This window comes from Tenacibaculum larymnensis, from assembly GCF_028829235.1.
GTDB classification, from domain to species: Bacteria; Bacteroidota; Bacteroidia; order Flavobacteriales; family Flavobacteriaceae; genus Polaribacter; species Polaribacter larymnensis.
Genome location: NZ_JAIWJY010000001.1, coordinates 57,672 through 519,044, shown reverse-complemented (window position 1 = coordinate 519,044; position 461,373 = coordinate 57,672). Strand labels below are relative to the sequence as shown.

Annotated in this window: 406 protein-coding genes, 7 tRNA genes and 2 pseudogenes (2 of these 415 running past the window's edge); 212 read left to right on the top strand and 203 right to left on the bottom strand. The window is 31.9% G+C overall.

Annotation, left to right across the window (positions count from 1 at the left end; genetic code table 11):
* From LCI24_RS02350 to LCI24_RS02340, 3 genes are all read right to left on the bottom strand, one after another.
* Nucleotides 1-462, bottom strand: partial view of a tryptophan 2,3-dioxygenase family protein gene (locus LCI24_RS02350; RefSeq protein WP_274638982.1) — the 5' portion only. 456 nt of this gene lie to the left of the window's left edge; the window shows 462 of its 918 coding nt (coding positions 1-462); it begins with the start codon at nt 460-462; the stop codon falls past the left edge of the window.
* A 187-nt stretch (nt 463-649) separates the two neighbouring features.
* Nucleotides 650-1,810: a 4-hydroxyphenylpyruvate dioxygenase gene (hppD, locus tag LCI24_RS02345; RefSeq protein WP_274638981.1), complete on the bottom strand. Its 1,161-nt coding sequence runs from the start codon at nt 1,808-1,810 to the stop codon at nt 650-652.
* Between the two features lie 84 nt (nt 1,811-1,894).
* The gene (locus LCI24_RS02340) at nt 1,895-3,052 is read right to left on the bottom strand and encodes a homogentisate 1,2-dioxygenase (protein ID WP_274638980.1); all 1,158 of its coding nucleotides are present in this window, start codon (nt 3,050-3,052) and stop codon (nt 1,895-1,897) included.
* A gap of 362 nt (nt 3,053-3,414) precedes the next feature.
* On the opposite strand from LCI24_RS02340, the gene LCI24_RS02335 reads away from it, so the two are divergent.
* From LCI24_RS02335 to LCI24_RS02315, 5 genes are all read left to right on the top strand, one after another.
* On the top strand, nt 3,415-5,823 hold the full coding sequence (locus LCI24_RS02335; protein WP_274638979.1) for a TonB-dependent receptor: 2,409 nt from the start codon (nt 3,415-3,417) through the stop codon (nt 5,821-5,823).
* Nucleotides 5,824-5,911: 88 nt separating this feature from the next.
* Nucleotides 5,912-6,241: a hypothetical protein gene (locus LCI24_RS02330; protein ID WP_274638978.1), complete on the top strand. Its 330-nt coding sequence runs from the start codon at nt 5,912-5,914 to the stop codon at nt 6,239-6,241.
* A 1-nt stretch (nt 6,242) separates the two neighbouring features.
* Nucleotides 6,243-6,545 carry a hypothetical protein gene (locus LCI24_RS02325; RefSeq protein ID WP_274638977.1) on the top strand — a complete coding sequence of 101 codons (303 nt, stop codon included), beginning with the start codon at nt 6,243-6,245 and terminating at the stop codon, nt 6,543-6,545.
* Nucleotides 6,545-8,620, top strand: coding sequence for a PepSY-associated TM helix domain-containing protein (locus LCI24_RS02320; RefSeq protein WP_274638976.1), 2,076 nt, complete (start codon nt 6,545-6,547; stop codon nt 8,618-8,620). The genes LCI24_RS02325 and LCI24_RS02320 overlap by 1 nt, the downstream gene beginning before the upstream one ends.
* A gap of 43 nt (nt 8,621-8,663) precedes the next feature.
* Complete coding sequence (locus LCI24_RS02315) at nt 8,664-9,626, top strand: helix-turn-helix domain-containing protein (RefSeq protein ID WP_274638975.1); 963 nt, start codon at nt 8,664-8,666, stop codon at nt 9,624-9,626.
* A gap of 19 nt (nt 9,627-9,645) precedes the next feature.
* On the opposite strand, the gene LCI24_RS02310 is transcribed toward LCI24_RS02315, so the two are convergent.
* The 15 genes from LCI24_RS02310 to LCI24_RS02240 form a co-directional block, all read right to left on the bottom strand.
* Nucleotides 9,646-10,557 (bottom strand): sterol desaturase family protein, encoded by a 912-nt coding sequence (locus tag LCI24_RS02310; RefSeq protein ID WP_274638974.1) that lies wholly within the window; start codon nt 10,555-10,557, stop codon nt 9,646-9,648.
* A 3-nt stretch (nt 10,558-10,560) separates the two neighbouring features.
* On the bottom strand, nt 10,561-11,589 hold the full coding sequence (locus LCI24_RS02305) for an alpha/beta hydrolase (protein WP_274638973.1): 1,029 nt from the start codon (nt 11,587-11,589) through the stop codon (nt 10,561-10,563).
* A gap of 2 nt (nt 11,590-11,591) precedes the next feature.
* Nucleotides 11,592-12,692, bottom strand: a complete 1,101-nt coding sequence (locus tag LCI24_RS02300; RefSeq protein WP_274638972.1) for a heparan-alpha-glucosaminide N-acetyltransferase domain-containing protein — start codon at nt 12,690-12,692, stop codon at nt 11,592-11,594.
* Nucleotides 12,693-12,718: 26 nt separating this feature from the next.
* A complete protein-coding gene (locus LCI24_RS02295) occupies nt 12,719-14,530 on the bottom strand; it encodes an IucA/IucC family protein (protein WP_274638971.1) in 1,812 nt (603 codons plus the stop codon).
* Nucleotides 14,520-15,110 (bottom strand): GNAT family N-acetyltransferase, encoded by a 591-nt coding sequence (locus LCI24_RS02290; RefSeq protein ID WP_274638970.1) that lies wholly within the window; start codon nt 15,108-15,110, stop codon nt 14,520-14,522. Before LCI24_RS02290 ends, LCI24_RS02295 begins: the two co-directional genes overlap by 11 nt.
* 2 nt (nt 15,111-15,112) lie before the next feature.
* Nucleotides 15,113-17,530, bottom strand: coding sequence for a GNAT family N-acetyltransferase (locus LCI24_RS02285; RefSeq protein ID WP_274638969.1), 2,418 nt, complete (start codon nt 17,528-17,530; stop codon nt 15,113-15,115).
* Between the two features lie 3 nt (nt 17,531-17,533).
* Complete coding sequence (locus tag LCI24_RS02280) at nt 17,534-18,709, bottom strand: MFS transporter (RefSeq protein WP_274638968.1); 1,176 nt, start codon at nt 18,707-18,709, stop codon at nt 17,534-17,536.
* A gap of 4 nt (nt 18,710-18,713) precedes the next feature.
* The gene (locus LCI24_RS02275) at nt 18,714-20,036 is read right to left on the bottom strand and encodes a lysine N(6)-hydroxylase/L-ornithine N(5)-oxygenase family protein (protein WP_274638967.1); all 1,323 of its coding nucleotides are present in this window, start codon (nt 20,034-20,036) and stop codon (nt 18,714-18,716) included.
* 5 nt (nt 20,037-20,041) lie between these two features.
* The gene (locus LCI24_RS02270; protein WP_274638966.1) at nt 20,042-21,550 is read right to left on the bottom strand and encodes a pyridoxal phosphate-dependent decarboxylase family protein; all 1,509 of its coding nucleotides are present in this window, start codon (nt 21,548-21,550) and stop codon (nt 20,042-20,044) included.
* Between the two features lie 169 nt (nt 21,551-21,719).
* On the bottom strand, nt 21,720-22,052 hold the full coding sequence (locus tag LCI24_RS02265; protein ID WP_120185967.1) for a 2Fe-2S iron-sulfur cluster-binding family protein: 333 nt from the start codon (nt 22,050-22,052) through the stop codon (nt 21,720-21,722).
* A 1-nt stretch (nt 22,053) separates the two neighbouring features.
* Nucleotides 22,054-22,950, bottom strand: coding sequence for a sterol desaturase family protein (locus tag LCI24_RS02260; protein ID WP_274638965.1), 897 nt, complete (start codon nt 22,948-22,950; stop codon nt 22,054-22,056).
* A gap of 8 nt (nt 22,951-22,958) precedes the next feature.
* Nucleotides 22,959-23,531: a GrpB family protein gene (locus LCI24_RS02255; protein ID WP_274638964.1), complete on the bottom strand. Its 573-nt coding sequence runs from the start codon at nt 23,529-23,531 to the stop codon at nt 22,959-22,961.
* A gap of 7 nt (nt 23,532-23,538) precedes the next feature.
* The gene (locus tag LCI24_RS02250) at nt 23,539-24,594 is read right to left on the bottom strand and encodes an NAD(P)/FAD-dependent oxidoreductase (RefSeq protein WP_274638963.1); all 1,056 of its coding nucleotides are present in this window, start codon (nt 24,592-24,594) and stop codon (nt 23,539-23,541) included.
* Nucleotides 24,595-24,784: 190 nt separating this feature from the next.
* Nucleotides 24,785-25,021: a NifU family protein gene (locus tag LCI24_RS02245; RefSeq protein WP_099214828.1), complete on the bottom strand. Its 237-nt coding sequence runs from the start codon at nt 25,019-25,021 to the stop codon at nt 24,785-24,787.
* A 6-nt stretch (nt 25,022-25,027) separates the two neighbouring features.
* Complete coding sequence (locus tag LCI24_RS02240) at nt 25,028-26,158, bottom strand: Mrp/NBP35 family ATP-binding protein (protein ID WP_274638962.1); 1,131 nt, start codon at nt 26,156-26,158, stop codon at nt 25,028-25,030.
* A gap of 303 nt (nt 26,159-26,461) precedes the next feature.
* Between LCI24_RS02240 and LCI24_RS02235 the strand changes: the two genes are divergently transcribed.
* Nucleotides 26,462-27,820: a Fic family protein gene (locus tag LCI24_RS02235; protein ID WP_274638961.1), complete on the top strand. Its 1,359-nt coding sequence runs from the start codon at nt 26,462-26,464 to the stop codon at nt 27,818-27,820.
* 25 nt (nt 27,821-27,845) lie between these two features.
* Here LCI24_RS02235 and LCI24_RS02230 read toward each other — a convergent pair whose 3' ends face one another.
* The 4 genes from LCI24_RS02230 to LCI24_RS02215 form a co-directional block, all read right to left on the bottom strand.
* Entirely contained in the window at nt 27,846-28,391 is a 546-nt protein-coding gene (locus LCI24_RS02230) for a DUF4269 domain-containing protein (RefSeq protein ID WP_274638960.1), read from the bottom strand.
* Nucleotides 28,388-28,711, bottom strand: coding sequence for an MGMT family protein (locus tag LCI24_RS02225; RefSeq protein ID WP_274638959.1), 324 nt, complete (start codon nt 28,709-28,711; stop codon nt 28,388-28,390). Before LCI24_RS02225 ends, LCI24_RS02230 begins: the two co-directional genes overlap by 4 nt.
* Nucleotides 28,712-28,793: 82 nt before the next feature.
* A complete protein-coding gene (gene trmB, locus LCI24_RS02220) occupies nt 28,794-29,465 on the bottom strand; it encodes a tRNA (guanosine(46)-N7)-methyltransferase TrmB (protein ID WP_099214832.1) in 672 nt (223 codons plus the stop codon).
* A gap of 12 nt (nt 29,466-29,477) precedes the next feature.
* Nucleotides 29,478-29,699: a DUF6341 family protein gene (locus LCI24_RS02215; RefSeq protein ID WP_274638958.1), complete on the bottom strand. Its 222-nt coding sequence runs from the start codon at nt 29,697-29,699 to the stop codon at nt 29,478-29,480.
* A 42-nt stretch (nt 29,700-29,741) separates the two neighbouring features.
* Here LCI24_RS02215 and LCI24_RS02210 point away from each other — a divergent pair, with 42 nt between their 5' ends.
* On the top strand, nt 29,742-30,647 hold the full coding sequence (locus LCI24_RS02210) for a DUF6427 family protein (RefSeq protein WP_274638957.1): 906 nt from the start codon (nt 29,742-29,744) through the stop codon (nt 30,645-30,647).
* Nucleotide 30,648: 1 nt separating this feature from the next.
* Here LCI24_RS02210 and upp read toward each other — a convergent pair whose 3' ends face one another.
* Nucleotides 30,649-31,302, bottom strand: coding sequence for a uracil phosphoribosyltransferase (upp, locus tag LCI24_RS02205; RefSeq protein WP_274638956.1), 654 nt, complete (start codon nt 31,300-31,302; stop codon nt 30,649-30,651).
* Nucleotides 31,303-31,345: 43 nt separating this feature from the next.
* Nucleotides 31,346-32,125 carry an alpha/beta fold hydrolase gene (locus tag LCI24_RS02200; RefSeq protein ID WP_274638955.1) on the bottom strand — a complete coding sequence of 260 codons (780 nt, stop codon included), beginning with the start codon at nt 32,123-32,125 and terminating at the stop codon, nt 31,346-31,348.
* 153 nt (nt 32,126-32,278) lie between these two features.
* Here LCI24_RS02200 and LCI24_RS02195 point away from each other — a divergent pair, with 153 nt between their 5' ends.
* Complete coding sequence (locus LCI24_RS02195) at nt 32,279-32,728, top strand: hypothetical protein (RefSeq protein ID WP_274638954.1); 450 nt, start codon at nt 32,279-32,281, stop codon at nt 32,726-32,728.
* Nucleotides 32,725-33,996, top strand: a complete 1,272-nt coding sequence (gene brnQ / locus LCI24_RS02190; RefSeq protein ID WP_274638953.1) for a branched-chain amino acid transport system II carrier protein — start codon at nt 32,725-32,727, stop codon at nt 33,994-33,996. The genes LCI24_RS02195 and brnQ overlap by 4 nt, the downstream gene beginning before the upstream one ends.
* Nucleotides 33,997-34,073: 77 nt before the next feature.
* Here brnQ and LCI24_RS02185 read toward each other — a convergent pair whose 3' ends face one another.
* The 3 genes from LCI24_RS02185 to LCI24_RS02170 all read right to left on the bottom strand — a co-directional run bounded on the left by LCI24_RS02185 (nt 34,074) and on the right by LCI24_RS02170 (nt 37,124).
* Nucleotides 34,074-34,574 carry a DUF3575 domain-containing protein gene (locus tag LCI24_RS02185; protein WP_274638952.1) on the bottom strand — a complete coding sequence of 167 codons (501 nt, stop codon included), beginning with the start codon at nt 34,572-34,574 and terminating at the stop codon, nt 34,074-34,076.
* Nucleotides 34,575-34,790: 216 nt separating this feature from the next.
* Entirely contained in the window at nt 34,791-36,896 is a 2,106-nt protein-coding gene (gene feoB / locus LCI24_RS02175; protein ID WP_274638950.1) for a ferrous iron transport protein B, read from the bottom strand.
* A gap of 3 nt (nt 36,897-36,899) precedes the next feature.
* The gene (locus LCI24_RS02170; protein ID WP_274638949.1) at nt 36,900-37,124 is read right to left on the bottom strand and encodes a FeoA family protein; all 225 of its coding nucleotides are present in this window, start codon (nt 37,122-37,124) and stop codon (nt 36,900-36,902) included.
* A 120-nt stretch (nt 37,125-37,244) separates the two neighbouring features.
* Here LCI24_RS02170 and LCI24_RS02165 point away from each other — a divergent pair, with 120 nt between their 5' ends.
* Genes LCI24_RS02165 through LCI24_RS02150 form a run of 4 tightly spaced genes read left to right on the top strand, consistent with a single transcriptional unit; the run spans nt 37,245 to nt 41,122 of the window.
* Complete coding sequence (locus tag LCI24_RS02165) at nt 37,245-38,396, top strand: DNA polymerase III subunit (RefSeq protein WP_274638948.1); 1,152 nt, start codon at nt 37,245-37,247, stop codon at nt 38,394-38,396.
* Between the two features lie 2 nt (nt 38,397-38,398).
* Nucleotides 38,399-38,869: a hypothetical protein gene (locus tag LCI24_RS02160; protein WP_274638947.1), complete on the top strand. Its 471-nt coding sequence runs from the start codon at nt 38,399-38,401 to the stop codon at nt 38,867-38,869.
* A gap of 50 nt (nt 38,870-38,919) precedes the next feature.
* Nucleotides 38,920-40,332, top strand: coding sequence for a sensor histidine kinase (locus LCI24_RS02155; protein WP_274638946.1), 1,413 nt, complete (start codon nt 38,920-38,922; stop codon nt 40,330-40,332).
* Between the two features lie 7 nt (nt 40,333-40,339).
* Nucleotides 40,340-41,122: an enoyl-CoA hydratase/isomerase family protein gene (locus tag LCI24_RS02150; protein WP_274638945.1), complete on the top strand. Its 783-nt coding sequence runs from the start codon at nt 40,340-40,342 to the stop codon at nt 41,120-41,122.
* A gap of 200 nt (nt 41,123-41,322) precedes the next feature.
* Here LCI24_RS02150 and LCI24_RS02145 read toward each other — a convergent pair whose 3' ends face one another.
* Nucleotides 41,323-41,976: an HD domain-containing protein gene (locus LCI24_RS02145; RefSeq protein WP_274638944.1), complete on the bottom strand. Its 654-nt coding sequence runs from the start codon at nt 41,974-41,976 to the stop codon at nt 41,323-41,325.
* A gap of 64 nt (nt 41,977-42,040) precedes the next feature.
* Nucleotides 42,041-43,048 (bottom strand): aspartate-semialdehyde dehydrogenase, encoded by a 1,008-nt coding sequence (locus LCI24_RS02140; RefSeq protein WP_274638943.1) that lies wholly within the window; start codon nt 43,046-43,048, stop codon nt 42,041-42,043.
* Nucleotides 43,049-43,273: 225 nt separating this feature from the next.
* Here LCI24_RS02140 and trhO point away from each other — a divergent pair, with 225 nt between their 5' ends.
* From trhO to dinB, 5 genes are all read left to right on the top strand, one after another.
* The gene (gene trhO, locus LCI24_RS02135; RefSeq protein ID WP_274638942.1) at nt 43,274-44,305 is read left to right on the top strand and encodes an oxygen-dependent tRNA uridine(34) hydroxylase TrhO; all 1,032 of its coding nucleotides are present in this window, start codon (nt 43,274-43,276) and stop codon (nt 44,303-44,305) included.
* Nucleotides 44,305-45,552, top strand: coding sequence for a peptidase U32 family protein (locus tag LCI24_RS02130; RefSeq protein ID WP_124587768.1), 1,248 nt, complete (start codon nt 44,305-44,307; stop codon nt 45,550-45,552). Before trhO ends, LCI24_RS02130 begins: the two co-directional genes overlap by 1 nt.
* A complete protein-coding gene (locus LCI24_RS02125) occupies nt 45,552-45,782 on the top strand; it encodes a ferredoxin (RefSeq protein ID WP_274638941.1) in 231 nt (76 codons plus the stop codon). Before LCI24_RS02130 ends, LCI24_RS02125 begins: the two co-directional genes overlap by 1 nt.
* Nucleotides 45,783-45,899: 117 nt before the next feature.
* Entirely contained in the window at nt 45,900-46,298 is a 399-nt protein-coding gene (locus LCI24_RS02120) for an ACT domain-containing protein (RefSeq protein WP_274638940.1), read from the top strand.
* A 9-nt stretch (nt 46,299-46,307) separates the two neighbouring features.
* Nucleotides 46,308-47,390: a DNA polymerase IV gene (gene dinB / locus LCI24_RS02115; RefSeq protein WP_274638939.1), complete on the top strand. Its 1,083-nt coding sequence runs from the start codon at nt 46,308-46,310 to the stop codon at nt 47,388-47,390.
* Here dinB and LCI24_RS02110 read toward each other — a convergent pair.
* The 4 genes from LCI24_RS02110 to rplU form a co-directional block, all read right to left on the bottom strand.
* Complete coding sequence (locus LCI24_RS02110) at nt 47,387-49,309, bottom strand: tetratricopeptide repeat protein (protein ID WP_274638938.1); 1,923 nt, start codon at nt 49,307-49,309, stop codon at nt 47,387-47,389. The two genes, dinB and LCI24_RS02110, sit on opposite strands and share 4 nt — an antisense overlap.
* Nucleotides 49,310-50,047 carry a LytR/AlgR family response regulator transcription factor gene (locus tag LCI24_RS02105; RefSeq protein WP_274638937.1) on the bottom strand — a complete coding sequence of 246 codons (738 nt, stop codon included), beginning with the start codon at nt 50,045-50,047 and terminating at the stop codon, nt 49,310-49,312. It abuts the gene before it with no gap.
* A gap of 369 nt (nt 50,048-50,416) precedes the next feature.
* Nucleotides 50,417-50,677 carry a 50S ribosomal protein L27 gene (gene rpmA, locus LCI24_RS02100; RefSeq protein ID WP_028891690.1) on the bottom strand — a complete coding sequence of 87 codons (261 nt, stop codon included), beginning with the start codon at nt 50,675-50,677 and terminating at the stop codon, nt 50,417-50,419.
* A 22-nt stretch (nt 50,678-50,699) separates the two neighbouring features.
* A complete protein-coding gene (gene rplU, locus LCI24_RS02095; RefSeq protein WP_274638936.1) occupies nt 50,700-51,185 on the bottom strand; it encodes a 50S ribosomal protein L21 in 486 nt (161 codons plus the stop codon).
* A gap of 208 nt (nt 51,186-51,393) precedes the next feature.
* On the opposite strand from rplU, the gene LCI24_RS02090 reads away from it, so the two are divergent.
* Nucleotides 51,394-52,710 carry a M16 family metallopeptidase gene (locus LCI24_RS02090; RefSeq protein ID WP_274638935.1) on the top strand — a complete coding sequence of 439 codons (1,317 nt, stop codon included), beginning with the start codon at nt 51,394-51,396 and terminating at the stop codon, nt 52,708-52,710.
* Between the two features lie 19 nt (nt 52,711-52,729).
* Nucleotides 52,730-54,778 (top strand): M16 family metallopeptidase, encoded by a 2,049-nt coding sequence (locus LCI24_RS02085; protein WP_274638934.1) that lies wholly within the window; start codon nt 52,730-52,732, stop codon nt 54,776-54,778.
* Between the two features lie 78 nt (nt 54,779-54,856).
* Here LCI24_RS02085 and LCI24_RS02080 read toward each other — a convergent pair whose 3' ends face one another.
* Nucleotides 54,857-55,729 (bottom strand): DMT family transporter, encoded by an 873-nt coding sequence (locus LCI24_RS02080; protein WP_274638933.1) that lies wholly within the window; start codon nt 55,727-55,729, stop codon nt 54,857-54,859.
* Between the two features lie 89 nt (nt 55,730-55,818).
* On the opposite strand from LCI24_RS02080, the gene LCI24_RS02075 reads away from it, so the two are divergent.
* Together LCI24_RS02075 and LCI24_RS02070 are read left to right on the top strand one after the other, a co-directional pair.
* A complete protein-coding gene (locus tag LCI24_RS02075) occupies nt 55,819-56,337 on the top strand; it encodes a cation transporter (RefSeq protein ID WP_274638932.1) in 519 nt (172 codons plus the stop codon).
* An 85-nt stretch (nt 56,338-56,422) separates the two neighbouring features.
* The gene (locus tag LCI24_RS02070) at nt 56,423-57,448 is read left to right on the top strand and encodes a COX15/CtaA family protein (RefSeq protein WP_274638931.1); all 1,026 of its coding nucleotides are present in this window, start codon (nt 56,423-56,425) and stop codon (nt 57,446-57,448) included.
* 1 nt (nt 57,449) lies between these two features.
* Here the strand turns inward: LCI24_RS02070 and gldD are convergent, their stop codons facing one another.
* From gldD to mutY, 4 genes are read right to left on the bottom strand one after another with little or no spacing between them, the layout of a single operon-like run.
* Nucleotides 57,450-58,004 carry a gliding motility lipoprotein GldD gene (gene gldD / locus LCI24_RS02065; protein ID WP_274638930.1) on the bottom strand — a complete coding sequence of 185 codons (555 nt, stop codon included), beginning with the start codon at nt 58,002-58,004 and terminating at the stop codon, nt 57,450-57,452.
* A complete protein-coding gene (gene gldE, locus LCI24_RS02060; RefSeq protein ID WP_274638929.1) occupies nt 57,997-59,325 on the bottom strand; it encodes a gliding motility-associated protein GldE in 1,329 nt (442 codons plus the stop codon). Before gldE ends, gldD begins: the two co-directional genes overlap by 8 nt.
* A 19-nt stretch (nt 59,326-59,344) precedes the next feature.
* Nucleotides 59,345-59,782: a single-stranded DNA-binding protein gene (locus tag LCI24_RS02055; RefSeq protein WP_274638928.1), complete on the bottom strand. Its 438-nt coding sequence runs from the start codon at nt 59,780-59,782 to the stop codon at nt 59,345-59,347.
* A gap of 37 nt (nt 59,783-59,819) precedes the next feature.
* Entirely contained in the window at nt 59,820-60,866 is a 1,047-nt protein-coding gene (gene mutY, locus LCI24_RS02050) for an A/G-specific adenine glycosylase (RefSeq protein WP_274638927.1), read from the bottom strand.
* A gap of 133 nt (nt 60,867-60,999) precedes the next feature.
* Here mutY and LCI24_RS02045 point away from each other — a divergent pair, with 133 nt between their 5' ends.
* Together LCI24_RS02045 and LCI24_RS02040 are read left to right on the top strand one after the other, a co-directional pair.
* A complete protein-coding gene (locus tag LCI24_RS02045) occupies nt 61,000-61,290 on the top strand; it encodes an HU family DNA-binding protein (protein ID WP_047787990.1) in 291 nt (96 codons plus the stop codon).
* A gap of 293 nt (nt 61,291-61,583) precedes the next feature.
* A complete protein-coding gene (locus LCI24_RS02040; RefSeq protein ID WP_099214862.1) occupies nt 61,584-63,128 on the top strand; it encodes an Rne/Rng family ribonuclease in 1,545 nt (514 codons plus the stop codon).
* A 57-nt stretch (nt 63,129-63,185) separates the two neighbouring features.
* On the opposite strand, the gene LCI24_RS02035 is transcribed toward LCI24_RS02040, so the two are convergent.
* Both LCI24_RS02035 and uvrC read right to left on the bottom strand, forming a co-directional pair.
* On the bottom strand, nt 63,186-65,375 hold the full coding sequence (locus tag LCI24_RS02035; protein ID WP_274638926.1) for a patatin-like phospholipase family protein: 2,190 nt from the start codon (nt 65,373-65,375) through the stop codon (nt 63,186-63,188).
* Nucleotides 65,372-67,168 carry an excinuclease ABC subunit UvrC gene (uvrC, locus tag LCI24_RS02030; protein WP_274638925.1) on the bottom strand — a complete coding sequence of 599 codons (1,797 nt, stop codon included), beginning with the start codon at nt 67,166-67,168 and terminating at the stop codon, nt 65,372-65,374. Before uvrC ends, LCI24_RS02035 begins: the two co-directional genes overlap by 4 nt.
* A gap of 69 nt (nt 67,169-67,237) precedes the next feature.
* On the opposite strand from uvrC, the gene LCI24_RS02025 reads away from it, so the two are divergent.
* The gene (locus tag LCI24_RS02025) at nt 67,238-69,010 is read left to right on the top strand and encodes a MutS-related protein (protein WP_274638924.1); all 1,773 of its coding nucleotides are present in this window, start codon (nt 67,238-67,240) and stop codon (nt 69,008-69,010) included.
* Nucleotides 69,011-69,715: 705 nt separating this feature from the next.
* Here LCI24_RS02025 and LCI24_RS02020 read toward each other — a convergent pair.
* Genes LCI24_RS02020 through LCI24_RS01985 form a run of 8 tightly spaced genes read right to left on the bottom strand, consistent with a single transcriptional unit; the run spans nt 69,716 to nt 94,221 of the window.
* Nucleotides 69,716-71,539, bottom strand: a complete 1,824-nt coding sequence (locus LCI24_RS02020; RefSeq protein WP_274638923.1) for a hypothetical protein — start codon at nt 71,537-71,539, stop codon at nt 69,716-69,718.
* Nucleotides 71,540-71,544: 5 nt separating this feature from the next.
* Nucleotides 71,545-72,222 (bottom strand): phage tail protein, encoded by a 678-nt coding sequence (locus tag LCI24_RS02015; protein WP_274638922.1) that lies wholly within the window; start codon nt 72,220-72,222, stop codon nt 71,545-71,547.
* Nucleotides 72,223-72,241: 19 nt separating this feature from the next.
* Nucleotides 72,242-72,895 (bottom strand): phage tail protein, encoded by a 654-nt coding sequence (locus LCI24_RS02010; RefSeq protein ID WP_274638921.1) that lies wholly within the window; start codon nt 72,893-72,895, stop codon nt 72,242-72,244.
* Nucleotides 72,896-72,908: 13 nt separating this feature from the next.
* A complete protein-coding gene (locus LCI24_RS02005) occupies nt 72,909-79,394 on the bottom strand; it encodes a BspA family leucine-rich repeat surface protein (RefSeq protein ID WP_274638920.1) in 6,486 nt (2,161 codons plus the stop codon).
* A gap of 15 nt (nt 79,395-79,409) precedes the next feature.
* The gene (locus tag LCI24_RS02000) at nt 79,410-87,212 is read right to left on the bottom strand and encodes a hypothetical protein (RefSeq protein WP_274638919.1); all 7,803 of its coding nucleotides are present in this window, start codon (nt 87,210-87,212) and stop codon (nt 79,410-79,412) included.
* Between the two features lie 54 nt (nt 87,213-87,266).
* The gene (locus LCI24_RS01995; protein ID WP_274638918.1) at nt 87,267-88,430 is read right to left on the bottom strand and encodes a hypothetical protein; all 1,164 of its coding nucleotides are present in this window, start codon (nt 88,428-88,430) and stop codon (nt 87,267-87,269) included.
* Nucleotides 88,431-88,448: 18 nt separating this feature from the next.
* Complete coding sequence (locus LCI24_RS01990; RefSeq protein ID WP_274638917.1) at nt 88,449-92,162, bottom strand: peptidoglycan-binding domain-containing protein; 3,714 nt, start codon at nt 92,160-92,162, stop codon at nt 88,449-88,451.
* 4 nt (nt 92,163-92,166) lie between these two features.
* On the bottom strand, nt 92,167-94,221 hold the full coding sequence (locus tag LCI24_RS01985) for a hypothetical protein (RefSeq protein WP_274638916.1): 2,055 nt from the start codon (nt 94,219-94,221) through the stop codon (nt 92,167-92,169).
* A 304-nt stretch (nt 94,222-94,525) separates the two neighbouring features.
* Here LCI24_RS01985 and moaA point away from each other — a divergent pair, with 304 nt between their 5' ends.
* From moaA to LCI24_RS01965, 4 genes are all read left to right on the top strand, one after another.
* Complete coding sequence (gene moaA / locus LCI24_RS01980) at nt 94,526-95,515, top strand: GTP 3',8-cyclase MoaA (RefSeq protein WP_274638915.1); 990 nt, start codon at nt 94,526-94,528, stop codon at nt 95,513-95,515.
* 225 nt (nt 95,516-95,740) lie between these two features.
* Complete coding sequence (locus LCI24_RS01975) at nt 95,741-96,934, top strand: molybdopterin molybdotransferase MoeA (RefSeq protein WP_274638914.1); 1,194 nt, start codon at nt 95,741-95,743, stop codon at nt 96,932-96,934.
* Nucleotides 96,935-96,965: 31 nt separating this feature from the next.
* Entirely contained in the window at nt 96,966-97,442 is a 477-nt protein-coding gene (gene moaC, locus LCI24_RS01970; RefSeq protein ID WP_274638913.1) for a cyclic pyranopterin monophosphate synthase MoaC, read from the top strand.
* Nucleotides 97,435-98,547: an NTP transferase domain-containing protein gene (locus LCI24_RS01965; RefSeq protein WP_274638912.1), complete on the top strand. Its 1,113-nt coding sequence runs from the start codon at nt 97,435-97,437 to the stop codon at nt 98,545-98,547. Before moaC ends, LCI24_RS01965 begins: the two co-directional genes overlap by 8 nt.
* A gap of 140 nt (nt 98,548-98,687) precedes the next feature.
* Here the strand turns inward: LCI24_RS01965 and LCI24_RS01960 are convergent, their stop codons facing one another.
* Both LCI24_RS01960 and LCI24_RS01955 read right to left on the bottom strand, forming a co-directional pair.
* Nucleotides 98,688-99,884, bottom strand: coding sequence for a splicing factor U2AF large subunit (locus tag LCI24_RS01960; protein ID WP_274638911.1), 1,197 nt, complete (start codon nt 99,882-99,884; stop codon nt 98,688-98,690).
* Between the two features lie 312 nt (nt 99,885-100,196).
* Nucleotides 100,197-100,280, bottom strand: a tRNA-Leu gene (locus LCI24_RS01955).
* 111 nt (nt 100,281-100,391) lie between these two features.
* Here LCI24_RS01955 and LCI24_RS01950 point away from each other — a divergent pair.
* The 3 genes from LCI24_RS01950 to pth all read left to right on the top strand — a co-directional run bounded on the left by LCI24_RS01950 (nt 100,392) and on the right by pth (nt 102,634).
* Nucleotides 100,392-101,333: a ribose-phosphate pyrophosphokinase gene (locus tag LCI24_RS01950; RefSeq protein WP_274638910.1), complete on the top strand. Its 942-nt coding sequence runs from the start codon at nt 100,392-100,394 to the stop codon at nt 101,331-101,333.
* A 21-nt stretch (nt 101,334-101,354) separates the two neighbouring features.
* Nucleotides 101,355-101,930, top strand: a complete 576-nt coding sequence (locus LCI24_RS01945; protein WP_274638909.1) for a 50S ribosomal protein L25/general stress protein Ctc — start codon at nt 101,355-101,357, stop codon at nt 101,928-101,930.
* A gap of 137 nt (nt 101,931-102,067) precedes the next feature.
* A complete protein-coding gene (pth, locus tag LCI24_RS01940) occupies nt 102,068-102,634 on the top strand; it encodes an aminoacyl-tRNA hydrolase (protein ID WP_274638908.1) in 567 nt (188 codons plus the stop codon).
* A 32-nt stretch (nt 102,635-102,666) separates the two neighbouring features.
* Here pth and LCI24_RS01935 read toward each other — a convergent pair whose 3' ends face one another.
* The 7 genes from LCI24_RS01935 to mutS all read right to left on the bottom strand — a co-directional run bounded on the left by LCI24_RS01935 (nt 102,667) and on the right by mutS (nt 108,729).
* Nucleotides 102,667-103,116, bottom strand: coding sequence for a 6-pyruvoyl trahydropterin synthase family protein (locus LCI24_RS01935; RefSeq protein WP_274638907.1), 450 nt, complete (start codon nt 103,114-103,116; stop codon nt 102,667-102,669).
* Nucleotides 103,117-103,299: 183 nt separating this feature from the next.
* Nucleotides 103,300-103,473: a hypothetical protein gene (locus tag LCI24_RS01930; RefSeq protein WP_274638906.1), complete on the bottom strand. Its 174-nt coding sequence runs from the start codon at nt 103,471-103,473 to the stop codon at nt 103,300-103,302.
* Between the two features lie 2 nt (nt 103,474-103,475).
* On the bottom strand, nt 103,476-104,243 hold the full coding sequence (locus tag LCI24_RS01925) for an enoyl-CoA hydratase/isomerase family protein (RefSeq protein ID WP_274639064.1): 768 nt from the start codon (nt 104,241-104,243) through the stop codon (nt 103,476-103,478).
* A 23-nt stretch (nt 104,244-104,266) separates the two neighbouring features.
* Nucleotides 104,267-105,601, bottom strand: a complete 1,335-nt coding sequence (locus tag LCI24_RS01920; RefSeq protein ID WP_274638905.1) for an MATE family efflux transporter — start codon at nt 105,599-105,601, stop codon at nt 104,267-104,269.
* A 2-nt stretch (nt 105,602-105,603) separates the two neighbouring features.
* On the bottom strand, nt 105,604-105,837 hold the full coding sequence (locus LCI24_RS01915; RefSeq protein ID WP_274638904.1) for a hypothetical protein: 234 nt from the start codon (nt 105,835-105,837) through the stop codon (nt 105,604-105,606).
* Nucleotides 105,838-105,954: 117 nt separating this feature from the next.
* Complete coding sequence (locus LCI24_RS01910; protein WP_274638903.1) at nt 105,955-106,113, bottom strand: hypothetical protein; 159 nt, start codon at nt 106,111-106,113, stop codon at nt 105,955-105,957.
* 6 nt (nt 106,114-106,119) lie between these two features.
* Nucleotides 106,120-108,729 carry a DNA mismatch repair protein MutS gene (mutS, locus tag LCI24_RS01905; protein WP_274638902.1) on the bottom strand — a complete coding sequence of 870 codons (2,610 nt, stop codon included), beginning with the start codon at nt 108,727-108,729 and terminating at the stop codon, nt 106,120-106,122.
* A gap of 104 nt (nt 108,730-108,833) precedes the next feature.
* On the opposite strand from mutS, the gene LCI24_RS01900 reads away from it, so the two are divergent.
* From LCI24_RS01900 to LCI24_RS01865, 8 genes are all read left to right on the top strand, one after another.
* Nucleotides 108,834-109,364, top strand: a complete 531-nt coding sequence (locus LCI24_RS01900) for an RNA methyltransferase (protein ID WP_274638901.1) — start codon at nt 108,834-108,836, stop codon at nt 109,362-109,364.
* Between the two features lie 126 nt (nt 109,365-109,490).
* Complete coding sequence (locus LCI24_RS01895) at nt 109,491-109,637, top strand: hypothetical protein (RefSeq protein ID WP_274638900.1); 147 nt, start codon at nt 109,491-109,493, stop codon at nt 109,635-109,637.
* A gap of 75 nt (nt 109,638-109,712) precedes the next feature.
* A complete protein-coding gene (locus LCI24_RS01890; protein WP_274638899.1) occupies nt 109,713-111,575 on the top strand; it encodes a tetratricopeptide repeat-containing sensor histidine kinase in 1,863 nt (620 codons plus the stop codon).
* Nucleotides 111,544-112,221 (top strand): response regulator, encoded by a 678-nt coding sequence (locus LCI24_RS01885; protein ID WP_099214882.1) that lies wholly within the window; start codon nt 111,544-111,546, stop codon nt 112,219-112,221. Before LCI24_RS01890 ends, LCI24_RS01885 begins: the two co-directional genes overlap by 32 nt.
* A 672-nt stretch (nt 112,222-112,893) precedes the next feature.
* Entirely contained in the window at nt 112,894-114,378 is a 1,485-nt protein-coding gene (gene glpK / locus LCI24_RS01880) for a glycerol kinase GlpK (RefSeq protein ID WP_274638898.1), read from the top strand.
* Nucleotides 114,379-114,390: 12 nt separating this feature from the next.
* Complete coding sequence (locus LCI24_RS01875) at nt 114,391-114,933, top strand: pyridoxamine 5'-phosphate oxidase family protein (protein WP_274638897.1); 543 nt, start codon at nt 114,391-114,393, stop codon at nt 114,931-114,933.
* 105 nt (nt 114,934-115,038) lie between these two features.
* The gene (locus LCI24_RS01870; protein WP_274638896.1) at nt 115,039-115,836 is read left to right on the top strand and encodes a heparin lyase I family protein; all 798 of its coding nucleotides are present in this window, start codon (nt 115,039-115,041) and stop codon (nt 115,834-115,836) included.
* 212 nt (nt 115,837-116,048) lie between these two features.
* On the top strand, nt 116,049-116,183 hold the full coding sequence (locus LCI24_RS01865; protein WP_274638895.1) for a hypothetical protein: 135 nt from the start codon (nt 116,049-116,051) through the stop codon (nt 116,181-116,183).
* 86 nt (nt 116,184-116,269) lie between these two features.
* Here LCI24_RS01865 and LCI24_RS01860 read toward each other — a convergent pair whose 3' ends face one another.
* A complete protein-coding gene (locus LCI24_RS01860) occupies nt 116,270-117,448 on the bottom strand; it encodes an acyl-CoA dehydrogenase family protein (protein WP_274638894.1) in 1,179 nt (392 codons plus the stop codon).
* Between the two features lie 111 nt (nt 117,449-117,559).
* Here LCI24_RS01860 and rnpA point away from each other — a divergent pair, with 111 nt between their 5' ends.
* The 4 genes from rnpA (at nt 117,560) to purD (ending at nt 122,737) form a co-directional block, all read left to right on the top strand.
* Nucleotides 117,560-117,979: a ribonuclease P protein component gene (gene rnpA / locus LCI24_RS01855; protein ID WP_237270775.1), complete on the top strand. Its 420-nt coding sequence runs from the start codon at nt 117,560-117,562 to the stop codon at nt 117,977-117,979.
* A complete protein-coding gene (locus LCI24_RS01850) occupies nt 117,969-119,594 on the top strand; it encodes a S41 family peptidase (protein ID WP_274638893.1) in 1,626 nt (541 codons plus the stop codon). Before rnpA ends, LCI24_RS01850 begins: the two co-directional genes overlap by 11 nt.
* 40 nt (nt 119,595-119,634) lie before the next feature.
* Entirely contained in the window at nt 119,635-121,314 is a 1,680-nt protein-coding gene (locus LCI24_RS01845) for a DUF6909 family protein (RefSeq protein ID WP_274638892.1), read from the top strand.
* Nucleotides 121,315-121,462: 148 nt separating this feature from the next.
* On the top strand, nt 121,463-122,737 hold the full coding sequence (gene purD / locus LCI24_RS01840) for a phosphoribosylamine--glycine ligase (protein WP_274638891.1): 1,275 nt from the start codon (nt 121,463-121,465) through the stop codon (nt 122,735-122,737).
* 35 nt (nt 122,738-122,772) lie between these two features.
* On the opposite strand, the gene LCI24_RS01835 is transcribed toward purD, so the two are convergent.
* Together LCI24_RS01835 and LCI24_RS01830 are read right to left on the bottom strand one after the other, a co-directional pair.
* The gene (locus tag LCI24_RS01835) at nt 122,773-123,819 is read right to left on the bottom strand and encodes a sensor histidine kinase (protein ID WP_274638890.1); all 1,047 of its coding nucleotides are present in this window, start codon (nt 123,817-123,819) and stop codon (nt 122,773-122,775) included.
* 146 nt (nt 123,820-123,965) lie between these two features.
* A complete protein-coding gene (locus LCI24_RS01830) occupies nt 123,966-124,664 on the bottom strand; it encodes a response regulator transcription factor (protein ID WP_099214891.1) in 699 nt (232 codons plus the stop codon).
* 173 nt (nt 124,665-124,837) lie between these two features.
* On the opposite strand from LCI24_RS01830, the gene LCI24_RS01825 reads away from it, so the two are divergent.
* Nucleotides 124,838-126,610, top strand: coding sequence for a DUF4153 domain-containing protein (locus LCI24_RS01825; RefSeq protein WP_274638889.1), 1,773 nt, complete (start codon nt 124,838-124,840; stop codon nt 126,608-126,610).
* Entirely contained in the window at nt 126,600-127,316 is a 717-nt protein-coding gene (locus tag LCI24_RS01820) for a 3'-5' exonuclease (RefSeq protein ID WP_274638888.1), read from the top strand. The genes LCI24_RS01825 and LCI24_RS01820 overlap by 11 nt, the downstream gene beginning before the upstream one ends.
* Before the next feature lie 7 nt (nt 127,317-127,323).
* Here LCI24_RS01820 and LCI24_RS01815 read toward each other — a convergent pair whose 3' ends face one another.
* The 4 genes from LCI24_RS01815 to LCI24_RS01800 all read right to left on the bottom strand — a co-directional run bounded on the left by LCI24_RS01815 (nt 127,324) and on the right by LCI24_RS01800 (nt 140,005).
* A complete protein-coding gene (locus LCI24_RS01815) occupies nt 127,324-129,186 on the bottom strand; it encodes an ABC-F family ATP-binding cassette domain-containing protein (protein WP_274638887.1) in 1,863 nt (620 codons plus the stop codon).
* A 75-nt stretch (nt 129,187-129,261) separates the two neighbouring features.
* Nucleotides 129,262-133,509 carry a GEVED domain-containing protein gene (locus LCI24_RS01810; protein ID WP_274638886.1) on the bottom strand — a complete coding sequence of 1,416 codons (4,248 nt, stop codon included), beginning with the start codon at nt 133,507-133,509 and terminating at the stop codon, nt 129,262-129,264.
* A 246-nt stretch (nt 133,510-133,755) separates the two neighbouring features.
* The gene (locus tag LCI24_RS01805; RefSeq protein WP_274638885.1) at nt 133,756-137,241 is read right to left on the bottom strand and encodes a M4 family metallopeptidase; all 3,486 of its coding nucleotides are present in this window, start codon (nt 137,239-137,241) and stop codon (nt 133,756-133,758) included.
* Between the two features lie 67 nt (nt 137,242-137,308).
* The gene (locus LCI24_RS01800; protein WP_274638884.1) at nt 137,309-140,005 is read right to left on the bottom strand and encodes a GEVED domain-containing protein; all 2,697 of its coding nucleotides are present in this window, start codon (nt 140,003-140,005) and stop codon (nt 137,309-137,311) included.
* A gap of 316 nt (nt 140,006-140,321) precedes the next feature.
* Between LCI24_RS01800 and LCI24_RS01795 the strand changes: the two genes are divergently transcribed.
* Genes LCI24_RS01795 through LCI24_RS01770 form a run of 6 tightly spaced genes read left to right on the top strand, consistent with a single transcriptional unit; the run spans nt 140,322 to nt 147,133 of the window.
* A complete protein-coding gene (locus LCI24_RS01795; protein WP_274638883.1) occupies nt 140,322-141,983 on the top strand; it encodes an ABC transporter ATP-binding protein in 1,662 nt (553 codons plus the stop codon).
* Nucleotides 141,984-142,040: 57 nt separating this feature from the next.
* Nucleotides 142,041-143,057 (top strand): sugar nucleotidyltransferase, encoded by a 1,017-nt coding sequence (locus LCI24_RS01790; RefSeq protein WP_274638882.1) that lies wholly within the window; start codon nt 142,041-142,043, stop codon nt 143,055-143,057.
* Nucleotides 143,035-144,033, top strand: coding sequence for a tetratricopeptide repeat protein (locus LCI24_RS01785; protein ID WP_274638881.1), 999 nt, complete (start codon nt 143,035-143,037; stop codon nt 144,031-144,033). Before LCI24_RS01790 ends, LCI24_RS01785 begins: the two co-directional genes overlap by 23 nt.
* A 20-nt stretch (nt 144,034-144,053) precedes the next feature.
* On the top strand, nt 144,054-144,821 hold the full coding sequence (gene lolB1 / locus LCI24_RS01780) for a lipoprotein insertase outer membrane protein LolB1 (RefSeq protein ID WP_274638880.1): 768 nt from the start codon (nt 144,054-144,056) through the stop codon (nt 144,819-144,821).
* 2 nt (nt 144,822-144,823) lie between these two features.
* Nucleotides 144,824-146,041 (top strand): murein hydrolase activator EnvC family protein, encoded by a 1,218-nt coding sequence (locus LCI24_RS01775; RefSeq protein ID WP_274638879.1) that lies wholly within the window; start codon nt 144,824-144,826, stop codon nt 146,039-146,041.
* Between the two features lie 57 nt (nt 146,042-146,098).
* The gene (locus tag LCI24_RS01770; RefSeq protein WP_274638878.1) at nt 146,099-147,133 is read left to right on the top strand and encodes an AI-2E family transporter; all 1,035 of its coding nucleotides are present in this window, start codon (nt 146,099-146,101) and stop codon (nt 147,131-147,133) included.
* A 6-nt stretch (nt 147,134-147,139) separates the two neighbouring features.
* Here LCI24_RS01770 and LCI24_RS01765 read toward each other — a convergent pair whose 3' ends face one another.
* Nucleotides 147,140-147,652: an acyl-CoA thioesterase gene (locus tag LCI24_RS01765; protein ID WP_125066300.1), complete on the bottom strand. Its 513-nt coding sequence runs from the start codon at nt 147,650-147,652 to the stop codon at nt 147,140-147,142.
* A 59-nt stretch (nt 147,653-147,711) separates the two neighbouring features.
* Nucleotides 147,712-148,605 carry an HU domain-containing protein gene (locus tag LCI24_RS01760; protein ID WP_274638877.1) on the bottom strand — a complete coding sequence of 298 codons (894 nt, stop codon included), beginning with the start codon at nt 148,603-148,605 and terminating at the stop codon, nt 147,712-147,714.
* Between the two features lie 94 nt (nt 148,606-148,699).
* On the opposite strand from LCI24_RS01760, the gene dprA reads away from it, so the two are divergent.
* The 3 genes from dprA (at nt 148,700) to LCI24_RS01745 (ending at nt 151,474) form a co-directional block, all read left to right on the top strand.
* Nucleotides 148,700-149,800 (top strand): DNA-processing protein DprA, encoded by a 1,101-nt coding sequence (gene dprA, locus LCI24_RS01755; protein ID WP_274638876.1) that lies wholly within the window; start codon nt 148,700-148,702, stop codon nt 149,798-149,800.
* A gap of 153 nt (nt 149,801-149,953) precedes the next feature.
* Nucleotides 149,954-150,265, top strand: coding sequence for a hypothetical protein (locus tag LCI24_RS01750; RefSeq protein WP_274638875.1), 312 nt, complete (start codon nt 149,954-149,956; stop codon nt 150,263-150,265).
* A 123-nt stretch (nt 150,266-150,388) separates the two neighbouring features.
* Complete coding sequence (locus LCI24_RS01745) at nt 150,389-151,474, top strand: hypothetical protein (RefSeq protein ID WP_099214909.1); 1,086 nt, start codon at nt 150,389-150,391, stop codon at nt 151,472-151,474.
* On the opposite strand, the gene LCI24_RS01740 is transcribed toward LCI24_RS01745, so the two are convergent.
* The 10 genes and pseudogenes from LCI24_RS01740 to LCI24_RS01695 form a co-directional block, all read right to left on the bottom strand.
* Complete coding sequence (locus LCI24_RS01740; protein ID WP_274638874.1) at nt 151,471-152,331, bottom strand: DMT family transporter; 861 nt, start codon at nt 152,329-152,331, stop codon at nt 151,471-151,473. The two genes, LCI24_RS01745 and LCI24_RS01740, sit on opposite strands and share 4 nt — an antisense overlap.
* 299 nt (nt 152,332-152,630) lie before the next feature.
* Nucleotides 152,631-152,926 (bottom strand): annotated as a pseudogene (locus LCI24_RS01735) (GIY-YIG nuclease family protein).
* A 421-nt stretch (nt 152,927-153,347) separates the two neighbouring features.
* The gene (mfd, locus tag LCI24_RS01730) at nt 153,348-156,704 is read right to left on the bottom strand and encodes a transcription-repair coupling factor (protein ID WP_274638873.1); all 3,357 of its coding nucleotides are present in this window, start codon (nt 156,702-156,704) and stop codon (nt 153,348-153,350) included.
* An 85-nt stretch (nt 156,705-156,789) separates the two neighbouring features.
* Nucleotides 156,790-158,061: a DUF6161 domain-containing protein gene (locus tag LCI24_RS01725; protein ID WP_274638872.1), complete on the bottom strand. Its 1,272-nt coding sequence runs from the start codon at nt 158,059-158,061 to the stop codon at nt 156,790-156,792.
* A 73-nt stretch (nt 158,062-158,134) separates the two neighbouring features.
* Entirely contained in the window at nt 158,135-158,473 is a 339-nt protein-coding gene (locus LCI24_RS01720) for a hypothetical protein (RefSeq protein WP_274638871.1), read from the bottom strand.
* Between the two features lie 17 nt (nt 158,474-158,490).
* Nucleotides 158,491-158,733, bottom strand: a complete 243-nt coding sequence (locus tag LCI24_RS01715; RefSeq protein WP_274638870.1) for a hypothetical protein — start codon at nt 158,731-158,733, stop codon at nt 158,491-158,493.
* A gap of 851 nt (nt 158,734-159,584) precedes the next feature.
* Entirely contained in the window at nt 159,585-159,764 is a 180-nt protein-coding gene (locus LCI24_RS16995; RefSeq protein WP_313812493.1) for a GIY-YIG nuclease family protein, read from the bottom strand.
* A gap of 461 nt (nt 159,765-160,225) precedes the next feature.
* The gene (locus tag LCI24_RS01705) at nt 160,226-161,455 is read right to left on the bottom strand and encodes an RNA methylase (protein ID WP_274638869.1); all 1,230 of its coding nucleotides are present in this window, start codon (nt 161,453-161,455) and stop codon (nt 160,226-160,228) included.
* 237 nt (nt 161,456-161,692) lie between these two features.
* The gene (locus LCI24_RS01700) at nt 161,693-165,262 is read right to left on the bottom strand and encodes a hypothetical protein (protein WP_274638868.1); all 3,570 of its coding nucleotides are present in this window, start codon (nt 165,260-165,262) and stop codon (nt 161,693-161,695) included.
* A gap of 367 nt (nt 165,263-165,629) precedes the next feature.
* Nucleotides 165,630-166,127, bottom strand: a complete 498-nt coding sequence (locus tag LCI24_RS01695; RefSeq protein WP_274638867.1) for a hypothetical protein — start codon at nt 166,125-166,127, stop codon at nt 165,630-165,632.
* Between the two features lie 402 nt (nt 166,128-166,529).
* Between LCI24_RS01695 and LCI24_RS01690 the strand changes: the two genes are divergently transcribed.
* Entirely contained in the window at nt 166,530-166,964 is a 435-nt protein-coding gene (locus LCI24_RS01690) for a tellurite resistance TerB family protein (protein WP_274638866.1), read from the top strand.
* Between the two features lie 56 nt (nt 166,965-167,020).
* Complete coding sequence (locus tag LCI24_RS01685; RefSeq protein ID WP_099214918.1) at nt 167,021-167,614, top strand: transporter family protein; 594 nt, start codon at nt 167,021-167,023, stop codon at nt 167,612-167,614.
* 51 nt (nt 167,615-167,665) lie between these two features.
* Here LCI24_RS01685 and gltX read toward each other — a convergent pair whose 3' ends face one another.
* The 6 genes from gltX to LCI24_RS01655 form a co-directional block, all read right to left on the bottom strand.
* Nucleotides 167,666-169,183 carry a glutamate--tRNA ligase gene (gene gltX / locus LCI24_RS01680; RefSeq protein ID WP_274638865.1) on the bottom strand — a complete coding sequence of 506 codons (1,518 nt, stop codon included), beginning with the start codon at nt 169,181-169,183 and terminating at the stop codon, nt 167,666-167,668.
* Between the two features lie 108 nt (nt 169,184-169,291).
* Nucleotides 169,292-169,444: a hypothetical protein gene (locus LCI24_RS01675; protein WP_274638864.1), complete on the bottom strand. Its 153-nt coding sequence runs from the start codon at nt 169,442-169,444 to the stop codon at nt 169,292-169,294.
* A gap of 241 nt (nt 169,445-169,685) precedes the next feature.
* A complete protein-coding gene (locus LCI24_RS01670; protein WP_274638863.1) occupies nt 169,686-169,871 on the bottom strand; it encodes a hypothetical protein in 186 nt (61 codons plus the stop codon).
* 113 nt (nt 169,872-169,984) lie between these two features.
* On the bottom strand, nt 169,985-170,137 hold the full coding sequence (locus LCI24_RS01665) for a hypothetical protein (protein ID WP_274638862.1): 153 nt from the start codon (nt 170,135-170,137) through the stop codon (nt 169,985-169,987).
* A gap of 97 nt (nt 170,138-170,234) precedes the next feature.
* Complete coding sequence (locus LCI24_RS01660; protein ID WP_274638861.1) at nt 170,235-171,080, bottom strand: hypothetical protein; 846 nt, start codon at nt 171,078-171,080, stop codon at nt 170,235-170,237.
* Nucleotides 171,081-171,207: 127 nt separating this feature from the next.
* Nucleotides 171,208-171,441, bottom strand: a complete 234-nt coding sequence (locus tag LCI24_RS01655) for a hypothetical protein (protein ID WP_274638860.1) — start codon at nt 171,439-171,441, stop codon at nt 171,208-171,210.
* A gap of 200 nt (nt 171,442-171,641) precedes the next feature.
* Between LCI24_RS01655 and LCI24_RS01650 the strand changes: the two genes are divergently transcribed.
* The 4 genes from LCI24_RS01650 to LCI24_RS01635 all read left to right on the top strand — a co-directional run bounded on the left by LCI24_RS01650 (nt 171,642) and on the right by LCI24_RS01635 (nt 178,324).
* Entirely contained in the window at nt 171,642-174,935 is a 3,294-nt protein-coding gene (locus LCI24_RS01650) for a DUF4175 family protein (protein WP_274638859.1), read from the top strand.
* Nucleotides 174,936-175,021: 86 nt separating this feature from the next.
* Entirely contained in the window at nt 175,022-175,438 is a 417-nt protein-coding gene (gene ybeY / locus LCI24_RS01645) for an rRNA maturation RNase YbeY (protein WP_274638858.1), read from the top strand.
* Nucleotides 175,439-175,469: 31 nt separating this feature from the next.
* Entirely contained in the window at nt 175,470-177,347 is a 1,878-nt protein-coding gene (mnmG, locus tag LCI24_RS01640; protein ID WP_274638857.1) for a tRNA uridine-5-carboxymethylaminomethyl(34) synthesis enzyme MnmG, read from the top strand.
* 83 nt (nt 177,348-177,430) lie between these two features.
* Nucleotides 177,431-178,324 carry a class I SAM-dependent methyltransferase gene (locus tag LCI24_RS01635; RefSeq protein ID WP_274638856.1) on the top strand — a complete coding sequence of 298 codons (894 nt, stop codon included), beginning with the start codon at nt 177,431-177,433 and terminating at the stop codon, nt 178,322-178,324.
* A 143-nt stretch (nt 178,325-178,467) separates the two neighbouring features.
* On the opposite strand, the gene LCI24_RS01630 is transcribed toward LCI24_RS01635, so the two are convergent.
* The gene (locus LCI24_RS01630) at nt 178,468-178,866 is read right to left on the bottom strand and encodes a DoxX family membrane protein (RefSeq protein ID WP_274638855.1); all 399 of its coding nucleotides are present in this window, start codon (nt 178,864-178,866) and stop codon (nt 178,468-178,470) included.
* A 133-nt stretch (nt 178,867-178,999) separates the two neighbouring features.
* On the opposite strand from LCI24_RS01630, the gene LCI24_RS01625 reads away from it, so the two are divergent.
* Together LCI24_RS01625 and LCI24_RS01620 are read left to right on the top strand one after the other, a co-directional pair.
* On the top strand, nt 179,000-179,926 hold the full coding sequence (locus LCI24_RS01625; protein WP_274638854.1) for an SPFH domain-containing protein: 927 nt from the start codon (nt 179,000-179,002) through the stop codon (nt 179,924-179,926).
* Nucleotides 179,927-179,928: 2 nt separating this feature from the next.
* A complete protein-coding gene (locus LCI24_RS01620; protein WP_274638853.1) occupies nt 179,929-180,246 on the top strand; it encodes a heavy metal-binding domain-containing protein in 318 nt (105 codons plus the stop codon).
* A 55-nt stretch (nt 180,247-180,301) separates the two neighbouring features.
* Here the strand turns inward: LCI24_RS01620 and LCI24_RS01615 are convergent, their stop codons facing one another.
* The 3 genes from LCI24_RS01615 to rnr form a co-directional block, all read right to left on the bottom strand.
* Nucleotides 180,302-180,499, bottom strand: a complete 198-nt coding sequence (locus LCI24_RS01615) for a Sec-independent protein translocase subunit TatA/TatB (protein WP_274638852.1) — start codon at nt 180,497-180,499, stop codon at nt 180,302-180,304.
* A 33-nt stretch (nt 180,500-180,532) separates the two neighbouring features.
* Nucleotides 180,533-181,210: a head GIN domain-containing protein gene (locus LCI24_RS01610; RefSeq protein ID WP_274638851.1), complete on the bottom strand. Its 678-nt coding sequence runs from the start codon at nt 181,208-181,210 to the stop codon at nt 180,533-180,535.
* A 91-nt stretch (nt 181,211-181,301) separates the two neighbouring features.
* Entirely contained in the window at nt 181,302-183,497 is a 2,196-nt protein-coding gene (gene rnr, locus LCI24_RS01605; RefSeq protein ID WP_274638850.1) for a ribonuclease R, read from the bottom strand.
* Between the two features lie 116 nt (nt 183,498-183,613).
* On the opposite strand from rnr, the gene LCI24_RS01600 reads away from it, so the two are divergent.
* The 4 genes from LCI24_RS01600 to LCI24_RS01585 all read left to right on the top strand — a co-directional run bounded on the left by LCI24_RS01600 (nt 183,614) and on the right by LCI24_RS01585 (nt 186,333).
* On the top strand, nt 183,614-184,525 hold the full coding sequence (locus tag LCI24_RS01600) for a diacylglycerol/lipid kinase family protein (RefSeq protein WP_274638849.1): 912 nt from the start codon (nt 183,614-183,616) through the stop codon (nt 184,523-184,525).
* A gap of 75 nt (nt 184,526-184,600) precedes the next feature.
* A complete protein-coding gene (locus LCI24_RS01595; RefSeq protein WP_274638848.1) occupies nt 184,601-184,765 on the top strand; it encodes a hypothetical protein in 165 nt (54 codons plus the stop codon).
* Between the two features lie 696 nt (nt 184,766-185,461).
* Complete coding sequence (rpiB, locus tag LCI24_RS01590; RefSeq protein ID WP_274638847.1) at nt 185,462-185,893, top strand: ribose 5-phosphate isomerase B; 432 nt, start codon at nt 185,462-185,464, stop codon at nt 185,891-185,893.
* Nucleotides 185,893-186,333, top strand: a complete 441-nt coding sequence (locus LCI24_RS01585; RefSeq protein ID WP_274638846.1) for a GNAT family N-acetyltransferase — start codon at nt 185,893-185,895, stop codon at nt 186,331-186,333. Before rpiB ends, LCI24_RS01585 begins: the two co-directional genes overlap by 1 nt.
* On the opposite strand, the gene LCI24_RS01580 is transcribed toward LCI24_RS01585, so the two are convergent.
* Nucleotides 186,334-188,556 (bottom strand): T9SS type B sorting domain-containing protein, encoded by a 2,223-nt coding sequence (locus tag LCI24_RS01580; RefSeq protein ID WP_274638845.1) that lies wholly within the window; start codon nt 188,554-188,556, stop codon nt 186,334-186,336. It abuts the gene before it with no gap.
* Nucleotides 188,557-188,587: 31 nt separating this feature from the next.
* Nucleotides 188,588-189,163, bottom strand: a complete 576-nt coding sequence (locus LCI24_RS01575) for a pseudouridine synthase (protein WP_274638844.1) — start codon at nt 189,161-189,163, stop codon at nt 188,588-188,590.
* Nucleotides 189,164-189,279: 116 nt separating this feature from the next.
* On the opposite strand from LCI24_RS01575, the gene recA reads away from it, so the two are divergent.
* Entirely contained in the window at nt 189,280-190,287 is a 1,008-nt protein-coding gene (recA, locus tag LCI24_RS01570; RefSeq protein WP_125066330.1) for a recombinase RecA, read from the top strand.
* 83 nt (nt 190,288-190,370) lie between these two features.
* Nucleotides 190,371-190,907, top strand: coding sequence for a GNAT family N-acetyltransferase (locus LCI24_RS01565; protein ID WP_274638843.1), 537 nt, complete (start codon nt 190,371-190,373; stop codon nt 190,905-190,907).
* Nucleotides 190,908-190,911: 4 nt separating this feature from the next.
* Here LCI24_RS01565 and LCI24_RS01560 read toward each other — a convergent pair whose 3' ends face one another.
* Complete coding sequence (locus LCI24_RS01560) at nt 190,912-191,277, bottom strand: hypothetical protein (RefSeq protein WP_274638842.1); 366 nt, start codon at nt 191,275-191,277, stop codon at nt 190,912-190,914.
* Entirely contained in the window at nt 191,277-191,708 is a 432-nt protein-coding gene (dut, locus tag LCI24_RS01555; protein WP_274638841.1) for a dUTP diphosphatase, read from the bottom strand. Before dut ends, LCI24_RS01560 begins: the two co-directional genes overlap by 1 nt.
* 95 nt (nt 191,709-191,803) lie before the next feature.
* On the opposite strand from dut, the gene LCI24_RS01550 reads away from it, so the two are divergent.
* The 3 genes from LCI24_RS01550 to LCI24_RS01540 all read left to right on the top strand — a co-directional run bounded on the left by LCI24_RS01550 (nt 191,804) and on the right by LCI24_RS01540 (nt 194,959).
* Nucleotides 191,804-192,799, top strand: coding sequence for an NAD(P)H-dependent glycerol-3-phosphate dehydrogenase (locus LCI24_RS01550; RefSeq protein ID WP_274638840.1), 996 nt, complete (start codon nt 191,804-191,806; stop codon nt 192,797-192,799).
* Nucleotides 192,800-193,027: 228 nt separating this feature from the next.
* Nucleotides 193,028-193,687: a hypothetical protein gene (locus LCI24_RS01545; protein WP_099214943.1), complete on the top strand. Its 660-nt coding sequence runs from the start codon at nt 193,028-193,030 to the stop codon at nt 193,685-193,687.
* Between the two features lie 3 nt (nt 193,688-193,690).
* Nucleotides 193,691-194,959 (top strand): MFS transporter, encoded by a 1,269-nt coding sequence (locus tag LCI24_RS01540; RefSeq protein WP_274638839.1) that lies wholly within the window; start codon nt 193,691-193,693, stop codon nt 194,957-194,959.
* 74 nt (nt 194,960-195,033) lie between these two features.
* On the opposite strand, the gene LCI24_RS01535 is transcribed toward LCI24_RS01540, so the two are convergent.
* From LCI24_RS01535 to LCI24_RS01505, 7 genes are all read right to left on the bottom strand, one after another.
* On the bottom strand, nt 195,034-195,525 hold the full coding sequence (locus LCI24_RS01535) for a hypothetical protein (protein ID WP_274638838.1): 492 nt from the start codon (nt 195,523-195,525) through the stop codon (nt 195,034-195,036).
* A gap of 93 nt (nt 195,526-195,618) precedes the next feature.
* Nucleotides 195,619-197,265, bottom strand: coding sequence for a glycerol-3-phosphate dehydrogenase/oxidase (locus LCI24_RS01530; RefSeq protein WP_274638837.1), 1,647 nt, complete (start codon nt 197,263-197,265; stop codon nt 195,619-195,621).
* Between the two features lie 111 nt (nt 197,266-197,376).
* Nucleotides 197,377-197,811 carry a YHS domain-containing (seleno)protein gene (locus LCI24_RS01525; protein WP_274638836.1) on the bottom strand — a complete coding sequence of 145 codons (435 nt, stop codon included), beginning with the start codon at nt 197,809-197,811 and terminating at the stop codon, nt 197,377-197,379.
* A gap of 1 nt (nt 197,812) precedes the next feature.
* A complete protein-coding gene (locus LCI24_RS01520; protein ID WP_274638835.1) occupies nt 197,813-198,268 on the bottom strand; it encodes a YHS domain-containing (seleno)protein in 456 nt (151 codons plus the stop codon).
* Between the two features lie 54 nt (nt 198,269-198,322).
* The gene (locus LCI24_RS01515) at nt 198,323-199,501 is read right to left on the bottom strand and encodes an alanine racemase (RefSeq protein WP_274638834.1); all 1,179 of its coding nucleotides are present in this window, start codon (nt 199,499-199,501) and stop codon (nt 198,323-198,325) included.
* Between the two features lie 4 nt (nt 199,502-199,505).
* Nucleotides 199,506-200,792, bottom strand: coding sequence for a D-arabinono-1,4-lactone oxidase (locus tag LCI24_RS01510; RefSeq protein WP_274638833.1), 1,287 nt, complete (start codon nt 200,790-200,792; stop codon nt 199,506-199,508).
* Between the two features lie 58 nt (nt 200,793-200,850).
* Nucleotides 200,851-201,825, bottom strand: coding sequence for a LuxE/PaaK family acyltransferase (locus tag LCI24_RS01505; protein ID WP_274638832.1), 975 nt, complete (start codon nt 201,823-201,825; stop codon nt 200,851-200,853).
* Between the two features lie 108 nt (nt 201,826-201,933).
* Between LCI24_RS01505 and LCI24_RS01500 the strand changes: the two genes are divergently transcribed.
* Genes LCI24_RS01500 through LCI24_RS01490 form a run of 3 tightly spaced genes read left to right on the top strand, consistent with a single transcriptional unit; the run spans nt 201,934 to nt 204,268 of the window.
* The gene (locus LCI24_RS01500) at nt 201,934-202,338 is read left to right on the top strand and encodes a hypothetical protein (protein ID WP_274638831.1); all 405 of its coding nucleotides are present in this window, start codon (nt 201,934-201,936) and stop codon (nt 202,336-202,338) included.
* Nucleotides 202,331-202,882, top strand: a complete 552-nt coding sequence (locus LCI24_RS01495; RefSeq protein ID WP_313812724.1) for an RNA polymerase sigma factor — start codon at nt 202,331-202,333, stop codon at nt 202,880-202,882. The genes LCI24_RS01500 and LCI24_RS01495 overlap by 8 nt, the downstream gene beginning before the upstream one ends.
* Before the next feature lie 3 nt (nt 202,883-202,885).
* Nucleotides 202,886-204,268, top strand: a complete 1,383-nt coding sequence (locus LCI24_RS01490; RefSeq protein WP_274638830.1) for an outer membrane beta-barrel protein — start codon at nt 202,886-202,888, stop codon at nt 204,266-204,268.
* On the opposite strand, the gene LCI24_RS01485 is transcribed toward LCI24_RS01490, so the two are convergent.
* Entirely contained in the window at nt 204,265-205,317 is a 1,053-nt protein-coding gene (locus LCI24_RS01485; RefSeq protein WP_274638829.1) for an isoaspartyl peptidase/L-asparaginase family protein, read from the bottom strand. The genes LCI24_RS01490 and LCI24_RS01485 overlap by 4 nt on opposite strands.
* A gap of 113 nt (nt 205,318-205,430) precedes the next feature.
* Between LCI24_RS01485 and amaB the strand changes: the two genes are divergently transcribed.
* Entirely contained in the window at nt 205,431-206,972 is a 1,542-nt protein-coding gene (amaB, locus tag LCI24_RS01480; RefSeq protein WP_274638828.1) for an L-piperidine-6-carboxylate dehydrogenase, read from the top strand.
* An 80-nt stretch (nt 206,973-207,052) separates the two neighbouring features.
* Here the strand turns inward: amaB and LCI24_RS01475 are convergent, their stop codons facing one another.
* Nucleotides 207,053-207,436, bottom strand: a complete 384-nt coding sequence (locus LCI24_RS01475; RefSeq protein ID WP_274638827.1) for an ankyrin repeat domain-containing protein — start codon at nt 207,434-207,436, stop codon at nt 207,053-207,055.
* Nucleotides 207,437-207,623: 187 nt separating this feature from the next.
* Between LCI24_RS01475 and LCI24_RS01470 the strand changes: the two genes are divergently transcribed.
* From LCI24_RS01470 to LCI24_RS01450, 5 genes are all read left to right on the top strand, one after another.
* Nucleotides 207,624-208,157, top strand: a complete 534-nt coding sequence (locus LCI24_RS01470; RefSeq protein ID WP_274638826.1) for a hypothetical protein — start codon at nt 207,624-207,626, stop codon at nt 208,155-208,157.
* Nucleotides 208,158-208,341: 184 nt separating this feature from the next.
* A complete protein-coding gene (locus LCI24_RS01465; RefSeq protein ID WP_274638825.1) occupies nt 208,342-210,663 on the top strand; it encodes a GH92 family glycosyl hydrolase in 2,322 nt (773 codons plus the stop codon).
* 69 nt (nt 210,664-210,732) lie between these two features.
* Entirely contained in the window at nt 210,733-211,494 is a 762-nt protein-coding gene (locus tag LCI24_RS01460) for a cyclase family protein (RefSeq protein WP_274638824.1), read from the top strand.
* A gap of 6 nt (nt 211,495-211,500) precedes the next feature.
* Nucleotides 211,501-212,232, top strand: coding sequence for a sulfite exporter TauE/SafE family protein (locus LCI24_RS01455; RefSeq protein ID WP_274638823.1), 732 nt, complete (start codon nt 211,501-211,503; stop codon nt 212,230-212,232).
* Nucleotides 212,233-212,269: 37 nt separating this feature from the next.
* Nucleotides 212,270-213,160: a YDG/SRA domain-containing protein gene (locus LCI24_RS01450; protein WP_274638822.1), complete on the top strand. Its 891-nt coding sequence runs from the start codon at nt 212,270-212,272 to the stop codon at nt 213,158-213,160.
* A gap of 20 nt (nt 213,161-213,180) precedes the next feature.
* Here the strand turns inward: LCI24_RS01450 and LCI24_RS01445 are convergent, their stop codons facing one another.
* The 4 genes from LCI24_RS01445 to LCI24_RS01430 form a co-directional block, all read right to left on the bottom strand.
* Nucleotides 213,181-214,320: an ATP-binding protein gene (locus tag LCI24_RS01445; protein WP_274638821.1), complete on the bottom strand. Its 1,140-nt coding sequence runs from the start codon at nt 214,318-214,320 to the stop codon at nt 213,181-213,183.
* 3 nt (nt 214,321-214,323) lie between these two features.
* Nucleotides 214,324-215,079, bottom strand: coding sequence for an SDR family NAD(P)-dependent oxidoreductase (locus LCI24_RS01440; RefSeq protein ID WP_274638820.1), 756 nt, complete (start codon nt 215,077-215,079; stop codon nt 214,324-214,326).
* A gap of 134 nt (nt 215,080-215,213) precedes the next feature.
* On the bottom strand, nt 215,214-216,131 hold the full coding sequence (locus LCI24_RS01435) for a hypothetical protein (RefSeq protein WP_274638819.1): 918 nt from the start codon (nt 216,129-216,131) through the stop codon (nt 215,214-215,216).
* Nucleotides 216,132-216,233: 102 nt separating this feature from the next.
* A complete protein-coding gene (locus tag LCI24_RS01430; protein WP_274638818.1) occupies nt 216,234-216,704 on the bottom strand; it encodes a hypothetical protein in 471 nt (156 codons plus the stop codon).
* A gap of 77 nt (nt 216,705-216,781) precedes the next feature.
* Here LCI24_RS01430 and LCI24_RS01425 point away from each other — a divergent pair, with 77 nt between their 5' ends.
* Both LCI24_RS01425 and LCI24_RS01420 read left to right on the top strand, forming a co-directional pair.
* On the top strand, nt 216,782-217,891 hold the full coding sequence (locus LCI24_RS01425) for an NAD(P)/FAD-dependent oxidoreductase (protein WP_274639062.1): 1,110 nt from the start codon (nt 216,782-216,784) through the stop codon (nt 217,889-217,891).
* Nucleotides 217,892-217,901: 10 nt separating this feature from the next.
* Nucleotides 217,902-218,363 (top strand): 3-oxoacyl-ACP synthase, encoded by a 462-nt coding sequence (locus tag LCI24_RS01420; protein ID WP_274638817.1) that lies wholly within the window; start codon nt 217,902-217,904, stop codon nt 218,361-218,363.
* A 189-nt stretch (nt 218,364-218,552) separates the two neighbouring features.
* Here LCI24_RS01420 and LCI24_RS01415 read toward each other — a convergent pair whose 3' ends face one another.
* A complete protein-coding gene (locus tag LCI24_RS01415) occupies nt 218,553-219,488 on the bottom strand; it encodes an ABC transporter ATP-binding protein (RefSeq protein ID WP_274639061.1) in 936 nt (311 codons plus the stop codon).
* Nucleotides 219,489-219,688: 200 nt separating this feature from the next.
* On the opposite strand from LCI24_RS01415, the gene LCI24_RS01410 reads away from it, so the two are divergent.
* The 3 genes from LCI24_RS01410 to LCI24_RS01400 are packed head-to-tail and all read left to right on the top strand — an operon-like array spanning nt 219,689 to nt 220,880.
* Complete coding sequence (locus LCI24_RS01410; protein WP_274638816.1) at nt 219,689-220,219, top strand: RNA polymerase sigma factor; 531 nt, start codon at nt 219,689-219,691, stop codon at nt 220,217-220,219.
* A gap of 9 nt (nt 220,220-220,228) precedes the next feature.
* Nucleotides 220,229-220,648: an Asp23/Gls24 family envelope stress response protein gene (locus LCI24_RS01405; protein WP_274638815.1), complete on the top strand. Its 420-nt coding sequence runs from the start codon at nt 220,229-220,231 to the stop codon at nt 220,646-220,648.
* 13 nt (nt 220,649-220,661) lie between these two features.
* Complete coding sequence (locus LCI24_RS01400) at nt 220,662-220,880, top strand: hypothetical protein (protein ID WP_274638814.1); 219 nt, start codon at nt 220,662-220,664, stop codon at nt 220,878-220,880.
* Between the two features lie 38 nt (nt 220,881-220,918).
* Here LCI24_RS01400 and rimK read toward each other — a convergent pair whose 3' ends face one another.
* The 4 genes from rimK to LCI24_RS01380 form a co-directional block, all read right to left on the bottom strand.
* The gene (gene rimK, locus LCI24_RS01395) at nt 220,919-221,791 is read right to left on the bottom strand and encodes a 30S ribosomal protein S6--L-glutamate ligase (protein ID WP_274638813.1); all 873 of its coding nucleotides are present in this window, start codon (nt 221,789-221,791) and stop codon (nt 220,919-220,921) included.
* 3 nt (nt 221,792-221,794) lie between these two features.
* On the bottom strand, nt 221,795-222,208 hold the full coding sequence (locus tag LCI24_RS01390) for an ATP-dependent zinc protease family protein (RefSeq protein WP_274638812.1): 414 nt from the start codon (nt 222,206-222,208) through the stop codon (nt 221,795-221,797).
* Nucleotides 222,209-222,338: 130 nt separating this feature from the next.
* A complete protein-coding gene (locus LCI24_RS01385) occupies nt 222,339-224,441 on the bottom strand; it encodes a M13 family metallopeptidase (protein ID WP_274638811.1) in 2,103 nt (700 codons plus the stop codon).
* A gap of 111 nt (nt 224,442-224,552) precedes the next feature.
* A complete protein-coding gene (locus LCI24_RS01380) occupies nt 224,553-226,712 on the bottom strand; it encodes a prolyl oligopeptidase family serine peptidase (RefSeq protein ID WP_274638810.1) in 2,160 nt (719 codons plus the stop codon).
* A 142-nt stretch (nt 226,713-226,854) separates the two neighbouring features.
* On the opposite strand from LCI24_RS01380, the gene trxA reads away from it, so the two are divergent.
* The 6 genes from trxA to LCI24_RS01350 all read left to right on the top strand — a co-directional run bounded on the left by trxA (nt 226,855) and on the right by LCI24_RS01350 (nt 237,232).
* Entirely contained in the window at nt 226,855-227,214 is a 360-nt protein-coding gene (gene trxA / locus LCI24_RS01375; protein WP_274638809.1) for a thioredoxin, read from the top strand.
* A 305-nt stretch (nt 227,215-227,519) separates the two neighbouring features.
* Complete coding sequence (locus LCI24_RS01370; RefSeq protein ID WP_274638808.1) at nt 227,520-228,491, top strand: ribonucleotide-diphosphate reductase subunit beta; 972 nt, start codon at nt 227,520-227,522, stop codon at nt 228,489-228,491.
* Nucleotides 228,492-228,663: 172 nt separating this feature from the next.
* Nucleotides 228,664-231,051 (top strand): ribonucleoside-diphosphate reductase subunit alpha, encoded by a 2,388-nt coding sequence (locus tag LCI24_RS01365; RefSeq protein ID WP_274638807.1) that lies wholly within the window; start codon nt 228,664-228,666, stop codon nt 231,049-231,051.
* A gap of 83 nt (nt 231,052-231,134) precedes the next feature.
* A complete protein-coding gene (locus LCI24_RS01360; RefSeq protein ID WP_274639060.1) occupies nt 231,135-232,472 on the top strand; it encodes a deoxyguanosinetriphosphate triphosphohydrolase in 1,338 nt (445 codons plus the stop codon).
* 114 nt (nt 232,473-232,586) lie between these two features.
* Nucleotides 232,587-236,531: a thrombospondin type 3 repeat-containing protein gene (locus LCI24_RS01355; protein WP_274638806.1), complete on the top strand. Its 3,945-nt coding sequence runs from the start codon at nt 232,587-232,589 to the stop codon at nt 236,529-236,531.
* The gene (locus LCI24_RS01350) at nt 236,531-237,232 is read left to right on the top strand and encodes a fibronectin type III domain-containing protein (RefSeq protein WP_274638805.1); all 702 of its coding nucleotides are present in this window, start codon (nt 236,531-236,533) and stop codon (nt 237,230-237,232) included. Before LCI24_RS01355 ends, LCI24_RS01350 begins: the two co-directional genes overlap by 1 nt.
* 59 nt (nt 237,233-237,291) lie before the next feature.
* Here LCI24_RS01350 and LCI24_RS01345 read toward each other — a convergent pair whose 3' ends face one another.
* Nucleotides 237,292-237,864: a DUF3109 family protein gene (locus LCI24_RS01345; RefSeq protein ID WP_274638804.1), complete on the bottom strand. Its 573-nt coding sequence runs from the start codon at nt 237,862-237,864 to the stop codon at nt 237,292-237,294.
* 109 nt (nt 237,865-237,973) lie between these two features.
* Here LCI24_RS01345 and LCI24_RS01340 point away from each other — a divergent pair, with 109 nt between their 5' ends.
* From LCI24_RS01340 to LCI24_RS01330, 3 genes are read left to right on the top strand one after another with little or no spacing between them, the layout of a single operon-like run.
* Nucleotides 237,974-238,555, top strand: a complete 582-nt coding sequence (locus LCI24_RS01340) for a MarC family protein (protein ID WP_274638803.1) — start codon at nt 237,974-237,976, stop codon at nt 238,553-238,555.
* A 1-nt stretch (nt 238,556) separates the two neighbouring features.
* Nucleotides 238,557-239,171 (top strand): FAD-dependent oxidoreductase, encoded by a 615-nt coding sequence (locus LCI24_RS01335; RefSeq protein ID WP_274638802.1) that lies wholly within the window; start codon nt 238,557-238,559, stop codon nt 239,169-239,171.
* Nucleotides 239,172-239,187: 16 nt separating this feature from the next.
* Complete coding sequence (locus LCI24_RS01330; RefSeq protein WP_274638801.1) at nt 239,188-240,318, top strand: endonuclease; 1,131 nt, start codon at nt 239,188-239,190, stop codon at nt 240,316-240,318.
* 222 nt (nt 240,319-240,540) lie between these two features.
* On the opposite strand, the gene LCI24_RS01325 is transcribed toward LCI24_RS01330, so the two are convergent.
* From LCI24_RS01325 to LCI24_RS01295, 7 genes are all read right to left on the bottom strand, one after another.
* On the bottom strand, nt 240,541-241,287 hold the full coding sequence (locus tag LCI24_RS01325; protein ID WP_274638800.1) for a succinate dehydrogenase/fumarate reductase iron-sulfur subunit: 747 nt from the start codon (nt 241,285-241,287) through the stop codon (nt 240,541-240,543).
* Between the two features lie 9 nt (nt 241,288-241,296).
* Complete coding sequence (locus tag LCI24_RS01320) at nt 241,297-243,312, bottom strand: fumarate reductase/succinate dehydrogenase flavoprotein subunit (RefSeq protein ID WP_274638799.1); 2,016 nt, start codon at nt 243,310-243,312, stop codon at nt 241,297-241,299.
* A gap of 12 nt (nt 243,313-243,324) precedes the next feature.
* Nucleotides 243,325-244,002, bottom strand: coding sequence for a succinate dehydrogenase cytochrome b subunit (locus LCI24_RS01315; RefSeq protein ID WP_274638798.1), 678 nt, complete (start codon nt 244,000-244,002; stop codon nt 243,325-243,327).
* A 182-nt stretch (nt 244,003-244,184) separates the two neighbouring features.
* The gene (locus LCI24_RS01310; protein WP_274638797.1) at nt 244,185-244,769 is read right to left on the bottom strand and encodes an alpha-ketoglutarate-dependent dioxygenase AlkB; all 585 of its coding nucleotides are present in this window, start codon (nt 244,767-244,769) and stop codon (nt 244,185-244,187) included.
* Between the two features lie 9 nt (nt 244,770-244,778).
* Complete coding sequence (locus LCI24_RS01305; RefSeq protein WP_274638796.1) at nt 244,779-245,465, bottom strand: alpha/beta fold hydrolase; 687 nt, start codon at nt 245,463-245,465, stop codon at nt 244,779-244,781.
* Complete coding sequence (locus LCI24_RS01300; RefSeq protein WP_274638795.1) at nt 245,466-246,086, bottom strand: DUF6973 domain-containing protein; 621 nt, start codon at nt 246,084-246,086, stop codon at nt 245,466-245,468.
* Between the two features lie 5 nt (nt 246,087-246,091).
* Nucleotides 246,092-246,892, bottom strand: a complete 801-nt coding sequence (locus tag LCI24_RS01295; RefSeq protein WP_124587949.1) for a S24 family peptidase — start codon at nt 246,890-246,892, stop codon at nt 246,092-246,094.
* A gap of 312 nt (nt 246,893-247,204) precedes the next feature.
* Between LCI24_RS01295 and LCI24_RS01290 the strand changes: the two genes are divergently transcribed.
* The 14 genes from LCI24_RS01290 to LCI24_RS01225 all read left to right on the top strand — a co-directional run bounded on the left by LCI24_RS01290 (nt 247,205) and on the right by LCI24_RS01225 (nt 263,738).
* Nucleotides 247,205-250,756, top strand: a complete 3,552-nt coding sequence (locus LCI24_RS01290) for a hypothetical protein (protein WP_274638794.1) — start codon at nt 247,205-247,207, stop codon at nt 250,754-250,756.
* Nucleotides 250,757-250,922: 166 nt separating this feature from the next.
* Complete coding sequence (locus LCI24_RS01285) at nt 250,923-253,634, top strand: hypothetical protein (RefSeq protein ID WP_274638793.1); 2,712 nt, start codon at nt 250,923-250,925, stop codon at nt 253,632-253,634.
* 12 nt (nt 253,635-253,646) lie between these two features.
* A complete protein-coding gene (locus tag LCI24_RS01280) occupies nt 253,647-254,042 on the top strand; it encodes a toxin-antitoxin system YwqK family antitoxin (protein WP_274638792.1) in 396 nt (131 codons plus the stop codon).
* Nucleotides 254,023-254,544, top strand: coding sequence for an endonuclease V (locus tag LCI24_RS01275; protein WP_274638791.1), 522 nt, complete (start codon nt 254,023-254,025; stop codon nt 254,542-254,544). Before LCI24_RS01280 ends, LCI24_RS01275 begins: the two co-directional genes overlap by 20 nt.
* 304 nt (nt 254,545-254,848) lie before the next feature.
* Nucleotides 254,849-255,280 (top strand): TIGR02594 family protein, encoded by a 432-nt coding sequence (locus tag LCI24_RS01270; RefSeq protein ID WP_274638790.1) that lies wholly within the window; start codon nt 254,849-254,851, stop codon nt 255,278-255,280.
* A complete protein-coding gene (locus LCI24_RS01265; RefSeq protein WP_125066381.1) occupies nt 255,273-255,701 on the top strand; it encodes a phage holin family protein in 429 nt (142 codons plus the stop codon). Before LCI24_RS01270 ends, LCI24_RS01265 begins: the two co-directional genes overlap by 8 nt.
* Nucleotides 255,702-255,770: 69 nt before the next feature.
* Complete coding sequence (locus LCI24_RS01260; protein ID WP_274638789.1) at nt 255,771-256,388, top strand: hypothetical protein; 618 nt, start codon at nt 255,771-255,773, stop codon at nt 256,386-256,388.
* A gap of 128 nt (nt 256,389-256,516) precedes the next feature.
* Nucleotides 256,517-257,173, top strand: coding sequence for a phage tail protein (locus tag LCI24_RS01255; RefSeq protein WP_274638788.1), 657 nt, complete (start codon nt 256,517-256,519; stop codon nt 257,171-257,173).
* Nucleotides 257,174-257,280: 107 nt separating this feature from the next.
* Nucleotides 257,281-258,642, top strand: coding sequence for a hypothetical protein (locus LCI24_RS01250; RefSeq protein ID WP_274638787.1), 1,362 nt, complete (start codon nt 257,281-257,283; stop codon nt 258,640-258,642).
* 147 nt (nt 258,643-258,789) lie between these two features.
* A complete protein-coding gene (locus LCI24_RS01245) occupies nt 258,790-260,511 on the top strand; it encodes a hypothetical protein (protein ID WP_274638786.1) in 1,722 nt (573 codons plus the stop codon).
* 226 nt (nt 260,512-260,737) lie between these two features.
* On the top strand, nt 260,738-261,337 hold the full coding sequence (locus LCI24_RS01240; RefSeq protein WP_274638785.1) for a hypothetical protein: 600 nt from the start codon (nt 260,738-260,740) through the stop codon (nt 261,335-261,337).
* Between the two features lie 143 nt (nt 261,338-261,480).
* Nucleotides 261,481-262,326, top strand: coding sequence for a helix-turn-helix domain-containing protein (locus LCI24_RS01235; protein WP_121146510.1), 846 nt, complete (start codon nt 261,481-261,483; stop codon nt 262,324-262,326).
* Nucleotides 262,327-262,714: 388 nt separating this feature from the next.
* Nucleotides 262,715-263,272: a carboxymuconolactone decarboxylase family protein gene (locus LCI24_RS01230; protein ID WP_099214988.1), complete on the top strand. Its 558-nt coding sequence runs from the start codon at nt 262,715-262,717 to the stop codon at nt 263,270-263,272.
* 103 nt (nt 263,273-263,375) lie between these two features.
* The gene (locus LCI24_RS01225; RefSeq protein ID WP_099214989.1) at nt 263,376-263,738 is read left to right on the top strand and encodes a cupredoxin domain-containing protein; all 363 of its coding nucleotides are present in this window, start codon (nt 263,376-263,378) and stop codon (nt 263,736-263,738) included.
* Between the two features lie 77 nt (nt 263,739-263,815).
* Here the strand turns inward: LCI24_RS01225 and LCI24_RS01220 are convergent, their stop codons facing one another.
* From LCI24_RS01220 to LCI24_RS01180, 9 genes are all read right to left on the bottom strand, one after another.
* Entirely contained in the window at nt 263,816-264,238 is a 423-nt protein-coding gene (locus LCI24_RS01220; RefSeq protein ID WP_274638784.1) for a hypothetical protein, read from the bottom strand.
* A gap of 16 nt (nt 264,239-264,254) precedes the next feature.
* A complete protein-coding gene (locus LCI24_RS01215; protein WP_274638783.1) occupies nt 264,255-264,473 on the bottom strand; it encodes a PLD nuclease N-terminal domain-containing protein in 219 nt (72 codons plus the stop codon).
* A 111-nt stretch (nt 264,474-264,584) separates the two neighbouring features.
* A complete protein-coding gene (locus LCI24_RS01210; RefSeq protein WP_274638782.1) occupies nt 264,585-265,877 on the bottom strand; it encodes an aminopeptidase P family protein in 1,293 nt (430 codons plus the stop codon).
* 73 nt (nt 265,878-265,950) lie between these two features.
* Nucleotides 265,951-266,535, bottom strand: coding sequence for a Crp/Fnr family transcriptional regulator (locus LCI24_RS01205; protein WP_274638781.1), 585 nt, complete (start codon nt 266,533-266,535; stop codon nt 265,951-265,953).
* Between the two features lie 82 nt (nt 266,536-266,617).
* Nucleotides 266,618-267,397 (bottom strand): DUF4382 domain-containing protein, encoded by a 780-nt coding sequence (locus LCI24_RS01200; RefSeq protein ID WP_274638780.1) that lies wholly within the window; start codon nt 267,395-267,397, stop codon nt 266,618-266,620.
* Between the two features lie 110 nt (nt 267,398-267,507).
* On the bottom strand, nt 267,508-268,830 hold the full coding sequence (locus LCI24_RS01195) for a DEAD/DEAH box helicase (RefSeq protein ID WP_274638779.1): 1,323 nt from the start codon (nt 268,828-268,830) through the stop codon (nt 267,508-267,510).
* Nucleotides 268,831-268,964: 134 nt separating this feature from the next.
* Complete coding sequence (locus LCI24_RS01190) at nt 268,965-269,219, bottom strand: hypothetical protein (RefSeq protein WP_274638778.1); 255 nt, start codon at nt 269,217-269,219, stop codon at nt 268,965-268,967.
* 76 nt (nt 269,220-269,295) lie between these two features.
* Nucleotides 269,296-270,261, bottom strand: a complete 966-nt coding sequence (locus LCI24_RS01185) for a succinylglutamate desuccinylase/aspartoacylase family protein (protein ID WP_274638777.1) — start codon at nt 270,259-270,261, stop codon at nt 269,296-269,298.
* Complete coding sequence (locus tag LCI24_RS01180) at nt 270,228-271,130, bottom strand: ATP-grasp domain-containing protein (protein ID WP_274638776.1); 903 nt, start codon at nt 271,128-271,130, stop codon at nt 270,228-270,230. Before LCI24_RS01180 ends, LCI24_RS01185 begins: the two co-directional genes overlap by 34 nt.
* Nucleotides 271,131-271,271: 141 nt before the next feature.
* Here LCI24_RS01180 and LCI24_RS01175 point away from each other — a divergent pair, with 141 nt between their 5' ends.
* The 32 genes from LCI24_RS01175 (at nt 271,272) to atpG (ending at nt 304,376) form a co-directional block, all read left to right on the top strand.
* Nucleotides 271,272-274,097, top strand: coding sequence for a VPS10 domain-containing protein (locus LCI24_RS01175; RefSeq protein WP_274638775.1), 2,826 nt, complete (start codon nt 271,272-271,274; stop codon nt 274,095-274,097).
* A 53-nt stretch (nt 274,098-274,150) separates the two neighbouring features.
* On the top strand, nt 274,151-274,363 hold the full coding sequence (locus LCI24_RS01170) for a zinc ribbon domain-containing protein (RefSeq protein ID WP_274638774.1): 213 nt from the start codon (nt 274,151-274,153) through the stop codon (nt 274,361-274,363).
* Nucleotides 274,364-274,496: 133 nt separating this feature from the next.
* Nucleotides 274,497-274,859, top strand: coding sequence for a dihydroneopterin aldolase (gene folB, locus LCI24_RS01165; RefSeq protein ID WP_274638773.1), 363 nt, complete (start codon nt 274,497-274,499; stop codon nt 274,857-274,859).
* Nucleotides 274,860-274,914: 55 nt separating this feature from the next.
* Nucleotides 274,915-274,985 (top strand) — tRNA-Cys (locus tag LCI24_RS01160).
* A 245-nt stretch (nt 274,986-275,230) separates the two neighbouring features.
* Nucleotides 275,231-276,709 (top strand): tetratricopeptide repeat protein, encoded by a 1,479-nt coding sequence (locus LCI24_RS01155; RefSeq protein WP_274638772.1) that lies wholly within the window; start codon nt 275,231-275,233, stop codon nt 276,707-276,709.
* A complete protein-coding gene (locus tag LCI24_RS17025) occupies nt 276,666-276,923 on the top strand; it encodes a helix-turn-helix domain-containing protein (protein WP_420802975.1) in 258 nt (85 codons plus the stop codon). The genes LCI24_RS01155 and LCI24_RS17025 overlap by 44 nt, the downstream gene beginning before the upstream one ends.
* 141 nt (nt 276,924-277,064) lie before the next feature.
* Entirely contained in the window at nt 277,065-277,910 is an 846-nt protein-coding gene (locus tag LCI24_RS01150; RefSeq protein WP_099215003.1) for an MBL fold metallo-hydrolase, read from the top strand.
* A gap of 10 nt (nt 277,911-277,920) precedes the next feature.
* On the top strand, nt 277,921-279,543 hold the full coding sequence (locus tag LCI24_RS01145; RefSeq protein ID WP_274638771.1) for a S8 family serine peptidase: 1,623 nt from the start codon (nt 277,921-277,923) through the stop codon (nt 279,541-279,543).
* A gap of 69 nt (nt 279,544-279,612) precedes the next feature.
* Nucleotides 279,613-280,017, top strand: coding sequence for a hypothetical protein (locus LCI24_RS01140; RefSeq protein ID WP_274638770.1), 405 nt, complete (start codon nt 279,613-279,615; stop codon nt 280,015-280,017).
* A gap of 1 nt (nt 280,018) precedes the next feature.
* Nucleotides 280,019-281,869, top strand: a complete 1,851-nt coding sequence (locus LCI24_RS01135) for a M1 family metallopeptidase (protein ID WP_274638769.1) — start codon at nt 280,019-280,021, stop codon at nt 281,867-281,869.
* Between the two features lie 212 nt (nt 281,870-282,081).
* Nucleotides 282,082-283,773, top strand: a complete 1,692-nt coding sequence (locus LCI24_RS01130) for a glutamine--tRNA ligase/YqeY domain fusion protein (protein ID WP_274638768.1) — start codon at nt 282,082-282,084, stop codon at nt 283,771-283,773.
* A gap of 229 nt (nt 283,774-284,002) precedes the next feature.
* Entirely contained in the window at nt 284,003-285,439 is a 1,437-nt protein-coding gene (locus LCI24_RS01125; RefSeq protein WP_274638767.1) for a PSP1 domain-containing protein, read from the top strand.
* The gene (locus LCI24_RS01120; protein WP_274638766.1) at nt 285,429-285,914 is read left to right on the top strand and encodes a gliding motility lipoprotein GldH; all 486 of its coding nucleotides are present in this window, start codon (nt 285,429-285,431) and stop codon (nt 285,912-285,914) included. Before LCI24_RS01125 ends, LCI24_RS01120 begins: the two co-directional genes overlap by 11 nt.
* On the top strand, nt 285,914-288,193 hold the full coding sequence (locus LCI24_RS01115; RefSeq protein ID WP_274638765.1) for a penicillin-binding protein 1A: 2,280 nt from the start codon (nt 285,914-285,916) through the stop codon (nt 288,191-288,193). The genes LCI24_RS01120 and LCI24_RS01115 overlap by 1 nt, the downstream gene beginning before the upstream one ends.
* 55 nt (nt 288,194-288,248) lie before the next feature.
* A complete protein-coding gene (locus LCI24_RS01110) occupies nt 288,249-288,950 on the top strand; it encodes a CoA transferase subunit A (protein WP_274638764.1) in 702 nt (233 codons plus the stop codon).
* A 2-nt stretch (nt 288,951-288,952) separates the two neighbouring features.
* A complete protein-coding gene (locus tag LCI24_RS01105) occupies nt 288,953-289,606 on the top strand; it encodes a 3-oxoacid CoA-transferase subunit B (RefSeq protein ID WP_125066419.1) in 654 nt (217 codons plus the stop codon).
* Nucleotides 289,607-289,672: 66 nt separating this feature from the next.
* Nucleotides 289,673-290,434, top strand: a complete 762-nt coding sequence (locus tag LCI24_RS01100; RefSeq protein WP_274638763.1) for an exodeoxyribonuclease III — start codon at nt 289,673-289,675, stop codon at nt 290,432-290,434.
* A gap of 7 nt (nt 290,435-290,441) precedes the next feature.
* Complete coding sequence (locus tag LCI24_RS01095; RefSeq protein WP_274638762.1) at nt 290,442-291,950, top strand: lytic transglycosylase domain-containing protein; 1,509 nt, start codon at nt 290,442-290,444, stop codon at nt 291,948-291,950.
* Between the two features lie 26 nt (nt 291,951-291,976).
* A complete protein-coding gene (locus LCI24_RS01090) occupies nt 291,977-292,969 on the top strand; it encodes a DUF4837 family protein (protein WP_274638761.1) in 993 nt (330 codons plus the stop codon).
* Nucleotides 292,970-293,066: 97 nt separating this feature from the next.
* Nucleotides 293,067-293,567, top strand: a complete 501-nt coding sequence (locus tag LCI24_RS01085) for a DUF1761 domain-containing protein (RefSeq protein ID WP_273694097.1) — start codon at nt 293,067-293,069, stop codon at nt 293,565-293,567.
* Between the two features lie 117 nt (nt 293,568-293,684).
* The gene (locus LCI24_RS01080) at nt 293,685-295,157 is read left to right on the top strand and encodes a DUF5687 family protein (RefSeq protein ID WP_274638760.1); all 1,473 of its coding nucleotides are present in this window, start codon (nt 293,685-293,687) and stop codon (nt 295,155-295,157) included.
* 21 nt (nt 295,158-295,178) lie between these two features.
* On the top strand, nt 295,179-295,874 hold the full coding sequence (locus LCI24_RS01075) for an ABC transporter ATP-binding protein (RefSeq protein ID WP_274638759.1): 696 nt from the start codon (nt 295,179-295,181) through the stop codon (nt 295,872-295,874).
* 94 nt (nt 295,875-295,968) lie between these two features.
* Nucleotides 295,969-298,200: a type IX secretion system periplasmic lipoprotein PorW/SprE gene (gene porW / locus LCI24_RS01070; RefSeq protein WP_274638758.1), complete on the top strand. Its 2,232-nt coding sequence runs from the start codon at nt 295,969-295,971 to the stop codon at nt 298,198-298,200.
* Nucleotides 298,201-298,221: 21 nt separating this feature from the next.
* Nucleotides 298,222-298,629 (top strand): bactofilin family protein, encoded by a 408-nt coding sequence (locus LCI24_RS01065; protein ID WP_099215020.1) that lies wholly within the window; start codon nt 298,222-298,224, stop codon nt 298,627-298,629.
* Nucleotides 298,598-298,828, top strand: a complete 231-nt coding sequence (locus LCI24_RS01060; protein ID WP_099215021.1) for an AtpZ/AtpI family protein — start codon at nt 298,598-298,600, stop codon at nt 298,826-298,828. Before LCI24_RS01065 ends, LCI24_RS01060 begins: the two co-directional genes overlap by 32 nt.
* Complete coding sequence (locus LCI24_RS01055; protein WP_274638757.1) at nt 298,821-299,201, top strand: DUF6168 family protein; 381 nt, start codon at nt 298,821-298,823, stop codon at nt 299,199-299,201. Before LCI24_RS01060 ends, LCI24_RS01055 begins: the two co-directional genes overlap by 8 nt.
* Nucleotides 299,202-299,325: 124 nt before the next feature.
* A complete protein-coding gene (atpB, locus tag LCI24_RS01050; protein ID WP_274638756.1) occupies nt 299,326-300,444 on the top strand; it encodes a F0F1 ATP synthase subunit A in 1,119 nt (372 codons plus the stop codon).
* A gap of 42 nt (nt 300,445-300,486) precedes the next feature.
* A complete protein-coding gene (locus tag LCI24_RS01045) occupies nt 300,487-300,675 on the top strand; it encodes a hypothetical protein (RefSeq protein ID WP_125066429.1) in 189 nt (62 codons plus the stop codon).
* A 108-nt stretch (nt 300,676-300,783) separates the two neighbouring features.
* Nucleotides 300,784-301,284, top strand: coding sequence for a F0F1 ATP synthase subunit B (locus LCI24_RS01040; protein WP_099215025.1), 501 nt, complete (start codon nt 300,784-300,786; stop codon nt 301,282-301,284).
* A gap of 7 nt (nt 301,285-301,291) precedes the next feature.
* Entirely contained in the window at nt 301,292-301,849 is a 558-nt protein-coding gene (atpH, locus tag LCI24_RS01035) for an ATP synthase F1 subunit delta (RefSeq protein ID WP_274638755.1), read from the top strand.
* 21 nt (nt 301,850-301,870) lie between these two features.
* Nucleotides 301,871-303,451 (top strand): F0F1 ATP synthase subunit alpha, encoded by a 1,581-nt coding sequence (atpA, locus tag LCI24_RS01030; protein ID WP_274638754.1) that lies wholly within the window; start codon nt 301,871-301,873, stop codon nt 303,449-303,451.
* A 64-nt stretch (nt 303,452-303,515) separates the two neighbouring features.
* Complete coding sequence (atpG, locus tag LCI24_RS01025) at nt 303,516-304,376, top strand: ATP synthase F1 subunit gamma (RefSeq protein WP_274638753.1); 861 nt, start codon at nt 303,516-303,518, stop codon at nt 304,374-304,376.
* A gap of 86 nt (nt 304,377-304,462) precedes the next feature.
* Here the strand turns inward: atpG and LCI24_RS01020 are convergent, their stop codons facing one another.
* Complete coding sequence (locus tag LCI24_RS01020) at nt 304,463-305,524, bottom strand: zinc metalloprotease (RefSeq protein WP_274638752.1); 1,062 nt, start codon at nt 305,522-305,524, stop codon at nt 304,463-304,465.
* 139 nt (nt 305,525-305,663) lie between these two features.
* Nucleotides 305,664-306,257: a hypothetical protein gene (locus LCI24_RS01015; protein ID WP_274638751.1), complete on the bottom strand. Its 594-nt coding sequence runs from the start codon at nt 306,255-306,257 to the stop codon at nt 305,664-305,666.
* A 479-nt stretch (nt 306,258-306,736) separates the two neighbouring features.
* Between LCI24_RS01015 and LCI24_RS01010 the strand changes: the two genes are divergently transcribed.
* Nucleotides 306,737-309,436 (top strand): Ig-like domain-containing protein, encoded by a 2,700-nt coding sequence (locus LCI24_RS01010; RefSeq protein WP_274638750.1) that lies wholly within the window; start codon nt 306,737-306,739, stop codon nt 309,434-309,436.
* A gap of 49 nt (nt 309,437-309,485) precedes the next feature.
* On the opposite strand, the gene dxs is transcribed toward LCI24_RS01010, so the two are convergent.
* Complete coding sequence (gene dxs / locus LCI24_RS01005; RefSeq protein ID WP_274638749.1) at nt 309,486-311,255, bottom strand: 1-deoxy-D-xylulose-5-phosphate synthase; 1,770 nt, start codon at nt 311,253-311,255, stop codon at nt 309,486-309,488.
* A 66-nt stretch (nt 311,256-311,321) separates the two neighbouring features.
* On the opposite strand from dxs, the gene rsmI reads away from it, so the two are divergent.
* The 3 genes from rsmI (at nt 311,322) to LCI24_RS00990 (ending at nt 313,820) form a co-directional block, all read left to right on the top strand.
* Nucleotides 311,322-311,993 (top strand): 16S rRNA (cytidine(1402)-2'-O)-methyltransferase, encoded by a 672-nt coding sequence (rsmI, locus tag LCI24_RS01000; RefSeq protein ID WP_274638748.1) that lies wholly within the window; start codon nt 311,322-311,324, stop codon nt 311,991-311,993.
* Nucleotides 311,994-312,071: 78 nt separating this feature from the next.
* Nucleotides 312,072-313,121, top strand: a complete 1,050-nt coding sequence (locus LCI24_RS00995; protein WP_274638747.1) for a ferredoxin--NADP reductase — start codon at nt 312,072-312,074, stop codon at nt 313,119-313,121.
* 21 nt (nt 313,122-313,142) lie between these two features.
* Nucleotides 313,143-313,820, top strand: a complete 678-nt coding sequence (locus tag LCI24_RS00990) for a LysE family translocator (protein WP_099215035.1) — start codon at nt 313,143-313,145, stop codon at nt 313,818-313,820.
* Here the strand turns inward: LCI24_RS00990 and mgtE are convergent.
* From mgtE to LCI24_RS00970, 4 genes are all read right to left on the bottom strand, one after another.
* Nucleotides 313,817-315,166, bottom strand: a complete 1,350-nt coding sequence (gene mgtE, locus LCI24_RS00985) for a magnesium transporter (protein ID WP_099215036.1) — start codon at nt 315,164-315,166, stop codon at nt 313,817-313,819. The genes LCI24_RS00990 and mgtE overlap by 4 nt on opposite strands.
* Before the next feature lie 88 nt (nt 315,167-315,254).
* The gene (rsmA, locus tag LCI24_RS00980; RefSeq protein ID WP_274638746.1) at nt 315,255-316,058 is read right to left on the bottom strand and encodes a 16S rRNA (adenine(1518)-N(6)/adenine(1519)-N(6))-dimethyltransferase RsmA; all 804 of its coding nucleotides are present in this window, start codon (nt 316,056-316,058) and stop codon (nt 315,255-315,257) included.
* Between the two features lie 62 nt (nt 316,059-316,120).
* Nucleotides 316,121-316,450: a DUF4286 family protein gene (locus LCI24_RS00975; protein ID WP_099215038.1), complete on the bottom strand. Its 330-nt coding sequence runs from the start codon at nt 316,448-316,450 to the stop codon at nt 316,121-316,123.
* A 45-nt stretch (nt 316,451-316,495) separates the two neighbouring features.
* Nucleotides 316,496-318,271: a tetratricopeptide repeat protein gene (locus tag LCI24_RS00970; RefSeq protein ID WP_274638745.1), complete on the bottom strand. Its 1,776-nt coding sequence runs from the start codon at nt 318,269-318,271 to the stop codon at nt 316,496-316,498.
* 176 nt (nt 318,272-318,447) lie between these two features.
* Between LCI24_RS00970 and LCI24_RS00965 the strand changes: the two genes are divergently transcribed.
* Nucleotides 318,448-318,591 carry a hypothetical protein gene (locus LCI24_RS00965; protein ID WP_176550555.1) on the top strand — a complete coding sequence of 48 codons (144 nt, stop codon included), beginning with the start codon at nt 318,448-318,450 and terminating at the stop codon, nt 318,589-318,591.
* A gap of 91 nt (nt 318,592-318,682) precedes the next feature.
* Here LCI24_RS00965 and serS read toward each other — a convergent pair whose 3' ends face one another.
* From serS to LCI24_RS00950, 3 genes are all read right to left on the bottom strand, one after another.
* Nucleotides 318,683-319,957: a serine--tRNA ligase gene (gene serS, locus LCI24_RS00960; protein WP_124588046.1), complete on the bottom strand. Its 1,275-nt coding sequence runs from the start codon at nt 319,955-319,957 to the stop codon at nt 318,683-318,685.
* 66 nt (nt 319,958-320,023) lie between these two features.
* Complete coding sequence (locus tag LCI24_RS00955; protein ID WP_274638744.1) at nt 320,024-320,248, bottom strand: helix-turn-helix domain-containing protein; 225 nt, start codon at nt 320,246-320,248, stop codon at nt 320,024-320,026.
* A 158-nt stretch (nt 320,249-320,406) separates the two neighbouring features.
* A complete protein-coding gene (locus LCI24_RS00950; RefSeq protein ID WP_274638743.1) occupies nt 320,407-321,345 on the bottom strand; it encodes a bifunctional riboflavin kinase/FAD synthetase in 939 nt (312 codons plus the stop codon).
* A gap of 193 nt (nt 321,346-321,538) precedes the next feature.
* Here LCI24_RS00950 and LCI24_RS00945 point away from each other — a divergent pair, with 193 nt between their 5' ends.
* Nucleotides 321,539-324,361, top strand: a complete 2,823-nt coding sequence (locus tag LCI24_RS00945; RefSeq protein WP_274638742.1) for a TonB-dependent receptor — start codon at nt 321,539-321,541, stop codon at nt 324,359-324,361.
* An 11-nt stretch (nt 324,362-324,372) separates the two neighbouring features.
* The gene (locus LCI24_RS00940) at nt 324,373-326,040 is read left to right on the top strand and encodes an SGNH/GDSL hydrolase family protein (RefSeq protein ID WP_274638741.1); all 1,668 of its coding nucleotides are present in this window, start codon (nt 324,373-324,375) and stop codon (nt 326,038-326,040) included.
* Between the two features lie 31 nt (nt 326,041-326,071).
* On the opposite strand, the gene LCI24_RS00935 is transcribed toward LCI24_RS00940, so the two are convergent.
* Both LCI24_RS00935 and LCI24_RS00930 read right to left on the bottom strand, forming a co-directional pair.
* Nucleotides 326,072-326,299 carry a hypothetical protein gene (locus LCI24_RS00935; RefSeq protein WP_274638740.1) on the bottom strand — a complete coding sequence of 76 codons (228 nt, stop codon included), beginning with the start codon at nt 326,297-326,299 and terminating at the stop codon, nt 326,072-326,074.
* Nucleotides 326,300-326,435: 136 nt separating this feature from the next.
* Nucleotides 326,436-327,983, bottom strand: coding sequence for a glycine--tRNA ligase (locus tag LCI24_RS00930; protein ID WP_274638739.1), 1,548 nt, complete (start codon nt 327,981-327,983; stop codon nt 326,436-326,438).
* Between the two features lie 91 nt (nt 327,984-328,074).
* Here LCI24_RS00930 and LCI24_RS00925 point away from each other — a divergent pair, with 91 nt between their 5' ends.
* Entirely contained in the window at nt 328,075-330,600 is a 2,526-nt protein-coding gene (locus LCI24_RS00925; protein ID WP_274638738.1) for a DUF3857 domain-containing protein, read from the top strand.
* A 29-nt stretch (nt 330,601-330,629) separates the two neighbouring features.
* Here LCI24_RS00925 and LCI24_RS00920 read toward each other — a convergent pair whose 3' ends face one another.
* The 3 genes from LCI24_RS00920 to LCI24_RS00910 are packed head-to-tail and all read right to left on the bottom strand — an operon-like array spanning nt 330,630 to nt 333,062.
* Complete coding sequence (locus LCI24_RS00920) at nt 330,630-331,508, bottom strand: hypothetical protein (RefSeq protein WP_099215046.1); 879 nt, start codon at nt 331,506-331,508, stop codon at nt 330,630-330,632.
* Nucleotides 331,509-331,554: 46 nt separating this feature from the next.
* Complete coding sequence (locus LCI24_RS00915; protein ID WP_274638737.1) at nt 331,555-332,454, bottom strand: hypothetical protein; 900 nt, start codon at nt 332,452-332,454, stop codon at nt 331,555-331,557.
* Between the two features lie 47 nt (nt 332,455-332,501).
* Nucleotides 332,502-333,062: a class I SAM-dependent methyltransferase gene (locus LCI24_RS00910; RefSeq protein ID WP_274638736.1), complete on the bottom strand. Its 561-nt coding sequence runs from the start codon at nt 333,060-333,062 to the stop codon at nt 332,502-332,504.
* 52 nt (nt 333,063-333,114) lie between these two features.
* Between LCI24_RS00910 and LCI24_RS00905 the strand changes: the two genes are divergently transcribed.
* Nucleotides 333,115-333,807: a ComF family protein gene (locus LCI24_RS00905; RefSeq protein ID WP_274638735.1), complete on the top strand. Its 693-nt coding sequence runs from the start codon at nt 333,115-333,117 to the stop codon at nt 333,805-333,807.
* Between the two features lie 54 nt (nt 333,808-333,861).
* Nucleotides 333,862-335,460, top strand: a complete 1,599-nt coding sequence (locus LCI24_RS00900) for an Ig-like domain-containing domain (protein ID WP_274638734.1) — start codon at nt 333,862-333,864, stop codon at nt 335,458-335,460.
* An 89-nt stretch (nt 335,461-335,549) separates the two neighbouring features.
* Here the strand turns inward: LCI24_RS00900 and LCI24_RS00895 are convergent, their stop codons facing one another.
* Together LCI24_RS00895 and LCI24_RS00890 are read right to left on the bottom strand one after the other, a co-directional pair.
* The gene (locus LCI24_RS00895; protein WP_099215051.1) at nt 335,550-335,768 is read right to left on the bottom strand and encodes a hypothetical protein; all 219 of its coding nucleotides are present in this window, start codon (nt 335,766-335,768) and stop codon (nt 335,550-335,552) included.
* Between the two features lie 15 nt (nt 335,769-335,783).
* Nucleotides 335,784-336,275 carry a DinB family protein gene (locus LCI24_RS00890; RefSeq protein ID WP_274638733.1) on the bottom strand — a complete coding sequence of 164 codons (492 nt, stop codon included), beginning with the start codon at nt 336,273-336,275 and terminating at the stop codon, nt 335,784-335,786.
* 219 nt (nt 336,276-336,494) lie between these two features.
* On the opposite strand from LCI24_RS00890, the gene LCI24_RS00885 reads away from it, so the two are divergent.
* Complete coding sequence (locus LCI24_RS00885) at nt 336,495-337,451, top strand: helix-turn-helix transcriptional regulator (RefSeq protein WP_274638732.1); 957 nt, start codon at nt 336,495-336,497, stop codon at nt 337,449-337,451.
* Here LCI24_RS00885 and polA read toward each other — a convergent pair.
* The gene (gene polA, locus LCI24_RS00880) at nt 337,448-340,270 is read right to left on the bottom strand and encodes a DNA polymerase I (protein ID WP_274638731.1); all 2,823 of its coding nucleotides are present in this window, start codon (nt 340,268-340,270) and stop codon (nt 337,448-337,450) included. The genes LCI24_RS00885 and polA overlap by 4 nt on opposite strands.
* A 172-nt stretch (nt 340,271-340,442) precedes the next feature.
* On the opposite strand from polA, the gene LCI24_RS00875 reads away from it, so the two are divergent.
* Together LCI24_RS00875 and LCI24_RS00870 are read left to right on the top strand one after the other, a co-directional pair.
* Entirely contained in the window at nt 340,443-341,669 is a 1,227-nt protein-coding gene (locus LCI24_RS00875) for a metallophosphoesterase (RefSeq protein WP_274638730.1), read from the top strand.
* Nucleotides 341,670-341,756: 87 nt separating this feature from the next.
* Nucleotides 341,757-342,050, top strand: coding sequence for a thioredoxin family protein (locus tag LCI24_RS00870; RefSeq protein WP_099215056.1), 294 nt, complete (start codon nt 341,757-341,759; stop codon nt 342,048-342,050).
* On the opposite strand, the gene LCI24_RS00865 is transcribed toward LCI24_RS00870, so the two are convergent.
* Together LCI24_RS00865 and LCI24_RS00860 are read right to left on the bottom strand one after the other, a co-directional pair.
* Nucleotides 342,047-342,676 carry a polysaccharide deacetylase family protein gene (locus LCI24_RS00865; protein WP_274638729.1) on the bottom strand — a complete coding sequence of 210 codons (630 nt, stop codon included), beginning with the start codon at nt 342,674-342,676 and terminating at the stop codon, nt 342,047-342,049. The two genes, LCI24_RS00870 and LCI24_RS00865, sit on opposite strands and share 4 nt — an antisense overlap.
* Nucleotides 342,677-342,680: 4 nt before the next feature.
* Entirely contained in the window at nt 342,681-345,791 is a 3,111-nt protein-coding gene (locus LCI24_RS00860) for a glycosyltransferase family 117 protein (RefSeq protein WP_274638728.1), read from the bottom strand.
* 215 nt (nt 345,792-346,006) lie between these two features.
* On the opposite strand from LCI24_RS00860, the gene LCI24_RS00855 reads away from it, so the two are divergent.
* The 3 genes from LCI24_RS00855 (at nt 346,007) to LCI24_RS00845 (ending at nt 346,812) form a co-directional block, all read left to right on the top strand.
* Nucleotides 346,007-346,077 (top strand) — tRNA-Gln (locus LCI24_RS00855).
* Nucleotides 346,078-346,172: 95 nt separating this feature from the next.
* A tRNA-Gln gene (locus LCI24_RS00850) sits at nt 346,173-346,243 on the top strand.
* 86 nt (nt 346,244-346,329) lie between these two features.
* On the top strand, nt 346,330-346,812 hold the full coding sequence (locus LCI24_RS00845; RefSeq protein ID WP_274638727.1) for a DUF4252 domain-containing protein: 483 nt from the start codon (nt 346,330-346,332) through the stop codon (nt 346,810-346,812).
* A 104-nt stretch (nt 346,813-346,916) separates the two neighbouring features.
* Here LCI24_RS00845 and LCI24_RS00840 read toward each other — a convergent pair whose 3' ends face one another.
* The gene (locus LCI24_RS00840; RefSeq protein WP_099215061.1) at nt 346,917-347,264 is read right to left on the bottom strand and encodes an arsenate reductase family protein; all 348 of its coding nucleotides are present in this window, start codon (nt 347,262-347,264) and stop codon (nt 346,917-346,919) included.
* A gap of 117 nt (nt 347,265-347,381) precedes the next feature.
* On the opposite strand from LCI24_RS00840, the gene LCI24_RS00835 reads away from it, so the two are divergent.
* From LCI24_RS00835 to LCI24_RS00820, 4 genes and pseudogenes are all read left to right on the top strand, one after another.
* On the top strand, nt 347,382-347,837 hold the full coding sequence (locus tag LCI24_RS00835; RefSeq protein WP_274638726.1) for a DinB family protein: 456 nt from the start codon (nt 347,382-347,384) through the stop codon (nt 347,835-347,837).
* Between the two features lie 53 nt (nt 347,838-347,890).
* Nucleotides 347,891-349,038, top strand: a pseudogene (locus LCI24_RS00830) (cystathionine gamma-synthase).
* Nucleotides 349,039-349,163: 125 nt separating this feature from the next.
* Entirely contained in the window at nt 349,164-349,757 is a 594-nt protein-coding gene (locus tag LCI24_RS16990) for a TetR/AcrR family transcriptional regulator (RefSeq protein ID WP_274638725.1), read from the top strand.
* Nucleotides 349,758-349,808: 51 nt separating this feature from the next.
* Nucleotides 349,809-350,294 (top strand): acyl-CoA thioesterase, encoded by a 486-nt coding sequence (locus tag LCI24_RS00820; RefSeq protein ID WP_274638724.1) that lies wholly within the window; start codon nt 349,809-349,811, stop codon nt 350,292-350,294.
* 50 nt (nt 350,295-350,344) lie between these two features.
* On the opposite strand, the gene LCI24_RS00815 is transcribed toward LCI24_RS00820, so the two are convergent.
* Nucleotides 350,345-350,953 (bottom strand): superoxide dismutase, encoded by a 609-nt coding sequence (locus tag LCI24_RS00815; protein WP_125066473.1) that lies wholly within the window; start codon nt 350,951-350,953, stop codon nt 350,345-350,347.
* Between the two features lie 124 nt (nt 350,954-351,077).
* A complete protein-coding gene (gene fbp, locus LCI24_RS00810; RefSeq protein WP_274638723.1) occupies nt 351,078-352,112 on the bottom strand; it encodes a class 1 fructose-bisphosphatase in 1,035 nt (344 codons plus the stop codon).
* Nucleotides 352,113-352,258: 146 nt separating this feature from the next.
* Between fbp and LCI24_RS00805 the strand changes: the two genes are divergently transcribed.
* From LCI24_RS00805 to LCI24_RS00795, 3 genes are read left to right on the top strand one after another with little or no spacing between them, the layout of a single operon-like run.
* Nucleotides 352,259-352,741: a GNAT family N-acetyltransferase gene (locus LCI24_RS00805; protein WP_274638722.1), complete on the top strand. Its 483-nt coding sequence runs from the start codon at nt 352,259-352,261 to the stop codon at nt 352,739-352,741.
* Complete coding sequence (locus tag LCI24_RS00800; protein ID WP_274638721.1) at nt 352,728-353,981, top strand: aspartate kinase; 1,254 nt, start codon at nt 352,728-352,730, stop codon at nt 353,979-353,981. Before LCI24_RS00805 ends, LCI24_RS00800 begins: the two co-directional genes overlap by 14 nt.
* Before the next feature lie 51 nt (nt 353,982-354,032).
* Nucleotides 354,033-355,841: a lysophospholipid acyltransferase family protein gene (locus LCI24_RS00795; protein ID WP_274638720.1), complete on the top strand. Its 1,809-nt coding sequence runs from the start codon at nt 354,033-354,035 to the stop codon at nt 355,839-355,841.
* An 80-nt stretch (nt 355,842-355,921) separates the two neighbouring features.
* On the opposite strand, the gene rseP is transcribed toward LCI24_RS00795, so the two are convergent.
* A complete protein-coding gene (gene rseP, locus LCI24_RS00790; RefSeq protein ID WP_274638719.1) occupies nt 355,922-357,268 on the bottom strand; it encodes an RIP metalloprotease RseP in 1,347 nt (448 codons plus the stop codon).
* Between the two features lie 159 nt (nt 357,269-357,427).
* Here rseP and LCI24_RS00785 point away from each other — a divergent pair, with 159 nt between their 5' ends.
* Nucleotides 357,428-358,105: an SCO family protein gene (locus LCI24_RS00785; protein WP_274638718.1), complete on the top strand. Its 678-nt coding sequence runs from the start codon at nt 357,428-357,430 to the stop codon at nt 358,103-358,105.
* A 127-nt stretch (nt 358,106-358,232) separates the two neighbouring features.
* Here LCI24_RS00785 and LCI24_RS00780 read toward each other — a convergent pair whose 3' ends face one another.
* The 3 genes from LCI24_RS00780 to LCI24_RS00770 form a co-directional block, all read right to left on the bottom strand.
* On the bottom strand, nt 358,233-361,751 hold the full coding sequence (locus tag LCI24_RS00780) for an amino acid adenylation domain-containing protein (RefSeq protein ID WP_274638717.1): 3,519 nt from the start codon (nt 361,749-361,751) through the stop codon (nt 358,233-358,235).
* 297 nt (nt 361,752-362,048) lie between these two features.
* Nucleotides 362,049-362,390 carry an SdpI family protein gene (locus tag LCI24_RS00775; protein WP_274638716.1) on the bottom strand — a complete coding sequence of 114 codons (342 nt, stop codon included), beginning with the start codon at nt 362,388-362,390 and terminating at the stop codon, nt 362,049-362,051.
* A gap of 3 nt (nt 362,391-362,393) precedes the next feature.
* Nucleotides 362,394-363,719, bottom strand: a complete 1,326-nt coding sequence (locus tag LCI24_RS00770; RefSeq protein WP_274638715.1) for a serine hydrolase domain-containing protein — start codon at nt 363,717-363,719, stop codon at nt 362,394-362,396.
* A 92-nt stretch (nt 363,720-363,811) separates the two neighbouring features.
* Here LCI24_RS00770 and LCI24_RS00765 point away from each other — a divergent pair, with 92 nt between their 5' ends.
* Nucleotides 363,812-365,023: an aminotransferase class V-fold PLP-dependent enzyme gene (locus LCI24_RS00765; RefSeq protein ID WP_274638714.1), complete on the top strand. Its 1,212-nt coding sequence runs from the start codon at nt 363,812-363,814 to the stop codon at nt 365,021-365,023.
* A 69-nt stretch (nt 365,024-365,092) separates the two neighbouring features.
* Here LCI24_RS00765 and LCI24_RS00760 read toward each other — a convergent pair whose 3' ends face one another.
* Nucleotides 365,093-365,794 carry a Bax inhibitor-1/YccA family protein gene (locus LCI24_RS00760; RefSeq protein ID WP_206197832.1) on the bottom strand — a complete coding sequence of 234 codons (702 nt, stop codon included), beginning with the start codon at nt 365,792-365,794 and terminating at the stop codon, nt 365,093-365,095.
* A gap of 410 nt (nt 365,795-366,204) precedes the next feature.
* On the opposite strand from LCI24_RS00760, the gene LCI24_RS00755 reads away from it, so the two are divergent.
* From LCI24_RS00755 to gwsS, 8 genes are all read left to right on the top strand, one after another.
* Nucleotides 366,205-367,236, top strand: coding sequence for a zinc metalloprotease (locus LCI24_RS00755; protein ID WP_274638713.1), 1,032 nt, complete (start codon nt 366,205-366,207; stop codon nt 367,234-367,236).
* A gap of 231 nt (nt 367,237-367,467) precedes the next feature.
* A complete protein-coding gene (locus LCI24_RS00750; RefSeq protein WP_274638712.1) occupies nt 367,468-368,526 on the top strand; it encodes a zinc metalloprotease in 1,059 nt (352 codons plus the stop codon).
* Between the two features lie 115 nt (nt 368,527-368,641).
* On the top strand, nt 368,642-370,135 hold the full coding sequence (locus LCI24_RS00745; RefSeq protein WP_274638711.1) for a YfcC family protein: 1,494 nt from the start codon (nt 368,642-368,644) through the stop codon (nt 370,133-370,135).
* A gap of 3 nt (nt 370,136-370,138) precedes the next feature.
* The gene (glpQ, locus tag LCI24_RS00740) at nt 370,139-371,113 is read left to right on the top strand and encodes a glycerophosphodiester phosphodiesterase (protein ID WP_274638710.1); all 975 of its coding nucleotides are present in this window, start codon (nt 370,139-370,141) and stop codon (nt 371,111-371,113) included.
* Between the two features lie 476 nt (nt 371,114-371,589).
* On the top strand, nt 371,590-371,769 hold the full coding sequence (locus LCI24_RS00735) for a hypothetical protein (RefSeq protein WP_274638709.1): 180 nt from the start codon (nt 371,590-371,592) through the stop codon (nt 371,767-371,769).
* A 62-nt stretch (nt 371,770-371,831) separates the two neighbouring features.
* On the top strand, nt 371,832-372,836 hold the full coding sequence (gene gwsG / locus LCI24_RS00730; protein WP_274638708.1) for a grasp-with-spasm system ATP-grasp peptide maturase: 1,005 nt from the start codon (nt 371,832-371,834) through the stop codon (nt 372,834-372,836).
* Nucleotides 372,781-373,002 carry a hypothetical protein gene (locus tag LCI24_RS00725; protein ID WP_274638707.1) on the top strand — a complete coding sequence of 74 codons (222 nt, stop codon included), beginning with the start codon at nt 372,781-372,783 and terminating at the stop codon, nt 373,000-373,002. The genes gwsG and LCI24_RS00725 overlap by 56 nt, the downstream gene beginning before the upstream one ends.
* Nucleotides 372,995-373,984 carry a grasp-with-spasm system SPASM domain peptide maturase gene (gene gwsS / locus LCI24_RS00720; RefSeq protein WP_274638706.1) on the top strand — a complete coding sequence of 330 codons (990 nt, stop codon included), beginning with the start codon at nt 372,995-372,997 and terminating at the stop codon, nt 373,982-373,984. Before LCI24_RS00725 ends, gwsS begins: the two co-directional genes overlap by 8 nt.
* On the opposite strand, the gene LCI24_RS00715 is transcribed toward gwsS, so the two are convergent.
* Together LCI24_RS00715 and LCI24_RS00710 are read right to left on the bottom strand one after the other, a co-directional pair.
* Entirely contained in the window at nt 373,981-375,753 is a 1,773-nt protein-coding gene (locus LCI24_RS00715; protein WP_274638705.1) for a chloride channel protein, read from the bottom strand. The two genes, gwsS and LCI24_RS00715, sit on opposite strands and share 4 nt — an antisense overlap.
* A 97-nt stretch (nt 375,754-375,850) precedes the next feature.
* Entirely contained in the window at nt 375,851-377,614 is a 1,764-nt protein-coding gene (locus tag LCI24_RS00710; protein WP_274638704.1) for an APC family permease, read from the bottom strand.
* Between the two features lie 257 nt (nt 377,615-377,871).
* On the opposite strand from LCI24_RS00710, the gene LCI24_RS00705 reads away from it, so the two are divergent.
* The gene (locus LCI24_RS00705; protein WP_274638703.1) at nt 377,872-378,318 is read left to right on the top strand and encodes an RDD family protein; all 447 of its coding nucleotides are present in this window, start codon (nt 377,872-377,874) and stop codon (nt 378,316-378,318) included.
* A 59-nt stretch (nt 378,319-378,377) separates the two neighbouring features.
* Here LCI24_RS00705 and aspS read toward each other — a convergent pair whose 3' ends face one another.
* On the bottom strand, nt 378,378-380,129 hold the full coding sequence (gene aspS, locus LCI24_RS00700) for an aspartate--tRNA ligase (protein ID WP_274638702.1): 1,752 nt from the start codon (nt 380,127-380,129) through the stop codon (nt 378,378-378,380).
* A 115-nt stretch (nt 380,130-380,244) separates the two neighbouring features.
* Between aspS and LCI24_RS00695 the strand changes: the two genes are divergently transcribed.
* Nucleotides 380,245-380,589, top strand: a complete 345-nt coding sequence (locus tag LCI24_RS00695) for a HopJ type III effector protein (protein WP_274638701.1) — start codon at nt 380,245-380,247, stop codon at nt 380,587-380,589.
* Between the two features lie 143 nt (nt 380,590-380,732).
* Entirely contained in the window at nt 380,733-380,954 is a 222-nt protein-coding gene (locus tag LCI24_RS00690) for a hypothetical protein (RefSeq protein ID WP_274638700.1), read from the top strand.
* 30 nt (nt 380,955-380,984) lie between these two features.
* Here LCI24_RS00690 and LCI24_RS00685 read toward each other — a convergent pair whose 3' ends face one another.
* Nucleotides 380,985-381,146 carry a hypothetical protein gene (locus LCI24_RS00685; RefSeq protein WP_274638699.1) on the bottom strand — a complete coding sequence of 54 codons (162 nt, stop codon included), beginning with the start codon at nt 381,144-381,146 and terminating at the stop codon, nt 380,985-380,987.
* Nucleotides 381,147-381,521: 375 nt separating this feature from the next.
* On the opposite strand from LCI24_RS00685, the gene LCI24_RS00680 reads away from it, so the two are divergent.
* Nucleotides 381,522-383,255, top strand: a complete 1,734-nt coding sequence (locus tag LCI24_RS00680) for a M28 family peptidase (protein WP_274638698.1) — start codon at nt 381,522-381,524, stop codon at nt 383,253-383,255.
* Here LCI24_RS00680 and LCI24_RS00675 read toward each other — a convergent pair.
* The 3 genes from LCI24_RS00675 to pheS all read right to left on the bottom strand — a co-directional run bounded on the left by LCI24_RS00675 (nt 383,242) and on the right by pheS (nt 386,277).
* Nucleotides 383,242-384,606: an alanine/glycine:cation symporter family protein gene (locus LCI24_RS00675; protein WP_274638697.1), complete on the bottom strand. Its 1,365-nt coding sequence runs from the start codon at nt 384,604-384,606 to the stop codon at nt 383,242-383,244. The two genes, LCI24_RS00680 and LCI24_RS00675, sit on opposite strands and share 14 nt — an antisense overlap.
* Nucleotides 384,607-384,695: 89 nt before the next feature.
* The gene (locus LCI24_RS00670; protein WP_274638696.1) at nt 384,696-385,091 is read right to left on the bottom strand and encodes a hypothetical protein; all 396 of its coding nucleotides are present in this window, start codon (nt 385,089-385,091) and stop codon (nt 384,696-384,698) included.
* Between the two features lie 166 nt (nt 385,092-385,257).
* Nucleotides 385,258-386,277 (bottom strand): phenylalanine--tRNA ligase subunit alpha, encoded by a 1,020-nt coding sequence (pheS, locus tag LCI24_RS00665; RefSeq protein WP_274638695.1) that lies wholly within the window; start codon nt 386,275-386,277, stop codon nt 385,258-385,260.
* A 191-nt stretch (nt 386,278-386,468) separates the two neighbouring features.
* On the opposite strand from pheS, the gene gdhA reads away from it, so the two are divergent.
* Nucleotides 386,469-387,812, top strand: a complete 1,344-nt coding sequence (gene gdhA / locus LCI24_RS00660; RefSeq protein WP_274638694.1) for an NADP-specific glutamate dehydrogenase — start codon at nt 386,469-386,471, stop codon at nt 387,810-387,812.
* 78 nt (nt 387,813-387,890) lie between these two features.
* Here gdhA and LCI24_RS00655 read toward each other — a convergent pair whose 3' ends face one another.
* Nucleotides 387,891-388,223 carry a hypothetical protein gene (locus LCI24_RS00655; RefSeq protein WP_274638693.1) on the bottom strand — a complete coding sequence of 111 codons (333 nt, stop codon included), beginning with the start codon at nt 388,221-388,223 and terminating at the stop codon, nt 387,891-387,893.
* A 337-nt stretch (nt 388,224-388,560) separates the two neighbouring features.
* Between LCI24_RS00655 and LCI24_RS00650 the strand changes: the two genes are divergently transcribed.
* On the top strand, nt 388,561-389,520 hold the full coding sequence (locus LCI24_RS00650; protein ID WP_274638692.1) for an endonuclease/exonuclease/phosphatase family protein: 960 nt from the start codon (nt 388,561-388,563) through the stop codon (nt 389,518-389,520).
* Between the two features lie 53 nt (nt 389,521-389,573).
* Here LCI24_RS00650 and glmS read toward each other — a convergent pair whose 3' ends face one another.
* Genes glmS through LCI24_RS00635 form a run of 3 tightly spaced genes read right to left on the bottom strand, consistent with a single transcriptional unit; the run spans nt 389,574 to nt 393,802 of the window.
* Complete coding sequence (glmS, locus tag LCI24_RS00645; protein ID WP_274638691.1) at nt 389,574-391,430, bottom strand: glutamine--fructose-6-phosphate transaminase (isomerizing); 1,857 nt, start codon at nt 391,428-391,430, stop codon at nt 389,574-389,576.
* Between the two features lie 9 nt (nt 391,431-391,439).
* Complete coding sequence (locus LCI24_RS00640) at nt 391,440-392,987, bottom strand: DUF4270 family protein (RefSeq protein WP_274638690.1); 1,548 nt, start codon at nt 392,985-392,987, stop codon at nt 391,440-391,442.
* Nucleotides 392,987-393,802 (bottom strand): glycogen/starch synthase, encoded by an 816-nt coding sequence (locus LCI24_RS00635; RefSeq protein ID WP_121146590.1) that lies wholly within the window; start codon nt 393,800-393,802, stop codon nt 392,987-392,989. Before LCI24_RS00635 ends, LCI24_RS00640 begins: the two co-directional genes overlap by 1 nt.
* A gap of 96 nt (nt 393,803-393,898) precedes the next feature.
* On the opposite strand from LCI24_RS00635, the gene panC reads away from it, so the two are divergent.
* From panC to radA, 4 genes are all read left to right on the top strand, one after another.
* On the top strand, nt 393,899-394,750 hold the full coding sequence (gene panC / locus LCI24_RS00630) for a pantoate--beta-alanine ligase (RefSeq protein WP_274638689.1): 852 nt from the start codon (nt 393,899-393,901) through the stop codon (nt 394,748-394,750).
* A gap of 96 nt (nt 394,751-394,846) precedes the next feature.
* Complete coding sequence (panD, locus tag LCI24_RS00625; protein ID WP_028891458.1) at nt 394,847-395,197, top strand: aspartate 1-decarboxylase; 351 nt, start codon at nt 394,847-394,849, stop codon at nt 395,195-395,197.
* Between the two features lies 1 nt (nt 395,198).
* Nucleotides 395,199-396,149, top strand: coding sequence for a lysylphosphatidylglycerol synthase transmembrane domain-containing protein (locus LCI24_RS00620; protein ID WP_274638688.1), 951 nt, complete (start codon nt 395,199-395,201; stop codon nt 396,147-396,149).
* Between the two features lie 35 nt (nt 396,150-396,184).
* The gene (radA, locus tag LCI24_RS00615) at nt 396,185-397,546 is read left to right on the top strand and encodes a DNA repair protein RadA (RefSeq protein WP_274638687.1); all 1,362 of its coding nucleotides are present in this window, start codon (nt 396,185-396,187) and stop codon (nt 397,544-397,546) included.
* Between the two features lies 1 nt (nt 397,547).
* On the opposite strand, the gene LCI24_RS00610 is transcribed toward radA, so the two are convergent.
* From LCI24_RS00610 to LCI24_RS00555, 12 genes are all read right to left on the bottom strand, one after another.
* On the bottom strand, nt 397,548-399,737 hold the full coding sequence (locus tag LCI24_RS00610) for a transglycosylase domain-containing protein (protein WP_274638686.1): 2,190 nt from the start codon (nt 399,735-399,737) through the stop codon (nt 397,548-397,550).
* Nucleotides 399,738-399,786: 49 nt separating this feature from the next.
* Nucleotides 399,787-401,448: an RNA-directed DNA polymerase gene (locus tag LCI24_RS00605; RefSeq protein WP_274638685.1), complete on the bottom strand. Its 1,662-nt coding sequence runs from the start codon at nt 401,446-401,448 to the stop codon at nt 399,787-399,789.
* Nucleotides 401,449-401,575: 127 nt separating this feature from the next.
* Nucleotides 401,576-402,544 carry an arsenosugar biosynthesis arsenite methyltransferase ArsM gene (gene arsM / locus LCI24_RS00600; protein ID WP_274638684.1) on the bottom strand — a complete coding sequence of 323 codons (969 nt, stop codon included), beginning with the start codon at nt 402,542-402,544 and terminating at the stop codon, nt 401,576-401,578.
* Nucleotides 402,545-402,616: 72 nt separating this feature from the next.
* On the bottom strand, nt 402,617-403,435 hold the full coding sequence (locus LCI24_RS00595) for a purine-nucleoside phosphorylase (RefSeq protein ID WP_274638683.1): 819 nt from the start codon (nt 403,433-403,435) through the stop codon (nt 402,617-402,619).
* A gap of 35 nt (nt 403,436-403,470) precedes the next feature.
* Nucleotides 403,471-404,073: a TIGR04282 family arsenosugar biosynthesis glycosyltransferase gene (locus LCI24_RS00590; RefSeq protein WP_274638682.1), complete on the bottom strand. Its 603-nt coding sequence runs from the start codon at nt 404,071-404,073 to the stop codon at nt 403,471-403,473.
* Complete coding sequence (locus LCI24_RS00585; protein WP_274638681.1) at nt 404,066-404,581, bottom strand: rhodanese-like domain-containing protein; 516 nt, start codon at nt 404,579-404,581, stop codon at nt 404,066-404,068. Before LCI24_RS00585 ends, LCI24_RS00590 begins: the two co-directional genes overlap by 8 nt.
* Before the next feature lie 146 nt (nt 404,582-404,727).
* Nucleotides 404,728-405,783 (bottom strand): arsenosugar biosynthesis radical SAM (seleno)protein ArsS, encoded by a 1,056-nt coding sequence (gene arsS / locus LCI24_RS00580; protein ID WP_274638680.1) that lies wholly within the window; start codon nt 405,781-405,783, stop codon nt 404,728-404,730.
* A gap of 119 nt (nt 405,784-405,902) precedes the next feature.
* Nucleotides 405,903-406,238 carry an arsenosugar biosynthesis-associated peroxidase-like protein gene (locus LCI24_RS00575; protein WP_099215110.1) on the bottom strand — a complete coding sequence of 112 codons (336 nt, stop codon included), beginning with the start codon at nt 406,236-406,238 and terminating at the stop codon, nt 405,903-405,905.
* A gap of 141 nt (nt 406,239-406,379) precedes the next feature.
* Nucleotides 406,380-407,087: a DUF547 domain-containing protein gene (locus tag LCI24_RS00570; protein WP_274638679.1), complete on the bottom strand. Its 708-nt coding sequence runs from the start codon at nt 407,085-407,087 to the stop codon at nt 406,380-406,382.
* A 108-nt stretch (nt 407,088-407,195) separates the two neighbouring features.
* Nucleotides 407,196-407,281: transfer RNA gene (locus LCI24_RS00565), tRNA-Leu, on the bottom strand.
* Between the two features lie 61 nt (nt 407,282-407,342).
* Nucleotides 407,343-407,431: transfer RNA gene (locus LCI24_RS00560), tRNA-Leu, on the bottom strand.
* Between the two features lie 23 nt (nt 407,432-407,454).
* Nucleotides 407,455-407,526, bottom strand: a tRNA-Gly gene (locus LCI24_RS00555).
* Nucleotides 407,527-407,663: 137 nt separating this feature from the next.
* Here LCI24_RS00555 and cyoE point away from each other — a divergent pair.
* The 10 genes from cyoE (at nt 407,664) to tsaB (ending at nt 414,988) form a co-directional block, all read left to right on the top strand.
* Entirely contained in the window at nt 407,664-408,602 is a 939-nt protein-coding gene (cyoE, locus tag LCI24_RS00550; RefSeq protein WP_274638678.1) for a heme o synthase, read from the top strand.
* Nucleotides 408,602-409,186: a cytochrome c oxidase subunit 3 gene (locus LCI24_RS00545; RefSeq protein WP_274638677.1), complete on the top strand. Its 585-nt coding sequence runs from the start codon at nt 408,602-408,604 to the stop codon at nt 409,184-409,186. Before cyoE ends, LCI24_RS00545 begins: the two co-directional genes overlap by 1 nt.
* 56 nt (nt 409,187-409,242) lie before the next feature.
* Nucleotides 409,243-410,226, top strand: coding sequence for a cytochrome c oxidase subunit 3 (locus LCI24_RS00540; RefSeq protein ID WP_274638676.1), 984 nt, complete (start codon nt 409,243-409,245; stop codon nt 410,224-410,226).
* Nucleotides 410,227-410,245: 19 nt separating this feature from the next.
* A complete protein-coding gene (locus tag LCI24_RS00535) occupies nt 410,246-410,584 on the top strand; it encodes a cytochrome C oxidase subunit IV family protein (RefSeq protein ID WP_125066519.1) in 339 nt (112 codons plus the stop codon).
* A gap of 66 nt (nt 410,585-410,650) precedes the next feature.
* Nucleotides 410,651-411,298, top strand: coding sequence for a hypothetical protein (locus LCI24_RS00530; RefSeq protein ID WP_274638675.1), 648 nt, complete (start codon nt 410,651-410,653; stop codon nt 411,296-411,298).
* An 11-nt stretch (nt 411,299-411,309) separates the two neighbouring features.
* Nucleotides 411,310-411,957 (top strand): SCO family protein, encoded by a 648-nt coding sequence (locus LCI24_RS00525; RefSeq protein ID WP_274638674.1) that lies wholly within the window; start codon nt 411,310-411,312, stop codon nt 411,955-411,957.
* A gap of 1 nt (nt 411,958) precedes the next feature.
* Nucleotides 411,959-412,483, top strand: coding sequence for a DUF420 domain-containing protein (locus LCI24_RS00520; RefSeq protein WP_274638673.1), 525 nt, complete (start codon nt 411,959-411,961; stop codon nt 412,481-412,483).
* Nucleotides 412,484-412,499: 16 nt separating this feature from the next.
* Nucleotides 412,500-412,688, top strand: a complete 189-nt coding sequence (locus tag LCI24_RS00515) for a hypothetical protein (protein WP_274638672.1) — start codon at nt 412,500-412,502, stop codon at nt 412,686-412,688.
* Nucleotides 412,689-412,883: 195 nt separating this feature from the next.
* Nucleotides 412,884-414,215, top strand: coding sequence for a TolC family protein (locus LCI24_RS00510; RefSeq protein ID WP_274638671.1), 1,332 nt, complete (start codon nt 412,884-412,886; stop codon nt 414,213-414,215).
* Nucleotides 414,216-414,313: 98 nt separating this feature from the next.
* Nucleotides 414,314-414,988, top strand: coding sequence for a tRNA (adenosine(37)-N6)-threonylcarbamoyltransferase complex dimerization subunit type 1 TsaB (tsaB, locus tag LCI24_RS00505; RefSeq protein ID WP_274638670.1), 675 nt, complete (start codon nt 414,314-414,316; stop codon nt 414,986-414,988).
* On the opposite strand, the gene LCI24_RS00500 is transcribed toward tsaB, so the two are convergent.
* The 3 genes from LCI24_RS00500 to LCI24_RS00490 all read right to left on the bottom strand — a co-directional run bounded on the left by LCI24_RS00500 (nt 414,985) and on the right by LCI24_RS00490 (nt 416,476).
* Nucleotides 414,985-415,791 (bottom strand): mechanosensitive ion channel family protein, encoded by an 807-nt coding sequence (locus LCI24_RS00500; RefSeq protein ID WP_274638669.1) that lies wholly within the window; start codon nt 415,789-415,791, stop codon nt 414,985-414,987. The genes tsaB and LCI24_RS00500 overlap by 4 nt on opposite strands.
* A gap of 54 nt (nt 415,792-415,845) precedes the next feature.
* Nucleotides 415,846-416,199 (bottom strand): DUF1304 domain-containing protein, encoded by a 354-nt coding sequence (locus tag LCI24_RS00495; RefSeq protein WP_274638668.1) that lies wholly within the window; start codon nt 416,197-416,199, stop codon nt 415,846-415,848.
* A 76-nt stretch (nt 416,200-416,275) separates the two neighbouring features.
* On the bottom strand, nt 416,276-416,476 hold the full coding sequence (locus LCI24_RS00490; RefSeq protein WP_274638667.1) for a dodecin family protein: 201 nt from the start codon (nt 416,474-416,476) through the stop codon (nt 416,276-416,278).
* A 174-nt stretch (nt 416,477-416,650) separates the two neighbouring features.
* Here LCI24_RS00490 and LCI24_RS00485 point away from each other — a divergent pair, with 174 nt between their 5' ends.
* Nucleotides 416,651-416,998 carry a toxin-antitoxin system YwqK family antitoxin gene (locus LCI24_RS00485; RefSeq protein WP_121146607.1) on the top strand — a complete coding sequence of 116 codons (348 nt, stop codon included), beginning with the start codon at nt 416,651-416,653 and terminating at the stop codon, nt 416,996-416,998.
* Nucleotides 416,999-417,053: 55 nt separating this feature from the next.
* Here LCI24_RS00485 and LCI24_RS00480 read toward each other — a convergent pair whose 3' ends face one another.
* Together LCI24_RS00480 and purN are read right to left on the bottom strand one after the other, a co-directional pair.
* A complete protein-coding gene (locus tag LCI24_RS00480) occupies nt 417,054-417,692 on the bottom strand; it encodes a ribonuclease H family protein (protein WP_274638666.1) in 639 nt (212 codons plus the stop codon).
* A complete protein-coding gene (purN, locus tag LCI24_RS00475; RefSeq protein WP_274638665.1) occupies nt 417,685-418,254 on the bottom strand; it encodes a phosphoribosylglycinamide formyltransferase in 570 nt (189 codons plus the stop codon). Before purN ends, LCI24_RS00480 begins: the two co-directional genes overlap by 8 nt.
* A gap of 180 nt (nt 418,255-418,434) precedes the next feature.
* Here purN and LCI24_RS00470 point away from each other — a divergent pair, with 180 nt between their 5' ends.
* The 5 genes from LCI24_RS00470 (at nt 418,435) to pyk (ending at nt 422,658) form a co-directional block, all read left to right on the top strand.
* Nucleotides 418,435-418,671: an acyl carrier protein gene (locus tag LCI24_RS00470; RefSeq protein WP_028891431.1), complete on the top strand. Its 237-nt coding sequence runs from the start codon at nt 418,435-418,437 to the stop codon at nt 418,669-418,671.
* 6 nt (nt 418,672-418,677) lie between these two features.
* Nucleotides 418,678-419,928, top strand: a complete 1,251-nt coding sequence (fabF, locus tag LCI24_RS00465; RefSeq protein ID WP_274638664.1) for a beta-ketoacyl-ACP synthase II — start codon at nt 418,678-418,680, stop codon at nt 419,926-419,928.
* A gap of 6 nt (nt 419,929-419,934) precedes the next feature.
* Nucleotides 419,935-420,672: a ribonuclease III gene (rnc, locus tag LCI24_RS00460; RefSeq protein WP_099215130.1), complete on the top strand. Its 738-nt coding sequence runs from the start codon at nt 419,935-419,937 to the stop codon at nt 420,670-420,672.
* 83 nt (nt 420,673-420,755) lie between these two features.
* Nucleotides 420,756-421,226 (top strand): IPExxxVDY family protein, encoded by a 471-nt coding sequence (locus LCI24_RS00455; protein ID WP_099215131.1) that lies wholly within the window; start codon nt 420,756-420,758, stop codon nt 421,224-421,226.
* A gap of 4 nt (nt 421,227-421,230) precedes the next feature.
* Nucleotides 421,231-422,658: a pyruvate kinase gene (gene pyk / locus LCI24_RS00450; protein WP_274638663.1), complete on the top strand. Its 1,428-nt coding sequence runs from the start codon at nt 421,231-421,233 to the stop codon at nt 422,656-422,658.
* A 54-nt stretch (nt 422,659-422,712) separates the two neighbouring features.
* Here the strand turns inward: pyk and LCI24_RS00445 are convergent, their stop codons facing one another.
* The gene (locus LCI24_RS00445; protein ID WP_274638662.1) at nt 422,713-425,013 is read right to left on the bottom strand and encodes a M20/M25/M40 family metallo-hydrolase; all 2,301 of its coding nucleotides are present in this window, start codon (nt 425,011-425,013) and stop codon (nt 422,713-422,715) included.
* Nucleotides 425,014-425,114: 101 nt separating this feature from the next.
* Between LCI24_RS00445 and LCI24_RS00440 the strand changes: the two genes are divergently transcribed.
* The gene (locus LCI24_RS00440; RefSeq protein ID WP_274638661.1) at nt 425,115-425,582 is read left to right on the top strand and encodes a CBS domain-containing protein; all 468 of its coding nucleotides are present in this window, start codon (nt 425,115-425,117) and stop codon (nt 425,580-425,582) included.
* On the opposite strand, the gene LCI24_RS00435 is transcribed toward LCI24_RS00440, so the two are convergent.
* Complete coding sequence (locus tag LCI24_RS00435) at nt 425,583-425,933, bottom strand: hypothetical protein (protein WP_274638660.1); 351 nt, start codon at nt 425,931-425,933, stop codon at nt 425,583-425,585.
* Nucleotides 425,923-426,465: a GNAT family N-acetyltransferase gene (locus tag LCI24_RS00430; protein ID WP_274638659.1), complete on the bottom strand. Its 543-nt coding sequence runs from the start codon at nt 426,463-426,465 to the stop codon at nt 425,923-425,925. Before LCI24_RS00430 ends, LCI24_RS00435 begins: the two co-directional genes overlap by 11 nt.
* A gap of 171 nt (nt 426,466-426,636) precedes the next feature.
* Here LCI24_RS00430 and LCI24_RS00425 point away from each other — a divergent pair, with 171 nt between their 5' ends.
* From LCI24_RS00425 to LCI24_RS00415, 3 genes are all read left to right on the top strand, one after another.
* Complete coding sequence (locus tag LCI24_RS00425) at nt 426,637-426,972, top strand: single-stranded DNA-binding protein (RefSeq protein WP_121146615.1); 336 nt, start codon at nt 426,637-426,639, stop codon at nt 426,970-426,972.
* A 158-nt stretch (nt 426,973-427,130) separates the two neighbouring features.
* Nucleotides 427,131-427,874, top strand: a complete 744-nt coding sequence (locus LCI24_RS00420; protein ID WP_274638658.1) for an energy transducer TonB — start codon at nt 427,131-427,133, stop codon at nt 427,872-427,874.
* Nucleotides 427,875-427,892: 18 nt separating this feature from the next.
* Nucleotides 427,893-430,739 carry a TonB-dependent receptor gene (locus tag LCI24_RS00415; protein ID WP_274638657.1) on the top strand — a complete coding sequence of 949 codons (2,847 nt, stop codon included), beginning with the start codon at nt 427,893-427,895 and terminating at the stop codon, nt 430,737-430,739.
* A gap of 54 nt (nt 430,740-430,793) precedes the next feature.
* Here the strand turns inward: LCI24_RS00415 and LCI24_RS00410 are convergent, their stop codons facing one another.
* Entirely contained in the window at nt 430,794-432,917 is a 2,124-nt protein-coding gene (locus tag LCI24_RS00410; protein ID WP_274638656.1) for a Tex family protein, read from the bottom strand.
* Nucleotides 432,918-433,009: 92 nt separating this feature from the next.
* On the opposite strand from LCI24_RS00410, the gene LCI24_RS00405 reads away from it, so the two are divergent.
* The gene (locus LCI24_RS00405; protein WP_274638655.1) at nt 433,010-433,630 is read left to right on the top strand and encodes a 2OG-Fe(II) oxygenase; all 621 of its coding nucleotides are present in this window, start codon (nt 433,010-433,012) and stop codon (nt 433,628-433,630) included.
* 47 nt (nt 433,631-433,677) lie between these two features.
* Here the strand turns inward: LCI24_RS00405 and metG are convergent, their stop codons facing one another.
* Nucleotides 433,678-435,804, bottom strand: coding sequence for a methionine--tRNA ligase (metG, locus tag LCI24_RS00400; protein ID WP_338001110.1), 2,127 nt, complete (start codon nt 435,802-435,804; stop codon nt 433,678-433,680).
* A 44-nt stretch (nt 435,805-435,848) separates the two neighbouring features.
* Between metG and LCI24_RS00395 the strand changes: the two genes are divergently transcribed.
* Entirely contained in the window at nt 435,849-436,835 is a 987-nt protein-coding gene (locus tag LCI24_RS00395; RefSeq protein WP_274638653.1) for a S66 peptidase family protein, read from the top strand.
* Here the strand turns inward: LCI24_RS00395 and LCI24_RS00390 are convergent.
* Nucleotides 436,832-437,041, bottom strand: coding sequence for a YgaP family membrane protein (locus tag LCI24_RS00390; RefSeq protein ID WP_274638652.1), 210 nt, complete (start codon nt 437,039-437,041; stop codon nt 436,832-436,834). The genes LCI24_RS00395 and LCI24_RS00390 overlap by 4 nt on opposite strands.
* Before the next feature lie 39 nt (nt 437,042-437,080).
* Between LCI24_RS00390 and LCI24_RS00385 the strand changes: the two genes are divergently transcribed.
* Nucleotides 437,081-437,440 carry a YraN family protein gene (locus LCI24_RS00385; RefSeq protein ID WP_274638651.1) on the top strand — a complete coding sequence of 120 codons (360 nt, stop codon included), beginning with the start codon at nt 437,081-437,083 and terminating at the stop codon, nt 437,438-437,440.
* 60 nt (nt 437,441-437,500) lie between these two features.
* On the opposite strand, the gene LCI24_RS00380 is transcribed toward LCI24_RS00385, so the two are convergent.
* Nucleotides 437,501-438,880 carry a TlpA disulfide reductase family protein gene (locus LCI24_RS00380; protein WP_274638650.1) on the bottom strand — a complete coding sequence of 460 codons (1,380 nt, stop codon included), beginning with the start codon at nt 438,878-438,880 and terminating at the stop codon, nt 437,501-437,503.
* A 126-nt stretch (nt 438,881-439,006) separates the two neighbouring features.
* On the opposite strand from LCI24_RS00380, the gene LCI24_RS00375 reads away from it, so the two are divergent.
* The gene (locus tag LCI24_RS00375) at nt 439,007-439,801 is read left to right on the top strand and encodes an SDR family oxidoreductase (protein WP_274638649.1); all 795 of its coding nucleotides are present in this window, start codon (nt 439,007-439,009) and stop codon (nt 439,799-439,801) included.
* Here the strand turns inward: LCI24_RS00375 and LCI24_RS00370 are convergent.
* Nucleotides 439,798-440,154, bottom strand: coding sequence for a hypothetical protein (locus LCI24_RS00370; RefSeq protein ID WP_274638648.1), 357 nt, complete (start codon nt 440,152-440,154; stop codon nt 439,798-439,800). The two genes, LCI24_RS00375 and LCI24_RS00370, sit on opposite strands and share 4 nt — an antisense overlap.
* A gap of 82 nt (nt 440,155-440,236) precedes the next feature.
* Here LCI24_RS00370 and LCI24_RS00365 point away from each other — a divergent pair, with 82 nt between their 5' ends.
* The gene (locus LCI24_RS00365; RefSeq protein WP_274638647.1) at nt 440,237-440,767 is read left to right on the top strand and encodes a CvpA family protein; all 531 of its coding nucleotides are present in this window, start codon (nt 440,237-440,239) and stop codon (nt 440,765-440,767) included.
* 30 nt (nt 440,768-440,797) lie between these two features.
* Here the strand turns inward: LCI24_RS00365 and LCI24_RS00360 are convergent, their stop codons facing one another.
* The 13 genes from LCI24_RS00360 to LCI24_RS00300 form a co-directional block, all read right to left on the bottom strand.
* Entirely contained in the window at nt 440,798-441,424 is a 627-nt protein-coding gene (locus tag LCI24_RS00360) for a carbonic anhydrase (protein ID WP_274638646.1), read from the bottom strand.
* A gap of 140 nt (nt 441,425-441,564) precedes the next feature.
* Complete coding sequence (locus tag LCI24_RS00355; RefSeq protein ID WP_274638645.1) at nt 441,565-442,194, bottom strand: carbonic anhydrase family protein; 630 nt, start codon at nt 442,192-442,194, stop codon at nt 441,565-441,567.
* An 89-nt stretch (nt 442,195-442,283) separates the two neighbouring features.
* Entirely contained in the window at nt 442,284-443,864 is a 1,581-nt protein-coding gene (locus tag LCI24_RS00350; protein ID WP_274638644.1) for a SulP family inorganic anion transporter, read from the bottom strand.
* Nucleotides 443,865-444,043: 179 nt separating this feature from the next.
* Nucleotides 444,044-444,343 (bottom strand): hypothetical protein, encoded by a 300-nt coding sequence (locus LCI24_RS00345; protein WP_274638643.1) that lies wholly within the window; start codon nt 444,341-444,343, stop codon nt 444,044-444,046.
* A gap of 56 nt (nt 444,344-444,399) precedes the next feature.
* Nucleotides 444,400-445,152 carry a tetratricopeptide repeat protein gene (locus LCI24_RS00340; RefSeq protein WP_274638642.1) on the bottom strand — a complete coding sequence of 251 codons (753 nt, stop codon included), beginning with the start codon at nt 445,150-445,152 and terminating at the stop codon, nt 444,400-444,402.
* A complete protein-coding gene (locus LCI24_RS00335) occupies nt 445,152-446,915 on the bottom strand; it encodes a BatD family protein (RefSeq protein ID WP_274638641.1) in 1,764 nt (587 codons plus the stop codon). The genes LCI24_RS00340 and LCI24_RS00335 overlap by 1 nt, the downstream gene beginning before the upstream one ends.
* Nucleotides 446,916-446,966: 51 nt before the next feature.
* Complete coding sequence (locus tag LCI24_RS00330; protein ID WP_274638640.1) at nt 446,967-447,791, bottom strand: tetratricopeptide repeat protein; 825 nt, start codon at nt 447,789-447,791, stop codon at nt 446,967-446,969.
* An 8-nt stretch (nt 447,792-447,799) separates the two neighbouring features.
* Entirely contained in the window at nt 447,800-448,837 is a 1,038-nt protein-coding gene (locus LCI24_RS00325; RefSeq protein ID WP_274638639.1) for a VWA domain-containing protein, read from the bottom strand.
* A gap of 28 nt (nt 448,838-448,865) precedes the next feature.
* The gene (locus LCI24_RS00320; RefSeq protein WP_274638638.1) at nt 448,866-449,228 is read right to left on the bottom strand and encodes a four helix bundle protein; all 363 of its coding nucleotides are present in this window, start codon (nt 449,226-449,228) and stop codon (nt 448,866-448,868) included.
* A gap of 35 nt (nt 449,229-449,263) precedes the next feature.
* Complete coding sequence (locus LCI24_RS00315) at nt 449,264-450,271, bottom strand: vWA domain-containing protein (RefSeq protein WP_274639059.1); 1,008 nt, start codon at nt 450,269-450,271, stop codon at nt 449,264-449,266.
* A complete protein-coding gene (locus LCI24_RS00310) occupies nt 450,258-451,175 on the bottom strand; it encodes a hypothetical protein (protein WP_274638637.1) in 918 nt (305 codons plus the stop codon). Before LCI24_RS00310 ends, LCI24_RS00315 begins: the two co-directional genes overlap by 14 nt.
* 9 nt (nt 451,176-451,184) lie before the next feature.
* The gene (locus LCI24_RS00305) at nt 451,185-452,051 is read right to left on the bottom strand and encodes a DUF58 domain-containing protein (RefSeq protein ID WP_274638636.1); all 867 of its coding nucleotides are present in this window, start codon (nt 452,049-452,051) and stop codon (nt 451,185-451,187) included.
* A 75-nt stretch (nt 452,052-452,126) separates the two neighbouring features.
* Nucleotides 452,127-453,116, bottom strand: a complete 990-nt coding sequence (locus LCI24_RS00300) for an AAA family ATPase (RefSeq protein ID WP_099215163.1) — start codon at nt 453,114-453,116, stop codon at nt 452,127-452,129.
* Nucleotides 453,117-453,343: 227 nt separating this feature from the next.
* Here LCI24_RS00300 and LCI24_RS00295 point away from each other — a divergent pair, with 227 nt between their 5' ends.
* The 3 genes from LCI24_RS00295 to LCI24_RS00285 all read left to right on the top strand — a co-directional run bounded on the left by LCI24_RS00295 (nt 453,344) and on the right by LCI24_RS00285 (nt 460,990).
* Nucleotides 453,344-456,325, top strand: a complete 2,982-nt coding sequence (locus LCI24_RS00295) for a SusC/RagA family TonB-linked outer membrane protein (RefSeq protein WP_274638635.1) — start codon at nt 453,344-453,346, stop codon at nt 456,323-456,325.
* A 19-nt stretch (nt 456,326-456,344) separates the two neighbouring features.
* Nucleotides 456,345-457,652, top strand: a complete 1,308-nt coding sequence (locus LCI24_RS00290) for a RagB/SusD family nutrient uptake outer membrane protein (RefSeq protein WP_274638634.1) — start codon at nt 456,345-456,347, stop codon at nt 457,650-457,652.
* A gap of 473 nt (nt 457,653-458,125) precedes the next feature.
* The gene (locus tag LCI24_RS00285) at nt 458,126-460,990 is read left to right on the top strand and encodes a TonB-dependent receptor (protein ID WP_274638633.1); all 2,865 of its coding nucleotides are present in this window, start codon (nt 458,126-458,128) and stop codon (nt 460,988-460,990) included.
* Nucleotides 460,991-461,035: 45 nt separating this feature from the next.
* On the opposite strand, the gene LCI24_RS00280 is transcribed toward LCI24_RS00285, so the two are convergent.
* A protein-coding gene (locus LCI24_RS00280) for a UDP-2,3-diacylglucosamine diphosphatase (RefSeq protein WP_274638632.1) crosses the window boundary here: on the bottom strand, nt 461,036-461,373 show its final stretch. 430 nt of this gene lie beyond the right edge of the window; only the last 338 of its 768 coding nucleotides appear in the window; its start codon lies beyond the right edge, outside the window; the stop codon is at nt 461,036-461,038.

Here is a 461,373-nt window from a genome sequence, read left to right as displayed (position 1 = left end):
CAAATTAATAAGGTCTGTAGAGGCAAATTCAATTTTACGGTATTGTGCACTTTGAAAACCACTTGCAGGCGTTAGTGTATTACGAAATTTTAAGTATTGTTCTACATCCATTCCGTCACCCATAACTGTAAAAGAACTACATAACATATCAAAATAACGACTGATACGCATTAAGTGTTTTGAGAACTTATCTGCTGTAATTTCTTCTGCTTTTGCTACTTGGTCAATTTCCCACAAAATCATTTTAAACAACAATTCATTTACTTGATGATACATGATAAAAACCATTTCATCAGGTAACGTAGTTCTAGGAATTTGAAGTCCTAAAAGTGCATCTGTTTGTATATAATCCCAATAGGTTATAGGCTCACTCCAAAGCAATCCTTCTAACATGGCTTCAACAGGAACACCTAATTTATCGTATTTTTCTTCTATTGCTTTTAATATTTCTTCTTTACTCATTTGTTTGTTCTTTTATAATTGTTCTACATTCTTACTCTTTAGGTTAAGTAAGTTTTATGAGAAAGGAGATTTTATATTTAAATACCTATTTTGATTCATCATATAAATAATAAAAACCAAGAAACAAGGCAATTTTTACTGTCTTGAATCTTGATTTTTAATTTGCTTTATCTTATAAAATAAATTTTTACAGAGTTCCTCTTAATTCTTGCTCTCTTTCAATCGACTCGAACAAAGCTTTAAAGTTCCCTGCTCCAAATCCGCGAGCCCCCATACGTTGAATAATTTCAAAGAATAATGTTGGGCGATCTTCTACTGGTTTTGTAAAGATTTGTAATAGATACCCTTCTTCATCAGCATCGATCATGATTCCTAATGATTTTAGCCTTTCAATATCTTCTCTTAACTCGTGACTAAACTCTTCTAATCTTCCTGGAACTGCTTGATAATATGCTTCTGGTGGAGTTGACAAAAACTCTACTCCTTGAGATTTTAATTGACTTACTGTTTTTATAATATCGTCAGTAGCTACAGCAATATGTTGCACACCTGCACCTTCATAAAAATCTAAATACTCTTCAATTTGAGAACGTTTTTTCCCTTCGGCTGGTTCGTTAATTGGAAATTTAATTCTTCCGTTTCCATTAGACATTACCTTACTCATTAATGCCGAGTATTCTGTATGAATTTGTTTATCATCAAATGATAAGAAGTTTTCAAATCCCATTACATCTTCATACCATTTCACCCAAACGTCCATTTGGTTCCAACCAACATTACCTACCATATGATCGATATATTTTAAACCTGCTGCTGGTGGGTTATAATCTGATTCCCATTTTTTGAAACCTGGTAAAAACGCTCCGTTGTAATTTTTACGTTCTACAAACATATGAACAGTTTCTCCATAAGTATAAATCCCTGCTCTTACAACTTCTCCGTGTTCGTCTGTTTCAACAGTTGGTTCCATGTATGATTTTGCTCCTCGTGAAGTTGTTTCTTCATATGCTTTTCTTGCATCTTCAACCCAAAGTGCTACTACTTTAACTCCATCTCCATGTTTTACTATATGATCATTAATTGGAGATTTACTGTTTAATGGAGTTGTTAAAACTAATTTGATTTTATCTTGTTTTAACACATAACTTACTTCTTCTTTAGATCCTGTTTCTAATCCTTTGTATGCATATGATTGGAAACCGAATGCAGTTTTATAAAAGTGTGCTGCTTGCTTTGCATTCCCTACATAAAACTCTACATAATCTGTTCCTAAAAGTGGTAAGAAGTCTTGTGCTCCTTCAAATATTTTTTCTAAACCGTAGTTTACTGATTTTATTTCTTTTGACATTTCTCTCTATTTTGAAAATTTGATAATTAGTTAATTTGAAAATTGAATTGACACATTTTCAAATTGTCACATTGATATACTGAACTACTCTAACCAAGATTTATAATAATCTTCATCAGCTATTTTCATAGCTTCTTCAGTTACTTTTAATGGTTTAAAAGTATCTACCATTACCGCCAATTCTTCGGTTACTGTTTCTCCAATACTTCTTTCTGCTGCTCCTGGGTGTGGTCCGTGAGGAATTCCCGCTGGATGTAAGGAAATATGTCCTGCATCTATATCATTTCTACTCATAAAGTCTCCGTCTACATAATACAATACTTCGTCAGAATCAATATTACTATGATTGTATGGGGCTGGTATTGCTTCTGGATGATAATCGTATAAACGAGGTACAAAACTACAGATTACGAATGCATCTGTCTCAAATGTTTGGTGTACTGGAGGCGGTTGATGTATACGCCCTGTTATTGGTTCAAAATCGTGAATTGAAAAAGCATACGGATAGTTATATCCATCATACCCAACAACATCAAAAGGGTGTGCTGCGTATACCATTTCAATAATTTCATTTTGTTTTTTCACATTAATAACGAAGTCTCCTTTTTCGTTATGTGTTTCTAGTTCTTCTGGTCTGCGAATGTCACGTTCACAAAATGGTGAGTGTTCTAATAATTGACCAAACCAGTTACGATATCTTTTTGGAGTGTATACTGGACGATAAGATTCAACGATAAATAACCTGTTATCTTCTGTATCAAAATCCAATTTATAAATTACTCCACGAGGAATTACTAAGTAATCACCGTATTTAAAATCTAAGTTACCTAACATAGTACGTAATTTCCCAGTCCCTTTATGGATGAAAATTACCTCATCTGCATCGGTATTTTTATAAAAGTATTCTTTGGTAGACTCTTTTGGAGCTGCTAAAATGATATTACAGTCAGAGTTAGTAAGTACTACTTTTCTACTTTGTAAATAATCATTTTCTGGCGCTACTTGAAACCCTCTAAAACGATACGATTGAATATTGTTTTCTTTTGCTACCTTAGGTGCTATCGAATATTGTTTACGGATTTCTTTGACCATTGTTGGTCTATATTCATGGTAACTATTAGTTGACATTCCGTCAAAACCAATCGTACCAAATAATTGTTCGTAATATAAACTTCCGTCTTCTTTACGAAACTGAATATGTCGCTTGTGTGGAATTTTTCCTAATTTATGATAAAAAGGCATCTTTTCTTAATTTGATAATTCAACAATGTGTTAATCTTACAATTAACTCTCTTTCTTTATTAGTCTATTTATTCTACTCATTATAGTAATGACTAACTCCTAAAATCAATCAATGATAGCTACTCCGGATTCCGTTTTATCATGAACTTTAAATGCGCTAAAAGATCTTTCCAATGCATTTTAATAGGTTTTTAGTTGCGTTTTACAAATATACCAAATTTAAAAAGATGTTGATATCTCATTAAATTTCAAAATTTTAGATTTTTTTATTTAAAATTAATCTAAATAAATTTTGATACTTAACCTCTCTGAGATACATTTGCGACATTAAATAATTTTTATTAAATCTAAATAAGGAATAAATGAAGGGCTTTTTAACAACAGTCATCCTGTTTCTAGGAATAGTAAATTCAGTAGCACAAGGGGAAAAGATTAGTGGTACTGTATTAGACAACAATAATGACCCTTTAATAGGTGTTAACATACTTATTGAAGGAACTCAAAAAGGGGTGCAAACCGACATTGATGGTAAATTTACAATCCCTATCTCCAAAAAAGGAGAAATAACATTGATAGTATCCTATGTTGGTTTTAAAACTAAAAATGTAAAAACTAATAGCAATACACAAAACTTACAAATTACTTTATATGAAGGTAATGAAATACTTAACGAGGTAACTGTTGACACTCATAGAAAAAACAAGTTTTCTAGAAAAAAGACTGCTTATGTAGCAAAACTACCTTTAAAAAACATTGAAAATGCACAAGTATATAGCACAGTAACTAATCAGCTATTGGTTTCACAGTCTGTTACAAGCTTTGAAGAAGCCTTAAAAAACACGACTGGAGTTGAAAAATTATGGTCTTCAACTGGTAGAAGTGGAGATGGTGCTGGTTACTATTCTATTCGCGGTTTTTCTGTTCAACCACAATTAGTTAATGGTGTTCCTGGAATTACAAATGGTTTTATTAACCCTGATAATGTAGAAAGAATTGAGGTTATAAAGGGGCCTTCTGCCACTTTATACGGAAGCACTGTTACATCATATGGAGGTTTAATTAATATAGTTACCAAAAAACCTTATAAGGGAACTGGCGGAAATATTACTGTTGGTGGTGGTTCTTTTGGGTTTAAAAAACTAACGGTTGACCTTAATACTAACCTTGAAGAAAATGAAAATATCTCATTGCGATTAAACGCTGGTTATCAAACACAAGATAGTTTTCAAGACGCTGGTTTTAGAAAAGCTTTATTCTTAGCTCCTGCTATATCTTATAAAGTAAATAATCGATTGACTTTGAATTTTAATTATGAATTGTCATCGACAGATCAAACAAATCAAACTTTTCTATTTTTAAACAGAGGAGCTCCTCTTACCGTTAAAAATTTAACAGAGCTAAATTACGACAGAGAGAAATCGTTAACAAACAACGACATTTCTATTAAAAACCCTAATCAAAATTATAGAGGTGAAGCTGCTTATAAAATTACCGATAACTGGTCTTCTCAAACAATTGTAGCTGGTAGTAACACAAAATCAAAAGGATATTACACCTACCTATATAATATTCAAGATGATTTATTTGGATTATATGCTCAAAAAACAGATGCTTCTACTAATACTCTTAGTTTACAACAAAACTTTACAGGAGACTTTAAACTAGGTTCTGTTAGAAATAGAGTAGTAGTTGGTGTTGATTATTTAGAGTCACAAATTATAGATAATGGTTCTGGTTATCGTGGAATTAATGTTGTAAACCCACAAGGACAACTAATTCCTGTACCTCCTGCTTTTGGCTTTGCTAATTTACCAACAACAAGAGCAAGTCTTGATACTGTTTTAGCTAATGTTGACAGGTCAAATTCTGATATAAATCAAAATGTTCTTAGTGGTTATCTTTCTGATGTAGTAAACATTTTACCTGAACTTTCTGTAATGGCTGGAGTTCGTTATGATCGATTCAATTATAAAGGTGATGCAAACGACTCAAGCGATGACGAAAAAGAATATACTAAATCAACCTTCTCACCTAAGTTCGGAATTGTTTACCAACCAATTTTAGATCAACTATCTGTTTTTGCTAATTATCAAAATGGATTTTCTTACGTGAATCCAGAAAGAGTTCCTGTAGATATTTCTAACCCTAATGGAGCTACTAAGATTCAATCATATGACCTAGAACAAGCTAATCAGTTAGAGTTTGGTGTAAAAACAAACTTACTTAATAATAAAATAGAAACCACTTTAAGTTATTATAACATAACTGTAAAAGATAAGGTTATGGGGACGGGGGCTAATAAACAACAAGATGCCACTGTTAAAAGTGAAGGTTTTGAACTAGAAGTAAACGCAAACCCAGTTAACGGATTAAACTTACGTGGAGGTATTAGTTATAATGACGCAAAAGTTACTGAGTCGAAATCAAGGCCTGATTTAGTAGATCAACGATTAGCTGAAGCAGGACCTGAAACTTCTTACAATTTTTGGGCTGATTATAAATTTCAAGACGGTTTTGTTAAAAACCTAGGGTTAGGTTTTGGATTTAACGGTGCTAGTAAATACAACACTATGGTAGGCTACCCATCGGTCGGAAATTTTTACTTACCAGCCTATACTATTTTTAACGCTTCTATTTATTATGAAGTCGATAAATTTAGAATTAGTTTAAAAGGAAACAACTTAACAGACAAAGAGTACTATACAGGATGGAGTACTATAACTCCTCAAGCTCCAAGAGCCTTCTTAGGTACTGTTAGTTATAAATTTTAAATATGAATAGCTATTTGAATTATTAAATGCAGCAAACACAAAACTCTGAACTTTTATGTTCAGGGTTTTGTCATTTGATTAAACCACTATGAAAACAGTTACTTTTCTTTTTATTTTCTTAGGATGTTATTCCTTATATAACTCTTCTGAAAAGGCACATTTAACTAAGAATACCCTCTTACAAAAATGGCTTCAAAATAATAAACGCAATGCCAACATAATTGGAGTAATTACCTTGCTCGTAGGCTTGCTCCTCTCAATAAACTTTTTGGGGCTTTCGGCTGGAATTATTACTTGGATTGTAGCTATCTCTCTGTTTTTAAGCCTTATCATTCTCATTACTCCTTTAAGAGTGATAAACTATGTTTTTTTAACTGTCTCATGTACGTTAACTTTTTTAATAGAACTCATTTTTTAATATGCCAGCTAATTCTAAATATTTAAACCAATCACCTTGGCAGCAGTTTGCAAAAATCTCTGCTGGTCTCATTGGTGGATACATTATAAGTGCTCTACTACATATGTGTTTAGTTTTATGGCTACCTAATCCAAAAGAAGTACTAATCACCTCTATTTATACCATTTTTATTGTTTGGGGCGCTTTGTTAGTTGTTCCTTACTTGTTTAAAAATGGATGGAAAGTTTGGATTTTATATCTCTTGATATCTATAATCCTATATGTAATCTATTACTTCGGAAATCAACAAAATCCATTCGTATAATGAGTAACAGAAATTACAATGTATTTTTCAACACGCACACAGTTAGCGGTATTGTTATAAGTGTAGCCTTATATGTAATCTTTTTTACAGGTGCTTTCGCTCTTTTCAAAGATGAAATTGAAGCTTGGGAAGATGGTAAGCATTCACAAAATATTGCCAGAGAAAACATCGATTATGATTCTTTATTAAAAAAACTCTCAGAAGATCATCATTTAACGAGTAGAGATATTCGTTTTTACTTAGGGCATAAAAGCGACAACATCTATGTCTTAACCTCAGCTGCTAAAGACACAGTAAATATTCCTGATGAAGCAAAATATCAAAACTATCAAGCTATAAATATTCATACTGGTGAAACAGCTGGTTATGTAGAAAAATATGGTTTAGGAGAGTTTTTATACCGTTTACATTTCTTTACACAAATTCCTACTATTGGAATTTATCTTGCCGGTTTTGTTTCCTTATTCTTTTTATTTGCCATAGTTACTGGAGTGATTGTGCATTGGAAAAAAATTATTTCAAACTTTTACCAGTTCAATCCCAAAATTGCTTTAAAAAGAGTCTGGACAGATGCTCACACAGCATTGGGAATTATTGGACTTCCTTTTCAGTTTATGTACGCTGTTACTGCTGCCTATTTCTGTTTAAGCTTGTTTGTTTTACTCCCTGCAAACTTTTTATATGGTGGTGATCGAGATAAACTAATGGAAGATTTACGCCCCGATCTTACATCCTATGAATGGATTGCTAAAACAAACAAAGAAATTCCTAGTGTCAATAAATTTGTAAAAGAAAACGCTAACCGTTGGTCTCATTTTAATTCTAACTATGTTTTAATTAAAAACTATGGTGGCACTAACATGAAATACTGCTTAATTGGTGAACTGGATTATAAAGAACGATTTTTAAGCTCCGGAATGATATTTTATGATTTTGAAACTGATAAAACTTCGATTGTAAGAAACCCTAATGAAAGTAAGTATACAGATGACATCCAGCTTTCTGTAAGTCGCTTACATTATGGTAATTTTGGGGGGGGTGCTGTAAAAGTCATTTACTTTATCCTAGCGCTTATTACTTGCTTCGTAATTATCACGGGGGTATTAATCTGGATTGAAGCTCGCAATAAAAAAAGCATGTCCTTAAAACAACGTCTTTACACTGCCAAGGTTGGGCATATTTATCTTGCTATTTGCTTGTCATTATTTCCTGTTATTGCCTTATTTTTCTTGGTCGTAAAATTATTACCAGAAACTTATCAAACTCAAAAAATGAGTATTTTATACACTTGGTTTTTTGTTGTTTGGTTATTAGCTACTCTTTATTTTAGGCTTAAGCGAAATAATTATCTCACAAACAAAACTACTTTATTGGCAGGTGCCATTCTTGGTTTTTTAGTTCCGGTTGCTAGTGGTATTGTTTCCAACAACTGGATTTGGAATACCTATAAAGCTAAGCAACTTGATATTCTTACAGTTGATTTATTATGGATAGGTATTTCAGTTACTGCACTATTCATCTACCTTAAAATTAAACCTGAAGTAAAAGCTAAAAGTGCTTTTACAAAACATCCTATAGATTACAAAAATCGTAAGCAGTTGTTAACTGAAGAAACTCAAAAAACAACTCAGGTTTTAAATACTGAAAAAAACAATCAATTATTAAACAATAAAAACCACATACCTATGAGAACAAAAATTATAATACTTTGGATATTTTTAGCAATTGGCTGGATAGTTCACCACATTTACGGACTGTTCAATATATATTACAATGAAACCTTAGTAATGGAGGGTGCAACAGGTGAAGCTCCTTTTGCACATCATATATACCGTATACTATTTGAAGGAATGTGCTTACTTTTTGGTTTATTAACCATTGAGATTTCTAAAAAATGGTTTAAGGTAACCTCCCTAGTTTGGGCAAGTATTGCTGGGTTATACAACGTATACCATTTATTTGAAGCTATTATGCATGAAGCGAGTAACATCTCTGAAATATTCATGCTTCTTTTAGTAGCTATAGCAAGTGTATTCTTAATTGTTAATATTTACAAATGGATTAAAGATATTTAGCATACAATAAGCTTAATCCAAATTTCCTTTGTCCCCCAATTTTATGGAAATTGCTATAGCCAAAGATGAAACATTACAGTTAAAAAAAATATTACAGTTACAAAATAAAAGTATAAACTGTGGTATAACGGCTTGTGCCTATGCTGTTAACCCTACTTATGGTAGCGGAATTATAACTAGTTACTATTTTGATGGTTTACTAATTACTATAATAAATGCGAAGTTTAAAAAAGATTTTCTTTTTACTTCAAATCATAATTTAAGCTCTTTAGAGCTTTCTGTTTTAATTGAAGGTGAAAAGATTATTCGTTTTTCTGATTCTAAAAACGATCTCATTCTTGAAAAAAATGAAAGCTGTCTCTTATACAGTAACAGTGAAGATAATAAAGCCTTTTTTTATAGAGATAAACCTATAAACGAAATTAAAATTAGCATGTATGATTCTTTCATACAAAAACATCAAATGCAAGCTCTTTTGTCCAATGATAAGGCACTCGGTTTAAAAAAAACAGAAATCTTTACTCAACAATTAACTTCTAATATGGAGAAAGTTGTTAATGAAGTACTTCTTAATTCACAAAAAGGATTGCTAAAGCGCCTTTTTTTAGAATCAAAAGCGTTAGAATTACTACACCTACAATTAGATCTTCGTTCTAAAAAAGCGAGTAATTCTAATGAGAATATTCTTAAGAAAATATATAAAGTAGAAGCTATACTTCAAACAAATCTACATGAACAAATATCCATACAGCAGCTTGCTCGCAAAGTATTATTGAATCAAAATGTTTTAAAAAATGAGTTTAAAAAATTGTTTGATGAAACTATTTTCAATTATGCTAAAAAATTAAGAATGGAGAAGGCTAAAAACCTATTGACTCATACTCAAAGACCTATTTATGAAGTAGCTGATATGGTAGGGTATAAAAACCCTACTCATTTTACAGCTGCTTTTAAAAAGTTTGAAAAAGTTACTCCTAAAGAGTTTAGAAAGAAATATTCTTGTTAGAGTCTAAATTTATACTCTTTTATTTCTCTAGTTTATTTAACCAAGCTTCATTTCTGTACTCTCTTGCCTTTTTTCCTCCATCAATGTGGTTCCAACCTGGAGGCATAAAAACATATTTTACTTTGTCTATTAATCTTGGTGCTTTTTTAACGTCTAACCATAATTCTTTCCATAGTAGAAACTGTACATCCCATAGGCTTTCACTATTCAGTTTGTCATGCATAATTCCATATTCAATCTTTTCATTATCTAATTCTTTTTGAAAAGTTTTAAATATGCGATCCCAAATACTAAAGGTTTCGCCATAATTTCTATCTAAATAAATATGATTTTTAGCATGATGCACCCTATGAACTGAAGGTGTAATTAATAGCTTATCCAACTGTTTCTGCTTTCCAATAACTTTTTCGTTTATATGTGTTAACGTAGCATATAATCTTGCTATGGGCTCAATTACAAAAATCATCAATGGATGAAATCCTACAATTGGAAGCCATATAAAATTAAACGGAGTAAAAAACACATCAAAGATTGATCCTCGAGCAACTACCGTTAAATTCATTTCTTCTGCTGTATGATGCACACCATGAATACACCATAAAACTCGAACTTTATGTCCTAATAAATGAATAAAAAACACTGTAAAATCGTACAATAAGTAAGCCGCAACCCAGACATACCATTGAAACCCTAAGGTAAAAAATCTATTTTCATACAACCAAAACATGCTAGCCACAATAAACACTTTTGACAATAAAAAATATGGAATGCTTTGCACTAAATATGATATAATACTAACCACTCCTTCTTTGTTTTTTTCTACATAACTCGTTACTATAAGAATTCCCCACTCAACTAGCATTAAAACAAGCACTATTATACTCATATGTTCTAATTGACCTACAAGTACTTTTATAGATGATAAATCCATTTTTTAATTATTCTTATAAAAATTATTCTTTAAAAAAGCACACACTTGTGCTACTGCTCCTTTTGAAGCTTCGGTTTTTCTAAGAGCATTTAGTACTATAAAATCGTGTATTGTTCCTCCATATCTTGTTGATATAACTGGTACTTTAGCTGCTCTTAACTTTTTAGCATATGCTTCACCTTCATCTCTTAGCACATCATATTCCGCCGTTATTAAAAGTGTTTTAGGTAAGTTTTGAAGTTCTTCTAAACTTGCTTTTAAAGGAGCTACAGTTGCTAATGATTGCGTGCTTTTATCAGGAGCGTATACTTCCCAAAACCACTTCATGGTGGCTCTAGTTAAATAATGCCCTTTAGAAAATCGTTCGTATGATTTGGTGTTTAAATTAGTATCGGTTACAGGATACAACAATACTTGCCCAAGAATTTTAGGTGTTCCTTTTTCTTTTGCCTTCATTGCTACAACAGTTGCCATGTTTCCTCCTACACTGTCACCACCAACTATAATTCTGTTTGAGTCTAATCCATAGTTTTTCCCATATTTTGACAGAAATAAAGCTGCTGCATACCCTTCTTCATTTGCTACAGGATACTTTATTTCTGGTGCCCTTGAATATTCTACAAAAACAACTCCTACATTTGCTTTTAAAGCAATATCTCGCATTAATCGTTTGTGTGTTTCAAAGCTATTAAACACCCATCCCCCCCCGTGAAAATACACTAATGTTGGAAGCAGTTTTTCGGCTTTTTTAGGCTTTATGATTACTGAATTAACTTTCCTGCCTCCTTCTTTAAAGGAAACTTTTGTAAAAGTTACGTTATCATAGGTTAAGGTTGAATCTTTTTGCATGTTTTCCATCGCTAATCTTCCCACATCCAAGGGCAAATCTTGTAATGGTGGGCCTTGATAAGAATGGATAACTTCTAAAAATTCTTGAACGGTAGGATCTAATCCATAGCTCCCTGCTAATCTTGCTTGTGCAGTAGATTTAAGCTGCAATAAAACAACAGCAATAATTAATAACTTCCTCATACCTATGCCATTTGTTGTGTTACCCTTGTTTTTTTACTTCTTTTTACAACCTTGTATTTGTTAAACAGGTACAATAGGCTGAAAGTTCCTATGTTTACAGCCAACATAATGGCTAAAACCATTGGCTCGTTATAAGCTGAAAATTCTGTAAACGCTAACAACCAATAAATTAACACCCATTGTATCATATAAAAAGAAGTAACATTTTTACTACAATAAAAGAATAATCTGCTTACATAATTGTTCTTAGGAAGATTTCGTTCTATTAAATAATACAACCAGAAAAGAACTAAGATACACCCCATTAATCCCATACTTCCTCCTGGACCTAAATGATAATAATCTCCAAAATGGTATTCATAATTATAATCACACAGTAACTTTCCTGTTACAAGAAAAACGATACCTATATACAACATTGGTCTGAATAAAGATGCATCAGCATTTTCAGGTGCTTCTTGGTATCTTAATCCTAAATACAGTCCCATCAGAATAAATGAAATCCATGGAAATAAAGGAAAATATACATCAAAGTTATTACCCCAAATAAGGTTTAAAACATAATCTACTCCAGGAATTCCAAGTTGAATACCACTTACAATCTTTGAAAGCCACATAACGACCAGTGCAATAACTATAAGTATGTTTTTATTCTTAATTAAGAACTTAAACGACAGGCCTATTAAAAATAATGATATACCTATTAATTGAAACATATCACCTTTTAAGAAGTAGTTTAACATGCTATACGGATTACTTACTTGAAGCCCGCTTGCCTTTACAAAACTTTCTGGGAAACCTCCAAAAAACAAAAGAGGTACTATAAATCTTAAGAAGTTTAAAACGTATCCTAAAGTAATTATGAATAATGCTTTTTTAAGGATTCCTTTTCTATTTGAATTTCTTGAGAATGCAAATGATATCCCCATTACAATAAGGAAAACCGGTGATCCTCTTTCTAATATCTGAGCTATATTTCCAGTTATCGAGTTTTCCCAAGTATCCATACTTGAAAAAATCATCATCACATGTACTGGAATCATAATAAGAACACTAAATCCTCTTACAAAGTCCACAGCTCTTACTCTATTTTGTTTTTCCATTTAATTCTTTTTAAATTCTATATTTTTTAAGCTATTATTTTTACTGCTGTCTCTTCTTTTTTAAATTTTGCTAGTGGATTCTCTAGAGTTCCTTCCAATTTTAAGCTTTCAATTGGATCGGCTAAACTCAACATTTGTTTTGTATTACTTAATTGTAATCTGTTTAAGCAGCAACGATCAAACTCATTAACAAACAAATCGTATCGCTCATATTTTTCTGAAAACTCTGAATGCTCTCCCTGATACTCATACACACATTCTGCCACCAATTCCCAGAAATTTTCTTCTGAAAAGTTTGTGTAACTGTCTAATTGTTGTGCCATAAAACGGAAAAAGCAATCAAAAACATCTGTGAAAATTGTTAGTATTTTCATTGTATCAGAAGTTTTAGTAAACAATCTTTTGGCATGCTCTGGCAAGTGCATTGCTTCATTAAAAACAATCACTTCTTCAGTAATGTCTTTCATTAATACATATACTGGTGTGTTTTCTTCTAATACTAGAATAAGGTTTTCTCCATGTGGCATAAACACAAACTCGTACTTATAAAAGCAATGTAATAGAGGTGTTAAATAAGCTTTTAAATAACGTTGAATCCATGTACCTGTATCATAAGGAGATGCTTCTATTAAAGCGGTTAAAAATGATTTTTCTTGATAGTCTACATGCAATAAAGCAGCCATCGTAAGTACTCGTTGGTTAGAGCTTATTTTTGTAAACGGACTCTCTCGCCACAAGGCTGATAGCATTTTGTTATGCGGATTCGTTTTACCTAATGCCTCATAATAGTGATTATAATATCCTACCGTTGCCACTTCTCCCAACATGGTAAATCCATTGTTTTGTAAATATGTGTCGTCTACCAACAAACCTGTTATCCATTGGGTAATATGCGGCGTACTTTGCATGTAATAAGGAGAAAGTCCACGCATAAAGCCCATGTTTAAAATTGACAACGCTGTTTTTGTATACAGTTTTTCTGGATGTGAAGCATTAAAGAGTGTTCTGATAGATTGTTGAGCTGAAAAGTCATCATCGCTTTCACCTAGCAAAATGATGTTTTTTTGAGCAATATCCGCCCCAAAAACAGCTATGATTTTATTTTTCCATTGCCATGGGTGTACTGGTATAAAAATGTAATCTTCTGAAGCAACATTATGTTTTTTCAAGACTTCTTTAAATGAACTCACTTTTTCTTCACCTAATTCATTTTCTAGAAGTTTTTCATACTCATAACCTTTAACAGCTGTGTAAGCCGCATACTTTTTATGAGCTGCAATCCAAATGAGTTTAAATGATTGATTACTTTCTGGCGAGTATCTATGATAATCGTCTATATTAAATCCGATTCTACCATTATTAGCTACGAAACATGGATGTCCTTCTGTCATCGCATGCTCTATTTCTTGAAAGTTTTTTTCGGCTAATTCACTTGCTGAAAATTTTTTGTTCGTGTATTTATATGCTGCACCAGAAAGCGTGCTCGTTATTTCTTCTAAATAAGTTGCTAAAAACTCGTTAGGGATACCTAAGGTATTTTGGAATTCCGTAATAAAGTGCAGTGCATCTAGGTAAACTTCTTCTGATGAATTATTCTTTTTGACAATGCTCTTTGCATCGACCCTCCAATGGTCGAGTAAATATTTCTTCGCCTTAAAATGATATGTAAACTCCTTATTATCAGAAATGATTTGATATACACATCCATGAACTTCTTCTGAAATAAATTCAGGAATTAAAATAAGCTCATGTGAAAACTCACTGATTGCTTTTTTTATTAATTGACGATTTACAAAACTCCATACTTCAGGTTGTAAATGTGCTATATTATTTGTCATGTTGTTCTAGTTTGGTTAAAGCTGATTGGTACATCTCTCTTGTACAAAAAGCTAAGACCGCTTTTTTATGAGGTAACTCAACTTCTTTTTGGTATTCAAAACCTGCTTTTTTATTTAGCATATGAATTTTTTCATTATTCACATCGGGTTCTACAACAATTCTTTCCACTTGTGGTAAGCTGAAAAAATAATCGATAATGGTTGAAAACACATGCCATGTAAACTGTGGTATTCTTCTTTCTACTGGTGCTACCAAAACATGCATTCCGTAATCGTTTTCTTGTGCATTGTAATAGTTTGTTATGACGTCTTCTGATGCTTTGTACAACTCCATTAAAAATACAGGAGTATCATTTAACATTCCTATATAACTATGATGATATGGATTGTTTTCAATTTCTTGATATTCTGCACCCACTTCTTCTAAAGACTTATTTAACATCCCCCAATATTTTGCATAGGGTTGTGTTACCCAACTATGCAACATTGGTGTATCTGTTTCCAGTTGAAATGGACGAATACTGATTACCCCCAATCCCTTAATTTCTTTACTAAATACTTTTTGATGTGTTTGAACCATAGTTATACTTCCTGAGTTTTAAATGCTGCTATCGGGTTTTTTAACTTTCCTGCAAATTGGAGTAGGGCAACAGGGTCATCTAAATCAATCATTTGTTTGTGATTATTTAATTGCAGTCTATTTAAACACGAAAGCTTAAAGTCTTCAGCAAACAAATCATACTGTTTGAACTTATTTGATAATTCTGGAAACTGTTCTTGATATTCCTGAATATTTTCTGCTACCAACTCCCAAAAACGGTGCTCGCTGTAATTAGCATGTTCCTCTAAAATTGGTGCTAAAAAGCGGAAGAAACCATCAAACATATCTGTAAAAATTGATAATAGTTTTACGTCTTCTGGAACTGGAGCATACATTCTCTTCAAGTCTTCAGAAAGTTCAACTTCAGGATTTAAAATACATGCTTCTTCAGTAATATCTTTTAATAAAACATATACCGGAATGTTATTTTCTAATACCATGATAATGTTTTCCCCATGTGGCATAAACACCAAATCGTACTCATAAAAACAGTGTAACATTGGACTTAAATACGCCTTTAAATAGCTACGCAACCAGTTGTCTATTGAAATACCAGAGTCCTTAATAATTTCTGGTAATAATGCTTTTCCGTGATTGTCTATATGTAATAATGCAGCCATCGTTAGTGGTTTTTGGTTCTGTTTAACTACTGAATATGGGCTTTCTCTCCATAACGACGCTAACATTTTATTATAATCATTGTGTGAACCAAACTCTTCAAAATATGGATTCACATAGCTTACCGAGCCTATTTCACTTAACATCCTAAATCCGTTTGCCTTTATATAAGCATCGTTATATAATAGGTTTTCTAACCAAACCGCCATTTTTGGAGCTGTTCCTAAATAATACAATGGTAACCCTCTCATAAAGCCCATATTTAGAATAGACAATGCCGATTTCGTATAAAATTTCTTCGGATTGGTTATATTAAATAAGGTTCTTATGGATTGCTGCGCTAAGTATTGATCTGGTCCGTATCCTAGGCAGATTAAATCTCCTTTGGCTACTTCTGAAGCAAAAATTGTAGCTAATTTGTTAAACCACTGCCATGGATGAACAGGAATAAATAAGTAATCCTTTGGACTAAAGCCTTTTTCTTCAATTATTTTATTGAATTGTGCTATGGTATCGGCGTCTAACTCTTTATGTACTAAGGTTTCATAAGGCAATGTCTCTATTGCTGAATACACTGCTTTCGCAGTATGCCCTGCCAACCATAATAACGAAAAAGAGTTTCCTGCTTCAGGTGCATACGAACGATAATCGCTACTATCAAAACCTATTCTACCATTATTTGCTACAAAACCTGGGTGCCCTTCAGTCATTGATTGTTCTATCGTTTGAAAATCGGCTGTTGCTAATTCTTCGGCTGTAGGATTTCCTTTTGTAATCTTAAACGCACTTCCGTATAGCGTACTTATGATTTCTTCTAAATACACTGGCATTTTTTCATCAGCAATTCCCAGCGCTTTTCTAAACTCTTTTATAAAAGTGATTGCATCAACCTCTTCTTCAACGTCTTTTACATACCTTCTTATAGAACTTTCATCAATCATCAAATGATTCAAAGCCATTGGTTTTGCTTTAAACTCATATTGAATTTCTGTATTATCTGCATGAACTTTATATAACTTATATCCGCTATTTAGTTCTTGAATTACTTCAGGTTGTATTAGTAGTTCATGTAAAAACTCACACAATGCTTTTTTTACTAATAATAGATTGGCTTTTTGCCAAATTTTGGGTTGTATATGTTGTGTTGATTGTTGTGGAGAAACCACATTATCTAAAGTATTCATGGCACTTCTTTTTGATGGTGAAAAGGATTGGATTTTTTGTTGGTAATTAGTTTTGGTTAAAAATGCTAATTGTGCTGTTTTGTTAGGTAGTTCTATTACATTTCCTAGTTGAAAACCTATGCGTTGGCACAGTGCAAACATTTTTTTGTTTCGAATATCTGGCTCCACTACTATTCTGTTAATAGTTGGGTTTGTAAAAACAAAATCCATGATTGCTCGAAACATAAACCATGTAAAGTTTGGTATTTTAGTGATTTTTGGCGGTGCTACAATAATGTGTACTCCACAATCGGATGCTTTAGCTTTATAAAAATCATTAATAATATCTAGTTGCGGATTGTAGCGTTCTACTATAAATGCGGGTTCGTTATGAAACATTCCTACAAAAACATCGTAATGTTTTGGTGCAACAAGTTGGGTATATTCTTCTTCAACTTCTTCTACCGTTGCGTTTTGCATTCCCCAAAAAACAGCATATTCTTGAGTTACCCATTGGTGTAAAAAAGCACTGTCTTTTTTTACTTGAAAAGGACGAATGGTGATTGTTCCGAAGTCTTTATAATCTTTTGAAAAAATTATGGTATCTGTAGTTATCATAATTTAGGCTTTAGCTAGTTGTTTGTGTACTTTCTTTACCGATTTAAAAACCATAAAGTACAAGGCAAGTGTTAATACAAAACCTCCTAAGGCAATGACAAATGGTATACGTAATCCGAAACCTTCAACTATAATCCCTACATTTAATGAAGCTAAGAGTACACCTAAGTTTTGGAAGAAATGGATTTTGCTATAATCTACGGAGTAGGACTCTGGTGTGCTTAATTCGAATAATAAAATGTCGAATTTCACGACTCCTTGAAAAATTGCCCAACCGTAAATAATTCTTCCTAAAACTACTGATGCTTCATTGGGTATTCCTTGTAATACAAGTCCAATTAACCCAATACACAAAGCATTGATAATTCCTTCATGTCCTTCTGATTTTCCTTTGTTGTTAATCCACAAGGCTACTAAAGCCACAAAACCTGGAATAGCATACATAGTACCAGAAACCAATTTGCTTTTATACATTGAAAAACTTTCCCAGTAAGTCGAAAAGAAAGGTCTGATTAAAAAATCACTGAAGTATAGTATCAATGTGATTAGACCTAGCTTTAAAATAAATCCTTTCGGAATAAGCTTTTTATCGGTACCAACTGGTTCTTCTGAAATAATTAAATCGGTAGCGTATTTTTTACTTTTTAATAAATAACCGCTCATAGCCATTTGAATAAAATCTCCTACTGCCATAATTAAAAAAATACTACTCGGATTTATATAGTCCACCGTTATTCCTCCTAATACAGCTCCTAAAATCCCTCCTAAATGCACCACTACAGAAAGTAACCCAATTGTACTTGGGTGTTCTTCTTTGGTAATAATCTTTAAAATGTAAGGGTACACTAACAAGTAACTTCCTTTAAATAACACCATGACAAGTGATATTATCCAAAAATTAATGTATGATGTAGTGTAATAGCAATACAATGCTAATACACCTGCAATTGCTTGGGTATACACTAAAATGTTTAATTCTGAAACTTTTTTAGAAACGTATGCCCAAAAAGGAAACGCAATCATTACCATAAAACAAATGGCTGCAAAGTAGTAACCTACATTTTTAGGGTTCGTGATTCCGAAGCGAAGCTCAAAAAACTGCGGATAAAATGGATGCAGCAGGTAATCACTTACTACTGCAACCAACGTCATTACTATTAAAAATGTTTTTAGCTTCATATTCTTAAGCAAAAACATTGAGTTCTATTTCTTCTTCTTGCGTTACTTCAAATTGTTGAAACGCTATCTTTTGCTCAATAGGATAATGCTCTACTCCTGTTATCTCTTTAATGATGTAAGAGTTTTTATAGGCAGCCATACCTAAATCAGGTGTTACAAAACCGTGGGTGTGCAGCTCAACATTCTGAACAAAGATTTCGTTATGATTTTTATCAATGCTATAATTGCGCTGTACATCGAATCGATCTTGATAATCCCATAAAATTCTGTTTGAAATTCCCTCTATAAAATCAGGTAATTGATATTCGTAACCTGTAGCAAGAACCAATCCGTCAGTTTCATGTACAAAATACTTGTCTTGTTCTACCTGATGGAGCTCAAGTTTAATACCCTCATCTGATACCTTGATGGTTTTCAATTCAGAATTGGTGCGTAATGAAACTTTTAATGGTTCTTTTGATAGGACTCTTTTTGCGTACAACGTATCGTGAATAGACCCAATTAAATCTTGATTGATTCCTTTGTATAAATGCTTTTGATTTTTAATGAGCATATCTCTTTTTGATGCTGGTAAGTTGAAAAAGTAGTCTACATACTCTGGTGAGGTCATTTCTAGCGTTAGTTTAGCATACTCTAACGGGAAGAAACGAGGTGAACGGGTTATCCAATTCAACTCATATCCTTTAGTATCTATTTCTTGTAATAAATCAGAAAATATTTCCGCAGCACTTTGTCCGCTTCCCAACACTGTTATCCTTTTCTTATTTTGTAATTGTTCTTTATTAGGCAGATATTGTGATGAGTGAACAGCTACATCTTTCAACTTTTTACAACAAGCAGGAATGTAAGGTTGTGTTCCTGTTCCTAAAACCAGTTTTTTTGCTTTATAGATTTTAATTTCCTGTGTTTTTGTACATACACTCGTAACTACATAAATTTCGTCTTTTTGATCGTAATCTACATTTGTAACTTCTGTATTAAAATATATGTTAGAAAGCTTGCTAATTACCCACTGACAATAGTGGTTGTACTCATTTCTAAGTAGCAAGAAGTTCTCTCGTATGTAAAAAGAATAAATTCTTCCTTGTTCTTTTATATAGTTAAGAAAACTAAAAGGACTTGTTGGGTCGGCAAGTGTTACCAAGTCTGCCATAAAAGGTACTTGTAAAGTAGTGTCTTCTAACAACATTCCTGGATGCCAATCAAATTTATCTTTTTTATCAAGAAAAACTCCATTTAAACCTTCAATAGGTTCTGATAAACATGCTAATCCTAGGTTAAAAGGACCTACTCCGATAGCTATAAAGTCTACTATATTATTCTTCATCTTTTTTAGTTTGTAGTTTTGTATTGTTCTCCTGTAGTTTTAATCATTTCTATGATATTAAGGAGATTGTTAATTGTATTTTTCGGATTTAGTAAGGTAAATTTCAGATAGATATTACCATTTAACTTTGTACTTGCAATTGATGCTTTCCCAGCTTTATATAAAGTGTTTTTGATATATAAATTAATCGAGTTATGAATAATATCTTCAGCTATACCTTCTGCTTTATATCTAAATACTAGCGTACTTAGTTCAGGTGCATGAGCAACTTCAAAACATTCTTGATCTCTGATGCTTTCATATACTTCCTTTGTTAAAGAGTGTACATCTTCTAAGTAATTAGCAATAGTTTTTGTTCCTAAAATTTTTAAGGTTAACCAAACTTTTAGGGCATCAAATCGGCGTGTTGTTTGGATTGATTTTTCTATAAGATTTGGTCGCTCTGGATCTTTATCTTCAATAGGGTTTAAGTAGTCTGCATAGTAAGATACATACTTAAAATGTTGCTTGTTATTAACTAAAAAAGCGCTACAACTTACAGGTTGAAATAAGGTTTTATGAAAATCTATAGTAATAGAATCAGCTAACTCAATACCTTCAAAATGCTTTTTATGGGTATTCGTAAGTGCAAAAGCACCACCATAGGCACCATCTGCATGTAACCACATGTTGTGTTCTTTGGCAATCTTCTCTATAGTTTGTATTGGATCAAAACTACCATAATCGGTAGTACCTAATGTTGTTACAACTGCTATTGGAATACTACCTTCTTGCTTTGTTTTTTCTATAGCCAACACAAGTTCATTTGCATCCATCTGCATTTTCTTATCTACTTTTACAGGTATAACCGCATCATAGCCCATACCTAGTAAAGCGGCACTTTTTTGGATACTGAAATGTGCCTTTTCTGAGCAAAAAATTCTGAACTTACTTATTTCATCACTCCAGCCATGTTGCTTGATATTAATTCCAAAATGTTTGAAAGCGTAATTATCTCTAGCCATTAATAACCCCATGAAATTAGATTGTGTTCCTCCGCTTGTAAAAACACCATCTGAATTACTTGAAAGCTTAAATACATTGGTTATCCATTGAATAACTTCTTGTTCTATAAAAGTTGCTGAAGTACTCTGATCCCATGTTTCAACTGCAGTATTAATTGTGGTTGTAATCATCTCTGCTATGATTGATGGTAAGGTAATTGGGCAATTTAAATGTGCTACGTAAGTGGGGTTATGAAATGCTATTGCATTTTTTATATACAAGTTATTCAACTCTTCTAAAACACTATCTATAGGTTGTGTTTCTTCTATATTTACCAGTTTCGCTTGTTCTTTATTTGCTAAAATTTCTTCAAGGCTGTCTCCTTGATAAAAAGTTCTTTTGGATAAAAATTGTTGAATATAAGTGGTTGTTTTCTGAATATACTCTTCATACAACTGTGCTGATTCATCACTAAACAAATAGCTATTTAATGACAATTCTTTTAGTGAAGGGCTAGATTTAAGAATCATTTATTTTTATTTAGTCTTAATAATTTAAAGCAAAAGTATATTCAGACCAAACAAACTAAATGACGTAAATGGAATTTAAAATGACGTAAATAGCATATCTTACAAAAAAGAAAGCGCAGTATTTAGTCTACACTAAATACTGCGCTTTAAAAACTTTATTTTTTTGTTCTTAGCTCTCAGGAGCTAATTCTACTTCTAAACCATCTAAATCGGGTGTCATTTGTATTTGACAACCCAATCGGCTATTATCTTCTACATAGAAAGCCTCTGCTAACATTGCTTCTTCATCATCTCCCATTTCTGGCAACTCATGATCCGATTTTACATAGCATTGACATGATGCGCACATTGCCATTCCACCACAAATGCCAATAGTTCCTTCAGGAGCTAATTCGTACGAACGAACTACTTCCATTAAGTTCATAGCCATATCTGTTGGTGCTTGTACCTCGTGCGTTACTCCGTCACGATCGGTAATTTTTATAGTAATATCTTGTTCCATTTTACAAGTTCATATTTTTTCTCAAAACTTTCGCTCTTTTATCTTCTCCGTCATGTGTCCAACCTGGTGAATTGAATACATAGTTGAGCTTATCACTCCATTTATCAGCTCTTTTTACATCCTTCCAAATAGCACTATACTCATGTGTTGCCACCTTTACAGGATTAAAAGTTTCAATGTTTACTGTCAATCCATATACTGGTTTATCAATTTCTTTTAATTCTTCAGAAAAAGTACCAAACATACGATCCCAAATAATTAAAATACCAGCATGATTACAGTCTAAATAACGAATATTAGATGCGTGATGCACTCTATGATGCGATGGTGTATTAAAGATTAACTCAATTGGTTTAGGAAATTTATCAACTAATTCTGTATGCACAAAAAACTGATATATTAAGCTAATTCCCATCATGGTAAACATGATTAAAGGGTCAAACCCTAATAACGGAATCCACATCCAAAAGAAAAATTTATGAATACGCTCACCCACTCCTTGACGTAGTGCTGTTCCTAAATTCATATGCACAGATGAATGATGTGGTACATGACCTGCCCAAAACAAGCGTACCTCATGGTTTAAGCGATGAAACCAATAATAAGCAAAATCATCAGCAAGTAACAATAAAATCCACGCCCACCATTGACGTTGTACAATACCTTTTAATGGGCTAATTTCATACAAGTAGAAAAACGCTACAAAAGCTAAAATCTTTGGAATAAATTCAACAATGGCAGAAAACACCATCATTAACATAGATACTCCCGTGTCTTTACTATTATATTTTTCTTTTGCTATTTGGTATTCTACCAACATAGAAATGAAAAATACAGGTAAGGCGAAGTACAATAATTTGTCTTCTGATAATTGCTGTATGTATTCAGTTAATGTCAATATTTTTATTAGTTCTTATATAAACTTAATGTCTCTTTTACAAAGTTTGTTTTTCCTAAAACATAGGCTCCTCTATCGTTTCTATATTTTGAAGCTAATTCAATTTTTAGTTTTTCATATTCTTTTGCTCTATCAGGGTTTTCAATTAGGTAATCTCTAAACTTTAACTGATCACACATTACATTATCCTTTGGACACATATGAATATGAAAAATTTGCTCTTTTTTTACTTCAAAATTATATCCCTTTGCGAAAGACATATACGCTGCTATATCTTCTCGTGCTGGAACTTCAAAGAAAGAATACCCTAACTTTTCAAATTGTTTTATTAATTCTTTATCAAATAAAAACTCTTTTGGAATCTCAATAAACAAGTCAACATAATTCTTTGCTTTTATATTGGGAATTGATGTACTTCCAAAATGTTCAATTCTATTAAAATATGAATTATCTATATGCAGAAGTATGCGTTGTTTTTCCTCTTCAAAAATATCCTTCCACTTGGTATTATGCTCAGATAATTCAATAGGGAAGAGGGCATTCCAATCTTCCCTTGTTAAATCGTATAATGTTCTTTTCACTAATTACTTAGTTAATCGCTTTTACTACTGCTTTTGGTGCTTCTTTTCGAGTACCATCAAATCCATCTACTCCACCAACCGTTGTGTATTTCATTACATATTTTTTATCTGGGTGAATACGTTTATATGCACTCTGACACATTAACGTTGCTTCGTGGAATCCGCATAAAATTAACTTTAATTTTCCAGGGTATGTATTCACATCACCAATCGCATAAATTCCTTCTACATTCGTTTGATAATCTAAAGCGTTGTTTACTTTTATGGCGTTTTTCTCTATTTCTAATCCCCAATTGGCTATTGGTCCTAATTTTGGAGATAGTCCAAATAACGGAATAAAATGCTCACAAGGTAATGTAAACGGTTCTTTATCTTTTTGCTCTACTAATACACCTTCTACCTTTTCTTCTCCTACAATACCTTTAACTTCTGCTGGTGTAATTAGCATTAGTTTTCCTTCATTCTTTAATTCTTGTACTTTATCAACAGAGTCTAAAGCTCCACGGAACTCATTTCTTCTGTGAATTAAAGTTACCGATTTTGCTACATCAGTTAAGAAGATAGACCAATCTAAAGCTGAATCTCCACCACCAGCAATTACCACGTCTTTACCACGATAAATTTCTGGTTCTTTAATCATGTATTCCACTCCCTTGTCTTCAAAATTAGCAATATTTGGAATAGGTGGCTTACGCGGTTCAAAACTTCCTAAACCACCTGCAATTGCTACTACAGGTGCTTGGTGTTTTGTTCCTTTATTGGTGGTTACGATAAACGTTCCGTCCTCTTGCTTTTCAATAGTATCAGCACGTTCACCCAAAGTAAAACCTGGTTCAAATTGTTTAATTTGTTCCATCAATTTATCGGTTAAGTCACCAGCTAAAATCTCTGGATATGCTGGGATATCGTAAATTGGTTTTTTGGGATAAATTTCTGAACACTGCCCTCCTGGTTGTGGTAAGGCATCAATTAAATGACAACGTAATTTTAATAATCCTGCTTCAAAAACCGTAAATAATCCTGTAGGTCCTGCTCCAATAATTAATATATCTGTTTGTATCATTTTATAACAAAATTCTCTTATTTATACTGAGATTCCTGCCTTTTGAAATAAGACAGGAATATGTATGCGTTAGTGATTGAGTGGCTTGTTTGAACTCTCCCAATTTTTTAATTGGGAAGTGAGTAACGAAAGCACGCCCGAACGCCCAAAATTAAAGCAATAGTCTAGCTTAAAACCTGACTTTTATCAGTTAAGCTACATTAATTACTTCTGTAATTTCTGGTGCGTACTTTTTTATAGTTGCTTCTACTCCGTTTTTCAAGGTCATTTGATTGACTGAACAACCGCTGCAAGCTCCTTCTAATTGTACTTTTACTGTACTGTCTTCTATAGATAATAGTTTAATATTACCTCCATCACTTACTAAAAAAGGTCGGATTTCTTCCAACGCTTTTTCTACGTTATTTCTTATGTCTGCTGTTGCCATAACTGCTTATTTTGAGCTACAACCACTCATGGTAGTAATTCGTACTACTTCTGTTGGTGGTAAGTTTGCATTTCTTTTTAATAGTTGCGAAACCATTTCTTTGGTTACCTCTGTAAAAGCTTCTGCTAGTGGTGTGTTTTCTTGTAAAGCTACTGGGTGTCCAACATCTCCTGCTTCACGTATGCTTTGTACTAATGGTATTTCTCCTAAGAAACTTGTTTCAATATCTTCGGCTAAATTTTTAGCACCTCCTTCTCCAAAAATATAATATTTATTGTTAGGAAGTTCTGCTGGTGTAAAATACGCCATATTTTCAACGATACCTAATACCGGTACGTTAATACTTTCTTGTTTAAACATTGCTACTCCTTTTTTAGCGTCTGCTAAGGCAATGTTTTGCGGTGTACTTACTACAACTGCCCCGTTAATTGGTACTGCTTGTACTATTGATAAGTGTACATCTCCTGTTCCTGGAGGTAAGTCGATTAATAAGAAATCTAACTCTCCCCAATCTGCATCAAATATTAGTTGATTTAATGCTTTTGAAGCCATTGGTCCACGCCAGATTACTGCCTGACTTGGGTCGGTAAAGAAACCTAGTGATAATAATTTTACTCCGTAACTTTCAATCGGCTTCATTTTTGAACGTCCATTAACGTTTACCGCTAATGGCTTTTCTCTTTCAACATCAAACATTAAATGCTGTGATGGACCATAAACATCGGCATCTAACACTCCTACTTTAAAGCCCATTTTTGCTAATGAAACAGCCATGTTTGAGGTAATAGTAGATTTTCCTACTCCACCTTTTCCCGAAGCTATAGCAACAATGTTTTGAATATTAGGAATTTCTTTTCCTCTAATTTGATTTGGATTTTCTTTTTGTTGAACTTCCACCTTCACATTCACTTTTACATCGATTTTTTGATCAACGTATTGGTGAATAGCCTTCATTATCTCTACTTCTATTTTCTTTTTGGCTTGTAATGATGGGTTTGCTATAGTAACATCAACAATAACTTCATCTCCAAATGTAACTACATTGGTTATATTTTCGTTTTCTACTAAACTTTTACCTTCTCCTGGTGCTGTTATCGTTTCTAACGCTTTGTATATATCTTGTTTTTTAAAACTCATGTTTTATGCTATATGCTTTAAACAGCAAGCGATAAGCTTGTTGCTTATTTTTATTTAATCTTAACTGCAAAGATACGTTTTAGCCCTCAGAAAATAAAGTCTTTAGATTGGTAATATTTATAGGTTGATAAGTTGGTTTTATAGACTTGGATTTCGAAGATTAGCACTAGTTTTTTATGAGTAATAAACATGAATTGTTTTTGTAATTATTTGTAAATTTTTGAAAAATTAGGGAATACTTAAATAAATTGTATATTTACAATTATTTGTAAATTTTTGAAAAATTAGGGAATATTAGTGATTATGATTGAAAAAGCACCTAGAATAGAGCTTAACACTGAGATAAAAAACATTATTTATAAGACCATTTCTTCCAGTTCAATTACATTATATTCTAGTTCAATTAAAAAAATTGAAAACGAATATTATTATTGGGATAAAGTAAAACACCTGAAAGATGATAAAATTCATATATTCAAAACAAATATAACTCCTAATCAACTTTTATGGTTTATAACAAAAACTAGAAGAGATTTTTTAAGCAAAACAGGTTACTTATTTGGTGACTTATTAGAAGATCAGGTTTATTCAATCGAGTATCAATACAATGTAAACGAATATCTCCAACGAAAACTCCACTATTTAGATTTTAATTTTGGTGCTGGTCTCCAAAAAGAGCAACTACTTTCTGAATTAGAAAAACAGCAATATCTTAATAATGCTTTAATGGAAGAAGCCGTATTTTCTTCAATGATAGAAGGAGCCACAACGACCCGTGTTAAGGCAAAAGAAATGTTGCGAAAAAACAAAAAGCCTAAAACTCATTCTGAACAAATGATATTGAATAATTACAACACTATTCAATACATAAGCAAACATAAAGAAGATAATATTACTATTAATAAACTATATGAATTACACCGATTAGTAACCGAAAATACTTTAGATGAAGATAGTGTTGGTGTTTTTAGAAATAGTAATGATGTAAATGTAGTAAATGAGCTTACTGGCGAAGTCGTACACACTCCTCCTGATTTTAACAAGTTAGAAGGCTTAATGAATTCTTTTGTAAGTTTTTTTAATAATAATCCTAAAGAAGATTTTATTCATCCTATAGTAAAGGCTTCTATTTTACATTTTTTAATAGGATATATTCATCCTTTTGTTGATGGTAATGGAAGAACTGCTCGTGCCATTTTTTACTGGTATTTACTAAAAAATGGCTATTGGCTTACAGAATATCTTTCAATATCAAGGGTTATTATGAAAACCAAAACTCAATATGAAAAGGCATACTTGTATACTGAAATTGATGATATGGATGCAACTTATTTCATTCATTATCAAGTAAAAGTTTTAATTCGTGCTTTTGAGGATTTAAAAGAATATGTAGCAAAAAAGAAAAAAGAAGAAACAAAATTATTAAAGTTTTTAAGGCTTGGAGATATAAACGAACGTCAAGCAGAAATTTTATATAAAATTGAAAAAAAACCTAATACCTTTTTTACTGTTAAAGAAATAGAAAACTCTTATGGTGTAACCAACCAAACTGCAAGAACAGATCTTGAAGAATTAGTATTTAAAGGTTTTTTAAAGAAAATAGCTATAAATAAAAAAAGCTATAATTACTGGAAAGGAGATAATTTTGAATCGATTTTATAACTATTATTTATATTATTTTGAGAAATCAAGAAGTATAACCTTTCTCAAACCCATAGGTTGATAATGCTTCATATGGATTTCCTTTTAAATTTAAAAGTTTTGCAAATGCTGGTTCAGTTTTGAGTCCTTGTTGCTTTAAGGCTATAATTTTAGACCTAAATATTTCTCCGGCTTTTAACAATACCTGATACTCAATTAGCATATGTAGGTATGAGTCTTGCTCTTCTGGTAGTTTATTTTGTACAAAAATTTCTACTGGAAAGGTTTTATACTCAAGTGTAATGATTGTTGTTTTTAAGTTTTTGTATGATGGAATTGTTTTTACTTCAAACTCAGGGAGTTTTCCATATTTCTCACTCACAACTTTTACAATATCTTCGTGATTTACACTTTGACAAATAATGTCTAAATCGCTTGATTCTACATTAATATCGATAGGTATTGTGCCTACTAAAATAGGATTGAAGTTTTTTAATAGTTCAAAAAGATTCAATTCTAATAATACTTTATAAGCTTCTTTTTGTCGGACAGTTCCTTCTTTTAAGTATGTTATATCTTTAAAGTTTATCACAACTCTTCGCTTGGATTCCAAAATACCTTTTCAAAGTCTTGAATTTGGCTATCAACAACTTCTATCCCTTCGCTTTCTAACAATTGTTGCATGAGATTTGTCCCATCAAAATGGTGTTTTCCTGTTAACAGTCCTTTTCTGTTTACTACTCGATGTGCTGGTACTTCTTTTTCTGAAGAGTTATTCATTGCCCAACCTACCATTCTTGCCGAACGAGCTGCACCTAAATAGGTTGCTATAGCTCCATAACTTGTTACTCTTCCATGTGGTATTAAACGAGCTACATCATACACTTTTTCGAAGAAATTTTTATCTGCCATTTGGTAAAGATAGCTTTCTTTTAGAATTAAATTGGAATATATAAAGAACACCTAAAACAAAAAATCCTGCAAAAAAGCAGGATTAATAGTTTAGTTTGAATTTTATATACGTAATCGGTTTTCCGATTTCTAAATATTGTTTCTCATAAAATGTTTGTGTCCCTGTTACTTCTTCAGGGCTGTACACATTTTTATAAACATCGTGATTAGCATGTAAAATTTCGTGACCTTCTCCATGCAATAAGCCTAAAGTGTAACCGTGCATGAATTCACTATCGGTTTTTAGGTTGACTGTTCCTTCTGAATTTAAAATACCATGGTATTTCTTTAAAAACTCAGAATTCGTCATACGGTGCTTAGTACGCTTATACTTAATTTGTGGATCTGGGAAGGTTATCCAAATTTCAGAAACTTCATTTTCAGCAAAAATATAATCTACTAACTCTATTTGAGTTCTAATAAAAGCCACATTTTCCATGTTATTTTCTAATGCTGTTTTAGCTCCTCGCCAAAATCGTGCACCTTTAATATCAATTCCAATAAAGTTTTTATCAGGATTTTTTTCTGCTAAAGCAATCGTATATTCACCTTTACCACAACCTAGCTCTAAAACTATTGGGTTGTCGTTTTTAAAAAAAGTATTCCACTTTCCTTTATAAGAAAAGTTATTGGTTACTTCTTCTCGTGTTGGTTGAATAACGTTAGCAAATGTTTCATTTTCTCTGAAACGTTTTAGTTTGTTTTTACTTCCCAAAGTGTATAGAAATTAGGCTCTATCTTCTGTTCCTTCTCTTTGAAAACGAGCAGCTTCTTTCATCCAATAAGCAAATAACACTAATAGGATTAATAAAAAGAACCAGTTTACGGCGTTTGAAGTCCACCAACCTGCATCTGATTTAGCTATTGTTAAGCGTAACCAATTGAATGGTGCAAATAAAAAGTCGGTAAATAAACTACCAATCCATCTAAAAATATTGCCTGCTATCATATCTTAAGTATCTTTACAGCTGCAAAAATATAAAAAGAAACAATGTTAGCCAATTTTTTCGGTAAATCTAAACCTATAAATTTTATTGTACTGTTTGTACTATTCTTAGGGTATTTTGTTTTAAGTATTTTTTCTAAAGAATTATCTTTCAACCTTGTTAAGGAACTTGGTTGGTTTTTAGTCGTTTTTTCGGTGTATAATTTTATTATTGCTAAGAACTTATTGACTTATGATAACTCTTTTGCTTTTTTATTTTTTGTGATATTAATTGGTTTTTTTCCTGATACCATACAGATAAATAAAACTTTTTACGCCAACTTAACTATACTTCTTTTTTTACGAAAAGTGTATAGCTTACAGTCTTCTAAAAATATTCTTCATAAGTTATTCGATGGTGGTTTGTGGCTTGGAATTTCATTTTTAATAGAGCCTTACGCTCCTTTATTACTGATATTACTTTACTTGTCTATATTTTTACACCAACGATTTACCTATCAAACATTATTAACACCTGTAATTGGTTTTTTTGCTCCGGTTTTTCTGTATTTCACTTACTATTTTTGGTATGATAACCTTGAAAAATTTTGGTTGCTTTTTGATTGGAATTTTTATCCTGATTTAAGCTTTTATTCTCATGAAAAGTATTTATTCCCTATTCTTTTTATAGTTTTCTTTTTAGTAGCTTCAATCATTTTAAAAAGTCCCAAGGCACTTGCTGTTAAAAATAAATTTAGAAAAAACTGGATATTGATTCTTACCCATCTTACCATTACTACAGCTATTTTACTTTTAGTTCAAGATGGCTCTGGAAGTGAGTTCTTGTATGTGTTTTTTCCTGTTTCTGTTATTCTTGCAAACGGAATAGAGTTTTTTCAAAAGAAATGGTATGCTGACGCTATTATTATCTTATTCTTAATAGCTTCTTTTACTATAAGTGCTATTGTATAAACTACAGTTTTGCTCCGTAAGCTAAATCTCCTGCATCTCCTAAACCAGGAACTATATAACCTTTATCGTTTAACTTCTCGTCAATATCAGCAATCCATAAAGTAGTACTTTCTGGTAAGTGTTTAGCAACATATTCTACACCTTCTACTGAACCAATAACCGAAGCTATAATTATTTCTTTTGGTGTTCCGTATTTTTTTATCCCTTCATAAACCTCAACCATAGAACGCCCTGTTGCTAACATTGGGTCTACCAATAATAATGTTTTCCCGTCAATAGAAGGTGATGCGAAGTACTCTACTACTATTTCGAATTCTTCATCGTTATTCGGGTGATGACGGTATGCTGAGATAAAAGCATTCTCTACATCATCAAAATAATTCAACATTCCATTGTGTAATGGTAACCCTGCTCTAAGGATAGAGCATAAAACTATATTATTTGCTGGTAATTCTCCCTTTTTTGTTCCTAATGGTGTTGTTATTTCTTTTGTTTCATAATTTAACTCTTTACTTAATTCGTAGGCTAAAACTTCTCCTATTCGTTCAATGTTTCTACGGAAACGCATCGAGTCTTTTTGAATTGAGACATCTCTAAGTTCAGCTAGGAATTTATTAAGAATAGAATTTTGTTTGGCTAAGTGATGAGTTTTCATGAAGTGTATTCTTTTTTGTGCTCTACAAAAGTAACGGATTTTATCAAGCTTTTATAAAGTTGGTTAGTGCTTTTAATAGTTCTTCTTTTGCTTCAACATGGCTCATGTGTCCATTTGGCAATGCAATTAATGAGGTATTGGTTCTCTTTGCTTCTTCTTCAACAGTAGCATAATTTAATATTGGATCATTTTTCCCTGCAATTATTAACCTCTTTTCTATTGTTTGTAAAACAGCTTCTTTGTTTTTACGCAAGCGCATTCCTTCTGTAGCTGCAATGTACCCTCTAACAAGTGTTTTTAAGGCTTCTTCTCTTATTTCCTCTATTTCTTCAGACAGCTGTGAGCGCATATTTTCTGCAAATAAGTTACTGATTGACATTTTTACTAACGTTTCATAGTTTTCTTTTGCCATCTCAATGGCTCTAAGTCGCATTTTTTTTCTTTCTTCACTATCTGCTTGAGATGTAGAGTTCATCAAACAAACTCCTTTTACATTTTTTGGATACTTTTCTGCAAAGGCTAAAGCAACATACCCTCCCATAGAATGTCCTACAAAAATGGCTCGACGGATTTTTAACTCTTTTAACACTGCTTTTACAGCACCTGCCATTTCTTCCATCGAATGTACATACCCAATACACCCTGTTTTTCCACTTCCTAATAAATCAACACAAACTATTCTGTATTTTTTAGATAATTCTTTACTTATACTACTCCACATCGTAGAGTTCTCTAAAAATCCATGGAGCAATACTATAACACTTCCTTTTCCTTCATCAGTAAAGTAAATATTTGTGTTTTTAAATTCTATACTGTTTTGCATTAGGCAAAAATATGTATCTTTCATTTGTAATCTCATCAAATAATTGCTAAAATGTTGATTTCTCCTTTTCAAAACCTTTCTAAAAAACAAGAGCGAAATCTTACGATTTTTCTTATAACTTCTACATTAATTCTTATACTTTATATGCTTTATTTGGATAGTTTTCTAAAAAATGAAGTATGTAAAAATGGTATTATAAGCTTTGAATTAGCAAAAGACATCGCAGTATCTGAGAAATATATTAATTCTTGGAACGAGACTTCTAAAATAGCTTGCGGCATTAGCTTAGGGCTTGATTATCTTTTTTTAATTTCATATTCTTTATTAATAGCTGTTTTTATTCATAAGTTTAATAAGAAACTTTGGAAAGACTCTTCTTTATACAGCTTTGGAGTAATCCTTATATTTTCTTTATTTTTTGCTGGTTTTTGTGATGCTATAGAAAACGTTGGGTTAATTAAATTACTAATGGGAAGCACGAAACAGCTATGGAGTTCTATTGCTTATTTTTTTGCTATACCTAAGTTTGTTTTTATTGCTATTGGAGTACTTTATATCCTTTTCAATTTTGTTTATTTGTTATTTATAAAACAAAACAAATGAAATTCTCAAAAGAAACTTTAATTACCGGCTTTGCTTTATTTTCTATGTTTTTTGGAGCTGGTAATTTAATTTTGCCTCCTTTTTTAGGAAAGAGTGCTGGTAATTTATGGTTTTTGGTAACTGTTGGTTTTTTTATTACCGCTGTTTTTATTCCTATGATAGGTATTTTGGCTCATGCTAAACTACAGGGTACTATGTACGATTTTGGTAAAAAAGTATCTCCAACTTTTAGTCTTATATATTGCTTTGTTGTATACACCATTTGTATTGCTTTGCCTGCACCTAGAACTGCATCGGTTACTCATGAAATGGCTATTGCTCCTTACTTTAATAATAGTAGTTCTTTAGTTACAAGTACAATTTATTTCGGACTTGTTTTTCTTTTCACCATGAACCGATCAAAAGTACTAAACCTACTCGGCAAATTTTTAACACCTTTTATTATATTCATTCTATTGGCTATAATTTTTGTTGGAATTTTTACAGCTCCAGACATAATAAATCCAACTACGCTTAAAGCTCCTTTTGTTGATGGTTTACTAGAAGGGTATCAAACTTTTGATGCCATTGCCTCTATAGTTGTTGGTGGTGTTTTAGTTGTTTCAATGAATTTTAATACGAATACAACTTTTGAAGAGAAAAAAGAACTAATTACCAAAGCTGGTTTTATTGCTGGGTTTGGTTTGTTAATTATTTATGCTGGTCTTATTTATAATGGTGTTTTATTTAGTTCTACTTTTTCTGAAAATGCTAACAGAACAGAAATTTTAAACTCTTTAAGTAACCAAACTTTAGGAAATATTGGAAGTATTTTTCTTAGTGTTTTAGTCGCTTTAGCATGTTTCACAACAGCCGTTGGGATTATTACTGGTACTGCCGATTATTTTAAAGGTATTAACAATAACTCTCAAAACGTTTTTACAATCACTGCTATTATTGGCTGCATATTAGGGATTGCTGTTGGTCAATTTGATGTAAAATATATTATCAACATTGCTTTGCCTGCTTTAATGTTTATTTACCCTATTACTATTATATTAATTGTACTGAATGTACTTCCAGAAAAATACACCTCAACTTTAGTTTTTAAAATTGTAGTAGGAGTGACTTTCTTATTTAGTATTCCAGATTTTCTAGGTTACGTTATTAACCCTAGTTATTTAACTGAAATTAAAAACAATATTCCTTTTGCTAATTATAATTTAGGATGGGTATTACCTGCTATATTGAGTTTTACATTTGCTAATTTGATTAAAAATAAAAAGTAACTCTTAATAAAAAAGACTTACTTATAAACTAAAAAAGCTCGCAATCGCGAGCTTTATATTTTTTTGAATGAGTGTCGTTAAAAGCGATACCCTAAGTTTATTCCTACTCTAGGTACAATTGAACGAGCCTCTGAAGTAAATAGGTTTCTACCTAAACCTCCATATATATCAAGTACAAAACCTCCTGAAGAAACATATTTTGATCCAAAAGCTAACCCTAAAGCCCCATCAGTATATTCTTTAAAGGTATTAGGCGAACCATCAAGCTCAATTTCTCTTTCTCCTGTATTTATACCCATAAAAACTTCACCAAAATAGTTCCAATTACTATTGTTCGTAAAATAATGACGGAAAAAAGGAGTAAACATTCGTTCTTCGTTGTATCTAAAATCTGCTGATTTTTTTTCAAAGTTAAATAACGCTGAAATACCAATTGAGGAACGATCGGTAGTATAATATTCATACGATACTTCTAAGGTTTTAAAAGCTAATGCATCTAGTAAATCTACTTTTACCTCTTGCTGTGCATAGGTAAAAGAGCTAACAAAAACCACAGCTGCTAATAATATTTTTTTCATTTGAATTTTTACTATTTATAATTTATGTATTGCCTACAAGTATAATACCACAAACATACATTTTTTATAAAAAACTGTATGGTAAAATATACTTTCTCTCTTACGAGCAGTTACAGTTTGTATCGCAACCGCTATTTTTTTTAGGTTTAAAAAAGAACTTTTTAACTAAAAAAATAACTGCTCCACAAACAACCACATATGTTAAAACTTCTTGCATTAACTTAAAATTTGATAGGCTATAAATGCTGATAAATATGCCAAAGCCCCCATACTTACTAATTGAACCATTGGCCACTTCCAACTTTTAGTTTCTCTTTTTACAATTGCTAACGTTGCCATACATTGCATTGCAAACGCATAAAACAACAATAAAGAAATTCCTGTAGCAAAATTGAACCTCTTCTCTCCTGTGTCAGGGTTTATCTCTGATGCCATTTTTTGTTTGATAGTAGTCGTATCTTCTCCGTCGTCTTCTACACTATAAATAGTTGCTAACGTACCAATAAACACCTCTCTCGCAGCAAAAGAACTAATTAGTCCAATACCTATTTTCCAGTCATAACCTAATGGTTTAACAACTGGCTCTATTGTTTTTCCTGCTATTCCTATATATGAGTTTGCAAGTTTAGCAGAAGCGACTTTTTTAGCTAGCTCTTCTTCAGACAATTGTTGATTTGCTACATTTTCAATTACATTTTTCTCTGCATTTTCAAACGATGATGGCCCGTGAGATGCTAAAAACCATAATACTATTGAAATCGCTAAAATGATTTTTCCTGCCCCAAAAACAAATGCTTTTGTTTTATCTAACACATCATAAAACACATTTTTAACCGATGGTATCTTGTAGTTAGGCATCTCAACTACAAAAAGCGAGTTATTTTTTATCTTCAATGTCTTATGTAACACATATGCTGCTATAATTGCAGCCGCAAATCCTAAAATATATAAAGCCAACAGGGTAAAACCTTGTAAACTAAAAAAACCAAACAGCTTAGTATCAGGAATAATTAAAGCTATTAAAATAGCATACACAGGTAATCTTGCAGAACAGGTTGTAAATGGTGTTACCAATATGGTAATTAATCGTTCTTTCCAACTACCAATAGTTCTAGTTGCCATAATTGCTGGAATAGCACATGCTGTTCCTGAGATTAAAGGAATAACACTTTTACCACTCATTCCAAAGCGACGCATAATTTTATCCATCAAAAATACCACGCGGCTCATATATCCTGTTTCTTCAAGAATGGATATAAAAAGAAATAAAATAGCTATTTGAGGAATAAAAATTACAACTCCACCAACTCCAGGAATAATTCCATCGGTTAATAAATCAGTAAACATTCCTGCTGGTAATTGTGCTTTTGTAAACTCTGCAATATTGGCAAACAACCCATCGATAAGATCCATAGGTGTAGACGCCCAATCAAAAATAGATTGAAATATTAGCAATAACAATCCGAAGAAAATAACATACCCAAATATTTTATGAGTAAATACTCTATCTAATCTACTGCGTATATCTGTCGCTTTAGAAGCATCTATCTTATACGTTTTATTTAAAACAGCGTTTATTTGCTGATATCTATATATCGTTTCTTTATGCTGATATTTTTTCTGCTTTGTAATTTCACCTTCAAACTCTTTTATTGCTTCTTTTTCTGAAGAAGAAAGTAATGGAGTGTGGTTTTTAGTTAACATCATCCACAACTCATACGAAGTAAACTCTTTACTCACCGTAGCCAATCGGTCAAAGTAAGTTGTATCAATTTTTTTAGATAGTTCGTTAAAATTTGAATGTACTTTTAACGATCCATAATTCGCTACTACCTCTTTTAAATCGTCAACACCTTCATTTGTTCTTGCCGACATTAATACTACTTTAGTGTGTAACTCTTTTTCTAAAGCAGGTATGTCAATAGAAATTCCTTTTCGCTTTAATTGATCCGCCATATTTAACGCTAAAATCGTCGGAACTTCTAAATCCTGAATCTGCGAAAACAGTAATAAGTTTCTTTTTAGGTTTTCAATATCTGCAACTACAACAATTACATCTGGCTTTTCTTCTTGGTGTGTAGTCATCAAAGCTTTTAAAACAATACTTTCGTCTAAAGAAGTTGGGTTGATACTGTATGTACCTGGTAAATCAGTAATCATTGCACTTTTACCATTTGGCAACTTACAAATTCCTTGTTTTTTATCAACCGTAACTCCAGGATAATTTCCTACTTTTTGATTTAACCCAGTTAGCTGATTAAATAAGGATGTTTTACCTGTATTTGGGTTTCCAATTAAAGCTACATTAATTCGATTACTCATCAGCTATAGTTTTATAATTGAAATTTGACTAGCTGTTTCTTTTCGAATCGCTAAATGACTTCCATTTACGCATATATACATAGGATCTTTTAGTGGAGCAATTTGAAGTAACTCTACTTCACTTCCTGGTAAACACCCCATTTCTAATAACTTCAGTGGAATCTTATCTAAGCACTCTTCAGATATAATTCCTTTTTCCCCTAAATGTAACGATGCGATAGTACTCAAAAGATATATTTTTAGCTTGCAAATATACTAAAATAGAATCGTTCTAAACAGTATATCAAAACAATATATCATTTATTTACAATAGGTTGTTCTCTTTGTTTGATGTCTTATATTTGTGGTATGACTTTCGACGATATTATTGGGCAAGAACACATCAAAAAACACTTACAGCAATCAGCTGAAAACAATAGAATTCCGCATGCACAACTCTTTGTTGGTAAAGAAGGTAGCGGTACTCTACCCATGGCTATTGCCTACGCTCAATTTCTATTGTGTAATTTTTCTGACAACCCAGAAGCTTGTAATATAAAATGTAGTAAACTACAACACCCTGATTTACATTTTGCTTTTCCAGTGACTACAAATGACTCGGTAAAAAAACACCCTGTTAGTAATTTGTTTTTAGAGGATTGGCGTTCTTTTATTGAAGAGCAACCTTATGGAAGTTTGTTTAATTGGCTACAACATATTGGTGTTGAAAATAAACAAGGTCAAATTGGTGTTGATGAAGCAGAAGATATTGTAAAAAAGCTACAATTAAAATCGTATGAAGGTGGCTTTAAAGTAATGATTATTTGGATGGCTGAAAAAATGAATGTTGCTGCCTCTAACAAATTATTAAAACTAATTGAAGAACCACCAAGCAAAACTATTTTCATTCTTATTACTGAAGATGAAGAACAAATTATAAATACCATAAAATCTAGGTGTCAGGCTTTACATTTCCCAGCTTTAAGTGAAAGTGACATAGCTAACAACCTAGTTCAGCAAGAAGGTGTATCAGAAAATGAAGCTGTAAAAATTGCTCATCAGTCTGAAGGTAACTACAATAAAGCTCTGCATGTTTTAAACAATAATTCAAACGACTTAGTTTTTGAGCAATGGTTTATTACGTGGATTCGAGCTGCCTTTAGAGCTAAAGGAAATGCTGCCGTTATTCAAGATTTAATAGGATGGTCAGAAGAAATTGCTAAATCTGGTAGAGAGACTCAAAAACAATTTTTACAATATTGTTTACAGTTTTTTAGACAAGCCTTACTTCTCAACTACGGAACTCCAGACCTAGTGTTTTTAGAAACAAAGTCTGCTAACTTTGACCTCTCTAAATTTGCTCCGTTTATTCATAGTGCCAATATTTTAATTATCGAAAAAGAAGTAAGCGATGCTCAATATCATATTGAAAGAAACGGAAATGCTAAAATTATTTTGTTAGATTTATCTGTTAAACTAACGCGTCTTCTACATACCAAAGAAGAAAAAATTCAATCTTAATCATGAAAACAAAACATATAATTACCGCGCTTATTTTCGGAATACTTTTTGTTGCTTGTAAACAAGAAAAAAAAGAACCTTTATTACAAAAGTATTTGGTTGGTAGCTGGGAAACTACATATTTAAAAATTGAATATTTAACTGCTAACGAAACCGATAGTACTTCTGTTTTTGAAGATGATTTTAGTAAACCTAATTCAGGAAAAGCCCAGTCTACCTATAACAACGATGGCACTTTTTCTGCTTGGTTTGTACAAGCTGACGGAAAAAAAGTTGGTGAAACAGATGGAAAGTGGGAAACAAGTGGCGATAGTCTGTTTGTTGATTACCCTTATTTAGGAAAACAAGTACAAGCTTGGTATAAAATTACACAAACAAACGACGGATTTAGTGCTATATCTACTTATGATTGGGATAATGATGGAGAAACAGATGACACTTTGCTTATGAAAACTAAAAAAATTGAGTTATAAAATTGCGTATTTTCAATAACATATCACTTCGAATTAGAATTTTTTTGTCAATGATACTTTTAGTGCTATTGGCATCAATTTTAATTGTAATCGTTACTATTTATCAATATGACGAGCAAACAAAAGATTATAATACTGCACGTTTTGAGCGTAAAGAATTCTCTACAAAACAAGATATTGAAATAGAGCTTAAGCGTAGAACCACATACCCTGTAACTACAGAAAACCTATCCAAAATTTTTCAAGATAGAATTTATGACATTGCTTATGTTCATAAACTTACTATCTCTATGTACGACATGGATGGGAAGTTACTAAAATCTTCTATTCCATATAATTTCGACAAAAAAGAAGGTCAAAACTTAGCCAATGAAACTGTTAGAGATTTAGCTAACAATTCAAATCATAAAATTTTTAAGAGTAGATCCGAAAAGGGTATCACTTACCAATCTTCATACACCTATATAAATGACCCTCGTTTTAAGAGGATTGGTATTTTAGAGCTACAAATAGCGCAAGATAACGAAGAGCAAAAACACGAACTAAGAGAATTTATTTCTCGCCTATCATTAGTTTACCTACTAATGCTTATCATTGCCATTATTTTAGCCTACTTTTTATCAACCTATATCACACGATCAATTCAAACCATCTCACAAAAAATAAACGAGACACGTTTAAATAAGCGTAACGAAAAGATTACCTTAAATTCTGCCAGTTCAGAAATCAACTCTTTAGTTGCCGCTTATAACAACATGATTGATCAATTAGAAGAAAGTGCTGTAAAACTGGCTCAAAGTGAGCGAGAACAAGCTTGGAGAGAAATGGCTAAACAGGTGGCTCACGAGATTAAAAATCCGTTAACACCAATGCGCTTATCAGTACAAAGTTTTGAGAGAAAATTCAACCCAGAAGATCCTAACATCAAAGAGAAAATGTCTGAATACAGTGAAACACTTATTCAACAAATTGATGTTATGAGTTCTATAGCTTCTGCTTTTTCGGATTTTGCTAAAATGCCTACACAACGCCGAGAAAAACTGAATGTAGTAGATATTGTTAAACATTCTTTAGATATTTTTACTGAAGACTACATACATTATTTTCCTCAAGAAAAAGAGCTATACGCTAGTTTAGATAAAACACAATTGATACGAATTGTTACCAACCTAGTTAAAAACTCAATTCAGGCAATAAAAGACACTGATAAAAACCCTAAAATAGAAGTCAAAGTTGCTTCTGAAGGGAATAATGTTAAGATAACAGTTTCTGATAACGGAAAAGGTATTAGTGAAGAAAATAAAGAGTTAATTTTCGAGCCTAAGTTTACTACTAAAACAAGCGGAATGGGCTTAGGACTTTCTATAATAAAAAATATAATTGAAGCGTATGACGGTACAATTTCCTTTACCTCAACTAAAGGAGTTGGAACTGTTTTTACTGTAATATTACCTAAAACATAAACATAGTATGAATTTTGAAAATATTTTAGTTGAACAAGCTAACGGATTAGCAACTATTACAATTAACCGACCAAAAAAACTAAACGCTTTAAACAAAGCTACTATTGAAGAACTTCATAATGCTTTCAAGGATTTGGAAGAAGACAGTGCTGTTAAAGTAATTATTATCACAGGAAGTGGAGAAAAAGCATTTGTTGCTGGGGCAGATATTTCTGAGTTTGCACATTTCTCTGTTGAAGAAGGAGGAATGTTAGCTAGAAAAGGACAAGAAACCTTATTTGACTTTGTTGAAAACCTATCTACTCCAGTTATAGCTGCTGTAAATGGTTTTGCTTTAGGTGGTGGATTAGAGTTAGCAATGGCTTGTCATTTTAGAATAGCTTCTGATAATGCTAAAATGGGCTTACCTGAAGTTTCTTTAGGAGTTATTCCTGGATATGGTGGTACACAACGCTTACCTCAATTGGTTGGTAAGGGAAAGGCAATGGAATTGATAATGACAGCAGGTATGATTTCTGCTAACGAAGCTAAAGAAGCTGGGTTGGTAAATCATACAACTCCACAAGAAGAGCTTTTACCTTTAGCTGAAAAGATTGCTTCAAAAATTATGCGCAACTCTTCAGTTGCCATTAGCGCAGCAATTAAAGCTGTTAACGATAATTTCAAAGATGGTGTAAATGGTTTTGAAAGCGAAATTACAGAGTTTGGGAATTGTTTTGGCACCGAAGATTTTAAAGAAGGAACCACCGCCTTTCTAGAGAAACGTAAACCTGATTTCCCAGGAAAATAATACCTTTTTTAAAGAATATTCTACATAAAAAAATAGCATCTAAATAAAATTTAGATGCTATTTTTACAATAAGGGGATTACATTAATAAAATGGGGGTTATTAACTGAAGCAAATATATACTAAATTCAATAACATCCAAATTTTAACGTAAACTTTTTATTAAAACAACACAATCTTTACATTATTAACACAATAAACACTAATTCTTTCCATTCCATTCTTTATAAAACTGTTCTAAAAAACCTTCCATGTAAGTATGCCTCTGTTCTGCAATTGATTTTCCCGTAGTAGTATTCATCTTATCTTTTAAAAGCAAAAGTTTTTCATAAAAGTGATTAATTGTAGGCGCTGTAGACTTTTTATATTCTTCTTTAGTCATATTTAAATTTGGGGTAACCTCTGGATTATAAAGCTCCCTGTTTTTAAACCCTCCGTAATTAAAGCAACGAGCTATTCCTACAGCTCCAATGGCATCTAGTCTATCAGCATCTTGAACAACATTTAACTCAGGAGAAGTGAAGTTTTGTTTAAAGTTTCCTCCTTTAAAAGAGATATTAGTGATGATTTTTTCTATATGAGTAATTATTTCTTCTGATACTTTTTGACTTTCAAGAAAAGCTCTTGCTTTTTGCGGACCAACAGTTTCATCTCCATCATGAAATTTACTATCAGCTATATCATGCAACAATGCTCCTAAAGAAACCACAAATTCATCAACTTTTTCATCTTTTGCAATCAACAAAGCATTTTTATAAACTCGTTCAATGTGAAAAAAATCATGTCCGCCTTCTGCTCCTTGTAAAGTTTCTTTTACAAACTCAATGGTGTTTTGTATTATTTGTTCTTTGTTCATTATCCAAAAATAAAAATCCTGCACTTATAAGCACAGGATTTTAAAAGTATTATTATAAATTATTTTATGCAGTAACAGATGGTTTAACCAAATTGTTAGCTACTAAATATTCTGCTATTTGAATAGTATTGGTTGCAGCTCCTTTGCGAAGATTATCTGCAACAATCCACATGTTTAACGTATTTGGTTGAGATTCATCTCTTCTAATTCTACCCACAAAAACCTCATCTTTATTATTTGCTAAAATAGGCATAGGGTATACATTGTTTTGTACATCATCTTGTACAATAACACCATCAGTTTTACCAAGTAACTCACGTACTTTATCTAACTCAAAATCGTTTTCAAACTGAACATTTACAGCCTCAGAATGTCCTCCTGCTGTTGGAATTCTAACTGCTGTTGCTGTAACTGCGAAAGAATCGTCTCGTAAAATCTTTTTAGGTTCTTTTACAAGCTTCATTTCTTCTTTAGTATATCCGTTTTCTAAGAATACATCGCAATGAGGTAATGCATTTCTTCCTATCGGATGTGGATACGCCATTTCTCCTTCAACTCCAGCCTCTTCATTATCCAGTTGCTGAACAGCTTTTACACCTGTTCCCGAAACTGATTGATAGGTTGAAATCACCACGCGTTTCATGTTATACTCTTTATGTAACGGAGCTAATGCCATTACTAACTGAATAGTAGAGCAGTTTGGGTTTGCAATAATCTTATCTTCACTAGTTAATACATCTCCATTGATTTCAGGAACTACTAGTTTTTTGGTTGGATCCATTCTCCAAGCTGAAGAATTATCAATTACTGTTGTTCCAACAGCTGCAAACTTCGGAGCCCATTCTAAAGAAGTGTCTCCACCTGCTGAAAACAATGCAATATCAGGTTGCATTTTCACTGCGGTTTCTAAACCAACCACCGTATAATTTGTTCCTTTAAATTCTATTTTATTTCCTACCGAACGCTCTGAAGCAACAGGAATTAATTCTGTTACTGGAAAATTACGTTCTGCTAAAACTTGTAACATTACATTACCTACCATTCCGGTAGCGCCTACTACTGCTACTCTCATCTTTTTATTATTTGAGTATAAAATTAATTGTTTGTATGTTACAAAGGTTTAAAAAAAACAAATTGGTTGTATCTTAATTGTGTAAAAAAATACGTTAAAGTTTAAAATTATATCACTTTTGATTAAAAAGTGTTGTTTTAAACAGTAAAACTCAAAAAATCAGTACATTTGCACCGATTTTTTACTAAAATCATAACATATTTGTTTAACTTAAAAAAGTATAGCATGCAACTGTACAACAAGTTAAGCGCTGAAGAACGCGCTAAATTAATAGACGATGCGGGTAAAGACCGTATTACCATTTCATTCTATCAATATCATAAGATAGAAAATCCAACTTTATTTAGAAATAAATTATTCCTTGAGTGGAATGAGCTAGATGTTTTAGGAAGAACGTATGTTTCTTACGAAGGAATCAATGCTCAAATATCTGTACCATCTGAAAACTTTTTAGCTTTAAAAGATCAGTTAGATAGTATTTCTTTTTTAAATGGAATTCGTTTGAATGTTGCCATTGAACACGACAACAAATCCTTTTTAAAACTAAAAGTAAAAGTTCGTAACAAGATTGTTGCTGACGGATTAAATGATGACACTTTTGATGTTACTGATAAAGGAGTGCACCTAAATGCAAAAGAGTTTAATGAAATGCTAGCAAACCCTAATACGGTTTGTGTAGATATGCGTAATCATTACGAAAGTGAAATTGGACATTTTGATGGGGCTGTAACTCCAGATGTAGATACGTTTAGAGATTCTTTAGATATTATTGAAGAAGATTTAAAAGACCATAAAGAAGACAAAAACTTATTAATGTATTGTACTGGTGGTATTCGATGTGAAAAAGCATCTGCTTACTACAAACACAAAGGTTTTAAAAATGTTTTTCAGCTTGAAGGAGGAATTATTGAATATACACGTCAAGTAAAATCAGAAGGTTTAGAGAACAAGTTTTTAGGAAAGAATTTTGTTTTTGACCATAGAAGAGCTGAAAAGATTTCTGATGATGTAATTGCTAATTGTCATCAATGCGGAAAACCTTGCGACACCCATACTAACTGTGCTAACGAAGGTTGTCACTTACTATTTATTCAGTGTGATGAATGTGCTGAGAAAATGGAAAACACCTGTTCTCCTGAATGTCAAGACATCATTCATTTACCATACGAAGAACAAAAAGAATTGCGTAAAGGAAAACACGCAAGTAATAAAATATTTAAAAAAGGACGTTCAGAAGCTTTAAAATTTAAAAAGTAATGCAAAAGATTGAGTTAATGGCTCCTGCTGGTAATTTTGAATCGTTACAAGCTGCTTTAGATAATGGATGTGATTCTATATACTTTGGTGTAGAACAATTAAATATGCGTGCTCGAGCATCTATCAATTTTACCTTAGATGATTTAGAAGAGATTTCTCGTAGATGTACTGAGAAAAATGTTCGTACGTATTTAACATTGAATACTATTGTATACGATCATGATTTATCTATCGTAAAAACCTTAATTAAAAGAGCTAAAGAAGCTAATATTACTGCCGTAATCGCTATGGATCAAGCTGTAATTGCAATGGCTAGAGCTGAAGGTATGGAGGTTCATATTTCTACTCAAATTAATATTACCAACATCGAAACAGTTAAGTTTTATGCAATGTTTGCTGATACTGTGGTGTTGAGTAGAGAATTGAGTTTACGTCAGGTAAAAAAAATTACAGAGCAAATTGAAAAAGAAGAAATCAAAGGACCTTCTGGTCGTTTGTTAGAAATTGAAATTTTTGGTCACGGAGCACTTTGTATGGCAGTTTCTGGTAAATGTTATATGAGTTTACATTCACACAACTCATCGGCAAACAGGGGAGCTTGCAAACAAAATTGCCGTAAAAAATATACGGTAATCGATCAGGAATCTGGTTTTGAAATGGAATTAGACAATGAGTATATCATGTCTCCAAAAGACTTATGTACTATCGATTTTTTAGACCAAGTGGCTGATGCTGGTATTAAAGTATTGAAGATTGAAGGTCGTGGTCGTGCACCAGAATATGTAGCTAAAGTTATTAAGTGCTATCGTGATGCTATTGATAGTTTATATGACGGAACCTACGATAAAGAGAAGGTGATTAGCTGGATGCAAGAACTGGAGAAAGTATACAATCGTGGTTTTTGGAATGGCTATTATTTAGGACAGAAATTAGGTGAGTGGAGTAAAGAACCTGGTTCGCATGCTACTCAAAAGAAGGTGTATTTAGGAAAGGGAATGCACTATTTCCCTAAAGCAGAAGTTGGAGAGTTTAAGATTGAAGCATACGATTTAGCAATTGGTGATACCATTTTAATTACAGGGCCAACAACAGGTGCTCAAGAAATGGAATTAAAGAGCATGTTTGTAAACGACAAAGAAGCACAAACCGCTACCAAAGGTGATGAAGTTACGATGAAGTTAGATTTCAGAATTCGTCCTTCAGACAAATTATATAAAATTGTAAAAACCGAATTTGCTAAAAACTAATGGTTGTAATTACCTTACAAAGAAACAAATGTATTGGCTGTAATTATTGTGTTGAGTTAGCTCCGGCACAATTTCAAATGTCGAAAAAGGACGGAAAATCAGTTTTATTACATTCCACAGAAAAGAAAGGTTTCTTTACTATAAAATCTCACGACGACAGTATTTTTGAAGCTGCTCACGAAGCAAAAAAAGCATGTCCTGTTAAAATAATTGAAGTAAAACAAGTATAGTTTTAGAGAAAAGACCGCTTTCGCTGTTAGAAAAAAGAATCAAGACTAACAAAAAGCTCTCTTACGAGGGCTTTAGTTGTTTTAAAAAAAGCTGTAATTTTATCTAAAATAGATAGCATGTCTGGAGAAATGAATTTATCAGTTCTTATTAAAGAAATGAAACCTTTTGTAAACAAAGGAGAGTATGTTTTTACTTCTGTACAGGAAACATCCAATATCCATACAAAAGATATAATTGGAATGTTTAAAGAATTGGAAGGAATGACTTTAATTCTGGAAAAGGAAGTTGCAGATAATTTAGGTTTAGATTACAGTTTTAAAGCATCCTGGATTACTTTAAAAATTCATTCTGCTTTAGATGCGGTTGGCTTAACCGCTGCTTTTTCTTCAGAATTAGCAAAACATAATGTAAGTTGTAATGTTGTTGCTGGTTTTTATCATGATCATATTTTTGTAGACAAAAAAGACGAAGCAAAAACTATTGATGTTTTAACCAATCTATCGAAATCAGTTTAGCTTGTATTCATGGAATTACAACCTCCTTTTCGTAAAATTATTCATGTGGATATGGATGCTTTTTATGCATCTGTAGAGCAATTGGATAATCCTGAATTGCGAGGAAAACCTGTTGCTGTTGGTGGTAGCGAAATACGTGGTGTAGTTTCGGCGGCAAGCTATGAAGCTAGAAAATTTGGGGTTCGTTCTGCAATGAGTGGTGTATTAGCTAAACAAAAATGTCCGCACATCATTTTTGTACCTCCTAGATTTGATCGCTACAAAGAAATTTCCTCAAAAATTAGAAAAATCTTTTACGATTATACCGACTTGGTAGAGCCTTTATCTTTGGATGAAGCTTATTTAGATGTTACTGAAAATAAGAAAGGAAATCCATCTGCTAGTATGATTGCTCAGGAAATTCGTCAGCGAATATGGGACGAATTAGAGTTACGAGCATCTGCAGGAATTTCTATTAATAAATTTATTGCCAAAGTAGCTTCTGACATTAACAAGCCTAACGGACAAAAAACTATCAATCCAGAAGAAGTTATAGAGTTTTTAGAACAACTTCCTGTAAATAAATTTTATGGAGTAGGAAAAGTCACCGCTGCTAAAATGCACAACTTAGGTATATTTACAGGATTAGATTTAAAACAAAAATCTTTAGAAGAACTCAGTAAATTGTTTGGAAAATCAGGACTGCATTATTACAATATTGTTCGAGGTATTCATAATTCGGAAGTGAAGCCAAATCGCGTTAGAAAATCGATTGCTGCTGAAACTACTTTTCGAGAAAATTTATCTTCTGAAGTTTTTATGTTAGAGCGTCTTGAAAAAATAGCTGATGAATTGGAGCGTCGAATGAAAAAATCGAACACCAAAGGAAAAACAGTAACTCTTAAAATTAAATACAGCGATTTTACGCAACAAACCCGTAGTAAAACTACCAACCATTACCTTCAGCTAAAAAAAGAGTTCTATCCTATCGTAAAAGAGCTATTGTATCAAGATACACTTAACAACTCTGTCCGCTTATTAGGCATTTCTTTTAGCAACTTAAATACAGAGAAAAAAGAACCTGTTTGGGTTCAATTACGGTTTGACTTTTAAAGGATTGGTATTTTCAACGAAACTTTGGTTCCTTTCGGATTTCCTTCTTCGTCAATTATATCTGTATAAATTAATGAATAGTTATTTGCATACTCATTAGCAAAGTTTCGCAATCGTTCTTTAGTTAAATCTATACCTATAGACCTACGATTTAACGATTTGTTTTTTCTAATTTTCATAGCAGCATCCCTACCAATTCCATTATCTACAATATCAATTTGTATAAACTCATCTGATATTTTTGTAACCGACAATGAAACTTCTTTTTTTCCTTTCTTAGATGAAAGTCCATGCCAAATAGAGTTTTCTAAAAAAGGTTGCAATATTAATGGTGGAACTTTTATCCTTTCTATGTTTACATTTGGATCAATATTTTCAATGTAATTCACTTCATTTGATAATCGAATGTTCTCGATACTCATATATAAATTCATTGTTTTTAGCTCTTCACTTAACGTTACTTCCTTAACAGATGAAGACTCCAAAATGCTGCGAATTAATTTTGAAAATTTATTTAAATAATATACTGCGTTCTTCTGTTCATTATTTATAACATAGAGCTTAATAGAGTTTAACGCATTAAATACAAAATGCGGATTCATTTGAATTCTCAAAGCTTCCTGTTCTAGCATTAATATTTTCTTGTCATTATTTAATAAACGTTGCCTATACATAGAATATAACAACACGCCTAACAACGCTATAGAAACTAATGCAATAATTAAAACATTTCTATTTCGTAATAATTTTAGTTTTGCTATTTCATTCTCTTTTGCTAAATTTTTTATCTTATTTCTGCTTACCTCATTATCATATTTATTAATAAGGTTGTTTACGTATAGTATATTTTTATCATTAAACGTTTTACGCTCTCCTTCAATAGCTTTCTTATAAAAACTATACGCTTTTTCATAATTTTTTTGTTTCTCATACAGCTCAGACAAGTGCAAGTTAGATTGATTAATTCCTGAAGGAATTTTATGCTTATTAGCTACCTCTAAACCTTTTTCTAAATATATTTTTGCTTTATCTAAACTATCTAACTTTAATTGTACGTTTCCAAACGTAACATACACATCAGATGTGTAATATTGGTTTCCTATTTCCTCTGAAAGATCTACCACTTCACTTATATAGTTATACGCTTCCTCATACTTTCCTTGCAGTAGTAAAACATTACTAATACTATTATGACAAATAACTTTTCCTATACTTGAGTTATTCTCTATATTATATTGTAAAGATTTATTATAGTGTTCTAACGCAGCATCTATATCTCCTAAATTTTGAAAAGCAAGCCCCATATTTTGGTGATTAATAGCCAACCCTCTTTTGTCTTCAGTTTTTTCTTGAATTAAAATTGCTTTTTTAAACTTTTCTAAAGCTAGTTGGTATTGCTTAAGAGCCAGATAAATATTACCAATACTATTGTTTGATATACTTATGCTTATTTTAGTATCAACATCTGGAATCTCAATTTTATCCGCTAATTCGAGTGCCATTTGATGATAATTTAAGGCATTTCTAATCTTATCTTGCCTTCTATATACAACTCCTATTTGATTGAGCGTAACAATTTCTGCATTTACGTCCTCTATTTCTCTTGATAATTCAAGAGCTTTCATATAATTCTCTATTGAACTATCAAAAAAAGAGTTGTTTCTGTAGTGCCTTCCTAGTAAGTTATAAGCATATACCTCACCTAACCTGTACTCTTTTTTTTGACTTTCACTTAAAAGAAAGTCTATATCTTCTTTATTAAATCGTTTACGTTGAAAAAAACGATATAAATCATAATAATCATCTATCTTTTTTTCTATTGCCAGCTGTATTAAATTATCTACGTTCTTCTTCTCTTCTTGTGAAAAACAAGAAAACGATACATAAAATAAAAAGATGATTATAATTAATTTCTTCATTTAAAATTTTTCTAGGAAATCCGATTTTCTTTGTCTAGAAACAGGAATTTTATGGTTATTTTCTAATACAACATAACCATCAGACTTTAAAAACTCTTTTATTTTATTTAAGTTAATTATATATGAATTATGTATTCTAAAAAAATGATCTTCTGGAAGAAGTAAGTTTATTTCTTTTAGTTTTTTTGTAACTACAATTTTCTTATTCGCTCCAGTAGTATAGATTGTTGAATAATTACCATCAGATTCTACAAACAAAATTTCATCTTGAGATAAAAAGACTAGTTTACCATCTGTATTAATAGTTATTTTTCTTCTATTGAATTTTTCATTAAAGCTTGATAATATTTTTTCAACCTTTTCGGTATTATTATTCTTCTTATAGTGTTGTTTAACTCTACCTATCGTTTCCTCCAAATCATCAGAATCAATAGGTTTAAGGAGATAATCTATCGCTTGATTCTTCAATGCCTTAATTGCATATTCATTATATGCTGTTGTAATAATTACGGCAAAATCTTTATTCTCAATTTTCTCTAACAATTGAAAACCATCCATCGTAGGCATTTCAATATCTAGAAAAAGACAATCAATACTATTCTCATTTATAAACTTAATTGCTTTCTCAGCAACCGTGAATGTTTCTATGATTTCTATATCATTCCCAAAGCTTGATAGTTCCCAAGAAAGTCCTTGTATTGCTTTTGGTTCATCATCAACTATAACTGCTCTTAACATTTCATGTACATTTATATCAAATGTAACAGATAATATTTTAAAAATAAAATGTAACTAATACGATTTTAGCAAAAAATCAGTTCAAAACTATGTCATAAACATATTTTTTTTACCATTTACACAAAAAAGCAAACCATTTATACATCCTTTACATTAATAAACGTTCTTTTATATGATATTTGCAGTGTAATACACAAGGGGAATCATATTGATAAATTGGGGGATTAATCAATAATGATATTAAGTTATGAAACACCACTTTAAAGTGGTGTTTTTTTTATATAAATTCTAATGTTCGTTTATTTATATACACAAAAAAGCTCAACTAAATTTAGTTGAGCTTTTTATCTTATCCTAATCGTTAGTTTCTTAAGCCTCAAATGGAGTTACAGAAACATATGATTTATTATCTCTTTTCTTTTGGAATTTTACAACACCATCAACTTTAGCATGTAAAGTATGATCTTTACCCATGTAAACATTTTCACCTGGATTGTGTTGAGTTCCTCTTTGACGAACAATAATGTTACCTGCAATAGCAGCTTGTCCTCCAAAAATCTTTACTCCTAATCGTTTCGATTCTGATTCACGACCGTTCTTCGAACTACCGACACCTTTCTTATGAGCCATCTTTGTAAGTTTTTAAAGTTAATTATTTACTTAATGCTTCAATTAATTCTGCTTTCTTTAAAGAAGTGTATCCTGTAATACCTTGTTCTTTAGCTAAAGCTTTTAATTCTGCTACAGTCATTGAACTTAAATCCTTCGATTCTTCTTTTGCTTCAGCCTTAGGAGCTTCTTTCTTAGCAGCCGCCTTTTTTACTCCTGACGCAGAAATTCCTTCGATTTGAATTTCAGTTAAATACTGTCTGTGTCCATTTTTCTTTTTGTAACCTTTTCTTCTTTTCTTTTTGAAAACGATTACTTTATCACCTTTTAAGTGACCTAAAATCTTTGCAGTTACTCCTGCACCTTCTATAGCTGGGGCGCCAATAGTTACGTTTCCTTTATCTTCAATAAGCATTACATTATCAAAAGTTACTTTTGATCCTTCTGCTTCTGGTAAACGGTGTACGTATACTTTTTGGTCTTTTGCTACTTTAAATTGCTGCCCTGCTATCTCTACGATTGCGTACATACTATTTGTTTTGCGTTTATACTTTATTCACACTTTCTTAAATAAAAATGCGGGTGCAAATATACATTTTTTACTTCAAAAAAAAATGTATTACTCAGAAAATTACTCTTTTAGCATAAAAAAGGTTCGTTTTTATTATTTCAACTGTAACAAATACTATAATTTCACGTCAAATACACGAAAATCATTAAAAATTAAATTTCAATCAATGAGAAAAAGAGTTATCACTCTAGCTTCAGCTTTGTTGTTAGGCTTATCGGCTAATGCACAAAAAGTTGAGTTTGAAGAGTACGATTTAAGCAACGGAATGCACGTTATTTTGCATCAAGACAATTCTGCTCCTGTTGTTACTGTTGGAGTAATGTACCATGTAGGGTCTAAAGATGAAGAGAATGGTAAAACAGGAATGGCGCATTTTTATGAGCACTTGTTATTTACCGGAACTAAAAATATTGGCCGTGGTGAATGGAATAAAATTGAAGCTGCGAATGGTGGAACTGGTAATGCTAACACTAACTGGGATAGAACCTACTACTACGAAACATTTCCTTCTAATAACTTACAATTAGGTTTGTGGATGGAATCTGAGCGATTATTACATCCAATTATCGACCAAAAAGCTGTAGATACTCAAAACGAGGTGGTAAAAGAAGAAAAACGTCAACGTATGGATAATGCTCCTTATGGGAAAATTATATATGGAGATGTATACAGCCATATTTTTGACAAGCACAATTATGGTAGACCTATGATTGGTTACATTAAAGATTTAGATGCCGCTAAACTGAGTGAATTTCAAGATTTTTACAACAAGTGGTACATGCCAAATAATGCTGTGTTAGTTGTTGCTGGTGATTTTGAAAAAGCTTCAACTAAAAAGTTAATTAAAGATTATTTTGAGCCAATTCCTGCAAGAAAGCTTCCAAAAAGAGACAAGGTAGTTGAGCCTGAAAGAGCTAAAGAAAAACGCGTAAAAGAATACGACTCAAATATTCAATTGCCAGCTATTTTATTAGCACACAAAACTCCTTCAATGAAAGAAAGAGACTCTAAAGTATTGGATGTAATTTCTACTATTTTAAGTAACGGAAAAAGCTCTAGATTGTATAAAAAACTAGTTGACGATAAGAAAAAAGCATTACAAGTATTTTCTTTTGCTCGTAACCTAGAAGATTACAGTGTTTACAACATTGGAGCTATTCCTTTAGGAAAAACATCTTTAGATGATTTAATTAAAGAAATGGATGAAGAAATTGAAAAACTTCAAACAGAGTTAATTTCTGATAGAGACTTACAAAAGGTTCGTAATAAATTTGAAAATCAGTTTGTTGCTTCAAATTCTAGTGTACAAGGTATCGCTAACTCTTTAGCAAGAAATTATATGTTAGTTGGAAACACTAATCAAATTAACAAAGAGTTAGAAGTTATCAACTCTATTACTAAAGAAGAAATTAGAGACGTTGCTAAAAAATATTTAGCTAAAAACCGTCGTGTTGTTATCGAATATTTACCAAAAAAGAAATAATCATCTAAACTGAATTTTAATGAAAACGAAAATATTTTCAATTATCACAATATTATTTCTATCATTAACTGTTTCAGCGCAGATTGATAGAACCCAACAGCCAAAACCAGGTCCAGCTCCTAAAATTAACTTAGGAACTCCTAAAAAGTTTGCTTTACCTAACGGATTGCAAGTTTTAGTGGTTGAAAATCATAAATTACCAAGAGTATCTGCTACATTAACCATTGATAACCCACCAATGTCTTATGGAAATAAAAAAGGTGTTGAGGGCTTATTAAGTGGAATGCTTGGAACAGGATCAAAAAACACTCCTAAAGCAAAGTTTGATGAAGAAGTTGACTTTTTAGGAGCTAACATCTCTTTTTGGGATGAAGGAGCTAGAGCAAGTTCATTATCTAAATACTTTCCAAAAGTATTAGGATTAATGGCTGATGCTGCTTTTAACCCTGTGTTTACTCAAGAAGAATTTGATAAGCAAATGAAGCAATCTCTTGACGGTATAAAAAACAACGCTAAGAGTGTTAAAGCTATTGCTAGTAGAGTTGAAAACGCATTAACGTATGGTAAAAATCACCCTTTTGGAGAGTTTACCTCTGAAGAAACGTTAAAAAATGTTACGTTACAAGATGTTAAAGACTTATACAACAAAACGTATAAGCCTAACAACGCATACTTAATTATAATTGGTGATGTAAACTTTAATGAAATTAAATCACAAGTTAAAGACTTATTTGGAACTTGGAAAAAAGGTGATTTAGTTACTCAAAAATTACCAAAAGTTGAAAATCCAACAACTACTGAGATCAATTTTATTGATATGCCAAATGCTGTTCAGTCTGAGTTATCTATTATTAACGCAGTAGATTTAAAGATGAACGATAAAGACTACTATGCTGCTTTATTAGCTAACCAAATTCTTGGTGGAGGCGGTACTGGTAGATTATACAAAAACCTTCGTGAAGATAAAGGCTACACTTATGGAGCTTATTCAGGAATCGGATCAAGTAGATATGCTTCTCGTTTTAAAACAACTGCATCTGTAAGAAACATGGTTACTGATAGCGCTATGGTTGAAGCGATGAAAGAAATCAACAAAATCCGCTACCAAAAAGCAACTCAAGAAGAGTTAGATATAGCAAAAGCTAAATACATTGGAAACTTTGTTCGTAACGTTGAGAAGCCTCAAACAGTAGCTTCATATGCTTTAAATATTTTAACAAACGACTTACCTGCTGATTATTACAAGAACTACTTAAAAAACATTAATGCTGTAACATTAAACGATGTACAAAATGCAGCAATTAAGTACTTCAAAGGAGATAAAGCTCGTATTATTATTACAGGTAAAGGAATTGATGTTTTAAAGAACCTAGAAAAAACAGCTGATTATAAGATTAACTATTTTGATAAAAACGGAAATCCTACTGATAAACCTGCAATGAGTTTACCTATACCTAGCGGTGTTACAGCTTCTAGTGTAGTGGATGATTATTTTAAAGCTATTGGTGGAAAAGACAAAGTAGCAAAAGTAAAGTCTGTAATGATTACTTCTAATGCTGCAGTTCAAGGAATGCAATTAAGTTTAGTTCAGAAAAATGCAACTCCTAACAAGTCTTCTGTAATTGTTTCTATGATGGGTAATGTGATGCAAAAAGTAATTTTTGATGGAACTCAAGGATATCAAGAAGCTAATGGTCAGAAAAAAGAAATGACAGGAGAAGAGTTAGAAAAAGCAAAAAAAGAATCTGCTCCTTTTGCTGATAAAGCTTATAAAGCTGGAACTTTAGATAGAATTGAGCCTATAGACGGAAACAATGCTTATGTTATTAAACATGGTAAAAAAGAAATCTTTTATGATGTAAAATCTGGATTAAAGGTTAAAGAGGTAAAAACTGCTAAAGGACCACAAGGAGAAATAAAAGTACCTGTAGTATTTGCAGATTACAAAGAGGTAAATGGAATTAAATTCCCTCATAAGATGATCCAAACTATGGGACCAATGAAAATGGAGTTTATTACAAAAGAAATTAAAATTAACGAAGGAGTTACTGACGCTGATTTTAAATAAGAATTAGACCTAAGTCTATAAAAATGAAAGAGCCAAAATGCAATATTTTGGCTCTTTTTATTTTAAGTAATTTTAAAACTATCTAGCTTTATTTACCAACCAAACTCCAAACAAAATAATCCCTCCTGCTAATAACTGAATTAAGCTTAGCTTTTCTCCATCAACAATTCCCCAAATTACAGCTACTCCTGGAATTAAATACGTAACTGAAGCTGCAAAAACAGGAGATGATAGATGCACCATTTTATTAAATAGCACTTTTGCTATTCCTGTTCCTACAACAGCTAAAACGGTAATATAACCTAATGCTGAAGTTGTTTCTGCTGTTACTTCAAAAGTTGAAAAGAATCCAGAAAAAGCTAAAACTATAAACGCTGGTATTATCAATAATAAAAAGTTTCCGGTTGTAATTGCCAGTGCATCTAAATCATCTAAATACTTTTTAATCATATTTACATTAAACGCATATCCTATTGAAGCTATTAGTATTAAAACAGCATACCAATAGTTTTGATTCGGATTTAATTCAGCTCCCTTTAAAATAAGTATCAAAGTACCTGCTAAACCTATTAAAACTCCATAAAACTGTTTTCTTTTAAAAGTAAACCCAAACACCAGTGCTCCAAAGATAAATGTATTAAAAGGCGTTAATGAGTTTAAAATAGCTGGTATAGAGCTGTCTATTTTACTTACAGCAAAAGCAAATAAAAACGAAGGAAAAAAAGTACCCAAAATTGCTGTGTAAGCAACATACTTCCAATGTCTCTTTTCTATTCTCTTTAAACTTTTAAATCCAACCAACAATAAAAAAACTGCTGTAATTAGCATTCGTAAAGCACCTACTTGAACTGGAGTTAACCCAATTAATGCCTTTTTCATTAAAATAAAAGAGCTTCCCCAAACCAGTGAAAGCACTATTAAAAACAACCATTTTTGTTGTTGACTATTCATTCTCAATTAATTTAAGTACAAAAGTCGTTTATTTCTATTTTTAATTTTGATTTTATTGATAAATTTGCTGAATAACTCAATAAATAAAAATGATGAAAATTCAGAAAATACTATTTGCTTTAGCTTTTGTTAGCTTTTTAGCTGTTGGATGTAAAAACGAAGCTAAAAAAGAGGAGGCACCTCAAGAGCAAAAAACAGCGGTAGCAGCTGATTCTAAAGAGCTTTCTTTAAGTATTTCAGGAATGACTTGTGAAATAGGTTGTGCTAGAAAAATAGCTTCTGACTTAAGTAAGAAAGAAGGTGTTTTAGAAGCAAACGTTGTTTTTAACGACAGTATTGCAACTATAAAATATGATGCTAACAAAACAAACAAAGCAGATTTAATTGCTTTTGTAGAAGGAATTGGTAGCGGAGACATGTATAAAGCTTCTGAAACAGCAAAAAGAGAAGCAGATAAAAAAGTATGCAATATGGAATGTTGCGCAGACAAAACAGAAGCAGAAAAGGCTTCTTGTGAAAAAGAATGCTGCACAAAAACAGAAGCAGAAAAAGCTGCTTGTAAAGAAGATTGCACCATGGCATGTTGTGCTGAAACAAAAAAAGCGTAATTGCTAATTCAAACAAAATCGAAAGCTCCTAATTTGGGAGCTTTTTTTATGCCTTTTAAGTATCTTTGCTAAAACTTTTTGTCAGATGAAAAAACATTTTCCTCTCATTGTAAAAATCTCGTTAATTGCTGTATATGTTATTTTTTTAGCTGGTTCTGTTGTTCGTATGACAGGTTCTGGAATGGGATGCCCTGATTGGCCAAAGTGTTTTGGTTATTACATTCCGCCAACTTCTGAAGAACAAATTACTTGGCAACCTGATTCTGAATACAAGAAAGGAATGATTATCGTAAAAGACGAAGCACTATTTGTAGCAGGTCATGATATTAAAACTTCTGAAAAGTTTAATGCCAACAACTGGGAAAAATACACTAAACATAACTACGCTAAATTTAATAAGTTTCATACCTGGACAGAGTATATTAACCGATTAAGTTCTGCTTTAGCAGGAATTCCTTTTTTGTTTTTAATTTTTGTTTCTCTTAAGTTTTGGAAAGAAAACAAACAAATAACACTTCTATCATTTGGTGCTTTCTTCTTGATGTTATTTGAAGCTTGGCTCGGTAAAACTGTTGTAGACTCTAACTTAAAACCAACTATAATCACCATTCACATGGTTGGTGGTTTAGTTATTGTTGCTTTGTTGTTATGGTTATTGTATATAGTTTCCGACCAAAAGAAAACATCTTATAAATACAATTCACTGTTTAGTAAATTAGTAATTCTTTCAGCTATATTTTCATTAATTCAAATTGCCTTAGGAACTCAAGTTCGTCAATTTATTGATGAACAAGTAAAACTACATGGATTTGAAAACAAACATTATAGTTTGATGGATCCGAACATTAAATTTTATATCCACCGTTCATTTACTATAGCTATTGTATTGGTAAACCTTGGATTATTTTACTTAAATCAGGTGAAAAATTTAGGTTACAAGTTAGTAAACTGGATTGTTGCTTTAATCTTTTTAGAAACGATTACAGGTATTTTAATGTACTATGCTGAATTCCCACTAGGAACACAAGCTGTACACTTGTTATCAGGTGCTATTTTATTCGGGTTACAGTTTTATTTGTGGTTGCAATCGAGAAAAGTAAAGATTCAATAGCTTACTTTTTCCATTCCAACGTTTCCATCATGTGAATCATATCTTTTTTGATATATTCCACTGCTGGTAAAATAGAATCGTAATTTGGTTTGGTATAAAAGAATAAAGACCCTTTTAAAAAGTGTTTAGAGCTATCTGTTGCATGAAATTGCACTTGTGAAGCAGCGTTACCTAGAATTTGGTATAAACTTCCGTAAACTTTTGTATTTGGATTTGCATATTCTACAGGAGCAGTGATTTGATCTGCTTTAATGGCATGTTCAAACACTAGTTTCTCAGATTCTATTAATAACTCTCTTAAATTTCCTTCAATAGGACGATACGTAATATCTACCGATGCTTTTAAGCTTGGATACTCAACTTTCATCCAGTTTTTAGGCAAACCTTTAGTTTTAGCTATTTCAGCTGTCTCAAACATATATGGTTTATTTAGGTTTTCTTTTTTATAAGTTTTATCAGGATATTCTAAACTTAGATAGCCTTTTGGTTTAGGTAAGGTTTCCTCACTACAACTTATTAAAAATATTGCTGATGCCAGCAAAAATAATTTACGCATTTCGGGTAACTTTTACTTGTTTTATACGTTTTTTAGCCAACGCTTCAATAGTAAACGTATAATTACTGAAGTTTATTTTTTCACCTTTTTTAGGAAACTTTCCTGAGACTTCTAAAATAAAACCAGCTATGGTTTCACTTTCTCCTTTAGCCTCTTCAAACTTTTCCTCATCTTCATCTTCTAAGACACGGCAAAAATCTTTAATGGTTATTTTTCCTTCAAAAATATAATTATTTTCATCAAGTTTCGAATAAGTTAAGTCTTCATCATCAAATTCATCATTAATATCTCCTACAATTTCTTCTATTACATCTTCTAATGTTACAATTCCACTAGTTCCGCCATATTCATCAACCACAATAGCTAAGTGCTTTTTCATTTCTTGAAACTCCACCAGTAAATCATCCAACTTTTTATTTTCTGGAACAAAAAAAGGTTCTCTCAACAGTTTCTGCCACTTAAATGTTTTCTTGTTTAAATGCTCTAATAAGTCTTTGGCATATAAAACACCAATAATATTATCTACATTCTCGTGATACACTGGGTTTCGAGAATATCCATTTTTTAAAATAGTTTTTAACACATCTTCATAACTAGTGTCATCAGCAATAGCACACACATCTGTTCGAGGCTTCATAATTTGTACAGTTTCAGTATTCCCGAAACTTACAATTCCTTCTAAAATCTTTTGTTCTTCTTTAGTCGTTGCATCATCAGATGTTAACTCTAATGCTTGCGACAAACGTTCTACAGAAAGATTATTATTCTTATTTCCTAGCTTGTTTTCAACAACACTTGTTAATCTTATAAGAGGAAGACTTAATGGGGTTAACAAAGTATTTAATACTTGAATAGGCTTAGCCATAAACTCTGCAAATTGCAATGATTTTCTGCTAGCATATACTTTTGGCAATACTTCACCAAACAATAAAATTAAAAAAGTAATGAGTACTATCTCTATAAGAAAAAGGACAGATACGTTAAAAAAGTAAAAGTTTAATTCGTAATCTAACCCCTCAAACAAAACCTTACCAATACTTGCAAAAAGTAACACGATAAGGATATTGATAAAGTTATTAGTGATTAAAATAGTTCCTAATAATTTTTTAGGATCATCGAGTAGTTTTACCACTATATTTTCCTCTTTAGAATTTGCGGAAAGCTCGTCTAATTCAGTTTGTGAAATTGAAAAAAAGGCAACTTCAGTTCCTGAAACTAACGCTGAGCAAACTAATAATAAAAGTAATAATAAACAGTTGATGGTAGTCAACCAGTCAAAACTTGATAATAATAAAAGTAAAGGTTCGGGTTCTGGGTCCAATTTTTAAAATTTAATTAAACTAAAATGGTAAATCATCATCTTCTTCACTAGCTACACTTGGTGGTGTAGGATTAGGGTTCCCTTGAGTTGGTGCTGTGTTTGGTTGCGTATTATTTGGATCTTTTTTTGTTGATAAGAACGTCATATCTTGTACATGAATTTCAGTTGTGTACCTTTTTTGTCCATCAACCTCATATTGACGTGTTTTTATACGTCCTTCGCAATACACACGATCTCCTTTGGTCAAATATTTTTCACAGATTTCAGCCAACTTATTACGCACTACTATATTATGCCATTCAACATTTGTTATTTTCTCTCCAGTTTGACGATTGGTATACGTTTCATTAGTTGCTAAAGGAAAACGACCTATTGAGTTTCCTCCTTCGAAATAATGCATTTTTACCTCATCTCCTAAATGTCCTATTAAAATAACCTTGTTTATTGTTCCTGCCATAGCATTATAGTTTTGTGTAAAATCAAATATACAAATTTTAAGATTCTTTGTTTAAATATTTCTCTAAAAACTTATCAATTAACACAGGTACTGGGTGCTCTTTAACTGTTGTCCAGTCTATAGTTCTTGTATTTACACCTATAGTTTTTACTACCCAAAACTTAGTAATTAAATGCTGATGTGATAGTTTATGAATAATATCTTCTTTATTGAAAAGAGAGATTGTGGTTTCATTTGGAAAAAGCCTAACAAACTGCTCACTTTCTATTAATTTTTCTTCACTTATAGTCTTTTGTGTTTCTATCAGAGGAAATTGATAAAGCCCTTGCCAAATACCCTTACCTTTTCGTTCTTCTAAAACAGTTTCATTCTCTTTTGTTACTGGAACTAGGTAATTAAAATATCGCTTTTTTACCTTTATCTTCTTTTCTTTAACAGGAAGCTCTTTTACTTTATTCTCTGCCAAAGCCATGCAACTGTCAGCTAGTGGACACTTATCACATAAAGGTATTTGAGGTTTGCAATGTAACGCTCCAAAATCCATTATAGCTTGATTATATACTCCTGGTTGCGATGCATCTATTAGAGTTTGTGCTAATTCTTTAAACTCTTTTATCCCTTTAGTAGAATTAATTGGGGTATCTATACCAAAAAAACGAGAAAGAACCCTATAAACATTACCATCAACAACGGCAACTGGCTCATTATAACAAATAGAAGCAATTGCAGAAGCAGTATAATCTCCCACTCCTTTTAATTTAAGTAACTCTTTATATGTTTTAGGAAACACTCCATTTAATTCATTTGCTACAAACTTAGCTGTAAAATGTAAGTTTCTTGCGCGTGAATAATAACCAAGTCCTTGCCACAACTTCAGTACTTCACTTTCATCCGCTTTAGCTAAATCAAACACTGTTGGAAAAGTTTCTGTAAACTTTAAAAAATAAGGTAAGCCTTGTGCTACACGTGTTTGCTGTAACATAATTTCACTTAACCAAACCCGGTATGGATCCTTAGTTTTTCTCCAAGGAAGCTCTCTTTTATTTTGTAAATACCAGTATACTAGTTGCTTAGCTAAAATCATTTATGTAAATTGTGAGCGCAAAATTAGTATATTTAATTTAGATATTTTTATTCTTATTTTTTTCGGAATAGATTAATTATCATATATTTGCACCCTCAATTTTTTAAAAGAAAACAAACAAAATATATTTATAATGACAAAAGCAGATATCGTATCTAAGATTTCAGATAAGAGCGGAATTGAAAAAGCGGATGTTTTAGCGACTGTTGAAGCATTTATGGAAGAAGTAAAAGATGCATTAGAGAATGGTGATAATGTATATTTAAGAGGTTTTGGTAGCTTCATTATTAAAACTAGAGCAGAAAAAACTGGTAGAAACATTTCTAAGAATACAACTATCAAGATTCCTGCACACAACATACCTGCTTTTAAACCTTCTAAAGTGTTTACTGAAGGGGTAAAAACAAAAGTAGCTGTAAAGTAATTAAAAAAGTATTAACCCAAAACCTTTACCTTTAAGGTTTTACAAAACATTTTAACTATGCCAAGTGGTAAAAAAAGAAAGAGAGCTAAAATCTCTACACACAAAAGAAAGAAAAGAGCAAGAGCAAATCGCCATAAGAAAAAGTAAGCATTAGCTTACTTTTTCGTTGCTTTTATAAGTTACGTTCATTGACATTAAGGTTTTAACACCTTAAAAATGGTATAAACATATACCTGTTTACAAATTTTAATCCGTCTTCGTAAATTTTACGTTGGCACAAAACCATATTCAGAATGAAAACAGAATTAATAATTCGTTCCAATTCTTCTGATATTGATTTCGCCTTACTAAGAGATGGTAAACTTATTGAGTTAAACAAAGAAACAAGCGACAATAATTTTTCAGTTGGGGATATTTTTCTTGCCAAAATAGGAAAAGTGATGACTGGTTTAAATGCCGCTTTTGTAAATGTTGGATACCCTAAAGATGGTTTTTTACACTACCACGATTTAGGTCCACAAGTACAATCTTTAAACAAATTCATTAAGAAAGTAAGCACAGGTAATTACAAAGAATTCACTTTAAAAAACTTTCGCTTTGAAGAAGATATCAACAAAGATGGGAGTATTAACGACGTACTAAAATCAGGTCAAAATTTATTAGTACAAATTGTAAAAGAACCTATTTCTACCAAAGGTCCGCGTATTAGTTCGGAACTTTCTATTGCAGGTAGATTTTTAGTTTTAGTTCCTTTTTCTAACCGTATATCGGTATCGCAAAAAATAGCAGATCCGAAAGAAAAGGAGCGTTTAAAAAAATTAGCAAAAAGTATCAGACCAAAAGGGTTTGGACTTATTTTACGTACTGTTGCCGAAGGTAAAAAGGTAGCAGAACTTGACAAAGATTTACAAAACTCACTTGACCGTTGGAAGACTATGTGTAAACGCATAGCTAATAACAATACTCCAACAAAAATATTAAGTGAGTTAAACAGAGCATCTTCTATCTTAAGAGATGTAATGAACGATTCTTTTACAAGTATAGTAACCAATGATGAAACTCTTAAGGTTGAAATTAAAGAGTACTTACAAGAAATATACCCTGAAAAGGAAAATATTGTAAGGCACCATCGTTCTGATGTACCTATTTTTGAAAAATACGGTATTGAGCGACAAATAAAAACATCGTTTGGTAAAACAGTTTCAATGAGTAAAGGAGCATATTTAGTTATTGAACATACCGAAGCTTTGCATGTTATAGATGTAAATAGTGGTAATCGTTCTAACAAATCCTTAAACCAAGAAGAAACTGCCTTAGAAGTCAATTTAATTGCTGCCAGTGAAATAGCTCGTCAATTACAGTTACGAGATATGGGTGGGATTATTGTTGTTGACTTTATTGATATGAAGTCTGCTGAAAACAGACAGAAATTATATCAACATTTAAAAGATGCAATGTCTTTAGACCGTACTAAACATAAAATTTTACCTCCAAGTAAATTTGGTTTAGTTCAAATTACAAGACAACGTGTACGACCTGAATTAGAGATAAAAACACGTGAACCAAACCCAAATAAAAATGGAGAGGTTGAAGCTCCTATTGTTCTTTTAGACAAAATAGAAGCAGAATTAGAACGCATATTAAATAGCGGTAAAAAATATAAAGAAATCACATTAAATGTGCATCCGTTTATAGCTGCTTATTTAACAAAAGGCGTTAACTCAATCCGTTTTAAATGGTTTGTTCAACATAAAAAGTGGATTAAAATATTACCTAGAGATGCTTACCAGTACTTACAATATAAGTTCTATTTAAAAAAGAATAAAAAAAGTAAGTAAGGCAATCTTATTATGAAATAAAAATCCCGTATCATCTGATACGGGATTTTTTTATCTCTAAAACCAAAAGCCAAGGTTAAATAACCAGTAATGCTCCGAATGATCTGGAGACCATGTGTACTTTAACTCTATAGGTCCTAAAAATGTTTCTACACTATATCCAACAGCATATCCTGACTTAGTATTTTTAAACAAATCACCATCCTCAAATATATCCTCTTCTACACGTGCATAATTAGCTATAAACATTGCATAATGCTTTTTATACACTTCATAACGTAGATTAAACTCTGATCTTAAATAAGATTGATTATTTAACCCGCCAGTATCATAACCATACATTGGAATGAAGTTATTAATATAGTTTTGATTATAACCTCCTAAATGATAATCAAATATTTCAAATGATTTTTTTCCTAGCGTATATCCTGCTTGAGAAGTATATTGAAATGTTAGTTTATCGTAAAAAGTTGTTGCAAAGCCTAACGTTCCGCCTAATTGAGAAAACTGATGAAAAGGTTCGCTATTTTCTATTAATTCATCTAGCCTATTGTTTCTATCAGACCATAAGAACCATTTAAACCCTATATCTGCATAAAAACCTTTCTTTGGGAACATTTCTTTATCATAAGTATCTAATTTTAAGAAAGCATAGGTATTTATGTAATTACTATTATCAAAAAAGTCTTCTTTACCTTCTGTTGAAATATTTTTTGTACTTGCATTAATATTTTTATGTTCTGCACCTACACCTATGGCAAATTTTTTATCAAATGTTGTTTGTAGGTATAACGAAGTTGAGAAATCTCTATATTTTCCATTTATAAGGCCTGTGTCATATATAAAATCGCTGTTAAATACATTATACCTTGTTCTAAAACCATAACTCGGTAATAGACCATTATCTATAAAATACTCAACATTATATCTAATTTTGTCTCCTACGCCAACATCCAAAGAAAATTCATCATTTTGAAAAAGCATTTTCTTATGATTGTAGTTTAATAATACTGCTGATTTATAAAGTAAATCATAGTGTAAACCTAATCTTAAATACGATTGTATTTTTTCTTCTTTAACGGTTAGTTCAAGCTTTTTTCCTTGAAAAGATTTTTCAAAATGATAATCAATTCTTTTAAAGTTTTTTGACGCTGTAAGTGTATTAATTTTTTTAGAAATTTCTTTATATGAAACACTATCACCTTCTCTTAACTGTAACTTTCCTAAAATATAGTTATTTGTGTAGTTTTTATTTCCTTTTATAATAATTCTATCAACCAAAAACCTTTTTCCTTTAGGTGATATTTTAGAAATTTTCCTTTTTTTAGGTTGCATTTTTGCAATACTATCAAAAACTACCCTGTACTTTTTTGCTGTTTTTTCTCCTTCTGCTAAAATTTCATTCTTTACATCAAATGAAATCACACTATAGTCTATAACATTTGGTCTTATATAAATGTCTAATAACTCTACCTGTTCATCAGACTTTTTATACATCTGAAAATTAATAATCTGTAACAATAGCGATGCTACAGACACTAATTCTTCTCTTTTTAACAACTCTCCTTGTACGCTAACACCAATAACAATATCTACATCTTTTTTTTTCATTACATCAACAGGAAAGTTATTTACAACTCCTCCATCTACTAATAACTTTCCATCAATATCCACTGGATTTAACAACGAAGGAAACGCAGCACTTGCCCTTAAAGCTAGAGGTAATGATCCGCTTTCTAAAACTTCTTCTTCTCCTGTTTCAATATTAGTTCCTATACAATAAAAAGGGATTGGAAGCTTTGAAAAGTCAGTAACCTCATCAACAGGAGCTAATAACTCTGTTAAAAAATTAAGCACGTTTTGTCCTTTTGATAAACCTAAGGGCAACCCTAAATTTCCTTTTTTAATGGGTAAAGAAATAGCATATTTTTCTCCATGTTCTTTTCTAAAAAAAGGCTTTTCTCTTCTAGAAACTTTATCTTGTAACAAATCCATAAAATCTGTTTCAAGAACAGCTTCTTCAATTTGTTCTGCTGTATATCCAGAAGCATACAGTCCACCAACAATAGCTCCCATACTTGTACCACCAATGTAATCTACTTGTACTCCTGCTTTTTCAAGTTCTTTTAATATACCAATATGCGCAATTCCTTTTGCTCCACCTCCACTAAGCACTAACCCTACTTTGGGTTGATCTTGTGCCAACATATATGCTGGTAGTAATAATAAAATTAGCAACTTTTTCATTCTTCTTTTTTTTGATAGTGTTTGTATATTTTTTGAGCCCTAGCATTTCCAACCACTTCTTTCAATTCTTCAAAAGTAGCTGCTTTAACTCTTTTAGCTGATTTAAACTTACGTAATAAATTAGTAATGGTTTGTTTACCTATATCAGGAATTTGTTCTAATTCTGATTGTATTGCGCTTTTACTTCGTTTGTTTCTATGGAAAGTAATTCCAAAACGGTGTGCTTCATTACGTAGATATTGAATAATTTTAAGCGTTTCAGACTTTTTATCTAGGTATAACGGAACAGGATCTCCAGGATAAAAAATCTCTTCCAGTCTTTTTGCTATACCAATAATGGCTATTTTTCCTCTTAAACCTAAAGCATCTAAACTTTTTAAAGCAGAGGATAATTGCCCTTTACCCCCATCAATAACTATTAATTGTGGTAAAGGTTGTTCTTCGTCTAATAATCGCTTATACCTTCGGTATACGACTTCTTCCATCGATGCAAAATCGTCAGGACCTTCTACTGTTTTTATATTAAAGTGACGATAGTCTTTTTTACTTGGTTTTCCATCTTTAAAAACCACACACGCAGCAACTGGATTTGTTCCTTGGATATTTGAGTTATCAAAACATTCAATATGGCGTGGTTCTTTTCCTAATCGTAAATCTTTTTGCATTTGCGCCATAATTCTTTTTACATGACGGTCTGGATCTACAATTTTTATTTGTTTAAACTGTTCTTGACGGTAAAACTTTGCGTTACGTTCAGACAGTTCTACAATACGTTTTTTGTCTCCTAATTTTGGTATTGTAACTTTAACATCTTTACCCACATTCACTTTAAACGGAACAAAAATTTCTCTTGACAAAGAATTAAAGCGCTGACGAGTTTCAATAATAAATAACTCAAGAAGCTCCTTATCTGTTTCCTCTAGTTTTTTCTTAATCTCTGTGGTATAAGATTGCACTATTGAGCCATTCATTATTTTGAAAAAGTTTGCATATCCATGAGATTCATCAGAAATGATAGAAAACACGTCTACATTATTTATAGACGGGTTTACAATCGTTGATTTTGCTTGATAATTCTGTAAAGACGCTAATTTTTCTTTGATTTTTTGTGCTTCTTCAAACCGCATATCTGCAGCAAAGTCAAGCATTATTTTTTCAAACTGCTGTAAACTCTCTTTAAAGTTTCCTTTAATAATATTTCTAATAGCTCTTATATCATCTAAATAATCTTCCTCAGTTTGATACCCTTCACATGGTCCTTTACAATTTCCTAAGTGATATTCTAAACAAACTTTGTATTTATCAGCATCAATTTTTTCTTGACTTAAATCATAATTACACGTTCTTAATGGATACAACTCTTTAATTAAATCTAACAACGCATGCACTGTTCGTACATTTGTATAAGGTCCAAAATACTCTGACCCATCTTTAACAACTCTTCTTGTAGAAAATATACGTGGAAATCGTTCCTTTTTAATACAAATCCATGGATATGTCTTATCGTCTTTTAATAAAACATTATATCGAGGTTTATATTTTTTTATTAGATTATTTTCAAGTAGTAATGCATCTGTTTCTGTATCAACTACCACATGTTCTATTCGAACAATTTTTTTTACTAAAACTCGCGTTTTACCATTCTCATGATTCTTAGTAAAATAAGACGAAACTCGTTTCTTTAAATTCTTCGCTTTCCCAACATAAATAATCGTGTCATCTTTATCAAAATATTGATAAACTCCTGGCAAATTTGGTAGTGTTTTTATTTGAAGTTCGAGTGATGTTGGCATACAACGAAAATACGATTTTATTAAAAGATATTTGTTGTAATGCTTTACATTTATCCTTTTCAATTAAAAATGCAACAACCTCAAGATTTTTACAATAAAGAGCTGAAAGATTTAGCTGTTCAACTTTCAAAAATAAATAGTAAAATAACCTTTATAAGAATACTCAGGCTATTTGTTTTTTTAGGCTTTTCTTTTGGAGTTTATTTAACCTTCCATCAAACCTACATACCATTTATAATTGGATTTATTGGAGTTTTACTCTTTGCTATTTTAGTTATACAACATCAACATATAAAAGAAAAACGTACCATTCTTCAACTTAAAAAAGACAAAAATCAACTAGAAATTGATGTTCTTAATGGTCGTTTTGAATCACTTCCTGAAGGAACAGAGTTTACAAATTCTACCCATTATTATAGCAATGACATTGATTTATTCGGAAAGGGATCCTTTTTTCAATATATAAATAGAACTGCAACAACCAATGGTAAAAAATTACTAGCTTCCTTATTAACTAGTAATTCAATTTCTTTTATTGAAGAAAAGCAAAAAGCACTTAAAGAATTATCTGAAAAGATTCATTGGCGACAACATTTTACTTCACTAGCACATTTAGTTTCGTCAACCACTCAAGAATCCTCAGTGATCACAAAATGGTTAATCAACTATGAGTCAAAACTAGCAACTGCTTTAAAATGGGTTTCTATGTTTTTTTCAATCATTTCAATAACTTTAATAGTCTTATTGGTTTTTAACGCTATTCCTTTTTCAGTTGTTTTAATTTGGTTTTTTATCGGTCTAACAATTACAATCTTCCATATTAAAAAAACACAACATATTTACACCTCATCGAGTAAAGCTAAAGATACTTTTAAACAGTATTATTTGCTTCTGGAACAAATTGAAAAAGAAACTTTTACTTCTGCTCTTCTAAAAGAAAAGCAACAAAAAATAGCTACTAAAACAAAAAAAGCTTCTGTTATTTTTAAAGAGTTTTCTAAAATTTTAGACACTTTCGATCAACGTAATAATATTGTTATTGCTATTATTGGAAATGGCTTGTTTTTATGGGATATTACCCTTGCTATAAGAGTAGAAAAATGGATTCTTTCCTATAGAGAAACTACCGATGAGTGGTTTAACGTTGTAAATTTTTTCGATGCTTATAACTCTTTTGCCAATTTCGTTTTTAATCATCCTACTTTTACTTTCCCTACTCTTCAAAAAGAAAACAACGGTATTATTGCTCAAAACCTTGGACATCCACTTTTGAAATCTTCAAAAAGAGTTGACAATGATTTTACGATTTCTAAAGGGCAATTTTTTATTATAACTGGTGCTAACATGGCAGGAAAAAGCACATTTTTGCGTACCGTTTCCTTATCCATAGTCATGGCAAACTGTGGGCTGCCTGTATGCGCCACTAATTATCAATACACACCTATAAAATTAATTACAAGTATGCGAACATCTGACTCATTAACCGAGGATGAGTCTTATTTTTATTCGGAACTAAAACGGTTAAAATTTATTGTTGACACTATTGAAACCGATCGCTATTTTATTATTCTTGATGAAATTTTAAAAGGGACAAACAGTAAAGATAAAGCATCAGGCTCTAGAAAATTTGTTGAAAAACTTACACGTTCAAAATCTACTGGAATTATAGCTACTCACGATGTAAGTTTGTGCGAACTCGCCAAAGAGTACCCTCAAATACTTAATTATTATTTTGATGCTGAAATTGTAAATAATGAATTGTTTTTCGATTACACCATAAAACCTGGAACTTGCAAAAACATGAATGCTTCTTTTCTCCTTAAAAAAATGAGAATTGTGTAGGCTTAACCTTGAAGAGTGCGTACTCACGTTAACCTATATTTATTTTCCATTTAGAAAATAGAAAACTATGTAGTTTTAGGTAAGTATTGTTAGCACTCATTACCGTCTCTGGTTCACATAGTAAAATGTCTTCTGAAATGGTAGAACCTTTGCCTTCTATAAAAAGAGTATCATATACTTCAATCTTTGTTTTCAGTATAACTCTTTCTTCCTTAAAATCTATTTATTTTGATAGTTCATTTACTTTATTTTCATTGACATAAAGTGTTACTTTTTTGTGAGTTATTATTTACGTATTTTTTAGCTGTGATTTAAAGTTCCTAACTATACATGACACACTATTGATTTTTAGTGAATTCAACTTGATATTTTATTCCAAACTCCCATTATTTTAAGTATTTCGAGACGAGTCTCGGGGAATTTAAACCCCTAGCTATCACACTGCTATTAAAACTGCTCCAAAGAATAGTACATGATTGTTTTAACTGTTAATGCTCCTCCTGTTGCATTAAATTTAAAATATTATGTTATTCTCTTTCTTCCAACAAAGGAATTAATACATTTATAGAATTGAATGCATTTTGAGCCTCTGATAAACTAAAAACTCCTTTACTTTGCTCATATACTGTACATTTAATTAAAAATGTAATAACTTCTTTTGTTCTTTTTTATTTTTCCCATTGTTTTCCTTTCTTTTACAAAACTTTACCATGTAGATAACTCTGTCCTTTTCCAAGTGTTTGCTGCTACACATACGTAAATGTAATCTGAAGTATATCTTATTTCTCCCACTGTTCCAGGAGCAGAAGCAGAAGCTGGAGCCGAATTTAAAGCACGTACTTTAAAACTATCACTATGAGTGGTGCCCTCTAAATAAGTATCAGTTATTGACGAGTTTCCTATTGTTACTGTATTACTACCCTGTCCCTCAGCATTTGCCCCTATAACTATTTCATTATCTGTTCCTGCTGAGGCACTTTTTGTTACAAACCCTATGTAAATACTATTTTGGGATTGTGTATTATTGGTAAAACCGCCATTTATATACGCTCCTGCACCTTCTCCTATGGCAACATTTCCACTATTAATAGTAGTACCGCTTAAACCATATAAGGCAGCATTACCTATTGCTACGTTATAACTACCTTTTATATAATAACCAGCCATTCTACCTATACCTACATTTGTTTGACCAGTTTCTAAGTATGCCAACGCCATCAGACCGATAGCTATATTATCATTACCGAAAGTTATAGACTGTAAAGCTCGGGTTCCTATACCTACGTTATTTTTTTCTCCTGTACTAGCCTGCTGACCAAAACCTATCAAAACATCTTCTGCATTCCCCGTAACTATTTTTGTACCTATTGCTAAATCAGAGTTAAACGTTGTCGCTCCTGTTACTGTACCTCCACTATTCAAGTTTAAAAAGTCTGATTGCCCATTTAAAGTTACAGCATCTACATTTATTAACTGACTTCCATCACTGTTAACATCTAGCTTGTTACCTAAAGTAGTTTCTATATTTTGTACTTGGTTAATAAAAGCATCCGATGTCTTAATAATTGGGTTTTGAGAGTCCGCATTATCAATAGTAATATTAGAACCAGCTTGTAACTGTGGAATATTACTTATTAAAGCAATAGTACCGTTAGCATCAGGAAAAGTTATTGTCCTCTCTGCTGTATTATTAGATATTTTTAGCACTGTAGAATTAACTTCATTTTGATTATTATCTTTTATTTCTATAAAAGGGTCAAAACCATTCACAACTATATTCTTATTTGCGTGTAATATTTCTCCTGTTATTACTTTATCTTTAGTTAATCTTAAAATTCTTTTAGTAGCTATACCGTCTGTAGTTGTAAAATCTAAACTTGTTGGTTGATTTAAACTGGCACTAGGTTGATTAATGACCATTCTATAAACTTGTGCACTTGAACCCAAACGTAAGCCAGCTTCTCCATACTCCCCATCTAGATTAATACTAAACTTATCTCCTGTTCCTGTTAAATGAATTGATTCAACAGAAGTATTATCTTCGTTTAATACATCATTTAAAGTAGGAGTAGTTGGTTTGTTTTTAATATAATCAGGTTGAGTATCATCCGTTTGGTTGAAATCTACCTGTACTTGTGTTTCTTTCAGGTTACTTAAATCTACCGTAAAGGTGGTGTCATCATCTCGAGTAAAGGTTGCCAGCCCATTTGCATCTACCGTTCCTGATACCAAACGTGCTAAGTTGGTATCGTCTAAATACGGCGTTAAGTCGATTTGTGAGACGCTTACACCATCTTTTAATAAATCTACTGTATTGGTTCCTGAAATGGGGGATAGGGTATATTCTGATACTTGTTGTTCTGAGGCTATACTTACCTCTCCTGCTTCGTCTATTACAAACCTACGGTTGGCTTCTCCTTCTGGTTGTTTTGCATCTATATAACTATCTATTAAATCTGCAAAATGATTTTCTGTAGGCTTATCACCTGTTTCAAAATACGATTTTAAGGTTTCTTTATTCTGTTTCATATTTTTTAGTTTATTTTAGGTACTGGTACTCTTCCTTCTAGCGCTATAATATAATTCACTGATAAATAAGGCTGCATATTTGAAAATGGCTCTTGGTTTCCTACTGAGGAAACTTCAACTGTACCTGTAACAGTAGCCGTTCCTTTTGCTAAAGAAGTGTCTGCTGTAGCATTACTATATATTCTATTTGATCCAGATATATTAGGTATTGCTAATTTATTATTTGTTGGATCATCATTATTTGCTTCTTCAGCTACAGCAGGTATAGATGAAACACCTGATGTTTGTGTAAAGGAAGCTGTGTGTGAATGGCTTGGTAAGTTCATTGAGTTTAATATAGTTGTTTCTTCTCCTCCATGCTGACCTAACAAATGGTTTGATAATTCAGAATTACTCCCTACTCCCAATGGCACTCTTCCTCTTAAGTCTGGTAAAGCAAAAGTTGATACCCCATCTCCTCCATATGTTTTTCCTATTAGGCTAAATAATTCTTGATGCTCTGCTATGTTAAGTAACTGTCCATTACATATTGCCCATCCTTCTGGCACAATGTTAAAACTAACTGTTTTAAGTTCACCTATAAAAGGTGTATTCAAAGTATCTATTAAATCAACAAACTGACTTTCTGTAGGTCTATCTCCTGTTTCAAAATACGTTTTTAGTATTTCTTTACTCTGTTTCATGTTTTTTAGTTTATTTAGTTTAAAATACAGGTATTCTTCCCTCTAAAGCAATAATATAATTAACTGATAAATAAGGCTGTATATTTGAAAATGGTTGCCCATTTCCTCTTTCATTAATATTTACAACAATATCATTTTCAGCCATTTCAATATTAGCAGTAGAGGTAGTAAAACTGTTAGCTTCTACAGTGTTTGTCCTATCCAATGGTACTTTACCTATAGCTAAAGAGTTATCTTCTGGATTATTGGTTGTACCATCTGTATTGGATGCTTTTAAAGTTCCTGAAGCTGAATGATTATGTCGAGGTAATTCTTCTTCTGTTAAAATACTTTTTTCTTCTCCTCCTTTTTGACCTATTAAATAGCTTGATAATTCTGAATTACTTCCTTCTCCCAATGCTACTCTCCCTCTTAAGTCTGGTAAAGCAAAAGTTGATATCCCATCTCCACCATATGTATTTCCTATTAAGTTAAATAACTCTTGAAAGTCTGTTATATTAAGTAACTGTCCATCACATTTTGCCCATCCTTGTGGAGCCTTATTATAACTAACTACTTTAAGTTCACCTATAAAAGGCGTATTCAAAGTATCAATTAAATCAGCAAATTGACTTTCACCTGGCCTATCCCCTGTTTCAAAATACTTTTTTAATGTTTCTTTACTTTGTTTCATTTTAATTTATTGTTTATCTAACTATGAATGTACTTCCTACTATCATTTCTCCAATACCTCCAATATCTTCAAATTGGCTATTTTTTGGGATCGTAACAATATGTTCTTCATCACTTAACATTCCTGAAGTGTTTTCTGCTATCACTTTAAAATGATGATATACTTTATTTCCCTGAGCATCTATCGTTTTAATAGTATTATTATTAAGACTTGTTTCCTCTAATTTTAGATATACAGTTTCTTGATTTGACACTACTACATGAATTTTCTCCCAGTTTCCTTGAGAATTCATTTTATAAACATGATACTTCCCTTTATAACAAGTTTTTGTCCATTGTAAAGCAACATATAATAATTCTCCTTGAAGATTCATTGGTTCTGAAATATATATTGGTTTTGGACTCGCTGGTTTACTAGATTCTACAATAAGTGATCCTACTGCCTTAGAACTTTTAGAGGGGGCATAATCTATCACTAGGTTTGAATTCTTGTCTTCATACTCTACTTCTCTATCTACTGTTACTCTGTAAAACAATCCATCACCATATGGAACTTCTTCTAGGTCATTAAAGTCATCATACAGCTTCCATTTATTATCTAAACTTATATCAATATCATCTACATTTACTCTTGTAACTAACTTCATTGTTCGCACTGTTTGTGCTTCTAATGAATTGAAAACCCTGTATAAATTGACTCTTTTAATATTTTGAATGCTTGGATATGGATTTACTTCGACCTGAATTTTAGGATCTATATTATATTCTTGATTTTCTAAAACAGGAATAATCCTTTTTATTTCTGGTGTTTCAGGGCTATTTGTATTAACTAACTTTACTGGCCCTAAAAAAGGGCTAAATTTTCCCAGTTTCATTCTTGAGCTGAGTTCTCTCACCCCATAGAAATAAATATTATTGGACGTTCCATCTAAATTAAAATCTATAAACTCCGTTTCATATCCAGTATTTCCTGTAATTTTCATCATTGGCGCCATATCAAACTCTGGTGAGTTTGGCTTTAACACCAATCCGTCTTTATCTCTAATAACCTGTTTTTTATTAACTGGGATATAATTACTTCCGTTAATGTAGTTATAAACAATAGGTACTTCCGTTAATGGAACAAAAGCATTTAAAACAGCATCTCTTATAAATCCGATTAATCTTGAGTTACCTACTTCAATTTTACCCACCTCATACGCTTGATCAGACTCGTTGGTATTAAATAGTTCAAAAGGTATTTCTGGCGGATTGATTGGGTCTTCGTTAATTCTTGTTATAATTTCATTAGCTCTTTCAAAAAGTACCTTTTTATCTGGATTTGGAAACTTATAACCATTTTCGTCATTTTCAGGAAACGCTTTATAGTCTCCCTCTACTTTAAGTTCTTCAAAATTTAAGAAATTTTTCCACCTATTAGAAAAGTATATATCATCTCCTCCAAATTTTTCCAATAAATCTTTTCTAATTTTTTCAATTGTACTTTGCTCATAAACTGCATTAAATATTGCTTCATCATTTGCTCTATAAAATGAAACACCATGTGGTTTATGTTTATATTTTGTTTTAATACTATAGGTTGACCTACCAAAATAATCTGGCCTTGTAGCATATAATGCTCCTATTGGTTCTTCTGGTTGCTGTGGTTCAATTATACGCTGCGCAATTAATTGGCTTGGTGTACTTATCTTAGAATAAAAGTTGTACTTTGTTTCATAACTTCTCAAGCCTATTATAGTACTTCTAGTATCTTCTTCGGTACCTTCTTGAGGTAAAGTATTATCTTCATTAAAATTGTAAGGGTCATCTTTATAAAAATAACACTTGTAACCTGGATAAAAGTTTACAGAAATATTTTCACCAAAAGCTATTTCTTCATAATCTACACTATCTTTAAAACTAGTATCTAAAACAATTAGTTCTAAATCTTTAACATTTTCAGGAGCTGTAGTATCATCAATTACATTATTTATTTTTACTACTTTTAGTAATTTTCTATTAGCCTTTGAATTATTAATTAATGGAACCCTAACTATTCCTTGATACCATTCTACTGAATTTGTAGATATATCATACTGTTCATGTTGATTAAGCTTAACATCATTAAATGCTATTTTATACAATCCTTTAAAAGCTGTTGCTCCATCGTCGGTAGGTTCTTCTATTTTGGTAATAGTTGTATGATTTGCTTCTGGTTTAGACCAAACACCTCTCGATTTTTGCAGGAACTTTTTTGTCTCTCCATCAACTACCTTTTCAACAATTTCTCTTCTAATACCAAAATCTCCTAACTTTATTTTATGAGCCATAGTATAGAGTGTTCTCCAACCTGAATAACTTTGCATGTTCTCTATAACCATAAACAATCCGTCTCCTATTATTTCTGGAGATTTTAAATTATCTGCATCAAGAGAAGGGATATCGTTAACCGCTAATGAATCGCTAACCTCTTTCTTATATACCTTAAAAGTAGGATATGTTGCTGTTTGAATTATTTCATGAATAATATATTCCTCATTACCTATTACAAAAATCCCTCCTACATAAGCATTCTCAGTATTTGGTTGTATTGTTGGAGTTAATTTCCTTCCTACACTTGTTAAACTATATTCCCCAACATTTATGATACTCAATAATATATTTTCAGGATCATCTTTAATTTCAATTATTTTTCCTGAAATGTTTTGTGGTAATTCATTTCTAAAAAACATATCAACTTTTTCAGCTGGCAACTCTTCTGAATCTGGAAAAATAGTAGTAGAATCATTTATTAATTCATCATCAGTAAACTTAGTATCTTCTGGGATTTGATATTCTATTAATTCCTGAAAAGTATGATAATCAAAAGTTACTCTTGCTAATGTTTTATCTTCGTCAGTAATATTAGTTAATCGCTCCTGTTCTTGTTTTGATGTTAATAGTAATGGCTGTTCTTGTTGTATTAGTTGAGATTGAATATTTGAAGGTGGCAATAATGTGTTAGTAGGAACAAGGTTTGTTACTATAGGAAGTTCTACTTCTCCAGGTGTAACTCTTGAAAACCAATTGATACTGTAACTACCATATATATGCTCTCCATTATCCATTTGTTTATGCACTAGTAAAGGACTACCTTCTTCAGGAATCACTACTGGTGAAGATTCATATTTTTCTTCGTCTTTTGTAACTGTTTCATCAATATTTAGATACCTTGTATCATGCGCTATTTCTGGTTTATTCCATACTCCATTGTCTGCATTACCTGGCTCAACATTTCTATGTTCTACACCCACATATATTGGATACGTGCTTTTACTAGAATCTAACTCACTACTCTGCACAAAAAAAGGTTGGTTATATCCTTCTTCTTCAATATCATTTAAGAATATGCTTACATAACGCTTTTTTCCATCATGGGTATAACCGTCTTCATCTGTTAAATTAATTGATGAAGTAGTATTTTCTTCACTATCAATTCCTGGTTCAACTTTATCTAAATTTAACGGTATTGGTAAACGTTCATCTGCTAATGTTGTTGGTAAACTTACCGACAAGTGCTTTGTTATTGAGATAATTGGTTCAGCTTCTCGTTGAATCTTTTCAAAAGAAACATACTCTGCTAAATACACAAAACTACCTGACATGACTTGTGTGTTAAGATCAAGAGCTCCTAACCCTAACATTCTAGCCATATGAAAGTCGTACGATGCTATTTTAAGCATATCTAAATTAGATATTTCCATTACATCATCCGCAGTAGGAGATGAAATGGCATCGTCTAAAAGTAAGCTTTCTGTTCCTTTAGGGTTATCGGCATCGTCACTTAACTGAACATAATTAGTAACAACTTCTTTTAAATTTCTATCTAAAGCGGTTTCTCCTAAAGCATTCCATTTGTTTTTATAATTATCAATGTTCACCTTAGCACCATCATTAAACTTAGGCCAAGTTCCATGTACTGTATTTGGTTCTGGTTCTAACCTATTAAAAGCGAGTGTGTCATCTAAGGTTAGTGCGTAGTCTCCTATTTTTGTCCATAAATTGGCTTCGTTTATACCATTTATAAAATCTTCATATAGCTCAATTTTTACAGTTGATATTTGATGATTATAAGGCTTAAATCGAAACACTCTACCATTATCGCATACTGTTCTAAAATTGTTAATATCACTCGATTGAACCGTTTTTCTGTTTGTCACCTTTTTTAGTGACATTAATGAGTTTTGAGCTACCGATAATGTTTCTACCTGCAAGCTTGAATCGGAAACAACATTTTGTGCAGTTAGTTCAACAGCAAAAAACAAGTCTCTTTTACTTTCTATTTCTATCACCTCATTTCCGTAAGAGGTTATAAAATCTAAAGGATTTTGTAAAGGGTCTATAGTTGCTCTTACAGCATCGTATGTTGTTTTATTTTTAAAGTTTATGGTAAACCTTTTTCCACTTACTTCATAAATCCACAAGGCATTGCTGTTATCTACTACTTTAGGAGGTAATGAAAAATTTATTTCTTTACTTACCTTATTATAAGGAGCTCTATATAACCTTACAAAGTCATCTTGTTTATTGTAGTTATGTGTGGTGGTTGCTAAGTTTCCTTTGGGTAAATGCTTGTTTCCTAAATCTCCATTAAAAATCCATCTAGAATATATTCCTTTTGGTGTTCCGTCTGTACCTAAAGAACCGGCTGCCTGTAAATAAAAACTAGGCGATTGCAACTGGGTTTCTTCTGTTATTAAAATCTTAAAAGGCTCTAAAGTAACTTGTACATTGTTAGGTGATGTTTCTTCATTAACAGAAAAAGTTACCGTAGCTACTCCTACTTCATTACTCGTTAATAAAGCTGTATAGGTACCATCGTTGTTATTGGTTGTTGATGAAATCGTTCCTACATCTGTACTAATTAGTACTTGCGCCGTAGGTGAAATTATAAGATTTTCTTGGTCGTCTTTTAAAGTAACAGTAATAGTTGAAAATGAAAAACCATCTGTTACAATTGAGTTAGGGGATGCTGTTATCGTAGATGTACTCACATCCCAAGGAATGCAATTTATATCCTTTCCTTTATCTGCTATAACCCAATTGAAGGTATCTATAATGCTTTGTCTTGCCGCTTTACCTTTACAATAAGTACTATTTCCGGCTACAAAAAAAACGTTTGGCTGTAATTGTAGTTGACTCCATCCAATTAGTAAAGAATCGTAGTTTTCTGTAGATAATATACATTTATAAAACATATATTTCATATTAGTAACACTACTCACATTCCAATTACCTATATCTTGATTAAAACTAGAACATTCATAAAACATATTTTCCATGTTAGTAACACTACTAACATTCCAGTTACCTATATCTTGATTAAAACTAGAACATTGCAAAAACATATACCTCATGCTAGTAACACTACTTACATCCCAATTGCCTAAAGGTTGATTAAAATTAGAACACAAAACAAACATATCTTGCATGGTAGTAACATTACTGGTATTCCAATTACCTAAGGCTTGATTAAAACTAGAACATCTACTAAACATACCAGACATATTAGTAACATTACTAACATCCCAATTATCTAAAGGTTGATTAAAACTAGAACAAAACTTAAACATGTCTCTCATCTCAATGACATTGCTCACATTCCAATTACCTATATCTTGATTAAAACTAGAACATTTATAAAACACACCAGACATATTAGTAACATTACTAACATCCCAATTGCCTAAAGGTTGATTAAAACTGGTTGCGTTATAAAACATACTAAACATACTAGTAACACTACTTACATCCCAATTGCCTATAGGTTTATTAAAATTGGTTGCACCCCAAAACATCCTAAACACATTAGTAACATTACTCACATTCCAATTCCCTATATCTTGATTAAAAATGGAACAGCCATAAAACATACCAGACATATCAGTAACATTACTCACATCCCAGTTACCTAAGGGTTGATTAAAACTAGAACATCCATAAAACATATATTTCATACTAATAATACCACTCACATTCCAACTACCAATGGGTCCATTAAAGTTGGAACATCCTCGAAACATTTCGTACATATTAGTAACCGTACTAAAGTCCCAAGAATCCATACTTACGTTCCCCACTAATGAACTACAATTCATAAACATTCTATAAAAAGTGTTTACCTGATTTAAGTTTGGGGTATCAATAGCTTCAATATCTAAGTTTATGCAACCATAAAAAGCTCTTTCCATCGTTCTCCACTCAATATTTCCCCACTGTTTGATGCTTTGTATTTTTCCTTTGTTTTCAACTGTACTGCCATAGAAATATATTCTTGAAAACTCCCCTGAAATTTTTACATCATAAGTTCCTGCATCTGTATATGTATGTGTAGCAGAAGTTGTAACTCCTGTTTCAACTGTACCATCTCCCCAATCAATATCATAATTATATACATGCCCAAATATAGGTATCGTTATTGACTCGTTAGCGGTGGTTGTTTTCCATGACGTTATAAAATAATTTTCTTCTAGTATTGCCATTTCGTTATCTTTTTCTTAGTTATTTTTTAGTACAATATTTTCTACATTCACTGTATCTTCTACAATATATTCTTTACCATTCCAAGCATAATATTGGAATTGGAATTCTAAGCTTTGTGCTGCTATTGTATTACTACTATGTGTAATAATTACATTCGCATAATCTTTTGAATACAATATATTATATGCTTCCTCTCCGTTATTTACCCGTATCATATCTTTTGCTATTTCAATAGGTATTTTAGGGTTGTTAAACGGCTCTGGGTTTCTAATTAAGATAGCAACAACATTGTTGGTATTGCTATTTCTAATAAGATTAAACTCTGTTCCTACAGGAGGGTCTAGAGGGTTTAAACCTATGGTATTTTCTATTAATTTATCAAAACTTTGTTCATCTGTACTACCCGATGTAACTATATTGGTTAACTCATTAAGTTCAGTATCGGTTAGTGGTAAGTCTATCGTAAAAATAGCTTCAGAGGTATTCCCTTCTGTATCTGTTAGCCTAAAACTAGTTACTTGTTCTTCAAAGTTTTTATATCGTGAGGTTTGGAACACGTATTCGTGTACTTTTTCACTCGTTAAATTATCGTCAGAATTAACTTCAAAAGCATTATAAACCAATGCCGTATAAAGCTTACTTGGTTTTAAATTAGTTAGTGTTACAGAATAAGCATAACTCTGTGGTTGAATAGCATCTCCTATTTTCAATTCACATTTTATTGCATCAAAATTGTCGTTAATGTATTCTATCCAATTATTTAATGTTCTAATATTTAATGGTATTCTCGGGTCGTTATCACTCACCCAAGGAACACCTCCTTCACCATTACCTTCTGGCAGTGGTATTTCTTCAGTATTGTAATCAACAGGTAATGGGTATGGAATTATTTGTTCAGAAACTGGATCTTTAATTGCTAAGTGTATGTTTCCTTCTAATTCAGATAAACCATTATACTCCTCCCATAACTTAAACATATTTTGTGTTAATGGCTGACTAAAGAACAGTGATAATTTTGCTTGTTTTGCACCATAAAACAATGGTTTTGCTTGCAACAAGTTTCCATTTGCATTAGGATACGACCTGTTATAATCAATATATTGTCGTAATGATGTTATTGGGTAATTATCAGGGTTTGCATTTTCTGGTAAGTAAGACACCTCAGCATGTTTATGAAAATGACCTACAGGTCCTACTGTTTTAAATGAATAATAATAGTTAAATAGCTTACTATTTTTCCCATTATCTACTTCATCTTTTAATTGAAAATGTAAATGGTATGCTGTATTTGGTCTCCAAATTGGTTGTACAACGTTTTCAACAGCAGCTTCCATATTGGCTTGTTCGGCTTCCATTGCTGCCTGCCCTGGAATAGTTTGATTATACTCCCATTTTTCTTGGGTTAACCAACAAACTTCTTGTAAACTAGTATTGCAAATTGTTATTGGGTTTTGGTTATCAGGCGGAGTGTTGAATGAACAAATTTCTTTTTTGGTAGAAATAATGCTTGATACATTTGTACTTCCGTTTTCAGGAGGAATATTAGAACTGTCAATAGTTACTGTTTTTTCAGTATTAAATTCTAAAGTCTTCGTAGTAACAGTTCTTTTAGGTAGTAGTTCTGTTTTACAACTATCAAAGTCTAAACCTAATAATCCTGTTATGCCTTCATTATAGTCGTTAAATAATACAGTATTTTGGTTTACTTGGCTAATCTCTATTGCTCCATTATTATAGTTGTTAAACCCTTTTGAATATAATAGGTTTAAATCTTTAGAAAGACAGTTTATGTATGTATAATGGGTTCTATTATCTTCATTTAACTTCGAATAAAACCAATAAATTCTATCTCCTCCGCTTGAAAAAATTGGTCTTCCTCCTCCTGAAAAAACTTTAAAATCTACATTGAAGTTCTGATTATCAACATTTTTTAAATCTATTTTAAAAAATTGAACCAAGTCTTCTTCATAAGAAATCCCTGAAACAATTAATTCATTATTTAAATATTCTCCTTGTTCAAAGTATTCAGCACTAGAAAGGTTAATACCTTTTATATAATTTAGTTCTAAATCTAATTCTATTATTTGTCCAAATGCACCGATAACAACAATGTTTTCTCCGTTTGATGTAATTGGACTATAATATGGCACCGATGAAAATGATGTTATCTTTTTCTGTTTTAAAATATTTCCATTACCATCTATTTTTAGTAGATAATTTCCACCTCCAGAACTTTGAAAAACATCCATAAAAATAACATATTCTTCACCTTTAATTTTTGTTAAGTGAAAAGAGTTAATGCCATCAACATGATAGTATTTTCTCCAGATAATATTTCCTTCTGCATCTATTCTTGTAATACTGTTAACGGTTATACTTATATCTCCTTGTATTTTTCTGGAAGTTCCTTTTATTAAAATATCAGAATTATCGCAAATCACTAATCTAGAAAATCGCAATCCACTTGTACTTGTAGTTTCATATGTTTTCTCCCATATAATATTACCTTTTTTATCTAACTTAGTAACCAATCCTTTGGCAGGGCTACCTGATTCTAAAATTACACCTACAGTATAAATCGCTTCTTTTGTCTCTAATGAATCATGATAATCTCTAGTTGTATTTTCTTTTTCGTATTTATTAATAAACTTAGTAATATTTGTTTCGTTTACTATAGTTTCTTTAAGCTCATAGACGCCTATTGTGTCATAACTCGCTAAGAGCCCCCATACAGAAGGTTGGGTTATCACTAAAGTTAAACTCATAACACCGTTAGGAATATTAATATCTTTTACAAAATTTAGGCTTTTAACTTTTCCTTCTTCTACATTATTTTTATCAAGCTTTAAATTTTCAAGGATGTTTCCGTTTTGGTCTAATAACTTAAAGAAAGCTATATAAGAAAGAGACGTATTTTCTTCTTCTTTGTAAGCTGTTAGATCTACTTTTAAACGTACTTTTTTTACTTCTTGAGAAATTGTTCCTAAAAACCTCTCAGATTCAATATTAGTATTCAAACTATCTAAAGTCATTTCACCATTAACAATGGTTGGGCTTACATATGTAAAAGACCAATTATCAAGCTCTGTTGCATCATTAAATTCTTGGAAATAAATAGGTACCTCTTCTGTTTTAGTAATTTCTAAAATATTACTAGGAGTAGTTTTAAATGTTTCGCAATCAACATCTGTAAATAAAAGTTCTTTTTCTTTACATAACTCTTTTACTTTATTTATTTCTAAAAGACAATCATTGAGTAATGTAAAGTATTCAATTCGTCTGGCTATGATATTATTATTACCATCAACTACATTAAAATAGTATTCTCCGCCAGTTGTTTGTTCTATTTTAAAACTATGAGTATTTGTGTTAATTTGCTCTAATACTTGCTGTGCCCCTTCTATAGCTTCGCTTTGTATATTAAAACTAAAGTTACTACTAAGTACTATTTTACAGCTCTCATTATAAACTCTAAATCGATACTCATCAAAACCATCAGTATTTACTTCGTTATAAATCTCACATAATACTTTTGGCCCTAAGTTTAATTCGTTTTCTGGTATGGTTGTACAGCTTGTCGAAGTAAGTGTTTTTAGTTCTTCTAACAACGCTTCATAGGTAGCTATATCTTCTGGTTCAATAACACTAACCTCTCCATCTGCCCCATCGTATGTAGATTCGTATAGCTGGGCTATTTCTTCTCTTATCTCATTAATTCTTTCAATATTAGGTATACTTGGGGTAATAATTATCTTGGAAATTAACGCATTTTCACTCTCATACTTTACAGGAAATTTTGTTTGATTTTTTGTTTTAAAAATGCTTTCAACTTCCGTGTATTCTTGTTTAAGAACAGAGCTATTTTCGTCAGTCTTAAAATAAGTAATGGTAATTCCTTCAGCAAAAGTTGTTAATTTTAATGTTACCTCTCTAGCTGGAGTAGGCAAGATAATAGCTAAGCTCTCCGAGTTTTTAAATTCTAATGATTTTTCTAAATCAAAGTTATTTTCTTGGTTATTTATTTCAAGATAACTTCTATTTTCATTAGTAGTAACTATTTGCTCCTCATCATTAGAAGATCCTAAAAATTCTGGTTCTACATCTATACCATCTAGTGTAAAATACGCTCCATTAATGTTGTGTGCTATAAAACCATTAGGTCTATAGTATTTTGTTCCTATTTCTTTATTTAAGAAGTTAACACAATCATTTTTTAACCCTTCTGAAACACAGAACAATTCTGAAGGTGTAATCCCATATTGTTCAGGAATAAACCATCCTGGTTCTCCTGCCGTCATGTATGAAAAAGGAGAGGTTCCTAATATACGAATAGCATCATATTGCTTACCTGTTCTTTGCCAATAACCAATAGGTAAATTATTAACTAGCTCTCTATCACTAACAGGAACAACAGCTTCAAATGGGTGATAGTTAACCCAACTACTACCATTCCACATTTTAATTTCTATTTTTTCAATAGAGTATTTATGTTTAACCTGCCTTATTTGTCTACCTCCACGAACCACTTTATTTGGTGGTATTAAATCAATAAAGTTTTCCGCCATCCCAGTATGTCCACCTATTTTATCTCTTACTGAGACAGGTGAAAGTCCTTTCATTGTTTTTATATCAATAAAAGTATCTAATGGTATTATTTTATTAATTGTATTAGGGTTAGGTAGTGTTTTTGTGTATTTTAAATCAAAAGTTTCACCAGTAAGCATGTGAATTCCTTTTACAGACTCTAAAGTTCTATCAATATAGGTAGATTCATCATTTGGTAATGCAGGAATAGGTGTTCTATCTACATGTTTACTAAGCTCCCATTTTAAAGGAATAGTGACACGTACACATATTTTTAAGAACCAGAATAATCGGATACATACTTTTAGTCTAAATTCAAAATACAGTAAAAATGGTTTTGCTGCTTCAGCTGCCGCTATAACATCTAGTTTTAGGTACAACGAAAATATTCTCCATATATCAATATCAATGGCTCCCCCAATTGCAACATAGCCTCCTAATTGAAGTCTTTCAAAACTAATATGAGCACCAACTTCAACATAAGCATTTAAATGAATTTTAATTCCTGCAAAACTTTTCTTAAGATCTAATTCAGCTCGAGCACCCATTTGCATTCCTCGTGCAGAAAGCATTAAATACGCCCTTGCACTAAGAATAGTTAGCACTTCGGCTTTAATTGGTTTTTGTCTAGTTCCAAAATTAAGATACCAACCAGATGGATTATTTGCAAAGAATCCTGCTTGCACCTCAGCATATAAGTCTAAAATCCAGCCATTGCTTGGTAAACTATAGTCTGCTCCTATGGCAAACTCGAAAGAGCTATCACCAACTGCTACAAAAGCAAAAAATGGTGGTTCTGTGTCATCTAAAATACCTAATCGTTCTCCTAAAATATTGGCTCTACCATCTAAAATAAATACCGATGGTAATGATAAAATAGCCATTAATCTTGTAGAAAATGTAAAACCATCATCAAAAATAGTTCCTAATACTGTCCCTGCCCCTAATGCAACAGGCACACTATAATCATTTGTTTTTGGTGGCCCACTAAATTTATCTAGGTTTACACCTCTTTTAGGGTACTTATAATACTCATACCATGTGTTTTCTGAAGTAAACCCTGGTATTGCTTCTTTTTCAGCTACATATTTATAACCTAGTATTCCCCCAAAACTGTAAAAAGCTAAACCTGTTGCTGCTAATGATATTGGTGTAGACAAACCTAATTCAGCTTCTAAAATAAAAGCAGGTTCTTTGGGTTGTAATTTCATATGAGCCCCACCCGATATTCTTGCTTTTGGTAATTTTAAACTTATTTTACCTTCATACTCTTGAGACTCTCCAGGTTCTGGAATTGATAACATTCCATTTATAATAGCCAAAGCAGCATCTGGGTTTGCAGTTCCAGGAATTATTAAGTCTACTTCAATTGTTTGGATTCTTAAAAAACTATCCCCCCCCTCAGGAAATAATAAATTACCGTTTTCATCTTTTTCATCATTATCTACCGTGTAATAATACTTAATTCCTTCTCCTCTTGCATCAAGCCCCAAAGGATCTAAACTTATAGCTCCATCAAATCCCCAATAGTTATACTTACGCATTTTACCATTAAATTCTTGCTGTATAGAACCAAAGTGGATTCCTGTTATGGCAATTTCTATAGGGCCTAGATCTAAAGGAATACTCACAGGAATAAACCCATTTCCACCTACAATTTCCATAGAACCATCTTCATAAATACGTAGTCTCGGAATCGTTATTCTTTGGTTTCTTAAAACTTTTTTCATGATTGGATTATCAAACCATATTTCACATGAAGTACCTATGTAAAACTTATCGTCTTCTTTTCCTAACTCTAATGAGAGTAGGTTAAAGTTCACGAAATTAAATAGGTTAAATTCTTTGAAACCATCTTTTTCGTAAGCCGTTAAATTAAAGTCTCCTTCTTCATTTAAGTGCCCTGATATTTCTATGTCTGCTATATTACCTGCACTATCTTTTAATTTAGGAATGGTTAACTTACCAACAATATTAGATTCAATAACGGCGTTTTGTTTAAACTGGATATCAAAACGATTAAAGCCTACTAACCAGCCTCCTAAATTTGTATCTAAATAGTCAAGACCATTATTTGGTGTGCCATCTATGGCTTGTAATTCAATGGTACCCGATACTCCTCCAGTACCTATCAACATATCATTGGCTACAATACTAAGAGTTGTATTATCTACCTCTTTAAACCACCTAGCAGGTAACGATATTGTTGCTTTTTTAGCATAAACACCTTTAAAGTCATCTGGTCTACCATCTGCATCGGCTTCTGGAATATTACTATTTTTTTCTAAATCTACTTTTAAATCTGAAAAACCAATAACAAGCCCTGTTTTACCTATCACAGAGGTGTTTAAATTAAAGCTACTAGTATTTACAAAATCAAATCCGTTTTTTGATGAATAAATAAGTCTTCCTGCATTAAAACTAAAAACAGAGTAATAAGTATCTGGCAATACCTCTAAGGTATTTTCATCTACTGGTCGCAACCATTTGTGTGGAAACTGTAGACCTAAACTTATTTCATCAATACTTAGATTAAAGTTTAACTGAATTATTTCTTTTATCGTTTCTTGAATATTTTCAAAATACCCAATAAATAATTCTTCTAGTTTTTGTAACCCTTCATCTACAGAAATATTGATAAAGCTGTCATAAATTACTTGAATTACGTCTAAATCTAATTCGTAAATTTCATCTGACAAAAGTTCTATTTTTTCTAGGTCAGATAAATTGTTTGAAGTACTTGCTGTTAAGTTTTGGTTGTATTTTGTATTAAAATCGTTAATAAAGTCTGATAAAAAGGTTGCTTCTGAGTAAAATGCAAGAATTGCATCTTTTAATAATGTTTTTGAATCGGTACCAGCTAAGTCTAAAAGAATATGGAAAACAGATTCTACAGCATTATCAAAAGAAGAAGCTGAAAAATCTTTAATATATTTTATAATTAACCAAGAGTAATCAAATTGAATAGGAATTTCTGTAGCACCTGTATTGGTAGGGTTAAATACCAACCGTAAATCATCAACAAAAGGGATATCTACACCTAAACTATCGGTTACTAAATCGAGGGTATAATACCCTGCATCTCCTTCATAACTTTTTCCAACTATTAGGTTTTTTACAAAAATGCTGTCTAACACACTTGCCAACACCTCTTTAATAGCTTCTAATTCGTTAGGTATTCTTTCTAGCGGTAATAGCTGGTTTAATTTTGGGTACATATTACTGTTTTCCATAGCCAATTTGTTTTTTATTTTCTTTTTACTTGTACTTAGTAAATTTTTTAATTTTTATTCTGTCTTTTGCTCTTGGTAGTACTCTATAATTCTGTTTACTTCTGCATAGGGTTTTTCTTCGTCATTTAAATAGAAATAACATTTCGTCCAGTTATCGTACTCATCGTGTCCAAAATATTCCATACGATAGGTAGCATATACCGTTTCTTCATCATTTTCATAGGCAACTACTTTTGCCACTTCTTGTTTGTTGGTATAAAAAAACTCGTTATACGCTTTCCAGTCTTTATTAAACGAGTGTCCGCCCGCTGCCCATCTTTTTTTATGTATCAACTGGTTGTTTTTGTTATAGCTATATTTTTCTAAAAACCTCGTAAACCTTTCTTTTCCATTCCTCCGAAAATCAGTTGTTCGCACCGATGTTAAATTCCCTGCATCATCATAGGTGTATTCTTCATGAGGCTCAGAACCTCTATCCCAATTTACCATCCCATGATCTGGAAAATAGGGGTAATCTTCAAAATTGAATGTTTTTTTTATAAGCTGTTTTTTTTTATTGTAATGATAGGTAGCTATATAACCACTTGATTTCTCATCAATAACTCCATCTAAATCATTATCCCATATACTAATTTGTTTTTCTTGGTGTATTGTTCCATTGTTATTTAAAACATAATTATAGGCCTTTGCTAACATTTTATAGGAACTGTCTTTTTTTATAATTACATCATAAAAATCATAATGCCTATTTATGTAATGCACCCGATAGGGATTGAAAACAAATTTTTTAATGGGTAGGTTTTGTTTAAACTGTAGCTTAAACTTTATGTCTACTGGATCTTGTATAAATTTTGACATTCGTGCTAGTGTCCTTTTGTTTTTTACTTCTCCCGTTGGAAATGGTTGTGTAAGAGAATCAAAGGCAAAAAAGACTTGTTTTATACCATTTTTATCAAATTTATGGTACCCAAAAAGAGCAATTACTTTAAGTTTTGCATAAGGAGTAGCATATAACGAATATTTTTTACGAAAAGTAGAATCCTTTATTTTATATATTTTTATGCTAGACCTTGTAGCCTTAACAGGTCCATTATAAAAATAGTCTCTCTCTGAATTTTTATAATAACTCGCATACTTGCCCGTACTTATTTTGGGGCTTGTACAACTATAGAAAAATGACAGGCTGACTATTGTTAATATGTACTTTAGTTGACTCATATAGTTATTTTGTTTGTATTAATTAGGCAGTTGAATTATGCTTTTTCGAATCCCTTTACCATTGGCATCGGTTACCTCACCTGTACTTTTATCAATTCCTATAAACGCTCCTATATCTGTAAGTACTTTTTTATCTAAATCTCCTGTTTCTAAAGGAATTAATTTATTATCTTCTACTACATGATACACAAAGGCCAACGCTCCTTCAAACATCGCCAACAAACGTAGTTTACCACCAATAGCTCCTGAGATGTTTGGTGCTATTTTAACCCCAAGTTTCGATTCTACAAATAGCTCGGTATCTACAATATCTGCAATACTTACCAATGCAGGAGTAAATCGTTGAATATCCATATATGCCAATTTTGTATCTGTATCCCCGGCAACTTTAGTGGACTTTACAATAGCAGTTTCGTTGTTTAAGTATTGTAATAAATAACCGGTTACATCTAACAATTCTAGTGCTGTTGAACCAAAATTAGGTGCTAAACTTTCCTCAGTATAAAAAGCTGTAATTTCTTGGTTCAACTCTACAAACAGCTGCTCGTATTGTTCTTTCGACAAAATACTCTCTTTAGTTTCACCAAATGCTTTATATATTTTTTCTATTTTTATTGGAACATCATTATTGATGAAATTATTTATCTTATCAAGTAAAAATTGGTCATTAATCTCAATTGGTGCTTTCAGACGTAAATACCAATAACGAATGTAATATTTTATTACGTTTGCTATTGACCCTAATAAATCTCCTATTTTAAACTCCACTTTAGCATAAAGCCCCGCGTACACTTCACCTGTATATTTACCATTTTTACCCCGTTGAGCCAATGATTTTTTGGCTATAAAGTCACGCCTATTTCCTTTATTAAATCCATTATTCATAGAACCCATTACGCCTTCTGCAAAAACCACTCTTCCTTGACTTCTTCCAAGGTTTAATAAGCTAGGTTTAAACTGAAATTCTATACTGTAAACCAGTTGTATGACATCTTGAATGGTATTAAAAGTGAAAAAGTTTCCATTTCTTAATCTTGTAACCAATTCGTAAGTGTTTAGTTTTAACGTAACTTCGCTTCCCTGTATAAACAAAACATCTACATCACCTCTAAAACGACTTAATAGTGCTTGTGTTTCCCAAGTAGCTTTGTTGTTTCCGTATTTTGCCTTACTGCCATTGGCAGTAACAGGAATACTATCTGGGTCTCCAGAGGATATTGGATCCACGTCTTGTACGGTTAATTCATCAGCTCTTCCTTCTCTATTAAATGTTATTTCATGACCAAAACCATAATTAGTGTCAAATTTTAAAAAGTTTAAAAAAGCGGCTATGTTATTTGATAAAAACAATCTTGTTAAACGACTTCCCATTCCATGAGCAGCAAAACTACCACCACAGAAAGAAAATACTTTTGCTCTTATTTGGCTAGGAACTCGGTCTCCTTTTTCGACCACCAATGGTTTGTTATCATATTTAGCTTCAAACTCTATTTCTGAGCCTAACGCTGCCGATCCATCAGCAGAAATTCCTGCATCTGAGAATAATTTGAATATATTTTTTGTTAACCAATCCCCTGGTGATTGGCTAGAATTATCTGGTGTGGTTTGACCTGATGGAAAATTAATGTTTTTCTTTTTCTCTGGCTTCGAAGCATCATCTTTTTTATATCCTAGTTGAGATGCTCCCCACACATTTGCTTCAACAGAAAGCCCTATTTTCATTTTGGTTAGGTATTGATCTGGATCAATATTCAACACCCCTAAACTTGCTGCCATTTTTGCTGCTAATTTTGTTACTGGGCCTCCAAATACATGAACTAGTAATGTTAAAACAGCAGTCTCTTCTTGCCTTACAGGAAGCTCATACTCGGCCATATAATTAAACACTTGACCTGCTTTTACCCCTGCTCCAATTTGTAAGCCCAACGACATATTTGATTTCTTTTTCCCAAAAGCTGTCTTTTTTAGTCCTACGGCTCCTCCTACACCTACATCAACCCCTCCGAATGCTTTGTTGTTTTGTTGCAACACAAAAACATATTCATCTTTACGAGACATTTTTCGATAAAAAACGGATGTTGATTCTATATCTCCTGCAAAAATACCAAAGGTACCTCCTAAACCTCCTCCTAGTTCCCCTCCTAAACCTCTCAACCAATCTTTAGAAAGTTGCTTTGCAAATGCATAAGCCTCTTTCATAAAAAAATACACTTCACTTAATAAATTAGTTGTTTCTTCTACAACAAAATTTACAATGGCAGCAGCAGCTCCCGTCCAAGTACTTAAAAGATCTATAACATCATCAATAAAAGAAGTATCGGCAACATATTCATAGCCTTTTTCTGTTTCTACCAACATTTCTTGATGCCTAAAATTAATGTGGTAATATAAACTATCAGCAAACTCTCGTGAAGGTATGTATATATACTTCCCTGCATTCATAACAAAAGAAGTGGTCTCACCAGTATTGTCAAATTCAATTTTTGAACCCTTGCTTTCTTGGTATTTTAAAAAGCGATAATAGTTAGGGAGTGCCGTTTCTGGGTTATTAGAATCAAGAGTATTATTATACATTTGAAACTCTAATAAGTGATCATTATCATATCTAGTGTAAGTATCTGATTTGTTGACACCAAACTCTACAATCGAACCATCTTGATTCTCAATTGAGTTACAATAGTACAATAGATTCATATAAAATTGTAACTTAGCGTCATGCTCTCGGGTACCTGAATCTGTATTTAAGGTCTGGGCTTTTAAAGTATAAATAACTTCTCCCGTATCTGAAAGAGGATTTAGAATATCTACAGGTTGATTGTTATAATATTCTTGTTCTATGAGTTTTACTAAAGCGTCTCCATCTTTCACCAAATATAATTTAGCTTGATCATCTCCTAAAATTTTTGGAGGAGTTATGTTTAGCTCATCTTGCAAACTTCCAAATGAGGTTATTGGATCTCCTTTTACACTTGTTCTCGCTGTATTATCTTTAATAGACACCACTGTATTTTCAGAATCTTTTAAAAATTCAAGTTCTGAACCATGCTGATCTATTAATCCTTTTTTCTGTTTGTCATTTAATAAAAATAAAGCTTTTTCATTAGCATCAGTTCGGTCTAACGGCTTTAATTTTAAAGATTTTCCGTTTTTTTCTTCATAAACTAATTCCTTATCACCTATTTTAAAAAAATACTTATAAGTAGTATTCCCATGTTCATCTAGAGTAGAGTTACTAGTAATTATGCTAACTTCTTTATCTGTTTTTTTTCCTTGTATTGTATTTTTATTTAAGTCGTATAAAACCTGATCGCTAATATAGCTATCTAAAAAAAGTACAGTTTCTGGTCCAATAACACCATCATCATTTATACCAGCAAAATTTTGAAATGCTATTATTGCTGACTCTAAAGCGCTATCAAAATCTCCATTTCTTATATCACTATCAGTAAAATAACCTCCTGGTATTTCATATTCATTATTACCATCAATAGTTTTATAATAAGCATGTATAGTATTAAGTGCTAGTTTTATTCTTATTATTGAAAGGCTATCATTTTGCGTATTACCACGTCTTAAGTATGTAACACCTTTGGGATTTGCTATTAAGGATATTAAATATTCTGTTTTTAGCAATTCTGATTTTAAAGATGGGTATTTTTTCTCTTCCTTATCTATTTCTTGCGTAATAAGAGGGTTTTTGCTTATTGCGTTTTTTGATATATATATAGCCATTTTTTTAGTTTACTGTTGCACTTGTTAATACTATTTCTTCATCATTTACTATTGCACTTGTTGGGTGTTCTTCAATAAGAATTGAAGAGTTGTTATCAGTCGTAATTACCACTTTTGGAACTCCTAAAGTTATTGTTGTTTCTATGAAGTTGAACTGTTCATAATTGTAGTTTCTAGTTTGTTTTCCTTTGATAAAATAAGGGTGCTCTTGAATAAAATCTGCATTACCAATAGTTTCTGATACTTTTGCTATCAAAGCATTATATTCTTCGTGTGTTAACGTAATGCAATCAAAATGCTGCATGAACTCTTCATAGTTATTCACAGCTGTACTTTGAGGCAGTAAAAATTTAGCTCCATTTATATTATTATCTACATCAATTAAACTGAATTGTGATAATTCAAAATTTCTTATTTTATTAGTTACTATTTGGTATAAGAATCCAACTGCCTGACCTCCCTGGTACAATAAATTAGTTGTATCGTAGGCATTATTATATTTTCCTGTTTGAATAAAACTTGAGCGGATTGTTTTATTTTTTTGTGATTCTTCGTAAACCAACTCATCATAAAACGAGAAAAATGATACCTGGTATTTATCTGCAACAATTCCTATTGTCGGACTATAATATCCAGACAAGTCTTTGTTTATATTTATAGGTGCATTTATGGATGCATATGTTTTTAACCTAAACTCTCCTTCAGGAATAGCATTAGTATCAAAAACATTTTTCATATCTAATGAAAAAAAAGCATCCCAAATTTTATGTGGTGAATTGCTCTTATCACTATTTCCTATACGATCTATCTTAAGTAAAAAGTAGTTAGCAGACAACTTTGCAGATGAACTCCAATTTTCAAACTTTATAGGCTCTGACTCTTTAAGGCTTATTTCTCCTGTAATTTTTTGTTGTGCAAGTATTCTATATTTTTTATAAAGTTTATCGTTTTTAAGGCTAACTTTTTTAGTGTAAGAAGTTAAAATATTAGCTGTTTCTGGCATTCCAATAGTGATAGGAAGTTTTATAAAAAACTCACTCTTTTCATTTTGAAAAGACTTATTATTAATTTTTAAAATAGGCCAATCACTATAATAGTTTACCTGTTCATATTCAACTTCCCCTAAATCATTATAAAAACCAACGGCTAAAGTGTCTTGAGAATTTAAAAAATGATTATAAGAAAAACCTCTTTCATCCCTTATATCTATATAAACTACATTAGAGTTGTAAAAAGTAGTTAAAAACTTCTCCTCATTAATATTAACTCCCTCTACTCCATAACCTTGATTAAAACAAGCTCCATAAAAAGCTGTTATATCCATAAAGCCTAGTATTTTTTCCTTAAGGTATCTTCTTTTAAATACTTGCTTTTTTTGTTCTTTCTCAGAAAGTATAGTATTAATAGGTGAATTTTCAACTGTTATTGTACTTTTTACTTTTCTTAAATAGCCTAGGTTAATATCTTCACCTATTTTATCAAGAACAACTTCTATTGAAATTAAGTTGCTTCCACCCGCAAATTTTCCTATCTCACATCCCCTAGGAACTATTAATGGATGAAAAGAGTCTGTAAAATCAAATAAAATGCTTTCTAATAATGTTTCAGAATCATTGCCTTGAAACTGCAACCCTAAGCTTGTTTCTGTCGCAACCTCAACACTCCCTGTTTTACTGTTTATTTCTTCTTGATTTTTCTTAATTATCTCTAAAATATTGCCTTCCTTCCATGTTGAATCTGGCTCTTTAATTAGATTATTTGATTCTAGTAATGAGGCTCTTGAAACTCCTCTATAAATAAAAAACTTGACAGGAAATCCTGCTGTATAATTAGTCTCTAAAGGAAATAGAATAACATTTAAAAGGTTTGAATCATTACTATTTTCTTGATAAAAAACTAGTGATTTTGTAATTGAAAACACTGAAGCGTTCTCTTCAATTGAAAATTTACTATGCAGATTAAACTCATCATTTGTACTATTCACATTTACATAGCCATAAGAATTTTGTTCTGACTGAACACTCAATGCATTCAAATCTGTAAAAAAATAGAATCCCATTTTTATTTTTTTTATATACACTTTTTCTAACAATTAACTTTAGCCTATTTTATTTAGACATAGAACAGATTCTAAAAAAAGTATATTATTAATAAGTAAGTTATAAAATGTAATAAGGAAGATTAATCAATAGCAATATTCAAAACAAGTGACTTCCTTTTTCTTTTCATGCAACTAATATAAAGTAATTTACATTACACTTATGTTAAAAAAATATAAAAAACATTTTTTTAACATAAGTTATATATCAAAAACCATGACATATGACAGGAAAAATTGATTGATTAATCCGTACCTTTACGCTATGAGCAAACTCATAGATAATTTTGGAAGACAAATCAACTACGTTCGTTTAGCAGTAACCGACCGCTGTAACTTACGTTGTCAATATTGTATGCCTGCTCAAGGAATTGATATTGTACCTCGTAAAGAGCTACTTACCTACAAAGAAATGTACCGAATAATTCGAGTACTTACTGAGTTGGGTGTTAACAAAGTTCGTTTAACAGGAGGAGAGCCTTTTGTAAGAAAAGACTTTGTTTCTTTTTTAGAAATGTTGTCTTATAATGACTTGTTAGATGATATAAATATTACAACCAACGGAGCTCTTATTTCTAAACATATCAAAACAATAGAAAGCCTTAAAAAGGTAAAAAACATTAATTTGAGTATTGATAGTTTACACTCTGAAAAGTTTGCTAAAATTACTCGTAGAGATGTTTTCCCAGAAGTATATAAAACGTTTGATTTATTAGAAAAAAGTTCGTTGAATTTGAAGTTAAATGTAGTTGTGCAGTCTGGATTTAATACTGATGAAATTAACGATTTTGTAAAGCTTACTAAAGATAAAAACATTGCTGTACGTTTTATTGAAGAAATGCCTTTTAATGGTAAAGGACAACGAAACTCGGAAGAAGTTTGGAACTACAATAAAATCTTAGATGAAATTCAGTCTCAGTTCACTGTAACTAAGCTACCTTCAAAAAAATCATCTACTTCTAGAAATTTTTCTATAGAAAATCATACAGGGACTATAGGAATTATTCCTGCATTCACTCGTACTATTTGTAATGATTGTAACCGAATTAGGATTACCTCAACAGGAACTTTTAAGAACTGTTTGTTTGATGATGGCGTTTTTAATCTACGTGACTTTATTAGAAACGGCGCTAGTAATGAGGATTTAAAAGCCTTGTTTTTATCACTGATAAAAGAAAAACCTGAAAATGGTTTTGTGGCTGAAGCAAATAGAAAAGGAAACGTAACCGAAAGTATGAGTACAATTGGTGGGTAAGGTTTATGGATGTTTTTGTAAATGCGATAGAAGGTTATCCAATTCAATCTGGAATTATATTAATCGGCCTTAGTATTATTTGCTTACTATTTAGGTTAAGTAGTGAAAGAAAAATAAGTTATGAAAAAAGAAATATAGTAGGTAAAGTATCTGTTATTGACTCATGGGGTGTAATTGTCTTTTTATTAATTATGGGAATAATTCTTATTCTTAAAAACATATAAAATGATTACAGTAGAAGAAGCTAAACATATAATTTTAGAAAACACACAAGATTTTGAAATTGAAGAAATTCCGTTTTTACAAGCTATTGGAGGAATTTTAAAAGAAGATATTGTTGCTGATAGAGATTTTCCTCCATTCAACCGAGTGGCAATGGATGGTATTGCAATCAACTATCGTTTTTTTGAACACGGTATTCGTGATTTTAAAATAGAAGGAGTCCAAGCAGCTGGAAGTCCACAAAAAACACTGGATAATGCAGCCAACTGTTATGAGGTAATGACAGGAGCTGTGCTACCTAATAACTGCGATACGGTAATTCGCTATGAAGATGTTGATATTAATACGCTAGTAGCTACAGTTACTGTTGATGAGATCAAAGAAGGACAGAATATTCACAGAAAAGGTTCTGATAAAAATAAAGATGAGGTTCTAATAAAAAAGAACGCTATAATTTCAGCTGCTGAAATTGGAGTGCTGGCTACTGTAGGTAAAGCTACTGTAAAAGTTGCGAAACAACCTAAAGTAATGATTGTTTCTACTGGTGATGAATTGGTTGATGTAAATGAAAACCCGTTAGACCACCAAATTCGCAGAAGCAATGTATACACATTAGTTTCCTTATTGAATAATTTAAAAATTCAAGCAGATACAGCTCATATTGCTGATGAAAAATCAGTTTTAAAAGAAAAAATTGAATCGTATTTAAAACAATACGATGTACTGTTATTTAGTGGCGCTGTTAGTAAAGGTAAATTTGATTTTTTACCTGAAGTTTTAGATGAGTTAGACGTTCAAAAATTATTTCATAGAGTTTCGCAACGACCTGGTAAACCTTTTTGGTTTGGCACTACAGACAACTGCAATGTGTTCGCTTTTCCAGGGAATCCAGTTTCAACCTTTGTAAACTGTTTGGTGTATTTTTATCCTTGGTATTATAAATCTTTAGATTTACAACGAGAAACACAAACAGCAATTTTAGCTAAAGACATTATTTTTAAACCTAACTTAAGCTGTTTCATGCAAGTAAACTTGGCTTCAAAAAATGGACAAGTATACGCCACTCCAATACAAGGAAATGGTTCAGGGGATTTAGCTAGCTTAGTAGAAGCAGATGGTTTTATCGAACTACCAAAGACAGAAGAAGTAACATTTAAAAAAGGAAGTGTTTTTCCTTTATTAACATATCGAGTTTAACTAAAAACTCAACATTTAAAATTTATACAGAGTGAGCACCTTTTCACACATAAACGAACAAAACCAACCTAAAATGGTGAATGTTTCTGATAAAAAAATCACAAAACGTACAGCCATTGCAAAAGCCACCATGTTTTTAGGTTCAGAAATTATAAGTCATTTTAAAAACGATGAACTCATCACTAAAAAAGGACCAGTTTTTCAAACTGCTATTATTGCCGGAATTCAAGCTGTGAAAAAAACTTCTAATATCATCCCAATGTGCCATCCTTTGTTAATCAATGGAGTGGATATTGACATCAATATTGTAGACGACGAGCATGTCGAGGTTTTTTGTAAAGTAACCATCGAAGGTAAAACAGGAGTAGAAATGGAAGCTCTTACTGGAGCTTCAGCAACTTGTTTAACTATTTATGATATGTGTAAAGCTATCAGTCAAAAAATGGTAATTAAAGAAGTAAAGTTAGTAGAAAAAACAGGTGGAAAATCAGATATAAAAAATGGATAAGAAGCATACTAAACATACAAACTTAGTTAAAAAACATAATGATAATTTTGCTCCTAATGAAGTAGCTATTTTAGGAACTAAGTGTGGGGTTATCGCTGATTTAGTTCATAACGTTTCAAAAAGATTGTCAAACTATAACTTAGGATATTTTGATGCATCACATGCTAAAGATGTTGAGCAAAATACACTAACTGAATACACCTTTCATCATGAAGGAAATTTACAAATAAATACTTCTTCACCTGTAAACAAGTACGAACAACGTTTACAGTTTTACAATCACGATTTTGTCTTTATTAATGGGAATCATTACCAAGGAGCAAAACAAATCTTGATTTTAGATGATGAAAAAGAGGCCTCAGTAAAAAAACGACTAGACCAATTAACAAATATTCAGTTTGTAGTTCTATTGAATGAAAACTCAACCTATTTTGATTGTTTACTAGAACGTTTTCCACATATAAAAAACATTACTAGCTACACAATTGACCAAGTAGATAAAATTACGCAGCATATTCAAAATTTAATTGAAGAATATATTGCTCCTGTGAAAGGTTTAGTATTAGTTGGTGGAAAAAGTACTCGAATGGGTAGTGACAAATCAGAATTAAGTTATTTTGGAAAACCTCAAAAACAATACGCTAAAGAGTTATTAGAAAACTGTTCTTTAGACACTTTCTTTTCTGTTCAAAAACCTTCTGAAAAAAAAAATGAAATTCACGACACCTTTTTAAACTTAGGACCTTTTGGGGGTATTTGTTCTGCTTTTCAAAAGAATCCAAATACAGCTTGGTTAGTGCTAGCAACTGATGTTCCTTTTGTAAATAACGAACTTATCTCTTTACTTTTACAGAAAAGAAACCCAAGTAAAGTTGCTACAGCAATCAAAGGAAAAAACAAAGAATTTCCTGAACCATTAATTACCATTTATGAGCCAAAGGCTTACGGAAAACTACTTCAGTATTTAGCCCAAGGGTATTCTTGCCCTCGTAAAATGTTAATTAACTCTGATGTAGAAATTGTTGAAGTTGATGATAACCTTATTAGAAACATTAACACTCCTGAAGAGTTTAAAGAAGCTATTCGTTTTATAAAAAAGTCATAAGTTTCTTTTTCTAAACCCTGTATGCGTCATTTTTGTCTTTCTTCATCAAAAAAACATATTTATTTTTTATAAAAATTAAAGTATTAAAAAACCACACTTTAAAAAGTGTGGTTTTTTTTCATTTATAAATAAACTCTATTTTATCTTCTGCTTCTAACCTCTCTTGATTTTGAAACGTTTTCTTTTGATCTGTTAAAATTTCTACTTCTATTTATTTTAGTATTGGATCTTGACGAATTCCCTCTACTTTTATAACTTCTTTTATCTCTATTTGTTACACTTGTAGAACGTTCTCTAGAATATCCTCTTGTACTTTTTGTTTGAACACTTCTTTTAGATCTATTATACGTTCTTGTAGGTCTATTATATTTTGATGTCCTAGTATTAGATTTCTCAGCCACCCTATTTCTGTTTCTTTCTCTCGTACTTGGAGTTCTTCTTGAAATAGAATTATTACCTCCTCTTTCTCTAGAAACTGTTCTAGTATTTCTTGCTACTGTGCGAGACCTATTTCTACTATAATCTCTATTATTATTTGCTACTCTAGAATTCTCTCTAGTATTTTTACGATAGTTACGATCGTTTCTTTGATACATTGTTCTTCTATGATCTTTCGATCTAAAATTCACATTTCTCGCATTGGCAAGCCTACGTCCTCTGTTAAAATTTCTTACACTATTCCCTGGCCTATAATAACTACGGTTTCTATATGACCTATTGTAATACCCATCATAATAATTGTTTCTATATACCGAATACGAATATCTATATGGAGAATAGAATCTTCTATATGGGCGATTCCAAACCACGCACCTATCAACTACGGGGGCTGCAAAATATCTGTGAAAAGGTCTATACACATAATATCTATTAAAACTGTTAATATATCCAGTACAATTTAAGAAGTTCCCATAACTATTGTAGTGAACAAACAATCCACCAACTCGAGATACTCTTCCCCAACGATTGTATCTAATATACACATCACCTGCCTGTACTATTCTACCATAATGATCATAAAAAATTGGAATATCTTCAATTTGTACTACCGCACCATAATCATCATATTGTACAAATGGATCATAATTGTAGCCTGAATTAAAACTTATATTTACTCCAGGAGCATTAAAATTAATATTAACTCCTCTTCTTGAGCCATTCAAATAGAAATCGAATTGACCATCTGGATACACAGCAAATTCAACACCTGCTTCTGTAAAAATGAATGATTTCCCATAATTGGAATATCCTTCACTAGCATAAGCGGCTGATTCTGATGCATTAATCGTAAATGACGTTAGTAAAAGTCCAGTAAGTAGTAAAACAAAATTTTTCATACGATCTGATTTTAAATGTCTATCATTTTTTGATACACAGTTAAATATTACCAAGTAACATGCCAAAAATTAAAACTATGTAGAAATTATATTTTAAAATAGAATAAAAACTTGAACATGTTTTTAAGTACAAAACAGTTTCCTTAAAAAAGAAAACCACAACAAACAGAACCCTATTAATTGGTTTTTTTATGAAATTTACCTAAAATATTTTTTTTATGAAACTCGTGAAGCATTAAATAAAAACTCTATACAAATTGAATAATTTCAAAATAAAAAAGCCGAGTTAAAAACTCAGCTTTCTAAAATTTGTACCAAAGGTGGGACTCGAACCCACACGCCCTTGCGAGCATCGGATTTTGAATCCGACGTGTCTACCAATTCCACCACTTTGGCTTTTGGAGAGTGCAAATCTATAAAATATTTCATTTAAAATATCTTTTAAACTCTTAAAATAGTTTTATTTTTGCCTCAACAACAACACTAACTAAAAATATCTTTTTGTAAATGGCTACAAATCAATTAAGCCCAAAAATCTTTGCATGTTCACAAAGTGTCGAACTAGCAGAAGAAATTGCCAATGCCTACGGTACCAAACTAGGAAATGTAATTACTACACATTTTAGTGATGGTGAATTTCAACCTGCTTTTGAAGAATCAATTAGAGGACGAAGAGTTTTCATTGTAGGATCAACTTTTCCATCAACTGATAACTTAATGGAAATGTTATTAATGTGTGATGCTGCTAAACGTGCTTCTGCAAGACATATTACTGCTGTAATGCCTTATTTTGGTTGGGCTCGCCAAGACAGAAAAGACAAGCCCCGTGTGGCAATTGGAGCTAAACTAGTAGCTAAATTGTTAGAAACTGCTGGAGCCACTAGAATTATGACCATGGATTTACATGCTGATCAAATTCAAGGCTTCTTTGAAAAGCCAGTAGATCATTTATTCGCATCTACCATCTTTTTACCATACGTTAAAAGTTTAAAGTTAGATAACTTAACTATCGCTTCACCTGATATGGGAGGGTCTAAAAGAGCGTATGCCTATTCCAAATACTTAGAAAGTGATGTTGTTATTTGCTATAAACAACGTCAAAAAGCCAATGTAATTTCTCATATGGAATTAATTGGTGAAGTAGAAGGTAAGAATGTTATTCTTGTAGATGACATGATTGATACTGGAGGAACACTCACCAAAGCAGCTGATTTAATGATGGAGCGTGGTGCCAAAAGTGTACGCGCTATTTGTACACACCCAATTCTTTCTGGTAATGCTTATGAAAGAATTCAAAACTCTCAATTAACAGAGTTAATCGTTTCAGATACAATCCCTTTAAAAAAGAACATATCTAAAATAAAAGTTGTATCTTGCGCCACTTTATTTGCTGATGTGATGCATAAAGTTCAAGACAATACATCTATCAGTGATCAATTTTTAATGTAAATAAATTTAATAAACAAAGTAATGAAATCAATTACAATCAAAGGATCTCAAAGAGAAAGCGTAGGTAAAAAAGCGACAAAAGCCTTACGTAATGCTGGAAAGGTTCCTTGCGTATTATACGGAGGAGACAAGCCTGTTCACTTTTCAGCTGAAGAAAAATCGTTCAAGCCATTAGTATATACTCCAGACGTATTTACTGCTACGATTGAATTAGATGGTGTAACATATAATGCTGTGTTACAAGATATACAGTTCCACCCAGTACATGATAGCATTTTACACGTAGACTTCTACCAATTATTTGAAGACAAAGCTGTAACTATGGATATTCCTGTGCGTTTAGTGGGATCTTCTAAAGGTGTTATGGTAGGGGGTGCTTTACGTCACAACTTACGTAAATTAAAAGTAAAAGCATTACCAGCTAACTTACCAGACTTTATCGAAGCTGATATTACTGAGTTAGAAATTGGTAATAAATTATATGTTACTGAGTTAAAGAATGATAAATATACTTTCTTACACCCAGACAACACAGTAGTTGCTCAAGTTCGTATGTCTCGTAATGCTGCTAAAGCAGCTTCTGAAGCAGAAGCATAGACCGCAATACTATAATCATACAAAAGCGTTACCATGTGTAGCGCTTTTTTTATTTTTGATGTATGATTTTTAGAACTTTTTTTAAAAGATTATTTGGTTTTTCTACAAAACAATTAACAGAGAAAGAAGACAATTTTATGAAGAAATTTTTAATTGTAGGTTTAGGTAATATTGGTGAAAAATATGACAATACACGTCATAATATTGGCTTTAAAATAGTAGATGCTTTCGTAAAAGAACATGAAGGTTCTTTTGAAACTGAAAAGTTAGGTGATATAGCTAAACTTAAAATAAAAGGTAAGACAGTTATCGTTTTAAAACCGAGTACTTATATGAACTTAAGTGGAAAAGCGGTTAAATACTGGATGCAAAAAGAAAACATTCAGATTGAAAACTTATTAGTTATTACCGACGACTTAAATATTGATTTCGGAAAGGTTCGTATCAAAGGAAAAGGAAGTTCTGGAGGGCACAACGGACTAAAAGATATTCAAGATAAATTTAACACAGGTGCTTACCCACGTTTTCGCTTTGGTGTAGGAGCTGAATACAGTAAAGGTCGACAAGTAGATTATGTTTTAGGAGAATGGAATGCTGACGAGGAAAGTGCGATGATTGAACGCATCCCTTTTTCTGTAAAAGCGGTTACCTCTTTTATTACAGCTGGTTTAGCTAATACCATGAATGAGTTTAACGGAAAATAATTAAACTTTACACCGTTAACTCATTAAAAAAATTAATTATCAGAAGCATACCACTCAGCAAAACTAGTATCTGTTTCCTGTAATTTAATGGCGTGTAGTTTGATGTTTTCAGGTAATCTGTCTTGAATTTTCTTAGCAAAATCAATCACCATCATTTCACTTGTTGGCTGATAATCTACTAAAATAACATGATGCCCTCTATTTTTTAGCTCCTGTGCCAACTCAACATGAGGTGTGTTTTTGTTAAACACTGTAGCATGATCAAATACATCAACAATATCTTCTTTTACAATCTTTTTTAGATCTCCAAAGTCAATTACCATACCGTATTTAACATTATTTGTATCTGTAATTGGAGAACCAATCACAGTAACAGAAAGCTTATAACTATGTCCGTGAACATTTTTACACTTTCCGTCATAACCATACAGCGCATGCCCAGTTTCAAAAGTGAACTGTTTGGTAATTCGAATCTTACTCATAAATTTTCTATTTATAAAGAAGCGATAAAATAACCTTTAAAAAGGTTATTTCTCTACGTTTGTTGTGGTGACTCTTATTTTCTTTTAAACCTTTTGTTTGCTCTATATTTATTAAAAAAATAAATAACTGCAACACCTGCTGCTAAAATAGCGAAGAAAGAATTTCCCATTTTAATACTTGTTTTATTCGCCAAAAGTACGAATTTGCTTTACAACTTTTGTTAAAATCCACACAAAACCTACTGAAACTACAGCACCTATAAATACCGCTAATAAAGGATTCTGTGCTATCCATTGTCCTACTTCATATCCTGCTTTATAGGCTGTAGAACTTTTTTCTTCTTGAATTAAAAACATTCTTATTTCTTAAATTTTTCTAACGCTTTTTTAGTAAACTCAGACAAAACTAACTTACCTGATGTTTCAGCTCTTTCTATTAACAGCTCTTCCCAATGCTCAGTTCCTTTCCATAAGGCTCTTTTCATTTCTGCTAATGCTTCAGGGTTATAAGATGCTAACTTTTCTGATAAAATTTCAATCTCTTTGTCTAATTCACCTTGTGTTTCAAAAACACGAGCGTACAAGCCTTTTTCTTTTGCCCAATATGCATTTTTCCAGCTGGTAGCATCTAAGGTTAATTCTGCTAATCCACTAACGCTTATTTTGCGTTCTACGGCTGGCGCAATTACAAACGGACCAATACCTATTGTAAATTCAGAAAGTTTAATAGAAGCATGCTCTGTGGCTAATACATAATCACAAGCTGCTGCTAAACCAACTCCACCTCCAACTGTTTTTCCTTGTACTCTTCCAATAATTAGTTTCGAACATCTACGCATAGCGTTGATTACATTCGCAAAGCCAGAGAAAAAAGCTTTTCCGTCTTCTAAATTATCAATCGCTACCAATTCGTCAAAAGATGCACCAGCACAGAAAGCTCGCTCTCCTTCTGATTTTAATACAATTACCAACACCTCATCACTCGTTGAAAGTTTATCAAATTCATTAGCTAAACGTTCTAGCAACACACTTGGAAAAGAATTACTTGCAGGGTGTCCAAATTCTACCGTTGCAATCTTGTTTTCTATGTAGGTGTATAAACTTCCGTTTTCTCTAGTTGTAGTCATTTGTTTTTCTTGTTTCTTCAAAATTACATTTTTTGAGCTAGGGGTAAAAACTTTCTTCTAAACTTAACAATTAATGGAGTTCCTCTCGCAATCATCCACAAGAAAAAAGCTATCCAAATAGCATAGAGTTTATACCCAAGAGAGTCAAAATATAATAATGTAGGAACAAACACTAACCCTGTTGCTAATAACAAAACATTTCGTAGAAATTTCATTTCTCCCATTCCTTTGAACATTCCGTCATAAATAAAAGCGATAGAACATATAGGTTGCATGATTAAAATAATCCAAAAGGTATTGTAAAACTGCTCTAAAACCTCTGGTTCTTTAGTGAATACTTTTCCTATAAATTGATATAAAACAAACCCCACAACGGCTAATAATAATCCGAAAAGGAATCCGTATTTAATTAATCTATTTCCTAAAGTTACCAATGTTTTATAAGCTTTAGCACCCAATAATTTACCTGATAAAATATTTCCTGCAGAAGAATATCCATCAATCATAAAAGCCCCCATAAGCCATAAATTAAATCCGATTGTATAGGCTGCAATGTAGGCATCTCCATAGTCAGTAGCGTAAGAAGTTCCAAAGTACAATGCAACATTTAGTGCTATCGTTCTTACGAAAAGATTCAACACCATTACTATGAATTTTGGAATTTCTGTGTTAAATGGTAAGCTGAATTTTAATGAAATATCTGTCTTTTTTAATAATAATACAGCAGAAATTATTGCCATCGTAACTTGTGCAATAACACTCGCATAGGCTGCTCCTTGAATATGCATAGCTGGAATAAACCCTTCTATTCCGTAAACCAATACTATATCTAATCCAATATTAATAAACGTACCAATTAAAGCAATAATCATTGGGTAATAGGTGTTTTGCAACCCTCTAAAGGTGCCAAAAACAGCAATGGTAAAAAGCGTAAACGGAAATCCGAAAACACGAATTTTGTAATACTCAACAGAGTAGTCTAAAATCGTTCCTGAAGCATTGTATAATTCAAAAATTTCTTTGGCAAAAGGATAACTGATTCCTAAAATAAGCGCACTTACGCCTAATACAATAACAATAGCTTGTGCGGGTAAGTTTTTAATTTCATCAAGTTTATTAGCTCCTAAATATTGTGAAACGATAGATGATATTCCACTACGTGTTTGCCCAAAAACCCAAATTAACATGGATAAAAAAGCTCCTACAATACCAATAGCGGCAATACTTTCAGTAGCGTTGTACTCTATATTACCTACAATAGCTAAGTCTGTAGTAGAAAGTAAAGGTTCTGCCACTCCTGCAATTAGTGCAGGCATTGCTAGTTTGTTTATATGCTTAAAACTAATATCGTGTTGCATAACTAAAAATACTCTCTAAGCTCTTTTCCTATATTTTCTGATAAGGTTTCTTGTTTCTCTATTAGATTTATTATTCCCTGTTCACTCTCAATTTTACTCCGAGAATATAAAACACTATTCATCAAACCAACCACTTCTTTTATTTCGTTCCTTAGTCCTTCTTTTTGAATTCTTTCTTTCAGATATAATAACTCTCTATATATGTTTGCTATTTTATTGTCCAAATCTGTATCCAATAATCCTTGACCCCATTTATTTGTCTTTCTGAAATTATCTACATCTTCTATATGAACCTTTCCTACTACCCTCAGTCCTTCCGAAATTTTCTCTTGAATCTTTAAAAGGTTTTCTCTTTAAAACTCTCTAAAAAGCAATTCTCTATTATTTTTTTCTAATTTTGATTGTATTTTAATAGCGTTTCTATTACTAATAATTGTTGTTATTATACTAGCAGAAGCACCTATAAACGCTCCAATTAATACTCCAATAAAACCCCAAGTATGTGGACTCATAATTATTTATTTCTTCGTCAACATTCGTTTAATTTCATTCAGCTTCATTAGCGCTTCAATCGGTGTTAAGGTATCAATATTGGTGGTTAAAATTTCTTCTCTAATATCTTCTAACAACGGGTCATCTAACTGAAAAAAGCTCATTTGCATATCTTCGTGCTGTGCTTCTTTCAAGGTTTCTTTAACCTCTTTGTGTGAATGTGAGTCTTCTAACTCTTTTAGAATTTTGTTTGCTCTATGAATTACCATACTTGGCATTCCCGCTAATTTTGCTACATGAATACCAAAACTATGATCGCTTCCTCCTTTTACCAATTTACGCAAGAAAATAATGCTATTATCCAATTCTTTAACCGATACATTAAAGTTCTTAATACGCTCAAATGTCGAGGTCATTTCGTTCAGCTCGTGATAGTGTGTTGCAAACAACGTTTTTGCTTTCGAAGGATGTTCGTGTAAATATTCCGAAATCGCCCAAGCAATAGAAATTCCGTCATAGGTAGACGTTCCTCTTCCAATTTCATCTAACAATACCAAACTACGGTCAGAAATGTTATTCAAAATAGAAGCTGTTTCGTTCATTTCTACCATAAATGTAGATTCTCCCATCGAAATATTATCACTAGCTCCTACTCTGGTAAAAATCTTATCCACCATACCAATGCGAGCATTTTGTGCGGGAACATAACTTCCCATTTGTGCTAATAACACAATCAAGGCTGTTTGACGTAAAATTGCTGATTTACCAGACATGTTCGGACCTGTAATCATAATAATTTGTTGCTGATTACGGTTCAAGACAACATCATTGGCTATGTATTCTTCTCCAATTGGTAATTGTTTTTCAATAACTGGGTGACGACCATTTTTGATTTCAATATCAGTGCTGTCATCCATTAACGGACGCACATAATTATTCTCGGTAGCTAAGGTTGCGAACGATTGTAAAGCATCAATCTTAGCTACATTTTGTGCGTTTTGTTGTACAGGTTGTACAAACCCAATAATATACTGTACTAACTTGGCAAAAATCACTGTTTCTAACTGCTGAATCTTCTCTTCTGCTCCTAAAATTTTAGCTTCATATTCTTTTAACTCTTCAGTAATATAACGCTCTGCGTTTACCAAGGTTTGTTTACGAATCCAGTCTTCTGGAACTTTGTCTTTATGAGTATTTCTAACTTCAATATAATATCCGAAAACATTATTAAAAGCAATTTTTAAACTCGGAATTCCTGTTCGCTCTGTTTCACGAGCTAGCATCGTATCTAAATACTCTTTTCCAGAGTTTGAAATGTTACGTAATTCATCCAGTTCTTCTGAAACTCCGTTTGCAATCGCGTTTCCTTTATTAATATTTACAGGAGCTTCTTCTAAAACTGTCTCAGTAATTTTATCAATCAGCGTTTTGCAATCGTGCAATTGTTTTCCTATTTCTTGAACTGCTTTATTATTACTTTTTTCTGCAGATTCTTTTATAGGAAGAATAGCTTTTAACGAGTTTTTCAACAAAATTACTTCTCGTGGAGAAACCTTACCCGTAGCAACTTTTGATATCAATCGTTCGATATCAGAAATTTGTTTTAATTGGTAGGTTACTGTTTCAGAAAAAGTATCATCATCAATTAAAAACTTTACTAATTCATGTCGTTGTTGAATTTGAGCTAAATCTTTTAACGGAAGCGCTAACCAACGTTTTAACAAACGTCCTCCCATAGGAGAAATCGTTTTATCAATTACATCCAATAACGAAACTGAGTTCACCGAATTACCACCGTATAATTCTAAGTTTTTCACGGTAAAGCGATCCATCCACACATAATTATCTTCCGCAATTCTACTGATAGATTGTATGTGTTCTATTTTGTTGTGTTGTGTTTCAGACAAGTAATACATTGCTGCACCACCTGCCACAATTCCATATTCTAACTCTTCAACTCCAAATCCTTTTAATGTTTTTACCTTAAAATGATTTCGAAGCAATTCATCTCCATAATCTTTTTGAAACACCCAATCATCCAAATAAAACGCATGAAAACGATTGGTAAAAGCTTCTAAAAATCGTTGCTTATTTTTCTTTTCAACCAAAACTTCACTAGGTGTAAAATTTTGTAAAAGCTTATCTATATATTCTTCATTTCCTTGCGCGATGAGAAATTCCCCAGTTGACACATCTAAAAACGAAACTCCTAATAGCTTTTTCCCAAAATGAACTGCTGCTAAAAAATTATTAGACTTTGATTGTAATACTTCATCATTCAACGCAACTCCAGGAGTTACCAACTCCGTTACTCCACGTTTTACAATCTTTTTAGTCATTTTTGGATCTTCCAACTGATCGCAAATAGCAACACGCAATCCTGATTTCACTAACTTTGGCAAGTAAGTATTTAAGGAATGGTGCGGAAAACCAGCCAACGCTGTTTCACTCTCACTACCACTTCCTCTTTTGGTTAAAATAATACCTAAAACTTTGGATGCTTTTATAGCATCTTCTCCAAAGGTTTCATAAAAATCGCCTACTCTAAATAATAACATCGCATCCGGATATTTTGCTTTAATTCCGTTATACTGTTGCATTAATGGAGTTACCTTTTTTGCCTTTGTTTTTGCCAAATTTCTAGATTTTTTGGGTTAGTTTTGCGAAGATAGAAAAGTTTAGAGTTTCTTTTGTTTCAAGTTATCCACAACTTTAAACTTTTGAACCTGAAAACCACTTTATGAGAAAATTAAAAAACAGCGAACTAGGCAGAAAAACAGTTGAGGAGTTTAAACAAACAAACAAAACTCCTATTATAGTAGTATTGGACAATATTCGTAGTTTAAATAACGTAGGTTCTGTTTTTAGAACTTCAGATGCTTTTTTAATTGAAAAAATTTATTTGTGCGGTATTACAGCAACACCTCCTAACAAAGAAATTCATAAAACTGCTTTAGGCGCTACCGAATCTGTAGATTGGGGATATGTTGAAAACACCATAGATTTAGTTGAAAAGCTACAAGCGGAAGATGTAAAAGTCCTATCCATAGAACAAGCAGAAAATAGTACGATGTTAGATACTTTTACCCCAGAAACTAACCAAAAATATGCGGTAGTATTTGGCAACGAAGTAAAAGGTGTACAGCAGGAGATAGTTTCTGCTTCAGATATTTGTATTGAAATTCCGCAATTAGGAACTAAACACTCGCTGAATATTTCAGTAAGTTGTGGTGTGGTGTTATGGGATTTGTTTACCAAAATGAAAAAGTAATACTATCTATTCATATTTTGAATACAGAATGTTAAATTTTTGACTTTCTCCTAAAAACCTACTACATTAGGCACTTGATTACTCCCATCCCCAAGTATTATTTTGTAATTAAAAACCCTATTTAACATGGAAAACAAGTACTTAAAAGAAACCGTAATGAGTTTAAGCCCTGATGGAGATAATGAAACAACAACTACCGATACTGGTGGAGCAGACAGTCCTAAAACTGGCACTGACACTGGTGGAAGTGGTGGAAGTGGTGGAGGTGATTAAATATAAGCTCAACATAAAACTTAAGAGTAGAACCATTATTTTTTAAAAAATAGTGGTTCTACTTTATAAAAAACAATGAAAAACTCCCTTATTTTTCTCCTTCTTTTTACATCTTTTCTTTTTGCTCAAGAAAAAGACACAAATATAGCTTTGGCTAAAAAAGAAATTATAGAGTTAGGAAGACAAGCTTATTTTAGTAAAAAGCTTCCATTACTAAGAAAATTTACTAGACAGGTTGATTCGTTCTATAAAGAAACAGGTGACTCTATTCTACTTGCCAAGTATTTTCATTTTAAAGCACTACAAAACAAACTTACCTATACTAACGACAGTGCTTTTTACTATTATCACCTTTCAAAAGACATCTCTAAAAAAATAAATGACTCTTTAGCTGTAGGCCGACGTTTGTTAAGTCTTGCTATAATACAAAGAGAAGCCAAAGATTATCGTGGCAGTGAAATAAGTTTAATTGAAGCTTTACAATATTTAGAACCAATACAACCAACAGTTTATTTAGAAAGAGTATATAATAACCTTGGGCTTGTTTCAGAGGAATTGAATCAAAAAACAGACGCTATCAACTATTATAACAAAACACTAAACATTAATAAAAAAACGAAGGACAAATTAGGTTATTTATTTACGACTAACAATATAGGTCTGTTATATCAAAAACTAAATCAACATAAAAAAGCTATCACATACTTTAAAAAAGGGTTATCTCAAGATAGTATTGAAAAAAACTTTCCTATTCAATATGCATTATTATTAGAAAATTTGGCTGCTAGTAATTTTTTATTGAATCAAAAAGAAAATGTTCTACAACAATATAATAAAGTTCTAAACATACGTGAGAAAGAAAAAGATTTTACAGAGTTGAGTACAACCCATATAAACTTAGCAGATTTTTATAAAAGTTTTAACCAAACAGATAAAGCTTTATTTCATGCTAATGAAGCTTTAAAGTATGCCAAACAAACGCAAAATAATAAACGTTGGCTAGAGTCTTTAGTAAAACTTTCAGAATTAACAACAAGTCATAAGTCAAAACAATATTTACAAGAATACATTACCTTAAATGATAGCTTATTCCAAAATGAGCGTAGGTTAAAAAATCAATTTGCTAAAATTAGATATGAAACCGATAAAAAAGAAAAAGAAAATGTAGTTTTAAAAACAGAAAACCAACAAAAGCAAGCAGAAATACTTTATCATAAACAACAAAAAACAATAGGTTGGTTAGCTGCTGCAATTGGTCTTTTGCTATTTGGTTTTAGTGTTATGTTTTATTTTCAACGTAGAAGAAAATTATTATATCAAGCACAGCTACAACAGGTACAAGTAAGAGAACATGAACGCAAACAAATTGCTAAATCTTTGCATGATGAGGTAGCAGGAGACCTACGCTTACTACATCGTAAGTTAGAAAAGTCTAATTTATTAGAGGAAGCTCAAAAATTAGATGCAGTAAAAGAGAATGTACGTAATTTATCACATCAATTGAGTAGTGTTAGTTTTAATAAAGTTTCTTTTAAAAATCAAATTATTAATTTAGTTAGTGATTATTTTGAACCTGATTTTAAAATAAAGCTAAATGGATTGCAAAACTATAATTGGACTACTGTTGATAATTCTATAAAGCGTCTACTCTACCTGAGTACTCGAGAAAGCATACAAAATTGTAAAAAATATGCAAAGGCAAGTAAGATAATTATCAATTTTTCTGTACATAAAAAATACGTACATTTGGATATTATTGATGATGGTATTGGTTTTGATACCAACATTAGTAAAAAAGGAATTGGTTTACAAAACCTACAAGAACGCATTGAAGAGTTAAACGGAACGTTAACCATTAATAGTGAAGTAGGTAAAGGAACCCAAACCGATATTCAAATACCCCTAAATGGCTGGACAAACAAAAATACTTTTAGTTGATGACCATCAGTTAATTCTTGAAGGAATTCTTTCGTATTTGAAAGATATAGATGGTTTAGAAATTGAAACGGCAAATTCATGTGACGAAGCTTTTTCTAAAATAAAATCAAGTTTAAGCGAAAATCCATTTCATATTGTTTTTACCGATTTAAGTTTTGACAATCAAAACAAAAATGTTGTTTTAGATGGTGGCGAGTCTTTTATAAAGTCTATCCTCAAAGAAGAAATTCCAATTAAAGTAGGAGTAATTACAGGGCATTCTGAAACTAACAGAATTTTTAATGTAATACATAATTTAAACCCTTCTGCATATATCTTAAAAGGTAAGTGTAGCACTGACGAATTGACCTTTGCTATTCAAAAAATGTTGAAAGGGGAAGTATATTACACCCATGAAATTCATCAAAAACTCTTAAAGAGAGCCTTGGTAGAAATACAAATGGATGATATTGCTGTTCAAATTTTAAAAGAACTTCCTAAACATGCTAAGATTTCTAATCTAGAAGGTTTAATTAAAAAAAGTGATGGTTCATTAATAAAAGTCCGTTCTATAGAAAGTAAACTATCTAAGCTAAGAACTGACCTACAAGCCAATAATAACACAGACCTTGTGTTAAAAGCAAAAGAATTAGGAATTATAGATTAACTCTTATTGCGGAAATACACATTTATTTTTACGGTTATCCCTTTTTATACATTAGAAACAAAGAATACTTTCGCAAAAGAATTCAAAACCATTGTTGGGAAGAATCTTGAAAGAGAGAGAATATAAAAAAAGCCTTTAGATATCTAAAGGTTTTTTTGTTTGAAAACGGTTTCCTTTTGTGTTTTGCGGAAAACCACACTTTTTTTTGCGGAAATACCCTTTTTTAACCTTTAATCTCTCCTTACATTTGTAACATCTTCTTTTCAAGATTAATTGAAAAAAGACATTTAAGGGGAATAATGAACCTTCTAGAAATTCTAGAAGGTTTTTTTTATGCTCTTTCGGAAAATTACACTTTTAACTTCGGAAATCCCGTTTTATACCTCTGATTATCAACATATCTTTGACATGTTCATTCTTTAATGACAATTAATTTAAGGGGAATTAAATTATTTTAAAAATGGGAAAATTACTACTACGCAAGACGAGCAAAGGTTTAAACACTTTACTTTCAGTATTAGCTGAATTTGGTAAAGGAGCCGGATATGCTTTGAGACACTAAAAGTTAACTAACCAAACTTAAACGTGTAAACCTTCTAGAAGTTCTAGAAGGTTTTTTTTATTACATATGACTAAAATTGTAAATTAGGCGTTCAATCATTTTATGCCTAAATGACTCAAAAATATATTATTGCTTTAGACCAAGGAACAACTAGCTGTCGTACAGTTATTCTTAATAAAGAAGAAGAAATTATTGCAAAAACTCAAGAAGAGTTTCAACAAATATTTCCTCAACCTGGTTGGGTAGAGCACGATGCCAACGAAATTTTACAAACTCAGTTAAAAACCTTACAAAAAGCTCTTGAACAAGCTAAAATACTGCCTTCAGAAATAGCGGGAATAGGTATTACCAATCAACGTGAAACTACCGTTGTTTGGAATAAAAACACTGGCAAACCAATATATAATGCCATTGTTTGGCAAGACAAGCGAACTGCTAATACTTGTGAGTTACTCAAAGAAACCGGACTTGAAAACTATGTTCGTAAAACTACTGGATTAGTAATTGATAGTTATTTTTCAGCTACTAAAATCCATTGGATTTTAAATAATATAGATGGAGCTCAAGAAGATGCTGAAAAAGGAAATTTGTTATTTGGAACTATTGATTCTTGGCTTTTATGGAACTTAACCAATGGAAAAGTTCACGCTACTGATTATAGCAACGCTTCGCGTACCATGTTATATGATATAAAAAACTTGTGTTGGGATGAAACTTTAGTAAAAGAACTAAACATTCCAACTTCAATGTTACCTAAAGTAAAACCTTCTTCTTATCATTTTGGAAATTATAAATTAAACGGAGTTCAAATTCCAATTGCAGGTATTGCAGGAGATCAACAATCTGCCTTATTCGGACAAGCATGTTTTAAAAAAGGGGAAGCTAAAAACACCTACGGGACTGGATGCTTTATGTTGATGAACACAGGTGAAAACTTAGAATATTCTGAAAATGGTTTGATTTCCACTATTGCTTGGGGAATTAACAACAAAGTGTATTATGCTCTCGAAGGAAGTGTTTTTGTTGCTGGTTCAGCAATTCAATGGTTACGTGATGGACTACAAATTATCAATAGCGCAGAAGAAAGTGAGCTTTTTGCTGAAAAAATTACTGAAGAAAACCCTGTTTATGTGGTTCCTGCTTTTGCTGGCTTAGGAGCTCCTTATTGGGATATGTATGCACGAGGAGCAATTTTCGGTTTAACTCGTGATACTGGAAAAAATCATTTAATTAAAGCTACTTTACAGTCGTTAGCTTACCAAACCAAAGACATTTTAGACGTTATGCAAAAAGACAGTATGCTACAGCTTTCTTCTTTAAAAGTTGATGGTGGGGCATGTGTTAATAATTTATTGATGCAATTTCAAGCAGACATCTTAAATGTAGATGTGGAACGTCCTGAAGAAATTGAGACCACTGTAATGGGAGCTGCTTATTTAGCTGGTTTCTGTGTTGGTTTTTGGCAACAAAACGATATTATTAATAAACGAAAAATAGATAAAACCTTCACTCCTTCTTTTCCTAAAGAAAAAAGAGAAAAGCTATATCGTACTTGGCAAAAAGCTGTTGAACGCACTAAAGATTGGATTGACTAAAAATAAAGAATTATGGCTAAGTTTTACGACAAAATAACAAATCGAGTTCAAAAATTTATTGAAGCTCAAAAGATGTTTTTTGTTGCTACAGCAGCAAAAGAAGGAAGAATTAATCTTTCACCAAAAGGAATGGACACCTTTAGAGTACTTAACGAAAATAAGGTTGCTTGGTTAAGCGTAACAGGTAGCGGAAACGAAACCTCAGCACATTTGCTAAACGACAATCGAATAATTATCATGTTTTGTGCTTTTGAAGGTGCTCCAAACATACTCAGGCTATATGGAAAAGCTGAAGAAGTTCTTCCTACTCATGATAAGTGGAGTAATTATGCTAATTTGTTTCCTAAACTTCCAGGTACTCGTCAAATATTTGTTGTTTCTGTAGAAAGTGTACAAACCTCTTGCGGAATGTCGATTCCTTTTTATGAATACCAAGGAGAACGAAATCAATTAAATGATTGGGCTACTGAAAAAGGTGAAGAAGGAATTAAACAGTATTGGAATGACAGAAACCAAACTAGCATTGATGGGTTAAAAAGTGGCTTTGATTCTTAGTTTTTCTTTGCTTATAAGACTTTTAATTTGCATACGAAACCTAATCTATGATCGTTTTAACTATCAACACATTAACAATATACGCTGCAAAACAATTATTATACTATGAAAAAAAGCCTCCTATCTTTAACAATTTTCCTTACTCTATTTTTAATATCCTGTACAAAAGAGGAGTCTAAGGTAATTGAAGAACCTTCAGAAAATATCTTGTTTTTTGATGACTTTGAAAGAGGTGACTTATCTCAAACAGAAAATAATGTTAACTACGGTAGCAGTACCTACTCATCTGTTTCTAATAAAGTAAAGAAAGATGGAGAGTATTCTCTTCAGTTTTACTATAAGGGCGGATCATCAGGAGAAGATGCTTTTGCTGAGCAAAGAATATCATACCCAAATACTGGAGAGTTATGGATAAAATATGACCTTTACATTCCTAATAATTATACCCATCGTAAAGAAAACTCAGCTAGCAATAATAAATTTTTAGCTGTTTATAAAAATGATTATCGTTCTCCAGGTTTTCAGGTAAATTGGTCATTATCTCCAAATAATACTGGAGGTTCTAATTTAACCTTACATAGATACAGAAATGGAACCGAGCAACCAAGTATATCACCTTCAGGGGGCTTAGGAACTAATTTTATTACCGAAGACGATCATGGAAAATGGATTCACATTATGGCTAGAGTTAAAGCTCCAAGTAATGAAAATGCTACTGATGGAGTAATGCAACTATGGAAAAATAATGTTCTGGTTTGTAATGAAACAGCACTTAACATGTATGGTGGTATTGATGAAAACTTTATGAGCGAAATGTATTTAATGGGCTGGTCGAACTCTGGATACTTAGAGGATACTTTTTTTTATATAGATAATCTATCTTTAAATTACTCTGCATTTTAACATAGAATACTTAAACATTCATAAACTAAACAATACTAAATAAATAGAATTTAAATCAAACTAGTTTTTACGGTTTCGATACATTATTAAAAGAGGAAACATCTTTCTAATCTATTTTATAAAATCTCTTCATTTTTTTCAAAACCCTGATAAAAATCATGTTTTAACTTAAACTATGCTTGTATTTTTGAGACAGTAAAGTATAAGAAGAAATGGTAGAATTAATGAACATCCCAATGGTATCTTGGACAAACGGAACCATTATGATGATTATTTTCGGTTTGGTTTGTATAGGTTTAGTAACCGCTCTTTTAATTCTTGTTAATGGTGGCAAGAAGAAAGAGTAGGTAAATTTTAGTTTTAATAGTTGATTGAAGAAGCACTCTTTAATAATGTGTTAGTGGTTTAACGTTTGAGTGCTTCTTCTTCTTTTTTATTTAAATGCATTTAATCCTGTGATATCTAATCCTGTGATTAATAAATGAACATCATGTGTTCCTTCATAGGTTATTACACTTTCTAAATTCATTGCATGTCTCATAATTGAGTACTCTCCAGAAATTCCCATTGCTCCTAACACTTGTCTTGCTTCTCGTGCTATTTTTAATGCCATATCAACATTATTTCGCTTCGCCATAGATATTTGAGCAGATGTTGCACGACTTTCGTTCTTCAGTACCCCCAAACGCCACGTTAACAACTGTGCTTTGGTAATTTCAGTAATCATTTCAGCTAGCTTTTTTTGTTGCAACTGAAATTGACCTATTGGTTTTCCAAATTGTGTACGTTCTTTCGCATAACGCAATGCCGTATCGTAACAATCCATCGCAGCACCAATAGCTCCCCAAGCAATACCATAACGCGCTGAGTCAAGACACAACAAAGGTGCTCCTAATCCTGATTTATTTGGCAATAAGTTTTCTTTTGGAACTTTAACATTGTCAAAAATTAACTCACCTGTAATTGATGCTCTTAACGACCATTTGTTATGAGTTTCTGGTGTAGAAAAACCTTCCATACCACGTTCTACTATCAAACCATGAATGCGTCCTTCTTCATTTTTTGCCCATACAACAGCTACATTACAAATTGGCGCATTTGAAATCCACATTTTTGCTCCATTCAATAAATAATGGTCTCCCATGTCTTTAAACTTGGTTTCCATTCCTCCAGGATTACTACCATGATTTGGTTCAGTTAACCCAAAGCTTCCCATCCATTCACCAGAAGCTAATTTTGGTAAGTATTTTTGTCTTTGTGCTTCGGTTCCGTAGTTATAAATAGGTCCCATAACAAGAGAAGACTGTACTGAAGCAGTAGATCGAATTCCGCTATCACCCCTTTCTAGCTCTTGCATAATTAACCCATAAGAAATTTGATCTAACCCTGCACCTCCATACTTTTCAGGAATATAAGATCCGAAAGCTCCTACTTCTGCCAATCCGTTAATTAATTCCTTCGGAAATTCTGCACGTTGTGCATACTCTTCAATAATTGGAGATAAGTTTTTCTTAACCCATTCACGAGCAGTGCCTCGAACAAGTTTATGTTCATCGGTTAATAAATCGTCTACTTGATAATAATCTGGGGCTTGAAATAAATCAGACTTCATAAATATGTTTTAAAATTAATTTTTACTAATTGTATAAGAGAAATGTAAAATTAATCGCGGTTTGATTTTATGTGGTTTCTTAAAAGAATTGTTTCAAAAATACTTAAAAAAATGGTTATTAGTGCAGGTTTGCGTATGTTTGTACTAATGAGATTTACTTTAGGAAAAGAGGAGCGTTTAAAAAGCAAAAAGCTCATAGGAAGACTATATGAGGAGGGAAAGGTGATAAAAGTTTTTCCACTAAGAATGGTATATATACAAACCGAACACACCTCTAAGTTCCCTGCACAAGTTGGCGTTTCTGTTCCTAAACGTAACTTTAAAAAAGCCGTGGATAGAAACCGTATAAAACGGTTACTTCGCGAAACATACCGTAAAGAAAAGCATACTATTTATGAGACTGTAGATAAACCGTATGTGTTTATGATTTCTTATCTTGCAAGAGATGAATGGAAATATGCTGATTTAGAGCATAAAATGAAGAAATTATTAACACAGTTTATTACAGAAGTTACTCAAGATGAAAAATAGAAAATACCTTTTTTTTGGTTCACTCATTGTAATCTCTCTTTTCTTTTCTTTTCAATCTCGTTTTTTTGAGATTGCTAAACAAATTGAAATTTACAACAACCTTTTTAAAGAGTTAAACATTAATTATATTGATGAAATTAATCCTGGAGATTTAACTGACAAAGCAATAAAAAACACGCTTAAAAATTTAGATCCTTATACCAATTTTTATAACGAACAAGATGTTGAAGATGCGCGTATTCGTCGTGAAGGTGAATATGGTGGTATTGGTATTTCTACATTTTATACTAAAAAAGGAATTGTAGTTTCTGAAGTTTACAAAGGTTTTTCGGCTGATAAAGCTGGCTTAAAAGCAGGTGATATTATTACCAATGTAAATGGACAAGAATTAAATACCTTAGAAAGAAGTCAGTTCTCTCAAATGCTAAAAGGAGTACCTGGAAAAGAGCTTTCTTTAAAGGTAGAAAGGAATAATCTTACAAAAAATGTTTCTGTAAAACTTGATAAAGTTATTTTAGACCCTGTTCCTTTTTACGATATGATTGATAACGAAACAGGTTATATTGTTTTAACACGATTTATCAGTCAAAAAGCTACCGAAAGTGTTGTAAACGCATTTGGTGACCTAAAAAAAAGAGGAATGAAAAAATTGGTGTTTGATTTAAGATACAATCCTGGAGGCTCTTTATTTGACGCAATAAACATTACCAATTTATTTATTCCTAAAGGCTTGAAAGTTGTAGATACTCGTGGAAAAACTCAAAAAAACAGTAGAACTTATAAAACAAATAGAGAACCTTTAGATGCTGAAATTCCTATTGTAGTATTAATAAACGGTCGATCGGCTTCTGCTTCAGAAATTGTTTCTGGTGCTTTACAAGACTATGACAGAGCTGTAATTATGGGTGAGCGTTCTTTTGGAAAAGGACTAGTGCAACGTTACTTTGATTTGAGTTATGGAACACAAATGAAAATCACAATTTCTAAATATTACACTCCTAGCGGGCGATGTATTCAGGAATTAGATTATGCTAATAGAGATTCAAAAACAGGAAAAGTACCTAAGTTTTCAGATACTACTCTTAATGAATTTACAACTCAAAATGGACGAAAAGTATACGATGGTGGGGGTGTTACTCCTGATGTAGAAAGTGAATTTTCTAAAAAAACAAAAGAAACAGATGAGTTACTAAAATCAAGAGCTATTTTTAATTTTGTAACTGATTTTACATATCAAAACCCTAATTTATCTGCTGAAAATTATACTTTTTCATCTACAAACTTTAATCAATTTAAACAATATTTGCTTCGTAAAGACACCGCTTTTGTATCTAAAGAAGAAAAACTTTTCCAAGAAGCATATAAATCAGTAGAAAACAATAATAAAATTACTTCAGAATATAACACGATTATCCAACAACTAAAAGCTGCTAAAGTTGCAAAAGTTTTGGTGAATGAAGATATTTTATCAAAAGAAATTGAAAATGAAATTGTTGAGCGTTATGCATATAAAGAAGGGGTGTATAAACATTTATTTAAAAATGATATTACTATAAAAAATGCTGTTAACTTGCTAAATAACCCTAAAAAATATAGCAGTATTTTAAAAAAATAGCTTCTTTAACATAATTTGTATATTTGTACTTTAAAAACATATGTCAAAACCTATCCTAAAAGAACGTACAAGAGCCCAAGAATCTACAAATGCTATTGAGCGTTTATACATTTCAATGCGACACTTATTTAGTCGCGGTTTTTACAAACCAATGGGTGTTTCTGGTGAAACATTACGTAAATCACTTTTATCTTTACGTCCAGAAATTTATGGTTCAATTGCAGAAAATAAAACTGAATTAAACGGACTGGTATACGTAATTGAACGTTTACCTGAAGGAATTGAAGAATGTCAGTTTATTTATTTAACTGCTGATGAAGGGTATCGTAACTCTAAGTTCAAGGCAATTATTCCTCCTAAAAGAAGAAGAAACTGCTATCGTATTGACAAGAACCAAATGAATATTGAAATTACCAGAGGACGATCTGAAATTTACGATATTCTTACACACTTGACATTTTTATTTATTGAATCTCATAAAATTAAAGACCGTGTAGTTTTTAATAATGGTGAAAGTTTTATTCGTGAATGGTTACAACTAGAAGATATTGTAATACATAATAAAACCCTTACCGATGAGGAAAAAGATGTAATTGTTGTACATCTTGGTAATATTTTAGGAAGAACTTATGATGAAGTATATGATGCATACAACACGTTTGCAACAGAAGAGAATCCAAATAGGTTTTTCCATCTAATTTATTGGTTAGGTAAGCTTGCTATTAATGAAGCTTTATACGACCAAAAACGCTCTATAAAATTCAGTTCTGTTTTAATTGAAGAAATTGGACACCATTATTATGGAGAAATATGGGCTAACAACATTAAAAAAGTGTTGTTAGACAATGGGTTAATAGAACGCCCTATTCATATAATTAGTGCAAACATGCACAGTGTAATGAATAGTATTTATGCCCAAAATGCTTTACCAAAAGAAGCTAAAAAACATAAAGATTTTCAACTTTTTGAAGTATTGAGTAATAACAACAGTAGCGCTTTACAATCTGCCGTTAAAAATTATGCTTCAGAAAACGGGTTAATTTACATTAAAGATACTTCAGGAACCAACATCAATGTTCAGGTAATTGATACTGGAAAAATTGATTTTGAAACAAATTCTTTTAACAAAGTTAACTCTGTTGGAGAAGATCCTGTAATTATTGTAATGGATTATGCCTTTGGTGAGCAAGCTTTTGAAACTATGGACGAATTGTTAAAGCCATACAAAACAAAAGGAGATAAAATTCATCTAGATGTTCAGTCTGTTTCGATTATGGGTAAAGCTGGTATTTTAGAAGGTGGTAAAGGAGATATTATGATTCCTTCTTCACATATTTTTGAAGGTACTGCTGATAATTATCCATTTAAAAATGAATTATCAAAAGAAGATTTAGAAGGTTTTGGTGTTCAAGTTTTTGATGGAGCTATGATTACTGTATTAGGAACATCATTACAAAATAAAGATTTATTACGATTCTTCCATGATTCTACTTGGGATGTAATCGGACTAGAGATGGAAGGAGCGCACTACCAAAAAGCGATTCAATCTGCCTCCAGAATTAGAGGAAATATTTCAGAAAATGTAAAAGTACGCTATGCTTACTACGCTTCTGATAACCCGCTTGAAACTGGTGCAACACTTGCTTCTGGTGGACTTGGAATGAGCGGAGTAACACCAACTTATGCTATTACACAAAAAATACTAGAACAAATATTTTAGTTACAAAGCGACAGTGAAATAATAAAAAAAGGCTCCTTTTCTTCAAAAAGAGGCCTTTTTTGTTTTTTCTACAATTTTAAAGACAGGTTTTGCTCATAGCCTTTTTTCTTATTTTATATTTGCACTCACAATACAACAACACACAACAATGAATATTCTAATTTTAGGATCGGGCGGTAGAGAACACGCCTTTGCTAAAAAACTTTCAGAAAGTACTAAAATCAACAGCCTTTATGTTGCTCCTGGTAACGCAGGAACTGATGCTATTGCTAAAAATATTGCAATCAATCCAACTGATTTTGCTCAGGTAAAAGAAACTGTTTTACAACACGATATCAATATGGTAGTTGTAGGTCCTGAAGCTCCTTTAGTTGAAGGGGTTCATGACTTTTTCTTAGCTGATAAAGAATTAAAAAACATTCCTGTAATTGGACCAAAAAAAGACGGTGCTTTGTTAGAGGGAAGTAAAGATTTTTCGAAGCAGTTTATGGAAAAACACAATATTCCTACAGCTCGCTACCAATCTTTTACTACTGATACTTTAGCTGAAGGAAAAAAATTCTTAGAAACATTAGATGCTCCGTATGTATTGAAAGCTGACGGATTAGCTGCTGGAAAGGGAGTTTTAATTTTAAATGACTTAGAGGAGGCAAAAGCTGAGTTAGAAGAAATGCTTTCTAATCAAAAATTTGGAAGTGCTTCATCAACTGTAGTTATTGAAGAATTTTTAAAAGGAATAGAATTATCTGTTTTCGTATTAACGGATGGAAAGAATTATAAAATTTTACCTTCTGCTAAAGATTACAAACGTATTGGAGAAGGTGATACAGGACTAAATACAGGCGGTATGGGAGCTATTTCTCCTGTTCCTTTTGCAACGGATGATTTTTTAACAAAAGTGGAAGAATTGGTCGTTAAACCAACAATAGACGGTTTACAAAAAGACGGAATAGATTATAGAGGGTTTATTTTTATCGGATTGATGAACGATAACGGAAATCCATCTGTAGTTGAGTATAATGTTCGTATGGGAGATCCTGAAACAGAAGTGGTGTTACCACGTATTCAATCAGACTTACTAGATTTATTTGAAGGTGTTGCTACGCAAACCTTAGGAGATAAATCATACGAAGTTACCCCACAAACAGCAACGACTGTGATGTTAGTTTCGGGTGGATATCCTGAAGCTTATGAAAAAGGAAAAGAAATTACAGGTTTTAATACTGTAGATGATTCTATCGTTTTTCATGCAGGAACCACTTTAAAAGACGGTAAAGTTGTTACAAGCGGTGGACGTGTAATGGCAATTACTTCTTTTGGAGGTTCTATAGAAGAAGCCTTAGAAAAATCGTATAAAAGCATTGACAAAATAGCTTTTGATAAAATGAATTATCGAAAAGATATCGGATTCGATTTAAAATAATAATAAAAAAAGGAGTTGGTTATCAACTCCTTTTTTTATTTCATTGCCTTTTCTAGTGTAAAAGAGAACTCAGAACCTTCTCCGTGTACACTCTTTAAAAGAATAGTTTCGTTATGCGCTTCAATAATGTGTTTTACAATAGAAAGCCCTAAACCTGAACCTCCTTGTTCACGTGAACGACTTTGATCTACACGATAAAAACGTTCAAATAAACGAGATATGTGTTCTTGTTTTATTCCTTCACCGTTATCATTTATTTTAATAATAAGTTTATTCTGATTATACGGTTCAACACTCACTGTGGTGATACCTCCTACTTTACCGTACTTAATAGAGTTTACAATAAGATTTATAAGTACTTGTTCAATCCTTTCTACATCTCCTTTTACCAAATGAGGAAAATCATATACGCGATCAAAGCGTAGCGTAATATTTCTTTTTTTAGCTTTCATTTCAAACAAATCGAACACATTTTGAATCAGTTCAATAATATTGAACGTTTGCATGTTCATTTTCATTCCCTCAGTTTCTAACTTAGCAATCATATCTAAGTCTTTTACAATTGAGGTTAACCTCTCCACTCCTTTGTTTGCTCTTTCTAAATATTTTTCAAGAATTTCTTTGTCATCGGCAGCTCCTTCAATTAATGTTAAAATATATCCTTGTACTGTAAAAAGTGGTGTTTTAAGCTCATGAGCCACATTTCCTAAGAAGTCTCGACGAAATGAATCGCGTTGTGTTAAATTCGCTATCTCTTCACTCTTCCCTTCAACGTATTCTTGTACACTTTTTGTTAAAGCCTCTACATCTGTTGTTACTTTTTTTCGCTTTAAATCGTTAACATCTAAAATAGAAATATCTTCATACATCTTTTTTACTCGTTGGTAAATAAAGTGTTCTGCTCTGTATTGAATTACAAAAAAAGAAACAATAAACATTGCTACTCCAAAAATAACAATGGTTATAACACCTAGGCTATTTAATAAAAGTAAATACGATAATACTGCTATAACTATAGATAATAGTGTTGAGTATAATGCCGACCAGAGTGCGTAGTTATAGGTTTTTTTTATTTTTTTCATCTGTTTTTTTCTATTATTCTTTTAAATGTCAGATGTAATTCGCCATTAATTATCTTGTGAAGTATCAAGAATTATTATAGCTCATTTCATGATAAAAAAATAGATTGCTAGCTAGCAATCTACTTATTAATTTTTGAGTTTAAAAATTATTTGTCTGTTTCGTCTAGCACAAACTTGTATCCAACTCCTTTTACTGTTTTAAAATAGTGATCTCCTATTTTCTCGCGGAGTTTACGTATGTGTACATCAATTGTTCTTCCTCCTACAACTACTTCATTTCCCCAAACGCTATCTAAAATAACTTCTCTTTTAAATACTTTTCCTGGCTTTGAAGTTAAAAGTGAGAATAGTTCAAACTCCTTTCTTGGTAAAGATATTTTTTCTTCTCCTTTGAAAACTACATACTCGTCTCTATTGATTACAATATCTCCAATTTTTGTAGTGGTATCCGCTTTTTCTTCTGTCTTTAAACGACGTAATAAAGATTTAACTTTACTTATTAGTACTTTTGGTTTTACTGGTTTAGTTATATAATCATCTGCTCCAGCATCAAAACCTGCTACTTGTGAGTAGTCTTCTCCTCTAGCGGTTAAAAAAGAGATTATAACATCTTCCAAAGATTTTATATTTCTAATTTTTTCACATGCTTCAATACCATCCATTTCAGGCATCATAATATCTAGTAAGATTAAATGTGGAGTTACTTTTTTTGCTGTTTTTACAGCTTCTGCACCATTACTTGCAGTAAAAACCTGATATCCTTCTGATTTTAAATTGTATCCTACAATTTCTAAAATATCTGGTTCATCATCAACTAGTAAAATTTTAATGTCGCTAGTGTTCATTATTCATTTTTATTGTGTTACCCAAAAGTAATCATAAAAAAGTAAACCCTTTGTATGCATGCTTAACTTAACGTTCATTTAATATTTACTAAACTTTTGCTTAAAAGAAATAAGGAATAATCTTTTGCTTTTCATTTTTTGCAGTTTTTGTATCTTTAGACAAATTGTTTCCTATGAAAATTATTTCTTCCCTTGGAGAAATTACTTCCAAAGCCAAAGGTGCCTTTAAACGATTTCCTATAACCCTTTCATGGGCAATAGTAGGTACGTTGTTTACTTTATTTACAATTGAAGCAAATACTTTTGACAATGCTTTTAACGGTAAGGTTATTTTAATTTTTATTCTAGGAATAAGCTGGTTAATTGCTACTCGTTTTTTTGAAGAACAGTTTAAAAAAGACAATACCTGGGTATTCTTACTAACTCTCGGTTTTCTACTCTTATTTTATTTTAGTATTGATATTCATGGCTCAGAGATTTATCAAAACTCTATCACCCGTTTTGTTCTTTACTTTATAACTGGGCATTTACTTGTAATGGTTGCTCCTTTTGTTTTTAGTTGGAATAAATCCGCTTATTTTAATTACCTAAAATCTGTTTTTATAGCACTCTTTAGAAGTTTATTTTTCTCCCTGATATTATATTTAGGTATTGTGTTAGCATTACTCGCTATTAAACACTTGTTTACTATTGATTTTAAAGGAGATCGTTTTTTTCAGGTTTTTGTGCTTTGTATAGGAATTGTAAATACATGGATTTACCTTTCTGATTTTCCTAAAGATGTTCATAACCAACTTGCTATTAACTACACCAAAGCTTTAGAAGTACTGGTTAAATATATCTTAATTCCATTAGTAATTTTATACCTCATCATTTTATATGCCTATAGCTTAAAAATAGTAATCAATTGGAACTTACCTAAAGGATGGGTTTCTTATTTAGTTATTGCTCTTTCTTTTTTAGGATTTATCGTTCAAATACTTATCAACCCTATTCAAAAAACTATAGATTCTCGCACAATTAAAAAATTTCATCCATGGTTTTATTATTTGTTATTACCTTTAATAGCCATGCTTTTTGTCGCTATTTTCAGGCGTATTAACGAATATGGCATTACCGAAAACCGTTATTTCGTATTCATTTTAGCTTGCTGGATCTTAGCCATGACCTTATACATACTTTTTAGTAAACGTAAAAAAATTAAGGTCTTTCCTTTTAGTTTAGCTGTTATTTCTTTTCTTATTTCTTTTGGTTTTTGGGGTGCTTTTTCGATATCAACAAAGAGCCAACTTCTTCAATTTGAAAAAGTGTATACAGACATTAAAAATGATAATTTCACAACCACTTTTGAAAAGAAAAATCAACTTCGTTCTATTTTTAGATATTTAAATAACAAACATGAGTTAGATAAAGTAGAAAGTGTTTTAGGCTATAATCCAAAAACAGTATTTAAAACCGAGAGCCAATGGCAATTGCAAAGTAAGTTACTAGATAGTTTAGATATTAAGGTTGTTGATAGTACTGATGATATAAATAATTTACTTTTTAAAGGTTATTATAATATTGACGAAGAAAAACTAACTATCAACACTAAAAATTATGATGTTTTAAAAAAACTACACCTAAATTCTTACAGTAAAAAAAGAAGCACTATTAGAAATTATCGCTTTTCTTTGTCTAGAAAAACAAATACAATTGAAATTTGGAATGGAGACAATCATATTGGCGATATAAATTACTCCAATTTGGTTGAGAAGCTTAAAAATCAAGATAAAAACTATAATCTGAATCCTGATTTAATGACGATCGAACATCATTTCGAAACGTTAAATGTTAAACTCATTTTTCAAAATATAAACCTTTCGGAAGTCGATGATAACACTACTAAAAAACACATATCTAATACAGGTGTTTTTATTTTAATTAAAGAAAAAAATGCTGAATAAACTTAACCTACAAAACATCTTGTTTTTAGATATCGAAACGGTTCCTGAAGTAGAATTTTTTACTGATTTATCTACTGAAATGCAAGAGTTATATGCTTTGAAAACACAATACCAACGTAAAGATGAATTTACTCCTGAAGAATTTTATCATCGAGCTGGTATTTGGGCTGAGTTTGGAAAAATAATCTGTATTTCTGTAGGGTATTTTGTAGAACGTAAGGGGGTAAACCAACTTCGGGTTACTTCTTTTTATGGTGATAATGAGCATAAACTTTTGGTTGATTTTAAAAATTTATTAGATACACATTTTAACCATCCAAACCATCTATTATGTGCGCATAACGGTAAAGAATTTGATTTTCCTTATATCGCACGACGTATGATTATCAATCGAATTGACTTACCTAGTAAACTTAACTTATTTGGAAAAAAGCCTTGGGAAGTTCCGCATTTAGATACTTTAGACCTATGGAAATTTGGCGACTATAAACACTATACTTCTTTAAAGTTACTTACCGCTATTTTAGGAATTCCGTCACCCAAACAAGATATTGATGGAAGTGAGGTTGCTAATGTTTATTACCAAGAGAAAAACCTACCACGTATTGTTGAATATTGCGAACGAGATACCGTAGCGGTAGCTCAGCTTTTATTAAGGTTTTTAAATAAACCTTTGGTTGATGAAATTGATATTATAAAAGTGTAATATCAACCTATTCTCCTTCCAATTTCATTGAAAGTTCAAACCAACGTTCTTCTTTTTCTTCTAAACTTTCTATAATTTCTTGTAGCTCTAAAGATTTTTCATTAATATCATCCATCGCTATTTCTCCGTTGGTGAATTGTGCTTCTAATTTTACTTTCTTCTTTTGTAATCTTTCAATATCTACCTCTAGTTGACCAAACTCTCGTTTTTCGTTATAACTTAACTTTCCTTTCTGAGGCGTTTTTTCTTGCTTTTTAGCTACTTTCTTCTCTTCTTTAGGCTCTGGTGGTAAAGAGCTTTCATACGCTCTGTAATCAGAGTAATTTCCTGGAAAATTTTCTACTTCTCCATTTCCTTTAAAAACAAATAAGCCATCAACTATTTTATCCATAAAATAACGGTCGTGCGATACTACAATTAAGTTCCCCGGGTAATCCAATAAGAAGCTTTCTAATACATTTAGGGTTACCACATCTAAATCGTTGGTAGGCTCATCAAGAATTAAAAAATTAGGGTTTTGAATCAAAACAGCACACAGGTACAAACGCTTCTGTTCTCCTCCACTTAATTTTTCGACAAAATCATATTGCTTTTTTCTATCAAATAAAAAGCGTTCTAATAACTGAGCTGCAGAAATTCTTCTTCCTTTGGTTAGCGGAATTTCTTCTCCAAACTCTTTAATAACTTCTATTACTTTTTGTCCTTCTTTTATTTGGATTCCTTTTTGAGTGTAGTAACCAAATTTTACCGTTTCTCCAACAATTACTTTACCTCCATCTACAGGAATTTTGCCTGTTAGTATGTTTAAGAAAGAGGATTTCCCTGTTCCGTTTTTTCCGATGATTCCTATACGCTCACCTCGTTTAAAAACATAGTCAAATCCATCTAAAATAACTTTATCTCCAAAGTTCTTTTTTAGTTTATGAAGCTCTACTATTTTACTTCCTAAACGCTCCATGTTAATTTCTAACTGAACTTCATGCTCTTTTCTTCGTTGGTGTGCTTTTTCTTTAATTTGGAAAAAGTCATCAATACGTGATTTTGACTTAGTAGTACGTGCTTTGGGCTGACGACGCATCCAATCCAACTCTTTTTTAAACAAGCTTTTTGCTTTGCTTAAGTTCGTTGCTTCTAAAGCTAATCGTTCTTCTTTGTTTTGAAGGTAATATGAGTAGTTTCCTTTGTATTTGTATAGTTTTCCGTTATCTAATTCTATAATCTCATTACACACACGTTCTAAAAAATAACGATCGTGTGTTACCATGAATAAGGTTATTTTTTCCTTAGCGAAAAATGCTTCTAACCACTCAATCATTTCCAAATCTAAATGGTTAGTTGGCTCATCAAGTATTAATAAATCAGGTTTATTAATTAGAATGATTGCTAACGACAATCGTTTCTTTTGTCCACCAGAAAGCTTTCCTACTTTTTGTGACAAATCATCAAGCTTTAACTTAGAAAGTATTTGCTTGTACTGTGTTTCAAAATCCCAAGCATTATGCTGTTCCATCAACTCAAATGCTTTTTGATAGGTTTCAGTATCATCAGGATTTTGTAATGCTTTTTCGTATTGCTGAATAATAGGAAGGATGGTATTTTCTGTAGAGAAAATAGTTTCTTCTATAGTTAAATCGGGGTCCAAATCATCATCTTGTGCTAGATAAGCAATATTAATTCCTTTTCTACTGATAACTTGGCCTTCATCTGGTGTATCTTTTCCTGCAATAATGTTTAAAATAGAGGTTTTTCCACTACCATTTTTAGCAACAAAAGCTATTTTTTGGTCTTTATTAATTCCAAAAGAAATATCTTCAAATAAGACCTTTTCGCCATACGATTTTGCTATGTTTTCTACTGATAGGTAATTCATTCTCTAAAATTTTATGCAAAGAAACAAAAAACCCGAGCAATTGCTCGGGTTTTGTTATAATTAAAAGAAAAGCTATTATTTCTTCATTAATTTAATGGTTTCCGACTTTTTACCATCGTTCGCCTCTAATAAATAAATTCCTGTTTTTAAATTAGAAACATTTACAGTACCATTAACTGTTTTTCCTGTTAATACAACTCTACCAATTGTATTTGTTATTTTATAACTTACATTTTCGTTGCTTCCAAATTTTACAGTAACATTACTTATTGCTGGATTTGGGTATGCTGTTAAGCTCGATTTTGCTTCTCTATCTAATGGTTCAGCAAACTCATCACTTGTACCTGATACTGCTACTGAAGATGATGAGTTAACAATATTAACTGTATAATCTTCTACTTCTCCATCTGCAAAAGTTTCACAAGCTGTTGATGCTCCATTGTACTTCATAGATACACGCATTCTTGTTTGTCCTAATAACGCGCTTGATGGAATAGATATGTTTGCTGATCTATTTGCTGCTGTACTAGAAGAACCTAAAGATGTTTGTTCACTACTTTCAAAAGTTCCGTTACGGTTATAATCAATCCAAACCGTAAAATACTCAGTATATGAAGAACCACTAAATCCTGCACTTACAATGATTTGATTTGTTGTTCCTTGAGTAACTGTTGCAACTTTATTCGTGAAATCACCATACCCTCCATTTGCAGAAGTTGTATTTGTCATTCCTCCAAAAGAAACATAATCTATCCACTCATAAGTAACTCTATTTCCTTTTGAAGAACAATAGCTAACAACATTATCTAATGTAGTAACATTTACTGTATTACTTGCTGAAGAAACATTTCCTGCAGCATCTGTTGCTTTTACTGAAAATGTATAAGCTGTATTAGCGGTTAATCCCGTTACATTGTAAGATGTTGTTGTAACAGTTGTTAACTTAGTTCCTCCTTGATATACATCGTATCCTGTAACACCTACATTATCTGTTGATGCTGTCCAAGATAAAGTTAACGTAGTTTGTGCTACACTTGATGAAGCTAAACTACTAGGTGCTGTTGGTGCTTGAGTATCTGCTACTGCAGCTCCAATATTTACTGTATAGTCTTCTACTTCACCATAAGAGAATGATGCCTCACAAGCTGTTGGTGTTGCATTATACTTCATAACGATTCTCATTCTTGTTGCTCCATCTAAAGCTGAACTTGGCACTGTAAACGATGTGCTTACAGGAGTATCTTTAGATTTAGCTTTTGTCCACACTGTTTCTCCTGCATCAGAAAAATCTCCATCTTGGTTGTAATCAATCCAAACACCATATCCTTCATCATAACTACTTCCTGTCCAAGTTGGTGTAATTGTAATTGTATTTGATTTTCCTTTTTCTAAATCTGTAGAAATTGCAGTATGATCAGAGTATCCGTTTCCTCCTCCTGAAGAATTATCGATACTTCCTAATTGAACTCTTCCAATATATTCATCAGAAACACTATTACCCTTAGAGTTACAGTATGTAATTGTTGCGGCTGTAGTAGTAGCGTTTGCTGTATTACTTACTGCTGAAATATTTCCTGCTGCATCTTTTGCTTTTACAGTAAAAGTATATGCTGTACTTGCTGTTAATCCGGTTACATTATATGAAGTAGTTGTTGAACTTCCTATTTTAGTTGCTCCTTGATATACATCATACCCTGTTACTGCAACATTATCTGTTGAAGCCGTCCAGTTTAACGTTAAACTTGTTGCTGTTATAGAGCTTGCTGCTAAACTAGTTGGAGCAGACGGTGCTTCAGTATCAGCAGCAACATTACTAGTAAATGAACCTGTAAACACTCCTCTACCGTATGTAGAAGCAATTACTTTATTTGTTGTATGATCTCCACTTACATTCCAATAATCAAATGAGGTAACACTAACATCGCTCATTCCATTATATGCTTGATTCCAGTTAGGGTTTGCATCATTAAAATTAGATGTTGACCAAACTCCTAATTGAGTTGCTAAAATAGCTTCAGTTCTGTCTAATGGATTTTGTAAAATATCTCTTACAGGAATATTTGGTAGGTTTCCTTCTTTGCTTACCCAATTCGCTCCTCCATCTGAAGTAGCCCAAACACTTGTTACTCCGTAGTTATGTATTGTTACGAAAATATCATCTTCAGTAGCTCCAAATCTTACTGAAGATACAGAACCAACAAAAGGTGTATTTATGTTTGACCATGTTGCATTAGAATTAGTAACGTTTGTTAACTTTAATAGTTTACCATTCGCTAATCCTACAAACCATGCATTATTTGTAAAAGGAGATGCTTGAAAAGCTGTTGGACTTGCGTCTAATAATGCATTTGTAATATTTCCTTTTGAATTTGATGCTACATTAATACTCAATATTGAGTTAGCAGAACTTATTGATGCATTTGATAATAGACGATTTGCATCATTATCATACCCCATAGGGTTTACAAAATCTCCTGTGTTTTGATCACTTGATAACGTTGTTGCTCCTCCTTGCTGTCTACCTAAGCCATTCCAAGGTAAGTTAAACCTATATATTACGTTGTTTACATATGTAGCAATCATATAGTCTCCATCTTTATCAACGAAAGTGTAGAATCCGTCACCATCACTTAATTGAGTAGAGCTATTAATTCCTGCGACTGCATTTCTAAATGCTTGTGTACCGTTATCTTGAGCACCCGCACTAAAAATTCCATTAACATCACCTGCTCCGTCAGGACCAATTCCTGCTTTTACAAACTGAGTTACATTATAACCTTTGTTTCTTACACTAATTGTACTTCCTGAATTTCCTGAATAATAGATTCCTCCATCATTACCGAATAATATTTTAGAAGAGTCATTATTTCCAAAAGCCATTGAGTGTTGATCTGCATGAACATTTTGATGACCAAAACCTCCGTACCAATGTGATAATTGAGACCAAGAAGAACCTCCATTTGTGGTTTTAAATAAGTCGATACCTCCAACATATACAATATTATCATTTGTTGGGTCTGCTTCAATCACTAAGTCATAAAACGCTTGTCCTCGACAAAAATCGTTTGCCGAAATGTTTGTATCTGCATCATTTGGTAATGATGTTGCGCTTGCTGTTGAAAAAGCATTTGTTGTTTTATAAATATGAACAGGAGCAGTACTTGTTGTTCCTTGCGTTAATGCATAAATCTTATTTGCATCAGTAGCAGAAGGTTCAATTTCTACTCTATTAGATTCAGTTAATGGAGATGCAGCCGCTTCTGTCCAAGTACCTCCATTTGTAGAGCTAAATACTCTACCTCCACCTTCTCCTAAGGCAGAAGCAATAGTACCCATCCATAAAGTATTGTTAGCACTTACCTCTAAATCATTAGCTATATAATAATAGTCTTTTCCTCCAAAAGTATACTTCATATTAGCAGATTCTATTCTACTCCAATTCGCCCCGTTATCTGTAGAATGGTACAATCCTGCTGATTGTAATCCTAACCAGTTTCTAGGACTAGAAGAATCTCCGTACACGTGTGCTCCTACTGCAACGAATAATTCTGTTGAAGTTCCATTATCCCATGCTAACACATCATTTACGAAATGAACTCCTGATAAGAAAACATTACTTGCATTATAATTAATAATTGCATCTCCTGCTGCTGGTATATTAACCGCATTCCATGTTGTACCTCCATCAGTAGTTACATAAACACCATTTCCTACCACATCACCTGCTGTGTATTGTTCTCCTGTACCTACATACCATCTGTTAGAGTTTCTTGGATCTACTGTAATAGAAGTTACAGATAAATTTCCTGGTACATTTTGTACTCTTGTCCATTGTGAGTTAGCATTACTGATATTAGTATTTTTCCATAAACCTCCACTTACTCCACCTGCATATACAGTGTTATTTGTAGCATCATTTGGATCAAATAAAACAACTCTTGTACGCCCTCCTACATTATTAGGTCCTCTTTCTGCCCAAGAATTTCCATTGTCTCCTGGACTTTTTTGTTGTGCTCTCTTTTTCAACAGATCTTCTCTTAATCCTGCTAAACTTCCATCTTCCATTTTTCCTGTAGCTGGATTCATGGTGAGTAACTGCATTTGATCAAAATACCTGTTAGGTGGTAACCCTCTAAGTTTTCTTTCTTTTTTCCCCCATTTTAACGATTCATTTAAAGGACTTTCCTTTAAAAAAGTACTATGTACTTTACGTTGTTCGGCCAGTTTATCAGCAACATCTTGTTTTTTAAGATAATCTGAACCAATAATTGAAACTGCTGCAACAGACAGACCTCCAATTAGAAATTTAAACTTTTTGTTCATTTGAATCAATTTAAGTTGAATAATTAAGTTTTTTATTTCCTAATTCTTTTACAATTCTACCTTTTTCTTTATCCTTTATACCTTTTGAATAGACTCATTTTAACCCTTTACAAACTAACTTTTAATAGTTTAGCCACCCCTAGATAAGTCAAAGATTTTATTCTCAATGGTATTTTACAATTTAAAACAAGCAAAAGCCTGAGTAAAAAACTCAGACTTTTGTTTTTCTTTAATGTTTTTAAAAACTTACTTTTTAAATAATTTAGTTGTAAGTAGTTTTTGTCCATCATTTACCTCTAAAATGTACATTCCAGTATTTAACTTTGAAACGTCTAGATTAGAAGATTTTAAACGACCTTCTTTAACTACTTTCCCAACAGTATTTATAAGTTTATAATTTATTTTTTCTGCTTTTGAAGCTAGTTTTATTTGTATAAAATCTACCGCAGGATTAGGATATGTTAATAAATCTAAGTTTTCTTCATTTCCTATTGCTTCTCCGCTAATATTTGCTGCAAAACCAGTTATTGTAGCTACTGAAGAACCAGAAGAAATATTAACAGTATAATCTTCTACCTCACCATAAGTAAATGTTTCACATGCTGTTTGAGCACTGTTATACTTCATAGAAACTCTAAGTCTTGTAGTTCCTGAAACATTTGATGGAATTGTAAAATCTTCATAAAGCTCACCAGCACTTGAAGAAGAACCATTTAGTACTACTTCAGTGTCTTCAAAAACACCATCTTTATCATAATCAATCCATGCTTTCCAGTACTCAGTATAAGAAGAACTACTAAATCCAGCACTTACATATAATCTATTAGATCCTGGAGCCACATTCATTGTAAGGTTTGTATAATCTTTATAACCACCATCGTTTCCTGTGTTATTGTCAACTCCTCCCATAGAAACTCTATCAATCCATTCGTAAGAAGAATTATTTCCTTGAGAAGCACAATACTCTACTGCTGATACTTCTTTTGTTGTAAATGTTGCTGTATTACTCGATGCTGAAACATTTCCTGCAGCGTCTTTAGCTTTTACTGTAAAATTATACGTTGTATTTGCAGTTAATCCAGTTAAGTTCATTGATGTACCACTAACAGTTCCTGCACTTGTAGCTCCATTAAATACCTCGTAACTAGTTACTCCAACATTATCTGTAGACGCTGTCCAACTTAATGTTGCTGTTGTTTCTTCAACATTAGATGCTGTTACTGAAGAAGGCGCCGTTGGTGCTTCTGTATCTGGTGTAGCATTTGTAATATTAACTGTATAATCTTCTACTTCACCATAAGAGAATGTTGCTTCACAAGCTGTTGGTGTAGCATTATATTTTAATACAATTCTCATTCTAGTAGTTCCTTGAATTGCTGAAGCTGGTACTGTAAACGATGTACTTACAGGAGTATCTTTCGATGCTGCTTTCGTCCAAACTGTTTCTCCAGAATCAGAAAAATCTCCATCTTGATTATAATCAATCCATACTCCATAACCTTCACTGTAAACAGTACCTGTCCATTTAGGAGTAATAGTTATTGTATTAGAATCACCAATAGATAAATCAGTTGAAATTGTAGTGAAATCAGAATATCCTCCACCTCCATCAGAAGTATTATCTATACTTCCTAATTGGACTCTTTCAATATATTCATCAGCAACACTATTTCCTTGTGAAGAACAATAATTAAGTGGTGGTGTTCCTGTTGTTGTTACATTTAATGTTGCTGGTGTTCCTGTTCCGCCTGTTGTACATTTTGCAGCTACAGATACTGTATATTCTGTTCCGCTTAATAATCCTGTAGCGTTAAATGATGTTCCAGATACATTTGTTGTGTTTCCTCCAATGGTTACATCGTAAGAAGCTGCTCCTGAAACTGCCGTCCAAGTTACTGTAAACCCATTATCACCAATATTTGATGAATTTAAGTTTGTTGGTGCTGCTAAAGCACAAGTTTGTACAAACTCTTCTCCTACATTAACTGCATAAAAAGCATTTGTTGTAGAAATTACCTCTTGAGAGTTTGCTCCGTATAAATCTGTAGCAGCTTGAATAGCTCCAGTTCTTGCATCAGCAAAAGTTGAACTTGCTGATAAATAGTTAGCTTCGGTACGATAAGCAATTTTAGCTGCTTTTGTTATACCTATTCCTGTTACATTATAGTTATCACTTGTATCGTTTGTTCCAGATCCACCAACTGATAGTAAATAAAACCATTTATTTAAAACTCCTGAGTTTGTATGAACTCCACAGTAATCATTAAATCTTGTTGGTGTACCACAGTTTGGGTTCTTCCAATAAGTTCCTCCATAAGTATCCGGTTGACCTTGTGACTTTGGATCGTTCATAGAACGTAAAGCAGCAGAACCACTACGTCTGTCTATTTCATCTCCTATTAGCCAAACTGAAAGGTCTGGGTTTAAATCGTTTCCATTTCCTTTTGCAAAATGTTCAACAGCTGCTCCCCAAATATCTGAGAAACCTTCATTTAAAGCTCCTGATTCTCTTTGGTATGCTAAGTTTGCTGTATAAGTACATACCGCATGCCCTATTTCATGGGCAGCAACATCAATAGAAGTTAAGGCATCGAAGTTACCATTTCCTTCTGTTCCATTCGAAGAACCATCTCCATAAGACATTACAGAACCATTCCAAAAGGCATTATCATAGTTAGTATCAACATGTACATAGCTTCTAATTTGAGCTCCACTGTTATCATAACTATTTCTGTTATGTTTTTGTAAAAAATACTCATAGGTCATCATTGCTCCCCAATGAGCATCTAACGCTGCATCATCTTTGTTAGCACTGTGTTCTGCTGTAGTCCAATTATTATCATTATCAGTAAACTGATCGTAATTTGTAACATATGGATATGTAGAACCTGGTGCTTGGTTTTTTGCGTCTCTGGTGTAAATTTTTCTTCCAGAATCACTTAAAATGTAGTTACCTCCACTTAGTGAAGTTTCAATAGTTCTTGTACCACTATAACGAGTTTGTGCAGTACCTGATGCAAACGCTGCTGTTATAGCTTCTGTAGCTTTTTTACTTTTTTTAGCATGTTCGGTAAGTTCACCTACATGACCAAATTCATCTAAATGCTTAATAATAGCATTGTAAAATAATGCTTCTCCTGTGTGAGCATCTATATATAAATAACCTCTGCTAAGTGGTTTTGTAGCAAAGATGTCAAATTTATAAGCTAATCTTGGTTCTTTTTTTCCAATTACCTCTCTAGGAAGAATTAATAACTCCCCTTCAGGTTTTTTATAGTTATCCATTTCTTTAGCCGCATCAGGAAATTCCCATAAATACTTTTCTGCTCCTGTGTGTGATAAAGCTTTTTGAAATGCTTGAGATTTTGATAGCTTAGGAATTACTTTTACTTTTCCAACATCATAAAATTCACCATTCATACTCATTAAAGCACCATTCTTTGCATGTGCTGTATACGTAGCAAACTCTACCTTTATTCCTTTAAATTTTTGTTGAAATTTTTCATGTGTAAAACCTAAATCATCTCTATTTGATTTAATTTTTTGTAAGCCATCATTTTTAAATAGCTTTAATTTTTGTCTAATTAAATCTGGTGCTTTTTGTAAAGACACCTTTGAAGATTTGTTGAACTTAACGTGTTTTAACTCTCTATTTTCTTGGGCGTTTATGGTATAAACTCCTGCGAATAGAAAAGCAGATAAAAACACAGTTCTTGCATAATTGTGTTTCATTTTTGAAGGGTTTAGTTAATTGATTTTAATTAAAAAGCCTGAGAAATAACTCAGGCTTTTGTAAAGTTTATTTTTTAAATACCTTAGTAGTTAGTAGTTTTTGACCATCATTAACTTCTAAAATATACATACCTGTATTTAGTTTAGAAACATCGATGTTCGAAGAATTTAAGCGACCTGCTTTCATTACTCTACCAATTGTATTTACAATTTTATAAGTCATATTATCAGCTCTAGAGGCTAATTTTACTTGTATAAAGTCTACTGCTGGATTAGGATATGTCATCAAGTCTAAACTATTTTCATTTCCTAATCTTTCTGCTTTTACACTAGCTGAAGATTCTTGTCTTGTACTAGAAACAATATTTACTGTATAGTCTTCTACTTCTCCATAAGTAAATGTTTCACAAGCTGTTTGAGCAGCATTATATTTCATAGAAACACGCATTCTTGTTGTTCCTAAAGTTGCTCCTGCAGGAACATCAACTGTAGATGTTAAGTTATTTGCACTTGATGAAGATCCTGTTACAACTTTTTCACTGCTCTCAAATGTTCCATTTTGATTAAAATCAATCCAAACAGCCCAATACTCTGTATATGAAGAACTACTAAATCCTGCACTAATAGTCATTTGGTTTGAACTTCCTACTGCTAAGGTTGCTGTTTTTGAAGTAAAATCAGCATATCCTCCATTATCTCCAGTTGCATTAGTCATTCCTCCTAACTCAACATTATCAATCCATTCATAAGAAGAGTTATTTCCTTTTGAGTCACAGTATGAAACTGAGTTTGATAAAGTTGTTACGTTTATTGCACTACTAGAAGCGGAAACATTTCCTGCTGCATCTTTTGCTCTTACTGAAAAAGTATAAGTAGTTGCTGCTGTTAATCCTGTTACATTCATTGTAGTTCCTGTTACAGAACCAATATTGCTAGTTCCTTGATAAACATCATAACCAGTTACTCCAACGTTATCAGTAGATGCTGACCAGTTTAATGTTAAAGAAGTTTGTGTTACACTAGAAGCTGCTAAGTTTGTTGGCGCTGTTGGTGCTGTTGTATCTGCTGTTCCTGCTCCAATTACTACTGTATAGTCTTCTACTTCTCCATAAGAAAATGAAGCTTCACATGCCGTTGGTGTTGCATTGTATTTTAAAACTATACGCATTCTTGTTGCTCCATCTGTAGCAGAAGCTGGTACTGTAAAAGATGTACTAACTGGTGTATCTTTAGAAGCAGCCTTTGTCCAAACAGTTTCTCCTGAATCAGAAAAATCTCCATCTTGATTATAATCTATCCAAACACCATATCCTTCGTTATATACAGTTCCTGTCCAAGTTGGTGTAATAGTAATAGTATGAGAAGTTCCTTTTGCTAAATTAGTTGAAATTCCTGTATGGTCAGAATAACCATTTCCTCCTCCAGTACTATTATCAATAGTTCCTAATTGTACTCTTCCAATATACTCATCAGAAACACTATTTCCTTTTGAAGAACAATAAGAAATTGTTACTTCAGGAGTTGTAAAAGTTGAAGATGCACTATATGCTGAATTTGAACCATCAGAACATTTACTACGTACTTGTACTTCATATTGAGTAGATGCTGATAATCCGCTTAAAGATGTTGAAGTTCCTGAAACCGCATTAGTTGTCCATGGTGAAGTTCCTGTTTGACGATATCTTACGTCGTATGTAGCTCCTGAAACTGCTGTCCAAGATACTGATGCTCCTGAAGAAGTAATACTAGATACAGTTACACCTGTTGGTACCGTTGCTGTACATGAAGTAGAACCTCCAGTTTTATCTGATAAAGCTAAACTTCTACGTACTCCTCCTGACTCTAAAACAGCACGCATTCTATTTTTTTGACCTAAAGTAAATAGGTTCATACAAGTATCATCAGAGTAATCCATGTAGTTTTCAACCATATCTGCTGATCCACAAGAAGAGTGACTTGAAGCACATCCGTAGTTTGCAGCATCAGATTCTGGAGTATCAGAAACAAAATCGTCAACACCACAACCACCATCACCCCAGATGTGTCTAAGGTTTAAAAAGTGACCTACTTCGTGAGTAGTTGTTCTTCCTTTGTCAAATGGAGATGATAAATAGAAACCTGATCCTTTATCTGAACTACCAAAATATTGTGGACTCATTACAACTCCATCAGTAGCAGCACTACCTCCTGGAAATTGTGCATATCCTAAGATTCCACCACCAATATTACATACCCACATGTTAAGGTATTCTGAAGCATCCCATGGGTCTACTCCTCCTTGTGATGATTTTTTCATTGCATCATTAGTTCCCCATGAAGTTTTAGATGACGACTTTCTTGTAATACCAGTTGTTGGATTACCATTTGGGTCTACTTGAGCTAAATAAAATTCTATTTCTGTATCTGCTGCTTGAGACCATTTATTTGTTTTGTCTGAGTTCGTTCTTCTGTAATCTTCATTTAAAACATCTATTTGTGACTGGATTTGTGCCACACTGATGTTTTCTTGAGAATTACTGTAAATAACGTGTACAACTACTGGAATTTGAATAATACTTCCTACAATTTTTCCTTGGAAGTTCTTCTTTTCTGCAATTCTTTTTTGAGTAAAAGACTCAATTTCTTGCATTTTGCTTTTTAAAGAAGGATTAAGGGATTGTCTGTACTCAAGATTTTCCATTGAGTGACAGTTTCTTTTTTCTTGGGCATACGAAGCACCAACAAAAAATAAGCACAGAAGTGCTAGGGTAATTTTGTTTTTCATTTTTGAAGGGTTTTTAGTTGAATTAATAAAACTTTAAGAGCCTTTTTTGAGCTTAAACCTCAAATAAAAACTCTTAATTATTTGTTAAAACATTGACAAATATATAAAAAAAGATGCTTTTTAGGTAGTTAATTAACTGTTTATGTTTCTTTTACAAAACCAAAACAACCCTTTATCCCAGTTAAACACTAGGTTTTTTAGGAAAGAAAAAAAGATAATCTATTACTACTTACCTATCAAACAGTTAAGATAAATCCGCTTTCTGAAAACGCATAATGGAAATATAAATTGTATTTTTATTAAAATTTTATGATTAATGCTTGAAGTTAAAAACTTAGAAATATCCTTTAAAAACTCTCAGCCTTTAGTTCAACGAGTATCTTTTAGTGTTGAAAAAAATAAAACACTAGGAATCGTAGGAGAGAGTGGTAGCGGTAAATCAATAAGTTCTTTAGCTATTTTAGGGTTACTTCCTAAAACTGCTACGGTGAAAGGTGATCTATTTTTTAACCAACAACCTTTATTAGGTTATAATGAGCAAGATTATCAAAAAATACGAGGTAATGAAATTGCCATGATTTTTCAAGAACCTATGAGTTCTTTAAACCCAACATTAACTTGTGGTTTTCAAGTTGCTGAAATGTTACAGCAACACACACAGTTACCTAATCAAGAAATTAAAGAAGAAGTTATTTCTTTGTTTTCAAAAGTAAAACTTCCCAGACCTGAGGCTATATATAACTCATATCCGCATCAAATAAGCGGCGGACAAAAACAGCGTGTAATGATTGCTATGGCAATTGCTTGTAAACCTCAACTTTTAATTGCTGATGAACCTACTACAGCGTTGGATGTTACTGTACAAAAAGAAATTATTTCTTTATTAAAAGAATTACAACAAGAATTTGAAATGGGAATTATTTTTATTTCTCACGATTTAGCATTAGTTTCTGAAATTGCAGATTCTGTCGTTGTTATGCATAAAGGAAAAATAGTAGAAAAGGGTAGTGCTAACCATGTTTTTTTACATCCGAAGAAAAGTTATACCAAGGCTTTAATCAATTCGAAACCCAATACTAAAAAACGACTAAAAACCCTACCTACAGTTAGTGACTTTATCAACGAAACTATAGATTCTACAATTTATACAGATGAAGAGCGCAATGCTTTTCATCAAAAAATATACAGGCGCCCTCCTTTACTAGAAATTATAAATTTGCATAAAGATTTTATTAGTAATGCTTCATGGTTTTCAAAACCAGCTATTGTGAAAGCAGTCAATGATGTGTCTTTTAAAATTTATGAAGGAGAAACATTAGGACTAGTAGGAGAGAGTGGCTGTGGAAAAACCACTTTAAGCAGAACTATTTTACAACTAGAAAAAGCTACTTCTGGAAGTATTTTATACAAGGGCACTGACATTACGAAACTTTCAAAATCGGCTTTTAAAAAACTCCGAAAAGATATCCAAATAATTTTTCAAGATCCCTTTTCTTCTTTGAATCCGAGAATTACAGTAGGTAACGCGATTTTAGAACCAATGAAGGTTCATCACATACTTAACTCGAACAATGAGCGAAAAGAATATGTGTATAATTTGTTAGAAAAAGTAGGTTTAGAAGCAACTCATTTTGATCGTTATCCACATGAATTTTCTGGAGGACAACGTCAACGTATAGGAATTGCTCGTGCTATTGCTTTACAACCCAAACTAATTATTTGTGATGAATCTGTTTCGGCTCTGGACGTGTCTGTACAAGCTCAAGTGTTAAATTTATTAAACCAATTAAAATCAGAATTTAATTTTACTTATATATTCATTTCTCATGATTTATCTGTCGTAAAATATATGGCCGATCAATTGGTTGTGATGAACAAAGGTAGGGTAGAAGAGATTGCTGATGCAGACGAAATTTACCAACATCCAAAGACAAAATACACCCAAACATTAATCGAAGCTATTCCAAAAGGGCTATGACTTTTTTCACTGCGTTATTAATGGTATATTGCACCGTTAAAAACGAAAAGAGAGAATATGAAGATTATAGTACCAATGGCTGGAATTGGGTCTCGTTTAAGACCTCATACATTAACAACTCCTAAGCCATTAACAGTTATTGCTGGTAAATCAATTGTACAGCGATTAGTGGAAGATATTACTTCTGTTGTAGACCAACCTATAGAGGAAATCGCTTTTATAATTGGACCTGCTGCAAAAGGATTTCCTGCAGATACAAAAGATAAATTAATAAAAATAGCAGAAGACTTAGGTGCAAAAGGTTCTGTATACGTACAAGAAGAAGCATTAGGAACTGCACACGCTATTTACTGTGCTAAAGAATCATTAGGTGGTTCTTGCGTTGTCGCTTTTGCTGATACATTATTTAAGGCTGACTTTACCTTAGACGCTAATGCTGATGGAGCTATTTGGGTGAAGCAAGTAGAAGATCCAAGCGCTTTTGGTGTGGTAAAATTAAAAGACGGTTTTATTACTGATTTTGTTGAAAAACCTAAAGAATTTGTCTCAGATTTAGCAATTATTGGTATTTATTACTTTAAAGATGCTGACAAGTTACTTGAAGAAATAAAATACTTAATTGATAACGATATCAGACCTTCTGGTGAATATCAATTAACTGAAGCTCTTGAAGCTTTAAAAGTAAAAGGAGCTAAGTTTATTCCTGGTAAAGTAAATACTTGGATGGATTGTGGTAAAAAAGACCCAACCGTAGATACTAACAAGCAAGTTTTAGGTTTTGAACAAGCTGATGGCAACAATTTAGTGTCTGAAGACGTTGTATTAGAGAACGCTGAAATTATTCAGCCATGTTATGTTGGAAAAAATGTAGTGTTGAAAAACACTAAAATAGGACCTTTTGTTTCAATTGGAGAAAATAGTGTTGTTGAAAACTCAACAATAACAAACTCTTTAATTCAAACAAACGTGCATATTTCAAATGCCAATTTAGATAATGCAATGATTGGTAACCACGCAAAATACAATGCTAATTATACATCGGTAAGTATAGGTGATTATACAGAGCTTACATAAAATCTCAATAGAAAAGAGAAGAGAGAAGAGAGAGAAAATTATTTTTTCTAAAGTGATACTGTCTTTTTTCTTTCTTCTTTTTTCTTTCTTTCTAAACGCTCAAGATAGTATTCCTGCATCAGTTAATACAGCTGAGAAAAACAATATAGAGTTTCAACAACATTTTTTTAAAGCACTTTCAGACAAAGCTATTTTTAACTATCAAAAAGCTATACAAGGTCTAGAAAAGTGTAACAGAATACTTCCAAATAACAAAGCTGTTTTATTTGAACTTTCTAAAAACTATGAAAAGTTAGGCAGAAACCCTGAAGCTTTAACCTATATTGATTTAGCTTTAGAATTGGAACCCAATAATGTTTGGATGCTTGAACACAAAGTTTTTACTTTAAGAAAGTTAGCTAATTTTTCTGATGCCATTATTGCTCAACAAAAAATAGCTGCTACGCACCCTAAGAAAAAACAATTACTTGTTTTTTTACATTTACAAAACAAAGATCTTACGTCTGCCAAAAAAGTATTGGCTGAATTAAAAGAAGCTAAATTATTAAACAGTAGACTTCGTTCTATTGAAAGAAAAATAAATGCTCGAAAAACAACTGAAGAACAACCAACAAAAATTACTGAGAACCTTAGCCCTAAATCGCTTTTCGAAAAAGAAAAGTCCTATAAAAATTTAAAAGCTTTATTAGATAAGTTAGCTACTGATAATGATGCTGACTTGTTAAAATACAGTGAACAAGGTTTATCACTTTTTCCTGCGCAACCTTTCGTGTATTTAATGAATGGAAAAGCGTTTAATAACAATAAAGATTATAAAAAAGCATTAGAAACCTTACAAAACGGCATTGATTTTGTTATTGATAATAATGAAATAGAAGCCAAGTTTTACTTAGAAATGTCTAAAGCTTACCAAGGGTTGAATAATATTAAAAAAGCCAATTCTTATAAAAACAAAGCTGAAAAGATTTTAAAATAAGTTTCGTTAGTACAAATTTTATGAAATATACCACCTTATTAGTTATATTATTTTTAGGATTAACCTCTTGTAAATCTACCAAAAACGTTACTGGTGATGTCGCTATTAAAGAATTGTCGGCACGCAAAGTAGCTAAGAAACATATTGCTACAAGTTTTGACAAAAAAACGGTAGATGCTCGTTTAAAAGTTAATTACAAAAACAATAAAGAAAGTTTAGGTTTTTCAGTACGAATGAAAATAAAAAAAGATGAAGTTATTTGGTTAAAAGGAACCAAAATCATTTCTATTTTTAAAGCTAAAATCACTCCAACAAAAGTTCAGTTTTACTCTCCATATGAAAAGAGTTATTTTGATGGAGATTTTATGATGCTAAAAAAACTATTAGGAACTGATATTAACTTTCAACAATTACAAAGCATGTTATTGGGTGAAGCTTTAATGGATGTAAAATCTGAGCGTCAAGAAGTTCAAATTCAAGAAAAATCATATCAGTTATCTCCTAAAAAACAACCTGTTTTATTCGATTTGTTTTTCTACATAAACCCTAAACACTTTAAGCTAAATAAGCAGTTAATTGTAAACTCGTTGAAAGATCAACGTTTAGATATTAGTTACCCAAAATATCATAAGAAAAACACTACTTTTTTCCCTGAGAAAATTAACATAAAAGCTAAAGAAAAAAATAAATTTACTATTATTGATATTACTACACGCTCAGTAGAATACGATACTAAACTAAATGTAAGTTTTAATATTCCTAACGGATACAAAGAAATTCAATTATAATTATGAAGTACCCTGTTTTTTACATCTCTTTTTTATGCCTGTTTTTTGTAGGAATTTCTTCTTTTGCTCAAAGTAGGAAAGAGCTAGAAAATAGGCGAAAGAAACTAAAAAATGAAATAGAGCAGGTTAATAATCTTTTGTTTAAAACAAAGAAAAAAAAGAGCAGTGCTTTAGATGATTTAAAAGACCTAAACCAAAAAATAGGTGTTAGAGAACGCTTAATAGAAACTATTGAGTTAGAAACCAAATTACTTTCAAAAGAAATCAAATCTAACGAGCAACAATTAAAAAAATACAACGACGAACTAGCTGAATTAAAAAATGACTACCGAGATATGGTAGTTAAATCTTATAAAAGTAAATCGCAACAGAGTAAAACCATGTTTTTATTGTCTTCTGAAAGCTTTTACCAAGCCTATAAGCGCTTAAAGTACATGCAACAGTACAAAGACTACAGAAAAAAGCAAGGAGAAGAAATTATCGTAAAAGCTAAAGAGGTAGAGCAATTAAACGATTCGCTAACTGCTCAAAAAAAATCAAAAGAAGCTTTGCTTTCTGACGAGAAAAGTCAGAAAAAAGAAATTGAAGACGATAAGAAAAACCAAGAAAAACTCATCTCTAAAATTAAAAAAGAAGAGAATAAATACAAAAGTGACTTACAAAAGAAACAACGAGAAGAAAAAAGAATTGCTGCCAGAATTGATAAGTTAATTAGAGATGCTATTGCCAAAGCAAATAAGGGTAAAAAAACAACAAAAGGTAAAACCAAAAGCTCTGGTTTTATTTTAAATGCCGAAGAAAAAGCTTTACTTGCTAACTTTGAACAAAATAGGGGTAATTTACCGTGGCCAGTTAAAGGTGTTATTACACGAAAATATGGAGTTCAACCACACCCTACATTTCCTGGAATTAGCATCAACAGTCACGGGTTATATATTGCAACCAAAGCAAATACCGATGTAAAAAGTATTTTTAACGGAAAAGTTTTGGTTATTCAATTACACTCTGATGGAAGAAAATCAGTTTTAGTACAACACGGTAACTATATTTCTGCCTACAATAAGTTAAAAGAAGTTTATGTAAAAAAAGGTGATGCTGTTAAAACTGGCGACAAACTAGGAAAAGTATTTACTAACAAAGTAACAGGTAAAACACAGCTTAGTTTTATGTTGTATAAAGACCGAAATCGATTAAATCCTGCACAATGGATTCGCTCATAACACCATAACAAGAACATTAATAAATTTTATTTTTAAATTGTAATCAAATTTAAACGTGTGAAAAACGCATCAAACTTTATTATTGTAACCGTAGCGATTATTGCAACATTGGTTATTGGAAAAGGAATTTTAATTCCTTTTGTTTTTGCACTTATTTTTTGGTTTTTAACACGTGAAATTCGGAAAACCATCTATAAAATTCCTTTTGCTAAACGCTTTATTCCTTTTTGGCTAAGTAATGTGTTTGTTTTTACACTTATAATTTTAGGTTTTGGTTTTGTTTCTGAAATAATTACCAACAGTATTTCAAATTTAACCACTTCGTACTCAAAATACGAACCAAATGTTGATGCTATTATAAAACGTTTAGACGCTTATTTTCATATCGATATTATTAAGTCATTACAATCGGTTGTTGGAGATTTTGATTACGGCTCTGTTTTAGGCGATATAGCGAACGGAATTAGCAGTTTACTAGGAAATACCTTTATGATTATTATTTATGCCTTATTCATCTTCTTAGAGGAAAGTAATTTTAAAAAGAAGTTGCAAAAAGTGTTTATGAGTTCTCAAAACAGTCCTAAAAGCTTTCAATCTATCTTAAAAAAGATTGAAGACTCTATTTCAAACTATTTACGACTAAAAACCTATGTTAGTTTATTAACTGGTATCCTTAGTTATTTTGTATTGTTGTTAGTAGGGGTAGACGGAGCTCCGTTTTGGGCGTTTCTTATCTTTTTACTGAATTATATTCCTACTATAGGATCGTTAATAGCAACTGCTTTTCCTGCGATATTTTGTTTAATTCAATTTGGAGAGTTTCCTCCTTTTTTAGTCGTTTTATTTGCAGTAGGAAGTATCCAAGTAGTAGTTGGTAATGTTGTAGAACCTAGAGTTTTTGGAAAGTCGCTAAATTTAAGTCCGTTAGTTACTATACTTTCTTTAGCTGTTTGGGGAGAAATATGGGGAATAACAGGAATGATACTTTCAGTGCCTATTACGGTAATTATGATTATTATCTTTTCACAGTTTGACAAAACAAAAAACATTGCCATTTTCTTATCTGAAAGCGGCAATGTTGATGAAATATAAACTGTTTTAATCCATAAAAATAGATTTCAACTCTATTGCTTCCTTAGGATCCATTTTTCCTGCTAAAACCAAGCTTAATTGCTTTCTACGCAAAGCTGCTTCATAACGTTGCTTTTCTAATTCTGTTTCTGGTTCAATTTGAGGAATTGGCACTGGTTTTCCTGTTTCGTCAACAGCTACAAACGTATAAATACCTTCATTTACCTTCGTTTTTTCACCAGATTGACGGTCTTCAATCCAAACATCTACATAAATCTCCATTGATGATTTAAAAGCACGTGAAACCTTTGCTTCTAAAGTTACCACACTTCCTACAGGTACCGATTTGGTAAATGCTACGTGGTTTACAGAGGCTGTTACTACAATTCTTCTCGAATGACGGCGCGCAGCAATACTACAAGCTCTATCCATACGAGCTAATAATTCTCCTCCAAAAAGGTTATCTAAATAATTTGTTTCTCCTGGTAAAACTAAATCGGTAAGTACAGTTAACGATTCTCTTGGTGATTTTGCTCTCATCAAATAAATTTTGATGCAAAGATACAGCAACAAAAAAATCTACCTAAAATAAATGCAGATTATTTAGCCAATAACCAAGCGTCTTCGCTTACTGATTCTTTAATAATTTCTAAGGCTTTTCTAGCTTCAACCTTAGTTGCATAACTTGCAAAAGCTACTTGAGTTAACCCTAATCCATTCTTTCCAACAATAGAAGCATCATAACCTTTATCTTGTAGTTCAGCTAATTTATTTTCAGCATTGTGCTCTTCTTGAAAAGCTCCTGCGATGATATGAAAGTTTCTAGCTTCTTTACTTACGTTTAAGTTAATGGTTGGTAACGGGTTTTCAATTACAAAAGTTGCTGATTGAATTTTCTTCTCAACAGCTTCTTCTTGGTTTGCTAATACTTGTTGTTGTTGATTTTGAACACCATTCCATCCTACATAAGCAATTCCGATAAAAACAGCCGCTGCTGCAGCTCTTCTTACATATAACGGAATTGTTTTTTTGTTTTCTTCAGTAGTAGGTAATGATTTAATTGTTACCTCTTTTACTCTTTCTACAGACGGTGTTGAAACCTCAGCCAAACCAAAAGATTCAGTTAAAAAGTTACTTGATAGGTTAGGCTCAAAAACAACTTGCTTAGCTTCATTTAAAGACAAACTTCCTACAGAAGCAACAGTTACACTTGTTGTTTCCAACTTCTCATTCCATTGCGCAACTTCCTCAGCAATAAAAGTAACAGCTTCTTCAAAAGAAATATTTTTACTCGAAGCTATATAATTAGCCAATAAACCATCATTATGCTGTAAATACGCGTTGAACGTTAGTTGTTTTTTTGGCGGATAAAAAGTGTGCGTAGTAGTATTTACTCTAGCTCCAATTTTATTCGTTACAAATCCTCCAAAATTAGGAACAATTACGCAATCGTATCTATATAATAAATCGTTAATGTAGTTGGCTAATGTCATAATAACAAATATAGCTTTTTAGTGCATTACTTTCAAGTAATCTTGTAATTTTTATTAACAGTTTTTTGTATATTGATACTCAAATTATTGCTATATGAATTCAGAAAAATTGCTAGCCATTCTACGGTTACAGGCAACAAAAAACGTAGGTGATATTTTGGCAAAAAAGCTAATTACCTCCGTAGGAAGTGTTGAACAAGTGTTTTTAGAGAGGAAAAATACATTACATAAAATTAACGGAATTGGAACTCATGTAACTCAACATCTCTTTGATGAAAACAACCTAAAAAGAGCAGAAAAGGAGCTAACATATATTCAACAAAACAACATTTCTTTTTCGTATTTTTTAGATGAAGATTACCCTCAACAACTAAAGCATTGTATTGATGCTCCTATCTTACTTTTTAAAGATGGAAACCTCAACCTAAATAATGATAAAATCATTTCAATTGTAGGAACTCGGAAAATGAGTTCGTACGGACGCGATTTCTGTAATCAACTTATTGAAGATTTAAAAGATTATAATCCTATAATTGTTAGTGGATTTGCATACGGAGTAGACATTTGTGCACATAAAGCCGCAATAAAAAACAACTTACAAACTATTGCTGTATTGGCACATGGGTTGGATGAAATTTATCCGAAAACTCATAAAAAATATATTCATCAAGTAAATGAGAATGGTGGCTTTATTACTGAGTTTTGGCACGATGAGCAGCCTATGAGAGAAAACTTTTTAAAACGAAATCGCATTGTAGCTGGATTATCTAAAGCAACTATTATTATTGAATCTGCCCAAAAAGGTGGTTCATTAGTTACTGCTGATATTGCCAATTCGTACAACCGAGATGTATTTGCACTACCTGGTAGAGCTACTGATGTATATAGCAAAGGATGTAATAATCTCATTAAAAATAATCAAGCACATTTACTCACTTCGGCCCAAGATATTATAACAATGCTCAACTGGGATCTACGGCAAATTGCCGTACCTAAACAAAAAGAATTATTTGTTGATTTGAATGAAACCGAACAAAAAATATACGATTATTTACAACAAAACGGTAAACAGTTATTAGATGTTATTGCTTTGGATTGTAATCTTCCTACTTATCAATTATCATCTATTTTAGTTCAAATGGAATTAAAAGGGGTTATAAAACCTTTACCGGGAAAAATGTTTGAAGTTAAATAATAGTTAAAGTAATTACACTATATATTTTTCTTGAAATAAGCATTTAGTTTTGTTGCAAAAAACCAGGCAGTCGAAAATGGAAAAAAGAGTAGGCAAAAAATTGTAATTTAATTAAAAATGAGAAAAAAAATTTTAACTATTACTACATTACTGATGTTTATTGCAATATCAGTTAACAGTCAATCAAAAGAAGAAGTAATTACTAAAGCTGTACAAGACGCAAAATCTGGAGTTAGATTAATGAATGATTATTCTATGTCTTTAGATATAGTACCATTTGGTTACTATGACACTGCGTATAGAGTTGCTAAAGAATCTTTTTCTGGTTCTTCCGGTTCTTCAACTAATCCACCATCAAGTATTTCAGGACCGGGTGAACAAATAGGTTTCATTAATGACGGTAAATATCACAATTATGCAGGATCAACTCGTGATTTAATCAAATATTTAATGAGAAAGTTATAATTTGATAAAAATAATCATATTAAAAAGCAGCTATATAAATTAAATGTAGCTGCTTTCTTTTAAAGTATTATCAACATTAATTCTTTTAAAATTAATTATTTTTGAGAAAATTATCTTCCATGCATGTCAGAATATAAACTCATATCACAAAAAAAACCTGCTTTTCCAGTTAATAAAAAACTAGGAAACTACTTGAAAAGGCATAACAGAACTATAAAAATTCCTATTTTTTATGATGACTTGTTACGTTTTCAAGGGGCAGTTGCTGTGTATGATAAGCACGATAATGATACGTTGTGGATACGTGTTTTTTACAATGAGTTTGAGCGAGCAGAAATTGATTTATACCTAAAAAAAGTATACAACATCTTACACTCTAATGGTTCTGATGCCAGTATTAAACACTTAAATGTTGATGCTATCGACTTTTGTACGTTTGGTAACTCAAAACCTTTTCGTATAAAAATTCGAAATATTTTAAATGATAACTACACTTATTTTTACGTAAAAAGAACCGATGCTTCTCGTATTTACGGACTAGAGCTAGAGGATATTTTATCACCTTATAACTTAAACTTTTTGGTATATGAAGATACACTCATAGAAGAGCACATATCAGGAATTCCAGGTGATGTTTTTATCAATGATTATTTAGAGGATTGTTTAGATATTGAAAAAGCACAACTAGCTAAAGAATTTGTAAAGTTTAACGAACGTTGTATGATTCGTTTGTTGGGTGATATGCGTTCGTACAACTATGTTGTAGTGCCTACACACGATTTTGAAAATGTGGTATATAAAATTCGTCCGATAGATTTTGACCAGCAGTGTTATGAAGGGAAGTTTAAAGTGTATTATCCACAGTTTTTTAAAGAAAATTTAAAGCTAGTTCAATTGGTAGGAGACAAGCTTACTTCAGAATCTATTGAGCAATATCAAATAGAAGAACGATCAATTGTTGCTAAAAGAATTTTAGGATCTCGTTCTCGATTAAACCGCTTGCTTGCTGCTATGAAATCAGATAATATTTCTACTCCTAAAAATATCGAACAATTAAAATCTGAAATTTTTGAGTTTACTGGTGATATTAATTTTAGAGATAGTGACGGTATGGGAGAGGTTTTAGATAGCGCACTAACTTTTGTTCGTAGAAATTATGAAGATGTGAGTATGAAAACCATTATTCAGCAGCAGCAAAGAATACACTAGCCTTTTCTACTTCGAATACTTTCAATAATTACCGTTGTTAAAATCAGGCTTCCACCAATAAACGTGTTCCACGTGGGAACTTCGTTTAAGAAAATAAATGCTAACAAAATTCCGAAAACAGGCTGAATGCTACTTATTATGCTTGCAGTTGACGCGGTGAAAAACTGTAAGGAATATACCATCAAACTATGCCCGATAGCGGTAGTTAACAACGCTAATAATAACAAATAGGGGAGTTGTTCCTGAAATCCTGAAACATCCATAAAAAATAGAACTGGAACTAATAAAACTGTAATGATTACGGTTTGGTAAAACATCAACATTACTCCGTTGTATTGTATTACGTATTGCTTTAATATTAAAATTCTTATAGAATACGATAGGGCAGAGAGTAAGCCAAACAATACTCCTTGAACTTGAGTGTTTTTAATATCAAACTCAGGAGCTAGAATATACAGTCCTAGTAAAACCATTAGACCTAATACAATGTGAATTGGGTTGAATTTTATCTTTAAAAATAGCGGTTCTAAAAAAGCAATCATTACCGGAAAAGTGTACAACGACAACATTCCAATGGCTACATTAGATAGTTTTAACGCGTAGAAATACGTAATCCAATGTGCTCCCATAAAAATTCCGCCCATTAAAAACGGAAACAAATGTCTTCTTGATTGTATGGTTAAATCAATCTTTTTAAATCGACAAAACACGTATAAAATTACCATAGCAAACACCGAGCGAAACCACACAATAACTTCTGAAGGCATTGCAATATATTTACCTAGTACTCCTGAAGTACTGATAAATAACGTAGCTAAAATAATTCCTGATAGATTTTTTGCGTGATTGGTTTGCATGGATGTAAAAGTATGTCATTTCGACCAGAGGGAGAAATCTCTTTTAAAGGAGTAATTCTTAATCTTAAGGTTTCTCGCTACCGCTCGAAATGACGTTTTGTTTATTCTCGTCATTGCGAGCCTTTCGACTGTCACTCAAGACAAGCTAGTGCGTGACAATCTTTGGTCATGAGTTTAATTGTCACATCGAGTGAATTTCTTTTTCGATAGAGGAAAGAAATTTATATCGAGATGATAGACTAGTTCTCGATACAATTTTCACTCATTTCAATCGTGAAAACCACTCGAACTGACAGAGCTTAATTATTAAACTTCTTCTTTGCTAAGTTCGGTAGTTTTTCAAACTCATTATTTATGAGAGCTTCCTTTTTTGCTCTAGACCATTTTTTAATTTGTTTTTCTTTTTCAATGGCCATTTCTACGTTAGTAAACTCACAATAAAAAACTAATTTTACAGGTCTTCTTTTTGAAGTATAACACTATCTTTAAAAGTTCCGTTTTGGTGTTGAAATATTCGTTGAGAAAGGTTGGAAGTTACTCCTGTATAATAACTTTTATCTGAACATTGTAATATGTAAACAAAATATATTTTCACTTTAAAACTTATCAACAAATTAGTTACTTTTTACAAAAATGATAATTCTTTATTCCGTCATTGCTAAGTGAGCATACCCATATTTTGGTTGTGAATTTAATTGTCACATCGAGTGAATTTCTTTTTCGATATAGGAAAGAAATTTGTATCGAGATGATAGACTAGTTCTCGATACAATTTTCACTCATTTCAATCGTGAAAACCACTCGAACTGACAGTTTCTTTGTATCGTCATTACGACCCCGAAATATAGGGAGTAGCAATCTTTTAGTCATGAAGTTCCCAACAGACAGATTACTTAGTCATATCCTCCTCGCAATGAAACTTTTTTCCGTCATTGCGAACGAAGTGAAGCAATCTCTAAATCGTAAGTTTTTCAATAAACAGATTGCTTCACTCGTTCCTCGCTCGCAATGACGTTTTATACTTTCTGTAACGTCTCTAACGCTTTGTGAACAGTATCAATTTTTATAAAGGTGATGAGTAAACGCAATCCGTTTTTGGTTTTCTTTTCTTTCATTACACAACTCTTTGGATTTTGCTGTACATATCTCAACATTTTGGTAAACGCTTCGGTTTGGTAAAAAGCACTTTGCTGATCGGATACAAAATATCCTAACATGCGTTTTTGCTTTAAAATCACCTTTTCTAAACCTAATTCTTTCGCTAACCATTTAATACGAACACTGTCTAATAAATCGGCTACTTGTGTTGGATATTCTCCAAAACGGTCGATAATTTCTGTCTCAAATGTTTGCAATTCTTCTTCCGTGGTTAAGGTTCCTAATTTGTTGTACAAACTCAAACGTTCGGTTACTGAGTTCACATAATCATCTGGGAATAGAATTTCAAAATCGGTATCAATTTGCACCTCTTTTACATACTCTTTCGGTGCATTTTCATCCGTAGGATATAAGTCTTTAAACTCATTTTCCTTCAGTTCTTCAATGGCTTCTTGTAAGATTTTCTGATACGTATCAAACCCAATATCGTTTATGAATCCACTTTGTTCGCCTCCTAACAAATCTCCAGCACCACGAATTTCCAAGTCTTTCATGGCAATATTCAATCCGCTTCCTAAATCAGAAAACAGTTCTAATGCCTGAATTCGTTTACGTGCATCATCGGTCATGTGATGATACGGTGGCGTAATAAAATAACAGAAGGCTTTTTTGTTCGAACGTCCTACACGACCACGCATTTGGTGCAAGTCAGACAATCCGAAGTTATTTGCATTATTAATAAAAATCGTGTTGGCATTTGGTACGTCCAATCCACTTTCAATAATCGTAGTAGAAACTAGTACATCAAACTCATTGTTCATAAAGCCAAGCATGAGTTCTTCTAACTTTTTTCCTTCCATTTGTCCGTGCCCAATGCCAATTTTTGCATTCGGAAGTAAGCGTTGTAACAATCCTGCTACTTCTTTGATGTTTTCAATACGATTGTGGATAAAAAACACCTGTCCACCACGAGAAATCTCGTACGAAATCGCATCACGAATGGTTTCTTCACTAAAGCGAATTACATTGGTTTCTATGGGGTGACGGTTAGGTGGTGGCGTTTTAATCACCGATAAATCTCGCGCCGCCATTAAACTGAATTGTAAGGTACGTGGAATTGGGGTTGCCGTTAAGGTTAGCGTATCTACATTTTCTTTAATTGTTTTTAACTTGTCTTTCGCTGCTACTCCAAATTTTTGTTCCTCATCAATAATCAACAATCCTAAATCTTTAAACTGAACTGCTTTATTGGTTAATTGATGTGTTCCTATCACTATATCTACACTTCCATCGGTAACCCCTTCTAACACACCTTTGCGCTGTTTTGTGGTTCTAAAACGGTTTAGGTAATCAATGGTAACCGGAAAGTCTTTTAATCGCTTAGAAAAGGTTTTAAAGTGCTGAAACGCTAAAACCGTGGTTGGTACTAAAACTGCAACTTGTTTTCCGTTATCTACGGCTTTAAAAGCGGCTCTGATGGCAATTTCTGTTTTTCCAAAACCAACATCACCACAAACCAAACGATCCATGGGTTGTTCTTTTTCCATATCAGCTTTTACTTCTTGGGTAGAAGAGAACTGATCGGGTGTATCTTCGTATAAGAAACTTGCTTCCAACTCGTGCTGCATGTGTGTATCTGGTCCGAAAGCAAATCCTTTTTGCAGTTTTCGTTTTGCGTATAACTGAATTAAGTTGAATGCAATATGTTTTACGCGGGCTTTGGTTTTCTGCTTGACTTTTTTCCAAGCATTCGACCCTAGTTTATATACTTTAGGCGGTTTTCCGTCTTTTCCGTTGAATTTGGATATTTTGTGTAGCGAGTGAATGCTCACGTATAAAATATCGCGGTCGCCATAAATTAGCTTGATGGCTTCTTGTTTTTTGCCTTCTACATCAATTTTTTGCAGTCCGCCAAACTTTCCAATACCGTGGTCGATGTGGGTTACATAATCACCTACGTCTAATTTAGTCAATTCTTGTAGGGTGATGGATTGCTTTTTCGCGTATCCATTCTTCAATCGGAATTTGTAATAACGTTCAAAGATTTGATGATCCGTATAACAAACAATTTTATTGTCTAAATCTACAAATCCTTGATATAACGGAAACACAATGGTTTCATAGGAAACTTCTTGTTCACCATCGTCAAAAATATCGTGGAAACGCTGTGCTTGCTTGTCGTTAGAACAGAAAATATAATTAGTAAATCCTTTGGCTGAAAATTCATTAAAATTCTGAATTAACAGGTCGAATTTTTTGTTGAAAGAGGGCTGTGGATGGGTGTCGAAGTTAATGCTTGGGACACCTTCATGAGATTCCTCTCTTCGTTCGGAATGACCCGTTTTACCAATGTCTACCATGGTAAATTCTTGCAACTGATTACGAATCAGCTCACCGTTGCAAAACAATTCTTCGGGTTTTGCGTGCTTGATTTCTGTAGATAGTTCGTTGAACGACAATTCTGCTTTTCGGTAGAATTTGTCTAACGAATCGCTTAACAAATCTACATTTTTAACAAAAACAGCGGTTTTAGACCAAATATATTTTAAAAAGCTTTCTCTACTTTCTTCCAACGCTTTGTTTTCTACATTGGGCATTATGCTTACTTTCTTCAGTTTTTCTTTAGAAAGTTGGGTTTCTACATCAAAGGTTCGGATACTGTCTACCTCATCACCAAAAAACTCTATACGATAAGGCTCGTCGTGAGAAAACGAAAACACATCGATAATTCCACCACGTACCGAAAATTCTCCTGGTTCGGTTACAAAATCAACGCGTTTAAAATGATATTCGAACAGTACTTCATTGACAAAATCGAGCGATACTTGCTCACCCACGGCTACTTTTAGCGTGTTTTTTGCCAGTTCTTTTTTGGTAACTACTTTTTCGAATAGCGCAGTGGGGTAGGTAACAATAATCGCAGGTTTTTTACGAGAATTGATACGGTTTAACACCTCTGAACGCAGCAGTACATTAGCGTTGTCGGTTTCTTCTATCTGATAGGGTCTACGATACGAACCCGGATAAAATAACACGTTTTTATCGCCCAATAACTGCTCTAAATCGTTTAGATAGTAAGCGGCTTCCTCCTTGTCGTTACAAATTAACAAGTAAGGTTTATCGGCTTGTTTAAAAGTTTCAGAAATGACAAAAGACAACGAAGAACCGACCAAATTCGTAATTTGAAAATAGTGTTGTTCTTGTTGAAGCTGATTTACAATCTGTTTTACATTATCAGATTGTTGGTATTGGTTTACAATTGCTTGCTTGCTCAACGTACAAAAATTTTACGCAAATGTACGAGGATTATTTTTTGTTTTTATTCTAAAAAAACTGTACTTGAAAATTTACTATTAAATGCTAGTTGCTTTTTGAAATTACTTTCTCTAGCAGACTTGTTGATGGCATTGTTGGAGATGAATCATCCTTTAAAAGACCTGTTTCTGATCTACTAAACAAAGATTGTAAAATTATTATCCTCTCATTTTCAGAAATAGCATTTTCATTTAATAATGATAAATATACATAAACTAATTGTTTTCTTTCTTCTGCATCTCTAGCTAAGTGATATGAACTAAAAGTAAGCTTTGAAAAAATTTTGATTCCAAAAGCTAAAAGTGAAATTATTGAAATAAAGACAATTGACCACTTTATACCGCTCCCTACATTAGAAAATAATTCAATAATGGTATTATCTGATATTTTAAATATTATTAGTAATAATATTGTTAATGCTAATATTATTGAAAGACTTAAGCTTTTAATCCATAAACTTGCCTCCTTTTTTAACTTTTGTGCTCTTTCATCCCAATACTCAGCAGGTTTGGATAACATTAACTTATTAGAGTATAAACTTTCTAGCTCTCCAATCTTATCAAGGTTTTTTAATTGTTGATTTTTAAAATTATCTATACTTTTATTAAAACGCTCATCTTCTTTTATTTGGGATTTTTCAAACCATTTTAAAATTTCCTTTTTTTGTTTTTCAAATTGATTCTCTTGATTTTCAATCTTCTCAAAAAATGATTTTTCTGCATTTATAAATAATTGTCTAAAATCATTTCTCAAACGACTCAAGTTACTACGTTCATTTCTTACTCTACTTGTTTTTTTATCAGGGTCCTGATCTTCAAATTCATATGCTTTTTGAATTCCTTTATAATAAAGTTTATTTTTTATTTTATTATTATTAATGTTATCATAAATATAATCATAAGCACCATTAAAACACTCACTACCAAATATATTAACATTAATTAAGAAAGAAGTTATTGATGAATCATAAGTAAATATATTTGACATGCTAAATTGAGAATATCTTCCAGAGGTCAAAAAAGGGTTTTCTATAAGATTATACCAGCTGTTTTCTGCATTTTCTTTACCAAGTAGCGTTTCAATATTATCTAAGAATTTGTTAAAATAATCTATACTTACAGTTAAGTTCGTTGGTATTTCCGTTTCAATCTTATTCCAACCATTTCTTTGCTTTCTCACATATATAAACAACTCAAATAATCCAGTTAATTTAGTAGAAATATTTACTTTTTGTAAATTAATATTAACCTCTACTTTTTTTAGAAAATCACTAGATTCATTTTTTTCTATAAGATCATTTACTTGTTTGTTTGTCATTTGGTTTTTATTCTTAACTTTTCAGTTCCTGTAAACACTCTTTTTCTATAAAATTAAAATTTTAAAAAATATATTAACTCCATGGAAAATTCACATTGATAGGTGTTCTATCAGGAAATCGTTCACCTATTTTAGGATTTAAAATATCAGACAAATATTTTTCAACTCCTTGCATTTTATTTCCATTAATCTTTGCCCAAGTAACCTTCAATTTTGAATAAGTAGTTATTTCTGAATTGTTACGATGGTCTGCTATCCTATCTTTTATACTTCCACTTCCTAGCCTTACAACAGTTTCTCCAGACCAAATAATATAAACACCTTTCAAATCATTAAAGTGTTCATGATTCAAGTTCACTGTTGAGAAATTACACCAGTTATTATTTTCACATTTAATCCAATCTACCTCCATATTTATATTATTTATCCCTAGTCAAACTTAAAATATAAGTCTATTCTTTGAACTCTTTTTAACTGCCCTTCAATATGGTCTAAACAACAACCTTTACTTTCTAAAAACTCTCTATGCTTCTTTAAAAACTCTTCCATTCCTATTTCTTCCTCATTAGCTACAACTATCGATTTTGAAGCTCTTTCAATATCTAAACTGTGACCTGCAAAAATTAGGTCTTCTACTCCATATGATGAAGCTATTAATTTCTCTAATTCCATAAATCTTATATTATTTTAATGATTCATTGACATAAATACACACATATAACCAAAAACCTTTACGGTAATCCATAAAGAAGTGTTTGTTGTTACTTGTTGTTTATAAAAAATAGTTGAGATAAGGGGTGGTACTACTTTTTACTTTTTTAGCGTGTTAAACATAGTAAAAAAAGAGGAGGGAGGCAAGGGTTATTTATTTGTGTGTGAGTTCGTAAGGGTGTTTGTTCCTTTTAAGAGTGTTTGTAACTCTCATGAGTGAGATTTCTCGCTATTGCTCGAAATGACAAGATACAATGCAACCTCAACGTCATTTCGAACTGAAGTGCAACGGAGGTGAGAAATCTTATTCTTGTGTATTGAGCACTTTCAAGTGTATTTGTAACTCCCGTGAGTGAGATTTCTCGCTATCGCTCGAAATGACAGGATACTATGCAACCTCAACGTCATTTCGAACTGGAGTGCAACGGAAGTGAGAAATCTTATAGTCGTGTGTTAGGTACTTAAAAGAGTGTTTCTAACTAAAATTAGAAAGATTTCTCGCTATTGCTCGAAATGACAGGACACCATGCAACCTCAACGTCATTTCTAAGGAGGCACGACTGAGAAACCGCAAGGTTCAGCGGAGCTAAATCTTATTGTTGTGTGTTAGTTACTTTAAAGGGTATTTGTGACTAAAATTAAGCAGATTTCTCGCTATCGCTCGAAATGACAGTAGTAATAAAAAGTATTGCTTAAAAAACCTCATTATTCAAAAAGTGCCACTCAGGATTAAAACTATTAATCAAATTTTCTTTCTTTTCTCTGCGCCATTTTTTCAATTCTTTTTCTCGGTGAATTGCTTCGTTTACGCTCTAGAAAGTTTCATAATAAACTAAATAATAGCAGTTGTACTTTCCTGCAAAGGATTTTTTAGCATGTTCACTATCAAAATAATCTTGCGATAATCGTTTTTGAAGGTTGTTGGTAACACCAATATATAACGTGGTCTTATTCTTATTTGTAATGATGTATACAACGTAATTTTCTAGCATTTTTCTTTTAAAGATATAAAAAATTATAAACGTCATTTCGAAGAAAGTGACGACTGAGAAACCTTAAGGTTCAGCGGAGCTAAATCTTATAATGGTCTATTAGGTATTTTCAATAATGCTTCTAACTAGAATTAAACAGATTTCTCGCTATCGCTCTAAATGACAACTCATTACGTCATTTCGAAGGAGGCACGACTGAGAAATCTTACAGTCGCGTGTTAGGTATTTAAAAGAGTGTTTCCTACTCAAATTAAGCAGATTTCTCCCTACGGTCGAAATTACGGGAAACCATACAACCTCAACGTCTTTCTTATGTTGTACAAGGATTTTTTTTGTAGAAAAAAGTTTGTACAGCCTGTGTACAAGAAAATATTTTTAAAAAATTTATTTGTACATCAAACGGAGCGATCTTGATGTACAAGAAAAAAAATAACTTTAAAAAGTTTGTACAAAAAAAGGCTTTATTCCTTACAAATAGTAATCGCTCCAACTCGTGTTAACTGACTTACAAAATCAAATACATCCATCAATTCCCAAGTAGGAGTGAGGTGGTTTTGTAGTTCGTCAAAACTTATGGTTTCTCCTGTGTTTAGTTTTTTTATAATTGTGTTTAGTTGTGAGTTATTACTAACAATAACCTCATTTCCTCTTGCCATAATACAGGTTTTCTCTGTGTTTTCTGTATGTAACAACAACGGAAAAATTGTTTTTCCCTTAATTTGAAATGGTGGATTGGGCAACCCTTCTTTGTTTTCAACTATCGAAGGTTGTAAAACTCCTGCGTTACTTTTTAGTTTGGTTATGTATTTTGTAAGTGCATTTTTGTATTTATTTTCCCATGTTTTTGGGTTTAATAAGTTATTCCAATCCAATTCTTCGGTTGTAATATCTACGGGTGATAAGTACCCTACTTTTGGATTTTTAGTTAACTCACTTGCGGCTATTTGTGCAGCAATCGTTTTTTCTAAATAATCTCTAGACGGATTGATGTAATCCATTACCACACTCAGCGAAAACTCATCAGTTTTTGCAATATGATACACCTGATGTGGAATAAACATGGTCGATTTTTCTTTTAACGGATATTTTGTGGATGTTGGTAACATTGCTTCTACCTCGTGGAACACTTTGGTATGGTGTTCTATTTGGTTGTATTCTTCAATATCCCAAGTGTAAAAACCTTTATCATTTGGGCCTAAGTGAAACAAAAAACCATCTTCTCCTTTAGCATCTTTATGAATTCCGAAAGGGGTAAAACCATAATTTCCCATAAAAAACAAAAAAGAAAGTCCGCCCAACGGCATACCTGCTTTTTGGAGTAGTGGGGCAACTATATGGCACATTCTCTCTGTAAACTCATTACTAAACGTTTCTAAACTATTGAAAACAACTCCGAATTTTTGATCTCCAAAGAGCTTCATACACCACTGCTCAATAGTTTCATTTTCTTCGGGTCTATTAGCAGCCATTTCTTCTGCTATTCCGTTTTGAAGCTCGTGGTTTATGTATACTTTGATGCCTTTGTGTAATTCTCCTTTGTCTAAAAACCGATTGATGATGTTTTTTAATTCTTGTTTTAAAAAGATTACATCGTCATCAGAAAGTATGTTGTCTATTGATGTTGGTTTGGTAAGTTCTTGTGAGTTTTGGTAGAGTTTTTTCCAAGTTTCAGAATTCTTCTCGTTGTTCATAGGCTGGTTTTAAAGCTTCTGCTCATAAAAATAAGGTATTTTGAAAATTATTTTTATGCTTTTATTCCCTTATTTTAATCAGTTATACCACCTCAACGTTATTTCGAAAGAGTAGGTGACCTAAGTAATCTGTTAGTTGGAAACACACGATTTAAAGATTGCTTCGCTATCGCTCGCAATGACGATGACAAGTTAAAACATAAAAAAAGCTGCCTAAATAGACAGCTTTTTTGTTTTTTACATCATTTCTGAAGTGTTTAAGACACTTTCTGTAGCATCTCTTACAATCCTGGATGCATCTTCTAAAAAGGGTTTTAAAACGTTTGTAGCTTCTTCAGATTCAGAAAGCATTTCTATCAATTCTACACGTTTATCTACTGAGAAGTTTTGTGATAGGTCAAACAGTTTTTCTGCTCCTAAAGCAATAAACCAATTTATTGAGGTATCACTATAATCATCAAGCGCTATATCTGCAATGTATAATGGGTTTATTTCTAGAGAATCTAAAAGATTTAGTAAGTATGTAAATGCTGCTTCTTTATACTCATCTTCTTCTGATTTTTCTCTTATTTCTTCTAAACTAACTTCTTTTTCACGTACTTTCATTCGTAAAAATGCTTTGGTGAAATCTCTCGTTAGCATTTGGGTTCCTTCAAGACTATGGTTTGCAAAAAGTTTGATAAAACGATGTTGTTTTTCTTCTGATAGCATCCAAATAAATTGCTGAATTGTCATCGCTGAATAATTTCTATCATAGACGTTGAAATCTTCTTTTTTAAGCATTTTATTACATAGTGATGTCATATCTGCGTAACTCACCTCATCATTTAAATACTCCTGTAATTTAGTAACTAACAATTCAACATCTTCCGCATCGGTAGTTTGGTTACGAATGGCGCTTAAAATTGTATCTGTATCTATTTCTTCGGGAAATAACACAAACTGACCAAAAGGTAGCGATACTTTTTCGGGTGTTATTTGCGAGTCTTCAAATCTATGGTCGTTATACTCTTTATCTAGTTGTAAAATAACGAGTTTTTCTCCTTTCTTTTGGAGTAATTGAACTTGGTTGTAATCGTTAATTTTTGTAGAAAGATTGGTAACTGCATTTGGATGAAATGATATTGGTAATTTCTCTAAAGCACTAATTTCTTCATTGTCGTTGTTGTAATAATTATGATAATTTTTACATGTATTGTCGTCGTATACAGATAGTCTTTTATACCATGGTACTAAATTTACTTGAAACAATTTACCTAGTGTTTCTTTAAATGCTTCTGGCTGGTTAAAAGGAAAACGCTCATTTTGTAGTGATAAGTCGATAAAATATTCAATTCGTCTATTTGCTTCGATATAATGCATTCCTTGGTCTAAGGCTATTGCACGTTTTTTATCCATTACATCAAACATACCAGTTGCTGTACTGTCTATTTCATTATACTTATCTAACCATACTAAATAAGGAGCTTTATCTCCTTCCCAACTATTATGAAACTCTTTTTGGGCTACTACCATTTGAAAAGCAATACTTTGTGCTTTAGGCACTCCATTTCTTTCAATTCTGTCGTAAAAATCAATTTCTTTTATAGGCTTCTCAAATGTGTAATCATATTCATCGTCTGCGTTTATTTTTGCTAAAAATTGTATTACTCTTTGCGGAGCTAAGGCTACCCACAATTTCCATAATCGTTTTCCTTGTTTTTGACTTGGTAGTGGCATTTGCGATAACCAATAACAAGTAAGTACAGTACGTTGGTTGTCTTCATAGGCATTATCGAATAAATCGTACTTTTTTTGTTTAGCACTTGCTTCTTCTTTTTTGTCTACTCGTAAGACTTTTTTAAAGGTTTTTAATGCTTCTTCTTCTGTTAATGTAGTGTTTGCATCTGTGATATAAGCTAAAGCTTGCTCTTTGATAGTATCTAAGTCTTTATCCTTTTCATCAATAGGGTTTACCAATGATTCTTTTACCATTTTAGCCATCAGCGCCCAAACATTTTCATTGATATAATTAAATAAGTCTTGGGTATATTGATCACCTACACGTTGTTGAAAGTCTTGAAAGAGTAGGTGCGTTGCTAAAGCACAACAGCCTATGTTATCTTTTGGCCACCAAGAGCAATCGCGACGTTCTCTTTTTTCTTCAAAAACAAAAGCTGCATCGTCAAAATTCTTTTTACTTAGTTTTGTATCAAGATCTGCAAACTCTTGTAATACTTCTATTATGATGTTTTTTTCGTGCTTTTCTTTTTCTTCAAGTGTTGCTTCTTTTGAAAGCTGAGAATAGTAACGTTGCTGATATTCCTCAACAGTTAATAAAGGATCATTTTTAGTTACAATTTCTTTAATATCGTCATCAAACGGTTTTTTACCAAATGCGTAATAGAACACATCTAGTATACGTAAATACATAGCGTTACGTACTTGTTGCCTTTGTTCTACTTCAGTATCCTCTGCTGCGCCAGTTGGTCGTGTTTTGATTGTAAGGATTAGACCGTTTTGATAAATTTCTTCAATATCTTCTTCTTCAAACGATAATAGTTCTGCTGTAACATCACTAATAATATTTTCTAGAGATTCACGAACTTCATTTTCATCACGATAACCACCTGTGAAATACATCATTCTTAAGTGCATAACACGAGCATGCTCTTTAGCCAAAGGTAATAAATCAGTCTGAGGTAAATCTTTTAAGGCATCTTTATGTTGACCTGTTTGCACATATTTCCAAAGATCTGCACCGCGATTTAGGTGTAAGATTAACTCTTTTACACTTTTTAACCCATCTCCATATTCATAATTATCAAAATAGGCTTCTCTTTCTTCGTCTTCGTCTTTTTCTCTTTGTGCCTCTTCACTAATTTTACTTAAAGGTTTTTGAAGTGTATTTTTTATACTTTTTTCTAAATCAAGTGCTTCATTTTCTAAAGTGTCTTCAATAAAATGTTCTTGTAATACCTCTTCATTGTCTTCTATTGACTCTGCCCATTCTTCGGCAACCACTACTAAGCTGAAATAAATATCTAATACAGGGTGTACTTCTTCTGGGTCACTATCACTATAGGGTAATAGTACTGGTTCTTCTATTAATCGTTCTTTAAGTGCTTGTTTAAAATAGTTATATTCTTCTGGATTTACTTTTAAATAATTTCCTAATGATTCTTCTTGTGATGTTGCAATAGCTTGTCTAAAATAACTATTATCACACCAAATAAAAGCCTTAATCATAGGTCTGCTCCATCCATTTATTCCGAATAAATCGCGTAAATATTCTTCGTAACCAACAGCATGTTCGTCATCCCAATAAGGAATTAAAAATTGCGATAGTAAGTAAGTATAACTAGCATTTGTTCGTGCGAGCATATAGAGAGCTTCAATACCAAAAACACGCATATCGTCTATCCATAAATTCCAGGTATCATTAAAGCGTCTACTATACGCTACAATTGCTTTTGCTGTAATAACAACTGCTTCTTTTAATGAAGGATACTCCAGTGCAATGGCAAAAAAGAGTACTTCAGAAATATAAATTTCATCAGTATCTCCAATATGTTCTGGGTAATAACTTGAACCTCCATCTGGTCCCATGTTCAGTGCGCTTTTTACCAACTTTTGATTGTTGGTGTCTGCTACTTGAATACGACGTTGGGTATCGTTTTCAATAATTTTAAACTCTACATCAAATACTTGGTTTATGACTGCTTTGTTGCTGTCTAATAACTCTTTGTACTTTGCTAAAGCTTCTTTAATAGAGGCTTCATTCCCTAAATAAAAAGGAATGATTTGATGCTTATCAAATTGATTCATTTACAATAAAATTTTTAGTTTTCTTTTCAATTTTTTTGAGAAGAGTGACTGAATAGAAACTACAGCAATGTTTTTGCAATTCTTTTTTAAGGCTGAAGTAATTAACAATCGTGGGGAACTCTGCGCAAAACTCTACGCAAATTTACGTTTTCGATCAGATTTTATACTTAGTAGGAACTAAATTTTACAATACTTTAACAGATGAAAAAAGTGGCGTTTTTGTTAGTTATTTAATTTTTAATTAAATACGATTTTAAAGTTAAATTTCAGTTTTGATAGGATTTTTACTACTAAAGTTTTGACAGGTTTCTTCTTACAATCGAAATGACAAATGAAGGATAAAACAACTTAAAAATTGCTGTCTAATTTACAAACATTTACCTGATTCAAAATCTTCTTTAGTAATTGGCTTTCCATTCATAGTATCAGTATCCCAGTCTTGCGAAATTAACCATACACCACTATTTTTATTAAGTAACACGTGAAACCTTCCGTATACAATACGTGGTTCTTTATCTTTTTCAGTGTATATAATTCGGTAATAACCTACTTCGTATCCAGTACTTTCTTTATAAGTTCTTTGATTGAAACAAAAATCTATTTGTCTTTTCTTAGTCGTTGGTTTTTGATATGATGTTTGTACCGATGTTTTGTATTCTTCTCCTATGCGAATTCCATACTTATTAACTCTTAAAACATCATTAGTATGTAAACTATTAAATGTATTCCAATCTCTAGCTTCAAAAGATTTTTTAAATGGTTGCCATATTTGTTGATTAACCTCTTTTTGTATTACTTCATTATTTTGTGAAAAACTAAACGTAACCGAAACTAAAAAAATTAAAATAGTATATACCGTTTTCATTTTTGATAAGATTGAAAATTCATATGCTACAAGTTAGTAATTTTAAAAACGAAAAACTAAATTAAGATTTATTGATTCTTTTCGTGTATTTTATAAATATCCTCTATTAAGGTTTCGTTTTTCTGTGTTTTTTTATTAAAACCTCCATAATCGCTATTTTAAAGAATAAAAAAACACTAGTATAAACATTTGTATTAACTAAAAATAAAAACTCTTTAAAACATCTAAAAAACAGCTGTTTTTTATTAGTAGTTTTTATATGTTTTTAAATTATAATAAGAAAAAATAATACTTTGTTTTTGGTTAGAATTGTTAACTTTCGGCGGTATTTATGTGACTTTATTTAAACTTTGCTTCTAAATAAATACCACTTACTTTCAATCTAAAAAAAACAAAAAAATTATGTCAATATCAGATTTATATTCAACCGGAAAACATAAACAAGAAATAGGGCACTTTGCTAGTGTAGTAAAAATTGCTGAGACTGATGGAATTATTTCAGAAGGAGAACAGTTATTATTAGACAGAGCTGCAAAAAAATTAAATATTAGTGAAGAGGAATATAAGCTAATCTTAAAAAGTCCTGAAAAATACCCAATAAACGCCCCAGTAAGTTACGACGAGCGTATTGAGCGCTTATATCGTTTAACAAGAATGATTTTTGCTGATGAAGATGTAGCCAAAGAGGAAGTTGGCATACTTCGTAAAATTGCAGTAGCTTTGCATTTCTCTGCTGAGAATGCTGAGAAAGTTTGTGATGAAGCCGTTCATTTAGTTTTAAACGATAACGACTTAGATGATTTTACCGCAGCTATTAAAAAGGTGAATGCCAATTAATTTAATTATACTAAAAACTTATTAAACCAGTTATTACTCTAAACACTTATCTCCCGATGAAACATAAAATTTTATTCATAGCAATCTTTACTTGTTTAACAACATCCGTTTTTTCTCAAAACTTAAACGACTCTTGGCAAATAGGTGTAGGTTTCGGAATAACGAAATTTAGTGAAAGTGATGCCGCATTTATTGGTGATCAATACTTATTTCAAGTACCTACTTTAAGTTTAACCATGCCTATTGGTGATCGTTTTTCTTTAGACGGTGCTATGTCTTTTAATACTATTGATGATGTTGGTTTTATTAAAAATTCAGCAAAGTATTTTTCTATGGATGCTTCGTTTCGTTATAACTTGAATGCTATGTTTAACAAGTTTGCTCCGTATGTTTTTATAGGAGGAAGTGTAGTTGACTCTGAACGTAAAATGACACCTACTCTTAATGTTGGTGCTGGTGGAATTTACTGGGTTAGCGATAATATTGGTATTAATCCGCAATTATATTATAAACACTCTTTTGAAGGTTACGAAAGTATGCGTTCACATATTCAAGGAACTTTAGGTGTTGTATTTAAATTAAACTGGAATAATGGCGGTGGTAATAATGGTCGTAATGCTGCAAAACATTTAGGAGGTTGTATGTTTTAAACCTTCTTATTTAATATAAAAAAAGCCGCTTAAAAAGCGGCTTTTTTATTTTTATGATAATGCGTTAATCGCGTTTTGTATTCTTGTTATGGTAGTTTCTTTACCTATCATTGTCATGATATCAAATAAATCGGGTCCTGCCAATTTACCAACTAAACTCAAACGAAGTGGTTGCATCACTTTACCAAAACCTATTTCTTTTGAGGTAATCCATCCCTTAATTTCAGTTTGGGCATTTTCAATTGAAAAATCTTCTATTTTAGAAATTACTTCTACTAATTCTTGCATTAACTCACTCGTAGTGTCTTTCCATTGCTTTTTAACCGCTTTTGCATCGTATTCTGAAGGGTTTTGATAAAAAAAGCTAGATAACTCCCAAAAATCAGCTACAAACGTTGCACGCTCTTTTATTAACGAAACTACTTTCTCTGTACGGTCCTTATCTGTAGTTATACCTTTTTCTTCAAGAATAGGCAAGAATAACGCTGTAAGTTCTTCGTTAGATTTTTGCTGTAAATACTGCTGATTAAACCATTTGGTTTTATCTGGACTAAACTTAGCTCCTGATTTACTTACGCGCGCTAAATCGAATGCTTCTGTTAGTTCTTTTAAACTAAAAATTTCTTGTTCTGTTCCAGGATTCCATCCTAAGAATGCTAACATATTTATAAATGCATCAGCAAAATAACCGTCTTCTTTGTATCCACGTGAAACATCTCCTGTTTGCTCATTTGTATATTCTAACGGAAATACTGGAAAACCTAACTTATCACCATCTCGCTTACTTAATTTTCCTTTTCCTACTGGTTTTAAAATTAATGGTAAGTGTGCAAATTTTGGTGCTTTCCAATCAAACGCACGATATAATAATTCATGAAGTGGGAGAGAAGGTAACCATTCTTCACCACGAATTACATGCGAAATTTCCATTAAATGGTCATCTACAATATTTGCTAGGTGATAGGTTGGCATACCATCAGATTTAAATAATACTTTATCATCTAAAGTGTTTGTTTCAACTTTAATCGTACCACGAATTTCATCTTGTAAAATCAACGTTTCATCTTGTGGAGTTTTAAAACGAATCACAAATTTTTCTCCTGCATTAATCTTAGCTGCTACTTCATCAGCAGAAAGAGCCAACGAATTGTTTAATTTTTGACGATTATGCCAGTTGTAAATAAAGTTTTTTCCTTTTTCTTCATGATCTTTACGATGTGCATCTAACTCTTCAGCTGTATCAAAAGCATAATATGCCCAACCGCTTTCAATTAATTGATCGGCATATTTTTTATACAAATCTTTACGTTCTGACTGACGATAAGGTCCGAATTTTTCGTTTTTACCTGGGCCTTCATCAAATGGAATATTACACCATTCTAACGAATCGATGATATATTGTTCTGCATTAGCTACATAACGTGTTTGATCCGTATCTTCAATACGTAAAACAAAGGTTCCGTTATGTTTTTTAGCAAATAAATAATTGAATAAAGCAGTTCTTACACCACCTATGTGTAAAGGTCCTGTCGGACTCGGAGCAAAGCGTACTCTTACGTTCTCAGTCATTTTTTTATTGATTTGAAAGCGCAAAGATAGTTTTATGTTAATAGAAAAGAAAAAGGAGGAAAGAGAAAAAAGAAAAAAAGCGAGTTTAACTCGCTTTTAAAATAATTTTTATGAGTTATCTGGAACACATGCACAAGCTGTGAAATCATACACGTAACCCACATCACAAGGCTCAAGAGGAAAGCATCCTCCGTTTCCTTTAATTATCTTTTGTTCCTTTTTACTAAGTAATTTACCAGTTTTTGAAATGTTCTTTAACATAATTTTTTAATTTATAGATTAATATAAAAAGCGAACCGAAGTCCGCTTATTGTTTCTTAGCACATATCTTGTTTACAATCATAAAAACAAGCACTAAACTCTTCCTTAGTTTGAAAATTTTGTGATCTACAAAAATCTACACAAACCGAACAAAAAATTAGAGAACCTCCATTAATAAGTTTTTGCTCTTTTTTGTTTAGCGTACTACCTAAATTTGAAATATTCTTCAACATAAAATGTTTTAAGATATTTGACAATAACCCCAATAACAAAAGAAACGTTCATTTTCCATTCCTGGGTAAGAATTAAGAATATCACAATCACTATTTGAAGAGCATTGCATAGTTCCTCCGCCAAAACCACCATTAATGTTTTTTTGCTCTTTTTTGTTTAGTGTACTACCTAAGCTTGAAATGTTTTTTAACATCTTTAAAGTTTTTAAAATTAGTACTAGCAATTTAATTCAACTTTTAAGACTCTTAGTTGATTTTTCCTTACAAAAAGTAAGGAAAAACCTTACTTTTTAGATTCTTTTTTTAATTATTTATATTGGCAATAGCCATGAAAGCAGTACATGTCTCTTCTTGGACAATCTTGGTCGTATCTACATCTGGTAAGTCCAAAACCTCCGTTAATATTTTTTTGTTCTTTTTTGTTTAGGGTAGTACCTAAATTTGAAATGTTTTTTAACATCTTTTAAAGTTTTAAAATTAGTACTAGCAATTTAATTCAACTTTAAAAATTCTTCAGTGATTTTGCCTTACAAAAGGTAAGGATAATCCATACTTTTTTAAAACTTATGATATAATCCAAAACTCAAAGCTGGAGCTTTAGCAACATTTCTTCCAGCAAAGGCTCCGCCAAATCCTACATTAACACCAAATGATTTATTAAACTCTCCAATAAACTTGAATCCAAATGCAGCATAGCTTTGATTATTTACATACAAACCTGTAGCTAAGTTTTCTTGAGGTAACACAACATCACCATTTTTTAAAGAAGCAACACCATCTAAAAAACCAGCTATCCATAGCCAATTTAAAGCTTTATACCCTATTTCTCCTCCTAGTTTATAGTTAGAACTATAATCATTTGTTCTAATATCAAAACCCGTAAAAGCCTGTATATACCATGAGTCAAAACCTCTACCTGTTAAAAATAACGGTGTAAATGTCCATCCATCATAACCACTTCGTAATCCTGAATTTTCTTTATAGGTACTTGTATTTGCTTCTATAGAAAGTTGTCCTGAAAGCAACCATTTATTATTATAAAAGTTGTGTTTTATTCCTAATTGGATATTTCCTAACAAAGTTTCTGAAGCTTCATCGATAGTAAAAGAAGGAAAAATTACTGACATGTCTTCTGTAAAATCACCTGTTTTCACCATTTTTAAAGGAATGTTAGCAAATAATGTTGTTTTATCTGTTACACCATATTCTCCATATAATTGTAATGTATTATCAGTAATTTCTCGTTGAGGCTTATAATCTGGATTCCCATAAATTTTATCATAGCTTCCAATTGAGGTAAATGATGCTTGAATATATCCTTCGTTTTTGTTTTTTGTCCACGGACTTTGAGAAAAAACATTAAGTGTAATTAAAAATAATACTGGTATAACTAGTTGTTTCATGCTGAAAATATTTTTTAGTTAGTTTACAAAAGCTTTTGTTCCTTACAAAAAGTACTTATTATTTGAACTACACTTCACAAAAAAAGCAGCATTTAAATAAATACTGCTTTCATACATTTTCTGGATCTTAGCTTATACAACACAAACCATCTTGTATAATTCCTGAACAACTCATACCATAAGGTGTATCAAAAGCACATGGATTTCCTTCACCACGACCAACATAACCGTTTCCTCCGGGATAACTTTCATAACACCCTGTTATATCACACTCGTTATTTCCTGAAAAGAAACCTCCATTAATATTTTTTTGATCTACCTTATTAAGCAGAATACCTAAGTTTGAAATGTTTTTTAACATCTTTAAAGTTTTTAAAATTGGTACTAGCAATTTAATTCAACTTTATATACTCATCGTTTTTTTTACCTTATAAAAGGTATGGTAAATCCTTATTTTTTCTTCAAATAACGTATTTAAAGTAGTTTATTAATGAAATATGAGTGTTTAAATAAATCTTTAACTAAGATTTCCTCATAAAACATGTATTTTTATACTTAGATATGGGAGATTTTAATAAAATACAACAGAAACTAGAGCTGTTTAGTAAGAAATTTTACACAAACGAATTGATAAAAGGAAGCATTTTATTTTTTTCGTTAGGATTGATTTATTTACTATTTACACTGTTTATTGAATATTTTTTATGGTTAAAACCAACTGCTAGAACTATTTTATTTTGGTTATTTATTGCAGTAGAAGCATTCTTATTTTTCCGTTTTATTTGTTTTCCTATTTTTAAAATAGTGGGGCTACAAAAAGGAATTTCTTTTGAAGAGGCTTCTAAAATTATCGGAAATCATTTTCCTGAAGTAAAAGACAAACTATTAAACGTTTTACAATTACAGCAAAACAATCAGCAATCTGATTTATTAGCTGCAAGCATTGAGCAAAAATCAAAAGAATTACAGCCTGTTTCTTTTAATAAGGCCATTGACTTTAGTAGAAACAAAAAGTATGTAAAATATGCTTTAATTCCTTTCTTAATTTGGGGAATTTCTATGCTTACAGGAACTTCTAGTAAACTTTCACAAAGTTTTAATCGTGTAGTAAATCATTCAGTAGCATATAACCCTCCAGCTCCTTTTTATTTTAATTTAACAGCAAAAGATTTACGTGTTATTAAAGGAAAAGATATAACCGTTTACTTACAAACAGAAGGGGAGGTAATACCTCAGGAAACCAAAATTCATTTTAATAATCAACAATACTTTATGGAAAGTGAAGGAAATGGTTTGTTTTCATATACGTTTTCTGAAGTTCAAAACCCTATTACTTTTTATGCTAGTGCCAACGGAATTGAATCTAATGAGTATAACATAACAATTATTAAAACTCCATCTATTCAAAATATAGCATTAAACTTAACTTACCCTTCATACATAGGTAAAGCTTCTGAAACGATTAACAACACCGGAAACTTAAATGTTCCACAAGGAACAATTATAAAATGGGACATAAAAACTTCTGAAACCGATACAGTTACCTTCATAGAAAAAGAGAAAAGAACAAATTTTAATCAAAAAGAAAACAACGAATTTGAGTTTACAAAACGTGTTTTAAATAATACAAACTATCAAATAACTACATCTAACAAAAATCTAACAGATTACGAACAGCTACAGTTTTCTATTAATGTGACTAAAGATGAATATCCAACTATTAATGTAAATTCAAATATTGATAGTATTTCAAGAGGAAATGCACAGTTTGTAGGTCAAATTGCTGATGATTATGGTTTTAAGAGGTTAGAATTGGTTTATTATGACAAAAACAATAATCAAAATACTGGTAATCAGTTAATTAATATAAATAAAGAAAATATTCAAACCTTTTATTTTGAGTTTCCTGGAAATTTAGATTTAAAAGAGGGAATAGACTATGAAATGTACTTTCAAGTATACGATAATGATATTGTAAATGGTAGTAAAAAAGCCATGAGTAGAAAGTTTAGCTATCGACAAAAAACGGAGGAGGAGATAGAAGAAGAACTATTACAAGAGCAAAAAAACTACATTGAAAACATTACTAATTCATTAGATCAACAACAAAAAAGTAAGAAAGATTTAGAAAAGATTCAGTTTGATTTACAGAATAAGAAGAATATTAACTGGAATGATCAAAAGAAAATTCAAAATTTAATAAAGCGTCAGGAGCAATACAAGCAAATGATGCAACGTCAAACGCAAAAATTACAAGAGAATTTTTCTGAAAAGAAAGAAGAAAATGAAAGCTTAGAACAGAAAAAAGAAGACCTTAAAAAGCGTATTGAAGAGTTAAAAAAATTAGAGAAACAACAAAAATTACTGGACGAATTACATAAGCTAGCAGATAAACTGAAGAAAGAAGATTTAATTAAAAAGACAAAAGAACTAGCGGAACAAAATAAACAACAGGAGCGTAGTTTAGAACGTATTTTAGAAATGACTAAGCGTTTTTATGTGGAGCAAAAAATGAATCAGTTGGCAAACAAGCTTGATGATTTATCTAAAAAACAACAAGAGTTAAGTAACAAAGAAACTAATAAGGAAGAACAACAACAGATTAATGAGGAGTTTCAAAAAGCGAAAAAAGAATTAGACGACTTAGAAAAAGATAATAAGAAGTTGAAACAACCAATGGAAATGCCTTCTATGGAAGATTTAGAAAAACAGACTCAAGAAGAATTAAATAAAGCAGAAGAAAACTTAGAAAAAAATAACGCTTCTGAAACTAAAAAAAGTCAGAAAAAAGCTGCTAAAAAAATGCAGCAAATGAGTCAGAAAATGCAACAATCTATGCAATCAATGAGCGCTGAAATGGAAGAGGAAAACATGGAAGGTTTGCGTCAAATTTTAGAAAACCTTATTACATTTTCTTTCGACCAAGAAGCTTTGATGAATGAGTTTTCTTCCTCAAATTCATCACATCCTAACTTTGGTAAAAACCTTCAAAAACAACATCAACTTAAAACCTATTTTGAGCATATTGATGATAGTTTATTTGTGCTTTCTATGCGTGTTCCTAGCATCTCATCAAAAATACAAGATCACTTAGCACAAGCTCATTATAGTTTAGATCAATCTTTAGAAAACTTTGCAGATAATTATTTTCAGACTGGTATATCAAATCAACAATATGTTATGACCTCTGCTAATACATTGGCAGATATGTTAAGTAATACTTTAGATGCTATGCAGAACCCTAAACCTGGTAATGGAAAAGGGAAGGGAAAAGGAAAATCATTTAGTTTACCAGACATCATTCAAAAGCAAAATGAATTGATGGAAAAGATGAAACAAGGTATGCAAAAGAAAAACCAAGGGAATCCTAAAAATGGAAAAGATGGTAAAAATAAAGGTGAAAAAGAAGGACAAAACGGTGAACAAAGTGATGATTTAGATGGTGAGTTATATCAAATTTATAAAGAACAATCTCAACTAAGAGAACAATTAGAAAATACTATTAAAGAAGGTAAAGGAGGGAATGGTGATGCTAAAAAAGCATTAAAAGAAATGGAACAATTAGAAAATGAAATTTTAGAAAAAGGGTTTACTCAAGAAAGCATTAATAGGATGCAGCAATTAAACTATGAATTACTTAAATTAGATAAAGCAACTTTTGAACAAAATAAAGATAAACAGCGTAAATCAAATACCAATTTACAGGAGTTTAATAACAATACTACAAAAGAATTGAAGTTTAAAAAGTTGTTTTATAACCAAACAGAGATATTAAACAGACAATCACTACCTTTGTGCCAAAATTACAAAAAGAAGGTTCAAGAGTACTTTAGCCTTCCAAAGGATAAAAAATAACGTATTAAAAAGCCTCTAGATTATATAAATACTATTGCTTTTTAATTAAGTTTTAAGACATTAATAATAGTATTTGATATAAAGAAATGATTGCATTTAATTACGAAACCGAGTTTCAATTAAACAATGAAGAAAACACTTCTAAATGGATACAAGAATGTATCGAAAGAGAAGATTTTGAACTGGGAGAAATCAACTATATTTTTTGTGACGACGCTTATTTACATAAAATTAATATTGAGTTTTTACAACACGATACCTTTACTGATATTATCAGTTTTGATTATACATTAGGTAAGTTAGTTGGTGGTGATATTTTTATTTCTGTAGAAAGGGTAGAGGAAAACGCTAAAGAATTTAATACTTCTTTTGAAAACGAATTACACCGAGTGATAATTCATGGTGTTTTACATTATATGAAATACAAAGATAAAACTGACGAAGAGAAGCAAATTATGCGCTCTAAAGAAAATGAATGTTTAGAAATTTTAGATAAAAAATAAAAAGAGTTCCACGTGGAACTGATTATAAAAAATGAGTTTATTTAATACAACATACGATGTAATTGTAGTAGGAGGTGGACACGCTGGTAGCGAAGCAGCTGCAGCAAGTGCAAACATGGGAGCACACACTTTGTTAATTACAATGAACTTACAAAACATTGCTCAAATGAGTTGTAATCCTGCTATGGGTGGAATTGCAAAAGGACAAATAGTACGAGAAATTGATGCATTAGGAGGTTATAGCGCTATTGTAACTGATAAGACAGCTATACAGTTTAAAATGCTTAATAAATCAAAAGGACCTGCTATGTGGAGTCCTAGAGCACAATCTGACAGAATGCAATTTGCAGAGTGCTGGAGAACGATGTTAGAACAAACAGAAAACTTAGATTTTTATCAAGATTCTGTTAATGGATTATTGTTTGATGGTGATACTATTACAGGAGTTAAAACTGCTTTAGGTTTAGAAATAAAAGCTAAAACTGTAATTGTTACAGCTGGTACTTTTTTAAATGGATTAATTCATATTGGTGAAAAAACATTTGGTGGTGGTAGAGCAGGTGAGGGAGCTTCAACTGGTATTACAGAAGATTTAGTTACTAAAGGTTTTGAAGCTGGCAGAATGAAAACAGGAACTCCACCTCGTGTAGACGGACGCTCTTTAGATTACTCTAAAATGACTGAACAACCTGGTGATGATTCTCCAGAAAAATTCTCTTATTTACCAATAACAAAAACATTAACAAAACAACGTTCTTGTTACCTTACTTACACCAATCCAGAAGTACACGATTTACTTCGTGAGGGTTTTGAACGTTCTCCAATGTTTAACGGTAGAATTAAATCAACAGGACCTCGTTATTGTCCTTCTGTAGAAGATAAGATTAATCGTTTTGCAGAAAAGGAGCGTCATCAAATATTTGTGGAACCAGAAGGATGGAACACAGTTGAAATTTATGTAAACGGATTTTCAACATCACTTCCAGAAGATATTCAAGATAAAGCAATACGTGCTATCCCTGGATTTGAAAACGTAAAGTTCTTTAGATATGGTTACGCTATAGAATATGATTATTTTCCACCTACTCAGTTAAAACATAACTTAGAAACTAAATTAATTAATAACTTATTTTTTGCTGGTCAAATTAATGGTACAACAGGTTATGAAGAAGCAGCAGCACAAGGTTTAATGGCTGGTGTAAATGCAGCTTTAAAAACCCAAAATAAAGAACCATTTATCTTAAAAAGAAGTGAGGCTTATATTGGAGTTTTAATTGATGATTTAATTACTAAAGGGACAGAAGAGCCATATAGAATGTTTACTTCACGTGCTGAGTATAGAACATTATTAAGACAAGATAATGCCGATTTACGCTTAACGGAAAAAGCTTATAACCTAGGGTTAGCTTCTCAAGAAAGGATGGGTAGGGTAGAAGAGAAGAAGAATAAAACTCAAAACTTAATAGACTTCATTACTAAATTAAGTATTACTAAGGAAGATGTTAATCCTATTTTAGAAAGTAAAAATTTAGCAACAATTAATCAATCTATGAAATTGTATAAAATTGCTGCTAGACCTCAATTAACGTTTTCTGATTTTAGATCTATTGATAAGCTTGAAAACTATATTAAAGAAAATGGAATTGATAATGAAATTATAGAACAAGTTGAAATCCATTTAAAATACTCTGGTTATATCGAAAAAGAAAAGAATAATGCAGACAAATTAAATAGATTAGAAAACGTACCTATTCCTTCTACATTTGATTATAGTAAAGTAAAATCTCTATCATATGAAGCAAGAGAAAAATTATCTAAAATACAACCTACTTCAATTTCACAAGCGAGTAGAATAAGTGGCGTTTCACCTAGTGATATTTCTGTCTTACTTGTTTACATGGGTAGATAAATTCTAATTTAGATTTACAAAAAATAAAATGTTCCATGTGGAACGTTTTATTTTTTTATGTATAATTGTTTAACCAAAAACCAATGTTCCACAAGGAACACTCAACACAATTTATTAATTTGATTTCAGAAAAAGAGTTCTACAAGAACTTAAAACCTTTTTTAAACTGTATTGACCATACAGTATCAAAAGAGAGTTATGAGGTTATGATAAATGAAGATTACGATATGTTAGTAACTTCTCCTGTACCTAATAACTTAGAAAAATACTATGTTAGTGAAGATTATATTTCACATACGGATAGTAAGACTTCTCTTTTTGATAAAACATATCAATTTGTAAAAAACTATACTTTAAAGAAAAAACTAAAATTGATTAATTCTTTTAATACAGAAGACAAATTAATTTTAGATGTCGGTGCTGGTACAGGTGATTTTTTAAAAGTGTGTCAAAATGGTGGTTGGAAAATTACTGGTGTTGAACCATCTGAAAAAGCAAGAGTTTTTGCTAAGAATAAAAACATACATCTTTTAGAAGATCTTTCAAAAATAGAAAACAAACAATTTGATGTTATTACACTTTGGCATGTCTTAGAACACATTCCTAATTTAACGGAATATATAAAGCAATTAAAATTGCTTTTAAAACCAAACGGTATTTTAATTATTGCTGTTCCAAATTATCAAAGCTTTGATGCAAAACACTACAAAGAGTTTTGGGCTGCTTATGATGTTCCAAGACATTTATGGCACTTTTCAAAAACATCAATTTCAAAAATATTTTCTTTGGTTGGAATGGAAGTTAAAAAAACACTACCAATGAAATTTGATTCTTTTTATGTTTCTTTATTATCGGAAAAATATAAGACAAAAAAATCAAGACCATTTCAAGCTTTTTTAACAGGATTAAAGTCAAATGTAAAGGCAAGTCGTTCTGGTGAATACTCTTCTTTAATTTACATCATAAAAAATGTATAAAACTCAATTTAAAGCTATTTTAACTAGTTTTTTATATTATAATATACAAATACCTTACTAAAATTAAAAAACCTCTTAAAAGTCAATTTTTAAGAGGTTTTTTAATAAATAAATATTATCATTAAATAATAATAAAATAGTTTTTATCTATTTAATAAATATACTGCTAAAATTGCGATTATAAAGTAAACTGCTAATGTCATAGCGCCAGCATAATCCTTTGCTAATCGTTGACCAATTAATAAAAAGATTAATGTTACTGCTGATAATTCTGCTCCTATTAAAGCTATATTATGATTACCTGTTGTTGATAAATGAAAAATTCCAACAAACATTAAAGCACCAGCTAATAATTCCATAGCTAAAATTACTGCCAATAAAAGAGGTACTGAGTTTTTTAAAGGAGAATCTTTAAAGTGTCCTTTAATAAAAGATAAGTTTCCTTTCCAATCTGTTACTTTATCAATTCCTGATTGTAAAAAAGTAACAATTAAAAAAAGTAGAATTAAAATTTCTGTTATGCTTTGTTGTATAAGTTCCATATAATTGATTTTTTACAAATATAATTTTTAAAAAAGAATTGTAACAATTCAAATAAAATTCGTCTTATAAATATCTACTATTAAGTAGTATCTTTATCAAAAAAAATTACTAACATTTTAAAAATTAAAAACTATGTCAATTTACATGTATCCGGTAATTGTTGTCGGTATTCTAGTATTCTTATCATTATTCTTTATTGTTAAGCAACAAACTGCTGCAATTGTTGAACGCTTTGGTCGCTTTCAAAGCATTCGTCACTCTGGTTTACAATTAAAAATTCCTATTGTTGATAGAATAGCAGGTAAACTAAGCTTAAAGATTCAACAGTTAGATGTAATTGTTGAAACAAAAACCTTGGATGATGTATTTGTGAAATTAAAAGTTTCTGTACAATATAAAGTAATTCGTGATAAGGTATATGATGCTTTTTATAAGCTAGATTATCCTCATGATCAAATTACATCTTATGTTTTTGATGTAGTACGTGCAGAAGTGCCTAAAATGAAGTTAGATGATGTATTTGTTAAAAAAGATGATATTGCAATTGCTGTAAAAACTGAATTAAACGATGCAATGGCTGATTATGGTTATGATATTATAAAAACTTTAGTAACAGATATTGATCCTGATGCACAAGTAAAGGCAGCAATGAACCGTATTAATGCTTCTGAGCGTGAAAAAATAGCAGCACAATTTGAAGGAGATGCTCAACGTATTTTAATTGTTGAAAAAGCAAAAGCTGAAGCTGAAAGTAAGCGTTTACAAGGGCAAGGTATTGCTGATCAACGTAGAGAAATTGCTCGTGGTTTAGAAGAATCTGTAGAAGTATTAAATAAAGTTGGTATTAACAGCCAAGAAGCATCTGCATTAATTGTTGTTACACAACACTACGATACTTTACAATCTATTGGTGAAGAAACGAACAGTAACTTAATTTTATTACCTAATTCACCACAAGCAGGTAGTAATATGTTGAATGATATGGTAGCGAGCTTTACAGCTAGTAATCAAATTGGTGAGGCTATGAAGAAAGCACAAGAAAATAAAGACAAAGAATAATTATGATATTATCTACTACACCATCATTAGAAAATAAACCTGCTAAAGAATATTTAGGTGTTGTTACAGGTGAAACAATTATAGGTGCGAACATTTTTAAGGACTTTTTTGCCGGTATTAGAGACATTGTAGGAGGTAGATCTGGATCATATGAAAAAGTTCTAAGAGAAGCTAAAGAAATAGCTATGAAGGAGATGTCTGAAAGAGCTCAAATGTTAGGAGCTGATGCAGTTGTTGGAATTGACTTAGATTATGAAACCGTAGGTGCCAATGGAGGTATGCTTATGGTTACTGCTTCTGGAACAGCCGTAAAACTTTAATTAAATAAAAAACCGAAACATTAAATGTTTCGGTTTTCTTTTTATAATAGATATCTTATTTCTTATCTTCTACTTTATCTGTTTTTTCTTCATCTTCATTTTTAGTAGCATCCTTAAATTCTTTGATACCTGTTCCTAAACCTCGCATTAATTCAGGAATTTTTCTACCTCCGAATAATAATAATACTAATGCAACGACAATAGCTATTTGCCATGGTCCGATCATTCCTAAAAATATAGTAAGTAAATTCATTTTTATTAAATTTTGCGCAACAAAGATACGAAATTAACTTCGGTGTTCAATTACTCCACCAATTACTTTTTTGTCTCTAAATACTTCTGGTTTTCCTTTGTAAAAAATTGAACCACCAAACGATACTTTAGCATCTAAGGTTTCTCCTGATTGTACTTCTACTTTAGATCCAGATCCAGCTTTTACAGTAGTCATTTCTTCTACTAATAATTTGTATCCATGATACATTCCACCCAAATCAGCATTTACATTTTGATTCTTAGTTGCACCAGAAAGCCTAATTACAGCTCCTGAAGAGCTTTTTACATTCAAATGCTTAACATTAACTACAAGGTTAATAAAAGCTCCTTCTTGAGCTCTAATTTCAACTTTTTGCTGTTTAATGTCTTTACCTGTAATCGTTGCTCCTTCATTGGCATCAATAATTGATAAAGTTTTATTGTAATATAATGTTGCTTTTACTTTACCATCTGCAGTAGTTTCAGGGAATCTCAATAATATTTTTAGAGTAGTTCCATCCAACTTAATTTTAACCTTATCTGTTTTTTCACCAGTAACTATAATTTTAGAAACATCAGATTTAACAAGTTTTAAATCTATTCCATTATACACTTTTACAATTGAAAAGTCTCCTAAATTCTTAGTTATGGTTGTTTGAGCTGATGCTAAAACGGTCATCAAAAACAAACTTAATATTGCTAACTTCTTCATAATAAATTCCATTAGTTAATTGAGTATAACCAATAATTATACCAATACTATAAAGTAAAATCTTAATTTTTATTGTTTAAAACTGTACAAATTAGTGTGAAATAAGGTTGAAATCAAGGTGTTTACGTTCCAAATCGGTGTGTTTAACTTTTACTACTACTTCATCACCTAATTGAATCATATTCTTGGTTGATTGTCCAATCACAGCATATTGTTTTTCGTCAAAGATATAATAATCATCTTTAATATCTTTTATACGAACCATACCTTCACATTTATTAGATTTGATTTCAACATAAATTCCCCATTCAGTAACACCAGAAACTACACCTTCAAATTCTTGATCTTTATGATCTTGCATGTATTTAACCTGCATATATTTGATAGAATCTCTTTCTGCTTTTGATGCTAATTCTTCCATTTTTGAAGAGTGTTTACATTTCTCTTCATAAATTTCAGCTTTTGGTGAATTTCCATCATCTAAATAGTGTTGTAATAAACGATGTGTCATTACATCAGGGTAACGACGAATTGGTGAAGTAAAGTGGCTATAATAATCAAAAGCTAATCCGTAGTGACCTATATTTTGTGTAGTATATTCAGCTTTACTCATTGAGCGTATTGCTAAGGTTTCTACCATATTGGCTTCTCCTTTACCATGAACGTCTGATAATAATTTATTTAAACTATCAGATGTTTTTTGACGTGTTTCTGTGTTGATTTTATATCCAAATTTGCTAACAATGTTCTGTAATGAAGCTAATTTTTCTACATCTGGTTCATCATGTACACGATATACAAATGTTTTCTTACTTGGTCTTCCTGCTGATAACCCAACAAATTCTGCTACTTTTTTATTTGCTAATAACATAAACTCTTCAATTAATTTATTAGCGTCTTTAGCTTCTTTAAAGAAAACACCTGTTGGATTAGCGTTTTCATCTAAATGAAACTTAACTTCAACTCTATCAAAAGAAATAGCTCCAGATTTCATACGTTTTTTACGCATCTTTTTAGCTAATTCATCTAGTTTTAATGTAGCTTCAACAATATTTTCGTCAACTTCATAAGCTTCTCCTGTTAAAGAAACATCAGCTGGAATAATATTATTCTTATTTTCAATAATTGCTTGTGCTTCTTCATATGCAAAACGTTTATCAGAATATGTAACTGTTCTTCCAAACCATTGGTTAATAACTTGTGCTTTCTCATTTATTTCAAAAACTGCTGAAAAAGTTAGTTTTTCTTCATTTGGTCGTAAAGAACAAACTCCGTTACTTAACATTTCAGGAAGCATTGGTACCACTCTATCAACTAGATATACAGAAGTAGCTCGGTCGTAAGCTTCGTCATCTAAAATAGTTTTAGGCTGTAAATAATGAGATACATCGGCTATATGGATTCCTATTTCATAATTACCATTTTCAAGTTTCGTGAATGATAAAGCATCATCAAAATCTTTAGCATCTTTTGGATCAATTGTAAAGGTTAAATCACCACGCATATCTCTACGTTTAGCAATTTCTTCATTCGTAATTTCAATAGGTAATTCTGATGCTTCTTTTTCTACTTCTGCAGGAAATTCATAAGGTAAACCATACTCTAATAAAATAGAATGGATTTCTGTATCATGATCTCCTGGTCGTCCTAGAACTTGAGTAATTTTTCCAAACGGATTTTTAGAATTCTCTGGCCAATCAGTCATTGCAGCAACGACTTTATCACCATCATTAGCTCCATTTAATTTACTTTGAGAGATGAAGATATCAGCATACATTCTATTACTGTCAGGTATAACAAATCCGAAATTTTTATTCATTTGTAATACACCAACAAATTCAGTTTTTGCCCTCTCAATAATTTCTACAACATCGGCTTCAAGTTTATTACTTCTACGCTTTTTATATACATAGGCTTTTACAGTATCGTTATGTAAACCTTTACCTAAGTTTACTGAAGGTACAAAAATATCATGTTCAAAATCATCACAAATAAAATAGGCATTACCGTTAGAAGTAGCGTCAAGTGTACCTACATGATATTTACGGTCTTCATTTATTTGATATTTACCTCTATCAACTTCTTTAATCTTTTTATTTGCGGTTAATTCTGCTAGTTTCTTAATAATTTGATTCTTACCATCAGTATCAGAAACTTTTAATTTGGCAGCAATCTGTTTATAATTGTAGTATTTATTACTGTCTTCGTTAAGTATTTTGAAAATGTTTCGGGTAAGATCTTTAATTACTTTACCCTTTTTTTTGTAGATTTTTTTCTTTCTAGTCATTAATCTTTCGTCTTATTTAAATTTTTACCAAAGTACAAATAAAATTAATGCTAGTTATTTAAATAACTGTTATAAATTCATTTTGTACTTTACCGCTCTTTATTTAATGTATTTGTATGAATAATTCTTGGTTTGTTATTGTGAATCCCGTTGCTGGTAATGGTAAATTCAATAAATATTGGTCTGATATTCAACAGGAATTAAAGTTTAATAACATAACTTATGAGTATACAAAAACAGAATATTCAAATCATGAAAAATTAATTGTTCAACAAGCTATTAAGAAAGGTTATAATAAAATAATTTCTGTTGGTGGTGATGGCACTTTACATCACGTTATTAACGGGATTATGTCTCAAAACACAATAAATTCAAAAGAAATAACAGTTGCAGTTATCCCTTTAGGTACTGGTAATGATTGGATTAAAACTTATAATATACCAAAAAATATAAAAGCTTCAGTTAATTTAATAAAACAGGAAAATACTGTTTTTCAAGATATTGGTTATTTAGAATTAGCTAATACTACTTCTTATTTTAATAATGTTGCAGGTATTGGCTATGACGGATATGTTGTTAATAAGTTGAATAAATTGAAGAGATTTGGACCTATTGCATACTTATTAAGCGGTATAGCAGGTTTATTACTCTATAAAAAAACTACTTTTAAAATAGCTATTAACAACAAAATCATTGAAACAAAGTGTTTAATGACTTTATTTGGTATATGTAAGTATTCTGCAGGAGGTATGCAATTAACTGATTTTAAAGACTCTAATAATGGTTTATTTGATATAACAATCGCTAAAAATCTATCATTTTTGGACTTATTATTTTCAATAAAGAAATTATATAATGGAAAGATTCTTCAGCATAAAAAAGTAGAAACACATGTGACTAACTCTTTGTTAATAACTCCACAAAACAAGAATGATCTTTCTTATATTCAAGCAGATGGAGAGTTGATAGGTAAAGGAGAAGTTAAAGTTAGTATTATTAAAAGCGCTATTCGAATAGTAATTCCTTAAAAAGTTAAAAAAAACTTAATAAAACTGTAACGTTTCTTAAACTCATCCGTCTTTATAATAAGAAAGTCGTTATAAATGAAAAACTTACGTAAAATAATAGCGCTGTTTATTTTTATATTTATTACAGGAATTATCGTTACTGTAGTAAGTATAAACACGACTTTAAACAAGAAAACTCCATATGAAGTAGTAACTAAAGATACTATTTACCTTATGAAAGCTTCTAAAAAAGCTGTTTAAGCCCTTTTCTTCACTTATGAGCACTTATCAACAAACGTAGTATTTAAACCTTATTTTTCGCAATTTGCCCAAACATAACTAAAGGAAAAAACATCTTCTTTAGTTTTAGTTCTTACTACTCAATTCTTATTTAATAGTAAAATCCTTTGAAATTTAAACTTCAAAAAAACTGTTATTAACATATTATATTATTAATAAAAGAAGTTTTAAAAATTTAAAAAAAGAAATGATTGTTATTATAGTCTGTTAATATGTAGAATAAAAAGTGGATTTAATTTTTGGTTAAGTGACTTATTAAAATAAATAAACAAGTTATTAGTCAAATAAAATCTTAAAAATCAACTATAAAATAGAGTTATTAACAAAAGTTATAAACAGCAATTCACTAAAAATTATGAATAGTTAATTTTATTTTCAATGTAAAAAAAGGGTTAATTTAATGTTGATAAATGTTCATTAAAATCTCAAAAAAAAAGTTGCATAATTAATTCTTGTTCTTGTATTGTAAAAAATATCTAGAAAATCAAATTTTCTTTTCAGAATCTACTACTAGTTCTTAACAATTAGTTAATGTAGTTTAACCCCTTAATTTTAAAGAGGTTATTAAGAATGCTAAAAAAAGCATTGTTAATTACTGTTGATAACCGTGAATAACTGTATTTTTGTAACTCACAACTGAATTAAAATCAACAAATTATGACAATCGCTGTAGGAAATGACCACGCAGGTACCGAATACAAATTTGAAATAGTTAAACTTTTAGAAGATTTAGGACATAAAGTAATCAACTTTGGTACAAATGAAACCGATAGTATGGATTACCCAGATACAATCCATCCAGCTGCTGAAGCTGTGGAGACAGGACAAGCTGAAATGGGAATTATTTTATGTGGAAGTGGTAATGGAGCACAAATGACTGCTAATAAGCATCAGGGAGTTCGTGCTGCTTTATGTTGGAATAATGAATTGGTTGAATTAACACGTCAGCACAATGATGCTAATATTTTAACAATTCCTGCGCGTTTTGTATCGTTACAACAAGCCTTAGGTTTTGTAAAGATTTTCCTATCTACTGAATTTGAAGGTGGTCGTCATGCTAAAAGAGTAAATAAAATAGCTTGCTGTTAATGAATTTTACAGTAAAAACATTTCAAGAATTAACAACTTCAGAACTATATGAATTACTTCAATTACGTTCTGAAGTTTTTGTTGTTGAACAAGATTGTGTTTATCAAGATATTGATGGTAAAGATCAAAAGGCATTACATGTTATAGGTGTAAAAGAAGGAAAAATAATAGCTTATACACGATTGTTTAATAGTGGTGAATATTTTGATACACCTAGTATTGGTAGGGTAGTAGTAAAGGAAAGTGAACGCAAATATGGTTATGGACACGATTTAATTAAAGTATCTATAAAAGCAATTGTTGATAACTATAATGAAACAACTATTACCATTTCAGCACAAACCTATTTACAAAAATTCTATGAATCTCATGGATTTAAACAAGTAGTTGAAGGCTATTTAGAAGATGGAATTCCACATATTAGAATGATAAAAGGTTAATTATTTTCTAATTAAAGCAAAAGCACCATTTTTAGTTTCTCCATTAGTAAAGATTATTTGGTACCAGTAAGTATTACTAGCTAATGGTTTTCCATTATATAAGCCATTCCAACCAACTGTATTTGGTTTTATTTTGCCAACTATTTTACCAAATCTATCAGTAATATAAATATATTTAATAAGATTGTTATTAGCGTTTACAACCCAAGTATCATTATCACCATCGTTGTTTGGAGTAAAGAAATTTGGTATAGTAATATTTTTTTGTTCAATAGTGATAGTAAAACTACTTTCATTATTACAATTTAAATTGGCTGGATTAGCATTATAAATAAAAATTGTTTGTGATGAAGTTATAATATCTCCAGAGATTAATTGATTTCCATTTCCTTTAGATTCAGTATAATAATTTCCGTTTGTTAGATTAGGTAAAGTAAATTCATTAAAAGCAAAAACATCATTTAAAATATCAACATCAGGTGAATTATTAATAGTAATTTGAAAAGAGGATTCATTAAAACAAGAAGGATTGTTAGGATCTTCATTGTATATAAAAATTGTTTGTGATGAAGTTATAATGTCTCCAGAGATTAATTGATTTCCATTTCCTTCACTTTGTGTATAATATTTACCATTAGATAAATTAGGTAAAGAGTAATTATCACAGGTAATAACATCATTAAAAGTATCTACTGTAATAGTACATGTAGTTTTATTACATTCTGATTCATTATTAATAAAAGTAGATGTAGCATCAATAGAAATCCAATTTACTTCACTAAAATTTTTATCATCAACAAGAATACAATCCAAATTATTATTTGTTGTATTAAAACTGTTTCCTGGTATATTTTGATTAGCACCATTTCTTAAGTCTAAAAAAGTGAGTTTATTGTTAGATACAACGAAGTAATTTATTTTTGGATTATTAGATAAATCTAATGACTCTAAATTTCCATCAGGAGCATAGAATTCTTCTAATATATTATTATTTGATACATCTATACTAGTAAATAAATTACCTCCACAACTTAATCTTTTTAAATCTTTATTTAATGATAAACTTAATTGATTTAGTAGATTATGTTCACACCATAAAAGATATAGATCTAAGTTCCTAGATATGTCTAAATCCTTTATTTTATTTAGAGAACACACCAATCTTTCTAACTTGATATTATCACTAACATCTATTTCATCAAGTAAGTTATCACTACAAAATAGATCAATTAATTTTAAATTATTACTAATATCTAGTGTTGTAAGATTATTCTCTGATATATTTAAATGTGTTAAATTTTTAAGGTTATCGAGATTTATAGAGGTAATAGAATTAGTATAACATATAAGTTTTGTTAAACTCTTAAAATCTTGTATACCTGTTAAGTCAGCAATATTTTTTTCTTGAATTTCTAATTCTAGTATATTTTCAATATTACTAGTTAACACATAGTCATCTAAAGGACCAGAATCATATCCAAGGTTTATTAATTCTTGTTCAAAATTATCATCGGGTACATAGGTTAATAGAGGAGCGGCACAATTACTACTAAACACAGAGTTGTCATCAATATCTACCCAATTAGTTTTACTATAATTTTCATTATCTACCTGAAAACAGGTTAAATTAGGATTACCAATACAAGAAAATTGAGTAATAGATGAATTATTACAGTTTTTAAAATTTACTTTTTCTAAAATTCCGTGACTTAAATTAAGTTTTTCAATTTTAGTATTGTTAGTTAAATCTAATTCTGTAATACTAGAATTTCCTATAGTTAAATCTTTAATGTTAATATTATTTGATAAATCAATTGAACTTATACTAGTGTTAATACAGTGAAAATTTTCTAGTTTACTATTATTTAAAATATTCAAATTTTGAAGCATTGAATCACTATAAATACGTAAATCTATCAAATTGGTATTACTAGAAAGATCAATAGTCACAACTTCATTTAATTCAATAGTTAATTTTTCTAAAGCGATAAAGTCTTCAATACCCTGTAAGGATTTTATTTCCCATATATAAGTAGCATTTCCTGATATTGATAGGTCGGTTACAGTACTGATATTATTAGTGGGAACAAAGTCATCCAAAGGACCAGAATCATAGCCTAAATCAATTAAATGTTGTTCAAAACCATCATCGGGAACATATGTGTTTTGTGAGTAAGAAAATATGGAGAAAATAGAAAATAAAGTAGGTAATATTTTTTTCATTAGCTTTTTATAAAGCTGTAAAAATAATAAACTAAATCAATTCCTCAACTTCTCTTACTTCACCTACTTGCATATTACCTAATAAAATATCACCAACACGAACTCGTACCAAGCGAAGTGTAGGAAAACCAACAGCAGATGTCATTTTACGTACTTGTCTAAATTTTCCTTCAGTTAAGGTAACTGATATCCAAGGTGTAGGACCATGACGAGCATCGCGAATTTTTTTAGAACGTTCAGGTAAATCTGGAGTATCAATTAACTTAACTTTACAAGGTTTGGTTTGATATTTTTTTCCATCAAATCCAATTTCTACTCCTTTTTGTAATTGTTTAACGGCCTCTGAAGTAATAACACCATCTAATTGAACATAATATTCCTTTTCAACTCCGCCTCTAGTAGTAATAAAATCACTTACTTTTCCATCAGTTGTTAATAACAATAAACCTTCCGATTTTGCATCTAATCTACCTACAGCCATAGTTCCTTCAGGAAAATCATGTAATTCTCCTAACAATTTATGTTTACCTCCTTTTTTTTGATTGGTAATAAATTGTGATAAAAAACCATAAGGTTTGTAAATCATGAAGTGACGATGGGTTGACATCTTTTCTTTTTTTTAAGAAGCACAATATTACAAAATGTAACATAAAAAGATAGGATATTAAAGCTAGTTTTTCATAACTTAGCCGTTCTTATTACTTAAAATAATTAGCACGATTTATGGCAGCAGATAAAGAAAAAGAAGCGAAATTAAAAGCGCTTCAACTTACACTAGATAAGTTAGATAAAACGTACGGTAAAGGAACCGTAATGAAGTTAGGAGATAGCCAAGTAGAAGATGTAGATGCAATATCGTCAGGTTCTTTAGGATTAGATTTAGCCTTAGGAGTAGGAGGGTATCCTCGTGGAAGAATTATAGAAATTTACGGACCAGAATCATCAGGTAAAACAACTTTAACAATACATGCAATTGCAGAAGCACAAAAAGCAGGGGGTATTGCTGCTTTTATTGATGCAGAACATGCTTTTGATCGTTTTTATGCTGAAAGTTTAGGTGTGGATGTTGATAACTTAATTATTTCTCAACCAGACCATGGTGAGCAGGCTTTAGAGATTGCTGATAACTTAATTCGTTCAGGTGCTATTGATATTGTTGTTATTGACTCGGTTGCAGCATTAACACCAAAATCTGAGATTGAAGGTGAAATGGGGGACTCTAAAATGGGACTTCATGCACGTTTAATGTCACAAGCCTTACGTAAATTAACAGGTACAATTAGTAAAACAAACTGTACTGTTATATTTATTAACCAGTTACGTGAAAAGATTGGAGTTATGTTTGGTAACCCAGAAACTACAACAGGAGGTAATGCTTTAAAATTCTATGCATCTGTTCGTTTAGATATTCGTCGTAGAACACAAATTAAAGATGGCGATAAAGTAATTGGTAACAGTACTAAAGTTAAGATTGTAAAGAATAAAGTAGCTCCACCATTCCAACAAACTGAATTTGATATTATGTATGGTGCAGGAATATCAAAAGTTGGTGAAGTTTTAGATATTGGAGTAGAATATGGAATAATAAAGAAAAGTGGTTCATGGTTTAGCTATGGAGACACTAAATTAGGTCAGGGTAGAGATGCTGTTAAAGGTGTTATTAAAGACAATCCTGAATTAATGGAAGAGCTAGAAAATAAAATTAAAGAAGCTATTGAAAATCAAGAATAAGTAATTTAAATTTAAAGTTCAAACTATTACTATTTTTAAAAAGCTGTTCTGTTTATTAGAGCAGCTTTTTTTATTAATAAGATATGATTAGAATCTCAAATACCACACAATTACAAGAAATTAAGGTTGAAGATTTTGAAGTTCTGAAAACCTTAATGAACGATGTATACAAAGCAGCATATAAACATTTTTGGAAAGATGCAGGAGAATGGTATGTTCAAAGTCAATTTTCTAAAATTAATCTAGAAAAAGAATTATCAGAAGATAATACAAGCTATTACTTTGTTCTTTTTAATGCAGAAATAGTGGGTATTTTCAGAGTCTTGTGGGATATGAAACTCTTAGGACTAGAGAATAAGAAGTCATTAAAACTCCATCGAATTTATTTACATAAAAACACCCAAGGTAAAGGTGTTGGTAAGCAATTATTGGCTTGGTTAGAAGAAGAAGCTATAAAAAAACAATATGAATTGATATGGTTAGATACTATGGATGAGCAACCGCAAGCCTTTGAATTCTATAAAAAACTTGGGTACCAATATCATTCACACTGTTTTTTAGATTTTGAATTATTGTTTGATGAAGTTCGAAAAATGAGTCAGGTATGTAAAGTATTGTAAATTACTATTGTTTGTAGGGTGGTATTTGTACTACCAAACGTTCAATTTCCTTAACAATTTCTAACCTATTTTTTGAAGATAACTCAAAATATAAGTTTTCCCAATCACCTTTGTAATCTGTTTTTTGAGTCTTAGGATTTTTAACTTCAGTAAGATTTATAACTCTAAGATAAAAAAGACCGTTAAGGTCATTTTCTGGTCTGAAATCTAAATTAATAGCTCTCATAAGTTGGTGATTAGTCAGATGCAATAAAGAACTTGAGTCTAAATAATGCATAAAACCTTCTGAAGGATCTACTTCATAAAATAAATTCCATTCTATTTTCCAACCAGAAGTAATTCGTAAGGGTTGTAAATTAGGTTCTTCCATTATACTCCAGTACTTCCAAAACCTCCTGCTCCACGCTCAGTTTCATCTAAAATAGTTACTTCTTGCCAATTTACACGTTCGTGTTTTGCTATAATTAATTGAGCAATACGCTCACCATCATTTACTACAAACTCTTCATTAGATAAATTAACTAAAATAACCCCTATTTCACCACGGTAATCTGCATCAACAGTTCCAGGAGAGTTTAATACTGTAATTCCTTTTTTAGCTGCAAGTCCACTACGAGGACGAACTTGAGCTTCATAGCCAACAGGGAGGGCAATAAATAATCCAGTTTTTATAATAGCTCTTTCTAAAGGTTTTAAAGTAATAGCTGCATCTATATTAGCACGCAAATCCATACCTGCAGAACCCTCGGTTTCATATGCTGGAGTTTGGTGTTTAGATTTGTTTATAATTTGTACATTCATGTGTTCTTGATTTTCAATTTTCAAATATAATAACCTTTAAGTTTAGAGAGTCGTTTATAGATTTCTTAATTTTGTAATACAAACAAATACTACTTATGAGCAATCAAACTAGAATAGCCGTTTTAGGAGGTGGAAGTTGGGCAACAGCTATTGTTAAAATGTTATCTGAAAACTTAGAAACTATTGGTTGGTATATGCGCAGCATTTATGCTATTGAACATATTAAACGTAACAAACATAATCCTAGTTATTTAAGTTCTGCAGAATTACACCCAGAACAATTAGATTTGTCTGAAGATATAAACCATATTATTGAAAATTACGATGTGTTAATTTTTGCTATTCCTTCAGCTTTTTTAAACGCAGAATTAGAAAAACTAACAACATCTTTAGAGAATAAAGTTATTTTTTCTGCTATTAAAGGAATTGTTCCAGAATCAGGATTAATTGTTGGAGAACATTTTCATTCACTATATAATATACCATATGAAAATATTGGAGTAATATCAGGACCATGCCACGCAGAAGAAGTAGCAATGGAACGTTTATCGTATTTAACACTGGCTTGTCAAGATGAAAAAAAGGCAAAAAAGCTTAGCAAAGCTATAGCAGGACGTTATATTAAAACCAAAATTTCAGATGATATTATTGGTACTGAATATGCAGCAATGTTGAAAAATATTTATGCCATAGCAGCAGGAATTGCTCATGGTTTAGGTTATGGAGATAACTTTCAAGCGGTATTAATGAGTAATGGTATTCGTGAAATGAAACGCTTTATTAAAAAGATTCATAAAATGAAGCGAAATATTAATAATTCAGCATATTTGGGTGATTTATTAGTTACTGGATATTCAACATTTAGTAGAAATAGAATGTTTGGAAACATGATAGGAAAAGGCTACACTGTAAAATCTGCTATGTTAGAAATGAGTATGGTTGCTGAAGGATACTACGCAACAAAAAGTGCATATAAAATTAATCAAAAAAATAAAGCTAAAACTCCTATAATCGACGCTGTTTATAACGTTTTATACGACAAGAAAGAAGCGAAAGATGAGTTTTTAAAGTTAACAAATAGATTAGATTAGTTGTTTGCATTTGTACAAATAATCCTTCTTAATAAAAATTAAGAAGCCCCATCAATCGCTTCTATAATTGAGTTGTGTATAGGTCTTGTAACAAGATACAATATTGACAAATTTAGTTTAAAAATCTGATTAACAAAGATTTTAATTAAATATATTACAAATTAAAAATATAGTATAAATTCACTATTAATTGTATTTTTGTTACTTTTAGTTTAAAACTAAACAAACATGAAAACAATTCAAGAAGCTGTTGAAATCACCATCAGAAAAACTCCTTTTATAGAAGAAGCTCTAAATGAGAAGTTAATTAATGTATCATCGTTAGCAAGAGAAATTTTACCAGAAGTTTCTAAACTGTTAAAAAAAGAGGTAAAAGTTGGTGCAGTTATGATGGCTATTAATAGGTTATCTCCAGCAAATGAATTAAGAGTTCGTAAAAATATAAAACGACTTGCATTGAATTTGGGAGATGTAATTGTACGCTCAGATTTGTGCGATTTTACTTTTAAAAACACTACGTCGTTATTAAAAGAAATTGCTAAAATTTTAAGTAAATCTGCAGATAGTAAAGATTATTTTTTAACGGTTTCTCAAGGTATTTTTGAAACAAATATTGTTACAAGTAAAAACTTAAAACCTTTTGTTGAAGAAATTTTTAAGAAAGAAGCTTTAATAAATAATGTGAATGACTTAGCTTCTATAACCATAAAACTTCCAAAAGGAAATCTAGATCAATCAGGTATTTATTACTTTATTTTAAAGCAATTTGCTTGGGCAAATATTGCTGTACAAGAAGTAATTTCTACGACACACGAAATGACCATAGTGGTAAAAGAAAGAGATGTTAATGAAACATTTGCCATTTTAATGGACTTGAAATTAAATTAATTTATGGAGAAAAAAGACCCCTACGCATCCCTAAGAATCAAAGAGTTTAATATTTTTCTTTTAGTACGCTTTGCCTTAGTATTTGCATGGTCAATGCAATTCATTATTATCGAATGGCAAGTATACAGTATTACTAAAAATCCATTATCGTTAGGAATCATAGGTTTAATGGAAGTAATTCCAGCAGTATCCATGGCATTATTTGCAGGTCATATTGTAGATCAAAAAGAAAAGAGAAATCTATTAGCCTTGTGTATTGGTTTATTTTCATTGATTAGTTTGGGACTGTTCTTTTTAACATTGCCTAGTTTTATTGAAGGCTGGAATAAAAACACTGTACTTTACGCTATTTATGCTTTGGTATTTTTTGGCGGATTATTACGTTCGTTTTTCGGACCTACTATTTTTTCATTAATAGCTTTAATAGTACCTAAAAAACTATATCCAAACGCAGCTACTTGGAGTAGTTCAACATGGCAAATTGCTTCTGTACTAGGACCTGCTTTTGCAGGGTTAACTATTTCATGGATTGGAGTACATTGGTCGTTATGCATTGTCTTCGGATTAGTATCAGTATCATTTCTAACAGTATTTTTCATTAAAAAGAAACCAATTTTAAATCCTAAGATTGGTGAACCAGTAATGAAAAGTTTAAAAGAAGGAGTACGCTTTGTGTATAAGACAAAAGCTATTTTAGGAGCACTAACCTTAGACATGATTTCGGTGCTGTTTGGTGGAGCGGTAGCATTATTACCAGTATATGCTCAAGATATATTAAAAGTAGGACCAGAAGGTTTTGGTGCATTGCGTGCAGCACCAGCTATAGGAGCCTTTTTAACAATGTTAGTGACTGCTTATATACCTATTAGCAGAAATGCAGGAATGAAGCTTTTAGCGGCTATATTTGGCTTCGGAATTTGTATTATAGTATTTGGTTTATCAACCATTTTTTGGATTTCTATTGTAGCTCTATTCTTTAGCGGTGTAACCGATGGAGTTTCGATGGTAATTCGTCAAACTATTTTACAATTAAAAACACCCGATCATATGCGCGGTAGAGTAGCTTCAGTAAACTCTATGTTTGTTGGTTCTTCTAACGAATTAGGAGCTTTTGAAAGCGGTGTAACAGCAAAATTAATGGGAACAGTAACAGCAGTAGTTTTTGGTGGAACTATGACCTTAATTACAGTTGTTACAACAGGAATTGTAAACCCAACGCTTCGAAAATTAGACCTAACTAAAGATTTAGAAGAACACGAGAAGGAAGAATAATAAGGCAACTATACAGATATAAAAAAGCCCATAAACTCAGTTTATGGGCTTTTTAGTATGATTTTTTAAATCAATTACGACATATCGAAATAATTGATTTTTGTAATTTTTTTAGTTGCTTGATCAAAAGCGATATTAATAAAAACATCACAACTATCACATTCAGCATATAAAATACTTTTAGATCCGTTTCTACCAGTACTTAAGGCAACTTCACCTAGTTTACTAATAGGATCTCCTATAGTTACTGTAATCCCTTTAATTGTAAAGGTAGCTTCACTATTTAGAATATCTAAAGATTCAATATAAGGCTTTCTACCTGAAGTAGAAAAATCAAGTTTTAACCCATTAAATCTAAAATAATAGTAAAAGCCATTATCTTCATAAGAAGTAGTTGCACCTAATAAAGATTCTACTTTTGCTTGTTTACCAAAGGTCTTTTTTATTTCAGTTAAAGCAATATTATTTATTTTAATATTGTCAAAATCTGAATTAGAAATAATATTAGTTTGACTTTTTGCTATAAGAGTGGTTAATAGAAAAAATACAAGTACTAGTTGTTTCATATTACTTAAAAAATTAATTGTACAAACCTTTTACGTAGCCAATTTTAGCAGTCGCCAAAGATATGATACTCGTTTAATTTTACGTATAAGAAACTAGTTAAAATTTATGGCTAAATCTATTTTCTTGTCTAATTCTTGTTGGTGCTTTAAAGTTGTATTTTTATCCCACTTAAAACGGTTTGTAAATTCTTGAATAACAAGGTTTTTATAAAGGTCAACGCTAGGTTTATCAAAAAACAAACGACCAGTTCTTCGCATAAAAAAGTCGGTAGGAGTACAGGTCATTTCATGTTTTATAGTAAACCACACCTCAGCTTTTAACAAACGCTCTTGTATATTTTCTTCATTTAACTCATCAAACTTATCTAAAATAAGTTCTGTTTGTTTACCATAGTTATGTACTAAATAACTGGCATCTTTTTCAGAAAAGCCAAATGGTTTTATGCGTTTATAAATTTGATTTATATATAATTTTACCGATTTATAATTTTGAAAAGGTCCTCCTGATAAAACGATTTCTTCAGTTTGAATTGAATCAAATTCAACGTCAAAACGACGTTTCATTTTTTTAGCAACAATATCCACGATACGTTCTGCCATTTTTCTGTAACCTGTTAATTTTCCTCCAGCAATTGAAATTAACTTGGTATCTGATACAAAAATTTCATCTTTTCTAGATAATTCTGAAGCTGATTTTCCTTCTTCGTGAATTAACGGACGTAATCCTGCCCATGAAGACTGAATATCATCAATAGTTAATTGAATATCTGGAAACATGTTATTTACTGCTTCAATTAAATATAAAGCATCAACCATTGAGGTTTCAACGGTGTCTTTATCTTGTTGATAATTGGTATCGGTAGTTCCAAAATAAGTTACTTTTCCACGAGGAATAGCAAACATCATACGGCCATCAGGAATATCGAAATACACAGATTGTTTTACTGGTAATTTTTCATGCGGAACAACTAGGTGAACTCCTTTGGTTAAATGCAAACGCTTTCCAATTTTTGAATTGTTTATCTGACGTAATTCATCTACCCATGGCCCCGCTGCATTTACTACATATTTAGCTTTGATATCATAACTTTCATCAGTAAAAGTATCTGTTACTTTAGCACCTATCACACGTTTATTTTCATAGATAAACTCATCTGCACGTGTGTAGTTAAGTATTTGAGCATCGTATTGACTTGCTGTTTTTAAAACTTCTATAGTTAAACGTGCATCATCAGTACGATATTCAGCATAAAAACCAGCACCATTTAAAATATTCTCTGGTAACAAAGGCTCTTTTTCTAAGGCTTCTTTTTTATCAAGCATTTTACGTTTATCGTCTCCTTCAACAGAAGCTAAAACATCATAAACTTTAAGTCCAATAGATGTTAACCAAGAACCGTAAGTTCCACCTTCAATTAACGGTAAAATCATTTTTTCAGGAATTACCAAATGTGGTGCTAGTTTATGAACAATAGCACGTTCGGTACCCACTTCTTTTACCAACCAAAAATCAAACTGCTTTAAGTAGCGTAAACCTCCATGAATTAATTTGGTAGATTTACTCGAAGTACCCGAAGCAAAGTCGTTTTTTTCAATTAAAGCGACTTTCATTCCGCGTGATGCTGCATCTAAAGCAATACCTGCACCAGTAATACCGCCACCAATTACTAGAATATCAAATTCGGTAGTTTGTAATTCTTGTTGAATGTTTTTTCTATTGAAAGAAGAGAAATTATTCATAGAGCTGTTTTTATCAACCAAAAATAAGAATAAAAAGAAACGATAAGTATAAAAAAAGAGCTGAAATTATCAGCCCTTTTAGAAGTCGCCCCCGCAACTATTAAATCTAAACTAACGATTCAATTTTTTCCAATTAACATCTGCTTGTTTTTTGAGCTCTTCAGGGTTTTCTTTTAACCACATTTTTAAAGTATTGGTTACCCAAGAGTTATAAAATAAATACAATTTACCATCTCGTATTTCAAAAGTTTTCGGATCAATATCCACCTTTTCACCTGTTTTACCAATGGCATAAGCACAATATCCACCATATTGAGGATTGTATTTTTCAGGATTTTTAAGGAAAGTGGTTAAATTTTCTTTTGATGAAAAACGAAAGGAAACGTTATTATATTTAGTCGTAAATTTTTTATTTCCTTTTTCGGCTTTATGATTAAAATAACTTACCACATCATAGCCTTTAGCGATTACTCCGTTTTTAGTATTGTATTCTTGTGAGAAGACAATACTTGAAAAAAACAGAAAGAAGATGAAAAAATGTTTCATGTTAATCTTTTTTATGTTTTAGTTCCTCCCAGTTTATATCACCCTGAGCTTGTAACTTTTTAGTATCACCATTTTTCCAATCATCAAGTTTACTAGAAATCCAAGAACTATAAAAAAGGTATAGTTTACCATCTCTAATTTCATAGGACTCAGCGTCAATGTACATTTTTGTTTTCTTAGCAGCTACAGCGTACGCACAATACCCTCCATATTGAGGAATGTATTTTGTTGGATTTTCTTTAAATAGGGATAAGTTTTTTTCTGAGGAAAACTTGAATTTTGCTCCGTCATATGTTGTTTGAAACTTCTTTTTTCCTTCTACGGGTTCATCATTTGTAAAGTAAGAAACAACATCGTACCCTTCGGCTACGTAGCCTTTTTTGGTATTATAATCTGTTTTTTGAGCATATAACGCAGTAGAAACTACTATTAAAAGTAGTGTAAAAAAGTTTTTCATTGTTTGTAGATTTTGAAGGTAGTCGACAAAAAACAATAAACATTACAAATACAATCATAAATTATTTAATAATTGCCAAGGCTGTTGAATTTTACCGTTTCTAATAGGTAAAATTTCTCCGAATTGTAAAAAAACAAATTCACTTTGGTGTGGTCTTAAGAACACAAAATCATCTACTTGTAAAGACTCACTTTTCGGGATATTAATCATGGTTTGATTGGTAGATGCACCAAATAAATTATTTTGTTTTATGCCTTTTGGATAGTAATAATCAGCTTTCCAAAATCCACCGTAAATAAAAGCTGACTTTTTTGTAAAAAATTGTTTTAGTTTTTCTAAACCTGGAAGCGTTGTATTTGAAAAAGTTTTTAAAACAGGAGTAGCTATAAATGCTGCTGGTTTATAGTTTTTTAAGGAAGGAATGTCAAACGTTGTAGGTTTTACAAAACATGAACCAATAGCAATATCGTTTATTGGAGAATTTTGTTCTTTATGCAATTTTAAGGTAGGACTTCCAGCTCCGTTAAAGGTTAAGTTATTATTCCATAGTTCTGGGAAATCATTTTTAATTAATTTTTTACATTGCTCGTAAAATTGATTTGCTAAATGTGATGCTTTTTTTTGAGAACGAATAATCTTTGGAAGTTTTACCACATGAGGATCATAGCCCATAAACCCTGAAAACTTCACAAAGTCTTGATTGTTTTCAATGATTGATAATCCTTTTTTTAAGGTTTCTACGGAAGAAAAACCTCCACGATGTAACCCAACATCAATTTCAATACTCAATCGCAATTTTTGATTGAGTTTTTTAGCTAAATTAACGTATTCTTCAATTCTTTTAGTAGTATCTACTAACCATTGAATTTGTGTGTACGGATTTAATCCGTTGTGTTTTTGAGGTAAGTTGTTATAAAAATATGTTGCAGTCTTTATCGGCATAGGTTTACCGAGTAAAACATCTGCTTTGTTATCTAATTGAGAGGCTAAATCTGTTAAAAAAGGTTGATGAAAAACCATCAGCTTATTTGAGTTTGTTTTTTGTAAGATATATTCAATCAATTGAACTGAAGGCAATGATTTTACTACAATTCTGAGCGAAGCATCCTTTCTAAAATTAGAAAGCGCTTCTGCAATATTTTCATCTAAAATATCTAAATCTACTAACAAACAAGGAATGGCTCGTTGATAGTTTTTTAGCTCTTTATTTAAGGTTTTAAAATAAGCATCCATAGTATTAAATACCTAACAATTTTTGGAGATACGGATTCATAAATATGTTTTCTGGATCATGTTCTTTTCTGAAAGTCATAAACTCCGTGAATTTTGGATATGCTTTTGCAATTTCTTTTGTGTTAAACGTATTCATTTTACCCCAGTGAGGTCTTCCGTCATAGGCTTTAAATACTTCTTCTAAAGCAGCAAAATAAGCACTGCTATCTTTTTTATTATATACATGGCATGCGATATAAGCAGAATCTCTATTGTAAGCAGGACTCATGTATATATCATCACCTTTAACCCAGCGATTTTCAATAGGAAAATGAATATTAAATTTCTTTGAATTGACAATTTTCTGCACATCTTTAAATACATCTTGATAAGTTTCTGCCGGAATATTGTATTCCATTTCATGAAATTTTACCATTCGTTGTGTTGCATATACTTTATGACTGTGATATACTTTTTTTACATTGCTAATACTGGCCGCAGTAATGTTAGCTACTGTTTTATTCTGTGATGGAAAAACTTTTGCAAACTCACACATTAACTTAAAAACGTGATTTTCAAGTATATATTCAGTCCAATAATTAAAAAAGTTTACTTTATCAGGTTCAGAATCTTCAACAATGTTTGAAGTTTTGGTCCAGGCAGTATTTGTATAAGGAATCCAGTAAAACTCAAAATTTCTATTTTGGGAATTTCGTTCATTTAAAGTTGCTAAAACATTGCTTAACTTCTCTTTTTTGTTTTGAAGTTTTAGTTTGTAGGCAGGTACACACTGTAAAGTAACTTCCGTAATAACTCCTAAGCACCCTAAAGATACCTGAGTAGCTTTAAATAGTTCTGTATTTTTTGTGGTGGAGCACTCAATAATTTCTCCTTTCCCATTCACAAATTTTAACCCAATAACTTGGTTACTGATAGATTTAAGATTTACACCAGTTCCATGTGTTCCGGTACTTATAGCTCCTGCGATTGACTGAACGTTAATATCGCCCATATTTTCCATGGCTAATCCTTCTTTAAAAAGAAGTTCTCCTAATAAAGAAAGTTTCGTTCCTGCTTTTACAGTGGCTTGATTTTTTTCTTTATTAATTGAAATGAGTCCTTGAAAATTATCGAGAGTCACCAATATTTCATCAGTACTACATAAAGAAGTAAAAGAATGTCCAGAACCAATAACTCGAATTTTTTGGTTAAATCGAATAGCTTTTAAAACAAGTTGCTGAATTTCATTTTCCGAATGAGGAAATGCAACAGCAGATGGGCTCCACTGTACATTTTCTGCCCAGTTTTTCATAATACCTTGAACTAATAGAGGTTAATAGCAAGGTAAGATAGCAAAAAATAAAAAAGGATTATAAAACCATTAAATTACAACCACGAATATCAGAGTTATCAAAACGACCAATAATTTCAAAACTGTTGTCTTGATATACTTTTCCTAAATCTTGTGTAGCGATGAAAGAACAAGAGTTATAGTTAGCTAAATCAATCACATTAATTCCACCAGATCTTCCTTTAGGTAAAATAGTTAAGGCATCTTCTGTATCACGAGTTAATATTTGCATCCAAGGAGGACAGTTAAAAATACCGTTTCCTTTTGAATATCCTTGACTTAACAACTCTGTCATTCCATATTCAGAATGAATTGTATTTACACCAAAACCATTACTTAAAATTGTGTGTAATTCGTTACGAATAAGTTCTTTTCTTCTTCCTTTCATTCCACCAGTTTCCATAATAATGGTATTGGATAGATTGAATTCATACTGCTCAATTAAATCTAATAAAGCAAAAGAAACACCAATTAATAATACTTTCTTGTTTTGTTTATCTAATTGTATGAGTTTTTTAGCAAGTTCGTCAAGGTTATTAAGATAAAAACCACTTTCAGAATGGTTAGAACGCTTAATTAAATCATCAACCATATAAATTAAAGAAGATCCTTTTCGCTCAAGGTAATTAGGCAGTAAAGCTAACACAACATAGTCTTCAATATTTCCGTAAAAATGCTTAAAACCTTTTAAGTAACTGGTTTCATACCAAGACAAATCAGTAACTAAATGTTTACTAGTTGTACTTCCCGTAGTTCCAGAGCTTGTAAAAGTTTCTTGGATTTCACCTGTTGATGAAAGTACTTCTCTAGTTTTAAAAAACTGAATAGGTAAGAAGGGGATTTGTTCAATAGTATGTACATCGGATGGATGAACGTATATCAAATCACAAAAAGAACGATATACCCTATTATTTTTAAACTGATGTTTAAAAACTTGCAGTGCAGTTTTATTAAAATCTTCTGTAGACTGTATGTTAAAAATGGTGTTTTTCATAAACTTTTACAAAAGTAAGAGTATTCGACGCAACCTTTTAAACTTTTTTTCATCTAGTATATAAACCATGGAAAATTAAAATAATAATAACCCCCAATTATATATGTCATGAAAAAAATTTTAATCCTTTTTTTAAGTGTATTTACGTTTTATTCTTGTTTAGATGATGACGGCCCTAATGTTAGGTATGAGTTTTTAAAGGTTGATAGTGCCACAACCCCTGAAAGTTTTACATTCGGAGAAGTTGATACAATTAAGATAAAGTATACGTTACCCAACAGCTGCTACTCTTTTAATGGTTTGTATTACCAAAAAGTAGATACAACTAGAATTGTAGCTGGTACAGCAATAGTAGCTCTTGATGTTGCTTGTACTGAAGAAGAGAGACAAGAAGAATATGCTTTTCCTGTTGAGGCAACTCAAGAAGAAGATTATGTTTTTAAGTTTTGGAAAGGTAAAAATACTGAAGGAGAAGATGTATACGAAGAAGTGGTAATTCCAGTAAATTTGTAACATCAATTTAGAAAAACTCATACAAGGATGCTGTCATCAAAATATCACAGCGCAAGCTCAAGTTTACCAGTTGTTTTCTGGTAAACTTTTTGCGCTGTGTTTAAAGTACTCTCGTAATTATCAAGATGCGGAAGATACGTTACAAGATAGTTTTTTAACTATTTTTAAAAAGATGCCTCAATATCAACATAAAGGATCTTTTGAAGGATGGATGAAGAGAATAACCATAAATACAGCATTACAAAAGTATAGAGAAAAATCACCTTTGCATTTAGTTTCAGAAGCACCTGATGATGAAATAGTAGAAGAAGTGGAGCTTGAAACTGAAAAAGTGAATGTTGATATTTTATTAGAACTAATTCAAAGTTTACCGGACAGGTATCGTTTAGTTTTTAACTTGTATGTGTTAGATAATTATTCACATAAAGAAATAGCAGAGTTATTAAATATTTCTGTAGGAACATCAAAATCAAATTTATCAAGAGCAAGACAGATATTGAAAAATGAAATGGAACTATATCAAGCAAAAGAGGAAAAAGCATAACTGATGGAAGAAAAAAACATCGATAGACTGTTTCAAGAAAAATTTAAAGATTTGGAGGTAACTCCAAATGAAAGAGTATGGAATGCTATTGAAGAAAAGCTCCAAAAAAAGAAAAAAAATCGAGTTTTTCCTATTTGGTGGTTTTCAGGAGGGGTTGCTGCTGTGCTTGTTTTTGGGCTTTTATTTTATCCTTACGTTAAGGATGAAGAAAATATAGAGGATATAGATGCTATTATTGTTGAAACACCTAAGTTTGCACCCGAAAAAAAATCGAGTAAAAAAGAGGAGTTAAAAGACAATTTATTAAAAGAGCCAACAGAAGAAAATATAGAAGAAACACTTATTGTAAAAAAAGAAACGAAAAAGAAAAATGTATTGAAAGAAAAGCTTCATGAAAATGAAGTTTTAACCGCTAATCATGTTGTGAAGGTTAGCAAAAAAGAGTTGCATGGAAAGGATAGCAACAACACGTCAAGTAGAGTAGTTGAAGGGGCTTTGCTGGATAATAATGATGTTGTGAAACAAGTGCAACTTACTGGCAAGCTTGAAAATAGCTTGCCAGTTTTTAAAAAGAAAGAAAATACCTTTTTGAAAAAAGAAAATGATACGATTAATCAGGTTCTGAAACCTAAAAAAGACTTTTTAGCAGTTGTAAATGGTGAAGAAGAAGAAAATGAAGAGGAAAAAATAAATAAACTATGGACCGTTTCACCAACTGTAGCGGTATTAAACTCAAATTCGTTTTCTAAATCATCTCCAATAGACGCGAGTTTATCAAATTCAACAAAAGGAAATATAAGCTATTCGTATGGAGTTCAAGTAGCATATCAGTTGAATAAAAAATGGACACTTCAATCTGGAATACATTTACAGGAAATGGGATTTTCTAATAATAATGTAGCTGTAAACCCAGTAAAATCAAGTAGTTCTAATGTAGCTTTTAGTTCAGGAGAAAGTTACGCGCTAAATGATACATCTCAAACAGGTTTTAGTACAAGCTCTGTATCTATAAGTTCAGGAAGCCTCGATGGTGAGTTGAATCAAAGTTATGGGTATATTGAGGTTCCAGTAGAAGTTAAGTACAGTGTATTAGAAGGAAAGAAGTTAAAAACACAAGTAGTTGTTGGTTTTAGTTCCTTGTTTTTAAATAAGAATGATGTGAATTTAAAAACAACTGCTTTTTCAACTTCAGGAGAAGCAAATAACTTAAATGACATTAACTTTAGTGGAAATTTAGGGATAGATCTTAATTATAAGTTCAGTAAAAAATGGTCTTTAAATATTAATCCAATGTTAAAAACCCAATTAAATACATTTAAAAATGATTCAAATGGGTTTCAGCCCTATTTTATAGGTGTTTATACAGGTTTAAGCTACCAGTTTTAATCGTTATAAATCTTAATAATTAAATCACCTTTATCGTTCATTGAAGCTCTGTACATTCCAGCAGTGTTAAATTCAAAAGACATATTTCCATTTTTATCTAAGGCAACTACACCACCAGTTCCACCAAGCTTGGTTAATTTGTTTTGAATAACATCTTTAGTAGCTTCTTTTAATGATTTTTGTTGATATTCCATTTGAGCAGAAATATCATAAGCTACTTGAGATCGTATAAAGTATTCACCCCAACCAGTTGAAGAAACACCACAAGTTTTATTATTTGCATAAGTACCCGAACCAATAATAGGAGAATCTCCAATACGTCCCCAACGTTTGTTAGTCATTCCTCCTGTAGAAGTTCCCGCAGTGATATTTCCATTTTTATCTAAGGCTACACAACCTACAGTACCAAACTTACTATTTTTAATATCAGCATCATAAAATGAAGCCTCTTTATCATTATGATCTAATGCTGTTTTTTCTTTGTCTTTAATTCGTTGTAAAGATTTAAAGCGATTTTCGGTATAAAAATAACTCGGGTCTACAATTTCTAACCCTTGTTCTTTAGCAAACTGAGAAGCACCAGAACCAGATAACATAACATGATCTGAGTTTGTCATTACTATTCTAGCAGCTTCAATAGGGCTTTTTATATCTTTTACTCCAGCTACTGCACCAGCGTTCAGTGTTTTTCCATCCATAAAAGAAGCATCTAATTCATTAGTTTCATCATGTGTAAACACAGCACCTTTTCCTGCATTAAACAAAGGAGATTCTTCCATTACTTGAATGGTTTTTACAACAGCATCACCACTAGAACCACCATTTTTTAAAATCTCATATCCAGTTCTAATTGCTTCTTCCAACTTAGTTTTATAAGCAGCTTCTTTTTCTGGAGTCATGTTCTTTTTTAGTATAGTTCCAGCACCTCCATGAATAATAATTGCAAATTCATTTATAGGAGTGTCTTTTTGTTCATTAGAAGTTTTTTTAGGTGTATCACATGCCGATAAAAACAACAGTAAAGAAAGTAGTAGGTAAATGTTTTTCATGATTATTTGTTAATTTTTAAACAAAAACAACACTGTTTGTTTAATTTATTAATTGTAAAATTATTCGTAGTTTTGAGCTCTAAATTTAAACAACTAAAATTACAATATAAAATATGGCAGATTTTGGTATCAAAGAAGCATTAGCTACTTTAGGATTAAAAGAGATAAATGAAGGAACTTCAACAGGTTCAGTAAACTTTTCAAACGGTGAAATTATAGAATCATATTCACCAGTAGATGGAAAGTTAATAGGAAAAGTAAAAGCTTCTACCAAAGAAGATTACGAAAAAGTGATGGATGCTGCTACTTCAGCATTTAAAAGCTGGAGAACAATGCCTGCACCTCAACGTGGAGAAATTGTACGTCAATTTGGAAACAAATTAAGAGAGTTAAAAGAGCCGTTAGGTAAGTTGGTTTCTTATGAAATGGGAAAATCTTACCAAGAAGGTTTAGGTGAGGTTCAAGAAATGATTGATATCTGTGATTTTGCTGTAGGTTTATCTCGTCAATTAAACGGACAAGTAATTCCTTCAGAAAGACCAGGACACGTAATGAGAGAGCAATGGCACCCATTAGGAGTTGTTGGTATTATATCTGCATTTAACTTCCCAGTTGCTGTTTGGTCTTGGAACACAGCTTTAGCATGGATTTGTGGTAACGTATGTGTATGGAAAGGTTCAGAAAAAGCACCTTTATGTTCAGTTGCTTGCCAAAATATTATAGCTGAGGTTTTAAAAGCTAACAATTTACCAGAAGGAATTTCTTGTATTGTTAATGGAGATTATAAAGTTGGTGAATACATTACTGAAGATGCACGTATTCCTTTAGTATCGGCTACTGGTTCTACAAGAATGGGACGTATTGTTGGTGCTAAAGTTGCTGAGCGTTTTGGTAAGTCTTTATTAGAGTTAGGAGGAAACAATGCAATTATCATTACTCCAACTGCTGACTTAAAAGTAGTAGTTCCTGGTGCTGTATTTGGAGCTGTAGGTACTTGTGGTCAACGTTGTACTTCAACACGTCGTTTAATCATTCACGAATCTGTATATGATAAAGTAAGAGATGCGATTGTTGGAGCTTACGGTCAAATTAAGATTGGAAATCCATTAGATGAAAATAATCACGTTGGACCATTAATTGATAAAGATTCAGTAAATACCTATTTAGCTGCTATTGAAAAAGCAAAAGCTGAAGGAGGTAAAGTATTAGTTGAAGGAGGTGTTTTAGAAGGTGAAGGTTACGAAAGTGGTTGTTATGTTAAGCCAGCAATTATTGAAGCTGAAAATCACTTTGAAATTGTTCAACATGAAACATTTGCTCCAATTTTATACTTAATGAAGTATTCAGGAGATGTTGAAAACGCTATTGAATTACAAAACGGAGTTGCACAAGGATTATCTTCTTCAATCATGACAAGCGAAATGAAAGAAGCTGAAAAATTCTTATCATTTGCAGGATCAGATTGTGGTATTGCTAATGTAAATATTGGTACTTCTGGTGCTGAAATTGGTGGAGCTTTTGGTGGTGAAAAAGAAACAGGTGGTGGACGTGAGTCTGGATCTGATGCTTGGAAAGTATACATGCGTCGTCAAACAAATACTGTAAATTACTCTGATGAATTACCATTAGCACAAGGAATTAAGTTCGATTTATAAGAAAGTGCAGAGTTTTCAAAATATAAAAAGTCTCATCATTTCGATGAGACTTTTTGTTTTTAACTAAGTTGGTGGCTATACTATTTTTCTAAAGCAGCAGCAATAACTGTATAAGCTTCATGCGCTTTCGACATTTTAGCATATTCTAAAGCAGTATATCCTCTTTCTGATTTTACTTTTAATTTTGCTCCACTATCAATTAATAATTGAACAATATCTGCTTTGTTATATCTAGCAGCAAACATTAAAGGAGTTAATCCAGTAGATTTTCTGTTAATATCTGTTCCGTTTTCAACCATAGCCTTCACAGCTTCAAAGTTTCCGGCTCTAATTAATTTACAAAAAGTACTTACGTTAGGGTATTCTAGGCTAGTTTTAACAGGAGCTTCATATGAAGTTGAAGCAGCAGTAATAGTTCCGAAAGATAAAGCGATTGCTAAAGCAGTTAATACAAATTTTTTCATGATGTTAAGTTTTTATTTTAAGATTAGGTTACAGCTAAAAGACGCCTATAAAAACAAAACGTTTCAAGAAATATGCACACTTAACAATTATTTAAGATAAGGTCTTAAAAATCTCTTAATAGATTAAATATTTTTTAATAAATTAACAATCAGTAATTTAACTAACTATTAACCGAATAATAAAATCATGAATTGGTGTATATTAATTTCAATAGCAGTAGCAATAATTACCGCTATTTTAGGCTATTTACTAGGAAAGCTATCAAGTAAAAACATTAAGAAAGATGAAATAGTTCTCTTAAAAAATAAAATAGCAAAGTTAGAATCAAGTTTAAGAAACTGTAAAGAGAGTAAATCGGTATTAGAAACCGATTTAAAATTAGCAAAATCTAATATGGCACCCTCTATATCTGAAGAACAAAGAACATTTAATATAAATGAAGTTAAAAAGGTTTTTGGTAAAAAAATAAAAGAGAATGATTTAAAAATAGTAGAAGGAATTGGGCCAAAAATAGAAGAGCTTTTTCATAATTTTAATATCAATACCTGGAAGTCGTTAGCAGAAACATCTGTAGAAAAATGTCAAGAAGTATTAAAAAGCGGAGGAGATCGTTATAGAGCTCATAAACCTAATACATGGCCTAAACAAGCAAAATTAGCTTACGAAGGTAAATGGCAAGAGCTAAAAAATTGGCAAGACGATTTAGACGGAGGAAAGTAAAAGACTATAAATAAATGATAATAATCCCTTGTATTTTATAAGGGATTTTTTCTTGTATGTTTATTATAAAACAAAAAGAAATAATAAGTTTAGAATTTTCTTTTTTTATGAATTTAGAAATTCAAATCAATATTTATGACTTTTTTTTATTTTTTTAGTGTTATCAATTGTATTTATTAACGATATGAAAAAAATAACAAGCTTATCACTTCTTCTTTTTATACTTTTATTAGGTATAGGGTGTAGCAAAAACTCTAAAAAAATAACAAAAGAGAGTACGGATTTAAAAGATTACACAAAGTATGTAAACCCTTTAATTGGAACCAGTAAAATGGGACATGTTTTTCCAGGTGCAACTGCTCCTTTTGGCATGGTACAATTAAGCCCTCAAACAAATTTTGAGGTAATGTTTGATGAAGATGGGAGGTATAACAAAGAAACATATGAGTATTGTGCAGGATACCAATATAAAGACTCAACCATTATTGGTTTTGCACATACAAACTTTAGTGGAACAGGGCACGCTGATCTTGGAGACTTTTTAGTAATGCCAACTACTGGTGATTTAGTTTTAGATCCACTAAAAACGAAAGAAGGAACCAAAGGTTTTTACTCTACTTTTTCACATGATACAGAAAAAGCTTCTCCTGGGTTTTATGAGGTAAACTTAGATAGTTATAATATTAAAGCAGAGCTTACTGCAAGTGAACGTGTAGGTTTTCATCAATATACGTTTCCAAAATCAGACAACGCACACATTATTCTAGATTTAGTATACAATGTATATCATCATGACAACAAAAATGTATGGACATTTATCCGTGTTGAAAATGATTCGCTGGTAACAGGCTACAGACAAACAAAAGGATGGGCTAGAACAAAAAAAGTGTTCTTTGCTATGGAATTCTCTAAACCATTTAAAAGTTACGGACATAAAAAATACAATAAGGAAACTTATGATGGTTTTTATAGAAAGTTTAAACAAAATGAAAATTTTCCTGAAATGGCAGGAAAAGATATTAGAGCCTATTTTAATTTTGATACTGAAGAAGGAGAGAAAATTAAGGTAAAATTTGCTTTATCTCCTGTAAGTACTAATGGAGCACTTAATAATTTAAATACTGAAATTCCTAATTGGGATTTCAATAAAACAAAAGAAGAAACTAAAAATAAGTGGAATAAAGAGCTTAGCAAAATTGATGTAGAAACCATTTCAGAAAAAGACAAAACAACATTTTATACGGCTTTATATCACACAAATTTATCTCCTATTTTATATGAAGATGTCGATGGAAAATACCGTGGATTAGATCAAAATATTTATACTTCAGAAGGATTTACAAACTATACTATTTTTTCTCTTTGGGACACCTACAGAGCGTTACACCCGCTATATAATATTACGCAACCACAGCGAAATAACGATATGATAAAATCTATGTTAGCACATCATGATCAAAGCGTTCATAAAATGCTACCTATTTGGAGTCATTATGCGAATGAAAACTGGTGTATGATAGGTTATCATGCAACCTCTGTAATTGCAGATGCATTGGCAAAAAATGTAGGAAATTTTGATGTAAATCATGCACTTAAAGCTTCAACTAATACAGCTACTGTTAGGTATTTTGATGGAATAGGAGACTATATGGATTACAAATATGTTCCAGAAGATAAAAGTGGTTCATCTGTTTCAAAAACACTAGAATATGCCTATAATGATTGGTGTATTGCTCAAATAGCTACTAAAGTAGGAGATAAGGATACAGAAAATGAGTATTTAGCGAGAGCTGAATATTATAAAAACGTGTATGATCCAACGATAGGTTTTATGCGTCCTAAGTTATCTAATGGAAAGTTTAGAGAGAGTTTTGATCCGATGGATACCCACGGTCAAGGTTTTATAGAAGGAAATGCATGGAATTATGGGTTATACGTGCCTCAAAACATTGATAATATGATTGAAATGATGGGAGGTAAAGAAAAATTCAGTAAGCAATTAGATGAGCTATTTACAACCGAAATAGATGATAAATATATTGCACATCATGAAGATATTACGAGAGATGGAATTATAGGTAATTATGTACATGGTAATGAACCAGGACATCATATTCCGTATTTATATAACTGGACAGGACATCCAGAAAAAACACAACAACGTGTTCGCATGATTATGGACACAATGTATGCAGATACTGTAGAAGGTTTATGTGGAAACGACGATGCAGGGCAAATGAGTGCATGGTATATTTTTAGTAGTTTAGGTTTTTATCCAGTAACTCCAGGATCGCCTTACTATGCTTTGGGAAGCCCAAACATAAAAGAAGCGACTATTCATTTAGAAAATGGAAAAACGCTTAAAATTATGGCAAAAAACCAAAGTAAAGAAAATGTATATGTAAAAAGCGTGACCGTTAATGGTAAGAAGTTAGGCAACTTTTTGTTAAGCCATCAAGATATTGTGAATGGAGGTGAAATAGTCTTCGAAATGAGTAACAAATAAACAATATAAGCCCCTCGCAAAAAAGCGAGGGATTTTCTTTTATCTTTGTTTGTAACAACTAACGTTACTATGAAAATTATCGATCTATCCAAGCCTATTCAGTATAACAAACAAGATCCTTGGTTTATGAAAGTTAAAATAAAACATAAACCACACCATAAAGCAAAATGGCTAATTAGAATACTAGGATTACCATTCAAGCTTTTTCCTAAAAACTTTACAGGATGGGCAGATGATACAATTCAAAAAATGGGAGTACACTCCACAACTCATATTGATGCACCTTGGCATTATTCTCCAACAGTTAATGGAGAAAAAGCAAAAACGATAGATGAAGTTCCGTTAGATTGGTGTTTTGGAGAAGGTATTGTGATTGACATGAAACATAAGGTAGATTTTGATCCAATCACAGTTGAAGATATTCAACAATTTTTAGAAGAAAATCAGCTAGAAATACAACCAAATATGATTGTATTGATTAAAACAGGACGCGATAAATTTAACGGAACAAAAGACTTTCATAAAAAAGGTACTGGAGTAAGTGCAAAAGCAACTGAGTGGTTGATTGATCAAGGAATTAAAGTGATGGGAATTGATGCTTGGGGATGGGATTTACCACTTCCGTACATGATTCAAAAAGCAAAAGAAACTAATAACTCTGAATTGTTCTGGGAAGGGCATTTAGTAGGACAAAACAAGGAGTATTGTCATATGGAACAATTGGTAAACTTAGATGTATTACCGTTAACTGGATTTAAAGTAGCGGTATTTCCGCTAAAAATTGTAGGAGCTTCAGCTGCTCCAGCAAGAGTGGTTGCTATGTTAGAATAAAAAACGATGAAAGATATTAACTTCATATTTTTACTATTAGCTCTAGTAGCTGAAGTTATTGGAACAATAGGTGGCTTCGGATCATCAGTTTTCTTTGTTCCGTTAGGAAATTTTTATTTCGATTTTTATTCCGTTTTAGGGCTTACAGCTATTTTTCATTTGTCGAGTAATGTGAGTAAAATTTTTTTGTTTAAAAAAGGATTAGATAAGAAATTGTTGATAAACATCGGAATTCCTTCAGTCGTTTTTGTGATTTTAGGAGGAATATTATCAAAACATCTAAACAGTACATATTTAGAAATATTTTTAGGACTGTTTTTAGTTGCATTTAGTGCTTTCTTCCTGATTAAAAGTAAGTTTACTATTTCTCCAAACAGAAAAAATGCTATTGTAGGAGGTTCTTTTTCAGGGTTTTCTGCTGGATTGTTAGGTACCGGTGGAGCTATTAGAGGTTTAACTATGGCAGCTTTTAATTTAGAAAAAAGTGTGTTTATAGCAACTTCGGCTTTTATAGATTTTATGATTGATTTTTCAAGAACATTTGTCTACTACAACAACGGTTATATTCATGACCATGATTTAAAATATGTGCCTTTTTTATTCGTAATAGGGCTAGTAGGGTCATTTTTAGGAAAGAAAATATTAGCATATATACCACAGTCAAAATTTAGAAAACTATCGTTGTCTTTTATTCTGTTAATTGGAATAGTTACAATTGTACAATTAGTGTTGAGGTAGAATTTCGAGGCATGAATTCTTTAAAGAATAAATTGATATGAAAAAGAGAATATTTGGTGAAATAGAAGGAGTTTTAGAAGGAGATACTTTTAAAAACAGAATAGACCTTTCTATTTCTAAAGTTCATAGACCAACTCAAGCTGGAATTAGTGGCTCTGAAAATGAAGGATCAGATTCAATTGTAATTTCTGGTGGATATGAGGATGATGAAGATTTAGGTGATATTATTATATATACAGGTCACGGAGGCAGAAGTAATAATTCTAAAATTCAAGTTGCTGACCAAACTTTAACAAGAGGTAATAAAGCATTAGCTATTTCTTGTGAAAATCAATTACCCGTGAGGGTAATAAGGGGATATGATAAGGATTCAAAGTTTTCTCCAGAAGAAGGGTATAGATATGATGGTCTTTTTTTAGTTAAAGACTATTGGCATGATAAAGGTAAAAGTGGTTATGTAATTTGGAGATTTAGATTAGAAAAAATGATAAATCAAGCACGGCGACTAAATGAAGAAGAAAATAATATAATTAATGAACCAGATTCAAATTATAATTCAACGAGGCGTCAAGAGTATATTACAAATAGAGTTATTAGAGAAACTAAGGTAGCCAAATATGTAAAAAAAATGTATGATGATACTTGCCAAGTTTGTGGAATTCAAATAAAAAGTCAGATAAAGAGTTATTCTGAGGCTGCACATATTAAAGCTCTAGGTAAGCCGCATGATGGACCAGATACTAAAGAAAATATCCTATGTTTATGTCCTAACCACCATATAATGTTTGACCTAGGAATTATATCAATTGATGATGACTTTAATATTCTAGGAGTAGATAGAGGTCCTTTAAAAGTGCACCCAAAGCATGTTCTTGATAAAGAACTTATTAAATATCATAGAGAACATCACTATAAAAAACTTAGCTAATTTTTTGTAATAAAAAATTGTTAATTATACTTCACTTTACGTATTACACGCATGGCTTCTTTGTATTTAATATAGGTAGTTTTATCTTCTAAGTTTTTGATATAATTTTTTGCTTTTTTAAGTTGTAGAGGAGCACTTTCAAAACCGTTTAAATAACAAATTAAATAGGAGGTGGGTAATCGATATACATCTTCATGTTCTATAACCGAAAGTGGTTTCTTTTTTACAATTTTAGCAACAATACTATTATTGTTTTTATAAATAAGCTGTAAAATATCGTTATGATACTGAGGAGCTTCAAAGAGAAATTCGGTTACAATGTCATGCTTTCCGTTATCTTTAAAATTGATAATCGTTTTTTCTAACGGATAACGTTTTTCACTCTTATCAATCCCTAAAACAATGTACTCAGTAATAATAAATGATTGTTCGTTATAATTAATTTGTACATCATCTAACGAAGAAAAAAACAAACGTACTTGTTCGTTTATTAATTCAATATCAACTCGTGTAAAAAACTCTTCATTATTTATAATCTTCTTCTTTCCAGCCCAACAAAGCACAAACTGTTCGTTAAACACCTTGTATTGCGGATTATATTCTGGTTTATGCCTTTCAATAAAATCAAAAACACCATCGAGTGTGAGCTGTATATTATTACTTGCATTCTTTTCAATAGCTTCAACAATAGCCTTGTTGTTGTTTTTAATAATAAAGTTTTTCTCAGCAGGCATAGAGTTACTACCTCTACGATAAAAAATTGTTCCTCTACGATACTTCCAGGCATTTTTAGATAAAGAGGTAATTAATTTGGTAGGATAAATAGTTACCAAACCAATTACCTTATGACGTTGTAAACGAGGAAAAGGAACGTTTTCATACTCTATTTTAGGTGGGTTATTCAGATAAGCATTTACTAAATTTTGAATTTTACTATCATCATAAAAATCTACACCAATAATTTTATTTTCTTCATCTTCAATACCAATAACAATGTAAGAATTATTGTTAGGGTTTGAATTAGAAAGGGCGCAAACGTGTTTTATAAACTTAGCTTTTCCTTCTTTAGAACCTAAGGATAACTTTTGTTTTTTATCATAAAAACTATTTTCATCGTTATGAGACAGTAAGTTTTTAATTAAAAGACGTTTGTTAATCACAACTTAAGCATTTTTGTTCACAATAGTTGCACTAGCTTGGGCTGTTGGATATACAATTAAATCTTCAATATTAACATGGTACGGACGTGTAACTACAAAGTGAATAATATCTGCAATATCTTCAGGTTGTAGTGCTTTGTAGCCTTGATATACGGTTTTAGCTCTTTCAGAATCTCCTTTAAAACGAACGTCAGAAAATTCTGTTTCTACCAACCCAGGATGAATAGCGCTTACGCGAATATTATGTTGATTCAAATCTATACGCATTCCTTTACTTAAAGCGTTTACAGCAAACTTTGATGCACAATACACATTTCCATTAGGGTACACATCTTTTCCTGCAATAGAACCAATATTTACAATAAAGCCGTTGTTACGCTCTACCATTTGAGGAATAATTGCTTTTGAAACATATAAAAGACCTTTTACGTTTCCGTCAATCATGGCATCCCAATCGTCAATATTTCCATTTTGAATGCTATCTAATCCATGAGCATTACCAGCATTGTTAATAAGAATATCAATATGTTTAAATTCATCAGGTAAACTATTAATAGCATTTTGTACTTCTTCATTATAACGAACATCAAACGGAAGTATATGTACTTTGGTAAATTGAGATAGTTCTTGTTGAAGCTTTTGAAGCTTTTCTATACGTCTACCACAAATAATTAAGTTAATGTTATTCTTAGCAAAAAGTTGAGCGGTTGCCTTACCAATACCTGAGGTTGCTCCTGTAATTAAAGCAGTTTGTTGCATGGTGTTTTGTTTTGTATAAAGGTAAAGTTTTTTATGTTAAGCCACTATTATAAAATGAAAAACCGCCCCTTACGGAGCGGTTCCTTTTAGTTGGCTACTACACCAACCAAAAATCAACTAACCAAACTTTATTTTTATTTCCTTTTCGGAACTGTTTCTCTTTCTATTTTAGTACGCTTTCTACCACTATTTCTTACAGCTGGTTTAGCAGTACTTGTTTTTTCTCCTTTAAGATATTGTATAAAACCTCTTCCAGAAAAAACATATGTTGTTTGTGAACTAACATGGTATAACCTTATTGTTTCGTCATTTATAACGGTTAAATCAAACTCTTCAGTATCTCCGTTATCATAATTAAGTGTTAAATATTTTAAATTTTCTTCACCCTGAACATCACGAACTATATAGCTCCCTTTAAAGTCCCAACTTATGTAATCAATATTTGTGCCAAAAGGGTCGTGAGACGAGTAGAATGTTACATCATTTTCAGGAGTAAACTGTAAATAATTTTCATAATCAAATGGGTTTTCAACACCATTAAATCTTTCAGTTCTTTCCCAAGCTTCAAACTCTTGTAAAAAATACTCAATATTTTCATAGAACAACATGTCATAATCAAAAGTGTTTACTTGGTAACCTACTAAATAATAACTGACATTCTGCGATAAATCATCAATTCTAATTTCATTACTAGAAAGTTGTACCACGTCAAATTCAAAGTATCCATCTATATCATGACGCGTTTCTAAAACGGTTCCATAGGTTCCATAATTACCTACAGCTATTCCAAAACCATTCCCTGTTTTACCAATATCTACAATATTGTTATTTGCATACATGGTTCCGTTTAAAAAAGAAATGGTAAATGCTCTAGATAAAAAAGGAACTTCTCCACTACCTGTTGTTCTGTGATAATCTACATACCATAAATCATAACTTGAAATATATTCGTTTAATGAAAAACCATCATCTACAATTTCATTTCTTACAACACATGACGTAAGTGTTACACTACTAATAAGTAGTACTAAAAGTAATTTTATACGTTTCATAAGCATTCGTTTTATGGTTATGCTTATAAGTTTTCAAATTACGTGCCAAAAATAAAAACACCTCAAAAAAGAGGTGTTTCAAACTATTTTATGTTAAGATCTTTATTGCATAAAAACTTTATCTTTTTTTACAATGTTTTCTACTTTAACGTAGTATGTTTCCTCTCCTTTTATATAAGAAATCATTGCTTCATTCTCTTTTAACTCAAAAGGAAATTTTTCTTCTGAAACATTAGGAGTATTTCCAAACTCTTTTTTAGGATCCGCATGTAAAATCATATCTTTTCTATCATTAGATGAGGTTTTATAACGTGCAGCTATATATTGTTTGTCGTTATGTTGCTCAACAACAGCTTCAGTTATCTTGTTTTGAAAATATACTTTTTGAAAATTAACAGGTTTTTCAGCAGTGAAATTGATAATTAAGTTAGTAGAATTATAACTACCTTTTACTCCTCCTGTTACATGAGAATAACTTGCTGATTCTATTTTGAAAGGATGATTATTTTCCATTTTTACACTTGCGCATTTCGTAAAGCTTAAAGCTAAAATTAAGATTCCAATTAATTTCATAGAGTTGTTTTTTAATGTTTAAATTTAGACATTCAAGGAGTGTGCCAAGTCACAAATATAATCAGATTTATATGATATTGAATTTCAGTTACTGGGAACTAAAAGAATGGTTTACAAATATTGATTTTACTGTAGTAGGAAGTGGAATTGTGGGATTAAATTGTGCGCTACAGTTACGAGAAAAACACCCCAAGGCAAAAATTATAGTTTTAGAAAAAGGAATGTTACCACAAGGAGCTAGTACTAAAAATGCAGGTTTTGCTTGTTTTGGAAGCTTATCAGAATTAATTGATGATTTACAAACGCATACAGAAGAAGAGGTTTTTAACTTGGTAAAAAAACGATGGGAAGGGTTACAGCTTTTAAGAACTACGTTAGGTGATAAAAACATCGATTTCCAACAAAATAAAGGTTATGAATTGTTTTTAACAAACAAGTTATATGAATCTTGTTTGGATAAAAAAGAAGCTATTAACAAGCTTTTACAACCATTATTTAATTCAGATGTTTTTACGGTAGATTATAATAAGTTTAGCTTTCAAAACATCCATGAAAACTACATAACTAATCAATTTGAAGGTCAAATTGATACTGGTAAAATGGCTGCAAAGTTGTTAGAAAAGGTATTGTCTTCAGGAATAAAAATTATTAACAACATTCAAGTTGAAAAATTTATTGAAAGCAATGAGCAAGTAGTGGTTGAAACAAACCAAATTACATTTAACACAAAAAGGCTATTTATTGCTACCAATGGCTTCGCAAATGAATTGTTAAATGAAAATGTAAAACCAGCAAGAGCACAAGTATTAATTACGAAGCCAATTAAAGATCTACATATCAAAGGAACTTTTCACTTAGATAAAGGATATTATTATTTTAGAAATATTGATAATAGAATTTTGTTTGGAGGAGGAAGAAACCTTGATTTTAAAGGAGAAGAAACGACTGAATTTGGACAAACTACGCTTATTCAAAACAAACTAGAAGAAGTCTTAAAGACAACAATTTTACCAAATACTAAATTTGAAATAGAGCATCGTTGGAGTGGAATTATGGGAGTTGGAAATCAGAAAAAAACTATTGTAAAACAGCTTTCAAGTAATGTGTTTTGCGGAGTTCGTTTAGGTGGAATGGGTGTTGCTATAGGTAGTTTAGTAGGCAAGGAATTAGCTGAACTTATGGATTAATGATGTTTACATGGGTAAAATTAATATAAAAGAGGAACTATATAAACAATGTGAGTTGTATGTAAACAAACGTTTACAAACTGTGGAAGAAACAATTACCTCTCATCAAAAAGCTTTGCAGTCTGAAACAAAAAGTTCAGCAGGAGATAAGCATGAAACCGGTAGAGCAATGCTACAGTTAGAAATGGAAAAAGCGAGTCAACAACTTAGTGGAATTGCTCAAATGAAAGAAACACTAGCTAAAATTAATACAGATACAACTTCAAAAGTAGCCCATTTAGGTAGTGTTGTTACAACCACCTCAGCTATTAATTATTTTATTAGTGTAAGCGTAGGGATGTTAATTGTAAAAGAAAAAAAATATTTTGCTATTTCTCCATCTTCACCAATAGGTAGGTTAATTTTAGGGAAAAAGGAAGGAGAATCTTTTGAGTTTAATGGGGCAAAAAACATCATAAAAGAAATTTTTTAGAAAAAAAGTAGGGTAAAATAAAAGTTACTTGTTTTAGTTCTGGAAAGGTTGTTATAACCAGAACAGAAAAAGAAGCTATAATACACTTTTATCTTTTGGTGTTTAAGACGGTAAGGGTGTATTTTTTTTAGAAAAAATAATTTATTTTAAGATAGTTGAGTAATAATTATTGAGATAGTTATTATTGGTTTAAACAGTCTCTTTTAACTTAAATGAGACTGTTTTTTTATGTTCAATATTTTCAAAGTGATTTATAAAAACTGATTGGTTATTATATGCAACCTCTATTAACCAGTAACCACCTTTAAAATAAGAGTTCAAAACAGTTCCTTCTAGTTTTGATAGTTGTTTAGTAATCTCAAGTAAACTAGGGTATAATAGTAAAGTTTGATTGTTTATTGTAAGCTCATTTACATCATCAAACAAGGATGCAATATATTTTTCCTTCGGATTTTTATATAGGTTAGAAGGACTGTCATGCGCAATAATTTGATGATTACGAATTACCATCATAGTATCAGCAAAAGAAAGAGCATCGTTCCCGTCATGTGTTGCAACAATACAAGCAATATTTTTCTTTTTTAAATATGCAAATAGCCGTCTTCTTAACGAGTTCTTTTTAAAGTTATCTATTTGGCTAAAAGGTTCATCTAACAATAATAATTCAGGTTCTTTAGCCAACGCTCTAGCAATAGCTACTCTTTGTTGCTGTCCACCACTTAAGTTTTTAACTTTTTCGTTTGCCAATTCGGTCATTTCAATAACCTCTAAAAGCTCTTGAGTTCTTTCTTCAGCTTCTTTTGGGTAAAACCTAGATAAAAACTTCTTAATATTTTCACTTACTGATGTAAAAGGCATCAAATCAAAATCTTGTGCGACATATTTAAAAAACTCCATTCCTGGAACTAAATGGTGCTCAGGACCTAAAATTTGAATATCATTCCAAAATAAATCTCCTTTATCAATATCAATTAGGCCATATACAATTTTTAAAAGAGTAGATTTTCCACAACCACTTTCACCCATAACACATAAATGCTCTCCTTTTTGAAGTTTAAAATGGATGTTTTCTAGGGTTTTTTCTTTTGATGGATAAGTGAATGAAATATTATTTACTTGTAGCATAGTTGCAAAAATACATAAAGGATTAAGATAATTTATAAACATGATTTTTCATTTCAAGTTTCTCTTTAAAGAGTCTTCTTTTTTAAGAATTAGACCTAAGTATATTTGTTATAAATGGTATGAAGAGTTTTTTTTAAAAAAATGCAATAGAAAATAAAAAGTACGTCTTTATAATTGAGGAGCTCAAAGAAAGCCTGTAAATGAACCAAGAAACGGAAAATAAAAAGAAATTAAAAGCCTTTTTTGATAAAGAATATAGTGTTCTTAAGTCTTATGTTGGAACTAAAATTAAACAAAGTATTCATCAAGATGCAGAAGATATTATTCAAGAAGTTGCTTTAAAATTGTTTTCTGGAGTTAATGGAAATTCACCCATAAACAATGTAGCTGGCTTTGTTTATAGATCCTTAAAAAATAAAATCATTGATAATTTAAGAAAAAAGAAATACGAAGCTTCAGCTTCAGATATTGATGAAATGAAACTGATTGAATTTACAGAGGTTTTATATGGAACTCCTGATAATACGTATTCTGAAGTAATGAAAAAGGAGCTAGAATTAAGAATAATGAATCTTAAACCTGTATATAAAGAAATAATTATAGCTATTGATTTTGAAGGATATACATACAAAGAACTATCGGAGGAGCTTGAAATACCTGTTGGAACATTAATGTCAAGAAGACATAGAGCGTTAGGAATACTACTGAGAAAAATTGAAAACAAAAAATAAAAATAAAAGATGGAAAATTTGTTTAAAGAAAGAAGAGATGGAGAATCTCCAGGAATATTTGTAGGAAGAATAATATTCGGAATAATTGCTGTTTTAGCGCTTGCAATACTTTTTGGATATGCAATTATGTGGCTTTGGAATAATCTTATGCCAGAGATTTTCGGATTACCAGTTATTAACTATTGGCAGGCAGTAGGGCTATTTATTTTAGCTAAAATTTTATTTTCATCTAGTGAGTGCGGTGGGAAACAAAAATCAAAGAAATATTCAAGCAAAAGAAGAAAACACAAATTCAAATCACATTTTGAAAAAAACTGTAAAGGAAATTTTTCAGATTGGGAACATTATGATAGGTTTTGGGAAGAAGAGGGGAGTGAAGCTTATCAAAAATATGTAGACAAATTAAATAAAGAAACGGAACAAGAATAAAAACCAGTGAGTTATGAAACTATTCATTTATGGAACCGATATTGACACAAAGAAAAAAGAAGATTCTATACGTCAATTATTCAATCAAGATAATAATATAATTAACGTATCAATTGATCTTGAGGATGTTGATAATGTTTTAAGAATAGAGGCAACAGATATTACAACGGAAGCTGACATTATAAATAAGGTAAAAGAGAAAGGGTTTAACTGTATGGAATTAGCAGATTAAACATAAACAAAACCGACATTATTTAATGTCGGTTTTTTTTAAGCGCTTCTTTCTACGTAGCGTATAATACTTTTTGCTACATCTTTTCCAGTAGCTTTTTCTATACCTTCTAAACCAGGAGAAGAATTAACTTCTAAAATTAACGGACCTCTATCAGATTGTAACATATCTACACCAGCAATACCTAATTTCATTGCTTTTACAGCTTTTAAAGCAGCGTTTTCTTCTTCATCGGTTAATTCTATAATTTCTGAAGTTCCTCCTCTATGTAAGTTTGATCTAAACTCTCCTTCCTTTCCTTGACGCTTCATAGCTCCAACAACAACTCCATCTACTACAAAAACACGGATATCTGCTCCTTTAGCTTCTTTGATATATTCCTGAACAATTACACGTGCCTGTAAGCCATTAAAAGCCTCTATAACAGATTCAGCTGCTTTTTTAGTTTCAGCTAATACAACACCTAAACCTTGTGTTCCTTCTAAAAGCTTAACAATTAAAGGAGCTCCACCAACTTTTTTAATAATTTCAGAGGTGTCTTTTGAATAATTGGTAAAAACGGTTTTTGGAAGCCCTAAATTCGCTCTAGAGAGTACTTGTAAACTACTTAGTTTATCTCTAGACCTAACTAATGCTTGAGATTCTACAGCAGAAAACACCTTCATCATTTCGAATTGACGTACAACAGCAGTACCATAAAAAGTAACTGAAGCACCAATACGTGGGATAATAGCATCAACATCAGTCACAAGCTCATGATTGTATACTATAGCAGGCTTCTTTTTTTCTATTATAAGATCACATTTGGTATGATCTAATACGACCATTTCATGACCTCTTTTTTCGCCTGCTTCTACTAAGCGTTTGGTTGAATATAATTTTGAGTTTCTAGAAAGAACAACAATTTTCATTTTTTATATTTCTTTTGAAGTGATGTTTTTTTGTGAAACATCCACAATAAATTTTTTGTTTAAAAATTTTCTACCAATTAATACCGGGTAATTCATTTTACCTCTATCTGATAACGATAGTTTTATTTTATATTTTTTACCATAAAAAATAGCGGACGTAGAAACGACATATCTTTTTTGTTTCTTTCCGTTCGAACTTCTTATACTTTTAACTTTATACTTTGTTGTATGGAGCAATTTATTGTTATATTTTTCTGTTTTTGGACATAATAATATAAACTCTAATACACCGTCTTTTTCTTCAATATGCTTGCAATGTATTGCAGAAGTATAGGCTCCTGTATCAATTTTTACTGGTAAATCTTCTATTTCCCAGTTTAAAAAGGATATCTTTTCAATCCTTCCAATTAGTCTCATTCTTTTAAAAATTAAGGAGGGCGAATTACTTACTATTTTTTCAAATACACAATATTTGCTATTAATTTTTGAAAATAAAAAAAACCAGCGTGAAAACGCTGGTTTAAAGGTACTTATTTTTTAATTGAATTTACCAAATTCTTACACGATCTTCTGGTTTTAAGTACATTTTATCACCTTCTTTAACATCAAAAGCTTCATAAAAAGCATCTACGTTTTTAAGAGGCATATAAGCCCTGTACATTCCAGGAGCATGCGTATCTGTCATGATACGGTTTTTTAATGCTTCATCACGCATCTTAGTTCTCCAAATTGTTCCCCAAGAAAGGAAGAAACGTTGTTCAGGAGTATATCCGTCAATATTTTCAGGACGACCATTCTTTTCTAAGAAAATTTGTAATCCCTCATAAGCAGCTTGTACACCACCTAAATCACCGATATTTTCACCTAACGTAAATTCACCGTTTAAATTCATACTATCAATAGCAACGATATCGCTAAACTGCTTTATTAATTTGCTTCCTGCTTCTTTGAACTTTTCAGAATCTTCTTCTGTCCACCAGTTTTTTAAGTTTCCATCACCATCAAAACGAGCTCCAGAGTCATCGAAACTATGTGAAATTTCGTGACCAATAACAGCTCCAATTCCTCCATAATTTACAGCTTCATCAGCTTTGTAGTTATAGAAAGGAGGTTGTAAAATTGCTGCTGGGAATACGATTTCATTATTTACAGGGTTAAAGTAAGCGTTTACTGTTTGAGGAGACATTCCCCACTCAGTTCTATCCACTTCTTTACCTAACTTAGCCATATCTTTTTCAAAGTTCCATTTACGAACGTTTACGGCATTGTCAAAATATGTACCACCTTCATCTAATCCTTTAACAAGTAAAGCCGAGTAGTCTTTCCATTTATCAGGGTATGCAATTTTAACAGTTAATTTGTGTAATTTTTCTAAAGCTTTCTCTTTTGTTTCAGCACTCATCCAAGGTAATTGCGCAATACGTTTTTCAAAACCTAGCATTACGTTATCAATCATTTCCTTAGCTTTTTGCTTCGCTTCTGGTGGAAACTTTTCATCTACATATAATTTACCTAAAGCCTCACCAATAGCTCCATTTAAGTTTGCTAAAGCACGCTCGTTTCTTGGGCGTTGTTGTTTAGCACCACGCATTTCTTTGCTATAAAATTCCCAATTAGCTTTTTCTAAATCGGTAGATAATAAACCTAATGAGTTGTTAATAGCATTCCAACGTAATGATAATTTAACAGTTTCAATAGGACTATTCTTAAGTACATCATTCATTGCTTTGAAGTAACCTGGATCTGTAACAATAATCTTTTCAAGACCTTTAGCACCATCTAACCCTTCAATATCAACACCAATTCCTTTTAAATGAGCTTCCCAATCAATTACAGGAGCTAATTCAGTTAATTCAGCAAGAGTCATTGGGTTGTAAATTTTACGAGTATCTCTACGTTCTTCTTTTGTCATTCTAGGTTCAGCTAAACTCTTTTCAAAAGCAACAATAGTTGCTGCATTCTTTTTAGCTGTAGCCTCGTCATCACCAAACTCTTGTAACATTTTAGCTACAAAAACTTCATATTTTTCAAGCTTGTCTTTTACCTTTTCATCCACATAGTAATCTCTTGATAAACCAAGTCCACCAGCTCCCATGTAACCAGCATTCATACTACTGTTCTTAAGGTCGTTAAACACGCCAAAACCATAAAAACCAGCGCCTCCATAAGGAGCCATGTTAGTAATGAATGTTTGTACGTCGTTTAAATCTTTAATTTCTTCAATTTTTTCAAGAAAAGGTTGTACTGGAGCTTTACCAGCTTTGTTTCTAGCTACGGTATCCATAATGGTTTCGTAGTAGTTTACTGCTTTTTCTTGGTCAGAATCTATTTCTTTTCCTTCAGCATCTTTTACTTTTGGGAAGTTACCTTCTTCAATAGCTTTATTTAAAATAGCTAATACATCTTTGGTAGTAGTTTTTCTTAACTGATTAAAACCTCCCCAAGAAGTTTCGTCAGCTGGAATTTCAGTATTGTCAATCCAAGAACCGTTAACATATCTAAAGAAATCATCGGTTGGTTTAACCGAAGTATCCATGTTTTCTAAAACAATTGCCTGTACTTTTTCTTCAGGCTTTTTGTCTGTTTTACACGCAATAACCCCTAAAGAAGCAACAGCAGTAGTAAACAGTACTTTGTGAATGGTTTTCATTTTTAATGTTTTTTGAATGAGTTTTAATTTTAACAAACTACCTCGAGATTTTGTCCCGAGGTAGTAAATTTACTCTAATAAGAGTCTGTTTTTATAAAAATGTTACAGTTTTTAACTTTTTATTTTAGATTTTGGAGCATTTGGTAATGTTTCAAATCCCATGTTAAATAAAGTAAAACCAAAAATATCAGCATACTGCTCAATAGTTTTTGCTACAGGAGTTCCTGCCCCGTGACCAGCATTTGTTTCAATTCTAATCAAAACAGGATTGTTCCCTTGTTGTTTTTCCTGTAATTCAGCAGCAAACTTAAAACTATGAGCTGGTACAACACGATCGTCATGATCTCCTGTTGTTACCATAGTTGCAGGGTACTGAGTACCTTCTTTTACATTATGTACAGGTGAATATCCTTTTAAGTATTCAAACATTTCTTTACTCTGCTCAGAAGTCCCATAGTCATATGCCCAACCTGCTCCTGCTGTAAAGGTGTGGTAACGTAACATGTCTAATACTCCAACTGCAGGTAAAGCTACCTTCATTAAATCAGGACGTTGAGTCATAGTGGCACCTACCAACAAACCTCCGTTAGATCCTCCTCTAATAGCTAAGTAATCAGATGAAGTATAGTTTTCTTTGATTAAGTATTCAGCAGCAGCAATAAAATCATCAAATACATTTTGCTTTTTTAATTGCGTACCTGCATCGTGCCATTTTTTACCATACTCTCCACCACCACGTAAGTTAGGTACAGCGTATACACCACCTTGTTCCATCCAAACAGCGTTAGCAATACTAAAACTAGGAGTTAAGCTTACATTGAATCCACCATAACCATATAAAATAGTAGGGTTTTTACCATTTAACTCTAATCCTTTTTTATAGGTAATAATCATAGGAACTTTTGTTCCGTCTTTTGAAGTATAAAATACTTGCTTACTTTCATAGTCATCTGCATTGAATGAAATAGCAGGTTTCCAGTATAATTCGTAAGTTCCATCTTCTGGATTGAACTTGTATGAAGAACTTGGAGTATTGTAGTTGGTAAAAGAGAAATATAATTCTTTTGCATCAGTTTTTCCTCCAAAACCACCTGCAGAACCTACACCTGGTAATTTTACTTCACGGATTAATTTTCCATCAAAATCATATTGTAATACTTTAGAAACTGCATCTACCATATACTTTGCAAAGAAATATCCAGACCCTGTTGATGGAGATAATACATTTTCAGTTTCAGGAATAAAATCTACCCAGTTTTCTGGCGTTGGGTTTGCAGCATCTACAGTAACAATTTTCTTGTTAGGTGCATTTAAGTTAGTTACTAAGTATAACTTACTTCCTTTACTATCAATAACACCAGTGTCGCTATCAAAATTGTTAATGATAGGTGTTAGTTTGCTATTAGGATCTGTTAAATCCTTAATAAATAACTTGTTTCCTGAAGTTGAGGTTGAAGCAGATACAAATAGGTATTTGTTATCCTCTGTTAAATATCCACCAACATAACGGTGTTTTTCTTCTGGAGTAGCTCCAAAAATAACTTCATCAGAACTTTGAGGAGTTCCTAATTTGTGGAAATATAATTTATGTTGATCTGTTTTTGCAGATAACTCACTTCCTTTAGGTTTGTCGTAACTAGAATAGTAAAAACCTTCGTTTCCTCTCCAAGCAATTCCAGAGAATTTTACATCAACTAAAGTATCTTCTTTAATCTCCTTAGTTTCTGCATCCATTATAATAACCTTTCTCCAATCACTTCCTCCTTCTGAAATTGAGTAGGCTACAGTTTTTCCATCTTTGGTAAAACTTACCGAGCCTAATGATGTAGTTCCATCTTCAGCAAACGTATTAGGATCTAAGAAAACCTCTTCTTTACCATCTTTATCCTTTCTATATAAAACATATTGATTTTGTAACCCGTTGTTTTTATAAAAATAAGTATAATCACCTTCTTTAAATGGAGTTCCTACTTTTTCGTAGTTCCATAACTCAGATAAACGATTTTTTAATTGTTCACGATATGGAATTTTGTCTAAGTAATCGAAAGTAACTTCGTTTTCAGCTTTTACCCAAGCTTCAGTTTCAGTACTTCTATCGTCTTCTAACCAACGATAGTTATCGGTTACTTTAGTTCCAAAATATTCATCTACAACAGGTTTTTTAGTTGTTTCTGGATAACTCACACTAATATTGTTTTTAGGTTGCTTTTCTTCTTTACAAGAAACTAAAATAGTTCCTGCACAAATAATGGGAAGAAGGATTTTTTTCATGATTAAAAAAATTGGTTAATTAGACCAAAGTTAGAAGAAAAACATTCACAGCAATTTATTTTAAGATGACTTTAACAAAAAGGCCCTTGTAAATCTATTGAAATAAAAACGACTACCTTTACATAATTATAATATAATAAGCATGACTGAAAATTTAAACAAAGAAGCTTTTTTTAAAAAGGTTTTTAACTATGAAGAAAATAAAGAATGGAAATTTGAAGGAGATTTACCTGTAATAATTGATTTTTATGCTGATTGGTGTGGACCATGTAAAGCACTTGCTCCAGTTTTGGAAGAACTAAGTACAGAGTATGATGGAAAAATTAATATTTATAAAATAGATACAGAAGCAGAACAAGAATTAGCAGCTGCTTTTGGAATAAGAAGTATCCCTTCTATGTTATTTTGTCCTGCTAACGATGATCCTCAAATGGCTCATGGAGCATTGCCAAAAAAACAAATTGAACAGATAATTGAAGACGTTTTAAAGGTTACGAAATAACCAAAAAAAACAAGAAAATTAAGGTTTAAAAAGTGACACATTTTGTGTCACTTTTTTTATGTTGAAACACAAAATAAGAAACTCAGTGAGTATCACTTATCAAGCGTTTTTTTTAATTTTAAAGTATTGATTTATAAGTTTTTGTAAAAACTCAAAAATGTTGTAAATTGAAGAAGAAAAAGTAATTTGTTAAAAACTTCAAGGGATTTGTGAATAAGTATAGCTTTCAGAATTTAGCAAATTTTCCAATCTTTGTTTCTATACTCAGGGAATAAAAATAACACACTAAAAAGAGCTTAAAAAGCATGGCATCGATTGAACCAATTTTACAAGAAAATAAAGACAGATTTGTAATTTTTCCAATTCAACATAATGACTTATGGGAATGGTATAAAAAGCAACAAGCTTGTTTTTGGACTGCTGAAGAAATTGATTTACATTCAGACTTAACAGACTGGAATTCTAAACTAACAGACGATGAGCGTTACTTTATTAAGCATGTTTTAGCATTTTTTGCCGCATCTGATGGAATTGTAAATGAAAATTTAGCAGAAAACTTTGTAAACGAAGTTCAATATTCGGAAGCAAAATTCTTTTATGGTTTCCAAATCATGATGGAGAATATTCATTCTGAAACGTATTCATTATTAATTGATACGTATATTAAGGATGAAGAAGAGAAAGATAGATTATTCAAAGCAATTGAAGTTTTTCCAGCAATTAAAAAGAAGGCAGATTGGGCTTTAAAATGGATCGAATCTGATTCGTTTGCTGAGCGTTTAATCGCTTTTGCCGCAGTTGAAGGAATTTTCTTCTCAGGATCTTTTTGCTCAATTTTCTGGTTAAAGAAACGTGGGTTATTACCTGGATTAACATTCTCAAATGAGTTAATCTCTCGTGATGAGGGTATGCACTGTGATTTTGCTGTACACTTACACAACAATCACTTAGTAAATAAAGTGCCGAAAGAAAGAATAAGAAATATTATTATCTCAGCTTTAGATATTGAAAGAGAGTTTATTACCGAGTCTCTACCTGTTAGTTTAATAGGTATGAATGCAACGTTAATGACGCAATATTTAGAGTATGTTACCGATAGGCTACTTTTAGAATTCGGATGTGAAAAAGAGTATGAGTCTACCAATCCATTTGACTTCATGGAAATGATTTCTTTGGAAGGGAAAACTAACTTCTTTGAAAAAAGAGTATCAGAGTACCAAAAAGCTGGAGTAAAATCAGGTGGTACAGGAAGCATCAGCTTTGATGCAGATTTTTAGGAACCAATAAGCTGCTATTTCCCCTACATGCAGTATTACTCAGCTAGAGCACTTTTTTCAGTGCTTTAGCGTTATAATCGTTTCAAAAGAAACAAACAAGTATTAACATTTTACATGTTGTCATAAACAACTATGTTTTGGCGACGCTATTAACCAAAAAAACAATATCAATATGTATGTAGTAAAAAGAGACGGCAGAAAAGAGCCTGTGATGTTCGATAAAATCACAGCAAGGGTTAGAAAAATGTGTTATGGATTAAACAATATTGTTGATCCAGTAAAAGTAGCAATGCGTGTTATTGAAGGACTGTATGATGGGGTAACTACTTCTGAATTAGATAATTTAGCAGCTGAAATTGCTGCGACAATGACAACTGCGCATCCTGATTATGCGAAATTAGCAGCTAGAATTGCCGTATCTAACTTACATAAAAACACCAAGAAATCGTTTTCGGAAACAATGACGGATTTATACGAATACATCAATCCACGTACAGGAAATAAAGCTCCTTTACTAGCAGATGATGTGTATAAAATTATCATGGATAATGCTGATAAATTAGATTCAACAATTATCTATAGCCGTGATTTTAACTACGATTATTTTGGTTTTAAAACATTAGAGCGTTCTTACTTATTAAAATTAAACGGAAACATTGTTGAGCGTCCGCAACAAATGTTAATGCGTGTTGCTATAGGTATACATAAAGAAGATATTGACGAGGCAATTGCTACATACGAATTAATGAGTAAAAAATATTTTACCCATGCAACGCCAACGTTATTTAATTCAGGTACGCCAAAACCACAAATGTCGTCTTGTTTCTTACTACAAATGCAAGATGATAGTATTGATGGAATTTATGATACTTTAAAACAAACAGCTAAAATTTCACAATCAGCTGGAGGTATCGGTTTATCTATTCACAATATCCGTGCTACTGGAAGTTATATTGCAGGTACTAACGGAACATCAAATGGAATTGTACCTATGTTACGAGTATTTAACGATACAGCTCGTTATGTAGATCAAGGAGGAGGAAAGCGTAAAGGGTCATTTGCAATGTATTTAGAACCATGGCATGCTGATATTTACGATTTCTTAGATTTAAAGAAAAACCATGGTAAAGAAGAAATGCGTGCACGTGATTTGTTCTATGCTATGTGGATTTCAGATTTATTCATGAAGCGCGTACAAGAAGATGCTGACTGGACGTTAATGTGTCCGCATGAGTGTCCACATTTATATGATACTTATGGTGAAGAGTTTGAGCGTTTGTATACAAGTTATGAAGCTGCCGGAAAAGGGAGAAAAACTATTAAAGCGCGTGATTTATGGGAGAAAATCTTAGAATCACAAATAGAAACAGGTACTCCGTACATGTTATATAAAGATGCAGCAAACCGTAAATCAAATCAAAAGAATTTAGGAACAATTCGTTCTTCAAACTTATGTACTGAGATTATGGAATATACTGCTGAAGATGAAGTAGCGGTATGTAACTTAGCATCAATAGCAATACCAATGTTTGTTGCTGAAGATGAAAATGGTAATAAGTTTTTTGATCATCAAAAGCTATTTAAAGTAACTAAAAAAGTAATCCGTAATTTAGATACGGTAATCGATCGTAATTATTATCCAGTAAAAGAAGCGGAAAACTCGAATTTCCGTCACCGTCCAGTAGGATTAGGAATTCAAGGGTTAGCAGATGCTTTTATCATGTTACGTTTACCGTTTACTTCTGAAGAAGCAAAGAAATTAAACCAAGAAATTTTTGAAACCTTATATTTTGCTTCTGTAACCTCATCAATGGAAGTTGCTAAAACTAAAGGAGCTTATTCAACTTACAAAGGATCTCCAATGTCACAAGGAGAGTTCCAACACAATATGTGGGGAATTAAAGATGAAGAATTAAGTGGTCGTTGGGATTGGGCGAAGTTACGTAAAGATGTAAAAAAACATGGAGTTCGTAACTCTTTGTTAGTAGCACCAATGCCTACAGCATCTACTTCTCAAATCTTAGGAAACAATGAAGCTTTTGAACCATATACTTCTAATATTTATACACGTAGAGTATTATCAGGAGAGTTTATTGTTGTAAACAAACATTTACTAGAAGATTTAGTAGAGCTAGGTTTATGGGATAATAATATGAAGGAAGATATTATGCGTGCAAACGGATCAATTCAACATATTGAAGCAATTCCACAAAACTTAAAAGATTTATACAAAACTGTTTGGGAAATGAGTATGAAAGATATTATCGATATGGCACGCCATAGAGGATATTTTATCGATCAATCTCAATCGTTAAACTTATTTATGCAAGATCCTGATTTTGCGAAGTTAACTTCAATGCATTTCTATGCATGGAAATCTGGATTAAAGACAGGAATGTATTATTTACGTACAAAATCTGCTGTAAATGCAAAGCAGTTTACGTTGAATGTAGAAAAGAAAGAAGAAGACAAACCAATGAGTCCTGAAGAATTTAAGGCTATGGTTGAAGCTTCTAAAAATGCAGAAGGTCCAGATGACTGTTTAATGTGTGGATCTTAATTAGAATTAAATTAAAAGTGATAAAGAGAAGTCGAAAGGCTTCTCTTTTTTAGTATTTTCGAAAAAATTTTTTACTCATAATGATGAACTGGGAACAACTCCTTTCTTTAAAACGTTTTGGTGATATCCAAAAACGTGAACGTGCAAAACAAGATGAAACTCGTTTAGGTTTTGAGGTAGATTTTGATAGAATCATATTTTCGTCAGCTTTTCGTAGCTTACAAGATAAAACACAGGTAATTCCATTATCAAAAACTGATTTTGTCCATACACGCTTAACACATAGTTTAGAAGTGTCAGTTGTTGGACGTACGTTAGGACGTAGAGTGGGTAAGGAGCTGTTAGAACGTCATCCACACTTAAAAGAATTAGGATATACTTTTAATGATTTCGGTGCCATTGTGGCTGCTGCATCTGTAATGCATGATATAGGAAATCCGCCGTTCGGACATTCAGGAGAAAAAGCCATTGGAGAATACTTTAAAACAGGAAAAGGGCTTCAATATAAAGATCAATTAACTGATTTGGAATATCAAGATTTAATAGATTTTGAAGGAAATGCCAACGGGTTTAAAATTCTTACAGAAAACAGAGAAGGAGTTCAAGGTGGCTTGCGTTTATCGTATGCAACTCTAGGAGCTTTTTTAAAGTACCCTAAAGAGAGTTTACCAAAGAAACCAACCAATCATATAATAGATAAGAAATACGGCTTTTTTCAGTCAGAAAAAGATGCTTTTTTAGATGTAGCTGAAGATTTAGGTTTATTAAAAAAAGAATCTGAAAGAATTTCTTATTACCGACATCCGTTAGCGTATTTAGTAGAAGCGGCAGATGATATTTGTTATACAATTATCGATTTTGAAGATGGAATCAATTTAGGTTTAATTGAAGAAGATTATGCCCTAGAATATATGATTAAGTTGGTGAAAGATACGATTGATAGTAAAAAATACCATTCATTACAACACACTAAAGATCGTGTAAGCTACTTACGTGCTTTAGCAATAGGGGTATTAATTAATGAAGCAGTGACGATCTTTCTAGATAATGAAGAAGCTATTTTAAACGGAACATTTGATAAAGGATTGTTAGATAAGTGTAAATATGAAGCACAGATTAATGATATTATTAAAATAAGTGTTGATAAAATTTACAGAAGCAAAGAGGTTGTTGAAAAAGAAGTTGCAGGATATAAAATCATTGCAGATTTATTAGATGTTTTTGTAACGGCTTTAAATAATAAGTTTGATAGTAGACAATCTAATTATGATAAGTTAGTATTGAATTTAATTCCACAAGAATACCAACAAGAAAAAGAGAGTTTATATGATAGGATTATGCAAATTTCAAGCTATGTGGCTGGTTTATCTGATGGGTATGCTATTCGTTTACACAGAAAAATAATGGGAAATATTAGTTAGAAAGTGTTAAATAGTTGGTTTTTTGTTTAAAAAAGAGGTGTTTGGTGTATTATTGCTAAAACAATTAGGGTAAAATAGAAATTATCTGTTATAGTATTCATCAACTACTTTATTATGAATAAAAAAATACTTTTTTTTAGCTTTTTAATTATAGCTATATGTAGTGTTATTTTTAAAATTTCAGTTAATAGTGAAAAAGAGACTGACAAACTAAGAAAACAGCACGCAAAAACCTTACAAGAACATCCTTTTCAAAAAACGAGAAACCTACCTAAGAAGAAAAGAAAAGCACAAGGGCTACCTCCTAATGCTTATTTTGAACAGAAATATTTAAGTGAAATTAACCCTAGTACAGGAAGAACACATAAAGAAAATGTTTATAAACTTCAAGAGGAATTAAATAACAGAAGAATTGGACGAAAAGTACCTGGTGATTCCGATAATGCTTGGGTAGAAAGAGGGCCGGATAATGTTGGAGGAAGAACACGAGCACTTTTATTTGATCCAAATGATGCTACGAATGAAACTGTTTTTGCAGGAGGAGTTAGTGGAGGTTTGTGGAAAAACACAAACATATCAAATCTAACTTCTGAATGGGTTCGTGTGGGAATACCAGAAAACCTAGCAGTATCATGTATAGCTGTAGACCCAAATGACTCAAAAATCTTTTATGTAGGAACCGGAGAGTCATATGTAAATGGAGATGTTAATGGGGATGGCCTATGGAAATCAATAGATGGAGGAAACTCCTGGTCAAAAATTCTAGGAGGAGTTACAGGTAAAAGCTTTTTAGATACAAACTCTAAACTAACAATTAATTCACCTGTCGAAATAGGAGGAGACTATATATCGGTATTAACAACTGCCTTTGGTGGAGATATAACAACGCCTATTACAAAAGATTTAATTTTAGTTAATGATGGAACAGTTCCAACTGAAGACGGTTGTGAAACTATTACAAATACATCAGAATTAAATGGAAAAATAGCTGTTATTAGAAGAGGAACCTGTAATTTTTCAGCAAAAGCAAAAAATGCTCAAGATGCAGGAGCGATAGCTGTAATTATAGTCAATAATGAAGACACAATTCCTTTTAACATGGCTGCAGGTGATGGAGCAGAATCAGTAACTATTCCAGCAGTAATGATAAACCAAGAAATAGGTGATGCTATAATAACGAAGTTATCTACAGGTTCTGTAAATGGAACGTTAACAAAATTAAAAGAGGATGCTACGAATTCTACTATAGTTCCAGGAATACAGCACATAAATGATATTGTAATAAGAAATAATTCTGGAGTTTCTGAAGTATACATAGCAGCAGGAGAAGCTGGATATACAGGAGGAATTTCATTAGGAGGGAATAGTATTGGTGTTTATAAATCAATCAACGGTACGGATTTTACCAAAATAAACCTTCCAAAAACATCAGGAGGAAACCCTTATGAGCCAAATAACTTAGAAATTGCCTCTGATAACTCAATCTATTTAAGTACTACAAGAAGTTTTACTTTTGGAGATGGAGGAGGAGCAATTTTAAAGTCGACTGATGGAGAGAATTTTAGTTTAGTTCATTCTATTGAAAATGGACTTAGAACGGAAATAGCTTTATCACCTTTTAATGCAGGAACGGTATATGTATTAGTAGAAGTTAATGATTCCGAAGCTCCAGTAAAGATTTTAAAAACTATAGACAGCTTTATTACAGTTAATGAAACAGCATTACCAAATGATACAGATACTGATATAGAAGCTAATGATTTTACAAGAGGGCAAGCTTTTTATGATTTGTTAATAAAGATAGATCCAAATGATGAAAATACTCTATATGTTGGAGGAATAGATTTATTTAAGTCTACTAATGGAGGAGACAATTGGCAACAAATTTCAAAATGGTCAAACAATAATCTTTTATCATCATTAAATGTTTCAGTAGTTCATGCAGATCATCATGGTATAGCATTTGCATCTTCAAATAGAATGGTTTTTGGTAATGATGGAGGTGTTTATTTTTCTGATAATTCAGGAACTTCTATATATGCCAGAAATAATAATTATAATACACTCCAGTTTTACACAGTTGGAACTGCTCCAACGTCAGCTTTTGGAGGAAAAGAGTATTTCTTAGCTGGAGCACAGGATAATGGTACTCAGTTGGTAGAAGAAGCTTCAGAAGGAATTAATAGCTCAATAAGAGCATCGGGAGGTGATGGAGCTGCTAGTTTTTTTGATACAGATGGGAATGATAAATATTTTATAGCAAATTATGTTTACAATCAATCTATTTCACTTTATAACTATGGAAATAATAAGTGGGTTACTATTAATAATGAAGATTCTGTTAACGGAGATTTTATTAATCAAGAAGAATTAGATTCTAACCTTAATATTTTATATTCAAACTATTCTTCTTCGTCTTCTGGCTCAGTAATTAGAAGATATTCAAATATATTAGCAGACGGTTTTGTAGAAAAATCATTGTTAGCTAATACATTGATGGACTCTGACCCCTCTGCATTAAAAGTTTCACCGCACACTACTACCAGTAGTAAATTATTTATTGGTTTAAAAAATGGAAAGTTAATTAGAATAGATGGAGCAGAATCAGGAACAGGAATTTGGTCTAACATTACTGGTGAAGACTTTGTTGGTTCAATATCAGACATAGAATTTGGAGAAACTGAAAACCAAATTTTTGTAACCATGCACAATTATGGGGTAAAAAATATTTGGTACTCAAATGATGGAGGAACTAATTGGGTAAGCAAAGAAGGAGACTTACCTGATATTCCTGTAAAAGCAATATTACAAAACCCATTAAGCTCTAATGAAGTTATTATAGGAACAGATTTAGGAGTTTGGAAAACGAAAAACTTTAATGATGCTTCACCTAATTGGTCTCAGTCTTATAATGGGATGAGTAATGTGCCTGTTTTAGATTTAGATTTACGTGATGATAATACTGTTTTTGCTGCTACTTATGGTAGAGGTATTTTCTCTGGAAAATTTACGATAGACCCTAATGGAGATGCAGATGGAGATGGGGTTTTAAATGGGGTTGATAATTGCCCAAATACTGCAAATTCAGACCAGGCAGATGTTGATAATAATGGAATAGGAGATGTTTGTCAAGATACTGATGACGATGGTGTTTTAGATATTAATGATAATTGTCCAACAAGAGCTAATTCAGACCAGGCAGATGTTGATAATAATGGAATAGGAGATGCTTGTCAAGATACTGATGGAGATGGTGTAATGGATGATGTGGACAATTGTTTAACAACAGCAAATGTTGACCAAGCAGATGGTAATGGAGATGGAGTAGGAGATGTTTGTGATACTAGTTACAAGAATGCTGATAATATTTCGATCAAAACTACATCAGAAACCTGTGCTGATGAAAATGACGGAAAAATTACCGTAAACGTTAAGCAAACTTTTGTAAGTTATACTGTTACCGTAAAAGGAACCTCAACAGATGTATCTGAACAATTAACAACGGAGTCAATAACATTTTCAAACCTAGTACCTGATGTGTATGAAGTGTGCGTTAAGGTGAATGATAGAGATGATTATGTGCAATGTTTTGAAGTTCAAATAAAAGAAACAAGCACAGTTTCATTAAAAGTTGCTAAAAATAATGCATCGAAAGGATATACAATAAATGTTACATCGGGTACAGCTCCTTATAACGTTTATTTAAACGGAAACTTAATAGATACATTTAATCACTCAACGTTTGATATAAATGTTCAAGGGAGTGGTGTTTTAGAAGTTAAAACCGCTAAAGAATGTGAAGGAAAATTTAAATCAGTTATTGACAATATTTTCCTTAAGAAAAATCCAGTTTCAGAATCTATTGATTTATTAGTTCCTAACGATGCTGCCTCAACTATTGAGGTTATGGTTTATGATGTTACAGGAAAAGTTGTATTAAAAGACAAGGTTAACAAACAGGGTAATGAGTTATCTATTCCTTTCGATAAGTTTAAATCAGGAATTTATATCCTAAAACTAGGAACAGATGAAGCAAACACATTTAAAATATTAAAATAATGAAAAGAGTACTTAAAGCACTAGGATTATTTTCAACAGCACTTTTATTTAGTTGTGGAGGTGGAAGTAGTAATGATGGCGGAGGAGAGATTGCTAATGAAGCACCAACGAAGGTAACCCTAACTTACCCTACACAAAACTTACTATGTATTGATAATAGTATTCCTTTCGATTGGAATGATGCTACAGATCCAAATAATGACAACATTAGTTATAAAATAGAAATAGCAACTAATAGAGAGTTAACAAATATTATTAAAACTCAAACCGCAGTTGTGTCAAACATAACTATTACTTTAGATAAAGGATTGGCTCATTATTGGAGAGTAACAGCAGTTGATAATAAAGGAAAAGAAGGAGATCCATCGGAGGTATTTGCCTTTTATACTAAAGGAGAAGGAGAAACAAATACTGCACCATTTACAGCTGAATTAGTAAAACCAGAGGATGAAGGAATTATATCTGGAACTACTGTAACCCTTGAATGGAAAGGAGCTGATTCAAATACTGGAGATACATTAACTTATGATGTATATTTTGGAGAAGATGCAGATCCAACAACAATAAAAGAAGAAAACCTAAGCACTGCTAGTATAGAAGTGGATGTTGAAAGTGGTAAAACATATTACTGGAAAGTAAACACTAAAGACAATTCAGGTGCTAAGTCAATAGGACAAACTTGGAGTTTCACTATAAACTAAAATAATTATATAAAATAAAAAAGCGATGCAAAATAGCATCGCTTTTTTATTTTATATAATTATTTTTTTAAGTGTTTCTCAGCTACTTTTTCAAGTTCGTCGTACCAGTTTTGTCCAAATTTTCTTATTAAAGCTTGTTTTACAAATTTGTATACAGGAACACTCAACTCTTTTCCTAAAGAGCAAGCATCATCACAAATTTCCCATTTGTGGTAGTTTACGGCAGCAAATTCACTATAATCTTTTACACGAACAGGGTATAAATGACAAGAAACAGGTTTTTTCCAATCCACAATACCTTGGTTATATGCTTCTTCAATGGCACATAAGGCAGTGCCCTTATCATCAAAAATAACATAGGCACAATCAGCATCATTAATTAAGGGAGTTTCTAGTTCACCAAAATCACTAGTAATCCAAGTACCTTGCTTTTCAATTGCTTCAATTCCTTCTTTTCGTAAAAACGGTTTTATCTTAGGGTAAATTTCCTCTAAAATTGTTGTTTCCTCTTTTTCAAGGGGTGCACCTGCATCACCATCTATACAACAAGCTCCTTTGCATGCAGATAAGTTACAGACAAACTCCTTTTCTATAAGGTCTTCTGAAACTATTGTTTTTCCTAATTGAAACATAATTTGTGTTTAAAATAGGAAGTTTGTATTAACTTCCCGTAAATTTAAATGCAAAAATACTAGATTGTAACATTACTTATATAATTTTGCACGCGAAAATATATCAACTATGGACTTTAACTTCAAAGAAATTTTTACTGCCTTTATGGTATTGTTTGCGGTAATTGATATTGTTGGAAATATTCCTATCATTATTGATTTACGTAAAAAAGTAGGACACATTCAATCAGAGAAAGCTTCTGTAATAGCAGGGTTTATTATGATTCTGTTTTTATTCTTAGGACAGCGACTATTAAATTTAATAGGTATAGATGTACACTCATTTGCAGTGGCAGGTGCTTTTATCTTGTTTTTCCTAGCATTAGAAATGATACTAGGAATCACTCTTTATAAAGAAGATGATGAGGAAGCATTAAGTGCAACTGTTTTTCCTTTAGCTTTTCCATTAATAGCAGGTCCTGGTAGTTTAACAACATTACTTTCGTTACGAGCAGAATTTAATCTTGAAAATATAATTGTAGCTGTTTTATTAAATGTAATCGTAATATACATTGTATTGAAAACTTCTACAAAAATTGAAAAAGTAATTGGACCAAACGGAATTAAAATTATTAGAAAAATATTTGGTGTAATTTTATTAGCTATAGCAGTTAAATTATTTGCAGCTAATTTTAAAATGTTGATAGCGTAATATGATTTTTGATGTACTTATTGTAGGAGGTGGAGTATCAGGTATGCAATGTGCCTTAGTTTTAGGTTCTGCACTTAATAAAGAATATGCTAAAGACAAAAAAGTAGGTATTATAATGCATCAGCGTTCATCTCATTTACAAGATGCACTTTTTAACAATGTTCTTGGGTTAGTTTCTGGAACTTTAGGAAAAGATATTTTAAAGGAAGGTAGAGGTCAGTTGGAGAAGTTATACCCTGAGGTATCTCAAATTGAGAATGAAAAGGTAATAGCTGTTTTTGAAGAGGAAAATAGGTACAAAGTTGTTACAAATAAAAATGAATATTACAGTAAAAATGTAGTTATTGCGCTCAATTATTCTAAACCTTTTGATATAGCAGGATTAGAGCAATATGTAGAACGTCATATTCGTGCAAATGCAATGAAGGACAGAATACAACTACGTAATTTTAATCATTTAATTAAAGAAGGACTATATGTCTGCGGAACTTTAGCAGGTTGGAGAAGTCAGTTTGCAATAGCAGCCGGTAGTGGAGCAAGTGTGGCAACAGATATTTTGACTATATGGAATGATAATGTACCTACCAAAGTACACGATAAACATAAAAAAGACTAATTATTTAATATAAATCATGAAGAAAGTAATAGGAGTAATAGCAATGTTAGCATTGTTTATTAACTGTGGGGGAAGTGACAGTGAAGTTGTACCAGCTGAAGATAAAGTTGTAGCTGTTGATGATTCTTTTGAAGCAGAAGAAAATAAAGAGACTGTATTGCCTAGTTTTTTGGTAAATGATACATATACATCTGGAAAGGTAAAAATAACTTTTGAGGCTTCCTCAGCAAGAAATGGAACCATTACACAAACAAATAATATATTTAAGTATAAACCTGCAACAAACTTTGTAGGAACAGATTCTTTTAAGTATACAATTTGTAGTACAATTACACCAAGTAATTGCTCCACTGCTACAGTAATTATTGATGTAATTGCTTCTACTAATGGAAATTCAGGAGGTTTCAATATTCCTTCTGAATTATCAGAATATTATAAGGACGTAGATTTCACTTTAACAGGAAGTTCTTTAAAAGATGTTTTAGCCACTGAAATTATAGATAGTCATACTACCTTCTTAGACTATACACCAGGTATTTGGAATGTATTAAAACAATCAGATTTAGACCCTACAGACAATACTAAGGTGGTTTTAATTTATGGTTATGACGATACAGATGGTAATTATGTAACAGATAGAACTCGTAGTAAAGAGGCAAATGGCGGAAATACAGGAGACTGGAATAGAGAGCATGTGTTCCCAAAATCACTAGGAACGCCTGATTTAGGTACATCTGGTCCAGGAGCAGATGCACATCATTTAAGACCATCAGATGTGAGTTTTAACTCTCAAAGAGGAAATAAATTGTTTGCTACTGGTTCTGGAAATGCAGGAGATGTTTCTGGAAACTGGTACCCAGGTGATGAATGGAAAGGTGATGTAGCGCGTATGATGATGTATATGTACTTACGTTATGGTAGTCAATGTTTACCAAAAAATGTAGCTGTAGGATCTGTTGTAGCGTCAGATAGTAATATGGTTGATTTGTTATTAGAGTGGAATGCTCAAGATCCTGTTTCAGATTTAGAAATACAACGAAACAATATTGTTGCTAATGAACAAGGAAATAGAAATCCATTTATTGATAACCCTTACCTAGCTACAGTAATTTGGAGTGGTAATGAAGCTGAAAATACTTGGAAATAAAGTATAAGTAAAATTAAAGAAGCAAAAGCCTGAGTATATACTCAGGCTTTTTTGATTTAGTAATAGATAGTCCCCCACAGATTATCATATTGTAATCATTGGTAACAAATGTAGCTTCTTTCTATTCTTTTAAACTAAAAAAAGGCATGAGTGTTTAAATATTAAGCATAAAAAAAACCGAAGCACTAGCTTCGGTTTTTTCTATATAAGTAAGGTTGTATTTTACCCTTTAAAACTCGCTTTTAAGAACTCAGAGTTCATACGAGCAATGTTTTCTAAAGAAATTCCTTTAGGACATTCAATTTCACAAGCTCCAGTGTTTGTACAGTTACCAAAACCTTCTAAATCCATTTGAGCAACCATGTTTTTAACACGCTCAGTAGCCTCTACTTGACCTTGAGGTAGTAAAGCATACTGAGATACTTTAGCTCCCACAAATAGCATTGCAGAAGAGTTTTTACAAGTAGCTACACAAGCACCACAACCAATACAAGTTGCAGCATCCATAGCTTTATCAGCATTTTCTTTAGGAACTAAGATAGCATTTGCATCTGTGGTGTTTCCTGATGTGTTTACAGAGATATAACCACCTGCTTGTTGAATTCTTTCAAAAGAACCTCTATCAACTACTAAGTCTTTAATTACCGGGAAAGCAGCAGCTCTAAATGGCTCAATTGTAATTGTATCACCATCGTTAAACATACGCATGTGTAACTGACAAGTAGTTACTCCACGATCTGGTCCGTGTGCTTCACCGTTAATATACATAGAACACATACCGCAAATTCCTTCACGACAGTCGTGGTCGAATGCTACAGGCTCTTCACCAGTGTTTACCAATTGTTCGTTTAATACGTCCATCATTTCTAAGAAAGACATATGCTCAGAAATATCGGTCACCTTATATTCGACCATTTTTCCTTTATCACTTGCGTTTTTTTGACGCCAAATTTTAAGTGTTAAATTCATAATTCTCTCTTATTTGTATGAACGTTGTTTTAATTCAATATCGTTAAACTCTAATTCTTCTTTGTGTAAAACAGCATCAGCTGGTTCACCTTTATATTCCCAAGCAGAAACGTAAGCAAAATTAGCATCATCACGTTTTGCTTCTCCTTTTTGAGGTCCATCTAATTCAACAGACTCTTCTCTAAAGTGACCTCCACAAGATTCTGTTCTGTTTAAGGCATCTTTAGCGAATAATTCTCCAAGCTCTAAGAAATCAGCAACTCTTCCTGCTTTTTCTAATTCTGGGTTCATTTCATTCGCATCTCCTGGAACAGTTACGTTCTTCCAGAAGTCTTCGCGTAACGCTTTAATTTCAGCCATAGCTTCTTTTAAACCTTGTTCGTTACGTGCCATTCCACATTTTTCCCACATGATTTTTCCTAATTTCTTGTGGTAATAATCTACAGAATGTTCTCCTTTATTATTGATGAAGAAATCGATACGATCTTTAACCGCTTTCTCAGCTTCTTCAAATTCTTTAGTCTCAGTTGAAATTTTACCTGTACGGATATCGTTAGATAAGTAATTACCAATTGTATAAGGTAATACGAAATACCCGTCAGCTAAACCTTGCATTAATGCAGAAGCTCCTAAACGGTTAGCTCCGTGATCAGAGAAGTTTGCTTCACCAATAGCATAACAACCATCAATGGTAGTCATTAAGTTATAATCTACCCAAATTCCACCCATTGTATAGTGAGTTGCAGGATAAATCATCATTGGTGTTTTATATGGATTGTCATCAACAATCTTCTCATACATTTGGAATAAGTTTCCGTATTTAGCCTCTACTACTTTTTCACCTTCCTCAATAATTTTTTCTTGAGTAGGGTTTTTAATTCCGTGTAATTTACATTGCTCTTTACCGTAACGTTCAATCGCCGATTTAAAATCTAAGTAAACAGCCTCTCCTGTAGCGTTTACACCATAACCAGCATCACAACGCTCTTTTGCAGCACGAGAAGCTACATCACGAGGCACTAAGTTACCAAATGCAGGATATCTTCTTTCTAAGTAGTAATCTCTATCCTCTTCAGCAATTTGAGTTGGTTTTAATTTTCCTTCTCTAATTGCTAATACATCTTCCATTTTCTTTGGAACCCAAATACGTCCATCGTTACGTAACGATTCTGACATTAAGGTTAATTTAGACTGATAGTCACCTGAACGAGGAATACAAGTTGGGTGAATTTGCGTGTAACAAGGGTTTGCAAAGAAGGCACCTTTTTTATGAACTTTCCAAGCTGCTGTTGCGTTAGAACCCATTGCGTTGGTTGATAAGAAATACACATTTCCGTATCCACCAGAAGCAATTACTACTGCGTGTGCAGAGTGACGCTCAATTTCACCAGTAACTAAGTTACGAGCAATAATACCACGAGCTTTTCCATCAACAATTACCAAATCTAACATTTCATGACGATTGAACATTTCAATCTTACCACGAGCAATTTGACGGTTCATTGCTGAATAAGCTCCTAATAATAACTGCTGACCAGTTTGACCTTTCGCATAAAAAGTACGAGATACTAATACCCCACCAAACGAACGGTTATCTAATTGTCCACCATAATCACGAGCAAAAGGAACACCTTGCGCCACACATTGATCGATGATGTTTGCAGAAACCTCAGCTAAACGGTAAACGTTTGCTTCACGAGAACGGTAATCTCCTCCTTTTACTGTATCATAAAATAAGCGGTAAAAAGAATCACCATCTCCTTGATAGTTCTTTGCTGCGTTAATACCTCCTTGTGCTGCAATAGAGTGTGCACGACGAGGCGAATCTTGGTAAGCAAAAGCTTTAACGTTGTATCCTAATTCTGCTAAAGTTGCAGAAGCAGAACCACCCGCTAAACCAGTACCCACTACTATAACGTCAATTAAACGTTTGTTAGCAGGATTTACCAAGTCAATTTTATCTTTATAAGTTGTCCATTTATCTTTTAATGGACCTTTTGGAATTTTTGAATCTAAAGTTGCCATACTTGTTGCGTATTAGTGATTGAAATGATGAAATAATGCAATAATTACGAATCCTAACGGAATTAAGATTGCGTAAAGCTTACCAAAAGTTTTCAATCCTTTAGTATATTTATTATTTGCTCCCACAGATTGGAAAGCAGAATTAAATCCGTGTAATAAGTGTAATGCTAAGAATACAAAAGCAATTACATAAGCACCAACTCTAATAGGGCTTAAGAACTTGTGTTGTAATTCATGGAAGTACCTAAACTCACCATCGTGTAATCCACTCCAATCACCTTGAATAAATTTGGTGTTGATTTCAGGAAACCAAAAATCAATAAAGTGTAATACAATAAATGCTAAAATAGCAGCTCCACTGTAAATCATGTTTCTACTCATCCAAGTAGAATTTGCAGCTCCGTTATTTTTAGCATAGCTAACTTTACGTGCACTTTTGTTTTTAATTTCTAAGATGAATCCCATTACAAAGTGAAACACTACACCAATAATTAAAACTGGTTGCATTACATATTGAATTAACGGATTCGTCCCCATAAAGTGCGACAATTTGTTAAATGTTGCTCCGTTATCTGGAAAAATCGAAGTAATGTTAATTGCAAAATGTTGTAATAAGAAAAACATCAGGAAGAATGCCGAAAGTGCCATGGCAAACTTTCTTCCGATAGAAGATTTTAGTAATCCGCTCATTATTTTGTTTGTTGATTAAATAATAGCACAAATTTAAGAGGATGACAGTACTTGAACAAACTTTACGAATTGTTTTCTTAAATATTTAGAATGGGTTTAAATAGCGCTCTAAAAAACTATTTTACCTAATATTTATAAGGGAAAGAATGAGGGTGAGTTAATGTTTTTTGGTGTCAATACCTTTAGAAACCGTATTTTCTAAACGTTAAATTAACTCTTGGTTTTAAATATTTGGGGTTTTCGGGTAAGCTATGTTCGTAGTATTCTTGACAGCCTTCTTCCATAACTAACAAACTTCCGTGCTTTAAAAGTATTTTATTTTCAACCATCGTTTTGTTTTCTCGAATGTAAAACAAGCGTTCTTCACCTAAACTAATTGAAGGAATAATATCAGTGTTTCCAAAAGCCATTTTATCTGAATGATAATCAATACCAGAGTTTCCATCAGGATAATAAATACAAACACAAGTTTTAAACTCCTGTTCAGTATGTTCTTCAATCTGTTTTTTTATAGGTAGCATATATTTTGGCCATACCATAACGTTTCCCCAAGCTGATTTGGGAAAAATATTTTTCTCTACCAAACCAGAGTCAACAAACATTAATTTACCAAGGTTGTATTTAACTACATCACCAGAAGGAAGTTTCATTTCCATCATATTTGTGAGTTCAGAGAAGCTTGTTAATTGCTTAAATAGCTCTGTAGCATCTTTTTCAGTTAAAAAATTAGGGCTGTAACTGATAACATTATTGATATTAGTTGACATTTTATATTGTTAGTTGATGGTTAAGTTTAGTATTGATGCCAATTCTTCAGGTTTTTCAAGAGGAACCATATGACCACAATTCTTAATCATTGTATATGTTCCTTTTTCAGTTTTATTGGCAAACTCTTTTAGTTTTTTTGGGTTGATAAGCGCATCATTTTCGGCAGCAATAAAAAAGATAGGGATGTTTAAATTTAAAACTTCTTGTGAAATATTTAATCTAATTGAGGTTGCTTTTAACTGACGAAGTAGTACATCTTTTCCTAAATCAGCATCCATTTTTTTAATAACAGAAATAATTTCGGAATTACTGTGATTATCTGGGTGTAAAAATTGTTGAATTCTTGCTTGAGAAATTCCTTTATAAGTATGCTTTTCTAAAAAGTCAATAGTGCTTTTTCTTAGTTGAATTTCTGAATCACTCAATCCATCAGTGTTGGCAGCAACTACAACCAACTTTTTTACTTTTTCAGGATAGTGAACACTAAAGTTCATAGCAGAAAACCCACCTAAAGAAAACCCAATAATTGTAGCAGGTTCTTCAATATGATTTAGTATAATCTGATTAATTTCTTCAAAAGAAGTTGCTGGAGTTATATCGATATGTACTGGAAGTATATTTTTTAGTTTAGGAAAAACATATTGCCATAAATCTACCGTACACATGGTACCTGAAATTACATATACTTTTTGCATTTATCTATTATAATTAGAACTAACCAAACATTTACTATTTTCCCATTTACCAAAAAGCCTTTTTTTAGGAATAACCTCATTATTACAAGTTAGAAAATTACTGTTTTTATCTTTCTTTATAATTTTTAACTTTCCTTGGTGTATAGCATTGATTACTCTGTAGATTAATCCATTTTTTGGAAGGTTGTTACCCTTTTTTGATAAAGTTAAGCCAACCTCATTATTAAATAAATCCATTTCTGAGGAAATTTTATCAGGAATAACACCATCTTCTAACTTTCGGTTTTTGTATGTTTTATAGTTGTCTTTTTCATGGGCTTTACCAAGTGAACGAGCAGCATTTTCTCCAATTTCTTGTTGTAATAAAGCCATCCAAAAAGCATGACGAAAAGCATCTACTTGTCCGCCTGCATAATCGCCATCTAGTAAGGGAGAAACTCTTAGAGAGTCACTTACTCTCGATGCTTCACGTGAAACAATAAAAGCTTTTTTTGCTTTAAATGGATGGAGTAGTACCCATGTTTTTTGGGCTCCTTGTAGTTTTTTAAATTGTTGCCAGTTGGATTGTGCAGTGGTATAAAAAGGGAGTAAAAGAACTAAAAAAAGCAGTTTTTTAAGCATAAAAATTAATTTTTACTGCTAATTTGCTCTTCTAATTCAACAATTTTACTTTCTAAATCGTGTAATCTATCATAAACATCAACAGGTTCAGGCATTTGTTTAGAGGCGAACATAGTTACATACCAAACTTCCATAATTTCCTCAGCATTTATAGTGTAGGTAGGGTAGTTGCCATCTTTGTTATCACTTTTTAAGATAAGTTTTCCTCTTTCTTCTATTCTATTAATTACACGTTTTAAAACAATACCATCATTCTTACTTACAATTACATAGATACGACCATCTTTAATATCGTGTAAGTTTTCAACATATTTACCAAAAACTAGATCTCCATCAAAAAAAGTACGCACCATGGAATTTCCTTGTACTTCAAAACAACGAAAGGTACCATTATTAAGATGTGGCATGTTAAAAGAAGGTAATTGTTCTATGTAATTTGAATCACCATAACCATTTAAATAACCAGCTCTTGCTTGTATAGGAACATAAACCACGTTTTCATTCCCTGAAGAATTTACAGAAACAACTTGAGGTACTCCAGAATATGTTTGAATATTGCTGGGTTCAGTCTTTAACATTATGTCACTTTTTCCAAATAAATAGTCGGGGTTTATGTTGAATTCATTAATAATAGAAGTAAGAACATCGTAACCAGGTTTTGTTTTTTTTCTACTACCGTCAGATTGAGGTCTTCCATTAATAATGCTGTCTATAGTGGTTCCAGTAACACCTATTTTTTTTGAAAAAGAAAAGTTGTTTAAGTTGAAAGCATCTCTAATTGCTGCTATTTTTTCGGAAATTCCCATAACATTTTATGTTTTTACATATTGCAAAAATAATTAAACTTTTGTTTGTTTAAATGTGTAATATGTTTTATATTTGCATCGTTAATGAATTGCTAATATACAAAAAAATTGTAATAATCAAACATTTGTGTGGTTTTAGCGATTGTGTTTTTAAGATTTCAACTTGATTTTCTTCACTTTTTTGAAATCTATACTCGTTTATTCAAACATTTTTTTGAATAAAACCAAAAATCAAGAAAAAAGAACTGTTAGAAAAGCAACTAAACAGGGCTCTTTTTGAGCTTGATTAAGAATTAATTAAATTTTATAAAAATGAGTAAAAAACCAATCAAATCAAACCTATTTAGGTTTGTAACATTACGTAGTCCACAATTAATTGAAGACAAAGAAATCGGATTTGTTTCGTTTCCAGAAGAAAAAAAAGCAGAAAGTTTAGCTTTTCAAGCAATACAAGGAGCTACTACAGATAAAGAAAGAAAAATAGCTTTAAAAGGAGCTTATAGCACGAATTTTACACCTATAGCGAGTAGGGTAGAGATTAAAAATTTACACGAAGCATTGTATCAGTTTTCAGGATGGTTAGTGCGCAATAAGACAGTATTATCGTATGCTGGTATTGATGCTAATTTATATGCAGCACAAGAACTTACTGTTGATGAAGAATTAGTATTATGGGAAAACTTATTTCATCAAACCATTAATAAAGAATCGGCTATTGTTCGAGAAGGACTGATTCAAATGTTGGTAGCGAATAAGTTTTTAAAAGCATTTAATGTATTTACTAACAGCTTTTCACAAGAAACAGAGGGGGAAATTGTTTTTACAGAAGAAAATGAAAAAGAATTTGTACGTAGAGCGAATGCAAGTGTTATTGTGCCTAAAGAAGTGGTTATCTCAGATCAGCAATTTGAAGGAGGGGCTACAAATATAAGTCCTAGTTCATCAGAGTATTTGACATCTAGTTTACAGGTTGAGATGGCTAAAACACGTTTGCAACAATATGAACTAGGTTTAAAGGAAATTGAAAAAGCTGAGTATGTTTATAATAAAAGTGAGCAGTTACGATATAAAGAAGCTTTACAAGCTCATGAATTAGCTGTAGAAGATATAAAAAATGCAGCTCAACCAACGATTCAAACAATTGTAGACGCTACATCAGGATTTGAAAAAAGATTAGAAATATATCCGGATTTAGAATTACCTAAGTTTGAATTTGAAAAAGCAGAAGAGATTAGTAGAGCTGCGGATGGTACAACGACAACTACTTTTCAGTATTCAGAAGAGACTAAAGATTTATTAAATTCTGAAGGACTTAAATTATATGATAATTTTTATGAAGCTAAAACGGTTCTTAGACAAAAAATAAAAGAAGAGAATCAGAAAATTTTAGAAAATACTCCAGAAAAAGTGAGAGCTGTTTCTATTCAAGGAGGTACTCTAAATTATAATCTTAGTAAAAGTACACCCTTATACTCTTATTCGGGAGATGTTTTTGGTCAAATGGGGAAAGGATCAAAAATTATTATGTTTTTAAAGGTTGAAGATTCTACTAATGTAAGAGTAACAGAAGCAAACTATACTTTAGATGATATTGATGCTCAAGTACCATATACCGGAACTTCATTTAAGAGTAGTCCTGCTAGTTTTGATAATACATTGTTAAGAATTGAGTTATTTCCAGAAAATTTACAACAGTTAATTTCAGGACCTGTATTTGGTTTGAACGGTAGTTTTGTTTTAAGTAACGGAGTGTCATTAGAGTTTAAAAACATTATGTTTCAGGTTAAGTTTGATGATGGGTACTATGAAATAACTAACAATTTTGTTGGTCAATGTATAGTTAGTGGTAATGTCTCTGAGGGGTCAAGTGCTGATGGAAAAGGTGTTCTTTATGGAGTATCTCAATTAGGAGTAGCAGATTTTAGGCGAGTAGAACAAGAGGTGTGTTGTTATGTACCAGGTGAAGTGTCACATATTGAAAATATCATGGCACGAGAATATAAAGAGCGTTCTACTAGAGACTTAAGAGTTTCAGAAACGACTACGGAAACAACAACAGAAAAAGAAGTAGAAAACCTAACAGACACTACCTCAACAGAACGTAATGAATTACAAAGTGAAGCTTCCTCGATTGTAAATAGTGATAATGCTACTAGTTTTGGAGCAAATGCAAGTGTGTCTGCTGAATTTGCTAAAACTAGATTTTCTGCAGGAGCTAATTATAATAACTCTTCATCAACTTCTGCTTCTGATTCTAATTTACAAGCGCAAACGTATGCGCAGGAGGTAACAGAAAGAGCTTTAGAGCGTGTGGTTCAGAAAATTAGTACTAAACGTACATCGCGTATGCTACGTGAGTTTGAGGAAAATAATACTCATGGATTTGACAATCGTAAGGGAGATAAGCATGTAACGGGAGTATATCGTTGGGTAGATAAGATTTATAAGAATAAGTTGATAAATTATGGTAAACGCTTAATGTATGAATTTGCGTTACCAGAACCTGCGAAGTTTTATATTGAATCATATTTGAAAAATGGAGAAGGAAGTAGAAAAACATCAACAGGATTTGATATTTCGGGAAAACCTGTTCATCCAAGTGGTTTAAGAATGTATGCGATTAATAACTCAAAAGAATTAAACCAAAACAATTACCAGTATCTAGCTTCGATTTATAATGCAGAGGTTGAAACCGCACCAGTTAATGAGATTTATGTTAGTGAATCTTTTAAATTAGATTCGACTAAAACTATTAACGCTTATGAGTCATCTTCAATTGAAGGGGATGTAAAATTACCTGAGGGTTATGAGTCGGTTGAAGTTAGTGTAAGTTATTCAGGTGTGGAGGATGATAAAGCTGCAAATGCAAAAGGATTCTTTATTAATGTAGGAAGCATTAAAATAACAGATAGAGAAAATCAACCGAAGTTGCATAAAGAGGTTACTAGAACAATGTCAGGACATACAGGTAATGTTGCTGTTTCTGCTACACAAGTTGATTTTTTTACTGGTAGTTTAAATGTAGTTATAAAGTGTAGGGTAGATAGAAAAGGTATTGAAAAATGGCAAAATGAAACTTATAAAGCTATTATAGATGCTTATAATGAGCGTTTAAAAGAGTATGAAGATTTAAAAAAATCTCAAGAGACGGAAAAAGAGCCTAATGAAAAGAAAAAAGAACTAAGTTCTCAAATAAACCGTAGTATTGAAAAACGTGAACTAAAACGTATTGCTATCGACTTGATAACAAAACCTTTTGATGTTGTTACCGCTCAAGATAATTATAAAGAAGAAGGTAAAGAAGTGGATGCCAAACATGTTGTAAGAACGTCTAAATTTCAAAAGCACGCTGAAACAGTAAAGTTTTTTGAACAAGCATTTGATTGGGAAATTATGGCGTATACATTCTATCCTTATTTCTATGGAGCAGAAGGTAGTTGGGATGCTAATTTTGAGTATAACGAAGGTAGCGACCCTATTTTCCAAGCTTTTTTACAAAGCGGTATGGCAAGATCTGTAGTACCTGTACGTCCAGGTTTTGAAGAAGCTGTAAACTGGTATATGAAAACTGGTGAAATTTGGAATGGTCAAGGTATGGTTACCGATATGGATGATGATTTATATGTATCTGTTGCCGAAGAAATGCAAACCATTGAAGGTGAAGTGGAAGGTACTTGGGAAACTCGTGTACCAACAACCTTAACCGTGTTACAAGCAGATTCTGTTGTGTTAAACGAAGGAGGTTTGCCGTGTAATCCAGACTGTGAAGGTCAAGGCTTATTTGATGTAAGTACCTATAAGATAGGTCAAGGACCAGATGGTGTAGATTACGATATTGTGGGCGATACCAACAATGTAGCATAAGTGCAGTAAAAATGTTTGTTTAACAAACATTTTTCTATACACACAGTCACAAACCTTACCCAAAAAAATCAGTAAAGCGTATTGTATTTGTTAGTTCCTTCCTCTTTTTGAGAAGAGGAAGGCTGGGTGAGGTTTGTTTTTTACTAATCATAAAAAACAAAAAAATATGCATGCTCATGAATATGGAAGTAAACAATTTAAACACAAAACCAATTTTAAAGATTTGGTGGTGTTTTCAGATGTTCAGCAACAAAAAATAAAAGAAACAGCAGTTCCAAGCCCCAATATATATGTAGAAATAGAAAAAGGAGTACAAAATCCCAATAAGTGGTTTTTACATATCAATAGTACATTATCTGGAGAATATGGAGATTTTTTTTTGCAAGAAAATCCACAACCAGTAGGTGAAATTTCAAATGATTTTGATTACGATATAAGTCCAGAAAACACAGCTTTTATAAAGTCGTATTATGACTTTAGTCTTGGAGAAATTTCCTATTATAAAATAAACGAGAAGTTTTATATAAAGCTTTGGGGAGACATACTTAAAGATGATGTTTTTTTTGAGATTCAAAACAGCTCAAAATCAAAACAGAAAGAAGAAATCAGCATTGAATACGATGCGTTTATCACGGTATTTGTTTCAGATAACGGAGCAAAACTAGAAAGAGCATACCAAAACATTACCAAAGTAAATACACATCAAATAGTTGTGTTTATAGAATCTGGTGGAGGTACGAATGCCTTTGGTACGGTATTCAGAATCCATAAAGGAAAAAATGTAAAAACTTTACCAGAGGTAGATAGATTAACCCTTTCTAAAGTAGCAAAAGCTTTTGGAGTTCAGGTACAAACCAATGACCTTTCTGAAATGATCAAAGAAGAATTAGCAGAGGAAGATAGTTTGTTTTATTTACTGGTTACCAAAAAGCTACTGAAAGGAGGCAGAATCATACGATGGTCTACCAAAGATGTTTTTACAGATATATCAGGAGGGTTAAAAAACGCAAGTAAAGAAGTAAACAAATTAAAGTTAGGAGAAGAACGGTGGAATACGGCTTTTAAAGATGAATCGGGGTCTAAATACAATCCATTATTACCTAAATTACGAGGGGAAGATAATTTGTTTGATGTAGAAAAATTTAGCAATGACGTTTATAAAACCTATATACAACCAGCAGCTACACAAGCCACTTCAATAGCAAAATTACTGCTTAAAAAAAGACGATTTGCAAAACTGATACCATTTGATATTAGTAAGGCAGTAGAGGTGTTAGATGCTATTCCTACACAGTTACAAGATTTTTTTGATAGCGTATCAAACCATTTGTTGGATTTATATGAGTATATCAATGGATTATTAGTAGGGTTAATTAACAGTATTATAGAGTTTGTTAAATCGTTTATTGATATTTTAGCAATGCTCTTTGATGTGCTAAACGCAGCCATACAAAGCGCTGAGTTCTTTGAAAATCCAGCGAGTTACCTAAGTTTGTTTGCAGAGAGTTTTGAAAACCTTATGGATGGTTTTGTAGCGCTGTTTACGCTAGAGAACTTAAAAGCTATTTTTGGCTTTATAGCCAGTATGCCAGCGTATGCTGTAAAAATTGTATTTAGATTTTTAACCTCAGATATAAAAGTAAAAATAGACCCAGGAGCCTTAGGTTATTATATTGGTTTCTTTGTTGGTTTTGTAGCTTCAGAGGTAGCTACCTTCTTTTTAACAGGAGGAACAGGAACGGTTGCTAAAGCATTAAAAGAAACGTTACGATCGTATAAAGCGTTAGCAGAAATACCTAAAAAAGCAGCAAAAGCGTTAGGGGGTACTGTACAATTTGGTATCGATACATTTGTAAAGCTAGGTACTATTATTGCGGACTTTATAAAAGATATTCCAAAACACCTTAAAACACTAAGAAAATGGATTGATGAGTTTTTTGAAGGGTTGTCTAAGGCAACCAGAACTTTTAAGGATGATATTTATACACTTTTTGAAAAGCTTGATGTAGCCATTAAAAAAGTGCCACAGCAACCCCTATTGGCGAGTGGTGTTCCAGTTCCTGTTGGAGAAAATCTATATGCTTTAGTAAAAGATGGTAAAGAAGTTTTTCGAGGCTCTAAAAGAGAAGTAGAAGAACTTGCTGAGAAACTAAAAAAACTTGGTGAGGCTGATGCAAAAAAGTACTTGGATGAGTTAAGTAATGTGTTTATTACTTTAGAAGAAGCTTACAAAAAAGGGTATAAATATAGAAAACCTATTTTACCTGAAATTGATGAAATAAGACTTTTATTTGGTGAAAATGGAGTAGATTTATATAGTAAAGTTACAAGACAAGTAAGAAATATTAGAAATACTACTTCTTCTAATAATAAACTTAGAGATATAGTTTTAGTTGCTGGAGTAACAAGTAAAAAGTATGTTAAAGAGGTTATTTTACATACTAATTTTTCAAATAAAAAGTTAGAAAAATTTTTATCAAAAAGTAATATAAATAGACAGAAATCCTCTTTAGAGGATATTAAAAAGATTTATAAGTATTTCCTTTCAGAAGGGCATATAAAATATGATATGCATCCTTTTATAGAGAAAAGATTAAGTATACATTTTGAAAAATTAGGAGAACTTCATAACGGAATAAAGCATTCTGCAAACTACAGATGGAGAAGAACAGGAGATTTACCGGGTATTCATGCTGAAGTACTATCTTTGAATGAGCTTTTATGGAAGGTAGAAGCTAAAGGGTATAAAGTAAATGATGATATATTAAAAGAATTGATAGGGTTTAATAGAAATTTATCAAGAAATAAGGTGATGGTACGTTGTGGAGATTGTAATTTTATTACGCATGGTGTAAAGTTTATTGAAAAATTTATTTAAAAATTAAAAGAAATGAATCAAGAATTAAAAAGACCTGAAAAAATAAGGGTATTTCACGAAGATTTGGATGATAATGGCTCAGGGAAGTATACAGGTTTGGAATATTGGTATAAAGGAAAACCATTTACAGGGTTTGTTGTATTTGAGTATTATAATAATGGTTTTGTGGCTTCTGAACAGGAATATGTAGATGGACAAACGATGGGTTGGGCAGTAGATTACCATGAAAATGGTAAAATTGAATATGAATCTTTAAGGTATGGAGCTTCTTCAGTCGTTTTTTATGAGTATGATGAGCAAGGGAAACAAACTGATGGAGGTTTTGTTAATACAAAAGCTTTATATAATTCAGTTGCTCGTTATACAGGGATGCCAACAATAGATGAATATGGATATACTGATGAATAAAGAGTTATTACTAGCCATAGATGTTTATTATTATAAGCAAAGCGCCAAGGTAGTTGGCGCTTTGTTTTCTTGGGAAGATGAAAAACCTAAAAAAATACTAACCACAGTTTATGAGGGAGTAGAAGAGTATCAGTCAGGAAACTTTTATAAAAGAGAACTTCCTTGTATTTTAAAGTTATTAGCGTCATTAGATTTGAATACATTGGAAGCCATTATAATTGATGGACATTGTTACATAAGTAATCAAAAAGAATTTGGTTTGGGTGGATATTTGTGGAAAGAATTAAAAGAGAAAGTGCCTGTGATAGGAGTTGCAAAAAACAGGTTTCATAACACAGAAGATGTCTCTTTTCCTGTTTACAGAGGAGAAAGTAAAAAGCCGTTATATGTTTCATCAATTGGTTATGATGTAGAGCAAGCAAAAACCAATATTCTTATGATGACGGGAAAATATAGAATTCCCGATATTTTAAAAATAGTTGATCAACAAACAAGAGTTTAATATTTGAAACCAAAACCGCCTAAATTTTAGGCGGTTTTTTTTATGTAAAAAGTTATAGTAAATTTTAAAGAATACTTCTAAATTAAAACATAATGCAAAATATTTGTAATTTGTTTTGTTTTTAATTGTAATATGTTGTATATTTGTCTTGCTTTTCTAACAGTTCATTGTTATTTATTAATCTTTAATGTAAGCAGAAACGAAAAAAAGTTATGATTAACCCCTTTCAGGTCTAGGAAAAAGAAAAAGAATCAACAACTTACAAGTTTTGTCTGCAAGCGCTTTAAAAAAATTAAACATTTGTATGAATAATTTAATATCAGTAGCGTTATCGCAATACGGAGTCAAAGAGGTGAAAGGCTCAAAAGATCATCCTCAAATTGTAAACTATTTTACTTCATTAGGTTTTGATGGAGGAAAGTTTAAAGATGAAACCGCTTGGTGCAGTGCCTTTGCAAATTGGGTAGCTAAAAAAGCAGGTTATGAACACACAAACCAGCTAACAGCACGCAGTTGGTTGTCGGTAGGAAACTCTACTACAAATCCAGAACCAGGAGATGTGGTGGTTTTATGGAGAGAAAACCCTAATAGCTGGAAAGGACATGTTGGGTTCTTAATTAAAGAAACCCGACGATATGTATACCTATTAGGTGGTAATCAAGGAAATAGTGTAAGTATTAAAGCATATCCTAAAAACAGGGTATTAGACTTTAGAAAACTAAAAAAGAATGGATAAATTTTCGCATTTCATTTTTTGGTTGCTTGCTTTACTGTCGCCTTTAAATGGAGTGTTAACTACCATGATGTTACTAATAGTAGTTGATTTTATTACAGGAGCCTATGCCTCTTTAAAATTACAAATACCTATAAAAAGCGAACGAATTGGACATACCATTTCTAAGTTTGTTATTTATAACTTGGTAATAATATCAGCTTATTTTTTAGAAAAGCACATTGTAAATGAAGTTCCTTTTTTAAAAATAATAGCAGGATTTATAGCTATTACCGAAACAAAGTCAATTTTAGAAAACTACAACAAAATTTATGGAGTAAACCCCTTTAAAGCATTGCACAGTTTGTTAAAACAAGCAGGTATGCAAAGTACCTTAGAGCAAACAACCGAAAAACAAAAAAACAACGACAAAGAAAAAGTTTAGTCGCTAACACTCTTTTTAGCGACTCTTTTTTATCAAAAACAAATTTAAAAACGATAAAAAAGAACAAAAATGAAACAAAACAAAGAAACCTTAAAGCAATTTTTTGAAACAGGCGATAGACCTACTCAAGAGCAGTATTCCGATTTAATTGATAGTTATATCGACGCCAAACAACCCGAAGGAGAAGCAAACCGAAGGTTTGTTATTGACGAATTAGGAGAAGTAAGTATAGCTTCTGAACAGCAAGTACCAACTTACCAAGCAGGAACTAATATTATGATTGATGAAACAGATCCTTTACAACCAGTGATTAGTGCAGCTCCTAGAGTTAATATTACAGAAGGTGTATTTACACCTAGTTTTTTTACTACAGGATCTTTGTTTTCAGTACAACAAGTAAAAGGTGAGTATTATACTATTGGAGACCGTGTTTTTGTTGATATGATACTATCAGGTGTAACGTCTGATGGTCAAGCTACTTATGGAGAAGTATATATAGCACCTAACATTGACGGTTTCCCTATTGGTGTCTCCGTCTCAGGAACCGTTTATAATATACAAGCTCATGAGAATTATGGTTGTTATGTAAGACATGATTTAGGAAGAGTAAATATTAAAGATAGAGTTTGGGATAATGAAACATTATATATAAACTTCTCATATACATCAAAGGAGATATTAAGCTAGTTGTATTGTATTAAAAATAAAAATTAATATTTGAAATAATTACAAAGTCTAGCCCCTAACAAATACAGTTTTTAGCGGCTCTTTTTTATCAAAAAATAAAAATTTAAAAACGATAAAAAAGAACAAAAATGAAACAAAACAAAGAAATATTAAAGCAATTTTTTGAAACAGGCGATAAACCTACTCAAGAACAGTATTCCGATTTAATCGATACTATGAATACACCTTTTATGGGGGAAATTAAAATGATAGGCTTTAATATTGTACCACAAGGGTGGGCAAAATGTGATGGACAACTACTCAATATAGAAGAGTACCAAGAGTTGTTTAATTTGATAGGAAATATTTATGGAGGAGATGGGATATTAACTTTTTCTTTACCTGACTTACGAGGAAGAACCCCTTTGGGAGTAGGAAGTAACCCAGAATTAACAGAATATTTATTAGGGGAAAAAGGAGGAGAAGAAAATCATGTCTTAACAGGAGAAGAAATGCCTTCACATACTCATTCAGGTTATGGTACTATAAAAGCATCTGACATGGAGGGTACTACGGATATTCCAGAAGGAAATTATTTAGCTGTAGCAAGAACAGAAATAGATAGATCAAATATTGTGTACCCTAATATTTTTACTAATAGCTCTAATATAGAAATGGCAGAAAATGGTGTTTCGGTTAATATTAATGAAACAGGGAGTAATCTACCTCATAACAATATGCAACCTTATTTGGCAGTCAATTATATTATAGCTTTAGAAGGAAGGATTCCTAGAATTGATATATAATTTCTAAATCCAGTAATAAAAAAAACAAAAGTCTAGCCTCTAACAATACAGTTTTTAGCGGCTCTTTTTTATCAAAAACAATTTAAAAACGATAAAAAAGATCAAAAATGAAACAAAACAAAGAAACTTTAAAACAATTTTTTGAAACAGGCGATAAGCCAACACAACAACAATATGCCGATTTAATTGATAGTTATATCGATGCAAAACAACCAGAAGGAGAGGCAAACCGCAGGTTTGTCATTGACGAATTAGGAGAGGTAAGTGTAGCTTCTGAGCAACAAGTACCTGAATATACATTGTCACCTATTTCTGGAACCAATACTGTTGATTTATTAAAAGACGGAATAAGTGTCTCACAAATTGACTTAACACCGTATTTAGACAATACGAATTTAGCGCGATTGGTATCAGGTACTGTTGATGCCAATGGATTGGCAACGTTTACACGAGACGATAACTCTACGTTTACAGTAGATTTGAGTAATTTGAAAGATACCCAGATACAGGCAGATTTTAATCAAACAGATCCAACTAAGCTAGATTATATTAAAAATAATCCTAGGTACTTTTTAAATGTTTTGATAGAAGAAGTAGAAAGTTACAGTGTTACTACTTATGAAAAACAAACCAACGATTTGGATGGTTTAGACTTTAGTTTTAAAAAAATATATGCTGTTTTAATGCCTACAGCTACTTATGTGTTTTTTTCTAAAGATATAGGAAGCACTGAAGGGATTTTGGACATAGCTAATAATAGTGATCTTTGCATGATGTACACAAACGGTCGCGCTCTTTTGCAAAGAACAGATGATTTTAGCATACAAAACTTTAATTCTTTTAAGTTTTTAAATAAAGGTGGTTCTCAGATATTTTCTTCGGAGGGGACAAGAACTGTAAAAATGGCACTAAACTCAGTTAAAGGAGTCAATGAGTTAGCTATTTTAGATAACAACGGAGTAGAACAATTCAAAACAAAGGAACTTCAGTTTGATGAAAACTTTGTGTATAATTCTGCTGAAAAAGAGGTTCAAATAAAAAATAATAGTAAAAAAACATATACCCCAATTTTAAAGGCTGACACCACTGAAATTTCTGTGCCTACATATAAAGGAGTGTATTTTGAAAGCTTGGGTATTGTTCATGTAATTATTGAGTTACAAGACTTTGAATATATTACTAATGATGGAAAGGGGTATAACATTTCTTTGCCAGTTCCAACAACTTTAAATACAGAGTTAATTTCTCAGAATGTAATTTATTTTAAAGGAGGCAGTGGTGCAAATTCTATCAACTATTCAAGTGGAACCGAAATAGGAGTGTCAATTGACAAAGTAAATAGTACAATCAAATTTATAACTCAATTAAAAGAAGACTCAAATCCAATAACCTCAAGTAGTATTAGATTTGATCCAAGTGGGACAGACCCAACTAACATTAAAGTGTTGCTATCTTATAGTGTTTATTAAAAAGAATAATATTTAAGAGACAAAGAATTTAAGTCTATTTTAATTATTCACCATCAAAATTAATAAAGTCTAGCCCCTAACAAGTACAGTTTTTAGCGGCTCTTTTTTATCAAAAACAAATTTAAAAACGATAAAAAAGAACAAAAAATGAAACAAAACAAAGAAACCTTAAAACAATTTTTTGAAACAGGCGATAAGCCTACACAACAACAATATGCCGATTTAATTGATAGCTATATCGATGCAAAACAACCAGAAGGAGAAGCGAATCGCAGATTCGTAATTGACGAAACAGGAGAGGTAAGTGTAGCTTCTGAACAGCAAGTACCTGAATATAGCTTATCACCCATTTCTGGAACTAATACCGTTGATTTATTAAAAGACGGAGTAAGTGTATCACAAATTGATTTAACACCGTACTTAGATAATACCAACCTAGCAAGGTTGGTTTCGGGAACTGTTGATACCAATGGGTTAGCTACGTTTACACGTGATGATAATTCTACGTTTACGGTAGATTTAAGTAATTTGAAAGATACTGTTCCACAATACCAAGCAGGCTCAAATATTACAATTGATACTACAGATCCGTCACAACCAGTAATAAATTCATCAGGCTCAAGCATTGATTTTGCAGATGAAAATGGTGAGATTAAATATTCTTCATTGATAGATAAAAGAACAGGGTATTACGATACGACAAACGATGTTTATTACCCAAACATACACAGAAATTCAGGTACTAATGGGTTTCCGTCTTTTTCAATAGACCCGATAGATAGTTTTAATTACTTTGCTTCTAGCGGGTCTGGCAGTAATAGATTAGAGTACATATCTATACCAGATAATAGAAGATTGCATTATAGTATGGATGTCTATTTTTTAGAGGTAAACCAGCCGAATTATGTAAAAGCAAATCTGCAGTTTGAAACTAACGGTTCAGGAGGTTTTAATAATAAACACGTGACGTTATTAACGTCTGATAACACTAGTGAATGGGCTTTTTATTTTGAAAATTACAATGGAAAATCATCAATTGGGATTAAAAACCTTTCAGAGCCTAATAATTATAGGCAATGGGTTGTGTCTGTTGACAACATCACTGTGCATGATAGAATAGCTGCAAATTTCGATCCTACTGTTTTGAATTCAGGATGGGAATTCGGAACTGCTTTGACATCCTCATTCAGTACTTCACCTTCAAATATATTGCAAGGTGAAGATATTTTACCACACGCTAAACCTAACGGTGTTCAATCGGTGGTTGCTGGAACAAACGTGACAATTGATAATACTGATCCATTAAATCCAATAATCAATGCAGCTGGTGGCGGCGGATCAACAAATCTAACATACACGCCTTCAGCAACACAAGGAACAGTTGAATCAGAATCGGGAACAAATGCTGTAATTCCAGCAGCAGACGCTATCAATGCAGGACTAATGAAAGCTAATTTTTATGAGGAAGGGACTTTTACGCCTACTTTAATTGATACAGGAGGAGGAGCAACATATTCTATAACTGTTAAAGAGGCTAGATATATTAGAACAGGAAATAAAGTTTTTTTTACTATTCAATTATCTGATATAAATACTTCTGGAACTCCTTCTACATCCAGAATGGAAATACAAACAACAGGTTTACCTTTTATTTTAAATGCTGATGATGCTTTTAATGTTGGTACATTTTATGGTAATTCAGCAACTTTTTATAGTGTACATGCGTATAGGTCAACATCTAATAATATAGCTTTTCATAGGCAAACAACTTTAGATGGTAGTAATTTACAGATATTTTCATCTAACACTATAACTGGAGGAATTATAAATATATCAGGAACATACATTACAAATGTATACACTCCATAATGAACAACCAAAGTCTAACCACTAATATCAGTTTTTAGTGGTTCTTTTTCAAGTAATTTTTAGTGTTCTGTGTCATTTCGATCGCTACTGAAATCAAAATATATTTTGATTGAAAGTATGTTGCGAAGCAATCGAGGAGAAATCTCATCTTTAAGAGGTTTCTCGTCACTCATCCTTTGCTCTTTGAACTGACAAACATTTTTCTAAACGCTAAAACAAAAACATCATGAATTTTTTTAATAACAAAACCGATAGGTTGCTATTGGGGGTTATTATAGTGCTGTTACTTGTCAATCTTTTTAATAAAAGATATCAAAAAACAAACCCACAAACCCCAAAAATAACCGTAGTAAAAGATACGGTTTGGCAAACCAAAATAGATACGTTTAAAGTACAAACCATTAAATACCAAAAAGTGTATGTGTATAAAAATGATGTAACTAATGTTGTAAAAGACACCATTTTTATCAAAGACACTACCGACTATGTAGCCGCAAAAATATACCGAGATACCTTAAAGAATGCCGATATAGAAATTTATAACTACGATTTGGTAAAAGGAAAATTGTTAGATAGTCAGTTATCGTATAAACTCAAAGTACCACGAGAAATAACCATTACCAAAACGATTGAGTATCCAAAAACCTACAGAAGTGGCTTGTATCTCTTTACCGAGATAGGAGGAAATCCACAAACCTTTGACAACCTCAGTTTCGGATTGCAATACAACCGAAAAGGAAAATGGTTCGCTAGTTACCGAGTAAATATCAACCAACTCAATCAACTCACCCATAACATTGGGTTAGGTTACCGATTGTTTAATTAAAAGAATTAATATTCAATCACAGAAGTTGAAAATTCGTTTTAAAACCCGAATTATAAGTTATTCGGATTTTAAAACGAATTTTAAGGTTTAAAAACTTGTCAGCTCTTCCTGTTTTTTTCGACAAACGATAAAACTATGTATAAATGGCGGTACAAGATATTCAAAACTATTCCTATCAAAATATTTTTTCGTTACAAACAGTTCAGTTTGAAGAACTATGTGTGGTAAACTCACCACAGCAAATAGATCAATACAAAGTATTTTGGATAAAAGAAGGAACAGGTAGATATAACATCGATTTTAAAAGTTATTCTTTTGAAGATGGAGTATTGTTTTTTTTATCACCAGGACAAGTGTTTTCAGTAGAATCAGAAAAAATTAAAGAAGCTTATCAACTTAGTTTTACTAGAGATTTTTACTGTATTCAAACGCACGATGCTGAGGTATCGTGTAATGGAGTATTGTTTAATAATATATATGAAACACCTTTTGTAGTACCTTCAGGAAAAGAAGTCTCAAAATTAGATTTTATTCTTCAAAATTTAATAGAGGAGTTTGAGTTAGAAGAAACAGCGCAATACGATATGTTACAATCGCTTTTAAAACAATTTATTGTATATTCTGTACGGATAAAAAAAGAAAAAGATGTTGTAAAGGAGAGTGTAGAAACCAAGCTTTTTAAAGATTTTAGTTTATTGGTAGAACAAAATTTTAAAAAGATACACCGAGTTACAGAATACGCCTATCGATTAGGTTTATCACCAAAATCCTTAACCAAACACCTTCAAAAAATAGGAACAGAAACACCAAGTGATTTTATAAAAAACAGAATTATTACCGAAGCAAAAAGGTTGTTGTTATATACAGATGATTCTATTAAAGAAGTTGCTTTTGATTTAGGATTCAATGACCCTGCGTACTTTTCTCGATTTTTTACAAAATCTACTGGGCAATCGCCAAAACAATTTAAAAGAAGCTATAGCTTATAAAAGAAAAAACCACGCAACGCGTGGTAAACTACACAACTAATAAAGTTTTTTGTTACACTAATACAAACAACCTTTTTTCGACGAGATAAAAGTACTACAGTAAACATGTTAACGCGTTACCTGTACTTTATGAAACCGTGAATAAAAAGCTAGCTTTTTGTAAGAAAATTGTTAGCAAAACAGTATGTCCAAGTTTTAAGAACCTTTGTCCATTTTTTAAGGTCTATTCCTGTCGCACCTTTGTACCAGAATTCAAAAACAACGAATTATGAGAACAGAAATTAACCAATGCCCAAATTGTTGGGGATATCAAGAATACGACGAGCAGTTTCCAGAAAGAGAATTATGTAACTGCGAAAAAATAAACTAAAAAGACAACATTAAAATTATGAGTACAAGAATTGAAACTTTAGATCCAGAAACCACAACAGGAAAATCAAAAGAATTGTTTGATGCAGTTCAAAATAAGTTAGGATTTATCCCAAACCTAATTAAAGTAATGGGGAATTCACCAGCTCTTTTACAAAGTTATTTAAGCTTAGGAGAATTAAACGGAAGTGGAAACTTTTCAAACAAGTTTAGAGAGCAATTAGCTTTAGTTATTGCAGAAGAAAATGAATGTAACTATTGTTTATCTGCACACACAGCCATAGGAAAAAATAATGGTTTATCAGAAGAAGAAATTGAACAAAATAGACAAGCTGAGGCTTCTGATGCAAAAACCAAAGCAGGTTTAAAATTTGCACAAAGTGTTACAAAAAACAAAGGAAATGTGAGTTCAGCAGAAATAGCTGAGGTAAAAGCAGCAGGATATAACGACGGAGATATTTTAGAAATTGTTTTAAATGTTGTTGCAAATACCTTAACAAATTATGTAAACCATATTGCAGAAACCGAAGTTGATTTTCCAAAAGTAGAAGCAGGTAAGTTTAAACAAAATGCATAAAAAACGAATAGCTCTTGTAGCTTTATTAACAGAGTGTAGTTATGGGGTTTTGGTTGCAAAGCTATTCGTCTTAAAAAAAGTAAAACCATAAAAATCAATAAAAATGAAAAAAGTAGTAGCTATTTTAGTATTATTAGTAGGATTTGCATTTACAGCAAATGCACAAAAAGCAAAAACCATTTCTTTAGAACAAACAAAAGGAAAATTTACCCAACAGTCTTTAATACTTTCTGAAGGAACTTATGTTTTTGAAATTTCTAATAAAAATGTTGGACATGATGTAGGTTTTGTATTAGCGCCAAAGGGAAAAACAGATGAAAAGCATCATATAAAAAATGCATACGTAACATCTTTGGTAAAAAACAATAGTAAGTCAAGCTCTAAAAAAGTAACCTTAACAAAAGGAGAGTACGTTTACTTTTGCCCGTTGAATCCAACACCTCAATACACTTTAACGGTGAAGTAATAATTAAAATTTGATTAATAATTTTAAAGAGCCCTTATTTAGGGCTCTTTTGTGTTTTTAATAAAAAAAGATTTTATTTATTCAACACGTGAAAACATGCTTCCTAGTCCGTCGTAATTATTATCGGAAATCTCTAAGACGTTAGGTTTTGTAACTCTAATGATTCCTGACAGTATAATTCCAGAAATTTGTTGGTCACCAGATAGTTGTATGAATCTTTCTTTTTTTTTTGAATAAATAGCTTTTTTCATTGTTAGAGTATAGGTACCTTTTAAAGTTTCTTTACCATCTTCAAAAATTGAAAACTGATAGTTTTTTTCTAAGGTAAGTTGTACTTTTTTACCAAGTGACTCAGGGGTTTTATGAATGTGGTTTCCAAAACCACCATCGGTATTGGTCCAATTCCAAGTTCCGACCAAATCGGAATTATCAAATTTGTTTATTTGGCTAGAAGCACATGAAATAAGTGCGAAAGCGAATATGTAAAGTAGGTTTTTCATCGTGAAGGGTTTTTGTTTACTTTTTTATCTTTTGTTCTCTTCCAATTAGGAAATATAAAACATTACCAAAAAAGTTAGCTAATAAAACAACGAGAATCCAAACAATTTTATTGTTTCCTTTAAACTCACTTTTTAAAATATCAACAAGAGCAATAATTGTTGGAATAATTCCAATTAAAATAATTAAGATTAAAATTAGTTGCCATACTCCAATCATTTCTAAATAAGTCATCATCACAACAATTTTTAAACACTTAAAATAGTAAAAAACAAGAAAAACAAAAACGCCATTAAAATTTCCAAAAAAAGGAGTTTTAATGACGTTTTAAAAGTATGGGAAATGATACTATTTATTCATAATATCTTCTATTTCGTCAGCTTCAATAGGTATGTTACGCATTAAGTTGAATGGCTCACCTGTTTCTTGAACAACAACATCATCCTCTAAACGAATACCAAAACCTTCATCAGGAATATAAATACCAGGTTCAACTGTAAATACTTGGTTTGCTTGCATTGGCTCATGTAACAGTCCGTAGTCATGCGTATCTAGCCCCATGTGGTGAGAAGTACCGTGCATAAAATACTTTTTATATGCTGGCCAGTTAGGATCTTCGTTTTGAACATCTGCTTTATCTAATAACCCTAAACCTAATAATTCCGAAGTCATTAATTTACCAACTTCAACATGATACTCAGCCCAAAGAGTTCCAGGAACTAACATTTTTGTCGCGTCATTTTTTACACGATTTACAGCATTATATACCTCTTTTTGTCTGTCTGTAAAACGCCCAGAAACAGGAATTGTACGAGACATATCTGATGAATAGTTAGCGTACTCAGCACCAACATCCATTAAAATTAAATCACCAGCCTTACATTGTTGGTTATTTTCAATGTAGTGTAACACGTTTGCATTGTTACCTGAAGCAATAATAGGTGTATAAGCGAATTTCTTAGATCGATTTCTGATGAATTCGTGAATGTATTCTGCTTCAATTTCGTATTCCCAAACTCCTGGTTTTACGAAATCTAAAACGCGTCTAAAACCTTTTTCAGTAATATCACAAGCCTTTTGAATTAAATCAATTTCAATTTGATCTTTTATTGAACGTAAACGTTGTAAAATAGGGTTACTTTTTGCTACAGAATGTGCAGGGTATTTGTTTAATAACCATTTTGTAAAACGAGCTTCACGAGTTTCAGTTTCAATATTTGCACGATAGTGCTCGTTGGTATTAATATAAACGGTATCGGCTAAAGCCATCATTTCAGCTAATACTTTTTCTAAATCTTGTAGCCAATGTACGTTTTTAATCCCACTAGTTTCTAAAGCCTTTTCTTTGGTTAGTTTTTCACCTTCCCAAACAGCAATATGTTCATTAGTTTCACGTAAAAATAGTACTTCACGTAAATTTTCTTTCGGAGAATCAGGAAATAAAATTAAGATACTTTCTTCTTGATCAACACCACTTAAAAAGAAAATATCACGATGTTGCTCAAAAGGTAAAGTGCTATCAGCACTTACAGGGTAAATATCGTTTGAGTTAAAAACTGCTAAACTATTATGCTTCATTTGAGCCATAAAGTTCTTGCGGTTTTTTATAAATAATTGACTGTTTATTGCGTCGTACTTCATAATGATTCAATTAAATTGATAAGATTCCCTCAAAAATACGGAAAGAAACTGTGCAAATATTAGCCATTTGGCGCTAATTTATATTTTTTCGAATTCTACTCATATGTCGAGTAGAGATTCCTAAAAATGAAGCTAAATAATGTAGTGGAACTTCTTGAAGTAATTTGGGTTCATTTACGAGTAGCTTTTTATAACGTTCTTCAGGAGTTAAAGTCAACAAATCAATACGGTAATCATCAATTAAAAAAATTTGATTTTCTATAAAGTTGTAATAAAATTGATGAAAAGCTTTGTTATTTTTCATTAGGTGTTTAAAGTCATTAATCTTTAAACCCCAAAGTTTACAGGCGCTTAATGCTTTTATATTTTTAGGGGATGGAGTTTGTTGTAAATAACTCTTTAAGGAAGAGGCGAATCCGTTTCTTAAAGCTAAATAGGTGGTTTTTTCTTGTCCAGAAACGGTAACAGCGTATTGTAAAATACCACTTTCTACAAAACAGAAATACCGACAAGCTTCTCCTTTTTTCACTAAAAATTCATTTTTTGATAAGGAAAACTCTTTAAAACAGTCAATAATTTCTGGAATTAACGTGTTTAAGTTTTCATCATTTATGATGTTTTGTATGCGCTGTGTAATAGCTTTTTTAGAAGCGTCCATTTATGGAAATAAATTTTAGCTTAAAAGTATAAAAAAAGGATGCTTTTTACAGCATCCTTTTTAATAATTTATGTTGAGTGAGTTATTCTAACTCAACCGTCCCCATATCTGTATTTTCTCCTAATACTACAGTAACTTCTTCAACTGTTTTAGCAGTTAATCCAGAAGCTTCATCAGGAGTAAAAGTTACACTATAAGTACCAGCAGGTACTCCGTGTAACATAAATTTACCTTCTTCATTTGTTAAAGCAGTGATAGGTTCTTCGGTACCAGAAACAGCACTAACCTCTACTTGATACTCAAATGGGTTTACCATTCCAGAAATAGCACCAGAAGCAGCTTCAGTAGTTACTCTAATAGTTGGCTTTAAGCTGTAATCACCAGTACCTTCAACTACGATTGACTTATCAACCATAAAGTCTAAGATAAACGTGTACTTTACACCACCTACTAAATCTTGGTGTACGTTTAATTTTAATCCTGATTGTTGTGCGCTTGGGGTTGCTAATGGATACGTTTCTCCATCTACTACAATAGAATTGTTTTCACCTAAAACTAAACGAATTTGCCCAATTTTACCAGCAGGAATTTCAGTGTCTACTAATAAAGCGTCAATTCCACCTGTTAACTCAAGTAAGTTGTATACTTGTGGAGTAACGTTTCCAAGGCTTTGCCAACCATTTTCTTCGTCTCCAGCGTTAATCATAACATCCTGTACGTCAATGTTTACTTCATCGTAATCTCCAGGAGCATCTACTAAGCGAACTGCTACTTGAGACGTTTGGGGGTCGTCACTAGAACAGCTAACAAATGCGGTAAAGAAAGTTGCTAATGCAACTAGTAATAAAACATGTTTTTTCATAATTATTGGTTTTTGTAATACACGGTAATTATAACAAGATTTATACCAAAATATTGCTTTGTTTAATTAGTAAAATTCTCAAATAACTGATAAAGAGTAAGATAAATTTGTTATTGAGGTGTTTTATTATTATTCCTTCTATTACGGTTATTTCGTTTTCTAGGTGTATGTTTTTTTGAACTTTCTGTTGAGGTTTTTTTGTTTTTTTTCTTTGAATTAGAAGATGTTTTAAACGGTTTTTTAGCAGGTTTATTTTTAGATTGCTGCTTTGGTCGTTCAGTTTTAACTTCATTTTTTATAGTAGATAAATCAAACCCTTCTAACTCGGAAATAGTGATTTTTTGTCCTAATAACTTCTCAATACTTTTTAAGTAAGTTTCTTCTTCTTGGGCTACTAATGAAATAGCTTCTCCACTAGCACCTGCTCTTCCTGTTCTACCAATTCGGTGTACATAATCCTCAGGAACGTTTGGAAGTTCAAAATTAATAACATGTGGTAGCAATGGAATGTCTAATCCACGAGCAGCAATATCAGTAGCTACCATTACTCTAATAGAATTGTCTTTAAAACCTTTTAAGGCTTTAGTTCTTGCTCCTTGACTTTTGTTTCCGTGAATAGCGGCGGCAGAAATTCCTCTTTTAATTAGTTTTTCAGTCAATCTATTAGCACCATGTTTAGTTCGAGTAAAAATTAAAACTTGACTCCAATTTCCTTTTGAAATTAATTGACCAACTAATTCGGTTTTCTTGCTTTTCGGAACTTTGTATAGTTTCTGATTTACTTTTTCAGCAGTCGTATTTTCAGGAGCTGCTTCAACCATCACAGGATTGTGTAAAATACCTTGCGCTAATTTTTTTATTTCTTTTGAAAAAGTAGCTGAAAACAATAAATTTTGACGTTTTTGAGGTAAAAAAGAGATGATTTTTTTAATATCTCGTAAAAAACCCATGTCGAGCATTCTGTCTGCTTCATCTAAAACTAAAACATCTACACGTTTTAAAGAAAGTTGACTTTGTTCGTGTAAATCTATTAATCTACCAGGCGTAGCTACCAAAACATCAATTCCGTTTTTAAGTGTTGCTATTTGTGAACTAGGTTTTACTCCGCCAAAAATAGCGGTAGATTTAATATTTAAATGTGTACTGTATTCGCGCACATTATCATATACTTGTGCAGCTAACTCTCTTGTAGGTGTTAGTACCAATGCTTTGATTGGACGATATTTTGGATTCTTTTTTTCTGATATGTTTTGTAAAATAGGCAAGGTAAACCCTGCTGTTTTACCTGTTCCGGTTTGTGCAGAAGCTAATACGTCTTTGCCTTCTAAAATAACTGGAATTGCTTTTTCTTGAATAGGAGAGGGGGTTTCATACCCTTTTTCGGTTACAGCTTTCACTAAAGCTTTTGATAAACCTAACGATGTAAATGTCATATATAATTCTTCAGTAGTATCTAAAGAAAATACTACTATGAGCCAACAAAGGTACTGCTATTTTATTGGGCTTCGGCTATAAATAAAAAAGACGCCTTATTTAGACGTCTTTTTTTTAAAGTTTTAATATGTGTTTAACTTTTAGCCATGGCGCTTTTAATAACACCAACAATAACTAGTAAAACAGCTCCACCAACACCACTGGCTGCAATGTTACCGATAATACCAGAAATATCAATATTTAACATTCCTAGTAATTGAGCTCCTAGCCCCCCACCTAAAATCCCTACAACAGAGTTCCAAAGGGTACCTAAAGAAAACTTTTTTAACAATGCACCAGCAAGATTACCACCTACTGCTCCACTTAATAAGCTAATAAGAAATTCCATAATTTATAATTTTTGATTAGTTAATTGGAATTAAAGTAAGTGAAAATTAACGGATAAAACAAATAAAATCAGATTGTTATATTTTTCCTAAATGAAATAAAGCGTCTCCCATATTAATAATAGGGAAGTTGTTTTTAGCAATAATATAACCTTCATAAGGAGATTTTACTGAAAAATTTGTTTCTCCATAGGTATCCATAATATGTCCTAAAATCTGTCCTTTTTTTACTTTTTCTCCATTGTGAACAATAGGAGTAAATAAGCCCGCAACTTTAGCTCTAACCCATTTGTGTTTATTAATGTGTATTGAAGTTGGTTTTTTAGGTGTTTCTATACTTTCTTTTACCATTTTAAAATGTTTTAAAATACGAAGAGTTCCATTAATACCTTGTTGAATAGCTTTTTCTTCTAGTCTTAATGATTCCCCTCCTTCATATACAATTACAGGAATATTGTTTTTATAGCATTGATTTCTAAAAGATTTTGGAATAAGTTTAGAACCAAACATAAAAGGAGCATTAAAAATATTGGCTAGCTGAAGAGCTCTATCATCTTCAGGAGTATATCGTATTTGCGGAAAGTTGTTTCGTTGTTCTCCTCCTGTATGGAAATCAATAGCAAAATCTACATTATTTGTAATTTCTTTCATTAAGTAATATGCCATTCTGCTTGCCAAAGAACCGGTTTTTGAACCTGGAAAACTTCTATTTACATCTTTGCCATGCATATCGCGAGACATGTTTAAAAAACCAAAAATGTTCAATAATGGAACTACAATAACACAGCCACGATGAATTTTGTACGATTTATCAATTAACATTCTACGCACCAATTCAACACTATTTACTTCGTCACCATGTAAACCACCTTGTAGTAGAATGGTTGGTCCTAATTGGTCACCATTAAAAATATACACAGGAATTTCTATTAGAGTTCCTGTAGGCAATCTATCAATAGGAATTTTAATTAATTTAGATTCACCTAAACCAATTTTTTGTCCACGAATTTCTATGATTCCGTTTTTAAAATTTTGTTCGAACATTTTTCTTCTAAAAATTTAATAATAGCCTTAGCAATATTATCCTTAGTGTAAGCTTCAATTCCTTGTAATCCAGGAGTCGAGTTAACTTCAATTAATAAGGGACCTCTTTTTGATCGTATCATATCAACGCCTGCAATAGGAAGTTCTAAGTATTGAGCCGCTTTAATAGCTATTTCTTCTTCTTCAGCAGTTAAAGTAACCTTGTGTCCACTTCCACCTTTATGAATATTAGAACGAAAATCTTCCTTCAATCCTTTACGTTTCATAGAAGAGACTACTTTACCATTTACAACAAAAGCACGAATATCTTCACTGTTACTTTCTTTTATAAACTCTTGAAGTAAAATACTGGTATTAGTTCCGTGCATGGTATCTATGATAGACATGGCAGATTTTTTACTTTCAGCCAAAATTACACCTGAGCCATGTGTTCCTTCTTGTAATTTAATAATTACAGGAGAGCCACCTAATAAATCTATTTGCTCACCAATATTTTCAGCGTCAACAGAAAAAACAGTCTGAGGAATAGGAAGTCCATTTCTACTCATTATTTGTAAAGTACGAGCTTTGTTCTGTGCATCAACAATACCTATATAACTAGCAGTACTATATACTCCGTTCATTTCAAATTCTTTTACAACGGTAGCCCCGTGTTTCATAGCAGAAACACCTATTCGAGGAATAATTATATCAGGAATATCAATAATATTTTTGCCTTTATATATAATAGCAGGCTTACCATCACCAAGTTTTATAGAACATTTTAAATGGTTTATAATTTCAACTTTATGTCCACGACGACGAGCTTCTTTGTATATTCTTTGTGTTGAATAAATTTGGTCACTAACAGAAAGAATAAAAATAGTCATAGCCTAAAAATTTTGAGGTTAAACAAAGCTAATAATTTTTTGTTTGACAAGAGCTTCAAAAAGAAGTCTCTCAATATTCTGTTAATTTTTTTGAAATACTATTAGCTTACTGTATTTTCACTTCTTCTAAACCAAATTATAATGAGAATTTTAGCCAAAGTTTTTATAGTTTTATTTCCGTTTACAGTAGTTGCACAGCAGCCTACATCAGCAGAAAAAATACAGCAAGCTTTACAACAAAAGAAAGCTTTAATAAAAAACTCCACCGTAAAAAATATACCGTTTAAAAACATTGGACCTACAGTTATGAGTGGGCGTGTGGTAGATATTGATGTAAATCCAGAAAATACTACAGAGTTTTATGTAGGATATGCTTCAGGAGGAGTATGGCATACCAATAATAACGGAACTACTTTTACTCCAGTTTTAGATAATTCTCCAACACAAAACGTGGGTGATATTGCTGTAGATTGGAAAAATGGGACAATTTGGGTAGGTACAGGAGAAAATAATTCTTCTCGTTCGTCATATGCCGGAATTGGAATTTTAAAATCTACCGATAAAGGTAAAAATTGGAAAAATGTAGGGCTACTAGATTCACATCACATAGGTCGTATTTTAATTAATCCAAACAATCCTGATGAGGTAATTGTTGGATCTATTGGTCATTTATACTCATCAAACAAAGAAAGAGGAGTTTTTAAAACCACTGATGGAGGAAAAACATGGACAAAAACTTTGTTTATTAATGAAAACACAGGGATTATAGATATTCAACCAGTACCAAACAACTTCAATATTTTATATGCTGCTGCTTGGGAACGTGAACGTAAAGCATGGAATTTTGATGGAGATGGGAAAAATTCTGCAATTTATAAATCAACAGATGCGGGAAATACTTGGACTAAAATTTCTGATAATAATGGTTTTCCAAATGGAAAAGGAGTTGGTAGAATAGGATTAGCCGTATATGACGAAAACACAGTATACGCTTTTCATGATAATCAATTTCGAAGAAAAAAAGACTCTACTAAAAGTGCAAAAGGATCTGGTGCTCTGACAAAAGAAGAACTTGCATCAGTTTCAACTGATGAGCTTTTAAATATGAAAGCCAAAAAATTGAATTCATATATCAAAATGAATGGTCTTCAGGAGAAATATCGTGCAGAAAATATTAAACAAATCATTCGCTCAAGCCCAGGAGAAATAAGACCAAGTGATTTGGTTGGTTACTTAAAAGATGCTAATGCTGCATTATTCGATACTCCAGTAATAGGAGCGGAGGTTTTTAAAACTACTGATGGAGGAAGAACTTGGAAAAAAACACATGAGGGTTATTTAGATGATTTATACTATTCATATGGGTATTATTTTGGGGAAATTCGTGTTGATCCGCAAGACCAAAATGGAATCTATGTATTAGGAGTTCCAATTTTAAAGTCGAAAGATGGAGGAAAAACATTTACATCTATTAGTAAAGAAAATGTACATGCCGATCATCAAGCATTATGGGTAAACCCTAAAAAACAAGGGCACTTAATTGATGGAAATGATGGTGGGTTGAATATTTCTTATGATGATGGTGAAAGCTGGATTAAATTAAATCAGCCAGCAGTTGGGCAGTTTTATACCGTATATGCGGATAACCAAGAAAATTATAAGGTGTATGGAGGAATGCAAGATAATGGTGTTTGGGTAGGAAACCACAATGCAAAAATTGATAAAAGATGGTATCAAACAGGGAAGAATCCTTATGAAAGTTTAATGGGAGGTGACGGTATGCAAGTTGCCGTTGATGATAGAAATCCAAATATTGTATATGCAGGATATCAATTTGGAAACTATTATCGAATAGATAGAGCTACAGAAAAACAAACTTATATTCAACCAAAACCAGAAAAAGATAAACCAGCATATCGATTCAATTGGCAAACTCCTATTCAGTTATCAAAACACAATCAAGATATCCTGTATTTAGGAGGGAATAAGTTACACCGTTCACTAAATAAAGGTGATGATTGGGAAGAAATCTCAGGAGATTTAACCAAAGGAGAAAAGGAAGGAAACGTAGCTTACGGAACTTTAACCACCATTTCTGAAAGCCCATTTCAATTTGGACTAATCTATGTAGGTTCTGATGATGGATTGGTACAGGTGACAAAAAACGGAGGAGGAAGTTGGGAGAAGATTTCAAACTCTTTTCCACAAAATTTATGGGTAAGTCGTGTAATAGCTTCAAAATATAAAAAAGAACGTGTGTATGTTACGTTAAACGGATACCGTTTTGACGATTTTACTCCGTATGTATACGTTTCTGATGATTATGGAAAAACATGGAAAAACATCAGTAATAATATTCCAACTTCTGCGGTAAATGTGATTAAGGAAGATCCTAAAAAAGAAAATGTTCTATACTTAGGAACTGATAACGGATTGTATGTTTCTTTTAATCAAGGTTCAACATGGGAGGCTTTTAGCAACGGATTACCAAATGTTGCAGTTCACGATTTAGTAATTCAACCTAAAGCAAAACATTTATTAGTAGGAACACATGGGCGTAGTTTGTACAAAGCAAATATTACTTCTTTACAAGAGTTTGATAATAAAGAGGCTGTTTTCAGTATTAAGGATATTAAGAAAAGAAAATCTTGGGGTAGTTCTTGGAGTAAATGGTTAGAACCAAATACACCAAAAATTACAATTCCGTTTTATGTAAATGCAGATAAAGAAGTTGTATTAGAAGTATATTCAGATAAAGTTTTGGTAAACACTATAAAAACGAATGCAACAAAAGGATTTAATGAAGTAATATATGATGTTTCTTTTTCTGAAAAAGGAAGAAAAAAGTACTTAAAGAAACACAAAGATGCTGAGGTAAAAAAAGCAAAGAACGATAAATACTATTTGCCAAAAGGAAAGTATAAAGTAACGATGGGTGAGTTGAATCAAACATTTGAAATAAAGTAGTTTGTAACATTTTTTAATTTTTCGACTCTTATAAATAAAAACTAAAAGTATTTATGAGTAAGCCATTAAATTATACCTGTCCGAAATGTAATAATAAAACCTATGAAGTAGCTGAAATGAGGGCTACTGGAGGGACATTGTCTAAAATTTTTGATGTACAAAACAAAAAGTTTACGAGTGTAACATGTAAAAGATGTAGTTATACTGAGTTTTACAAAGCGAGAACAAGTGCTTTAAGCAACATATTCGATTTCTTTACGAATTAATAGACACGTTATTTCGAACGAAGTGAGAAATCTTATTATTTTAAGAAATGAATAATATTGTTAAGGTCTTTTACGATTATTGAAAAAACACGAAGAATGCTTTTAAATAAGTAAACATTGCTATTTTTGCGGCATGGGAATTATACGTGTAAACGACATTCGTGTTTTTACAAATCACGGATGCTTAGATGAAGAAGCAAGAATAGGTTCGGAGTATAGAGTTGATATCGAAGTAAAAGCCGATTTACAAAAATCAGCACAAAGTGATGATTTGGTTGATACAGTAGATTATGTGCATTTGAATCAAATTGTAAAAGAAGAAATGGCGATTCGTTCTAAATTACTAGAGCATGTTGCTCAACGAATTTTAGATAGAATTTTTAAAGAAATACAACTGGTTGATAAAGCGGAAGTTATCGTAGCAAAAATTAACCCACCAATTGGCGGAAATGTTGCTGAGGTAGCAATTGTTTTATCAGATGTGCGTAAAAAGTAAAAAAAGCTTGCAAAAAAAGATAAAAGCTGTAAATTTGCAGTCCTTATCAATATAAGGTGTCGTGGCCGAGTGGCTAGGCAGTGGTCTGCAACACCATCTACAGCGGTTCGAATCCGCTCGACACCTCAAAAAGCTCAGCAATTATTGCTGAGCTTTTTTGTTTAATTCTATTTGAGGCATTTGTTGTTGCCATAAGTTGTAATATTCTTATTTAAATGATATGAAAAAGGTAGTTATTTATAAATATAGATTAATATCTCTAGGTATATATCCGTATTTGCCTTGTCTGCTATTACATTTGCCTTTGTAAAATTTAAAAAAACATTGAATGGTTTTTTTAGTGAAAAAAGTAAAAGGAAATTAGTAGAGGAATGAAAAATAAATCAGAGACATATAAAAAACAGACAGCATTATTCTTTTTTTTGTTTTTGTTTATAAGCTCTTTTGGGCAAAGTAAAGTTGATACGCTTTCAGACAAAACAATGGAAGAATTATTCTCTTATTCTGAAAAAAGTGAGAACAAAGAAGATAAAATTAGGTATATAAAAGCTTTCTTAAAGGTAGCTAAAAGAGAAAAACACAAACAGAGAATTGCTGGAGGTTATTGGGTTTTGTCAGAGTTATATAATGATGCTAGCTCTTTAATTTATTTAGATAGTATTGTTTCATTAACAAAAAATAATGGAAATAAATATTATCCAGGGTATGCATATCATTCAAAAGCAAATTTTTATTTTGTTAAAGGAGATTTTAAAAAAGCATTAGATAATTATTTAAAAGCTAATAATTGTGCTAAAAAACAAGGAAATACAGATTTAATTATGAGTACTAATTACAGTATTGGTACAATTAAGAGAAATTTAAAGGAGTATGACGAGGCATTGAAAATTTATGTAGAAAATATTAACTATATAAAAAAGAAAAATAAATCGTTAGATGGTAGCTATTATTTAACTACCATAATGGCTATATCTAATGTGTTTTCTGAGAAGAAAGATTTAGATTCTGCTACTTTCTACAATGAATTGGGGGTTAAGAAGTCACTAAAAAACAACTTTATAGACAAATATCATCACTTTTCAATTAATCAAGGAATTGTTAATTATCATGCTAAAAAATATCACATAGCTATAGATAGTATAAAAAAACACGTCTCTTTTTTAAAAGAAAATGAAAAATTATCTGACTATTCTTATGCTTGCTTTTATTTAGGAAAATGTTATCAAAAAATTGGAAATAAAATATTAGCTGTTAAATACTTTAAAGAAGTAGATTCTATTTTTCAAAAAAATAAAAATATACCTTCTGATAGTAGATATGCTTATGAGTTTTTGGTTGATTTTTATAAAGAAAAAAAGGACTTGAAAAAACAATTATTATATGTTAATAAACTAATCTACTATGATAGTATTAATTACAATAAATATAATTACATAAATAAAAAAATATTAAAGGAGTATGATATTCCTAAATTAAAAGAAGAAAAAGAGATTATAATAAAAAAGTTAGAAAAAAAATACTCTGGCTCTAGAAAGCTAATTTTTACTATATCTGTTTTTTGTGTAGTTTTATTAACACTCTTATATTTTCAGTACAAAAAAAGAAAAACATACAAAACTAGATTTGAAGAAATTCTTAAAACTACAAAAAGTACAGAAGCAATTGAAAGGACTAAAACCACGGATATAAAGTTAAATATTCCCAAAGAAACAGTTGATAAAATACTATATGATCTGTCTGCTTTAGAAAGAGAAAATAGGTTTGTTGTAAAAAATATAACGCTAAATTCTTTGGCAAAAGAATTAAATACGAATACAAAATTACTTATCAAAAATTATCAATCATTTTAAAAAAGAATCTTTTTCAAACTATTTAAATAACTTAAGAATTGAATATATAGTTCATAGATTAAAAGAAGATAAGGTTCTCAGGAAATTTACAATTAGAACCATTGCAGATGAAGCAGGGTTTAATAACGCTGAATCATTTTCTAAAGCATTTTTTAAAGCTAAAGGAATTAAACCTTCTTATTTTTTGAAAGAATTAGAAAAAAGAGATGGATAACCTTTTATGATTTTTTAAAAATCACTCGGAAAGTCTAAATACTTACAATGCTTTAATTATGGCAGATAGCATTTCTAGAAACTAGGTACTTTTTGTTTTTCTTAACAAAATAATTCGCTAAAATTCTGCATCTTTGTAGCTATGCGAATTTATCCGATAGAGACAGGAAACTTTAAATTAGACGGAGGTGCTATGTTTGGCGTAGTTCCGAAAACGATTTGGCAAAAGACAAATCCAGCCGATGAAAACAACATGATCTCAATGGGCATGCGTTGTATGTTGATTGAAGATGGAGATCGATTAACCCTAATCGATACGGGAATTGGAAATAAACAGTCTGATAAATTTTTTGGATATTACTATCTATATGGAGATTTTTCATTAGATACTTCTTTAGCAAAATATGGTTTTCATAGAGATGATATTACCGATGTGTTTTTAACACACCTACATTTCGACCATTGTGGAGGAGCAATCCAATGGAATAAAGACAGAACAGGGTACGAACCAGCTTTTAAAAATGCACGTTTTTGGAGTAACCAACGTCATTGGGACTGGGCAGTACACCCAAATGCGAGAGAAAAAGCATCTTTTTTGAAAGAAAACATCTTACCCATTGAAGAAAGTGGACAATTAAACTTTTTACATCTAAATGCAAAAGATTATGTTGGGTTTGATGTACTGTTTAAAGATGGACATACCGAAAAACAAATGCTACCGAAAATAGAATATCAAGGAAAAACATTGGTGTTTATGGCAGATTTATTGCCTACAGCAGGACATGTTCCTTTACCGTATGTAATGGGGTATGATACCCGACCTTTATTAACTTTAAAAGAAAAAGAAGCTTTTTTAAACGAAGCAGCCGATAAAGAATTTTACCTGTTTTTAGAACACGATGCTTACAACGAAGTAATAACAGTAAAGCATACAGAAAAAGGAGTTCGTTTAAAGGAAACATTTAAGTTTACAGATATTTTTAATTAAGATAGAGATTATGAGAGTTTTAAAGCCCGTATTTTATTCGGCAATTGCAGTGGTTACCTTAGCTAGCTGTAAGACAATAAGCAAAATCCCTGTGCCAGCAGGTAGTAATACCGTAGTGAATATTCCAGCAAAAAAAGCTGAATTGACAGACTATGAGAAAGAAAACTGGCAACATTTAGACTTGGCTACAGATACAATTCCAGGAATGAGTGTAAATAAAGCGTATGAGTTCTTAAAAGGAAAAAAGAGCGTCCAAGTGGTAGTAGGAATTGTTGATTCGGGTACTGATTTAAAACATGAAGACTTAGTTGATGTAGCTTGGGTAAATACTAAAGAAATAGCTGGAGACGGAATTGATAATGATAAAAATGGTTATGTTGATGATATCAACGGGTGGAATTTCTTAGGAGATGCTTACAAAGAGCATTTAGAGTATGAGCGTATTTTGATGAGACCTTCTATAGCAGATACGAAAACCCTAGCAGAAGCAAAAGCGTATCAAGCAGAAAAAATTAAGGAGGCAAAATCTAATGAACAACGTTATAGTCAGATCTTAGCAGCAGTTAGTAAGTCAGATGAAGAGTTAACGAAATATTTTAATAAACCTGATTACACTATTGAAGAAATTGAAGCAATTAATACTTCTAACTCTAATTTACTTTTAGCTATAGAAACAGCTAAAAGAATGAATGGTTTTGGACTATCTTTATCGAAAGCTAAAAAAGAGATAACAAGTTTACTAGATAAAGCTAAGAAAACAATAAAAGGAGATAACTTAAAAATAGATTACCGTACAGTAGTTGGAGACGATGCTTATGATATTAATGACAAACCAGGTTACGGAAACGGTAATACAGGTCATACTGTGAAAGATGAAGCACACGGTTCTCATGTATCAGGAATTGTAGGTGCTACTCGTAATAACGGAAAAGGTATGAATGGGGTTGCTGCTAATGTTAAAATTATGGCAGTACGTTCAGTTTCTGATGGAGATGAGTACGATAAAGATGTTGCTTTAGGTATTCGTTATGCAGTAGATAATGGAGCAAAAGTAATAAATGGTAGTTTTGGTAAAGGTTTTTCTCCTAATAAAGAATGGGTTTATGACGCGATTAAGTATGCAGCATCAAAAGATGTTTTAGTTGTTATTGCAGCAGGAAATAGTGGTAAAAACATTGATGTAGAAAAAACCTTCCCTAATGATACTCCAGATTTAGAGAATGAAATTACAGACAACGTATTAACAATCGGAGCAATGAGTGCAAAGTATACTGAAGAATTACCAGCAACTTTTTCTAATTATGGTAAAAAGAATGTTGATGTATTTGCACCAGGGGTGAAAATTTATTCTACATTCCCAGATAATACATATGAATCGATTAGTGGAACTTCTATGGCGTCTCCAGCAGCAGCAGGAGTTGCAGCATTAGTACGTTCTTACTATCCTGAGTTAACGGCAAGTCAAGTAAAGCATATTTTAATGAACTCTGGAACTAAGATAGATTTAGAGGTTGTTAAACCAGGAACCAGAGATGAGATGGTACCTTTCTCAGAATTATCAGTATCAGGACGTGTTGTAAATGCATACAATGCAGTTAGAATGGCTGATAGAATGGTAAACGGAAGAAAGTAATATAATATATAGATAGATTAAAAAAAGAGCATTGTTATTTGATGCTCTTTTTTTGTTATAACAAGTATCATGCAGCTAGAATTTAACAAAAAAACACAGGAATTAACAATTAAAGATGAAGTACCAATGCATTCATGGTTAATAATCTCTTTGATGTTAATTAATGGAATTAATATGGGAGTTCAGTTGTATTTAATGAGTTACAAAAACAATGAAACTCTTTTTGTTTTTATGTTTTTACTTGCAGTAGTTTCAGTAGTAGTAATATTTTATTACATGGTAAAAAGATCATGGAAATCTAAATATCATCTTAATGAAATTGAAGGAATAGAAACAAGAAAAGTTTATGGGAAAGAACGAATTTTTCTAAAATTACGTAACGGAAAAAGACGTAGTTTTCCAGTGTTAAAAAATGAAAAAGAATTAAGTGATTTTAAGAAAACACTAATCTCAATGGGAATTAAACTAGTTTAATATGAAGAAAATAATCTTAAGCCTTTTATTGTTACCGGTTATTTCTTGTGCTACAGTAAATAGTACAACTAACAAAACCATAACAAAACCAAAAGTACACAAACAGTCTAACAGAGGGTATTGGCAACAACATGTTGATTATACTATGGATATTGATATGAATGTTAAAACATATCAATACAAAGGAACACAAAAATTAGTGTACACAAACAACTCACCTGATGTATTAAATAAAGTATTTTATCACTTATATTTCAATGCATTTCAACCAAACTCTCAAATGGATGTTCGTTCAAGAAACATTAAAGATCCAGACAGAAGAGTAGGAGATCGTATTAGTAAGCTATCACCATCAGAAATAGGGTACATTAAAGTTAATTCATTAAAACAAGATGGGTCGATAGTAAAACACGAGACTGTTGGAACGATTTTAGAAGTAACGTTAAATAAATCAATTCAACCAGGAGAAAGTGTAACGTTTGATATGATTTTTGATGCACAAGTACCAAAACAAATCCGTCGTTCTGGGCGTAATAGTGCAGAAGGAGTTGCTTTGTCAATGACACAATGGTATCCTAAAATGGCAGAATACGATTTTGAAGGTTGGCATACACCACCATACTTAGGAAGAGAATTTCACGGAGTTTGGGGTAATTTTGATGTAACACTTCATATTGATAAAAACTATGTAGTTGGGGGAACTGGATATGTGCAGAATCCGCAAGAAGTAGGTCATGGTTATGAAGACAAAACGAAACCATTAAATGTACCTTCAGGAGATAAATTAACTTGGAAGTTTACAGCACCAAATGTGCATGATTTTACTTGGGGAGCTGATCCAGAGTTTATTCACGATACGTATAAAATGGATAACGGAATCGACTTACATTTCCTATACAAGAAAACATTAGATGCGGATTATTTAGAGAACTGGAAAAAACTACAACCTAAAACAGCTGAGTTAATGAACTACTTCAGTAAGCATATAGGTCAGTATCCATATAAGCAATACTCAGTTATTCAAGGAGGAGATGGAGGTATGGAGTATGCAATGTGTACATTAATTACAGGACAACGTAAATGGGGAAGCTTATTTGGTGTAACAGCACACGAATTAGCACATACTTGGTTCCAGTTCTTGTTAGCGACCAATGAAAGTAAACATCCTTGGATGGATGAAGGGTTTACAACCTATATTTCAAACAAAGCAGAAAATGAAATCTTAGGAGAAGGAAAAGAAAATCCGCATGCAGGTTCTTATCGAGGGTATAATTACGTAGTAGGCAATAATATTGAAGAACCTTTAACAACGCATGCTGATAGGTATAATACAAATACAGCGTATGGAGTTGCAAGTTATTCTAAAGGAAACATTTTCTTATCTCAGTTGGAATATGTTATTGGAAAAGAAAATGTAGCAAAAACGTTGAAGAAGTATTTTGAAGATTTTTCTTTTAAACATCCAACCCCAAATGATATCAAACGTACTGCTGAAAAAGTTTCAGGACTTCAGTTAGATTGGTATTTAAATGAATGGACGCAAACAACACATACTATTGATTACGGAATTAAAGCAGTAAACGGAAAAGAAATCACATTAGAGCGTATTGGTCAAATGCCAATGCCAATTGATGTTGAGGTTACGTATACAGATGGTTCAAAAGAATCATTCAATATCCCGTTACGTATGATGCGTGGAGAAAAACCAACTGATGCAACAGTTATTACCGATTGGACTTTTGCACATCCAACCTATACTTTTACAGTCAAAAAAGATGTAAAATCAGTTGAAATTGATCCATCTAAATTAATGGCAGATGTAAATCAAGCAAACAATTCGTACAGTAAGTAAAACTTAGTGATAATAAATACTTAAAACGGAAAATCTATATAGGTTTTCCGTTTTTTATTATAAAAAATCTAATCCATAATTTTCTTTGTGTAATTATCTCATAGATTCTATGTAATTTTGTTGCTTAAACCTTTTAAGTAGCTCTTAATTAATTATGTTTTAAAAGAGAATTACATAAGGTTATAAATAGAACACGTACATAATTTATAAAGATGTCAGAAGAAAAGAAATCATTGAATTTTTTAGAGCAAATTGTTGAAGAAGATTTGGCAAATGGAATGCCAAAAGAAAATTTGCGTTTTCGTTTTCCACCAGAACCAAACGGATATTTACATATAGGACATACAAAAGCTATAGGTATTAGTTTTGGTTTAGGAGAAAAATACAATGCTCCAGTAAATCTTCGTTTTGATGATACAAACCCAGCAAAAGAAGAGCAAGAATATGTAGATGCTATTAAACGTGATGTAGCTTGGTTAGGATATCAATGGGAAAAAGAATGTTATTCTTCTGATTATTTCCAACAACTATATGATTGGGCAGTCCAATTGATTAAAGACGGAAAAGCATATGTAGATAATCAATCTTCCGAAGCTATGGCTGAGCAAAAAGGAACGCCAACGCAACCAGGAGTCGCAGGTCCGAATAGAGACAAAAGTGTTGAAGAAAACTTAGATTTATTTACACGTATGAAAAATGGTGAGTTTGAAGAAGGATCTCATGTGTTACGTGCTAAAATAGATATGGCTTCACCAAATATGTTAATGCGTGATCCTATCATGTACCGTATTTTAAAGAAAGAACACCACCGTACAGGAAGCGATTGGGTAATTTATCCAATGTACGACTGGACTCATGGAGAAAGTGATTATATAGAACAAATATCGCACTCATTATGTTCATTAGAGTTTAAGCCTCATCGTGAACTTTACAATTGGTTTAGAGATAATGTGTATGAGTACAGCCAATCAGAATACCCATTACCACCAAAACAACGAGAGTTCTCACGTTTAAACTTAAGCTATACGGTAATGAGTAAGCGTAAGTTGATGAAATTGGTCGAAGAAGGAATTGTTTCAGGATGGGATGATCCACGTATGCCTACTATTTCAGGGTTACGTCGTCGTGGTTATACACCTGCTTCTATCCGTAGTTTTGTGGAAACAGTAGGGGTTTCTAAACGTGAAAATGTGATTGATGTGGCGTTGTTAGAGTTTAAAATCCGTGAAGATTTAAATAAAACAGCAAATCGTGTAATGGCGGTTTTAGATCCAGTAAAAGTGGTAATTGATAATTACCCTGAAGATCAAGAAGAGATTTTAATTGCTGAAAACAACCCAGAAGATGAAAACTCAGGAACAAGAGAAGTTCCATTTTCAAGAGAAATTTATATAGAGCGTGAAGACTTTAGAGAAGAAGCAAACAAAAAATTCTTCCGTTTAAAATTAGGAAAAGAAGTTCGTTTAAAGAATGCTTATTTTATCACAGCTAATAGTGTAGAAAAAGACGAAAACGGAAACATTACTGTAATTCACTGTACGTACGATCCATTAACAAAATCAGGAAGCGGTACAGAAGAAAGTAAACGTAAGGTAAAAGGGACATTGCATTGGGTGTCGGTAAAACATGCTGTAAAAGCTGAGGTAAGAGCGTATGACAGACTGTTTTCAGATGAGGCACCAGACAGTCATAAAGACAAAGACTTCATGGAATTCTTAAACCCTAGTTCTTTAGAAAAAATTACAGCTTATGTTGAACCAAGCTTACAAACAGCACAAATTGGAGACCGTTTTCAGTTTCAACGTTTAGGATACTTTAATGTAGATGACGATTCGACATCTGAAAGTTTAGTATTCAATAAAATTGTTGGGTTACGAGATAACTGGGCAAAAAAGAACAAATAGTACCTAAAGACATAAAAACAAATAAAAAATGCTGCTTTTTAACTTAAAAGCAGCATTTTTTTTAACAAAAAAATCAATTTTCACTTTTCATTAGAATATGTATCTTTACAGATTAAGTATAGTTGTTATAAAGTAAATTTTATGCAGCTGAAAATCAAATAATAAAAATGTTTTTTGATACTGTAAATATCACAGGTTTAAAAAATATTTCAAAAAAATATACTATCGTATGAGTTGTAGCAGTTGCTCAACTAACAAAAGCGGTGTGCCAAATGGCTGTAAGAGTAACGGAAATTGTGCAACAGGCACATGTGGAAGTGGAAATAAACTCGCTGTTTTTGATTGGTTATCAAATATGACTTTACCTTCAGGTGAAGCACCATTTAATATTTTTGAAGTCCGTTTTAAAAATGGACGAAAACACTTTTATAAAAATCCTGAAAACTTAACTCTTTCAATGGGAGATGTGGTTGCGGTTGAAGGATCTTCAGGGCACGATGTTGGTATTGTTTCTTTAGCAGGAGAGCTTGTAAGAGTTCAAATGAAAAAAAGAAAAATTACTGCAGATAGTGATGAAGTAAAGAAAGTTTACAGAAAAGCCTCTCAAAAAGACATTGATGTTTGGCAAGAAGCCAGAGGAAGAGAGCTAGAAACACAACGAAAGGGAAGAGAAATTATTAGCCGTTTAGGGTTGAAAATGAAACTTTCTGATGTTGAATATCAAGGAGACGGAACTAAAGCTACTTTTTACTATACAGCAGATGAACGTGTAGACTTTCGTCAGTTAATTCGCGATCTAGCAAGTGCTTTCTCTATTCGTGTAGAAATGCGTCAAGTAGGAATGCGTCAAGAAGCTGCTCGTTTAGGAGGAATAGGTTCTTGTGGTAGAGAACTATGTTGTTCTACTTGGTTAACTGATTTTAGAAAGGTAAATACCGCAGCAGCTCGTTATCAACAGTTATCACTAAACCCACTAAAATTAGCAGGACAATGTGGTAAGCTAAAGTGTTGTTTAAACTACGAATTAGATACGTATTTAGATGCACTACAAAGCTTCCCTAAACAAGATAAAGTACTAAAAACAGAAAAAGGAGATGCTGTTTTCGTTAAAATGGACATCTTCAAAAAGTTACTTTGGTATACCTACAAAGAAGAAAGCTTTAAGTGGTATAAACTATCGTTAGACCAAGTTCAAGAAATTATAGAATTAAACAAAAATAATGAACTTGCGTTACCGTTAGAAGAATATGAATTAGAGATAACCGAAGAAGTTTCAGTTGACTTTGAAAATGTTGTTGGCCAAGATAGTTTAACGCGTTTTGATACGCCTAAAAAAGGACGTAAAAATACTAGACGCAGAAAAAGAAAGCCAACAGGTAAAAAGGAAGAAAATAAACAACCTCCTGCAAATAAAAGACAAAGGAAAAAGCCACAAGGAAAACCAACCAAAACTGAAGGAGGGCAAAAAACGGAAAAAAAGAGAGTTGATAATAGGAAACCAAGACCTAAAAACAACCCAAAGACTAGAAAGCCTAAACCAGAAAATAAAACAACTGATAAAGCACAAGGGCAACAAAAGAAACCAAGACCCCCTAGAAAAAAAAATAACAATCAACGTAAAAAAAACAATAGCGATAATAAAAATAACACCAATAATGAAAAGTAAAATTGGCATCTTTTTTTTAGTAGCTATGCTATTAGCTTCATGTGACTCAAATAGTGAATTTGATAACTATGTTACACTTCCAAAAAGTGCATGGAATAAAAAAAACACAATACAATTTACATTTCCAATTAACGATTCCATTGGTAAGAAAAACCTTTTTATAAACCTTAGAAATAATAAGGATTATGCGTACAGTAATCTTTTTTTAATTACACAAATGGATTTTCCTGATGGACAAATAATCATAGATACTCTGGAATATGATATGGCTGATGTTACAGGAAAGTTTTTAGGGCAGGGTTTTACTGATATTAAAGAAAACAAACTTTTTTATAAAGAAAACATAACGTTTCCCCGCAAAGGAGAATATACCTTTAAAGTTCGACAAGCTATGCGAAAAAATGGAGAAATAGAAGGGATTGAAGAACTAGAAGGAATAACTCATGTAGGGTTTAGAATTGAAAAAATAAAGTAATGACAGAGAAAAAAACAACAAATTTTAGCAAGTACATTAAATGGTTTTGGGGAATCATTTTAGGAGGTTTTTTATTTATTAGCCTGCTATTTTTACTAGCTTCTTGGGGAGTGTTTGGGGTATTGCCAACTTTTGAAGAGTTAGAAAACCCAGAAAATAATTTAGCTACAGAAATTATTTCATCAGACGGTAAAACTTTAGGAAAATACGCTGTTGAAAATAGAACACCAATAAAATATAAAGATATTCCAGAAAGTATGGTAAAAGCGTTAGTTGCAACAGAAGATGAGCGCTTTTATGAACACTCAGGAATAGACTTTAGAGGAACAGCAAGAGCTATTTTAAAACCAGGAAGTGGAGGTGCGAGTACAATAACCCAACAGCTAGCAAAAATGCTGTTTACGAAAAAAGCATCTCGAAACATTTTTAAAAGAGTACTTCAAAAAGTAAAAGAATGGGTAGTAGCTGTAAAGCTAGAACGTCAATATACCAAAGAAGAAATCATAACCATGTATTTAAATAAATACGATTTCTTAAATCAAGCGGTAGGAGTACGTTCGGCAGCTAGAATTTATTTTGGAAAAGAACCAAAAGAATTAGATGTAGAAGAATCTGCAATGCTAGTAGGAATGCTTAAAAACTCTTCTCTTTTTAACCCGTTAAGAAGGAAAGAGATGGTAAAACAACGAAGAAATGTTGTTTTAAAACAAATGACCAGAAATGAGTTTATTACTCAGCAACAAAAGGACTCATTACAAAAACTAGGTTTAGGACTTAATATAAATAGAGAAGGGCATAGTGATGGTTTAGCAACATACTTTAGAGAGCATTTGAGAAGTATTTTAAAAGAGTGGGTAAAAGAACATCCAAAGCCAAACGGAGAAGAGTATAATATTTATAGAGATGGATTAAAAATTTATACAACAATAGATTCTCGTATGCAAAAGTATGCTGAAGAAGCAGTATATGAGCACATAGCAAACCTTCAAACATATTTTGATAAGGAACAAAAAAGAAATAAAAATGCTCCTTTCTATGATATAAACAAAAAGGAAATAGAGAAAATTATAAGAAGAGCAAAACAAAATTCAGATCGTTATAAGCGAATGAAAGCAGCAGGGAAATCTGAAAAAGAGATAGATAAGGTCTTTAATACAGCTACCGATATGCGTATTTTTACATGGAAAGGTGAACGTGATACGGTAATGACCCCTTATGACTCAATACGTCATTATAAATATTTCTTACGTTCAGGTTTGGTATCTATTGAACCTCAAACAGGTCATATTAAAGCTTGGGTTGGAGGAATAAACCATAGGTATTTTAAATATGATGCAGTAGAACAACAAAAGCGTCAAGTAGGTTCTACATTTAAGCCTTTCGTATACGCTACGGCAATTAACCAGTTAAAAATGTCACCTTGTGATAAATTGCCAAATACTCCTTACACTATTCCTAAAGAAAAATACGGAATGCCAGAGGATTGGACACCTAAAAATGCAGGAGGAAAATATGGAGGTGAATTAACGTTAAAAGAAGCTTTAGCAAAATCAATAAATGTAATTACAGCACAATTAATTGATAAAGTCTCACCTATAAATGTAGTTAGACTTGCAGAATCTTCAGGAATAACATCTAAATTAGAGGCAAATCCGTCTATTGCATTAGGAGCAATTGACTTATCTTTATTAGAAATGGTAAGTGCATATTCAACCTTTGCCAATAAAGGGTTACGTGTAAGTCCGCTAATGATTACACGAATAGAAGATAAAAATGGAACTGTTTTAGAAGAGTTTGTACCAGAAACTAAAGAGGTATTAAGTGAAGAATCTGCTTATGTAATTTTAGATTTAATGCAAGGGGTGACAAGATTAGGTTCAGGAGCACGTTTACGATCAACTTGGACATCAGGAGGAGATGCAGTAACAGGTTTTCCTTATAAATTTACTAACCCTATTGCAGGTAAAACAGGTACAACACAAAATCAATCTGACGGTTGGTTTATGGGCATTGTTCCTAATTTAGCAACGGGTGTTTGGACAGGAGGAGAAGACAGGGCTACACACTTTGCAGGACTAAGATATGGACAAGGTGCGACTATGTCATTACCAACATGGGCTATTTTTATGAGAAAGTGTTATGAAGATAAAACATTAGATATTAGTCAAGAAAGTTTTGAAAAACCTAAAGATATAAGTATAAATTTAGACTGTTCAAAAGTAGAAGAACCAAAAGAAGGAGAGGAAGAAGAAAGAGCGCCAGACGATACAGATTTTTAGTATATTATAAGATGTTTAATCACTTAGTAAGCAAAGCTTAAAAACAACAACTATAATGATAAATAAAAAAGTAAATAACGTACAAGAAGCATTGCAAGGTGTACAAGATGGAATGACCTTTATGTTAGGAGGATTCGGTTTATGTGGAATACCTGAAAATGCTATTGCTGAGTTAGTAAAAATAGGAGTAAAAGAAGTTACTTGTATTTCTAATAACGCAGGAGTTGATGATTTTGGCTTAGGGTTGTTATTACAAAATCGTCAAATAAAGAAAATGATTTCTTCTTATGTAGGAGAAAATGATGAATTTGAACGTCAAATGTTATCTGGAGAATTAGAGGTAGAGTTAACACCACAAGGAACTTTAGCAGAAAAATGTAGAGCAGCACAAGCAGGTTTTCCAGCATTTTATACGCCAGCAGGTTATGGAACAGAGGTAGCTGAAGGAAAAGAAACTCGCGAGTTTGACGGAAAAATGTATGTGTTAGAACCAGCATTTAAAGCAGACTTTGCTTTTGTAAAAGCATGGAAAGGAGATGCTGCTGGAAACTTAATTTTTAAAGGAACTTCAAGAAACTTTAACCCAAATATGTGTGGAGCAGCTACAATAACAGTTGCTGAAGTTGAGGAGTTAGTCCCAGTAGGAGAACTAGATCCAAATCAAATTCATATTCCAGGAATTTTTGTACAACGCATTTTCCAAGGAGAAAAGTATGAGAAGAGAATTGAACAAAGAACTGTAAGACAAAGAAGCTAGTTATGTTAGATAAAAACGGAATAGCGAAGAGAATCGCAAAAGAAGTAAAAAACGGATATTATGTAAATCTTGGTATTGGAATACCAACATTAGTAGCCAACTTTGTTCGTGATGATATTGAAGTAGAATTTCAATCAGAAAATGGAGTGTTAGGTATGGGACCTTTTCCTTTTGAAGGAGAAGAAGATGCTGATATTATCAATGCAGGAAAACAAACTATAACAACTATGCCAGGAGCTAGTTTTTTTGATTCTGCTACTAGCTTTTCAATGATTCGTGGAAAACATGTTCACTTAACTATTTTAGGAGCTATGGAAGTAGCTGAAAATGGAGATATAGCAAACTGGAAAATACCAGGAAAAATGGTAAAAGGTATGGGAGGAGCGATGGATTTAGTAGCATCTGCCGATAACATTATTGTAGCAATGATGCATACCAACAAAAGGGGAGAATCAAAGCTACTTAAAAAATGTTCATTACCATTAACAGGTGTAGGTTGTGTAACAAAAATTGTAACAAACCTAGCGGTATTAGAAATTAAAGACAATAAATTTCACTTATTAGAAAGAGCTCCAGGAGTATCTGTAGAAGAAATTCAAGCAGCTACAGAAGGAACTTTAGTAGTCGAAGGAGACATTCCAGAAATGGATATTTAACAAAATTATAGGATTAAAAAAAGACGTAAAGCACTATGCTTTACGTTTTTGTATTTTAAAAAGTAGATGAAAATAATCTCATACAACGTAAACGGAATTAGAGCAGCATTAAAAAAAGGATTTATCGATTGGTTACAAGCAGCAAATCCTGATGTAATATGTATTCAAGAAACCAAAGCACATAAAGAACAATTAGATGTAACAGAGTTTGAAAACGCAGGCTATCCACATCATTTTTGGTTTTCAGCAGAAAAAAAAGGGTATTCATCAGTTGCAATTTTCTGTAAAGAAGAACCAAAACATGTAGAGTACGGAACAGGAATTGAATCAATGGATTTTGAAGGAAGAAATCTTCGTGTAGATTTCGATGAGGTTTCAGTAATGAGTATGTATTTGCCTTCAGGAACTAATAGTGCTCGATTAGACTATAAATTCAACTACATGGATGAAATTCTAGACTACGCTACAGAGTTAAGAAAAGAAATTCCTAACTTAGTTATTTGTGGAGATTATAACATTTGTCATGAAGAAATAGATATCCACAACCCAAAAATGAAAGGTGTATCTGGTTTTTTACCAGAAGAACGAGAGTGGTTAGGAAAATTTATTAATAGTGGATTTATTGATAGTTTCCGTCACTTACATCCAGAAAAGCAAGAATATTCTTGGTGGAGCTACCGAGCAAATGCAAGAGCAAATAACAAAGGTTGGCGTATTGATTACAACATGGTAACCGAAACATTAAAAGATAAAATTTCAAGAGCGTATATTTTACCAGAAGCAAAACATTCAGATCATTGCCCAATTGCTGTTGAATTAGATTTATAAAACCAACATGAAGAAATTACTAACACTACTCCTTTTTACAACTTCTATTTTTGCGCAACAACCTGTTGATAGCTTATTCGTAGCTAAAGACAGTGTTAATGTTGTAGTAAATGATTCTATAAACCCAACACAAAACCAAGAGTTATTTTCTACGGAAGATTTAAAGATGATTGATAGCTTATTAATTGAAGAAAAGTTTAACTCATCGTTGTTTGACAGTATTCAATACGTAATTAATGATAAAGACATTTTAGGTAATACAACCACAATTCTTACGACCGACTTATTAAAGAAAAGGCTACAAGATTTAAATGTAAAAACACCATTTCATTTAGAATATAATCCTGCGTTAGAAAAAGTAATTAACAGTTATTTAAAGTATCGTAAAAAATACTATCCAGCCTTAATGGCTCGTGCTCAATATTATTTCCCAATGTTTGAGCAATACCTAGATCAATATGATATTCCGTTAGAAATGAAATATTTGGCTATTGTAGAGTCAGCGTTAAGACCAGACGCACGATCTTGGGTAGGAGCTACTGGCTTATGGCAGTTTATGTATGGAACAGGAGTTCAGTTTGATTTGAAAGTGAATTCATATGTAGATGAACGTCAGGATCCTGTAAAATCAACAAAAGCAGCCTGTCAATACTTAAGTCAATTATATAAAATTTTTGGAGATTGGGATTTAGCCTTAGCTGCATATAACTCTGGACCTGGAAATGTATCAAAAGCGATAAAGCGTTCAGGAGGGTATAAGAACTATTGGAATATTCGTCCATTTTTACCTCGTGAAACAGCAGGTTATGTACCAGCATTTTACGCAACGATGTATATTTTTGAATACGCAGAAAAACATCACATTTACCCTGAAGCACCAAAAATTTTCAACTTTGAAACAGATACGGTTCGTGTAAAAAGAACTATTAGTTTTGATCAGATTTCAGAAAAAACAGGAATTGATTCTGATTTATTAGCTTTTTTGAATCCGTCGTACAAACTAGACATTATTCCGTATGTAAAAGAAAAAAATTATGCAGTTCGATTACCTCGAAGAAACTTAATGGACTTCTTAGAAAAGGAAAAAGAAATTTATGCCTTAGCAAATGAAGATGATGCTAAAAGAGAGAAACCATTACCAAAGTACTTTGAAATGGATAAACGCATTCGTTACAGGGTTCGAAGTGGAGATTATTTAGGTAAAATAGCTAATAAATTCGGGGTGCGAGTAAGTGATATTAAACGTTGGAATGGTTTACGAACACATCACTTAAAAATAGGTCAAAGATTAAGTGTTTATCCTAAAAGAATGGCTGTTCCAAAAAAGGTTTCAAAGAAAAAATATAAAACACCAACAGGCAAGCATGAGGTGTATGTTGTTAAAGAAGGAGATTCATTATGGACCATTTCAAAAAAGTATCCATCAGTTTCTGTTGAAGAAATTAAAAAATGGAACAATATTTGGAGTGTTAAAAGTTTGAAACCAGGAATGAAACTTAAAATTTTTAAAAGTTAAAAAACAACTACTAAACACCACAAACTATGAATAAACTAATAGCATTATTTGCCCTAATTTTTATAACAGTTTCGTGTAAAAATAATGGAGGAAAAAGCGACTATGTTTTACCAACATCAAATGGAAACACCAATAAAATATTGGTAGTGATTAAAGGAAATGATTGGGAAGGTAAAATTGGTGACGAAATCCGTTCTGTTTTTGGAGAACACCAAGTAGGTTTACCACAACCAGAAACACTACTTTCTGTAGGTCAAATAGACCCTGTTGGGTTTAATGGATTTATGAGGCATGCAAAAGCCGTTTTAATTCTTAGAGAAGGAGAGAAAGAAAAAATTGAAGTAGAAAAAAACAAGTATGCTGAACCTCAAATATTAGTTTACGCAACAGCCAAAAGCAAAGGGGATTTGGTAGATTTAATTCGAAATAGAGGAAAAGAAATAATTAAGTTATTTAAAGATGAAGATGTAAGGTTTACTCAAAGAATCTTTAAAAAAGAAAAACTGGATGAAAGTAAGTTTCAAACAATTAAAAATTTAGGGATTACATTAACCATTCCTGAAAGATTTAAACTAGTTGAAGATACAGGAGACTTTTTATGGTTACGCCAACACTTAAAAAGTGGAATTGCTAGAGGAGATGGAACGAACAATATTTTAGTATATAGTTATCCATTAGAAGATGAAAGTAAAGTGGCCGATAATATTACAAGAATGAGAGATACAATCGGTAAAAAATATATTCCAGGAAGTAAAGAAGGGATGCACATGATTACCGAACAAGCGTATACACCATTTACTTTTGATGCAGAGATTGATGGAAAAAAGGCCTTTGAAACAAGAGGTAAATGGGAAGTGAAAAATGATTTCATGGCAGGACCATTTATCAATTATACAGTAATTGATAAGGAAAACAAACGTGTTATTGTGTTTGAAGGATTTACTTACGCACCATCAGTAAATAAAAGAGATTTTATCTTTGAGTTAGAAGCGATAGCAAAATCGTTAAAAATTAAATAAGAAGAATATTACTTCATAAGAAACAAGTAAAAGCATTAAACGTAAGTTTGGTGCTTTTTTTGTTATATTTGATTGACAACCAAAACTTTATAATCTTATGAAATTTAATTTTTTAATTACAGCAATTGCTGCCTTAGTACCTATGGTAATGGGTTTTATTTGGTACGGACCTATGTTGTTTAAAAACGCTTGGATGAAAGAGGTAGGTTTTACCGATGAATCTATGAAAGGCTCAAATATGGGGCTCATTTTTGGTTTAGCTTATGTGTTTAGTTTTTTGTTAGCTTTTATCTTACAAACATTAGTAATCCATCAATGGGGAGTGCAATCAACCTTAATGGGAGAACCGGGTTTTGTAGAACAAACAGGGGGAGCATATGCCTACTTTCAGGAGTTTATAGCCAACTTTGGAGACCGATTTAGAACATTTAAACATGGGGCGTTACATGGAACTATGATAGGTTTACTAATTGGTTTACCTATTTTAGCTACACAAGCATTATTTGAAAGAAAAAGTGTTAAGTATGTAGCTATTAATGCTGGTTATTGGATTATTACATTAGCCTTAATGGGAGGAGTAATTTGTCAATGGGCATAACTGATTTATTTAAAAAAGATAAATTTAAAAGCATCAATTTTTAAATTGGTGCTTTTTTTATGTAACAAAAAACTGTAGAAAAAGACAAATAAGATAATCAACCAAATACAAAACCAAATGATTGCACATTTTTTAAAGTTAGAGTGGAAGCAGTTTTTTCGCTCCTCTTATTTCGGAAAAAGTATTGCACTAAAAATTATCATGGGCTTTTTTGCATTGTATATGCTAGTTTCATTTTTAATGATAGGAATAGGAGGGTATTTTTTCATAAAAAAAGAATATCCAAATACAGATCCACTATTTCTTGTTAATGGTCTTCTTGTTTTTTTACTACTGGGAGATTTAATTTTTCGCTATTTAATGCAAAAATTACCAGTACTAAACATTAAGCCGTTTCTAAACTTACCAGTAAAAAAAGAAAAGTTAGTTCATTTTGTGTTGGGAAAATCAGCATTGTCATTTTTCAATATAATGCCACTGTTTTTTTACGTGCCTTTTTCAATAGTACTAATAGGTGAAGGTTATGATATTATGGGAGTTTTAGGATGGTTGTTTTTAATGTTAATGCTGGTGTTAAGTGCTAACTATGTAAATTTTCTAATCAACAAAAATAATTATGCACTAGGAGCAATGATTGCTGTACTAGCGATATTGTTTTTTGCAAATAAATACCAGCTATTTAATGTAAACGATGTATTTGCACCTGTTTTTCAATCAGTATATAATTTTCCTGCATTATCTTTAATAGGAGTGGTTCTATTGATAGGTTTATATTATGTAAACTTTAAATTATTAAGAGAAAAAGCATATTTAGATGATGCTATAAAAAGTAAAGAAGAAGTAGCTAAAGAGTCAAATTTATCTTTTGTTGATAGACTAGGAGATGTAGCACCATTTATAAAAAATGATATCCGTCAAATCTGGAGGAATAAACGAACTAAAACAGTGTTTTTTATGTCGTTTTTATTTCTTTTTTATGGAGCTATTTTCTTTGGAGAAGAAACTTATCGAGAAAAAATGCCAGCTTTCTTAGTATTTGCAGCAATTTTTGTAACAGGAGGTTTTACATTAAACTATGGTCAGTTCATCCCAGCATGGGATAGTGAGTATTATAAAATGCTTATGAGTCAAAACATTCGTTATAGAAAGTTTTTAGAAAGTAAGTGGTATTTAATGGTTGTAGTATCAGGAGTGTTATATCTTTTAAGTATTCCTTATATTTATTTCTACGGATTAGATATTTTTTTAATGATAACCGCTGGGGCAATATTTAATATAGGGTTTAATTCACTCTTTTTGTTATTTGCAGGTTCTTTTAACCGAAAACGTATAGACCTAAATAAAAGTGGGTTTTCAAACTATCAAGGAACCAGTGCAACACAATTTTTAATAATAATTCCAATAATGGGAATTCCTATGTTCCTATTCTGGATTTTCAACAAGTTTGTTAGCTTTAATGCTGGAGTTTTAGCAATTGCTATTGCAGGAGTACTAGCATTAGCGTTCAAAAATTACTTTATGAATTTTATAGAAAAAAGATACATTAAAAGTAAGTACGCAGTAATACATGCATTCAGCCAAAAATCATAACCAACTAAAAAACTAAACAAAATGATATTTATAAATAATATTTCAAAAACATACGGAACTACACAAGTCTTAAATCTAGAAGAATTAAAAATTCCTAGCGGACAATCTTTTGGGTTAGTAGGAAATAATGGAGCAGGAAAAACGACGCTATTTAATCTGCTGTTAGATTTAATTAGACCAACTACAGGAGAAATTATAAATAATGAAGTTACTGTAAATAAAAGTGAAAATTGGAAGACGTTTACAGGGTCGTTTATAGATGAAACTTTTTTAATAGGGTACTTAACACCTGAAGAATATTTTGATTTTGTTGGAGACTTACGTGGAATGAATAAAGCTGATGTAAAAGCTTTCTTAGCTCAATTTGATGAGTTTTTTAATGATGAAATTTTAGGAAAGAAAAAGTATTTACGAAGTTTAAGTAAAGGAAACCAGAAAAAGGTAGGTATTGTTGCTGCAATGATGGGGAATCCGCAAGTGATAATTTTAGACGAACCTTTCGCTAATTTAGACCCTACAACACAAATTCGATTAAAAAAAATAATTAAAAGGCTAACAGAAAATAATGATGTAACCGTATTAGTTTCTAGTCACGATTTAAGTCATGTAACTGAGGTTTGCGAACGTATTGTAGTTTTAGATAAAGGAAATGTTGTAAAGGACATAAATACATCGCAAGAAACCCTACAAGAATTAGAAAGCTATTTTTCTGCATAAAACAAGGTGAAAATCATCTTATAATTATTATTTTTACCTCTTTACGTACAAAAAACACAATTATTACGTTGTTGTACTGTAAAAGTAATAGTATATGAAAAAAGGGGTAAAGATAATAGTATTCAGTGTTTTAGCAGCTATCGTGTATTCGTGTAGTGTTAAAAAGGATGCTTTTTTAAATAGAAATTACCATGCTGTTACCACCAAATACAATGTGCTTTTTAACGGGGAGCAAGCGTATTTAAAAGGACTTGAAGAAATTCAAGAAAAGCACGAAGACAATTTCTGGAAACGCTTGCAAATAGAGCCTATAACTTTTAATGAAAGTAAATTAACTACAAAAGTACTTACCCCAGGTACAGGTTTTAAAGCAGATGAAGAAGAAGAAAATAAGAATCTAACGCCCTTTGAAAAAGCAGAAGAAAAGGCTATAAAAGCAGTTCAAACTCATTCAATGAACATTAATGGTTATGAAAGAAATAGCCAAATAGATGATGCTTATTTATTATTAGGAAAATCAAGATACTACACACAACGTTTTATTCCGGCATTAGAAGCTTTTAACTATGTAATAGTTAACTATCCAAAGGCTGATTTAAACTATGAAACAAAAATTTGGAGAGCGAAAACCAATATTCGTTTAGGGAATGAAAAAAGAGCCATAGAAACATTAATGCTATTGTTAGATGTTTTAGATGAGAAAGAAAAAATAAACAAATCGGTAAAAGAGCAAGCTTACACAGCTATGGCTATGGCTTATGAACAAACAGATACCATCCAAAAAATGGTAGATTATCTAAAGTTAGCTACTAGAACACATTATAACAGAGAACAATCAGCTCGAAATATGTTTGTGTTAGGTCAGGTTTACAGCGAATTAGATAGAAAAGATTCAGCAAGAATGGTGTTTCGAAAATTATCAGAATTTAAAAGAGCACCAGACAAGTTCCGTATTCGAGCAAATATAGAACTAGCTAAAAATACACCAAATGATTCAACATCAATATTAATGTTGGCGAGGTTAAGAAAACTGATTAAAAATTCAGATAACCGTAAGTTTTTAAACGAATTATACTATCAGGCAGGAGTAATTCAAGAAGGAAGAAATAACCCTGAAGCTGCAGCAGAATATTATAAAAAGTCTTTACAAGCAAAGCATAATAACAATTATCAAAAAACATATGCGTATGAACGCTTGGCAAACATGGCTTTTGAAAAAGAGAATTATTTGTTAGCAGGCTCGTATTACGATAGTGTAATGCAAGTGGTTTCTAAAGAGTTTGATCAAGAAAAAAGAATCCGTAGAATTCGAAGAAAAAATAAAGGACTCACAACTCTAAGAAAGTACGAGGAAACTGTTAAAAATAACGACAGTATTCTTGGTTTGGTGGCAATGACACCAGATGAAAGAACTTCTTTTTTTGAAGCATATATTGAAAAAATAAAAAAAGAGGATGAAGAAAAAAGACAACAAATACTCAATGCTCAAAACTTTGGAAGTGGTTTTGGTGGAGGAACATCTATAAATAATACCGCGAATAAAGGGAAGTGGTATTTTTATAACACACAAGCCTTAGGGTTCGGAAGAGCGGAGTTTCAAAAAATATGGGGAACACGTCCTTTGGAAGATAACTGGCGATTATCAGATAAATCTATCAGTGTTGCAGATAATGTGTCAAATGACACTGATGCAAACAAAGTAAATAAGAGATATGAACTTTCAACATATCTTGATGCTATACCTACAGATGAAAATGTAATTAGTGAGCTAGTAAAAGAACGCAACGACGCACTATATCAACTAGGTTTAATTTATAAGGAGCAGTTCACAAATGAAACACTAGCTATTAAGAATCTAGAGCGTTTAAAAGAAGTAAGTACAGATGATAAATTAGAATTGCCAATAAGTTATCATTTGTATCAGATATATAAAAACCAAGGAGAGGTAGCTAAGGCAAATGAATACAAGAATGTTATCTTGCAAAAGTATCCAGAAACAAGTTTTGCTCAAATAATTTTAAATCCTGAGAAAAAACTTGTGGAAGAGAAAAAAGAAGATGAGGTTTTAAATAAATATAAAGAAATATATTATTTATATAAAGAAAATAAGTTTGAAGAGGTTGTTAATGAGGTAGATAATTTTTCAACGACCCTAAAAAATTCAAATTTAATCCCTAAATTTGCGCTCCTAAAAGCCTTGGCTATAGGTAAATATCAAGATAAAGATACCTATAAAAAAGCATTAGAGTTTGTTGCAATTAGTTATGCAACTACGCAAGAAGGTAAGAAAGCAAAAGAAATCATAGAACAATTAAATAAAACATAAACACCCTTAAATTCCCCGAATATGTTTGGTAAAGAGAGTAAAAAAACAGGAGAAAATAAAGTTGCAGAGAGAAACATTATAGGAAAAAACACTAAAATTACTGGAGAAATCATTTCTGAAGGAGATTTTAGAATCGACGGAACCTTAGAAGGAACTATAGAAACTAATGGTAGAGTAATTATTGGTAGTACTGGTTTAATTAAAGGAAAAGTAGAGTGTACTAACGCTGATGTGGAAGGAGAGTTTTCAGGAGAGTTATTTGTATCAAATACATTAACAGTAAAATCTTCAGCAAATATTACAGGAGATGTAGTTATAGGAAAGCTATCTGTAGAACCAGGAGCAGAATTCAACGCTACTTGTGCCATGAAAGGAGCGGTAAAAGAATTAAATAAGAATGAGCAAGGACTCAAAGAAAAATCCGCTTAATAAATACATACGATTCACAGGAATCGCACTTCAAATGGGACTAACTATTTACCTAGGAAGTTTACTAGGTGAATGGTTAGACCAAAAATACCCAAACGACAATCAACTTTACGTAAAAATTTGTACACTTGTAGCGGTTTTCGGAGCCATGCTTTCGGTAATTATACAAGTAACCAATCTAACAAAAAACGATGATTAAACGAATTTTAATTTTTACTGTAGTTGTAGTTGTATTAGCTACTTTAGGATTCTTTATTAATAATTACTTCATAGAGAAAAACGCTGTAAGTTTATCTTTTTCGTTACTATCAGTGTATACATTTAATTTAGTAGCTTCGTTAGTAATTTATATTGCAGTTGAAATAGTAATAAGCTATTTACCTAATGAAACAGGTTATTTATACCTTGGTTTAATGTTGGTGAAGTTTGGAGTGTTTATTTTATTATATCAAGATTCCATTTTTTCTGAAACAGGTTTAACTAAACCTGAAAAAGTTTCAATACTACTTCCTATTCTTATTTTTTTGTTAGTAGAAGCTATTGGTGTTTCAAAGTTGTTGAATAATAGATAGTTTGCTGTTTTTTGATGTCTTTGGAAGGCTTAGGAAAACTAAATAAAAAAACCGTTTGTAGTTTTAATTTATTGTGTACCTTTGCACGGAAATTTAGAGACCATAATTCTATATTTAGTAAGGTATGATGATAGCAAAAAAACCTATCTATTTTTTAACGGTACTAGCAATAGTATTTAGTTCATTTACAGCATTCGCTGGAGGAGGTGATACTTCAAACGGAGGTCAAATTAATACACGAGAGCAAATTGATGGATATATTAAACATCACTTAGCTGATTCACATGATTTCACATTGTTTTCGTATACAAATGATGCAGGAGAGCGTAAGCATGTTGGTTTTCCTTTGCCAGTAATCGTTTGGACAAGTCAAGGATTAAAAACATTTATGTCTTCAGAATTTCACCACAATGATGACGGTCACGTTGTTTTAGAAAAAGGTGGAGTAAAACTTACTAAAATTCACAGTAAAATATACGAGTTAAACGAAGGAGAAACAGCTGTTTCTTTTGATGAAGCTCATCATGCTACTAATGCACACAGAGTATTAGATTTTTCTATAACTAAGAGTGTGTTTGGTATGTTGTTCGCAGGTTTGTTAATGTTGTTAGGTTTTGGGTCTTTAGCTAAAAGCTATAAGAAAGGAGCAATCCCAACGGGAGTTGGACGTGTGTTAGAGCCTTTAGTACTTTACGTAAGAGATGAAATAGCACGACCAAACATAGGTGAGAAAAAGTATATGAAGTTTATGCCTTACTTATTAACGGTATTCTTCTTTATTTGGATATTAAACTTGTTAGGATTAACTCCGTTAGGATTTAACGTTACAGGGCAAATTGCAGTAACAGTGTGTTTAGCATTGTTTACGTTAGTAATTTATTTAACAAATGGTAGTAAAGATTTCTGGGCTCACACATTATGGATGCCAGGTGTTCCAGTAATTCTAAGACCAATATTAGCAGTAATCGAGTTGATTGGTTTTATTTTAATTAAACCTTTCTCATTATTAGTGCGTTTATTTGCAAACATTACTGCGGGTCACTTTGTAGTAATGAGCTTAATAGCATTAATGATTACATTAAAAAATCAGTTCGGATCTGTAGGTTCAACAAGTATTTCATTATTGTTAGCATTATTTATTACAGTAATTGAAATTTTAGTAGCGTTCTTACAAGCATTTATTTTTACAATGTTATCGTCATTATTTATTGGTATGGCGGTTGAAGAGCACGAACATCATTAATTTAGAATAAGAATTTGTTTAATTATATATAAATCAATTAGTATGTACAATTTAATTGGAGCAGGATTAATCGTTATCGGAGGAGGATTAGGATTAGGTAAAATTGGTGGTAGCGCAATGGAAGCTATCGCTCGTCAACCAGAAGCAGCTGGTAAAATCCAAACAGCGATGATCATTATCGGAGCATTATTAGAAGGATTAGCATTTGGTGCTTTAATCTTAGGAAAATAATTCCGAAACAAAACAGAAGTAAAACATTTTCCTGTAACGATTGGTTGCAGGAAATGTTTTCAAATTAAACAAAAAACAAAACAGTAAAAAGATTAAATTTCAGATACAATGGATCAGTTAATAAATGATTTTTCTCCAGGGCTATTTGCTATGCAAGCATTAATATTAGTAATCTTACTAGTTTTATTGTTCAAGTTTGCATGGAAACCAATTATGGCTGCTTTAACAGAACGTGAAGAAGGTATTCAAAATGCATTAGATCAAGCAGAAAATGCTCGTAAAGAAATGCAAAATTTACAAGCTGATAACGAGCGTTTATTAAAAGAAGCAAGAGCTGAGAGAGATGCGATGATGAAAGAAGCTCGTGAGATTAAAGATAAAATCATTGCTGATGCAAAGCAAGAAGCTGAAGAGCAAACATCTACTATGGTAGAGAATGCTAAAGCTACTATTAAGCAAGAGCAACAAGCAGCAATCGCTGAGTTAAAGAAGAAAGTAGGAGACTTATCTATCGAAATAGCTCAAAAGGTTGTAAGAAAAGAATTAGCTTCACAAGACGATCAATTAAAGCTTGTTGAAGGAATGTTAGAAGAGGTTACTTTAAACTAATCAGTAGATGAAAGAAGCAAGAGCAGCATTACGTTACGCAAAAGCAATTTTAAAATTAGCTAAAGATTCAGGTAATGAAACTTTAGTAAACGATAACATGAAGTTAATCGTAGATACAATTGCTGAGAGCGCTGATTTAGATGTTATGCTTAAAAGTCCTGTAATCAAAGCTGCAGATAAGAGTAAAGTTTTAAATGCACTTTTTGGTGATAAAGTAGATAACATTGTAAAAGGGTTATTTAACTTATTAGAGGAAAATAAGCGTATGGTGATGTTAGAGCCTATTGCTAAGCAATATGCTGTTATATATGATCACTACAAGAACATGAAAGTTGCTAGAGTTACTACAGCAGTAGCTTTAACAAAAGAGTTAGAAGATAAAATACAAGCTAAAATTGTAGCCCTTACAGGAAACAATGCTAGTATTGAGAATATAGTAAATCCTGATATATTAGGAGGATTTATCTTACGAGTTGGAGATGTGCAATACGATGCAAGTATCTCTAGCCAATTTAATGAGTTAAGGAGAGAGTTTGACAACGGTCATTACATTCCAAAAATTTAATTATACATCAAAAGAAATAAGATGGCAGCAATTAAACCAGCTGAAGTATCAGCAATTTTAAAGGAACAATTAACAAATTTTGAGTCTAAGGCTTCATTAAACGAAGTAGGGACAGTATTACAAGTAGGTGATGGTATTGCACGTGTTTATGGATTATCTAACGTACAATACGGAGAATTAGTAGAATTCGATAACGGATTAGAAGGTATCGTATTAAACTTAGAAGAAGATAATGCAGGTGTTGTATTATTAGGAGCTTCTACTTCAGTAAGAGAAGGATCTACTGTGAAACGTACAGAAAGAATTGCTTCTTTAAAAGCTGGAGAAGGAATCGTAGGACGTGTTGTTAACACTTTAGGACAACCAATAGATGGTAAAGGACCAATTCAAGGTGAAACTTTTGAAATGCCTTTAGAGCGTAAAGCACCAGGGGTTATCTTCCGTGAGCCTGTAACTGAGCCAATGCAAACAGGTATCAAATCTATTGATGCAATGATTCCAGTAGGACGTGGTCAACGTGAGTTAATCATTGGAGACCGTCAAACAGGTAAATCAACTGTTGCTATTGATACTATCTTAAATCAGAAAGAATTTTATGATGCAGGACAACCAGTGTACTGTATCTACGTAGCTATCGGTCAAAAAGCTTCAACAGTAGCAGCTATTGCTAATATGTTAGAAGAAAAAGGAGCGTTAGCTTATACAACTATCGTTGCTGCAAATGCATCTGATCCTGCACCAATGCAAGTATATGCACCATTCGCAGGAGCTGCAATTGGAGAATATTTCCGTGATACTGGTAGACCAGCTTTAATTGTTTATGATGATTTATCTAAGCAAGCAGTAGCTTACCGTGAGGTGTCTTTATTATTAAGAAGACCACCAGGACGTGAGGCTTACCCAGGGGATGTATTCTACTTACACTCAAGATTATTAGAGCGTGCTGCTAAGGTAATTGCTGATGATTCTATCGCAAAAGAGATGAATGATTTACCAGAATCATTAAAGTCTAAAGTAAAAGGTGGAGGATCTTTAACAGCTTTACCAATTATTGAAACTCAAGCAGGAGACGTTTCAGCATATATTCCAACAAACGTAATTTCGATTACTGATGGTCAGATATTCTTAGAGTCTGATTTATTCAACTCAGGGGTTCGTCCAGCGATTAACGTAGGTATCTCAGTATCACGTGTAGGAGGATCTGCTCAGATCAAATCAATGAAAAAAGTATCTGGTACTTTAAAGTTAGATCAAGCTCAGTACCGTGAATTAGAAGCATTCGCTAAGTTTGGTTCTGATTTAGATGCTGCAACTTTAAATGTAATTGAAAAGGGTAAGCGTAACGTAGAGATCTTAAAGCAAGCTCAAAACGATCCTTATACTGTAGAAGATCAGGTAGCTATTATCTACGCAGGTTCTAAGAACTTGTTAAAAGATGTACCTGTAAACAAGGTGAAAGAATTCGAAAAAGATTATTTAGAGTACTTAAATGCTAAGCATAGAGATACTTTAGATACTTTAAAAGCAGGAAAGTTAACTGATGAAGTAATTGATACTTTAAGAGACGCTGCTAAAGAAGTTTCAGCTAAATTTTCAGCTTAATAAAAACAAAAAAGGCATCCCCGCATAACAATGCGGGGGTTTTATAAATTTTAAGTTCAATTAAATGGCAAACTTAAAAGAAATACGTAACAGAATTACTTCGATTAAATCAACAATGCAGATTACCTCTGCCATGAAAATGGTATCGGCTGCAAAGTTGAAAAAAGCTCAAGATGCAATTACAGCAATGCGTCCGTATTCATCTAAGCTTACCGAATTATTACAAAGCTTAAGTGCTACATTAGATAGCGATGCAGGTGGAGTATATTCAACAGAAAGAGAAGTAAACAAAGTATTGTTAGTTACTGTAACTTCAAATAGAGGTTTATGTGGAGGTTTTAACTCATCTATTATTAAAGAAACGGTTAAAACTATCAACGAGAAATACAATGATGATGCTGTTGATTTATTGACTATTGGTAAAAAAGGAAACGATATTTTATCAAAAGACTATACAGTTATCGAGAATAGAAGTAATATTTTTGATGACTTAACTTTTGATAATGTTGCTGAAATAGCTGAACAGTTAATGAATTTATTCGTAGATGGTTCTTATGACAAGATAGAAATCATATACAACAGATTTAAAAACGCAGCGACTCAAATACCACAGGTAGAGCAATTCTTACCAATTCAACCTGTAGAAGGAGAATCAAAAGCTAATTTAGATTACATTTTTGAGCCTTCTAAAGAAGAAATCATTTTAGAGTTAATTCCTAAGTCATTAAAGACGCAATTATACAAAGCTATTCGTGATTCATTTGCTGCCGAACACGGTGCTCGTATGACTGCAATGCATAAAGCAACTGATAATGCTACGGAATTACGTGATGAGTTGTTATTAACTTATAACAAAGCACGTCAAGCTGCAATTACAAACGAGATCTTAGAAATCGTTGGTGGAGCAGAAGCTTTAAATAACTAAGAAAAGAGAATTTCTCAGAAATATTCTGAGAGTTACCATAAAAAAAGCGAACCAATTTGGTTCGCTTTTTTATTTATATAATTTTATTATTCAAAATTAGATGATAAGTAATAGTTTTCTAATGTTACTGGATATAAATCATTTTCAAAAAACTGATTCATAATTCTTGTGGTAACAGGGCTAATTCCTGTACTTACTCCATCTACTTCATGAGGGTATGTCATATTTGAAGAATGGTTATAACCAATAGTATGTCCTATTTCATGTGCTGTTATAAAACCAGTTTCTTTACGAATATAATCTCTTAGTACATGTTCAGCTAAACCAAAGGTTGCGCCACCACCTAAACCAGAAACATTAACAACCTTACCACAGTTATAGCGAGTTTTGTTTAAAATAATATTATAAGCTCCTTTCTTTTCGTTTTCTGTTAAAGCAGTTGTTCCATCATTTCCGATAATATTTTCATTAATAAATTCATTTTTAAAATTATCAGAAGCAAAAACAACTCCAAGGTTAATCATTAACCCAGTAAACCTACGGATATCTTTTGCAGTAATATCTTCGGCCCAATTGTTATCTGGATTGTTGTCTGTATCAAAGTCATGGTATTTTATCGTCCACTTTAGTTTATGTAAACCTTTAAGCTTTTGGATAATTTCGTTATCACCAGTAAAATTAAAAACAATATTACTAGGGTCAATACCTGTATCTTTAAAAATTGAAAGATCAACTTCTTGATTGCTTGTATTTAAAAACAAGGAAGAGTTGTTTATAAAAGGGTAGTTAATTTCTTGCTTACCATGGGCTCTTATTTTATCAATTTTAAATAATTTAATAGGTTTATGAAAACCTTCAGCCTCAATCGTAGCTGTAATAGTTATATCTTCTAAATCTATCGGAGCAAAATTAGCAATCTCAATAGTTTTATTATCAATTGGCTTAACTCTTATTACTTTACTTATTTCATACACACGAGATTCTGAAGTCATTACTTCTTGAGGTTCTCCGTCTTGAAACATTAAGCTAGAATTGGTTTCAGAATCAAAAGAATAAGTTTTAAGCTCAACGTTAGGGATACTTTCTTTATCACTACATGAAAAGAATAAAAAGGAAGAACAAACTAATGTTTTAAATAATAGTTTCATTTTTGAAATATTAGGGGGTTATTTTTTGGCGAATATAAAGCTTACAAACTATAAGTTTCAGAAAGCACTAAAAAACAACTTCAAATTTATTTCTACCTATAATCATTCACATGTGGTAAGGTATAATTAGGTAAATAAATTAGACAGAAACTAAACTGTTGTTAGTTCTAGACTTTTCAGAATTGTTTTTGACTAAGTATAGATAAACCAGTAGTGGTATTAATCCGTGAGGAAGTCTATATATTGTTAAGTATAAATACTGATGCATAATACTTAAAGAAAAATCATAATGAAAGCCACTAAGAATTCTTGCTAAAGCAGTAACAATACCCCAAAAGCATGCATATAGCAAGGCTACTTTTGAAAGTTTAGGAATAAATATAGCAATAGCAATAATAAAATCTAAAAGACCAGCTACAAATAATAGGTTTTTAGCCATTTCTTCTTGTACAGGAAGTATATTCAACGTCATGGTAACGAAATTACCTGGTAATGGGTAAAAAACACCAATAGCGTACATTCCATGACAAGTGAAAGCTAATGCAATAAAAACTTTTAGGTAAAAAAGTAAGATAGGTATGTTTTTATGTTTTAAAAAATATAATAAAGCGATAGGAACTCCAAACTGAATGGTGTGCTCAAAAAACATTATAAGGTGATAAAACTTATTTTTTGTAATCATTAAAGCTAAAAAAACTAAACTTACTGCGCCTAATTTTAAAATGTTACTCATCCATTTTTTTGAGTTTTCATTTATTAAAATTGAAATAATAGCACAAACTAGATATAAAACACCAATGCTTCTGGTTAAAACTTGAATAGCAAAATCGGTGTTAAGATTTGTAACGTATGATTGCCAACTAGTGTTAAAAAGAAAATTAATAACAGGCTCCAATAAATGCTGATCCCAAAAAAAACTTCGGTAGGGGGCATCCCAAAATAAATGCTGGTAAGCTCTGCCAAAAAAAATAAAAAAAGAACAGAATTTTAAAAAAGTAAGAAGGGTTTTAGTGTTCATAAATTAAGGTTTAAACAAAAGTAAAAATAGGGGGTATGTAGTTTGTTAAAATAAGATTAGTAAACTATAAAACAATAGTTAGGTTAATGTTAGTCAGGTTATTATATAATTAATTTTAATAAAAATAATCTATTAATTTGAAAGGGAAAAAATATATTTGTGTAACTAACTAGTAAACTTTAAAGTCCCTCACCATGAAAAAAATTATTTTAATACTGTTATTCTTAACAGTTCTTAGTACTTATGCCTCTAATGATAAGTATCGATTAATTATCACAGACAATCCAGCAACTACTATAATGATTGGTTGGAACCAAATTTCAGGATCTAATCCTGTTATATACTATGGAACGATAGATAACGGAACTAACTGGTCAAATTATCCAAATTCCAAATCTGTAGACCGTTCTGTTTCTTATAAAGGAATGAGTAATACTTTTGCTAAACTAACAGGTTTGAGTCCTAATACTAACTATTATTTTGTAATTAAAGATAGCCAAGGAGTAAGTAGTCGATTTTGGTTTAAAACAGCTCCAAATACCAACGATAAAATGTCTTTTATTGCTGGAGGAGATTCAAGAAATAATAGAACACCAAGAAGAGATGCTAACTTGTTAGTTTCTAAATTAAAGCCAACCGCAGTGTTCTTTGGTGGAGATATGACTAACGGAGACTCTAGTTCTGAATGGCAAGACTGGTTTAATGATTGGCAATATACCACAGCAAATGACGGAAGAATGTTTCCTATAGTGCCGACAAGAGGAAATCACGAAGGTTCCAATAATAGTATTTATAACCTGTTTAATGTTCCATCAACAAGTGTTTATTACGATATAACTTTTGGAAACAACTTGTATACAATTTATACACTGAATTCAGAAATTTCCGCTGGTGGTACTCAGTATTCATGGTTAAGTCAAAAATTGAATGCAAATAATTCTATTTGGAAGTCTGCTCAATATCACAAACCGATGCGTCCACACGTATCATCAAAATCAGAAGGAAATGATGAATACTCTAGTTGGTCTCAATTATTTTATGATAAAGGAGTGAATTTAGTATTCGAATCAGATTCTCATACAGTAAAAACAACATGGCCGGTAAAACCTTGTGCCGGAGGAAGTAATTGCGATGAAGGTTTTGTTAGAGACGATGTTAACGGAACCGTTTATGTAGGAGAAGGTTGTTGGGGAGCACCTTTACGATCATCGAATGATTCAAAAAACTGGACAAGAGACGCGAGTACCTTTAATCAGTTTAAATGGATTTTTGTTGAAGAATCTAAAATAGAGATTAGAACAATTAAGGTAGATAATGCGAGTAGCGTTGGTTCTGTTTCAAACCAAAATCCATTCACAATACCATCTAATTTAGATATATGGAATCCATCTAATGGAAGTGTAGTAACAATTATAAGTAGTAATGTTAGCTATCCAGAAGTTACAATTACGAGTCCGTCTTCAGGTTCATCACATACCGTAAATACTCCAGTAACAATTTCCGCTACTGCTACAGATAGTGATGGAACAATTTCAAGTGTTAAATTTTATGTAAATAACACTTTAGTAGGCACAGATACAAATACTCCATACTCTTTTAACTGGATACCTACAATTGATAACCAATCATATATAATTAAAGCAAAGGCTACAGATAATGACGGATACGAAACTACTTCTGAAGAGGTTTCTGTTTTTGTAGGAAATGTTTCTAAGACAATAACTTCAACAATTAATAGTACTAATGATGATGCTGAACAATATGAGTCGTCAGGAACAATGTATATGAACAGTTCTGATTTAGAATTAGTGTATGATGGAAGTTCCAAAGGAAATCAACATGTAGGGTTGTTGTTTAGAAATTTAAACGTACCAGCTAATGCTACGGTAACGAATGCGTATATACAATTTACTACCGATGAAACAAATTCAGGAAGTACATCATTAGCAATAAAAATTCAAGATTCATCAAATGCACCTGATATGACTTCTCAAAGTTATGATATAACATCAAGAAGTTATTATAATCAATCAGTTGCTTGGAGTCCTAGTTCATGGAGTTCAGTTGGAGCTTCGGGGACAGCACAAAGAACTCCAGATTTAAAATCTCTGGTACAATATGTTGTGAACAGATCTAATTGGGCAACTGGTAATTCAATGATGTTTTATATTTCAGGAACAGGAGAACGAACAGCAGAGTCATACGATGGAAGTAGCGCGAGTGCACCCAAATTAGTGATTACTTATAGCACAGGGAACCCTGATGATGGAGATGGAGGAGGAGAAATCCCAAAATGTGAGGATGTAAGCGTGACAATTATTTTCGATAAGTATTCTTCAGAAACTTCTTGGAGTTTAAAGGATAGTACAGGACAAACTGTAATGAGTGGAGATAATTATACTCAAGGAAATGGAGAATCTATTACTGTATCAAAATGCTTGCCGGTAGGATGTTATGATTTTACAATTAATGATACATATGGTGATGGCATTTGCTGTAGTTATGGAAGCGGTTCGTATAAAATAACTAATAATAATGGAGATGTATTAGCTTCAGGAGGAAGCTTTGGGTCTTCGGAGACTAAACAGGTTTGTTTAAACACTAACACTTCTGCAAAAACACAATTAAGAAGCCAAGAAAAAGAAGAAACAAATACTTCAGGAATGAGTATTTATCCAAATCCAGCTGTTGATAGGATTTATATTAAAGGAGGAAAAAATACAGTTTTGTGGACCGCGAAAATAATAGACGTATCAGGAAGAAAAGTAATAGAAGCACCTGTAATTAATAATTCAATAGATGTTTCTACAGTTTCAAGTAACTCAATTTACATTGTTGAAATATATGATGAACTAGGACAAAAGAAACTTTCTGAAAAGATAATGAAGAAATAAACTTTGAAATAAAGAGTTGAAAAGCGAACCAATTTGGTTCGCTTTTCTTTTATAGTAGACTTTGAATTACTTTTTGAATGGAGATTGTATCAATTCCACATACTTCTTGCAACTGTTGAATCGTACCATGATGAATAAATTCATCAGGAATTCCTAATAGTTTAATTTTTCCTTGATAGTTTACTTCATAGGCATATTCTGATACTTCACTCCCAAATCCACCTTTGATAGTGCCATCCTCAACAGTGATAATAGCATCAAATTTTTTGAAAATAGCGTCTAAAAGTTGCTTGTCTAAAGGTTTTACAAAACGTAGGTCGTAATGCGCAACCGATTCGTTACTTTCAAGCTGACTTATTGCTTCTGAAACATTATTTGAAATAGTTCCTATAGATAACACTGCTACTTGATTACCTTCTTTTAAACAGGTTCCTTTTCCAACTTCTATGGTTTCGAATGGAAGTTGCCATTGCTCTAATTTGCCTTTCCCTCTGGGATATCTAATAGCTATCGGATGTTCAAGACCCTGTTGAGCGGTAAACATAATGTTACGTAACTCAATTTCATTACGAGGAGCAAATACAATTAGGTTTGGAATACAACGTAAATAAGCCAAATCAAAAACTCCATGGTGAGTTGCTCCATCTTCACCTACTAGTCCAGCCCTGTCTAAGCAAAAAATTACAGGTAAGTTTTGTAAGGCTACATCGTGAATTACTTGGTCGTAAGCACGTTGTAAAAAGGTAGAATAGATATTACAAAACGGAATCAATCCTTGGGTAGCCATACCTGCAGCTAAGGTTACTGCATGTTGTTCGGCAATACCTACATCAAATGTTCTATCAGGAAACTCTTGCATCATAAACTTTAACGAGCTTCCGGTTAACATAGCAGGCGTAATTCCTACAATTTTTTCGTTTTTCTGTGCTAGTTCAACAATAGTTTCCCCAAAAACATCTTGAAATTTAGTGTATTTACTTGCCTCTTTAGGTAGGACGTCTCCAGAAATTTTGTCAAATTTACCAGGAGCGTGATACCTTACTTGGTCTTGTTCAGCTTGTCGTAACCCTTTCCCTTTTGTAGTTATTACGTGTAAAAACTTAGGACCTTGAATACTTTTTAAGCGTTCTAGTTCACGTAACAACTCTTCAAAATTATGTCCATCAATAGGTCCAGAATAATCAAAGTTTAAGGCTTCAAAAATATTGTGTTGTTCTATCTCTAATCGAGGAGCTTTAATTTTTGTTAAATAATCTTTCAAAGCGCCTACCGATGGGTCAATACCAATGGCATTATCGTTTAAAATAACTAAGAGATTTGCATTCGTGTCTCCTGCATGATTCAAAGCTTCAAAAGCCATTCCACTAGCAATAGAAGCATCACCAATCACCGCAATATGATGTTTTTCAATATCTTGTAATTTCGAGGCAATTGCCATTCCTAAAGCTGCTGAAATAGCGGTAGAAGAGTGACCAACACCAAAAGTGTCGTACTCACTTTCTGAGCGTTTTGGAAATCCTGAAATACCATCAAACTGGCGGTTGGTATGAAAAACGTCTTTTCTTCCTGTTAAAATTTTATGCCCATAGGCTTGATGTCCTACATCCCAAACTAATAAATCGTTTGGAGTATCAAACAAATAGTGAAGTGCAATGGTCAATTCTACGACACCTAAGCTTGCGCCTAAATGTCCTTCTTTTGTAGCAACCACATCAATAATAAACTCACGCAATTCTTGAGCGAGCTGTGGCAATTCTTCTGATGTTAATTTACGTAAATCAGCAGGAATTTGAATGTTTTTCAATAGGTCGTTCGACATATAGCAAAAGTACAAAAAGGTAGAGATTCCTAACTTTTTAGACTAAAAACTTTGTAGTTTTGTTGTATGAGCAAATTGTACTTGGTGCCTACACCGATTGGGAATTTAGAAGACATTACGCTGAGAGCGCTTAAAGTCTTACAAGAAGTAGATTATATTTTAGCGGAAGATACACGTACGAGCGGAAAACTACTGAAGCATTTTGATATTTCTACACCGATGCAGTCGCATCATATGCATAACGAGCATAAAACGGTAGAAATAATTGTGAAACGTTTGCAAAGTGGTGAAACGTTTGCGTTAATTTCAGATGCAGGAACCCCTGCAATTTCAGATCCTGGTTTTTTATTAACTAGAGCGTGTGTACAGAATGGGATAGATGTAGAATGTTTACCAGGAGCTACTGCTTTTGTTCCAGCTTTGGTAAATTCTGGCTTACCGAATGACAAATTTGTTTTTGAAGGTTTTTTACCTGTAAAAAAAGGACGTCAAACACGGTTAAAATTCTTGGCAGAAGAGACACGAACTATGATTTTTTATGAGAGTCCACACAAGTTATTGAAAACACTCGCAAATTTTGCAGAGTATTTTGGAGAGGATAGACAAATATCTGTTTCTAGAGAACTGACAAAATTGTTTGAAGAAACCAAACGAGGAAGTGTAAAAGAAGTACTAGCATATTATACTGAAAAACCAGCTAAAGGAGAAATCGTGGTTGTAGTTGATGGGAAAAAGTAAAGAAATTAAAGTTTTATAAAAACCCTAACTTTTCTTCTTCTTGAGTTTCTTATTTTTGTAACTCTTTAAAAAGATTACATGTCTACATTTCATAAACTACGTATAGAAAAAATAATAAAAGAAACAGCAGATGCTGTGTCTATTTTATTTGATATCCCTGCAGAACTAAAAGATAACTACACTTTTTTTGCAGGTCAATATATTACAATAAAAGCTATCTTAGACGATAAGGAAATAAGAAGAGCTTACTCTATTTGTGCTTCTCCTAACAGTAAGCAAATTAAAGTTGCTGTAAAAGCAGTTGACCACGGAAAATTTTCAACCTATGCAACAACTAAGCTAAAAGAAGACACTTTTTTAGAGATTTCTGAACCAGAGGGGAAGTTTATTTTAGAACCTCAAGCACAAAAAAACTATCTTGCTTTTGCTGCAGGAAGTGGAATTACCCCAGTTTTATCAATGGTAAAAACAGTGTTAGAGAATGAACCAACTTCTACAATTACACTAGTTTTTGGAAATAAAAGAGCTGAAAGCACAATTTTTTATGATGAGTTAAATGAGTTAGCTGAAAAGTATTCTTCTCAATTAAACTTACATTATGTGTTTAGTCAAGAGGTGAGAACTAATAGTAAATTTGGTAGAATTGATAAAGGACATGTAAACTATTTCGTGAAAAATATACATAAAGATATTTCTTTCGATTCAGTCTATTTATGTGGACCAGAAGAAATGATCCAAACTGTTTCTGAAACACTTCAAGAAGATGGATTTGATGAAAGAGACATTCATTTTGAATTATTTACCGCTAATATTTCAGATGAAGAAGCGGCATTACATATTCCAGACGGAAAATCAGAAATTAAAGTGGTGTTAGATGATGAAGAACATACTTTTATGATGGAGAAAACCGATACGGTTTTAGCAGCTTCTTTACGCAACAAGCTAGATGCCCCATATTCTTGTCAAGGAGGAGTTTGTAGTAGTTGTATTGCAAAAGTTACGGAAGGAAAAGCTGTAATGGCAAAAAATTCTATTTTAACTGACGACGAATTAGAAGAAGGTTTGATACTTACATGTCAAGCACATCCAACTACACAGAAAATAGTGGTAGACTTTGATGATGTTTAGGTAAAATCGTAACTTTATAGAATGGATTTTTACGACTTTAAAAACGCATTTTTTGTAGGTGTTTTCATGGCTTTTATGATAGGGCCTGTATTTTTTATGCTGATTAAAACCAGTATTTTAAAAGGAGCTAGAGCAGCCATTGCCTTTGATGTAGGAGTGATTTTAGGAGATATTTCTTTTATGTTAATAGCCTACTTTGGAAGTAGAAGTCTGTTAGAAAAAATAAAAGATGACCCGCGGTTGTTTCTTATCGGAGGGTTAGTGCTTATTGTTTATGGATTAATTACTTATTTAGATAAAAACAATAAGAAAGAAGCAAAAGCTCCCGATGTTGTTTTACCTGAAAGTAATAATTATTTAAAGCTCCTTTTTAAAGGCTTTTTCTTGAATTTTATAAATATAGGAGTATTAGCTTTTTGGCTGGGGTTAATTGTGGTTATAGGACCAACGTATGATATGAATCCGAAGTATTTGGTTTGGTATTTTGGTACTGTAATAGCAGGTTACGCAATTACAGATTTAGGGAAAATATTATTAGCTAAACAACTTAAGAGTAGGTTAACTCCATTGGTTATTTATCGAATAAAACGTGGAATGGGAGTATTATTAATCGTTTTTGGTGCTGTGTTAATGCTAAAAGGATTTATTCCTGAAAGTAAGATTGATAATCTGATTGAGAAAGTAGAATCGCTAGATTAAAAGCCGATAATCATTTTTGCTATCCAAAAATAGATCAAAATCCCAAAAATATCGTTACTCGTTGTAATAAAAGGCCCTGTAGCAATTGCAGGGTCAATACCTCTCTTATCTAAAAATAAAGGAATAAAAGTACCTACCAAACCAGCTACAATAATTACCGTAAATAATGAAGATGAAATAGCAGAGGCAATTGTTATATCTCCTTTCCAAATCCAAATAAAGAAAAACAAGATAACAGCCAAAACAAGTCCATTTACAGCAGCTAAAGACATTTCTTTTAATAATCTATTAGTAACACTTCCTTTTACATCATCGTTAGCTAAACCTTGTACAATAATTGCTGAAGATTGTACCCCAACATTACCAGCCATGGCTGCAATAAGAGGTGTAAACATAAAAAGAATAGCATTTTCTTCTAATGCACCTTCAAAAAAGCCCATAATTCTTGCAGCTCCAATACCTCCAATTAAACCTAGGAACAACCATGGTAATCGAGCTCGGGTTAACTGTAAAATGCTATCTTCAGAGTCAACATCTTGGGTAATACCTGCTGCTAATTGATAATCTTTTTCAGCTTCTTCTTTAATTACATCAACAATATCATCAATAGTAATTCTACCCACCAAAACACCTAATTCATCCACAACAGGAATAGCTTCTAAGTCATATTTACGCATAATGTTAGCTACATCTTCCGCGTCATCGTGTACATGAACAAAATCTACTTTAGGAATATAAACATCCGAGATTTTAGAACGAGTAGAAGCCATTAACAAGTCTTTTAACGACAAACGCCCTTTTAACTTACCTTCATCATCAACCACATAAATAGAATGAACTCTAGTAACCTCTTCTGCTTGCTGACGCATTTTTTTAACACAGGTAAGTACATTCCAATTCTCATTTACTTTTACAAGCTCTTTTGCCATTAATCCACCAGCAGAATCTTCATCATATCGTAGTAATTCTACAATTTCTTTAGCATGTTCACGGTCTTCAATTTTCCGAATTACATCTTGTTTTCGTTCTTCAGGAAGTTCAGCAATAACATCGGCAGCATCATCGGTATCAAGTTCATTAACCTCTTCGGCAATTTCTTTGGCAGATAGTTGTTCAAAAACTTTTTCACGAACTTCTTCATCAACTTCCATTAATACATCCGAAGTTGTTTCACTATCTAATAAACGTATAATGTAAACTGCTTCTTCAAAAGTAAGTTCATCTAAAACTTCAGCAATATCAGCGTAGTGAATATCTGAAAAAACCTCAGAAAGAGCTGTGTCTTTTTGTTGCTGAATCAGGCTTTGTACGTTTTCTAATAAGTCTTTTGTGATTTCTAATGCCATTGCTTGCAATTTTGCTCGATAATCGAGGTTTTGAATATGTTGAAATCTAATTCAAAAAGAAGACTTGTTCTTATCTAAAAAAGGACTCTTAACTATTGTTTTGAGCTATTTTTCGTGTCAACTCAATGAATTTTTGTACCGACAACTGTTCGGGACGCATCGCAAATATAGGGTCTTCTTTTAAGGTATCCGAAAGATTAAAAGATTTTAAACTGGAACGTAACATTTTTCTTCGTTGATTAAAAGCTGTTTTTACCACTCTAAAAAATAATTTTTCATCAACAGGAAGTGTGTAGTTTTCTTTTCTGATAAGTCTAATAACTCCAGAATCTACCTTTGGCGGTGGATTGAATACAGAAGGAGGTACGGTAAATAAGTATTCAGCATCATAAAAAGCTTGTGTTAATACCGAGAGTATTCCGTAAGTTTTACTTCCTTCTTTTTCAGCAATTCGTTGAGCAACTTCCTTTTGAAACATTCCTGAAAACTCTGGAACAAATTCGCGGTTTTCAATAGCTTTAAAAACAATTTGTGATGAAATGTTGTATGGAAAGTTTCCGATAATTGCTACTTGCTGATTATTGAAAGTTTCAGTGAAATCCTTTTTTAAAAAGTCACCTTCAATAATGGTAAACTTTTCTTTTGAAGTATTTAGTTTTATGTGTTCAACAGGGAATGTTTCTTGTAAATAGGTTACTGATTCTGAATCTAATTCCATTACCGTAACTTTTGGTTTCTTTTCTAATAAATATTTAGTTAGAACTCCCATACCAGGACCAATTTCTAATACGTTATCGTATCCTTTTTCGGTTAACGAATCAGCAATTTTCTTAGCGATGTTTTCATCGTTTAAAAAATGTTGTCCTAAATGTTTTTTTGCTCTTACGGTCATGGATTCAGGTTAATAGATTTTTATAGACGTAATACGTTTAGAATCTTGGTTTTGGGTCTTGACTAATTACTATTTACTGTAGGGAAAAACTCATTAACAACTTTTAATTCAGTACGAAAAGCAAGCATTTTATCAGCAAACTTTTTTAATCCGTCGTTGCGTAGTTTGTCTGCACTATGTTTGTAATAGTTGTCTAAATCTTCACGTGTTTTAGCAGTATATTGAATAGAGTAGGTAATACCTCCCATTTCTTCTTCAACCAACACTTGCGTCATTTTAGCACTTAAAAAGTGTCCTGTTGCTAATACTTCAGGTATATGGCTTTCAATCCAAGTTAACCATTCAGCATGTATACTTTCGTCTATATTTATTGTTACGTTGTATATGTACATAGTTTTTAATTTTAAAAATAAAGTAATAAGAACGTCTTCAGTTTTTTAAATGTCGTCTCCTCTTAATTTTCTAAACTTTTTTCGGGCCTCTACTAGGTAGATACTCGATGGGTGGTCAAAAATAATCTTTTGATAGTATTCTTTAGCCTTTTCTAGATTATTTAATTCATTGTTATATAAATCAGCCATGTGATAATATACATCGTCAACATAAATCCCTTTTTTATCTAAAGCTATTATTTTGGCATAATTTAAAATGGCTTCGTCATATTGTTTCTTTTTAACAAATAATTGAGCTTGTTTAAATAATGCTTCATCTTCAATAGATTGCCCACCGTAATTAGCAATTATATTGCTTAAAATAGCAATTGCTTCATCATTTTTATTTTGATAAGCTAACAGATCAGCTTTGGCATATTCTTTTAAGCCAGTACCAATACTATCTTTAGGTTCATTATCTGAAATTGTCAAGAACAAATCAGCAGCATCGTTAGCAATAAGTTGTGTTGCTGATCCTTTTAAAACTTTTAGCTGAGCCTTTGCCCAAGTAAAATCATTTTTAAAATAAGAAGCTTGTGCTACTTTAAAGCGGGCTTCTTGACCTATATAATTGTTTTTGAATAGCGTTTGAACTTGAGAAAAATAAATTAATCCTTTGTTAAATTTACCCATATATACAAAAACATCACCAAGCTTAAGTTTTATAGTTGCTTTTATAAACTTTGAATTGGTAAAATTTAAGGCATTCTTTAAAATAACAGATGCTTCTTGTGGGTTGTTCTTTGTAAATGTTAAATAGTTAGCGTACTCTATTTGTGTGAAAAGTGTTTTAGAGTTAATTCCATATTCTTTAAAAATAGAATTAAAACGTTTATCTACATCAGGTTGTTTTGTCTCAATTGCTATTTTAAGGTTATTATTTATAGCTTTAAACTTGTCTCTAGGGTAATTCGTTTTTTCAATAATAAGATCAAAACACTCTTTTGCAGTTTCATAGTCTTTGTTCTCTAGAGCTATTTTACCCAAATCATTAATTTTACCCAAATTATCTGGGTCTCTTGCAAGTAATGCCTTGTTTTGAATAAGAGCTTTGCTGTATTGTTTTTGCCTAATAAATAACCAAGAAAGTAAATCATTCCAAATGTCTTTAGGGTTGCTTATAGATTTTCGTAATAGTGCTTTTTTGAATAAAACATTGTTCTCATCTTCGCTATCATCAGTTAAATATTTACCAGCATAACGTTTTACATTGTTGAGGTAACCACTATTTTTGTCAACCAAATCAATGTATGATTTGAACATTTGTTCAAAATCTCCCTTTTCACCATAAATTTGCGCTAATTGAAACCCATAATTAGCTTTTGGGTTAATTTCCATTACTTTATTAAAAGCTTCAATAGCTAAATCTAATTTACTATAGTTTTTAAACAACCCTGCGATTAAAGAACCGTAATTTGCTTTTTTATTAATGGATTCAATTGCTTTTTGATAGTATTTATTAGCGTCTTCTATTTTTTCTTGCCGTTCACTATTATAACCTAGAATTACATATAAGTAAGATAAGTTAGGTTTTTCTTTTAGTTTTTGAGTGAGTAAATTTTCAGCAGCAGTAAATTGTTCAGTCTCCTGATAACAAGTGATTAACTTTTTTAAATAAGTTGTGTTATATGGGCTTTGATCGTATAATCTTTTATATAACTGAATTGCCTTTTCATATTCATTATTTCTAAAATAATTTTCAGCAATGATAAATTCGTTTTGCTGTGCTTGGCAAAACAAACTTAAGATCAGTAAATTAAATAAAATAATGGCTTTTTTCATTTTGAAAATTTTAAGCGTTGTGTTTTTGTGCTTAATTCAGTTAAGAGGATTTTGTCTATCAAAAATACAGAAGATAATTGTTAAAATACTATTAAAAGAGGTGCTTTTTTGAAAAGCAGTGTAACATTTTGGCACGAACTTTGTCTTATTAATAAAACAACTAAACAATGTAAACTATGAGAAACTTTACGACACAATATGAAATAGCAAAGCAGAATGCAAATGAGTTTATGAGAAAAGGTCAAATAACTCAATATTTTGAGGCATTGTTAGAAATGAATAAATACAAGAGATTAATGGTAGCGGTAGTTGCCAACTAAACATATTTTTTTCAATGGGGATTGATTAATTAAAAATCCCAAGCATCGTAATTGAGGCTTGGGATTTTTTTATTTTTATATTGAAAATTGATTAATCAATCATGTCAAAACCACAATAAGGAACTAATACTTCAGGAATTTTAATTCCATTCTCAGTTTGGTAGTTTTCTAAAATACCAGCCAACACACGAGGTAAGGCTAAAGAACTTCCGTTTAAAGTGTGTACTAATTGACTTTTACCTTCTTTATTTTTAAAACGTAACTTCAAACGATTTGCTTGAAAAGTTTCAAAGTTTGAAGCAGAACTAATTTCTAACCAACGTTCTTGAGCTGTAGAATATAATTCAAAGTCAAATGTAAGGGCAGAAGTAAAGCCTGTATCTCCACCACAAAGACGTAAAATACGGTATGGTAATTTTAACTCACGTAAAATTTCTTTGATATGTTCAACCATTCCATTTAAAGCATTGTATGAATTGTCAGGGTGTTCAACACGAACAATCTCAACTTTATCAAATTGGTGTAAACGATTTAATCCACGAACATGAGCTCCGTAACTTCCAGCTTCACGACGGAAACAAGGAGTATAGCCTGTAACTGCAATAGGTAAATCAGCTTCTTTTACTAAATCACCTCTAAACATATTAGTTACTGGAACTTCAGCGGTAGGGATTAAGTATAAGTTATCTCCAGTTACATGATACATTTGTCCTTCTTTGTCAGGTAATTGACCTGTACCAAAACCTGAAGCTTCATTTACTAAATGAGGAACTTGTACTTCGTTATATCCAGCTGCTGTGTTTTTATCTAAGAAGTAATTAATTAAAGCACGTTGTAAACGAGCTCCTTTTCCTTTATACACAGGAAAACCAGCACCTGTAATTTTGGCACCTAAATCAAAATCAATAATATCATACTTCTTCGCTAATTCCCAGTGAGGTAATGCTTTTTCTCCTAAATCTGGAATAATTCCTTCTTTAAAAATCTCTTCGTTATCTTCTTCATTTTTTCCTGCTTTTACAGAAGGATGAGGAATATTAGGAATTTGGTACAACAATTCGTTTAACTTATCAGCAGCAGAGTTTAATTCTTCTGTTAATTGTTTAGATTGCTCTTTTAACTCACCTGTTTTTGCTTTAAGTTTATTTGCTTCTTCAACTTTTCCAGATTTAAAAAGCCCTCCAATTTCTTTGGATATTTTGTTCGATTCAGCTAAAACATTATCTAAAGAAACTTGTGTAGCTCTACGCGTTTCATCAGCAGTTAATACTTCTTCAATAATTGTTTCGGCATCAGCAAAATTACGTTTTGCTAATCCGTCTAAAACAGTTTGTTTGTTTTCTCTAATAAACTGAACCTGTAACATCTTTTTAATTTTTTAAGAAAAGCAAAGATAAAAGAAGCTATAGACTTAAGCAATGTGTTTTGTGTACTAAATTTCTTCAAGCATCATAAAGAAGTCTGATAAAGTAATATTGAAATAATCACATATTTTCTGAAGAGTAGTAATAGTGACATTTGTTTTTCCTTGTTCTATTCTTGCCAAATGTATTCCAGTATCAATATAAAACTCATTTGAAGTAATATGATACTCTTCTCTTAAAGTTTTTACGCAAAGGGCTACCTTTTTTAAGGTTATCTCATTTTTTGACAGCATTATTCTTTTTCGATACAAAATCTTAAAAACATATGAAATACATAATGACATACTTGTCATTATGTAGGTTTTAAAAAAATTAACTTTGTATGCAGTTACGTCAATAATACTAATTCTAAAGCTATTTGAAACCGGGGGGCTTTGAGTATGATATAAGGTTAGAGCTTGGCGTAACTTTTTAAAAAGAGTATTGAATTTTGCTTGTCTTTTTTTAATTGAGAAATTAAGCCAGAAACAGAATCGAACTTTTGTTCGTCTCTTAAATAGTAAAGTAGCTCAATAGTTAGCTCTTTACCATATAAATTTTGGTTAAAATTGAAATAATGTACTTCAATTGTTTGATGTTCTCCATCAACCGTTGGTCGATTTCCAATATTCATCATTCCATAAATAGTAGTGTTATTAATAGTAGACTTTACTATATAAACACCTGTTTTTGGAATCAACTTGTAGTCTTCAGGCACATCAATATTTGCTGTAGGAAAACCTATTTTTCCACCTAGTTGTTTTCCGTTTACAACTTTTCCTGTAAGTGAAAAGTTATATCCTAAGTAATTGTTAGCAGTTTTTAAATGCCCATTAGCTAGAGCTTTTCTAATTTTGGTAGAACTAACTGATACTTCATCAATATCTTGAGCAGGAATTTCTTCAACAGTAAAATCATATAAGTGAGAATACTCAGTCAATTGTTCAATATTACCTTCTCTATTTTTTCCAAAATGATGATCGTAACCAATAATCAATTTAGAAATGTTTAATTGATTAACTAAAATATCACGAACAAAATCTAAAGCGGTTAATCTTGAAAACTCTCTACTAAAAGGATGAATGATTAAATAATCTAATCCTAATTTTTCTAAGTGTTGAGCTCTTTCATCAATAGTGTTTATTAGCTTAATAGAAACATCTTTTTGCAATACCATTCTTGGGTGAGGGAAAAATGTTAGCAATACCGATTTTTTATTACTAGCATTTGCTTCACTAACTAGTTTCTCAATAATTTTTTGATGACCAATATGAACTCCATCAAAAGTACCAATTGTTACCATTGTTTTTTGAGAAGGGGTAAGATCAAAAATAGAATGTATAATTTCCAAGACTACTAATAAGTTTAGGCAAAAATACAATTTGTATAAGATGATAAATAATAAATTAATAAATAAAATCTAAAATTAGTTTTTGGTAAGTTTTTATCTTTATAATTACTATAATTACAAAAAAAGAGGGTAAATATTTCGCAAATGAAAAAAAATTGTATTTTGCACTACAGTTAACAAATTATTTTACATTATGATGAAAAAACTATTACTTGTTGCATTTGTGCTATTTGGTACAGCAATGATGGTTGCTCAAACTACCATTACAGGTACGGTTAATGATGCTTCGCTTGGTGGACCATTGCCAGGAGCAAACATTAAAGTTTCGAGAAAAGCAGTAGGAACGTCTACTGATTTTGATGGTAAGTTTACAATGACGGTAACAGATATCCCTCCGTTTACCATTGAAATTTCTTCTTTAGGGTATCAAACAAAAACAGTTGAAATAACAAAAAACAACCAAGTTGTTGAGGTTAGCTTAACAGAAAATGCAACATCTTTAGATGAGGTAGTTGTATCGGCTTCGAGAACTCCAGAACGTGTTATGGAATCACCTGTAACAATTGAACGTTTTGATATAAGAGAAATTAAAAACACATCGGCTCCATCTTTTTATGATGGGTTGGAGAATTTAAAAGGAGTTGATATTAATACAAGTAGTTTAACATTTAAGTCTGTTAACACTCGTGGTTTTGCTGCATTTGCTAATGAGCGTTTTGTTCAATTAGTAGACGGTATGGATAATTCTTCTCCAGCATTAAACTTTGCATTGGGAAACTTATTAGGATTATCTGAATTAGATGTGAAGAGTGTAGAGATTTTACCAGGAGCGTCATCTGCATTATATGGAGCAAACGCATTTAATGGTATTATGTTAATGCGTAGTAAAAATCCTTTTAACGAGCAAGGAATTAGTGCAGTAGTTAAAAGTGGTTTAACCAGCCAAGAGGCAGCAGGAGATAATAAGTTTTACGATTTTAGTATGCGTATGGCTCATACGTTTAACAACTATTTTGCAGCAAAAGCAACTTTATCTTATTTAAAAGGAGAAGAGTGGCATGCAACAGATTATAGAAATACATCAGGAGTTGGAGGTACATACAAAGCAGGTTTTAGAAGAGAAGGAGATGCAGACTCTGCTATTGATTATGATGGTGTAAATGTTTACGGAGATGAAGTAGGGACAAATATAAGAACAGCTTCAGGTTTAGGAATTATTCCAGATGTGAGAGTTACAAGAACAGGATACAATGAGGTTGATTTAATGAGCAATGAGGCTAAAAGTATGAAGTTTGGAGGATCATTACATTTCCGTCCTTTAGGAAATGATCGTGTTGAAATTATTTGGAATTCTAAATTCGGTAGAGGAAATACTATTTATCAAGGACAAAACAGGTACAACATTGCTAACTTTTTTATGGAACAACATAAGTTAGAGGTTAGAGGTAAAAACTTCTTTGTAAGAGGATATTACACAGGTGAAGATGCAGGAGATTCTTACGATACTCGTTTTACAGCAATTAACTTGAACAGACAATGGAAATCTGATAAAGATTGGTTTGGAGATTATATCCAAACGTATGCAGGTATTATGTTAGCAGGTAACCCACAAGGATTATCTGAAAAACAAATGCATCAAGCAGCAAGAGAAGCAGCAGATACAGGGCGTCTTATTCCAGGAACACCAGAGTTTAAAGCAGCTTTTAACAAAGTTACTAGTGATCCAGATTTAAGAACAGGGTCTAAATTTAAAGACAATACACAATTGTATCATGTAGATGGTAACTTAAACTTACGTGATTATATCGACTGGGCAGAAGTACAAGTTGGAGGTTCTTACAGACAATACAGTTTAAATTCATTTGGAACAATTTATACTGATGATAACGGACCAATTGATTATGATGAGTTTGGTGTATATACACAAATTCAAAAGAAAATGATGGATGATCGCTTAAAGTTAACTGCATCTGCACGTTATGATAAAGCAATGAATTTTGATGGAAATGTTTCACCTCGTTTATCGTTAGCGTATGCGGCAGGAGAAATGAAAAACCATAACTTCAGAGCTTCTTTCCAAACAGGTTTCCGTAATCCAACAACACAAGATCAATACATTGGTTTAGATACAGGTGGAGGAACTTTAATAGGTACTGCTGAAGATAACTTAGATAGATTTACTTCTGCACCGATAGATTTAAGTCCAACAGGAGCAGCAATTTTAGGTTCACCTACAACAACATATACAGGTAGAGATGCATATACTAATGCTTTTTCTGCAAAATCAATTGATGAAGGAACATATCAAAAGTCAAATTTTGATTTAGTAAAACCTGAAAAAGTAACATCTTTTGAAGTTGGGTATCGTGGAGCAATCTCAACAGGAGAAAGTAAATTAGGTGTTGACTTAAGTGCTTATTATAACGATTATAATGATTTTATTTCTGTTAAAAACATAGCAGTTCCTTTTTACGGAAAAGTAGGAAGTACAGAGCCAAGTGGTATTCCAAATGTAACTAAAGGAGAATTAGCTTTATTAGCTTTACAAAATGGAGATTATGCAGGTGTAGGTTTTAGAACAAACTCTACTGCAGATATTAGTTCATACGGTTTAGGTTTAGGTTTAAGCACAAAAGTTAAAGGATTTGACCTAGGATTAAACTATACATGGTCTAAGCTTGATTTTGACCAAGCTTCAGATCCAGATTTTGAAGCAGGGTTTAACACGCCAGAGCATAAAATTAAATTACAATTTGGACACACAAATTTATTTGAAAACTTTGGATTCAATGTTAACTTACGTTGGCAAGATGAATTTTATTGGGAGTCTTCTTTCTTAGAAGGAACAATTGAAGATAGAACAGTTCTTGATGCTCAAGTTAACTACTCTATTCCATCAATAAAATCAATATTCAAAGTAGGAGGTTCTAACTTAACAGGACAAGAATACTTAAGTGCTCCAGGTGTAGGAGCTGTTGGTTCTCAATACTACATTTCATGGACTATCAACAACTAAAAAAAGAAACAATGAAAAACACAATAAAATATACTTTTTTATCTGCGTTATTTTTAGGTTTTGCTGCCTGTGATGTAGATAATACCTTACCAGAAATTAAAGCAGAAGCAGAAGTAGAAAATAATATAGCTCTAAGTGCGGGAAGTGTAGATTTTTCTAAGTATATCGCAGTAGGAGGTTCTTTTACAGCAGGATATACTGACGGGGCATTATTTAGAGCTGGTCAAGGAAATTCTTTTCCAAATATTTTAGCAAGCAAATTTGCTATGGTAGGAGGTGGAGATTTTAACCAACCTTTAATGGAAGATAATATTGGAGGAATGATTCACCCAGTAACAGGTGATGTTGTTTTAGATCCAAGATATTATTTTGATACATCAACAGGATTACCAACAGGGCTTGATAAAACACCAACAACTATAGCGGGTTATCCAGCAACAAATGCAGCAAGCTTTAGTAACTATGGAATTCCAGGAGTAAAAAGTTTTCACTTTTTAGCCCCAGGTTATGGTAATCCAGCAGGGTTACAGGCAGAGCCAGCTACAGCTAATCCTTATTTTGTTAGAATGAGTCCTACTCAATCTACTTTATTAGCTGAAATAGCATCTAAACAACCAACTTTTTTCACTTTATCTGAAATAGGAGGGAATGATGTGTTAGATTATGCTGTTGCAGGAGGTGCTGCTGGAGAAATCACTCCGCAATCAGTTTTCGAGCAAGTATTTGGCGCTATTATTAATACTTTAGCGCCAACTTCAGATGCTAAAGGAGTAGTAGCAAATTTACCTTATATTACAACTTTGCCACATTTTACTACTGTGCCTTATGCACCATTAGACCCAACTGCAGACACAGAAGCTGCTGCTGCTTTAGCTGCACAAATACCTACTCTTAATTTAGTTTACGGAGCCTTAAATCAGATTTTCACAAACCCTCAAATAAACCAACCTAACAGGGTAATTCAATTTTCTGCTACAAGTGCAAACCCTGTTGTTATTAAAGATGAAAATTTAGCTGACTTATCTGGAACAATTACTGCAATTTTAGGAGATCCACAAAATACAGCTTTTATTGGGTTTATTCAAACGTTAGGACTACCAGCAGAGTCTGCTCCTTTAGTAGCACAACTTTTGGGACAACAGTACGGACAAGCAAGGCAAGCTACTGCCAATGACTTATTAGTATTACCTAGTAGTGGAATCATAGGAACAGTGAATAAAGCTGCTGCTGCAGATTTGATAACTAAAAGTGGAGGGTTATTACCAGCTTCGTTAGCAGGACAGTTTTCAGCTGAAGGGGTAACATTACCTCTAGAAAATAAGTGGGTATTAACTCCAGAAGAACAAGCAGAAATTAAAACAGCTACGGATGGATACAATGCTACAATAAAAGCAATGGCGGAAGCAAAGGGATTGGCTTTTGTTGATTTGAAAGCTCTTTTAGAAAAAGCGTCAACTGCTAGCTTAGAGTTTGATAACTATAATATGAATGCCAGTTTAGTTACTGGAGGATTAGTTAGTTTAGATGGAATTCACTTAACAGCTAGAGGATATGCTTTAATGGCTAACCAAATGTTATTAGCTATTGATAAAACATATGGTTCTAATTTTAAAGATGCTAAAGATGGTTTAGCAAAAGCAGTAGATTACCCAACAAACTACTCACCTATGTTACAATAAAAAGAAATTGTATAAATGAAAAAGCTGAGGATTAATCCTCAGCTTTTTTTTTGTTCTTATCAGAATTAATGATATATTTTTTATACTTACCATCTTTATATCTATAGTAAATAAATAAAGGCATTAATATAAATGACATGTATAAAACACCTAGGCCCATTACTACTTGTGATTTAGGGTGCTCTGTGTTTAAAAGATAAGCTCCTGCTATCATCCAAAGTAAAAAGATGATGAATAATATTTTAAGTACAGTTTTCATCTGTTTTCTATTTTATCGGTTAGTTAAAACTCTTACTTGATATTAAGATTTGTATGTAAAGTTATTTACTATTGCAAAAATAAAAATCCTAAACAGTTACGTTTAGGATTCTTGCTTTATTTTGTCGTTTTAAGATTTATGCTTCCATTTTTTGTAACCAAGAGCGTACATCTACCTCTTGTTTAATAATGTTGCTTAATTCTTCTATTTTAACACGTTTTTGTTCCATAGTGTCTCTATGACGAATGGTAACAGTATTGTCTTCTAAAGTATCATGGTCTACTGTAATACAGAAAGGTGTACCAACAGCATCTTGACGACGATATCTTCTTCCAACAGCATCTTTTTCATCATAAACAACATTGAAATCCCATTTTAAATCGTCAACAATTTTACGAGCAATTTCTGGTAAACCGTCTTTTTTAACCAACGGTAAAATAGCTGCTTTGGTAGGTGCTAAAACTGCAGGTAATTTTAAAACTGTTCTTGTTGAACCATTTTCTAGCTCTTCTTCTTGTAAAGAGTTAGAGAAAACCGCTAAGAACATTCTGTCTAAACCAATTGAAGTTTCAATTACGTAAGGAACATAACTAGTATTGTCTTCGTGATCGAAGTACTGTAGTTTTTTTCCAGAGAATTTTTCATGCTGACTTAAGTCAAAATCAGTACGAGAATGAATTCCTTCTAATTCTTTGAATCCAAAAGGAAAATTAAATTCAATATCAGCAGCAGCATCAGCGTAATGAGCTAATTTATCATGATCGTGGAAACGGTAGTTTTCTTCTCCCATTCCTAACGACATATGCCACTTTAAGCGAGTTTCTTTCCACTTCTCATACCATTCTTTTTGAGTGCCTGGTTTTACAAAAAATTGCATTTCCATTTGCTCAAACTCTCGTTGTCTAAATATAAATTGACGCGCAACTATTTCATTACGAAAAGCTTTACCAGTTTGTGCAATTCCAAAAGGAATTTTCATACGTCCAGTTTTTTGTACGTTTAAGAAGTTTACAAAAATACCTTGTGCTGTTTCAGGTCGTAAATATACTTTTGTTGAACTGTCAGCAGAAGCTCCAAGTTGCGTTCCAAACATTAGGTTAAACTGCTTAACTTCTGTCCAGTTTTTTGAACCAGAAACAGGACATGTTATACCTAAGTCTATAATTAAATTTCTAAACCCTTCTAAATCGTTTTCCTCCTGAACTCTAGTTAGTTCAACTGTTATTTCGTCAATTTGTTTTTGACGTCTTAAAACGTTAGGATTTGTACTTCTAAATTCATCTTCATTAAAAGCATCACCAAAACGCTTTTTTGCTTTGGTTATATCTTTTTGAATTTTTTCGTTGATTTTTTCTCTGTAATCTTCAACTAAAACATCAGCTCTATAACGTTTTTTAGAGTCTTTGTTGTCAATTAAAGGATCGTTGAAAGCATCAACGTGGCCTGAGGCTTTCCAAGTAGTTGGGTGCATTAGTATTGCTGCATCAATACCTACAATGTTTTCGTGCATTTGCACCATTGCTTTCCACCAATAATCACGAATATTTTTCTTTAATTCTACTCCGTTTTGAGCATAATCATACACCGCGCTTAAACCATCATAAATTTCAGATGATTGGAACACATAACCGTATTCTTTTGCGTGCGATAATACTTTTTTAAATCGATCTTCTTGTTTTGCCATGTTGCAAAAATAAATTAATTAAACTAAATAGTTATTCTCAAAAACATACATTTGTAAAAAAAAGCTAATTAATAAAATTCTTTAAAAATCTATGAAAAAAAACTACATCATTTCTTTAGTTTTTGCTTTAGTTTTTGCAACATTAAATTGTCAAGTAAAAAAGGTTAATGCTCCTAGCTGGGTAACTTTTACCGAATATGAAATCAATCCAAAAATCAATTCAGAGGAAGTTAATCAAGGTAGTTTGATATTGTTGTATGATCAGCAGATTGATTTTGATAGTCAGGAAGATTACTTTAAAAAAGTGACAAAAATCACTGAAAATGTTGGAGTACAATCTTCGTCTACAATTAATGTGGAGTACGATCCTAATTATCAAATATTGCTTTTTCATTCTTTATTTGTAATTAGAGATGGAAAGAGAATAGATAAATTGAAGTTTTCTGAGTTTAATTTATTGAGGAGAGAACTTAATGCTGAAAACTATATTTATGATGGTTCTATTACTGCAATGACTAATATTAGTGATGTAAGGGTAGGAGATATTATTGAGTATAGCTATACTATAAAAGGGTTTAATCCTATCCATAATGGTAAATATGCATCAACTTTCAACCTTGAAACTTCAGCTCCTTTAGGAATGTTGTTTTTAAAGTTTCAATCGACAAAACCACTGCACACCAAGTTCTTTAATACAGACATTAAATTAATTTCAGAAAAAAAGAATGGAAAAAACATTTACACTATAAATAGGAAAGATATAAAACCTCTTGAGTACGAAGATAATATCCCTTCATGGCATATAACTTCGGCAATTATAAATATTAGTAATTATGGTAGGAACTGGAAAGAAATTGTAGACTGGGGTATTAATGTTTTTACTTATAGAAATAAACTTTCAAGAGAACTTAAAAAAAAGGTTGCTGAAATTCGGCAAAATAATAAGACAGAAGGAGAAAGAATAAAAGCAACGTTAAATTTTGTTCAAAATGAGGTAAGATATTTAGGTTTAGAAAACGGTATTGGAGCCTATAAACCTTTTTCTCCTAATAAGGTTTTTAAGCAACGTTTTGGAGATTGTAAAGATAAAAGTTTGTTACTTGTTACAATGCTTAACAAAATGGATATTGAAGCTTATCCAATGCTGGTTAATACCTATTTAAAAAGTACAATAAATGATTTATTGCCATCGGCGTATTTTTTTGATCATTGTGTTGTGAAAACTGTTGATAGTAATAAGAATGAGTTTTATTACGATCCTACTATAACAAATCAAGGGGGAGAATATAATAACACTCCGTTTCCTGATTACAGATATGGTTTGGTATTAAAAAAAGGAAATACTGAACTAGATGAGATAGTTCCTGTTAATAATAATTTAGTTGAAATAACCGACAAATATGTTTTAAATAAAGAAACAAAAGGAGCTAGTTTAACTATAACATCGGTTTACCATAGTTCTGAAGCAGATGTGATTAGAGAGTATTATAAAAATAACAGTATTTCTTCAGTAAAAAAGGAATATGAAAACTTTTATTCTAATTATCACCCTACTATACGTAGTCAGCAAAACCCTGAGTTTATTGATAATTTGAAAGAGAACAAATTAACAGTAATAGAGTCGTACCAAATTGATAGTATTTGGAAACCTTCTGTTTTTAACGATAAACAAGGTATTGTAGAGTTTTATCCATATTCAATTACTAACATACTTAGTATGCCTAGTAAAAATGAAAGAGAAACACCTTTTTATTTAAGTTATCCTGTTGAAAGAAATCATAAAACGATTGTACAGTTACCAGGAAATTGGAATGTAGATCAAACCAGTTTTTCACTAAATAATGACAACTTTTTTTATGATATGAATGTTTATTATAATAACAAAAGTAACATAGTTACAATCGACCATGTATATAAAAGTCAAAAAGATCATGTAAGTGTAGATGAATTTAAGTCTTTTTACTCGGACTTAAAAAAGGTAGACAATAATATTGGTTATAGTATTATGAAATACCATGATAATCTGAGCGGAGGTAATTGGCATAAGGTTTTAGGTCCTATTATTTTTATCGCTTTATTAATTTTTTATTCATGGTTAGCTTTAAAGATATATGGATATGATCCTGAGCCAGTGATAGAGTCTTATTTTGAAAAAAACAAACAAATTGGAGGGTGGTTAGTATTAATAGCTATTGGGTTGTGCTTTTCTCCTTTGAGAATTATTTCTAATTTAATTTCTAATGATGTTTATATAACGGGAGAATGGATTTTATTATCTATGAATTCAAACTTTATGATTGGAGTTTTGTTGTTTGTTGAGGTTTTGTTTAATTCTTTTATTCTTATTTTCCTTCCCTTAGCTATCGTTTTATTTTTTAAGAAAAGAAGTAGTTTTCCAAGAGTATATTCTATTTTTTTAATTGGAAATTTTGTTTTTATGTTAGTAGACTATGTATTAGCTAATAGTCTTTCAAATGAAAATATAATTGATTCCAATACAACTAATGCATTATTAAGAATGTTTATATCAACATCATTAATAGTTCCTTATTTGTTAATCTCAGAGCGTTCAAAAGAAACTTTTGTTGTAAGATTACATAAAAAAAGCGATGTTTAAACATCGCTTTTTTTATTTTTTATCAATTCTTATCTTAGTTTTATTATTGTGTTTCCAGAGTAAACACCATCAACAAAAGCGCTAATTACATATTTTCCTTTTTTAATATCGTCTCTGTTTACTAATACTAAAGACACAAGGCTTAAACGATTGTTACTGTAGTTAACCTCAAGAGAGTCTGTATATTGAACTTTTTGTCCATTTTTTAGGTCAGTTTTCCCTTTTGGAGCAACTACATTTTTATTTTCATCAGCAATTTGAATATATACGCGTTTTTCACCTGCCGTAGTTATTGGGTTTTCTAACAAATCAAAATTTATTCTAAAAGCATCAGTTCTGCTAGATCTACTTGTAGATGTTAACTTTCCGCTGCTACGTTCTTTCATAGCAACTGCTTTTACGGGGCTTGTTTTAATAATTCCACCAATAGCAACTTTAGCTTCTAATTCTTTGTTCTTTTCAGTTAATGTTTCATTTACACTATCTTTTTGCTGTAAAATTTCATTAGCTATAACATTTTCTTGAGTTAAAGCATCATTAGCACTATTTAAAGAGTCTATTTGAATAAAAAGCTTTTTGTTTTCACGCTCTAAACTAGCAATTCTACTTCTGTATTTTCTTATAAGTCCAAAATTGTCAGATTTTAAGAGTTTGATAGAGTCTCTTAAGTTTTTCATTTTTATTAGCTCTACTTCTAATCTGTCAGCTAAACGTTTTTTTCCAACAACAACATCGGTGTAGTCTTTAATCATTTCGTCGAGATCTTGCTGTAATTCAGCTTTTTCTTCTAAGAAGATGTTTTGAAGGTTTTTGTTTTCATTTGACTTTTGAAAAGAGTAATAAAAAAGGAAAAGAGATAAGATAATTAATACTAAAATTAAAACATTCTTGGTTTTTGGTTGATTCATGGTTTAGGGGGATTGATTTATATTAAGTTTTATTAATTTAAGGGGGTTATTTTAGTGCTAGGGATTTATTACCGGCCTGAATACCGTTTACAAATGTATTAATATGATAGATTCCAGCACCAATTTCGCCATCTACATTAACAAAAGAAATCATAGATAACTGTTTGTTATTATATTCGGCAGTTAAAATATCACTACACCATATTTTTTTATTGTTCTGCAAACTTACTTCTTTAAATGGGGTAATAACTTTTTTATTTGTATCCATTACTTGAATATAAACTTTTTTAGGACCAGGGGAGGCCACTTTGTTTTCTAGTAAATCGAATTCTATTTTAAATGCATTTACCTTATTAGATCTTGTTGTTGAGGTAAATTTCCCATTTCTTTTCTTTTTCATAGCCTCTGCCTTTATGGTAGATATTTCAATAACTTCAGCAGTGGCTATTTTTTTCTTTAAGTCTTGCTTTTCTTTACTTAAAAAACGGTTTATGCTAGTAAGTTTAGCATTTTGTTTTTCTTTTACTAATAAAGCTTCTTGAACACTATCGTTTTTTGTAATTAATTCGTTGTTAATTGTATTAAGATGATTTAATTGAGTGAAAAGTTTTTCGTTTTCTTCAATAAGTATTCCTGTTCTTTTTCTGTAGTATCTAATAAACTTATAATCTACTTCCTTTAAGTTTTTAACAGAATCTCTAAGTTGGATTACTTTATGAATCTCATCTTTTAGTTTTAATGAATATTCACTTTTCTTATAATTTGTTTCTTCATAATCTTCAATAATATTTGTTAACTCGTTTTCTAACTCCTTTTTTTCAAGCTCAAAAACAGCTTTAAGCTCAGAGTAATCTCTAGCATTTTCGTAGGATAAAAATCCAATAACAAGTATTAGTAAAATTAAAAAGGCAATGAAGCCGTTGTTTTTTATTTTTGAGGCAGGCATCATTTAAGGGGTTATAATGAGGGTTATGCTCCGTGCTAATATACTATTTATTTTTTAACACATTTGTAAATAAAAGCAGGAGGAAAATTTAGAGGCTCAAAGCTTAAATCGATAGCATTACCAAATACTTCTTTTAGTTTTTTGTAGTAAGTTAAACTATATTGATATTGAATAAAAAGCCCAGTGGTAGTCAAAAAACTATAGCTTTTTGTTAAGATAGAGTGTGATATTTCTTTAGGAATTATAGTTAAGGGCAAGCTAGAAACTATATAGTCTGCCTTTGAATATCCTAACTTTTCTATTTCAAACTTTATGTTTTCAGCAGAGGCTTTTAAAACAACCAATTGTGGATGTTTTATTTTTTTTAGCTCTTTGTAAAAAGCATCATTTATTTCAAAACATATTAATATAGTGTTGGGGTGAAGCTTCTTTAAAATATACTGTGTAATGGCTCCATTTCCAGGTCCTAGTTCTACAATGACTTCAGCAGTTTTAAAATCAATTTCTTTTAGCATCTTATTTGCTAAGTATCTAGAGCTAGGTACTACAGTACCAGATGTTTTGTAGTTTTTTACGGCTTCTTTGAAAAAATTAAACTTTTTACTCAAAATATAACTTTTGTTGTTTTTTGTATCTTTCTGTTAAAAAAGGCTTGTAAAGATGCAATTTTTAAAAGAGATATTCTATTTATTCTATCCCAATTTATGTGCTAACTGTGAAAAGACGTTGTTACAAAATGAAACATTCGTATGTACTATTTGTATAAACGACTTACCAATTATAGACGATAATAAGCATACAAATGTTACATTAATGTCAAGTTTTTATGGAAAAGTGCCAGTACAAGCTGTACGTTCTTTTCTTTTTTATAGAAAGAAAGGAGTAACCCAAAAACTTATTCATCAGTTAAAATATAAAAACCAACCAGAAATAGGAATATTTATAGCAGACTGGTTTGGGGAAAAATTAAAGAAATCAAATATTTTTGTGGATGTAGATTACATTATTCCTGTGCCACTACATTCAAAAAAGTTTAAAAAGAGAGGGTATAATCAAGTAACTATGTTTGGTGAACGATTGAGCGATATTTTGAATATTGAGTATAAATCAGATATTCTAATTAGAACTTCTAAAAACAAAACACAAACTCTAAAACAACGATTCGAACGATTTTCTAATAATAAAACAAAGTTTAAACTTGTTGATACTGCTTTTTTTGAAAACAAGCACGTCTTGCTTATTGATGATGTTATTACTACAGGAGCAACATTAGAAGCATGTGCAAACGAACTTTTAAAAACGCAAAACATAACTATAAGTGTAGCGACAATGGCTTATACACAAAAAGACTAATACCATTCCATCTTAATTTACTACTTTTGAAAATGGATTTTAAACCATTAATTTGTGAAAAATAAACACTTTATTTTAGTAACTCTTTTCGCTTTTTTAATAAGTAGTTGTGCACGTAAGGGACGACCAGAAGGCGGTCCAAAAGATGAAACTGCACCAATAATGGTTACTGCAAATCCTCCTTATGAAACTATTCATTTTGATGATGATAACATTCGTATTTATTTTGATGAATATATTGTTTTAAAAGACTTACAAAAACAATTGGTAGTTTCTCCGCCAATGAAAAATCCACCATTAATTACACCTCAAGGAACACCAAGCAAGTATATAAATATTAAAATATTAGACACATTACAACCGAACACTACTTATACCTTTAATTTTGGAAACGCAGTTCAAGATAACAATGAAAACAATAAGTTAGAGAGTTTTAAATACGTGTTTTCAACGGGAGATTATATTGATTCTTTGAGAATTAAAGGTGCGGTAGCTGATGCTTTTGATAAGAAAGAGGTGAAAGAAGTAAGTGTTTTGTTGTATAAGCTTGATAGTACATACAACGATTCTATTATTTTCAAACAAAAGCCAAATTATGTAACAAGTACATTAGATTCTACAAATTTTGAGTTTAGTAATTTACGTGAAGGAAAATATTTAATGTTAGCGTTAAAAGAACCATCAAACGATTATATTTTTAATAGTAGAACAGATAAAATTGGGTTTGTAGTAGATACAATTACGTTACCTCAAGATACTTTAATAAGTAAGCCTGTCCGTTTCTTTAAAGAAATTCAGACATATGAGTTTAAAAGAGGAAAAGAGGTAACGAAAGGGAAAATTCAGTTTGGTTTTGAAGGTAGGCAGAAAAATATGAATATTGAATTGTTGTCAGAGGTTCCACAAGATTTTAAGTCGTTTACTCAGTTTGAAAAAGATAAAGACACTCTAAATTATTGGTACACGCCTATAGAAAGAGATTCATTGAATTTTATAGTGAATAATGAGAATTTTAAAGATACTGTTACAGTGTTTTTAAGAAAAAAGAAAATCGATTCTTTATCTGTGTCATCTAGTGTAAGTGGAAACCTGAATTTAAAAGATACAATGTTTATCAAAACAAACAACCCAATTGTTTCTTTTGATAAATCTAAATTCTCATTAATTGATAAAGATACTGTTGATGTACCTTTTGAATTGAAAAAAAAATCAATTAATAAGATAGCAGTATTGTTTGAAAAGAAACCCAAATACGGTTATATTTTTAAAGGGTTACCAGAAGGGATAACTGATATTTATGAAACTACAAACGATACGTTAGATTATAAGTTTTCGACACGAACAGTAGAAGATTATGGAAGTATTGTATTAGATGTTAAAAAAGAAACAGAATCTCCGGTTATTATTGAACTATTAAGCCAAGATAAGGTATTAGAAAAAAGATATATTACTTCGTCTAAAAAAATAGAATTTACACTATTAGAACCTAAAGAATATAGTGTTAGAGCGATAGTTGATGAAAATAACAACCGTATGTGGGATACTGGAGATTTCTTATTAAGAAAACAACCAGAGAAAATCATCTATTATGGAACAATATTTAAATTAAGGGCTAACTGGGTGGTAGAAAATGAAACATTTGTAATTAAGTAGATAATATCATCTTGAAAGAATAAAGAAACCGAATACAGAAACTAATTGCTTCTCTATTCGGTTTCTTGTTACATTATACTTTATTGTTTTTACAACAATTCTTCACAATAAAAACCATGATGTTGTATTGCTTTTAAAACGTCATCAGCTTTAACCATTTGAGTCTCTACTCGAAGGATATTATCACAATCTTCTAAGTCAAAATTCCAGCGGTCATTTTTGGTAATCAAACGATTTAAAGTAGGTTGAACAATTTTAATTTCTTTGTTTTTTGTAACTGATGTTTTAAATACCAAAACTGTTTTCATTTTAGGTGCTTTTTATTAACGTTCATAAAAATATGGAGGTTCAATACCTAAAGCACGTAAATAAACATACGCTTGTCCTCGATGATGGATTTCATTATCAATAAAATAGAATATTGATGACCAAACCGTACCTTCAAATTGACCAAAAATTTTAATGTTTTGTTGAAACTGCTCTGGTTTAATTTGTGCCCAATAGGTGTTTATTTCATCAGTAGCTTTATCCCAAAGTTCAAGAATTTTTGCTTTTTTGTTACCGTGGTCAACCTTTTCAATTAATTCCTGAATTTCTCCTGTAGCAATTTCTTTAATACCTGGAGCTGCTATACCTAAAAGCTCCATTACCATATCAGCAAAAGTACGCATCCCGCCTATAGAATAATTAAAGAAGGCTTCTTCAGGAAAAGCTTCAATAGTTCTTCGGGTTAAACCTCTGTGCCCTTGCCAATGAGTTAATAAATCAGATGGTGTAATTACTTGTTCTAATAATGTGCTTGTTGTTGATTCCATAATTGTAATTTTTATTATTTGAAACCAAAATTAATATGGGGTAGTGACAGCATTATGTCAGTAGGAAAAAATAAAGTTTAAAAATATCTATTGACAAGCAGTTGTCACTTACTGTATGTTTATTTGTGTATCATGAGAAGTAGAGTTATTATGTTGAAGCTAAAATTTAAAAAATACTTCAGCCTGAAATCCTATCTTTGGGAAATATGTTATAGCATTATGAGTTTAGACACGGTAAAACGGTTTGATAGAATTGTAGCCATCCTTATTCAGTTACAATCCAAACGTATTGTAAAAGCACAAGAATTAGCTGATAGATTTCAAGTAAGTTTACGTACTATTTATCGTGATATACGAACACTTGAAGCTTCGGGAGTACCCATTATAAGTGAGGCAGGAGTTGGTTATTCTATTATGGAAGGATACCGTTTGCCTCCTGTTATGTTTACTAGAGAAGAAGTAGGAAGTTTTGTGGCTGCCGAAAAACTAATGCAGAAGTTTGTAGACAAATCATTAGGAAACTACTATGAGTCTGCTATGATGAAGTTAAAATCAGTGTTGCGTGGTCGTGAAAAAGATTGGATTTCTGCCTTAGAATCACAAATATTGGTGGATCCTACAAATAAATTGTTTAATGATAGTCTGCCAAATGCACTTGAAACCTTGTTTGAAAGCATTGCTGAAAAAAGACAGGTATTTTTAAAATATCAAGCATTAAATAGAGAAGCACCTTCTGAACGTTTTGTGGAACCTGTGGGTATTTATCACGAATCAGGATTTTGGTATGTATTAGCTTTTTGCCATTTAAGAAGTGACTACAGGCAATTTAGAACCGATAGAATGTTAGCTATAAAATCAACTCAACATAGTTTTACTAGAGAACACATTACGTTAGATGAATACCGTAGTCAATATGAAAAAACACCAAAAACAAAAGTTATTATTTCTGTTGATAAAAGTGTGGTACGGTATATAAGCAATAGTAAAATGCAACATGGTTTTGTCTCTGAAAAAGTGAAAGGAAACCAAGTAGAAATGACATTTATGACTTCCTATGTTGAACACGGCTTTTCCAGATGGTATATTGTGTTTTCTGACTATGCTAAAATTATTGAACCTGAAAGTTTAAAACTTCAGGTAAAAGAGATTTTAGAGAAAGCAATTACTAAACTTTAATGCGCTTCTAACCAATTAGTTCCTGTATCTATTTCAACATCTAACGGAACACTCATTTTAAAAGCGTTTTCCATTTCTTGCTTAATAATAGGTTTAATGATGTCTACTTCATCTTTATGTGCATCAAATACCAATTCATCGTGTACCTGTAATAACATTTTCGACTTAAAATTTTCTTGCTCAAATCGCTTGTAAATGTTAATCATGGCAAGTTTAATGATATCGGCAGCAGAACCTTGAATAGGCGCGTTTACGGCATTTCTTTCCGCAGCACCACGAACAATAGCGTTACGAGAATTAATGTCTTTTAAATAACGACGACGATGTAATACAGTTTCTACATATCCGTGTTCACGAGCAAAATCTACTTGTTTAGAAATATAATTTCTTAGTTTCGGATAGGTTGCATAATAGGTGTCAATTAATTCTTTTGATTCTTTACGAGATAAATCGGTTTGATTACTTAATCCGAAGGCAGAAACCCCATAAATAATTCCAAAGTTTACCGTTTTAGCATTGCTACGTTGCTCACGAGTTACCTCTTCAATAGGAACGTTGAATACTTTTGCAGCAGTAGAAGCGTGAATATCTTCACCATCTTTAAATGCCTTAATCATGGTTTCTTCTTCACTTAAAGCAGCAATGATTCGTAATTCTATCTGACTGTAATCTGCTGCTAACAACACATAATTTTCATCTCTTGGAATAAATGCTTTACGCACTTCCTGTCCGCGCTTAGTACGAATAGGAATGTTCTGCAAGTTCGGGTTGTTAGAACTTAAACGCCCAGTAGCAGCAACAGCTTGAGCATATACAGTGTGTATTCTTCCTGTTTTTGGATTGATTTCGTTAGGAAGCGCATCAACATAGGTACTTTGTAATTTTTTATACTGACGATATTTTAAAATATCTGCAACAATTTGGTGGTCTTTAGCTAAGTAAGAAAGCACATCTTCCGCAGTAGAATATTGCCCCGTTTTGGTTTTCTTAGGTTTGTCAACCAACTTTAACTTGTCAAATAGAATAGGTCCTAATTGCTTTGGTGATGCAATATTAAATTCTTCACCAGCTTGTTCGTATATATTTTGTTCAAGTTGAGAAATATCTTTAGATAATGCTTCAGAAAGAGTTTTTAAGAAGTCGACATCTAAATTAATACCTTCAATTTCCATAGCTGTTAATACAGAAACTAACGGAGTTTCTACTTCGTTAAATAACTTGGTAACATTACCACTTTCTAGTTCTTTAGAAAAGTGCTCTTTTAATTGATAAGTAATATCAGCATCTTCAACAGCATATTCAGTTTGTTTAGGTAGTTCAACTTGTCGCATTGAAAGTTGATTTTTACCTTTTTTACCAATCAACTCTGTAATAGGTTGTGGTTGATAGTTTAAGTATGTTTCTGCAAGTACATCCATATTATGACGCATATCTGGATTGATAAGGTAATGCGCAATCATGGTGTCAAACAATTTACCTTGTACAGGCATGTTGTAGTTTGACAGTACTTTAATGTCGTATTTTAAATTATGACCAATTTTTTCAATAGTTTCGGCTTCAAAAAATGATCGAAACTCTTCTAGAATAGTCTTTGTTTCTTTTTGGTTTTCAGAAAAAGGAACATAATAGCCTTTGCCAGCCTCCCAAGAAAATGCAATTCCAACAAGCTCAACTTCTAAGGCTTTTAATCCTGTAGTTTCAGTATCAAAACAAACAGAGTTTTGTTGCATTAATTTCTCTAACAATAATTTTCTTGAAAGAGGTGTATCTACTAATTGATAGAAGTGATTAGTATTTTCAATGGTTTTAAACCCGTTGATATTTGTGTCTTTAGAGGCACTTCCACTACCAGGAGCAGCAAATAAATCAAACTGTCCAGCTGCACTAGCCTTTGTTGCTTTTGGTTTTTCAGTCGTGGTAGTACTTTCTTCAGTAGGAGCAAATGTTTTTAAGAAGTTTTCTGTTAAACGACGGAACTCTAGCTCCGTAAAAATTTCTTTGGTAGCTTCTATATTAGGTTGTTCAAAAACTAATTTATCCAACTCTAATTCAACAGGAACATCTAGCATAATAGTAGCTAGCTTTTTAGAAAGTAGACCTAATTCTTGATTAGCTTCTACCTTTTCTTTCATTTTTCCTTTTAGCTCATGTATATTTTCAAATAAGCCTTCCATACTTCCGTAAGCAGCAATGAATTTTTTGGCTGTTTTTTCACCAACACCAGGTAAACCAGGAATATTATCAACAGCATCACCCATCATTCCTAAAAAATCAATTACTTGCAATGGGTCTTCAACACCAAACTTTGTTTTAACTTCTTCAACACCCCATTTTTCGTAACCATTTCCCATACGAGGCGGACGGTACATAAAAATATGTTCAGAAACTAGTTGAGCAAAATCTTTATCAGGTGTTACCATATAGGTGTGAAGACCTTCTTTTTCGGCTTTTTTAGCAAGTGTTCCTATAATATCATCAGCTTCATACCCTTCTTTTACAATGGCAGGAATGTTCATGGCTTCTAATATTTTTTCAATATAGGGCACAGCTAAACGAATGGCTTCAGGTGTTTCTTGTCGGTTTGCTTTGTAATCTTCAAAAGCTTCAACACGATCTACACTTCCGCCTCTGTCAAAACATACTGCTAGGTAATCAGGCTTTTCACGCTTTATTACATCTAGTAAAGAGTTAGTAAACCCCATAATTGCAGAAGTGTCTAATCCTTTAGAGTTGATACGTGGATTTTTAATAAAGGCATAATATCCTCTAAAAATTAAAGCGTATGCGTCGAGTAAAAAAAGTCGTTTATGATCTGCCATGTTTTGTCTTAAGCCTATTGAAATAAAATGTTGATACCGATTTGTTTACAGAAAAAAGTAGAAAACTATAGTTTCTTTGAACTTTGGAGGTAAAGCTACAAAACTTTAACAAGATGTTAAAAATCAATTTTAAGAATCGCTGTATCTTTGTTTCTCCTTAAAAATGAAATAGATGTCTCGTTGGTTAGTAACAGTTATTATAATATCAGCAATAATTATTGTGTTTGAAGCATATGCTTTTCAGGCAATAAAAACACTTACTAAAAGTAAGATTATTCGTTATGGGTGGTTGTTTATTGGACTGCTAGCTTATGCAAACTTTTTTTATGTGATATTTACTTCTGATAGAAGTTCTGGTCAAACAAGAGAGTTTCAATGGGCAATGGGGATGCTTTTACTTGTTTTAATTCCTAAAGTGGTAGTTTTTATATTAATGTTTGGAGAAGATGTGGTGAGATGGATTCAAAAGGGAATTTCTTTTTTATCTAAAGGAGAAACTAAAGATTTGAATGGAAGAAGAGCTTTTATATCGAAAATAGCCTTAGGATTGGCAGCTTTACCATTTGCAAGTTTGTTGTATGGTATGGTTAGAGGAAAGTATAATTACAAGGTGTTAAAATATCAATTAAGTTTTAAAGATTTACCAGAAGCTTTTGATGGTTTTACTATATCTCATATAACTGATATTCACTCAGGAAGTTTTGATAATAAAGAGAAGATTAAATATGGAGTAGATTTGATTAATGAGCAACAATCAGATATGATTTTATTTACAGGCGATATCGTAAATAATTTTGCTCATGAAATGGATGATTGGGTACCAATGTTTTCGGAACTAAAAGCTCCTATGGGAAAATACTCTATTCTTGGAAATCACGATTATGGAGATTATTCTGATTGGAAAACACCAGAAGATAAAAAAGCAAATTTTCAAGCGGTAAAAGATATTCATCCAAAAATAGGGTTTGAGCTATTGTTGAATGAAAATAGGTATATAGAAAGAAATGGAGAGAGAATTGCTTTAGTTGGTGTAGAAAATTGGGGAAAAGGACGTTTTAGCAAAGCAGGAGACCTTAAAAAAGCATCAGAAGGGGTAAGTAAAGAAGATTTTAAAATTTTACTGTCTCATGATCCTAGTCATTGGGAACATAAGGTAAAGCAAGATGACTTTAATTACCATTTAACCTTGAGCGGTCATACCCATGGTTTACAGTTTGGTATTGAAATTCCTGGTTGGATTAAGTGGAGCCCTTCTAAATATGTATATAAACAGTGGGCAGGATTGTATAAAGAGTTTGATAGATATATTAACGTAAATAGAGGTTTTGGGTATCATGCTTTCCCAGGTAGAGTAGGAATTTGGCCAGAAATTACTGTAATTGAGTTAAAAAAAGCTTGATTTTCAGTATTTTTAAGATTTTCATAATAATTACCTAACAAAAAATTAGTAATTTTAGGCTCTTTAGTGATTAAACGTATGCAAAAGATGACAAAGTTTGGTGAAATTATAAGCATTAACAAACCTGTGTTAATCGATTTTTATGCAGATTGGAGTGAACTAGAACCTAGTTTAGATACACTTCGTGATGTAGCTGCTGCATTAGGTGATAAAGCCAAAGTAATTAAAATAGACATTAAAAAGAATGAAATTCTTGCCGATGCCTTACGAGTTAAAGGGAATCCTACTTTTATGATTTATAAAAACGGTGAGATGAAATGGCGTCAAACAGGAGAGCAAGATGCTAATACGTTAATAGGATTGGTTCAGCAGTTTGTTTAAGTTATTGCTTTAAAGTCATACCCTTTTTGCGAAAATTCTTTTAAAACTTTTGGAAGCGCATAATACAATTTGTCGCTAGCTTTTATACTATCGTGAAAAACGATGATACTTCCGTTTTGTGCATTTTCAAGTACGTTTTGCAAACATTTTTCCTTTGTGACGCTCGAATCAAAATCTGCGGATAATACGTCCCACATAATAATTTTATAGCCACTAGCAAGAAGTTGTTTAGCTTGTTTTCTTTTTATTTTTCCATACGGAGGACGAAATAATTTTGTTTTTTGATTAGGTAATAAGCCTTCACATTTACTAGTATTTTCAATATAAGTCGTATAGCTACTTTTCCAGCCGTTTAAGTGATTAAAAGTATGGTTTCCTACCGAATGTCCTTCTTTAACAATTCTTGAGAAAACAACAGGGTGTTTTCGAATATTATCACCAATACAAAAAAAGGTAGCTTTTGCATTAAAATTATGTAGTTGGTCTAATACAAATTCAGTAACCTCAGGAATAGGTCCATCATCAAAAGTGAGATAGATTTCTTTCTTATTGGTAAAAAAAGACCACGTATACTTAGCAAATAAACGTTTAAGTATACGTGGTGTCTTTATAAAATATAACCTCATTAAATTAAGGTTTAATAGTATCGAGTTCTTGAGGTAACTCAGTTTCTTCTTCAGGCATTAAATGACTAAATAAGCGAGCGTGTGTTATATAATTTTCAAAAAACTTTTTACCGTATTCTTCGTCTTTGTCGTATCGAGTAATTTGTTGAACTAAGTTTTGATACATGTATAAACTAGTCTCTAAATTATCGATGATTAAATCAATATCCTGAGTATTAAATGTGCTGTAATATTTTAATTTTTGTTGAAAAATATCAGCTAAAGTTTCTGCAGTTTCTCTAGCTTTTTCAATATCACCTATGCGATAATATAACTCTGGATAACCTAAAGAGAAATTGTAATGATCAAAATCTTTAATAGGCATTTTGTGTAACGATAAATCTAATACATCTTTTGCGTTTACAGAATCTCCCTTCTGTAAAAACTCTTCTGATAGACGAATTAAGTTATTACGTAATGAAATTGCGTTACGCTTACTTTGCTCATCTAGGTAAATTTCTCCGTTATTGATTGTTTTCCAATCCCATTTTTTAACATTATCATACATTTTTTCAGGATCTATACGCCCCATATCAAAAATTGTACGCCCTTTATTAGATGTTTTAATAGGTACTAATTTGTATGCCATTCCATCTAATTGTAAGTAATCTTTTAACCAAATGTATTCTTCATCTGCATTTGCACCACCAGTGAAGTAAATAGGTCGCTTCCAGTCGAAATTATTTAAGATATCTAGCATTAAAAGTCTAGCTTTTGATAAGGCTCTATCATCAACAGTAATGTCAATATAATCTACCATTTTATCAGCATCTTTTTGTGCCACTAATCCAGTTTTTAACGCGTTTTCTTTGTTAACAGGAATGCGAATTTTGTTAGTTGGGTAAAATTTTTCTTTAGCGCCATCACCAGCGTCTAAATAGGTAGCATCGTTATCACTGTCAATCCAACGCATAAAATCTTTTATAGTAAGTAGAGAATCTTTTAATTGTGGAAGAGGGTAGTAATATGCCATATCTAAGGTTCCATACTTGTACTGATCGTGTGTTAGCTGCGACGGTATAGGGTCTGCATCATAGGTTTTCTTTTTCATTTGGTCGATGTACCAATCTGTTTGAAAAAGACTTGTATTTACTATTTTAATATCTCTACGAACACCTTCTACTTGTTGCATATACCAAAGAGGGAAAGTATCATTGTCTCCAATAGTAAAGATGATTGCATTCGGATCGCAACTTTCTAAATATGTTTGTGCATTTAACTGTGCTAAATAACGGTCAGATCTATCATGATCATCCCAGTTTTGGAAGCCCATTAAAGTAGGAACAGCTAGTAATGAAACCACTGAAACAGCAATAGCAACTACCTTTTTACTAGCGTACTTTTTAAAATAATCATATAAGGCAAGTACTCCGAAACCAATCCAAATGGCAAATACATAAAACGAACCAACTACCGCATAATCACGCTCACGAGGTTCAAAAGGTTTTGGGTTTGTGTAAAATATAATTGCTAACCCAGTAAATAAAAAGAATAGTGTTAACACATAAAAACTCTTCTTATCTCTATTGAGTTGATATAATAAACCAATAAGACCTAAAATAAAAGGTAAAAAGAAGTAAGTATTACGTCCTTTATTATTTTTAATATCGTCTGGTAAGTTTTGTTGTGAGCCTAGAAAGAATTCATCAACTAAAGTGATACCGCTTAACCAGTTTCCATTTTCATCTAAATGTCCTTGAATATCGTTTTGACGACCTACAAAATTCCACATAAAATAACGTCCGTACATATATCCAAATTGAAAATCAACCATGAATTTTATGTTTTCTAAAAACGTTGGGCGTCTTTTACTACGAGCAGGAATTCCAGCAATGCTTTTGTATTGTTGGTCAGAAGCAGGATTTACCATACGAGGAATAAATCCTTTGTGTTTACTTGAATAATTTGGAAGTACGTTTTTGTATCTGTTTACAATAACATATTTACCATCTATTTTTTCGTACTTAGGTTTGTCGTCTTTATAAGGATTGTCAGCATCTTGTTCTCTATCATAAGCTACAGAATAGTAATTATCATAAAAAACATTAGAGTCACCGTATTGTTCACGGTTATAGTAAGCTAATAATTCACGTGCACTTGATGGATTATTTTCATTGATAATAGTATCAGCATTTGCACGAATTGGTAACATTAACCAAGACGAGAATCCAATCATAATAAATAATACTGAAAGCACTAAAGTATTTACCGTAACGAGGTTCTTTTTACGAGTGTATTTTAAACCGTAAAAGAATAAACCTATTAAAACAATTCCAGCAATGATGGTTCCTGAGTTATAAGGCAATCCTACTTGGTTGATAAAGAAAAGTTCAGCAGCACTAAAGAATTTTAAAGTAAAAGGGAATAAAAATTTAAACACAAAAGCTAATACTAGTATAGCAACTAAGGTAGCAATTGCCGTTGTTTTTATGTTGATGTCTTTATATGTTTTGAAGAAGTATACTAAAACGATTGATGGAATTACTAATAAAGAAAGTATATGAACCCCAAAAGATAGTCCAACTACAAAACTGATTAATACCAACCATTTATTTCCTCTAGGAGTATTTAACTCACTTTCCCAACGTAATCCTAACCAAAATAATAGCGCCATTAAGAAAGAAGACATGGCATACACTTCACCTTCAACAGCACTAAACCAAAAACTATCAGAAAAAGTATAGGCTAAAGCACCTACTAATCCACTTCCTAAAACAGCAATAGCTTCATTATTGCCTAACTTTCCATTTTTAAATGCCATTTTTCTGGCTAAATTGGTAATTGTCCAAAACATGAAAAGAATGGTAAAAGCACTTGCTAACCCAGACATAAAGTTGACCATTTTTGCCAACTGACTAGGGTCACTAGTAAACATAGCAAAAAAAGCACCTAACATTTGAAATAAAGGAGCACCAGGAGGGTGTCCAACTTCTAAATTTACAGCAGTTGCAATGTATTCTCCACAATCCCATGAACTCACTGTAGGCTCAAGAGTTAAGGTATAGGTAATTAACGCTACTGCAAACGAAACCCATCCTAAAATGATGTTCCACTTTTTATAGTTAAACTCAGTCATAGTTTTTTATCTAGATATAAAGTACGAATGTATTAATTACTAATGATTTTTTAGTTGAAAACAAAAATATAATTTTAACAGTTTCTCTAAAATAACCTCCTATATAAAGTTCTGTTAAATGAATTTTAAGGAGTAAAAAAGATGTAAACGAAAAAAAGTGTAAAAAATTTGCTAAAATAAAAGTTTGTTTTATATTTGCACCCGCAATAAGCAATTGGCCTATGGTGTAATGGTAACACACCGGTTTTTGGTACCGATATTCAAGGTTCGAGTCCTTGTAGGCCAACAAAATCCTTACGAACTTCGTGAGGATTTTTTTATAAAAAGTGTTTAATGATTTCTAAATATAAAACTTTGTTTTTATATTTGCACTGTAAACATTGGCCCATGGTGTAATGGTAACACACCGGTTTTTGGTACCGATATTCAAGGTTCGAGTCCTTGTGGGCCAACTAAAAAGTCTTAACTTATTCAGTTAAGACTTTTTTGTTTGTAACAAATTCTTATTAGCGTCGTCTTCATTTAAAACACTATTATTATGAAACGAATTGCAACCATCTTTTTCTGCTTTTTTGTGTTAAGCTCTTTTGCACAAAAAGAAAATTTTAAAACATTTTACCAATCTAATAAAGATAGAGCTGAAGTATCTTTAAATATTCCTAGTTTTTTTGCTAACATGTTCATCTCTGATGAAGACACCGATGAGTTTGGCGTTTTCTTGAAGAAATCTAAAAATTATAAAATCATGGTGTTCAATAACAACATGGCTTCAGTGCAAAAAGATTTTAAAAAGTTTGCACGAAGAAATAATTTAAAAACTTTAGTAAGAGTGAAGGATGGTAAGGAAAGAGTTACAGTATATTTTAGAAAGACAAAAGATCGTATCAAAGAAATTATTGTAAATGTTCACGATAAAAGTGACGAAATGGTATTATTGGGAATTAAAACTAACCTTACGATGGATGAACTATCGGCTATGGTTGAGGCTTCCACCAAGAATAGTAGTGTTGCTGTTAACTAATATCGTTATGTGTAATTAAATATACTTCCTGAGCACAGTAGAAGGAATATAAATAATAAAGAATCCTATTATAAACTCCGACTTTTAAAGTCGGAGTTTTTCAATTAATTAAGTAATGCTTTTAAACTTTCCACCACCTTTTTACTGTTCCCAATAAAAATTTGGTTATCAACAATAAAAACAGGACGTTTTAAAAATGTGTACTCATCTAAAATATATTGTTTATAATCAGCTTCCGTTAAATTCTGATTTTTCAAATCCATTTCACGATATAGTTTTGCGCGTTTGTTAAACAAGCTTTCGTAGCTATCTGTCAATTTGCGCATTTCTTCTAATTGAGCAACGGTAACCGGATTTGCCTTTATTTCTTGCTTTTCAAATCCGTCAAGATTTACTTCTTTTAAAATTCGTCGGCAAGTATCACAGGTTTGTAAAAAATAAACTTTCTTCATTTATATAAGTTTTATTGTATTAGCTATAGATTAGTTTTAACCATTAAATAACAAATACTCATTATAGGTTTTCATGGCTAAATAGGTATCTTTGATGTAGCTAAAATAAGTAGAAAAATGAACAAACAGTTTGAAGTTTTAAAAAGATCAAGAGACTTAGTTTTAAAAAGAATAGAAGGATTATCATTAGAACAATTGCATATAACTCCTGAAGGATTTAACAATAACATTGCATGGAATGTAGCACATTTAGTAGTTACACAACAATTATTACATTACAAGTTATCAGGATTAAATTGTTTAGCACCAGATGAGTTAATTGAAGGTTATAGAAAAGGAACTTTTCCAACGAAAGATTTTACCGAGGAAGAATTTGAAGAGGTAAAAGAACTATTAATTGGTTTACCAGAAACCTTAGAAGAAGACTTTGAAGCAGGTATTTTTAAAGAATACCAAGAATATGAAACAAGCACAGGTTTTGTAATAGATTCTTTTGAAAGTGCTGTAGCTTTTAATAATTTACATGAGGGAATGCACTTAGGAATTATCATGAACCTGAGTAAATTAGTTTAGTTCTCTAATAATATAATGTTGCTTTAAAGTAAGGGAACAATAAATGTTAACAGATGAAATTCAACACAAAAACCATACATGGAGGTCAACAACATGAAGAAGCTACTGGAGCAGTTATGCCTCCGATTTTTCAAACGTCAACCTATGCACAGTCAAGCCCAGGAGTGAATAAAGGATATGCGTATTCACGTTCAGCGAATCCAACGCGTACGGCTTTAGAAAATGCTTTTGCTGCTCTTGAAAATGGAACACACGGATTTGCTTTTTCTTCTGGTTTATCGGCTATTGATTGTGTGCTTCGCACATTAAATCCAGGTGATGAGGTTATTACAGGCGATGATATTTATGGGGGGACATATAGAATGTTTACCAACATGTTTGAAAAATATGGATTGAAGTTTCAGTATGTTGACATGAATGAAGTTGCCAATGTAGTTAATGCAATTTCAGAAAAAACAAAACTAATTTGGATTGAAACACCTACGAATCCGTTAATGAAAATTGCGGATATTGAAGAAATCACCAAAGCAGTGAAAAATAAAAACCAGCTATTATAGTAGCGGTAGATAATACTTTTGCAACACCGTATTTACAGTGTCCGTTAGATTTAGGTGTAGATATCGTAATGCATTCAGCTACCAAGTATTTAGGAGGGCATTCTGATTTGGTGATGGGAGCTTTAATGACTAAAAATGCTGAGTTAGCAGAACAATTACACTTTATTCAGTTTGCTGCGGGAGCTATTGCAGGACCTATGGATTCGTTTTTAGCACTTCGTGGAGTAAAAACCTTGCATTTACGTATGCAGCGTCATTGTGAAAATGGAAAAGCAGTAGCTAAATATTTATCAGAACATCCAAAAGTAGGAGAGGTATTTTATCCGGGATTAGAAAATCATCCAAATCATGAAATAGCCAAAAAACAAATGGATGATTTTGGAGGTATGGTTTCTTTTAGATTGAAAGATGAAAGTAAACAAGCAGCCTTAACTTTTTTAGAAAATACTCAACTATTTACGTTAGCGGAATCACTAGGAGGTGTAGAGAGTTTGGTAAGTCATCCAGTAACAATGACACATGCTTCTATTCCTGAAGCGGATCGTTTAAAAATAGGAATTACCGATTCTTTAATTCGTTTGAGTGTTGGAGTAGAAGATATAGACGATTTATTGACTGATTTAGAACAAGCGCTTTCAAAGTAGAAAGACTATTAAAAATAAAAACAAAAAATTCGAAGTATGTAAGCTTCTGATTTTTATTCTAAAAAACACAAAATATACCGTTCAGTATATTTTGTGTATATTTGTATCTCTAATATTTTTGAAAAGTGTCTAAATCAGAAAGAACAAAGGCTTTTATAATTGAAACAGTAGCTCCTATTTTTAATAGAAGCGGTTTTTCTGCGATGAGTTTATCAAAAATAACAGAAGCAACTGGTTTAACCAAAGGAGCTATTTATGGACATTTTGAAAATAAAGAAGAGCTAGCTATAGAATCGTTTAAGTTTTCAGTAAGAAAGGTACTAAAGGACTTAAATAAGACTGTAAACAAAGGAGAAACACCTTTAGAGATGCTGAAAAACATAGCAGTTTTTTATGAAGATTATTATGAGTACAATAAACAATTTGGCGGTTGTCCTATTTTAAATATCGGTGTAGATGCTAACAATCAAAATAAGGTAATTACTCAATTGGTTCAATCGTACAATCACAGAATTTTAGAGCGGTTTTCTCAGTTAATTGAAAAAGCAAAAGAAACCAATGAAATAAAAAAATCAATAGATAGTATGTTGTATGCAAAACGTTTTTTTTACATGATTGAAGGAGCAGTTTATATGACACATATTATGAAAGATGACAGTTACTTAAAAGATGTATCTGCAGTATTACAGCAAATCATAAAACAAGAATTACAGAAATAACTATTTTTTTAATCAAAAATATACCAAATGGTATATTTTAAATATAACACCATGGAAATACCAAAAATTTTAGAAAGTAAAACAAAAATCAGATTTCAAGATTGCGATCCTTTTAATCATTTAAATAATGCATCTTATTTTAATTACCTTATCAATGCAAGAGAAGATCAGTTGATCGCTAATTATAATTTAGATATTTACCAACACGGAAAAGAAAGAGGAAAAAGTTGGGTGGTTGGTTCACATCAAATAGCGTATTTAAAACCGGCAACCTTAATGGAAACCGTAACGATAGATTCTCAGCTAATCAATTATGGCGATAGAAATTTGTTAGTTGAAATACGTATGTGGAATGAAGATAAAACAGCCTTAAAAGCCATACTTTGGAGTTCTTTTGTGTATTTTGATTTATTAAAATTATCTTCAGCTAAACATACTGAGGATTTACTAGAGTTATTTGAAAATGCAGTATTACCGATAGAACAAACAAGTTTTGAAGAAAGAACAAAAAGTTTCCGACTACAAAAAACGGTATAAAAAAAACCTGCAAAATGCAGGTCTTTTTTTATTTATTGCAAGAGCTAAAATTATTTAGCTGCAGCATATCTTCTTTCTACCTCGTTCCAGTTGATTACTTTGAAGAAAGCTTCAATATAATCAGGACGACGGTTTTGGTAGTTTAAGTAATAAGCGTGTTCCCAAACGTCTAATCCTAAAATAGGAGTTCCGCCACAAGTAACACCTGGCATTAATGGGTTGTCTTGGTTAGGAGTAGAGCAAACTTCTACTTTTCCTCCTTTGTGTACACATAACCAAGCCCATCCTGAACCAAACTGTGTAGCAGCTGCCTTAGAAAAAGCATCGATAAAAGCTTCTTTTGAACCAAATTCAGCTTCGATAGCATCTTTTAATTCTCCAGATAAATATCCTCTATCTTCTGGGTTCATTACTGTCCAGAATAAAGAGTGGTTGTAAAAACCACCACCGTTATTACGAACAGCAGCATTGTTCATATCTAAATTTGTTAAAATATCTTCGATAGATTTTCCTTCTAAATCAGTACCTTCAATAGCAGCATTTAATTTAGTAGTATATCCGTTGTGGTGCTTGCTATGGTGAATTTCCATAGTTCTAGCATCTATATGTGGTTCTAAAGCGTCGTAAGCGTATCCTAATTCTGGTAAGTTAAAAGCCATAATTATTTGTTTTTTAATAGATTAATTTTTTCGTTTTTCCGAATGTAAATTTAACCTAAAAAAATAAGGCAAACAACTGTTTGCCTTATGGATAATTTATTTGAGTATAAATAATAACTATTCTTTAATAGGTTGGCTTTTCATTAGCAGAAAATTCAGTCATAAATTCTTCAGCTTTTTCAACCATTTGTATACTACCACAATAAAAAGGTACACGTTGGTGTAACTCGGTAGGTTTAATATCTAAAATACGAGTAAAACCATCAGAAGCTTTACCACCTGCTTGCTCACAAATAAAAGCCATAGGATTACATTCGTATAACAAGCGTAGTTTTCCTTTAGGTGTTATGGCAGTTGCAGGATAAATATAAACACCACCCTTTATCATATTTCTATGGAAATCTGAAACTAACGATCCAATATAACGAGCTGTGTACGGACGGTTATCTGCTTCGTTTAATTCTTTACAGTGAATTAAGAAACGTTTCATTCCTTCTTGAAAATGTGTAAAATACCCTTCACTTACTGAGTAAATTCTACCAATTTCAGGATAACTCATGTTTGGGTGCGATAAGTAAAAAGTACCAATGGCAGGATTTAAGGTAAATCCATTCACTCCATTACCAGTAGTAAAAACTAACATGGTTGAGGTACCATAAGCCACATAACCAGCGGCTACTTGTTCGCTACCTTTTTGTAAAAAGTCTTCTTTAGTTACAGGAGTTCCAACAGGAGAAATTCTTCTGTAAATAGAAAAAATAGTTCCTACAGAAACATTTACATCAATGTTAGATGATCCATCTAAAGGATCCATTAACAACACATATTTATTTTCGTTGGCTTTGTTTTGACCTTCAACAATTACAAAATCGTCTTCTTCTTCACTAGCAATACCACAAACAATCTCACGATTAATTAATGTTTGTTTAAATAAATCGTTTGCTAAAACATCTAGCTTTTGTTGTGCCTCACCTTGTACATTAATATCACCAGCAGCTCCAGTAATATCAACCAATCCAGCTTTTCTAATTTCGTGGTTTACTACTTTAGCAGCTAAACGGATAGAATTTATTAAACGAGATAATTCACCAGAAGAATATTTAAAGTCTTTTTGTTTGCTGATGATAAACTCACCCAGCGTCATATGCTTGTTACTCATGTCAAATTTTTGTGTTGTGCGTACAAAGATGCCAACTTTTATTTAGTAATTTAAAATTTTCAACAAAAAAATATGATGTGTTTTAATTTTTCATTTGTTTTATCAGAAAGTTTTAAGAGAAGTATCTTTACCAAAAAAAGTAAGAAATGAGTTTTATTATCAGACCAGGAGAGCAAAAAGATGCTCAAGCTATATTAGATTTAATTATTGAATTAGCTGTTTTTGAAAAGGAACCAGATGCGGTTAAAATTACGGTTGAAGACATTGTTAAAGATGGGTTTTCTGATAAACCGAAGTTTAAAACCTTTGTGGCTGAAGAAGATAATAAGATTATAGGAATGGCGTTGTTTTATGAACGTTATTCTACATGGAAAGGAAAAGCAATTCATTTAGAAGATTTAATGGTGACGCAATCTAAAAGAGGTATAGGTGCAGGAAAAGCATTATATAGTGCTGTAATGAATTATGCACATAAAAACAACTGTAAAAGAGTTGCTTGGGAAGTGTTAGATTGGAATACAGGAGCTGTCGATTTTTATAAAAACACAGGTGCTACTGTATATGATGAGTGGAGAGTATGCCATATGAATGAACAAAGCTTAGAACAATTTTGTAATGAGAATATTTAAGTTTGGAGGAGCATCGGTAAAAGATGCGAATGGAGTGAAAAATGTTGCGAAAGTATTGCAACATGAAGGAACAGAAAATATACTAGTTGTAATTTCTGCTATGGGAAAAATGACCAATGCTTTTGAGCAAGTGGTTAATGATTATTTCTACAAAAAGGAAAGCCTTAAAGATTCTTTGAACTTTGTAGAAGACTTCCATAAAAAAATGTTGGAGGATTTATTCAGTCCAAATGACGAGATATATAACAAGGTAAATCATTTATTTGGTGAATTGAGCGGTTTCATGGCTCGAAATACATCCAAAGATTATAACTACGTGTACGATCAAATGGTTGGTTTTGGAGAGTTACTATCTACCACTATTGTAAGTGCTTATTTATCTGAAATAGGAGTAGAGAATCAATGGTTAGACGTAAGAGAGTACATAAAAACTGATGGTACTTATCGCGATGCTAAAATAGATTGGGAGCAAACTGAGCAACAAATCAAAGAAAAAGTTGATGTATCTAAATTGAATATTACACAAGGGTTTTTAGGAGGATTTGGAACAGAAACAACTACTTTAGGAAGAGAAGGTTCCGATTATACCGCAGGTATTTTTGCTTATTGTTTGGATGCTGATAGCGTTACTATTTGGAAAGATGTTCAAGGAGTATTAAATGCTGATCCTAGAGTGTTTTCAGAAACAGCTTTGTTACAAGAAATTTCGTATACAGAAGCTATTGAAATGGCGTTTTATGGAGCATCGGTAATTCACCCAAAAACAATTCAGCCTTTAGAACAAAAAAATATTCCGCTATATGTGCGTTCGTTTGAAGATGTTACAAAATCAGGAACATGTGTTGGAAGAGGAAAAAAGATAACACCAGAGGTTCCATGTTTTATCGTAAAGAAAAATCAAATTTTAGTAGCGATTTCAGCAAAAGATTTCTCTTTTATGGTAGAAGATAATATTAGCGATGTTTTTAAGAAACTACACGACTATAATTTAAAGGTAAACTTAATTCAAAATTCGGCGATCAGTTTTTCTGTATGTATAGAAGATAAGTATAATAATTTTGAAAACTTTTATAACGATTTAAAAGGAGCGTATAAAATTAGAGCTTATAAGGATACTACTTTATACACAATCCGTCACTTTAATGATGACGCGATAAAAACGATAAGAAAGCGAGGAAAATCAATCATTCGTCAAATAAATACTGAAACTGCACAGTTAGTGATTCAAGAAAACATGTAAAGCTTGCAAAAAATCGATTATATTTGCAGTTATGTCAATTGATAACTATGTATGGGATTAGTAACACCTAAAGAAGTTGCAAAAGCAATAGGGGCCGACAAGTTCGGCGTTTTCGGAACGTTTTCAGGTTGGTTGCTGATGAAAGTTTTGCGAATTTCTACCGCCAATGAAATTTATAACAAGCACAAGCACAAAAAAGATTTACCTTTTTTAAATGGTTTGTTAGATGAGTTTCAAATTGAGTTTGAAATTCCAGAAGAAGATTTAAAACGTATTCCTAAAGAAGGACCATTTATAACTATTTCTAACCATCCGCTTGGAGGGATAGATGGTATTTTATTATTAAAACTCTTATTAGAGCATAGAACTGATTACAAGATTATAGCAAATTTTTTATTGCACAGAATAGAGCCTTTAAAGCCCTATGTAATGCCAGTAAATCCTTTTGAAAATCATAAGGATGCTAAATCGAGTGTATCAGGAATTAAAAATGCCTTATTACATTTAAGAGAAGGAAAGCCATTAGGACTTTTCCCAGCAGGTGAAGTATCTACGTATCGTGATGGAAAGCTAATGGTAGATAAAGAATGGGAGCAAGGAGCTGTACGTTTAATTAAAAAAGCTAAAGTACCTGTAATTCCTATTTATTTTCATGCTAAAAATAGTCAGCTGTTTTATACATTATCTAAAATTAGTGATACATTAAGAACAGCAAAACTTCCGTCAGAATTATTATCTCAGAAAAATAGAGTTATTAAAGTAAGAATTGGTAAACCTATATCAGTTAAAGATCAAGATTCATTTACAGAGATACCTGATTTTTATCAATTTTTACGTAGAAAAACGTATATGTTGGCGAATCCGTATGAGAAAGCATCTCCAAAGATATTGTCAACACACAATTTAAAAATTCCGAAGAAAGCTAAAAAAATTACATCTCAAAAATCACCAGATTTATTTGTAAAAGAAGTTGATGCTTTACGAGAAAAAGGAAGTAGATTATTACAAAGTAAGAACTATGAGGTGTTTTTTGCAAGCGCAAAAGAAATACCAAATATTTTGCATGAAATAGGTCGTTTACGTGAAATTACGTTCAGAGAAGTAGGAGAAGGAACAAATAAACCTATTGATCTAGATAGATTTGATAAATATTACCACCACTTATTTTTATGGGACGACCAACAAAATAGATTGGTAGGAGCCTATAGAATGGGGTTAGGAAAAGATATTTATAAGAAACACGGAATAAATGGTTTTTATATTCAAACATTATTTAGAATAGAGCCAGAATTGTACCCTATGATGGAAAAAACCATTGAAATGGGACGTGCTTTCATTATTAAAGAATATCAACAAAAACCAATGCCATTATTCTTACTGTGGAAAGGAATTGTGCATGTTACATTACGTTATCCAGAGCATAAGTATTTAATGGGAGGAGTAAGTATAAGTAATCAGTTTTCTGAATTCTCAAAATCATTAATGATTGAGTTCATGAAATCTCATTATTACGATCCGTATGTGGCACAATATATTAGACCAAAGAAAGAATTTAAAGTAAAGCTAAAAGATGCTGATAAAGATTTTGTATTTGATGCTACAGAGGCAGATATGCAAAAGTTTGATAAGATTATTGATGAGCTTGAGCCAGGAGAGTTACGTATTCCGGTATTAATTAAAAAGTACGTAAAACAGAATGCTCGTTTAGTTGCGTTTAACGTAGATCCTAAGTTTAATAATGCAATTGATGGATTAATGTATATTAAGGTAGCAGATATACCAGAAAGTACAGTAAAACCTGTTATGGAAGAGTTTCAAGCAGAGTTAGAACGTCGTGCAGCAGAAAACTTAAATAAGTAATCAAGCCAAGTTAAAATATAACATAAATAAAAAAGCATCGTACTTAGTACGATGCTTTTTTATTTTGTATTGTTTATAGGTTATTTAAACAACCTAAATATATCGTTTCCATTGGCGAATAGTAATAATGCTATTAATAAGATAAATCCTGTAATTTGAGCATATTCTAAGAACTTATCACCTGGTTTTTTACCCGTAATCATTTCCCACAAGGTGAATACAACATGACCACCATCTAAAGCAGGGATTGGTAATAAATTCATAAATCCTAACATAATTGATAAGAATGCTGTAATGTTCCAGAATGTTTCCCAGCTAAATTCTGAAGGAAATATACTTCCGATAGAGATAAATCCACCTAAACCTTTATAAGCACCCGTACTAGGGTTTAAAATCTTTTTCATTTGCTTAATATAGTTGGTTAAGGTTGTCCAAGCTTTATTTGTACCAGCAGGAATAGCTTCTCCAAAAGTATATGTTTTTTCCGCTAAGTTATAGTAACCTAGTTTTTCTAAATCTGTTAAAGGTAAGTTTGTAGCATAAATTCCTAATTTTCCTTCATCAGAAACCTTAGCAGGAATAGTTATGTTTTGGTTACCTCGTTTAACAGTAACATTTATTTCTTGACCTTTTTTACTTTCTAAAACTACTTGAACCTGATCAAAATAAGGAGTAGAAATACCATTAATAGCAGTTATAATATCTTTCTTTTGTAATTCACTTTTTATATTTGGAGAATCTTCAGGGATTTGTCCAATAACAAAAGGTTGTCTGTACATTATAAAAGCTCCAGCATCCTTACCTCTATCAACTAATTTTGAAATAAAATCGGTTGGAATTTCTTTTTCAAGAACAGTTCCGTTTCTTTCAACAGTGTAATTAGTACCGTTAATAAACTCTAACGGAAGCTCTCTAAATTTTTCAATTTTTTGTCCGTCAATTGTTAAGATTTTATCTCCAGTTTCTAAACCTAAATCTTTTCCTAATTGATCTTGAACCCAAACACCATCTTTTAAACTTTCATTAGGTAAGTATTTCTCACCATAAGCCCACATTAAACAGATGTAAATTAAAATACCTAACACAAAATTAACAATAACTCCACCTAGCATAATAATTAAACGTTGCCATGCAGGTTTAGAACGAAACTCCCATGGTTGCGCAGGTTTTTGCATTTGTTCGGTATCCATACTCTCATCAATCATTCCTGCAATCTTAACGTAACCACCTAACGGAATCCAACCAATACCATAAACTGTTTCACCAACCTTCTTTTTAAATAAAGAGAATTTATAATCGAAAAAAAGGTAGAATTTTTCTACACGGGTTTTGAATAATTTTGCTGGAATAAAGTGTCCTAACTCGTGTAAAACGATTAAGAGCGATAAGCTTAAAATGAATTGTGATGCTTTTATTAAAATTTCCATAAATGGTGTTCGTCTAAATTTAAAATCTGACAAATGTACGTTTTTCAGTACAGTTCTAAAAGTTTGTGTAACAGTTGCGCATTTGTTTTAACAAAGTTTTTAGTATAGTGGTTTATAAACGCTGTTTTTAGTCGTATTTTTGCAGAAAATTTTAGTACTGTGGATTTTAAATTCTTTAAAAAGTCAAAAAGCACCTTAATTTTTATTTTAGTTTTCTGTGCTATTGGTGTACCTGTTTTTTATCACTTAGTAAAGGTTGACAAAAAGTTGCCTATTTATAACCCTGCTGATATTAATCCAAAATTGGTTGATGCTTCTGTGAGAAATAGAACAAAAAACCATAGAGTAGGAGATTTTACCTTAATTAACCAGAATGGAGATACCATTACGAACGCTGATTATAAAGGAAAGATATATATAGCTGATTTCTTTTTTACCCGTTGTCAAACTATTTGTATTGCGATGGCGTATAATATGAGTGAGCTGCAAGAACATTATAAAAATGATGACGATATTATGTTTTTGTCACACTCCGTAACTCCAGTAATGGATAGCGTACCACAATTACGAAAGTATGCTGATGAAAAAGGTGTGATTGATGGAAAATGGAATGTAACTACAGGAAAAAAGAAACATATTTACAACTTAGCACGAAAGCACTATTTTGCTGTGTTGGATGAAGGTGATGGGGGAGAGAATGACTGGGTTCATACTGAAAACTTTGTGTTAATTGACAAAGAGGGACGTATAAGAGGTTCGTATGATGGAACCAAAAAAGAAAATATGCAGAAAATTATTGATGATATTACACTGCTTAAAGAAGAGTATAAAAAATAATGAATTAAGACGGTCAATAAAAAAGACACGTATGAGTTTAAAAAAAGACCTTGATGTTTTTACAAAAACATCAAGGTCTTTTAGTTAAAACGTTTAGATAAGTTTGTCTTAAGAATATGAATACTCGTTAATTTACTTGTAAAACAGTAGCTTTATCATATTCTGAAATACGCCCAATTAGCCAAACAAAAGGCTCTATTTGACCTTTTAAAGTACAATAACCATTTGAAATAGTACTTAATAAGTCTTGAATATTAAAAGACTCTAAAGCGTCTATAGCAGCTTTTTCACTTATAAGTAGAGAACAAGTAGGTAGTTCATAAGTAGAGTTATGATTAAGAGTAACCTTGTTATCTTTTATTAAGATAGATATAGTGTCAGGATTTTCATTGTTTTTTAACTCTATAGCTAAGTTAGGTGTGTTTTCATTGATTACTGTTTTTAAGTAGTATGAAAAACTTTTAGCCCAATTTTCTAATTCAGAAAAAGAAACAGTTGTGTTTCTTTTATCTTTTTGTTGTTCTTTAAGTAAAACGTCAACTTCTCGTTCCGCTTTAATCAGAGCAGCCAATGTTTTATCTACATCTTCACGGGTATGTGCGGCGGAGCAAATTAATCGAAGACGCCCTCTTCCACTTTCAACAATAGGATAAGTAACTGCAGATGTTTGAATACCTAGTTTGTATAGTTTTTGTACAATAGCGTAAAGCTTATCTTTATCTGCAAAATGAGGCGTAACAATAGGACCATCACCAGTGCCTAAATCGTATCCAGCTTCTTCAAATTTTTGACGCATGTAGTAAGTCGTATCCCATAATCTCTGACGTAGCTCATCATCTTTTCTCAGTCTTCTTAATGCAGTTAATGCTGCTGCCATATCAGCGGGACTAATAGAAGCTTGAAAGATATAGGCTCTCGAAGATGATTTTAATAAGTCGATATGTTCTTTACTGGCAGCTACCACGCCTCCAAGACTTCCTAAGGCTTTGCTTAACGTTGTCATGATAAAATCTGCTTCTTCGGTTACTCCCTGTGCTGCACATATTCCTGCACCACCTTTACCATAAAAACCGAAAGAATGAGCCTCATCTACTAAAGTGAGGGCATTATATTTTTTAGCCGTTTTAACAATTTTTGCTACTGGAGCTGCTCCTTCTCCCATACTATAAACACCTTCTAGTACTACTAAAATAGTACGATACGGAGATGCTTCTGACTGTAAAATATCTTCTAGATCTTCAGCATCATTGTGTTTAAAAGTTCTTACAGTAGCACCACACAACCTTGCTCCATCTACAATTGAGGCATGACAGAGTTGATCTATAAGAACCATGTCGTTTCTTCCTAAAAGTCCAGCCACAGCACCTACATTAGCAGTATAACCTGTAGGAAACAAGCAAGCACTGGGCTTTCCTACTAAATCAGCAAACTCTTCTTCAAATTCAAGATGCTGATGCGTCATACCTGAGGCTGCAGCAGATGTTCCCATACCTGTTCCATACTTTTCTAAAGAAATAGCAGCTTCTTTTATTACTTCAGGATCACGATTTAATCCTAGGTACAGATTTGTTGTCCAAATAATTGCTTCTTGTGTTTCATCATTATAAGCGTCTCCTACTAATCCTTTGGTAGCACTACCAGTAAGTAACACTTTACTGTATGGATTTCTACGGGTATCGTTTACCATTTGCAATACTTCTTGCACTAGTTTGCTTTTATCGTTTACTGACCATGCAGAAACCTTAGCTGCTTGAAAAGTAGGATGACTGGACTGGATATGGGTTTGAAAACTTGTAAGCGTATCTGTTTTTAATTTTAAGTTCTTGTTTTCTTTGGTGTTTTCTTTTGAGCCAATTATATGATTAATTAAGGCATTGGGCGTAGGGTTTTCAAAGATATCATACGCACTAATATCTAGCTGTAACATGTTACTTAACCTACTACTGAGCTCTAGTGTGGTTAACGAATCTATTCCAAGGTTGTCAAATGAATCATCAGGCAATACATTTGCTGAGTTGTTCATGGTAAGAAGTTTAGCTACTTCATTTTGAATGGTTCGTAATAGGTGTTCTTTATAATCATTTGAAAAAGTGTGTTGCTTTGTAGGTTTTTGATAGTGTTGAGAATCATCGGTTACCAGTTCAGAAGATAGCTCGATAGAAAGGTTGGTTAGTTTTTTTCTGTCAAGCTTATCATTAGGAAGCAAAGGAAGCTCATCTATTTGTTTAACAATTTGTGGAACCATGTATTTGGGTAATAATTGATGCACGTGGGATATTACATCAGTAGTCTTTACTTCTTTTCCATGAGTATTAACTACGTAAGCAACTAATATTTTTTGTCCTATATTTCCTTCAGAAATCGCTACAGCGGCAGCATCAACGGACTCAATTTCCTCAATAACTGTTTCTATTTCTTCAAGTTCAATTCGATGTCCTCTTATTTTAACTTGTTGATCGGCGCGACCAACAAACTCTATTTCATTATTAGTAGTCCAACGACATAAATCACCTGTTTTATATAAACGAATACTTGTATTTTGGTTGTTAAACTTTACATTGATAAACCTTTTTTTTGTTAGTTCTTCATCAAATAAATAGCCATGGGCTACTTTATTTCCTGAAAGGTGTAATTCTCCCACTTCTCCATTGGGAACAATTTGAAGATTTTCATCTAAAATATAAGCACGCGAACCAGGTACAGAAGTACCAATAGTAATAAGCTCATCTTCTTTATGTATTCTAGCTATGGTAGCATATACAGTATCTTCTGTAGGTCCATAAGCATTGAAAATTTTTAAATTAGGTTTATGTTGGTATACTTGTTTTACTAAAGAGCGCTTAAGGGCTTCGCCTCCAAACACTAAACACTGTAAGTTTTTAGGCAATTCTTTTGATGAGATAATGGCTTGTACTGCTGAGGGAACCATTACAATCATTGTAATAAGATTAACGGAAGGAAGAGAAGTAAGCTCTAGCGCATTTTTGGCTAGTATAACAGTCCCTCCTAATGATAGCGTACCAAAAATTTCCATGACAGAGGTGTCAAAACAAACAGAAGCTGCAGCGAGTGTACCTTTTAAATCGTCTTCAGTAAATAGTTGTTTCATAGAGTTTACCAGAGGAATTAGGTTTTGATGTTCAATAGCAACACCTTTGGGTCGTCCAGTAGATCCTGAGGTATAAATCACATAAGCTAATTCATTTGGTGACGCATAAATTTTTGTGTCTGTATGGTTGCCTATTTTATCAATCCAAATTAATTCTTGAACTTTTTTACATAGGTTTGCACTAATATCAGAGTCGACAAAAACTGCAGAAGTACGAGAATGTTCTAACATATATTCTATGCGATCTTTAGGGTATGCAGGGTCTAATGGTATATACGCGTACCCAGCTTGCATAATACCTATTAGAGTTGCTACCAATTCCCACGAACGGTTCATGCAGACTCCAATTAAAGCTCCAGGTTTTATTCCTTTACTTTTGAGTTCTCCAGCTACTTTATTACTACGTTTAATTAAAGTAGTGTACTCTATATGAGTAGTTCCGTCTATAATAGCGTCTCGTTGAGGATGAGCTATCATTTGTTTGTTAATTAGCTCACAAATTGTTGTAGAGCCATCATTGTTGTTGAGTAAAGCCATTGTAATTAATTGGTTTAATTATGTGAATTAATTTTACAGGCCCTTCATTTTGTTGTTATATAGGTTAACAAATACTTTTATCCAGTAGTAAATATACTATGTTTTTGTTTGCTCTTAGGGTCATTGTTGTATTTAACTCATAAAAAGAAAGTTAAAGTGTTTGTTTAAAGTTGTTGTGAAAACAATTTTTTACTGTTGGCTTTTTTGCGGATGTAAGATATGAGTAGATATAAAAAAAGACCTTGATGCTTTGTAAAAACATCAAGGTCTTTTGATTAAAACATCTTGAAGAATTTTTTACTTCTTATTTCCATCCTGATCAAAATTCTTATTTATCTCTTGTTCAGTTTTAACAACAGATACCGCTAGTGACAATAACATAATTGCCATAGGTTGCCATGTTAATTCTTTTGATATGAAGGCTAAAACCAAAGCTGCAACTAATGAAATTGCTGAGTATTTCATAAATTCTTTGGTAAAAAAGGCATTGGCAAATTGCCATATAGTATCATTCTTCATAGTTTTATTCGTACGGTACCCATAAATGGCATTAATCTTTTTAGGTGGGAAAAAGTGAAAAATAACACTGAATAAAAAAAGCAATCCGTTTATAGAAAGCACGTAATAAAAAGGATTCATGGTTTAATTTTTAATAGAATTTATAATTCCTTTTAACAAGGTGTTTACGTCTGCATTTTTAGTAAGTCCTGTACGAACAACTACCAAATTTTGACTAGGCAAAATAAATACATTTTGACCTTTATACCCATTAAAAGAAAACATATTTTTTGGTGCATCAGGATATCTACCACCAGCATTTAACCAAATTTGAGCACCATACCAACCATTTGAAGTAGGAGTAGGGGTTGTAGCATAGCTTACCCAATCTTTATCAAACAAATGTTCTCCGTTCCATTCACCATTATGTAGGTATAATAAGCCTAGTTTAGCCCAATCTCTTGCAGTTGCCCAAGCGTATGAAGAACCTACAAAGTGATTGCTCATGTCGGTTTCAACAATCATAGAGTTCATGCCTATTTTATCAATCAAAGCACTATACCAAAAATCAAGATACTCTTGGTGTGTTTCGAATTTTGTTCGTAAAATACCAGATAACAAATTAGAGGTTCCCGAAGAATAATTCCAAGTTTCATTGGGTTTTCCTACTAAAGGTTTGTTCACTTGAACTTTGGTCATATCCTTTTCTAAAAAAAGCATCTTGGTAGCATCAGAAATACTATTGTAATCTTCGTTCCATTCTAAACCAGAATTCATTTGTAATAAATTATGGATTGTAATGTTTTTACGGTCATCGTTTTCCCATTCAGAAAACAAGTTATTTTCTTGAACATCAACTTTTCCTTGACATTTTAAAATTCCGAACAAAGTACCCGTAATACTTTTAGTCATAGACCAACCTAGTTGCTTCGATTCTTTGGTAAAACCAGTATCATATTTTTCAGCAATAATTTTGTTTTTATATACCACTACTACCGAACGTGTTTGATTTCTAACATTAAAAATAGTATCAATAGTCTCATTTAGTTTTGTATAATCAATGTTAGTGAAAATAGTGTCTTTATGATTTGCATTTCCATAAGGAAAAGGAGTGATATTGTCTGGTTTAGAACGTTTAGGAGTGAGTTGAGGTTTGGTGATGTCAAAATCATCTGTAACTAAAACAGCACCAAGGCCTTCTCTGTATACAGCCTTTCTTTTTAGTAACCCGTATACGGAACCTGTAGCAGATTTTTCTTCTGTATTAATTTCATCAGAAGTAATATTTATAGGAGAAAAGTTATTGTCATTAGCATCGGTAAACTCTAAACTTCTTTTGGCTAGAAATACTGATGAAGCTGTATTTTTAGCGGAGTATCCTGCAAGAATATTTAGCTTCGGATAGTTGTAAAAAATAGTAATTGCAAGGGCAATTAAAATAAGAAAAAGGATTCTTTTAAAATTTTTCATGTGAGAGGTTTCTAGCAAATGTAAGAATTTAATTGTTTGATGTTTGTATTTGAAACGCAAGCCCTACCTTTGTGCTAAATTTGATATTTTACATGTTTAGTATAGATAAAATTCGAGCTGATTTTCCTATTTTAAATAGAGAAGTACATGGGAAAAAATTAGTGTATTTAGATAACGGAGCCACTTCGCAAACACCTCAGGTAGTAATTGATGCTATTGTTGATTATTATTCCAATTATAATGCAAATATTCATAGAGGTGTACATACATTAAGTCAGGAAGCAACTGATAAGTATGAGGAAGCCAGAATTAAGATTCAAAAACATTTCAATGCGAAGCATTCTTATGAAATTATATTAACTTCAGGAACAACACATGGAGTTAATATTGTAGCATCTGGTTTCGCATCTATTTTACAAGAGGGTGATGAGATAATTGTATCTGCTTTAGAGCATCATTCTAACATTGTGCCTTGGCAAATGTTATGCGAAAAAACAGGAGCTGTTTTAAAAGTAATTCCGATGGATGAAGATGGTTCGTTACGAATGGATATTTATCATGAATTATTGAATCCAAAAACAAAATTAGTTTTTTGTAACCACGTGTCGAATGCATTGGGAACAATTAACCCTGTAAAAGAAATTATCCACGCTGCTCATAAATTTGGTGCTTATGTGTTGATTGATGGTGCACAAGCAGTACCTCACATAAAACCAGATGTTCAAGCATTAGATGCTGATTTTTATGTAGCTTCAGCTCATAAAATGTGTGGGCCAACAGGTGTTGGAATGTTATATGGAAAAGAAGAATTGTTACAGTTATTACCACCATACCAAGGAGGAGGAGAAATGATTGAAACTGTAACATTTGAAAAAACTACCTACGCTGGATTGCCTCATAAATTCGAAGCTGGAACACCTAATATTTGTGGAGGAATAGCCTTTGGAGTTGCTATTGATTATATGAATTCAGTTGGTTTTGATACTATTGAAAAGCAAGAAAACGAATTGTTATCGTATGCAACGCAAGAGTTAGAAAAAATAGATGGATTGAAAATTTACGGTACTTCTAATAAAACATCAGTAATATCTTTTAATTTAGAAGGAATTCATCCGTATGATGTCGGTGCAATTTTAGATAAACTAGGAGTAGCGGTTCGTACAGGACACCATTGTGCTCAACCTATTATGGACTTTTATTGTATTCCAGGTACAGTACGAGCTTCTTTTTCTTTTTATAATACTAAAGAAGAAGTTGATGTATTGGTAAGTGCTGTTAAGAAAGCACAGATGATGTTAAGTTAAAAGGAACTTAATTTAGATAAGAATAAAAAAAGCCTCCAAGTGGAGGCTTTTTTATATAATAGTTTCTTATTAATCTCTTGACATAAATATTTGTAATACATACCAGAATAATAGCATTAAAGAAGCAAATAACCCTAGTGCAGCAGGAATGTAATCATCTGTAGAAAATTTGTGAACTAAGTTAGAAGTTTGATACAAAATAGAACCAGCTGCTAACACACACATTCCAACAGAAAACCATAACCCTAAATTAAACCCGAATAAAGCACCAGCGATAATCAATCCTATTGCAATAAAGAATCCAACTGACAATCCAGCTCTTATAAAAGAAAAATCTTTTTTGGTAATAAAAACGATTGATGAAATTCCAACAAACAACGATAGTGTAACAATCCCTGCTTGTTTAATAACATCAAAGTTGTTAGTGTACGCTATCGCAATATAAATTAGCGGAATAAAAATAAATGCTTCAGCAAAGATATACCCTGAATATGCTAAGTATTGTAAGTTTTTATCAGAGGTTTTTAAAGCAGTACTTTCAGCGTAGTTGGTAATTAACATAAAACCACCTAGTAGTAATAACCATTTATAGCCTTGCGTCATAGATAAGGCAAATTCAACAATAGTAGCACTTTGTAAAAATAAATATTCAAACAAAACAAATAATAATACACCTCCAGCAACATGTGCGTAAGTTTTTTTGTAAAATGCAATTCTATCAGCTTCTGATACTTGTGCAACAAGCACTTTTGAGTTAAATGAGTTTTCCATAATTAATTTTTTAATAGAGTGTAAAGATATGTTTTTTAGACTACTTTAAAACAGTCTGTTTGTGTTGTGTAAAAAATGATTTTTTGACTTTAAAATTATCGTATTGACGATTTAATTTGTTTAAAATTGACGTTTTTTTATTCTTTTTGTTAAATTTTAACATTTCGGTAATGTTAAAAAATGGAAGGTCGCAAGTGATAAAGCCTAAGAAATTAACTTTTCTTTAACTTTTTCTTAGCATTAAAAAAAAATTATATATTGCACATCGTTAAAAAACCCTTCAAATAATTGTCAAAGTAGTAGGTATTTAACAATTTAATTGTTGAAACTTTCTCTTTTGAGTTTTTTAACGAGTTTATTGCCTTTAAGGCAGTTTTTTTCAATAACTAATTTTTTTAATTTTTCACAACATGAAAAGAATTTTTTTAACACTAGCTGTAGCAGCCTCAGTTTTAGTAGGATGTCAGGAAAACGCTAAAGATGAAGCGTTAGACCCTCAACAATCAATTGATATGAGCGACTTCTACGTAGAAACTGAAGAAGTTTCTCACAAAGGAGGATCTGAGCAATGTCACTCAATGAGAGTTTTAAACAGACAAGTAAAAGAAAACCCAGGATTATACAAGAAAATGTATAATATTGAGTATGCTACAAGAAAGTTAACAACAGCGAAAGGTAAACCAGGAGGTGGAGATACTGGTGGAGGAGATGTGGATGTATTACCAATCGAAGACGGTTTAGGAACTATTAATATTCCTGTATACGTACACGTTGTTTTACCAAATGCAAATAGTGTTTCTGATAGTCAAATCCAAGCACAAATGAATGTGTTAAATGATGACTTTAGTAATCCAAATACAAATCAACTTCCTTCAGGAGCTTCTGATTTTATCAATGATGCTACTGATACAGGAATTCAATTTACATTAGCAGGTACTTTTAGACATAACGACTCTAAGTCTTCTTGGGGAACTAACGATGCTGTAAAAGCTGCTTACCCTCCAATTACTCCATCAACTCACTTAAACATTTGGGTGTGTGAAATAGGAGGAGGTATCTTAGGATATGCTCAATTCCCAGGAGGAAACTCTTCTACTGATGGTGTAGTGTTATTAGCAGGAAGTTTACCAGGTGGTTCTTCTGCTCCATACAACATGGGTAGAACTGCAACTCACGAAATTGGTCACTACTTAAATTTACGTCACATTTGGGGAGACGGAAGATGTCGTCAAGACGATTTCGTAGCTGATACTCCATCTTCTGATGCTTCAAACTACGGATGTCCAACTTTCCCAGATGTTAGCTGTAAATCTGCTGATATGACAATGAACTATATGGACTATACAAACGATGCTTGTATGTATATGTTTACAGATGGTCAACGTAACAGAATGAGAGCTTTATTTGCTTCTGGAGGAGCTAGAGCTTCTATGTTAAACTAGAAAACCAAAGTCTTTTTTTAAGACGTTCTCAATAATTATTACAATTATTATAAAGCCAAGAGATTTAAATCTCTTGGCTTTTTTATTTAGAAAATAACTAAGCTCTTAATGTTAAAAAGGAGGTTAAGTTGATGTTTATCAGGTGTTTTCCCTGTTTTTATTTGTTTTTGTTATTTGTAAATTGGATAGCTATAAAATGAAAATTTTAACTAACTCTTTAAAACTTAAAAAATGAAAAAACTTTTTCTAGGGCTTGTAGTAATAGCAAGCTTGTTAACAAGCTGTCAAGATGAAACTAATGATAAACAAGAAATATCACAGGAAGTAGCTGTAGATATGAGTGACTTTTATGTAAAAACTGATGAGGTCGCATCGAAAGGAACTGTATCTAGTAAATGTTATTCCATGAAGGTTTTAAATCGACAAGTAAATGAAACTCCAGGATTGTATAAGAAAATGTATGACATAGAATACGCCACAAGAAAGTTTTTAAACAGTAAAAAACCTGATGGAACACCAGGAGGTGGAAACGGAGGAAATAATGGAGGAGGTGATGGAGATGTTGATGTTGAACCAATAGATGATGGTTTAAGTATTGATATCCCTGTATACTTTCATATTGTACTTCCAAATGCTAGTGCGGTTACAAACTCACAAGTACAATCACAAATGAATGTCATTAATAGTGATTTTACAAGTCCAAACACAAATCAATTACCATCAGGAGCCACTGATTTTATTAATGACGCTACTAATACTGAAATAACTTTTACGCTAGCAGGTACTTTTAGGTATGATGACTCTAGATCTTCATGGGGAACAAATGATGCAGTAAAGCAAGCTTATCCACCAATTACTCCAGAAACTCATTTAAATATATGGGTATGTAATATTGGAGGTGGAATTTTAGGATATGCTCAATTTCCAGGAGGAAACTCAGCTACCGATGGAGTAGTTTTATTATATTCTAGTTTACCAGGAGGTTCTGCAGCACCTTATAATGAAGGAAGAACTTTAACTCATGAAATAGGACATTATTTAAACTTACGTCATATTTGGGGTGATGGTAGATGTCGTCAAGACGATTTTGTAGAAGATACACCAGCTTCTGATGGACCTAATTATGGTTGTCCTTCATACCCAACAGTTAATTGTAAGTCTGCGGATATGACAATGAACTATATGGATTATACAGACGATGCTTGTATGTATATGTTTACAGACGGTCAACGAAATAGAATGAGAGCAATCTTTCAACCAGGAGGAGCTAGAGCTTCTATGTTAAATTAGAAAACCAAAGTCTTTTTTCAATATTCCCAATAATTATTTTAATTATTATTAAACCAAGAGATGTGCATCTCTTGGTTTTTTTTACTTTTATGGATATAAATAATAATTCATTGTCTTGAAGAATATTAAATTTCCAACTCCACATACTATCTTATTATTAATAGCAGGATTAGTTGCTGTTTTAACATGGTTTATACCTGCAGGCAAGTTCGATACCTTACAATATCAAGAAAACAGCAATTCTTTTACTTACATACATTTAGAGGATAAAAAGACAATGCTTGCAAGTCAAGAAACATTAGAAGACTTAGGTATTAAAATCCCATTAGAAAAGTTTACTAACGGAGATATAGGAAAACCAATTAGTGTACCAGGAACATACACACAGTTAGATCCAAAACCACAAGGTTTTTTAGACTTTTTTAAATCTCCTATAAAAGGAATTATTCAATCTTCTGATATAATTTTATTTGTTTTGATTTTAGGAGGCATTATAGGAATAATGAACTTCACAGGCGCTTTTGATGCTGGAATAGCTTGGTTAGCAAAAACATTAAAAGGAAAAGAATACTGGCTCATATTTGTAGTAACAACCTTAATAGCCGTAGGAGGAACAACTTTTGGATTAGCAGAAGAAACCATTGCCTTTTATCCGATATTAATTCCAATATTTTTAGCAGCAAAATACGATGCCATAGTAGCTTTAGCATGTGTGTATATTGGATCATCTATAGGTACAATGTGCTCAACAGTAAATCCGTTTAGTGTTATAATAGCTTCAGATGCAGCAGGAATTAATTGGACAACAGGCTTTACAGGAAGGTTATTAATGTTAATTGGAGGAATTATAATTTGTGTCATTTATATTTTACGTTACGCAAACAAAGTTCAAAAAGACCCAACAAAATCTATTATTTACGATCAAAAAGAGATGATTGAAAATCTTTTTGGGAGCTCAACTTCAAATACGCACAGTTTAACAGGTAGGTTAAGAATTATACTAACCATTTTTGCAATGTGCTTTGTAATCATGATTTATGGAGTTTCTCGCTTAGGTTGGTGGTTTGAAGAAATGACTGTTGTGTTTTTAATAGGGGCTATTTTAATAGGTTTTTTAGCTAGAATGAAAGAAGAAAACTTTGTAAATACTTTTATTAAAGGGGCAGGAGATTTATTAGGAGTAGCTTTTATTATTGGTATTGCTCGTGGAGTTTCTGTATTAATGGAGCAAGGTTTAATTAGCGATACTATTTTACAACATGCAAGTGAGTTTACTACTGGGATGTCTAAAGGAATTTTTACTAATGTAATGCTGTTTATTTACTCAGGTTTATCCTTTTTTATTCCAAGTTCATCAGGTATGGCAGTACTAACAATGCCTATCATGTCACCTTTAGCCGATACCGTTGGAGTAGGTAGAGAGGTGATTGTAAATACGTATCAATACGGTATGGGTTTATTTGCTTTTATCAACCCAACAGGGTTAATTTTAGCATCCCTAGCTATTGTGAAAGTTGGTTATGATAAATGGTTGAAGTTTGTAATTCCATTAGTAATTATTTTAACAGTTTTTACAATGTTAGTTCTAACCGCTCAAGTATATCTGTAAATAATGAAACAAATTTATGTACTGTTTTTCTTATCTCTTTTCTTCGGATGCAAGACAGAAACTAAAACAACTAATATGCAAAAGAAAATAGTAATTGCCCATAGAGGTGCCTCAGGATATTTACCAGAACACACTATGGAAGCTAAAGCCATGGCGTATGCTATGAATCCTGATTATATAGAACAAGATCTAGTATTAAGTAAAGATAATGTTCCTGTAGTGATTCATGATATTTATTTGGATGATGTTACTGATGTGGCTGAAAAATTTCCAGAAAGAAAACGAGAAGACGAACGTTTTTATGTAATTGATTTTACATTTGATGAGTTACAACAATTGAGTGTAACTGAGCGATTCAATCCAAAAACAGGAGTACAAGTGTATCCGAATCGATTCCCAAAGGGAAAAGGAAACTTTAAACTACATTCTTTACAAGAGGAAATAGAGTTAATTCAAGGATTAAATACTTCTACAGGAAAAAATATTGGAATTTATCCAGAAATTAAAAACCCTGAATTTCATCATCAAAATGGAAAAGACATTGCCAAAATTACGCTGAACATTCTTTCAGAATACGGTTATATAACCAAGAAAGATAAATGTATGTTTCAATGTTTTGACGCCAAAGAATTAGAGCGAGTGCGTACTCAATTACAATCGGAATTGTTTTTAGTGCAGTTAATTGAGTTCCCTGAGGAAACCAAACAGCTTAAACATTTTGCAGCCTATGCTGATGGGTTAGGACCTTGGTACAAGCAAATTTTAGATAAGAAAGAAGGAACTCAGTGGAAGTTTACAACATTGGTTGAAGAAGCTCATAAACTAGGCTTAAAAGTACATCAATATACCTTTAGATCAGATCAACTAGATGAGTTTACTTCTTTTGAAGAAATGATGCAAGTATTGCTTTTCGAAGCAAATGTTGACGGCGGTTTTACCGATTTTCCTGATAAAATGGTTACTTTTTTAACTAGATAATAGGCTTATATATTTCAAGAAATTTACGAAAATCAGAGAGCTATATTTTTTAAAAAATTTAAGAGTATAGCTCATGTTGCTATGGTAACAACCACATTACTTGAGTTCAGTTAACAAGGTTTTTTGTAGATGATTGTAGGTGTAATACTTCATTATATATATCAAAAAAAGTTTGTAACACACTCATTTGTTTAAGAAGTTTTATGGAGACGCTCATAAAAAAACAAAAAACGATTTTAGAATTAGAAATTAACTTTATTAAGCTGTTATAATTTTTAAATAGTACCTCCTAATTTTATAAATAGTTCCCTAGTACTTCAATTTTACCTTGTTAAAAATTCAATATTTGTATCTAACTTTTTAAAACAGGGAAGTAAAAATATTTAAGAATTGACATGGTTAGTAAAGGGAGTAAGCCGAAAATCCCATAGTAAATAGAGTAGGTAACCAAATTAATATTTATTATGAATTCAAAAATGAAATCATTAAAAGAGTTTGAAATGTCTCAAAATGAGATGGACACAACTAAAGGAGGTCTTTACTACGGATCTGGAGTTTATTGGAGAGACGAGAGAGAAGAAGACTACGTGGGTAGTTTTAGTATTGGAACCTATGTAGACGGGGTTAATACTGGAACTGATGGTTATAAAGATTAATTAGTTCTTAATAACCCATTCTGTTAATTCTATTTTGGCAGAATGGGTTAAATAATTGAAGTATGATATTAATTTTATCTATAGAACAAGATGAAAGTACCATTGATATAATAAGATGGCTTAGCTATTTAAAAGAAGATTTTATACTGCTTAATAATAATGAGCTTATAAACAGCTTAACCGTAAATATAAACACCTCTGAGGTGTTTATTACCACTAAAGATGCAATAGTTAATTTTAATGAAATTACCTCGGTTTGGTATCGTAGAGGAAACTTTAAGCTGGATGATTGTATTGAGATAAAAGATTTTATAGGAGATAAAATAACTGAGTTTTATAATGGGGAAAAAAAAGATTTATTTGAGTACTTACATTTTTTACTACATCAAAAACCTTCTATAAATAATTATAACTTTAAAAAAGTTAATAAACTTATTGTATTAACCTTAGCGAAACAATTGGGGTTGTGTATTCCTAAAACCACCATAACAAATCAAAAAAAAGTTTTAAGAGAAGAATTAAAAAACAAATTGTTAATTACAAAGCCAATCAATGACCCCATGAGTTTGTATGGTGATACTTATTGGCTGCCTACCTATACAACATCGATAAATACAGAGAAAACTGATTTATTTGACAATACTTTTGGGATTAGTTTATTTCAAGAAAATATTAAAAAGACACTCGAAATACGCAGTTATTTTTTGGATGGAGAGTTTTATTCAATGGCTATTTTCTCTCAGTTAGACGAACAAACTAAAACAGATTTTAGATGTTATAATAATCAAAAACCTAATAGAACAATTCCGTTTAATCTACCATTAGACATTGAAATAAAATTAAAAACGTTGGCAGAAAAACTAAATTTAACGAGTTGTTCTTTCGATTTAATTTACACACCCTCTAAACAATATGTTTTCTTAGAAGTAAATCCTATAGGGCAATTTGGTATGGTTTCTTATCCATGTAATTACTATTTAGAAGAAAAAATAGCGTACAAACTCAAAAACTATGATATCTCAAAAAGAAGCACAACAGTTATTAAACAAAACGAAAGAAGAGTATAAAAACAAATTACCAGCAGTAATCTATTTATCAGAAATAAAATCTATTAGTAACAGCTCTATGTCGTTAATTCACAATAGAATATCGATAGAAAAATATCACGATAGGTATGCTTTAAAAAGAAGTTTTTACAAGTCAATAACAATACAACACCCAATTAATGAATAACAGTAATAAATATGTAAGAATGTTTTCTAATTGTATTCCGGTTTTAGGGAAAGATAAATCTATTATATACGACTTGCAAAGAAAACAAATGTTTAATATTCCTAACGATTTATACAACTTCATTCAGTTATTCGAAGAATGTACTATTTCAGAAATATTTGAATTTTGTGGTAAAGATAATGAGCAGGTCGTAGAAGAGTACCTTCAATTTTTAACAAATAAAGAGCTTACATTTTTAATAGATAAAGATGAGCTGGAGTTGTTTCCTAAATTGAGTATGAAATGGACGTCTCCTGCTAAAATATCAAATGCAATTATTGAGATAAGTGAAATAACATATCCTTTGTTCGAAAAAATATTAGCATACCTTACAGCATTAGGCTGTGAATACTTGTATCTTAAAATTGACGCTCCTAAATCATTTCTTCTTATGAAAGATATTATGGAAAAATTAACCACCTCTTCTATTTTCTCCGTTGTGTTTGAAACACCATTTAATAAAGAAAAAAAAATAACCGATTATGAACAACTTATAGTTGAGAATAAAAGGATAGAAACAATTTTTCTCTTAAGTGACGAACAGTTAAAAACATCATCTTCAAAAATTCTTATTACATCACCTAAGCAATTTGTAAATAAAAAAGAATATTTTTTCAAGATAAACATATCCTTATTTACAGAATCTCAAAAATATAATACATACTTTAATAAAAAGATTTTTATAAATAAAGAAGGAGGGGTATTAAATGCTCCAGAAACTGAAGAGCTATTTGGTAACATAGCAAGACTAAGTTTAAAGGAGCTGGAAGCGGTTGTAGATTCAGAACAGTTTCAAAAGTATTGGAGTGTTAATAAAGATGTAATAGATGAATGTAAAGATTGTGAGTTGCGTTATATGTGTGTAGATAATAGAGTGCCTAAGCAATCTAAAGAAGGGAGCTATTTTTTTACTTCAAAATGTGAACTAAGAGTATTGAACTAAACAGTAACCTCAATTAGTTTGTTTCTATATACAGAAAGCAGTTTTGATTTAGATATAAAACCAACATAAACTCCATTTTTAACAACAGGTAAGTTCCATGCGCCACTTTCTTTAAATTTTTGCATCACTTTTTCAGTGTCGTCATCATAAAAAATAATGGCGGGAGCTATTTTCATAATATCCCTTACTGTAGTTGTTTCGTAAAGATCTTGATTAAACATCATGGGACGAATATCATCTAATAAAACAATTCCTCTAAACTTATTTTCACTATCAACCACAGGAAAAATATTTCTTTTTGATTTAGAAACAGCTTGTTTTAGCATTTCTCCCAAAGTCATCTCAGGATGAATTTTAATAAAGTTTTTTTCAATAATTTTACTAATCTTCATCATCATCATTACATTCTTGTCCTTATTGTGAGTAATAAGTTCACCACGTTTAGCTAGTTCGATAGTGTAAATAGAATTAGAAACAAAATACTTAGTAATAGCATAAGAAACGGCAGAAACAAGCATTAGCGGAACAAATAAATCATAACCTCCAGTAATTTCAGCAATTAAGAAAATAGCCGTTAAAGGAGCATGTAAAACCCCTGCCATTAAGCCTGTCATTCCAATTAACGTAAAGTTAGTTTCTGAGACATCAAATCCAAATTGGTTAATAATTTTAGCAGTAACATTTCCTAAAGCGCTTCCCATAACAAGTGTAGGGATAAAAATTCCACCAACTCCACCAGCAGCAAAAGTTGTCGTCATGGCAATTACTTTAAAAACACCAATAATTAACAGAAAAATAATAATCATCCAAACATTTTCAAAATCAATGTTATAGTGAATGCTTTTAAGCGCATCACTAGCGTTTTCAGATAATAAATTATTGATAATTCCATAACCTTCACCAAATAGTGGAGGAATTAAAAAAAGCATTAAACCAATGGCGATTCCGCCAAAGACTAATCGCTTAAAAGGATTGTATTTTTTGAAAAAATTAATAATTCTAAAATAAATTTTAGAAAAATATACAGAAGAAAACCCTGTAAAAATTGCCAAAGCAATGTAAAAGATGAGGTCGTTAATTTCAAAAGCATCCTGAAGTTGCACACTAAATAGTACATCCTTTCCTAAAAAGAAATAAGAAGTAATTACAGCAGAAACAGATGCTAATAATAACGGAACTAACGATGCAAAAGCAAGGTCTAAACTAAAAATTTCTACTGCAAAAATAATAGCAGCAATAGGAGCTTTGAACATTGAAGACATAGCCCCTGCAGTAGCACAACCAATTAATAACATACGAGTTCTCATGTTCATATGAAATAATTGCGCTACTCCAGAACCTAAAGCGGCACCGGTACTTACAGCAGGGCCTTGTAGTCCTACTGACCCTCCAAAACCAACAGTTATGGGAGCTGTAATTAAAGAAGCATAAATCTTATAACGCTCTATAATTCCATTTTTTTTAGAAATGGATTGTAGGGTGGTAGAAATACCATGACCAATATCTTTTTTGATGAGGTATTTTTTAATGTAATACACTAAAAACAGCCCTAAAATAGGGAAGATGAAGTATAAAGAATGATGATAGTCCTTAATAAGACCATCTTCTAAAATCCTATGAAAGTAGAAAGTAAGGTTTTTAAGAATTAAGGTACCAATACCTGCTAAAAATCCAACTAAAACACTTAAAACATATACAAACTGTCGTTCAGAGATATGTTTATATCTCCAAATTAATACTTTTTTATAAGCTTCCTTAGATGTAGGCATTGTTTTCTAGACTCTTAGTTGATTTTTGAAAAGCTAGTTAATAATACTTAAAGATACTATCCTCTTTTGATTTATTAAATAAGAAGAGATATTTTTATTAAACGATTAATCGGACACCACCAAGCTCTTCAACTTTATAAGGAAATTTATTACTTGGAGCTCCTATAAACATAAAATTAATAGGAATGTTCCATTTTTCAGAAAGTTCCTTAATAAGTTCAGGACTAAACTTTCCTTGAACAACTTGAAAGTTTACTTTAATCTTTGGGTACTCTCTATCTAAAAAAGTAATCTCATTAGGCAAGTTTTCAGGAATTGTGTCTCCTTCATCAAGAGCTAATACAATTTTTATCTTTTTAGTGTGTTCATTTTTAATAATGTATAGCATAACTTTATTAAGAGTAGCTATATTATCTCCTTTGGTAAAAAAGACGAACTCTTGATCGTTTATTTTGTTAATGGTCTTGGTTATTTTTCTATCCATACTTGAAACGAGTCGTCTCAAAGGATTAAAAATAGCATAAATTATCTGGAGCACTAATTTTAATAAAGCAGTGCGGTTTAACATAATTATGATAAAAATTATGGTTGGAATAAAATAATTTAAAAAGACTGAAGTATTGCTAGGTAAACCATCTTTTGGCTCCATTAAAATATTACCAGCTAAAGCACATAACACAGCAATTATAGCTAATAAAACAGAAGCCCAGGCTGCTTTTTCAGGTCTAGGAAGCTGATTTCTACGTATCTTTAACAAGATGTTTCCTATCGCAAATAATGCCATTACCGATAAAAAGGAAATAGTATATACACCAGCTAATAAGCCAACATTTCCATTAGTTATTAGTAATACAGAAACAGCGAGGATAAAGAATAAAATAATAATTCGGTAAGAGCTACCTCTTTTATTCTTTTTTAAAAAGAATTGAGGCATAATTCGGTCTAATGTCATACGTTCCAGCAATCCAGTAACACCAACAAAACTCGTTAAAACGGCTCCACTTAATACTAAAAAAGCATCTATAGCTATAACGGCAGCAACCCAATCACCTCCAACATATTCTCCCATTTGAACTAATAAAGTATTTTGGTAATCAGCACTCTGTAAAACAGGGATTGCGAAAAGAGATAATGCAAAAACAGCCATTAGAGGGTTAATGATACTTACAATTACCCACATGTTTTTTAACGTTTTTGGAAACACCCCTTTCTGTTGTTCTTCAACAAAGTTTGCAGAACTTTCAAAACCAGAAACTCCCAACATTGAAGCTGCAAAACCAAAAAATATAGCATACCAAATACTGTTTTCTGATTGATACCCCCAGTTGTTAAAAAGAATGTCAATTCCATTTTGAGACAAATAAATAATGATAAAAAGGGCAAGAACGACTAACGATAGTAGATGAAATAAAAAAATTCCGACAGCTACTTTAGCGGATTCCGTTATACCTCCAATAGTTAATAAAGCAAAAAACAACAATAGACCAACAGTTGATATAATAATGGGCATTGAAGGAATTAAGTGATGCAGGTAATGAATTGCTTCATTGGCAGAAATAACAGCTGTAGCCATATAAGAAAGTATGGTAAGTGTTGCAGCAAAAGAAGCCATTAACTTACTGGTAGTATTAAGTAAAGCATTGTATGCGCCACCATTTAAAGGCATTGCACCAACTACTTCACCATAAATTTTCCGAAATAAAAATAATACTACTGATACGATTAATAATGTTATCCATGCGTATTGACCAGCAAACGCAATAGCCAATGCTGATACATACAAAACAGAAGAGCTAATGTCGTTACCGCAAATAGCAGTTGACTCTAATTCATTAAGCTTTTTAGAAATAGCTTGTTTCATAATATGTTATTGGTTTGTTTTCGTGAAGTTTTTACCTTTTCAAGACGTACATTAAAGGTAATAAAAAACCCTGCAAATTTTGCAGGATTTTTTATTTTTTAAGACTTAATATCTGTTTCATTGTTTGAAGAAAAAATATTTAAAGGTGAAATACATTAAGCTTTTGTTGTTGTAATACGTGTTAAAAAGTATGAGGAAAATAGAAACAGAATAAAAAAATTAGTAACATTGCGCCTTGAAATAAAAAATTAAATTCTATGTTATCAAAAGAAAAAGAAATCCGTTTTACCAATGAAGGTACAGTGGAGCTTATTGTTAAAGAGTATAATGAGGTAATAGTATATCAGTATGCTGGATTTTGGGAGCGTTTTCTAGCCAGGTTTTTAGATACGTTAATTATTATTATACCTCAGTTATGTATCCCTTTGGTGCCTGCTTGGTTATATTGGTCGTTACAACAAAGTAGTGAAAAAGAAAGAACAGTTGGTCAGGGAGTAGCTCAAATAAAGCTAATGAGTATTGATGGTAATAAAGTAACTTTTGGTCAGGCAACAGGAAGGTTTTTTGGTAATTTTTTAAATGTTATCACTTTTTTTGTAGGATATTTATTATTCTTTACGGGTGAAAAAAAGCAATGTTTACACGACATGCTTTCAGGAACAATTGTAGTAAAGGAAATCGGGAGAAAAAAGATAAACGAATAATATAAATCAAAAACCCATGGCATTGCCATGGGTTTTTGATTTATATAAAGTTATTACTTTTATTCTTTTACATCTAACTTGATGCTTAATTCTTGTAGTTGTTCATCGTCTATAGTTGCAGGTGCATCAATCATTACATCGCGTCCTGAATTGTTTTTAGGAAAGGCAATAAAATCTCTAATTGTTTCTTGACCTCCTAAAATAGCTACCAATCTATCTAAACCAAAAGCTAAACCTCCGTGTGGTGGTGCTCCGTATTCAAAAGCATCCATTAAGAACCCGAACTGAGCTTTCGCTTCTTCTTCGGTAAATCCTAAATGCTTAAACATGATAGCTTGTGTTTCTTTATCGTGAATTCTAATGGAACCTCCACCAATTTCGTTTCCGTTTAGTACTAAATCGTAAGCGTTCGCTTTAACAGCTCCTGGGTCAGTGTCTAATAATGCTAATTGTCCTGGTTTTGGAGAAGTAAAAGGATGGTGCATTGCGTGATAATGACCTGTTTCTTCATCTAATTCTAATAAAGGGAAATCAATTACCCATAACGGAGCAAACTCATCAGGTTTACGTAAACCTAAACGCTCAGCCATTTCCATACGTAAAGCGCTTAATTGTGCGCGAACTTTGTTAGTGTTTCCTGAAAGCACACAAATTAAATCTCCTGCCTTCGCACCTGTAGCTTCAGCCCATTTAGCTAAATCTTCTTGATCGTAAAATTTATCTACTGAAGATTTAAAGCTTCCGTCTTCGTTACACTTCACATATACCATTCCTAAAGCTCCTACCTGAGGACGCTTTACCCAATCGATTAATTTATCAATTTCTTTACGAGTATATGAAGCTCCTCCTGGTACTGCAATACCAACCACTAATTCAGTATCGTTAAATACTTTGAAATCTTTATGTTGTGCAACTTCATTTAACTCACCAAACTCCATTCCGAAACGAATGTCTGGTTTATCGTTACCATACTTACGCATTGCTTCATCAAACGTAATTCTTGGGAATTTCTCTACTTCAACTCCGTTGATTTCTTTTAGTAAATGACGCGTCATTCCTTCGAAAATCTCTAAAATATCTTCTTGCTCAACAAACGCCATTTCACAGTCTATCTGTGTAAATTCTGGTTGACGGTCGGCACGTAAATCTTCATCTCTAAAACACTTTACAATCTGGAAGTATTTATCCATTCCACCTACCATTAACAACTGCTTAAAGGTTTGTGGTGATTGTGGTAAGGCATAAAACTGACCCGCATTCATACGCGAAGGTACTAAGAAATCACGTGCTCCTTCTGGAGTAGATTTAATTAAATATGGAGTTTCCACATCAATAAATCCTTTGTCAGATAAATATTTGCGAACTTCCATTGATACTTTATGACGGAAAACCAAGCTGTTTTTTACTGGGTTACGACGGATATCTAAATAACGATACTTCATACGTAAATCTTCACCACCATCAGTTTCATCTTCAATCGTAAAAGGGGGTAATTTTGCCTCGTTTAATACAGTTAATTCAGAAACTAAAACCTCAATATCACCAGTTTCCATATTTTTAGTTTTAGACTCACGTTCTATAACTTTTCCTTTAACTTGGATAACTGTTTCTCTACCTAATTTTTTAGATAATTCTAATAAACCTTCAGGACTTTCCTCATTAAATATTAACTGTGTTATTCCATATCTATCACGAATTACGACCCACGTTAAATTACCTCTATCCTTAACTCTTTGTACCCATCCTGCAAGGGTAACTTCAGTATTGATGTGCGATGCTCTTAATTCACCACAAGTATGCGTTCTGTACATTTCTTGAAATTTTTGCTGTGCAAATTTAACTATAAATGTTAGTTTGTAAAAAATTACTACGAGTTAGTTTTTATGAGTTTTAATCTTTTGTTTTGTAGCGTAAAACCTTTTTAAAATGACACTAGATAGATTTAAAGAAACGATACAAAGTACACCAGAAAAAGTTGAGTTTTCTGATACTATGTCAGTGATTGAAAACGTATATAATTTTACACCCACTGCCTTTAAAAATGGAGATTTATACAATGAAGCTGAAAAAAATCAAGGTTCATGTAAAGTGTTTTCATTTGCTATACAACAGGGGTTCAGTAAAGAAGAAACCTTGGCTTGTTTTGGACAGTATTATTTTGAAGATGTTTTAAAAAATCCTGAAGGAACAGATCACCAAAACATTAGAAATTTTATAAAAACTGGTTTTGAAGGCCTATTTTTTGAAGGAGAGGTGCTAAAAAAACGTTAAGGTTTTTTTAGAGAATTAGTCTACTTCTTCTATCTCAAATAAATATTACAAAGTCATCTTAAAGATTAAAAAGACTCTTTATAAGGTGATTAGAGTTTTATTAGTTGTTGATTTTTTTGTAAATTATAGGGTAATGTGTGATTATGAAGAATTCGGCGATGTTTTGGGTGTTGTTTGTCACTATTTTTTTATTAGTGCTTACTGTTTTGGTCTATACTAATATAGGCTTTAGCTGGGTGTTTATACTTACAGTTATAGGTCAGTTACTAGTAGTGTTAATGGTTTACAAAGTATTAAAAGACCATTACACCACCGATAAAACCTTTGAAGATTTTTATGAAGATTATCCGATAGGGAGAGAGTAAAGCCACCAGAGCCAGATAATAAGCCGTAAACTATAAAGCAGATAAGAAATTAATTAATTTTTCATTAGCATATACTATTAATAAAATTGTTGCTATTATGACAGGGAAAACTATCCAAAACACAATCAATTTTATTGATTTATGAATGTATTTTCCAGTAACATTAGGAAGTATGTTGAAGTTATTGTTCATTGTTTTTTTTGTTACTAATTATTTTGAACAATATTAATATTGAGGGTCAAATAATAAAAGGACAGTTTAATTTGCTGATAAATAGATATTTGAGTATTTGGTTGTTTGTAGATAAAGGGCTTGAATAAAACTAACAGGACATAAAAAGGTTAATTTATATAAACTGCTGTATTACAGGTTTTTGTGTTGGTTTTTTAAGGTGGGTTTATTCACTTTGATTTGGAAAAAGAAGCTAATTATGATTGAATTTCTGGTTTTTTAGAAAAGTTAAAACGGCATCTTTTCTGAAAATTTTTATTTTGTCCTTTTCAATAAGTAAAAGAACTAAAAATAAAAACTATAAAAAGTGTACTTTTAAAGCCACAAAATCCCGTTATGCTAAAAAAAATCTATCTATTACCTATCATTCTATTACTTATAAGTTGTAAGAAAGAAAATGTTGTTCCAGTTTTAAACACCTCTAATTATTTCGATGTTTTAAATGAAGAATTTACGGGTGATTTGGCTTATGAAACAACTTCTTTTGTAGAAAAATATTGGCGTGTTGTTGGTAATACTGGCTTTAATAAAAGTGTATATAAAATTGCTGAAGAATTAGAAAAATCAGGTTTCGTTAAAGAAGATAGTGCTACGAGTAATGATATTTTAACCTACAGGATAGAAAAAAGACCCTTAAAAAATCCTACTTGGGAATCTGTGGATGCTTCTGTAAAAATAGATGGAGAAGAGGTTCCTCTATTACAACATAGCACAAATAGGAATATGATTGCTTTAAACTCTTACAGTACACCTAAAAAAGGAGTTAAAGCAGAGGTCGTTTACGTTAAAGACTTAAAAAAAATAAAAGATTTAGATATAAAAGGAAAGATTGTTTTTGCTGAAACAAGTCCTCATAAAATCTTTAACCAAGCTATTGTAAAAGGAGGAGCTTTGGGGTTGGTTACCTATAGTAATCCAAAATATTTACAACCTCAAAAAAACACCACTTCTATTCAATTTAGAACTATTCCGTTAAATGAAGAAGTTAAATCTTGGGCAATTGCTATGTCTTACAAGGCTAAAGAAAAATTAAAAGAGGAATTGTTAAAAGGAAAAGTTTTTCTAGATGTACATATTGAAACGAATATCTATCCATCAGAAGAGTTGACAATTGTAGCTGATATTAAGGGGAATAAATATCCTAAAGAACGATTAGTTTTTAGTGCTCACATACAAGAACCTGGTGCAAATGACAATGCTACAGGTGTAGGTGTTGCTTTAGAAATGGCTACACTTACAGCTGAGCTTATCAAAAATAACATATTTATACCTAATAGAACCTTAACCTTTTTATGGGGAGATGAAATTATTTCTACAAACAGGTATGTAAAAGAGGATAGTATAAGGGCAAAGGATATTAAGTGGGGAATTTCTCTAGACATGGTAGGAGAAGATACCCAAAAAACGGGCGGTACTTTTTTAATTGAAAAAATGCCTGATCCTAGTGCAATTTGGACAAGAGGAAAAGACAAACATACTGAGTGGGGAGGAAGAAAAATGAAACTTAAAGAAATGACTCCACACTATCTAAATGATTTTTTAATTGATAAATTTAAAGAACAAGGAAAAAGAGCGAATTGGATAGTGAATACAAATCCGTTTGAAGGTGGTAGCGATCATGTGCCTTTTTTAAAGAGAAACATTCCTAGTGTTTTATTCTGGCATTTTACCGACCAATTTTATCATACCGATAACGATCGAATCGATAAAGTGTCTCAAAAAACGCTAAAAAATGTTGGGATAGCTTCATTAGCTTCTGCTTATACTTTATTAAATGCGGATAGTACCACAGCAAAATCAATACTCCAAAATATTGAAAAAGCAGCTTTATCAAGACTTCAAGAAGAAAAGAAACAAAGTGAAATAGCATTAAAAAAAGGCGATTCTTTATCAATACAACTATCAATTATTTCAGCATGGAAAGATTGGTATATCAACTCAACCAAAACAACGTTAGATGTTGTAAAAGATTCAGCAAAGCATCAAGATTATATCAAAGAAACATCTAAAAAAATAGATTCTGCCTCTTCTAAAATTATAGAAGAGCTAAAACTTATTAGAAAGAATTAGTCTTTAACTTTTGAAAATACTTTTTGGCTTCTTTTTTTACTTTAGGAGCTAAAATTAATGTTGAAATTACTGTTGGTATTGCCATTAGGGCATAGGCGCTATCAATTAAGTTAATTACAAAGTCTAGTTTTATAATAGAAGCAACAGCAATTGTAAAAATATAAATATAGTTGTAATTCTTTCCTATTTTAGTGTTGGTCAAGAAGCTTAAACAACTCAACCCGTAAAAAGAGTAAGTAAATAACGTTGAAAAAGCAAAAATCAATACGCAAATAGTTAAAACAACACTCCCAACATTATGAGGAAGTACAGCATCAAACGCAGCTAAAGTCATAGAAATTCCGTTACCTTCAAAATCTTTCCAAACTCCCGAAGCCAAAATAGCCAGTGCGGTCAAAGAACAAACTAACAAGGTGTCAATAGCTGGGCCTAACATAGCAACCAATCCTTCACGAATAGGTTCTTTTGTTTTAGCCGTTCCATGCATCATAGGTGCAGTACCTAAACCAGCTTCATTAGAAAAGGCAGCACGTTTTACTCCTGTAATTATCAATGCTCCTAAAGCACCACCCAAAACAGATTTTCCCGAAAAAGCATCTTCAAAAATTAAAGAAAAAATTGCAGGAACTTGTTCTAAACGTAACATCAAAATTGTTAAAACGGTGAGAAGATATACTACAACCATTACAGGAACTAGTTTTCCTGCAACACTACCAATTCGTTTTATTCCACCAAAAATCACCATAGCTACAATAATAGCAGTGGATATACCTAATAATAATTTAGCTGTAAAATGATTGGTTTCGTGTACTTGAAAAACATCTACCAGTGTTTGTGTAAGTTGATTTGCTTGAAAAGCAGGTAAAGTTCCTATTAATCCTGCAGCAGAGAAAAATAAAGCTAAAGGTTTCCACTTTTTTCCTAACCCTTCAGTAATAACATACATTGGTCCACCCTTTACATTTCCGTTCTCATCAGTTCCACGATACATTACCGATAGGCTACAGGTAAAAAACTTAGTAGCCATACCTACAAAGGCACTTACCCACATCCAAAAAATAGCACCAGGGCCTCCAGTTGCAATAGCAATAGCAACTCCACTTATATTTCCCATACCCACTGTAGCTGCAATGGCAGAAGATAAAGCTTCGTAATGCGATAAATCTCCAGGAGAATCAGCTTTGTCATATTTTCCTCTTAAAATAGCAATGGCATGACCTATATATCTAAAAGGAATTAAACCAGAATAGACAAATAGGTATAAACCGCCACCAATAAGTAGTATTAATAAAGGAATTCCCCATACCCAAGAAGAAAATTGAGTAACTAAGTCTTGAATGTTTGCAAACATAAAGTGATATTTTAAGCGAAAGTACTAAAAGAGAGTATAAACGAAAGAACGATAGCTGTGAATTAACAACTATCGTTCTTTTGTGATTTTTATTTACAAACGATTCCTCTTTTTCCTAAGAATTCAATATCTCTTAAAAAGCCTTCTTGGATAGTCTCGGCTTGAAAAATAAAGGTTTTATCGTGTAACCTATTGTTTTCAAAAAAAGTTACCTGAAAACGATTGTCCAAATCAAATAACTCAGGTTTCATTAATTCAAACTTTTGATAACTATTTGCAGGAAGCTTGTCTATTTTTCTTCGGAAAACAGAAGTAGTTTTAGTGTCTGAGAATCCTTGAGAAACAATAACTACCATTTCTAAATCAACATCTTTCTTGTTAAGAATGTATACATTCCAATCCTCTTTGTTATCGATTTCATTTGTTTCTAAAACAACGGCTATTTCTACACCGGTTACTTTAGGGATTTCAATATCTTTTTTCATTGAATACTTCTTTAAAAGGAAAGACGAAAGTTTAGTGCTTTCGTCTTTTATTTTGTTTGAACTTATTTAAAAATCAAATAAACAGGGGTAAGTTTACGAGATGCTTATAGGATGCTAATTTTAGCACTTAAATCAAGTCTCAATACCCTTGGCTATCGTCCTGCGATTAAATTACAGATTTAAACTGCTCTAAGAAACGCTTGTCATTTTCGTAGAACATACGAATATCTGGAATTTGGTATAACAGCATTGCAATACGCTCAATACCCATTCCGAAGGCATATCCACTATACTTAGTTGGGTCGATATTACAGTTTTTTAATACATTAGGATCTACCATACCACATCCCATAATCTCTAACCAACCAGTTCCTTTGGTGATTCTGTAATCAGTTTCAGTTTCTAAGCCCCAATAAATATCCACTTCAGCACTAGGCTCAGTAAATGGGAAATATGACGGACGTAAACGTATTTTAGATTTACCAAACATTTCTTTGGTAAAGTATAATAAGGTTTGTTTTAAGTCAGCAAAAGAAACATCAGTATCAATGTATAATCCTTCTACTTGGTGGAAAATACAGTGTGCACGTGCAGATATATCTTCGTTTCTAAACACACGCCCTGGAGAAATTGTACGAATTGGAGGTTCGTTGTTTTCCATATAGCGTACTTGTACCGATGAGGTATGTGTTCTTAGCAACGTGTCAGGATTCTTTTCAATGAAGAAAGTATCCTGCATATCACGTGCTGGGTGATATTCTGGTAAGTTTAAGGCAGTAAAGTTATGCCAATCATCTTCAATTTCTGGTCCTTCAGAAACAGTAAAACCAATACGGTTAAATACTTCGATAATTTGATTTTTCACTAATGAAATTGGGTGGCGTGAACCTAAGTTAATTGGCTCTGATGGACGTGTTAAGTCACCATAAACACCTTTTTCTTCAACAGCATTTTCTATAGCCTCTTTTAAAGTGTTTACTTTTTCTTCAGCAGAATTTTTAAGTAAATTAATGGTTTGCCCAAATTCTTTCTTTTGGTCGTTAGGTACATTTTTAAACTCAGCAAATAAATCTTTTAAAATTCCTTTGCTTCCTAAATACTTAATTCTAAATGTTTCTATTTCTTCTTTTGAAGTGGCGTTAAAAGCATTTACCTCTCCAATCAATTCTTTTACCTTGTCTAACATAATCTTTCCAAAAGTTAAGGTGCAAATTTACGTTTTTTTGTGTAAAAAAAAGGACTTTTGGTTGTGTTTGCAAAAACACCAATAAAATAAGGGAAATAAACAGAAAAATAGAAATTAACGAATAGTAAAATAATTATATTTGCATAGTAAAATTGTTAATATTATAAAATAACAGAACAACAACTAAGTTTATGGAATCTAAGATACAAGCATTTATGGATTACGTAAAAGAGCGTAATACATATGAACCAGAGTTTTTGCAAGCTGTACATGAAGTAGCAGAAACAGTAATTCCGTTTATAGAAAATAATCCAAAATATCAAGGTAAGAAATTACTTGAGCGTATGGTTGAACCTGAACGTACTATTATGTTTAGAGTACCTTGGGTTGACGATAGCGGAGAAACTCAAGTAAACAGAGGGTATAGAGTTGAGTTTAACTCAGCAATTGGTCCTTATAAAGGAGGGTTACGTTTTCACCCTTCAGTAAACTTATCAATCTTAAAATTTTTAGGATTTGAGCAAGTTTTCAAAAACTCATTAACAACATTACCTATGGGTGGTGGTAAAGGAGGATCTGACTTTAACCCTAAAGGAAAGTCTGATCGTGAAGTTATGGCGTTTTGTCAATCTTTTATGACAGAATTAGCACGTCATATTGGTCCTGATACTGATGTTCCTGCTGGAGATATTGGTGTTGGTGGTCGTGAAATTGGTTACATGTTTGGTCAGTACAAACGTTTACGTAACGAGTTTACTGGAGTATTAACTGGTAAAGGAGCTTCTTGGGGAGGTTCATTAATTCGTCCTGAAGCTACAGGTTATGGAGATGTGTACTTTGCTGAAAACATGTTAAAAACTAAAGGAGATTCTTTCGAAGGAAAAACTGTAGTTGTTTCTGGTTCTGGTAACGTAGCTCAGTATGCTACTGAAAAAGCAACTCAACTAGGAGCTAAAGTTGTAACTTTATCTGATTCATCAGGTTATATCTATGATGAAGATGGTATTGATGCTGAGAAATTAGCTTTTGTACAAGAGTTAAAGAATGTAAAACGTGGAAGAATCCATGAATATGTAGAGAAATACCCATCAGCAAAATTCTTTAAAGGAGAAAGACCTTGGGGAACTAAGTGTGATGTAGCTTTACCATGTGCAACTCAAAATGAGTTAAATGGAGAAGAAGCAAAAGCATTAGTTGATAATGGATGTATTTGTGTTGCTGAAGGAGCAAACATGCCTTCTACTCCAGAGGCTATTGAAGTATTTCACAATGCAAAAATCTTATTTGCACCAGGTAAAGCTTCAAATGCAGGAGGAGTAGCAACATCTGGATTAGAAATGTCTCAAAACTCATTACGTTTATCTTGGACTCGTGAAGAAGTAGATAGTAAGTTACACTCTATTATGAATAATATTCACGAAGCTTGTGTAAAATATGGTACACAAGAAGGTGGATATGTTGATTATGTAAAAGGAGCAAATATTGCTGGTTTTGTTAAGGTTGCTGATGCAATGCTTGATCAAGGAGCAGTATAATCTACAGAACAATAAATAAAATTAAAGCCTCATAGAATTCTATGAGGCTTTTTTTATTAGGGGATAATCGGATAGTAATTATTTACTACTACTTTTTTCTATGGTTAAAGGCATCTTGTAGATGTGGTTCTTTACTGTTAATTCCTTATTTATAAGTTTATAGTTTAATCTACTTTTTACATAGTGACAAACTTGTTCTGTATCACAGTTAACGTTTAAAATAACGATCTCGCCGTTTTTGTTTATTATAAACTCTACAGTAGTTTTTACTTCCTTATCAAGAACAAAATTAGGGTTACCTAATAGTTCAACTATTTTTGATCTAATCTGCTCTTTTGCAGGGTTCTCGTTTGTTGAAAATACTGAAGTACTCATTAGAGTAACGAACATTAATACAAATAACTTTTTCATTTTTTAAGTTTTAGGGTTTGTTTTTAAGTTTTTTTTGTTAAGAATTAACGATATAAAAGTATTGTAAATGAGTTTTTTAAGGTGTTATTTTTAATTAATAAAATATTGTTTTAAAGTAAAGTATATGAGCGTTTTATAACTGTTTTACATATAATTAATATTAAAGATATTTCTATTTTTCACTTTCCTTTTTTGACGAATTTTAAATAAACCAGTGGTTTTTATTAAAATCGATAAATTTATTTTCAAGCTTTATATAATTCGTTAATCACTAAGGTTAGTTTTATGTTATAAGATCCATACATTTTTGTACTTTCGAGAAGTAAACAAATCTTAAATGACATCAAATAGAAGAAGAAATAGGTATACCGTTGCTTTTTATAATGTCGAAAATTTATTTGACACTGTTGATAATCCAAATACCTATGATAATGATTATACACCAAATGGTAAATTAAGATGGGGAAGGAAGAAATACAATCATAAACTTAGAAAAATAACATCTGTTATTAGTCAGTTAGGAAGTAATCAATCTGCTCATCCACCAGTTATTGTTGGTTTGGTAGAAGTTGAAAATGCCAAAGTTGTTAAAGACTTAGTAAAGCATGAAAATCTATCAAAGTTTAATTACGACTATGTTCATTACGATTCACCTGATGAAAGAGGTATTGATGTTGCTTTGATGTATAATAAAGATTTCTTTGAAGTGATACTTTCTGAAACACACCCACTTTTACTAACAGATGATGAGGGTGAAGTAGATTATACGCGTGATTTGTTAGTGGTTAAGGGAGTTTTTAATGATGAAATAGTACATGTTTTAATAAATCATTGGCCTTCACGAAGAGAAGGAGAAACAGAAACAGAAAGAAACAGAATTAAGGCAGCTCAATTGACTCGTAGTGTTATGGATAAGATTAAACAGGAAGAAAATGCTCCGAAATTCATTGTTATGGGAGATTTTAATGATAATCCAATAAATAAAAGTATTGAAGATCATTTAATGTCTAACGACTTGTATAATCCAATGAAGTCTTTGTATGAAAAAGGGATAGGAACCACAACCCATTATAAGAAATGGCATTTGTTTGATCAAATTATATTTTCAAGAGATTTTTTTGATATGGGAAAAAGTAAGCACAGTTTTTTACATGCTAATATTTATAACAGAGATTGGTTAAAAATATATAAAGGAAAATATGAAGGAAGTCCATTTAGAACTTTTATAGGACCTTTTTATAAAGGTGGTTTTTCAGACCATTTCCCTGTCTATATTACTCTAGAAAAAGAGGTATAAAAAAATCCTGAGAAATTTTTTCTCAGGATTTATATTTTAAATAAAATCGATTGTTATTCAACAGTAACCGACTTTGCTAAGTTTCTTGGTTGATCAACATTTTTACCTAACATAACAGCTATATGGTATGACAATAATTGAAACGGTATTGTTGTTAACAAAGGAGAAAAAGCTTCCTCTGTATCTGGAATTTCAATTACATGGTCAGCTATTTCCTTAACTGTTTCATCACCTTCAGTAACAATTGCAACTATTTTTCCGCTACGAGACTTAATTTCTTGAATATTACTTACTACTTTCTCATAATGTCCTCTACTTGTTGCAATAACAAAAACAGGCATGTTTTCATCAATTAAGGCAATAGGTCCGTGCTTCATTTCAGCTGCAGGATAGCCTTCAGCGTGGATATAGGAGATTTCTTTTAATTTTAAAGCTCCCTCTAAAGCCACAGGGAAATTAAATCCTCTACCTAGATATAAACAGTTTTTAGCGTCTTTATAAACGGCTGCAATTTCTTTAACTTGGGCATCAATTTTTAATAAACTTTCTACCTGAGCAGGAATTTGCTGCATCGTTTGTAAATAAGTATTCACAGCAGATGTAGATAAAGTTCCTTTGGCTTGGGCTAGTTTTAAAGCAATTAATGAAAGTACTGTTATTTGTGTTGTAAATGCTTTAGTTGATGCTACACCAATTTCAGGTCCAGCATGTGTATAAGCACCTGCATGTGTTTCTCTAGCGATAGAAGAACCAACAACGTTACATACACCGAAAACAAAAGCTCCTTTAGATTTAGCTAATTTAATAGCTGCTAAAGTATCAGCTGTTTCTCCAGACTGAGAAATGGCAATTACCACATCTTTTGGAGTAATAATAGGGTTGCGGTATCTAAACTCAGAAGCATATTCAACCTCAACTGGAATACGAGCCATGTCTTCAAAAAGATATTCTCCTACTAATCCAGCGTGCCAAGAAGTACCACATGCTACAATAATAATTCTGTCAGCGTTTAAGAACTTAGACATATTATCATCAACACCTGCCATTTTTATAATTCCTTCGTTGGCAAGCATTCTACCTCTATAGGTATCTATAATAGCTTTAGGTTGTTCGTAAATTTCTTTTAGCATAAAGTGGTCATAACCACCTTTTTCTATTTGTTCAAGGCTTAATTGTAATTTTTGAATATTCGCATCAATTTCTTTATCACTCTCAATTTTACGAACTTTAATCCCTTTGTCCTTTTTTATAATGGCTAATTCACCATCTTCAAGGTAAATAGCATCTTTTGTATATTCAATAAAAGGAGAAGCATCTGAGGCAACAAAAAACTCTTCATTGTTCTTTCCAACTCCAATAGCAATAGGACTACCTAATCGAGCTACGACTAACTCATTAGGCTTTGTTTTGTCAAAAACAGCAATTGCATAAGCTCCGATAACATTAGTTAAAGCTAATTGGACAGCTTTTCCTAACTTACAACCTTCACTTTTTTTAATTTCTTCAATAAGGTTTACTAAAACTTCTGTATCTGTATCACTCTTGAATTCATAACCTCTTGAGGTTAACTCTTTTTTAATGGTGTCGTAGTTTTCTATAATTCCATTATGAACAATTACAAGGTTTCCAGATTGAGAAAAATGTGGGTGAGAATTTACATCGTTAGGAACACCATGAGTTGCCCAACGAGTATGACCAATTCCTATATTTCCTTTTTTTCTTTTCTCTTCTTTATTTGTAATTACCTCTAAGTCAGAAACCTTTCCTTTTGTTTTTGATAAGTGCATTGTTTCTCCGTCATACATCATGATTCCAGCACTATCATAACCTCTATACTCTAAACGCTTAAGCCCATTAATTACAATTGGGTAAGCTTCTCTATGTCCAATATATCCTGTGATTCCACACATAACAACTTGTTATTTTTCTTTTGAATATGATATTTTTAAAACGGCTCTTTTGGTTCCATTAGCGGCTTCATCACCATTAAGTAATGTCACTGCTCTTGGGTTCCAGTTATAAGATTTGACAGAAGTCGTTAAAACATTATTGTTAACAGGTGCATCCGTAGGGTTATATACTTTTAAAACTAAAGGATCAATAGTTGTATTTTCTTCTCCTGATAATAGCTTAGAAATATAATCAGTAATTCTAAATGTATATTTTTCAGGGCTGTCATCTTCAGTTTTCTCTAAAAGACCTCCAAAAAAAGTAGGGTCAACATAAGCATCTGTTAAGTGAGTTGGTGAAATGCCACCTGTTTCATTTTTCTTATTTTGATATAAGAATAATTGTTGAGGAATAACATCAGCATCATTATTAATTGCTTGATTTATATAAAAAGTAAGAGAAGCATCATTAATTAACCAATTATTGCTTTTCAACTCTTGAACTTTAGTCTCGTCTAAAATCTTAACTCTAGCCATGCTTCCTGCTGTTCCTTGAATAACAAAACTATTAGCTGGAGCAGAGGTTGTAGCAGGAGACATTTTGTAATGACTATTTCTTATGCCTGATAAGGGAAAGATAAATGCACCTTTGGTGGTTTTTTTTATGGTTGATCCATTTATACTAGATTTAGTATAAAGAAAATCAATAGATGGGATAGGTGAAGAAGCTAGGTTTAATGGAACTAATGATCCATCACTTCCTGTTGCAACTATTTTAATTCCTCTAAAATAATCTTCAAAAGCGTCTTTAGATGCAAATTCTCCGCTATGGAATTTATCCCAGAATAAGGCTTTCATTTTTGTAGTATCCAGAGGGATTGCTATAAATGGAACTTTAAGTTTTTGTGAGTTTATAGCTCTAACAGTATCTTTGTAAGTAGTTGTACTAGTTAAAGAAGAAGATCTATCAATTCTATCAAATATATATACTGTATCAGTAGCTTTGGGTTTTAATTCATAAATACCACCTTCGTTTAATACATTATTTCCTAAGTATTCTTTATCAGAAAAGAAAGTGTTTCTTTTAGATGGATCACTAGGGTCTAATGTGTTTAAGTACGTTTCATTTTGGAATACCTGAATATTGGTTGCAATATCAGGATTACCTAAAATAGAATCTAATTTAAAACTTGTAACTCCATCTGTTGTGCCTGTAGAAGTAGCTTGGTATGGAATTTTTAAAATAACCTTATCAAGATTGAATACAGTTGTGTCTGTGTCTTTATTGTTTAAGTTTGAGATATAACCAAGTTGAGAAATGATTGAAGCTTCAATTTTTTCTGCATTGGGGTTATTATATACTCCAAGCCAATAATCACTAATACTAGCGTTAATATTGTCGGCTTGCACACTTTCTATATCTATAGGTGTTATTTCAACATCCAATAATATTTCTCCTGTTTCAAACTTATCGTTGTTAACAACGTTTGTTCCAACCTCGCTAAAATCTTTTTCACAAGATGTAATAGCTGCTAAGCATAGCAAGCTAATACCAAGTACACCAATTTTTCTAATCATTACTCGCTTAATTCTAAAACGTTTTCTTTATAAAATTCTAAATATGCTTCAGTTAAAGTTTCCTCTGATTGGAAATCTAGAACCTTTACATTGCTTTCTTCAATGAAAGTTTCAATTTCTTCAGGTAAAACCTCGCTACCTTTTATAATAGCATCTGAATTTTCAATAGCGCTCTTTAAAATGTTAGTATGACTTGGTGTTTCTATTGTAGCTACTTTAGAATCTTCAATTTTATCAAAGCGAACTTTGTTAGCCAATTCTTTACCCAAATCCTCAATATCACTATTGTAAAGCGAAGTTACAATCTTGCTCTCAGCAAACAATGGTTCCTCTTTATAAAATTCTCTTAAATATAATGGAAGTAACGAAGCCATCCATCCGTGAACATGAATAATATCAGGAGCCCAGTTTAGCTTCTTAACAGTTTCAACAACACCTTTGGCGAAGAAAATCATACGTTCATCATTATCATCAAATAGTTTGTCATCTTCGTCAGAATATACAGCTTTACGCTTAAAATATTCGTCATTGTCAATAAAATAAACTTGCATCCTTTCTTTAGGTATAGAGGCAACTTTAATTATTAGCGGCATATCCATGTCGTTGATAATTAAGTTCATACCCGATAGGCGAATAACTTCATGTAACTGATGCCTTCGCTCGTTAATAACCCCAAAGCGAGGCATAAATATACGGGTTTGAATTCCTTTAGAATGTGCATTTTTAGCAACGTTAAATGCGGTAGACGATAATTCTGTTTCCGGTAAATATGGTGTTACCTCTGATGAAACATATAAAATTCTCTTATCCTTCATTAAATCGGTCTCTTTTATTGAAGGTGCAAAAATACGAAATTTAATGCAAAAATCGTGTTAAATTGCTAATTTTGCATGCATTTCAATAAAATAACAATGAAAATTTTCACAAGTAAATCCGAAATAAAAGAGTTTTTATCCGCTCTAAAAATGGATAAAAAATCAATCGGATTTGTCCCAACTATGGGAGCACTACACCAAGGGCATTTATCGCTTATTAAGAGAGCGAAAAAAAAGAAGGATATTGCTGTAGTTAGTATTTTTGTAAACCCTACACAGTTTGATAACAAAGAAGATTTAGACAAATATCCTAAAACGTACGAAAGTGATGTAGCGCTGTTGGAATCTGTAGATTGTGATGTGTTATTCTTTCCTTCAATAGAAGAAATATACGCCGAAAATGTAACTTCTGAAGAGTTTGATTTTGATGGGTTAGAACATCAAATGGAAGGGAGGTTTAGAGATGGTCATTTTGATGGTGTTGGAACAATAGTAAAAACTTTATTTGAAATTGTAGAGCCAGATACTGCGTATTTTGGCAAAAAAGATTTTCAGCAATTACAAATTATTAAAAAGTTAGTCGAAAAATATAATTTACCAGTAAAAATTAAAGGAAGACCAATTTTTAGAGAAGATGACGGGTTAGCTATGAGCTCTCGAAATACGAGATTAACAAAAGAACACCGTGACGCTGCACCATTTATTTATAAAACATTAAAAAAAGCAAAAAAAAAATTTGGAGCAAAAAGTCCTGAAGATTTAACTAAATGGGTAGAAAAGCAATTCAAAAAACATCCATTACTTGAATTGGAATATTTTACCATTGCAGATGAGGAAACATTACAAACTGCAAAAGATATTAAAGAAAATAAACAGTATCGTGCTTTTATAGCTGTTTTTGCAGGAGACATTCGCTTAATAGATAATATTTGTTTAAAGAATAATTAAAAAGTTAATGTTTAGGCTTAAGAATGAGCTTTGTAATAATGTTAAAATCATCAAAAAACAACTTAGTATTCATTAAAAAACAACTATTTTTGCAGCATGTTAGTACAAGTAGTAAAATCTAAAATACACCGTGTTAAAGTTACAAACGCGGATTTAAATTATATAGGAAGTATAACCATTGATGAAGATTTAATGGATGCTGCTGGAATTATTGAAGGAGAACGTGTTCAGATTGTGAATAACAATAATGGAGAGCGTTTAGAAACATATGCAATTCCTGGACCAAGAAAAAGTGGTGAAATTACTTTAAATGGAGCTGCAGCCCGTAGAGTTCAAAAAGGAGATGTACTTATCTTGATTGTATATGCTTTTATGGAGTTAGAAGAAGCCAAAAAGTTTAAACCACAATTAGTATTTCCTAACGAAGAAAACAACTTGCTAGAATAGTTTGAGTTTATCAGTCAAAAAAATTACAAAGATACTATTACCTCTCATTTTGGGAGGTTTTTTAGTTTGGTATTCATTATCAAAAATTTCAATTGAAACCTTAGTTCAATATTTTAAAGATGCTAATTACGGTTGGATAGCTTTAGGATTGTTCTTTGGGGTGTTAAGTCATCTGTCTCGTGCTTATCGCTGGAAGTTTTTACTTGAGCCGATGGGCTATAAACCAGATTTTGGTAATAGTACCATGGCGGTTTTAGTAGCATATTTAGTGAATTATGCAGTGCCAAGAGCAGGGGAAGTTTCTCGAGCAGCAGTGATGACTAACTATGAAAATATTCCGTTTGAAAAAGGTTTCGGAACCATCGTTGCCGAACGAATGGCAGATTTGTTAATGATGTTGAGTATCATAGCTATTACACTTTTTGTACAATTCGATTTTATTTTTGAATTATTAACTAAAAACTTTGATCCGATAAAAATTGGGGTTCTTTTAGGAGGTTTGGTGCTGGTATTTGTGATTTTTACACGTTTTGTAAAAAAGGCACAATCAGGAATCGGACTAAAAATTAAAAATTTTGTAGCAGGACTTGTTGAGGGAGTTACTAGCATTTTGAAAATGAAGCACAAATGGGCATTCATTTTTCATACTGTATTTATCTGGGTAATGTATGTGTTAATGTTTTGGGCAACCATTCCAGCAATTGAAGGGTTACATGTTCCTTTAGGAGGTGTTTTAATTGGTTTTATTGCCGGAGGATTTGCTATTGCTGCTACTAACGGGGGAATAGGATTGTATCCTGTTGCAGTAGCGGGAGCCTTAGCTTTATTTGGAATCGCAGAAGAACCCGCAACTGCTTTTGGTTGGATTATGTGGACTGCTCAAACGGCTATGATTATTGTCTTTGGAGGGTTGGCGTTTTTGTTCTTACCCATCTACAATAAAAACAAATAGTTTTCTTTTCTTTGTAGGTAAATCTTACAAATAGAATGGCAAAAACCAAAACGACTTTTTTCTGTCAAAACTGTGGAGCACAACATGCACAATGGGTAGGGCAATGTGGCTCTTGTAAACAATGGAACACTATTGTTGAGGAAGTGATTCAAAAAGAAGAAAAAAGAAATTGGAAATCGCCATCAAGCTCACAAAAGAGAGTTGCAAAACCTTTACGAGTTGAAGATATTCAACTGAATCCAGAAGAACGTTTTGGAACTAAAAATCAAGAGTTAGACACTGTTTTGGGTGGTGGATTGGTAAAAGGAGCTGTGGTGTTACTGGGAGGAGAGCCTGGAATTGGTAAATCAACCTTATTGTTACAAATCGCCTTACAAATTCCACAAAAAGTACTCTATGTTTCTGGGGAAGAAAGTCAGTCGCAGATAAAAATGCGTGCTGAGCGTGTAGAAGGGAAAAATCCTAACTGTTTAATTCTTACCGAAACTAATACCCAGCAGATTTTTAAAAATATAGAAGAAGTTCAGCCCGATGTGTTGGTAATCGATTCTATCCAAACCTTGCATACCAACTCTATTGAAGCTTCACCAGGAAGTATATCACAAATACGAGAAACATCCGCAGAACTCATTAAATTTGCGAAAGAAACAGCAACTCCAGTGTTGTTAATAGGGCATATTAATAAAGAAGGGCATATTGCAGGGCCAAAGATTTTAGAACACATGGTAGATGTGGTGTTGCAATTTGAAGGAGACAGAAATCACACCTATCGAATTTTACGCTCACAAAAAAACCGTTTTGGTTCTACGGCTGAATTAGGAATCTACGAAATGTTATCAGACGGATTACGAGAAGTATCCAATCCTTCAGAAATTTTAATCTCTAAAAAAGATGCCGATTTAAGTGGTACTGCTATTGCGTCAACGTTGGAAGGCATTCGTCCGTTGATGATAGAGATTCAAGCCTTAGTTTCTACAGCTGTTTACGGAACGCCACAACGAACAACAACAGGTTATAATTTGAAACGTTTACACATGATTTTAGCAGTGTTAGAAAAACGTGCGGGTTTCAAATTAGGAGCAAAAGATGTCTTTTTAAATGTTACGGGTGGAATTCATGTAGATGATCCCGCGATAGACTTAGCAGTTGTAGCAGCGATTTTATCATCAAATCAAGATTTGGCGATCAATCCCGATGTATGTTTTGCTGCTGAAGTTGGTTTGGCAGGTGAAATTAGACCAGTTTCCAAGATAGATCAACGTATTACCGAAGCTGAAAAGTTAGGATATAAAACATTTGTAACCTCAAAGTACAATAAAATTACTAGTAAAAATCATTCGATAAAACTGATTTTAGTTAGTAAGATTGAAGAAGCTTTTGCTACGTTGTTTGCCTAGGTTAATTTTCTTCCTTTTTCTTTCCAAAAAGTCTGTTGAAAAAACCTTTAATTCCTTTTTCTCTGTACGGAGGACAGTCTATTGACGAAGATATTTCTTCTGGTATATCAAAAGAGGTTAAGTATTTTTTCTTGAGTTCAGGGTTGTTTTCTATTTCTTTTAGTATGTTGGCTACAATAGGCAGCGCTAAAGAAGAACCAGAACCATTTCCACTAGTAAAATGTATGTCGTTTTTAGAAGTTCCTACCCAAGTTCCGAGAACAATATTTGGTGTATATGCCATAAACCAAGCGTTGGTGTAATTTTGAGCAGTACCAGTTTTACTGGCTAACGGACTTTTGATTTTATACCTGCTTCTTATACTGGCTCCTGTTCCTTGTTCTACCGCTTGTTGTAAAATGGTATTTAGTGTTTGTGTACTTTCTTCTTTAAATACTCTTTCTGCCTTTTGCTTTTCACTTTCGTATATGATATTCCCTTCTTTATCTGTAATCTTACTAATCATATACAAGTCGTTCATTTCACCATTATTAGCAAATGAACCGTAAGCTCTTGTAGCTTCAAACAGTGATAAATCTAGTGTTCCTAAAGCAATAGAAGGAGCGTTGTCGGTAATTTCAGGGAACAATAATTTTTCACAAGTATCGATTAGCCATTCTTTTTCTAGTTTAAAATATAGATTTACACTAGGAATGTTCATCGATTTAATTAAGGCATACCACATGGCAACTTTTTTATCAGGAGTGGTGCTATGGTCATCATTTTGTGGTTTCCAGTTATCGTATTCAGGATAGGTTTTCTCTTCGTTGTCAAAATAATCGCATGGAGAAATTCCATTTTCTAGAGCGGTAGCATATAAAAAAGGTTTAAAAGCCGAAGCTATTTGACGGTGCGATAAAACCATATCAAAAGGAAGTGTGTTAAAATTATTTCCACCAACCCAACTGATTACTGCGCCATTCTTCGGATTCGTAACTAATACAGATGCATTCAGCATTTTATCATAATACCAAAGACTATCAATTTTGTTTCCTGTGATGGTTTTTGTACTGTCCCAATCAAAGAGTTGAATAGTTTTCTTTTGTTTATCTTTTTCTGTGAATTGTTGCTTTTGTAGCCACCTATTTTTTAACCTGTTTGAAGCTAATTCTTTGTCTAATTGTTGTTGTTTGACGATGAGCTGTTCCTTAGCAGATTTTTCTGCAATTTTCTGAATATCGTAATTCAGTGTTGTATGAATTTTTAATCCGTCTGTTTCTAAGTTATAGTTGCTGTTAGAAGCTTCGTTACTCTTTTTTATGAGTTCAGCAGCTTTTTTCTTTACCTGATAGGTAAAATAACCCGCTGTTGTATTTATATCAAGGTTATGATAGTTGAGTGTAATAGGTAGTTTTTGTAAGCTATCGGTAACTTCATTGCTTAAATACGCTTCGTTGTTCATTAATTGAAGCACCGTGTTACGTCGTTTTTTAGCATTTTCTGGATTTAATCTCGGATTATAATAAGTGTTGGCTTTTAACATCCCCACTAATACAGCTGATTCTTCGATGTTTAATTCGTTAACTGACTTATTAAAAAATCGATTAGCAGCCGATTCTACTCCGAAATTATTTTCTCCAAAAGGAACCGAATTCAAATACAACAATAAGATTTCATCTTTGCTATATAGGTTTTCCATTCGACTAGCGATGATGAGTTCCTTTATTTTATTGATAGGCATGCTCAAAAAACCATGGTACTGTCTACCGTATAGGTTTTTAATTAATTGTTGTGTAATCGTACTACCGCCACCACCTGAGGCATCTTGTAGTAAAATACTTCTAAAGAAAACGCGGGCATAACTTTGACCATCGTATCCGTTGTGTGAATAGAATCGTTTATCCTCTGTAGCAATGAGTGCTTCTTTTAAATGATTTGGAATTTGTTCTAGTTGAACATTAGTTCTGTTCTCAGCAAATACTTTACCTATAATTACTTCGTCTGATGAATAAACTAAAGAAGCTTCTTCATTGATGATAGATGTCAATTCTTCTTTGTTAGGGAGTTTACCAAACACTTCAAAATACACTAACGAGAATAACACTACAACAGAAAGAACACCAAAAAGAATGAGTCCTGTTATGGATTTTAATAAAAGGGTTAATTTCTTATTTCTTTTAAGTTGAAATTGTATTTCTTTGAGTGTTTTCATTGTATAAAATAACGAGTTTTAGGTGTTAAAATTGTGAGAAAATGGTCTTTTACTCTCTCCTAAAAACGTCTAAATAATCAATTAAATTAATTTCACCAAGATCTTTTATAGGAGTAAATATTTTAGTTGTTAATGTTTCTTCTCCAAAAGGGTTAGGAAATGAGCCTTTTCCAGGCATTTTGTTTCTTATAGTTGCAACAAATGGATTTTTTAAAACCTCTAACTCATTTTCTGTTTTGTTTATTTTTCCTTCTTTTTTTAGGTTTTTAGTTAATCTAGTGATGTCAATTGAGAGACCGTGTTTTTCAGTGAAATAAATTAACCAAATTAATTCAAAAGCTGATGAGTTTAAAATAGCGTTTTCCATTTCTGATAAAAATATATTAAAAATGTAATTCTCATTAATTAACCATTCGTTTTCTGGATTTGAAATTAAACATTCAATTATTGATAGTACCTTACTCAAGGTTTTAGAAGATTCGTTTTTTAATATAAGTAATAGGCTAATTCCTTTTTTTATGTTTTGTCTTCTTACTTTTTCATAATTAGATGATTCTTTGGGAATGTTTATATTCTCAAAATCTATTTTTAACCTTTTATAAAGTTTTTTACTCGTATCGTTATCGATTAATTCACCTAGAAATTTTTCTAAAATACTTGTGCCTAAAAATTCACGATGGATTTGCAATGTTTTAAGGTAAGTGTTTTCGAAAACTTTAAAAGGAATGTTTTTGCTTTTAAATTTTTCACGTAATGAATATGTTTCATATTTAAGGGAGTGCTTACGATATAAGCTTTCAGGAAGCAATTCAACGGACGTTTTTTTTTCATTTACTTGCAAGTTAAACTCGTTTAAGACCTCAATGACGGTTCTAATAATCTTTTTACTGTCATTTTCAGATTGACATAAAAATCTATAATCGTCTTTGAATCTTGTTGCTAAGAAGTCAATTTTCAATTCTTTTAATTTACGTGTAATGACTTTGTCTCTTTCGGCTAGAATTATTTCAACTATTATATCGCTTAAAACGGGACCTACAGCTACACCATTTGTTCGTCTGTCATTTGCATATTGAAATAATTTGTCAAGTTTGGTGCCTAATTGAATAAAAGTTTTTGAATCCTTTAGTGCTTCATATCTATCTCCGACCCAAGCCCAAGAAATTGAATGCGTATAGACAGAATTATAGAAGTTTGTTATGTCTATTTTTGTTAGGAGTTTATATTTGTATGCTTCTGCTGATAAATCCTTTTCAGACATTTCTAGAAATTCGTAGATCATTCTTCCTGATCTTAGTTTACTACCATCTCTTTTTGGTATTGAGATAGGGAAGCTATATGAGTAAATTTCATTTTGATCATTAAATAAATGATCCATCAAATCGTTCCAATTTGAAATTAACTCTCTTACAATATCGTGATATATTTCAGGGTGAATTATTCCAAATGTTCTTTGGACTAACCCTGTTTTTGGAAAAGATATGTTAACTAGTTTTTTTGACTCCCAGTTATCATCATAATTTTTGTTTTCTATTCTTGAGTCTAATAATTTAAAACCACTTACTTTAAAGCATGGAGGTACTACATATGGCTCAGGGTAATAACCTATATTTAATATCCATTCAGCTATATTGTTTAGTGAACTACAATCCTTGGAGTTTTCATTAATTAAAGCTTTTGTTTCAGAAACATGTTTTTTTACAAGATTCATAGCGTGATTTTAAGTTTTATAGGATGAATAACTTAATATTAATAACGAATTTATCAAAAAGAAAATCAGAATCAAATAAAAAAGCAACCTCATTTGAGGTTGCTTTACTAGTTTTTATAGCTTGTTTCTAACAACATCCACCACCATCGTAATGATAGGTAGATTCTGAGAAAAATATATCGTCTCTTCCTAGCGCTTTTAAAGCGGCTGCTGTTTTCTCGCAAATCGCCAACGGTTGGTTTTTTAATAAGGTGTGTCCTGCGCCATCATCAAAATAGTCCTCATCACCAAAGTAAATTGCTGCTTTTCCTGTAAATACACAAGGTCCGTCAGCAGGCATCGGATCTTTAATTGCTGCTACTTCAATCGATTCGATATAAATCAATTCATCGGTAGGATAATTCTTAGGATCTAAAATTCTATATGGTTTACGCGCTCTTATTTCAATGGTTCCAAAACCAGCATCAGTCAACATTTTAACATATTCAGCAATAGGTAAACTTCCACTTAAGCATAAGGCACGCAAACGTTCATCGTTACGTAGCGTTTCGTTCATAGGTTGTTCACAGGTAGGATCGCTCATTACCAAACGTCCGTGAGGCTTCAATACACGGTACATTTCAGCAATGGCTTTTTTCAGTTCTTCAGCTTTAAAAATATTGAATAAACAGTTTTGAGCAGCCACATCAATCGAATTATCTTCTACAGGTAAGTGTAACGCATCTCCTTTTCGTAAATCAACAAACTCACTTTTAAACCAAGGGTTTTGAGCTTCTGCTTCAACGAAATTCTTTTCTGAAGCTTCTAGCATTTCATCTACCACATCGATTCCAATTACACCATTTTTTTGACGTGAGAAATATGTAAATTGGAGTAATTCCATTCCGCCACCAACACCTACATATAATATTTTAGGATTGTTGGTCAAATCGCGAGCATGCACGGTAGAACCACACCCGTAGTTCATTTCTTGCATAATTTTAGGAATTTTTAATCCAGGTAATTCCCAAATAGGATTTGTGGTACAGCACAACCCAACATCTGGAGTTAAGGCTGCTTCTTTATATACATCTTTAGTGGTTTCTAAGTAACTCATATTTTCAGTATTCAGTATTCAGTATTCAGTTAACAGTATGCTATTTTAGTGCATACTGAGGACTGTTTACTGCTAAACTATTTTTATCAATTCTTTAAAAAGCGTAATCATTTTCGGTTCTGCTTTTCCGGCAACTTCAATGATTTCGGTAATATCTACAGGTTGTAAGTTTTTTGGGTCACACTCATCAGTTAATACCGAAACGGCTGCACACGGAATGTTGAGTTGTTTTGCTACGATTACTTCAGGTACGGTACTCATTCCTACCGCATCTGCTTCTAAAATTTGTAACATTCTGTATTCAGCTCTGGTTTCCAATTGCGGACCTACAACACTTGCATATATTCCTTCTTTCAGGTCTATGTCGTTAGCTTTAGCAATAGCTTTCATTTGAGTATTCAATTTTTTTGAATATGGTTCTAGCATATCGGCAAAAATATTCCCAAACTCGTTTGCTCCTTTAAAGGCTAGGGGAGAACCTCCTTGTAAATTCAAGTGATCTTCCAATAGCATTAGATCTCCTTTTTTGTAAGATAGGTTGATAGCACCTGCGGCATTAGAAACTAACAAAGTTCTAATACCTAACGCATGCATGGTTCTAATACCGTAGGTTACTTCCCATAGGTTGTACCCTTCATACATATGAAAACGCCCAGACATAACCACCACCTTTTTGCCCGATAAGGTTCCGTAAATTAACTTTCCGGAGTGAAATTCTACAGTTGCTTGTGGGAAGTGTGGAATGTCAGCATACGAAACTTCTTGTTCAATGGTTATTTCATCTACTAATTTTCCTAAACCTGTTCCTAAAACAATTCCTATTTCTGGGTTGGAAATTCCTTTATGTTGAAGAAATTCTTGTGTTTCTTGTAGTTGTTGTTTTTTTAGCATTTTAATATCGTGTTTGTCATTATGGGGAGTGACGGTTAGTTTAAAAATTGATTGAATACTGGGTTGTTTTTGATATCCTCAAAAACATCTACATCATTTAAGGTTTCTAACAAATGTACTGATTCGTTTTGTAAATCGTTCAACGTATCTTTTCTAACAGTTGAGGTTCCCCAGTCTTTATGTTGAAAAATGTTTGCATGAAGTTTTTTCATGCCCAATAGGTAATAACCACCATCTTCTGCAGGACCCATAACAACATCGTTTGAGTTGAGTTTTTTAAAAGCTTTATTGATGTGTTCGGAAGTTAAATCGGGCAAATCGCTACCAATAATCACTACTTTTTCATATCCAGTAGAAAATGCTTGTTGAAAGGCATTGTGCATTCGTATGCCTAAATCGTTTCCATCTTGCAGGTGCTTTTGATATACTGAAGCATCCCAAATATCATTTTCACGAACTTTTACTGAGTAGTACACAGCTTTGTCGCAAGATAAATTTTGGGTGACTTGTTTAGTGTGTTCTAATAAGAATTTATAAATATCTAACGCAGCTTTGTCTCCAGTTGTTTTAGCTAAACGTGTTTTTACCTTACCTAATTCAGGGGTTCTGGTAAAGATTAATAATAAGTTTTTACTCATAAACCTTTTCTCCTTTATGTAACCATTTGCTCCATTCTTTATTGAAGGCATGGACTTTTTCTGTAGGATTGTTTTGTAGATTAACAATTGTGTTTCCTTGGTTTTTCCATTCAAAAATACCACCATATAGGTTAAAAATGTTGGTAAAACCTTCTTTTTGTAGCTTTTCGGCAATGTCTTCTGAACGAATCCCTAAAGAGCAATACACCACAATTTTGGTGTTTTTGTTCTTCGGAAGTTTTGCTAAGGTATTTTCTAGGTTAAAAAAATCATAGCCAACACACATCGCGTTTTTAAGATGACTAACTTCAAATTCTTTGGGTTCTCTAGCATCTAATAAAATTGTATTGTCACCTTGAGCGGAGTCGAAAGGCTTTTCTTTTTGTAGTTCACTAATAGAAATATAGGGAACACTTTCAGTGTTATATTTTTTCAATAACTGTTGTAGGTTCTTTTGAGAAAAAGAATTTACGGATATTAAAAAGGAGAGAAAGATGAGGTTCTTCATATTAAAAGATATTCAATGGTGTTTGATAAAATCTATGGTGAATTAAAGTGATTACATCTCGATACAATTTTTCTTCCAAAATATCAGAAAAATCACTCGATGTGACACTATTTTACATTACTACATTTTTTTATTAATTCATTGAACTATGCTACTGTACCTTGACAACTACTTCCTGCACCAGCGGTACAACCATAACAGTGTTGATTGATAATAATATTCCTGTTTTGTAACAATGCTTCGTTATATTCAGAAATGTGTTGTGATTTGCTTGCTACTTTCAGATTTAACATTTGATTGAAATCACAATCATATAAATATCCGTCCCAACTTACCGATAGTGTATTGGTACACATGACATTTTCTACTGCCATCGGATTGTAGGCTTCTACTAATGAATACATATAGTCTTCATAATTTTCAGAAGCAATTAGGTAATCTAAAAAACGACTGATAGGTAAATTGGTAATGGCAAAAAGTGAATTAAAAGCGATATCAAAATCTTCTTTTAAAGCCTTTTTAAAATCAGCTTCTAAAGCTGCTTGATCTCCAGGTAAGAAAGCTCCTGATGGATTGTAGACTAAATCTAGTTGTAAACCAGTTCCTTCAATTCCGTAGCCAACCTCATTAAGCATTTTTAAAGCTTCTATTGACTTGTCGAAAACACCATCACCACGTTGTTTGTCGGTTTTTCCGCGAGTCCAATGTGGCATAGAAGAAACCACATGTACGTTATGTTTTTTGAAGAATTCAGGTAAGTCGTGATATTTTTTATTTGCTCTGATGATTGTTAAGTTAGAGCGTACAATAAAATCTTTAACTCCTGCTTTGGAAGCTTCTTCTACAAACCAACGAAAATTTGGATTCATTTCCGGTGCGCCACCAGTTAAATCTAACGTATGTGCTCCAGTTGTTCGAATTACTTCTAAACATTGTTCCATGGTTTCTTTGGTCATGATTTCTTTTCGATCAGGACCTGCATCTACATGACAATGTGCACAAACTTGATTACACATGTATCCTAAATTAATTTGAAGAATTTCTAATTTTTTAGGACGTAATGGAAACTGATTGGTTTCTTTTATTTTTTTGGCAAACGTAGGTAATTCGCCATTAGCAAAAATTCCGTTTGATAAGATTTCAAGCTGGCGTTGCGTGTTTGCTAAATCGTTGTTTCTAGATTTTAAAGATTTTTTCATCATCCTTCCTATAAAGCTGAATTTATTTCAGCTGCTCATTTCTATTGTTTTAATAATAAGAATACATCAAAAGTTGGGATAAGCGATTCACACAATTTTGAAAATCAAAATTGGTTCTCTGCTTACATTTCTAATTTATTGACTTTGTTCATCATTTGAACTCCGTGTACTAAGGTTGCTCCACTTTTAATAGCGGCTCCAACATGGATTGCTTCCATCATTTCGTCTTTGGTAATTCCGCGTTGTAATCCGTCTTTAGTATAAGCATCAATACAATAAGGACATTGTTCAGTATGTGCAACAGCCAAAGCAATTAAGCTTTTTTCACGTGCGGTTAAAGCACCTTCTTCAAAAACTTTTCCGTAATAATCAAAGAATTTGTTCCCTAATTCTTCACTCCATTCTGTTATTTTACCAAACTTACGTAAGTCTGCAGGGTCGTAATATGTTTTAGACATGTTTTTTATTTTTAGTAAACTACCTCGGAGCAAGTACACGAGGCATTTATTAATACTGACTTTAATTTCGAGGCAAGCTTCTAGGATATTTTGCCCTTTGGCGGTGCCAATAAAAAGTAAAAATACCAAATTGTAGAGATACTACCTTCCATTTAAAGACCAGTTATATTCTAAATAGCCAATCTTAGCTTTTTTATTGATTTTTACATTTGAATATTGATTCAAGAAGTCTATTAAACCACCTTTTTTAGTAAAGTCTCCATTGAACCATTCAAATATTTTAGAGAGCTGCACCTTGTTTTCAGAAATTTTATTCCTAGAAGGGTCATTCACAAAATTTTGCATTAATACTCTTGTTTTTGTCTCGTAATTATTTTCTGTAAAAGCATAGTTTGCTAATTTAGGGCAAGACTTTGAAGCACAGTTTACAGCGACATGAATTTTAGGGTCGTTATATTTTTTGCGAAGTATTTCGTGTTCTATTTGATTTAGGGTATATGTTGTACCGCCAACTTTAGCAAAAGGAATACTCCATGCGTCTTTACCTTTCTTTTTAATATTCATAATGCTTTTAAGAGGATAATTGTCTAAAATCAACTGAATAGTATAAGCATTATAAGCGTTAGCCCAAAAGGCTTTGACTTTAGCAGTTGACCAAGATTTTTGAGGTTTTGTTACAGCTAAATAATTTAAATAGGTTTGAAGTTGTGCTTCGTCTGCTTTAAAACCTTTATAATTTACATTTCCATTGGAGTCTACATGTTTTTTTAAAAGTGTATCAAAAACACTAGTTTGTGCAGGAGAGTGTAAGAAAAAAGTAAGACTACAAAGTAAAAATATCTTTCGCATGATTTCGATTTTGAAGTTTAGACGTGCGTTTGAAAGATACATTACAAAGAATATTTCTAAAAGCTTAGATACAAAAAAAGCCTTAACAAATAAATGTTAAGGCTTTTGTACTGAAGGCGGGACTTGAACCCGCACGGGCATTACGGCCCATTGGATTTTAAGTCCAACGTGTCTACCAATTCCACCACTTCAGCGTATGTGCTTTGTTAATGACTACTTTTAAAATGAAACCTCACTCATACAAGTGAGGTTTCTTGGTACTGAAGGCGGGACTTGAACCCGCACGAGCATTACGGCTCATTGGATTTTAAGTCCAACGTGTCTACCAATTCCACCACTTCAGCATACTCTTTTATAAAAAGGCTTGAGCGAAAGACGGGATTTGAACCCGCGACCCTCACCTTGGCAAGGTGATGCTCTACCCCTGAGCTACTTTCGCGTAGTCATTTTTTATTTTAATGAACGTGCATTACTGCGAATGCGGGTGCAAATATAACACCATTTTTTTAATTACAAAGCAGTTTTTAATTTTTTTCAATTTTAATTCCAATAAAAATTTATTGTGGTTCAATAAGAATGGAATATCTTTGCAGAAATTTTTTAAAATTAGAAGTGGATTCTGTTTCATCTGTACATACTAAAACTTCCATAAAATCAATAGTTAAAGACTTTAAACAGTTAACGAAAGTTGGGTTGTCAATTAGTGTGGTCTTTACTTCTATTACAGGATATTTATTAGGAGCAGAATCGATTAATTATACTACAATAGTTTTATTAGCTTTAGGAGGCTACTTAATGGTTGGAGCATCAAATGCTTTTAATCAAGTAATAGAAAAGGATATTGATGCCGTAATGCAACGCACAAAAAATCGTCCGTTACCTTCAGGAAGAATGTCTACAACTACAGCATTAATTATTGCTACTATTTTTACTATTGCCGGTATAGCTATATTATATGCAATTAATCCGAAATGTGCTTTGTTTGGAGCAATTTCTATCTTTTTATATACAAGTGCTTACACACCTTTAAAAGCAGTAACGCCTTTAGCTGTTTTTGTAGGGGCTATTCCTGGCGCTATTCCTTTTATGTTAGGTTGGGTAGCAGCAACAGGTAAATTTGGAATAGAAGCAGGATTCTTATTTATGATCCAATTTTTTTGGCAATTTCCACATTTTTGGGCAATAGGTTGGTTGCAGTTTGAAGAGTATAATAAAGCAGGTTTACACATGCTTCCTATGGATAAAAAAGACAAAGGTGCAGTAGTGCAAATTATTTTTTATACCTGTATTATGATTTTAATGTCGATCGCGCCTGTATTAAAGGTGACGGGAGACTTTTATATATATCCTATAACAGCAGTAATTATTTTATTATTAGGACTGATGATGCTTTACTATGGAATAGTATTATATAAAACACAAAAAAATACCGATGCTCGTAAATTAATGTTAGCGAGTGTCTTTTATATTACAATAGTGCCCATTATATATGTGGTAGATAAATTTTTACACTAATGAGTGAACAATCATTGAAAGAAGAATTAAAAGTAGCTAAACGTAAATCGGCTAAACCAATGTTATGGATTTCCATGATTAGCATGGTGATGTTTTTTGCAGGGTTAACAAGTGCTTATGTAGTTAGTATGAACCGTGAAGATTGGGTAACGTTTGATTTACCTCAAGCATTTTATATTAGTACTGTATTAATAGTATTAAGTAGTATTACGTTATTTTTCTCTCAAAAGTTATTAAAAAAGGATAATATACAAGCTTCATTTACTTTATTACTGATAACTTTAGTCTTAGGTTTAGGTTTTGTATGGTATCAATATGTAGGTTTTAATGAGTTAAAGGCTGTAGGGCTTTATTTTACAGGACCTGAAAGTACGGTGTCTACATCGTTTATTATAGGAATTACATTTATGCACGTTTTACACCTATTAGCAGGTGTGATAGTGCTTTTAGTCGTTATTTATAATCATTTTAAAAAGAAGTATTCTTCAGCCGATATGCTTGGGTTTGAACTCGGTGCAATCTTTTGGCATTTCGTTGATGTACTTTGGATTTATCTATTTTTCTTTTTCTATTTTATTAGATGATGAAAAATGCGTAATTTTGGCGCACTGATTTAACAAAAATTAACAATAAGAGATTTATGGGAGCAAATATTGCTGTAAATTCTGACAACAAGGAGACCTGGGGCGGAGGTGGTGTGAAACCATTTGGCGCTAGTTATGGTAAAATGATGATGTGGTTTTTCATCGTATCAGATGCATTAACTTTTTCGGGCTTTTTAGCAGCGTATGGTTTAACACGTTTTAAGTTTATCGATTCTTGGCCTATTGCTGATGAAGTATTTACACACTTTCCAGGATTGCACGGTGTACACGCACCGATGTACTACGTAGCATTAATGACGTTTATATTAATTGTATCATCGGTAACTATGGTGTTAGCGGTAGATGCAGGTCATAAAATGCAACAAAAAAAGGTAGCTTGGTATATGTTTGCTACGATAGTTTTCGGTTTGATTTTCGTTGGATCTCAGGCTTGGGAATGGAAAAACTTTATCAATGGTTCTTATGGAGCTGTTAAAACTACAGATAACCATATTTTACAATTTGTAAAAGACGGTCATCAAATTGCTTTAGCAGATTTTGTTCATAATGATAGAAAAGATGAAAGAGTTCAACATCAAAGAGAAAATGGATTGTGGTTTGAAAAAGAAGCAACAATTTCTCAATATTCAGTAGCTCAAGTACAGGAAGCTTTTAAAGCAGATCCATCTCTATTAATCAGAATTGAAAAAGTTAACCCTGAAACCAAACAAAAAATAATTTTATCAAGAGAAGAGAGTTTAGCTCAATTAGGAAAAGCTAAAATGGTTGTAGAAGGAGCAAATTTGCATGTAAACGAATATGGTAATCCAATTTTTGCAGACTTCTTTTTCTTCATTACAGGATTCCACGGGTTCCACGTATTCTCAGGGATAGTAATCAATATTATCATTTTCTTTAATGTTGTGTTAGGTACGTATGAGCGTAGAGGACACTATGAAATGGTAGAAAAAGTAGGTTTATATTGGCACTTTGTAGATTTAGTTTGGGTATTTGTATTTACCTTCTTCTACTTAGTATAATCAAAAAACAATAGTAAAAATGGGTCACGCACACGAATCAAATACAAAAAGAATTTGGATTGTTTTAGCAATCTTAACAATAGTAACAACAGTAGAGGTAGCTTTAGGTATTGTGAAGCCAGCAAGTTTACACTTGCATGGATGGGGTACTAGTTGGTTAAACTGGATATTCATTATCTTAACAATTGTAAAGGCATACTATATTGCATGGGCTTTTATGCACTTAGAAGGAGAAAAGCCTTGGTTCAGACGTGCTATCGTTTGGACAGCTGTCTTCCTAATATGTTACTTAGTAACCTTAGTGTTAATAGAAGGTGGTTACTTATACGATACATTAGCACCATTAGTAAAATGGTAATCATATAAAATAAAAATTAAAGGTGGTGTTATAACCACCTTTTTTTATACTTAAATTTATAATAAAATGGATAAAACAAAAAGAAATATAGTATTGTTTGCACTATTTATTGTGCCATTATTGTTTTATATATTTTTATCATTAGGAATCAATAACTTTGCAAAGTTACCTGTACTTACAGAAAATGTAATTGATATTTCTTCAATAAGTAAAAAGCATCAGTTTGATAAAAGAATATCAATAGTTACCTTTTTAGGAAGTAATGTAGAAGAGGCAAAAGGCGAATTGTTTAACCTTAATGAAAAGATTTACAAACCATTTTATGGATTTAAAGATTTCCAGTTAATTGTTATTGCTTCAAATAAATCTAAAGAAGATGTAGAAAAACTTCAGAAAGAAATAGGAGCTTTTACAAACATGATAAAATGGAACTTTATCTATGCAAGTGAAGCAGAAATTGAAGTATTGTACGATAGTTTTAAAACAAATCAGTCATTAGATAAAAACCTACATTCTTCAAAGGCTTTTATAATTGATAAAAAAGGGAGCTTAAGAGGAAGAACAGATGATGAGGATAGTGCAGGAGGTAAGTTGTTTGGTTATAATATGAAGTCTGTAGCTGAATTAAACAATAAAATGAAAGATGATGTTAAGGTAGTATTGGCTGAATATCGTTTGGCATTAAAAAAGAATAACGCAGATAGAGAAATTTAAGGAAGACTCACATGAAAAAACAAAATTATTCGTACATAGGTATTTCACTAATAGTATTGCTTTTTGGTATTTATGCAATTCCTAAAATTGTAGCACACTTCCAAACAGCTAATTTGCATAAATTCAATAAAGTGCCAGACTTTGAATTTATCAATCAAGACGGTGAAACAATCACTAATAAGGACTACGAAGGAAAAGTGTATGTAGTTGAGTTCTTTTTTGCCACTTGTCCTACTATCTGTCCTTTAATGAATGCACAAATGGTGGAAATTCAAAATGAATTTATGGGAAATCCGAATTTTGGGATAGCATCATTTTCAATTACACCTGAAATTGATACACCACATCAATTGAAAGAATATGCAAAGAATAACGGAATAAATCATAAAAATTGGCATTTATTAACAGGGAAGTCAGAGGATGTTGTATATGATTTATCAAATGAAGGTTTCAAGCTATATGCTGGTAAAGGAGAAGCGAGCCATGGTGGTTTTGAGCATTCAGGATTATTTGCATTGGTAGATAAAGATGGATATATCCGTTCTCGATATGATGAACACGGAAACCCAATTATGTATTATCGTGCTTTAGATGAGCATAATTTTGGAAACCAAATTAGTGAGTTAAAAGAAGATATTAAGTTATTACTTAAAGAATAACATGAGTACAGCAGAAGAAAAAAAATATAAAAAGTTTATTACTATAGTTTCTATTGTAATTCCTATTGCAGTAGCTGCTTTATTTGGGATTAAAATACCTAATGTAGAGCCATTGTCTTTTTTACCTCCCATTTATGCTAGTATAAATGGATTAACAGCAGTATTGCTTGTTGCTTCGGTAGTAGCAATTAAAAACGGTAAGAGAAAATTGCATGAACAATTAAATACTACGGCTATAATTTGCTCAGCATTATTCTTAGTAATGTATGTAGCGTACCATATGACTTCAGATTCTACTAAATTTGGAGGAGAAGGGATAATTAAATATGTATACTTTTTTATTTTAATAACTCATATATTATTATCAATTATCATTATCCCATTTGTCTTAATAACCTTTATGAGAGCTCGTTTGGGTAACTTTCCTGAGCATAGGAAAATTGCTAAAATTACATTTCCGTTATGGTTATATGTAGCGGTTACAGGAGTAGTTGTTTATTTAATGATATCACCTTATTATGTTTAAAAAGATTATACTTTTAATGTTTATTGCATTTTCGTTTGATGCTTCTGCACAATGTGCAATGTGTAAGGCAGTGATTGAAGGTGGTAATGAAACTATTGCTGAAGGAGTAAATAACGGAATTACTTATTTAATGGTGTTTCCATATATATTAGTCGGACTTTTATTTTACTTTATTTACCGTCATAAAAAGAAAGCTCAAAACTAGTATTCTTAAGTTAAGAATATTTTTTGTAACATTTCTCAGTTTTAGTCGTCATATAGTCGCAGTAAAAAATAACTTATCGTTTTTACACGTTAGGTTACAAAATTGTTTGCTAGTTTTTCTAATTAATAGAAAAGCAATATATTTCTACTTTTAGAAATATAAACTAACTGAGTTTAAATAAAAAATATTGATCTTTTGAAAACTAAAATTGCATTATTTGCAGCTATTTTCAGTTCTATAGCTGTTTTTTCACAAAAACAATGGACACTTAAAGAGTGTGTAGATTACGCTCTAAAAAATAACATTACAGTTAAGCAAAACCGCTTAAGCGTTCAATTAGCTGAAAAGGACGTTGAAATATCTAAAGGAAATTTTTTACCTGATTTAAACGCTTCTTCAAGTGCTGGTTTTAGTTCTGGTTTATCACCAGATCAAACAGGAGTTTTAAAGAATACACAAAACTTTAATTCTTCATTCAGTCTGTCAAGTAGAGGAACTATTTTTAACGGTTTCAGAAATCTTAACCAAAAAAAACAGGCAGAATTGAGTGTTAAAGGAAGTGAGTTGGATTTAGCAAAAATAGAAAATGATATTTCTTTAAATGTAGTAAATGAATACTTAAATGTGTTGTTTGCTAAAGAAAATTTAGAGGTTGCAACAGTTCAAGCTGAGATTAGTAAAAAGCAAATAGAAAGAGCAAGAGCTCAGTTTGAAGGAGGAGTAATACCAAAAGGAGACTTATTAAATGTGGAGTCTACTGCTGCGAATGATGTTCAAAGTGTAGTATTACAAGAAAATACTTTGAGCATAGCTTTACTAAGGTTAAGTCAATTATTGCAAATTCCTTCTAAAGATTTTGATGTAGCTGATATTGAAGTAGGCTCACCTTCAGCAGCATTATTATATGATAACTCAGATGTAGTATATGAAAAAGCATTAACTGCTTGGCCAGATATAGAAAGAGCAAAGTTAGATGTAAGCAACGCTGACTTAAATATTAAGTTAGAAAAAGGAGCTTACTTACCCAACTTGTCTTATTCTATAGGAGCAAGTAGTTCTTATTTTCACCAGTTTAATAACCTATTCCCAGGCCAAACTAATGAGTACTTTTTTAAGCAAACAAAAGATAGAATTAGATATAATATAGGTTTATCACTAAATATTCCAATCTTTAATCGTTTTCAAACAAAAAATAGGGTTACTAAATCTGTAATAAATAAAGAGGTTTCTCAGCTAGCTCTTGAAAATCAGAAATTACAATTACAACAAGAAATAGAAAGTGCTTATTTAGACGCAAAAGCAGCTGCTAAAACATATGAAGCAGCACAAGTATCATTAGAGGCTCAAAAGGAAGCCTTTAAAAATGCTCAAGTTAGCTATGACTATGGGTCAATGACTCAATTTGATTTCGATCAAGTACGTAATAGATTAGTGAATGCAGAAGGAGCAATGATTAGAGCTAAATACGATTATGTATTTAAAACGAAAGTATTGAAGTTTTACTACGGAGAGTCAATCGTTGACTAACTAAGAAAGATATATTTATTGTTGGAAGAGCCTTGTTAGAATTTTACTAATGAGGTTTTTCTTTATAATGTATCTTTGCCAAAAATAAATTTTCAGATTTGGCAACAATCTTACATATAGAAACTGCAACTAAAAACTGTTCGGTAAGCGTAGCAGATAAAGGTGAACTTTTAGCAATACAAGAGTTAAATGATGGAAATTATTCACATGCTGAAAAACTTCATCCATTTATTCAACAAGTAATGGAAGAAGCAAAACTTTCTTTTAATGATGTTGATGCTGTTGCAGTAAGTAAAGGTCCCGGTTCTTATACAGGATTACGTATAGGGGTTTCAGCAGCAAAAGGTTTGTGTTTTGCATTTGATAAACCTTTAATATCTATTGAAACCTTGCAATCTTTGGCTCATAAAGTTTCTACGGAAGAAGGAGTAATTATTCCGATGTTAGATGCTCGTCGTATGGAAGTATATGCAGCTGTATATAATTCTAAACACGAACAAGTAAGAGATATAAAAGCTGAAATTATAGCCGAAAACTCTTTTCAAGAGTACTTGTTAAAAGGAAAAGTATATTTCTTAGGTGATGGAGCAGAAAAGTGCAAAGAAGTTATTACGCACGAAAATGCAGTTTTTATTGATGGAGAGTTTCCATCTGCGAAAGAAATGGTAAAATTGAGTTTTGATAAATACAAAAAAAACGACATCGAAGATGTCGCTTATTTTGAACCTTTTTATTTAAAAGATTTTGTGGTTACACCCGAAAAAAAGCGTTAACCCTCTTTATGAATTTCCACAGAGTGAGGGTAAGGAATTTCAATTCCAGCTTTATCTAAGGCAATTTTAGTGTTTTCAGTTATATCAAAGTATACAGCCCAATAATCTTCTGTTTTAGACCAAGGTCTCACAGCAAAGTTCACAGAGCTATCTGCTAATTCAGATACATTTACTGTAGGTGCAGGGTCTTTTAATACTTTAGGGTGAGATGTAATAACATTCATTAGTATTTCTTTAGTTTGTTTTATATCTGCATCATATGAAACACCAAAAGTTAAATCCACTCTACGAGTTCCTTCCGAAGAATAATTAACAATATTTCCATTAGATAAAGAACCGTTAGGAATAATTATTTCTTTATTAGATAATCCTGTAAGCTTGGTAGTAAAGATTTCAATCTCCTTTACAACACCAATTTCTCCTTGAGCTTCAATTAAATCACCTACTTTAAAAGGTTTAAAAAGCATAATTAAAACACCGCCAGCAAAATTACCTAAAGAACCTTGTAAAGCTAAACCAACAGCTAAACCAGCTGAGGCTAAAATAGCAGCAAAAGAAGTAGTTTCAACACCCAGTTTTGCTATTACTGTAATAATTAAAAGAATTTTTAAAGACCAGTTTAAAAGATTGGCTAAGAACTTTTGTAACGTAATATCTACATCTCTTTTAGACATTACTTTTTTAGCTGCTCTAAGAATTAAATTGATAATGTAAGAACCTACGATGTAAATAATAATAGCAACAATAGCTTTTGGAGCATATGTAACTATGAGGTCCTGAAATTTTTCTAAATACTTTTCCATTTCTTATGGTAAATTTTAGTTATTAATAAATGATTTTAGTTAGTAGTGGCTGATTTATAGCATTAGGCTAATTATTCCTAATAAAGCAGGTATAGACTGAATGACAAAAATACGAGGTTTTTTTGTAGAATAAGAACCATAAAGCCCTGCAATAAAAACACAGGTCGTAAAAAATATACCCACATCAATTTTTTGTGATACTATGGACCAAATTAAACCAGCTGCAAGAAAGCCATTGTATAAACCTTGATTGGCGGCCATAACTTTGGTTTCTTCAGCAAATGTTTTTGATTTTAGACCAAAAGTTTTCATTCCTTTAGGCTTGTTCCATAAAAGCATTTCTAGTACAAGAATGTATAAATGAATAAAAGCTACTAGAGCTAAAAGAGAATATTGTATAATGTTCATGATAATTAAAAGATAAAATATGCGGTTCAGGTAACTACCAAAACCGCACATAGTAAGTAGTTAGTTTATATTGAGGTTAATTTACTTCAAAAGTTACCTTTAGGTTTACTCTAAATTCAGTTATTTCATCATCATTAACAACCACACTTTGTGATTGTACAAAGGCAGATTTAATACCTTTAACTGATTTTGAAGCTTGTTTAATAGCTTTTCTTGTGGCATCTTCCCAACTTTTCTCAGAATTAGCTAAAATTTCAATAACTTTCATTACTGCCATAATAATTTTTTTTAAAGATTAATACATGTAAATATAAGGTTTTTAAAAAGCTTTTAAATTGACAATTAGATCTTAAAAACTTCTAATGTTAATTTAATGTTATGTGAATGTTTCAAATATGTAAATTTTTTGTATATTTGTGTTAACAGGTATTAACTTTAAAAGATTTAGATTATGAAAAAATTAATAATAGCAGCTTGCGTGTTATCAGTATCGTTTTTACAAGCTCAAGATGTAGAACCAAAATATGAAGTTGAAGGTAATTTGGTGAAGGCCACTTATTTTTATGAAGATGGTACTATTAAAGAGCAAGGTTTTTTCAAAGATAAAAAGTTAACAGGTACTTGGACTTCTTTTGATAAGAAAGGAAACAAAGTGGCTATTGGTCATTATGAAGCAGGAAAAAAAGTAGGTAAGTGGTTTATGTGGAAAGAAGATGGATTGAAAGAAATCGATTTTAAAGATAATGCCATAGCAAGCGTACAAACTTGGAAGGAAGAGACCAAAATGGCAGTGAAATAAGTTAATATTTTGCAGAATAAGAGAATTAGACCGAGTATTTTATATACTCGGTTTTTTATTTTCTGCCAAAATCAGCAGGAATTTCGCCCCAGGCTTTAGTTTCCCACTTTAACAAAGGGTTTTTAAATGAGTTTTGCTGTAACCAAGTTTCAGCACGTTTAATTAAGTCTAAAATCTCTTTATTAGAGCTATCAAATGTAATATTAGTTCTACACTGTTTCTTTTTAACCCAACTCATAGCTATCTTAGAATCTGAATAAATAGGTAGAGAGTTCATATTTTTACTCTTCAACAAAGCAATTCCATGTACAAGAGCTAAGAACTCACCAATATTATTAGTACCATTCTTAAATGGTCCCATTTTAAATATCTCCTTCTTGTTATTAGTTAAAACACCTCGATATTCCATTAAGCCAGGGTTTCCAGCACAAGCTGCATCAACAGAAATACTTTCTAAAATAGGAGAGCCATATTTGGCTTTTTCTTCTGAAGAAAGGCTTATTTTCTTAGTGTCTTTTCCTTTATAGTCATTATAGCTTTTCTTTAAAGCTAATTCAGCTTCGTTTTTATCAGCAAAAGCTTTGTATTGTGCACCTGTAAAACCATCAATTTGCTTTTTACAAGCGTCCCAAGATGAAAAAACACCTGTTTTTTTTCCTTTCCAGACTACATAATATTTTTTCTTCTTACTCATTCTGTAATATTACCTCTTCAATAATCTTAGGAAAATGTATATATTCTAATTCGTGAACTTTTTGAGCTATAGTTTCTGGAGTATCATCAGAAGAAATTGAGGTTTTAGCTTGGAAAATAATAGCTCCTTCATCGTAATTTTCATTTACATAATGAATGGTAATACCAGTTTCAGTTTCATTGTTTTCTTTAACAGCATTGTGTACATTCATGCCATACATTCCTTTTCCTCCATATTTTGGTAATAGAGCAGGGTGTATGTTTATTATTTTATTAGGAAAAGCATCAACAATTTTAGAAGGAATACGCCATAAAAAACCCGCTAATACAATAATATCAGCTTCAGCGAGTAAAAAATTCAATACAGTATTATCTTTACTAAAGCTTTCTCTATCAAATAATGATGCATCAACGTTTAGCTTTTCACAACGGTCAAAAACTTTGGCATGTTGGTTGTTAGAAAGCACATGAGTAACAATTGCAGTTTTAGTAGAATTGAAGTATTTTATGATGTTTTCGGCATTAGAACCAGAACCAGAAGCAAAAATTACGATGCGTTTCATGTTAAAATTTAGTTGTTTTGTTACTACAAAAAAAAGAATAATTATTAACAATGGTGGTGTTTGTAGCAAAATATTCAGGTATTTTTTTTATTTTAGACATCACATTTTTGAGCAAAAGTTAGAATTAATAACTAAGATTTGTATTTTTGCCTCGATTTTAAATTTTAAAACAAACAAATTATGTCAGACATTGCATCAAGAGTAAAAGCAATTATCGTAGACAAATTAGGAGTAGACGATAACGAAGTAACTAACGAAGCAAGCTTCACAAACGATTTAGGAGCAGATTCTTTAGATACAGTTGAGTTAATCATGGAATTCGAGAAAGAATTTGATATTCAAATTCCAGATGATCAAGCAGAAAACATTGGTACTGTAGGTCAAGCGATTAGCTATATTGAAGACGCAAAAAAATAAGATTATATGCAATTAAAACGAGTTGTAGTAACTGGACTTGGCGCATTAACGCCAATAGGAAACAATAAAGAAGAGTATTGGAATAGCTTGGTTAACGGAGTTAGCGGAGCAGCACCTATAACGTATTTTGATGCTGCCAAGTTCAAAACTCGTTTCGCATGTGAGCTTAAAGATTTCAACGCGACTGATTTTATTAACAGAAAAGAGGCGCGTAAAATGGATAGATTTACGCAGTATGCAATGGTTGCTTCTGATGAGGCAATTGCTGATGCTAAATTAAACCTTGATGACGTTAATAAATTAAGAGTTGGCGTTATTTGGGGAGCAGGTATTGGAGGCTTAGAAACATTTCAAAATGAGATGTTAAATTATGCTGAAGGAGATGGTTCTCCTCGTTTCAATCCGTTCTTTATCCCAAAAATGATTGCAGATATTGCTCCAGGAAATATTTCTATAAAAAATGGATTTATGGGGCCGAACTATACTACAGTATCTGCTTGTGCATCATCAGCTAATGCAATGATTGATGCTTTAAACTATATTCGACTAGGTCATTGTGATGTAGTTGTAACTGGTGGTAGTGAAGCTGCTGTTACAATTGCAGGTATGGGTGGTTTTAATGCTATGCATGCCTTATCTACTAGAAATGAAAGCCCAGAAACAGCTTCAAGACCTTTTGATGCTGAACGTGATGGATTCGTTTTAGGAGAAGGAGCAGGAGCAATAGTCTTAGAAGAATATGAACATGCAAAAGCTCGTGGAGCTAAAATTTATGCAGAAGTTATTGGTGGAGGGTTATCTTCAGATGCTTACCACATGACAGCACCGCATCCTGATGGAATTGGTGTAATTGCAGTAATGAAAAACTGTCTTGAAAACGCTGGAATAAAACCAGAAGACGTAGACCATATCAACACTCACGGTACTTCAACCCCCCTAGGAGATGTTGCAGAATTAAAAGCAATCTCTGAGGTTTTTGGAGATCATGCTAAAAACATTAATATCAACTCAACAAAGTCTATGACAGGACATTTGTTAGGTGCTGCTGGTGCTATTGAAGCAATCGCTTCTTTATTAGCAATGGAGCACGGTGTTGTTCCCCCAACAATTAATCACACAAACGTTGATGAAAACATCAACCCAGAGTTAAACTTAACGTTAAACAAAGCTCAAAAAAGAGAGATTAAAGTTGCAATGAGCAATACATTTGGTTTTGGTGGTCATAATGCTTGTGTAGCCTTTAGAAAACTAGATTAATCTTTTATGAACTTTCTTCGTAGAATTGTTAAACCCCAAAACAAAGCGGATGAAAACTTCTACTACGAATTAAAAGAACTGCTTAATTTTAAACCAATTAAGTTATCGTATTATAAAAAAGCTTTTACGCATAGATCTTTAAAATTAGTAGATAGTAACGGTCGTCCTATTAACTACGAACGTTTAGAGTTTTTAGGAGATGCTATTTTAGGAACTGTAATTGCTTCTTATTTGTTTAAAAAAGTACCTGAGGGAGATGAAGGGTATTTAACTCAAATGCGATCTAAAATTGTAAGTAGAGAGCATTTAAATAACTTAGGAAAAGATCTAGAGTTAATAAGGTTTGTAAAAAGTAATATTTCTAAAGAGCATGTTAGTAATAACATTCATGGAAATATTTTTGAAGCTTTAATAGGAGCAATATACTTAGATAGAGGTTACAATTATTGTCATCAGTTTATTTATGAACAAGTAATAATGCCTTATGTAGATATCGAGCGATTAGAAGGTAAAATATCTAGCTACAAAGGTTTTGTTATAGAATGGTGTCAAAAGCAGAAGAAGAAGTACAAATTTGAATCATATGAAGATTCAGGTAACCAAAGTAAAAAACACTTCAGTGTACGTGTTAGTATTGATGGAAATATCATAGCTAAAGGTAGAGCAACATCTAAGAAAAAGGCAGAAGAAATTGCTGCAAAAAGAGTATATTTTGCTATGCAAAATCAAATGCTAAAATCTTAACACGTAAACAAAAACGTTTTCGTAAATTTTACATAGAATTTTCTATACATTCATTAATTTAGCAAAAACAAATAATTGTTTAGATGCCAATTTATGAGGTGAATATAAATGAATTTTCCAATGATGATTATACATTAATTGGAATTCATACTACTTTAAACGAGTATAAGTTAGCATACCTATTAAACGAACATTTACAAATTAAGTTTAATAGAGCAGGTTACGATTTAGACTTTATTAAAAAAGGTAGTCAATCATCTTATACAGTATACGAATATACTAATGCAAAACTATGTCAAGATTGGTTTTTAATAGCAAATGTATTTAAGTCAACTCTTGAAGCAGAATCAATAAGTCTTTTTAATCAAAGTGATTCGATTACACGTTTGATACCAGAAAAGAAAAAAGTTGATTTTTTTTTAAAGTTAGAAGGAGATTTTGATTACGAATCAATTGTAAAAATTATAGAAGTAATAAAACAAATCCCTCAAATAATAACCTCTTATGAAATAGAGGTAAACTCATTAAAATCGAAAGATTTTTTAATTTTTTAATTATATGCCACACAACAAGAAAACAAAAATTGTAGCAACATTAGGTCCAGCAACAAACACGAAAGAAATTTTAGCTGATATGGCCGCAGCTGGTGTAAATGTTTTTAGAATTAATTTTTCACATGCCGACTATGAAGTAGTTAAAGAGCGTGTACGTCAAATACGTGAAATAAATGAAGAAAGAGGTTATAATGTAGCCATTTTAGCCGATTTGCAAGGACCAAAACTAAGAGTAGGTGTAATGCAAGAAGGAGTAGAATTAAAAGCAGGAGATACTTTTACTTTTACTACAGAAAAGTGTGAAGGAACACAAGAAAAAGCATATATGACTTACCAACGTTTTCCAAAAGACGTAAAGGTAGGAGAGAAGATTTTAGTTGATGATGGTAAATTACTATTTGAAGTAACAGCAACAGATAAGGAAAGTGAAGTTGTTACTAAAGTGGTTGTTGGTGGAGCTTTAAAGTCAAAAAAAGGAGTAAACCTACCAAATACTAAGATTTCATTACCAGCTTTAACTGAAAAAGACAAAAAGGATGTTGTTTTTGCGCTAGAGCAGGAGGTAGATTGGATTGCCCTTTCATTTGTAAGAACGCCTGAAGACTTACGTATTTTACGTGATATAATTAAACAGAAATCACGTTATAGAGTTCCTGTAATAGCAAAAATAGAAAAACCTGAAGCTGTTGAAAATATAGATGCTTTAATTCCGTATTGCGATGGATTAATGGTAGCTCGTGGAGATTTAGGAGTAGAGGTACCTATGCAAGATGTACCTTTAATTCAAAAAAGTTTAGTTCGTAGAGCAAAGCAAGCAAGAATACCTGTTATAATTGCTACGCAGATGATGGAAACTATGATTGAAAACTCTGTACCAACAAGAGCAGAGGTAAATGATGTAGCAAACTCTATTATGGATGGAGCAGATGCTGTAATGCTTTCAGGAGAAACTTCTGTAGGGAAACATCCTGTAAGAGTTATTCAAAAAATGACTGAAATTATTGGTAGTGTTGAGTTTTCAGATTTAATTGAAGTTCCGCAAGAGCCACCTCACATACGTACTAAAAGATTTATCACAAAATCAGTATGTCATCATGCAGCTTTAATGGCTGATGATATTGATGCAGCTGCTATCTCAACTTTAACAAATAGTGGGTACACAGCCTTTCAAATTTCTGCATGGAGACCAAAATCACATGTATTAGCATTTTCATCAGAAAAGAGAATTCTAGGAAAGTTAAATCTTTTATGGGGTGTAAGAGCTTATTTCTACGACAGAGAATTAAGTACCGACGATACTATTGAAGATATTAACGAAATAGCTAAGGAAAAAGGATATGTAAAATCGGGAGATTTTATAATAAACCTTTCTTCAATGCCTGTAAAAGCAAAAGGTATGGTAAACACCTTGCGTGTTTCTCATATTGACTAAATAAAGACAACAAAATATAAAAAAGCTCAACTTTTAAAGTTGAGCTTTTTTGTTTTATAGTTTAAGCTTTCGGGTACAAATAATAGCATCGTTAACCACAAAAGGCATTGGCATCATTATTTCACTTCTAGGTCGTATGGTAAACTTAGGGTGGGATAATAAATCATTAGATATCTCATTAATCACAATATCAGGTTGTGTGTTTTTATCAATTGTAAAAGAGATAGTCAAGTCTTTATCAGTATTTGCCATTTGATAAATTAACAAGGTTCCTTTATCAGCAACAAAAGCCTTTCCCTTATCGTATAAAGTTCCATTAACAGTAAAATTAGTTAACTCTATTTGAGTGTTTGTATATAACTCGTATTTATCAATGTTACGAGTAGGAGTGATTGTAAAAGAAATACTTCGCTGGTTATTAATAATTGTATCTTGATTAATTTTGATGTTAGAAATACGGATATTTTTATTTTCAGCTTTTTGATAATAATTAAAAGAAGTGTTGTATTTACTTTTTCCTGAAATTAAATCAGCACCACCTTGTTTAGAATCATCGCTAAAATACTGTTTTGTATACCCGTCCAATGTTTTATTGTGGCTTGCCCAATACGAAGTGTTTGTGTCAGAATTTTGAATAAAAACTAAGCTATTAGGCTTTTTCTTCTCAATTGAAAAACCACTATTAAACGTTGCATATCCAAAGAATAATAATGCAAGAAAACCAGTCAACGTTTGCCATCCGTTTTTAGTTTTTTCCTGATAAAAAACAGGGAGCATTAATCCGAAAATAAACACCAAAAGTACGGCAGAAATAAATAATGTTTTTAAACCTAAGGCTACAGGAAATAATTGAATCATAGGAGCAATCATATATACTGTTGGAATAGATATAATTGCAAATAACGAAGCTCTAGATGCTTTATTAATATTCATGAACAGTAAGATTGCTAAAATGAATAAAGAAGCAAAAACAGGAATAATAAAGAAGCCGGCTCCTGGTAAATTCAAGTAAATTATAACATTTATAACTAATCCAAAAGTTATAGGAGCGACTAGTAAATCGATGGCTTTAGCTTCTTTTAGTTTATTATATACTTTAAAAAGAACCCAAAGGTTTAAAAGAACAAAAGCAATAATGTATTGATATCCATTATAGGTAAAACCATGCAACATATCGGTATATTGTGGATGGATAATTAACAACAGTTGCCATAATCCGTATGAAATACTTATACATAATACTAAAGACAGTACGTAAGGAATAAAACCTTTTAATACACCTATTACTGTCATCTTCTTCTTATATATGCCTACTGCAACCAGCGCTATAAATAACAAAAAGGCAATGATAAGCATTGGTAACACCCAAGAAAACGGGTATGTTAGCAATTTAGTAAAAGGAAAGTTTACATAAATATAATCTGTATCGTTATTTAAGTTCGTTAGATCAGCATTTGTAAAGTAATTTAATGAAGTGGTAAAGTAATCAGCTTGATGTAATAATGTTTCTCTATTTAATCTTTCGTATGAATCTTGTTCAGTATGGTAATCAAAATGATCATCAATAAAGGCAAAATTAAATCCGTTAATATTGCCTTTTTCTCTAAAAACAGTTAAATCGGTATCGTTAGGAAGCTTTTTATATACACCATACATTAAAGAATTGGCAGCTGGGTAATTTGGGTTAGCATTTAAAAATTCGGTTAATAATGTTTTATTTTTTCCGTTAGTCTCCATCAACATATAACTTGAACCACCGCTACCACGAGCTTCAAAGTTCAGTACTAACCCAATATCTTTAGCCCAAGGATGATTCTCAACAAAAGCTTGTGCACCTAAAAGTCCTAATTCTTCAGCATCCGAAAAAAGTATGATAATATCGTTTTTAGGTGTTTTATTTGCAGCCAAGTAAGCTCTTATACCCTCTAAAATAGTTACGACACCAGAACCCGCATCACTTGCTCCTAGTGATGAATGTGGGTTGGAATCGTAGTGAGTTAAAAGCAGTAAAGCTTTGCCGCTTTCAGTTCCTTTAATTTTAGCTATAATATTTTCAGTAGTAGTAGCTGCCCTCCACTTTTTATTAATAGCAGTTTGGTATTGAATTTCTGGCTCTAAATTTAGTTTTTGTAATTCTTGAACCAGATAATCTTGTACTTTTTTGTGTTCTTCAGATCCAGTATGATGTGGCTTTTGAGAAATGTTTTTTAAATGATACAGTGCATTATCAATTGAAAATTCAGTAGCACTAATTTCTTTTTTTGAAGAGGTTACACTTGGAAGTATATCGTTAAAGCTCCAATAAACAGTTAAAATAATGATGAGAACTGCAAGGTAATTTCTTGATGATTTCATAGTTGGATTTTAGTACTTATAAAAGTAAGTAATTTATTTTTTAAGAGGAGTAAATTGTAATCGATTAAAAATCAGTATATTTAAGAGTAAATTTTAGTATTATGGCAATTAAAAGTTTTCAAGGAAAAAGGACGAATACACCTCAAGAAGAGGGTGTACCGATCTTGGTATCAGATTACATGACCAAAAAATTAATAACATTTAGAGAAGAACAACCTATTGAAGATGCAATAGATATACTTATAAAGCATAAAATATCTGGTGGACCTGTTGTTAACGAAAAAAATGAATTAATAGGAATTATTTCTGAAGGTGATTGTATAAAACAAATATCAGAAAGTAGGTATTATAACTCAACAACTGGTAAGAGTAATACGGTTGGAAAAGCCATGGTTAGAGAAGTTGAGACAATAGATGGAAATATGAATATTTTAGATGCTGCTAATAAATTTTTAAAATCACGTAGAAGACGTTTCCCTATAGTTCAAAATGGTAAGTTAGCAGGACAAATCAGCCAAAAAGATGTACTCATTGCAGCCATGAAGTTAAAAGGGAATACGTGGAAGTAATTAATCTTGTTTAACCAGTAAATAAATTTCGTTTTCTAGCTCTAAATATCCTTGGTCATACACATAAAAATAGGTGCTTCCTGCTTTTGTAGTGTAAAGAGACGTGATGAATTTAAAATCAAAACCTCTATCAAATAACTTACGACGAGTTACTTTAGTTTTACCAGAAGTATTCAACTCAGAAAGAATTTTATAATTCTTTCGTAAGCGGTTGTTGGTATTTCTAATTAGGTTTTTACTCTCCTTATTAACTTTGTTATTATATGCATTTCTACAATAATCAGAACAAAACTTTTTATCAACCCTACCAATAACTCTATCTCCACATTCTAAGCATTTTTTATTGTTCATAGTCTAATTTTTTAAGCTCGTACCAGTTAACATCAATTCCCTTATAATCAAATTCATTTATAAAGTGTAGCCCTATTTTTTGTAGAATTTTGTTAGAACCAATATTTTCTACATCGGCAGCACCATAAATAAAATCATAATTCATTTTTTTAAAACCAAAGTCTAAACAAGCAAAAGCAGATTCTGAAGCATAACCTTTACCCCAAAAGCGTGGAATTAAACGATAACCAATGTCAATAAAATTGATAAAGCCGTTCAAGGTTTCTTTTTCTCCTTGATTAAGCTTTAATCCAGACCAACCAATAAAGTCACCAGAAGCTTTTTCTATACAAGCAAACCTACCAATGCCCCTCTCTTTATACTGTTCTTGTATAAAAGCGATACTATCTTCAGCTTGTTTGTGTGTCGTAATAGGATTGTTTCCTAAATATTTATGGACCTCTGGGTTAGAATCTAACTCAAACATACCTTCCAAATCACTTTCTTGGAATTCTCTTAAAATTAGCCGTTCGGTTTCAAAATAAAATTTCATGCTATAGGAGTTTAAAATCAAAGATATTAAAAATAATTAAACGATTACATTCAATTACAAACGAAAACAAATGATTACTAACCGATTTTAATTTGCATACTGTTTCATCTTTGCAGTGTCAATTCGATTGAATGACAAAGTCTTAACTGTTTAACAATAAAAATAAATATTATGAACGCACTAAAAAACAGAGTACAGTTAATTGGAAACTTAGGAAATACCCCAGAAATCATCACTTTGGAAAGTGGGAAAAAACTTGCAAAGTTTTCTATTGCAACTAATGAAACGTATAAAAATGCCCAAGGCGAAAAAGTAACCGATACACAATGGCACAATGTAGTTGCTTGGAATAAAACAGCAGAAATTGTTGAAAAATACTTGGAAAAAGGAAAAGAAGTTATGATAGAAGGTAAGTTAACTTCTCGCTCTTTCGACGATAAAGAAGGTAATAAACGTTATATAGCAGAAGTAATTTGTAACGAATTACTAATGTTAGGAAACAAATAAGTGGGTAAGTTGCTGAAAAAGAATTTAAAAAGAATCTTATTTTTTTAAGATTCTTTTTTTGTGAAAAGAAAAAAAAACTTACTTTTGCCGGCTAACTACCCCCGGCCAAATTTCTTAGAATACTATACTACAGTTTTTTAATTTATGTAATTATTTATATGAGAAAGTATTTTTTAGTGGTTTTTTTGTTGTCATTTTTTAATTTTTATGCTCAACAAGAAGTATGTGAATCTCCTGATGAGTCTGTATTGGATGTTAATAGTATAACAAAATGTACTATTGAGCCTGTAAAAAATTCAAAGAAAAAAGCAGATCGACAAATTAAAGTTAAAATTTCTGCAAGTAAAAGGTATCTTAAGAAGAGAGTTGTTAAGAAAAAAGCGGCTCAAGCCCTAAGTTCAGTTAGCACTTTGAAAGTTAACAATGTTTCAGCTTCTGAAGAGGTTAAGATTGAAAAAGTAAAAGAAGTTAAGGAAGAAATAGGTTATAAAGATAACTTAACAAGAATTACTGAGAAATTATCAAAAGAAGAATTATCAAAAGCAAAAAAGCTTTACTACGTAGAAAAAGTACCCTCTTTTGATAAATGTAAAAACTCAAAGAAAAAAGAAAGGCTTGATTGTTTTAACTTAGAAATGGTTAAGCATATTAATAAACATTTCCGTTATCCAGGAGAAGCAGTAAGAAACCATATTGAAGGAGAAGTATGGATTCGATTTGTGATAGACCGAGATGGTTATGTAACTAATATTAAAACTTTAGGTCCTGACGGAGGGGAAATCCTTAATGAAGAAGCTAGAAGAGTAGTATCTAAGCTACCACGCTTTGAGCCAGGTAAAAATAAAGGAAAACGAGTGCCTGTAAAGTATGGTTTTCCAATTAACTTTTCACTAGAAGAATAAAAATCAATTAAATTTAAAATGTTACAAAAACAATTAGTAATGATTGTTTTTACCTTAGCTGCTATAACAAGTTATGCGCAGGTAAAAATATCAGGTTCTGTATACGATGAATATTTAGAGCCGTTTTACAATGCAAAAATTTCAAGTGGTGATAACTTTGCCGTTTCGGACGAGGAAGGAAATTTTACAATCGTTTTATCAAGCAATACGTTACCTCAAACATTAACAGTTTCTGCTTTTGGTTTTAAAACAGAAGAGGTATCGGTTATATCTTTTGAAAAAAGGGTAAACGTAGTTCTAAAAGAAAACTTGTTATTAGATCAAGTAATTATTTCTGCTTCAAGAGTTCCTGAAAGAATTATAGAATCTCCAGTAACAGTTGAAAGATTAGGTCTTGCTGATATAAGAAAGAACACTTCTAACTCTTTTTACGATGGGTTAACTAATTTAAAAGGAATTAATTCTAGAGAAGGTAGTTATGGTTTTAAATCAATAAATACTAGAGGGTTTGCTGATTTTGCTAACACACGTTTTGTGCAAATGATTGACGGAATGGATACAGCAGCACAAGCATTGAGTTATAGTACAGGGAATTTTTCTGGAGTTTCTGAACTGGATATCCAAAGTGTTGAAATTTTACCAGGAGCATCTTCTGCATTATATGGAGCCAATGCCTATAATGGTATTATGCTTATGAATACCAAAAATCCTTTTGATCATACTGGAATAACGACTATGTTTAAAAGTGGTTATACAAGTCAAGAGGCTGGAGGAAACAATCCTTTTTATGATGTTGCAGTAAGAATGGGATATAAGTTTAATGATGTTTTTGCCGCAAAAGTTAACTTTTCATACTATGAAGCTGAAGAATGGCATGCGAATGACTTAAGAAATAAAGAAATTGATACTAACGAGGTAATAGAAGGAACAAAAGACCCTATTAATTATGATGGAGTAAATACCTATGGAGATGAAAGTTTTCGAGATTTAAGCCTTGATGATAGTAATATTGATTGGGGTACTCTTTTAAGAAGAACGGGGTATACAGAAGCGGAGCTTGTTAGAAATAATTTTAAATCGAAAAATGCTAGGTTTTCAGGGTCTTTATATTTCAGACCTTTTAAAGATGAATCATTAGAGATTCAACTAACTTCAAGATTATCATTACGTGATAACCTTTTTCAAGGAACAAGTAGGTTAGCTCAACGTAATTACTTTATTGGACAACATAAATTAGAGGTAAAAGGGAATGATTTTTACATAAGAGGGTACTATACAGGGAATGATTCTGGGAATTCTTATGATTTAACAAGAACAGGAAATGCTTTAAATGATGCAGCTAGTTCTATGTTTGATTACGCTCAAGATTTTTATGATCAGAGGTACAATGAAGAAACATCAATAGAAGATGCAAGGGCTTTCGCAGACAGAAATAGATTGTTGCCAAATACAAGTGCGTTTAATAAAGAGTTTAATAAAATAACAGGAACATTGATATCTGATGGAGGAAGTAAGATTTATGAAAAAAGTTCTTATACTCATTTAGATGGTAACTACAATTTTAAAAGACTATTAAACGACTGGGCTGATTTACAAGTAGGAGCTTCTTACCGTGAGTATAATCCAAACTCTAAAGGGACTTTGTTTAATGATAAAGAGGAAAAAGTTAGTATAGAGGAGTATGGGGTATATACACAGATTCAAAAGAAATTTTTTGAAGAAAGATTAAAATTGACAGGGTCTATTCGTTATGACGAATCTGATAATTTTGAAGGGAACTTTTCTCCTAGGCTAGCTGTAAATTATGCGTTAGGTGAAGAGAAAAACCATGTGTTAAGGGCATCATACCAAACAGGTTTCCGTAACCCAAGTATACAAGAACAGTATATGTTTTTTGAGGCAGGATTAAAAACTAACGTTGGGGCTATAGGAGATAATTTAAGTCGCATATCTTATCCAGATAGTTACTATAAAAGATGGGATGAACAGAATGACGAATATGTTTATGATACTAGAACGGTAGAAGGAAAGGAACTTCTTAATAATGCACTATTAACCAAGAGTGTTTTTAGTGAAAACCCTACTTTTTTAAAGTCAGATTATAAAGAATTGGTGCCTGAAGTTGTAAAAACAATTGAGTTAGGGTACAGAAGCATGTTTCGTTTAAACAATGAAACAAATGTAGATGTAGATGTTAATGCTTTTTACAGTAGACATGATAACTTTGTATTTACACAAGATATATTTGTATTAAATGGAGGAGAAGTGTATCCTTATGGAAATAGAAAAGCAACAGAAGCTGAATTAGAAGAGCCTCAAAATAAATATGGGTATATTGTAGATGGTGTTGTTGTTCTTGATGATGAAGCAACTCAAACAATGTTTTCAGAATATGGAGCTTTAGGAAGAGAGTTTAACATTATGACGAATGCTAAATCACAGGTAGAATCATATGGTTTTGGTTTTGGAATGCATACAAAATTATTTAGCAATTTTGATTTTGGTCTTAACTACAACTTTATTGATTTCACATATGAGGATAAAGATTATGGATTATTTGAACCTAACTTTAATACACCAAAGCATACTGTAAAGGCACAGTTTGGTAACGAAAATCTTTTTAATAATTTTGGTTTTGGAGTAAGTGCAAGATGGCAAGACAAATATAGATGGGTTTCAAATTTTGTAAAAGGAGATGTTGCTGAAAGAACAGTAATTGATGCACAGTTAAACTATAGAATTCCATCAATTAAGTCTAGAATTAAAGTTGGAGGAACAAACTTATTTGGAAAAGAGTATTATGTTGCCCCTGGATCAGGAAAAGTTGGACAACTATACTATATATCTTGGGTAATTAATAACTAAGAAGTTATTCATATAAAACAAAAGCGAGCTAATTAATTAGCTCGCTTTTGTTATTTAATAATTCATGCTTAATTGAATACGCTTTCTTGTAACATCAACCTCTAATACTTTAACTTGTACATGTTGATGCAAGCATACATGCTCATTAACATCTTGTACGAATGTATTAGCAAGATTAGAAACATGTACTAAACCACTTTCTTTAATTCCAATATCAACAAAACAACCAAAATTGGTAATATTATTTACAATTCCGGGTAGTATCATACCTGTACGTACATCATCAATCGTTTTAATATGTTCGTTAAAGCTAAAAGCTTTGGCTTTTTCTCGAGGGTCTAATCCTGGTTTTTCCAATTCTTTTACAATATCTTGGAGGGTAGGTAGTCCGTAAGAATTAGTTACGTATTGTTGTAAGTTAATTTGTTTTAATACGGAAGAGTTTCCAATTAAATCATCCACTTTTTTACCTACATCTTTTGCTATTTGTTTTACTAAAGTATAGCGCTCTGGGTGTACAGCTGAATCATCTAAAGGATTGTCTCCATTTTTAATTCGCAAAAATCCAGCCGATTGTTCAAAGGCTTTTCCGCCTAAACGAGGGACTTTATTTATTGCTGTTCTATTGGTAAAAGCCCCGTTTTCGTTTCTATAATTCACAATGTTTTCAGCTAACTTAGGCCCAATTCCTGAAACATAACTTAGCAACGAGGCACTAGCAGTGTTAATATTAACACCTACTTTGTTTACACAGTGTTCAACTACGGTATCTAACGATTTTTTTAGTTGTGTTTGATCTACATCATGTTGATATTGCCCAACGCCAATTGATTTTGCTTCAATCTTTACCAATTCAGCCAAAGGGTCAGCTAATCGACGTCCAATAGAAACAGCTCCACGAACCGTTACATCATAATTAGGAAATTCATCTCGTGCAATTTTTGAAGCAGAATAAATAGATGCTCCTGCTTCGCTTACTATAAATACTTCTACAGGGTTTTTAAAATACACACGTTTTACTAACTGCTCAGTCTCTCTAGAAGCAGTACCGTTACCAATCGCAATAGCTTCAATTTTATAAGCATCTGCCAATGAGTTAAGTTTGTTCATTGCTTCTTTAGACTGATGTTGTGGTGCATGTGGAAAAATAGTTTCATTATGTAGTAAATCTCCTTGAGCATTTAAGCAAACTATTTTACATCCTGTTCTAAATCCAGGGTCGATAGCTAAAATTCGTTTCTCACCCAAAGGAGAACCTAATAATAATTGTTGTAGGTTTTTAGCGAATACTTTAATGGCACTTTCATCTGCTTTTTCTTTGGCAGTGGATAAAGCTTCGTTTGATAGTGCAGGGAATAACAAACGTTTGTATGCATCAGAAATAGCCAGTTCAATTTGTTCAGCACACTCGTTACGTGAACGAATGATTCTGTCTTCCATTTTTTGAAGTGCTCGTTCGTCATCTATACTAATTTTGACGCGAATAATATCTTCTTTTTCTGCTCGTAAAATAGCTAATAATCGATGAGAGGGAATTCGACTTAGGTTTTCTTCCCAATCGAAGTAATCTTTAAATTTTTGTGCAGCTTCGTCTTCTTTTTTAGTTTTAACAACTTTAGTCGCAATCGTAGCAAAACGTTCTAATTGATAACGAATGTTATTACGGATATCAGTTCGTTCATTAATCCATTCCGCAATAATATGGCGAGCACCTTCTAAAGCTTTTTCTTCAGATTCAATTTCATTACTTACATATTTTGAAGCTGTGTAGTCTAAATCGTTTACACGTTGACTCATAATCATCTTCGCCAAAGGTTCTAAACCGTTTTTACGAGCCGTTTCTGCTTTAGTTTTTCGTTTCTTTTTATACGGAAGGTAAATGTCTTCCAAAGTGGTTAAATCATCTGTCTTTTCAATTTTTGCTTTTAACTCATCAGTCAAGGCATCTTGTTCTTTAATAGCCTTTAAAATTGCGGATTTTCGTTTTTCTAATGTTTCAAACTGTCCCTTTAGTTGTACAATTTGACCGATTTCAACTTCATCTAAATTCCCTGTTTTTTCTTTTCGGTAACGAGCAATAAAAGGAATGGTGCAATCTTCATTTAATAGTTCAATAGTACTTTGAATAGCGGTTGAAGAAAGGTTGGTGTGAGAACCTATAAAGGATAGTAAATTCATAAAATAAAACAAATATAAATTTTTATTCGGGGGTATACAATCTATATGTTTTTAGACTATCTTTCGCGGTTAGTCTAATTGTAAATTTATTAATGCAAACAATTGTAAATGAATTGCATAAGCGACAGTATGAACGGTTGATTACTGGCTTAATTTCCAACGAGTTTGGAGTTTGTGATGATTTTTTTTCTGCTGATTTGATAGCAGGACTTCGGAATAATTTAATGCAACATTATGAAGAAGGAACCATGTATAGAGCGGGTATTGGAAAAGACTCCGATTATACAAAAGACAAAGAGATAAGACGGGATGTTATTTGTTGGATAAACGAAAAAACAGAAGATGATTTAGAAAAAATATTCATCCAGAAAATGAATGAGTTTTCCGATTATTTGAACAAAACGTGTTATTCGAGTATCAATGCTTTTGAGTTTCATTATGCGTATTACGATATCGGTAGTTTTTACAAACGTCATATAGATCAATTCCAAACCGATAATGGAAGATTATTTTCATTCGTCATGTATTTAAATGATGAATGGAATACTGATGACGGAGGAGAATTAGTACTTTATGCTAAAGAAAAGACAGAAACCATTTTACCAATTGGAGGAAGGGTTGCTTTTTTTAAGAGTGATGTAACCGAACACGAGGTAAAAGTAGCGTTGACAAGACCTCGCTTAAGTATCGTAGGTTGGTTAAAGAATGTGTAAACTAAAAACCTCGCAATTTGCGAGGTTTTTTAGTTTGTAAATATATTTTAAGCAATAAACTCTCCGTTATTCACCTTTTCAGAAGGTTGAACAAAAGCTAATTTACCATCAGGAGTATCTGTCATTAAAATCATTCCTTGGCTTTCTACACCACGTAATTTTCTTGGAGCTAAATTACATAGTACAGATACTTGCTGACCTACGATTTCTTCTGGTTTAAAACTTTCAGCAATTCCAGAAACAATAGTACGTGTGTCAATACCTACATCTACGGTAAGTTTAAGTAGTTTTTTTGTTTTAGCTACTTTTTCAGCAGCAACAATAGTTCCTACTCGAATATCCATTTTGGTGAAATCATCAAACTGAATAGTCTCTTTTTGAGGTTCTACTACTTTGTTAGCTGCTTCGTTTGCTTTCTTGGTAGCTTCTAGCTTATCTAATTGTGCTTGAATAGTTTTATCTTCAATTTTAGAAAACAGTAATTCAGCTTTATTAATTTGATGATCTGCTGGTAATAAAATGTCTTTTTCAGTAACATCATTCCAAGAAAGATTGTTATCAATATTTAAAATAGACTTTAATTTACTTGAGGTAAACGGTAAAAAAGGCTCTGATAATACTGCTAAACCAGCTGCAATTTGTAAAGCTACATACATAATTGTTTTTGTACGTTCTTCATCTTCTTTAATTACTTTCCAAGGCTCTTCATCAGCTAAATATTTGTTACCTAAGCGAGCTAAATTCATCATTTCTTGAGAAGCTTCTCTAAAACGATAACGTTCTATAGATTTAGCAATTATATCAGGGAACTGTTTTAATTGCTCTAAAGTGTCTTTGTCAATTTCTGAGAATTCCCCTGCAGGTGGTACCTGCCCGTTGTAGTATTTGTTTGTTAATACTACCACACGATTGATGAAATTTCCAAAAATAGCAACTAACTCGTTATTGTTTTTTGCTTGAAAATCTTTCCAAGTAAAATCGTTGTCTTTATTTTCAGGAGCATTGGCTGTTAAGGTATAACGCAATACATCTTGCTGATTAGGAAATTCTTCTAAATATTCATGTAACCAAACCGCCCAGTTTTTAGAAGTCGATAGCTTATTTCCTTCTAAATTTAAGAACTCATTTGCTGGTACATTATCTGGTAGAATAAAGTCGCCATGCGCCTTTAGCATTGCAGGGAAAATAATACAATGAAATACAATATTATCTTTACCAATAAAGTGGACTAATTTAGTATCATCTTTTTTCCAGTAATCTTCCCAATTTTTACCTTCACGTTCTGCCCATTCTTTAGTAGAAGAGATGTAACCAATAGGAGCGTCGAACCATACATATAATACTTTTCCATCAGCACCTTCAACAGGTACAGGAATACCCCAATCTAAATCACGGGTTACTGCACGCGGACGCAAACCGTCATCAATCCAAGATTTACATTGTCCTAATACATTTGGTTTCCAGTCATTTTTATGGCTTTCTAAAATCCACTCACGTAAAAAAGCTTCATGTTTATCTAATGGTAAAAACCAGTGTTTAGTTTCTTTTAAGGTAGGAACATTTCCAGTAATGGCTGATTTAGGATTAATTAAATCAGTAGCATTATGACTTGTACCACATTTTTCACATTGGTCTCCATAACTTTCTTCGTTTCCACATTTAGGGCATGTACCAATCACAAAACGATCTGCTAAAAACTGATTTGCCTCTTCATCATATAGTTGTTGGGTAACTTCTTCAGTAAACTCACCATCGTTGTATAACTTCGTGAAGAAATCAGAAGCTGTTTTATGATGAATTTCAGCTGAAGTACGAGAATAGTTATCGAAAGAAATACCGAAATCTTCAAATGATTTTTTAATGATTCCGTTATACTTATCAATAATATCTTGCGGAGTAACACCTTCTTTTTTAGCACGCATGGGTATTGCAACTCCGTGTTCATCAGAACCACAAATATAGGCTACGTCTTTTCCTTTTTGACGCAGGTAACGTGCATAAATATCTCCAGGAACATATACACCTGCTAAATGTCCAATATGAATTGGTCCATTTGTATAAGGTAATGCTGCTGTAATTGTATATCTTTTTGGTGTACTCATGTTTTTTCTACTAAAATTAAAGCGCAAAAGTACGAAAAAGCAATTTTTTATACTGTTATAAATTAGGTACATTTGATGGATTTTAAACCTTTAAGATCAAGAAAAGAGACTTGTTTATGGAAAAAAGAATTTTCATCTTATTTTTTTTACTGATAATTACATCAGTCTACGCGCAAAATGAAACTATGAAGTTAACTACACCACCATATTTGCAAAAGGGAGATACTATTGCAATTGTTGCTCCTGCTGGAATTTTAAAGAATCGTAAGCCCACTATTGATAAAGCTAAAAAGTTAGCAGAAAGTTGGGGGCTGAAAGTGGTATATGGTAAACATATGTTTAATCAGAATGATCATTTTGCTGGTACCGATGAAGAGCGATGTCAAGATTTTCAAGATGCGTTAGATAATCCTAGTATTAAGGCGATTTGGAGTGCACGTGGAGGATATGGTTCTGTGAGAATTTTAGATAAATTGGATTTTACTAAGTTTAAAAAACACCCTAAATGGGTTATTGGTTATTCTGATATTACAGCGTTTCATAACCATATTCATAACTTAGGAGTAGAAACCTTACATGCTATGATGGGTACAAGTATGGAAGAAAGTTCTGATGATATAGTAGAAACCATTGCAACTTTTAAGAAAGCATTGTTTGGAGAAAAATTGAGTTATGAGATTCCTGCTTCAAAAAAGAATAGGATAGGAGAGGTTTCAGGAGAGTTAGTTGGAGGTAATATTGCTATTTTGGCTTCTATGCTAGGGTCAGATAGTCAACTTTCTACAGACGGGAAAGTTTTATTTATAGAAGAAATAGGTGAATACAAGTATTCAATTGATAGAATGTTACAAAGCTTAAAACGTGCTGGATATTTCACAAAAGTTAAAGCGATTGTTGTTGGTGATATGACTAAAATTAAGAGAAATACAACTCCATGGGGAAGCTCTATAGAACAATTAATTTTAGAGGTTGTTCCTAAAGGTATTCCTGTATTGTTTGATTTTCCTGCAGGTCACGAACCAGATAATAGAGCATTGATAATGGGTAGAGAAGTTAAATTATCGATAAGTAAGAATAAGCAGTGCTTGTTAGAATTTAATTAATTGTTTTTTGTTTTACATGTGTTAATTCCTAATAACTTGTATAACGGGCAAAAATTTATCAAGCTAGTAACTAAAAGTATAATTGCTAGTACAAGTAAGATATTACCAAAAATTCCTGTAATAAATTCAAAGTAAGACAGCGCAGCTATAATTAGAGCGATTAAAGTTCTAATAGCTTTATCGGTGTTTCCCATGTTTTTTTTCATGATAAAAAGATTTAAGGTTACTCAAATATAGGTTTTTAAATGGCACAACACAATGAACTTGGTAAGAAAGGAGAGCAATTAGCAATAGATTCTCTTATAGAGAAAGGGTATACTATTGTTGAAAAAAACTACCGATTTCAAAAAGCTGAGGTTGATATTATTGCTCAAAAGGAAGAAACTTTAGCTGTTGTAGAAGTTAAAACAAGATCAACAGCTTACTTTGGAAACCCACAAGATTTTGTAAATCCGAAGAAAATAAAACTATTAGTAACTGCTATTGATAATTATGTTACAAAAAATGATTTAGATGTAGAGATTCGATTTGACATTATCGCAATTGTTAAACAAGGAAATGAGTTTATAATAGAACATATTGAAGATGCATTTTTGTATTTTTAAAAAGAAAAAGCCCAACAAATTTGTTGGGCTTTTTTTATGTTGTTTATACAAAATAGTAAACTATTCGTTGTCACCGTTAAAGTATTTTTCTACATCTTCTTCATGGTCAGGCATTGCAATAATGTTCTTGTCTTTGTCTAATACAAAATAAGAAGGTGTACCAAGTAAGTTATACTTTTTTACTGTTTCGTTATCAAACTTATACTCAGGATGCGTTCCGATAGCATTATGCCATCCAGGTAAGTTTTTAACAAACTCATCCCATTCGTTTTCTTCATTTTCAATACCAAAAGAAACTACAGATACTTCTTTATGAGTTTGCATAAACTTATAAAGTTCAGGAATTTCTTTTACACAGTGTGGACAACCAGTACTCCAGAATACTAGTAAATACTTATTACCATCGTTTAATGTTGATAATTTATATTCTTGACCATCTTCTTTCCAAGAAAAATCAGGAGCTACTCTACCTACAGTTGCAAGTAAGATGTCTAATTTTTCCTTTTTAAAATCAGCGTCTTGATCTTTAGCTGGAAGTTTGTCATAATATTCAGCAAACATCCAATCCACAGCTGGTCCGTTACGCTTATCAGTAAGTGCGCTAATTAAATAATCAATTACTGCTTTTTCTAATTTGTCAGAAGAAATTTTCTTCATAACGGTGGTAATAGATTCCTTAATAAGTTTTTGTTGAACTTTTTTATCTTCAGAATAGTTTAAATAGAAAACATAATCGTTAATTCTATCAATTAAAAAAGAAGAGTTGTATAATTCATCACTTTTAAAGTCAACGTACTCAAAAAAGTTTTCGCTAGTAGCAGATAAATAGTCTTGTAGATTATCATGAGGATTGTATGAATTATATCTGCGTGAAGCTTTTATAAAACTATTTACTAACATTCCTTGAGATTTGTTTTCATAAGTTTCTTGTACGTCTTCAAGTTCTTTAAGCTCTTTCTTATAAGCTTTTTTCGCATCTCTTGATTCAGTTTCTATATAAGAAGCTTGTAAAGAATCTATCTTTTTTTGTACGGCGTTGTATGCTTGTAAGTATTCATTGTATAGTTTGTTTTCTCTAGAACTAGTAAAAAGAACTGACTGATCAGGGTATTTTGGATTGAAAACAAACTCAACATTTTCTTTATTGAAGAAAAAATCAACAAAACCAGCACCCGTATTTCTATAGGTAGCTCTGTAGGCTCCAGAAGTTGCTGTGTTAGGTAGTTCAAAACTAAACTTTCCTAAAACTTGTTTTTCACCATTTATTGCAACAGTGTCAAATTTAATGGTAGTATTTGCAAGGAACTTTTGCTTTGCTCCTTCAATTTTATATAAAATAACCCAATCTCCTTTGTCTGGAGGGGTCATAGTACCTTTAACTGTGTACTGAGCATTTACAAGTGATGTGGTGAATATTAATAGAGCCAGTAATTTTTTCATCATAATATTTTAAAGGGTTATTAATAAGGTTTTAAAACTAGTCATTTACGAACTTCTATCCAAGAAGTGTACCACTTTTATTTTTTCTTATGTATTTTACAAACGATTTTTTAATTATTTGAAAACATGAACTTTAAAGAACAAATATTTTGGGTAACTGGCGCTTCTTCAGGAATTGGTAAATCTCTAGCTGTTGCGTTATCTAATTATGGAGCAAAGTTAATTATATCTTCAAGAAATGAAAGCTTTTTAAGAGAAGTGAAAAAACTTTGCAAAGTTCCTGAAAATGTTATGATTTTACCTTTAGATTTAGAAGATTATGAAAACCTACCAGAGAAGGTAACTAAAGCTATTTCATTTTTTGGAAGAGTTGATGTTTTAGTAAATAACGGAGGGATAAGTCAGAGATCATTAGTAAAAGATACATCAATAAAAGTAGATAAACGTTTAATGGATATTAATTATTTAGGAACAGTTTCATTAACAAAAGCTTTACTACCTCATTTTATTGAAAAGAAATCGGGACACTTTGTTGTAACTACAAGTATTGTTGGAAAAATAGGAACTCCATTACGTTCTACTTATGCTGCCACGAAACATGCTTTGCATGGTTTTTTTGATAGTTTGAGAGCAGAACATTATAAAGATAATATTGCTGTTACGTTAGTTTGCCCAGGCTTTGTAACTACAAATGTGTCAAAAAACGCATTAACAGGAAATGGTACTCCACAAAATACCATGGATACAGCCACAGCTAATGGAATACATCCAGATAGGTTTGCTGAATTTATGCTAAAAGCTATAAAAAACAGAAAAGAAGAAGTTTATATAGCAGGGGTGAAAGAAAAGCTAGGTGTATATACTAAGCGCTTTTTCCCTAAGTTATTATCAAAAATGATCAGGAAGCTAAGTGTTACCTAATCAAAAAAGTTAATTACTTCAAAATAATTAATAATAGCTTCTTTCATTAAAACTGATTGCTCACCAGGTTTTAAATTAGGTAATTCAGTTAGAGTTTTATAATGGGGCCACCCATCATTATCAAAAAAATCGAATTCATAGTATCCGTAAGGTTCTAATAGCTTACAAATAGCAATATGCATAAGGTTTACCTTTTCGTCTTTTTTAAACTTACGATGTCCTTGTCCTAATTCTTGAACACCAATTAAATAAATAACTCCATCAATATTGAGATCATCTCCATCAGCAAATTGTTGTGATAATTGAGTTATTACAAAATCCCATTTTTCTTTTAAGTTGGCTTCTTTTGTCATTTGTGTTTTTTGAGAAAGCAAAGATACAAATGAGTTACGTATATTTGAGCATAGATTTTTACAGTAGAACGCTTTTATATTTATGAATACTTTTGATATTATTATTGCTGCATTACTACTTTTTGGCTTTGTAAGAGGTTTAATGAAAGGGTTGTTTGTAGAGGTTGCTTCTTTAGTAGCTTTGGTTGCAGGAGTTTATGGAGCTATCCACTTTTCATACTTTATTGGAGATTGGTTAAAAGACAGTGTTACATGGGATGAAAAGTATATTTCTTTGGCGGCTTTTGCAGGAACTTTTGTGGTAATAATTGTAGCAATAGCACTATTAGGAAAAATTTTAACCAAAATAGCTGATTTTGCTGCTTTAGGAATTTTGAACAAAATTTTAGGAGGTGTTTTTGGGGCTTTAAAAATTGGGTTAATTTTAAGCGTAATTTTTATTTTCTTCGGAAAAATGAATGATACTATTCCGTTTGTAAAGGAGGAGAGTTTAGAAGAATCTATTTTATTTAAACCAGTAAAAAAGATTGCTCCAACAATTTTTCCTTCAATTATAAAAGACGAGGAAGAGCAAGAGAATGATAACAGCAAAGAGATACAACTAACAATATAAAAAAGCGGATAATTTTTTATCCGCTTTTTTTTAGTCTAAATGGTAAATCTCCATAATATCTTCTAAGATGTGTTCAAAATCGATATTTAAATCGATGAGGTTCCCTGTTTTAATATCAAAAACCCAACCGTGTACCTTTAAGCCTCTATCTCTGTAAGCTTTTTGCACAGCGGCAGTTTTAATAAGGTTAACACATTGTTCTTGCACGTTTAAATCTACCAAACGATCGTAACGAGCATCTTCGTCTTCTATTTTATTTAACTCATCTTTATGTAAGCGATATACATCTCTTATATAACGTAACCAAGGATTTAACAAACCTAAATCGGCAGATTGCATTGCGGCTTTAACTCCACCACAAGAATAGTGACCACAAACAACAATATGGTTTACTTTTAAATGTTCAACAGCATATTCAATTACTGAAGCAGAATTTAAGTCAATTGCAGGTACCATATTAGCAATGTTTCTATGTACAAAAACTTCACCAGGACTTGAACCCATCAAATCTTCTGCGGAAACTCTACTGTCAGAACAACCTATGTACAGCAAATCAGGACTTTGTCCTTCATTTAATTTTTTAAAATAATCTTTATTGGTAGAGAGTTTGTTTTTTACCCACTCTTTATTGTTTTCAAAAATTTTAGATAGATTCATTAATATATAAATTGTTTGTTGGAAGAGTCTTTTACAGTTGCTTTCCGGATTAAGCAATATAATTACCGAAGTTAATAAAAAAAGAGAACCTAAAACTAGATTTAGATTCTCTTTATAATAATAATTATAGAGGATGTTTTTTATTCATAAAAAGTAACAGAGCCGTCTTTGATATCATACATAGCTCCAACAATCATAATTTCACCATTTTTATGCATTTCGGCTAATACATCGCTTTCATTTAATATTCTATCAATAGTTAATTGTACGTTTTTTTCTGCAACATTATTTACAAATTCTAGATTAGATGAGTTTCTTAAACTTTCATCTTTAGGTTCTGTTACAGCTTCTACAGCTGGCTTAATTTTACTTAACATTTTAGTTAAGTTACCTAACTGAGCATTATCACAAGCTCCTTTAACTGCTCCACAACTAGTATGTCCTAAGACAACGATTAATTTAGTACCAGCTAATTTACAAGCAAACTCCATACTACCCAAAATATCTTCGTTTACAAAGTTACCAGCAATTCTTGCACTAAAAATATCTCCTAAACCTTGGTCAAAAACTAATTCAGCAGAAACTCTTGAATCGATACAGCTTAAAATTGTAGCAAAAGGGAATTGCCCTTCTCTTGTATCGTTAACTTGTTCTAATAAATTACGATTAGCTTTTAAGTTGTTTTGAAATCTTTGGTTTCCTTCTTTTAAATATTGTAATGACTTTTCAGGAGTCATTGTAGCTTGAGTTTCTTTAGTGTGCGCTTTCATTGTATATATTTTTATAAGTTATTTATATCGTTTTTATTATTACTAACAATACACATTTAAGAATATTGTTGGTAAAGTATTTTAAGGCTCTATGCCGCTTTTGGTCTAAGTTTAAAGAACTTAATAAAGCTTTCAGGGTTTTCTACAACACCGCGTTCTGAAATAAGTTTAATATTGATGTTTTTTTCTTTTGCTTTGAATGCAAAATCCTCTAAAATTTCAACAATATCATTATCTAAGTACCTAGTTTTTCTTACATCTAATTCTAAATGAGTGTCTTCAGGTAAGCTATCTAACTCTTTTAAAATAGCTCCTTTGTTAAAGAAAGTGACTTCTTCAGCAAGTGTCATTTTTATTTTATGTATCCCGTTACTTTTATCTTCAATATGTAAGAAATGAGAGTTTTGATAACTCTTTATTAAAATAACAAAAACTCCTACTGCTAATCCTAAAGAAATCCCTGTAAGTAAATCGGTGAAAACAATACCTAAAACAGTTACAATAAAAGGAACAAATTGTTTCCATCCTAAGGCAAACATTTGTTTAAATAAGCTTGGTTTAGCTAGTTTATAACCAACAACTAATAAAATTGCGGCTAATACAGATAATGGTATTTTATTTAATAGGGTAGGAATTAAAATAACAGATAATAGTAAGAATAACCCGTGAATAATTGCTGACATTTTAGATTTACCTCCTGATTGAATATTGGCAGAACTTCTTACAATTACTTGAGTAATTGGTAAACCTCCAATTAAACCAGATAAAATATTTCCTGTTCCTTGTGCTAATAATTCTCTATTTGTTGGAGTTACATTTTTATCTGGATCTAATTTATCTGTAGCCTCAACACAAAGTAAAGTTTCTAAACTAGCTACTAATGCAATTGTAAATGCAGTTACCCATACCTCGTAGTTGGTAATAGCACTAAAATTAGGGAATGTAAATTGTCCTAAGAAAGAATCAAAACTTTCAGGAATAGGTACACTTACTAAATGAGATGCTTGTATTGCGAATGTTTCATTTCCTTGTGTTAAGGTAAAAAAGATAATTCCCATTACTACAGCTACTAATGGACCTTGAATTAATTGGAATATTTTTCCCTTTTTACTTAAAACTTTATCCCAAAGAATTAAAATAGCTAACCCAATAAAACCGATAACCATTGACCCCATCGTAATATTATCAGTAATACTTAAAATAGCTGAAAAAGTATTTTCTCCTGAAGGTTCAATAAAGCTATCAGCTCCTTCTGGCTCTGCATCATATCCGAAGAAATGAGGAATTTGTTTTAAAATTATAATAATACCAATACCGGTAAGCATTCCTTTAATTACTGATGAAGGAAAGTAGTAACCAATAACTCCAGCTTTAAGAACTCCAAAAAGTATTTGAATAATACCTCCTAATACAACAGCTACTAAGAAGTTTTCATAGCCACCTAAAGCGCCAATAGCAGTTAATACAATGGCAGCTAAACCAGCTGCAGGACCACTAACTCCTATTTTAGAACCACTTAAGGCTCCAACAACAGTACCTCCTATAATTCCTGCAATTACACCTGAAAAAAGAGGAGCTCCACTAGCTAAAGCAATACCTAAACATAAAGGTAAAGCAACAAAGAATACGACAATACTTGCGGGTAAGTCGCTTTTAATAGTTTTAAACATAATATATGCGTTTATTTAGACTCCAAATAAAAATTTAGAGCGTATTTAATTTAAATGATTGATTTACTAAGAGAAACTCAAAATGTCTCAATGAAGCAATAGTATTATTACTGCGTATTGAAATATTTTCCAGGTTTTCTATTCAGAACCTCTTGTAGGAGGTGTTTACTTAAAAATTATTAAGCAGTAAAAAACTCGGGAGGTGGGGTAAGAATTTTTGGGTATTGTGAAACGTAGTTTTTAGATTGAAAACTAACATTTTTCTTTTTTTGGATTTTCTTATATAAAAAAGAAGTATAATCTTCGTTAGGATGAGCTTTTAGTTCAGCTACCTTAACATGTTTAGTGTTTTCTTCTTCTTCACTTAGATTTAAGAAAATAGTAATATCTTGATCTTTATCAACCAACGTAATTACCGAAGGCGTAACAATAATGCCCGCAAACAAAACGATAAAAAAGATGGCGATTTTAGATTTCAAGATAATTTTTTTATTCATTTAGTGGCAAATGTAATTAATTTTTTAAAGCTAAAATGTTATAGTTCTTTTAAAATTTTAGTTTTAACCCACCCAATTTTTCCATCAGCTAGTTTTATTTTTTTCCAATTGTCTACAGAATCTAATACATTAACCTTGGTTCCTTCATGTATTGTGAAAACTTCATTAGAGTTATCGGTAGGTTCATTGTTAACAGTAACTTCTTCAGTATAAATAATGGCTTCAATATTATTTATAGCTTGGTTATATTGTGTGTATGTAATAACAAAAGAGGTTATTAAAAGTAAAAAGGATATAATGCTTGTTGTAAAGTAAGTCCTTTTTTTACTTGGAGTATAGGCAAAATAAAACAGTAAAAATAAAATAGAAGCAATAAAAGAAAGAGCAATAGTAATTACAGCCCAAGTGTTATAGGTAAACTTTTGTAAGTAGTTTTCATTGAATTTTTGAAATACTGATTTAGGTAACGCTTCAATTCTATCAAGTGTTAAGCGTTTTGCTATAACTAAGTTGTTTTTAGCATCTTCATTCAAAGGGTCTAGTTGCAGTGCTTTTTCGTAATTATAAATAGTAGGAGCTACTTTATTAAGCTTGTAGTAACAATTACCCAAGTTGTAATAGACTTCGGATGAGGCTAGGTTTTCGTCTTCTATTTGCTCATATAGTTTAATAGCTTTTTCGTAATTACCTTCTTTGTACAAAGAATTAGCGCTTGAAAATAAATCGTTGGCGTTTTGTGCTAACGTAATTGTTGACACAAATAAGAATAAATATATAACTAGCTTTCTCATTATAACTGTCTATCTAATTGCGTTATTACTTGTTTTGCTTTTTCATATTCCTCTTTCATTTGCACATTAGTAATTGGAGTATATCTAGCAAAATCACAATCATTAAATACTTCAATAAAACTATTAATGGTTTCCTTATTAACGTTTTTGTCAGCTAATAAATCAGTAATTTTTTCACGACTTATGTCAGATGTTTCTACACCCAGTTTTGCTTTTAAGTAATTATGTAAGGCTCTTTCTAAAGCCTCATAAAAAGCTTCTTTATTGCCTAATTGTTTTTGTGCTTCTGATAAGTATTTCTTAGCAAGTTTGTCTGCTTTTCGCAACTTATTACCCAATACATCACTATCACGTTCTTCTTTCTTTTTTTGAATAACAATTCCAACAGGGATAGCTAAAATAGGAAGTAATAAAAGAATATAAAATAAGGTTGACTTAAAGAAGTCACCTGTTTTTACAGGTTGTAAATTGGTGTTTGTTTGAATATATCTAAAATCGCTACCTGTAACTTTTACCTCTTGTTTGGCTACTGTATTAGCATCAGAGTTTGTTGGAATTTCTTTTCCTTCTAAAACATCAACGTATAAATCATCTGTAGTGATAGTTTGGTATACTTTTTCTTTAGGGTTAAAGTAAGAAAAGCTAGTTTTTGGAATTCTATATTTTCCTTTAAACTCAGGAACAACAGTGTAGTTATCAGTAACGGAACCAGATAATCCAGTTCCAGTAATACGAACGTTTTCTTTTCTTTCAGGTTGATAAACTTCTAGTTCTTTAGGAGTTTCAACTTTTGGTAGTTCAAAAAGTTTTAAATTTCCTTTACCATTTACCGAAACTTTAATTTTTGATGATTCATTTGCTTTTAAGGTATTTTTACTTAAAGAAACATCAAAAGAAAACTCTCCTACAGCTCCTGTGAAGTCTTCTGGTTTGTTTTTTAGAGGTAAAGCCTGAGCGTTAACAATTTTCTTAGCAGAAGAAAACTCTTTACGAACTTGACGTGTAATTACGTTTCCGAAAAAGTCGGCTCTTCCAGTAGGAACTGCCACAATTATATCCATTTTCATAGGATCGATTGTCAGTTTACCAGAGGTTGTTGGAATTAACAGGGCTTTATGTAAAACAGCATAACGATAAGTTTCACCGTTGTAAGTACCTGTTTTAACAGGCATTCCGTTACGTTTAATTTCTTGATTCCAGAAACCATTGTATTGTGGGGCTTCTGTTATGGCATTATCATAAATACCAACATTATCGCTAAAATATAAGCGATATTCTACATAAATCCCTTCACCAACATAAGGTTTAGATTTAGAAATTTCGGCAACTAAATGAATATTTTGCTCAGCAATATAACTAGGGTCATTTGGGTTTTTAGGAATGTCAACAGCATCTAAAACAATAACTTTTATAGGGTTTGATTTTATTGTTTTTCCATCAATTTCAATACTAGCAGAGGGGATATTAAATTCTCCTTTTCTTTTAGGCTGTAGTATGTAGGTGTAGGATTGATTGAAAGAAACCTTACCGTTAATCCAAGATTGACTTACTGATTGACTAGGACCTCCAACTATTTTAAAATTAGTAAAATTAGGTTCTTTAAAATTATCGGCTCCTTGTTTGTTGATTGAAAACTCAATACGTAATCGTTGGTTTACACCTAACTTATTTTTACTAACGGTAGCCGTTAACGCAGCATCTTGTGCATTAATGGTAAATGTTATAAAACTAACTAATAACGATATGTATACTTTCAACTTCATGTTAATTTTCAAAAATGTCTAAAAATAAATAAGATTTTAAAAATGGTAAAATTACCAGTCTTTTTCTTGTTTTACTTTTCTTCCTTTTGATTTTTTCGCATTCATTTTTTTCTGCGTCTTGTTTTCCTCATTATTTAAACTCTCTAAAAGTTGTTTCATTTGTTCGGGAGTCATTTTACCTTGTTGAGGTTTAGGTTTTTGGTTTTGTTTGTCTTTTTGATCTTGATTAGGTTTTTGTTGATTTTTTTGATCGTCATTTTTCTGATCTTGTTTATCATCCTTTTTGTCCTTATCGTCGCCTTTTTGATCTTTATTTTTGTCGTTCTTCTTGTCTTTGTCGTTTTGTTTTTGCTGATCTTTATTCTTGTCGTTCTTCTTTTCTTTGTTTTTATCCTTGTTGTCCTTCTGGTTTTGTTGTTGCTTTTTAGCTTCTTTTTGAGCAACAGCTAAATTATAACGAGTTTCATCGTCATTCGGATTTCTACGTAAAGAATTTTTAAAGGCTTCAACAGCTTGTTCATACTGCTTTTGTTCCATCATAGCATTACCTATGTTGTGATAAGCTTCAGCCTGAGCCATTTTGTCTTTTGAAGTCTCAGTAGTTACTTTAAACTGTTCTACAGCTTCTTTGTATTTCTTTTCTTGGTATAAAGTATTACCAAAATTATAGCTTGCTTTTTCATACTTGCTGTTCTTACCTAAGGCTTTTCGGTAGGCAATAGCAGCATCACTAAACTTTTGTTTGTTATATAGTTTGTTTCCTTCTCGTAACAAAGCACGTGCTTCACGTTGTAGTTTAAGTGTGTCTTGTTGCGCATTTGCCATTGCAGAAACTGCAAAAACTAGAATGAATATTAAATTTTGTAAACTTTTCATACTACACTTTAAGATTCTTCGTTAAACAAATCTACTTTCTTCAACCATTTGGTTTTCTTGTCAAATAAAAACATATCTAAAATTAAAAACAACAGCCCAATACCTACAAACCATTGAAATTGGTCTTTATAATCAGAAAATTGTTTTGTCTCAAATTCATTTTTTTGTGCATTTCCAATAATCTTTTCAATGGCTTCTACTGGATTTTCAGTTTTATTACCATCAAAATATTGTCCGTCAGAAGCATCAGCAATTCCTTGTAAAACATCAGGTTTTCTTTGAGTGATTACTGTTTCTCCCATTCTATCTTTTTTATAACCAATAAGCGCGCCATTTAATTTAATAGGAATTGGGCCTCCTTTTTCAGTTCCTACACCTACTGTATATACTTTAACACCTTCGTTGGCGATGTTTTGAGCAACTTGCTTAGTTTCTTCTTGATGATCTTCACCATCTGAAATAATGATTAAAAAACGATTAGTTTGCTCATCGTTATCGTAATAAGTGTTTGCTAGATTTAAAGCTTCATTGATAGCTGTTCCTTGACTAGAAACCATATCTGGATTGGCGTTTTGCAAAAACATTTTTGCAGCAGCATGATCGGTGGTAATAGGTAGTAAAGGATAAGCATTACCTGCATAGATAATAATACCAACTCTATCACTTCCTAACTTATCAATAGTTTTAGATATAATTTGTTTTGCTTTTTCTAATCTGTTAGGAGCAATATCTTCTGCTAACATACTTTTAGAAACGTCTAAAGCAAACACTACATCAACACCTTCTCTTTTAACGGTTTTTAGTTTTGTTCCCATTTTAGGGTTAACTAATGACAGAATTAAAAACGATAATCCTACTAAAAAGAAAACAAGTTTTAATACTGATTTAAAGGTTGATGTGTTTGGTGCTATTTTAGATAAAAGAGCTGGATTAGCAAACTTTTTTTGAGTTCGTTTTTTCCACCATAAAACTAATAGGAAAACCACAATTATTACAGGAATAATTGCAAAAAGATAAAAATATATTGGTTCTTCTAATTTGTACATCCTTCGGATAGTTTAATTGTTGATACGTTTAATCGTTTAACTGTGATTTTCGTAAAGAATTCAACATGTTAGAAATTTTGTATATGGTATTTCTTAATTTTAAATAGTCTTCTTCATTTAAAAAGTTTAAATCTCTTGAAACAATTAATTGACTCAGAACTTCCATTGTTGAACTATATGCTATAGATGTAAAATGAGCTTTGTCTTTGTTTGTTATTCGTGTTGTTCCTTCTGCTAAATTAGAAGAAATAAAAACAGAGGCTCTTCTTAGTTGGTTTGTTAAACCAAACTTTTCTGAATCAGGAAAATTTTCTGTAACAGAATATATTTTTTTAGAAAGCTTAACAGCTTCTTTCCAAACTTCTAATTTTTCAAAGGAGAAAATATACATTTTTAACTTTTAAACAGTTTAACAATTACACAGTTTTATATAAAACTTTTAAATACTGTATTTTTTAGGGTGAACTCTAAGAGTAAAAATATTCCTGCTAGAAGTACTAAAAAACGATATTTTTCAGAGTAATTATAATACTTAAATTCTTCGATTTTAGTTTTTTCTAACTTGTCAATCTCGTCGTAAATTTCTTTTAATTTGGTGTTGTTAGTTGCTCTAAAATATTTACCGCTAGTTTCATTGGCAATATGCTTTAGTAAATCTTCGTCAATTTCAACTGGTTGATTTTTAAATGAAATTTTTCCCGTTCTTGGGTCTTTAGCCCAAGGGAAAGGAGCCATTCCGTTAGTTCCAATACCAATAGTATAAACCTTAATTCCGTTTCCTTTTGCTAAATCAGTAGCAGTCTTAGGGTCAACAAAACCAGCGTTATTTACACCGTCTGTCAATAAGATAATCACTTTACTTTTGGCTTTGCTATCTTTTAGTCTGTTAACCGCAGAACCTAAGCCCATTCCAATAGCTGTTCCTCCTTCTAGTTGTCCCCATTTAATTTCTGAAATGGTTCTTTTTACAATAGATTTATCACTAGTTATTGGAGTTTGTGTAAAACTTTCTCCTGCATAGACTACAATACCAATACGATCATTTGGACGTCGGTTTATAAAGTCAGTTGCAACTCTTTTTAAAGCTTCCAGGCGGTTTGGTTTAAGGTCTTTTGCTAACATACTGGCCGAAACATCAACAGCCATTACAATATCAATTCCTCTATTCGTCTTTGTTTTTTTACTAACAGCTACATTTCTAGGGCGTGCCAAAGCAACTATTAAGCAGGTTAATGCCAATAATCTTAAGAGTTGTAATAGGGGTTTTAGTTTAGGTAAAATTGAACCTTGCACTTTAAAACCTCTAGTGCTTGGTATTCTAAGCTGAGCACTATCCTTTTTTCGGGTATAAAAACTCCAAAAAGCTAATAAAGGAATTAATACTAGCAACCATAAAAACTCGGGACTATGAAACTCGAAATTATTCCACTTCATCATCTTCTTCTTGTTTTTTAGGTTTTAAATTGTCTATTATAAGCTTAGCATCTTTTCGATCTTCCTCTATTTCGTGCGATAAAGGCTTAGACTTTGCAAATTTTACTAAGTCAGACTCTTGTAACAGTCCCTTTAATTTGTCAATAATTTCCCTAGATGTTTCTATTGATTTTGTGTCATTGAAGTCTTTTAAAACGTCAATTAGTTCATCAGTAGTACTCTCTAAGGCTGGGACATGTAACTCTCGTTCAATATAACCTCTTACAATGTCTGTTAATTCACTGTAATATTTTTTAACCTGATTGTTTTGCCATAGCAGTTTTTTGTCAAGCTCCTCCAGTTTTTGTATTGCTTCTTCATATGGAGGTAACAAAGGAATAACAACCTTTTCTTCTTGTTCTTTTTTCTTTTTGAAAACAAAGAAGTAGAGTAGTAGAGCTATAATAATAAAGGCTATTACAACCCACCAGATGTATTGTTTGAAATCGTCAAACTGATATGGTTCTCCCTTAATTCCTTTAATAGGAAATTTTTTAATTTTAGTAGTGTCAATAGGAATAGTAGCTACGTTAACTAGTAAACTATCGGTTAAATAAGCTTGATTTCTAATGAATATTTGTTGTTGCGGAATGTAAAAAGCACCGCTATCAAAACCTGTTAAAATATACTTTCGGATGAGTTTGTTTTCAATAGTGTCGATTTTGAGTGTATCGATAACCTCTAATCCTTTTAAGTTTTCTAGTTTAGGAATGATAACATTTTCAGTTTCATCAACAGATATTTTATATTGAAACTGTTCTCCAATTCTGATGTTTGTTGTGTCAATTTCTGCTTTTACCTGAGGTTGTTGTGCAAAGGCAAAAGAAGTTAAAAACAAGCATATGTAAAGTAGTTTGTGTCTCATTATTTGTTCTTATCCTTTTCGTTTAAAATAACCTAACAATTTTCGTACGTAACTTTCATCAACTCTAGTGCTTATAGTTCCAGCACCACTTTTAGTAAAAGAGGTTTCAAAATAATCAGTTAAACGCAAGGCGTTAGCCTTATAATGAGTTCTAACTGATTTTGAACTCGTATTAACCAATTGAGTTTTTCCTGTTTCAGCATCCATCATAGGAACCATTCCTAAATTAGGGATTTCCTCATCATGTCTGTCATATACACGTATACCGGTTACATCATGTTTATTGCCAACAATTTTTAACGTACGTTCATAACCATCATCCATAAAATCAGAAAGCATAAAAACAATTGCTTTCTTTTTCATGATGTTGGATAAAAATTTGAGAGCTTCACTGATATTAGTTTGTCTACTTTTTGGTTGAAACTCGATAAGCTCACGGATAATTCGTAATACGTGACTTTTCCCTTTTTTAGGAGGAATATACAGTTCAACTTGATCAGAAAACAGAATTAACCCGACTTTATCGTTATTTTGAATAGCAGAAAAAGCCAATGTTGCGGCAATTTCTGTTACAGTATCTTTTTTAAATTGTTCAGAAGTACCAAAAAACTCAGAACCAGAAATGTCTACTACCAACATCATGGTAAGTTCGCGTTCTTCTTCAAAAACTTTTACATAAGGTTCGTTGTAGCGAGCAGTAACGTTCCAATCAATAGCCCTGATATCGTCTCCATATTGATATTGACGTACTTCAGAAAAAGTCATACCTCTACCTTTAAAGGTTGAGTGATATTCTCCTCCAAAAATATGATTAGACAACCTACGTGTCTTTATTTCTATTTTTCGAACTTTTTTTAGTAACTCTTTTGTATCCATGTTTTCAATTGTCAGTTAACAGTTATCAATAATCAGTAAAGTGTTTTTGGCTGATAATTGCTCATTGATAATTGATTAAGGTACTTGTACTTCGTTAATAATAGAATTGATAATATCTATAGATGTAATGTTTTCAGCTTCTGCTTCATATGTAATACCAATTCTGTGGCGTAAAACATCATTTACTATTGCTCTAACATCTTCAGGAATCACGTATCCTCTTCGTTTGATGAAAGCATAACATTTTGCAGCTTTTGCTAAAGCGATACTACCACGAGGAGAAGATCCAAAACTGATAAGAGGTTTTAATTTTTCTAAATTATATTTTTCAGGATAACGAGTTGCGAAAACAATATCTAAGATATATTTTTCGATTTTTTCATCCATATAAACCTCATTAACTACGTTACGAGCTTTTATAATCTGGTCTATAGAAATTACAGGGTTTATTTTTTGAAAACTTCCGTTTAAGTTTTGACGCATAATAAGTTGCTCGTCTTGTAATTTTGGATAGTCAATTACAGTTTTTAACATAAAACGGTCTACCTGTGCTTCAGGAAGCGGGTAAGTTCCTTCTTGTTCTACTGGGTTTTGAGTGGCCATTACCAAGAAAGGCTCATCTAATTTAAAAGTTTCATCTCCAATAGTAATTTGACGCTCTTGCATTGCTTCTAATAAAGCAGACTGTACTTTAGCAGGGGCACGGTTGATCTCATCAGCTAATACAAAGTTGGCAAAAATAGGTCCCTTTTTAATAGAGAAATCATTTTCCTTTACATTGTATATCATAGTACCTACCACATCAGCAGGTAATAAATCTGGAGTAAACTGAATACGACTAAAGCTTCCGTCAACTGCTTTTGAAAGTGTGTTAATTGCTAAGGTTTTTGCAAGCCCAGGAACACCTTCTAATAAGATATGTCCATTTCCTAAAAGTCCAATTAGTAATCGCTCAATCATGTGTTTTTGACCCACAATTACTTTGTTCATTTCTGTAGTTAATAAATCTACAAAAGCACTTTCTCTTTCTATTTTTTCATTGATGGCTCTTACATCTATATCCATAGTAATTGAAATAAATTAGAATTTATATGAAACAAAGCTACAATAATAGTGTTTTTTTAGTTGTTAAAAGTTGGTTAAACCTTGTATTTACAAGCAGCAAAGTATCCTTCTTTAAAGTTTAGTTTCTAGTGAGTGTGTTTATTTGACTGAAAATAAGTTGTTTATAATTTGCTTTTGTAAATAAAAAAAATGAAATTTAGCTTCTACTAACTTTAAACTTAAATTTTATGAAAAAAATGTCATTTAGCAAGACACTGCTAATTAACGCACTTATTTTCTTGTTTTCTAGTTTTATTTACGGACAAACAATAAAAGGGAAAATAGTGGGCGTAAATGGAGAAAGTATTCCTTTTGCAAATATTATAGAAAAAGGAACAACAAATGGAACCACTTCCAATGAGAGTGGTGAATTTAGTTTAAATGTAAAAAAACTTCCGACGGTAGTTATAATATCTTCTTTAGGGTTTGTTACTATAGAAAAAAACGTAGTCAATACAGATACTTTCATACAAGTAACATTACGAGAAGATTCAGATGTTTTAGAAGAGGTGGTAATTTCGGGTTTAGCATCTACAGTAAAAAGAAAAAATTTAGCAAATTCTGTAGCTACTATTTCTGCTGAAAAACTAGCAGGGGTAGCTCCTCCACAAACACTAGACGGTGCTTTAGCAGGGAAGTTTACAGGAGCTGTGATAACCTCAAATTCAGGAGCGCCAGGAGGAGGGCTGTCTGTAAAGCTAAGAGGTATTACATCAATAAATGGTAATTCCCAGCCTTTATATATTATTGACGGTGTTTATGTTGATAATAGTAGTATTTCTTCAGGAGGACTAAATACAGTTTCTCAAGCTTCAACTGGTGGTAATGCCTCTTCTCAGGATAATGCTACTAATAGGATTGCGGATATTAACCCTAATGATATAGAGAGTATAGAAATATTGAAAGGGGCTTCGGCTTCAGCTATCTATGGATCGAGGGGGGCTGCTGGAGTTGTAATAATAACAACTAAATCAGGAAAAACTGGAAAAGCCAGAGTAAATTTTTCACAATCTGTAGGGTTTAATGAAATAATTAATTTACAAGGACAAAGAAAATGGACAGAAGAATTGGTTGAGTCTCAGTTTCCAGGAGAAGGGGTGCTTTATACAGCAGCAAAAAATGCAGGAAAATTAAGGGATTATGAAAAAGAGTTATTTGGAGAAAAAGGAATAATAACAAAGACTAATTTAAGTTTGTCGGGAGGGTCAGAAAAAACAACTTACTTTGCAGGTTTTTCTAGGAGTCAAGAAAATGGAATTGTAAAAAATACAGGATACGATAAGACTTCGGTAAGGTTGAATTTAGGACATCAGTTAAATGAAAAAATGAAAATATCCTTATCAAGTAATTATATAAATTCTTCAGCCGACAGAGGTTTTTTTAATAATGACAATTCAGGAGCGACTATTGGCGTGGCTCTAACAGCAACAAGACCTTGGGATTATTTATTGCCAGATGCAAATGGTAATTATCCAGATCACCCTAATAATTCTTCAAACCCTCTTCAAACAAGAGATTTAATGACAAATAATGAAAGAATTAAAAGATTCATTGTTGGTGGATCTTATGAATATGACATATATAGAAATGATAATTCAAGTTTAAAGTTTGTGGCTAAAGCAGGTACTGATCATTACACACTTACAGCTACTGTGATATTTCCCAAAGAATTACAGTTCATGAGGCCTGATAACGGTGGGATAAATGGTCTTACTGCAATTAGTAATACGGTAAACACAAATTCAAATTACTCAGCTTTTTTAGTGCATAATTTTAATACAAAAAACGATCTAAGATTCACTACGCAAGCAGGTCTTACAAATGAACAGTTTTCTCAAAATGTAGTAAGAGTAACGGCGACGGATTTAATTGCTTCAGAAACGAATGTAGATCAAAGTGCTAATCAAAATGTTAATCAATTTAGATTAGAACAAGAAGACTTTGGATTTTATGTTCAAGAAGCTATTAATTATCAAAACAAGATAATTGCAACTTTAGGTATAAGAGGAGATAAATCAACAAATAATGGAGATCCGAACGAATTGTTTTATTATCCAAAAGCATCTTTAGCCTCTAATTTACATAATTTTAAGTTTTGGGGAGAGAAAAAAGGATTCAATAGACTGAAATTGAGAGGGGCTTACGGTGAAGCAGGAACTTTTGCGGCATTTGGTTCTCTATATACTATATATGGAAATACTTCAATAGATGGGAATGTAGGTATTGTTGTGCCAATAACTAGAGGAAATGCTAAGATAAAACCAGAAAGACAGAAGGAATTAGAAGTCGGTTTTGATGCAGGTTTTTTAAATGACAGACTGTCTTTAGAATTTACATATTATAAGAAGGATGTAGAAGACTTGTTGTTAACAGCTAATACTGAACCATCAACAGGATATACTACTGAATGGGTGAATGCAGGAGAACTTCAGAATAAAGGTTTTGAAATAGGGTTGAATGCGAAGGTTTTTGATTCTGAGGATTTTACATGGGATTCTGGAGTAAGTTGGTATAGGAATAGGTCTAAAATGACTATGTTGAATGTTCCAACATTCAATCTTGGGGGATTTGGTAATAGCTTAGGGCAGTTTCAAATTGAGGAGGGAAAAAGTGTAACTCAAATTGTAGGAACTACTGGACCAGGAACACCTGTAGTAAAATTAGGAGATGCAGAGCCAGATTTTCAAATGTCATTTAATAATACTTTAAAATATAAGAATATAAGCTTATCATTTTTATGGCACTGGAAAAAAGGAGGCGATAATATAAATTTATCTAAATTATTGTCAGATTTTGGAGGAACTAGTAATGATTATGATGAAATTACTTTGGATCCAGACGGAGTTATACCAAATGGGACCTATAGGATTAATAATGGTTTGTTTGCTGGTAATGCAAGACCTTTTGTAGAAGATGCTTCTTATCTAAGACTTAGAGAGGTAGGGTTGTATTATAGTTTTGATAAAGAAGTATTAGATAATGTTTTTAGTGGAGCAGTTTCCAGTTTAAAAATTGGTTTTTCTGGAAATAATTTAGTTAATATTTTTGATTATAATAGCTATGATCCAGAAGTGTCTAACTTTGGAGGAAATGGGCTTTCTACTGGGGTTGAGGTGACTCCTTTTCCATCTTCTAAAAGGTATATGTTTCATCTATCAGCACAATTTTAATTTTAAAAAAAGTATAACAATGAAAATAGCAAAAAAAATAGGTATAGTAACTTTAGCAATAACCTTACTAGGACTTATATCATGTCAGTTAGATGGGGGAGAAAGTTTAAATGGAGCAAGTACAGGGTCTATATCTTCGGATTTATCTAGGGGAGAGCTGCCTCAAGCTGTTTCAGGGGTTTTGTCGGATATGAGAGTTCGTCTAGCTACACAGGTTGATGTACAGAGTATATTAGGTAGAGAGTATTATTATTTTACAAATTCAGATCCAAGGTTTGAAGGTGATGTTGTTACTGGAAATTTAGATAATAACACTTTTTATACTACCGCTCCTTGGGGTGCAAGGTATGCAGCTATAAAGGATATTAATTTAGCTTTACAAGGATTGGAAAATACTACATCTGACTTTTCAGCTGAAGAAATAGCAGCTACTAGAGGGGTGTTAAATACATTAAAGGCTCATGAATTTTTAATGCTGTCAAATAATCAAGCAGGTAATGGAATACGTTTAGATGTTAGTGACCCTGATAATTTGGGACCAATTGTTGATTATACAAGTGCTTTGACAGCAATTTTTAATCTATTATCAGAAGCAGCAACGGATCTTGAAAATGGTGGTTCTGATTTTCCGTTTGAATTAGGGAGTGGATACACTGGTTTTAATACACCTTCTTCCTTTTTAAAGTTTAATAAAGCTCTCAATGCCAGAGTAGAGGCATATAGGGGAAATTACGCAAATGTTTTAACCTTATTAGCTGATTCTTTTATTGATATGAATGGAGATTTAAACCTTGGAGCATATCATACTTTTTCATTAGCAGGGGCAGATTTAGCTAATCCATTATTCATAGCATTAAATCAGGAAGCAAATGTAAGGGTTGCTCATCAAAGTTTTGTTGCTGATGCTGAGGCAAATGATAGTAGAGTTGATAAAGTTGTGTTAAGAGATAGTCCGAGAGAAGCTTCAGGTTTAATAGGGACTCATGATGTATGGATTTATCAATCTAATACTCAAAGCGTGCCAATAATTAGAAATGAAGAATTAATATTGTTATATGCAGAAGCAAATATGGTTAGCTCGCCAAGTGATGCTTTAATGGCAATCAATGTCATTAGAAATGCAGCAGGATTGGCAGCGTACACAGGAGGAACTTCAGAAATGGAATTAACTAATGAAATTTTAATGCAGAGAAGATATTCTCTTTTTGGTGAAGGGCATAGATGGGTTGATATGAGAAGATTTAATAAGTTGGATGAATTACCTAACGATAGAAGTACTGATAATGTACCTTCAGCAGTACCAATACCAGCAAATGAAAATATTTAGAGTTAATATTTGAATTAATTATAAATTAAAAGGTTGAGATAGTAATATTTTTCAACCTTTTTTTATGGTCTATTTCTTTATTGTTATAAGGTTTTTGGATAAAACTCAATAAGTAAAAGAACAATTCAATAATTAAAAATTAAGCATAGAATCATATGATTACAATGAGTTTGTCAAGTCTTCACAATAGAGTGTTATGAAGTACTGAAAGAATAATATGCTTAAAATAGTTGTAAGTAAATGTGTTTAGAAGAATAGAGTATAAAGAGATTTTAGATATAAGATACTTTTAAGAGCTCTAATTTTCTTATGAAGTACATAAGATTGTTTTGCTGGTATTGATAAATAGTAGTTTTTGTGTTAATGTGTTGGGTGTGATTTAATTACGAATATGTTTGTTGTGAGATTTAAATATTAGTATGTTTATAGTAAATTAACTTTTTTAACATAAAAAATAAAATAGCAATATGATTATGGAACAAAAAACGAAATTATTTGTTTGTGTTTTATTGATGTCGTTCACATCAATGATTGGTCAGACGATAAAAGGAAAAATTACAGATATGAATGGAGTACCTCTACCTTTTGTAAATGTAATAGAGAAAGGTACTACTAATGGTGTAACAACTGATGATAATGGAGAATACTTTTTAAAAGTAGGTCAGTTACCTGTTACGGTTATAGTTTCTTCAGTAGGATTTAGAACGAAAGAAGTAAAAGTTACAGATGGATCTTATCTTACAATAGTAATTGAAGAATCAAGTGAATCCTTAGAAGAGGTGGTAATTGTAGGTTCTCGTAATAAAGGTAGAGTCGCAATAGATTCTCCTGTAGCTATTGATGTGTTAGATGTTTCTGAGCTTACTGAGTCAGCACCTCAAGTTACAGTGACAGAAATTCTAAATTATGCAGCACCGTCTTTTAATTCCAACCCTCAATCAATTTCAGATGGTACGGATCATATCGCGCCAGCTGCTTTAAGAGGATTAGGTCCAGATCAAGTATTAGTGTTAATCAATGGGAAAAGACGTCATAAAACTGCTTTGGTAAACGTAAATGGTACTTTTGGTAGAGGTTCGGTGGGAACAGATATGACAACAATTCCATCAATTGCTATTGAAAGAATTGAAATTCTTAGAGATGGTGCAGCTGCTCAATATGGTTCTGATGCTATTGCAGGAATAATAAATATTGTCTTAAAGAAATCTACAAATAAGTTAGAAGTTAACTTAACAACAGGTGCTAATTTTACAAGTAAAAGTAGCCCAGAGAGAGATATAGATGGAGAAAAATTAAATTTAGGGTTAAATTATGGATTACCAATTGGCAAAGATGGAGGGTTTATAAATTTTACTGGAAATTTTGACTTTAGAGGATGGACTAATAGAATGCAAGAATGGGAAGGTTCAATATTTAATGCTTACAACTCTATTGAAAGAGTTGCAGCAGCAGATGGGTACAATATTTCAAATCTATTAGATGATGATTTAGATGATATTTTTAATTATGCAGGCGATGCAGGAATTACATTGAATGGTACTGAAACAAAAGAAGAATTGCGAACAATTTTAGGAGCTGATGTTACTGAAGCAGAGTTGTTAGCTCGTGGCTTAAAAAGAAGTGATTTTAACATGAGAGTGGGGCAGTCAAGGGTAAGAGGAGCGCAGTTTTTTGCAAACATGGAAATTCCGTTAGGAAATGAAACCTTTATTTATGGGAATGCTGGTTTAAGTTATAAGAATGGTAATGCAGCAGGTTTCTATAGATTACCAAATCAATCTAGAGCATACACACCAGCATATATGAACGGATTTTTACCAGAGATAAACTCTAATATTCAAGACAAATCGTATGCGGTTGGAATAAAAGGAAAGTTAGGTGATTGGAATGTAGATTTTTCAAATACATTTGGTAGAAATGAGTTTACTTATTTGATAAGTAATTCAAGCAATGCATCTTTAGGTAATTCAACGCCTTTTGAAGCGAATTCAGGAGGGTTTTATTCAAGCGAAAACACAACAAATATTGATCTTAGTAAGTTTTACGAAGATGTAATGTCTGGTTTAAATATAGCTTTTGGTGCTGAATATCGTTTAGAAAATTATGGTATTGTAGCAGGAGAGGAAGCGTCGTATGCGAGATATAATACATTGGGTAATGTACATGATCCAACAGATCCTGATTCAATGGTTCCTGAAGATTTTTTTGGTGAACCAAGACCAGGAGGTATTCAAGTGTTTCCTGGGTTTAAACCAGAAAATGAAGTAAACTCATTCAGAAACTCTATAGCTGGTTACATAGATGTAGAAGCAGATTTTACAGAGTCTTTTTTATTAAGTGGAGCTGTACGTTATGAGAATTTCTCAGATTTTGGAGGTACTTTAAATGTAAAAGTAGCATCTAGGGTAAAAGCTTCTAAAAACTTTAATTTAAGAACTAGTTTACAAACAGGGTTTAGAGCACCATCATTACATCAAATATCTTACAGTTCAACCAGTACCTTGTTTGTAGATGGTATACCAAATGAAGTTGGGGTATTTTCAAATACTTCGAGAGTTGCAAGGATTTTAGGAATAGGTAAATTAAAAGAAGAAACTTCTTTTGGGTTTTCTGCAGGATTTACAGCAAAAGTGCCAAGTGCAAACTTAAAGTTTACGGTTGATGGATATCTTATAAATATTGATGACAGAGTAATATTAACAGGGAGTTTTGATGATAATGGAGACGCTGAGTTGGAAAGATTGTTCCAACAAGCAAATGCTACACAAGCAGCATTTTTTGCAAATGCTGTAGATACTCAAACAAAAGGAGTAGATATTGTTGTTGATCACAAAGCAAATCTTTCTGACAAGATGAGGTTAACTAACACTTTAGCGTTTACATTTTCGAAAACGGATGTAGAAGGTGTGAATATTCCTACAGCTATAAAAAATGCAGGATTGTCTGATACTTACTTTGACCCAACAAGTAGAATTTATTTAGAGTCTTCGGTTCCTACAACAAAAGGGAATTTATCACACAATTTAAGTGTTAATGACAAATGGAGTATCTTTTTAAGAAATAGTTATTTTGGAGAAGTTGAAGAAGCAACTAACAGTAACGATCCTTCTATAGATACTACTTTTGGAGGAAAAGTAATTACAGATCTTTCTTTTGGATACAACTTTAATAAGAGCTTGAGTTTAACATTAGGAGCAAATAATTTATTTGATGTTTATCCAGATGAGAACGATCCCGCTTTTAGATCTAGTGGACGTTTTATCTACTCAAGACGTTCTGTACAGTTCGGAACTAATGGTAGGCATTTATTTGCAAGATTACATTTTGTATTAGATTAACATTGGAATAATTCATAAAAAAAGCACCTCAAAAAGGTGCTTTTTTTATTGTTTATATTCTTTTAAAAATAGTTTATCGTTTTCAAGAACCGCATAGGTATAATACTGAATCCAATCCCCCGTATTAAGGTAAACACTGTTCTCTTTAAGTTGAATTTCTAAAGGAAGATGTCTGTGTCCAAAAACAAAATAATCGTAGTGTTTAGCTTCTAATTTACGTTTACAATATTGTACTAGCCATTCATTGTCTTCACCTAAAAATTTAGCATCCTCATCACCAGATATCAATTTATTTTTAACCGACATGTATTGTCCTAATCGAACACCCAAATCTGGATGTAGCCAACGAAACATCCATTGAAATAGCGGGAATGTAAACACTT

Coding starts and splice junctions, on each gene's coding strand:
- rnr (WP_274638850.1), bottom strand. CDS start 183,497: ATGACTAGAAAGAAAAAAATCTACAAAAAAAAGGGTAAAGTAATTAAA.
- LCI24_RS01240 (WP_274638785.1), top strand. CDS start 260,738: ATGAATTTTTTTAATAACAAAACCGATAGGTTGCTATTGGGGGTTATT.
- LCI24_RS01690 (WP_274638866.1), top strand. CDS start 166,530: ATGTCAATATCAGATTTATATTCAACCGGAAAACATAAACAAGAAATA.
- atpG (WP_274638753.1), top strand. CDS start 303,516: ATGGCAAACTTAAAAGAAATACGTAACAGAATTACTTCGATTAAATCA.
- LCI24_RS01215 (WP_274638783.1), bottom strand. CDS start 264,473: ATGATGACTTATTTAGAAATGATTGGAGTATGGCAACTAATTTTAATC.
- LCI24_RS01400 (WP_274638814.1), top strand. CDS start 220,662: ATGAAACTATTCATTTATGGAACCGATATTGACACAAAGAAAAAAGAA.
- LCI24_RS01440 (WP_274638820.1), bottom strand. CDS start 215,079: ATGCAACAAACTGCTTTAATTACAGGAGCAACCTCAGGTATTGGTAAG.
- LCI24_RS00690 (WP_274638700.1), top strand. CDS start 380,733: ATGAAGAATTCGGCGATGTTTTGGGTGTTGTTTGTCACTATTTTTTTA.
- LCI24_RS01115 (WP_274638765.1), top strand. CDS start 285,914: ATGACAGAGAAAAAAACAACAAATTTTAGCAAGTACATTAAATGGTTT.
- LCI24_RS01650 (WP_274638859.1), top strand. CDS start 171,642: ATGGGAGATTTTAATAAAATACAACAGAAACTAGAGCTGTTTAGTAAG.
- LCI24_RS01885 (WP_099214882.1), top strand. CDS start 111,544: ATGGCTGGACAAACAAAAATACTTTTAGTTGATGACCATCAGTTAATT.
- LCI24_RS00340 (WP_274638642.1), bottom strand. CDS start 445,152: ATGAGAAAGCTAGTTATATATTTATTCTTATTTGTGTCAACAATTACG.
- LCI24_RS01775 (WP_274638879.1), top strand. CDS start 144,824: ATGAAGTACCCTGTTTTTTACATCTCTTTTTTATGCCTGTTTTTTGTA.
- LCI24_RS01450 (WP_274638822.1), top strand. CDS start 212,270: ATGAAAAAGAGAATATTTGGTGAAATAGAAGGAGTTTTAGAAGGAGAT.
- LCI24_RS01185 (WP_274638777.1), bottom strand. CDS start 270,261: ATGTTCGAACAAAATTTTAAAAACGGAATCATAGAAATTCGTGGACAA.
- glpK (WP_274638898.1), top strand. CDS start 112,894: ATGACTCAAAAATATATTATTGCTTTAGACCAAGGAACAACTAGCTGT.
- dut (WP_274638841.1), bottom strand. CDS start 191,708: ATGAATGTACAAATTATAAACAAATCTAAACACCAAACTCCAGCATAT.
- LCI24_RS00845 (WP_274638727.1), top strand. CDS start 346,330: ATGAAACGAATTGCAACCATCTTTTTCTGCTTTTTTGTGTTAAGCTCT.
- LCI24_RS02150 (WP_274638945.1), top strand. CDS start 40,340: ATGAATTTTGAAAATATTTTAGTTGAACAAGCTAACGGATTAGCAACT.
- LCI24_RS00870 (WP_099215056.1), top strand. CDS start 341,757: ATGACAAAGTTTGGTGAAATTATAAGCATTAACAAACCTGTGTTAATC.
- LCI24_RS02155 (WP_274638946.1), top strand. CDS start 38,920: ATGATACTTTTAGTGCTATTGGCATCAATTTTAATTGTAATCGTTACT.
- LCI24_RS00775 (WP_274638716.1), bottom strand. CDS start 362,390: ATGAATCCTTTTTATTACGTGCTTTCTATAAACGGATTGCTTTTTTTA.
- folB (WP_274638773.1), top strand. CDS start 274,497: ATGGGAATTATACGTGTAAACGACATTCGTGTTTTTACAAATCACGGA.
- LCI24_RS01210 (WP_274638782.1), bottom strand. CDS start 265,877: ATGAAGTACGACGCAATAAACAGTCAATTATTTATAAAAAACCGCAAG.
- LCI24_RS01110 (WP_274638764.1), top strand. CDS start 288,249: ATGATAAATAAAAAAGTAAATAACGTACAAGAAGCATTGCAAGGTGTA.
- fbp (WP_274638723.1), bottom strand. CDS start 352,112: ATGAGTAACAAGCATATGACGCTGGGTGAGTTTATCATCAGCAAACAA.
- LCI24_RS01945 (WP_274638909.1), top strand. CDS start 101,355: ATGAAATCAATTACAATCAAAGGATCTCAAAGAGAAAGCGTAGGTAAA.
- pth (WP_274638908.1), top strand. CDS start 102,068: ATGAAGAAATTTTTAATTGTAGGTTTAGGTAATATTGGTGAAAAATAT.
- LCI24_RS01675 (WP_274638864.1), bottom strand. CDS start 169,444: ATGTTAAAGAACATTTCAAAAACTGGTAAATTACTTAGTAAAAAGGAA.
- LCI24_RS00650 (WP_274638692.1), top strand. CDS start 388,561: ATGACATCAAATAGAAGAAGAAATAGGTATACCGTTGCTTTTTATAAT.
- LCI24_RS01020 (WP_274638752.1), bottom strand. CDS start 305,524: ATGAAACTATTATTTAAAACATTAGTTTGTTCTTCCTTTTTATTCTTT.
- LCI24_RS01105 (WP_125066419.1), top strand. CDS start 288,953: ATGTTAGATAAAAACGGAATAGCGAAGAGAATCGCAAAAGAAGTAAAA.
- LCI24_RS00965 (WP_176550555.1), top strand. CDS start 318,448: ATGAGAAACTTTACGACACAATATGAAATAGCAAAGCAGAATGCAAAT.
- LCI24_RS01700 (WP_274638868.1), bottom strand. CDS start 165,262: ATGAATCAATTTGATAAGCATCAAATCATTCCTTTTTATTTAGGGAAT.
- LCI24_RS01975 (WP_274638914.1), top strand. CDS start 95,741: ATGATTACAGTAGAAGAAGCTAAACATATAATTTTAGAAAACACACAA.
- LCI24_RS01010 (WP_274638750.1), top strand. CDS start 306,737: ATGAAAAAAATTATTTTAATACTGTTATTCTTAACAGTTCTTAGTACT.
- LCI24_RS01685 (WP_099214918.1), top strand. CDS start 167,021: ATGAAACATAAAATTTTATTCATAGCAATCTTTACTTGTTTAACAACA.
- LCI24_RS00495 (WP_274638668.1), bottom strand. CDS start 416,199: ATGAACATTATACAATATTCTCTTTTAGCTCTAGTAGCTTTTATTCAT.
- LCI24_RS01850 (WP_274638893.1), top strand. CDS start 117,969: ATGAAAAATAGAAAATACCTTTTTTTTGGTTCACTCATTGTAATCTCT.
- LCI24_RS02325 (WP_274638977.1), top strand. CDS start 6,243: ATGCCAGCTAATTCTAAATATTTAAACCAATCACCTTGGCAGCAGTTT.
- LCI24_RS01045 (WP_125066429.1), top strand. CDS start 300,487: ATGTACAATTTAATTGGAGCAGGATTAATCGTTATCGGAGGAGGATTA.
- LCI24_RS01895 (WP_274638900.1), top strand. CDS start 109,491: ATGGAAAACAAGTACTTAAAAGAAACCGTAATGAGTTTAAGCCCTGAT.
- LCI24_RS01515 (WP_274638834.1), bottom strand. CDS start 199,501: ATGGATGCTTATTTTAAAACCTTAAATAAAGAGCTAAAAAACTATCAA.
- dinB (WP_274638939.1), top strand. CDS start 46,308: ATGGAATTACAACCTCCTTTTCGTAAAATTATTCATGTGGATATGGAT.
- LCI24_RS01065 (WP_099215020.1), top strand. CDS start 298,222: ATGTTTGGTAAAGAGAGTAAAAAAACAGGAGAAAATAAAGTTGCAGAG.
- LCI24_RS16995 (WP_313812493.1), bottom strand. CDS start 159,764: ATGCTAGAAAATTACGTTGTATACATCATTACAAATAAGAATAAGACC.
- fabF (WP_274638664.1), top strand. CDS start 418,678: ATGCAATTAAAACGAGTTGTAGTAACTGGACTTGGCGCATTAACGCCA.
- LCI24_RS01765 (WP_125066300.1), bottom strand. CDS start 147,652: ATGAGAGCAAAATCACCAAGAGAATCGTTAACTGTACTTACCGATTTA.
- gwsS (WP_274638706.1), top strand. CDS start 372,995: ATGAATAACAGTAATAAATATGTAAGAATGTTTTCTAATTGTATTCCG.
- LCI24_RS01300 (WP_274638795.1), bottom strand. CDS start 246,086: ATGCTTAAAAAACTGCTTTTTTTAGTTCTTTTACTCCCTTTTTATACC.
- LCI24_RS01810 (WP_274638886.1), bottom strand. CDS start 133,509: ATGAACAAAAAGTTTAAATTTCTAATTGGAGGTCTGTCTGTTGCAGCA.
- LCI24_RS01220 (WP_274638784.1), bottom strand. CDS start 264,238: ATGAAAAACCTACTTTACATATTCGCTTTCGCACTTATTTCATGTGCT.
- mnmG (WP_274638857.1), top strand. CDS start 175,470: ATGAGTTTATTTAATACAACATACGATGTAATTGTAGTAGGAGGTGGA.
- LCI24_RS02300 (WP_274638972.1), bottom strand. CDS start 12,692: ATGGAAAAACAAAATAGAGTAAGAGCTGTGGACTTTGTAAGAGGATTT.
- rnpA (WP_237270775.1), top strand. CDS start 117,560: ATGGTTATTAGTGCAGGTTTGCGTATGTTTGTACTAATGAGATTTACT.
- LCI24_RS01390 (WP_274638812.1), bottom strand. CDS start 222,208: ATGAGACTAATTGGAAGGATTGAAAAGATATCCTTTTTAAACTGGGAA.
- LCI24_RS01100 (WP_274638763.1), top strand. CDS start 289,673: ATGAAAATAATCTCATACAACGTAAACGGAATTAGAGCAGCATTAAAA.
- LCI24_RS00895 (WP_099215051.1), bottom strand. CDS start 335,768: ATGAAAACAGTTTTGGTATTTAAAACATCAGTTACAAAAAACAAAGAA.
- LCI24_RS01865 (WP_274638895.1), top strand. CDS start 116,049: ATGGTAGAATTAATGAACATCCCAATGGTATCTTGGACAAACGGAACC.
- pheS (WP_274638695.1), bottom strand. CDS start 386,277: ATGTTAGACAAGGTAAAAGAATTGATTGGAGAGGTAAATGCTTTTAAC.
- LCI24_RS01330 (WP_274638801.1), top strand. CDS start 239,188: ATGAAGAAAGTAATAGGAGTAATAGCAATGTTAGCATTGTTTATTAAC.
- LCI24_RS02130 (WP_124587768.1), top strand. CDS start 44,305: ATGCAAAAGATTGAGTTAATGGCTCCTGCTGGTAATTTTGAATCGTTA.
- LCI24_RS01760 (WP_274638877.1), bottom strand. CDS start 148,605: ATGACATTAGCCAACTACATTAACGATTTATTATATAGATACGATTGC.
- LCI24_RS01490 (WP_274638830.1), top strand. CDS start 202,886: ATGGAAGAAAAAAACATCGATAGACTGTTTCAAGAAAAATTTAAAGAT.
- LCI24_RS01705 (WP_274638869.1), bottom strand. CDS start 161,455: ATGAACAACGAGAAGAATTCTGAAACTTGGAAAAAACTCTACCAAAAC.
- LCI24_RS02240 (WP_274638962.1), bottom strand. CDS start 26,158: ATGAGTTTTAAAAAACAAGATATATACAAAGCGTTAGAAACGATAACA.
- LCI24_RS01990 (WP_274638917.1), bottom strand. CDS start 92,162: ATGGCTATATATATATCAAAAAACGCAATAAGCAAAAACCCTCTTATT.
- LCI24_RS02315 (WP_274638975.1), top strand. CDS start 8,664: ATGGAAATTGCTATAGCCAAAGATGAAACATTACAGTTAAAAAAAATA.
- rseP (WP_274638719.1), bottom strand. CDS start 357,268: ATGGAAATTTTAATAAAAGCATCACAATTCATTTTAAGCTTATCGCTC.
- LCI24_RS02020 (WP_274638923.1), bottom strand. CDS start 71,539: ATGAAACAGAATAAAGAAACCTTAAAATCGTATTTTGAAACAGGTGAT.
- LCI24_RS01090 (WP_274638761.1), top strand. CDS start 291,977: ATGAATAAACTAATAGCATTATTTGCCCTAATTTTTATAACAGTTTCG.
- LCI24_RS00885 (WP_274638732.1), top strand. CDS start 336,495: ATGAGTTTAGACACGGTAAAACGGTTTGATAGAATTGTAGCCATCCTT.
- LCI24_RS01325 (WP_274638800.1), bottom strand. CDS start 241,287: ATGAATTTAACACTTAAAATTTGGCGTCAAAAAAACGCAAGTGATAAA.
- LCI24_RS01820 (WP_274638888.1), top strand. CDS start 126,600: ATGCTGAATAAACTTAACCTACAAAACATCTTGTTTTTAGATATCGAA.
- LCI24_RS01315 (WP_274638798.1), bottom strand. CDS start 244,002: ATGAGCGGATTACTAAAATCTTCTATCGGAAGAAAGTTTGCCATGGCA.
- LCI24_RS01380 (WP_274638810.1), bottom strand. CDS start 226,712: ATGAAAAAAATCCTTCTTCCCATTATTTGTGCAGGAACTATTTTAGTT.
- mutY (WP_274638927.1), bottom strand. CDS start 60,866: ATGATTTTAGCTAAGCAACTAGTATACTGGTATTTACAAAATAAAAGA.
- LCI24_RS01805 (WP_274638885.1), bottom strand. CDS start 137,241: ATGAAACACAATTATGCAAGAACTGTGTTTTTATCTGCTTTTCTATTC.
- LCI24_RS00470 (WP_028891431.1), top strand. CDS start 418,435: ATGTCAGACATTGCATCAAGAGTAAAAGCAATTATCGTAGACAAATTA.
- LCI24_RS00485 (WP_121146607.1), top strand. CDS start 416,651: ATGAAAAAATTAATAATAGCAGCTTGCGTGTTATCAGTATCGTTTTTA.
- LCI24_RS00490 (WP_274638667.1), bottom strand. CDS start 416,476: ATGGCAGTAATGAAAGTTATTGAAATTTTAGCTAATTCTGAGAAAAGT.
- LCI24_RS00800 (WP_274638721.1), top strand. CDS start 352,728: ATGAGAATATTTAAGTTTGGAGGAGCATCGGTAAAAGATGCGAATGGA.
- LCI24_RS00320 (WP_274638638.1), bottom strand. CDS start 449,228: ATGTATATTTTCTCCTTTGAAAAATTAGAAGTTTGGAAAGAAGCTGTT.
- LCI24_RS00920 (WP_099215046.1), bottom strand. CDS start 331,508: ATGAATCAACCAAAAACCAAGAATGTTTTAATTTTAGTATTAATTATC.
- LCI24_RS01175 (WP_274638775.1), top strand. CDS start 271,272: ATGAGAATTTTAGCCAAAGTTTTTATAGTTTTATTTCCGTTTACAGTA.
- lolB1 (WP_274638880.1), top strand. CDS start 144,054: ATGAAATATACCACCTTATTAGTTATATTATTTTTAGGATTAACCTCT.
- LCI24_RS00375 (WP_274638649.1), top strand. CDS start 439,007: ATGAACTTTAAAGAACAAATATTTTGGGTAACTGGCGCTTCTTCAGGA.
- LCI24_RS01255 (WP_274638788.1), top strand. CDS start 256,517: ATGAAACAAAACAAAGAAATATTAAAGCAATTTTTTGAAACAGGCGAT.
- LCI24_RS01370 (WP_274638808.1), top strand. CDS start 227,520: ATGGCATCGATTGAACCAATTTTACAAGAAAATAAAGACAGATTTGTA.
- LCI24_RS01460 (WP_274638824.1), top strand. CDS start 210,733: ATGAAAATTATCGATCTATCCAAGCCTATTCAGTATAACAAACAAGAT.
- LCI24_RS00940 (WP_274638741.1), top strand. CDS start 324,373: ATGAAAAACACAATAAAATATACTTTTTTATCTGCGTTATTTTTAGGT.
- dprA (WP_274638876.1), top strand. CDS start 148,700: ATGAATTCAGAAAAATTGCTAGCCATTCTACGGTTACAGGCAACAAAA.
- LCI24_RS01750 (WP_274638875.1), top strand. CDS start 149,954: ATGTTTATTGCAATATCAGTTAACAGTCAATCAAAAGAAGAAGTAATT.
- LCI24_RS00760 (WP_206197832.1), bottom strand. CDS start 365,794: ATGGAAAACTCATTTAACTCAAAAGTGCTTGTTGCACAAGTATCAGAA.
- LCI24_RS01920 (WP_274638905.1), bottom strand. CDS start 105,601: ATGCAACACGATATTAGTTTTAAGCATATAAACAAACTAGCAATGCCT.
- LCI24_RS01935 (WP_274638907.1), bottom strand. CDS start 103,116: ATGAGTAAGATTCGAATTACCAAACAGTTCACTTTTGAAACTGGGCAT.
- LCI24_RS01475 (WP_274638827.1), bottom strand. CDS start 207,436: ATGAAAAAATTTGTATTAACTGCTTTAGCAATCGCTTTATCTTTCGGA.
- LCI24_RS00680 (WP_274638698.1), top strand. CDS start 381,522: ATGCTAAAAAAAATCTATCTATTACCTATCATTCTATTACTTATAAGT.
- LCI24_RS01695 (WP_274638867.1), bottom strand. CDS start 166,127: ATGAAAACGGTATATACTATTTTAATTTTTTTAGTTTCGGTTACGTTT.
- LCI24_RS00300 (WP_099215163.1), bottom strand. CDS start 453,116: ATGGATATAGATGTAAGAGCCATCAATGAAAAAATAGAAAGAGAAAGT.
- LCI24_RS01670 (WP_274638863.1), bottom strand. CDS start 169,871: ATGTTAAAAAACATTTCAAGCTTAGGTAGTACACTAAACAAAAAAGAG.
- LCI24_RS01360 (WP_274639060.1), top strand. CDS start 231,135: ATGAACTGGGAACAACTCCTTTCTTTAAAACGTTTTGGTGATATCCAA.
- LCI24_RS01715 (WP_274638870.1), bottom strand. CDS start 158,733: ATGGAATTAGAGAAATTAATAGCTTCATCATATGGAGTAGAAGACCTA.
- purD (WP_274638891.1), top strand. CDS start 121,463: ATGAATATTCTAATTTTAGGATCGGGCGGTAGAGAACACGCCTTTGCT.
- LCI24_RS00635 (WP_121146590.1), bottom strand. CDS start 393,802: ATGAAGGATAAGAGAATTTTATATGTTTCATCAGAGGTAACACCATAT.
- LCI24_RS02125 (WP_274638941.1), top strand. CDS start 45,552: ATGGTTGTAATTACCTTACAAAGAAACAAATGTATTGGCTGTAATTAT.
- LCI24_RS02035 (WP_274638926.1), bottom strand. CDS start 65,375: ATGAAAAAGTTGCTAATTTTATTATTACTACCAGCATATATGTTGGCA.
- LCI24_RS01560 (WP_274638842.1), bottom strand. CDS start 191,277: ATGGAAGAACCTAATTTACAACCCTTACGAATTACTTCTGGTTGGAAA.
- LCI24_RS01535 (WP_274638838.1), bottom strand. CDS start 195,525: ATGAAACAACTAGTACTTGTATTTTTTCTATTAACCACTCTTATAGCA.
- LCI24_RS01095 (WP_274638762.1), top strand. CDS start 290,442: ATGAAGAAATTACTAACACTACTCCTTTTTACAACTTCTATTTTTGCG.
- LCI24_RS00840 (WP_099215061.1), bottom strand. CDS start 347,264: ATGAAGAAAGTTTATTTTTTACAAACCTGTGATACTTGCCGACGAATT.
- LCI24_RS02235 (WP_274638961.1), top strand. CDS start 26,462: ATGATTGAAAAAGCACCTAGAATAGAGCTTAACACTGAGATAAAAAAC.
- LCI24_RS01385 (WP_274638811.1), bottom strand. CDS start 224,441: ATGAAAACCATTCACAAAGTACTGTTTACTACTGCTGTTGCTTCTTTA.
- metG (WP_338001110.1), bottom strand. CDS start 435,804: ATGTACCTAATTTATAACAGTATAAAAAATTGCTTTTTCGTACTTTTG.
- LCI24_RS01120 (WP_274638766.1), top strand. CDS start 285,429: ATGAAAAGTAAAATTGGCATCTTTTTTTTAGTAGCTATGCTATTAGCT.
- cyoE (WP_274638678.1), top strand. CDS start 407,664: ATGGAATATCTTTGCAGAAATTTTTTAAAATTAGAAGTGGATTCTGTT.
- LCI24_RS00835 (WP_274638726.1), top strand. CDS start 347,382: ATGAACAAACAGTTTGAAGTTTTAAAAAGATCAAGAGACTTAGTTTTA.
- porW (WP_274638758.1), top strand. CDS start 295,969: ATGAAAAAAGGGGTAAAGATAATAGTATTCAGTGTTTTAGCAGCTATC.
- LCI24_RS01530 (WP_274638837.1), bottom strand. CDS start 197,265: ATGAATAATTTCTCTTCTTTCAATAGAAAAAACATTCAACAAGAATTA.
- LCI24_RS01790 (WP_274638882.1), top strand. CDS start 142,041: ATGAAGATTATAGTACCAATGGCTGGAATTGGGTCTCGTTTAAGACCT.
- LCI24_RS00425 (WP_121146615.1), top strand. CDS start 426,637: ATGAACGCACTAAAAAACAGAGTACAGTTAATTGGAAACTTAGGAAAT.
- rplU (WP_274638936.1), bottom strand. CDS start 51,185: ATGTACGCAATCGTAGAGATAGCAGGGCAGCAATTTAAAGTAGCAAAA.
- LCI24_RS00285 (WP_274638633.1), top strand. CDS start 458,126: ATGGAACAAAAAACGAAATTATTTGTTTGTGTTTTATTGATGTCGTTC.
- serS (WP_124588046.1), bottom strand. CDS start 319,957: ATGTTACAGGTTCAGTTTATTAGAGAAAACAAACAAACTGTTTTAGAC.
- LCI24_RS01830 (WP_099214891.1), bottom strand. CDS start 124,664: ATGAACACTAGCGACATTAAAATTTTACTAGTTGATGATGAACCAGAT.
- LCI24_RS02265 (WP_120185967.1), bottom strand. CDS start 22,052: ATGGAACAAGATATTACTATAAAAATTACCGATCGTGACGGAGTAACG.
- LCI24_RS01260 (WP_274638789.1), top strand. CDS start 255,771: ATGAAACAAAACAAAGAAACCTTAAAGCAATTTTTTGAAACAGGCGAT.
- LCI24_RS00350 (WP_274638644.1), bottom strand. CDS start 443,864: ATGTTTAAAACTATTAAAAGCGACTTACCCGCAAGTATTGTCGTATTC.
- LCI24_RS01290 (WP_274638794.1), top strand. CDS start 247,205: ATGAGTAAAAAACCAATCAAATCAAACCTATTTAGGTTTGTAACATTA.
- LCI24_RS00500 (WP_274638669.1), bottom strand. CDS start 415,791: ATGGAAAAGTATTTAGAAAAATTTCAGGACCTCATAGTTACATATGCT.
- LCI24_RS01985 (WP_274638916.1), bottom strand. CDS start 94,221: ATGGGATTCTATTTTTTTACAGATTTGAATGCATTGAGTGTTCAGTCA.
- LCI24_RS00930 (WP_274638739.1), bottom strand. CDS start 327,983: ATGGCAAAACAAGAAGATCGATTTAAAAAAGTATTATCGCACGCAAAA.
- LCI24_RS01660 (WP_274638861.1), bottom strand. CDS start 171,080: ATGAAACAACTAGTTATACCAGTATTATTTTTAATTACACTTAATGTT.
- LCI24_RS00415 (WP_274638657.1), top strand. CDS start 427,893: ATGTTACAAAAACAATTAGTAATGATTGTTTTTACCTTAGCTGCTATA.
- LCI24_RS00875 (WP_274638730.1), top strand. CDS start 340,443: ATGTCTCGTTGGTTAGTAACAGTTATTATAATATCAGCAATAATTATT.
- LCI24_RS00315 (WP_274639059.1), bottom strand. CDS start 450,271: ATGAAGTGGAATAATTTCGAGTTTCATAGTCCCGAGTTTTTATGGTTG.
- LCI24_RS00905 (WP_274638735.1), top strand. CDS start 333,115: ATGCAATTTTTAAAAGAGATATTCTATTTATTCTATCCCAATTTATGT.
- LCI24_RS00540 (WP_274638676.1), top strand. CDS start 409,243: ATGGGAGCAAATATTGCTGTAAATTCTGACAACAAGGAGACCTGGGGC.
- gwsG (WP_274638708.1), top strand. CDS start 371,832: ATGATATTAATTTTATCTATAGAACAAGATGAAAGTACCATTGATATA.
- LCI24_RS00975 (WP_099215038.1), bottom strand. CDS start 316,450: ATGTACATATACAACGTAACAATAAATATAGACGAAAGTATACATGCT.
- LCI24_RS00545 (WP_274638677.1), top strand. CDS start 408,602: ATGAGTGAACAATCATTGAAAGAAGAATTAAAAGTAGCTAAACGTAAA.
- LCI24_RS01125 (WP_274638767.1), top strand. CDS start 284,003: ATGAGTTGTAGCAGTTGCTCAACTAACAAAAGCGGTGTGCCAAATGGC.
- LCI24_RS01270 (WP_274638790.1), top strand. CDS start 254,849: ATGAATAATTTAATATCAGTAGCGTTATCGCAATACGGAGTCAAAGAG.
- LCI24_RS01870 (WP_274638896.1), top strand. CDS start 115,039: ATGAAAAAAAGCCTCCTATCTTTAACAATTTTCCTTACTCTATTTTTA.
- rsmI (WP_274638748.1), top strand. CDS start 311,322: ATGAGCAAATTGTACTTGGTGCCTACACCGATTGGGAATTTAGAAGAC.
- rpiB (WP_274638847.1), top strand. CDS start 185,462: ATGACAATCGCTGTAGGAAATGACCACGCAGGTACCGAATACAAATTT.
- LCI24_RS01625 (WP_274638854.1), top strand. CDS start 179,000: ATGTCAATTTACATGTATCCGGTAATTGTTGTCGGTATTCTAGTATTC.
- LCI24_RS01350 (WP_274638805.1), top strand. CDS start 236,531: ATGAAAAGAGTACTTAAAGCACTAGGATTATTTTCAACAGCACTTTTA.
- amaB (WP_274638828.1), top strand. CDS start 205,431: ATGGCAGATTTTGGTATCAAAGAAGCATTAGCTACTTTAGGATTAAAA.
- LCI24_RS00430 (WP_274638659.1), bottom strand. CDS start 426,465: ATGAAATTTTATTTTGAAACCGAACGGCTAATTTTAAGAGAATTCCAA.
- LCI24_RS00970 (WP_274638745.1), bottom strand. CDS start 318,271: ATGAAAAAAGCCATTATTTTATTTAATTTACTGATCTTAAGTTTGTTT.
- LCI24_RS02210 (WP_274638957.1), top strand. CDS start 29,742: ATGTTAGCCAATTTTTTCGGTAAATCTAAACCTATAAATTTTATTGTA.
- LCI24_RS01415 (WP_274639061.1), bottom strand. CDS start 219,488: ATGCTACAAGTAAATAATATTTCATTCACTTATCCATCAAAAGAAAAA.
- aspS (WP_274638702.1), bottom strand. CDS start 380,129: ATGTACAGAACGCATACTTGTGGTGAATTAAGAGCATCGCACATCAAT.
- LCI24_RS01170 (WP_274638774.1), top strand. CDS start 274,151: ATGAGTAAGCCATTAAATTATACCTGTCCGAAATGTAATAATAAAACC.
- LCI24_RS01795 (WP_274638883.1), top strand. CDS start 140,322: ATGCTTGAAGTTAAAAACTTAGAAATATCCTTTAAAAACTCTCAGCCT.
- LCI24_RS00295 (WP_274638635.1), top strand. CDS start 453,344: ATGAAAAAAATGTCATTTAGCAAGACACTGCTAATTAACGCACTTATT.
- brnQ (WP_274638953.1), top strand. CDS start 32,725: ATGAAATTCTCAAAAGAAACTTTAATTACCGGCTTTGCTTTATTTTCT.
- LCI24_RS02120 (WP_274638940.1), top strand. CDS start 45,900: ATGTCTGGAGAAATGAATTTATCAGTTCTTATTAAAGAAATGAAACCT.
- LCI24_RS00440 (WP_274638661.1), top strand. CDS start 425,115: ATGGCAATTAAAAGTTTTCAAGGAAAAAGGACGAATACACCTCAAGAA.
- LCI24_RS01180 (WP_274638776.1), bottom strand. CDS start 271,130: ATGACTATTTTTATTCTTTCTGTTAGTGACCAAATTTATTCAACACAA.
- LCI24_RS00945 (WP_274638742.1), top strand. CDS start 321,539: ATGATGAAAAAACTATTACTTGTTGCATTTGTGCTATTTGGTACAGCA.
- glmS (WP_274638691.1), bottom strand. CDS start 391,430: ATGTGTGGAATCACAGGATATATTGGACATAGAGAAGCTTACCCAATT.
- LCI24_RS02105 (WP_274638937.1), bottom strand. CDS start 50,047: ATGTTAAGAGCAGTTATAGTTGATGATGAACCAAAAGCAATACAAGGA.
- LCI24_RS02145 (WP_274638944.1), bottom strand. CDS start 41,976: ATGAACAAAGAACAAATAATACAAAACACCATTGAGTTTGTAAAAGAA.
- LCI24_RS00765 (WP_274638714.1), top strand. CDS start 363,812: ATGTTTAGTATAGATAAAATTCGAGCTGATTTTCCTATTTTAAATAGA.
- LCI24_RS00515 (WP_274638672.1), top strand. CDS start 412,500: ATGTTTATTGCATTTTCGTTTGATGCTTCTGCACAATGTGCAATGTGT.
- LCI24_RS01860 (WP_274638894.1), bottom strand. CDS start 117,448: ATGAAGTCTGATTTATTTCAAGCCCCAGATTATTATCAAGTAGACGAT.
- LCI24_RS01910 (WP_274638903.1), bottom strand. CDS start 106,113: ATGAGTCCACATACTTGGGGTTTTATTGGAGTATTAATTGGAGCGTTT.
- atpA (WP_274638754.1), top strand. CDS start 301,871: ATGGCAGCAATTAAACCAGCTGAAGTATCAGCAATTTTAAAGGAACAA.
- LCI24_RS02245 (WP_099214828.1), bottom strand. CDS start 25,021: ATGGCAACAGCAGACATAAGAAATAACGTAGAAAAAGCGTTGGAAGAA.
- LCI24_RS00535 (WP_125066519.1), top strand. CDS start 410,246: ATGGGTCACGCACACGAATCAAATACAAAAAGAATTTGGATTGTTTTA.
- LCI24_RS00995 (WP_274638747.1), top strand. CDS start 312,072: ATGTCTACATTTCATAAACTACGTATAGAAAAAATAATAAAAGAAACA.
- LCI24_RS00865 (WP_274638729.1), bottom strand. CDS start 342,676: ATGAGGTTATATTTTATAAAGACACCACGTATACTTAAACGTTTATTT.
- LCI24_RS01740 (WP_274638874.1), bottom strand. CDS start 152,331: ATGCAAACCAATCACGCAAAAAATCTATCAGGAATTATTTTAGCTACG.
- rpmA (WP_028891690.1), bottom strand. CDS start 50,677: ATGGCTCATAAGAAAGGTGTCGGTAGTTCGAAGAACGGTCGTGAATCA.
- LCI24_RS01665 (WP_274638862.1), bottom strand. CDS start 170,137: ATGTTAAAAAACATTTCAAATTTAGGTACTACCCTAAACAAAAAAGAA.
- LCI24_RS00420 (WP_274638658.1), top strand. CDS start 427,131: ATGAGAAAGTATTTTTTAGTGGTTTTTTTGTTGTCATTTTTTAATTTT.
- LCI24_RS00770 (WP_274638715.1), bottom strand. CDS start 363,719: ATGAAAAATTTTAAAAGAATCCTTTTTCTTATTTTAATTGCCCTTGCA.
- LCI24_RS00780 (WP_274638717.1), bottom strand. CDS start 361,751: ATGGCTTTACTCAACAACAATGATGGCTCTACAACAATTTGTGAGCTA.
- LCI24_RS01245 (WP_274638786.1), top strand. CDS start 258,790: ATGAAACAAAACAAAGAAACCTTAAAACAATTTTTTGAAACAGGCGAT.
- LCI24_RS01455 (WP_274638823.1), top strand. CDS start 211,501: ATGAAAGATATTAACTTCATATTTTTACTATTAGCTCTAGTAGCTGAA.
- LCI24_RS01420 (WP_274638817.1), top strand. CDS start 217,902: ATGGGTAAAATTAATATAAAAGAGGAACTATATAAACAATGTGAGTTG.
- panC (WP_274638689.1), top strand. CDS start 393,899: ATGAAAATTTTCACAAGTAAATCCGAAATAAAAGAGTTTTTATCCGCT.
- LCI24_RS01435 (WP_274638819.1), bottom strand. CDS start 216,131: ATGAAACGTATAAAATTACTTTTAGTACTACTTATTAGTAGTGTAACA.
- LCI24_RS00455 (WP_099215131.1), top strand. CDS start 420,756: ATGCCAATTTATGAGGTGAATATAAATGAATTTTCCAATGATGATTAT.
- LCI24_RS01200 (WP_274638780.1), bottom strand. CDS start 267,397: ATGAAAAAACATGTTTTATTACTAGTTGCATTAGCAACTTTCTTTACC.
- LCI24_RS00715 (WP_274638705.1), bottom strand. CDS start 375,753: ATGCCTACATCTAAGGAAGCTTATAAAAAAGTATTAATTTGGAGATAT.
- LCI24_RS00725 (WP_274638707.1), top strand. CDS start 372,781: ATGATATCTCAAAAAGAAGCACAACAGTTATTAAACAAAACGAAAGAA.
- LCI24_RS00685 (WP_274638699.1), bottom strand. CDS start 381,146: ATGAACAATAACTTCAACATACTTCCTAATGTTACTGGAAAATACATT.
- LCI24_RS01505 (WP_274638832.1), bottom strand. CDS start 201,825: ATGAAAAACACCATTTTTAACATACAGTCTACAGAAGATTTTAATAAA.
- LCI24_RS00290 (WP_274638634.1), top strand. CDS start 456,345: ATGAAAATAGCAAAAAAAATAGGTATAGTAACTTTAGCAATAACCTTA.
- atpH (WP_274638755.1), top strand. CDS start 301,292: ATGAAAGAAGCAAGAGCAGCATTACGTTACGCAAAAGCAATTTTAAAA.
- LCI24_RS02070 (WP_274638931.1), top strand. CDS start 56,423: ATGAAAAAACATTTTCCTCTCATTGTAAAAATCTCGTTAATTGCTGTA.
- LCI24_RS00395 (WP_274638653.1), top strand. CDS start 435,849: ATGGAAAAAAGAATTTTCATCTTATTTTTTTTACTGATAATTACATCA.
- LCI24_RS01355 (WP_274638806.1), top strand. CDS start 232,587: ATGAATAAAAAAATACTTTTTTTTAGCTTTTTAATTATAGCTATATGT.
- LCI24_RS02000 (WP_274638919.1), bottom strand. CDS start 87,212: ATGGAAAACAGTAATATGTACCCAAAATTAAACCAGCTATTACCGCTA.
- panD (WP_028891458.1), top strand. CDS start 394,847: ATGTTAGTACAAGTAGTAAAATCTAAAATACACCGTGTTAAAGTTACA.
- LCI24_RS01135 (WP_274638769.1), top strand. CDS start 280,019: ATGAAGAAAATAATCTTAAGCCTTTTATTGTTACCGGTTATTTCTTGT.
- LCI24_RS00815 (WP_125066473.1), bottom strand. CDS start 350,953: ATGGCTTTTAACTTACCAGAATTAGGATACGCTTACGACGCTTTAGAA.
- LCI24_RS01195 (WP_274638779.1), bottom strand. CDS start 268,830: ATGACATTTACATCGTTAGGTTTATCAAAAGCTTTAGTGAAAGCTGTA.
- LCI24_RS01055 (WP_274638757.1), top strand. CDS start 298,821: ATGATTAAACGAATTTTAATTTTTACTGTAGTTGTAGTTGTATTAGCT.
- LCI24_RS01745 (WP_099214909.1), top strand. CDS start 150,389: ATGTCAGAATATAAACTCATATCACAAAAAAAACCTGCTTTTCCAGTT.
- purN (WP_274638665.1), bottom strand. CDS start 418,254: ATGAAACGCATCGTAATTTTTGCTTCTGGTTCTGGTTCTAATGCCGAA.
- LCI24_RS00655 (WP_274638693.1), bottom strand. CDS start 388,223: ATGAAAAAGTTATTTGTATTAATGTTCGTTACTCTAATGAGTACTTCA.
- LCI24_RS01465 (WP_274638825.1), top strand. CDS start 208,342: ATGAAAAAAATAACAAGCTTATCACTTCTTCTTTTTATACTTTTATTA.
- LCI24_RS00670 (WP_274638696.1), bottom strand. CDS start 385,091: ATGAAAAAAGATATTGAAATCCCTAAAGTAACCGGTGTAGAAATAGCC.
- mgtE (WP_099215036.1), bottom strand. CDS start 315,166: ATGGCATTAGAAATCACAAAAGACTTATTAGAAAACGTACAAAGCCTG.
- LCI24_RS00890 (WP_274638733.1), bottom strand. CDS start 336,275: ATGGAATCAACAACAAGCACATTATTAGAACAAGTAATTACACCATCT.
- LCI24_RS00915 (WP_274638737.1), bottom strand. CDS start 332,454: ATGCCTGCCTCAAAAATAAAAAACAACGGCTTCATTGCCTTTTTAATT.
- gldD (WP_274638930.1), bottom strand. CDS start 58,004: ATGCGTAAATTATTTTTGCTGGCATCAGCAATATTTTTAATAAGTTGT.
- LCI24_RS01550 (WP_274638840.1), top strand. CDS start 191,804: ATGAGCAATCAAACTAGAATAGCCGTTTTAGGAGGTGGAAGTTGGGCA.
- LCI24_RS02290 (WP_274638970.1), bottom strand. CDS start 15,110: ATGGTTCAAACACATCAAAAAGTATTTAGTAAAGAAATTAAGGGATTG.
- LCI24_RS00935 (WP_274638740.1), bottom strand. CDS start 326,299: ATGAAAACTGTACTTAAAATATTATTCATCATCTTTTTACTTTGGATG.
- gltX (WP_274638865.1), bottom strand. CDS start 169,183: ATGACTGAGAACGTAAGAGTACGCTTTGCTCCGAGTCCGACAGGACCT.
- LCI24_RS01925 (WP_274639064.1), bottom strand. CDS start 104,243: ATGACTACAACTAGAGAAAACGGAAGTTTATACACCTACATAGAAAAC.
- LCI24_RS02015 (WP_274638922.1), bottom strand. CDS start 72,222: ATGAAACAGAGTAAAGAAATACTAAAAACGTATTTTGAAACAGGAGAT.
- LCI24_RS01190 (WP_274638778.1), bottom strand. CDS start 269,219: ATGGAATTTCTTATTAGCTTATTAAGTGGAGCAGTAGGTGGTAATCTT.
- LCI24_RS01340 (WP_274638803.1), top strand. CDS start 237,974: ATGGACTTTAACTTCAAAGAAATTTTTACTGCCTTTATGGTATTGTTT.
- LCI24_RS01815 (WP_274638887.1), bottom strand. CDS start 129,186: ATGAATTACCTATCAGTAGAAAACATAGCAAAATCGTATGGCGAAAAG.
- LCI24_RS01205 (WP_274638781.1), bottom strand. CDS start 266,535: ATGGACGCTTCTAAAAAAGCTATTACACAGCGCATACAAAACATCATA.
- gdhA (WP_274638694.1), top strand. CDS start 386,469: ATGGAATCTAAGATACAAGCATTTATGGATTACGTAAAAGAGCGTAAT.
- LCI24_RS02280 (WP_274638968.1), bottom strand. CDS start 18,709: ATGAAGCTAAAAACATTTTTAATAGTAATGACGTTGGTTGCAGTAGTA.
- LCI24_RS01310 (WP_274638797.1), bottom strand. CDS start 244,769: ATGTCAACTAATATCAATAATGTTATCAGTTACAGCCCTAATTTTTTA.
- LCI24_RS01080 (WP_274638760.1), top strand. CDS start 293,685: ATGATTGCACATTTTTTAAAGTTAGAGTGGAAGCAGTTTTTTCGCTCC.
- LCI24_RS01565 (WP_274638843.1), top strand. CDS start 190,371: ATGATTAGAATCTCAAATACCACACAATTACAAGAAATTAAGGTTGAA.
- LCI24_RS00735 (WP_274638709.1), top strand. CDS start 371,590: ATGAAATCATTAAAAGAGTTTGAAATGTCTCAAAATGAGATGGACACA.
- LCI24_RS00570 (WP_274638679.1), bottom strand. CDS start 407,087: ATGCGAAAGATATTTTTACTTTGTAGTCTTACTTTTTTCTTACACTCT.
- LCI24_RS01610 (WP_274638851.1), bottom strand. CDS start 181,210: ATGAAGAAGTTAGCAATATTAAGTTTGTTTTTGATGACCGTTTTAGCA.
- moaA (WP_274638915.1), top strand. CDS start 94,526: ATGAGCAAACTCATAGATAATTTTGGAAGACAAATCAACTACGTTCGT.
- LCI24_RS01930 (WP_274638906.1), bottom strand. CDS start 103,473: ATGTTTTTAATTCAAGAAGAAAAAAGTTCTACAGCCTATAAAGCAGGA.
- LCI24_RS02040 (WP_099214862.1), top strand. CDS start 61,584: ATGAAAACAGAATTAATAATTCGTTCCAATTCTTCTGATATTGATTTC.
- LCI24_RS00820 (WP_274638724.1), top strand. CDS start 349,809: ATGGAAATACCAAAAATTTTAGAAAGTAAAACAAAAATCAGATTTCAA.
- LCI24_RS01150 (WP_099215003.1), top strand. CDS start 277,065: ATGCGAATTTATCCGATAGAGACAGGAAACTTTAAATTAGACGGAGGT.
- LCI24_RS01405 (WP_274638815.1), top strand. CDS start 220,229: ATGGAAAATTTGTTTAAAGAAAGAAGAGATGGAGAATCTCCAGGAATA.
- LCI24_RS01275 (WP_274638791.1), top strand. CDS start 254,023: ATGGATATACTGATGAATAAAGAGTTATTACTAGCCATAGATGTTTAT.
- arsS (WP_274638680.1), bottom strand. CDS start 405,783: ATGATGAAAAAATCTTTAAAATCTAGAAACAACGATTTAGCAAACACG.
- LCI24_RS00705 (WP_274638703.1), top strand. CDS start 377,872: ATGTTATCAAAAGAAAAAGAAATCCGTTTTACCAATGAAGGTACAGTG.
- LCI24_RS00595 (WP_274638683.1), bottom strand. CDS start 403,435: ATGCTAAAAAAACAACAACTACAAGAAACACAAGAATTTCTTCAACAT.
- LCI24_RS01595 (WP_274638848.1), top strand. CDS start 184,601: ATGAAAAACTTACGTAAAATAATAGCGCTGTTTATTTTTATATTTATT.
- LCI24_RS01800 (WP_274638884.1), bottom strand. CDS start 140,005: ATGAAAAACAAAATTACCCTAGCACTTCTGTGCTTATTTTTTGTTGGT.
- recA (WP_125066330.1), top strand. CDS start 189,280: ATGGCAGCAGATAAAGAAAAAGAAGCGAAATTAAAAGCGCTTCAACTT.
- LCI24_RS00310 (WP_274638637.1), bottom strand. CDS start 451,175: ATGAGACACAAACTACTTTACATATGCTTGTTTTTAACTTCTTTTGCC.
- rimK (WP_274638813.1), bottom strand. CDS start 221,791: ATGAAAATTGTTGTTCTTTCTAGAAACTCAAAATTATATTCAACCAAA.
- hppD (WP_274638981.1), bottom strand. CDS start 1,810: ATGTCAAAAGAAATAAAATCAGTAAACTACGGTTTAGAAAAAATATTT.
- LCI24_RS02335 (WP_274638979.1), top strand. CDS start 3,415: ATGAAGGGCTTTTTAACAACAGTCATCCTGTTTCTAGGAATAGTAAAT.
- LCI24_RS00990 (WP_099215035.1), top strand. CDS start 313,143: ATGGATTTTTACGACTTTAAAAACGCATTTTTTGTAGGTGTTTTCATG.
- LCI24_RS00590 (WP_274638682.1), bottom strand. CDS start 404,073: ATGAGTAAAAACTTATTATTAATCTTTACCAGAACCCCTGAATTAGGT.
- LCI24_RS01585 (WP_274638846.1), top strand. CDS start 185,893: ATGAATTTTACAGTAAAAACATTTCAAGAATTAACAACTTCAGAACTA.
- LCI24_RS01525 (WP_274638836.1), bottom strand. CDS start 197,811: ATGAAACATTTTTTCATCTTCTTTCTGTTTTTTTCAAGTATTGTCTTC.
- LCI24_RS01960 (WP_274638911.1), bottom strand. CDS start 99,884: ATGAAAAATTTTGTTTTACTACTTACTGGACTTTTACTAACGTCATTT.
- LCI24_RS00365 (WP_274638647.1), top strand. CDS start 440,237: ATGAATACTTTTGATATTATTATTGCTGCATTACTACTTTTTGGCTTT.
- glpQ (WP_274638710.1), top strand. CDS start 370,139: ATGAAACAAATTTATGTACTGTTTTTCTTATCTCTTTTCTTCGGATGC.
- LCI24_RS02025 (WP_274638924.1), top strand. CDS start 67,238: ATGCAACAACCTCAAGATTTTTACAATAAAGAGCTGAAAGATTTAGCT.
- LCI24_RS00530 (WP_274638675.1), top strand. CDS start 410,651: ATGGATAAAACAAAAAGAAATATAGTATTGTTTGCACTATTTATTGTG.
- LCI24_RS01825 (WP_274638889.1), top strand. CDS start 124,838: ATGAAAATTATTTCTTCCCTTGGAGAAATTACTTCCAAAGCCAAAGGT.
- LCI24_RS01950 (WP_274638910.1), top strand. CDS start 100,392: ATGGCTACAAATCAATTAAGCCCAAAAATCTTTGCATGTTCACAAAGT.
- trhO (WP_274638942.1), top strand. CDS start 43,274: ATGCAACTGTACAACAAGTTAAGCGCTGAAGAACGCGCTAAATTAATA.
- LCI24_RS00675 (WP_274638697.1), bottom strand. CDS start 384,606: ATGTTTGCAAACATTCAAGACTTAGTTACTCAATTTTCTTCTTGGGTA.
- LCI24_RS00385 (WP_274638651.1), top strand. CDS start 437,081: ATGGCACAACACAATGAACTTGGTAAGAAAGGAGAGCAATTAGCAATA.
- LCI24_RS00860 (WP_274638728.1), bottom strand. CDS start 345,791: ATGACTGAGTTTAACTATAAAAAGTGGAACATCATTTTAGGATGGGTT.
- LCI24_RS01335 (WP_274638802.1), top strand. CDS start 238,557: ATGATTTTTGATGTACTTATTGTAGGAGGTGGAGTATCAGGTATGCAA.
- LCI24_RS02005 (WP_274638920.1), bottom strand. CDS start 79,394: ATGGCAATACTAGAAGAAAATTATTTTATAACGTCATGGAAAACAACC.
- LCI24_RS02140 (WP_274638943.1), bottom strand. CDS start 43,048: ATGAGAGTAGCAGTAGTAGGCGCTACCGGAATGGTAGGTAATGTAATG.
- LCI24_RS00445 (WP_274638662.1), bottom strand. CDS start 425,013: ATGAAATCATCAAGAAATTACCTTGCAGTTCTCATCATTATTTTAACT.
- LCI24_RS01230 (WP_099214988.1), top strand. CDS start 262,715: ATGAGTACAAGAATTGAAACTTTAGATCCAGAAACCACAACAGGAAAA.
- LCI24_RS01485 (WP_274638829.1), bottom strand. CDS start 205,317: ATGAAAAACATTTACCTACTACTTTCTTTACTGTTGTTTTTATCGGCA.
- atpB (WP_274638756.1), top strand. CDS start 299,326: ATGATGATAGCAAAAAAACCTATCTATTTTTTAACGGTACTAGCAATA.
- LCI24_RS00610 (WP_274638686.1), bottom strand. CDS start 399,737: ATGAAAACACTCAAAGAAATACAATTTCAACTTAAAAGAAATAAGAAA.
- trxA (WP_274638809.1), top strand. CDS start 226,855: ATGACTGAAAATTTAAACAAAGAAGCTTTTTTTAAAAAGGTTTTTAAC.
- LCI24_RS01540 (WP_274638839.1), top strand. CDS start 193,691: ATGGAGAAAAAAGACCCCTACGCATCCCTAAGAATCAAAGAGTTTAAT.
- LCI24_RS00805 (WP_274638722.1), top strand. CDS start 352,259: ATGAGTTTTATTATCAGACCAGGAGAGCAAAAAGATGCTCAAGCTATA.
- dxs (WP_274638749.1), bottom strand. CDS start 311,255: ATGTCGAACGACCTATTGAAAAACATTCAAATTCCTGCTGATTTACGT.
- LCI24_RS00575 (WP_099215110.1), bottom strand. CDS start 406,238: ATGTCTAAAACATATTACGACCCTGCAGACTTACGTAAGTTTGGTAAA.
- LCI24_RS00435 (WP_274638660.1), bottom strand. CDS start 425,933: ATGAACAATAAAAAATGCTTAGAATGTGGAGATAGAGTTATTGGTAGG.
- LCI24_RS01725 (WP_274638872.1), bottom strand. CDS start 158,061: ATGACAAACAAACAAGTAAATGATCTTATAGAAAAAAATGAATCTAGT.
- LCI24_RS01655 (WP_274638860.1), bottom strand. CDS start 171,441: ATGTTAAAAAACATTTCAAACTTAGGTATTCTGCTTAATAAGGTAGAT.
- LCI24_RS02340 (WP_274638980.1), bottom strand. CDS start 3,052: ATGCCTTTTTATCATAAATTAGGAAAAATTCCACACAAGCGACATATT.
- LCI24_RS02085 (WP_274638934.1), top strand. CDS start 52,730: ATGAAAACGAAAATATTTTCAATTATCACAATATTATTTCTATCATTA.
- LCI24_RS00695 (WP_274638701.1), top strand. CDS start 380,245: ATGACACTAGATAGATTTAAAGAAACGATACAAAGTACACCAGAAAAA.
- LCI24_RS00640 (WP_274638690.1), bottom strand. CDS start 392,987: ATGATTAGAAAAATTGGTGTACTTGGTATTAGCTTGCTATGCTTAGCA.
- feoB (WP_274638950.1), bottom strand. CDS start 36,896: ATGAGTAATCGAATTAATGTAGCTTTAATTGGAAACCCAAATACAGGT.
- LCI24_RS01015 (WP_274638751.1), bottom strand. CDS start 306,257: ATGAGTAACATTTTAAAATTAGGCGCAGTAAGTTTAGTTTTTTTAGCT.
- LCI24_RS01630 (WP_274638855.1), bottom strand. CDS start 178,866: ATGGAACTTATACAACAAAGCATAACAGAAATTTTAATTCTACTTTTT.
- LCI24_RS01720 (WP_274638871.1), bottom strand. CDS start 158,473: ATGGAGGTAGATTGGATTAAATGTGAAAATAATAACTGGTGTAATTTC.
- LCI24_RS01085 (WP_273694097.1), top strand. CDS start 293,067: ATGAAATTTAATTTTTTAATTACAGCAATTGCTGCCTTAGTACCTATG.
- LCI24_RS01305 (WP_274638796.1), bottom strand. CDS start 245,465: ATGCAAAAAGTATATGTAATTTCAGGTACCATGTGTACGGTAGATTTA.
- LCI24_RS02045 (WP_047787990.1), top strand. CDS start 61,000: ATGACAAAAGCAGATATCGTATCTAAGATTTCAGATAAGAGCGGAATT.
- LCI24_RS01280 (WP_274638792.1), top strand. CDS start 253,647: ATGAATCAAGAATTAAAAAGACCTGAAAAAATAAGGGTATTTCACGAA.
- LCI24_RS01235 (WP_121146510.1), top strand. CDS start 261,481: ATGGCGGTACAAGATATTCAAAACTATTCCTATCAAAATATTTTTTCG.
- LCI24_RS00925 (WP_274638738.1), top strand. CDS start 328,075: ATGAAAAAAAACTACATCATTTCTTTAGTTTTTGCTTTAGTTTTTGCA.
- LCI24_RS01225 (WP_099214989.1), top strand. CDS start 263,376: ATGAAAAAAGTAGTAGCTATTTTAGTATTATTAGTAGGATTTGCATTT.
- LCI24_RS01995 (WP_274638918.1), bottom strand. CDS start 88,430: ATGAGTCAACTAAAGTACATATTAACAATAGTCAGCCTGTCATTTTTC.
- ybeY (WP_274638858.1), top strand. CDS start 175,022: ATGATTGCATTTAATTACGAAACCGAGTTTCAATTAAACAATGAAGAA.
- LCI24_RS01140 (WP_274638770.1), top strand. CDS start 279,613: ATGCAGCTAGAATTTAACAAAAAAACACAGGAATTAACAATTAAAGAT.
- LCI24_RS01620 (WP_274638853.1), top strand. CDS start 179,929: ATGATATTATCTACTACACCATCATTAGAAAATAAACCTGCTAAAGAA.
- LCI24_RS02165 (WP_274638948.1), top strand. CDS start 37,245: ATGACTTTCGACGATATTATTGGGCAAGAACACATCAAAAAACACTTA.
- LCI24_RS02090 (WP_274638935.1), top strand. CDS start 51,394: ATGAGAAAAAGAGTTATCACTCTAGCTTCAGCTTTGTTGTTAGGCTTA.
- LCI24_RS00795 (WP_274638720.1), top strand. CDS start 354,033: ATGGGATTAGTAACACCTAAAGAAGTTGCAAAAGCAATAGGGGCCGAC.
- LCI24_RS02225 (WP_274638959.1), bottom strand. CDS start 28,711: ATGGCAGATAAAAATTTCTTCGAAAAAGTGTATGATGTAGCTCGTTTA.
- LCI24_RS01295 (WP_124587949.1), bottom strand. CDS start 246,892: ATGGGAATTTCCGAAAAAATAGCAGCAATTAGAGATGCTTTCAACTTA.
- LCI24_RS01580 (WP_274638845.1), bottom strand. CDS start 188,556: ATGAAAAAAATATTACCTACTTTATTTTCTATTTTCTCCATATTTTCT.
- LCI24_RS00605 (WP_274638685.1), bottom strand. CDS start 401,448: ATGAATCTTGTAAAAAAACATGTTTCTGAAACAAAAGCTTTAATTAAT.
- LCI24_RS02160 (WP_274638947.1), top strand. CDS start 38,399: ATGAAAACAAAACATATAATTACCGCGCTTATTTTCGGAATACTTTTT.
- LCI24_RS02200 (WP_274638955.1), bottom strand. CDS start 32,125: ATGCAAAACAGTATAGAATTTAAAAACACAAATATTTACTTTACTGAT.
- LCI24_RS01145 (WP_274638771.1), top strand. CDS start 277,921: ATGAGAGTTTTAAAGCCCGTATTTTATTCGGCAATTGCAGTGGTTACC.
- LCI24_RS02250 (WP_274638963.1), bottom strand. CDS start 24,594: ATGATACAAACAGATATATTAATTATTGGAGCAGGACCTACAGGATTA.
- LCI24_RS00525 (WP_274638674.1), top strand. CDS start 411,310: ATGAAAAAACAAAATTATTCGTACATAGGTATTTCACTAATAGTATTG.
- LCI24_RS00755 (WP_274638713.1), top strand. CDS start 366,205: ATGAAAAGAATTTTTTTAACACTAGCTGTAGCAGCCTCAGTTTTAGTA.
- LCI24_RS02080 (WP_274638933.1), bottom strand. CDS start 55,729: ATGAATAGTCAACAACAAAAATGGTTGTTTTTAATAGTGCTTTCACTG.
- polA (WP_274638731.1), bottom strand. CDS start 340,270: ATGGCAGATCATAAACGACTTTTTTTACTCGACGCATACGCTTTAATT.
- LCI24_RS00750 (WP_274638712.1), top strand. CDS start 367,468: ATGAAAAAACTTTTTCTAGGGCTTGTAGTAATAGCAAGCTTGTTAACA.
- LCI24_RS01430 (WP_274638818.1), bottom strand. CDS start 216,704: ATGAAATTAATTGGAATCTTAATTTTAGCTTTAAGCTTTACGAAATGC.
- LCI24_RS00410 (WP_274638656.1), bottom strand. CDS start 432,917: ATGAATTTACTATCCTTTATAGGTTCTCACACCAACCTTTCTTCAACC.
- LCI24_RS01965 (WP_274638912.1), top strand. CDS start 97,435: ATGGATAAGAAGCATACTAAACATACAAACTTAGTTAAAAAACATAAT.
- LCI24_RS00380 (WP_274638650.1), bottom strand. CDS start 438,880: ATGAAAAAATTACTGGCTCTATTAATATTCACCACATCACTTGTAAAT.
- LCI24_RS00370 (WP_274638648.1), bottom strand. CDS start 440,154: ATGACAAAAGAAGCCAACTTAAAAGAAAAATGGGATTTTGTAATAACT.
- LCI24_RS01040 (WP_099215025.1), top strand. CDS start 300,784: ATGGATCAGTTAATAAATGATTTTTCTCCAGGGCTATTTGCTATGCAA.
- LCI24_RS00955 (WP_274638744.1), bottom strand. CDS start 320,248: ATGCTGTCAAAAAATGAGATAACCTTAAAAAAGGTAGCCCTTTGCGTA.
- LCI24_RS00330 (WP_274638640.1), bottom strand. CDS start 447,791: ATGAAAAGTTTACAAAATTTAATATTCATTCTAGTTTTTGCAGTTTCT.
- LCI24_RS02285 (WP_274638969.1), bottom strand. CDS start 17,530: ATGATAACTACAGATACCATAATTTTTTCAAAAGATTATAAAGACTTC.
- LCI24_RS00520 (WP_274638673.1), top strand. CDS start 411,959: ATGAGTACAGCAGAAGAAAAAAAATATAAAAAGTTTATTACTATAGTT.
- LCI24_RS01060 (WP_099215021.1), top strand. CDS start 298,598: ATGAGCAAGGACTCAAAGAAAAATCCGCTTAATAAATACATACGATTC.
- LCI24_RS02320 (WP_274638976.1), top strand. CDS start 6,545: ATGAGTAACAGAAATTACAATGTATTTTTCAACACGCACACAGTTAGC.
- LCI24_RS02110 (WP_274638938.1), bottom strand. CDS start 49,309: ATGAAGAAATTAATTATAATCATCTTTTTATTTTATGTATCGTTTTCT.
- LCI24_RS02305 (WP_274638973.1), bottom strand. CDS start 11,589: ATGAGGAAGTTATTAATTATTGCTGTTGTTTTATTGCAGCTTAAATCT.
- LCI24_RS01615 (WP_274638852.1), bottom strand. CDS start 180,499: ATGAATTTACTTACTATATTTTTAGGAATGATCGGACCATGGCAAATA.
- LCI24_RS02010 (WP_274638921.1), bottom strand. CDS start 72,895: ATGAAACAAAGTAAAGAAACATTAAAAAAGTATTTTGAAACAGGGGAT.
- LCI24_RS01845 (WP_274638892.1), top strand. CDS start 119,635: ATGTCAAAACCTATCCTAAAAGAACGTACAAGAGCCCAAGAATCTACA.
- LCI24_RS01410 (WP_274638816.1), top strand. CDS start 219,689: ATGAACCAAGAAACGGAAAATAAAAAGAAATTAAAAGCCTTTTTTGAT.
- LCI24_RS02075 (WP_274638932.1), top strand. CDS start 55,819: ATGATGAAAATTCAGAAAATACTATTTGCTTTAGCTTTTGTTAGCTTT.
- rsmA (WP_274638746.1), bottom strand. CDS start 316,058: ATGACCGTAAGAGCAAAAAAACATTTAGGACAACATTTTTTAAACGAT.
- LCI24_RS01130 (WP_274638768.1), top strand. CDS start 282,082: ATGTCAGAAGAAAAGAAATCATTGAATTTTTTAGAGCAAATTGTTGAA.
- LCI24_RS01900 (WP_274638901.1), top strand. CDS start 108,834: ATGAGAAAATTAAAAAACAGCGAACTAGGCAGAAAAACAGTTGAGGAG.
- LCI24_RS01365 (WP_274638807.1), top strand. CDS start 228,664: ATGTATGTAGTAAAAAGAGACGGCAGAAAAGAGCCTGTGATGTTCGAT.
- LCI24_RS01250 (WP_274638787.1), top strand. CDS start 257,281: ATGAAACAAAACAAAGAAACTTTAAAACAATTTTTTGAAACAGGCGAT.
- LCI24_RS01345 (WP_274638804.1), bottom strand. CDS start 237,864: ATGTTTCAATTAGGAAAAACAATAGTTTCAGAAGACCTTATAGAAAAG.
- LCI24_RS02215 (WP_274638958.1), bottom strand. CDS start 29,699: ATGATAGCAGGCAATATTTTTAGATGGATTGGTAGTTTATTTACCGAC.
- LCI24_RS01575 (WP_274638844.1), bottom strand. CDS start 189,163: ATGTCAACCCATCGTCACTTCATGATTTACAAACCTTATGGTTTTTTA.
- LCI24_RS02185 (WP_274638952.1), bottom strand. CDS start 34,574: ATGAAAAAAATATTATTAGCAGCTGTGGTTTTTGTTAGCTCTTTTACC.
- LCI24_RS00710 (WP_274638704.1), bottom strand. CDS start 377,614: ATGAAACAAGCTATTTCTAAAAAGCTTAATGAATTAGAGTCAACTGCT.
- upp (WP_274638956.1), bottom strand. CDS start 31,302: ATGAAAACTCATCACTTAGCCAAACAAAATTCTATTCTTAATAAATTC.
- LCI24_RS02270 (WP_274638966.1), bottom strand. CDS start 21,550: ATGATTCTTAAATCTAGCCCTTCACTAAAAGAATTGTCATTAAATAGC.
- LCI24_RS01500 (WP_274638831.1), top strand. CDS start 201,934: ATGAAAAAAATTTTAATCCTTTTTTTAAGTGTATTTACGTTTTATTCT.
- LCI24_RS00585 (WP_274638681.1), bottom strand. CDS start 404,581: ATGAAGAACCTCATCTTTCTCTCCTTTTTAATATCCGTAAATTCTTTT.
- LCI24_RS01075 (WP_274638759.1), top strand. CDS start 295,179: ATGATATTTATAAATAATATTTCAAAAACATACGGAACTACACAAGTC.
- LCI24_RS02295 (WP_274638971.1), bottom strand. CDS start 14,530: ATGACAAATAATATAGCACATTTACAACCTGAAGTATGGAGTTTTGTA.
- LCI24_RS02330 (WP_274638978.1), top strand. CDS start 5,912: ATGAAAACAGTTACTTTTCTTTTTATTTTCTTAGGATGTTATTCCTTA.
- pyk (WP_274638663.1), top strand. CDS start 421,231: ATGCCACACAACAAGAAAACAAAAATTGTAGCAACATTAGGTCCAGCA.
- LCI24_RS01320 (WP_274638799.1), bottom strand. CDS start 243,312: ATGGCAACTTTAGATTCAAAAATTCCAAAAGGTCCATTAAAAGATAAA.
- LCI24_RS00480 (WP_274638666.1), bottom strand. CDS start 417,692: ATGAGTAAGAAGAAAAAATATTATGTAGTCTGGAAAGGAAAAAAAACA.
- LCI24_RS02055 (WP_274638928.1), bottom strand. CDS start 59,782: ATGGCAGGAACAATAAACAAGGTTATTTTAATAGGACATTTAGGAGAT.
- LCI24_RS00355 (WP_274638645.1), bottom strand. CDS start 442,194: ATGAAAGCGCACACTAAAGAAACTCAAGCTACAATGACTCCTGAAAAG.
- LCI24_RS02275 (WP_274638967.1), bottom strand. CDS start 20,036: ATGAAGAATAATATAGTAGACTTTATAGCTATCGGAGTAGGTCCTTTT.
- LCI24_RS01890 (WP_274638899.1), top strand. CDS start 109,713: ATGAAAAACTCCCTTATTTTTCTCCTTCTTTTTACATCTTTTCTTTTT.
- LCI24_RS01635 (WP_274638856.1), top strand. CDS start 177,431: ATGTTCCACAAGGAACACTCAACACAATTTATTAATTTGATTTCAGAA.
- LCI24_RS00335 (WP_274638641.1), bottom strand. CDS start 446,915: ATGAAGTTGAAAGTATACATATCGTTATTAGTTAGTTTTATAACATTT.
- LCI24_RS00305 (WP_274638636.1), bottom strand. CDS start 452,051: ATGGATACAAAAGAGTTACTAAAAAAAGTTCGAAAAATAGAAATAAAG.
- LCI24_RS00360 (WP_274638646.1), bottom strand. CDS start 441,424: ATGAATCTATCTAAAATTTTTGAAAACAATAAAGAGTGGGTAAAAAAC.
- LCI24_RS01520 (WP_274638835.1), bottom strand. CDS start 198,268: ATGAAAAACTTTTTTACACTACTTTTAATAGTAGTTTCTACTGCGTTA.
- LCI24_RS02310 (WP_274638974.1), bottom strand. CDS start 10,557: ATGGATTTATCATCTATAAAAGTACTTGTAGGTCAATTAGAACATATG.
- LCI24_RS01265 (WP_125066381.1), top strand. CDS start 255,273: ATGGATAAATTTTCGCATTTCATTTTTTGGTTGCTTGCTTTACTGTCG.
- radA (WP_274638687.1), top strand. CDS start 396,185: ATGGCAAAAACCAAAACGACTTTTTTCTGTCAAAACTGTGGAGCACAA.
- LCI24_RS01285 (WP_274638793.1), top strand. CDS start 250,923: ATGCATGCTCATGAATATGGAAGTAAACAATTTAAACACAAAACCAAT.
- rnc (WP_099215130.1), top strand. CDS start 419,935: ATGAACTTTCTTCGTAGAATTGTTAAACCCCAAAACAAAGCGGATGAA.
- uvrC (WP_274638925.1), bottom strand. CDS start 67,168: ATGCCAACATCACTCGAACTTCAAATAAAAACACTACCAAATTTGCCA.
- arsM (WP_274638684.1), bottom strand. CDS start 402,544: ATGAGTTACTTAGAAACCACTAAAGATGTATATAAAGAAGCAGCCTTA.
- LCI24_RS00405 (WP_274638655.1), top strand. CDS start 433,010: ATGCAAACAATTGTAAATGAATTGCATAAGCGACAGTATGAACGGTTG.
- LCI24_RS01155 (WP_274638772.1), top strand. CDS start 275,231: ATGAAAAATAAATCAGAGACATATAAAAAACAGACAGCATTATTCTTT.
- LCI24_RS01470 (WP_274638826.1), top strand. CDS start 207,624: ATGAATTGGTGTATATTAATTTCAATAGCAGTAGCAATAATTACCGCT.
- LCI24_RS01545 (WP_099214943.1), top strand. CDS start 193,028: ATGAAAACAATTCAAGAAGCTGTTGAAATCACCATCAGAAAAACTCCT.
- LCI24_RS01875 (WP_274638897.1), top strand. CDS start 114,391: ATGGCTAAGTTTTACGACAAAATAACAAATCGAGTTCAAAAATTTATT.
- LCI24_RS00325 (WP_274638639.1), bottom strand. CDS start 448,837: ATGTACAAATTAGAAGAACCAATATATTTTTATCTTTTTGCAATTATT.
- LCI24_RS01600 (WP_274638849.1), top strand. CDS start 183,614: ATGAATAATTCTTGGTTTGTTATTGTGAATCCCGTTGCTGGTAATGGT.
- LCI24_RS01510 (WP_274638833.1), bottom strand. CDS start 200,792: ATGAAAAACTGGGCAGAAAATGTACAGTGGAGCCCATCTGCTGTTGCA.
- LCI24_RS01835 (WP_274638890.1), bottom strand. CDS start 123,819: ATGAAAAAAATAAAAAAAACCTATAACTACGCACTCTGGTCGGCATTA.
- LCI24_RS00390 (WP_274638652.1), bottom strand. CDS start 437,041: ATGAAAAAAAACATGGGAAACACCGATAAAGCTATTAGAACTTTAATC.